This is a genomic window from Sphingobacteriaceae bacterium (assembly GCA_002319075.1).
Taxonomy (GTDB): domain Bacteria; phylum Bacteroidota; class Bacteroidia; order B-17B0; family Aurantibacillaceae; genus Aurantibacillus.
Genome location: NVQB01000001.1, coordinates 1,380,347 through 1,841,719 on the forward strand (window position 1 = coordinate 1,380,347; position 461,373 = coordinate 1,841,719).

The following is a 461,373-nucleotide window of genomic DNA, read 5'->3' on the forward strand; positions in this document are numbered from 1 at the left end:
ATTTTTACATCGCTTAAATCTTCATCAGGAGTTAAGTTTAAAACCAATGGACTAATTTTTGTGCGAAGAAAATGGTCCGGACAACTGGTTCCCAAAGGAGCTAATTTATCGAGATCATTTGAATTTGTAAATTCTAAAACACGCGCGTCGTCTGTAAAGTGACCGATCATGCGTGTATAGCTGGAGCAGAAACCACGAAGAACGGGCGCCAGTTCAGCTGCTTTTTGTTTACGCGCATCTTCAGGTAAGGACTGGATTTTTTGTCCGCCAAAAACCGGGCCTTTTTTACCGTAATTCTTTTCAAGGTATTCTGCACAAGCTTCAACCACTTCCAAAGTATTCATATAACTTTCGTAAGCTGTATCGCCCCATGTAAACAAACCATGAGAGCCTAACATGATGCCACGAATACCAGGATTTTCGTCAAGGCACGCCTTTAATTGCAAGCCTAAGTCGAAACCGGGCCGTTGCCATTCTACCCAGCCAATTGTTCCTTTGAATAATTCCTGAGTGATTTTTTTTCCGTCTTTCGCTGCTGCAATAGCAATAGCCGCATCCGGGTGTAAATGATCAATGTGTTTGAATGGTAAAAAACCATGCAAAGGAGTATCAATAGAAGGTGCTTTCGAAGCAAGATCGTAAATGCAGTGATTGAATAATTCAACCATTTCATCTTCCTGCTCAATTCCTTTGTAAACATTTTTAAGAGCTCTTAAACGCTCCACATAAAGCGCTGCAAGACCACTGCGCTTTAAAGTGCCAATGTCGCCACCAGAACCTTTAACCCACATAATCTCCGTTTCCTGTCCTGTTAAAGGATCTTTTGCATTCGCTTTGCAGGAAGTATTTCCCCCGCCGTAATTTGTTAAGCGCAAATCTGCACCTAATAGATTTGAACGGTAAATTAAAAGTCCTACCTCATCGCCGGCAAGTTTTGCTGCTTCGGCTTCGTTCCATAAATAACTTACGTGCTTGAATGTTTTGTTAGCTGTTGACATTATATTGTGATTTTAATTTTAATGATTGATTGAATTTCCATAGGCTACAACTACTACCGAAGTGATCAGCACCACTATTCCTGTAATAATTGTGTAACGTGTTTTAGTACTTACACCTTTCCATTCGTTTAGTACGATGCCCCAGGTATTAGCTATCAATATAATAAAGGTCATGTGCAGTATCCATGAGCTGGCGCCGTTTCCAAGTTTACTTTCCCCCATGCCATAAAAGAAAAATTGTAAAAACCAGGTTGTACCTGCTAATGCTGAGAAAATATAATTTTTTAAAAGTGGTGTTTGTTTATTTGTATAATCGCCTGCAGTTTTATTTTTCGCATTTAAAATCATACACCAGATAAAATTCGTTGTAAGCCCACCCCATAATAAAACCACGTAAATAACATTGTTTTGAAAAAGCGGATTCATGTTGGTAGTTGCGAGTGCCGTTTCAGCCATGGGTTGTCCAGCTTCGATACCAAAATTAAAACAAGCACTTAATGTTCCTGAAATAATGGCTACTGTAATCCCTTTTTTAACACTGAACTCAGCAACACTTTTTTTCTTGTCTTCCTCCGATAATTCCCTTTCTTTAAGTACGCCAGCTCTTCCACAGATATAAATGCCCGTAAGACATAATACAATTCCCAGCAAAACTACAAGTCCCCAGGATTGTGAACACATGTCGGTAAAAGATACCTTGCCCGCCTGCGGAACTAAATCATAATAAACAGAAGGAATAATTGCACCAAGTGCAGAGCAAAAGCCGAGAGTTATAGAATTGCCGAGCGACATCCCTAAATACCGCACGCCTAGTCCATAAGTCAATCCGCCAATGCCCCAAAGTAGACCAAAGAAAAAAGTCCACCCGGTTACTGCAAATGGTGTATTACGAATAATTTCAAAAAAACCCGGAACAGTTAACCATGCTGCCAGGGGTGGAACAATAAGCCATGAAAACAAACCGCCCACTATCCAATAACTTTCCCATGCCCAGCCTTTAACTTTTTTATAAGGAAGATAAAAACTTCCAGAAGCGCCCCCTCCAATCAAGTGAAAAATAATTCCGGCTAATACATTCATAGTTAGTGTTTGCAGTAAAAGTAAGTGCCTACTTTTAATTGACCGTCCTGCGCTGTTCTGTTTTAAAACTGCTACTCAAATCCTACAAAAAATATGTTAATGAACAGGGCTTAACACCTGGCAGTAGATTACCTTTACAACCTCTTTTTGCCAGTAATTTAGTTGACTAAAAATTTATGCAACGATTTTTACACGGCTTAAACAAGCATTAACTAACATCAAACGAAAAGTAAATTTCTAGTACTCAACCTGAAAAAATCATAACTGTTATAACACCATGGAATATAGACAACTTGGAGCTTCCGGACTCAGAATTCCGGTTTTAAGTTTTGGAACAGCAACCTTCGGTGGAAGCAACGAATTTTTTAAAGCATGGGGAAACACACAGGTAGACGAAGCCACCCGCATGGTGAATTTATGCCTGGATGCCGGCGTAAATTTGTTTGACACCGCAAATATTTATTCGCAGGGAACTGCTGAAGAAATTTTAGGAAAAGCCTTAAAAGGTCTTCGCGATAAAGTGCTTATTTCAACAAAGGCAACTTTCTCAATGGGAGAAGGAGCAAATAATTACGGATCTTCCCGCCTTCACTTAATTCAGCAATGTGAAGCCAGTTTAAAACGTTTGAATGTAGACCATATTGACATCTATCACATGCACGGTTTCGATGCTCTAACGCCTGTTGAAGAAACTCTGAAAACACTGGATACTTTAATTCAGAGTGGCAAAGTGCGTTACATTGCCTGTTCTAATTTTTCAGGGTGGCACTTAATGAAATCTCTTTCTGCTTCTGAAAAATTTGGCTGGTCGAAATACATTGCTCACCAGGCTTATTATTCCTTATTGAACCGCGAATTTGAATGGGAATTAATGCCGTTAGGAATTGATCAAAATATTGGCACGATCGTCTGGAGCCCCTTAGCTTCAGGGCGTTTGGGCGGAAAATTCAGAAGAGGACAACCTTTTCCAAAAGATAACCGCATGGCACAAGGCGGCGCGCATGGACCAGCCACTAACGAAGAGCGTCTCTATAAAATCATGGATGCTTTAGATGAAGTGGCGGCAGAAACAAATAAAAGTGTTTCGCAGGTTGCTTTGAATTGGCTATTACAACGTCCTACAATTGCAAACATTATTATTGGCGCAAGAAACGAAGAACAATTAAAACAAAATCTCGGCGCTATTGGTTGGAATCTAACAGTAGAACAAATTAAAAAATTAGATACCGCCAGTCAGCGCGACAAAATTTATCCATACTGGCACCAGGCACAGGATCAAAATTTAGTACCCGATCCAAAATTTTATTAATGCACGACTCGCAACACCCCGCTCCTCTTTCCTCAAACAAAGAAAAGAAAGTAATTTATTTCCCTGACCTTGCACACAAGCCTTCATTAAAAGCAACACGCTTAGGCTTGTGCTTATTTTTCTTTTCGTACGGCTTGTGCTTCGCCTCCTGGGCGAGCCGTATCCCTGATATTAAAAATTTGCTTCAGCTTAGCGACGGACAATTAGGTGCTATTCTTTTAATGTTGCCCGCCGGACAACTAATAGCCATGCCTTTTTCGGGCAGACTTGTGGCCCGGTTCGGAAGCAACAAAACGGTTGTTATCGGAATTATTCTTTATGCTTTAGCCTTGATAAACATCGGCCTGGTAACTTATCCCTGGCAATTATTTCTTTCCTTATTTGTATTTGGCATGTTTGGAAATATGGCCAACATCTCAGCAAATACCCAAGCCATTGGCGTGGAAAAAATGATCGGGAAACCCATTATGATTTCTTTTCATGGGCTCTGGAGTGTTGCAGGATTTACCGGAGCCATGATTGGTATTTTTATGATGACTCATAACGTCTCTCTTCTCGGTCATTTCTGCTCCGTAGCAGCATTAGTAATCTGCCTGGTTTTAATTGGCAAACCTTTTTTAGTGCGAGGAAGGTCAGAATTAAAGCAAAGCAAAAAATCTTTTTTCACAAAACCCGATCCTGAACTGATAAAATTAGGCACTATAGGTTTTTGCAGCATGGCCAGCGAAGGAGCAATGTTCGACTGGAGCGGCGTTTATTTCCAAAAAGTGGTAAGTGCTCCTCCAGGTCTGATAATATTGGGGTACGCGGCCTTTATGAGCACCATGGCAGGTGGAAGGTTCTTTGGAGACAGTTTGGTAAAAAAAATAGGTGCAAAAAATTTGTTACAGCTTAGTGGATTCTTTATCGCAGGCGGACTCATCATCTCCATCACTTTTCCAACATTACTTTTCGCAACATTAGGATTTTTGATTGTTGGTTTTGGCGTTTCTTCTGTAGTTCCAACCGTTTATAGCTCAGCCGGAAAAGCGCAAAACATTTCACCTAGTATGGCATTGGCTGCGGTTTCATCCATCAGCTTTTTAGGCTTTCTTTGCGGACCACCCTTGATTGGTTATGTCTCGCAACTATCCAACTTACGTTATTCTTTTGGCGTGATTGCCTTATTAGGATTTTGTACAACCCTTATGGTTGGGAGGGCAAAACTAATTAAGTAAAACTATTTTGCTATATAGCAGCAAAATGTATCTAATAAAAAAGAGAAGACATTTAAACGAGCTCCGCATGTGCTGCCTGCCTATCGCACAACCACATCCCAAACCTTCGTCAGTTTTGAGCTTCCGGCCTCTCCTTCCACCGAAAGAGTTACAATGTATTTATCTGGCTTTTTATAAGTATGCACTGGATGTTGTTCTGTAGAAGTTGTACCGTCGCCAAAATCCCATAACCACTTAGACACTTTACCTACAGATTCGTCGTGAAAAGCCACCTGTCTCAATTTCTCGTCTAGCAATATAAAACTCCACTTTGCATCAATCGCCTTCTGAAACTCCTTTTCAAGAGGCATGAGTTTAAACATCGGCAATTCAGAAGCATTGCCGTACATAGTATGTTTGCGTGATAAATTCCAAAATCCATCTTGTTTGGGATTTTTCGGATCGTCGTAATCAAGAATAGCCCAGCCTAAACCAATTAATTTATTTTCAGTTAAAACAGATTCCACAGCGCGATCAGGCGTATTGCCGGCGTAATCAAAAGGTGTGATCCAGAATTCTAAAATTAATTTTCCCGCTTCACCTGGTTTAAAACTATACTTGTAAGCCGCGTTTGCGTAAGGTAATTCCTTAATCCAATTCTGACTACCCCAGGCAAGCGTCCAATCCATTTCTGCGTTTGGCGTGTAGATATGATAGTTTTGCGCTTGAACGCCATGATATGAAAACCAGGCATCCATGGGATCGATTTTTTTATTCGGATGAAACCGGTCTATAAAAGGACCGCCCGATGCATCGCCATCCACAACTACTTCAAAAATATCGTGGTGAAGATCCTTTGAAGAAAAATCCCAATAGTTATCGGTGGCCTCGTATAAAAAATACAGACGATTCAACCCTTTTATCCATGCCACTTTCACGCTCACGTCAATTGTCTTTTTATTTATGCTGTCGTAATGTTTCGTATCATCAACCAGTTGATCGGTTTTAACGGCATAAGATTCAGGTACCAGCTTCCAGTCTGAAAGTTCACCATCTATGGAAGGAATTTTATTGGCAGGAAATTGAAAAACTTTGTACACAGTATCATTCTTGCCCTGTGCGCTTATGCATGTTGCCCAAAAGAGTATAAGCCCAGGTAGATATAGTTTTAAAAATTTCATTCTTATCGAAAAAACACAGCGTCAAAAATCTCAGGATGTGCCGACTGACTGTCAAACCCGATCAAATGAATATTCTTCACGTCGTTAGTTTCCAAGCCATACGAAAAATAGTCCGGAACATTTTTTCCCCACTTAGCACTGCAATTTTTTAAAGTTATTTCCTCTGCAAAACGGATACTGTAGGCTGGCGTGCTGTGCTGTTCAATACCCTCATAAACTTTTGTGGGACGATTGTCAAAAAGTCCACCTTTATACAACGTTGTTCTCGCAAAAGTAATGTGTACATTTTCAAAGAGAACATTCTTAATGACACTTTCTTTTGTTCCGCTGATCCTTGCGCTATTTTCAGCGTTACCGCTTACATTTTTAACGGTGATATCATGTATCATGCCTAATTTTGTTTCTGGCGTTCGCGGAATTGCAGTAAAAGAAATGGCTTCACCTCTGCCCCACCAGGGATCTGAATGGTATTTGGATTCGAAAGTAATATCTGAAAATACAATATGATGAACGTTGCCTGCGTCCCTCAGCTGAATAGTGATTCCGCGACAAGAGGCCAGTATCTTGATTCTTTCAAAAGTAACATTGTAAACGTCGGAAGTCGTCTCCGTCCCGATCTTAATTCCCGAATCCTGTGTTTTGATAATGCAATCGTGTACCCGGATATTTGCTGAAGGACCAAAATCCTCGTCTTGTTTAGTAGCTTTAATTACTATCCCATCGTCTCCACATTCAATGTTGCAATTTTTAATTTCTACATCTCTGCAATGATCCGGATCAATCCCATCGCAATTCGGAACATCCAGATGATTTTTTATTGTAATATGATCTATTAAAACCTTTTCGCAGCCAATCATATGTAAGCCCCACCGTGGCGCCTCTCCAAAACTAATATCTTTTATCAAAAGATTTTTGCAGGCAATGAGTTCAAACAAATTCGGGCGCCATTCTTTAGGAATCCACCACTCGTTTTCTTTCTCATAGTGATCCATGTATTTTAAATCCTGACCGTTGATGTAGCCCGTTCCCGAGATAGTCAGGTTGTCTGCATTTCTGGCTTTAATAGCAGCTTCACCAATATAATCCTTGTGTTCTGTGCTGATCAAAATCACAGAGCCCTCTTCCAGGTGAAAATCCATATTACTTTTCAGAATAATACTTCCTACCAGGAATTTATATCCACCAGGAACCACCACTTGTCCTTTTGCAGCGCTCGCCTTATCAATAGCTTGTTGAAACGCTTTGGTATCAAGTGTTGTTCCATCTCCCCTGGCTCCAAAGTTAAGAACATTAAATACTTTCGTTTTGGAGTTTGCCGGGCAAATATAAGATTGCAAACAAAAAGCCAATAAGAAAAAATAAAACCCGTTGCGAAAAATAAAATTCATAGTTAAAAAATAGTGGAGCTTAAAATACCAAATTCAAAAAAAGTAGCTGTCATGCTCTATACTGTTTATTAAACCACATATGTTATGGCATTTACATTCATACCCGCACCTACCGAAGCAAGTAAAATAACATCCCCTTTTTCCAATTCATGTTCCGGCTGTTTTCCTTTCAGCACAAGTTCCAGTAAAGTTGGAACAGTAGCTACAGAGCTATTTCCAAGCTTATGAATACTCATAGGCATAATGTCTTTTGGAACTTCTTTATTGTAAAGTTTATAAAATTCGCGAATAATTGCATCATCCATTTTTTCGTTTGCCTGGTGAATAAATACTTTTTTTAATTTGTCAATTCCCACTCCTGATTTATCCAAACACTTTTTCATAGCCAGGGGCACATTTGTTAAAGCAAATTCATAAATCTTCCTGCCTTCCATTTTAATATAACGGGTATTAGGCGCATGCTCTTTATTATAAGACGTATCGTAAAATAAATAATAAGCTTCCTTTTCTGCATAAGTTTGCGCAGCCGTACTCAAAATCCCCTTTAAATCCGGCTCATTTGTCCCTTCAATAATAGTAGCAGCTGCGCCATCTGCATAGATCATCGAATCACGATCGTGAGGATCTAAAACACGGGAAAGTGTCTCAGCTCCAATGACTAAAAATCGTTTTGATTCTCCTGATAAAATATACTGGCGCGCAATAATAACCCCTTGTACCCAACCCGGACAACCAAATAAAATGTCGAATGCAATACAATCCGGATTTTTAATTTTAAGATCGTGTTTAATGCGTGAAGCAATACTCGGCAAAATATCAGTCTGTACTTTTCCGTGTGGAATATTTCCGAAATTATGCGCGAGAATAATGCCATCAAGCGTTTCCGGATCAATGCCTGCATCTTCAATAGCACGCCGGGCTGCAATGCTTGCAATATCAGACATTAAAAGATCGTTCGACACATAACGACGTTCCTCAATTCCGGTAATCGCTTTAAATTTTCGAATGATGGTTTCTGCAGGCTGTGAAATCAGACTTCCATCTTCATTATAAAACACAGAATTCGCAAAACTTTCATTGGTTACAATGTTTTCAGGAATATAACTTCCTATGCCGGTGATGGAAATATTCATAGTTCGTATTTAAAATAATATGGTCCTAAAACTTTCTGCACTTTTTGACTCTATACTAAGTTAAAGGGAAATAAAGAATTCTCAGGTATACTTACGCAAACGTTTACGTAAACCTACACAAGCTTCGAACTTTCAGTATTTCTGATTACATTAGAAGTATAGAATCTTTACTTGATACTTATTACATGAAGCAACCAGAGCCCATTCAGGGATGCCTGCTCGCTTTAAAAGAAATTATTATGAGTCAGGATCACCAGATCACCCAGCAAAGAAAATTTCAGATTCCTTTTTTTTATCACGGCGATAAAAAGTTATGTTTTTTATGGGTCACCAAAAAGAAAATCATGATGGGTTTTATCGAAGACAAAACCATCCATCCAAAAAAAGACGGCTTAAAAAGAAAAGACAAAATGGAAACCCTGCTCCTCGATCCGGCTGCCGACATTCCACTTAAACTTATCGTCAGGGAACTTAAGAAAAAAATAAAACTTTATAATTCGCTCAAGCTGTCCTGACGAGTTTAAGGGTGGTCACCTTTTCTACCTCATAAATTTATCTGTTTTATCTGCTGGATCAGCGTCAGAAAAAGAGTGAAGAGTGCGGTATTGATCTGCGCAATCTGCGTCATCTGCGGCAAGTCTGTGGAATTCTACCCGCACTTCGACGACCCACAATCATTGCAAGTCAAACAACCTTCCTGGTAATGCAAATTCACCGAATTGCAATTAGAACATTTTTGTTGTTTAGAAACGGTGCCATCTGGTATATACCTCTTTAAAGCTCTGGCAACACCGTTCTTCCAGGTGTTGATATTTTCATCCAGTTGCAGACTTCCAATAAGTTCAACCACATTTTCAATGGGCATACCATGTCTTAATGTTCCTGAAATCAATTTTGCATAATTCCAGTACTCCGGATTAAATTTATGTGACAATCCTTCTACCGTAGTTTTGTAACCACGTTGATTCAAATATTGAAAATCATAACGTGATCTTCCGTCTGCCTCACGGTTCTTGATAATAACTCCTTCATTCACATTACGCGGCAATAAAATACCATCTTCGTCATCAGCATAACCCGTAAATATTTCGTAAGGTTTGTTGTCTATCAAACCGATAAAAGCAATCCACTTGCCTTTATTGTTTTGAAATCTTACCACGTCTGCCTTTAAAGCTGCAGGACGACTCACCGGAAATTGTGAAGTAACTTCAGTTTTTTCTTCTTTTTTGGGCTCGTCGTTGCTAATTAACACACCCGAACGTGAACCATCTCTGTATACGGTAACGCCTTTGCAACCGGCTCTCCAGGCTTCCAGATAACACTCACCCACTAGCTCTTCAGACACGTCATTGGGCATATTGATAGTAACGCTGATAGAATGATCAACCCATTTTTGAATTGCTCCCTGCATTTTTACCTTATTCAGGTAATTTACATCATTGGAAGTTGCTTTGTAATAAGGGGATTTTTTCACCAAAACATCCAGTTCTTCCTGCGAATAATTTTTTGAAATATCGTAACCGTTAACATCCATCCATTCTTTAAAGCGGTGATGAAAAACAACATACTCTTCCCACGAATCGCCAACTTCATCCACAAAATCGATGCGCACATTTTTATCGTTTGGATTTACTTTTCTTCTTCTTTTATAAACCGGTAAAAACACAGGTTCAATTCCCGAAGTTGTTTGTGACATTAAGCTTGTAGTTCCCGTTGGAGCAATCGTTAACAAAGCTATGTTCCTTCTGCCATGCTCCAGCATTTCATAATAAAGTTTTGAATCCGCTTCTTTTAAACGCAACATAAAAGGATTATTTTTTTCGCGCTCAGCATCAAAAATAGCGAAGGCTCCGCGCTCTTTAGCTGTGTTCACCGAAGCTCTGTAGGCTTCAAGGGCAACCGTTTTATGAATCTCCACAGAAAATTCAGTAGCTTCTTCTGTTCCGTATCGTAGGTTCAATGCTGCAAGCATATCTCCTTCTGCAGTAATGCCAATTCCTGTTCTTCTTCCTTCTTCTGCTTTGTGACGGATATTGATCCATAAATTTATTTCTGTTTGTTTGATCAATTCGTCTTCAGGATCTGATTTTATCTTTTCAAGAATAGCATCGATTTTTTCAAGTTCCAGGTCAATGATGTCATCCATAATCCGTTGAGAAAATGCAACATGTTTTTTAAAAAGCCCGAAATTAAATTTTGCATGCTTGGTAAAAGGTTCATCTACATAAGAAAACAAATTGATAGCCAGTAAACGACACGAGTCGTAGGGACACAAAGGGATCTCTCCACATGGATTTGTAGACACCGTTTTGTATCCAAGGTCTGCATAACAATCGGGCAAAGATTCATTGATAATGGTATCCCAAAATAAAATTCCCGGCTCTGCAGATTTCCATGCGTTGTGCACGATTTTTTTCCAGAGACTTTGAGCGTCAATTTCTTTTTTTACAAGAGGGTTTTTAGAATTTACCGGATACTGTTGCATGTACGCTGAATTGCTCTCAACTGCTTTCATAAACGCATCGTCTATGCGCACGGAAACATTTGCTCCGGTCACTTTTCCTTGTTCTAATTTCGCATTGATAAAATCTTCTGCATCGGGATGTTTAATAGCCACTGATAACATCAAAGCGCCACGACGTCCTTCCTGAGCCACTTCCCGCGTGGAATTGGAATAACGTTCCATAAAGGGAACAAGCCCCGTAGAAGTTAATGCAGAGTTTTTTACCGGAGAATATTTCGGACGGATATGCGTCAAGTCATGTCCTACGCCACCACGGCGTTTCATTAACTGCACCTGCTCCTGGTCTATTTTTAATATTCCACCGTAAGAATCTGAATCACCATCATTCCCAATTACAAAACAGTTGGATAAAGAAGCTATCTGGTAAGGATTGCCTATTCCCGTCATCGGACTTCCTTGTGGAATAATATATTTGAAGTTTCTGATTAGTTCAAATATTTCGTTCTCTTTTAAAGGATTTGGATAGTTATTTTCTATTCGAGCAATCTCACCCGCTATTCTTCGGTGCATATCATCCGGAGTTTTCTCATAAATGTTTCCATCCGAATCTTTCAGGGCGTATTTATTTACCCAAACCCTGGCAGCTAAATCGTCATTCTTAAAATATTTTAAAGCCGCTGAATAGGCTTCATCTTGTGTATAAATTGTCGGCATCGGGATGTCTTTTACAGAGTTCATAAGTACATTTTTTATTTTTTGAGAACCTCAAAAGTAATCAGTAATTAAAATCTTTCCAGATTTATTTTACATCAAATTTCAATAAAATAAGCTTATATGTTTATAAATCAACATGTTAATAATTTACAAACAGCCAAAAGTTTACAAACTATTAAAACAAATTTTTACTCGATACGTTTTCAATCCTATTTCTTTGTCCACTTTTTAAGTTTAAAGACCCTTTCTACTTTTTCATTTCTATACCTGTAACTACAGGACGGGTCTAAACTTAAATGCTCTTACATTCGGAATTACTCAACCAAAAATTACTCCGCATGAAAAGCAAATTCCGAACCGCATTGATTCTAAGCTTAATTTTTTCAGAATTTGTCGCTCAAACAAATTCAACATTCAAATTGTTTCCGCAAAACAAATCTCAAAATGTAAATCCTGATTGCCATTTGGTTTTGACTTTTCAAGAGGATGTACGCCTGGGAAAATCGGGAAAAATAAAAATTTATGATGCTTCTGATAATAAGCTTGTCGACAGTCTGGATGTGAGCATTCCTGCCGGACCAACGCTTAAAGACACAACAAGGGTACTATACTCACCAAAGCCATATGAGTATCTGAAAGGAAACTTCACAAATGCCAATACAAAACCCGGAACACCTTCAGGCCTGGCACTTCCCAATAGTGGCAACTATCAACTCACAATTATTGGCGGCTTCACAGATGCCTTTCATTTTCACCCTGTGATTATTCACAACCAGGTAGCCACAATTTATCCGCACAATAACCTGTTGCAATACAACAAAACCTATTATGTCACTATAGACCCAGAAGTCTTTGCTGTAAGGGATTTCAAAGGCATACAAAAATTTGCCTGGACCTTTTCCACTAAAAAAGAAGCTCCAAAAAAAGGACAAGCATACTTGGTGGTTAATACGAATGGAACAAATGATTTTAATACGGTACAAGGTGCCCTCGATTTTGTTCCTTATGGCGAACACAAAAATGTAACCATATTAATTAAAAACGGAACTTATGAAGAGTTGGTTTATGTTCGTAAAAAATCAAACATCACCCTCGTTGGTGAAGACCGCGAAAAAACAATAGTAACCTATACTAATTACGAAGCCTTTAATGCGCATCCTAAAAACCTTGCCACCAATGAACTTCCCGGCACTTTCCCATCACGCCGTGGGGCTTTTACGGTAGATAACTGTAATGACATTTCCGTAACAAATTTGAGTATTAAAAACCCCTCCGATCAGCAAGCCGAAGGGCTTTTAATTACGGGTGAAAGAAATATGCTCTACCATGTAAATATCCGTGGTGGTGGCGATGCCCTGCAAGTAAATGGATCAGCGTATTTTAAAGAATGTAAAATTGAAGGTGGTGGAGATATGATACTCGGTCGTGGCGCTGCATTTTTTGATCACTGCGAATTGTATTCCAAGTATACTTTTATGTGGATTCGCAATACAGCCGCTAATCACGGGAATGTTTTTGTGAATTGTACATTTAAAGGTATAGGCACCAAGCCCACCGATCTGGCCCGCGAACCAGACAACAAAGAAAAAACCTATCCTTACAGTGAAGCTGTTTTAATTAATTGTACACTCGAAAATATTATTCCTCAAGGTTGGGGACAAATAGATGGAGCCACAGAAAACATTCACTATTGGGAATGCAACAGTATTTCTCCCGACGGAAAACCTGTAGATATAAGTCAACGCCATCCTGTTTCACGACAATTAACGAAAGAAAAAGACGCTATAACTATTACAAATTACAGCACACCTTCTTATGTTTTAGGAGGCTGGGAGCCCGCAGTAGAGCGTTTGATCAAGCTGGGGAAATAGGATTGTCTTTTAAAAATCAATAGTAGCGATCTTTCCTTGCCGGGAGTCATAATCAAAAACTTTTTGCTCCGCAAAATTTGTTTTTTGTTTTTTCAAAAGCTTTCAAGCAAGTAAACTTTCAACATTTTCTGGATCTCATAAGAGATTGACTTCGTCGATCTCTTATGACCAAGAGTCATAATCAAAAACATTTTGCTCCGCAAAATTTGTTTTTTGTTTTTTCAAAAGCTTTCAAGCAAGTAAACTTTCAACAGTTTTTGGATCTCATAAGAGATTGACTTCGTCGATCTCTTATGACCAAGAGTCATAATCAAAAACATTTTGCTCCGCAAAATTTGTTTTTTGTTTTTTCAAAAGCTTTCTTAAAACAAAAAACCCTTCCGGCAGAGCCGGAAGGGTTTTTGATTTATCGTGGAGTCGGAGAGATTCGAACTCTCGTCCAAATAAGGAATAAATAAGCTTTCTACAATGTTTAGAGATAACTTGATTGTCGGCTGAAGGCAGGCGTTATATCAAACCAATCTTCAACTTAGTTGCTGATATTGTTTTATGTAGCAACATCCATAAAACAAACTACACATTTATGATGCTTTACCCGCAGCGCAGTGCAGTTAAGCTCCGCGGAAAGCAAAGGTCACTTAATTCTAAATTAAGCAGCCATAGCGTAAGAGTTATCTTCGCCAAATAAAAGTTTTGAAAGTTCAGTTTAAAGAGCTCGTCTTACAACGCTCTACATGCTTACTTATCTAATGCGCTCACTGTCAAAACCGGTCGACCCCATTTAAGTTCTCAAATTCAAAGTCGATATAAAATCTTCTTCTAATTCAAAACTTATCCTTAAAGAACTGAAGTAAAGATAGTAAAATCCGCTTGCAGATAAGAGCTTTTTATTTACATTTAACTAAATTTAATTTCCATGAAGACTTTATTTTCTCTTTTATTTATTAGCATTTTCAGCCTTTCACAGGCTCAAACCGTAAAATCAAAAAATTTAAAAATAAAATACACTCCGCCTGCTGGCTGGAATGCAGAAGAGTTTGGCGCGAAAGGCCCATGGGAAGAAGCTGGAAACGGCCTTTGCCATTGCTCTGGCGCACATTTCTCAAAATCTCATAAAGATGGAAAAATGCATGTAGTGATTTATCCAAGTATGCAAAGCGGCTTAGATTCTACCAAACGCGAAAATGTAGGTAACCTTCATTTTGAAGATGTAGTTAAATATGACAAAGTAAGAAACAATGATATTTCCTTCGAACGAAAAAAATCTAATTTTACGGACTTAAAAACCAAAGCAAAGTCTTTTGAAGTATATCGCTACTTCGCAAAAGTTGAAGATCACTTTTACATCATTTACGCCTGGCAGGAAAACATGCAAGTTCTTAATTCAACCAATGAAAAAGAGCTGTTTGCAATGGTGAATGCTATTGAAGCCAATTAAAAACCTTAACATCCAGCAGATGTTAAGACCAGAAATGTCACATCGAGCAGGGCAAAAGAGTTAAGACTCTTTTGAGCCGGCCCGTGTGTTAGCAATATCACATCCAGCATAGCCGAATGTCAGATCGAGCAGGATTAACATCCAGTGCATGTTAAGGCCAGCTTTTGCATAGTCGGGATGTCAGATCGAGCAGGGCAAAAGAGTTAAGACTCTTTTGAGCCGGCCCGTGTGTTAGCAATATCACATCCAGCATAGCCGAATGTCAGATCGAGCAGGATTAACATCCAGTGGATGTTAAGGCCAGCTTGTGCATAGTCGAGATGTCACATCGAGCAGGATTAACATCCAGTGGATGTTAAGGCCAGCTTGTGCATAGTCGAGATGTCAGATCGAGCGTAGTCGAGATCACTGTTTCTCCACCAAATACTTCCAATACCGCTTCGGAACATGTTTCAAATGCAGTTTGGTATTTTTTCGCACTGCAATATTTACACTCTTAAAATAATTACGCCAAAGGTCTTTATAATACTTTTCTTCCGGCTCAAAAACAAAATCGCTTGTTTCTTTTTTATCGTCGCTGAAGTCAATTAAAACCTCATTTATTTGCTCCGTTTCTTTATCGTAATGAATGCCATATTTTCTTTTGGTATCATAAATTATCCAGTCCTGCGCGGGATAGCGGCTTTTAAAATGCGGAACAATAATCGGGAGAACATTAAAATCGGGATCTACTGGCGAATAAAAAAAATCCGTTCCTATTAATTCAAATCTTACAAAGGCTTCAAACCTGTGCTTTTCTCTTCCCACTTTTCTTGCGATTTGTGTAATTAAAAGCACATACTCATTTCCAAAATTCGACTCTACATTTTCATTAGAACTAAAAATATATTTCACAAGCAGGTAGATTGAATTTTCTATTCCCTTTAATTCTGATAAAAACGCCCAATAAATCGCCGTTAAAGTTTTTTCAGAAACTTTTTCTTTTAATCCTTTCCATACCCGTTCCGCTTTTACTTCGTCCGTTACAACCTCCATAGTTTCAGAAAAAATTAAAGCGTCCGTCATTCCCGACCTAACTATATCAGGGTCTGAACTTTTGCGATCGTATATTTCGAAAATACACGTCAATAAACCGGCGAAGCTTCCGTCGTAAGAATACTGCGTCATTTAAAAAAGTGTCAATTGAGGTGAATAGGCCGATTTAAATTTACTCTGAGATGCAGTTAAAAGTTTATTCCGGATTTTATCCGCACTAATTTCTATCATGGAAAGATCTCTAAAACTACAGGTTATAAAATACCTTGCTTTGTTCATGGAAATTCCAATTTTCTGCAATTGCGACCAATCTAATTTTCCAAATCTGCGCGCAGCCACAATCTTGTTTGCAGATCCAACACCTATGCCAGGCACTCTTAAAATTTTAGCGTAGTCGGCCGTATTTATATCCAACGGAAATAAATGCATGTTGCGCAAAGCCCAGCTGAGTTTGGGATCAATAGCCACATCCAGAGAAGGATGTTTTTCATCCAGAATTTCATTAACAGAAAAACCGTAAAAACGCATCAACCAATCTGTCTGGTACAAGCGGTGCTCCCTTATTAAAGGCGGCGGGGTGCCAATACCCGGCATTACCTCATGCTCACGAATAGGAATATATCCTGAATAATAAACGCGTTTTAAATTATAACTTTTGTAAAGACTATTGGCCATATACATAATATCCTTATCTGTTTCGGGCGTGGCGCCGATTACCATCTGCGTACTTTGACCCGCTGGCATAAAAGAGGGTGTACTTTTAATATGTTTTTTCTCTTCTCTATAAACAACTAATGATTGGCTCAAATAAGACATCGGCTCCATCACATCTTTAAAATTCTTTTCCGGAGCTAATAATTTTAAAGAAGACTCTGTTGGCATTTCTATATTCACACTTAAACGGTCTGCATATAAGCCTGCCTCATTCATAAGCTCCTGGCTGGCTCCGGGAATTGTTTTTAAATGGATATAGCCATTAAACTTATGTTCTTGCCGTAATTTTTTTGCAATCGTAACAAGGCGCTCCATGGTAAAATCGGCATCTTTAAAAATTCCCGAACTTAAAAAAAGGCCTTCTATATAATTGCGTTTATAAAAATTCATGGTAAGATCCACTACTTCTTCAATCGTAAACGCGGCTCGCTTTACATCGTTACTTTTCCTGGAAACGCAATAAGCGCAATCAAAAATACAATAGTTAGTGAGTAAAATTTTAAGCAAAGAAACGCAACGGCCATCTTCGGTATAACTGTGACAGATGCCCATGCCCGTGGTATCGCCCAATCCTTTGTTTTCATTTTTTCTTTTACTCCCGCTAGAAGAACAGGATACGTCATACTTAGCAGCATCCGATAAAATGCTTAATTTTTCAAAAATGCGGGTCTCGGAAGTTTTTTGTGTTTTGTTATCCATGGTACAGTTCCTTATAAAGTTACTGCCAAACGAAAAGGAAGACTGCTATGATTTATAGTATTAGGATAAGTTTTTACCCTGAGAAACTTTACTACTGACTAAATCTCAAATTAAATTGCAGCCCTTCTCTGTTATGAAATGCATAATCTCCGTCGAGCTGCTCTACCAGAGACTTTATAAGATCCATCCCTAAAGAACCGACAGGCTTGTCTTTCTGGGTAAATCCAGGACCATTATCCCCTACTTCCAACAATATAGAATCACTTTCTTCTTTCAGCACTATCCTGATCTTTAATTTTCGCTCGGGAGTACGTCCGTGTTTAAAAGCATTGGTGATAAGTTCATTTACGATCAGACCACAAGGAATGGCTTGTGAGAGACTCATGGTCATAGAGGGGCTATACAAATCAAAATCAACAGCATTTACACCTCCGATAGAATTAATTAATTCGGGAACCAGATCGTGAAGATATTCGCTGAAATTTATATTGTCTACACTGTTTGTATTGTAAATTTTTGTGTGTACCAAAGCCATTGAAAATACTAAAGTCCTGCACTCTTCAAGAGCTTGCTTTGCCTCAGGAGACTCCGTAGAATCTTTCTTAAGGTTAAGTAAACTTGTTACAATGTTCAAATTATTTTTTACCCGGTGAAATAATTCTGCCAGCAAAATTTCCTTTTGATGAAGCGCTGTTTTTAAATCCTGTTCTTGTTTTATCGCTTGAGTAGAAAGGATAAACATAAAACCAATGGATACGGTAAAACTAAAAAAGACATTCACAAACTTTGAACTCTGCACAAGTTCCGCTGGCATTATAGGTTCATAAAATCCAATTTTATAACTAACAAGTAAAGAAATTATTGATAGAGCCAGCAAAAAAAGAAGAATAACAAGGTGCCGGTAAAGTTCTTTTCGCCCGGCCATTTGAATGATGAGCGTAATAAATGGAAAATAGTATAAGAAAGCAAAAGACTCTACACCCATTTTTAACGAAATAATATAGAATAAGCCTCCTCCTATAAGGGCAAAAAGATACAAAGCTGCAACGTAATTAACAATCCGGTTAAGAAGCATTACAAAGGGCGCTACAGCCAGAACGACAAGGCCTTCTGTGGTAGAGCCGTAATACCCCATGGATAAAAAAACAATAAGGGCTATGCCTACATTGCAAATGCCCAATAAAGAAGAGAGGTTTAGTTTTCTGGTGAGGCAGGCTTCCCAGGGCAAGTAATCTTTTTTTACTCCGGCATTTGCAATAGAATTGATTAACTCCCTAAAAGACATGTAGCAATAGTAAGGATTGTCGCTAAATAAAACAATAATTACTCCACGAATATATTTATTCCGCGTCCCTAATCAATTCCAGTGCCTTTTGAAGTTCCAGATCTTTTTTAGAGAGAATATCTTTTAAGGAGTAATTTATTTGGTAATCGGGTAAAATCCCGTGCCCGGTAATAACAGGACAAACATCGTGCACAATACGAAAGGCCGGAACACGCACCCTTATTTTTGTATTTGGCAATCTATAAAATGGCGTAATACCCGCATTACAACCTTCTATGGCCCCACCGGTTTCTTGTCCTATAAAAACGGCCCGGTTAAATGCCTTTAAATAGCCCGCAACAAGACATGACGCAGAAAAAGACCCACCATTAGTAAGGACAACTATTTTTTTAGCGTAGTGATTTTTTTTGTGCGGTTTTATTGTATAAATAAAATTGTCTGTGTCATGAACCGTTTTTTTCTCTCCAATAAGTTTGTAAGCGAAGCGGGTAAATTTGAAAGCAAAATTTCCACTTGTATATTTTCTGTAAGGATAGTTCTTAATTCCGGTCCGTAACGTTTGTGTACTCTTCTTATCCAACAAATAACTTAAAAGTCTGTAACTATTGGCCAGGCTTCCACCGCCATTATTTCTCAAATCAAGAATAAGATTTTCTGTTTTATTTTTCCGCAGCTTTCTAAAAATTCTCCTATATGCCCGAATATCGCCTCTGTGCGAAAATTTCTCAATTTTTAAGAGCATCGTTTTTTTTCCCTCTCCTAAATAGCGGTAATCGATTTTGGAATTCCTGTACCTGATTAAAAGACTATCTTCTTTTGGTCCGAGAGGTAATGGAGGAAAAGCTTTTGTTTTAAATGCAGCATATTTTGCTGTTTTTAAAATCTTATTCTCCTTGTATTCTACTTCAAAAGTATCGGGACGACCAAACAATCCAAGGTAATAACTATTAAATCCTAATTGAACAAAATAATCTTTTGCACTTCGATTAAAACCATCCGTACTTATAAACCGCTTTGAATAGCGAATCATAGAATCTACCGCGATACCATTTATTTTTGTAATCTCAGAACCTTTTTTTATTGTGCTATCTTGCTTTTTATTCAGATTTGCTATCATATAAGCTTTCTCTTCAACAGGCAGAAAAACATAAGGGGAATAATTGATTCTTTGTTTATTCATTTCTTTGTAAAAAGCTGTAGAATACAAAACCTCTGTATGACCGCAGTGCAGTTCATCTACAAGTAATTTTGTTTTTAAACGAAATTGTTTTTCAGTCAAACTATCTGTGAATGAAGCAACATAAGCTTCAAATAGTTCTTCGTAGTAAGCTCTGGGTTTGTAAACACCAATTGCCGGATGCATACTTAACAAAACATTCGTAAGCAGGGTAGCGTCCTCTTTTAATTGCAGTGGCGAATACTTTTTAATTTGAAGCGACTCTTTTTTTTGCGAATAACCATTAGTCCCTGCTCCGAAAACAAGCAAAATAACGGCTAAAAAAGGCTTCAAAAATGGCATAAATGTTATCTTTGTAAAAATACAACATTCGCATGGAAAAATTCAAAATAGGAGTGCTGCGTGAAGAAAAAAGTCCGCCAGATAAGCGTGTTCCTCTAACGCCTTTAATTTGTTCTGACCTTATGCGCCAATACCCTAACGTAGAAATTGTTGTGCAACCGAGCAAAATAAGATGTTATAGCGACGATGAGTACACCTCTTTTGGTGTAACGCTCCAGGAAGATTTAAACGACTGCGATATTTTAATGGGCGTGAAAGAGGTTCCCGCAGAAAAATTAATCGCGGGTAAAAAATATTTTTTCTTTTCGCATACTATAAAAAAACAGCCGCATAACAAGAAGTTGATCAAAGCACTGATTGAGAAAAAAATCCAGATGATCGATTACGAGACCTTGACAGATAAAAACAATAACAGGATCATAGGTTTTGGCCGTTATGCCGGAATTGTGGGTGCCTATAACGGTATTCTTGGTTACGGATTAAAGTACGATCTTTTCAGGTTGAAGCCTGCGAATCAATGTCGCGACAAGGCTGAAATGGAAGAAGAATTAAAACGCGCAAAACTTCCAAACATTAAAATTGCCTTAACAGGCGGTGGACGTGTTGCCAATGGCGCGATTGAAACATTGAGTGCTCTTAAAATCAGGAAAGTTACGCCAGAAGAATTTATGATGGCTTCGTTCAGAGAACCTGTTTATTGTCAGATGAACCCCCGTGATTATGTAGAAAGGCCTAATGATCACAATTTTGATCTCAACGACTTTTTCGCGCATCCTGAACATTTTGTTTCCAAGTTTCCACCTTTTACAAAAGTAACAGACCTTTACATCTCCACTCACTATTGGGATCCACGTGCTCCTAAAATGTTTGAAAAGAAAGACATGAAAGCTTCAGATTTCAGAATGTCTGTAATAGCCGACGTGACTTGCGACATAGACGGTTCTGTTCCTACAACTATTCGCGCCAGTTCTATTGCCCAGCCTTTTTACGGATACAATATTAAAACAGAGAAAGAAGATTTGCCTTTTAATAAAGACACCATTTGTATTATGGCAGTAGATAATCTTCCCTGCGAACTTCCGCGTAACGCCAGCGACGATTTCGGAAAAGACCTTTCAGAACGTGTTCTTCCCTTTATTTTCGGCGAAGACAAAGATAAAGTCATCAAGCGTGCAAGCATTTGCAAAGACGGGAAGTTGACTCTTAATTACGAGTACTTAAGTGATTATGCTTATAGTTAGAAGTCAATAGGTGAAAGTTTAAGGTCAACGGCTTACTGGCTTAAAAATACAATCAGCAGCATCCACTTTGTAACGCATCTCGGCATAAAGATCAGCGAAATTCATATTTGCCAAAGGCAAATAAATCTGCGTCAGTAAATAAAACCTTGCTCTTCTGCAAATAGATCAGCAAAATTCATATCGCCAAAGGCGAATCCTTCACATAAATTTTTTCTTAAAAAAAATCAGTGTCATGCGTGCAATCTGTGGCCAGGCTAGGTACGATAGAGCCGCAGCACATCTCCCATAATCCTATCAATCTTCTTAACCGGAATATCCTTTGTCGCATCCACCAGTAAAATCTTCATCCTCGCCCTTTTCTCCTGCAGTAAGTCCGGATGATTTATTTTCGCTCCCTCCACAATACCAATATAAGGCTGCAAATATTTTTTGTGGACCCACAAATAACAAAACATCTTTCCCTTATAGCAGTAAAACGGCATCCCATACTTCCAGGCTTCCGTTATATTTTTATCCTGCTTTAAAATATACTCGCGCAGAAATAGCAGACAACCTTTCACAGGTTCTTCTTTTGTAAGAAAATAATTATCGAGAGCATTAAGCATGTTTTAAGGTAAGAAAAAAACTATACGCTCTTAACATCCCGGCCTGAAACTCTTCTAATTTTTTGCGTCTCTCTTATAAACTTTGTATTTTTCCTTTTAAATTCAAAACTATGCATGCAGGAAGAAGATTTACTTTTACGGAGGTGATCATTTGGACAAGACGAGACACTTATAATTTTATTATTGTTTCATTGATACCTACTTCACTTTATTATTTCTTTAATATAAAATGGCTGGTTATTCCCTGGGTTGCAATAGCTTTGGTAGGAACTGCCGCCGCCTTTGTGGTTGGATTTAAGAACACACAAACATATAATCGTCTTTGGGAAGCAAGACAAATCTGGGGAAGCATTGTTAACTCCAGCAGGGCATGGAGCATTCTTGCAAAAGACACCGTAAAAACGGACAAAGCAGAGATACAAATACTTATATACCGTCATCTGGCCTGGCTCACCGCTTTGCGTTTTCAGATGCGTGAACCACGTGCATGGGAAAATATGACCTTGGCGAGCAATTTAGAATATGCGCATTTTTATAAAGTTCCTGAAAAAGAACAAAATCTCGAAGAAGAGCTAAAAAAATTTCTTTCTGAGGAAGAACTGATTTATATCCTTGGCAAAAAAAACAAAGCCACGCAAATTATCGCACTGCAATCTTCCCACCTGCGTCGTTTAAAAGAAGCAAACAAAATTTCTGAACTTGATTTTGTTGAATTGGAACAGATTCTGGTAGCGCTCTATGATCACCAGGGAAAATCAGAACGCATTAAAAATTTTCCTTATCCGAGACAATTCGCTACAATAAATCAAATGTTTATCCGCTTGTTTGAGTTTATGCTTCCCTTTGGTATTTTGCAGGAATTTGGAAAGCTCACGGATGAACTCGGGCAATGGTTTATCTGGGTAACTGTTCCCTGCTCTGTTATTGTTGGCTGGGTGTTTTACATTATGGAACGCATAGGTGAGTCAACCGAAAACCCTTTTGAAGGTGGAGCTAACGACGTTCCAATCACCAACATCAGTCGCAATATTGAAATTGATCTTCGTGATATGCTGGATGAAAAAGACCTGCCAGCTCCAACTACTCCGGTTAATAATATATTGATGTAAAGCCTCTGCGAGTACTTGATATACTCGAGTACTTATTCCCCCGTCAGATTATAGATCTTTTGAATGTCTTTTAAAATCTTTTCAAAATCCAGTTTCAGATCAATGATCTTACCCGTGTGGATATCGAACACCCAACCATGCACTTCGGGATATTTATTTTTTAAATAGCCTTGTTGCACACTCGCCAGTTTGATAACATTCACACATTGCTCCTGAACGTTAAGCTCTACCAATCGGTTGTATCTTGCTGTTTCATCTTTTATAGCATCCAATTCATTCATATGCAAGCGATAAACGTCGCGTATGTTTCTCAACCAGGGATTGAGTATCCCCATGTCTTTTGGCTGCATGGCGGCTTTTACACCTCCGCAATTATAGTGACCGCAAACTATAATGTGCTTTACACCTAAATAGCGAACCCCGTAATTTATTACGGACATTACATTTAAATCTATTGCATTAACCAGGTTAGCAACATTACGATGTACGAATACATCACCAGGCTCAGCGCCCATCATATCTTCGGCGGTGACACGACTGTCGCTGCATCCAATATATAAATATTCCGGATGTTGGTCCTTGGAAAGTTTCTCAAAAAAAGAAGCGTCCGTTTCTTTTTTCTTTTCTAACCACTTCAGGTTGTTGTCAAATACTTCTTTGTACGATGGCATAGTTTATGGTTTTAAATGAGTTTTAATTTTTTGCTGCTTTTACAATGTCTTTAACTTCCAGAATTGATTTTTCATAACCCTTAAGCGCCACATGAATCATGGCAAGTCCCAACTCTTTTAAGGTAGATGCAGTGGACGGAAAAAGCGTGCGTAATACCGGATACAACCAGGAAAAATATTTATACATTTTTAAAGTATTCTTTAAACCTTTTGTCGGTAGCATAAATCCAGGGCGAAATAAATAAACTGCTTTGAAAGGCAGCTTTGATAAATCATTCTCGGTTTTACCTTTTACCCGCGCCCACATGCTATTTCCTTTTTCTGTGCTGTCTGTTCCTGCGCCTGAAACATAAGTAAAAACAAGATCCTTGTTTTGCTTTGAAATAATGCCGGCAGCATGCAGCGTCAGGGTATACGTCATTTTGGTATATCCTTCTTCTTTCATACCAACAGAAGACACTCCTAAACAAAAAAAGCAGGCGTTGTAGCCACTTAGTTTTTCTTGAATAGGAACGAGGTTAAAAAAATCCTCGTGAACAATCTCCTTTACTTTAGGATGTTTATATCCCGAAGGCTTTCTGGTCAGTATCAAAATCTCTTCCACATCCGGGTTAAGCACACACTCGTGCAATACTCCTTCGCCAACCATACCTGTAACTCCGGTTACAATTACTTTTAATGTCATTATCCTTCAAAATTATGTTTGATATGATTACCATCGCAATACGGCTTATTCTCTGATTTGCCGCAACGACAAAGCGCTGTCACATTATTTCTTTGTGCTTCATTCCCTTTTGAATCTTTTACAAGAACATTTCCGTAAACCAATAAGGGTCCGTTTAGCACCGCTTCAATTTTTATTTCCGTTACTACTTCATCCTTTTTCTCTTCAACCTCATTATAAAAATAACTTAGCGCACCACTCGGACATTTTTTCACCTGAGCAACTATCTTTTCCGACGAAGCTCCATTAGGGTTAATCCATGGCTTTATCCTTGGATTAAAAACATCGGGTAATCCAGCTTCACCTTTCCAACACAGTGTAGAATGAATACATGCTGAAGGTTTCCATACTATTGTTACTTCTCCGTTCGAATATTTTTTGATGATTTCTTTCTCCACCTGAATAAATTATTTTAGTTTTTCAAGGAGTTCATTTGTAAGATCATCCGAATAAACACCGTAACCGTTCACCAACAAGCCTTTTATCTTGTGGTCATGAGAAGAAATAGCGTATAACACAGATTGATCTGATGGATCTTCATTTACATCAAAACGGAAAGATTTATCAATTTCAAACTCCTTTGCCGAATATTTATGTATTCCCTTACTGCAAATAATGCCATTTTTCTGCAGGTTAAAATCAACCGTATAGCCTTGTTCCTTTAGTGCAGTTATCGCTTTACTAAGTGTATCGTAATTTTCCATAGTTAGAATCAGAATTTAATTTTATTGGCACGAATAAAAGTAGTAATAAACAGGAAGATTTAAAACCACAAATTGGTGCATAAAAAAAGGCCTCGTAAGAGACCTTTTTTTTAAATGTATAACATATTAATGCGATCCACCATCTTCTTCTCCTTCTTCCAAAGGAACCGTTTGAGGAACGAAATCTTTTTCTTTTCCTGGTTTGCTGTAGTCATAAGCCCAACGGTGAACTACAGGTAATTCGTTAGGCCAGTTACCGTGAATGTTTGCCATAGGAGTAGTCCACTCTAAAGAGTTAGCATTCCAAGGATTTTGCGGTGCTTTCTCACCACGGAAAATACTATAGAAAAAATTGAATAAGAAAATACCTTGTCCAAGTGCACCAATGATAGCGCAAATAGTAACGATCTCATTAATGTCAACTAAATTGTCAAACATCGGAAAGTTACTGTTTGTATAATAACGACGCGGAACACCTGCTAAGCCTAAGAAGTGCATCGGGAAGAAAACACCATAAGCCATAGTGATAGTGATCCAGAAGTGAGCATAACCCAGTTTCTTGTTCATCATGCGTAAGAACATTTTCGGGAACCAGTGATAAACACCTGCAAACATCCCGAAGATGGCGCTTAATCCCATTACAATGTGGAAGTGAGCTACCACAAAATAAGTATCATGTACGTTAATATCTAATGTTGAGTCAGCTAAGATAATACCTGTTACACCACCAGTAATGAAAGAAGAAACCAACCCAATAGCGAACAACATCGCCGGGGTGAATTGGATATTTCCTTTCCACATAGTTGTTATGTAATTAAAGGCCTTAACAGCTGAAGGAATAGCAATTAATAATGTAGTAAATACGAATACAGAACCTAAGAATGGGTTCATACCAGTCATAAACATATGGTGACCCCATACGATAAACGATAAGAAACCGATCGCTAAAATAGACCCGATCATTGCACGGTAACCGAAAATAGGCTTACGTGAACTTGTAGCAATAACTTCAGAAGCAATACCTAAAGCAGGTAATAATACGATATATACCTCCGGGTGACCTAAGAACCAGAATAAGTGTTCAAATAAGATAGGGCTTCCACCTACATTATCCAAAGGGCGACCACCAATGTAGATATCAGACAGGTAAAACGAAGTGTTAAAACTTCTGTCGAAAATCAACAATAATGCACAAGATAATAATACCGGGAAAGAAAGTACCCCTAAGATAGCCGTGATAAAGAAAGCCCAGATAGATAAAGGCAATCTTGTCATTTTCATCCCTTTTGTTCTCAAGTTGATAATGGTGATAATGTAATTTAAACTTCCTAATAACGATGATACAATGAAAATCGCCATTGAAATTAACCACATAGTCATCCCTAATTTAGAACCTGGAATCGCTTCAGGTAATGCCGATAACGGAGGATAAATTGTCCACCCAGCTGAAGCAGGACCGTCATCAATAAAACAAGAAGATAACATAATAGCACTGGATACAAAAAAGAACCAGTATGACAACATGTTTAAGAATCCTGAAGCCATATCACGCGCACCGATTTGCAGTGGAATTAAGAGGTTACTGAACGTACCGCTTAATCCTCCTGTTAATACGAAGAACACCATGATAGTACCGTGTATTGTAACAAGAGCCAGGTACATGTTTGGATCTAAAATTCCGTCTTTACCCCATTTGTCGCCAAGAATAGCGTTGATGAAAGCAAATTTTTCTCCCGGCCATGCTAATTGCAAGCGGAAAATAATAGACATCGTCATAGCCACAACTGCCATGATTATCGCCGTAATTAAAAACTGACGCGAAATCATTTTGTGGTCCATACTGAAAATGTATTTACTCACAAAAGTCTCATGATGATCATCATGGTCGTGCACGTGATCATGGTGAACTAAATGTTCGTTCTCTAATCCTGTATTTATCGGGGTAGCCGCCATCTTGTAATTTATTTAGAAATTTTTAAAATTAGTTTTTTTCCGCAACTGCTTTTTCAGCTTTTTTAAATGTGCCTTGTTTTGCAATCCATGCTTTATAATCTTCCTCTGTATCTACAACAATTTGCATTTGCATGTTGAAGTGAGATACGCCACAAATTTTATTACACAATAAAAGGTAATCAAAATCAATCGCTTCTTTATTTTCTAAAGCACGCGCCTTATTAATACCGGCCATCATCATTATGGTGTAAGGATCTTTACGCATCTCTGCAGTAGTTTTAGTTGGCTTAAACTTAAAATACGTCATCATACCTGGCACACAGTTCATTTGTGCGCGGAAGTGAGGCATATAAGCACTGTGAATAACATCGCGACTTCTCATCACAAATTCTATCTCACGTCCTACAGGAATATGAAATTCGTTTTTCACTAATTTATCATCAAACCCTGCAACATCCGCAGTATCCATACCAACAGAGTTACTTCCTGTTATTTGTCTGTAGTCTGTTTCTCCCAGCTTTCCATCTGCACCTGCATAACGCGCAGTCCAGTCAAATTGTTTAGCATAAAGCTCAATAGTTACTCTGTTAGGATCTTGCGCCTCATCCATAATTTCATTCCAGTATTTTAAACCAAAAATAATAATGAAGGTTAAAGCTACCGCAGGTACCACTGTCCAAAGCATTTCCAGTTTGTTATTATGAGGATAATAAACAGCTTTTGCTTTTGAGTTACCACGGTATTTGTATGCGAACCAGAATAAAACAAAATTGGTAATTAAAAACACAACCGTGATTAACCACATATTTGCGTCCCAAAGCGTATCAATCAATGCACCATGTTCAGAAGCCGCAGGCGGCAATGAACGGTCGATCCAGCGGTTAACCTGCCAGAAGAAAAATAAGAAAAATAATACCATGAACGTCAACATGGCTTTTCCCATCATGTTGTTATCGGTGTCGGTAATTTGCCACTCTTTTGTTTTCTTTAAACCACGACTTAACTCAATAATCCTTAATAATTGGTGTCCCGCAATTATTAATAACACTATGGCTAACAGAACTAATAAACTCATCTCTTTATTTATTTAAAATTTTTAATTTCTTACTTGATTAAACTTAGATCGAATGGTGTAAACTTTCCTGAATGAACGGGTGATTTTTCACGCGTAATGGTGCTTTTGCCAGGGCATTTAATACAACATAAATAAATAAACCTAAAAAGAAAAAGAAGTTACCGAATTCCATCCAGCTTAAGCCTGTCCAGTGGTGACCAACTGTTCCCGGCATTACAATCATGATCACATCCAAATAGTGACCGATGAAAATAATAGTTCCCACAAACATTAAGAAAAAGAAATTACGTTTTGAATCGCGACTCATTAACATCACCATTGGAAGAGCAAAGTTGATAAAGAATACAGTCCACATTAAGGCTTTGTAATTTTCCCAACGTGACTGGAAATAAATAACCTCTTCAGGAATATCAGCATACCATATTAACATGAATTGAGAGAAGTAAAGGTATGTCCATAAGAAAGAGATAGCGAACATCCATTTACCCATATCATGAATAGTACTTTCAGTAACAAATTCCATGTAACCTTCTTTTTTTAACCAGATAACAAGAATTGTTATAGCTGTTAAGGCGCTGATCCACATTCCGGCAAAAATATACCAGCCAAATAAAGTGGAGAACCAGTGTGTATCGATGCTCATTACCCAATCCCATGCAGATGTAGAAGAAGTAACAGCGAACAATACCATAAACCAGGCACCGATTTTAATATTTTTCCAGTGGTAACTGTTATTAATATCTACGTCCAATTTATCAGCTTCAATAGAGTTGCTGCGTAATTTAAAAGTAAACCATAACCATCCAATCATATAAAGAATTGTTCTTACCCACCAGAATACGCCAAAGTAACCCAATTTACCGGCAATAATCGCATCGTAATTTTCAGAATTCGGATCACCAATTCCAGGAGCCATCCAATGATAAATATGGTGAACATGAAATTGACCTAATAAAAATAACAACATCATAAAAGATAAGCCCCATGGTAAATACATGGTTACTGCTTCTATCACACGTTTAATCGTAGTAGACCAACCTGCTTCAGCGGCATATTGCAATCCTAAAAAGAAAGCAGCAGCTAAAGACAATGCCATAAAGAAAAAAGCTCCGGCAAATACGTTACTCCATGCACGAGTATTATGATATTCAGGATCTCCATCTACATGATCGGTTAAGAACATAGCAATAATAGATATTAAACCCACGATCATAAGCCCAAAAGAAAACATTCTGGCTTTTGACGGAACTGTAAAATTTAATTTTTCGGTATTCATATGTTAGTCTCTTAAATCTTTTTAATATTAGTGGTTTACGGCAGCTGAAGGTGTAACTGCAGCAACTGTTTTTGTGCTATCACTCACTGCGTTTTCTTTTGGTCCTTGTAATTTTTGTACAAAATAAACCAGTTTCCAACGCTCTTCCTGGGTTAACTGACTTGCGTGAGAACCCATTGTTCCTTTACCATAAGTAAGGGTGTGAAATATTTTACCTTCCGGTAAATTCTTTAAAGTTCCATTATACGCAGGAGGAGGACCAGGTAATTTACCACCTACTTTTCCATCTCCTTGCCCGGTGGCACCATGGCAATGCACACAAAACTTACCATATAAAATCTCGCCGTCTTTTTCAAATTGCTCTCTGCCTGAAGCTGCCAGTGGATTATGAAGATTCATCCCCGCCTGCTCGTAACCTTCAGGAGTATTAGGATACGCGTAAGGAATAAACCCACGTGCAACACTTCCTATAACAGGTTTCATAGCATTATCAACAGTATCACCATCAACAGTGTGCGTCTGGTAGTATTCCAGTGACGGAGAACGGTACATGTCAGGCATAAATTCAACACCAGGACTATTCTCATCATGCTTTCCACACGATGTAAAACCAGCTAATACAAGGCTTGCCAGAGCAGCACTAAAAGCAAATTTTATGGTTCTATAATTTTTTTTCATTGTATAATACTAGTGTGTTTCTTCTAAAATGTATTTTGGTTCAACTACATAAGTGTTAATCAGATTAACCTCCTCAGCACCATTTTCTTTTAAAATCGTTTTTGCTTTTTCAGCCTGAACATCGTTTAGATCAAGCAACAACATAAACTTATCGTCAGTTGTGCGTGGATCTGGATTTTTAGGTCTTGCACCCGGAACCAACATACAACGCAATAAGTATGTTAATGCCATTCCGTGAGCTGCACAAAAAACCGTAGCTTCAAAAGTAATTGGAATAAAGGCAGGAATGTTGAAATAATAAGCCCAGTTTGGTTTACCACCAATATCATTTGGCCAGTCAGAGATCATCATGTACCACATCATTAAAGTAGCCAGACCAATTCCTGTAAGTCCATAGATAAAAGCGCAGATAGCCAAACGCGTACGCGGAACTCCAATTAGTGGATCTAAACCGTGAATCGGCATCGGGGTATATGCTTCTTTAACGCGGATTCCTGATGCTCTAAGCTTTTTACAAGCTTCCATCATTGGCACTTCATCGCCAAAAATTCCGTGAATGATATGTTTATTAGTTGCCATATTTTAAATATCTATTTCTTTTTATTAGTGATGACCTTGTACTTCAGCAGCAGCTTTTTTCTGAGCCTCGCCCGAAGCTTTTAAAATTGTTTTTAATTCAGCCTGAGCAATTACAGGGAAATAACGCGAGAACAATAAGAAGAAAGTTCCAAACATTCCAATTGTTCCAACAAAGATACCCACGTCAATAAATGATGGTGTGTAAGAACTCCATGTTGATGGTAAATAAGTACGGCATAATGTAGTAACGATAATTACAAAACGTTCGAACCACATACCAATATTAATCACGATCGAGATTACGAAAGTAAAAGTGATACTTGTGCGCCATTTTTTAACCCAGAATAATTGCGGTGAGAAAACGTTACAAATCATCATACACCAGTAACTCCAGGCCATTGGACCAGTTGCACGGTTTAAGAAAGCGTATTGTTCCCATTCAACACCCGAATACCAGGCAACAAATAACTCTGTTAAATAAGCCACACCTACAATAGAACCAGTAACAATGATTACAATGTTCATGTACTCAACGTGTTTAACTGTAAGGTAATGTTCTAATTTATAAATTTTACGAACTACCAACATTAAAGTTAATACCATCGCAAATCCTGAGAATACCGCACCAGCTACGAAGTAAGGAGGGAAGATAGTTGTATGCCAACCCGGAACTACCGAAGTAGCAAAGTCAAAAGATACAATAGAGTGAACCGAGAATACAAGTGGTGTAGATAAACCGGCAAGCACTAACGACACTTCTTCAAAACGACTCCAGTGACGTGCGCTGCCTCCCCATCCGAAAGACAGGAAACCGTAAAATTTCTTTTGCCAAGGTTTGATCACACGGTCACGGATCATTCCAAAATCAGGAATTAAACCAATGTACCAGAACACTATGGATACTGTTGCATACGTAGATACTGCGAACACGTCCCAAAGTAATGGCGAGTTAAAGTTTGGCCATAAAGAACCAAATTGATTCGGCAAAGGGAATAGCATATAATCTAACCATGGACGACCTGTGTGTAACAATACGAAAATTGCGGCACACAATACAGCGAAGATTGTCATCGCTTCAGCAGAACGGTTAATAGCCATACGCCATTTCTGACGGAACAATAATAATACAGCAGAGATTAAAGTACCTGCGTGACCAATACCGATCCACCAAACGAAGTTGGTAATATCCCAGGCCCAGTCAACGTTATTACTACTTCCCCATGATCCGATACCCGTTCCAATGGTATATGCCAAACAGCATATTCCCCATAAAAAACTAAGAGCGCAAAGGGTTATTAATGTGTACCAGCCTCTTGCTGCTTTACCCTCTATTGGCGCTATAATATCATCAGTAATCTGGCGATATGTTTTATTGCCGATTATTAACGGTGACCTAATTTCTGATTCTGCGTGCATACTATCTTATTAATTTTTTATTCTTAATTACTGAACTATGAATGTTTTCCTTCGTGAGCCTCTTCTTTTTTATCTCCGTGTTTTGCAACAACCGTGTCGTGAAAAATAATCTGCTCATCCTGATTTCTTACTTTCACTTTATAAGAAGTAGTTGGTTTAATCCCTACGTCTTCTAATAAGAAATAAGTTCTTTCATCATTTCTTTCTTTAGTTACTTGTGATTCTGTATCGTTTAAGTCACCGAAAATGATAGCCTCTGTAGAACAAGCCGATTGACAAGCTGTTTTAATCGCTCCATCTTTCACTGGCATACCCGCTTTTTTAGCTTCTAATTTACCAGCCTGTAATTTTTGCTGACACATAGAACATTTTTCCATTACCCCACGGCTACGAACAACAACATCAGGATTTAATACCATACGACCTAACTCTTGTTGAGCAGGATTAACGTCAGCAAATAAATCATTTCCATTGTAGTTGAACCAATTGAAGCGACGTACTTTGAATGGACAGTTGTTTGCACAGTAACGTGTACCGATACAACGGTTATAAGTCATCATGTTTAAACCTTCAGTACTGTGACTTGTAGCTAATACAGGACAAACAGTTTCGCAAGGTGCATGATTACAATGTTGACACATCATTGGCTGGAAAGTTACCTGCGGGTTAGCCGAAGGATTTTCCATATCGATATACATCTGTTTTGTTTCCAGTAAACCTTCCGCTTGTGCAGAATGTTTTGTAACATCAGAACTGTAGTAGCGATCGATACGTAACCAGTGCATTTCACGCACACGGCTAACTTCTAATTTACCTACAACTGCAACGTTGTTTTCAGAAGTACAAGCTACAACACAAGCTCCGCAACCAAAGCAAAGATTCATGTCAATGCTCATTCCCCACTTGTGACCCGGACGTGGATGTGCTGCCCAAAGATCTACCTCATTTACCTGTTTTTTACCACCTCCGTGAACGGCTATTTCTACAGCTGGATTCCAGTAATCTTTATCTTTTTCTTTAAACTCTTTTAATGAAACTTCACGTAACAAAAATTCCTCTCTGCCCATGATGGTATGCTGAATCTGAGTCGCAGCAAACATATGCTCTTCTCCAGTTTTCGCAACAGTAACGTTTGTTACAATTGGTTGAATTGTATCATTAATCATAGCCTGGAAAGGAAATGCATTCACCCCTACGCCATGCGCTACTCTTAAAGACTCAGCAGTTCTTCCGTAACCAACGGCAAGTCCGATAGTTCCAGGAGCCTGACCTGGTTGTGGATAAACCGGAACCTGAATTTTAATACCATTCACTGTTAAGTCAACAATACTTCCATCAATATCCTGACGTAACATTTCGTTGAGTTCCATCTTCTTAACGTCGATAGGACTCATGGTAATATAATTATCCCAGGTAACTTTAGAGATAGGATCAGGCAATTCCATTAACCATGGGTTATTAGAATAAAGACCATTACCTAGACCTACTTTTTCGTAAATAAATAATTCAAACTGTCCGCCACCTTTTACAGAGCCAGCCATTGAAGCCGCTTTGTTATAATCTGGTGTAGGAAGAGTTTCCGCAACAACCGGAGTGTTTTTAGAATCTTTAGTAGTTGGAGTACTTTCTACCGTTGCAAGTGTATCGCTCAAATTAAGAGCTGCAACCCCTGCCATTACCGGCTTACCAGTAGAATCTGTAGCCATTGGTGCTACTGGAGCATCTTTGTAAACAGAAACTTTTACTGCCCCATCATGCAAGGCATGAGCCCAGAATGTCGGGAAATCAGAATGTTTACCCTGGATAGGGAAAACACGATTGTTCCAGTAACCTTGTAAATAAGTTAAATAGTCTGTTTTAATACCTGACCATTTTAATAATGTATCCTGGAACTGACGAGTTCCTTCGTGACGCGGTTGAGCAAAGATAGGGTTGATAGTAGCTTGTTGAAGCGTGAACATACCAACTCTTGGATTTGCATCTCCCCAAGATTCTAAATAGTGATGATCAGGGCAAACGATAGTTGCTTTTGCAGCTGTTTCGTCCATTACCTGAGCGAATGAAATACGTGTAGGAACCTTTGTATAAGCTTCTGCAAATTTTAAAGAAGCAGGAGCTGTATAAACAGGATTACAGTTGTAGGTCATTAACACATTTACACGACCAGCAGCCATATCCGCTACTAATTCTGCAAATTCTTTATCATCGCTTTGTTTGAAGTTTAAGTGTTTCTCAACATCTACAGTTTTACCATAGTTATCAAGCATTTTATTGATTCCGTTGATTAAGGTTTGAACACCTTCATCATTAACACCTGAAACAACCAATGACTTCCCTTTATTGTCAACCAATTTAGCAGCTACTTTTTTAATGGCAGCTACAGCAGCAGGATTTTCAATTTTAGTATCGCCACCCACTTTTGAATTAGAAGTAGCAGCAGCAACCTCGTTAAATAAAGCAACCGTTACTTTTCCTAATTCACTTGGTTTAACCATGTAACGGTAATCAGCATTTGCACCGGTAAGAGACATATTACTTTCGAAGTGAAAGTGCTGACTCATTTCCGGATTTGCTTTTGAAACCTTACGTGTAGAAGCATGTTGTTTTGAAAATTCCTCGCCAGAAATCCAGTTACCTAAAAAGTCGCAGGCAATACCTACAACAATTTTTGCTTTGCTGAAATCGTAAGAAGAAACAACTGCTTTACCGAATGTATTTTTATTTGCTTTTGTTAAAGCATTGTAAGAGATAGCATCATAAGTAACAACCTTTGTATTTGGATGTTTTGCTGTGAATTCAGCAATAACAGCTTTTGTAGAAGGGCTGATAATAGTTGAAGTTAAAATGCGGATAGCACCACCGTTTAAAGCAGCAGCGGCTTTCTCGTCGGCTGTTTTCCAGGTCGATTCTACGTTACCAACATATGGCCCGCGTAAACGCGCTCCATCGTATAAACCTAAAACTGAAGCCTGAACACGGGCATTAGTTCCACTGTGTGTGATTCCGCCTAGATCATTCCCCTCAATTTTAATTGGACGGCCTTCGCGCGTCTTTACTAAGATAGAAGCATAATCATGTCCGTCGTAAAAAGTCGTTGCATAAAAGTTAGCAACCCCAGGAGTAACCTCCTCTGGTTTTACAACGTATGGAATAGAACGCATAACCGGAGTTTCGCAAGCCGCTAAAGCTACAGCAGCAGTGGAAAAACCCATTACTTTTAAGAAATCGCGGCGCGAAGTTCCGGAAGTTTCAGCATCGTTGCCAGCTAAGAACTCATCCATTGGAAGAGATTCGGCGAACTCATTTTTTTGCTGCGCTTGGAATTCAGGGCTATTATGTAACTCTGGTAATCCTTTCCAGTATTTTTTTGACATAGACATTACGTATATAATTCTTTAATGTTTCTTAATTTATTAATAGTGGCATTTTGCACACTCTAATCCACCGATCTTCTCAACCGTAAACTTCACATCGTACTGACCAGCATATTTTTCTTTTAATGCTGCGTGTAAACGATCGTAGTATGCGTTTCCTGCCATCTTCACTTCCGTTTTGCGGTGACACTCGATACACCATTTCATCGTTAAAGGCGATTTTTGCTCTGCAACTGTCATAGCTTTTACATCACCATGACAAGTGGCACACTCGATCTGACCTACTACTACGTGTTGAGAGTGGTTAAAATAAACGTGATCAGGAAGATTATGAACCTTAATCCATTTTAATGGATTTTGTTTGCTTTCATCATACATGGCTGTTTTTGGATTAAAACCTGCAGCTTCGTAGATTTTTGCAATCTCTTTCTCTCCATACTGAGGTCCTTTTTGAATTCCTTTATGGCAATTCATACAAATGTTTACCGAAGGAATTCCGGCGTGACGTGATTTCTCTACTGAAGAGTGGCAGTATTGACAAGCAATTTCATTGTCTGCTGCGTGCAATTTGTGAGAGAATTTAATTGGTTGCTCAGGCTTGTAGCCTTTTTGAGTTCTGTAATCGTAATAAACCCCAATGTTGAAACAAGCATCCCAGCAACCTTTCATTCCCACAAAAACTATGATGATTCCGATAACACCTACCAAACGGCGGTGACCACCCATCCAGTTTTTAACTTCTTGCCAGAAAGTAACGTCTGGATTTTCTTCTTTTCCTTCAGAACGGTTGGAAGTATTTTGTAAAGCTGTTCTAACACTGCGTAAGGCAACCAATAAGATAGCTAGAATAACAATAGAACCAAGAATTAAATAAAGGGGGTCAATTCCGCCTTTAGCTTCTGCAACAACACCACCAGCATCCACTACAGTGTTGCCATCCGGAGTAGTCGGCGCAGGAGGTGCTTTGATGAAAGCGATAACCGCGTCAACATCTTTGTCAGTTAAGGTCCCTTCAAAAACTGTCATCGCAGCTTTTCCGTTCTCATTGTAAATTTTGTTGGCGTAAGCGTCGCCAGATTTGATCATTTTTTCGCTGTTCAAGATCCATTTGTGCATCCAATCTCCTTTTGGAGCGCGGTCAAACACACCTTTTAAACCCGGACCAGTTAATTTTTGGTCGGTAAGTGCGTGACAAACAGCACAGTTTTGCTTGAAGATTTTTGCCCCATCCTGGGCCTGTACGTTCGAAGTGAAGATAAAAACCGTGAAAACAAGCGCTATCACTGCTTTTAATGGAATCCTAGACATTTGGTTTTTCATATAAAAATGAGAAAAATTTACTCCTGATTAGTGTTTTGCTTATGACAAATTAATGACACAAATTGAGCGCAAATTTAATAGAAGATTGAGACTTATTTAGCGAATTCGTTAAAAATTTTAACTAAAAGTATAATTTATAATGATTCTAAATAGTGTTTCAGGCAGCATAATTACAACAAAAACAAAAGCCGGAATTTTGTCCGGCTTTTAAATTCGTTTTTGAAAAAAATTCTGATAAATTATAGCGAATTTATTTGTTTTTTCCCTCCCAGGTAGAAGCTTGTTTACGTGAAAAACGTAATCCTAACATTAATTCATGTGTGCCCGAACTGTATTTACGAATTTTAGTAGTCGTGATATCATAAGAATAACCAATCATTAAATAATCTTTGTACATGTACCCAAGAAGCGCTGATATAGCATCTTTGTGGCGATATACCAGTCCTGCCCAAATTTCCTTTTTATAAATAACACGCGCTCCAATATCAAGTTTCGCAGGAGCGGGCTTTTCATACTTTACTAAAAAAGAAGGTTCTACCTGGAACTGTTCGTCAAGATCAATTTTATACGCTCCATTGATATTAAGCTGGCGCGCCAGTGTACTGTTTTTTGGTACACCTGTATAAAGACCAATTGGAGCCTGGTACATTTGAGGTAAACTCACTCCTAAATAGTATTTTTCTTTTTTGTAAAAATAAACACCTGCACCTAAATCTGGTACCGGAGCAGTTTTGTATGAAGTTAATAATTGCTGATCTCCTTCTTCTCTTAAGGTTACCTTGCTGCCATCAATACCCCATTGTTGTATACCCGCGTTTAAACCCATAGACAAGTGCATGTCGTTATTGAGTTTTAAATGGTAGGCATATGAGAAGGTAATTCCGGTACGGCGGGTAGGCCCAACAATGTCTGTATAAATATTCATACCAAGTCCCATATTTTTATCTCTTATGGGTCCCTGAAGGGTCAGCATATAAGTTCTTGGGGCATCGGTAATTCCTAACCATTGGTGACGGTTATTCGAACGTACCTCAGCGAAGTCGTCTCTCCCTGCAACAGCCGGATTGATGGCCATTTCGTTAAGCATGTATTGGGAGTATTGCGGCAACTGTTGCGCATTACCATACAAGCATGCAATTAAAAATATAAAGAGGTGTAACTTTTTCATTATCTGAAGATGGTCAATGGTCCTGTAATTGGTTTAGGATAACCAGGATGATTTAATTTAATAACGTAATAATAGGTTCCTACCGGCAGTTCAGCGCCCTTATATTTTCCATCAAACGGTGTGATGTATCCAGTTGATGAGAATACTGAGTCGCCCCAGCGATTAAAGATGTCTACAGTAGTGGCAGGAAACTGATCAATGTAATCGATAATCCAGGTATCGTTTTTACCATCGCCATTAGGAGTAAATCCACTTGTAATGTTTAACTCGGGATAGAGATTTACCTGCACCGTGTCGCTTGCCATACAACCATTACCATCTGTAACAGTTAGGGTGTAGGTAATTCCTATAGTGTTAGAAGCTACAGGATTACTTATAGTAGAATCATCGAGATATAAAGCAGGAGACCAGGTTAAGCTTACCGCGCTAAAGCTGGATGGACGCCCGCCAATAGTGACGGTCGAATATATTGGTATCATTTGATCTCTTCCTGCATCTACAGGAGGATTATCAAAAACACCCACCGACACCTGATCTTCACTATAACAGCTAGCCACGGCAGAGGTAGCTAACAGAACAAAATCATGACGTTCCTGCAGATTTTTCACCAGGTAAGTATCTCCTGTTCCAAGCACAAATGTTTTCTGTAAGTCTTCTGCAGCATACCAGCGATAAGACGTACTTCCGCCAGAACTTGTAGCTTGTAAAAGCACTGTTCCGGTTAAAGGACAGATGATTTTGTCTTCACCGGCATTGGAAGACACCGAAAGAGAAGGTACAATTTCCAGTACAGTACTTTTTGAACAACCCAAATTATCTAAAACATTTACAGAATATGAACCAGAGTATATATTGTTAATGTTCTGAGCAGCAGAGGTAAAGCTCGAAGGTCCGTTCCAAATAAAAGTATAGTTGGGTTGGCCGCCTCCCACTGTTAAAGTGATAGAACCATCTGCCACTGCACTGCACGATGAACTAAAAGTATTAGCAGTTAAAGATAATGCACTGGCACTTATAATAGTGTATGAAGGTGAAGCCACAGAACATCCTTTTGAATCAGTAACGGTTCCACTATAAACACCATCACAAAGTGATGTGATAGGATTTGCGTTGGCGTTTGCCAGGCTCCAGCTATAAGTATAAGGTGCAACTCCGCCATTAGGAATGAGGTTAACCGAACCATTACAATCTCCAAAACAAGTTGAATTGTGCAGATTAGGTATACCCAATTGTAAAAGCGGATTCTCTGTTACTGTAAAAGATTGAATCGTTTTACAACCACCGAAGTCCGTTACGGTAAGGGTAATAGGACCTTTACATAAATTGGTTACCACCGACGAAGTAGAAGCGTTACTCCATAAGAAAGTGATTGGGGTGTTGGTACCACTTGCACTGGTTGAAATTGATCCGGTACAAGCATTAAAACAATTAATATTTGATTGTGTAGCTTGTAAAACCGGTGCATTAGTATTACTTAAATTAATTGTATTTGATACCGAGCAGGCATTTGGCCCGCTTTCTGTTACAGTATAGGAATAAACCCCCGCATCGAGACCAGTAATAGATGTGCTTGACCCTGCAGGAGGATTCCAGACGATATTATAAGTAGGAGTTCCACCAGCAACCGTTATGCTGATAGAGCCATTAGGCTGAGCACAGAATGGAAGATAAACGAAGGGAGAAACCGTTAATGTAATTTGTGGATCAATAGTTACTGAGGCGATACGGATACAACTTTGTGCATCGGACATTTGCACATAATAAGTTCCAGGACACAAACCGGAGATCACAGAGTTTGTGCTTACAGGATTAATCCAGCTAAAGGAGATAGGAGCTGTTCCGCCGATAGGTGTTACGGTTGCAGCGCCGATGCAAGAACCTGAACATGGAATATTTTGCACGTTTGTAGTTTCGCCTGTAATGCCATTAGAGTTATTTACAATTACAGTATTTGTTTGAGAGCAGGATAAATTATCGGTTGCAGTAACCTGGTAAATTCCGGCACACACGTTAGTAATTATTGAACCTGTTGCCGAAGTAGACCAGTTATAGGTAAACGGACCGACTCCACCTGAAGCTGTAACCGAAGCCGTACCATTGCAAAGTCCGCAAGAAGGAGAGGTAATAGCCGCAGTGGAAATAATTTGAGCTCCTTGCGTAACTGACGCAGTAGCCACATTGCTACATCCATTATTATCTGTTATTATAGCGGTATAACTTCCGGCGGAAATATTTACAAGAGGATATCCAGTACTGCTATTATTCCAGCCAGCACTGTAAGGAGGCGTGCCACCGGTAATGGTAAGATCTATTTTTCCGGTACTGGCACCAAAACAAACTACATTCGTAACCGAGGGTGCAATTGTGAGACTGGATTGATCTGGCAAATTTAACCTGGTTGTATCGGTACAAACCCCATTATATTCAACAACAAAAGTATAATCCCCTGCACAAAGACCTGTAACGGCAGAGTTTGTAGACGAGGTTCCCATCCATGAATACACATATGGCGTAATACCTCCGGTTACGTCTACAGAGATACTACCATTACAAATACCAGGACATATAGGAAGACTTATGGAAGGCGTAGCGACAATTGGTGGAGGTTCAGAGATAACAGCAGTTGTAAAACCTATACATCCAGTTGCATCCGTTATCTGTGCAATGTAAGAGCCGGCACATAAATTGGTAAGCGCAACGTTTGCAGAACTTGGAGCGGTCCATGTGGCTGTATAAGGCCCTGTACCTCCAACAACATTACTAACATCTACCGAAGCGGCACCAGTGCACTGGGCGTTACAAGTAATACTGTTTGTAATTAACGGCATAGTGCTTGGCCCGTTTTGATTACTCAGCGCTACACCAAGTGTAGCCGTACAAGCATGCGAGTCGTTGACGGTTAGTGTATAGACCCCGGCAAATATACCGGTAAGAACCGAAGTAGTATTAGCTGATCCTGTCCATGAGTAGGTATAAGGAGTAAGCGTTCCGGGAGTTCCTCCTGACGCAATGGCTGTAACTGCACCATTAGACTGTGAGCAACTTGCCGGAGTAATAATTGTATTAACGGAGAAAGTTGGCGCATTGTTTAATGTAAAGCTCGTTGATGCCTGGCAACTATTCGCGTCTGAAATAAATAAAGAGTAGGTTCCCGCGCCCAAACCAGAAATTGTTTGGGTTGTTTTTGTTGGAGAACCTGTGGGTAGCCACGTGTAGGAAAGAGCACCAAAAGCGTTGGTTGCTATTGCAGATGCTGAACCATCAGTACTTGTATAACTAAGCGTTGAACAGAGTGGATTTGTAAAATTCACCGAAGCTATAAGCGCAGGTGGGTTTGTGAGTGTGGTTACTGCAGTTACTTCACACGAATTACCATCAATAGCCAGCAAAGTGTAAGTAGAACTAGGTGTAAATGTCGCACATAACCCAGTAGGATTTTGCCCGATACCTGACGGAGACCATGAATAAGTAACGCTGCCTTGTGCATTTGATATCACGGTCGTTATACTTCCGTCACAAGAGGCGTTACAAAGAGGATTTGAGGGGATTAAAGTTACACTAAGACTAAGAGGTGCACTAACTATAAACTGTTTTTCAGTAACACAACTGTTGGCATCTGAAACATAAGCAGTGTAGACTCCGGCACAAAGTGATCCCAAAGAAGACGTTGTAACTGAACTTGATGACCAACTATAGCTATAACCTGGCGTTCCGCCACTTGCGGTTTGCGTGGCAATGGCATTGCAAGAGTTAGAACAAGTTGCACTAAGAACATTAATACTACTTGTTATGGGCGTTGGCTGAGTCAGAGAAAAAGTCTTTGTGGCACTGCAGGTATTGGCATCCACAGCAGTAACCGTATAGATTATCGGAGTTGTTCCGGTAGTTGCACAGAGGTTAGAAATTACGGACGAAGATCCAGCAGCTGGTGCCCAGGAGTAGTTAATAAACCCTGCACCGCCGCTCGCGCTGGCGGTTATGGCTCCTGCGCAAACACTGTAACAGGTTAAATTTGTCGTAGTACCGGTTAAAACAATGGCCGCTGGTTGCGTTACTGTAAAAGTGAACGGGGTTGTACAAGTATGCGTATCGCTCAAATTCAGTGTATATACGCCAGCAGCAAGAGCTGTAACGGTAGCCGTATTTGAGCCAGTTAGACCAGGCGGCAGCCACGTGTATGAATATGCAGGAGTACCTCCACTTGGTGCAACGACAATTGATCCGGTTGGTGCATTAAAACAACTTAAATTAGTAACAGTTGCATTAGGAGCCAAAGGTAGCGGTTGATTAAGCATAACCGTTTGGGAATTAGTACATCCATTGTTGTCGGTGGCACTTATAATGTAGAGTTGGCCGGCAACGAGAGAAGTAGCTCTCGTAGTCGTTGTAGTGGTAGTTACATTTGTAACCGCTGGTGTCCATGCAAATACAAATGAAGTAGCCGAGACCCCTGAAGCGGTGGCAGAAATCACCCCTGTGGAATAACCGTAACAGGCTACAGAAGTGGTGGCAATTACGAAATTTGGAGCCGATGGTGGAACTAAACTGGTTACTGTGGAATTTACACAACCTGGACCATCCTTCACCTGGATAGAATAAGATCCTCCCGCCAGACCAGTAAATAAGCCGGTTGTATTGGCAGTTCCCGGAGGTGTAAGCGTATAGCCGTAAGGCCCCCCTTGTCCCGCTGAGGCGATAACAGTGAAGCTTCCATTTGCTCCAGTCGACGCACAAACAGTAGGATTACTCTTTGCCACTCCAATATTAATAATTGTTGGTTGTGTAACAGTCATCGTTTTACTCATGCTACAGCCATAAAAATCTCTTACAGTGAGGGTGTAAGGACCAGCAGCGAGGCCTGTGACGGAATTCGTAGAAGAATTAATTGAATTTGGACTCCATGTATAAGTGTAAGGTGGGTTGGGATTTGTACCTGGCGTACCGCCGGTAACAGTAGCAGTAATGGCAGCATTAGTAAATCCATAACAGGTTACCGAAAGAGAAGTTGGAGGAGGAATTGTTATTGTTACAAGGTTGGGCTGAGTTAAAACAACAGCAGCAGTATGAGAGCATGCAGGGGTAGATGTATCGGTTACCCTCACCGTGTAAGTGCCTGCAACCACCCCGGTAACAGAAGAGTTAGTTTGAGTAGGTGAAGTACTCCATGAATAAGTATAACTTCCAGATCCTCCTGAAGCAGAAACCGCTGCAGAACCGGTTGCTGCGCCATTACATAAAATACTTTGCCCGCTCGGTACAACGGTTACCGAAACTATCTGAGTCAAAGTAATTGTACGGACAACAAAACATCCCTTTGAATCGGTTACAGTGCCGGTATAAGTACCCGGACATAAACCTGAAAGCGTAGGCGTTGTTGGAAGCGGTCCGCCCAAGGAACTTGTCCAGCTGTAAGTGTATCCGGCCGTACCGAAAGAGGGTGTAAGTGTTGTGGAACCGCTACAAACAACACAACTTCCTGCGCCTGTAAGATTGGCAGCAAGAGCTGCAGGCGTAGCAATCGAAAAAGTTTTGGTATGCACGCAACTATTATTATCCGTAACCGTTGCTATATATGTTCCGGTTGGCTGTCCAACCAAAATACCTGTAGTATTACTAACAGTAGGTGCAGAATTAAAAGAGAAAGTAAAAGACCCGACCCCACCCCCAGCAATGACCGTTGCCGACCCTGTTGAAGCCCCAAAACAAGTTACCGGTGTTGTGGAAATAGTTGATGTGATGGGAGGAGGTGACGTTACACTCGCCACAACTGTTCTGGTGCAAAGATTGTTGTCAAGCACAGTTAGCGTATAAGACCCATTACATAATGCTGAGGCTGTTGCTGCTGTACTCACTACGACATTTAAAGAGTTGGTCCACGCGTAAGTGTAGGGACCTACTCCCCCGGATACAGTTGAACTAAGGGACCCATTACAAACTGAAAAACAAGTAATACTTGAAGAATTTACGGTTACACTCATTTGAGTGGGCTGCAATATAGTACCAATAGCCGACGCTGTACAACTGCGTGAATCCACCACATGAAAAGTGTAAGTTCCTGCACCCTGACCAGTTAACGGGTTGGCTGAATTGGTACCAGATAAGCTGGAAAAATAGGTTGTATACGGTCCTGTTCCCCCGTTGCCAGTATTTCCATTTAAGGCCCCGTTAGTTCCGGAAAAACAGCTTACTGATGTAGTTAAAACGCTTGGTTGCAGCAAAGCTGGTTGTGCAAGAGCTATAGAAATAGTTTGAGAACATAAAGAGTTATCTCTTATGATAAGAGAATAGTTAGCGGCACATAAATTATTATACGGAGGAGCATTCGTATTTGAGGTTACGCTGACTAGAGTGTATGAATATGGTGGTATACCACCTGAAGGCGTAGCTGTAATAACTCCGTTACAAGGAGCATTACCCACGTTACAAGTTAAACTTGTCGATACAACATTCGGCGTCACCCCGGCCGGTTCTTGAATAAGAACTGTCGTGGTTTTAACGCATGAAGCCGCATCTGAAACGGCAACTGTATAAAGTCCTTGAGCTAAACCATTAACTACTGAGCTGGTAGGCAGTGAGGGTGTCCAGACGTAAGAATAAGATGCACTATTTCCACCTGTTGCTGTAACTGTTGCCCCACCATTGTTTGCGCCAAAACAGGTAATGCTTCTGGAAATCGCGCTTACGCTAAATGTGGGCGGTTGTGTGATCGCAAAAGTAGCCGGTGTTGGTGAACAGGTATATCCATCGGTAATATAGGCAGTATAAGTACCCGCGCAAAGATTTGAAATTGAAGTAGCTGATCCCGTTGAAATTGTGTTTGAACTCGAAGGACCGACCCATACAATGTTGTAAGACCCTTGTCCCCCTTGCACTGTTAAAGAGGCTACGCCGGTGCATGAACCGCTGCAAACAACATTTGTTTTAGATGTTGTATAGGTTATAGGAGTAGACTCTGTGATAGTATAATTAGCTGTAAGTGAACAGGAGTTTTGGTCGGTTACGGTAACCGTAATCGGCCCATTGCTAAGTCCGGTTACTACAGAAGTGTTTCCAGCTGCTGGGTTCCAAACGTAAGTGTAAAGAGTAGTTCCTCCAGAAGCAAGGATAGACGCTATACCTGTTGATCCACCATTACAAAAAACATTTGTTTGGCTTGTAGTCGCAATAAGCGAACTAGGTTCTGTAATATTAGCACTAACAGTAATTGAACAACTCTTGGCATCCGTAATAGTAGCCGTAATAGGTCCGGGGCAAAGACTTCCTGAATTTACAGCTACACCAGAACTCGTTGTATTTATAAGACCATTGCTAAAAGAAACAGTGTAATTTGTATTGGCACCTTGACTAGGGGTTATTGCCAGTGTTCCATTGCACGCATTTTTACACAATACATTGGTTGCAACCGAGCTACTCAGTATCGCGGTAGGCGATGCGAATAAAGTACTATGCACAACCGCGCAAAGGTTATTATCCACAACTGTAATGGAAAGTATACCAGCGCATAAGTTTGTCATTGAAAGGCCACCTGAACTTGACGTTGTGTAAACACTTCCAGTTGGTGGACTTACGGTGAAATTATAAGGTGAACTGCCACCAACAAAAGCAAGGTTAACTGACCCAGTACAAGCACCATTACAGGCGATAGTTCTTGTTGAAAGAGTTACCGGAGTTATACTTGGTTTAATAACGGAAGCACTAATGTCGTCCAGATAAGCACCTGTTTGGTCCTGAACGATAATATTATATGCAGTAGTACAACTACAAACACTTGAGATTGTATAAGTGCCTGGGCTAACATTGGTGAGACTGCCAAGTGCCGAACAGGTCCCTGTGGAGGGAATATCAACGTTGTAAGCGGTTATAGTCTGAGGATAATACGGCGCAAAACATGAAAATGGTGGTAATGTAATTATGATGCTACCATCACAACCTGGCGAGCAACTTGGACGAACAACAGTGGGAGTAGTTAAACACAGAGCATTTGTTTGACTGCCACTATATTTTCCTGAAGATACAGAGATTGTGCTGTTAAGATCACTTGAGCTAATAGGTACTTTATTCAGATATGAATTTCCAACCTGCATGTTGGAGTTCTTACTGATGTCTAAAATTTTTGAAATTCTTAATATAGCCCTGTTGAAATTAAGGGCGCTACTATTTTGGATCGAAAGCTTTCCTGCCTGCAAAATAGAATTACGGAATTCTATACCTGCATTATTAATAGTGATTGTGTTTGACTCCTGTAATTTCAAGTTACCGATCATCCACTGCCCACCCGTAACATTGACATTATTGTTTAACCGAGCAGTACCCAAACTGATAACTCCTATGTTAGAACTATTTGTTCCTAAACCAGTGAACTCAAAAGTAACTGTTGAATTAAAGTTTTCAAAAAGGTTCACAAAACTTTTGGAAATTACAAGCTTTGCCTGCAAGCCAGTTTTTTTGAATGTAAGCGAATTTTCAGATTCTATAAAAATACTTTGAACAGAAAATGTAGAATTCACGTAAACTTCCGTAATTCCAATTCCAACTGAATTGTCAAAAACCAAATGACTCGTCGAATCCGGTAGTGTGCTAGAAGATGGCCCCCCCGAAGTTAAGCTCCAATGTGTAGGGTCATTAAAATTACCGCTTCCGCCAACCCAATAAAGAGTCTGTGCTCTTAGTGTGGTAAGAGCAAGGAAACTAAGTAATACTACAATAAAACGTCTGTTTTTTCTCAAGCGCATAAAAAATTAACCTCTTTAACGTAAATCAATGTTAAAAAGTTACTAAGATACGACAATTTAATTGGATATTTATAAGCTGTAAGGCTTCAGCCAGAAAATGGAACACCTAAATATTTAGATTTTCAAAGTTATGAACAAAAAAGAGTTAAATAGTTGGACTCAACTAAGTCAGGAAAAAAAATACGAAAATCCCTGGATTAGTTTGACTGAGCACCAGGTTTTAAATCCTTCCGGCAATCCTGGTATCTACGGGGTTGTGAGCTTCAAAAACCTGGCTATTGGAGTCTTAGCCCTTGACGATCAGCATAATACATGGTTAGTGGGACAGTGGCGCTATCCTCTGAAAGCTTATAGCTGGGAAATTCCTGAAGGTGGCGGTCCTCTGGGAATAGACCCTTTGGATTCTGCAAAACGGGAGTTGAAAGAGGAAACTGGCTTAATTGCGGCAAAATATACGGTTATTGGAAAAATTCACACCAGTAATTCAGTATGCGACGAATCGGGCATTCTCTATTTGGCTCAGGACTTAACTTTTTCGGAAGCTGAACCAGAAGAAAGCGAAGATTTACAAGTCAAAAAAATGCCTTTTTCAGAGGCTTATCAAATGGTAATGGATGGGAAGATCACAGATTCATTAAGTATGGTGGCTATTTTAAAAGTGAAAGTGTTAATGGATTCGGGTAAACTATGAACGTTGTTTAAAAAAATGGATTAAGTTTTAAATCACAAAATTCTATCTATGCAAATCCCTTAGATGGTTATTTTCTCAGCACTTCTACATAAATAATTATCTTTACGTTCTTCAATTAAAAAAATTTACGCCAAACAGAAACATGAAAGCACTTGTTCAGAATTTTACAAATCAATTAAAGGAAGCAAAAGCTATTGCAGAGAAGGCCGTTATTTCGGAAAGTAAGAATATCAAAAACATTGTAATTACAGGTCTTGGCGGTTCAGGAATTGGCGGAACAATTATTTCAGAACTTATCTCTGATTCTTGTACTGTTCCTGTTACTATTAATAAGGATTATTTTATTCCTGCATTTGTAAATGAGTCTACTTTGCTTATTGTATCAAGTTACTCTGGAAATACAGAAGAAACATTAAGTGCTTTGGAAATTGCTATTTCTAAAAAAGCGCAGATTGTTTGTGTTACAAGCGGTGGGAAAGTTTTAGAATTAGCAAAACAACACCAGTTTGATTTTATTGAAATTCCAGGCGGTATGCCTCCTCGTTCTTGCATAGGATTTGGTTTGGTAGAAATGATTAAAGTGTTGGTGGGTAAAGGTTTTGCAGACAAAAAATTATTTGCTGACCTTGATAAATCGATTGAATTATTGGATAAAGAAAACGAAGCGATAAAAGCAGAAGCTCAGAAAATCGCTGGAAGTCTTATAAATAAATTTCCGATTCTTTATTCTTTGGGAAGCTGCGAAGGAACGGTTGTTAGGTTCAGGCAACAAATAAACGAGAACAGTAAAATGCTTTGCTCGCACAATACTTTTCCAGAAATGAATCATAATGAGCTTGTTGGCTGGACGACTAAAAACGAAGATCTGGTTGTTATTACTTTTCATACTTCTTTTGATTACGCCCGCACAAAAAAACGCTACGAGGTTTGCAAGCCCATTTTTGAAAAATACTCCAGCGGTGTTATAGATATAACCGCAAAAGGCAGCAGTAAGCTTGAACAATTTTTTTACCTGATTAATATTGGCGACTGGATTAGCTGTTATGTTGCAGATCTTCGTGGGATTGATCCAGTGGAGGTGAATGTGATTGATAAGCTGAAAGCAGAACTTTCTAAGTTTTAAGGTAGCGCTTCACTAAAGTGAAGTACCGAAAAGTTTGACACCAATTTTACGAATTACACTAAAGGTTAAGAACAAGGATAATGCCTAATCAAAGGATTAGTGCCTGACTAAATTGAAAAAAGGGGTAAAACCAACTCCACGAATTACTGTATAACGCTGAGTGATTAATATATCTTCCTAGTAATGAATGAAGGTTTACTATACAAAGAACTATCCTACCAGATCGTAGGAATTTGCATGGAAGTTCATAGTATTTCAGGTAAGGGGCATAGCGAGAACTTTGGTGAAGATTCTTTGAAACACAAAAGAATTGTCTTGTGATAAATTATGTCTCGTCACTAACCACTTCATTACAATTAGTGTTATTAGTGAAATTTGTGTCTGTGTACCAAAAGTCTTGGATAATTATAACATTTGTATTTATATGGGGAAATCATATACTAAAGTCTTTCTTGTAATTTTGCATTGATAATGGAGTCGCAATTTCAAAATAAAACTATTTTATTTCAAGACCTTGGGGTAATGGACTATAAAGAATGCTGGGATTACCAGGAGTCTTTATTTAATGCTACCATTCAACAAAAAATCGCGAATCGTGATCTTCCGGAAGAGCAAAAAGTACAGACAAAAAATCATTTGTTATTTGTGGAGCATCCGCATGTTTACACGTTGGGAAAAAGTGGTGATGAAAAAAATCTTTTACTGAACGAGCAGGAACTCATAGATAAACACGCGAATTACTATAAAATAAATCGTGGTGGCGACATTACTTATCATGGTCCCGGTCAGCTTGTGGCCTACCCTATTTTGGATCTCGATAATTTTTTTACAGACATCCATAAATACTTACGTTTACTTGAAGAAACGATCATTCTTACTTTAAAAGAGTATGGCATTAAAAGTGGCAGAAGTGCAGGAGAAACAGGTGTTTGGCTGGATGCAGATGATAAAAGTAAAGCGCGTAAAATTTGTGCGTTCGGAGTGCGCTGCAGCCGCTGGGTTACTATGCATGGTTGGGGATTTAATGTAAACTCAGATATGAGTTATTTTAATAACATTATTGCCTGCGGCATTCAGGATAAAGCAGTGACTAGTCTAGATAAGGAACTTGGCAGACCAGTGGACATGGAAGAAATTAAAGAAAAATTAAAGCGACACTTCAGTATTCTTTTTGATGCTCAGCTCACAGCACCAGCCGGTGCATTGAAATAATTATCTTGAAATCACCAATTTTCTGACTGCTAGTGTGTGATTTGAATTTATACATTTCACAAAATAAATTCCAGCCTCCATGCCAGATATATCCAGGCTCGAAGCACCAGAAAGTTCACTTTCAAAAACGAGCTTTCCACCAACATCTAAAATTTGAAGCGAAATTTTCTCATTTAAAGTTTTATAGTTTACAATTAGTTCGTTAGTAGCTGGATTTGGGTAAATTGACAAAGCTTCATTATTTTTTATTTTTTCTAAGCTCGTCAAAGGCTGTTGTGAGATAAAAATCTTATTAGCGTTATCCACAAAATAGGAGCTGTAATTGTAAGTGTAAATAGCATTAATTGCCTGGGTTGTATTACTGGTTTCGTTGGTCCAGCTTGTTCCACCATTTGTTGTTTTTAGAAGTGTGCCATTTTCTCCACCTACAAAACCTGTTAATGCATTTGCAAACTGAATGCATCCGTAAGTTCCTGAGGGTACTGAAGTGATTGCGTTGAAGCTGGCACCATTGTCCGTACTTTTATAAATCTGCCCGTTTTTTTTGAGTACCAACAAATCGCCTGAGGCTGAGACCTGGAAATTCACAATAGCATTTACAGAATCTATTAATAAAGGTTGCCAGGTCATTCCGGAGTTCCTGATTTTAATAAACGTTGTTTTTGCGGTGTTTGAAGTAAATTTTGCAATTGTAAAACCTATGCTGTCATTTATAAAATGAAGCATTCCGTAAGTGGGGAAAAAACCGGATACAAATGAAGTGGTTGAAACTCCACCGACTTTATTATACCGGATAACCATAGCAGAAGTGGCCGATGCAACTGCATAAACATACGAAGGAGAAATGGCAGTAGCCATACCCGCAGGTATTACATTTTGCGCGAAGCCGCTTGTAGTTACAAATGCATCAGGTGAATATTGGAAATAGGTTCCCCCACCATAATACGAAAACCAGGCGTATTCGGTACCTGAAGTGGAAGTGGACATTGCCAAAGCGGACTCTTCTACCGAAGCCCCTCGTTGCACGGAATTGAGGTCATCAGTAGACATCATAAAATAACCATAGGGACCATTATGCACAGATCCGGAAGAGCAAAGCGACGTGTAAATAATTTTTCCATCTGCTAATGGGCGGATGTACCCTGGATTTGTTTGTTGACCTGTACATATAAAATTGCTCCCCGTGAATGCGCTTATTGGATTTGGAAGGGCCGTCCATTGAGCATTTAGGGGGCGACTTGCTGTGAAAATAACTAAAAGTGCAAGAACTGATTTTCTAAAATACTGTTTCATTGTGTTAGGTATTAAATGAAAGATTGAAAGATTTTATATTTAGACGGAAAACTATCGCTCGCCGTTGGGTTAAATCAAAATTAAACATTTTTTCTACCTGGTAACCAAAAGTTTAAAAGATTGAACATAATCTTGTGAGCTGATAATAATGGTATACAAACCATTTTCCAAAAACGAAATATCTATAAGCTCTTCATTAAAGCATTTCACAACCAACTTACCACTGAGATCTCTAAACTCAATTCTGAAATTTTGTCTCGACATATATTTAGTTTCAATATGTATAAGATTAGTAGCGGGATTAGGATATATACTAACTAATTTTTCCTCTTTCATTTCTTCCTGCAAAAATACGGGAGTTTGAGTTGTTGTATTGAGGCTTGCCATCTTCATACCATTTCCAAAACTTGTTACCCAAAGCTCATTAGCGTTATGTGGATTAAAAAATACGCGCTCGGGCTGCTGAAAAGGATAAGATTGCACCTGGGTAAATACTGGTGTTGTTGCATTAATGTTACTGGACATCCACAAGCCATTTGTTTCTGTAGTCATGTAGATCTGATTGGGATCGGTTGGATGAAAGGTGCAGGAAGTCACTCTGTCTATTGTTGATGCATTCGTAAGCTTTGTCCATGAAGTTCCACGGTTTGTAGTTTTGTACAGTCCCCCCAACCCATTTGGAGCGCCGCCCCAGCCGCTAAATACACCAACGTACCAGGTATTTTGATTTGCATCATTCGGATCTACAACAATATCTTTGGTCCAGTATTGCATGCCTGAATGTGAAACGTCGGCCCAGGTATTTAAAACAGGATCGTAAATAAAAACTCCTGAACTGGCCGTGAAGGCGGTACTTGTTCTTCTGCCAGAATAAGTGCAAACCATTTTTCCATCATTTAAAACCACTATAGTTGCAGGATGCTTTTCTGTGCGCGGAGGGGCAGGCAAAAGGGTCCAGCTCGACGTGGATAAATTCTGAAGATCGTTAGTCATGTAAATACCACCTACTCCACTGCCCCCTCCGTAATGAATAACACTGGCATAGGCGCGGTTTGGATTTGAAGGATCAAGGGCAATCCAAAAAACCGGATGATTAAACACTTTTAAATTTTGCCAACTTTGCCCGTTGTTTGATGAGTAGATCAGCTTTCCGTTGGCATCGTTCGCGTCCAGAATAATATCCTGCAAACGTGTACTTTGATACATATCGTGAATATTGGAAGTTGCGGCAAAAAGCGTTCCGTTAGCAGGATGTTGGGCTATGCGGTACATAGAATTGCCAGTATGCCCTGTATAGTTAAAAGACCAGGAAGCGCCACTGTTAACACTTCTCAATCCTCTGATATCCGAAAAACAAGCAAACATATCGGTTGCGCTTGTCCAATGAATTTGCCAGCAGGTTGTATTCTCAAGCCCACAAGTCTGATAAGAATTATTCTGAGGCGTGTTTGCTCCCGCAGGATGTTGATCTGAGGTGTTCACATAAGCTTGCTGCCATGAGGTGCCACCGCTCGTGCTTTTGTGTACAAATCCAAAATCTCCGAAAATTAATTTCTGTGCATTATTGGGGGCAACGGCTATTGAAAAAGGACATTCACCATAACCCCAGCCACGATCTCCACCCTGACCACTCCATCCGGTTACAACATTCTGGTTACCGTTAGAATTGAACACATGGATCCAGTTTGATCCGCCGTCTGTGGTTTTTATAATATCGGGAACCCCATTGGCATTGCTTCCGGCAAGGTACACAGTATCTATACAATTGGCAGCCATGCCAACAAACATTGGAAAATCAGTAGCTGTATTTATAGCAGTGGTTTTTGCGACCCAATTTCCAACACCATAATCCAGTGCATAAATTCCTTTTGCGAAACCATAATAATCCGATCCAACTAGTCCTGGATAAATATCATTTGGGAGCCCGGTAATGCAAAAGAACCTGGTGGTTGTTCCCACTTTGGCTCCCGCAAAAGACCAAATCGTTTCAGAGGAAGGAATACCGGGTGTTGTTGCAGTTGTCCAGTTTGTGCCGCCATTAGACGAAACCAATACACCATCATTTGTTCCGATATAAATATTAAGGCCATCAAAAAAAACACCGCCAACAGTGTTCCCTGCGGAGGTGGCTGCGGTATGAATACTGGTGAAGGTAGTGCCTCCATTTGAAGAAAAATATATTTCACCATAATAAGAAATTATTACCCGTGAAGGATTAGTGTAATCGACATCTATACTGAAAGTTTCTTCAGAATCATCGGGGTTACCCGAAAGTTTTGTCCAGGTGACGCCATTATCGGTGCTTTTCATGGGAAGAATCATATCCTTAGCGTAACTAATTGTATATAATAAACCCGATGTGGATGTGTAACACACTTTAGAATTATGTCCTCCAATGACCTGTTGAAAGTTAACCTGATCATAAGATGTGCCAAAGGTTGTGGTATGAAATAATTCACCCATATCGCAGGCTACGTAATATTCGTTATGATTTGCGGGATTAATAGAAAGGGCAAAAAGTGCACCACCGCCGCCAATGCCTTTAGAAACAAAATTTGCCGGTTGTGAAAAAAGTGTTTGACTTAGAAACAGAAGAAAAAAAATACTGCTATTTTTCATGATTCAGATTTTAGTTAAAACTAAAGTAAACTAAAAAATAAACCCTGCAAGCGGGATCTTACACTATTTCGCGCCAGGAACCTGAGAATGCAGTATAGCATGTTATAGTGACAGAGGGATATAGATGGGTTCGCGCAGAGACGCTATGAACGCAAAGGGTTTAGAAATAGAGCGTGGTAGATCTTAATGGTTCGCGCAAAGACGCTAGGAGCGCAAAGGACTTATCAATAGAGCGTAGTAGGGTTTTTAAGGGGTTCGTGCAAAGACGCTATGAACGTAAGGCTATGTTAAAACAACAGTACTGCAAAATAAAAGTTAGTATGGGCTTTGTTTACGAACCAACTTTCCAAATAATTTTGGAAATAAACGTTTTATATGCACCATTAGAATTTCCTTACCACCGATATAAATTTCTTCTTTATTAGCTTTAAGTCCGGCGATAATTTGTAGCGCGCACTCTTCAGGAGACAAAGCATCTTTGTGACTCGGATCCATTTCACTGTGTTTTTTTCCTGTAGCAGTAACCGCGTTGTGCGAGACATTTGTTTTTATTTTCCCAGGACAAACTATCAGAGTTTTGATATTATATTTTTCAGTTTCCAACCTCAGCGAATCAAAAAAACCGTGCAGGGCATGTTTTGCAGCACTGTAAGATGTTCTCAAAAAGAACCCGAATTTTCCGGCAATGCTACTTATAATAATAAATTGTCCGCTTTTTTGACGCTTCATGTAAGGCAAAACAGCTTTGGCAAGACTTACATAAGAGAAATAATTTACTTCCATTAACTGGCGATCGATTTCTATGGATGTTTCAATCGCTTCACCACGTTGACTGTAACCTCCGTTATTTACCAGGATATCAATTCTTCCAAATTTATTCATGATCTGTGCTGCAAGTCCTGTAGCATTTTTGGTATCACTTAAATCAAAAGGTAAAATCATGAGATCAAGCTCGGGCAATTTTGTTAAGGCGGCAACGCGTTTTAACTCATCTTCGCGTCTCGCAGAAAGAATTAACCTTGCTTCCAATCTCGCAAACTCCAGAGCAAGGGCTTCTCCTATGCCTGAAGAAGCGCCGGTAATCCAAATGACTTTATCTTTAAAAGGTTTCTCCATTTTTTTTCGACAACCCTGACAGAGTTATAATTTATTGTTTAACCCCATCAGGAATTGTAAGCAATTTAATAATTTCTTCGGGTTTAATTTTTGTAATGCAATCGCAGTCTTTTTTTTGCTGGCAATCAGGGCAATTTTCATCGGCCACTAAAACATTTGCTTTTTTGCCAAGAGGCATCCACCTTCCCGGGTGAATTGGACGTTTAGGCGAAAATAATCCCACGGCATTTTTATTAAGTGCGGCGGCAATGTGCAATGGTCCGGTACTTGCAGCTACTAGTCCATCTGCTTTATTAATAAAAGCAATAAACTGTTGTAACGCTAATTGACCTGTTATATCTGTTGCCTTATGATTTCCTTCTAAAAACTCTTTCATCAGTTCGCCGTCCTGTTTTGTTCCGCTGATAAAAACTTTAAATTTCTCAGGAGGAAGTAACTCAATTAGCTTTTTAAAATTATCAAGACCCCACTCTTTCGCACTTCCCTTAGATTTAGGATGAAGAATAAGATTAAATTTCGTTTTATCAATCAGAAGATCATATTTTTCTTCCAGCTTTGGAATCTTTGTAAATCCGTAATACTTCTGCACACCCTCTAATAAAACGTCAGAATTAATATTTAGAAAGCTTAAAAGTTTCAAATTAAGCTGTGCCTCATGCAGATCGGATTTTCTTCGAGAAAGTTTTACTAATTTATTGCAAGTAAGCCAATGATAAATACGGTTTGTGGTACCCACGCGTAGGGGAATTCTCGCAGCTTTCGCAAGTTCAGCAATTTTCTTTTTTGGAAAAACATGAAGAAAAATATCCGCTTGATACTTTTGAATAAACTTAATCTGTTCTTTTGGAGCAAGTTTTTCTATGTCATCATAATTTATAAACCCATCTACAAATTCACTCAACGCAACTATCTCTTTTGTATAAGTTCTGCCTAAAAAAAATACCGTACTTTGCGGATACTGCGCTTTAATGAGGCCTGCCATAGGCAGCGTCAACACCACATCACCAATACTGTCGGTACGACTCAGGATGATCTTAAAATTATTTTCGAAGGTTTTGATAAGTCAGTGTTCTGATTTTTTTATATTTTAAATAAGCTGCATAAGCAGAAATTTTCGAGATCTGATACCCTGCTTTTCCATCCAGGAAACCAAGATGTAGTAAATAATGGTCTACAAATTTTGCAATGGGATTAACAACTAATTTATAAAACGGAGCGCGTTTACCCCTCTCTACATAAGCTTTAGAGGCAATAGTCGTAAAGTACTCTACTTGTTTATAATGGTCTTCGGTAGAATAATAACTGTAGTGTAAAATATCTCCTTTTAAATGTCCGGTATTTTTATCCCCGGCAAATAACTCGTATTTGTCGTGAGGATTAATGCCCGTCCAGTGTCCTTTACGTCTGTCACACAACCTCAGCTTAGAATCCGGATACCATCCGCAGTGTTTTACCCAATGTCCACAATAATTCGTGAGACGATCAAGGTAATAGCCATCCTTTTCAAAATTCTCTTTTGTCTTTTTTATTGAAGCTTTTAAGGTTTCATCCAGAGCTTCATCGGCATCTAAAGATAAAATATGCGGGTTGGAAGCGTAAGTGATAGCCCGGTTTTTTTGTTGTATGTGTCCATCAAAAGCATGTTGAAAGAACTTTACTCCGTGCTTTTCGCAAATAGCCTGGGTTTTATCCTTACTAAAAGAATCGAGTACAACAATTTCGTCCGCCACTTCTTTTACAGAAAGCAGGCAGCGTTCGATGTTTTTCTCTTCGTTAAAGGTGATTATAACAACAGATAATTTTATCACGGCGTAAAAGTACCAAATTTTACAGAACTCTTTATATTTGCAGAGTGCAGGACTATTTAAAGAAACTATTTAAAGAGCATCTTATTTTATCGCTGGCTTTGATTGCCACAGCGGCAATTTATTCTAAGCTCCTGTTTTTTGGCCATATCAGTTGGGATGATCCTGAAATGGTTTTTAAAAACTCCGAGGTAAAATCATTTGATCTAAAAGGTTTTTTCACAAGTCATTATATTGGAAATTATATTCCGGTTACTATGTTAGTGCATGCACTTGGCTGGACATTCTTTGAAGGATCAGGAGGCGGTCATCATTTCCTGAATATTTTGTTTCATCTATTAAATGGCGTTTTGGTTTACCAGTTAAGCAAACGTCTCTTTCAAAATGAAACCATTTCAAATATAGCGGCGCTGATCTTTTTACTGCATCCCCTGCAGGTAGAATCTGTTGCCTGGATCAGTGAGCTAAAAAACGTACTCTCGTGTACCTTTTACCTCGCGGGACTTTTAAGCTACCTGAAGTTTACAGAAAGCGAAAATAAAAAGTATTATATTTTTTGTTTTTTATTTTTTGTCTTAGGATGTCTGAGCAAATCTTCTGTGGTAGTTTTACCATTAAGTTTAATTTGTTTGGATCTGATTCGGACCAAAAGTTTTTCTTTAAAATTTTTAGTCAATAAAATTCCGCTTCTTACTCTTTCGCTTATTTTTGGGATCATTAATATCAAGACACAAACGGCGGATCTATTTATCAATCATGCCCACGAATTTCCCTACTACCAGCGCTTTGGATTTGCCGGATTTGCACTCTTAAACTATCTCTTATTCTTTTTAGCTCCGGTAAATTTAAGTGTTATCTATCCTTACCCGGAAATAAAATCACAGGTTTTTGTTCTTGGATTTACACTACTAGCAGTAATTGCCGGGCTAGTCTTTATGTGGATTAGAAAAACCAATTATATTTTGACCGGCATTCTTTTATTCATTCTTGTAAATCTTGTACTTGTTCTGCAAATTCTGCCGTTCGGAGAAGTATTAAATGCTGACCGGTACATGTACGTTCCAATAATTGGATTTGCATGGCTTTTGGGAATTTTAGTCTCCCGTTTAAAAACGAAATCTTTTGTACTACCAATAGTTTTAATCGTGCTTTTTTCAGTACTCACATATGCAAGAACGGCCGTTTGGAAAAGTTCGATCGTTTTATTTGAAGACATTTTAAAAAAATACCCGGATCAGTTTATTGCTCTTAATAGTGCAGGAGTAGAAAGTATGTTTTTGAATGAAGACATAAAAGCGCTGGAGTATTTCAATAAGGCAACAAGTGTTGCTCCCCGTAATTATAAAGGCTTCTATAACCGTGGCCTGTTGCTTTTGAAGAATAATAAGCCAGAGCAGGCCATCAAAAGTTTTAATCAAACGCTCGATCTATATGAGTATACCAAAGCATATACCGGCAGAGCTGCGGCCTATTACATGCTTGGAGACATTCCAAAAGCCATGAATGACGCGAATCGCGCTCTCGAAAATGATAAAACGAATGCGAAGGCCCATTTTATTCTAGCCAATTGTTATAACGATATGAATCGTTTGGATGAAGCTATGCAGGAATACAATAAAGCTATAGCGCTTAATAAGGACGAAGCAGATTTTTATTTTAAACGGGCTATAACTTTTGGAAAAAAGCAGGATTTCAGTTCGTGTTTGAATGATCTCATAGTTTGTCTTGAATTAAATCCGAATTACTGGGAAGCCCATTATTGGAAGGGTGTAGCAAAAGTAAATTTGAAACAAAATCCTTGTGAAGATTTTAAAATCGCTGCACAACATAATTTTGAACCGGCTATAAACGCATACTCTAAATATTGCCAACACTAGTTTATTATGAAAGTTACACTTATTCAAACAGAGCTTACCTGGGAAAATCGCGAAAAAAATCTTGAGCATTTTGACGCGTTACTTTCATCCATTACTGAAAAAACCGATTTAATTGTTTTGCCTGAAATGTTTACCACTGGGTTTTCAATGCAGCCGCAGAAAGTTGCGGAAGCCTCGGATAGTGTAACTCTAGAATGGTTAAAGAAAAAGGCAAAAGCAACAAAGGCTGTAATTATTGGAAGCGTTGCTGTGCAAGAAAACGGAAATTATTACAACCGGCTGTTTTGGGTAGAACCTTCGGGAGAGGTAAAAACTTACGACAAACGTCATCTATTTCGCATGGCGAAAGAAGATGAACATTACACAGCAGGCAACAAAAAAATTACGGGCACATTTGAAGATTGGAAAATCCGTCCGCTTATATGTTACGACCTTCGTTTTCCGGTGTGGAGCAGAAACAGGTTTACAGTTGATAATAAGCAGGTAACAGGGGGCAGTTGGGACTATGATGTTTTAATTTACGTAGCAAATTGGCCAGAGGTTCGTAATCATCCCTGGAAACAACTCTTAATTGCCCGCGCTATAGAAAACCAGTGTTATGTTATTGGTGTAAATCGTATTGGAAAAGATGGTAACGATTTTTCACATTCTGGTGATAGCGTTGTTATTAATCCCCGCGGAGAAATTATCAGTAAAACAAAAGCGCATACAGAGAGCGTAGAAACCATTGAGCTGGATAAAAACTACCTGGAAGATTTTAGAAAAATTTTTCCTGTAGGATTAGACGCTGATGAGTTTGATCTAAATTAGATCCATACTTTTAACATTTTTATTTCCGACGCCAAATTCACTTTTTAATGGGTGAAACCGGGCTTCTATTGAGTAAACGGATTCATTCTCCGAACTTTGCCAATTAAATTATAATTTTTGATCTAAATCAGAAAATCCTCCCAACCCTTTTTCAAATCTCCTTGTATTTGTCATATGTAAAGGAGTAAGCCGAAAATCCTAAAAGAGTACGCAACAAATTAAACATTTACCCATGAAAAAATTTACTCAAAAACTATTTGCTACGTGTTTACTTCTGACTGCACTATTATCCGGTTTAAATACAAAAGCCCAAACGCCAAACATTCATGTAACTTTTCCCTATTGCTCTAACGGCTTAGGAATTACTGCATGGATTACCCCGGGAATGCCTGGCGCCACGAGTTATTCCTGGAACGTTATTGGAGTAACTTCTTCAACACAAACAACCGCTATGTGTCTGCCAACGCAAACTACTCTGTCTTCTGATAACGATAGTATCTTTTTAGACTTTCCTTGCCCGGGTATGGGCACTTTCACTATAGTTTGCGAAGGATACAATTCAAGTAATACCTTACTAGGTACGATAACCCAAACATTTGTTCCCACAACCCCTCCCGGCATAGGTATTAGCTCAAGTCCGAGTTATACGGCCGGCGTTTGTATGGGAGCTCCTGTAACAGTTACGGCATGGGGAGCTGTAAGTTACACATGGAGCAACGGATCTAATAATATTTCAACAACATATAATCCTTATCCTTCGGTAAGTTCCATTACAGTTGTTGGAACAACAAGTGCGGGATGCACCGCCCAAGCTGTGTATATGCAACCTACTTTTATATATCCTAATATTAATATATCTGGGCCCTCTAACGGAAATGTCTGCCAGGGATCAAGCACCACATTAACTGCGTCTGGTTTAAGTTCTTACAGCTGGACAGGTACTGGAGTAACGACCCCAACACTTAGCATTAATGTGACTGGTCTTTGTCAACAATACACCGTTACGGGAAATGATGTAAATGGTTGTGCAGGAACAATGACTGCACATATTTGCGTGGACACTACCTGCGCTTACGTTTGGCCTGGCGATGCAAACAGTGACGGCTTAGTAGACAATACCGATGCACTTGAAATTGGATTAGCTTATTTAGAAACAGGTCCTTCGAGAAGTCCGGGTGGAAATCTTTTTTCAAGTCAGTTTGCCACAGCATCGGGTTGGACGGGATTTGGAAGCACAGGTAAGCGTAAAGTACACGTGGATTGTAATGGTGATGGAACAATTGACATGGGGGATACAGTGGCTATATACAATAACTACTCTTTAACACATAGCTTTAAACCATCAGAATCATCTAATACACCCGACATATCTCTTCTTGTAAGCAGTGTACAGCAAGGAGGCTGGAACAAAGCAGACATTATACTTGGAAGCTCCAGTACTCCTATTAGTCAGCTTTACGGTTTAGCTTTCGACATTAATTTCGACAATACTTTAATTGAAACTAACTCAGCATACATCACTTATTCGTCCTCCTTTTTAAATGCCTCAACCACAAATGTGCAGTTCCGAAAAACAAATTTCACTAACGGTAAAGTATATGGCGCAAGTGTACGTACCAATGGAACGGAAGTAAATGGAAATGGTAAAATTGGAGAATTTTGGTTTAAGGTGAAAGACAATGTAGCGGGAACAGCTATCCATTTATCGACTTCTAATTCTCAAAAGATTGGAAAAAGCGGCGTTAAACTGCCCCTGGCCGGAGGATCAATTTCTCCAGTGATTGAAGCTAAAACAGTTGGATTAAATGAAATTAATTTATACAGTTCAGTTTCTTATTTCCCAAATCCTGCTTCTACTGAAGTAACATTAACAAGCGGAACTACTGTTGAAATAAGCTATGGAATCGTTGATATTCTTGGCAGAGAAGTTAAAAACGGAACTTTTAGTAACACTACAAAACTAGATGTTTCAACACTTCAAAACGGATCTTATCTTATTCGTCTTTCGGCCGGATCAGAAGTAACTTATAAAAAACTAGTAATAGACAAATAATTACTAAAGTATCCTCTTTATAAAAAAAGAAAGAGGATACTTTATTTTAAGGAAAACGTTCTTTTCTTATTTATAAATAATCTCATCTATAATTTTTTTACACTATATAATCAACTAAACACCCACCAAAAGTCCCAACCATGAAAAAAACAATCCTCCTATTCAGTTTACTGTGTTGCCTCTTAGGATTCAGCACTATGAACGCTCAGGCGCCTTCCATGGTGCTTTCACCGCAAAACCAATGCTTTAGTGCATCCGGTACAACCGCAACTGCTTATGTAGCTTCTGGCTTCCCCGGGGCAACATCCTTCAGCTGGGCAGCAATTTCTGATAGTTGTGTTGCAAGCATAACAAGCTATTCGAATGGAGGATTTGTAACTATTAATTATCCGTGTTGCGGCAATTATACAGTTCTTTGCGCTGGATTTAACGGTTCAGTAGGTATTGGCGTTATCACACAGACAGCATCCATTTCATGCAGTTCCGGTTCTTCCGTTTCGATAAGCGGGGCCAATTCAACATGTAATGGAACATCTGTTATATTAACAGGATCGGGTTCATCTAGTTATACCTGGATGCCGGGAGTTTCACACAGTACTTCCATAGCCGTCACTCCAACAGCTTCAAGCTGCTATACCCTTTACGGAACCACCTGCAGCGGAATTAGCTCCGCCGTAAAATGCGTCTCTGTGAACTTTTCGCCGATCTTTATATCTGGAAATCAAAGTATATGTGCAGGATATGGCGCGACTTTAAGTGCATTGGGAGCATCCAGTTATACCTGGTACACAAGCCAGGGAACATATACCGGAAGTACAATTGTTTTAACACCGTCAGTAACAAGTTGCTATAGCGTAATCGCGACTACCAGCGCGGGATGTACAGGCTATTCCGGAGGATGCATCACAGTTTCGTCAGGAAGTGCCAGTCCTTTAATAAGTGGTAATATGAATTTATGCCAGGGATCATCCACAGCGTTATATGCTTCGGGAGCAAGCAGCTACACATGGTTACCGGGAGGATCTAACTCTACTACACTTTCCGTTATATCTCCAAGCACAACAACTTGCTATACGCTCATCGGTGCAGGCTGCTCAGGGACTTCGTCAGCCGTAAGATGCGTAACGGTTAACCCAATTCCTGTTTTATCTGTATCTGGTAACACCTCTATTTGCGCAGGCAACGGCTCTACTTTAACGGCAGGTGGAGCCTCTACTTACACATGGTATACCTCACAAGGTACCTTTACAGGAAGTACTATTGTGTTAACTCCAACAGCAACAGCCTGCTATACCTTGGCAGGAAGATCATTGTCAGGATGTACAGGTTACTTAGCTGGCTGTATTAGCGTTTTTGCTCCAAATCCAATTACAATTAGTGGCACATCCGTTATTTGTCCGGGTGCTACGGCCTATCTTTACGCCTCCGGTTCAAGCAACTATACCTGGACACCAGGTGGAATCTCAGGAGACAGCATAGCAGTTACACCATCTGTTTCAACCTGCTATTATGCATTTGGCACCTCTACAACGGGCTGCGTAAGTTACGGGTACAAATGTGTAACCGTGCAAGCAGATTCCATTTCTATTTATGGATCGAGTGGCATTTGTTCGGGAAATAATTTAATATTGTATGCATCCGGTGGATCTAACTATACCTGGACTCCGGGAGGTTCCAATTCTTCATCTATTGTTGTAAGTCCTACCACCAGCGCTTGCTATACATTAACAGGATTAAGCTGCTCCGGACTTTCTTCAGCCGTAAAATGTGTTTCAGTTTCACCAGCACCCGTTATTTCGGTGAGTGGCGCTACAAGTATTTGTTCAGGATATGGGACTACCTTAACTGCAAGCGGCGCATCGTATTATACGTGGTACACTTCGCAAGGAACATACACTGGTTCAACCATTGTGTTAACCCCAACCGCAACTGCATGCTACAGTCTCGTAGGTTACAGTAGTTCATCATGTCCTGGTTACGCCGCAGGTTGTATCACTGTACAAAATTCAATAAATCTAACAGTTAGCGGTGACACTGCTTTGTGTAAGGGTATGACTACAACTTTAACGGCTGCAGGAGCAAACACTTACACCTGGTTCCCTTCAGGATATGTTGGAAGTAGTATTGTGGTTACACCTACAGCAACCACCTGCTTCACGCTTGTTGGATACAGCCCAAATTCCTGCGGATCAGTTATTTCAAAAGTTGTTTGTGTTACTGTTTCAGGCTCACCTGTGATTACTACCAGCAGTCCGGTTTTCTGCGCAGGACAATCAAACACCTTACATGCTTTTGGAGCAACGTCTTACACCTGGTACCCTTACAATGTAACAGGAGCAAATATAGTGATTACACCTAGCGTTGGAAGTTGTTATACGGTTGTTGGAACTAATTCCACCGGCTGCAACGGGTATGCTACAGGGTGCTATTCAGTGCTTCCTGCACCAACTGTGAGCGTGATCGGAAGTAATCTTATTTGTGCTGGCGCTCCTACAACGCTCACCGCTGTTGGCGCGCAAACTTATACCTGGTATCCTTCGAATACAAGCGGAGCCAGTATTGCTGTTAATCCTCTTACGCCGACTTGCTACACTGTTGTAGGCACAAACTATGGTTGTACAGGTTACGCTGTAAAGTGTTTATCAGTGCAAACAGGTCCAACATTAACAGTAATCGGAAACAATCAAATTTGCGCAGGCTCCACAACAACTTTGTCAGCAAGTGGGGCTTCCAGTTACACCTGGTTGCCAGGTAATTTAACCGGAGCTTCTATTGCAGTTTCTCCAAGTGTGAGCACATGCTACACGGTTGTGGGTACACACTCTGCCGGCTGTGTTGGACTGGGATATCACTGCGTAAGTTTAGCGCCGAATCCGAATATTGCTGTTTATTCAAGCAGTGTAGTTTGCGCCGGAAGTCAGTTACTACTGCATGCTTTTGGTGCTGCGACTTACACGTGGTTACCTTATAACATTTCTGACACTTCCATAGTAATTAGTCCAAGTGTAAGTAATTGTTATACAGTGTTAGGAACAAGTGCTGCGGGATGTACAGGCTCTGCAATAGGTTGTTTTTCTGTTATCCCCTCTTCTACACTCTTTGTTACAGGCCCTTCTTCCATCTGTGCAGGAGCTTCTCCTGTTTTAGCTTCAGGAGGAGCGGGCTCTTACACCTGGATGCCAGGTAACCTTACCGGATCTGCGGTTGTTGTGAGTCCTTCGGTTACTACCTGTTACACCGTAATTGGTTCTAACGCAAACGGCTGTAATGCTTCTGCCGTAAAATGTATCGCCGTGCAATCCGGAGCGCAACTCAATATCAGTGGAGCCAATTTAGTATGTAGCGGAACAAGTGCCAATCTACTTGCGTCGGGCGCCATCACTTACACATGGAGCAACGGTTCAAACTCTCCATTTATAACTGTTACACCAACAGCACCGGTGTGCTATACAGTAAGTGGTACAACATCAGGTGGATGTACTGGAACTGCCGTAAAATGCATCAGCGTACAGGCAACGCCATTTATCGCTATTAACGGGCCATCGCAGGTATGTTCTGGCACAAGTGCCATATTAACTGCATCGGGTGCCACCTCTTATGTATGGAGTAATGGAACAAACACCTATTCTACACTTATACTCCCTTATGTAACAACAGTTTATTCTGTGACAGGTAGCAATGGCGTGTGCTCTTCAACAAAAGCTTTCACGGTTGTGGCCAATCCAAGACCATCCATTAGCATCTTCAGAACCGATTCAGTGTTAACTAATGATTCTATTGTTTGCGCTGGAGATGCGGTTAATCTTTATGCAACTGGCGCAATAACTTACACATGGAGCACAGGAAATACACTTCCATACATCACTGTATATCCTACAGGTATTACTAACTACACTGTGAGCGGAACAAACACATACGGTTGCAGCAATAGTAACTTTATAACAGTGTATGCTATGGCCTGCACCGGACTCTCCAAAAATTCATCAAATCTTGAAATCGGAATGTATCCTAATCCTAGTTCAGGAAAACTTATCCTGCAAGGAAATGGCGTTAACACTGTAAACTACAAAGTAGTTGACATGCTTGGCAGGGAACTTTTAACTGGAGAATTTGTAGATACAAAAGATTTGAATTTGTCTGGTTTTGCAAATGGCACTTACGTAATTCGTTTTGAATCGGGCGCTGCAACTACTTATAAAAAATTAGTATTAGAAAATAAGTAGAGCCCGGCTCGCTTTCATCTCTATGATGAAAGATCTTAATCCCTTTCTCTCCCGGAACGTGTTTTCCGGGTAAAAGAGAAGGGGATTTTTGTTGGAAATAATCTCCTATTTTTGAGGCCCTATCCCAAACTTCAACCTTTATGAAAAAAAACCTACCTCTTCTTTTTTTGCATTTATTATTAGTCTGACTGGCAAGGCTCAGTGTCCAACGGTTAGCTGTCCTACAACGGCTACGATATCCTGTAACAGCCCTACGCTTGTTACTGCGATATCTAACTATTCGACAAATATTACTTCGCGATGGATTGGTCCTGCGGGAATACCAATAGCAAGTGCGGGAACTGCAACTTCTATTACAGATTTAAATCATCCCGGAACTTATACGATTGAGTTTAAGGACAATGTTAGCAATTGTATCACATCAGAAACTTTAAATGTTGTTATAACTTCTAGCCGTTAAAATTGATAAGGCTGGCGCAGGTACACCGCTGGCGGGTGGAAGCTCTGTTATTACGATATATACAACCGGGCTAGCGAATTATAACGCTTTTTCAAAAACAATTCATTTAAGTCCGAATCCTGCAACTAAAGAAGTAGATCTAAAAAGTTCAACATCTGGTCTTGTTAAATACAGGGTTCTCGATTTGTTGGGAAAAGAAATAATGAGTGGAGAATTTTATAGTTCAATTACTCTGAATACTTCTTCATTAAGCGCAGGCAGTTATATCGTTAGTCTTGAGGTGGGTGCTCAGTTCACCTACAAAAAATTAGTTTTAGAAAATAAATAATTCGTTCTTCTCTATCATCATTAAGAGGATAGAGCATTATCCCTTTCTCTCCAGGAACATGTTTTCGCGAGAGAAAGGGATTTTTCATTTGACTATTGAACCCAACCTTTTTGTTGTGACTTCCGTTACATATAAAAGGAGGATGCAGAAAATCCTGTAAAGAGTATGCACTTTTCAAAACCCAAAACCCATGAAACAAAACTACAAGGTTTTTGCCTGCGCATTGTCGCTATTATTAAGCTTTACGCTTTCTACAAAACTAAAATCACAATCCATTATTTACAGCGCTTCTCCATCTGCGTGCTTTAATGGTTCAAATCAATTAACGGCCACATGCACCGCCACGGCACTCGGTGCAGTCACGTATTCCTGGACTTATCTTATTCATGCCTGCGGATCTACTCCAAGCTTCACAACAAGCACTCCAAATGTAACTTTCAACGCGCCATGCGCTGGTACGTATTCCATGGAATGCACTTTGCTCAGCAGTTCAAATTCACCTTTAGCATTTGGCATGGGTATGACGCAGATTTATGGTATTCCTACCATCAGTGCGAGTGCCAGTCCTACTATCGGATGCGCGGGAGATTTTTTTACGCTTACTGCTACAAGTAATTCTATAGGCACATACGTATGGTCAAATGTTTCAACAGGTCCGGTCATCACGATGTCGACAAGTTCAAGTGTATGTTATTCGGTTGAAGTTAGCGCCGGAGCAAACTGTACAGCTTCTACAGCCGTTTGTGTAAGTATTTCACCTTCTCCAACAGTTACTATCAGCGGCCCCGACACTGTTTGCAAAGGTTCAAGCGCGACTTTAGTAGCACATGGAGCGGACACATATACGTGGAATACCAATTCAAACGCAGACTCTTTAATGATACTACCGTTATCAACGAATGCTTATTATTATATTTCTGCAACCGATGCGCTGACTGGTTGCCAGGGTGGAAATGGCCATTTTATTACAGTAGATACAACCTGCGCTATTGTATGGCCAGGCGATGCTAACCGCGACGGTGTTGTAAATACTTCTGATGTTTTAGAATTGGGGCTTGCAGCAAGCAGCACAGGGGCGGCGAGATCTGTTCCTGGTAATGCATGGAGTGCTTCCTATGCCGACGCCTGGTTGGGCAACGGTAGTACAGGCTGGAACAAAGCACATGCAGATTGCAATGGTGACGGCACAGTTAATGCATCCGATACAGTTGCTATTGCCACTAATTTTTTCCTTACACACGCCTTTAAACCTTCCGCTGAAACTGGTTCTCCTAATTCCGACATTACACTTGTATCTTCTAACAATGTAGCTTATAGAAATGCGTGGAATAAAGTAGATGTTATCCTGGGATCAAGTAGTTCTCAACTGGCGCAACTTTATGGTCTTTCTTTTGATGTAAATCTGGATGTCTCTTTATTGGAATCCAACTCTTATTATATTGTTTATACAAGCTCTATGTTAAATCTTAACAATCAAAATATAGAGTTCAGAAAATACGACTACCCTGTTGGAAACATCGCTGCGGCAAGTGTAAGAACAGATCATCTCAATGTAAGTGGCTACGGAAAAATTGCCGAAATATGGTTTAAAGTAAAATCAACCGCCACTGAAAATGATGCTCTCGCAATACAAATTTCCAATAGCAGAAAAATAAGTAAAGACGGTGTAAATACAATTCTTAGCTCGACTGGAACTTCACTGCAGGTTGACATAACTACCGGAATAAAAAACAATCAAATCTCCGGCCTTTCTTTTGGTGTATTTCCGAATCCGGCAAAAAATATAGTTAATGTTAACAGCGATATTTCAGAGCCTGTTGCGTACACTATCTCTGATTTATCAGGCAGAAAGATTGTATCAGGATCTTTTACAAAAACTACACAATTAAATATTTCAACTGTAGAAAGTGGTGCTTACCTTATTCGTTTTGATAACGGCACGGCATCCTGCTTCAAAAAATTGGTGATCGAAAAATAATTAACCTTACCTAAGAAAACCGATGATGCTCCCGGAAAAATTTTCCGGGAGTTTTTCTTTTTTGCTCTTCTAATTTGCGGAAACACTACTTATCATTCCTACATTTAACATTCCCCATTTAGCTACAATCTATAGCAATAACAACCAGTGATTACCGCTATCTTAGAGCTATGGAAAGGCATGTTATGCATATGGACCTGGACAGCTTTTTTGTCTCGGTAGAAAGAAAATTAAATCCTTCGTTAGTAGGAAAACCCGTATTGGTGGGCGGAAGCAGTGATCGAGGTGTTGTTGCGTCTTGTAGTTACGAAGCGCGGAGTTTTGGCGTTCACTCGGCTATGCCAATGCGTATGGCGCGTCAGTTATGTCCCGAAGCAATCATCGTGAAAGGTGACCACGATAAATACAGCGAGCTTTCTGACCAGGTAACAGAAATTATCAGTGAGAAAGTTCCCGTTTATGAAAAAGCTTCGATCGATGAATTTTACGTCGATATGACCGGCATGGATAAATTTTTCGGTTGTTATAAACTTGCTACAGAAATTCGTCAAACGATTATGAAGGAGACGGATCTGCCAATATCCTTTGCGCTTTCTTCAAATAAAACAGTTGCCAAGATCGGCACGGGACAAGTGAAACCAAACGGTCAGCACGAAATTCCATACGGAACTGAAAAAGAATATTTATCTCCTTTGTCAATTAAAAAAATACCCGGTGTAGGTGAAAAAACTTACCAGTTGCTGCGTGGCATGGGTGTAGAAAAAGTAAAAACCGTACAGGAAATGCCTGTACATGTTTTACAACAAGTTCTCGGTGAAGGAGGAACAACGCTTTGGAGAAAAGCGAATGGCATCGATAATTCCCCCGTTGAACAGTATAATGAACGCAAATCCATTTCAACAGAATGTACGTTTGAAAAAGACACAGTTGACGTAGATCATTTAAAACGCGTGTTGTTAAGCATGACGGAGAAATTATGTTATCAATTAAGAAGCGAAGAGAAACTGACAGGCTGTGTAACAGTGAAAATAAGGTATTCAGACTTCAATACTTATACGATGCAAATGCGCGTTCCTTACACAACCATGGACAATACGCTGATTCAAAAAGTAAAAGAGTTGTTTGATAAATTATTTCAAAAAAGAATGTTGATCCGTTTGATAGGAATTAAGTTCAGCCATTTGATACAGGGAACCTACCAGATAAATATGTTTGATGATACAGCGGAACATATTCAGCTATACGCAGCCATGGATAAGCTACGCAAGCGTTTCGGGGAAGACGCAGTGATGAGGGCGGCAGGCCTTGATCTGAATAAAAGAGAAACGAGTTTGTTTAATGGAATTAAAAAGCTGTCGTAATACTTCCACTACGCTCAGTGAAGCATCGGGTTCAACCAGGCTCAGCGTTACTAAGACTGGGTAATAAACTGATCAGGCTATGCTCCTCAACTCCCACACATATTACAGCTTCGGATACGGAACTCTTTCCATTAAAACGCTTCTAAGAGAAACCTGGAATAAGGGCTACAGTTCCTTTGTGTTGTCGGATATTAATAATACTTCGGCTATTCTTGAAACGCTTCGTCTTTGCGACGGCAAGCAGATGAAACCCATTCCCGGCATAGATTTCAGGAATGGTATAAAACCCTGTTATATCGGGATCTCAAAAAACAATGCAGGCTTCAGAGAACTCAATGAACACCTGAGTTATCATCTTCACAACAAAATAGAATTTAAAATTCGACCACAAAATAAAGAAGAATTAAAAAATACTTTTCTTGTTTATCCTTTATCTGCTTTTGACGGAAACGAATTAGAAGAAAACGAATTTATTGGAGTAACTCCCAAACAGCTCAGACTGCTTCCACTTTCAAAACACAAACATCTTACTTCTAAAATGGTGGTATTGCAGTCTTTTTCTTTTTTGGATGAAAATTATTTCGAAGCGCATCAGGTGTTACGGGCTATTGATCTCAATACATTATTCAGCAAGCTGCGTTCTGAAGATCAAGGTTCGCTAGAGGAAATTGCTCCCACGAAAGACGAACTCTATGAAAAATATGCTGACTATCCTGAAATAATAAAGAACACTGAATTTATTTTGGACTCCTGTTCCGTGAAATTTGAATTTGGAAAACTGACAAATAAAAATCCCAAATTTTATAAAGGCAGTCTGGAGGAAGATGTAAAATTACTTCGCGAAGAAGCCACAAAAGGGCTTGCTTATCGCTATAGCGAAGTGACACAGGAAGTCAAGGACCGTCTTGAAAAAGAACTTTCGATAATTACCTCAAAAGAATTTACTTCTTATTTTTTAATCAATTGGGATATTACGAGTTACGCCCGCTCCAGAGGCTTCTTTTATGTAGGACGTGGAAGCGGAGCAAACAGCATGGTTGCTTACCTTTTGCGCATCACAGACGTGGATCCAATCGATCTGGACTTATATTTTGAACGGTTCATAAATGAGAACAGAAGTAACGCTCCCGATTTTGATATTGATTTTTCGTGGACCGACCGCGAAGAAATGACCGATTATATTTTTAAACGTTTTGGTGAAAATAACAGAGTAGCGTTATTAGGCACCTACTCCACTTATCAGCACGATGCGGTAATTCGAGAGTTAGGAAAAGTTTATGGTTTGCCCCCCACTGAGATTGATCGCGTACAAAAAATTACGCAGCCTAAAGAAAGTGATGATTCGGTGACCAAACAAATTCTAAAACATGCTTCTTTTATTGCGGGATTTCCGAGTCACCTGAGCATTCATGCCAGTGGCATTATTATTTCTGAAGAACCAGTCACAACTTACACCGCCACAAACCTGCCTCCAAAAGGTTATCCAACCACGCAATTCAGCATGCTGGAAGCAGAAGATATCGGCTTGTTCAAATTTGATATCTTAAGCCAGCGCGGACTCGGAAAAATAAAAGATGCCGTTGAATTAATCAAACAAAATAAAAATATAGAAATTGATATTCACGACATTGTAAAATTTAAACACGATGAAGAAATAAAAAAACTGATGAGTATCGGCGCCTGCATTGGTTGCTTCTATGTAGAATCTCCTGCCATGCGTATGCTCCTCGCGAAATTACAGGCGGATGATTATTTAAGGTTGGTGGCGGCAAGTTCTATCATTCGTCCGGGTGTTTCTAAAAGCGGGATGATGAACGAATACATCGTTCGTTATAGGAAACAGGAAGTACGTGATAAAGCAAGAGCAGAACTTCCAGAACTTTACGACTTGCTGAAAGAAACATACGGCGTTATGGTTTACCAGGAAGACGTGATAAAGATCGCGCATATTTTTGCAGGTCTGTCTCTGGCGGATGCTGACTACTTGCGTCGCGGAATGAGCTGGAAATTCAAACAACGGAATGAATTTCACATGGTGAAGGAAAAGTTTTTTACTAACTGTATTGCAAAAGGTCATCCTCTAACTACTATAACAAACATTTGGAACCAAATTGAAAGTTTCGCGAATTTCGCTTTTTCAAAAGGCCATTCTGCAAGCTACGCCGTTGAAAGTTACCAGGCGCTTTTTTTAAAAGCATATCATCCTTTAGAATATATGGTTGCCACTTTAAACAATGGTGGCGGCTTCTACAGAACAGATCTTTATATTCACGAAGCGCGCATGCACGGCGCAGAGATTCTTCCGCCTTGCATTAACAAGAGCGATGTGAACTGTAATATCAATGGAAAAACTATTTTTCTCGGATTAGGAATGATCGCTTCCCTGGAAAAAGAAGTGATTCAGAATTTATTAAATGAACGTTTTGAAAATGGTCCTTACACCGATCTTTACAATTTCGTAAAACGTACCCAAATATCTATAGAACAATTGCGCATCTTGATTCGTGCCGGAGCTTTTAAATTTCTTCCAAAAAATAAAAAGGAATTGTTGTGGGAAGCGCACATGTTAATCAGTCCTATAAAACAAAAGCCTCAAGGCAAAGAGTTGTTTCACATCGAACCACAAAAATATGTTCTTCCCGCTCTTGAAAATACCTGGCAGGACGACGCTTATGATGAAATAGAACTATTTGGATTTTCATTGTGCTCACCATTTAAATTATTAAAAGAACCTGTCACAAACACTCTTGTGAGTAAGGATCTGAAATCCCGTCGCGGAGAAACGGTTGAAATCGTTGGTTATTTAGTGAATGTAAAAACTACCTGGACCCACACAAAAGAAAAAATGAATTTTGGAACTTTTCTCGATCTGGATGGACATTGGATCGACACGGTACACTTTCCTCCTTCCGCAAGGGCCTTCCCGTTTAGCGGTCCAGGCTGTTACAAACTCACAGGTAAAGTAGTGGAAGAATTTGATTTTATATACATTGATATTTCACATCAGCAACGTCTTGCTGTTAGTAATAGGGACGATGATTCGGGATTGCGCATTCTTCCGCCACGAGGCGAGCGTACGAGAGAATATCATCAAAGAAAATAGGGTCTCGACTACGCTCGACCTGACATCAGACTACGCTCGACCTGACATCCGACTACGCTTGACCTGACATTGCTAACACACAAGCCGGCTCAAAAGAGTCTTAACTCTTTTGCCCTGCTCGACCTGACATTGCTAACACACAAGCCGGCTCAAAAGAGTCTTAACTCTTTTGCCCTGCTCGACCTGACATTGCTAACACACAAGCCGGCTCGACCTGACATTTCTGGCGCGATCGCTGGCCTTAACATCCGCTGGATGTTAATCCTGCTCGACCTGGCATCGCTTGCACGATTGCTTTGCGGAGTCGAGAAGGTTCACAAAGCCCAGGCAGAAAGCCGTCAGGAAATTTTTCACGGAATTTGATTAGAACCCTTTTAACCCTTATCTTTATTGGCTTCTTATCATTATAGCAGTTTACAATTCCTATGGATTACAATTTTACAGAGATCGAAAAAAAATGGCAGAAATTCTGGGCCGATAACAAAACTTTTAAAGCAGAAGACACTTCGTCAAAACCAAAATATTATGTCCTGGATATGTTTCCTTATCCTTCCGGTGCAGGTCTGCATGTAGGACATCCACTAGGCTACATTGCTTCTGATATCATGGCACGTTACAAACGTCATAAACAATTCAATGTTTTGCACCCTATGGGTTACGATTCTTTTGGATTGCCCGCAGAGCAATACGCCATTCAAACAGGACAACATCCTAAAATTACGACTGAACAAAACATTGCCCGTTATCGCGAACAAATGGATAAGATCGGTTTCAGCTTCGATTGGGAACGCGAAGTAAGAACCTCTGATCCTGAATATTACAAATGGACACAATGGATCTTCATCCAGATTTTTAATAGCTGGTACAATAAAACTTCTGACAAAGCAGAAAACATTGAAACATTAATTTCCGAATTTGAAAAAAACGGAAATGCAAATATAAATGCGGCTTGCGATGAAGACACAAAGTCTTTCACTGCTGCAGAGTGGAAAGCATTTTCTGAAAAAGAAAAATCAGATGCCATAATGCACTACCGTCTTGCCTATCTTGGCGAGGCTTATGTGAACTGGTGTCCGGCCTTAGGAACCGTTTTAGCGAACGACGAAGTAAAAGATGGTGTGAGTGAACGTGGCGGACATCCTGTAGAAAGAAAATTAATGAAACAATGGAGCATGCGCATCACCGCCTATGCGCAGCGTTTGTTAGATGGTTTGGATGGCATCGATTGGCCGGAAAGTTTAAAAGAATCGCAACGGTATTGGCTGGGTCGTTCGGAAGGCACTTCTTTAAAATTTAAAATTCATAAATCTCCAAGCCATCCTGAAACTGGTTTGGGAGACATAGAAGTATTTACAACGCGTCCCGACACCATCTTCGGCGTGTCTTTTGTGACGCTTGCTCCTGAGCATGACTTAGTAAATAAACTGACCACTGCCGAACAACAAGCATTAGTGGAAGACTACGTTTATAAATCTAAAAACAGGAGTGAGCGTGAAAGACAAGCCGATGTTACAAAAGTAAGCGGGGTATTTACCGGCGCTTATGTGGAACATCCTTTCACCGGGAAATTAATTCCAATCTGGATCGGCGATTACGTTTTAGCAGGTTACGGAACCGGTGCTGTGATGGCTGTTCCAGGGCATGACTCGCGTGACTATGCTTTTGCAAAACATTTTGATTTGCCAATTCTGGAAGTTGTTGCAGGCGGCGATCTTTCGAAAGAATCTTACGATGCTAAAGAAGGAAAATTAATGAACTCTGATTTCTTAAATGGATTGGAAGTAAAAGAAGCTTTGAAAAAAGCGATCTCTGAAATTGAAAAGAAAAATTTAGGAAAAGGAAAAACGAATTTCCGTCTGCGTGACGCTGTATTTGGCCGTCAGCGCTATTGGGGCGAACCCATTCCTATTTATTACGTAAACGATATTCCGCATGCTCTTGATGAAAAAGAACTTCCTTTAATCTTACCTGAAGTAGACAAGTATTTACCTACCGAAGACGGTGAACCGCCATTGGCCCGCGCAGCTTCTTCGTGGAAAAAAGACGGAAAATACAATTACGAGGCTTCAACTATGCCAGGTTGGGCAGGAAGCTCGTGGTACTTTTTACGTTACATGGATCCTAAAAACAAAACGGGTTTTGCCGATAAAAAATTAATGGACTACTGGCAAAATGTAGATCTCTATATTGGAGGAAGCGAACACGCTACAGGCCATTTATTGTATGTACGTTTCTGGACTAAGTTCTTAAATGACATGGGACTGATCGGTGTGGATGAACCCGCTAAGAAGTTGATTAATCAAGGGATGATACAGGGTCGGAGTAATTTTGTTTATCGTATTAAAGGAGAAAACAAATATGTTTCCTATGGTTTAAAAAAAGAATATGAAACGACTCAGCTTCACGTTGACGTAAATATTGTTGTTAACGACGAGCTTAATATAGACGCGTTTAAGAATTTAAAAAATAATGCTTTTGACAATTCAGACAAAGCAGAGTTCATTCTAGAAAATGGAAAATATATCTGTGGAGTTGAAGTAGAAAAAATGTCTAAATCTAAATTCAATGTTGTTTCTCCAGATGATATTTGTCAAAATTTCGGTGCCGACACGCTCCGCCTCTACGAAATGTTCCTTGGTCCTTTAGAACAAAGTAAACCCTGGAATACTAATGGAATTACTGGTGTTGCGGGATTTTTGAAAAAGCTTTGGAGATTGTTTTACACCTCGACTACGCTCGGTGTGACAAACGATTCTATTAATATTTCGGATGCAGAGCCAACAAAAGCAGAATTAAAAACACTTCATAAAACCATTAAAAAAATTACGGAGGACATAGAACGTTTTTCTTTTAATACCTCAGTGAGTAATTTTATGATTTGCGTGAATGAGCTAGGCGAACAAAAATGCAATAAGCGGGCTATTTTAGAACCTTTATTGATTTGTTTATCTCCTTACGCTCCGCATATCACAGAAGAATTATGGGAACAATTAGGTCACAAAGAGAGTATTGCTTTTGCCCCATTTCCAGCATTTGATGAAGCCAATTTAGTAGAAGATAGTTTCACCTATCCGATTTCCTTTAATGGGAAAATGCGTTTCAATATCGAATTACCTGCAACACTTACCGTTCCTGAGATAGAGAAAGAAGTGATGAGTCACGAAGACGTTCAAAAATATTTAGAAGGCAAAACGCCTAAGAAGGTGATTATCGTTCCGAAGAAGATTGTGAACTTTGTGGTTTAATTCTCGACTATGCACGAATTGATAGTCGACTGCACTCGAAAAGAATTGATAGTCGACAAAGTTCGTATTGACAATAGACAAAGCTCCGCCTGAATTTCCGCTTTGTCATTCTGAGCAGGACTAACATCCGGTGGATGTTAGGGCCAGAAAGTGCGTAGTCGAGATTTGTCATTTCGAGCGTAGTCGAGAATTGTCATTTCGAGCAGGACTAACATCCGGTGGATGTTAGGGCCAGAAAGTGCGTAGTCGAGATTTGTCATTTCGAGCGTAGTCGAGAATTGTCATTTCGAGCAGGACTAACATCCGGTGGATGTTGGGGCCAGAAAGTGCGTAGTCGAGATTTGTCATTTCGAGCGTAGTCGAGAAGTGACGTAGAACCCCTTTCTTAATCTGGGTAGTCTCAAATTAACGCAAGACTTGCAAAATAAGACCGAACAGTCTATATTTGCCCTATGTTATCCAAAGCCGATAAAACCAAACTTTTTATTATTGAAAAGTCCGCACCCATCTTTAACACAAAAGGATATGCGGCAACTTCTATGTCCGATATCTTAGAAGTTACCGGTTTGGCAAAGGGCGGAATTTATGGCAATTTTAAAAACAAAGATGAAATTGCACTTGAAGCCTTTGATTATTCTTTTAATAAACTCAGAGAAGCGTTGCGTTTTAAAATCAAACAAGAAGAAACTTCCGCAGGCAAGCTTTATGCGATTCTTGATTTTTATCATAATTATTCCATTGACCCGCTCGTAGAAGGCGGATGTGTGTTAATGAATACGGCCATTGACAGCCATAATTCTATTCCCTTTTTAAAAGAAAGAGCAAAACAGGGGTTGAAGGAAATGCTTGCTTCCTTAAAACACATCATCGAAAAAGGCATAGAATACAAAGAATTCTCAAAAAAACTAAATCCCCAAAACGAAGCTGAATTGATCTTCGCTACCATAGAAGGTGGAATCATGATGAGTCAATTGAGTGACAATCACACGATTCTTAATAAACTTCTTGATAATTTAAAAGAACAGATAAAACACCGTTATTTAAAATAATTTTTTTTATCTGAAATAAGACCGAACGGTCTAATAATTAAAAACCATAAAATGAAAACTTTAGAAAAACATCCCGAAAGCGAAGCCAGGATAAGATTTCCCGACTGCGATCCTTTTAATCACCTCAATAATTCAAAATACATTGACTACATCATAAATGCACGTGAAGACCATTTATTGAATTATTACGATTTTGATCTTCATAAAATTGCCAGGGAAAGTGGTATCAGCTGGGTGGTAGCGCAAAACCAGATTGCTTATCTTTCTCCCGCTGTGCTCATGGAAACAGTAATTATTCAAACCCGACTCATCCATTTTGACGACAAATCTTTGCTCATGGAAGCCATTATGTGGGATAAATCAAAAACAAGGTTAAAGGCGGTTTTGTGGTCTAAATTCGCGCATTTTAATTTGAGAACTATGAGAAGTGAAATTCACTCTCCTGAGTTTACTGCTTTATTCGAAAGCCTTGTAAATCCGCTAAGTGAGAGTGTTTCGTTTGAGGAAAGAACCAGGATATTGCGCCAGGCCAGACATGCCTAGATATTTATTATCTTTAGCTTTTACAAAATAATTGTGTGAATAAGAAGAAATTTAAATTAAGCGCAAAGGTTAACATACCTTGTCACATTGAAATCAAGAATCCTGAAACAGAAACTCATGGCCTGCTTAGGCTAAGTAATGGTGACTTTTGCGATTTTCTTAATCTGACATTTACTGGTAATGGAACAGATAGAACTGAGAAAATTGAAGCCAAAACATTTCTTCAGATGGATTTGAAGCACCAAACTGGTATAAGTGTGAATGCGGAGTTTTTAGATGAGGCCGGTTTTGTAGAGGGCGAATTTTATACTGGCAGCTGGGAAGAAATTGTTCTAAGAGAAATAGAACTTTCTTTAACTGACGAACCCTTTTTCTACAGTTGTGACTCCGAAAGTTTAAAATTCAGCATTGGCGCCGCTGGCGAATCTCACTTACAAGTTGAAGCCCATGAAGATGATAAACTTTCCATTGTTTTCTCTGTTAAAAATTCAACTGATAAGATTCAAACAGTAACTCAAAGCTTTAGCAAATCTTCTGATGGTGGAGAGATGATAAAACGTCTGTACGGGAGATTGAGAAATTTAGCCAGGGATACTGATTTTATTGAACGGCAGACAAGAGATAAAAAACAACTCATTGAGCAATTTAATAAGACCATGTCTGAGAGCTTTCGCTTTTAGAAATGTTCCATCTATGCTTCTGTTATCGCAGAACCCAGGCAGTTTAATCCTGAGTTAGCATTTAAAGAGTAAATGGTTTCGCGTAAAATTATTCTTCTTCCTTCAGTGCGCCCCGAACAATCGCAACCTGTCCTGTATACTTTTTATTTTCCTTTTGATCGGTAGTAACAGTGATGCGCCAAACATAGGTTTCAGTTTTACAAGGCTTGCCCTGAAACGTACCATCCCAGCCCCGCTGAAAATCATTTGTTTCAAACACCACCTGACCCCAGCGGTTGTAAATTTCAAGTGTATACTTATAAACTCCCTGACCTTTCGGCATGAATACATCGTTAAGTCCATCGCCATTGGGCGTAAATGCATTCGGTACGTACATCTGAAACTCATCGTCCACCACTAAAACCTTAATCGCAGTATCAATACATCCCCATTTATTTGTAACAACTAAAACAATCGGGAACTGCCCCGCTGATTTGTATAAATAGCTTGCATTTCTTTCCCTCGTTATTGAAGTGTCGTTTTTTACCAAATACCATTCCCATGTTCCCAGTCCTTCTCCATAGGTAGTGTTATAAAATTGTACTTCTTCAAGTCCTGCAACCGGATTCTGAGGTTTAAAATCGAAGTTGGCCTCCGGTTTAGGATTGGCGGTAACCACAAGCGTTGTAGTATTTGCACAATTATTAGTATCACTATAATGTACGCTGGCTATATAAGATCCTGCTATGTCAAAACAATAATTGCGAGTTGTATCTCTCGAATTAATGGCGTCAACTCCAAATGTAACATTGGTATACTGATCTGTATTGTTTACTTTCTGCAAACTAAATTTCGTACAGAAAGGGGTGCATAAATTATTTCTACTACTTATTAAATTGCCTTGAGGCAGTGGATAAACCCGAACAAAAACAGTTGTAGTAGCAACACAATTGCTTTCACTTTTAACTGTAAGGGAATAAGTGCCCGTCATAAGAAAATTAGTGAGTGCAAGGCCTGTGTCTTTTGCGGAGGCTCGAAATTTCTCGGGACCTTCCCACAAATAACTTACACCACCAGACCCCTTCAATTGCAGCACAGAATTAAAGCAACCCTTTGGAATATTAGCTATAACCGGTACGGGCAGAGGATATGCAAAGCCTGAAAGGTTCATCAAGGCTGAACTTGAACAGGAATTTGTTCCGGTAGCTGTTACCGTATAAGTACCTGCGTTTAGAGAACTTACCTGCGGAAGGTAAACTGTTTGAAGGGTAGAAGAAAAATTTTGTGGTCCGCTCCAGTTATAATTGGAAGCTCCTGATGCAGAAAAAGTAACCGAAGAACCAATGCAGGTGGTAACATCACTAACACTTAAGATCGGCACTGCAAGCGTTGCAACAGATACATAGGCCGTAGCACTGCAGAAATTACCATCTGTGCCTGTCACCGTGTAATTACCGGCTGAACCAGGGACCGCCGGGTTAATCACGGGATTTTGGAAGTTACTGGAAAAGCTTGAAGGACCCGTCCAGCTGTAAGTTAAAGCAGATGCTGATATAGCAGAAAAATTAACTGGCGTATTTACGCAAACCGGGCCATTGCTACTTGCCGTTAAGGTGGGAAGTGCATAGGCACTTATTGATTTGTAAGTTTTTGCATAACACGAGCCTGAGTGTACCACAAGGGTATAGCTACCTCCTGCGGAAAATCCAGCGTTTACAAGAATCGGATTTTGTGCCGTGCTGTTGAAGCCATTTGGTCCAAACCAGCTATAGCTTGTCCCGCCACTTCCATTTAAAACAAGTGAAGACCCAACGCAAAATCCGGCAACAGATTGAATGACCGGAACAGGCGACGGAATTACTGAAGCACTAACGGTAGCCATATTGGTGCAACCGTGAACGCTGGTTAAAATCACACTGTAACTTCCTGTCATTGCCGGATTGGATGAAGGACGCGATGGACTTTGTAAAGTTGATGAAAACGCCGGTCCCGACCATAAATAAGATGCTCCTATCACAAAATTAGATGATAATTGCAGGTTAGCCCTTCACAAACAGTACTAGCCGATGCTGACAGTGATGGGGTTGGATTAATCGTGAGTAATTTATTTACCGAAGCTGTACAACTGTTTGCAGCAGTAACTTTTAAAATATAATTACCACTCTGCGATGGAAGAACATGGTAGAGAGAAACAGAACTTAGTGTAGAGGTAAATCCTGAAGGTCCGGTCCAGTTATAAAGAGAGTGTGTGTTGACTGGAGAAAATACCAGCGAATCATCCTGGCACACCGGCGAATTACTTGTAAAGCTAACCGTTGGAACAGGTTTTACAGTAACATCCCCAACCGCACTGGAGGTGCAACCTGCAGTGGCGCCAACAACAGTATACTGTGTAGTAGAAGGTGGACTTATCACTAATGGATTAGCCTGAGAACCAGTATTCCACGAATAAGTTGTAGCACCAGAAGCTAATAAAGTTCCATTAGCCAATGGACATATTTGTACACTCGTGACGTTGATAATTGGGTTAACAACAAACTTTCCACTGACAGTTTTGGTAGATATACAATTGTTTGCATCTGTACTTGTAACGGTATAAACGTAAATAGAGGGAGAACTTTCGGTAACTGTCTGTGTGGATGATGAAGAGCCACTGGTCCAGGTGTAAGTATAACCAGGCGTACCTCCACTATTTAAAGCAGTAAAGGTAATGCTTCCGCCTATACATACCGAAGAAGAACTCGCGGCAATATTTAAAGTAAAAGCGGCAGGTTGCGTGACAAGAAAAGTATTCGTCACACTGCAGTACGTAAGATTGTCAATCACATAGATAGTATTAACTCCTGCAGCAAGTGAAGTAGGGCCAGGTACCGTCACTGTGCCATTGGCATCCGTCCAAAAATAACTCTGACTGCCCGAGCCTCCTGAAAGAGCTATAGAAGCGGTACCTGTAGTTGCTCCATGACACAGCAGACTATTTGTTGCAGAAACCGTACCTGTTAATGGGATTAAAGGATTAAAGGTAGTAGTGGGAGCGAAAGTACAATTTGTGCCCGCATCAAAAACACTTACCGTATAAACACCCGGATAAAGATTTGAAGCCACCGATGCAATCTGTGATGTTGGGGTCCACGAAAAAGAAAAAGGTCCTGGTGTGCCGGAAGCAGTTACCGTGGCAGATCCAAGACTTCCACATGTAATGGTGGATGTATTAAATGATAATGTCGGAACAGGTTTAATGGTCACCGTTTGTGAAGCAGAGGCTGTGCAGCCAAGTACTGAAGTTCCAATTACGGTATACTCTGTAATTGTTGTTGGAGAGACTGTATAAGTGCTTCCGGTAAGAGCCCCCGGATACCATGTGTACGTATTTGCTCCAGTAACGCTAAGTGTTTCAGTAGCTCCAAAACAAATGGCTGTGCTGAGTGAACTAAGTGTAAAAGTGGAAATAAAATCAACGGATAGTGTAGTTGTGGCTGAGCAATTATTTGCATCGGTAACCGTAACTGTATAAATATATGTGCCACTCGAATTTTCATGTACAACGTTGGTAGCAGTGGCCGGGCCTCCTGTCCAGTTAAAAGTAAAAGTACCGGTACCACCCGTTGCACCCGCTATTAATGTAACACTTTGGCCCGGACAGGAAGTAGGAGAACCCGCACTAACGGTTACCACAATAACAGAAGGCACAGTAACTTGAGCGACTGCGTTAGCCGTACAAGAATTTAAGGAAGTTCCTACCACCGTATAATTTGTTGTTGTCGTTGGCGAGGCCGCTACGAGGGAGCCTGTTAAATTCCCGGGCTGCCAGGTGTATGTATCGGCTCCGTTGGCAGTGAATGACAAAGATGCTCCGTTACATAACGCGGGTGGCTTTAGCACAGAGATAGTTGGAGTGCTCGATACAAAGGCGGTGTAAATCGCCAGTTCTACACAACTATTTGTATTTTTTCCAGCCAATGTAAAAGTTGTAACTCCTATAGACGAAACCAACATCGTTGAAGTGGTAGATCCACCCGGCAACCATGTATAATTTGTAGCCCCAGTAGCCGTAAGTGTAGCAGAACCACCACTGCAAAGTACAGGCGGAGAAGAAGATATACTCACAGTCGGCTGAACCAGGGTGCTTACAGCGAGTGTGGAAGTATTCAAAGCTCCACAGGTACTTGAAGCCGCAACACTAATTGTACCTGCACTTCCGCCTGCATATACACTGATAGTATTTGTACTTGAGGTTCCGAACCACCCTCCAGGTAAACTCCAGGTATAACTGGCATTGGAAACAGGTGACACACTGTAAATATTAGTTGTGTAGGGACAGACCAAGGTGCTTCCCGCAACAGGCATCTGACAGGGAGTGATAGTATATAATTGCAAAACTTCCGCCTGAGATATAGCGCGATCGTACAGGTAAAAATCATCCAGTACTCCATTAAAATATCTCACTGCTGAAGTCGCGCCACGTCCTATAGTAATCGGATAAGTTGTACCAGTATTGATACTTGCATTAACACCCCCGACACTGCAGGAAATACCTGTTTGTAGCACCCCATCAATGTAAAAAGCAACATTGCTATAAGATGTACTTGCTGTGGCATTCATTACTGCGACTATATGATGCCAGGCACCGTTTTCAAGACAAACATTTCCGCGAATCAGAGCCTGATTGGACACATCAAGTCCAACCCCAGGTCCGCAATAATTCCAGACAATCTGATATGTATCTCCGGCACCCGTTGCAGTGCCGTAATCAAAAGCCACTACTGCATTGGTTGAACTGCCGGATATGGTGTTTGATGTTTTTGCCCAAAACGATAGCGACCTCGATAATGTACCGGTAGGCCCGGTGCTTAGCATCTGTATATAATCGGATGACCCATTAAAGTTATATGCCGCATTGGGAACTCCACATCTGTCGGGAACCAAAGAAGCGCCTGTAACGGTTCCATGATTCGCGCTGCCAGAAATATCGTTGGCGCTTCCGGAAAATGGCCATGCTCCAATAAGTCCATTGGTTGGAATTTGTGTGTAACCAAAGAAAGGGAGAAGAATGAGGGCAAGAAAAAGTAAACGGCTCATCTGGGTTTGTGTGTCAAGCAAAAATACAAAAAAAGACTGATTTTATCCTAATGAACATGCGCTGGAAAATATGTCGGGTGGAAATAAACGTTATAAATTTCTAATGAGCCTAAAGAAGTCTTGAAGCATCCCTAATCGTTCATATTTTCTCTGAAAAACTTATTCTTCAACCAAAGTTTTTCATCTATACTGATATAAAATCCATAAGAATATTCCAACTGATAATCGCGGAAATCATAATAAGGTTCAACACGTAAAGTCACATTAACTCCTCTGGCTAACGATACTTTTTTTGTGAAGCGTGCGATTAATAGTTCTCGTATCCTTTCTTTATAATACCAACTGTAAGCTACGGCTCTTGATTTGCTTGAATACAAATCGCCACCTAATTCATTTTCGTAAGCTTCACCATACCAATAAGAAAACTGTACATCTGTTTGATATGCCCCTTTAAATCCAATGTTTCCAAAGAAGCCGTCGCCCCAAGTATGCCTGCTAATTGATCCTGAATAATAATTATTTGACCGCAACACATAGCGTGCATCCACATAGAAATTCTTTATCCATTTGCTCTGTGTTCTTCTATTTAAAACAATTCCTGCCGCGTAATTAAAGTCTGTATGCGACCCTGATGCAATAGTATCGATCTGCCCCCCTTTATGAATAATAACAGCCTGGAAGGGAAGTCGAAAATCCCAGTTGCCTCGTGTAATCTTTACAATATTTGCATTCAGGCCAGACATGATTTTCTCCTGAGTTCCACTTCCCTTATAGGTCATGTTGAGCCAGTCAATCCACACATCAAAGTCAAAATGTTTTTTATTTAATGTAAACTGCGCTCCATTTTCAAGACGATTACTGAACACTCTTTCAAAATTATAAAGCGGCTCAATAAGTTGATGATTCAAACTTCCATCCAAATTACCGAAAACCATTTTAAAATCATTCTTATAATACCGCAGAGAAAATGTTGGAAGAACCTGGGTAAATTTATTATTTCCGAAATCCTTATTTAAAAAAACCCCGCCTTCAATACTTAAATTTTTTGTAATCTGGTAGCCGAGTTGTGGGTTGAATTGATACCCAAAAAGAGTAAAGCCATCAAACATCACGTTGGTGTATTCATTATTCTTTAAGAAACAAAGATTTTGAATCTTTACATAAAGTTGATTTTCATGACTGGTATCAATCTTTGAATTAAAAAACAAAGAAGAATTATCCAGCTGCGAGTACGCCGGAAATAAAAACAGAGCCAGGAAAAAACTAAGAACTAAACGTTTCACAATTAAATTATAATCTTATAAACTTAAGGATATTTCTTTGAATACGCTTAGTGGCAGCGATTTTTATAAATAAAAAAGGAAACCGTTTTGGTTTCCTTTTAATATTAATCTACATTATCATGTAGAAAAGAATTGTTTGGTCGGATCTCAATTTTTTTATCGTCCCCTTCACTTAAAGTGTAGCGTGAAACGCTTGACTCAGTACTCGGCGTTTTATTTTCGAGAACAATATTTTTACGTTCGAAAGCTGTTTGTTTTTCCAAAGCAGCAAGTCCCTCCGGACTTTTCATTTTCAAAGTAATGTCCTTCAGCTTACGAATACGTTCCTGCGCTAATTTTATTTGTTCCTCCCTGTTAGTACCTTCCAGATTTGCAGGTGAAATATCATGTTTTACTTCATTAAACGTAGGTTTAACCTCTTCGTCTTTGATGGTGTTAAAAGTAAATTCAACTATCGGAAGAGTCGTTTCGTTAGATTCAGTCACATTTGTTTCCTGCGAAGGAGTAGTAGTAGTGGCTGGCTTTATAGTGGCTGGTTGGTCTACCTGGTGCATCGGAGAAATAACAGCTTCCGGCTCCTTTTCTATTTTAGTAAAAACAAAAGGCTCGCTTTTTTGAATCTCATCAATGATGTTGGTTTGTTTAGGTTCCTGAACAGGAACTTCTTTCTCATCCAATTTCACAATTTTACGTTCTTTAAACGTAGGAGCTTCAAAGCCGCTGTTTTTTGATTTGAATCCAGTTGCGATGATAGTAACACTTACATTATCTCCTAAAGACGCATCGGTTCCGTAACCTGTAATTAACTCTGCAGTTCCGCCGGCCGCTTCCTGGATAAAATCGGTAATGTCACCAAATTCATCCATATCAATATCATCACTTCCGCTCATGATATTTAACAATACGTGACGGGCGCCGCTGATATCGTTATCATTTAATAAAGGAGAATTTAAAGCTTGCTCAACAGCTTTGATAGCGCGCTTTTCACCGCTTGCAACAGCAGAACCCATTATTGCAACTCCACTGTCCTTCATAACAGTTTTCACGTCATTAAAGTCAACGTTGATATGCATGTGAAGACTGATGATCTCTGCAATACTTTTTGCTGCGCCTGTCAATACATCATCTGCGTGCTCAAATGCTTCGCTCATTTTAAGGTTACCATAGATCTCGCGTAATTTATCGTTTCCGATAACCAATAAAGTATCTACGTACTTCTTCATTTCTTCCAGACCTGCTTCAGCCTGTGCGCGGCGTTTTTTACCTTCAAAGGTAAATGGAATCGTAATAATACCAACCGTTAGTATGCCCATTTCACGAGCTATACTGGCAATCACCGGCGCAGCGCCAGTTCCGGTACCACCACCCAAACCGGCAGTAATAAATACCATCTGCGTGTCGTCGTCGAGAAAACTTTTGATTTCGTCGATTGACTCTAAAGCCGCATCGCGACCTACATCTGGTATTGAACCTGCACCCAAACCTTTGGTAGATTTGATGCCTAATTGAATTTTATTTTTTACCGGACTTTTTTCCAAAGCCTGTTTATCCGTATTACAGATGATGAAATCCACACCTTTAATTCCTAAGCGAAACATGTGGTTAACGGCATTGCTCCCGCCGCCGCCTACACCAATCACCTTAATGATTGATTTTTCTTCCTGTGGTAATTCAAATTGCATCATGATCTTCGTATTAATTATTATTACTTATTTCGTGTTATTTATTTCGAGTTCTATATTCTTTATTCGGTTAATAGTGGAGTGTCCCGCTAGCTAACGGAAGCTCTGACTCACTATTCAATATCGTCGCTCATCCAGTCTTTTGTACGCTCTATCAGACTTGTAAAAAAGCTTCCAACTTTTTTTTGTGAATGGCCAACAACTTTTTTACTTTCCTTTTTCTTTTCCGTGGCATTTTCAACTTCCACTTCTACCTCCAGTTTCATAAGATTTACACCGCGTTTTGAATCGCGTTCGTATTTCTCAATTCCTTTCATCACCAAACCAACGCCTGTTGCATACAAAGGGTTTTTCATTTCGTCATCGTTGCCGGCAAGATGTTCATTCGGTGTTCCAATGCGGCAATCCATCCCTGTGGTTAACATCACCAGTTGGGGTAAATGTTTTAACATAGCGCCCCCACCTGTAACAACAATGCCTGCGGCAAGTTTACGCTCATATCCACTGCTTTTAATTTCAAACAAAACAAACTCCAGAATTTCTTCCATACGTGCCTGGATGATCTGCGCTAAAAATTTTACAGAAATTTCTTTATGCGGACGCCCACGTAAACCCGGAATAGAAATAATTTCATTTTCCTGGTTTTCCTGAGATAATGCTGATCCGAATTTTATTTTTAATTGTTCAGCTTGTGTTCTAATAATTCCACAACCTTCTTTAATATCATCCGTAATAATATTTCCACCAAAAGGAATTACTGCAGTATGACGAATAATGCCGTCGTAAAAAATAGCCACGTCTGTTGTTCCTCCACCTATATCCACCAAAACAACACCTGCCTCTTTTTCTTCATCGCTCAATACCGCATCTGCACTGGCCAATGGCTCAAGGTGCAAATCAACAGTTTGTAATCCTGCACGATCTACACATTTAAAAATATTTTTTACTGCGCTAACTTGTCCGGTGATAATGTGAAAATTACCTTCCAAACGTATGCCAGCATGACCGATGGGATTTTTAATTCCTGATTCACTGTCGATAATATACTCTTGTGGAATTACGTGAATAATTTCCTCACCCGGACTCATTACCAGGCGATGCATGTTATCAATAAGGTTATCAATATCTCTCTGATTAACCTCATCATCTAAACTCTGACGCGTGATCATACCACGGTGCTGCATACTTTTAATATGCTGACCTGCGATTCCCACAATCACTTCCCCAATATCTACGTTCGCTTTATCAGCAGCAATGGCTACTGCAGTTTTAATAGATGCTACCGTTTGTTCAATATTTACAACCACACCACGGTTAACCCCAAGGGATTCAGCTTTGCCAATACCAAGTATCTCCACCTTTCCAAACTCATTTCTGCGACCAACAATTGCAGCGATTTTTGTGGTTCCAAGATCTAGTCCAACAACCAGCTCAGAGGCGAGGTTCGGGTTTGGGGTCGTTTTCTTTTCCATATTATTATTTTTTGGTGCATACCACCAGGTTTTTATATTTTAAATTGATAGTAGAATATTTTGTCCAGCTATCTGATTTACTTAATCCTTCTGTATAAAACAGTTTCAGTTTATTAAATTTTTCAGCAATGTTGTTTGCATCGCCAAAAATAATTTTATGATTACCAATTGCAGGAAACAATTCCAATTCCTTTTCCCCATTCACGTATATCTGGTGAATGAGTTGAGTAAGAACAGAATCGGCGGTTATATAATTTGAAACGTCCAAAATATCGTCGAGCAAACTTACTTCCTTAAACAGTTTATTTTTTTTTATCTGATCCACCGAAAACTCGTAACGTCTTGCATAAGGCTCAATAATCTCGCCACTGGCAACAATTACACGGGCTGAATAATTCTGGTTTAATGGCATGAGCTTATTTTGCGAGTCGATATAATAACTTTCTCCGGTTTTATTTATAATGCGCAATACTGGAGTTCGTTGCAAAATTTCTACTTTTATTTCTCCATTCATATCGGCAGAAACTTCCGCATTTTCAATCGCCGGATGGGAATTCAAAGCTTTTTCCAAAGCAGGAATGTCGATATCCTCATACCTGCTGGAAAGCAAAGAATCATTTCGCTCTTTAAAAAAAGTCTTAACATCGTCTTCACTCAGAAAAAGATTTTCATCATTGTTTTGAATGTTGATGTTCAGGCTGCTTGCAATAATATTTCTCTCACTTTTAGAAATAAAGGCAAGAGAGCTTGTCAGACCTGCAATAGCAGTAATCCAAAGAACGGCAACAAAAACTTTTCTATAATTTATTTTTTTCAATTTACTTTTTCAATACTTCTTCAATCGGACCAATCAAGGAATCAATATCTCCCGCCCCCATCGTTACAATCACTTCCTTTTGATTTTTCGTTATCTCTTCCAGCACACCTGCTTTTGATAAGAGCTTTTTATTTTTTAGCTTCATCTTATCCAATAACCACTGTGAAGTAATTCCTTCAATGGGTTTTTCGCGGGCAGGATAAATCTCCAGTAAAATACACTCATCCAGCATGTCCAGACTCTCAGCAAAACCGTCTGCAAAATCCCTCGTCCGGCTAAACAAGTGTGGCTGAAAAATACCGGTCACTTTTTTCTCAGGATATAGTTTTTTTACCGATCCTATTGTAGCCTTTAATTCTTCAGGATGATGCGCATAATCGTCAATGTAAACTACATTTTCACTACGCACCCTATAATCGAAACGGCGTTTCACTCCACTAAAAGAACGTAGCCCCTCTTTTATAACATCGCCTTTTATTCCTAATTGCTGTGCAATGGCAACAGCAGCTATAGAATTCTCAACATTGTGCAAGCCCGGTAGCCCAAGCGTAACGTTGCTTATAGACTCTACCGGACTTTTTATGTCATAAAAAAACTGTGCATTCTCAATTCTTATTGATTGTGCACAATATTCGGTATCTAAATTTAGCGAGTAGATTATCCTTTTATCAGTGAGGGTCAAATCGTTATCAACATTTTTCTTAACAATTAAGATCCCATCCTTTTTCACTTGTTTTGAAAATAAAGTATAGCCTTCTCTTACATGATTTGCATCTCCGTAAATATCCAGGTGATCTGCATCTGCACTTGTAATTACAGCAATCTGGGGATGCAGGGTTAAAAATGAACGGTCGTACTCGTCTGCTTCTACAACGACATAAGCATTTTCATCATTTACATCACCAAGCAGCAAATTTGTATTATAGTTTTTTGAGATACCTCCCATAAAAGAAAAACAATTAATACCTGCTGTTTTTAAGAGATGCGTTACTAAAGTGGTGGTAGTTGTCTTTCCATGCGTTCCGGCAATAGCGATAGTTTTAAATTGTTTTGTAATCTCTCCAAGTACCTGTGATCTTTTTAAAATAGTAAAATTATTTTCTGAAAGATAGCGATATTCGGCATGCTCTTTTGGAACGGCCGGTGTGTAAACGATAAGAACATCGTCTTTCTTATACTTTGCGAGAAGTTCTTTTAGAGCGTCTACATTTTCGTTATAATGGCAAACTATCCCCTCCTCTTCTAAAAGTTTACAAAGCTCTGAAGCTGTTTTATCATATCCTGCGACGGCTTTTTTGTAATGATTAAAAAAACGCGCTAAGGCGCTCATACCAATGCCGCCGACCCCAAGAAAATAATAAAGTTTATAGTTCAGTATGTTCATGTTAATCTGTAGTCCGCTAATTTTAAAACCTCGTTTGCTATAACATTTGCCGAATCGTGGTAGGCCATTTTACTAATGTTGTTAGTTAAAGTCACTTGTTTTGTTTCATCGCCAATAAGGTTGATGGCAGCAGTTATCAACGTCTGGCGCGCTTCAGAATCTTTCACTAACACAGCCGCGTCTTTATTAACTAAAGCCATTGCATTCTTTGTTTGATGGTCTTCCGCCACATTTGGTGATGGCACCAAGATGCAGGGCATTCCAATGTTACAAAGTTCAGAAACAGAACTTGCTCCAGCCCTCGAAATAACTATATCCGCAGCAGCATAGGCAAGATCCATACGCGAAATAAAATCGAGCGCATATATGTGTTTATGATTAAATTTTTCTGTCTGAGTTTTTGCCGTCTCGTAATATCCTTTCCCGGTTTGCCAGATTAACTGGATAGTTTTCTCAGCAAGTCTTTCAAGGCCAGCACCCATAGATTCATTAATGGTTTTCGCTCCGAGACTTCCACCAATAACCAAAATTGTTTTTTTAGAAGGATCCAGTTTAAAGAATGAGATTGCCTCTTCTTTCTTTGTACGAACTTCTTTCAAATCCTGGCGAACGGGATTTCCCGTAAGAATAATTTTTTCTTTGGGAAAGAACTTTTCCATGCCTTCATAAGCCACACAAATCTTACTCGCTTTTTTTGAAAGTAATTTGTTGGTTATTCCCGCATAAGAATTTTGTTCTTGTAACAAAGCAGGAATTCCTTTGGAGGTTGCTGCTCTAAGGAGTGGACCACTGGCGTAACCACCCGTGCCTATTACAACATCCGGTTGAAAATCTTTAATAATCTTCCTGGTCTTGATTAAACTTTGAATAACTAAAAAGGGAAGTTTTAAATTAGATAAAGTTAGCTTACGTTGAAGCCCTGCAATCTTAACTCCAATTATAGTGTAGCCAGCATTCGGAACTTTTTCCATTTCCATTTTACCCAGGGCTCCCACAAATAAAATTTCTATATCAGGAACAAGTCGTTTCAACTCGTTCGCAATTGCCACTGCCGGAAAGATATGTCCACCTGTTCCACCGCCGCTTAATATAACTTTTAGTTTTTTCAAAATTTAAATAATGAACTCTTCAGTTTTGCAAGAGTGGTTAAAGACTATTATGCGGCTTCCAATTTTTCTTCACCTTTATCTTCGGATCCTCTGCTAACGCTAAGAATTATGCCCAGAGCGATCATGGTAAACCAGATAGACGTTCCACCCATACTTATTAAAGGCAAGGGTTGACCTGTAACCGGGAATAAATTTACTGCCACAGCCATATTTACTAAGGCTTGAAAAACAAGGCTAAAAGATAATCCTATAGCAACTAATCCTGCGAAGGGCTTATCATTGTCCCGCATAATCTTTATACCTCTATATAAGAGTATCATGTATAAAAACAATAAACCAAAACCAATAAATAAACCGTATTCTTCAATAATTATAGCATAAATAAAATCGGAAGATGCTTGTGGCAAAAATGCTCGTTGAGTGCTGTTTCCCGGCCCCTTACCAATAATGCCACCAGTTGCGATAGCAATTTTTGCTTGTTCACTTTGGTAGTTACTTTCTGTATCCCCCTTTGAGAAATTTTCTATCCGGGCTTTCCATGTCGTGGCACGTTTACTCGGAAATGTTTCTGGCGCAAACCAAATCCAAGCAAAAAATAAGCCTCCGGCTACAACACAAATCCCTATAATTTTTAGAATGATTCGAATATTTATTCCCCCAACAAACATCAACACCAGACAATTAGAAAACAATATTGCCGCTGTGGAAAAGTTTGCCGGCAAGATCAATACACACACAATTCCAATTGGCAAAAGCAAATGCCTTGCAACGGACTTGAAATCAACTAGTTCTTTTGCTTTTACAGTGAGAATTCTCGCTACATAAATCAACAGCATTAATTTAGCAACATCTGAAGATTGAAAAGTTAACCCAATACCCGGGATTGGAATCCATCTGGATGCCTCGCCCTCACTTACACCTCTCAATAAAGTATAGATTAATAGTGGAATAGAAAAAATAAAACCGATTTGCGCCACCTTGCTGAATACCGTATATTTTATTTTATGAAACACATAAGCAATACCAAACCCTAATGCAATTATGACAAAATGCTTCACCAAATAATATTCGGAATTCCCTTGTTTAAATTTATGGGCAAGGGTTACAACGGCGCTGTAAACTACCAAAATAGAAAGCAACGACAATATGAACATGATAGCCCATATGACCTTGTCTCCCTTTAAGTAGTTAAATAGCTTCATCGTTTTCAGTTTCGTTAATAAAATTAAAGCGCTCTTACTGCTCCTTTAAATTGCATACCTCTATCTTCGTAATTTTGAAACAAATCAAAACTAGCGCAGGCCGGAGATAATAAAACGACATCCCCTTTTTTACCAATTTTGTAGGAAGCCGCTACTGCATCAGCTGCATTATCAGTCTCTACAATAGTTTCGATAACTCCTTTAAAAGCATTAATAATTTTGCTATTGTCTTTTCCAAGACAAATAATTGCTTTTACACGAGCCTTTACAAGGTCCATCAATTCGTTGTAGTCATTGCCTTTATCCTGGCCACCGCAGATCCATACCACCGGCTTCTCCATACTTTCGAGAGCGTACCAGGTAGAGTTAACGTTAGTCGCTTTCGAATCATTAATAAATTCGATACCGTTTATAGAGGCAACAAATTCCAAACGGTGTTCGATATTTTGAAAATCCTGTAAACTTTCGCGGATAATTTCCTTGCGGACATCCACGATTCTGGCAGTCATTCCTGCTGCCATGCTGTTGTAAACGTTGTGTTTACCTTGCAATGCTAATTCTTCAATTGTCATAATTAAGGGGTTTTGGTTTGGTTTATAATTAAGGGTTATTTGGTTTGTGGTTAAAAAAGCGCCGTCACCATCAATTGGTTCTTTGATGCTGAAAGGCACTAGAGTTGCGTTTATCTTGTGTTCAGTGATGTAGTTGGTTATGACCGCATCATCGTGGTTATACACAAAATAATTTTGTTTGCTTTGGTTTTGTGTTATTCTGAATTTGGAGGCAACGTAATTTTCAAATTTGTATTCGTAACGGTCTAAATGATCTGGGGTAATATTTAAAAGAACAGCTATGTCTGCAGTAAAATCATACATGCCATCTAGCTGAAAGCTGCTTAATTCCAAAACATAGTAATCGAAATTTTCGCGTGCTACCTGCATGGCAAAACTCTTTCCCACATTGCCTCCCAGGCCAACATTGTATCCCGCTTTTTTTAATATGTGATAAGTCAACAGTGTTGTAGTTGTCTTGCCATTTGAACCCGTGATACAAATTTTTGTAGCATTGGTGTAGCGTCCCGCAAATTCGATTTCAGAAATTACCGGTATCGATTTTGCCTTCAGTTTTTGTACTATATCTACTTTGTCTGGAATACCCGGACTCTTAACCACCTCATGAGCGTTTAAGATCATTGCTTCGGTATGTATTCCTTCTTCAAACAAAATATTTTCTTCTACTAATTGTTTTTTATATTTCTCTTTTATCAATGATTTGTCACTCACAAAAACATCAAATCCTTTTTGTTTGGCCAGTATGGCTGTACCCACACCACTTTCGCCGCTACCCAGTATCACTAATCGCTTACTCACTATCTTAATTTCAGCGTAACGAAGGTTAATACAGCTAATGCAATTCCAACAATAAAAAACCGCATAACAATTTTTGACTCATGGAAACCAACCTTTTGATAGTGGTGATGAAGTGGAGCCATTTTAAATAACCTGTTGGCTTGTGCAAATTCTAAACCGCGTCTCTTTTTTTGATATTTAAAATAATAAACTTGTAAAATCACTGAAATGTTTTCAACCAGAAACACCCCACATAAAATCGGAATCAACAATTCTTTACGAATAGCGATGGCATAAACAGCTATAATTCCGCCAATGGCAAGACTTCCGGTATCTCCCATAAAAACCTGGGCTGGAAAAGAATTATACCAAAGAAAGCCAATGCACCCGCCAACAAAGGCCGCTATAAAAACCACCAACTCACCAGAGTTAGGGATATACATAATGTTTAAATAATCGGCGAAAACCGTATTACCTGAAACATATGCTAAAATTCCAAGAACAGTGCCAATGATAGCGCTTGTTCCCGCGGCGAGCCCGTCAATACCATCCGTAATATTCGCACCATTTGAAACTGCCGTCACAATAAGGATTACCATGGGGATAAAAATCAACCAGCCGTATTTTAAACAATCATCGCAGGCCCACGAAATAAACTTTCCATAATCCAGTTCATTGTTTTTTGAAAAAGGAATTGTTGTCTTAAGCGTTTTAATGGGAGCATCGGCGTATTTAGGTGTTCTAACACTTTTGTTAGGATCTGTGGAAATATTAAAAACATCTTTTGAAGTAGAAACAACTCTTTCTTTAACCACTACATCCGGATGAAAATAGAGCACGCAGCCAACAATCAAACCAATGCCAATCTGGCCAATAATTTTAAATTTTCCTTTTAATCCTTCTTTGTCTTTTTTAAATACTTTGATATAATCATCCAGAAAACCTATAGCTCCAAGCCAAACAGTTGTAATCAACATTAAAACAATGTACACGTTATGAATTTTCGCAAACAACAAGGTGGGAATGATAATCGCTGCAATAATTATTAAACCTCCCATTGTAGGGGTACCTTTTTTTTGTGTCTGACCTTCTAATCCCAATTCACGGATAGTTTCGCCGATTTGTTTACGGCGTATAAATTCTATAATGCGTTTACCAAACAACAAAGAAATTACCAGCGAAGTAATCAATGCCATGGCCGCACGAAACGAGATGTAATTAAACACACCGGCACCGGGAAAGTCTATGGTTCTGTCGAGGTAATTAAACAAATAATACAACATTATATGCCGAGGTTTTTAATGGTTTCTTTTAATATTTCTAAATCGTCAAAATCATATTTCACACCTTTGATCTCCTGGTACTTCTCGTGGCCTTTTCCAGCAATCAAAATGATATCTCCCTTTTTGCTAAACTGACAAGCTGTTCTAATTGCTTCCTTTCTATCTGTAATACGTAATGTTTTTTTTACGTCAACGGGATTGATCCCTTTTTGCATCTGATCTAGAATTTTTTCAGGATCTTCACTGCGCGGATTATCAGAGGTTAACACAACTTTATCACTGTACTCACATGCTATTGCAGCCATCACGGGACGCTTGGCGGAGTCTCTGTCGCCACCGCAACCCACCAGTGTTATAACGCTTTCATTTCCCGTACGAATATCTTTTATGGTTTCTAACACATTTTTTAAAGCATCCGGTGTATGAGCGTAATCTACAATCCCTATAATGCCGTTGGGAGATTTCACGTATTGAAAACGTCCTTCTACAGAATTCAGATTACTTAATGCGGTAAGAATATTGGTTTTGTCTTGTTTTAAAAGAATCGCTGTAGCATACACTGCCAGAACATTGTAAGCGTTAAATGTTCCGATCAGTTTTACCCAGATTTCCTGATTATCAATATTCAGGAACAAACCCGCAAGATGATTTTCAATAATTCTACATTTAAAATCGGCAACAGTTCTTAAAGCATAAGTATTTTTATTTGCTCTCGTATTCTGAAGCATGATCAGGCCATTTTTATCATCCCGATTTACAAGCGCGAAAGCCGAAGCAGGCAACATATCGAAAAATCCTTTTTTTGCCTTGATGTATTCGTCAAATGTTTTGTGATAATCTAAATGGTCATGTGTAATATTTGTAAATACTCCACCCGCAAAAACCAGTCCAGCAATACGATTCTGCACTACAGCATGAGAACTTACTTCGATAAACACAAACTCACAGCTCTGCTCTACCATGTTGCTTAAAAGTTCGTTCAGACTTAGTGCATCAGGTGTTGTATGCGTTGATGGAATTACTGTACTATTTATTTTATTTTGAACGGTAGAGAGTAATCCAACAGAATATCCTAAAGATCTGAATAAATTAAAAAGAAGTGTAGCGGTTGTTGTCTTACCGTTTGTACCCGTTACACCAACCAATTTTAATTTCTCTGATGGGTTATCATAATAATTACAGGCTATTATACCTAAAGAGTAAGTGGAGTCTGTAACTTTAATATAAGTAACACCGTCATTTTTTTCTTTAGGCATCACCTCACAAACAATACCAATGGCACCCGCTTCAATTGCTTTTTGTATAAACTGGTGGCCGTCCACAGCTGCTCCTCTCGAAGCTACGAAAAGACAACCCTTCTTTACTTTGCGGGAATCAGATACAACCGACGAAATAGCCATGTGCGTGGAGCCCAGGACTTCTTCAAGCCTGACTTTGTATAATATTTCGCTGAGTAATTTCATTCTTTTTGTTTTATCCTGATTATTCTCTTCTGTTAACCGAGTGTCAGTATTATCTTATTTCCCCTGCTAAATCTTTGTCCAGCTTCTACACTTTGTTTTTTAACGCTGCCAAAGCCCTGCAGACGCACATAAAAGCCATTGTTTTCTAAAAGAAATAAAGCGTCTTTCGCAGATAATCCAGAAAGGTTAGGCATAATTCCTTTTTTTAATTGTGACTCCAGGTTTATTTCTCCCAGAGCCAAGTGCGTTGAATCTGCTTTATTACGACGCACATATTTTTCAGAATCAGAATTTTTAATCGGAACATGCAGCGCTTGTGCCAGCTGCGTTAATTCATTCGACTTTGCTGTGATCGCATCTGGAGCTTTAGTAAGCAAAGTGTTATGATTATTTACCGGCTCAATACAATTTAAACTACTGGAATAAACTTTTTCAGCTATCTCTTTAAATACCGGACCAGCAACAGCAGCACCGTAGTAAACACCATTGCTTGGAGAATTAATAACAACGATACAAGTGTATAGTGGATTTTCCGCTGGAAAGTACCCTACGAACGAAGCCTGGTAGCTGCGCTCCCCCACTCTGCCATATGTTCCATTTATAGCAATTTGTGCCGTTCCGGTTTTACCACCAACTTTAAAAGCAGTAATATTTAAAGCTTTGCCTGAACCATTCGCTACTACACCTTCCAATAGTTTTTTAGCCTTGCGAATCGTTTCTTTTTTTACAAACTGTTCAATTAAGACTTCGGTCTCAAATTTTTTCACCACAATTCCATTGCGTCTGACTTCCTTTACAAAACGAGGCTTAACCATACGACCATCGTTTGCAACAGCGTTGTATAGCGTTAGAGTTTGCAAAGGGGTAATTAAACTCTCGTAACCATAACTTAGTTGCGGCAGTGTAACACCCGACCAATATTTTGTTTTGGTCTGCGGAATTCGCGGCACCCCTTCACCAGGAATGGACAATCCTAATTGCTTATTCAGGTGAAAAGAATTTAGTTTATCCGCAAACTTCTGTGGATTTTTTGAATAGTATTTAGTGATCAATTTAGAAACGCCAACGTTAGACGAAGTTTCAAAAACACGCTGCACAGTGAGGATGGGCGATTCCGGAGCATGTGAATCGCGAATTGTTTTATCATAAAAAGTGCATTCCCCGTTCCCAACATTTACAAGCTCATCTAAACTCACGCCATATTCATCAATAACTGCTAACAGCGAAGCAAGTTTAAATGTTGATCCCGGTTCTGTTGGATAACCGATCGCGTAATTAAAGCTTTCGTTATAATTCACAGAATCACCTTTACTCTTGGTAAGATTTGCGATAGCCTTGATCTCACCTGTCTTTACTTCCATCAAAATAGCGCAGCCGTGAGAGGCCTCATTCTTTTGAAGTGTTTTTAAAAGTGCATGCGTTGCAACGTCCTGTAGATTTATATCAATCGTTGTATAAAGATCGCTTCCGTCTTTTGGCTCTACCTCATTTTCATCGTTAATCGGTCTCCAAACATCACCGGCAATTTTCTGCATCAAACGTTTTCCACTAACGCCCATTAATACCGTATCAAAAGCACCTTCGAGTCCAACCGGTTTAACACCCGGACGCGACATACCAATAGTCCTTCCCGCCAACATTTGAAAGGGACGTTCTCTGCGGTTTGTCTGCAGTGTTACCAGCCCACCACGTTTTCCTTTTCTGAAAATCGGAAATTTCTTAAGGGTCTGCAGATCTTTATAAGAAACATTGCGTTTTAAAAGAACATAACGGGCTTTATCTCTGCGGGCTTTATTTAATATTTTTTTATACTCATTAGGACCCTTGTCATGAAACAAGCTGCTTAATAAAAAAGTGAGAGAGTCACGGTTATCCTTATAAAATTTCTCGGTAATAGACGGAGCGTTTATATCTACTGCAACTTCATAATATGGAAGAGATGTAGCCAGTAAAGCTCCATTGGCATCAAAAATATTTCCCCGCACAGCTTCCATATCCTCCACTTTTGTAGTGAAGGCTTCTGCTTTCGCACGCCACTCATCGCCCTCCATAAATTGTATCACGCAAATGCGATACAAAATACCAAGAGCAAATACACACATAAAAATATATGTGAGATAGGTGCGGGTTAAAATATCCTTTTTATTTTCCAAAATTTACTTTTACTGATGAAGGGAACTAAGTTCTGCTTCATTACCTTTATATAATTCAATGCTATCCACTTCTATTTTCACCGGTGGTACAACTGGCTCTTTTAATCCTAATGCTTCAGCCGATTTAGCTACCTCACTTTGTTTACTCGCAAACATGAGTTCACTTTTTGTAGAGATATATTCTGAGCGGTACTCTTTGATCTCTTTCGTTAATTTATTCTCAAGACGAATATTATCATCAGCGTAATAATTGTAACCGATGTAAATCAAGGCAACAAAACTTAGAAACAATATAAACGGGAGGTGTTTTAAACTAGACTCATTTGTAAGAAAAGATCCGCTGAATACAGAAGACAGACCTTTCGCCAGTACTCCTTTTTTTCTTGGTTTTTGAGGTTTCTGAGGCTTTACAACTTTCGACTCAATCTCTTCAGCCGTCAGTCTATCCTCTTCCTGTTCTGAAGCTTTAACTTTTGGTGTATCTCTGAATTTATTTGCCAACTTTTATTTCCGGTTACTTGTTTTTAGTTTCTTGTTGTTTAACCAGGTACAAGAAACCTGGAACTTTTAATTTTAAATTTTCTCCGCCACTCTCAACTTTGCACTTCTTGCTCTTGTATTAATTTTAATTTCTTCTTCACTCGGCAGAATAGGTTTTGAAGTGAGATTTTTAAATATTTTTTTACCAGTTCCGTAAATAATATCTTTCACTTCTACTCCTTCTACATTTCCTGCCTTTATAATATTTTTCACCATGCGATCTTCCAAACTATGGTAGGACAGCATTACCAGTCTTCCGCCACTCTCCAACAATTCAACACATTGTGTCAGACACTCTTTTAATGCCTCCATTTCCTGGTTCACTTCTATTCTTAAAGCCTGGAATACTTTTGCTAAATATTTATGTTCTTCGAACTTTGGTGTGCAGGATTTAATAACTTCTTTTAAATCGTTCGTCGTAGAAATTTCTTTTTCACTTCTCGCTGCCATTATTTCGCCAACCAATTTCGCTGCATTGTGAATTTCCGCGTACTCTTTGAACATTTTTATCAGTTCTTTGGAGCCATACTCATTGACAATTTTTTTTGCCGTCAAGTCATTCTGCTGATTCATCCGCATGTCCAATTCTGCATCGAAACGAATTGAGAAACCACGGGAAGCCTCATCAAACTGGTGAGATGAAACACCGAAATCACCTAAAATGCCATCCACTCTGGTAATTCCATTTAAACGCAAATAACTTTTAAGGTATCTGAAGTTTTGGGGGATCAATGTAAAGCGCGGATCTTTCAACGCATTTTTCTGCGCATCAGCATCCTGATCAAAAGAAAATAATTTCCCTTGCTCACCAAGATGTTTTAAGATGAGCGCTGAATGGCCGCCACCACCAAAAGTCAAATCCACATACACACCATTCGGTTGAATGTTAAGATTATCAATACAAGCTTGTAAAAGAACGGAAGTGTGATACGCAGGATTATTCATCATCCATATCGCTAAAGTTTACATTCCCTAAAACATCCTCTGCTAATTTTTCAATGTTGATATCCTGGTTAAGGAAATCTTCATATAATTTTTTATCCCAGATCTCAATCACATTGTTACTTCCTAAAACTTTGAGATCGGATTTTATATCGGCGTAATCGGTTAAAGATTTCGGCACTAACAAACGCCCCGAATTATCTGCTTCCACATTGGTTGCCCCACCCGTAAATTTTCTAACGAACACATCGTTCGCTTTTATCAAGCGGTTAAGCTTACTCAACTTTTTATTCAGTTTTTCCCATTCACTTAATGGGTATAAAACCAGGCACTTTTGATGAAGATTTCTGTTAATAACAAAGCCTTTTTCAAAGATCTCCTCCAGTTGTTTCCGTAGGTCTACAGGGAACATGAAGCGACCTTTTGCGTCGACTTTACAATCATATTCTCCAATTAAACCTGTCATGTATTGATTTATAAGCTTTTAGCAAAAATAAACATATTTTTACCACTTTTTACCACTTTAAGCCATTTTTTACCACTATGTTGAAAAAACCGGCCAAATGAACAATGTTCATAAAGTAGGGCACTTATGAAAAACCAATAAACAGGGCATGACAAAATGCCCGCCTGGATTGAGCGGAGACCGTTTTAACAGTACCGGGAAAATGGTTAAAATCGAAGTTTTGGGCTGACGTTATTAACAGCTGAATGAACAATTAAGAAAATTCCGGATAATTTGATGGATTTGTTAAAATAAGATCAATTCTGAGCTCATTTAGAGATAATAATGGCAAAAATGACCTCGTGAAGTGAAGGATAACTCTTTGAAAGTTTTTGCACAGAGGAGGCATTTAAAAAAATGCCTGAAGATCAGATAAATTCTTCTTTCTTAAAATAATCGATAATAGAATCGATGATCAATTTATTTTGCTGCTTTGCGTCCAGAAAAGGAAGGTTCTCTTTTAACTTCCAGTGCGGCCAACCGTCACCGTCATTTCCTTCAAATTCATAGAATCCATAAGGCTCCAGAAGCGTGCAGATAGCAACGTGCATGATTTCCAGCTTCTGATCTTTTTTATATTTTTGAAAGGGCTTACCGAGTTCCTGTAATCCTATTAAAAATAATATAGAATCGTAATCGACTTCACTATCGAAGCGCTCTTTTAATTTTTTTTGTAGTATCTCCCAGTCACTTGCCATTTTCAATTCGTCTATTTCTGCCACAGATAACGCTGATTCCACAGATATTTACTTAAAATCATTTATTAATTTGTCCTTATTCTACTTTAGCCCAATACAAATCTGCGCAATCCGCGTCATCTGTGGCTACTCTTCTTCTTCATCCGCTAAATCCTTCTTGGTTTCACGTGGCGGCCTGTTCTCATTAATTTGAAAATCTATAAATTCAAGAATATCTTCTTTACCTGATTTTTTCTCTGCAGAGCTAATAAAAGTATTGGGCATTTCTTCCCACTCTTTTAAAAGTTCTGTTTCAATGTTCTTTATATTTTTTGCTAATTCTGCTTTTGAATTTTTATCTGCTTTTGTATAGATAATCGAAAAAGGAATTTCCGTTTCGCCACACCAGGTCATAAATTCAAAATCAATTTTTTGTAAAGGCAAACGACTATCGATCAATACAAAAAGGCAAACCAGGGTCTCACGTTTTTTACAATAATCGTAAATGATAGTTTCAAACTTCGAACGGTTGTCCTTACTTGTTTTTGCAAAACCATATCCCGGTAAATCCACAAGATACCACGAATCATTAATGGTAAAGTGATTGATGAGCTGTGTTTTTCCGGGAGTTGCTGAAACCTTTGCTAATTGTTTATTGTTGCACAACATGTTAATCAGTGAAGACTTTCCAACGTTACTTCTTCCAATAAACGCGTATTCCTGCAGCGTAGGCTTCGGACATCCGAAAATACTTGAGGCACTTTGTTTGAATACTGCTTTCTTAATTTCCATTTAAACTTCTTAATCCTTTTTCAAGGAGGTATGAATTAAAATGTCTCTCTTTTTTACTATCGTACACATCTCTGATAGTCACTAATATCCCAGTTTCTTCCACTCCCCCAAACGTTGGATTGATAGCCGTTCCGAAGCTCTTCATAGTGGGGCTCAAATTCATGTAAGCATTTACTAAAGGCGGAATATTTTCACCGAGCTCATGCACATGTTTGTGAAGAATCGCATGTCCCTCTTTGTAGGGCTGTCCTTTCAGTAGCTCTACAAAAGCATCGGTATTTGTTTTCTTTTCAATAGAATGTATGGGCCAAACCAATCTGTCTTTATCCGGAAAATAATGCTGCATAAATGCAAGAATATAATCGCGGGCAGTAACATTAAAATCGGTGTACATGGTTACTTTACCATAAAAATGTTTTTGCGAAGGATTGTCTATAACCAAAGCTCCAAGCCCGTCCCAGAGATTATCTAAACTAAACAAACCTTTACGCCTGTTTTCACCAGGTTGATAAAGCGGTTGAATAAATGATCTTCCTAACTCAATGGTTTCATTCAGGTACTCTTTATAAAATTTCTCACTGAACTCAAAAAGTTCTGTCGTAGCGAGATTTACTTTGCCATTTACAAACTCCGCATCTTTACATAAAATAAATCTGTAGGCACCAACAAGTTCTTTGTCCTCAGGATTCCAAACAAGCAATTGCTGATAAGGATGAGAACTTGTATCGAACTCATCAATATCAATTTCTTTGCCGGTTCCTCCACCCGCGTGACGAAATGTTACTTCACGTAACCTTCCAATCTCCCGCATAACATTCGGCGCATTGTGCTGAGTGATAATATAAATTTCGTTGTTTCCATTATTGGCCTTTCGAACGTAACGCTCCCTGGTTAGTTCGTCTAACAAGGCTTCCTTGCTTACTGGGTCAATGATCTTTTGCATAACTTACTTTGTAAATATACAGAAAGTGTTTCTAAACCGCAATGAGAAAGAATGCTATTTTAGTGCCTGAATAGTTTCATAACTCATTAATTTCCCAGCATCTGTAATGTATACAGATATTTATAGTAAACATGCTAGCGATAAATTTATATCTTTAAACTTGTTAATTATAGATGACTTTCAGAGTTTCACTTAAAATAATTTTATCGTTTTTTTTCCTTTCCGGAACTAAGCCCTTTTATGCGCAGCAGCCTTACAAGTTCACTTTAACCACGAATAAAGAATTTTGTTTAAAAGGAAGTGCGGCGCTGGAAATTTCGGGTACAAACCCTGTTGATACAATCACCATAAAGTGGAGCGATGGCAGCAGAAACGTAAATCAAATTTATGAACTTGCCGGCGGAGACTATTCTGTATTTGTAAGGATAAAACATCACGATTCGCTAACGGTTATAAAAGATACTACTTTCTTTTTTTCTATCGATAAAGAAGTGTGTGCCGTTTCTATAGATAAATATTTTTCTCCCAACGATGATAACTACCATGATCTTATGGGAGTTTATAACGCGCAATACCACCCCAATTTTGAGTTGACTATTTTCAATAAATGGGGGCAACAAGTGCATACTCAAAAGAACAGTTATATACCCTGGGATGGAAAATGGAATGGCATTGCGCTTCCCGACGGAACGTATTTTTATGTTTTCTTTTATGATAGCTCCGACAAAACCAAATTAGTCAAAGGCGACGTCACCATCCTGCGTTAAAAAAAGTTTCAGGTCAACTTTAATAAGAGTTTTTATTTTTAATCACGCTTAATAGTATTTAAGTGTAGAATGCCAACGCGTTTGAAAACCACTAACCTTCTACTTTGCGACCGTTTGAAAATAAAATGCTACCACATTTCAGTGCGTTGTTTCAAAATGCATTGCTTATAAATAATTTTACATCAGAAACAAATTAAACACATTGGATGAATAAACATTGACTTAACCTTTTAAACCCCATAAACCATGAGTCACATGATCACCAATGAGCAAAAATTAAACGATATAATTTTTGCAGACCGTAACAAAGCATATGGAGCCTATGTTTTGCGCTCCGAGTACGGTTACACAGTTTTTAAATCGCTTTCCATGATGCTGATTGGCGTTGGCACCATCGCATCGGTAGCACTTTACATGAATCAAAAAAATCAACCCGAAGAAAATCTCGCTGGTCAAGTGTTTATTCCCGATTCAGTTTACGTTGTTCGTTTTACACAGGAAGAAAAGAAAATAGAAGAACAACGTGCCGAGAAATCAAAAGAGAAACCGGCAACAACTGAAAAAGCCGAAGAATCGAAAACGGAAAGAGCTGTTATTGTAGACTCAACACTTATAACTGTGCCAACAAGTACAAACACTTCAGCAACACTTGTAGCTTCCGTAACACTTGCTGGATCAGGAACAAGCTCAACAATAAGTACTGGAAGTATTGGCGGCGGGTTAGTGGGAAAGCCGGATACAGCTGTTGCACAGCCTTATACTGTGGACAGTGCACCTGAATTCGAAGGCGGATACTCGGCCTTAACACGCTTCGTTGCAAGAAACTTAAAATATCCTGAGCCCGCTTACGAATTGGGTGAAGAAGGAATTGTTTACGTAAAATTTGTAGTTGACGAGCGAGGAAAAGTAGGGCGATTAAGTTTACTAAACACCGCAGGTTACGGTATGGACGAGGAAGCTTTGAGAGTAATCGCTTTAATTCCAAATTTTAAATCACCTGCAAAAGTAAAAGGAGTTGCAGTAAAATCTTACTATCAGCTTCCAATAAGGTTTCGTTTCAAATAATAAAAATAACACCCAAACACAACATAAAAACGGCTATGAAGCAAATTCTTCATAGCCGTTTCCTTTTACCAATAAAATTAAACATCTAAATACCAAACGATTAGCTAAAATTTTATACCCAACAGTCTAATACATAACATTCTTATGTATCTTTGTCTTAGGTAACACTTATATAATCATGATCTATTCTTCCGAATTAATAAAAGGCACACTTAAAACAATCGTTTTAAAATTGCTTGCCGACAATAAAAAAATGTACGGCTATGAAATTACTCAAAGGGTAAAAGATCTGACCTTTGAAAAAATACAGATTACTGAAGGTGCTTTGTATCCAACACTCCACGCATTAGAGGCGGATGGACTTGTATCAACAGAATTGGAATACATCGGTAAACGCGTTCGTAAATATTACAGTTTGAGTGCTTCAGGAAAAACAAAAACTAAAGAAAAAGTCAGCGAGCTTGAAGACTTTATGAATACCATGAAATTTCTGCTGGATATAAAAACAGTATAAATGTTCCAGCTTACTGAAAAACATATTGACCATATTCTTAACGACATAAGTGCACGTGGCGTTGAGATGGAGAGCCTGCAGCAAAACCTGGTCGATCACGTATGTTGTATCATCGAGCAAAACCTCGAAGAAAACGGAGACTTCGAGAGCTTCTATCAAAAAACCATCAAAACATTTTATAAAGATGCTCTGTGGGAAATTGAAGAAGAAACTATCTCCTTATTAATCTTTAAAAATTATTACACTATGAAAAAAATAATGATTTGGAGCGGAGCTTTATCTGTTCTTACACTTGCAGTCGGAATCATCTTTAAATACATGTATTGGCCGGGAGCTACAATCTTAATTTGCTCAGGCATATTTTTAGGCAGCCTTCTGTTTCTTCCTCTACTGTTCACTTTAAAAGCAAAAGAAAAACAAAAAACCAAAGACAAGTTAATTATAGCCATCGGTGCACTGGGCATTATTCTTGTAAGCTTGTCCTTTTTATCTAAAGTCATGCATTGGCCGCATTCGATCGACATGATGTATCTTTCGGCAACTCTTATGTTACTCCTTTTTTTACCGCTCTATTTCTTTTCTGGTATAAGAAACCCTGAAACAAAACTAAACACCGTCACTACATCTTTTCTGGTAATTCTGGTTTACGGTATATTATTTATGATGGTAAGAACTCCCTACTCAGCAGTACATACCGACATGGTTGCGCACCAAGAACTCGGAATATGGCAAGAAATCATGCTTAATGAAATTCGTTTATCTGCTCAAAACAAAGATTCAATTACTCCAACTATAAAGGACCTTCATAAACGAATCGATAAAATCTGCGTTGAAAGTATGACCTATGTCTTTTGGCGGGAACCCGAAATCGATACCACAGCTAAAACACATGACAGAGAATTTGACAATTCTAAGCGACTGAGTACTGATCCTTTTGTATGGGATGATGCCATACAAACAAAGCTGGACTCCCTCGGTAATCTTGTTAAAAATTATAATCTGGAATTAGCGAAAATTGGTAGTCCTAAACTCAGTCGGATCAGAGTAACTGCTACGCTTCTTGATAAGACAATGCGGTCTAGCATAATTACGAAAGCTAATGTAAATGCTCAGTTACTTCAAATACGAATGTTTCTTCTGCAAAACACCCGAACCCTAATCGCTATGAAATAAAAAAATGCCGGGCGTTTTCCTCGTCCGGCATTTTTAAAAAGCATTAGATAGTTTATCCCAATAGTTCTTTCACAAGAGCTGAAACAATTTTGTTGTCAGCTTTTCCCGCAAAAGCTTTTGAGGCAGCTCCCATCACTTTTCCCATATCACCAGGTCCAGAAGCGCCTACAGAAGCAATTAATTTTACAAGCTCAGCTTTGATTTCAGCTTCTTCCATTTGTTTGGGTAAGTATTCTTCCATCACACGCGCCTGGAACATTTCCTCTTCTTCCAGATCAGGACGATTTTGAGTTTTATAAATATCTGCAGATTCTTTACGTTTTTTTACTTCTTTTTGAATTGCTTTAGTCGCTGACTCTTCCGTTAAACCTTCCGGAGAAGTTTTTAATAAAAGAACAACCGACTTAATGCCGCGTAAACTTTCAAGACGTTTTGAATCTTTTGCCAGCATAGCTGTTTTAATCTCTGCGTTTACTTTTTCTTCTATATTCATTTTGTTTGATTTTTAATGTATTGATTCTACAAAAATAAAAAAGCCACCCGTATTTGAGTGGCTTTTAAACAAATAATTTTTAGTGTTATTGGCTCACTGTAATTTTACCAGATTTAAGCGTTTTTCCCTCTTTGCTGCTGATACTGTATAAATACAAACCTTTGTTGAAAGAAGAAACATCCACTTTAGATTTTCCTTCATTTAAATTTTGTTTTTCTACCAGTTTACCGGTGATATCAAATACTGAAACAGTATTGGCATCAGGGTGATTTGTAGCAAAATTTACGAAAGTATTAGAAGGATTAGGAAAAGCGGAGAATTGAATGTTTACCCCTGTATTCTCATCCAACCCAACAGTTGTTGTACCTGTAGGAGGTGCCGTAAGATTTTTATTGCGTGCTACAACAGTTTGAGTAGTGGTATTACCAAGAACAGTTGCTGTAGCAGTCATAATTGTAAAAACCGGGGCTTTAACTCCAGCAGCAAACCACTCGTAGTTACGCTGGAAAACGGTTGCAGGAGCAAATTGCGTGGTGATATTTAAGGTTTGATTAGTTACTACACGAACAACATCTGTGTAAGTAATACCACCCGGTAAACTAATTGTACCAGATGCATCCACCATTGCTGAACTTGATCCTGCAAATGTTCCCGTTGTTGGAAATGGACTTGTAATAGATATCGAGCCTCCTGTAACAGATGTAGTTGTTGTATTAAGACTCATTGGATAAGAAGCGTAAATTGCCGGCGCCGTGTAGTTGATAGATCCTGCAATCGTTCCAACTGAGATATTTCCACCATAATACCCTAGAGAACTTGTAGCAGAAGCCAGGTATGATAAATCGTTTGCCGCAGAGGCCAGGTTAATATTTGCTTGTGGATAATTTGCATTAGAAGTGGTAGCAGCAGTGTAACTTCTTACAAGATTGCTGAAAGTTGTAATAGTTGCATAGTTCCAGCTCACATCGGCTCCTGAAGCTCCCGATGTTGTTGCTATTGAATCACAACGGTACATTTGATATGTTTCGCCATTAGCAGGCGCATGATTTGCCTGTGTAAGCTGTGCGTTCACAGCAACTACAGCGAAAAAAGAAAGAATAGTAAAGTAAATTTTTTTCATAGAAAAGTTATTAGGTTTATTCAAAAATATGAAAAAAACAGGCAACCCCAACAGCCACTCGTCGAAAAGCGGCAGTAAATAGATTATTTTAACAAAAGCGAACTGTCTCCATAACTCAAAAACCGGAAATTATGTTCTAATGCATAGTCGTAAACACGGCGCCAATCATCACCAACGATTGCACCAATAAGCAGTAGAAGCGTGCTTTGCGGCTGATGAAAATTTGTTATAATCCCTTTTATGATTTTTAGTTCGTATGGAGCTGCGATCAATATTTGCGTGTGACAAACGAGTTGCGTCAACTTATGCTTGTCCATCCACAAAAGCAGGGCTTCAAGACTCTCGCTAACACTTACCATTTGATCTTCGAGATCATAAACTTCCCACTGAGTAATTTCCAACTCGTGTAAACTTATATTTTTATTATGGAAAGCTTTTAAACCCATCCAATAAAGACTTTCGAGCGTTCTCGACGAAGTTGTACCTACAGCTATAATTTTTTTTTCGGGGCTGCTTTTTAATAATACCTCAATTGCGTCTCTCGATACATCTATCCATTCTGCATGCATATCATGCCCCTGCATGCTTGCCGATTTTACAGGCTTAAAAGTGCCTGCTCCTACATGTAGCGTAACGGATAAAGTTGGAATCGATTTTTCTTCCAGTGTCTGAAGTACTTCTGTTGTAAAGTGCAGTCCTGCGGTCGGCGCTGCTACCGAACCTTCCGTTTTAGCGTAAACAGTCTGGTACCGCTCCTGGTCGCTTACGGTGCTTTCTCTTTTTAAATAAGGAGGAATTGGCGTCTGTCCAAATAACTCAAGCACTTCTGAAAATTGAAGGTCCGATGGTTCCCACGAAAACTCTATGAGTACATTCAAGTCCTTACGCTCAATGAGATCGGCTTTTAGCGTAATAGCGTTTTTATGAAGAAACAAGCTTTCCTCTTTCCATTTTTTCAGATTTCCTACGAGACAATTCCATCTTATGGATTTTTGCGCAGACATGGCTACCGTTAGCTCTAATTCCTGATTATGAGGTTCAAGACAAAATATCTCTATGCCTTGTCCTTTTAAATTGACGAACTCAAGGCGGGCATTAATGACTTTGGTGGTATTAAAAACAAGAAGAGAGTTTTCAGGTAAAAACGAACCGATATTTTTGAAAACAGCTTCTTCAATTTTTTTATCCTTATAAACCAAGAGCTTTGATTCATCCCTCTTTTCAAGGGGATAGGCTGCTATTTTCTCTACAGGTAAATTGTAAGTGAAATCCTGAATGGAAATATCTTTAGGATGCGGCACGAAACTTATGCTATGTTCATTAATCTGAGAACCTTTTCAATATCTTCAGGAGTATCTACGCAATGACTGTCAAAAGCTGTCTCCGCACAGGTAATTTTATAACCATGTTCGAGCCACCTCAGCTGCTCCAGAGATTCTGCAATTTCCAGTGAAGATGGTTTTAAATTGGTTATTTTTTGAAGGATATCAACGCGGTAAGCATACATCCCAACGTGACGGTAATAGTCAAAATGCTTATGCCATTCTTTTTCGTCTTTATTTTTTATAGCCGGAATAACGTTCCTGCTAAAATAGAGTGCTTCTTTGTTTGTATTCAGAACAATCTTTACTTCTCCTTTGTCAAAAAGCACATCATGATCTGAACATTTGATCATTTGAGTAGCAATTTCTACACTTCCGGTACAGATCTCAGCTAGGGAGCTGATCTGGTCGGGATGAATAAAGGGTTCATCGCCCTGAATGTTTATGACATACTTAAAAAGTTTTCCGTGATTCTGGTAGGCTTCAAAACAACGGTCAGTGCCACTTGGATGGTCTGCACGGGTAATAACTACAGGAGCTCCGAAATTTTTTGCATGTAGCGCAATTCGCTCATCATCTGTGGCTATAATCACTTCATCCAGCAATTCAGATTTCATAGTTTGCTCATAAACCCTTTGAAGCATCGACTTGCCTTTAATGATGGCCAAAGGTTTGCCGGGAAAACGGGTAGAAGCGTAACGCGCGGGAATTATTCCTAAAATTGACATTGTAAAAAAAAATTAAATTCCCAATATTGGGGAAGAATGGACAAAAATAACTAAAAAGTATTATCTATTTTTATTGTTTTCAAAAGCTTGTGAAGTACACTATTTCTATATTCTCTCTGATTCTCGCCTCTTTTATACTTGCGTTTAAGAGTGCCAACGATATTAAGCCGGCAAGGATCCTACACCAGATGTACGACTCCATAAAAACCATTAAGACATTAAAGGAAAAAGTGAAAGCGATGGAACGCGTGGAATCTAAGTTTGTTACCGCGAGTTCTGAAATAAAGGTGCAGACGCACCCCCGAAAAGTTTATTTTAATAACAGGGATAAAAAAGTGGAGGTTTTGTTTGATGGCGAAATTTCCGCGCACAAAGCTTTGGTAAAAGTTCATACTTTTCCTTATCTCACTTTAACGCTGGATCCCAGTGGAAACATCATGCGTAAAAACCAACATTATTCTTTAAATGAATTAGGTTTCGAATTCATAGGAAAGTCTATAGCACTTACTATCAGTAAAGACAAAGAAGGTGGCCTGGCTAATTTTTCTTACCTCGGAAAAGTGATGAAAAACGGGTACAATTGTTATCTTTTAGAATATGAAAATAAAAATTATGCCTACACAAACTATACTGTTGGAGAAAAAGAAACCGCAAGCATCATCTCTTTAAAACTTTGCGTTAATGATTATTTATTGCGTTACAAAAATGATCTTTTAAACGACTTTGGTTTTCTAAAAAAAGGTACCGTCTTAAAAGTACCAACACTTTATTGCAAAAAAGCAATACTCTATATCGACGATAGACTAATGCTTCCTGTAGCTCTCAGTCTTTACGACGATATTGGCCTATTCGAAAACTACGAATACACCAACATCGAAATAAACAAAGGCTTTAAACCTGACGAATTTTCGAAAGACTTTAAAGATTACGGATTTTAGAGGCGGAGGATGTAAAAACAGAAAATGGCATTTGTAATTTTTCACTTACACAGCTGCATCTTCCTACCCTTTATATTTTTTTTAAAGTTCCTTCATCAAAACTTTGTAAAGTTCAATCATGCCCTCTACATCTTTTTTATGGACTTTTTCATCCGGGGTGTGAACGTTCTCTTCAGCTGCACCAATAAAGCACCAGTCCCAGGCATACTCCGCCATTTGTAATTCTTTGGCATCGCTGCCGCCACTGCCTTCGATTTCTAATTGATAGGCACAGTTATTTTCATCAGCAATTTTAATAATCCTATTTATAAAACTCCTTCTTGGAATTAAACTATCGCGCATGCTAATTACCGGTCCTTTTGCATAATGCACCCCATCTGAGATCCAGGAAATATCGGAAATCAATCCTTGGTCGATTTTATAATTTTCCTGCAGGTATTTTTGCAGATAAGACACACTTCCACCTCCATGCTCTTCCCAGCTGCTAAATACAATTGCACCATTCTTTAATGTTTCTGCAACTTTTAGTGCATTATACATGCCCAAATGATTATCCATATAACAACATTGCAAATACTCTTTATCTTCTCTCCAGTCTGGTTTAAATACAAGCTCCGTGCCTCTTTCAAAGTCACGCTTACCTTTGTATTCCAATCTTGAATGTCCTGCTTTTTTATCCTCCACAATGGCTAATTCCACTTCTTGCGTGCCCTGGCTGTCGGTGCCCACCAATTTAAAACCATTTTGTAACATGGGGCCTCCAATTTTTACCAGTTGTTTTCCATAACGCACGGTAAAGCCAATACTGTCCATGTGCGCAAAAATAGCGGTGCGTGGTTTTCCGAAAATTAAAATGATATTATCCTGGAACCCTTTTCCATGAATTATCTTTGGTTTGTGCTTCCAGTTTTTCCAATTCTCTTTAATATAGCGCATCAGAAAGTTTTTCATGCCTGCTTCGTTTCCGCTGGGGGCATGAACTTCAGACATTTCTTTCAATAAGCTGTACTCGTTTTTAATAGTTTCTTTTTTCATTACTATAAGATTTACTTAGTGATTAAAACTAAACAAGTTTTACAAACTCTAATTTAGTGGTATATAATTCCGTGAATTTACTTTCTAATTTTTCTGAATGCATTTTTTTTACCTGGAAAATGATGGTGTTTTTTTCATCGTAAGTTGTCGAACTCATTTTCGCATCGTACTCCTTCAAAAGGCGCATAACCGCACTTAGAGCATCAAATCCAAATTCTATTTTATACTCGAACAAAATAAATTGCTCTGTAACAGAAGCTAAAGCGAGTGCTTCTGAGGCGGCATTCTTGTATGCATTTATCAAACCACTGACTCCCAAAAGCGTGCCTCCAAAATAACGCACAACCACAATTAAAATATTCGTGAGGTCATGCGATTGAATTTGCGCCAATATAGGTTTGCCGGCACTGTTCGAAGGCTCTCCATCGTCATTACTTCTATACGCTGCTTTATCTGCTCCTAAGCGCCAGGCATAGCAATGATGATTTGCAGAAGGATGCTCTTTTCTTAATGTAGCAAGACAAGTTTTTATTTCCGGTTCGGTTTTTACCGGAAAGGCGAAAGCCAGGAACTTTGAGCCCCGCTCTTTGGTTATAGCTTCTACCGGAGCAACAATGGTAAAGTAGGAATCGGAAAAAAGCATTGTGAAATCTTATTTTACTTAAATTCGGTTTCAGGAGTTTAATTTGTAAATTTAAACCTAATTTATACAACAATAGAACCCAATTATGATAAAGCGTGTAGTGATCCTTCTTGTCTTCTTCTTTTTTCTCAGCCAGGAAAATCATGCCCAGTTTTTGTATTATAAAAGCCCTGATTCACAAACTGTCAGTCAGTTTAGAGATTCTGCCAACCGGGTAAATAATATTGATTCAAATAGCCTGTTAAGAAAACAATTCAATTACGTTTTAAAATTTTATCCCAAAATGCGTGTTAAAACTATCCAGGTGAAGTACACAAAATCGTCAACCATTGCTGTAACCAAGCCTAAATTCGGATCTATCTTTAAACTTCCTCATCAACGCAGCTACACTATTTATTTTAGCAAACAGACTAAAACCACTATGGATAGTGTTTTGCTGAACAATCTGAGCTTTAACGCGCAATTGGGTATGATTGCCAATCAGGTAAGCGTTATTGAGGATATGGCCACCGGTGGTTTTTTTAATTTTATTGGCTGGTATTTTAAACACCTTGGTCGTAAAGGAAAAAAAGAAATTCTCCAGGAAGCTGAACAGAAAACATTGGAAGTAGGACTGGGTTACCAGCTTCTAGCTTACAATAAAGAATGTGAAGAAAAGCTGCAGATCAGCAACTGGCAAAGTACAAAAGGCTACGGAAATTATTTTAAACATTATCGTAACATGGCGCTCAGACCTCAAAAGGTCAGTAATTTTATGACCGACCTTCCTGTATACGTGAGCAATAACTACAAATAGACTGAGGATTTAAGGGCCGCAGGACTGAAGGAATGCAGGACTGGAGGGATGCAAGACTTAAGGGATGCAAGACTGAAAAGACGCAAGACTGGAGGGATGCAGGACTTAAGGGACACACTATTAAGAGACTAAACATTAAAAAAAGGGACGAAATATATTTCGTCCCTTTTTTAATAATTGAAGCCGTCACTGTTCTTTAGTATCTTTTATCCACGCTCACTTGAATCTCTTCTGTCTTAATTGTCTAAAGTCCCTTCTGGCCTTGTTTTTCTGGCACTAGCGCAGGTATAACATTTCTCTGTATTTTGGAAGTGGCCAGGTAGCATCATCTACAATAAATTCCAATTTATCCACTTCGTAACGAATGGTTTCAAAATAAGGTTTTACTTTATCGCAATATGCATGCGCTTGTTTTTTTGCCGTATCTAAAGTATTGGCGCTTTTACGAGCTTCACGCATTGCTTCCGCAGCTTTAACGATAGTAGTAACACGTTGGCTGATTTCTTTAGCAATTTCTAATTGCGTATCAGCAGCAACTTTAAAATCTGCAGCGCTTAAAACATTTTTTAAACCGTTGATGTTATCCACCAAAACTTTTTGGTAGGTAATTGCAGCAGGTACAATTTGATTGTTTACCATATCAGCAATGATACGCGATTCGATCTGTATCTTCTTCGTGTAAGTCTCTAAATAAATTTCGTAACGCGATTCTTGTTCGCGGTGATTTAAAATTCCCAGATTTTCGAAAAGGTGCAATGTTTTTTTGCTGATAAAGGTTTCAAGTGCTCCCGGAGTTGTAGGAATATTAGACAAGCCGCGTTTTTTAGCTTCTGCTTTCCACTCATCGCCATAACCATTTCCTTCGAAACGAATTTTTTTAGATTCGATGATGTACCTTTTTAAAACCTGGAAGATAGCGTCATCTTTCTCCATTTTCTTATCCATCAGAGCATCTACATCCGTTTTGAAATCAATAAGTTGTTGAGCAACTATAGTATTCAGAACTGTCATAGGTCCCGCGCAATTCGCAGATGACCCTACAGCACGGAATTCAAATTTATTTCCTGTAAAAGCAAATGGAGAGGTTCTGTTACGGTCTGTGTTATCCAATAAAATATCAGGAATTTTACCAATGCTTAATTTAAGCGCCGTTTTTTCTTCCGGACTTAATTTTTTATCGCCAACACTTTTTTCAATTTCATCCAGTACCTTATTTAATTGTTCGCCTAAGAAAACACTCATAATAGCTGGAGGAGCTTCGTTAGCGCCCAAACGGTGATCATTATTTGCTGAAGCGATACAAGCACGCATTAAATCAGCATGTTCGTAAACTGCTTTTACAGTATTTATGAAGAAAGTAAGGAACTGTAAATTCGTTTTAGGAGTTTTACCCGGCGATAATAAATTTTTACCCGTATTTGTAGCAAGACTCCAGTTATTGTGTTTACCACTTCCGTTAACTCCGGCGTATGGTTTCTCGTGAAGCAATACACGGAAGTTGTGGCGGATTGCCACTTTTTCCATAACGTCCATTAATAATTGATTGTGATCCACTGCGATATTGATCTCTTCAAATACTGGAGCACACTCAAATTGAGCAGGTGCTACCTCGTTGTGACGGGTACGTACCGGAATTCCTAATAAATGAGATTCGTATTCAAAATCTTTCATGAAGGCCAAAACACGCTCAGGAATTGAACCCCAGTAATGATCTTCTAACTGTTGTCCCTTTGCCGAAGCATGTCCGAATAAAGTACGTCCTGTTTGTTGAAGATCGTAGCGGATATTATATAAAGCTGCGTCAATTAAAAAGTATTCTTGCTCCCAACCTAAGGTTCCGATAACCTTTGTGACGTTTTTATCAAAATACTGACAAACATCTGTAGCCGCTTTATCCAAAGCAGATAAAGACTTTAATAAAGGCGTTTTAAAATCTAAAGCCTCACCCGTGTAAGAAACGAAAATGGTCGGAATACATAAAGTGTTACCCCAGATAAACGCTGGAGATGTAGGATCCCATGCAGTGTAACCACGGGCTTCGAAAGTACTACGCACGCCACCATTCGGGAAAGAAGAGGCATCAGGCTCTTGTTGCACCAACTGCGATCCGCTAAAACGTTCTACCGCGCGACCACCGCCAATAGGTTCAAAAAAACCATCATGTTTCTCAGCAGTAGTTCCGGTTAACGGTTGAAACCAGTGCGTAAAGTGAGTTACACCTTTGCTTTGTGCCCAGGCTTTCATGCAGGCTGCCACCTGGTCCGCAATCTTACGGTCAAGTGTTACGCCTTTTTCCATAGCTTCCTGAACGCGGGTAAAGCCTTCTTCGCTTAAAAATTCACGCATGGCATCGATACCAAATACGTTTGCTCCAAAATACTGACTTACTTGTTTCTCAGGATAAGTAATGTCGGCAGGTTTGCGATTTACCACTTCCTGCATTGCTGAATTTCTTCTTGTACTCATTTTTTATAGGGGGTGTTTGGTGAAATAATCAATTATTCGGCAAAATTATGTCAAAAAAAGGGGGGGTGCAAGTGAAAAAAGTGATTTTATTTCAAAAAGAGGTAAATTTTTGAACCGTTTTTTAACAGGCGCTATTTTTCATAAAAAAACCCCTTGTCATTTCTGACAAGGGGTTTTAAAATTTGAAATTAGTATTAATGCATCACGATTTTTTTAGTGCTGCTTTCTTTATCTGTCACCACTCGAATAATTACAATTTGATTTTGCATATCTATATTGAGACGTGTATTCGTTCCTGTACCTTCAACGTTGATATCCTCCATTATTTTTTGACCGATTAAATTATAAGCTGAGATAGTAGCTTTTGTATTTTTTGAAAAAGCCGTTTTTACAAAAGCACCTTGCTGATCCTGGTTAATGAGGATAGAACCTGAATTGTATTCTTTAGGCATGCCTACAGTAAGACTCTCATCGCGGCAAAGCACTAAATCAAAACGCGGGGCCGAAGTTGTATCGCTGATAGTAAATACATAATCGCTTTGTTTTAAATCGTGGAAAGTATTTGTAAGATTATCTCTTAAACCTACACAGCCCGTATAATCTTTATAATCATGCGCATGAATTGTATAAGTACCACTTGTGCTTACACGAACCAAAAGCGGAATTGTTCTGTTTTCGAATAAGGATGGCACAGAGTGAATACTGTAATCATCTCCCATAGCGTCTTTACTGGAGATACTTGTGTACTTACTATATGCACCAGGATATCCTAAATAACCTGGAGACTTAAACATTTTGTGTGCATCCCATTTCTTGTCATAAAAAGCAGTGGCATCTTCGTGTATTCTAAAAGCGGTTTCATCATTATCCGTTAATCCACTAAGCTTTAGCTTAAATATCTGACCATAATTGGTTGGATTAGGTTTTACAATCGGATTTGTGGTGCTCACTTTGTCTGCTTCACTGAACATTAAAGGTCCAGTGGTAAAGCCTGCATTTTCAACATAGAAACCCTGTCCTCCGGTTATATTGTCATCTAAGCCCAAACCAACTCCACCGACGTAAGATAAATCACCACCCTCAGCACTATACGCATAGATGGCATCGTATACAAGAAATCCATCACCACCATTATTTGCAAGAACAGATGCCCATGAAACCGTTGAAGGATAAGGATTGGCAACCAAATTATAGAAAGGTGCGCTACCGCTATTAGTGATTGCAGGCGAACCAACAGAACCTTGCACAAGAACTCCTGTATTTACTAACTTAAGATCCGTTGTTGATGCAGAACCAGAGCCTACGTAAACCCAAAAGCCCTTACCTGGTGTTAAAATAGTAGTAGAATTGATATTTGCCATTAATGTATCATAGTCGCTATTAGGTTCATCCCATCCTTGTATAGATTTGAAGTCCCCAGCATCTGCCGGCTCGTAAATGCAACCGTAGCAAGTCATTGGAATGCCCGTTGGTCCACCTGCGCCGGCATCCCAGCTAGAGATAGGCTGACTTTGAACACCTCTAATACCAAGGTTAGCCCAATCTGTATTTGGACCCGGTAAAAAAGTTTCAACAATCACATTTCCGTTGACAGCTCCGCCTGCGCCTATTTGAGCAACACGGGCCGTTCCCGAAGCATCTGCCTGCAAGGTCAGGAAACCCGCTGAATTAAATGTTGCACCAGCCTCAACTGTTAACGCATCAATTAAACTTACAGCATTCGCCAGAGTTGCGCTGGAGCCATTCTTAACCGTGATGTTTTGTGGAGTAAAGGTTCCACTGATAGTGGAGCTACCGTTAAATCCAAGCACACTGCCTGCCGGAAAAGTTGCACTTGCACCACTTATTACATTAAAATCCTTATTAATTAAAACCTCAGCTAAAGGAAAGGTAACAGATGAACCCGCTTGTAAAGCCAGGTTATCAAAGGATGAAGCACCATTAATAGTCGCACCAGTTCCATACATATTTACGGTAGAGGTGCCGGGAACGAGAGTTCCGGTAATAAATGAATAATTTCCTCTCAAGTTAAGGCTTCCAGAAAGAGAGTAACTTCCAGTGGTATTCATTGTAACGTTCGCTAAATAAGCTGTTCCGGCACCACTAGTAGATGCAATAATATTTGCACCAGTTCCGTCAAAAATAAAGGTGCCAGTGTTAGAAGTGTTATTAGTAGTGTTGGAGGCATTTCCCAAACTTAGGGTATTTTTAATATGAGCGGTACCAACAAATACGTACTGCCTTGCTCCCGGGCTAACCATGGAGAATGTACCTACACTTAAATTAGAACCGAAATCTATAGTTATTGCGCTAGTTCCACCTCCGGAAGTAAAGTATAAATGATTTAAAATTAATCCGCCAGAAAATGTAAAGGAATTTCCGGCATTACTTGAAATTATTACTGTTCCGCTTGTCGCACTGAATAGACCTGAACCGCTGCTTGTAATTGAACCATTACCATTGTTAATAAATGTAGAATTTGAGCTCACAGCTAAAGTGCCGCCATTAACAGCTATACTTGTAGCTATATTATGAACTCCATTTCCCATGTTAAAGGTACCGGCATACCCTAGTTGCATTGTAATCATTCCCACATCTATTCCAACACCAGCGGGTATTATGCAATCAACTGTTACCAAAGCCGGAAAAACAAGATCATCGCCTGGACCTGGAATCCCACTTAAGCCTAAATTCCAATTTGCCGCTGTAGTGTAAGACGTGCTGCTTGCACCCGTCCAGGTAAAAGTTGCGGATCTTCCAACGAAACAACTTAAAATTAATCCTAAAATAAATATTTTTTTCATGTATGTAGTGTTCAAAATTGAGTGAAGTAAATGTAGTAAAATATTTTAAACCTGAATCATCTTTTTTGCGGTGAAACTTACATAGTACATGATTTTCAATTGCTTGAGTTGTTCCTCTTTCAATGAAAACAGCATGTCTTTCTGCGCCGATTTTTAACATTTGGCCGCAATGTCTTCCTTTTGTTTAGTCCTTTAACCATTTATATAATTCGAAACTAAAACTCTCATTTAAATTAATACTTTTGCGACTCATTTTCCCTTATATGAGATCGTTTTTACTTTGTTTCAGCCTGCTTTTTTCGTCCTTCAGCATTTTCTCCCAAACAACAGGTTCTGTTAAGGGCTTTGTTTATGATAAAGCAAATGGCGAGCCAGTTCCTTTCAGCAACGTGTTTTTCAGGGGAACAACCATAGGTGCCAATACAGATATCAATGGTTTCTTTAACATTAACCGCATTCCTCCCGGCGAATATACGTTGTTGGTAGTGAGCCTTGACTTTGATACGATCGCGGAAGTGGTTAACGTAAAGGCTGGCGAGATTATTAATAAAAAATTGTTTGTTATTAAAGGAGGGGTAAAATTGCAGGAGGTGGAGATTAATACCACTGCTTCAGAAAAAATTGAAAATACCTCGGTAGCGGTTCAGAAAATCGATCCTATTGTTATTAATAAGCTTCCCAGTGTTGGAGAACCGGACATTGCGCAGTATTTACAGGTGCTGCCAGGAGTTGTGTTTACGGGTGACCAGGGCGGACAACTCTATATACGCGGTGGTTTACCAGTACAAAATAAAGTTCTGCTCGACGGATTGATCGTGTACAATCCCTTCCACTCTATTGGTTTATTTTCTGTGTTCGACGCTGATATTATGAAAAACGCAGACGTTTACAGTGCGGGATTTGGGGCGGAGTATGGGGGAAGAACTTCCTCCATTATGGATATTACCACCCGTGATGGAAATAAAAAACGCGCCTCAGGAAAAATTTCAGCTTCTACTTTTGGCGCTAAAGCTATGATCGAAGGTCCTTTTAAAAAACTGAAGGAAAACGGAAACACCAGTGCTTCTTACATTTTATCTGCCAAACATTCTTATTTACCACAAACTTCTAAAACGCTCTACAGTTACGCCAATCCCAACGGTTTACCTTTTTATTATACGGATATATACGGCAAAGTATCCATCAATTCCACAGGTGGTAGCAAGGTAAGTGCTTTCGGTTTTAATTTCAAAGATAAAGTGACTTATGCGGACATAGCATCGTTCGACTGGCAGAACACCGGCGCAGGAATTAATTTTCTATTGGTGCCGCAATCGAGTAATTTATTGATTGAAGGTCTATTTGCATTTTCTAAATACCAGGTAAATTACACGAATCCCACTTTGGAAAGTGATTCTAAATCGAGCACTATTAGCGGCGTTAACACGGGTTTTAATTTTGTAAAATTTATTGGCAAGCAGGAACTTCGTTTTGGTTTTGAAGGGGTTATTACGAATACGCAATACAATGTTCTCAATCCTTATTATGCAAAGATTACCATGCTTCGGTCTACAACCGACATTGCAGGGTTCATAAAATACAAATACATCGACAGAAAAAAACGTTTTGTGTTTGAACCCAGTTTCCGTATGCAGTATTATGCAACATTAGGAATCGCTTCTCCAGAACCAAGAGGATCTCTGAAAGTAAACTTCACCAAAAAAATCCGTTTCAAGGCTGCAGGTGGTTTGTATAGTCAAACCCTTATTAGTGCGAACAGTGATAGAGATATCGTGAATTTGTTTTACGGCTTTATCAATGCTCCTGAGAGTCAGGATATTTCTCCGTCCTATCTTGATAAGGAGGGCAAAACACAAAGCGTAAATTCAGCTGTTCAAAAAGCAACACATGTGGTGGCTGGTTTTGAGTTTGATCTTTTCAAATACTTTGATCTGAATGTGGAAGTTTACCAGAAAAACTTTAACCAGGTTATTAATATAAACCGTGATAAAATTTTTGAAGATAATACCAGTAACGCGGCGCGTCCTGATGAATTAAAAAAGAATTTTGTTATTGAGCAAGGCCGTGCGCGTGGCTTTGACTTTACTTTAAAATACGACCGCAAACGTTTTTACTTCTGGGCTGTGTACTCTTTAACATTCAACGACAGATGGGTGGAAAGTAATGCTACATCCACTCCAACAGTACAAAACTATGCTCCAAATTTTGATCGTCGCCATAACGTTAACCTTGTAACCTCTTATAATTTTGGCAAGAAAAAACAGTGGGAACTTAATGGGCGTTGGAACTTCGGAACAGGCTTTCCGTTCACGCCTACACAAGGTTACATTAACCAGCTAAACCCTTCAGGAAACATTAACTATAATTTTAATACCGGTAATGGTAATCTGAATTACATTCCGGGAGAACTGAACAGTGCAAGGCTGCCAACGTATCACCGTTTTGACATAGGAGTGAAATATAAATACAAATGGACCGACAAAACTACACTGGAGGTGAGTTTTGGGGCCACCAATATTTATAACCGCGAAAACATATTTTATGTAGACCGCTTTACTTTTCAGCGCATAAATCAGTTGCCAATTATGCCAAATCTGAATCTTAGCCTGACATTTTAATACTTGCATTTCCTCTAAAAAAAGTTCCGCTTGCCGGAACTTTTTTGTTTTCGATCAATCTCTGTATTTGCATTTTGGTCCTTATTTAATTTGTAATTTAGACATTTATATACGCAGAACATGGCATTTAAAATATATACAAAAACAGGCGATAAAGGTCAGACGTCCTTAATTGGCGGGACGCGCCTGCCTAAACATCATATACGAATTGAAGCATACGGTACCGTAGATGAGCTCAATTCGCACATTGGATTACTGAGAGATGTTACGGACGATATTTCTACAAAAGAGCTTCTGACTCAGATACAAGACCGGCTCTTTACTATCGGTTCTCAACTTGCCGCAGATCCTCTGAAAAATAAAATGCAATTACCTATAGTACACGAAGAGGATATTGTTGCCCTTGAAAAAGCCATTGATGGCATAGACAAAGTAGTACCCGAAATGAAATCTTTTGTTTTACCGGGAGGACATATTTACGTTTCGTATTGTCATATAGCGCGTTGTGTGTGCCGTAGGGCAGAAAGAGCTGTTTTAAGACTAGCGGAAAACGAACAGGTAGACGAAATTCATGGCAAATACCTTAACCGCCTTTCTGACTATTTGTTTATGCTTTCGCGTTGGTATACACTGGAGTTAAAAGCGGAAGAGATTCCATGGAAGCCAAAACTGTAGTTTTACCTCCTTAGTATTAGAGACATGTTTTTAGGTTTTAAATAGCCAATTTTGAACAAAGCCTTCTAACATATTTTAGTTTTATTAATGCATAAAAGCCTGTATTTTTACCGCAAATACGGAATTTGTTATTTTCCCCCACTTAAAAAATTATGAATCAAGCATATATAATTAACGGACTCAGAACTGCTATTGGAAATTTTGGTGGTACCTTGGCAAGTGTTCGCGCAGACGACATGGCTGCGTTTGTATTAAAAGAACTGGCTAAAAAAAATCCTTCACTTGACCTTTCACAAATTGGCGATGTTGTAATGGGCTGCGCTAATCAGGCGGGAGAAGATAATCGCAATGTTGCGCGCATGGCCTTATTGCTTGCAGGGTATCCCATGTCGGTACCTGGTCAAACCGTTAACCGTTTATGCGCAAGTGGCTTAAGTGCCTCGATTGATGCTGCAAGAGCGATTCAGGTGGGCGACGAAGATATCATGGTAGCTTCGGGTGTTGAGAATATGACCCGCGGTCCACTCGTGATGAGCAAGGCTTCCAGCCCTTATGGACGCGACCAACAATTATACGACAGCAGTTTTGGATGGCGATTTATTAATCCCAAAATGAAGGAAATGTATGGGGTAGATGCTATGGGTGAAACTGCAGAAAATGTTGCAGAAAAATATTCCATCAACCGTGCAGACCAGGATCAATTTGCCTTTTGGAGTCAACAGAAAGCGGCAAAAGCGGTAGAAAATAAACGTTTTGAAAAAGAGATCGTGGGTCTTGAAATTCCTCAGAAAAAAGGGGATTCCATTCTTTTTGCCAAAGACGAATTTTCAAAACCAAAAACAAATCTTGAAAGTTTGGCTACCCTGAAACCTGCTTTTAAAAAAGACGGAACAGTCACTGCCGGAAATGCTGCCGGACTAAACGATGGCGCTGCGGCTCTATTATTAGCCAGCGAAGCCGGAATGAAAACTAATAATCTTAAACCACTTGCAAGAATTGTATCGAGTGCTGTAGTTGGAGTTGAGCCAAGAATTATGGGAATTGGCCCGGTAGAAGCCGCCAATAAAGCTTTGAAACGCGCTGGATTAACCTTCAAAGACATTGACCTTATAGAATTGAATGAAGCATTTGCAGCACAGAGTCTTGCCTGCGTGCGTGCCTGGAACCTTGCTGATAACGACGAGCGTATCAATATAAACGGGGGCGCAATAGCTTTAGGTCATCCTCTGGGAATGAGTGGCGCGCGTATCTTAAATTCTGCGGCTATTGATCTGCAACTTCACAACAAAAAATATGCACTTGTTACCATGTGTATTGGACTTGGCTTAGGCTACGCTGTTATTATTGAAAAGTGCTAATTAACAGGCAATAAATTTGCAATGAAAGAACTAAATTAAAATAGTATGGTACATAATCTCGCGCTTGAAAATTCTATTTTAAACCAGTTCATTACTGAGATCAGGGATATAGAAATCCAGAAAGACGCCATGCGTTTTCGAAGAAATCTGGAACGCCTGGGTGAAATTTTTGCTTATGAAATAAGCAAGACGCTCACATATCAGAAAGTACAAACTACAACGCCTTTAGGCATTGCAGATTCAAAAGTTTTAACCAGTCAACCTGTTATAGCAACTATTCTACGGGCCGGTTTGCCGCTTCACCAGGGACTTCTAAACTTTTTTGACATGGCGGCAAATGCTTTTATCGGAGCTTACCGCAGACACCATAAAAACAATACATTTGAAATTGCTTTAGAATATACAAGTTGTCCTGACATTAGCGACAAAACAGTTATACTCTGCGATCCCATGTTAGCTTCGGGATCTTCCATTATTTTGGCTTACAAGGCGCTTTTAACACGAGGTATTCCAAAGCACACCCATATTGTATGTGCGATTGCAAGCGCTGAAGGACTTGATTACATAAAAACACATATGCCGTCTCCAAATTATACGGTTTGGTGCGGCGCAATAGACCAGGAGCTCACAGCACAGGCTTACATTGTACCAGGACTGGGCGACGCAGGAGATCTTGCATTTGGAAACAAATTGTAACTATGTTAAAGAAAACAACACTGAATTTTAAAAGCGCGGGAGTTTTAAGCTCTTTGGTGCTCAACTATTTAAATAAAGAAGAAAAACTAAAACCGTTTTACGATTTTTTTCCAGACGAAAAAGGTTTTTCAGAATTATTAAAAAAACATCCCTACCAAAACTTTGACAGAAATCTTCTTTCTGAAATTCTCATAAAGCAAGCCGCTATTGTAGAAAATACTTCAGAAAGTTCTTCAGCCAATATTCTTAAACTAAAAGAAGCTACAACTTTTACCGTAACCACAGGCCATCAATTGTGTTTATTTACCGGGCCACTTTATTTTATTTACAAAATAATTTCTACGATCAATCTTGCTGAAAGTTTAAAGAAAAAATTCCCTGCTCATGACTTCGTTCCCGTTTATTGGATGGCTACTGAAGATCATGATTTTGAAGAGGTAAATAATTTTAGTTCACTGGGTAAAACAATTACCTGGAAAAGCGCACAGGGTGGCGCAGTGGGCAGTTTTAAAACGCAGGAATTAAAAAAATTACTTCCAGAGCTACAAGAACTTTTCGGAAGGTCACAAAATGCAACTTATCTCATTTCGCTTTTTGAGAATGCTTATTTAAAACACGAAAATCTTTCAGATGCAACACGCTTTCTGGTAAACGAACTTTTCGGAGAATATGGATTGGTGATACTTGATGGCGACGACAAACAATTCAAACAACAATTTAAAGAAGAGTTCAAAAAAGATATTTTTGAAAATTCACCCTTTGAATTAGTAAATGCTTCCATTAACGAGTTAGATAAACTTGGTTATTCTTCACAGGTTAATCCAAGAACCATTAACTGTTTTTATATAGAGGAGGGTCTGCGTGTGAGATTAGAAAAAACAGGAGATGTTTTTAACCTGGTAGGCACAAAAAGATCTTTCACAAAAGATGAACTTACCGAGATTATCGAGAAAACGCCAGAAAAGATCAGTCCGAACGTTGTACTAAGACCGCTTTACCAACAGGTTATTCTTCCTAATCTTGCCTATGTGGGAGGGCCTGGTGAACTGGCCTATTGGCTGGAATTTAAACGCTTGTTCGAGGCTTCCTCTGTTTTATTTCCCATTTTAATGCCACGTAACTTTATTAGTGTGGTTGACAAAGTCACAGAAAGCAAAATTGAAAAGCTTGACTTTGAAGTTGGTGATTTTTATAAGTCAGAACAAGATCTGATAAAAGAACTTCAAAGTAAAAAAGATTCTATTTTTGATTTATCATCTGAAACAAAAAGTCTTTCCGATTTTTATTCGAAAATTCTTGAAAGAGCCAGCGCTACCGATAAAACGCTTTCAGGCAGCGTATCCGCCGAATTACAAAGAGCTCTTAATGGCTTTGAACGCATTGTGGGAAAAACAAACCGCGCCATTCGCCGCAAATACGAAACAGAAATCAACCAATTGAGCGGAATCAAACAAAGACTGTTTCCGAAAAATGTGCCTCAAGAACGTTATGAGAACTTCTCTTCTTTTTATCTGAGTTATGGAAAAAATTTCATCGTTGAAATAAAAGAAAAGACAGATCCTTTCTTACTTGAACAGGCCATTTTTATCGAGGAGTAGTCAGCAGCTTTCCGTTTTTACTATTCCCTTACTTGTACTTTAATTTTGTACATTTAACTGAATATAAATTCCAGATGAAAAAGAAGATCCACAAAGCCACACCCTTAAAGCCAAAACATTTGAGTAGACTTATTTTGCTTTGTGCCTGCATTTTTTTCTCTTATTCATTGAGCGCCCAGCTGTCGTTAACACAGAGCTTTAATGAGCCGCAACCAGGCGATATAGAAACTACGTATCGCATGGATACTTCTGCCTATAGCGGCGGACTGCCGAATTCTATAAGTGGGAGTAATGTTGTATGGAATTTCACGAACCTAAAAGGCCTGCAACCTGCTTTTTCTTCAAACTATTTAAGCGCAGCAAGTGTTACTTCAGCTGCGAGTTATACGAATTGCAATCTTGTTCAGGAATCAAGTGGCGTTTACACTTACTTCAGGTCCGCTACTACACCCACAACACAAACCGAACTCATTGGAATTAACACTCCTTACTTTGCAGCAACTTTTACTAATACGGGAATCATAGCAAAGTATCCTTTAAATTTTGGATCTAATTCAACTGATAATATGTCGGGGGCTTTTACTTCTACTATTGCTGGCAATGGAAACTGCAGCGGTAATATTTCTACGACAGCCGACGGAACGGGAACACTTAATCTCCCTGGTAATTTAACCTTGACAAATGTTCTGCGGGTAAAGAGTGTGCAAACCATCACTTTGATCTCAAACTTTATTCCACTTGGCACGCTAAAACAAAGTGTTTATCACTATTACCATGGGTCGCAAAAATTCCCAGTGCTCAGTATCAGTTATGAGGCGGTAACCACTCTTATCTCCCCTACCCCAACTATCACCAGTTCTGTAATGGGAAGTACAAACTTTTTTGTGACCGGCATAAAAGAAACACTGCTCGAAAGTGACGCCATAAGATTATACCCTAATCCTGCGCAAACCAGTGTAACCATGCAGCAACGCGGTGACCTGAAACTAATAGGGTGCAAAATTTACAATCACTCTGGAGAGCTTGTGCTTACCAATACTTCAGATCAAACTATTTCACTAGCCGGTTTAGCTGCCGGACTTTACCATGCAGAAATTCACACGGATAAAGGTAGTGTACGAAAAAAAATCATTAAAGAATAGCTTTATTTACCTTAGCAAGAACCCGGAATCCAACAATTCCGGGTTTTTTATTTGGAAGAACAGGCTTATCTTTGCAGTCTAAATTAAATGCCGTGAAACATAAAAAATGGTTGTTGCTTGTAATTATCGCTTTCCCTTCGCTCTTCTGGCTTATTTTAGAAACCAGCACAATCAATTCGCGGCGTTTACCTATTTACGGTCCAAAAAAAGTAATTGCTGCGGGTGATACCAGTTTCTATAAAGTGAGTGACCGATTTTACACTCAAAAGTCTGATAGTAGTTCTGAATTAGTTTCCCAATCAATAGATACCAGTACAACGCCACTCTATGCTATCATGTTTATCAAAGATAAATACCGGGACGACGCCTATCGTTTAACCGGCTTGTGGGAATACCTGAATTATAAAAAACAAAAAGTAGAGCACATTCCCTTTGTTTTGGTTACTGAGCATGATGGTGTAAGTTCAAAGGCCAGTGCCGAACTTAAAAAATTGAGTTATCACGAGAACGTTCACTTTTACGTATGGAAAAAATCCGGTTTCGATAGCATAGTAAAATCCTACTTTGCTGAAAAACCCTACTACATTGATTACAGTTTTTTTATGCTAATCGATGGAAAAAGGCGTGTGCGAGGTTACTATGATGCACGCTATGTGTCTGAGATAAAGCGCTTAATTGATGAATATCAGCATTTACGTTTAAAAGAAGAAAAACAAAAATTAATTGAGACCAATGAGATTAAATCAAATTCCTAAAATCACCTTAACACTTTCCGTTTTACTGTTATTTAATTGCAAGCCCGAAGCTCCTAAATTTTTACTTCCCGTGTACGGCGAAAAAAAAGTCTCAATAGATGCGGGGAAAGACACCGTTTACCATACCATTGCCGATTTTAAATTCACCAACCAATATGGAGAGACTGTTTCAAAAGAAACGGTAAAAAATAAAATTTACGTTGCTAATTTTTTCTTTGCAACATGCAAAAGCATTTGCCCTGAAATGAGTACAAACTTGATTGATGTACAAAAAGCTTTCGTTAAAGATGATTCTGTCCTTATTTTGTCTCACTCGGTAAATCCTTTGCATGATACTGTTGAAGTTCTGATGAATTATGCAACAACTTATAGTGCGATAAAAAACAAATGGCACTTGCTCACGGGAGATAAAAAGGAAATTTACGCGCTCGCAAAAAATAGTTATATAGTAAACGCGTTTGAGGACGATGGCAGTCCGGAAGGTTTTCTGCACAGCGAATTATTTTTGCTTATTGATACAAAAGGCAGAATGCGCGGCATGTATGATGGAACAAACAAAGCTGAAGTGCAAAAGTTGATAGCCGATATTCACCTTCTTAAAAATGAAGGCTAATTTTAAAGTTCAAAAAAAATCCCCGCTAAAATTTAGCGGGGATTTTTTATACCAATCGAAAAATAACTTATTTAAACGAGCACTAAAATAAATGCTCAGTTTAAGCACGGTTTAGTTTTTATTCTGACCCTGACGTTTCGTGTTTTCTTTGTCTATTGCTTCAAGGGTCTTTAAGAAATCAACCACCTGATCGGCACCTAAGCGTTTTGCTTTAATTTTTTTGTCTTTATCAAGAATATAAATTACAGGTGTCGAATAAATATCGAAACGGTCTTTTAAATTGTTAATGTGCACCGGATCGTAAACATGTATAAAGTCATTTAGTTTCTTTTCAACTACAAATTTTTTCCAGCTATCGTAAAGTTCGTCTTTAGTTTGTACTGCAAAAACCTTAAAATCAACACTTCCTTTAATGGCTTTAAGATCTTCGTGAAGTTTAGGAACTTCGGTCTGGCAATGTCCACAATCAGCTGCCCAGAAAACCAAAATGGTGTATTTTGCGTTTACAGAATACAACGTTTTAAATAAGGGAGTAAGTTTGTCAATGTTTTTATAATAAAGATCCGTAATACTTTTACTTGTACTGGCTGTATCAAATCCCATTTTACGAACCGCTCTACCATCGGTTGTATCGATCATGTAAAGTTCGGCCACTTTCGCTTCTAATAGCAGATTACGCATAATATCTACCCGTTCTTTGATTTTTGTAACCGTTTCATCTGTATAAGCTATTTTTGCTTTACCACTTATGATGTATTTGTCAGCAACGTGAACAAAGACTTTATCAAAGCCCATTACTTTACTTTGCTCATATTTGTAGGCAAAATAACCAACCAGCAAATTATAAGTTAAACTGTTCTCTACACATTTCCCCAGCATCTTATCTATCTCCTGGATAATAGTATCCGGATGATTTAAAATTACACTTTCAAAGTATTTTTTAACTCTTACATCGAAGAAAGGTGTGTATAGAATTCTTTCGTCTTTAAAATCAACGCCGTCAAAATAATGTCCTTTGTACCAGTAGTATTGGTAAATACTATCAGGACGACCATTTTTTGCTTTAGGAATATCAGTAGGTTCCTTTTCAGTTTTTAAATTAAACACATCATAAACAAATGTCCCCTTTACTTTTTGCAAAAAATCAGCATCATACTTTTTCACTTCATCATTTAGCTGCTTGATTTTATCATTCATATATTTAGTACTGTCTTCTTTATTTTTCCCTTTGGTTTGATCGCGAAACTTTGTGAAATCGCCATTTTTAGAAGTAATGTACTTTGTATATGTAAAGAAAAGATCGTTGTCTTTACTACCGGTAACTTTCAGAGTTCCCACAACATCAGCCATATCCGTGGTAATAGTGAAGTTCTGGGTATCATTAATAAAAAAATCGAAATAAATAGATTTGCCTTCGCTTACAAGCGTATACATTCCTCTATCCAATTCTTTTTTACCTTTAAACTCTATAAAGCCATTTTTTATTTTTTTGCAGGTGTCGGCAATAAACCGTTGATCAAAACGGTATTTTACCAGGTAGACCATAGAGTCTTTACAACCCTTAAAATTTATTTTAATGTCGTAACCCTGCGATTTTGCGGTGAACGAGAAAACAGCTAAAGATGCCAGTAAGAGTATAAACTTTTTCATGTGTGATTTTTGGTGTTTTTTTTAGATGTATTTTTATTTTTTTAAGGTTTTTTTCCGGTTTCAGTGGATTGTTTTTCAAGGTTTTTAATCAGGTCTACAACATACTCAGATGCAATTTTTTTTGTGATGATCTTTTTATCTTTATCCAAAACATAAATCAAGGGTGTAGAATTTACATCAAACTTTTCCTTTACATTATTTAAATGAACGGGATCATAAACATTTATGAAATCAGAAATTTTATTCTCTACCAGGAACTTTTTCCATTGCGTGTATTGATCATCCTTAGTTTCAACAGCAAAAACCTTAACATCTACTTTACCCTTTAGTTGCTTCATGTTCTCGCTTAATTTAGGAATTTCCTTTTGACAATGTCCGCAATCTGCAGCCCAGAAAACCAGTATGGTATATTTGGCTTCCACATCGTGTAACCGCACAAACAAATTGCCAAGTTTTCTTTCATTTTTATAATAAAGATCTGTAATGCTTTTTACTGAATGCGCTGTATCAAAACCCATCTTTCGCACTATTGGCGCATTTATAGTATCAATCATGTAAAGATCCGGTACTTTTTTACCTTCTAATAAAGGATTCATGATCTTGGATCTTTCACTAAACAATTTGATGGTTTCTTCTCCCGGGTAAATCGTTTTTGCTTTCCCCGCAAGGATAAAGCTATCTACCATGTGCAAGAAGACTTTATCAAAACCTACTACTTTGCTCTGTTCATTTTTATAAGTAAAATAACCAAGCATCGCATTGTAACAGAGATTTCCCTGATCGCAACGTCCTAAAATTTTATCGATTTCCTGAATTAAAGTATCCGGGTGTTGAGCGATTACACTTTCAAAATATTTTTTAACGCGATCATCGAAAGAAGGTGTTCTGCAAATACGGTCATCCTTAAAATTCACTCCATCAAAAAAGTGACTTTTGTAATAATAATATTGATAAATGCTATCCGGACGGCCGTTAGAAGCTTTAGGCACATCGGTAGCCAGTTTCTCTGTTTTTAAATTCATAAAGTCATAAATGAAAGTGCCTTTTACTTTCTCCATGTATTCCTTATCGAATTTTTTTACATCTTCTTCCAGCTGTGTTATCTTGGCTTTCATAATCTTGATGCTATCTTCTTTACTTTTGCCGGCAGTAGTTAAACGCGTTTCGTCAAATTCTACATTCTTTTGACTTGTAAACTTCAAATAAGAAAATAGTTGTTCGTTCTCTTTGCTGTTTGGAGAACTAACAGTGGCGCCTATATTTTTCTCATCCAAATTGATGGTAAATTTCTGGCTCTCATTTACGAGAAACTCAAAGAAAAAAGCTTTGTCTTGATTTACAAAAATATAAACACCTTTGTCGAGCGCTGTTTTACCTTTAAATTCTACAACACCATTTTTTACTTTTTTACAAGTATCGGCAATGTAGGTTTGATCAAATACATATTTGGCCAAATAAGCCGTAGAATCCTTAAAATTCTTAATATTGATTTTAATGTCATAACCTCCCTGAGCCTTAGCTCCAAAGCAAACTGCTATAACTAAAATTATCAGACTTATTTTTCTCACGGTGTTTAAATTAGTTTGGTTTATTTTTTCTGCTGGCTTAAAGAATTTTTTTCAATACTTTCCAGTTTCTCTATAATTTCAACAACCTGGTCGCTGCCTAATTTTTTACCTTTTATTTTTTTGTCCTTGTCTAACAAATAAATTACCGGAGTTGCCGTTATATCGAACTGATCTTTTAAGTTGTTTAAATGAATAGGGTCGAAAACGTGAACAAAGTCCGTTAATTTTTTTTCAATTATAAATTTTTTCCAGGAATCAAAGAGCTCCTCTTTTGTTTGAACGGCATATACTTTTACGTCAGCAACACCTTTTAGTTTTTTAAGGTCTTCGTGAAGCTTCGGTATTTCAGTTGTGCAATGACCACAATCAGCTGCCCAAAAAACAAGAACCGTGTATTTTGCCTTAACATCATAGAGGGCTTTAAACATTGGCGTTAGCTGCGGAAGATTTTTATTGTATAAGTAGGTAACGCTTGCACTGCTATGTGCGGTGTCAAATCCCATTTTCAAAACCCTTTTACCATAAGTTGTATCAATCATAAAAAGATTTGAAACTTTTGCATCCGGCAGCAGGTTGGCAAGGATATCTACGCGCTCTTTAATTTTGGCAACCGTTTCATCTGAATAATACCCGTTCGTTTGTCCACTCACAATATATTTATTTGAAAGGTGTACAAATACCTTTTCGAAAGTATTGCTGTTACCAAACTGATCAAAACTCATCGATTTATCCTGCTCATATTTGAAAGTGAAATGCCCCACAAGCGTATTGAACATATCACTGCCAGGTGTGCACTGACTAAGAATTTTATCAAGCTCTTTAATAACGGAATCGGGATGCTGAACAACAAGTTGATCAAAATACTTTTTAATCCTGTCAGCAAAAAAAGGCGTCGATAAAATACGGTCATCCTTAAAGTTAACGCCTTCAAAGAAATGCGATTTGTAATAATAAAACTGGTAAATACTGTCGGGGCGACCATTCTTAGCAAGTGGAGCGTCTACCGGGTATTTTTCGGTTTTAAGATTCATCAGATCTGCAACAAAATTTCCTTTGTTCTTCATTTTGAAATCAACATCGTACTTCACCATTTCCTGGCTAAGAACATTTTGTTTATCACCTACTACTTTCGCACTGTCTTTTTTCCCTACCGATTGATTTTGCAACTGGATCAACTCACGATTTTTTCCAGTCATAAATTTTACATAAGTAAAAAACAGCTCGTTCTCTTTGTCGGTTAAACTTTTTAAGGTGCCGGAAACATCTGCGTGATCACCATTAATAGTAAATTTTTGATTGTTATCTACAATGAATTGAAAATAAAAAGAATTGCGTGCCTGGTTAGCTAAAAAATAAACTCCTTTTGGTAAATCAACCGCTCCCTTAAATTGTATTTTTCCGTCTTTTACTTTTTTACAACTATCAAGAATGGGCATCTGATCGAAAAAATAACGCGCAAGATAAACTGTGGTATCAGGACAGCCCTTTAAATTTATTTTAATATCGTAACCTTGAGCCTGACCTGAAAAAGAGCCTATAACGAGAGTACAAAAAAGTAATACTTTTTTCATGGTTTTGTGTGGGTTTTGTAATGAGTTACCAAAATTAATAATAGATTTATTCCAGCTTCAAATGTTGGACCAATTTTTCAATTTGCCCTGTATAAATTTTGTTAAAAACTTCTTCCAAACTGTCCTGCATACTGTCATACTGGACAAAATCAACAAAATAGGCATTTTTAAATTTAAGAATTTCTTTTCTTCTGGAGCTGTATTTTTCAGACTTTTTGAGCGGAAGTTTTTCAATACTGTCAACGATCTGCAGGATTGCCCTTAACTTTAAACTACTTTTAGAAGGTTGATCTCTTATTTGATCATAATAGTTTTTTAAGTACTCAATTCTTCGCAGCATGTAAGCATTGTAAACCTTGTTGTCTTCATAGTTCTGAAGGTAGTCATTTAAAGCAAGTGTATCTCGTTTTAAAAACCGAAGGGTAGCTTTGTGAGCAATGAAACTGGCGATGTTTTCGTTAAAGTCAACAGAATTTGGAGCGTAATAAGTCGCATGAAATAACTCATGAAATAATAAATTACATAAACTCCCCTTACTGCGTTTTAACATGCTGGTTAAAACCGGGTCCTTCAGCCATCCCAATGTGCTCCAGGCAGAAACACTTCTGAGATCCACATCGTATCCTAATGCAGCCATATGGTTGTAGGCGATTGTGGCGAGATTTTTTTTAAAAAAACCCTTATAACTTACTCGGCCAACCACTGGAAATTTCCACTCATAAGGTTTTAAAGCGTATGGCTCACATGCAGTAATCACCCACAATACAGGTTCGCCCCGTTGATCGTAAATGCTTGTAAAATTCTTAGTCGGTTTATATCCAAGGCTGTCAACAGAATAGTTTTTTACCTCTTCAATAAGGAGGAGATTATTTTTTTCTACTTCTGATAGTGTTGCTTCGCTTACAAACTTTTCAATAGGCTGAGTGTTCAGAATAAGACGAACTTGTCCACTAACCTGGTAAAAGAGGTAGACACTGGTTTTATAATTTAAGGCAGAAATCAGGAAAACAATAAACAGACACAGATTTGCAAAAAGCCTCAGCCATCTTAAACTACTAATCATTACGGGTTATTTGTATCTTTGTTCAGAAACCTGATTATAAAAATAGTGTTTAAAAAAATCATATTTTCTTTTTTGGCAATTATTGGTTCTTTTTGTTTTGCGCAAAAAAACGATTCTTCCTTTCATGTTTTTAAACAAGTTGAAAAAAATCTTCAAAGCCTTCAGAAAAAAACTTTTTTCAGCCGCATTGAGAAAGAACGCATTGAAGGCAATAAAGAGTTTATGCGGGAGTGGGAAAAAATTGTTGCGGATCCAAAAATTATGGACTATGCATTTGATAGTCTGCGTGAAGTTTCCATATTAATTCCAAAAGACAAAAAATTTAAACTTATAACCTGGAATCTTCCGCTGGAGAATGGCACCCACGCTTTCTTTGGATACCTTCTCGTTAACACAAGTAAAAAAGTTAAGACCGGATTTATGAAACATGAAGTTCAGTTTTCTTATGAATTCTTCCGGCTCATAGATCGTTCGGCTACCGTAAAAAATCCTGAAACTTATATAGGAACAACCGACAAATGGTTTGGCATGCTTTACACACAGCTTGTGCAGGGCAACGATTATTATACTTTGATTGGCTGGGATGGCAACGATAAGCTCACGCAAAGAAAATTTATTGATGTGCTCTATTTTCGTGGAGACGGCACTCCTGTGTTTGGAAAAGATGTTTTTAGGTTTCCGAAAAAAAATCCAAAACGTATTATGTTTGAATGGAGTCAGGAAGTAAGTATGAGTGTGAAGTACAATGAAAAAAGAGACATTATTTTATTCAGTCATCTTGTTCCCAAAGAAAGAGGCAGCGTACTGGAAGGACAATTTCAATACTACGGGCCGGACGCTCAATTTGATGCATTCGAGCGGCAAAAAGACAGATGGGTTCTTGTAGAGAATGTTGAGGCTAACAGTGCCATTGATCCTTTGAAGCCTTCTAAAAAACCTGATCCAAGAAAAAACAAAAAAAGAATGCCAGATTACAAGGCCAAATAAGTGTTATTGTCTAACACCTTCTTTCGCGTAAAACACCCGTAACTTTTTGAGAAGTAAAACGGCAACTACACAGCCAAAAGTATTGGCCACCATGTCTTTCCAATCTGCGCTGCGGTTACTAAACCAATAGGCCTGCATAAGTTCTAAGGAAGCTCCGTAACACACTGCAAGTAAAAAATAAAATATAAATGCATTCTTATTTCTGTTGTATTTTATCGCAAGGGTAAACATAAGCACTGTGAGCGCAAAAAACAGCGATGCGTGCACGAATTTATCAAAGCTCAAAATTTCTAACCAGTTAGCTGAAGGGATATATTGGCCAGGGGTTGCACATAAGACAAAAATAAACAGGGCCCACAAAATGGCCAGTACACCAGCGTTTCTAAAAGCAAATTTTTTCAGCGTCTGCATGAATTATGATTAATAAAAAACCCTTTTAAGAAATCTTAAAAGGGTTTTTTTAATTTTATAACTGGATTAAGCTCCGATTAATTTTTTGTAATCGTCAACACTTAATAGTTCATCCACCTCAGCAGGATTGGTAAGTTTAATTTTGATCATCCAGCCTTTTCCGTATGGGTCCTGGTTAACGCTTTCAGGCGCTGAATCAATATCTTTGTTCATTTCCAGAACTTCGCCACTTAAAGGCATAAAAAGGTCACTTACAGTTTTAACAGCTTCTACAGTTCCAAATACAGCTTCTTTATCTACTGTTTCACCAATTGTGTTTACATCTACATAAACGATATCACCTAATTCGCGTTGTGCAAAATCAGTAATTCCGATGGTAGCTTCGTTACCATTAATTTTTACCCACTCGTGGTCTTTTGTGTATTTAAGATCTGCTGGAAAATTCATATTTATTTTTTTTTGTGGTACAAATGTAATGGTTTGTTTTAAATTTTAAGACCTGTTAAGAAATTAATATTCGCACTACTGGAAGGTAATTCTTAAGCTGAAGCCTCCGTTTGTACTAGAAGTAGGAAAGGATGCCGAAGTTTGTGGTTTTGTGCGCACCCAATCGTAGAATAACCTTAGAGTTATGTTTTGAGTAAGTTGATAATCGGCCGACGAACGTAAAGTGATAATATTTGTTCCTCCTGTTGGCGTGCTTAAACCTGTCTCTATCTGGCGAATAACGGCAATGTTCTTACGGAAACTTAAGTCGAGTCGTAAATTTAAACTGCTCTCTAATACTTTACCCTGAATTTTCACAGCCTTGATTCTCAATTTCGGTATTTGATAAGAGCCGCCAATAATATATTCCTGCCCCTTGTTTTCAATGATTTGAAAAGCAGTCATGTTAAGCGTTGTGGATTTATCGCGACGCGTTTCGACATTTAATCCCCAGGTTGGCTTAGGAAATTTAAAATCAAACTTTAAAAGCGGCTCGTAGCGCTCTATCATGGTTACAGAACCAATAGTGTAGTATGGCACAAAGTTTGAATTAATACTTGTAGTACCGCTAGATTGGGCCACTGGCATACGACCCGACTGTTTTCCAAATTTCTCTTCGTAAAGAAGGTTATTGGTAAATCCGTTGATGTTATAGTTGCTTCTGTAAGCATGACGTACTGTAACGCTTGAGAAAATTTTCTTCACGGGCTTTAGTTTGCCAAGTCCATCCCATGTAATAGTCCAATTGGGCAATGGGGTGCTTGGAAAGATGTTCTTTGTGTTGTAATCTTTAATTTTATGACCTGTATAAGATTCGTAAAACGCGCCTAAGAGAACGTCCTGTTGGTTATCTGTATAACCATCGCGATAACTTTGGGTTATTACCTGCCCCTGATCGTTAATGGTTGTATAAGTTACGGCACCGGTTGAATTTTGTGCATTTTGCGAACCCAGTTGATCTGCCATATTTCTTCGGCTGTTTCTGAAATCTTCAAACAATTTCGAATCTACTAAACTGTTCCCATCCTTAAAGGAATTAAAAAAGGTAAGTGTTGAAATATTAAAATTCCCTGTTTCAGACGGACTTCCATTTAGATTATAATTCTTTATAAATCCTTCGGCGTTTGCTGTAGTATCGTATAAAATGTAAGCGGTTTTATTTTTAGTATAAGAATAACTTCCATTCAATTCTATTTTTAAACTACCGTGCGGCTCTACGTTGGCCTTATACGTATAGCTTCTTGAATAGGTCTCCGAATAAGGAGTGGTTGCCCCGCCCTGGTATTTGGTTAACCAGCCGTTGTCACGCGCCCTTTCACGAATATTTGCATCGTACATACCGGTTGTGAATGCAAAGCCTGGAGCCGCAGAATTTCCAAAATCCATTCCTCCGTATTGAGAGCTCGGTAGAAAGTTTGGTAAACCTTGTCCGCCTTGTATTTGTCCGGTAATAGAAATGCTTTTTAACATCATGACACCGCGGGCCAATAATTCGCCAATCGCTTTAAAGCTGGAATCCTTTGCCGACATTGGCTTCTCGGCGCTTCTGGCATCCTGCCCTTCTTTAGACGTTTTTAATTCAGGAGCGCCGCCTTTGCCACCTTTTATCTGAGTCTTTGTATTGCCACTACCAGGATTATTTACTTTTCTAAAATAAGGAATCTTATTATAGAGTTGAATCATGTTAAAGTTGCCTGTAAGATTATGAGTGCGGGTATTTTGAATGGTGTTCCCTACATCGTTCGCCGCAAATGGTCTACGAGTCCATGTATAAGTACCTCCATACCGGTAGCTTGTTTTTACAAAATCAAAAATTGGAATTTTATTAATCGGCACATCCACATTCAGATTCATCTGCTGCCTGTACACGGTGTTCTCTCCAAATCTACCCACAGAATCTCTGCCATCAGGTGTTTTAAGGCCATTGAAGAATGTTTTTTGAACTTTTTTCCGGTTAAAACCCTGGCCTTGTTCTTCCATTACACGGCCATCATTTGCGGCCTGGTAATCAAATTTCAATGATTTATTAAGAGGCCACACAAAGTTGTAGTTCCGCGTAATTGTAAAATTTTTATTTACTAACACAGGGTTATCAAAATCATTCGATCCTGCGTAAAAGCTGGTAATATCCCTGTTTTTAAGTTCTGTATACGTTCTGTTAACATCCATTGAAGTTCCAAAACTGCTTGGCACTAATTGCAGGTTGAAGTCTTTAATAAGTGTAAACCATTTGTTTTGAAAAAGCTTGACTTTGGTAAACGGCTTCAAGGTTAAGGGATTTCGGATGGAATAAGCATACTGAATATTACCGCGATCCTGCCGTAAATTATTAAACTCTACATTTATATTTCGTTTCCGGGTTTCGTTATACGCGTAGGTGACAGAAAAATTACTAATATCCCACAGCCTTGGTTTGGCCTTGGGACGCTTTAAACCGTCAATACGAACGTTGGTGAGGTTAAACCCCTTTCGTTGTGTGTAATCTACTATCTGATCTAAAACATCATCTTTTTTGGCCTGAGGCACTTCAGGATTATCTTTAAACGCATCTGTTCTTACATCCGGATCAAGTGGATTAAACAGTGGTGTAATCTTAGTAATGCCATAATTATAAAAAACAGGCAAAGTTACTTTCCATTTGTCGGGGAAGAATTTTCCAGCGTTAATGGAAGTACTTACGTCCCAGGATTTATTAGTTTCTTTACTACGGTCATTGATCTTACTTTCTACGCTGCCCCAGAAAGGTGTTTTATAGGTTCCCGCTAAATTTAACATCCCCAGATCAGCCAACTTGGCCTGCATTTGCCCTGTTGTTGCCCAGCCACCTTTGTTATTAAAATCCGTTAAACGTAACTCATTAATCCATACTTCCACACAATGCGCCAAACCATCACTGCTCTTCGGATTACGCACACCTGCCATAATACTTTTTACCGTTCCTAAATTCGGGTTACCCACAATGGTAATGGTATATCCGCCCATATCCTTTGAATAGGGCTCACTCAATTGATTAAGCTCACTGAAGTACCCGTACTTTTGATTCCGCTCATCTTTTACAAGACTGATCTGATCGAAATTAAAATTCACTTCATTTTCTTTTATCCACACCTGCGAGCGTGAATCAACGCTGTTTGGATCGTATATCCCTTTAGCGGTTAATTTTAGAGGTACTTCGTATTCGTAGAAGTTGTTGTTATAATCTGTTCCTACTCTGAAAAACAAATTCACATCCCCATCATTTAAGGGTTGATTATTTAGTCGCTCAGCATGTACGTTCATTTTTATATTCTGAAACATACGCGTGTCGAGATCGACGTTCTTAAATACAGCGCGGCTGTCTCCATCTTTTAGATCACAGGCACGAAGTGATAGTGACTGCTCGTTTAAAAGTACCAGGTTTGTAGTCTGAACATTCTGCTGTTGATCAATTTCCGGAGGCATTACATAATTCACCGGAACTTTCGTAGAGTTTTCCTGTAAGCTAACTGCCGACACGTCAAATACAGCTCCGTTATCATCGTGCGCAATATACTCACCCGGCTGTTTTAAGTCGTATTGGTAACGACGCCAATCGCTACGTACAAGTTCAAAGCGTGCCAAACGTAGTAAAACCGGCCGGTTAAAGCCTTTCATATAAACACGCATAAAACGAATGGAGTTAAATCCTTCGATGCCACCTACATTACTTTCAAACTGTGAAATCGGAATTTTAAACTGATACCATTTAACCGTTTTAGTTACTCCACTAAATTCTGCCGAACCTTCAAAGGCATCTACAATAAAATTTGTTCCAACGCGTGATGGACTCACAGCTGTAGGACTTATGCGCACATGGTACTGATAAAAATTTTCTACGGTGTTTAGAGTGTTATCTCTGTTTATATCTTCAATGTTTGGAACGTTCGTTGCTCCTGTTGGATAACCCTGGTTATTCAGAGCCTGGTATTGTGCTTCGGTTGGAGAGTTCCCTTCAGGATTGTTGTATCCCGAATAGCGTTTTATAGTGTTTGCCTGAACATCTCCCGCATCATAATCGTCACCACGGAAAAAATGATATCTGTCGGATGATGGATCAGAATTAAATGCAGCTTTGGCTGCATCAGTAAAACCACCGTTATTCATATCATCAATAGCTGATTTGAAGCGATCTCTTTCTTCTTCATCCGTTAAACCATCGTAGCCCACATCCTGGTCGGGTCTGTCGTTATTGTCCTGCGAGAAAGCGTTAATAACCGGGGCGAGCGTAGGAACATCGGCAAGAGGTGTTTCATTTACAGTAAGATTATTTGCAAAAGAAGACTGGCCTGGAAGTCCGTTCTCATAAGTCATTCCACCATCCTTAACAATGTCTTCTGAAATATTTCCAAGATTAATATAAAGATCTCCCTCCGGTAAATTATTTTTATCGAAGGCAGTATCAGTTGCTGCATCATAATCTTCATTAAAAGGATCCATCATCCAGAACTGGATATATTCTACGTTCGCTGCCTGAAAATCATTTGTTTCTAACCTGCGCATGATACCCCCCCAGCGGGTTTCAGGATTTTTCAAAGATCCGTTAGGATTGATCCCTTTTGAAGTTTGGGTTTGATTAACATCATAATTGTAAGGACCACGTTCTGAAGGAAAAAAGCCCAGATCAAGCAAAGGTAAAACAACCTGCTGACCGTTAGGAGGTGTTTTGCCCGGGAACAATTCTGTTTCAAAAACCTGGCGCCACATGTTATTTGAGAAGAGCTTTTTGCTTGCATAGTACCCTGGCGTGGTTCCACTTTGATCACGGGTAAACATCGCATCGATATTATACCAATTAAACCGCGCACGGTTTTTCCCGATATCTAAATTACCATCAATAAGCGAACTCTCAGGAAACAAGCCCGCGACCTTTGGAATACTTGCAAGGAACCAACTGCTAGCGCCTTTTACGTCGATAAGCGAAACGGATCCTTCAAAATCGTCGATGTAGGAATTTCCACCGTTTTTACGAATGGCTTTAGCGTTACCCGGAAAAAGTTTTGCAAACTCACCGCGCGTAGTAATGGTACTCATTTCTTTCGTACTGTAGAAAGGAAGCTTGTCGAGTAAACGCGTTAGAAAAGGAGCGTCTGTTTTATAATTAAAATCTACTCCGGCTGTGATATTACTTACCGGTTCATCACCAATAGTTACTTTTTGTGTTAAAGGTCTTTCTGTATATCTCAGGAAAGTTCCACCTAAGGTTAAGTTACGCCCGGCTTTGTAATCAAGACGCGTTCCCCATAAATTTTTCTGCTGAACCTGGAAAAGCGAGTTACTTTCAAGCGATACTTTAATAGTAGCTCCTGAATTTAAAATACCTTCATTGATAATTTTTACTCTTCCTAAAGTATAATCAATGGTATAATCTGTATTTTCTACCAGGGCAATACCGTTAGCCGTTACAACTACCGCACCTTGTGGAATATTTAAAGCGTTTAAAGCAATTTCAGATCCTGATGAAGAACGGTACGTTCCTTTGATCTTGTAACGGTTTTTATTTTGAATAAACGATGCCGCTGTTTTCGTTGAGTCGTAAAGCTCTGTAAAAATGTAATTATTGGCCCCTGGAAAATCTTCAGCAACAAATTTAATTTGGTCGCTACAAGTGGTTCCTGCAATATCCGAAGCGCTCGTTATCAAACTTCTTCCGAAAGGTTCTTCCGTAGGAAAATAAGCCCGGCCGTTGAGCTGTGAAATCGTATACCCTGTAATAAAATCATACACCCCATCAGATCCTCTGTCGCCATTTGTATTTAATTTATCGCACTGTAAAACGCGAATTAATTGTTTTCCGTTCACATCTCTGCCGTAAGGCAGGTAAGGCATGTCGACACCTGTTTCAATGTTATTGTAATAAACATCAAGTTTAAAATCCTGAGGGTTTAAATTATAAGCGCCCAATGCATAAACGTTTTTCATCATCAAACGCCACATTTTATGCTTCACGCTTACTGCATTTGTTTTTAATAATTTACATACAAGCAATTGCGTATTATCAGGAACCTGCTCGCTAAACTCACCCACCTGGTAGGTTTTGCCATTGTAGGTAAATTGATACGATACAGCGAGAGCCTGGTCGTTATTTAACTGTTGGTTAAGTGAAATGTAACCGGTACGTGTATTTACAAAAAACTCTGTAGAATTTAAACGTCTGGCATTTTGAATTTTCACGTAATCTCTACCTTCCGACATGTATCCGTTTCCTTCAATGTTTGCATTTGTAGCTACAACACTCGAAGATAAAACAGCTGCATCTGAAAAGTTACGGGTTGCTAATATACCGCCCGATCCTACAAGGTTATCATAAAGATTATTGATATAGTTGTTTGGAATAATGGTGTCGGCTGGGTTAGGATTTTGTATAGCATAGCTTACTGGTGAAATGTTATTTGTTAATTGTGGTTCAACGTTAGAGATAGCTTCTCCAAGGTCTTCAAAAGCCACCACGTTACGCGTTTGTTCTGCAGTTCCGGTGGTACCGAGTACATATACCTCAACTTTTGTAATAATAATGGGAGTATTAATTACAGGTAAAGTACACATCCATTTGTCATAATTCTTCCTGAAATAATGTCCTAAATAATAGTGTTTGTTTTGCTCGTAGTTATCTCCGGTAATGTTAAAGGTCTGCATTTGCGCACCGCCCTGCACCGTGATCTCCTGCTTTTTACCTTTTTGCTGAGAGAACACTGTAGTAGCGGTTAGCTTACCGAATTGCAAGGTGGTTTTAAATCCAAATAGAGTCTGGCTACCCGAAATTAAAGTGCTATTAAGCGGCAAGCTTACGTTACCTGCTTCAATCTTCTTAATGATCTCGTCCTCGTAACCTGTGTAATCTACTTTCACCTGGTTTTCCCAATCAAAAGAAGCTTCGGTGTTATAGTTGGTGGTGACTTTTAATTTGTCTCCAATCTTCCCAATAAGGTTTAACTGGATACGCATGTTAAAATCAAAATTGGTTACTTTTTGTTGTTTTTGTGGAATAGCCGGATTTAAATTTTTATTTCTGTTAAGTCCGAAAATTAACTCCGCAGTACCAGTTGGCTTTATGTCTACGGTATTTCCACCAAAAATCCTGTCGAATAATTCGCTGTTAACCTGTAATTTAGGTAAAATGCCTTTACGTGGCTGATCGTTGAGTTCATCAGCTGCCACGCGCGAACGCCAGTATTCACGCATTTGTTTTTTGTACATATATTCCTTGTATTCCTTAAGGTTCATATATGTCTCAGGCCGGTAATTTTGTTCTCCAACCTTTTGTTTTACAATGTAGTTTCCAGTCTTGGGGTCGTATTCTACCTCGGTTTTAATATTTTCCGGGTCTTCCAGATATAACTTTGATTTAGGATCCAGCATGGGCGGGTTCCCGTTATTATCTTTGAATTTAAATAACAAATCAGGCTCTTCTTCCTCCTCCACATCAGGAGAATCGGGAGGAAAAACATGTTTGTCAGGCATAAATGACAAGTCATCGGGTTGCGACAAATCTGTTTTGGTAACCATACCAAAGAGACAGGCCGTAGCGCTGGTTATCAATACAAAATTTATAAGTCCGTTGGCTCTCACTCTTTACTGGCTAAAAGTTCTTTAATGCTGCTTTAATTAGTAATTCCACATTTTCGGTACCAGTACCCTGCTGTTTTATAGCCTTTTCGATAGCTCTTTCCGCAGCAATTTTCGGGAAACCCAATGTAACCAAAGCCATTAACGCCTCATCCTTATTTTTATTGTACGAAGTTGCCAAAATCTGTGAAATTCCGCCTTCGTGTTTACCCATTTTTCCTTTTAGATCCACCACTATCCTTTGAGCTGTTTTATCGCCTATTCCTTTGATACTCTTTAGCAACGTGACATTGGCAGTATTTATTGCGCCGGCAATCTCTGTGGCGCTCATGCTCGATAACATTAACAAAGCACTTGAACCTCCCACCCCGCTTACCGAAATCAACTTTCTGAAAAGCTCGCGTTCTTCTTCTTCGGCAAAACCGTAATACCTGGGATTATCGTCGCGGATATAAACGCTTTCTATAAATAGCTGTGCCTCTGTTTGTTCGCCGATTTTTGAGTAGGTTTGAAGCGACACGTACAGACCATAGCCTACCCCGTTGGCTTCTATAACCATAAAAGCAGGATTTCGCGCAGCAACGTGACCTTTAACGTAATTGATGAGTGACATTCAGAGATTACTTTTTATTTTGAGCATCTACCACCGCAATGGTAATCATATTAACTATTTCGCGCACACTGCTACCCAATTGCAATACATGAACAGGTTTATTTAAACCCATGAGTACCGGGCCAATGGCTTCGGCTCCACCCAATTCCTGCATCAACTTGTAAGCAATATTGCCAGAAGCCAGGTTAGGGAAAATAAAAGTGTTTACGTCTTTATCGATAAGCGTACTGAAAGGAAATTGTTCTTTTAACAAGTTGTTATTGGTTGCGAAATTCGCTTGCAAGTCGCCATCTACGATCAATCCAGGGTAATTAGAATGTAAAATTTTAACGGCTTTAGCTACCTTATTGGGAACTTCTCCTTCAGCTGAGCCGAAATTTGTATAAGAGAGCATAGCCATACGCGGAACGATATTGTATTGTTTTACCGTATTAGCTGTTAAAACCGCAATATCCACCAGCTCTTCAGCTGTTGGATCAGCATTCATGGTAGTATCTGCAAAAAAGTACGGACCGCGTTTTGTTACCATAATGTAAAGTCCGGCAACTCTGCTAACACCTGGAAGCATGTTGATGATCTCCAAAGCTGGCCTGATCGGTTGACCGTATTTGCGGGTTAAACCGCTGATCATAGCATCCGCCATTCCGTTCTCCACCATCATGGCGCCGAAATAATTACGATCGCGCATTTGTTTTCGGGCGTCGTATTGTGTTAAACCACGACGTTGACGCTTTTGCCAGAGCATATCACCAAATTCATTTAACTTATCTTCCAGATCATGAACAGAGTCAATTAACTGCATTTCAGATAAATCAATAAAGTTCTCTTCTGCAAGTTTTTGAATTTTTGTTTTATCACCCAGTAAGATGGGCTTGGCAATACCTTCGTCGCGCACAACCTGTGCAGCTTTCAAGATTTTATAATTATCAGCTTCAGTAAATACAATGCGTTTAGGGTTGCTTTTGGCTTTATCAGCCAGGCTTCTCATTAACTTGTTATCTTTTCCTAAACGGTTTTCGAGTTCAGAACGGTAAGCGTCCCAATCTGTAATTTTTAATTTGGCTACACCACTATCAATCGCAGCCTTCGCCACAGCTGAAGATACTGCGCTAATCAGGCGGTTATCAATCGGTTTGGGAATAATATAATCAGATCCAAAGCTTAGGTTTTTAGAACCGTAAGCTAAGTTTACATAATCAGGAACAGGTTCTTTTGCCAAAGCAGCAATAGCTAATGTTGCCGCCAGTTTCATCTCTTCATTGATAGTAGTTGCGCGCACATCCATAGCTCCTCTGAAAATAAAAGGAAAACCTAAAACGTTATTTACCTGGTTGGGATTATCACTTCTGCCTGTGGCTACGATAATATCAGGACGTGCAGCTATAGCATCTTCATAAGATATTTCCGGCGTTGGATTAGCAAGGGCAAAAACAATGCAATTTGAATTCATACTTCGAACCATGTCCTGGTTCAGAATATTTCCTTTTGAAAGGCCTACAAAAACGTCGGCTCCTTTAATAGCCTCTGCTAAAGTATTTTTATCGGTTTTTTCGGCTGCAAAAAATGATTTGTACTGATCAAGGTCTGTGCGCCCCTTGTGAAGAACGCCTTTACTATCCAGCATTAAAATATTTTCCTTTTTAACGCCAACAGCAATGTAGAGCTTAGCACAGGAGTTGGCTGATGCGCCAGCTCCATTAATCACTACTTTTACCTGTGACATTTTTTTACCGGAGATCTCCACTGCGTTAAGCATTCCTGCTGCACTGATAATGGCCGTACCGTGCTGATCGTCGTGCATTAAAGGAATATCCAATATCTCCTTTAAACGGCGCTCAATTTCAAAACACTCCGGAGCCTTAATATCTTCGAGATTTATACCGCCAAAAGTGGGAGCAATATTTTTTACTGTGTTTACAAATTCGTCAATGTTTGTAGTATCAATTTCAATGTCAAAAACGTCTATGTCTGCAAAGATCTTAAATAACAATCCTTTTCCTTCCATCACGGGCTTTGAAGCCAAGGCGCCAATATTTCCAAGTCCTAACACCGCCGTTCCATTTGAAATAACCGCTACCAGGTTTCCCTTAGCGGTGTATTTGTAGGCATCTTCAGGATTTTTTTCAATTTCGAGGCAAGGTTCTGCCACTCCCGGAGAGTAAGCAAGAGTTAAGTCGCGCTGAGTGCTGTATGGTTTGGTTGGTATAACTTCAATTTTACCGGGACGTCCCTGTGAATGGTAATCTAACGCATCTTCTCTTCTAAATTTTGCCATATTTTTTTAAAACGGAAAACGAAGATAGTTAATTATTTAGAAGGAAAAAAGTGTTAAAATGTAAGAGTTTACCCTGTTTAAAACCTGCTATTTTTGGTTGAATTTACACGCAGATTTTTGCTTTGACGATAACTCGCTTTTTACAAAGAATTTTGGTCGCTTGTACTTTTCTGAAACTCCAGATAAAACACAGTTCCCAAATACTTTTCAGATGTAAAGGAAATACTTCCGCCAAAACCTTGCATGATATTTTTCACCATGGCAAGACCGAGCCCTGAACCTGTTGTTTTAGTCGTAAAATTTGGCGTAAAAATTTTAGTTTTCAGATCTTCGTCAATCCCACAACCGTTATCTCTTATGGCTACGATGACCGAAAACTCCTTTTCTTCTAGCGTAATTTCGATTTCCGGACTCTCCTGATCTTCTAAAGCCTGGATGGCATTTTTTAAAATGTTGTTGAAAACACGAAGTCCCTGGTCACGATCACCCATCACCCAAATCTCGGGCTGTACAACGCGATTTACAATGCTTACGCTTTTTCTGTTTTCAAAAATAAGTACCGAAGAGGTTAAGATTTCGGCCAGGTTAATAGGCTCAAGACGCGCTCCCGGGAGTTTTGCGAAGTTACTGAATTCATTGGCAATATTGGCAAGTGAATCTATCTGTTCTATGATTCCGATACTTGTTCTTTCAAATTTTTCCCTGAAATCATCGGGATTATTTTTCATCAAATGCTGAAGATACTGCAGGTTCAGCTTCATTGGGGTTAAAGGATTTTTAATCTCATGGGCTACTTGTTTAGCCATCTCACGCCAGGCACTTTCTCTTTCGCTCTGCGCCAGTAGATTGGCACTGTTCTCTAATTTTACAAGCATCTGATTGTACTCCGAAACCAGTTTCCCAATTTCATCGTTGCTTTGCCAGACAATTTTTTCGTTTTGTTTTCCCAGCGAAACATTACTTAATTGTTGTTTGATTAAGCGCAATGGCTGAGTGATAAAGCCGGATAAGATTAAACCAGCGAGAATACTGATCACGAATAAAATTACATACACATTTATGAGCGCACTGATAATTCCCGACAACTCATTTACAAGATCACTTTGCCTGGCGAAATAGGGAAGATTAATAAAGCCTATGAGCTGTTTTTTAGAGTCGAATAAAGGCGTGTAAAGCGACAGGTAGTTTAAAGCCCCGGCTTTATCCGTTACCGTTTCAGAGGAGGACTGATTGTCTTTTAACTTCCAAAATGCTTTAGGATTTACGAAAGATGCGGCAAGACCCATGTCATAGAGTTTAGATTCACTTGTATTAAACAACTCACCGTTTCTATAGAATAAACTGATGGGTGTATTAAACAAACGCGAGTATTCTTTTAATTTTAAATTAATGAGTTCTTTTTGTGAGGGATCGAAAACCTGTTCTGGTGTAAATTGGGCGGTAAGTTCATTGATAATAATTTGTGTTTTTTCTTCAAGTTGCTTTTTATTGTTTTTTTCAAACTGAGCGCTGACAAGCGTTCCCGAAGTAATGCCCACGGCCGACATGGCTAATAATAAGAGTACAACAATGATGGTTTGAATACGTCTTGTTAAAGTAGGACTACTAAAATGATTTGTAAATAAAGCAGAATAAACCAGGTACGAAAGGTAGGTCATCAAAGAAAAAAACAAGAGGAGGTAAGAATTGAACGTAAAAAAGTAATTCCATTTGCGCGCTTTCTGACTGATAATCACTTCCGTATTCTCATCAGGGTGATAATAATGATGAATAAATTCCTGTTCGGATCTTGCCAGCATTGAAGAATCTTGCAAAGAAAAAGGATAATTAAACTCGCCAAAGCGGCTTGTAACTTGTTCAGCACGATATACAGCGTGGCTGAAGCTTTTTAGTTTTTCTGGTTTTTGTTGCGACTGATCGAGCAGCAGGTCGGGGAAACTTCCGAGCTCTTCAAACTGTTTAGCCTCCATGACGATAAAAAGTTTCTTCTCTTTTAATTCTACTTTCCCCACATACTGAGCGTTTTTCCGGTGATTTTTCACAAAAAAAAGTTCTAGAGTAGCTGTTGAATCAGAATTTTCGCGAATAAGATCGTCAAAAAAACCTTCGTTCGTAAACCGGGGATCTTTCACATCGAATAAAGGTTTACAGTTTTTATCGAAGAGTGAAAACTGAACAGTATAGCGATCAAAATAACCGCTAAAATATTTTTGTTTGAGTAATAAGGAGACTTCCTTTTCTGAAGTCGGGATCTCATCCAAAAAATTTACCATGGTGTTCAAACCTTCGTCCCTGCCCATTTTTTCAGGAATGCCCGAGAATTCATTTTCAAGAATAGGATCTTGTTTTTCGCTGAGCTTAATTGCCAAAATACTAAGATCTTTTTCCTGATTTATAGTGATGTAGGTATTAAATAATTTAGAAGTCACCACCGACATCAACACAATTTGCAAGCCTAGCGCGAGGGCGATCTTAAAACCATAAATCCGCAACAAAACCAAAAGAAGCGAGGCATAAATCAGCAGCCAGTAATTTTCAAGAAAACCTTGCCTCTGTGTGTAAGCTTGCTGAATAGCACACAAACAAACATATAAAATAAAAAATTGAAAAGCGCCACGCCAGGTTTTGGTCGAAAAAAGAGAAAGGGATTTATTGATCAGGACAAAAAGGGCTAAGGCATAACTACTTAAGGCTCCCAAACCAATAAACACAGGAATTTTGATATTAAAGATGCTTAGAAAATCAAAACTCAGTGTAGAGTTATTAATAAGACTTATTGCCGTTTGATTAAACTGGTTAAAGACCACGAAAATTAAAACAAAAAGCAGAAAGGAAAAACTAAACCGGGCCGTGCGACTTTTAAATTGCGACGACTGAAAATGAAAAATAGCCGCTAAACACAGTAGTGTTAGAGCATTTATAAAAATATCTCCCAGATAGCCATTTACAAAAGATTCTGCGTTTCCAAAAATACGGAGATCATAGAGTTGAGTTCTGTAAAAAAAAGCCGGCCATTTTAGCCAAAGCATTAAAAAACGAACTAACAGAACTGCGGCACTGGAGGCTGCTAATGTAAAAAGAGAAGCCTTTGCAATCACATAAAGTAAAATGGCGATTAAAATAAAAACAAGGCCCAGAAAAAAAATTAATAAAGAAATTGTATCTGCGGTTTCAGAAAAGTAAACTTCGTCGTTCCCTTTTATGGAAAACAAATTTTGACCGCCAAGAGTAACTTTATTGGGCAACAAATTAGTAGTATCCATTTTAACATCTTCCGGAATGCCTGTCCAGCTTCGGAAACGGTTTTTGAGGTAATTATTTTGCAGTTCATAGGTTGGCTTTACCAGGCACAAAGCCAAAGCGGTTTTTTGACCTTCACTTCTTTTAAAGTAGAGGTAAAATCCATGTGGCATTTTTACCAATCCCTGCTCTTCGCTAAAAAACGACTTTTCTTTTTGGAGGGGAATCTGTGAATTATTCCAGAACTCTAAACTGTCTTTTTGCCAGAGATAAAGTCCTACCCTATCCTCTTCGTAATAGCGACCAAGCCCTTGCCAGTTTTTTGACAGATCGTCTTGCAAAAGCGCATTTAATCCCTCCTTACAAATAAGAGCTTTGGTTTGGACATTTTCTGAAGAAATTTGTGTTATTTTTTGGAAGGAAAGTGTTGAGCTCTGGTTGTAAAAAACAGCAGCCAAGATCAGAAAGATTCCACCAATTAATAAAATAAGACGGCCCGGGCTCTTTTTCATTTTACTCCTTGCAACTAGTAGTCAAAAAAATACTTGAAATTGACATGACATCAGCAAAATAAGGATAATTCTCATGAATCAGTAAAAAATATTTGGCAAGGATTATTAAAATGCTTTTATATTTGTAATTTACAGATATTTAATATTTTTTATGGCACAGGTAAATAAGACATCCTTAAAAGCACCAACTTTTGCACCACTAAGTCAAACCTTCAAGTATTTTTCTTTTCTAAATCAAAAGATTGCTATGATTCTTATTGGGATTGTAGGTTTTGTATTTTATATCACTTCTATTAATGGAGAATACGCGCTGGATGACGGGATTATTATTCACCAAAACGACCACGTAATTAAAGGGGTTCGTGGTATTAAGGATATTATGACGCGTGATGCTTATGAAAGTTTTTACCGTCGTATGTGCGCTACCGATCAATTAGCCGGGGGTCGTTACCGTCCGCTTTCTGTTGTAAGTTTTGCTCTTGAACAACAAGTTATTGGTAACTACCGTACTGGTTTATACATGAAGGTAGAAGATTCTAACCGGAATGGCATACTCGATAAGGACATGGTAAATTTTACATCACCTTGCGGAAGGCCTGAAACCAATTACGAATACAATGATTTTGTTGACCTTAACAATAACGGTGTTGTAGAAGGTAACGAATGTTATAACTGCTGGGATTTAAATAAAAACTTCAAAAACGAGTGGGACGAAGATCTTAACGTGGATGGAATTTTTAACGAGATCGACTGCCAGGTGTATGGCGCAAATGTGCGTCACTTCAACAACATCTGGACATTCGCTTTAGGTTGTATGCTTTTGTACCTGGTGTTTTCACGTTATTTTTTCCGCACCAACCAGGATCTTGCTTTTTTAGCTGCTTTACTTTTCACCATGCACCCAATTCACTCTGAAGCTATTGCCAATGTGAAAAGTCGTGATGAGATCTTCTCTTTGATCTTTCTCTCGCTCACGTTCTTCTACACGTTTAAGTACCTGGAGACGAAAAAGAACAAGGAACTTTTCTGGGCTTCCTTCATGTTTTTACTGGCGCTTTTATCAAAAGAATACGCCGTTACTTTACTCATTCTAATTCCTTTGGCCGTATACACGTTTACAGAAAATGATTTTGATGTAAAAACTTTCTTCGATACAAAAGAATTCAAACAAACTTTATATGTTGGTCTCGCCTTCGTTATCTGCGCGGGTATGATGCTTTACCTGAAACGTGATTTTGACATGCACGCAGCGCCAGGTGCCAAACCCATCCGCTCATTCTGGATATTCCCGTTTCTTTATGTTATTGTAGGGATCTATATTATGGGCTCTAACAAGAAAAATAATTTCCATAAACTATTAAGCTGGTTTTATTTTGTGATGTTGTTTTATTTAGCAATGCGTTTAGTTGCGGTGAAACTGAAACCAGGAGTTCCGGATACAGAAATTTTAAATAATCCATACTTATTGGCCAATGGTGAAGAACGTTTCGCCACCAAAGGGTTTGTACTTTTAAAATATTTATGGTTACAACTTTTCCCTGCAACTTTATCTTCTGATTATTCCTACAACACTATCGAGTACCGTCACTTTACAAGTTGGGATTTCCTTCTTTCTATTGTGATTCACGTTGGAATGGTTGTAGCGGCAGTGTACTATACTTTGAAAAAACACATCTTAGGTTTTGCGTTAATGACCTACATCATTTTTGCCTTAATGATCGGTAACGTGTTAATGGATATTGGTGCTACCATGGGTGAACGTTTGATCTTTCACTCTTCTATAGGATTCTGTATCGCAATAGCTTATTGGATCTTGTTAGGTTTAGATAAACTCTCTACGGTAACTATCAATGTAAGAAAAACAGCATTAGTGTCTCTTGTATTGGTTATTACTTTCTTGTTTGGTTGCAAAACATGGGAGCGTAACTGGGACTGGAAAAATGACGTTACTTTATTCTTGAAAGACGTAAAAACCATGCCTCACTCTGTACTTGTGCTTGGTAATGCAGGTGCACGTTGGGTTGATTTGGCTGACACGAAAGAGGTTACAGGAGTTCAGGTAGTTGGACAGGATTCTACCCGTTTTAACGACTACAACGGAACGCTTGTAATTACTGATGAAGAAGTAAAACAAGGTGGATATAAAAACAAACGCGAAGCAGCACTCTTCAAAGGAATTTCATTCCTGAAACATGCTACCGATTTACATCCACGTTATGTTAACGGGTATTTAAATTTAGGTCTTGCTTATTTCAAATTACGTAAAGATTTCGAAGCCCTTTATTACTGGAAAAACGCAGAACGTTTGTATCCAAACAATCCTTATTTAAGAAACTATTACCAGGTGTATTCAAACGATCTTAAGAATAGAGGCTCAATGGCTTTCAACCGCGGACGGATGGATTCTGCTGCCATTGCTTATAACCTATGGACTTTATTAAGTCCGGGCGACCAGGAAGCATGGTACAATTTAGGAGGTGCTTATTTTAATCAGGGGAAATATACCCTAGCTAAACGCAGCTGGGACAGAGCTCTGCAAATTAATCCAAACTATGCAGAAGTTAAGAAAGTATTGCCGATGATAACCCCTCAGATGTTGGGACAAGTACCGCAACCAACAGTACCACAAGGATCACAGCCGATTAAAAATAATTAAGCGTTCTGAAGTATAAAATTAAAAAAGCCATCTCCAGGGATGGCTTTTTTTTTGCACTTTCTCTACTACGCCCGAAATAGCAATTCGCCCGAGTTGACATTCTTTCTTTCTAAAAAATATTTTCATTTAGCAAATGGAGTTCAATCGCATTAGACTGTGAGTTCGTGCTCAGTAAGCAGTCTTTCTGAACGTATATCCGCAGTGAGTTACAGCCTATAAGGGATGTCATTTACAGCAGGATTAACCTCCAGTGGATGTAAAGGCCAGCAATCGCGAAAACAATGTCAGTTCGAGAAGGGCAAAAGAATTAAGACTCATTTGAGCCGGCTTGTATATTAGAGATGTCAGTCCGAGCAGGATCAAGATCCCGTGGATATTGAGGCCAGGTTGTGTAAGGCGAGAACAAAAGCAAAAAACCACCGACTAGCGGTGGTTTTTTTATAAAAATAGGAGAATAGAATTAAGCTGTAATTTTTTGTCCTTTAAGAACAGCAGCCATTGTTTTACCAATTTCTGCAGGACTTTCGCATACGTGGATACCACATTCGCGCATGATTTGCATTTTAGCCTGAGCAGTATCTTCATCGCCACCAACAATAGCACCTGCGTGACCCATTGTACGACCTTTTGGAGCGGTTTGACCAGCGATAAATCCAACAACCGGTTTTTTATTTCCGTTAGCTTTAATCCAACGCGCAGCTTCTGCTTCGTAGTTCCCGCCAATTTCACCAATCATAACGATGGCTTCTGTTTCAGGATCGTTCATTAATAATTCAACAGCATCTTTTGTTGGAGTTCCAATAATAGGATCTCCACCAATTCCGATGGCAGTAGTTACACCTAAACCAGCTTTTGCAATTTGATCAGCTGCTTCATAAGTTAAAGTTCCACTTTTAGAAACAATGCCGATTTTACCTTTTTTGAAAACGAAACCTGGCATGATACCAACTTTTGCTTCACCAGCAGTAATAACACCCGGACAGTTTGGTCCGATTAAACGGCAGGTTCTTCCTTTTAAATATTCCTTTACTGCGATCATGTCTTTTACAGGAATACCTTCTGTAATACACACGATAACTTTGATTCCCGCTTCAGCAGCTTCCATAATAGCATCGGCAGCAAATGCAGCCGGCACAAAAATGATAGAAACATCTGCACCTGCTTTTTGAACAGCTTCAGCAACCGTGTTAAATACAGGACGCTCTAAATGTGTAGTACCGCCTTTTCCAGGAGTTACACCACCCACTACGTTAGTTCCGTACTCAATCATTTGTGTTGCGTGAAATGTTCCTTCACCACCTGTAAAGCCTTGTACAATTACTTTAGAATCTTTATTTACTAATACTGACATAATCGAAAAATTTGTCCACGAATATAATGATTTTTAATTTGCCACACTTGAAAGTTAAGCACAAAATTCTCTCTAATCTTGAGCAAACGCCTTGTGATGCCGGCAAATTATTTTACTTTCGCCTTTTTATTATTTTGGAAGATTTTATTGAATTATATACGGATGGTGCGGCCAGCGGCAATCCTGGTCCGGGAGGGTTTGGACTCGTGTTAAAATACAAAAACCACCGTAAAGAATTATACGGAGGTTTTAAACGCACAACCAATAACCGCATGGAACTTCTCGCTGTAATTGTTGGCCTTGAAAGCGTTACCAATAATGGTTTAAAAGTAAGAGTCTATTCCGACAGTAAATACGTCGTAGATGCCATTAATCTCAAATGGATAGTAGGTTGGCGAAAAACTGGTTTTAAGAATAAAGCCAATGTTGATTTATGGCAACGTTTTTTACGGGTGTATGATCCTACGAAACACGCATTTTTTTGGGTAAAAGGTCATGCCAGTAATGTGGAGAATAATCGCTGTGATCAATTGGCTGTTTTTGCCTCCAAACTGCCCAACGTACCTGTTGACGAAGGCTATGAGGCGATAAAGAGGGGGTGATTTACCTTCTGTTATCCTGGTAAACTATTCCTTCGCGCCAGTATTCAACAGCAGTATACCAGTTCTCTTTATAAAATTGTGAGCGCTCCATAACAAAATCATTATCCGAAAAAGGATTTTCAGTCTTATTAAAAATAACCCTTAGTGTATTAGGGTTTGCTTCATTGCCATACACCCAAATTTCGTCTTTCACACTTTTGTAGACATTTGTAGGCGGGCCAAACACAATGTAAATCATTCCCCTGTCTGTCTTCCATCCTTGCGCGTAACTACTGTAGTTTTTATTAGCCTCTTTAACCCTTCCATAATAACGCTTCAGTAACTCGCGCGCCCTTTCGTTACTTCCGCCCAAAGACAACCAAAAATTATCAATGCAATTTTTTTTATCCGCAGCACCTTTACATTCATCAAATTCTTCTTTACTCATCAGGTAACGCGTACAATCAATCATTTCGTCACTTGTGCTTACACCGGGAAATGTTTTATCGTAGGTATACAAACTTATACCTATATAACTCTGAAGATCTGTTTTTATATGATAGAATCCGCGCGTTGGCATGGTAAGGCGAAACTGATTTATACTCAAATTCAATACAAACACACTGTCGGGTTTATATTTCAGTTCATCGGGTTTTTTTGTAGAAAAAGGAGGAAGAGCGGGACCAAACTCTTTAAAAAAACAATCTACTGTAACCTGTGAAATAGCCGGGTTAGCAAACTTTACAATAACTTCTTCTTCGGCAAAAAAATTATTTTTAAACGCTACGGTATCTCTAAGCGTTACGAGGAAATTTTGATCACTGAAAGAATTTTGTTTGTAGATATTGATGCCCTGAGAATATTTTGTTCTGCGATTTTTATCAAAAATTTCAATATCCAGGTAATAATTATTTCCCCTGTAAGCTTTTAATCTAAACTGTGAATAAAGAGATTTTATTTTCACAAACTCTTCGCCCGCTCTGTCGCTCAGCATATAACTTCCACTATCCAGAATTTTTCTGGAATTGCGATCGCTTAAAAGTTTGTAGGTAATACGTATTTCTGCATAAAACGCTTTAGTGGTATCCGGACGCTTATACAAGAGGTTTTCATTTTTTATCTGCAGGTAATTTGCAGTAACAGAGTCATTGATATGATAAGCTACCGCATTTACTTCCAATAAATCGCTATCTGGATTTACAAGACTTTTGGTAGGTTTGCTGGTATACTCCTTTTTCGACTGGCAGGCAGACAGAAGTACTGCCGTTAAAAAAAACAAAGTATGTCTGAACAAGTGCTTCAACAAATCAAATTTAACGAATAAAAACTATCTTTACTCTTCTCAAATTAAATTTTAATACAGGGGTAACACAGCGCTGCTGCTATCTCCATAAAAATAAAAGTTTACACCATGCAAAAAACCATTAGTTTTTTAAAAGCTATAAAATCAAATAATAACCGCGATTGGTTTGAAAAAAATAAAGACCGATATCTTGAAGCAAAAGCAGAACATGAAGTTTTGATTGAACAGATCATTAAAGGCATTGTGAAATTTGATAAAAAGATTTCTCCCGAGATGAAAGCTAAAGATTGCGTGTTTAGAATTTATAAGGATGTACGTTTTTCGAAAGACAAAACACCTTACAAAACAAATTTTGGCGCAAGCATGAATCCAGGAGGAAAAAAATCTTTGGAAGCAGGCTACTACCTGCATGTGGAGCCAGGAGCAAGCTTTTTAGCGGGCGGTGTTTATATGCCTGAACCAGAAATGCTAAATGCAATTCGCCAGGAAATAGATTACAATCCGGAACCGCTTTTTAAAATCCTCAAATCTGCTTCTTTTAAAAAATATTTTAAAGGCTTTGACGATGAAGGAAAATTAAAAACCGCGCCTAAAGGATTTGATAAAGATCATCCAAACCTGGAACTCCTTAAAAACAAACATTTTTTAGTGAGTTACCCTGTAAGTGATAAAGATCTTCAGTCTAATGAGTTTGAAAAACTTGTTGTTTCAGGTTTTAAGGCCATGCATCCTTTAATGGAGTATCTGCGCGAAGCCACTGCCTAAAAGGATAGCGGGGAAAAGCCCGATTTTTACTACGACTGAAAACAGAACTTTCTTTATTTTCGAAAGAAAAAATATACCGCGCCAAGTAAAAAGCCAAAACCAACAATGTGATTCCATTTTAATTCGTCGGTTTTAAAAAATACCAGCGTAAAAATTACAAAAACCGAAATCGAAATAACTTCCTGAATTAATTTCAATTGCCACATGTTAAATGGTCCGCCGTCTGTGGAACTACCTATTTTATTGGCGGGAACCATTAACGAATATTCAAACAAGGCAATTCCCCAACTAATAAGAATGGTAACTACCAGGCCCACATTTTTAAGCATGGGAAGATCTTTATACCGTAAATGCCCATACCAGGCAATGGTCATAAATGTATTGGAAGCCATTAATAATAAAATGGTTTGAAGTCCCCGTGAAATCATAAGCCTGTGTATTTTCTAAATAATTTAATGGCCAGTGCCAGCAAAACAATGCCAAAAACTTTTTTAATAATGGCAATCCCTCCCACTCCGAGCAATCTCTCAAGTAAATTTAAATAGCGTAAAACGAAATAAACAATTACCACATTTATAACGATTGCTATAATGATGGATAATAAATTATATTCTGCGCGAATGGATAATAAAGTTGTAAGGGTGCCTGTGCCTGCAATTAAGGGGAAAGCCAAGGGTACCACGGATGCCGTAGCGGGAACTTCGTCGCGGTAAATTTTAATTCCCAGGATCATTTCTAATGCAATAAAGAATAATACGAAAGAACCGGCAATTGCAAAATCGCCTTCTGTAATGCCAATAATTCCCAGTATGCTTTGTCCAACAAACAAAAACACAATCATAATTGCCAATGATACCCAGGAAGCCTTAAAAGCATTAATGCTTCCGGCGCTTTGTTTCAAATTAAGAATAACAGGAATAGACCCTACTACATCAATAACAGCAAAAAGCACTGTTGTGACCTTTAAAATTTCAACAACATCAAACACGAGACCCATGCAGCAAAGCTAATTATTAGAAATTATCTATCAAAGATTTAAGTTTTTTAAACCCCGTAATTAGAGGGGAATTCTTTATTTTTATGGAGTTATCTTTAATCCTATGGAGAAGAAATATAAGTTCAAAAGTCTTCAGACATTTTGTAACAACGAATGGATGGTAAACAATCAAAAACGCTATCGCAGCGTTTTCGACAAAGCGGAGATCGACTACATTCGTGTTGAACTTGCCATTTACAATAAGCTGTTTGACGAAGAAGACTGGAACACAAAAATAAATTTAAAATGTTCTGATCTTTCAGGTCAGCTAGAATATTGTAACCGTGAACTGGAGATCAGTATTAAAAAGGAAGAAAATATTTTTTATGTCCGCGACGGTTGGGGTGTAGAAACAAAAGGCACCTTCTGGAAAAAAGGAAGTTACAAATGGGAGGCATTCATCGACAGTATTTTAGTTGGCGAACGGATTTTCCATATCAATGAAGTTGCTCTTGTTACTACAAGTTCTAATCCCTACCTCGAAATTGAGCACATAAAACTTTTTAATAGCGACATTCATGGCTGGCAAGACAAAGACCGTAAATACCTAAAGAGCTTCGATAAAAAAACAACCAAGTATGTATGGGCGGAAATAAAATTTAAAAATCTCACAAGTCTGGATTACCATTACGAACTGTTTCTTAATTTTTACGACGATGCAGGACAATCAAAAGCCTCGCTCATACAGAATGGTTACATTGAACCTGGTAAAGAACAGCTCAGCTATATTTTTGAAAAAGCCTGGGGAAGCGACACGCCAGGCATCTGGACAGACGATCGTTATCTTTTAGAAATTGTTTTTAATGATGTTTTAATTGCAGCTGCGGCATTCAATTGCGGTGATTCAGAAGAGGAAGGCGACACGCCGATTCTAAAAACAATTGAGCAAACACTTGCGTCAGGTGCCTCTTTCAGCAGTCAGAATTCTAAGGCCGAAGACCCTGCTGGAACAAAAACACTGGAAGAATTATTAGCAGAACTCGATGCATTGATCGGATTGGAAAATGTAAAAAAATCTATCCGTGAGAATATTACTTATTTAAAGTTTACTAAACTCAGAAAAGAGAAAGGATTCTCTGACTCTGCAAAACTCTCCCTGCACAGCATCTTTACCGGGAATCCGGGCACTGGAAAAACAACAGTTGTAAAAATGCTCGGCAGAATTTATAATAAAATGGGCCTTTTAAGTAAAGGCCATGTAGTAGAAGTTGATCGTGCCGCACTTGTTGGTGAATACATTGGCCAAACCGCACCGAAAACAAAAAAAATAATTGAACAAGCGCGGGGCGGAATTCTTTTTATAGACGAAGCTTATTCTCTTGCTCGTTCAGATGATGATAGTAAAGATTTCGGAAAAGAAGTTATTGAAATTCTCCTGAAAGAAATGAGTGATGGTCCGGGTGACATTGCCATTATAGGTGCCGGATATCCTAAGCAAATAAAAAATTTCATAGATAGTAATCCTGGTTTAAAATCGCGCTTCACCGATTATTTTCATTTCGATGATTATTTACCGGAAGAACTTTTCCAGATTGCGCTTTATTCTGCATCGCAACGCGAAGTTAAATTTTCCCCCGAAGCTGAATTTTATTTGAAAGAACAATTAACGGAAGCCTATCGCAAACGCGACGATCATTTTGGCAATGCGCGATTTGTAAATGCAGTAGTAGATGAAGCGAAGCAGGACATGGGTTTACGTTTAATGAAATCTGCCAGCCTGGATGATCTTTCCAACGATGAACTTTCTACCATTTTAGTGGAAGACATGGAACAGGTTTTCCATACAGAACAAAAGAAAAAATTACAGCTCTCCATCAATGATAAACAATTAAACGAAGCACTTGCCGAATTGAATGAATTGGTAGGCATGGACAAAATCAAACAAGACGTTCACGAGCTCATTAAACTTATTCGTTTTTATAATGAAACCGGAAAAGACGTTGTGAATAAATTTTCGTTGCATTCGATCTTTACGGGAAATCCCGGCACGGGCAAAACAACGCTTGCCAGAATTATGGCCAAGATCTATAAGGCTTTAGGCATCCTCGAACGTGGTCACGTTGTAGAAGTAGACCGGGAAGGGCTTGTTGCAGGGTATGTAGGACAAACTGCCATTAAAACATCAGGAGTAATTGATGATGCCATGGGAGGTATTTTATTTATTGATGAAGCTTATGCTTTAGCCACAAAAAATTCATCCAATGATTTCGGACAGGAAGCCATCCAGGTTATTTTAAAACGCATGGAAGACCTTCGCGGAAAATTCGGAGTTATCGTGGCCGGCTATACAGACAACATGCACCTCTTTATCGAAAGTAACCCAGGATTTAAATCGCGTTTTGATAAAACATTTGTTTTCGAAGACTACACGGCTCCACAACTCTGGGACATTACACAAAACCTGTTGAAGAAGGAAGGTTTGACTGCAAGTGCCGATGCTGAAGCACATTTAAAAGGCTACCTTCTTGAATTGTATGAAACGCGTGATAAATTTTTCGGTAACGCACGAACAGCACGACAACTTGTAGGAGATGTTGTGATGAAGCAAAATTTACGCCTCGCTTCGATCCCAGCCGATGTGCGTAATAAAAATGATCTCTCATTGCTTGCTTTTGAAGATGTGAAACATTTGCACATCGGTACTCAAGGCAGCAGGCCTTCGTTGGGTTTTAAAATTTAAAAAAATGCGGCATGTAAAACCTCTTCTTCATCCCAAACATTACGCGCAACGCGTTTTCAAAAACGCCTTAGCCGGATTTATTATGCTTGCAATTTCGCTTGCTATCGGAATGATTGGTTACCATTATTATTTTGCATTAAACTGGGTAGATAGCCTGTATAACGCCAGCATGATCTTAACCGGCATGGGCCCTGTAGATAAAGCCATTAACGATGAGGGTAAGCTATTTGCCTCTTTTTACGCGATATACAGTGGTGTAACTTTTTTAACAAGCGTAGCAGTGATACTTGGTCCGGTTGTACATCGTTTTCTTCACAGGTTTAAAATTGAAGTAGAGGAATAATAAAATTGTAGTAAATTAGTATATGCTTATATCACTTAAAGTAAACGATAATAAGGCCAAATTATTTGTCGATTTTTTAAAGAATCCTGATTCTGTTAAGATAAATAGATCAGAAGTAGATGGCAGCCGCATTATAGGTCTTTTAAAAAAGCGTTTCACTAAATATGCGAAAAATCCTTCTGCTACGGTAATTGGCCCTTAAGCACTTGAAAAATTGAAAGTAGAATATGGACGTTGAAATTAACTTTCCTTTATCGGCGGAAAGACATCTGGAAAATACCATTGATTATTACCAACAAATAAATATCCCTTTAGCTCGCAGGTTCTACAAAGAATTTTATGGCTTGATTGCATTATTGAAATCAATCCTTCTTCCAAAAAATTCAATGAACTTAGAACTAGCAAACTAAACTTTTTATGCATCTAATTCATTACATACTCCTAAAAACTCAAACGTCGTTGTAATAAATGCTTTAGCATTTGTAAAGCAATCAAGAACCGACTACCCTAATTTAACCCAATAATAATATCCATTATGCCATCCGTTATCATACTCTGCGCTCACCGCCCGAAACGCTCTCCCAGCCAGCGATATCGCTTTGAACAATACTTAACTTTTTTAGAGCAACAGGGATTTTATTTTACCTTCTCTTATCTTTTAAACGAAGAGGATGACATCACTTTTTATTCGCAGGGGAATATTTTAGCCAAGGTTTTTATTTTACTGAAGTCGGTTCTTAGAAGAATAAAAGATGTTTTTCGTTTTAAAAACTACGATATTATTTTTATTCAACGCGAGACTTCTTTTTTCGGAACTGCTTACTTTGAAAAATGCGCGAGAAAATCGGGTGCGTACGTTATTTTTGATTTTGACGATAGCATCTGGCTGGCAGACACGAGTCCAGGAAATAAAAAATGGGAGTTTATCAAGAAACCCGAAAAATTTTTCGAGGCGATTTCCCGCGCCAATATAGTAATTGCCGGTAATGCTTACCTTGCCGATAAAGCAAAGGATGTAAACCTGCATACAGTTGTTATTCCCACAACTATCGATACAAATTTTCATATACCCAAGCCGGAATTAAGGAATAAAGAGGTTTTAACTATAGGTTGGAGCGGTAGCATTAGTACTATTAAACATTTCGAGACTTTGCTTCCGGTTTTGGTGAAGATAAAAGATCGCTATAAAGAAAAGGTAAAATTTAAAATTCTCGGAGATAAAACGTATTCAAATCCACTGTTAGAGATAGAAGCCTTGGGCTGGACAGAAAATACAGAAGTTGATATCATAAACTCTTTTGACATTGGCCTTATGCCTTTGCCAGACGATGAATGGGCTAAAGGCAAATGCGGACTCAAAGCCCTGTCGTATATGGCTTGTGAAGTCCCTTCGGTTTTAAGCCCTGTGGGTGTTAACACTACTATTATTCAGAATGGCGTGAACGGATTTCTTGCTACAAATGAACAGGAATGGTTTGATATTCTTTCACAACTGATCGAAAATAAAGAACTAAGAAGTACTATTGGCAAGGCCGGAAGGGAAACGGTACTTAAAAAGTATTCGGTGGATGCACAAAAATATAATTATCTCAGCATCTTTAAACATGCAAAACAGCGTTGATCATTATTTCAATTCTTTGGAAGAACCTTTTAGGAGTTGCCTACTTTACCTCAGGACCTTTCTTCTCGGATTTTCAGACGAGATAAGCGAAAAAAGATCAAACAATACGCCGTTCTATTATTACAGAAAGAAATCTATTGGCTTCATTTCTTATGATCCCAAAACGAAAGACATTTATTTCAGTTTTACCAATGGCCATAAAATTGAGCATCCTAAATTAGCTAGTGAAGGAAGAAGGAAGATGAAGATTTTTAAGGTGGATCCGGAAAAGGATGTTGACATCGACAATCTAAGAGAGATCTTAAATTCGGCCCTGGGCCTCAACTAACTTACCTTTTACATTGTGCAGTGTAACACATATTTACACCGACGCCGATGAGCTCTGTTAAGGAGTAAAGGCCAGGCGCATATTATACGGTATAGTGTAGAAAAGTGTGTGAGAAGTAGTCTACTTAACTGCCTTCAAACTCAAATCAAGTCCTTTAACATGATGCGTTAAAGCTCCGATAGAAATAAAGTCGACGCCGCATTTTGCGTAGGACTGAATGTTTTTTTCGGTGATGCCGCCGGACGACTCTACTTCGAATTTACCATTGACCAGTTTTACTGCAGCCAGGGTTTGTTGAGGCGTGTAGTTATCCAGCATGATGCGTTTGACACCGCCATGCTTCAAAACCTGCTTCACGTCTTCAAGACTGCGCGTTTCAACTTCTATATTTATTTTTTTCTTTTTAGACTTCAAATAAGAGTTAGCTGCATCAATTGCTTTGACTATTCCCCCTGCAAAATCAACGTGATTGTCTTTTATAAGAATCATGTCGTAAAGACCGTAACGGTGATTAGAACCTCCGCCAATAACGACCGCCCATTTTTCAAAAAAACGAAAACCTGGCGTGGTTTTGCGGGTATCAATTACTTTTGTTTTAGTTCCTTTACAAAGACTTTGCAGATAATTTGTTTTAGTTGCAATGCCACTCATACGCTGCATTACATTTAAGATAAGTCTTTCGGCGATCAGCATTTTCTGAGTGTTACCTTCCAGCGTTAGTACGATGTCACCTTTTTTAATTTTTGTACCATCTTTGATGAGAACTTTAACTTTGAAATTTTTATCTATTTCTTTCAGAATAAACTCCGCCGCTTTTACACCAGCGATAATGCCCTCTTCTTTTACAAGTAAACGCATCTTACCGCTATGGCCTTTAGGAATTATTGAAAGCGAGGTGTGATCACCGTCACCAACATCTTCTTTTAGAGCTTCTGAAATAAACTGTTTGAAATGGAAATCTTTCTGGTGAAGTTTAATGAAATCAGTCATTAGCGTTTTCGATTCGGAATTGAGAAATTAAATTCCGCCGGATAAGAATAGAAACACGGAATTTTTCATTAGCAGTCTCGAGTGTGCCGGTAATATACTGTTGGCTATTATTTACAGTGCTTGTATGAGATCCGGTAAAATTTTTTACAGGATGTTTTTCAAAAAAATATTTTAAGTTAGCTTCTGCCTGAGGTTTACTGAGAACATCTTCCTGATTGATAAGTTTGATAGAAACTTTTTCATCAAAATATTTAACAAGTTCCGCTGATTTGCCCAATCTTAACGCAGTAACAATTTCGTCGGTAATTTCTCCGCTGGAGAAAAACAGACTAAAAAACAAATAAGTTATGTGAATTAAAATCTTCATTTATTGATACAAATTTAATTAATTTTTGCAATTTTAGAACATGCGCATCACATTACTTCAAATTGACAAAACCCAGGACAGTTACCTCACAGAAGGCATTGAAATATACACCAAACGTCTGAAGAACTATACCGCCCTGGATATTATGACAATTAATGTGCCAAAAGCAGTGCGGCAGAGGACTTTCAACGAGCAGAAAACCGAAGAAGCAAAGTTAATTTTTAACCACGTGGCCACTGACGACTTTTTGGTTTTATTGGATGATAAGGGCAAGGAATACACTTCACCCGATTTTGCCAGGTTTATTGCGCAGAAACAGAACGCTTCTACAAAACGTTTGATTTTCCTTATTGGTGGTCCTTTTGGCTTTGACCAAAAAATTTATGACCGTGCAGATGGGAAAGTTTCCTTTTCGAAGATGACGTTTTCGCACCAGATGATAAGGTTGTTTTTTGTGGAGCAGCTTTACAGGGCGTATAGTATTTTGAAGGGGGAGAAGTATCATCATGAGTAGTTCTCGACTACGCTCGAACTGACATTCTATTCTTCTGGAACTGAGATTACTGACACACAAGCCGGCTCGAACTGACATTCTATTCTTCTGGAACTGATATTGCTAACACACAAGCTCGCTCAAAAGGGTCTTAGCTCTTTTACCTGCGCGAACTGACATTGTATTCTTCTCGAACTGATATTGCTAACACACAAGCTCGCTCAAAAGAGTCTTAGCTATTTTGCCCTTCTCGAACTGACATTGTATTCTTCTGGAACTGAGATTACTGACACACAAGCCGGCTCGAACTGACATTCTATTCTTCTGGAACTGATATTGCTAACCACACAAGCTCGCTCAAAAGGGTCTTAGCTCTTTTACCTGCTCGAACTGACATTGTATTCTTCTCGAACTGATATTGCTAACACACAAGCAGGCTCAAAAGAGTCTTAGCTATTTTGCCCTTCTCGAACTGACATTGTATTCTTCTCGAACTGATATTGCTAACACACAAGTCGGCTCAAAAAAATCTTAGCTCTTTTGCCCTTCTCGAACTGACATTGTATTCTTCTCGAACTGATATTGCTAACACACAAGCAGGCTCAAAAGAGTCTTAGCTCTTTTACCTGCTCGAACTGACGGAATTGCACTTAAAATGGGTTTGGCCAGGGATAGTGGTGCGAGACCTTAAACCACGAATTTCTTTTAGAAACTTATTTGGTCGATGTTTCAGCCACTATTACTTGGCTTGGTAGATTGTCAAAATGGTATTAGTGTTCATCCTTTCTTTTCTGCATCATATCACTTACATACTTTGTGAGATCGCGGGTAAAGCCATCCAGGGAACTAACGGCTTGCTTCATGAATCCAACTATTTTTTTAAGACCGCTTGTTGAAGAGCCGGCAGCTTCATCAAACAGGTTAGACAGACCCATAAGATGCGCTACAGGCTGTCGTACCTCGTGCGATATCATATACATCATCTTTTCTAATTCCAGAATATACTCTTTTTGGTCCGCTTCTATTTTAATGAGTTCATCGTTGGCCAGAATAAGTTCTTCAGCAAGTTTTTCCTTTTCAGAGTTTTTAATGACAAGTTCCTGATTTGCTGCAAACAATGCAGCCGACTTCTCTTTCTTTTCTTTGGTCCTGAAATTTATTTTTTTATGTGCCAGGCTCAGCTCAAGAATTCTTTGTTCTTTTTCTTTGTTATGAATTAAGTGCATTGCGGTTAATATCAATAAAAGAATAATTAGCGCTGTCATTAAAATAAACATGAGGATGTTGATATGATCAAGAGAGATGGCACTTTTCTCGTTTATCTGTTTTCGCTTCTTTAGTAGCACCCTTTCATATAATTGAACACTATGTATAAGTTTCTGAATCATATCACTGTTGTAATTGCCTGACGGAGTGCCCGCAAATAAAGCCGCCGTAGGTATACTTCCCTTTCGTCGTAACTCTATCATTTGCAGTGACGAGTGAAAATTCGCGTTAATATAAAACGTTAATGAATCTAAGAGGCTACGTTGAGGCTTACTATCAGCAGTTAAGCAGATCAACTCTACAAGCAAATCCTGGCACGCAAGCTTACCTTTTTGCATGGGCTTTAAATAACCGCTGTCAAGTGTAACAACGAAATTTTTAGCGGCGTTTTTCACTTCTTTGGCAAGGTCTGAAAGCTCCCCGCTGATCAAAATTATTTTTTCAGTATGCTCCACCCAGGCTTCAGCCACATTTTGTTTTTGATTGCGCTTATAAGCTGTATAACCTATAAGAGCGTTTCCAGAAAGGATTACAACACAAAGTAGGATGAGTTTCCGGCGTATGTCCATATTTATGCTTGTTACTTAGAGATAAAATTACTTTGCCCGGAATAAAAGAATTCGTGAATTGATATAGTTCACTGCTATAATCCAATCCATTCCCGGGTGTGATGAAGTGTGGTTCAATTTAAGCTTATTGTCTCACATAGTTAATAATTTCGCCAAGAGCACCCGAATGAGGTATGAAAGTCAAAATAAAGCCGACCAGAAAAAATTGATTTTAGCCGATGTGGCCAATTCTCAGCGAAAATGGACATTAACATAAAAAAACCGTGATCCATTGCAGCAGATCACGGTTTCGGGTACATGAAAAAACAGTCTTTATTTTTTGTTACCGAGTTTAATCGCTAAATCAAACCGGATTAATTTGTTTGGTTTTGTTGTTTTTTAACTTCTTCTTCGTTCTTCAACTCTTCCTTTTTCAAACGTTTTTCCTCCCGTTTAATTTTCTCGTCAGTTCTTTGTTGTTCTTTTTTAAGCTTTGCTTCTTCGCTTTTCCTTGTGTCGTCGTTTATTTCGACATTTTTTTCGGGAGTAGTTATTCTGATACCATTGTCGTCGATCTTAATGTGCGTTTCTTCTCCGTTTACTTCTATGCCATCATCGTCGATTACTACTTTGTCTTTTCTATGTCTTTCCTCATCATCCTCGTCTGCATCTGATTTATCAAGCCCTTCACAGTCGAGGCAGGTCAAACCTCTTTCTGTCATTTTCCAGCGACGCGAAATCATTTTTCCATCCCAGGTGTTACTTGTATTTCCAACATCATTCAAGAGATATTTTGTACTCTTATCAAAATAAATCACCTTACCTTTTGGCAGCTTAATTTTTATTTCGACTTCAGGAGCTCTAAATCTTGATCCTTCCATTACTGTAAAGATCTGATCAAAAGTTAAAGTATTTTTATCCTGGCTATAGGTATAGTCTATTCCCCTTGCATTTTCGTTAGCATCTTTCTTACTGCTGCCGCGGGCTACACGTGTTATGGTCATTTCAATACTATCTGAATTACCTTCTATCACATCCAGATCGGCATATCCAATAATACTCAGGTGTTTATCATTTTCACCAAAAAGATAGCCGCCGTTATTTTTACTTAAATCATTTTCTATGTCGTCATAATTTTCAAAGCCCAGGGATTTCAGATTTCCAGAGCCCTGATTCATTTTAATAATGAGCGTATCCCCCGTTCCATGCAGTACATAAGTTTCCTTTAAGTGAGAGCTTTCGTTAAATTGTTTTACGGTGTTAACAGCCACATAAAATCCGAGAATAATCCCCATGGTCCAAATGATTCCCAGTCCCAAATTCAACCAGCGATTGCTGTAACGAATTTTGAACAGAAGTTTCACGCCTGCGTAAACCAGCATGATTACTGGAATTCCGAACACAATTATAAACGCAATAACTCCTAATGCATAATCAGAAGACGATTCGAAAATAACTCTTCTCCAGTGTGTGAGATCGTCGTTAGAATCCATTACAGAAATCCCAAAAATACTTGTGGCCCAGGCAAAAAGTAATACCCCACCAATAAGTATAAAGAACACTCCGATCAAACGACCGATGATATTAAACACTGAATTTAGTACGTGAGCAGAACTGTTGCGGGCGTAGGTATAATTGTCGCGAACAACTCCTCGCATTTCATCGTACTGGCGTTTACCGTTTTTTGCAAAGCGATTTTTTACATCTTCTGCTTCTTCCTGAAACGATTTAAAAATGGTATTGATGTTGGCTGATTCGCCGCGCATAGCAAGACGGTCGGCCGTGGTTTTTGCCTCCGGAATCACAATCCACATAATGATGTAAACCCATAAACTTAATCCACCAAAAAATACAAGTAAGAACATGGCTAAACGCACCCACACAGTATCAATGTCAAAATAAGCAGCAAGACCGCTACATACGCCGCCAATGGCTTTCTCGTCAGGATTACGAAATAATCTGCGGCGAATTTTTTCCTGGCGGAATTCTGTTTGTTCTTCCTTTTGAGAGGACTCTTCTTTGGCAGGTTGTTCACCACCAAACTCCTCAGGTTTTCCCATTACGTTCATTACATGCTCTACATCGGCCATTAAAATAACCTGTTTTGAAACATTGATCTTTGCCTGTAATAGCTCTGCGATGCGGGCTTCAATATCACTCATGATCTCGTTACCACCATCGGTTTTACTAAAATACCCTTTAATGGTAGAAAGATATTTACTTAAGCTATCGTAGGCATCTTCTTCGATGTGAAAAATAATACCGCTTATATTTATTGTGACTGTTTTATTCATTGTACTGTTTTTTGAGGGTTATAACTTTTTACCAAGTTCAATTGTTTTATTAACGGCATCAACAAGTTCCTGCCATGAGAGCTGGAGTTCTTTTAAATACTGCTCACCTATTTCTGTAAGCTTGTAGTATTTCCGGGGCGGTCCACTTGTGCTCTCTTCCCAACGGTATCCAAGAAGTCCGGTGTTTTTTAATCGGGTAAGTAAAGGGTAAAGCGTTCCTTCAACAACTACCAACCTGGTATCTCTTAGCTTATCAATAATTTCTGTTGGATAAGCATCGCCTTGCGATAAGATAGAAAGTATGCAGAGTTCAAGAACACCTTTACGCATTTGAGCCTGGGCGCCTGCCCTGTCTATTGCTCCATCGTTTTTTGTGTTCTCAGTCATTGGTGTATTTCGTATTAAGTAGTGAGTAATAAGTAGTCGATAGTTTATAGTCTCAAGTCAACAGACTGTATGTGAATTTAAAGTGTTTTGAAGTTTAGCGTTACACTGTGTACAACGTTTTGTTTTACTTTAGGAAGTTGCAGATGCGAAAACTGTTTTTCAATCTCCTGTTTTAACCCTTTATCAGAAGTTTTTGCGAGTACAAAATTTATTTTTCCGGTAGAATCCGTCGTAAAAAGAACTTCCACTTTATTTGATTTCGCGGTTTTGTTTTCGTAGTGCGGCATTAAAATCTGGGGAAATTTAAAATAATCGCGGATCGTTTTTTCAGTTTCAGAAGTTACTACACTTGCCGAAGGAGTTGTATTTGCTACAGCTAGTAGAGTGGTAAAGATCAGGCCTGTAATTAAGATGATCTTGGTAAAAGTAATTTGAGTGTTCATTTTGTTTTAATTTTTGTCCCGATTTTTATTTAAAACAGGATGGGTTAATTTTAATTTTAGTTTAAATAGACATTTTCAGTACTTTTTTGCAATAGCTATTATGCGATACAAATATACAATATAAAAACAGTACTATGCAACGCATAGTACTAAATTATTTTTAAATATATTATAAGTAATTGATTATCAATAGTATTATTTTTTATCAGGTCCATTTAATTTAATATCTTTGTACGATAATTTTCAAAAAATGCACAGTTGGTCTGCGGATTTTGCCGCATTATTTTCATTAGAAGGGATTATTGGTTTAATAACCTTATCGATTTTAGAAATCATTCTTGGGATAGATAATATCATTTTTATCTCGATTGCTGTGAATAAATTACCAGCTGCACAACAAAAAAAAGCCCGTACGATCGGACTTTTACTAGCGTTATTGGTACGCTGCGTTTTACTTTGTTTTATTGGATGGATTGCCGGTTTAAAAGAAGCGCTTTTTCACATAGGCGCATATGGGGTTAGTGGGAAGAGTCTGATCTTAATAGGTGGCGGGGTATTTTTGCTTGTTAAGACCTGGGGAGAAATTATGGAAAAAATCAATACCGATGAGGATGAAGTTGATTTTACCACCAAGGGAAAAACAACTTTTAATTCCATCATCATGCAAATTGTGATCATCGACTTTGTTTTTAGTTTCGATAGCATCCTTGCTGCTGTTGGTGTGAGCGGTATTGTATTAATAATGATCGGAGCCGTTGTAGTGAGTATGATCTTAATGATTTTATTCAGTGGCGCTGTCTCAGCTTTCATCAATAAAAATCCGGGTATTAAAATGATCGCTTTGGTATTTTTGTTGGTAATAGGTGGAATTTTACTGGCAGAAGGACTTATAGACTGTTATAATTTCAGTCTTCCGGAACAGGATCACCTGGAGTTGAATAAAAACTATGCTTATATAGCTTTAGCTTTTGCCTTAATAATTGAGTTCTTCAATATGAAGGAAAGAAAAGTGAAAAGGAAAAAGGATCTGGAGTTGGAGGAATAGGCGTAAAAAAAATCGTCTCGAACAGATTACTCTATAAATTTTTTATACCACATCGCCAGATTGGAAACATTCCAGAGTTCATTGCTGTTACCAGGTGCTTTTAGCCTCTGAAGATATTCTGCAGAAAAGGTATTTGTGTTACGATTGAATGACTCGACAGCATCGATACAAGTGTTCTTAAAGTCTTTATTTGAGAACAATCTTTCTAAAGGCACAGAGAAACTATCCTTTTTTCTGTAAATAATTTCATCGGGTATAATACCTTCGTAGGCTTTCTTCAAAATATATTTGTCCTGGTTATTTTTGCTTTTGAGATGCGGTGGTATTCGCATGGCGTAATCAACAACATCAATGTCTAAAAAAGGATTTCTCCCTTCTACCGAAGCGGCCATTGTCATTCTGTCGAGCCTTGCCAGTAACATATCCGGAAGGCGATGATGGATATCGGCTGAAGTCATCCAATCATAACTTTCAGAATTACCTGATTTTTGAAAGGATCTAAATACTGATTCAATAGAATTAAAGGAATTATACTCCGCTATTCTTGCGAGAAAATCACGACTTAAGATTTGCTTTTTTTCATGTTCCGAACGTAACTCAGTTCCACTCCAGAATACAGGTTGATCACTCTTAATCTTTTGGTACCAGCTGTGATAATAAGGTCTTTTATTTTTAAGTCCGAAATTTCTATGAAAAAATTCTGCTACCCTTGCTAAGTGAGGCCGACCATTCATTACGCTTTGAAACTGTCGCGAAATGTTCCACAATTGATATCCGATAAAAAGTTCATCGCTTCCTTCACCTCCAAGTAATACTTTAACCCCTTGGGCGCGTGCAACTTTACTAACATAATAGATAGGGATATTAGCGGGGTCGCCGATTGGCTCATCCTGATAATAAACCATCTCTGGAAAAAAATCAATGAACTCTTTATCGCTTATTGCTAATTCATGATAATCAGCATTAAATTTAGTTGCCACCCTGCGTGCATATTCAAATTCGTTTTTATAAGCACCGCTGTTGTGAAATCCGACTGAAAAGGCTTTTACGGGTTTACTGGAATATTTACTTAAAGAGAAAAGATTAATACTGCTATCTAATCCCCCGCTTAAAAGCAGCCCTACTTCTACATCCGCCCTGAAACGCAGTTTTATAGAATTGTCCAGTTTTATTTTAAGAGTATCAATTATTTCCTCTTCACTCGATTCAAGAAATCCTTCTTTCCTGAAAGGACTCCAATACTGTTTAAGCTCGATCGCGTCTCCTGGAGTGAAATATAAATAATGCGCAGCAGGTAATTTTTTAATATCTGTAAAAACCGTATTAGGCGAGGGTACTGCGAGGTAAGTTAAATAATCATACAGAGCAATGGGATCAATTTCCCGTTTAATGTCTTTATTTACAAGCAGGGCTTTTAACTCACTTGCAAAATAAAATGTTTTATTACTCACTGTATAATACAAAGGTTTTTTACCAATCATATCCCGTGCAATAAATATTTTATTTAACCGGGTATCCCAAATACAGAACGACCACATGCCATTAAACTTATTTAGACACTCTACGCCCCAGTAATCAAATGCATTTAAAATTACTTCGGTATCCGAATGATCTGTTTTGAATTTGTAACCTGCTTTTTCAAGATCTGATCTCAAATCAAGATGATTGTAAATCTCGCCATTATAAACAATCCAATACCGTTCTGTTAACTCACTCATTGGCTGCGCCGCATTTAAATGAAGATCAACAATAGACAAACGTCTATGACCTAATGCAATTGATTGGGCGTGAGCTTTAGAGATTACAACGGCATCATTTCTGTCATTTTTAATTTTGTTTGCGAAATCGGCATTATTCGTAAATAAGAAACCTTCTCCGTCTGGTCCGCGATGTTTGACCTCATCCGTCATTGATAAAATCTGTTCCGGTTGAAGTGGTGAACCATTAAGACTTATTATTCCAGTTATTCCACACATAGTACATTCATAGTTTTTTTTATTGTGTTACTGGATAATTTTTTTTTCGTCCTTATCCAATGTGTCTTGATCTAATAATTTAGATTTTTTATCATAAAATTCATCTCTCGCAGCATGATAACCAATAAAATTATAATAGTAGAGTATTACAAAAAATGGAAATCCATTTAAAAAATAGTGGCCCTGCCTGAAAAGGTTGAGAAGAATCATAACCAAAATACCATTGCTCACAAGCCAGTGATAGGTCTCGTATTCGGGATCCCTTCTTACATAACATTTTATTACTATAATTAAAAAAAGTAGTACACCAAACAAACCCGTTTCAGACACTAACCTGAGAAACATGGAGTTTGCATCAGCGCCGTTTGAATTAAAACCAATTACTTTAAATGTTTTGGCCATTGAATATTTGTCAAATGCTACAGGATGAGAACCAATGCCTGTACCAAAAACAAAATTACTGCTGAAATTCTTTGTTGCTACAATGTAATTATTATACAAAATAAATGAAGAACCATGTGTTTTACCCAATTCAAATTTTTGGCCTGAGAAAAGTCCCACCAGACCATCAAGCCGCTCCCTAAAATCTTTAACATTATTATAGAGCACTGTAAATAAAATGATGCCGGCCGGTATTGCAATAACAATATACCTAATCAGGCCAAAATTAACAGCGAAAAGGAGAAGCGTAAGAAAAATTCCTGTTTGACCCAGTCCTGAAAAAGACAAAATATAAATACCAATAATGGCAACGCTTTGAAATCTTGTAATGCCATAAGTTTCTCTTCTAAAAAGATTATATAGAGAAACGAAAAATGCTGCTGACATAACGGAAGCCAAATGCGTGGGTTCGGCAAAAATTGAGTTTACCCGTAAACCAAAGATACCACCTGTTGCAATGCCCCACTTATTAAAAATAAAGCCAAATCGATAACCCCATTCAAAGCCAATTTGAAAACAAACAAATTGAAAAAAGCCTAAGAGTGCAGCGATATAGCAACCTGTTAAGTACCATTTAAAAAGCCTTTCAATATCGTAATCAAATTCGAGGATAACATAATAGTAGAAAAAGTAGGAGAGCGTAAGGCCCGTAAAAACTTTAAAGAATAAAGCTGTCGTATTATTTCCTAAAATAATATTTACAACACCAGTAACAAAGAGGGTAATAAATATGAAAAATAAATTCCTGTTGATACCGTATTTTCCTACGAAACCAGGAAGAAGAAAAATGTAGATAACATACCCAAAGTGAAACTCAAACGGATTTTTGAAAAATATGTATGAATTTATGAATATGGACAAATAAATAAATAGTACAATCCAGAAATTATATCGTTTCTCTTCTAAACTAGCCTCCGCAATTAATGAATCCAAAATGGTATTATTCTATTTATAATTATTTACGATTATTATTTTTGTGCAGATCTATTTTACAATGATATATTCGAAACCCACCGATTGCCTCAGGCATTCCACCTTATAATAAAGTTCTGCATTTGCTTTAGCCTGCTGTTTGCTTTGGCCTCTCCTGTAACGTAACGCCAGGTAAGCCAGCCTCGATTTGATTTTAAATATTCCCCGGATGAATGAGGCCCTTAATGGGCGCATAAATCCAAAACTGAGAGGATAGTATAAAACCTGCTTATGGTAATCAATTCCAAAACGTCGTCCCCCTCCTATTTTTGTAAGTTTTAAACCATTGTCTTTAGCAAAAAATTCGAGCGCTTTAAACGAAAGATGCGAATAGGATATTTCATGAAAACATTCCATAAAAGCAACGTAACCTATAAAGATACCCCCTTTTTTTAATACGCGAGCTACTTCCTTGAACGCCTTGCTTACGTCTGGAACATGTTCCAGTACGGCATTCATATAAACAATATCGAAACTTTCATCCTCAAAAGGCAAATTTTGCGCATCTCCTACCACAGTATGAGCGCCGCCCTCAAAAGGTTCCACACCCACCCATTCTCCTCCAGCGTCTTCCACTATCTTGCGGGTTTTACCATATCCGCATCCTACATCCACTACCTTTTTTCCTTTTGATAAAGCAGCAAAATTAAAGACTTCCGCATTAATAATAATCTCACAGTCGGGCGCAATATCTTTTAAGCCAAGTTTTCTTACACCGTCTGCATTGTTTTCTCTGGGTTGATTCATTCTATTTCGTTTTAGGGGAGATATATTGCATTAATTTATCATAAGCTTGTTCGTTTTTAGCTGACTCTTTTCGATAGTGTTCATAAGCTAACTTAAAAGCGGCTTCCTTTTTATATAAGCCTGGTTTTTGAAGTATAGGCCAATTTGCTGAATTTTCTCCTAACACGTAACCACAAGCATGCGTTTTCACAAAATCACTAAAGTCACCAAGGTTTTCCGAAATCAAAACATCCAGACCCGCGTAAAGATACTCCGCAAATTTGACAGGAGATGCCACTTTATTTGTATCTGACTGCTCCCGGACGAGTATTCCATAATCCCCACAATGAAGGTGCGGAAGAACATCCTTATGCTCTAGCCATTTTATGACAATTCTATCTTTATATTTATCCCTTAATCTGCAATTATCCTTATTTTCTTTTGAAAGAAATATGACTTTTATCCGTTTATCAGAATCTAAAAGAGGCGTTAATATTTTTTCGAGTAACTCAAATGATTGCCAGGGTGCCGTTGAACCGGAGTAGACAAGAACAAGGTCCGATTCGCTAAAGCCCAGCTTGGCTCGCAGCTCCTCATTCGCGTGATCCAGGCTAAAAGTTTTTTCTGAAAAATGTTTGGTGTCCAGTGTGCAGGGTATTACTACGTGGTTTTGTTCTGAATACCCATAATGCTGCCTCCAATATTTTACCAATTCTTCTGATACGGCTATTCTAAAGTCGCTGTGGGTAACAGCGAATCTCTCAAAATCTGCAACATTTTTCCGGAGATAATCAACCGGAAACACATCGTACTCTCCAATCTCTGCTGCCATAGCGCTCCTGCCATCCATTACTACCTTCGTAATTAATTTCCATTTTTTTACCCTTAGAGCCATTTTTGTGCAAAACACATTACGGCAGATCACAACCCTTTGCCCTGTGAACAAACATATAAAAAAAAGAAAAAGCGCAGTAAGTTCAAAATTTTGTAGCCCTGGAAAAGAAGGAAAGACAAGAGCATCCGGTGAAAGTGCCTTCAATCGTTTCCTTGCATCACTTCTCACTAGTTCTCTCACAGACAAGAATGCAACAATTCTTATGTTGGCTTTGTACCTTTTTTTCAGGTGGTCGCAAACATCAATAACCTGACTGGAATATATTCCGGGATGAAATTGATCTAATAAAGTAAGATACAGCATTTAGAGCAGTGTTGAAAGTATTTTCACGATCCGTTCGGTCGATTTGCCATCCCACAATTTCGGTACCTGTCCTTTTTTGTATGTTCCTTTTTCAATCTGCCCTACAACGTTCTGTATTTTTCCAAGATCGAATGGCAATAACACGTTGGTGCCTTCATGAATTGTAACAGGACGCTCTGTGTTGGGTCTAAGTGTTATGCATGGCTTAAGACGAAATGTGCTTTCCTCTTGAATTCCGCCGCTATCTGTAAGAATGAATTTACATTCCGCTATCAATTTCTGAAAAGCAAAATAATCGAGCGGTTCAGATACCTGTAACTTTTTTACTGCAACAAAACGGTCATACAGACCAAACCTTTTTAAATTATTAATAGTTCTGGGGTGAACAGGAAAAACAATATCATAGGTTTCTGACACCGATTCGATAAGCAGCAATAATTTTTCAAGCTCTTCTTTTACATCTACCGTTGCGGGCCGATGAATCGTCATTAACACGAATTGTTCTGATTGTAATTTAAGCTCAGTTAAAATACTTGAATTTTTTATTTTTTCTTCAAAGGCCACCATGGTATCAATCATGGTATTACCTACAAAAAACAGCTGGTTGTTATTTTTGCCTTCGCTTAGTAAATTGTCCCAGCCACTTTGCTCGGTAACAAAGAAAAAATCGGTGATCTCGTCGGTCAGCAACCTGTTTATTTCTTCAGGCATTGTGCGATCTTCACTTCTCAGGCCACTTTCAAGATGAGCAATTTTAATTCCCATTTTATTTGCTGTTAAAGCAGCAGCAAAAGTGGAGTTAACATCGCCCACTACTACCAGCAGGTCTGGACGATATTCATTTACAGTTTTTTCCAATCCTAACATTACTTCCGCCATCTGAGTATTAGCTGAGCTGCTTGAAATATTTAGAAAATAATCCGGCGTTAGCTCGAACTGTTCAAAAAACACATCTGCCATTTTTGTATCGTAGTGCTGTCCGGTGTGAACTATTTTTAAATCCAACCCAGGATAAGCAAGTGCACACCGTTTAAACTGAGTTACTTTTATAAAATTAGGACGCGTTCCAACGACGATAAGAATTTTTTTTTGCATACTGGTTTTTAAATTTTACGTGAAACTTCTTCCGCTCTTAAAATGTCTTCCACTGTCATAACTCCTCCGGGAATATTAATGGTTTCTTTAGCGAAGGTATCTGCAATAGGCTCACCTGCCACAAACATGTCAATCCACTTGTGATAATAAACAGGTACATCCGGTGATTTTTTTAAGGAGCTTATAAACTCTTTATCTTTAAAACCCATACGCTGCATAAATGCGAAGAGTGTCTGCACAGAATAATTATCAACGTCAGAACCGACCTGCGCTCTTGTAGGAGCAAAAAAATCATCTTCAAGTATCCCGTAAAACTTATTGTCTTTCACAAAATACTGATAGGTTTCTTCAGCGGCAATGCCAATTTTTTTATCCATACCCAGAAGGTAAATTAACTTTCTTAACGGACGTTTAAAAGCCTTAAGCAGGGGATTACTTCTTAAAGAATCTGTAGTTCGTTTTTTATCAGGACTCCATAAAACCAATGTGGCAGATAATGATTCAGGGTTGATCACCACGTGAGGTTCCCAGCTCCCCACGCGGGAAATACGTTCATCTTTCTGGTGAAACCTTTTTCTTATTCTGAGATTTACCTCCTTGGTATCAGGATTAACTTTGAGATCCTTTTCAAATAACATGCTCTCGTATCCTGAACCAAAGGCTGCGTATGACGTTAAGAGGTAATTATTGTGATGATGAATTGCCGATGCTGCTATTCCGGTTTGATAATTTTTCAAAGGCACAAACAAATGCACTTTAACGTAAAAATCATCATTCTCATACACATAGAAAAAAGGAATTTCGTACATACTCCATTTACGATTTAAAAAGCCCTTATCGCTAAGATTTTCTCTAAACACGGCTGCCCAGAATTTTTCATCTTTTCCCATCTCCAACAATATGGTCTCAGATTGTTTGTGAAACTCCAGCCGATCATTTACCTGATTGCTGAGCTCAATTATTTTTTTAACGTAAGAGTTAGATTTCATCGTAAATCTTTTTAGTGTTTTTTAAATTTCTTGAAAATCACGGTTTTACTAATTTTTCATCTATCAGAGCTTGTGTAAAAATTTTAGAACCCTGGGTACTTAAATGCGTCATATCTGACCAATAAACCACTGTATCCAGGAAAGAAAAGTTTTTAAGAGCGATCACACTTTCTTTTTTGCCTGGCGAGAAAAAACTCTCATCAAAATCTCTATTAATTTTTGCATCCGCAATCAAAGGCATATATAATTGACACACCGGTAAATTATTTTTTCTGCAAAGTGCCAGAGCACTTGCAACAAAAGTCTCCTGAGACCTGCAATTGTGCGTAAATTCAGAGTTCCACAAATAATACAATACCGCCCTTCTGTAACGAATTATTTTAAACCCTAAACCACTCCTGCCCAACTCGGAACGTTTTATAAATTTTGTCTGAGAAAGATTACAGGATTCAAAATACTCATCCGTTTTTTCTTTCCTGATTGCAGTATACTCCTGAGGTGTGAAATTTACCGGTTCGTAAACAACTCCATACTCCTTGTATTTTTTAGCGGCCATTTTATTACCCATTAGTTCCCAGCCCAGGTAATCAAGAATAAAATAAGGCCGTTTAATTAAAAATTGTATAAAATTAAAATTGATAGATTGGCCGCTCTTTAATAGTGAAACCGGATCATACAACAGAGGTGTCATTTTATGCAAGTCCTTATGACCATCTTTGAAGAGGTGAAGATAGATTTTTCCGGGTTTAAGTCCGATCACCCGTCTTAAGAAAAACAACGACACTTCGTTACCTGCGCCATTGATTCCGAAATTTACAGAAGGTATTCCATTTGAACTAAGGGTAGAATCACACAGGCCTGCCTGGGTTAAAGACGGCCCGAAAAAAATGGAGCTCCCCTTAATTTTTGAGGAATGGTTTTTTATAAGATCCAGATTCCAGGCAATCTTTTCGAATGAACTCGTAGCCGTTTTGTTGATCATGTAATCATCAGAAACTTTCACCATGTCCAGTAAAAATGTGATCAAAAGAAAAATTAAACCAAACACCAGAGTATTAACCAGAAATTTTTTCATTTACTAGAATCTGAAATAAATAAAATCCTGTTCCTTGCCTTCGAAACATAAAATCGAAAAAATTATTAAAATATAAATAGCCCATCTCAGCGTTTTTTTTGCAAACCAGCTTCCCTGTGGTTCTATTGGCAGAGCAAATTGCAAAGCGTGTTGTTTGTCGCGTTGCACCCATTCTATGCAAATCATTAAAAAAATAAATATAAGCAGAGCAACAGTATTTACTTTATCACTTAGTTGGGGCTGTGAAAAGAGAGAAGTTGAAAAAAGATCTTTAAAGTAATAAAAAGCATCGGTAATGGTATCTGATCTGAACAGGATAAAAGTGAACATCACCAGAGTAAATGTTTTCAGCATGTTCGAAAATTCTTTCCATGTAGGTAGCACCTGATCTTTCGCTATTTTTTTTCGCTTGTTGATGGTACCTTTTAATATGAGCGGAATAAAATAACAGCCTTGTAAAAATCCAAATAGTACAAATGTCCAGTTTGCACCATGCCATATTCCTATAAGTGTAAAATTAACAAGAATAGCCGCTATCAAACCTTTCTGATCATAATTTCTAAAAGCAATAGAGAGTGGCGTGAACACATACTCCGTTAACCAGCTGGTAAGAGAGATATGCCACTTACGCCAAAACTCGGCAATATTCTGGGCGAAAAAGGGATACTCGAAATTGCGTGTAATAGTAAAGCCTAATAGTTTTGCAATTCCGATAGCCGTATCTGAATAGCCAGAGAAATCGGCATAAATTTGCAGAGTGTAAAAAAAAGCTCCTATCAGCAGAGAACTTGCCGGCAAGGTATCATAGTTTTCAAAAACCGAATTTGTTATGGTGGCGCAATTGTCTGCAATAACAATCTTTTTAAACAAACCCCAGAGTATTTGCCTCATGCCGTCTGTTGCTAAATTATAATCAAATTGGCGTTTGTTGCTCAATTGAGGTACAAGCAAGGTTGCGCGATCGATTGGACCCGAAATAACGCTCGGAAAAAAAGACACATAATTAAAGAAGACGCACCAATTCCGGACAGGTTCCGTTTTACCTTTCTCCACATCAAGCAGATAACTTATGGTTCTAAAAGTATAGAAACTTATTCCCAAAGGCATTAAGAGATTCAATGTGTGAATGTTTGGCTCAACATTAAAATAATGAAGGAGGTTAACAAAAGAATCAATAAAAAAATTTAAATACTTAAAAATCAACAAACCACCGAGACCCTGCGCAAGGCCAATAAATACAAGGAGGTTACGTGTCTTTTGATTTTCCGATTTATGAATATAAATACCAAGTATATAATTAAGGAAAGAGCTAGCTATCAGGAGCATTAAAAAGCGCCAATCCCACCAGGCGTAGAAAAAATAGCTTCCAGCGAGCAGAAAAAGATTCTGAATTTTTAAAGAGCGTGCAAACGCAAGCCAATAAATGAAAAAAAACAGGGTGAAAAAGAGGAGGAAAGGAAGTGAGTTAAACAACATAGTTTTTATTTAAGAGTTGCGGCCGCATTAATTACCAGGTTAACTCCATTTAATTGAGTTCCGGCTGTGCTCAAAAAAAGAATAGTTTCCGCCACTTCAGCAGGATCCAGTAGTTTTTTCAAAGGATGACTCTCCGTCATTTGTTCAATAAGCCTTTCGTCTATGGCATTGGTAAAAGAGGTTAGCATAAAAGCGGGTGAAACAGAGTTGGATGTAATATTAAACCTCGCATTCTCAACAGCCCACACCTTGGTTAGCTCTTCGAGATAGGCCTTGTTGGCGACATAAACGGAACTTCCGATGGGAGGCGTATTAACCAGCGCAGATGTTAGCACCGTTATTATCTTACCCCCCTTCTTTTTGCGAAAAACAGTGAGAGCGGCCTGGGTTATCATAATGGTGGAGAGTACATTTATTTTAAACTCAGATAAAAAGTCGTTCGCATCCGTTTTATGAAAATAAGAATTGATAAATGAACCTGTGTAAGCATTGTTTATCAAAACATCGGGAGAAATCTCTTCTATTTTCGTACAAAGATTTTTTAGTTCTTCTTCGTTATTAAAATTGCAACGAACAGGATAGGTATTTTCAAACTCACTTTTTATTTTCTGCGCGTTATCACCGGAAGAATTATAGGTAAAGTAAACTTCGTTTGAAGAAACGCCGGCTAATTTTTTTGTGATTGCTTCTCCTAATCCGGAAGCTCCGCCAGTAATAAAAATTCTCATATAATCCCGATTTGTATTTTTCCTTTAGCTACCACTTTGGCTTCCTCGTTTTTAAAAGAAAACTTGAATTCCACGGCATTTACAGATTCAAAGACTTCGTTTACTTTTGCCTCAAAAGTTAATATGTTATTCATGTACACAGGATTTTTAAACTGGATGTCCTGCGAATGAATTATAACATTTTTGATGGGGAGACATTCTCCGATGAAATAAGATAAAAATCCGTTCAAAATATTCCCGTGCATTACCCTACTCATGAACCCTTTACTTGTAGCAAACGCCTGATCTGTATGTAAAGGATTTTTATCCTGAAAGGTCATTATGAAACGATCGTAAATTTCTTCACTTACAGTAAATGTGTTTTCGAAAAGCTCGTCCTTTCTGAAGTGCATACCTTATTTAGTTAAAATACAATCTATCATTTGTCCAACATTTTGCCAGCTTTGAATTTCTTTAGATGTAAACCGAATCTTAAAGAATTTTTCCACGGAAACTACTAGTTGAATATGGGTCAGAGAATCCCACCCTTCGACATCAGCCGCCGTGGTAGTTTCAGATAATTTTATGCTCTCATCATCCAGAACATCTATAAAAATTGCGTTTACGTTTTTTAAAATCTCTTGTCTTTCCATTGTTTTTAATTATTATGATATGTTTTTATATAAGTCGTTTTTCCCTGATGCGATTGCGTATCGAGAATCCAATGTTCGCCTGAAGCCGAGAAACCAAGATTCGCGTAATGATCCTTTACCATACCATTTTTTGCTGTTGGTAAATATTCTCCTTTAATAAATTTATAATTTTTCTCCTTAGCGAAATTTGAGATTGTATTTAACACAAAATTCTCCATGCCGCGTTTAAGAACCCTGCAACTCATAAACCAGGTATCTATAAACAAGGTTTCGGTATTTTCCTTTTTAAGAATAACCGCACAGATCATTCCATTGTCGCCAAATTTATCTTTGAGCGTGAAAGAGAAAGAAAAATAGTTTTCCGATGCCGCAACAGTTTCAATGTCGGCTTCGGTGTAACGAACGGTTCGCAAATTAAACTGGTTAGAACGCTGCGACAGTTGTGCTACACGGGGAGTGTTAAATTTCGTAAATGGCTCAACTACAGAAATCATTTCAAGATTTTTCAAAAAATCTTCTTCATTCGTAAAACTCTTTGAGAGTACAGCACGCTCAGCCTCTATCTTATAGAGTTTTGTTCTTTCAACATCTTCATTAGAAAAGGAAATTGTTTCGAATAAATTTAAAGTATACAGATATTCGAGGTAATCCGCAGGGTCTTCCGGTAGTTCTGGAACTGTAATTTCAGGAATGTTTTCTCGTACGATGTTTCTTTCAAAAGGATTATCATCCAGAAAAACCATCGAATCAAAACCTATGTTTAAAATACTTTGTATATGACGGATGTTATCCGCCTTGTTTTCCCAGTTAGCAACAAATACGGCAATATCATCCATCTTAATTACCATATCCGGATGTTTCTCAAATGGCTCACGCGCAATAGATTCAGTATTTTTACTACATACAGCAAGAATAATTCCCCTGTTTTTTAATTTTTTTATCCAACCCTGAAATTCGGTAAATGCTTTTCCAATACCCAAAGTACCGATCTGAATATTCTCCATTCCATCATCGCCTATAATTCCGCCCCACATTGTATTATCAAGATCGAGGATAAGGCATTTTTTTGTTTTACCGTGCATGGCTCCAACAAGATCCAGCGTTCTGGAAGCAACAAGCGGCAAAATATCCAAACTCAACACCATTTCGGTATTAATGTAAATGGAAGTCTGAAATACTGAAGGTTTACCCGATCCGTTTTGAATGGATGCAAGGTCGCAAATATAAAAGTTAGGATGCGATACAGCGTAGTTCATCAACTCATAATTTAATTTACGTAGTTGGAATAAAAAAGAAGATTCTATTTTGTTCGCATAGTTTCCAAAAACAGAATCATTTATTTCTGAATAATTATAATAGATAACTTTAGCGCCAAGGGTTGCGGACACTGTTGTATAAAGGCTATCAATAGTAGCTATACGTTCAGATGCCAGCAGAGAATGTTCAGACGGCGGCATCTTGTTATACTTACTTACGAGTTTATGACTCGATTGAAAAATGATTACGATCTCAGGTTTAAACTCATATAATTCTGATCCCTCGTCAAATACCTGACGCTCTATCTGATCAAAATCTGCCTCAAATAGATCGAGATTAAATCCATGATCGTAGGCTTCGCCTTTTAGGGCTTGTGTTAAGAATTGGGTAGCGGTGTCGCCTAGCAAAGCCACTTTAATTTTTTTTAAGGGAGAGAAATCTTTTTTGAGATTGTTTTTGAGTTTAAAAAAATCTTTCATTAGTTCTTTAATTATTTTTTAAAAGCGGAATTAACTTTTGTACGACTGCAGATAATGAATGCTGCGCTATAGAGTTAAAGCCACTTAATTCTGTTTTATGAAGCCTGTTATTATAAATGTCGGTCAGATCCTGTTTACTTTTAAGAACATATCCTAATTTTTCGTTCGCTATGCTGTTTGAAACAAACCCTTCGGGTCCAACATATAAATAAGGAACACGGTAAGGAAGAAATTCAAAAAATTTGGTTGTTTTAAAATCTTTATTGTGATCGGCCAAAAGTATCAATGAAAAATCATAATTGCTTATTACCTCAAAAATTTTATCGCCGATTGGATTTAAAAATCTCACGCTATTATTCAGGCCTTTATTCAGAAAAACTTTTGTAGTATGATTTGTGTAAAAGTCTATTTGCACTGCAACCTCCGGGTAATTTTTTTTTAAAACTAAAAGAGCATCCGCCAGAAGTTCCAGGTACCTGTCAGAATCGTTGTACAATGCCCCTGCATAAACAAGCTTTAACATTGCTGGATCTTTAGCCTGTGGTTTTGATAGAATAAAATCATCAGGATCAAAAAAATGAGGCAGAGCTTTAAATTGAACTGAGTTGCTTTTTCCCGTATGTGTTTCTTTAATTTGTTCTATCAAAAATTCATTTGGCGCAGTTATAACATCAGCATACTTAAAAACGAGGTCCTGTTTATTTTTTTCTTCCTGCAACCTTTTTTCAGACAGTTCCGCTATTCCATAGTTAACCGAATTTATCCAGGGATCACGGTAATCGGCAATTATACGAAGATCTGGAAATTCCTTTTTTAACAGAGCAGCATAATAGATAATATTAAACGGCGCTCCGGTTACAATAAGTTCGTCAATTTTATTTTTCTCAATAATAGACTTAGAAAGATGCAGAAATCGTTTCTGAATTCCGATTGCCTTATCATAAATGGTTCCCTTAAATCCGATGCTTAATGCCAGTTGAGCTATTTTAATTTTGATTTTTGAAAACAGGCTCGTGTAATCGTTTAACCATAGTTTTAACCAATAGGGCTTTAGTTCATAAAGTAAAATGTGTTCATTTTTTACATCCTTAAACCAGGGCGAAACATTATTGCCGCGAGGTATTTCAGCTTTTATGACATGTAAAAAATATCCATGTTGCTGCAGACCTTTCGCCAGTTTGGCCCAGCGCCTCCCTCCAATTCCGTCATTCGGCGGAAAATCCCAGCAAATCAGCAATATGTTTTTTTTCAAAATCAAAAGGCGTTTACCAGATCACTCACTGTATTTATCTGTTCGTTTGATAATTCAGGGAACATTGGAATAGAAAGTATTTTTTTTGTTTCCGCAAATGACACAGGAAAGTCTTCGGGCGTATACCCATATTTTTTATAAGCATCTACGAAGGGCAGGGCTACTGGATAGTGAACGGCGACTTCAACGTTATTTTTTTCCAACGAAGCTTTGAGTTCATCGCGCTTTTCAGTTCTAATAACAAAAAGATGATAAACGTGATAGGCATGCTTATTTTCAACCGGAAGTTGAATGGACTTGTTGTTTATTTTTTCCCTGTATGAGAGCGCATTCGCATTTCTCTGGCTGTTCCACTTATCAAGGTGTTTTAATTTTACAGAAAGTACAGCTGCGTGAAGACCGTCCATGCGTGAGTTTCTCCCTTCCATGACATGTGTGTGTTTTTTCAATTGGCCATGGTTACCAATCATTCTGCACTTCGATGCTATCTCTTCCGTGTCGGTAGTAATCGCTCCCGCATCTCCATAAGCACCGAGATTTTTCCCGGGATAAAAACTAAAGGAAGCTGCATGACCAAAAGTACCAGCAAGTTTGCCATTAAATTTCGCACCGTGAGATTGGGCACAATCTTCAATAACTATTAACTTATGTTTCGTAGCAATGTCCATAATACTTATCATATCTACAGCGTTGCCATACAAATGAACCGGCATAATTACTTTTGTGTTTTTTGTGATCTTTTCTTCTATCCTTAAAACATCGATCAGTAAAGTGTCAGGGTTAACATCCACAAAAACCGGTTTAGCGCCGATCCGTCCCACCGCTTCAGAGGTTGAAATCCAGGATAACGCAGGAATGATTACTTCATCACCAGCTCCCACACCAAAGGCTTCTAACAATATCTCTATCGAATCTGTGCCGTTTGCACAACTGATAGTGTGTTTAACTCCAAGGTATTTTGAAAACTCTTCTTCAAAAATTCTCACGTATTTATTTCCTGCCCCGCCTACAAAAGCGGTTTCTTTCATAACATTGCTCATAGCAGTGTCTATCTCTTCTTTAATTGTCTGGTACTGCGCCTGCAGATCTACAAATGGTATTTTCATTTTTCTATTTTAGTTTTTTTGCAGGATTTCCTACATAGGTACCTGGCTCTGTAATATTTTTTGTAACAACTGCACCTGCGCCAATCACTACCTGGTCGCAAATAGTTACCGGTAAAATGGTAGCATTGGATCCGATTGACACATGGTTGCCTATACTGGTGGATTTCCATAAAGCCTTATTTCCACGTGCGGGACCACCATTAGAAAATAAATCGTTAACAAACATAACCCCATGGCCAATAAAGCAATCGTTACCAACTGTTACCAGTTCGCAAATAAATGTATGTGATTGCACTTTACAGCGTTCTCCAATAAAAACGTCTTTCTGAATTTCAACAAAGGGGCCAATAAAAGTTTCATCCCCAATAGAACAACCATAAATATTTACGGGTTCAATGATTTTTACATTTTTACCGAAGTTGACATCCTTGATAGCTGATGCAAATAGTTTAGGAGAGGTGCTCATCTTAATTAAGTGAATTGTACATTTTTTCAATAGCATCCACGCAGCGCATGCCTTCAAAGCCTTCCACAGCGCTAACATCCACCGTGTTATTACGAAGTGTTTCGATAATTGTCTTTACAACCTTATCGTGATTTGAACTTGTTCCCTGGTATTTTCCGTATGCGTTGGGTTTGTCTGTAAATTCTATTCCTTCCTGCAGAGGGTATCCTCTTACATCCCAGAATTCAATTTTATTCAGGTACTGACCACCAATTTTGATGGTCCCAAATTCTCCCACAATGGTAATACTCCCTTCGTAATTTTTATTGTATACGCAGGTTGTCCAATTGATGCTACCCATAGCACCAGAAGAAAATTTCACAATTACATTTCCGGAATCTTCCGTCTCAATGTTGTGATTTTGCGTTTCCATAAAAGCTTTCACATCCACAACGTCGCCACACCACCAAACAAGTAAATCAATAAAATGACTAGCCTGCGTAAAAAGTGCGCCTCCTTCTTCCTTCTTTTTTCCCCTCCATGGCGACTCGTCGTAATAACCCTGATAGCGGTTCCACAGGATATCGCATTTTACCATAAAAATTTTCCCAAGCATGCCTTTATCTATGGCATCCTTAGCAAGTTTTACAGGAACATTATGACGATTTTGTTTTACCACCCAAAGTTTCATCTTGTTTTTTTCGGCAGCGGCATTCATGGCATTGCAATCTTTCATCGTTAATGCCATTGGTTTTTCAACCAATACATTAAATTTTTTATCTAATGCTTTGATAGTCATTTCTGCGTGGAGCGCGTGCGGAGTCACAACATTTACCACATCTGCCTTTATTTCTGAAAGCATTTTATCATACGAGGTGTAATAGGGAATATTCTGATACAAAGCCGCTTGCTCCTTGCATTTTTTTTCATCTATATCACAAATTGCTACGATCTCGGCTTCCGGCTCGGCATCCAGCACTGCAATGTGTCTTTTTCCTATACTGCCACAACCAACTATGGCGAATTTAATTTTGCTCATGGGATCTTTATATTATTTTTTCCAGGGTTTTAAAATTTTTAGAAATTTAAAGTAGTTGCTCCACATCTGTTTCTCGGTCTTAAATTCAAAATGGCTTCTTGGTTTTTCCTGCATAATTTTTTCAAATGCTTCCTCCGAAAGTCCGAGTTTTTTTAAAACATATTCTCTCTCTTTTAAAATTTCTTCGGGGTTATAGGGCGGCTTTTGCAATTCAAGCAGCGCTTGTTCTTTAGTAACCTGGCCCGAGCAGATGAGCGTGGCCAAATGCGCTCTACGTTTATCTATTTTAAATTTTTGTGGCAGAATGTATGTCTGATAAAATTTCGTAAAAATTGATTCGTGATGTTTACCGCCATAATTGCGCCATCCAACTTCTTTTGTAATAACCTCTACTGCCTGGTCTTTATTGTAATTCAGGTAATTTAATACCTGTATCGACTCAAGTTTCAAGAACCAATGGTAATAAAGTTTTTTCCAGAAAGTAACATGTGGAAACGTTTTAAGTGGTTTTCCGGAACCGTATTTACTGTAAATATCCACAATGTTTTTCCAGTCCATTTTATCAAAAGCCCATCCTTTGGGCATGATAGCTTCTGTGGCGAAATTAAACCCGTTAATGGTGTATTTAATTTTATACTTCTGGGCAATATTTAAAATTGTGGAATAAATAGCGTGGTCGGTGATGGCTTCTATATCCACCACTCCGGCCTTTAAATAGGCCAGTTGCAACTCTTTAAACTCTTCCCAATTAATAACATGTGTTTGCAATTCATATCCTAACCTATCGCAGAGGCTCTCAATGTTTTTAACGGCCAGTTCGCTGTTCCATCCATTGTCGAAGTGCACCATCAGCGGGCGCAAACCTTGCTGCTTTGTCCAGTAAGCAAGATACGAGCTATCCACCCCTCCACTAACCCCTAATATACAGTCATATGCTTTTCCTTTACCTGCTAGCTTAATTTCATTTACTTTGGTATCCAGCCATTTTTTCCGCTGCGCTGCGTCGCCAAGTTTGTTTACCGAACTATAATAATAGTTACAATAATTACAGATACCTTTTTCGTCGAGCGCAAACACATCTGAATCTTCGCTGGTTAATATACAATTGCTACACTTTAACATATGTTTATTTAATCGTATAAATTTTAATTTGATTTTGTTGCTTTAATGATATAAGCTGTATTTCCATTTTTCTGAATGTGTTTGTATTGTAGAAATCTATAATACAAAGTAAGCATACCCAGACCGGAAGACAGAAGATAAAGCTTTGAAGGCTTAAAGTATTCAACGGTAACTTCTGCCTCGTTAAACCAACCTTCTTCAGCAAGATGCAGATAGCCATTGTGTTTCATATTGACCTGCCCTTGTAGTGTCTTTTCCGAAATTTTGTAGTCAGAAGCCTGCTCAGGAACCTTGTAAATTTTAGTCCCTTGCTTTACTTTAATTTGGGGTAACTCTATAAAATTTTTCGTAAAAACTTTTTGATTATTATAAGTTGTTATCGCATCAACTTTAAACCCATGTTTTTCAAGGGCCTGGGTCATGTATTTCAGGTTATACATATAACGCATAGATCCAGCCTTCCCATTGACACGCTTTGGTTCCTTATTATCCACAAGAAAACCATCTGCAAGATAAAGGGTACCGGATGTTACCTTCGACAACTGATCAATGGCCAAATCAAGATCTTCAAGCCAAACAATAACATTATTAACTAAAACCACATCGAACTTCTGCTGCATCTTATCAAGCTGATAAATACCTTCTTTATGCAGCTCTACCTTTGAATGAAGATACTCTTTTAACAAACTCACTCCTTGAAGCGACCAGCCATTCTTCATTGTATCTATACCCTCTTTATAAAGGTCGGAAGCGACTATTTTTGAAGCTCCTCTTTTTTCTGCCTCAAAAGACAAAAGTCCATCATTTGCTCCCACATCGAGGAAAGATTTTCCGTTAAGATTTTTGGGTAACTGTAAAGAGTCCCAAAGTGTTGCATTTATAAAACCTGGCGTCCTTAGCCCATCACCGAGCTCAACAGATTGTCGCCAAAAAGGATACGCAAATATATTTTTTATTTTTTCATTCATCTCTTTTACTTGCTAATTGGTGCATAAGCACATTTAACTTCTCAAAATTAGTTTTCCTGTTAAAGTTTTCATCGCAAAATCTGTTCGCTCCCATTCTAAAATTATCAGAATTTTTCGCTGACTTCATAAATTCTTTTAATTGTTCAGCGACTTTAAACGCATCGAAATTCTTCGGGATGAGAATTCCTGTTTGATCATTTACAATCTCGCTGCAACCACCTACATCGGTTGCCATAACCGGAATACCAAAACCGATGCTTTCCATCATACTAACCGGAAGCCCTTCAGATTCACTAACACTTATGAAAAGATTAACAGAAGTGGTTTTATAAAATTCCAGCACATTTTTATTTGGTGTAAAACCCATTAGATCCACCTTAATATTTTTGTGATGTTGATTGAGATTTTCTATGTTTTTAAGAAATAGCTGACGCGTTGGATCACTCTCCACTTTTTCTCCGAAGTGCACCCAACGGACAGGGAAATCAATATATTTCAATATTTCCGGAATGAGATACACCCGCTTGATCACGTCCATAATAGAACAGGAAACCAGGGTAAAGTAATCTCCTGCTTCAAGTTTAGTAAGCGAATATCCTGCCACCCCTAGATAATTTACGCCAATTTTTTCCTGGTACTTTGAATATTTTTCTTTCAGGTAGGATGCTCCTTTTTTTGAAACAGAAAATACCCCGTCTGCATACTGCAACTGAAACCATCTGAATGGAATGCGCTGTGTAACCGGAATTCTATATTCATAGAGGTCTGTACCATGAATTCTGCTATAGAAGGAAGTAATTACTTTATTTCTTTTTAAAACCGCCAGGGCCGTTGCCCAGCCATTGAACCAAAATGTAAAAAAAACCTTTTCTGTAACAGATGATCGGATATCTGTATCTATTATTTCTGCTAAATAACTATTTCTCATAAACGAACTTACGGCCTGGGCCAAATATCGAGGCCTTATTATATAGTTCGGATATTTAATAAGCTCTACAACTGCAGTGTATAAAATGAGAGAAAAATATTTCTTTAGAATTTTTTTTGTGTTGTAAGCTTTAAAATCAACAAGTTTTATGCTGACATTTTCCGGAAAAACTTCTTTGTTTAGAGACTGAAAAGTGTAGACAGCCACACGATTATAAGTCGCAGCAAAACTTTGAATATCATTTAAGATAAAAGAAGTGTCGGTTGTATCCGTAAAAAAATAAATATCCTTAGAAATCTTTGTCATTCTATTCTTTTAATAAAATGTCAGCAATATTCTGAGAAGCATGAGCTCTGTTATTTACCAAAGGTTTCCACATTTCATCCATTAAAAATTCATCAAGATATTTTTCCAGTATCACGGGAGAATTTACATGAAAAACAGCTTTGTCATCTACAAAAGGAAGTCTTGATTTTTCGCTAAGCTCAAAATTAATAGATGGTATATTAAACCACGAAGCCTGAAAAGAGACCATCGAAGAAAAAGAAATGGCCACCGACGATTTTAAAAACAAATCAAATAAGCTTTTTTGCACCATTCTTTCCGTATAAGAAGGTACCGGAAGGATACGTTCATGCATAGCATCATTTCCCTCCGTTTCACTGGGATGTTTTCGCACTAGTACAACTACATCTTTATGCTTGTCGAGATAACTGCTCAGCATTTTCAAGACATCCTGCTTCTCAAGGGCGTAAATCCGCGAAGTTAATAAAGCTATCACTTTCTTATTTTTTATCTTCTCAAGAACAAGATCTAAGGTTCCCGAATACTGATGAAGTTCAGCACTGTCTTGTAAAACATGACCGGTAACCGGCAGCTGAACAGGACTTAATTCACAGTAAGACAGAAGCAGCTCTTGTGTATTTTGATCGGGCATAAACCAATAATCAAAATAGGAGTGCATGTTCTGAGGATCCTTTGCTTTTGTACCATTCATATAATTAAATGTCACACCTTTCATTTTAGAGGCAACCATACAAAGTACATTTCCTTCACCCTCATTTTCTCCCGCATTCAGAATCACTTTTTTAACCCCATTGCTGAATAAACGTTCGTATTCGTCAACATGATTACAAAGGGTGTTCATTAAATAAATCAGTGTATTTATAAAATCAGGATCTTCATTGTAGAAAAACAATTTTACTTTCTGAAAACCGGATAATTTGAACGGGTTTCGTTGCACAGCTTTTGTTGTAAAGTTAAGTCCAAAAGTTTCAAGCATTTGTTTATTTACAGCAGAGGTATCTTTATTATTAATAGATTGAAATGGAAGAACATTTTTAATTCCCAGCTTTTCAAATAAATTCCCATATACATCTACCATAAATGGATCATTTAAACGAAAGGCTATTTTTTTTTCAATCGCTGTTACTTGCTTTTCCGGTAGTATCTGATAGGAACTATGTTTATATAAAAAAATCTTCCGAATTAAGGCAAGACGCTTTTTTATTTCAGGTCTTTCATCGTAAAAAATGAATGACGGATTACCTTTAATCTTATTTGCTTCAAACAGTAAAGCATTTGTAAAAAGATAAGCCCAGAAAAGGTCTTTGTTCAGCGCTTTTTGCAGGTCGTATCCTTTATACATAAAAATTCCAGGAAAAGCCAAACTAAGCTTTTTTGTTTTTTCTGCAACGAGGTTGAAATTATACCAGTTGGCTTCGCTTGTATTTTCAAACGCATTTACCAATGTAAAATTGGATGCAAGGGTACTATAGTTAACAGATGCCTCTATTTTAGTAAAGATAATTTTCTCAATTCCGTCCTTTTGAAACTGGTTAATGTGGCGTGCTGAAATAGTATTTATTACTCCGACTTTCATTAGTTTACAGGCCCTAACTGAGTTAGTAAATAATTCGTGTAATATTTCGCGCCTGAAATATTCATATGATCCACTGAAGAGAAGTAAGTGTAGTCGTTCATATCATCAGGGGCAGGTATAAAATCAATGCCACTTTCTATCATCCTCTTTTTAAACAGACTATACTGCCTCTTATAATTTTCGCTCAAATAATCATCTAATTTAAACGTGGGCGTTTCCAGCACCTTAACTTCTGTGTTTTTTTTCTTGTATTTTTTTACGAGCTCAATAAAGTAATTTGCTTTTACCGCACTAAACTCTGCCATTTTAAACTTCTGATAACTATGGCTTTCTGCTGAAATAATGGAATCATTTACTATTTCGCTTGAAGATAAAAATCCTTTATATAAAATAGCATCTTCTTTTGCATTCTCAAAATCAACCTGCAATTGGTATTTATTATGAAACATACTTTTACCCGCTTTTTCGATGCTTTTCCGTAATAATGAAGTGTATACACCGAAATCTGAATATTTATAGGCAACAAATTCATTGCTTAATGGATTATTAAGGTACCGGTGAATTGGATATAATTGCCAGTTGTCAAAAATTTCGGAACAACTACCAGGATTAAGGTTAAGTACAATAATTTTAGGTTTCTCCTTGCAGCATGCCAGATAATCATCCAGCACAACTTCATAAAAATATGGTCCGGCAGTAGCAACTCCTAAAACAAAAGTTGCTTTAAAGACACTATCAAAAGCCGGGGTGTAAATTCCGTTGTAAAAATAAGAAGGTCCTACAAAAAGATAATCAAGAGCGTTTGTGCTGGCAGCAACTTTTACACGTGCTACACTACTATTAGCTACAGGAAGCAATCCATCATTCATTTCCAAAGCAAGTATCAGCAATGCTAAAGGAAAAACAAACAAGCTCAATTTTAAGAAAAATCGTTTCAAACTAAAACTCTAATCTATTTGATTTACTATTTGTTTAAGATACTTAAGCCTCATCTTATGATCTTGCAATGAAAACAGATCACTTCCACTTCCATGCACAAAAGCTTGTGTTTGCCTGAACAAACCAGGTTTGTAGTTAAGATCTAATTCACTATCCAACTGCATTTTTTCTACAAGTACACTGCCGCGTTTTTGAATATGCAATTCTTCGAGCGGTTTTAAAATGAGGCGGTGTTTGTTGGTGAGTAGTTCTACAAACCATCTGCCCGGAGCTTCCCAGTTAGAATGGTAAGTAAATAATGCGCCTTTCTTTGTGATGCCTGATCCTGCGAAAATGCTTACAGGATGCCAGCTTAAGCTTCCGGACGTGTAGGCCGATAATTTTTCAGGTTCTCCGCCCATAAAAAATGCCAGATCAACAACATGCGAAGAATTAGCAAGAAACCAGTTTTCTTTTATTCCAGGCTTTTTATCAATTTTTTCTATTACGTGCGACCACTCTGTAAATTCAAAATGAAATGAAGAAACACCCCCGTCTTCTTCTATAATTTTTCGAGCCTGTAAAACAGATTCGTAAAATCTCCTGTTATAAGCCACATAAATTTCAGCTTTCATCTCCAGTGCACTCAAAGAAAGTTTCTCAATTTCCTCAAAGTTCAATCCGGCTGGTTTTTCCACAAGAATTTTTTTTATCCCTGCCTTCAGCAAGGCTACTGTGGTGGCAAATAATTCTTCTAAACCCACAGCAACAATTGCTGATGAAAACCTTTTTAAATCATTGTGGAGCAGAAAATCAGAGAGACCTCCCTCAATAGCTTCTGAACCTGTAAGCTCCCTGAATTTTTCAACACCGCTTTTACTCCTCCCAACAACGGTTACCTCACACTTCAGTGCCTTAAGAACTTTGTGATAATCAACAGCCATCTGGCTTGCTCCTACAAGTAGTATGTTTAAGTTATCGGACATATGTTTACTTTTTCATTAGTCGTTTGGCTCATTCTTGCCAGGAAGAGATTGAGCATTTTTGTATGCAAGGTGGCCGATACGGCATAAGGCGTCAAGTCACAAGTGCCGCTTGCCCCCAAATCATTAACTACTATATCGCTTAATTTACTCTGAAATTTAATGGTAATTAGTTTCTCTTCCCATTTCCAGTTATTTTCGGCAGAACTTACTTGCAGTGTTGCTATGGCCCCTTCTTCTTTTATAATGATGCGGTGTGTTTTTGTTGTTAAAAACAAGGTTAAAGGTGAAGCTTCTGCATTGTAAGAGGTGCACCTGAAAGAACTTCCATCTTTTACAGAACCGGTTATTGAACCCGTAAACTCCACATAACCGCTTCTTTTGCTTTCGTGAATCTTTTCATCCAGATGAGAACCATCCAAAGTTATTTCAGCATCATTTATAAGGTACGAAAATATGTCCAACATGTGAACACCATTAGAACCAAGTCCCCACAGGTTGCCGGCAACCTCAAAACTCAGTGGTCCTTTTACGTAAGTCTTAACTACTTTATAAAGATCCCACATTCTTCGCGGACAATTTACAAAAGCTTTGGTTCCACTTTTAGCAAGCAACTGGTGTATCTCGTTATAGTCTTCTAATGCAGGAAATAAAAATTTTTCCAGCAAAAGATGCTTTACAAACTTAGTACTCAGTAAACTTTGAGTAATACTTTTTCTAACCATCGAACCTGTTGCTATAATCGCAAGTTCTATTTCAGAAGGCAAGGCTTCCATGTTGTTTAAATAAACAACTGAACTATCTTCAGGTTTTAATTCCTTGTACCTTTTACTCGCCGTTGCCAGGGATTCCGGCGTGGGATCAACGACAAAAATTTTATAGTTAGTTTCATCCAGTGAGGCCAGCGCCTGTAAATGCCTGCTGCCAATCTGCCCGGCGCCAATTACCGCAATATTAGTCATAGTTTATGTGCTTGTTTTGAGCCAGAAATTGTGCGTACAGCCAATCTGTTTCATTATCAATATCTATAGCGTATGTTTCTTCCATCACATACTTTTTAATGCTTTTTAATTCGTGTAAATTTCCATTCAGTAAGCTTTCGGTTCGGATGATATAAATGGAACCATTATACATATAGGTTTTAGGAACATCCTGACGCCTGGAAACATTCAGTGGCAATTCTTTTGACCTCTTTAAATTTCCATTCCCATCTTCTTCAAACAGCGAAAAATAAGGGTTTAATCCCGATTCACAAACCGATACCACCATATCCGGCTGTTCTCTCTCGTAAAGCGCTAAGGCCTCTTCAAGATGTCGGTATAGTCGGAATGGAGAAGTAGGTTGTAAATAAATTACTTTATTAAAATCGAGACCCTTTTCTTTAAAAAAACCTATCGCATGTTTTATAACATCATTGGCAGAAGCTGTATCCGATGCTAACTCTTGTGGTCTTTTAAATGAAACGGGAATGGATAGTTTCTCTGCCAGTTCTATCACCTTATCGTCATCCGTTGTTACACAAATATATTCAGCCTTTACAAAGTGAAGTGCATATTCAAGCGAATAACTAACCAGGGCCTTTCCATCTAGCAGTTTAGTATTTTTGCCAGGAAGGCCTTTAGAACCTGCCCTGGCTGGAATTACGAATAAACATTTATCAAGTTTCATCTTACAAAGAAATATGTTTTATGTCTTCCTGTGCCTTTAAAAAATCGTCGGGCTTACCAATATCAAGCCAATATCCCAGTAAGGGATAGGACACAACTTTATCAGAGCGTGTTAAGGCATTCTCCAGAAAATCCGTCGCATTGTGAAAGGTATCACCTGGAATGGTTTCAAGCAATTTACGTTTAATCAGATAAATACCTGCATTCGAATAATAAGTATAGGTGGGTTTTTCTTTTAATGTCTTCACAATGTTATCCCGTGTTTCAATCACTGCATAGGGAATAGTTACTTTATAAGGAATCGTAGCCACTGCTATATCAGCATCCTGTGAAATGAACTCTTTGTAGAAATCTGCGAAATCAATATTTGTCAGCAGATCTGAATTCATTACTAATATATTCTCATTGTCAAAATCCTGTATTTTTGAAACGGCGCCAATTGTTCCCATGGGCTTGTCTTCATCTATATATCTTACCTGGATATTTTTAGCGCTTCCGTCTTTAAAAAAATCTTTGATCATGTGACCGAGGTAATTTACCGAAATGTAAAAGTTACTTATACCATTGTATGCAAGCCTGTCAACATTGTGTTCAATAATTGGTTTTTTACCTATTACCAGCAAAGGTTTAGGAGTAGTATCGGTCATTGGCTTTAAACGTTCACCTCTGCCGCCTGCCATGATCACAACATCCAGGGGCAAAACATTTTTCATTACGGTAAGATCATACACTTTTAAAAGGCGTTTGTTCTCATCCAATAAGGGAATCGTTTTGATATTTAAAGCTCTGAATTCTTCAATTTTATCGTTGTAGTAAGTTCCTTTTGTGAGGTATCTAAACGATGTGCGCATCACAGAATTAACCTCATCTTTAAGCGTAATTCCATTCAATAAGCCGCGACGTATATCACCGTCTGTTAGGGCACCTATCACTTTTTGATCTTTGCTATCCACCACAAACAAGGTTGAACCTGCCGGAAAAAAATTAATCTTTTCCATAGCATCTTTTATAGAAGAATCGGGGCTGATTGTATTTTCAGCTAATTTATTCATGCTTGTTTAATTTTACGTAACAGGTTAATGATCCGGTCCGAAGTTTTACCATCACCATATATATTTATTTTTTTCGGAAGAGCGAGAGTGCTTACTTTGCGCATTGCCAGGTAAATTGCTTTTTCTTCCACGGGCACATCCATTACGTTAGAATTTCTCTCTCTCCCTCCCTGCCTGTTGCCAATGTTGATCACATGCTTCCTGAATGAAGCTGCTTCTACAATGCCACTGGAAGAATTTCCCATCACATACAAACAGGATTTTAATGCCGTGTAATAGCCTCTTGATCCTAATGATTCTACAAGATGAATGTGCTCATTCTTGTTCGAAGCCTCAATCAATTCTTTCCGGATAACATCACCCATGGTATCTGCATTAGGCATGGTGACAAGGACGTTCGAACGCGTTCCCGCAAGCACCTTACCAAGAGTTTGAGCGTAGATTTTGTTCTTTTTATAATCTACCGTTTCAGGATGAAAAGTAAATAAAATAAAAGGCTGACGAATATCAAACTTAAATTGCTTTTGAAATTCAACCGCAGAAAAAACTTCGGTGTTCTTAATGTTTTCAATGGCCAGCGAACCTGTATGCACCACATTTTTTTTATGGCCGAGGATCTGCTGAACTCGCTCTGCATTTTTTTTTGTATTCGTAAAATGGTAGGTCGCCATCAAAGTGAGCGCGTTCCTGTAATAATTATCAATGGCCCCGTTCGTTTCTTCTCCGCCGCTTAAATGCGCTACGGGAATATTAAATGGCACCGAAGCCGACACGGCCGCGTACATTTCATACCGGTCGCCCAAACATAAAATGAGATCGAAAGTATGCCTGGCCCAGAATTTCGAAAATTTTACATGTACTTCTCCAATGGTTTGTGCTATGTGTTGTGGCGAATCTCCTTCCAGCACCGTTTCTATTTTTTCAAAGACCTTGTAACCATCACGCTTGATAGCATCAATGGTGTAACCGTGTTTTCTGGAAAGGTGTGTACCAAAGGCAATGATGTTTAATTTCATGCCGGGCACTTTTTGTGCAGCATCTAGTAAAGGCCTGAAGAACCCAAAGTCTGCGCGCGAACTAGTTAAAAGTGCTATTTCCATTCAAGGTCTTTGAGACGCAATAAACTATCTTCTGTTAAGTCCTGCATTGCAACACAGCCGATAAGATCTTTAAACAACATGGGATTAATACCGTTGCCCGGCCGCTTCACACAAAGGTCCGTTTCAGTAAGGACTTGTCCCTTCTTTACGCTCCGGGCAAGATGAATACTTTTGCGTGCAATGTTGGTATTCTTTTTTTCAGACTCTGAAGGCAATTTTACTCCTGTACCTAAGGCCGCTTCAATATTGCGAATGGCTTTTACCATGTCTGTTAGCTCCTGTGGATCGAGGGATGCTTTATGATCCGGCCCTTCCATTGTTTTATCGAGGGTAAAGTGTTTTTCAATAACAGTAGCTCCCATGGCAACTGCAGCCACCGGCACCTCTATCCCTAAGGTGTGATCTGAATAACCAACAGTAACATCAAAAGCATTTTTGATAGTGATCATCGCTTTAAGATTTACATCTTTCATGGGCGTTGGATATTCTGTATTGCAGTGCAGCACGGTAATGTCTTCGCGTTTTGTTCCGGCCTCCGTCAATACCCCCAAAGCATTCTCAATATCACCGAGTGTTGACATGCCAGTAGAGAAAATAACTTTTTCTTTATAGGCACCAATCTTTTGCAGATAAGGCAGATTGGTAATTTCGCCCGACGGAATTTTCCATAAACCCATTTCAAGCGTTTTTAGAAAATCAACGCTCTCCATATCAAAGGGAGTTGACAGGAATAAAATGTTTTTGCTTTTACAATAAGCTTTCAGCTCAATAAAATCATCAAAGCTCAACTGCAATTTTTTTACCATCTCCAGCTGACTCTCCGAACTACCGGTGGTCTGCTTTTGATAGTCTGCTTTTTCAGCGTGTTTTGATATAACATTCTCAGCAATGAAAGTTTGAAATTTCACTGCGTCTACCTTCGCAATTACGGCAAAATCTACAAGTTGTTTTGCCAATTGCATGCTACCGTTATGATTAACGCCAGCTTCAGCAATTATGAATACACGGGAATTATTTTTCATCTAGTTTCCTTATTATTTTTGCCGGACTACCCGCTACCACGGTATAATCTGGTACATCTTTATTTACAAACGAATTCGCACCAACAACACTATTTTTTCCAACTGTAACTCCAGGTAAAATCACAGAATTAATCCCTATCCAGCAACCTTCTTTCAGGCGTGTAGTTGCCATAATATAACCCTGATCTTTAACCGGCATATGTATATTGTCGAACTTGTGCGTGCTGCTATAAATGGCAACATTCGGACCTAAAAGCACGTTGTCTTCAATATAGATCATAGACTCTTTATTTCCCGGATAACTCGAAAGAAGTGTGCCTCCGGGAATAATAACATTTTTACCTATTACCACATTGCGGGTTCCAATAATGGATGCAAAAGGTCTTATCTCGGAGTTCTCGCCAATCGTTCCTATTTTTCTCTTTTGAAACCAGATACGAAAAGGCTTAAAATATAAGAGCCAGTGTGTAAAATACATATCAGGACCAATTTTCGGATAGAGTAAAATAAATTTAAGATGCTTAAACATGTTTCGCTTTTTCGAGTAGTTGGTTCAGCTTTGTAGTATCCAGGATAAATTGGTGTTTATTCCCAGCAGGATTTAAAATCAATTTACTTTCAGAGCTGCCATACTCTGCAATAAGGCGTTTAGCAAGATCCACCAGGCTAATACATTCGTCGGCAACATTAAAGATCCCACTGGCTGAATTGCCGATAAAAAATTCTATATATTCCGAAAGTCTATCTACTTGCACAAGATTCAGTAGGCGCTCACCGTTACCAAATAGTGTGGCTGTATTTTTAGTCTTTATTTCTTCTATTAGCACCGGAATGATTCGGGAAGCATCCATGCCTTCTCCATAAATCATTGCTGTACGCAAATGGGTGAGATTCACAGTCCCCGATAAAAAATGCTCAAGAATTACCTCTGCATTGTATTTAGATAAACCATAGATAGCATCTGCATTTTTCGAAGGATCTGCAATGGCTTTTTCATCGTACCTGCCATCTGTATTTGAATACACCGATGAGCTTGACAAGTGAACGATTTTTTTTACTCCCGCTAATTTTGCCCCCAAAGCAATATTCTTAGCCATGGCAGCATTCTCATTTAGAACCGAAAGGTCGTTTACATTGTCCTTATTAGCCATGCGCGAAGCCAGGTGCACAACACATGAAATCTCTTTATGATTTTCGAAAAAGTCAAGGGTTTGTTTTTCATTCGTCAGATCAAGCGCTTGTATATTTCCAGGAAGCTCGGTTTTTTGTCTGGCTATACCAATAACACTGCGGCTTAATGATAAACGCTTATAAAGTGCTTTACCAACAAATCCATTCACACCTGTAATCAGTATACTCATTTATTTATTTTCTGGAATAAAAAATTCGTCGTAATACCTTACTACCGTTCCTTCTTTAAGGTCAAACTCCATCTCTTTATTAAAAAGTAAAAGGTTAATGATGTATTCAACTTCTTTAAAACCGAATAAAGAGCGGATGTAGGTAGTACCTGAATGACGGGCATTTATTTCAAAAATTTTCGGAACACCTTTTTCATCCAGGCGCAATTGAAAGTTGCAGGCACCAAAAGGTTTTAATTTTGTAGCTACTAATTCCAGGTACTCGCTTATAATGGAAGGAAAATCTTTTTTATAATAAGACAGGTAAGTGTTACCCGCTTTCAGATGGCGACGCAGCACGATAGATCTTTTTAATTCTCCGTTTAGAAAAATAACACCGCAGGTATATTCTGTTTCGTCGTTGCCAACTAATTCCTGGATAACAGGTTCTTTCGCCATAGCCAGAGCCTTCGGAAGCTCCTTCGGATCATTTACTTTACTTACCCCTACACTTCTGGCGCCTTTCCGGGGCTTTACAATAAGTGGGTAATTTAAAGAAGAAGGGTCCACCTCTTCCGGTAACCAGGATTGCGGATAGGCCAGATCATTCTGCTTAAGAAACTCATAGGTCAGATATTTATCATCTGCTATAGAAATTACATCTTCCGGACAAACCAAAACAATAGCGCCGGTACTTTCTTCAATCTGTGATTTGTATTTTGCAAAAAGTGGTAGTTCAAAATCGACACCTACAAACAAAAGCTTTACGTTATTGGCTTTAAGAGTATCAAGAATAACAGTAAGCCAAGCGGTATGACTCACAGTGGGATTTAAAATATCCGGTAGCAAAATATTTTTTGAGCACCAGAAAGACCCCACCGTATTTTCAAAGTAATCAAGACCAATAAAATTTATTTTATCATTTAATTCCGAACGCTGTACCGATTTTATTACAGCCTGTCCTATAAGACTTCCTGAACCTGTAACTGCAATATTTAGTTTATCTGCCATTAATTTCTTTTCGTTTTGACTGGATATAGCTTATGCATATCTCAGGATAATTTCTTTGACGCATTTCACTTAAAAGTTGGTCGGCGCTGAACTCTTTTGTTATCAAATCTATTTTACCAGATTCTGTATTCCAAACCACATAATTTAAAAGATCTGCATTCGTTCTGTTTTGCCCCACGCTACCGGCATTTACGAGCGTATATCCATTTATTTCTCTTAAGAACTGTTTATGCGAATGCCCTATAAAATAATTCTTATGTATCTCTATTTCTGTATCAGGAAAAACATAGGAGTTGTTTAAAGTATGTACACAATCAAAATTATGAAGCGTGAAGCTTTCTGCGTAAGCTGCAATCTGTGCCTTGCGTTCGAAGCCAGGATAACAAAAATTAAAAAACGATTTCGCCACTTCATTTGTTCCCGGATAGGTCCCGCTAAGGTAAGCTTCCTCATGATTACCTTTTAGTAACATTTTATTATCAAGACTTTCCAGCAGATCAACACACTCATTACTCCAGGGACCATAATTTACAACATCTCCTAAAGAAATCACGAGATCAACTTTCGGTTCTTGCTTTAACACAAATTCAAGTGCCGGTAAATTTCCATGAATATCACTGAGTACTAAAACCTGCATCTTATTTTCTTACACTGCTAGGAATATTTACAAGCCTGTCTTCAATGAATTGTGCGTTTTCAGATCCATGGTTAATACAGTGCTTGAACAGGGGTAAATTTGTCATCAATGTCCATACAGGTCGGGTCATTACACCGTTATCATTTGTGTAAGTTAAAAATTCGTCCCGTTCTTCTTTGTCCTTTAACAGCAGCGCATTTAGCCAATAATTCGAATAAGAATTTTCGGGTTCAGTAAAAAAAGTAGAGGACATAGTTTTAAATGCCTCCTTATATATAGCTGCTAACTCACGTTTATTAGTAACAAAATTATCAAGCTGCTCCATCTGTGCGCAAGCCAGGGCAGCATTCAGATTAGGCATCCTGTAATTGTAACCAATATTATCGTGTTTGAACTCCCAGCGATGCGGCACTTTAGATTGCGTGGTGAGATGTTTTGCCAGTTTTCCAAGAGACTCGTCATCAGTCACTATTACACCGCCACCACCACAGGTAATGGTTTTATTTCCGTTAAAACTGAAGGCTCCCAGAAGTCCTAAAGTTCCAGTGTGTTTTCCCTTGTATTTGCTTCCTATAGATTCCGCCGCGTCTTCAACAAGAGGAATAGAATAAGTGTTGCAAATTTCCATCAGCTCATCCAGCGCCACTGCATGTCCAAAAGTATGCATGGGAACACAAGCCGCCACGCGTTTACCACTGCGCTTATGAAAACAGCCCCCATTCTTTACTTCTGTTTCGTTCTGCAAAAAATCTTTTAAACTATCTGGCGATAATCCTAAAGTTGATTTGTCAATATCTACAAATACAGGCTCAGCGCCCAGGTAACTTATGGCGTTACAGGTAGCTATAAAAGAAAGAGGTTGTGTTATAACAAGTTCATCGCGTTTTACGCCTGCCAGTACGAGCGACATGTGCAGGGCTGCCGTTCCGTTTACAGCTGCAACAGCGTATTTAGCACCGGTGTACTCGCGGATCATCTCCTCAAATCTGTCCACGTATTTACCTACCGACGACACAAATGTTGAATCAATGGCGTCCGCTACATAAGCTTTATCATTCCCCCAAAATCTTGGTTCGTGCAAAGGAATAAAGTCCTGGCCGGGATAAAGCTCTTTAATTTTTTCTGTTATTTCTTTATACATTATAAATATCAGCTTTATAACGACTTAAATTTTCTGCTTGTTTAAACCAGGCAATGGTTTGGCTCAAGCCTTCGTCTAAAGACACCAGTTGTTTCCAATCGGTCAGCGCAAGAATTTTTTTATTATCTCCAAACAAACGCTCTACTTCACTTTTCTCAGGACGCAGGCGAACGTCGTCGCAAATTATTTTTGCTGCAGGATTTAGCTGGTTAATTAGTTTCTGCGCAAGGTCGCCAACCGTTATCTCCGAATTGGTGGCTATATTCACTTCTTCACCCAGAGTTTTTTCCGACTTTGCAATTTCTATAAATCCCCGCGCTGTGTCTTTCACAAACAAAAGATCACGGGTGGGATGAAGCGCGCCGAGTTTTATATCCGTAATACCACTTAATAACTGTGTTATAATAGTTGGAATTACCGCCCGGGCCGATTGCCGTGGTCCAAAAGTATTAAAAGGTCTTACAATGGTGACAGGTAAATTAAAGCTTCTGAAAAAAGAATCGGTTAAAAAATCAGCCCCTATTTTTGTCGCTGAATAAGGACTCTGCCCTTGTTTGGGATGTTTTTCATCTATGGGCACGTATAAGGCTGTGCCATACACTTCTGAAGTGGAAGTCACTAACACGCGTTCTATATTAAAATCCCTTGCTGCCTGCAAAATGTTTAAAGTGCCTTTAATATTTGTGTCCACATAACTGTCGGGCGAATGATAACTGTAAGGAATAGCTATCAGAGCAGCAAGATGAAAAACAACGTCTACTCCTTGCAAAGCCGTCCTCACTCCATTGGGATCACGAACATCGCCAGCAAAAATTTCTATACTTTTTAATTTTTCTTTTGGTAAAGTATCCAGCCAGCCCCAGGAATTAAAAGAGTTGTAATATACAAATGCCTTCACCGTGCAGCCTTCGTCTATCAAAGCTTCTACTAAGTGACTTCCAATAAAGCCATCTGCTCCTGTAACTAATACTTTTTTTGATTTTAAATTCATAAGTTTTATTCTATTTTTTATGAAGCGCAGCTGCTTTAAAATGCGCCGCAAATTGTCTTAAAAATACCGGAAATAATCTTGGTGCTTTCAAACCTGCACTTACAAAACTTCCAATCGCTGCAAAAGGACTTTCGTTTGTTTTATTTATAGCCATCAGGTAATAAGCATAATCGTCAGCGCTCTTCCAGTCACCTGCAGCTATAAAATCTGGTTTGCCTTGCTTACGGTTTCCGTAAAACTGTACAATCATTTCGTGTCCTACAAAAGCCTTCGGATTTCTATGCAGCGCCCCTACCGAGTTAGGATTTGCCCTGTAGTAATATAAAGCGTCCGGAATATTCGATACCTTAAAATGATCGAGTATCAAAGAAAACAAGTAAGTATCTTCAGAACCTATCCTGTCAAAATACTCATTGTAAATCCCCAATTTTTCTATAACCTGTTTCCGCAACATAAGGGCCGATCCTGTCATTACAATTTTATAGTGCAGAAAATCATTTCTTATCTGCTCGTCTTTTAAAGCATAGGTAGATTTAAAAAATTCTTTTCCATCAGCATCCACCTTCACGATGTTAGAACCTACACAAGCTACTTCTTTATTTTCATCCAGGAATTTTTTAAGCCTGGCAAGCCGCTCGCTATCTGCATAATCATCCGCGTCCTGGAAAGTGATGAGTTCGCCTTTGCAAACTTTAAAAAGTTTGTTAGAAGCTTTCAGGTAGCCCAGGTTTATTTCATTGTGGTAGGGTTTGATTCTTGGATCTGAAAATGTATCAATAATTTCCTTTGTCTTATCGGTAGAACAATCGTCGGCAACAAGCAACTCAAAGTTTTTATAGCTCTGATTAAGAATACTCTCAATGGCTTGCTTCACAAATTTTTCACAATTGTAAGCTGGCATTAGAATAGAAATAAGTATGTCTTCCATATTAGTTCTTTACTCTTGCTTTGAGCTGATATAAGCGAAGAAAAAAATAATTATAAAGTATGTGTGGATGAAAATAATAGGCCATCCTTTTTATTCCCGCAAAAGAAATTTTATTTCCTGGCGCTTTCTCTCCAATAACTTTTTTATAGATCTCCAGTTTTCGTTCTGTATCACTTAAAATCCATTGATTTGCTGCCTCGCCCATCTCCGCATATTTCTGAGGATTAGATCTGCAATCTACAAATGTTGCCGTAACTTCGTCTGCGTTTTTAGCGTCTACCATAGGATAAAGATCCAATCCCTTTGCTTTGTAAAACGCATCTCCTCTGTGATGGATCAATGGTTTTTTCATGGCCATAAATTCCATAATACTACTATAGCTGTACCATTCACGGTATCCAAGTTCTCCCACACACATATCGCTGAAATGAATGGCTACCATCAGGTCTTTCCGGTTCATTTTTTTAAACCACTTTACATTTTTTTCAATCCTGAGTTCTGAAATGAGCTGTTTCGATTTTTCCACGTCTCCGCCATATTCCATTAAAATCAGAAGCGAATCGTCTTCAAATGCAGAATTACTTTTTAAATAGTTCGCGAACCCATTTATCAGGTGATTATTGCCCTTGTCAATTTTAAATTCGCCCCGCATGCTCCAATCCTGCGAAATTTGCTGGAAGACAATAAACTTATACTTATTTCTGAGCTCAAGAAATTGTTCATAGTAAGACGAAGCGCGTGGATAGCTCGGTGTATACTGTTTGTAATATAAAAATGGCGGCGATGGAATGCGTCCTTTGTCGTTACCGCGAATCTGTGCAAAGGGTTTTTCATACACCTCATCACTCACGTCAAGACTAATCGTATGAGCATGTTTAATCCCCTTCTGTTGCGCCCGGCTAATAAGATTCGCGGGAATCTCCCAAAGCTGTGGTGGCTTGTTCCTGTAGCGAAAAAAAGGAAATTCATAAAGATCGCTGCCATGCGGAAAATAAAGATCGAGCTTCATGCCTGCTTTAAATAAGTGAGCAGGTGCTGTATCTGTGCCCATTAAATAATCGTATCCTGAAAATAAGTTTTTTATTTCGCGCACCGAAATATCTCTGAATGTGCTAAAATTCCAGCCTAGTTTTTTTATAGTGTATTTATCGGTGTTCTCAAAAGTATCTGCTTCCGGTAAAAAATGATCAAATTCTTCCAGTAGAAAAAAATGAACTTCATGGCCTTCGTCCAGCAGGTAGCGTCCTATCTGGAAGAGCATGTTATTCATATTTCCTATGCAGGCAATTTTCATAGTTTTACAAGTAACTGGGAGGTTCCTTCAAATCCATTGTTCATCAGAACATCTACTATGCTCAATCCTTTTACAAATTCTGATGTATTAAATTGTTTGTAAGAGGGCTGTGTAAAATTATTGTATATCACAGAAATCCCTTGTTCTGTGTAAAGCTCGTCTTTCTGGTATTCGCCCGCTCCCGCGCCACATAAATAGGCCGATGCGCTTCGTTTTTTTAAAAGATCTATAAGCAACTCGTTAGATGAAAACTGAGGGTCCATTTCCGAGCTGAAAAAAAGGGAAGTCTCAATCTTTAATTTTTCCATCACTTCTTTAATAAACCAACAGTTTTTTTGCGAGAGTTTATTTCCTTCCATCGCGAAATAAGTTTCGACTAAATAAAAAGTTTCTCTAAAAAAAGGTGCTTTTTTATAATTCTGCTCAACAGATTGTATAAATTTTTTAATTGCTTTTTCATCCATATTTATTTCCATAGTATTTATTGGAATAAATAATTCTTTTTCATCCTTTTTTAGCGAAACAGACATCCAGTGGTCTTTACCGCCAATAAGCATTTTAACGCGTCGGCACCAGAATTCGGGTGACTTTGGATTATTGGTCACATGATCAAGGATGATTAATTCATCAGCTTTATTTATCTTATTAAATAACCCGAGCCAGGGCATAAAATCGGGTTGGTGTATGGTAACTATTTTCGACACTATAGTTTATTAAGGTAAACCTGGTAGGTTTTCAGATCGGTTTCATTTAATGCTTTAGCATAAATGTGCATACTGTCCTGGCCATTTGTTTTAATGATCAGCTTGCGGTTCTGTGGTTCAATCAGCAAGGCGGCCTTAACCGCCTCTATTAGTTGATAAGAATAACCTTGTCCGCGAAAATCTTTATGGATTACGAATTCTTCCATCTCATAGCCAAATCCTAAATAACGGGGCATGTAAAATTTATTAAGTGATACAAACCCAATTCGTTCTCCCTCATTCTCATCATTGCAAAGCACCATAAACATGAAGAAATCACTTTGAAGAGACTCCCCGTAATACACTTTAAATTGTTCTTCCGAATACTGAACAGGGTGACGCAGTTCTTCCAGCGCGTTATAAATCCAACTGCAATCGTTTAGTTCTGCTTTACGCAAATGCATCGCTCATATTTTTAACAATTCTATTAATCTCTTCGTCTGACAGGTCTTCAAAAAAAGGGACACAAAAAGCACTCTTAATTAAAACATTCGCGTTCTTAAACTCTTTTTTAAACTCAGCCGGACAAACCCATTCATAAAACAAACTCAGGGAAATGTCATTTTTCTTAAATACCTCTAAAGCTTTCTCACGCGAGGATTCTTTTTTAAAAACAACCACGTAACGGTGCGGCAACTTACTGCGATCGTTTTCAAGAACTGTGACTTCAGTTTTACTTGTTAGCGAACTTGAATACTTATTTTTTACAGTTTGGAGTTTTTCAATTATACTCCCTGTTCTTTTTAAATTAGAAAGTAGTACCGCGGCATTCATGTTCAGCATTCTGAAATTGTACCGCTCATTTTCTTCAAAGTGTGTCTGGTCGTTATAATACACAAAAGACCTCGCTTTTTCTGCAAGTTCTTTACTCGAAGTAACAACAGCGCCTCCATCAATGCCATTTATCCCTTTGGTGGGGTAAAAAGATAAAACCTGTATATCGGCCTCCGACGAATAATTTAACGAAGAAAAAAAAGACTGGCAGGCGTCTTCGATCACAACCAGTCCCAATTCCTTTTTCAGATACCTTGTGTCTGAAATATTTCCAGCGTAGTTCGGAGAAATTATATATTTTATATGTTGTTCTTTTACTAAAGCACTTACATGTTCAAGGTCACAGTTGCCATCTTGTAAATTCACATCACAAAACACCGCCGTATTTCCGCTTGCCACAATGGCATTCCCAATAGCAAAACAAGTGCTTAAGCAAGGGGTAATAATTTTCTGTCCTTTAATACCAAGTGCTTTGATGGCGATAAACAGGGCAGAATACCCATTGGAACTGAGTACAACTTCTTTATTGTGAAACAATTTACGGAGTTCTTTTTCTGCCTCCGAAATATATTCGCCCACAGCCCAATGCCCTTTTTGCTGAACTGCGCTTATGGCCTCAAGTTCACCGGCATGGGCATGTAATCTGAAATAAGGAATCATTTATTTTTCGTTCTCGTAAAAATGATCGTCAAAATAAGTATCCGGATGTATCAGTACATGCAGAAGTGAATGCCCTTCTTTAGCATGCTCTGCAAAATTCCGGCGATCGTCCTGAACGAGTTTTCCTTTATTGTAACATTTCCAGCGGGTCCATTCACTATCACTTACATAAAAGGATTCCTGGAATAAATTGTATTCCGGCTGGTGATCATAGCCTTCGTATAACAAACCAAAATCAGAAGGTTTTTTATCTTTCCAGAAATCGAGATTGTTTAAACCCGTCATTCCGCCATGGCTGGCAACACCTTTTACTTCAATATTAAACATGCGGTTAATCACATCAATATCTCTGCGCAGACAATCAGCAGCGTCTTCATTCCAGATCACCGATTGATCTACAATTTCTGAATGATACCCTAATTCATGACCACTTTCGATCAGGTATTTTATAATTTTATAATTTTCAAAAGAAAAAGGGTTGTACTCAGGGGCATGAAGGCGAAGGAAAAAACTGGCTTTGATGTTTAACTTATTAAATATATCAATAAGTCTTTTCGTTTTTTTTACAGAAAGATCAATATCAACACGATTTACTAGTAATTTCCTACCATTAATATTATTTTTCAATTTAGTAAATTCCGCACAAGTAATTACATCGTAGCCACTTTCTAAAGCCTCTTGATAGTGCTGTTCAAGATTTTTATAAGTAAAAATAAAATTATTTTCCATTTTTATTTAGCAACTTTCTCTTCTTTCATTACGCAAAACTTGTCATAGAAACTTCTATTGACATATCCTTTTTTATAAAGAATAAAAAACAACCAACGTAGTCGTTCGAAAGTTTTTTTATACGTTGGATAATCGGTGTAATGTTTTTTAGGCATAGTCCAAATGTTTTGCCACTCAACTTCAGTAAAACCACAACGCGTCCTGATTTCATCCTCAATGCTTTTATCAACAGGCTTAGGGATAGCCAATTCCAAAATAGCATCTTCCTTCTTCTTTTGACCGGACCGCACGAGACCTGAGAACTCACACATTCTTAAATCAATGCCAAACTTTTTAGGCAGGAAATAATTATTAGCAAAATACGCGGTTCGGTTTTCCATATGATGCCCGCCATACCATTGCCATCCATATGTATCCGCCAGAAACTTTTTTGTAGCTTCTTTATTATATTCGAGATAGTATAAAGGACGAAATTTTTTTATTTTTTTTACAACCATCCAATAAATCCATTTATGCAAATACATTAGAGGAATCGTTTTAATTTTATATTTTTCTCCAAATTGCTTGTGAATGCTTTTTATATATTTGGCATCCATATAAACCCAACCCGGAGGCGTTATTCCCTCAGTTCTGAAAGAGTGTCCCTCCCATATATGTTGAACATTATACTTGGAGCAAGCGATATACAGCATCGCTGCAAAACCAAGATCAGTAGGTATGTCAATTTCAGGTACAGATGCCTTAAAAAAAGACTTCATTACCGCTTGATACTCTTTGTTGTCAACAACATGTGTATATAAGTCTATATCAAGTTTTGAAGTCATAACCTGAATATTCTCAACCGCTATTTTCGAATTGAATGTGTTGTCATAGTGTGCTGCCAATACTCTTAGACCATATACATTTTTGGCTAGGTGTAACATATAGGAAGAATCACAACCCCCGCTCATTCCAATTATTACGTCATACTTTTTTCCTTTACCGTCAATTTTCATTTGAGCAACATAGTCGTCAATGATTTTTTTTCCTTTAGAGTCGGTGGGATATTGAGCGTCCATCTCATCAAATTGCTTGCAATAATTGCACATCCCTTGCTCATCAAAAGTTATTTTTGGAATACTTGAATCATACAAGCAGCGTTTACATTTTACTATTGAAGTATTAGTCATTTATTTTTTGCTTGGTTAAATATTATCCTTGTCCGCCTTTATATAGCCGTTGCTCAGTAGGTAAATAAAATTCCTCTATAGAAGAGGGAACCCTTACATTATAACCTACCAAACGCTTAAGTTTTTCACTAAATTTTCCGATCATCTCAGAAGGCAGTGCTTTCACGATATCAATTTGCTGCTTAATGAAGGAACGAGTATAGACAATTGCTATGCCTCTTCTAGGATTAGTAGAAATATTAAATCCACCAGCATGCCATAGAGAAGAATCAAAAATCATTACTGTGCCAGCTTTACCGACTATTTGTTTACCATTTGAGAAAAACATTTCTTCTGAAGGCTGATCAGGCGAGTTATGGCTTCCTGGTAATATCCAAGTGCCTCCGGTTTCCTCTGTGAAATCGTCAACAAAATAAAGTAGTTGAATCGCAAGTTTGTATTCTGGAGAATGCCTTGGAGAATCCTTATGTATGTTGCCTACTACATTTTTCTTATTAGGCATTAATCTTACCGCACTATAATTATTAATTATGCAAGTATCTGATAAAATTAAATCTATAAATGCTTGTGCACTAGATTTCTCAATTAGTTCCTCAAACGCACTGTGTCGTCCTAATAGCAGTCTGGAAACGTCGGAAACGTTGGCATTACTTTTATACTTTCCTGAGTTCAAAGCTTTCTCGTCCTGATCAAATGAAAGGTCAATGGCCGATCTAAGTTCGGCCAATAATTTTGCATCAATAACATTCTCAATTAGAAAATATCCATTCACTTTCATACTATATAAAAACTTATCTTCTAAAGATTGTTCTTGTTTTGTTTTCTCTTGATAATTATCCATAATATTTTAGAGTTATTTTAACCATAAGTGAAAAGTTACTTCTTCATATACTGAAAAGAAAGAAGCCTTTGCGTGAAGCTTTGCAGAAATATGATTTTTTGTTGAATATCCAGAATCTATATATTCCCCCCCAAGGTTCTTAATAATTGCCAATGTGCCATTAAATAATTTCTCTCCCAGTCCAAGACCTCTGTACGAAGAATCTAACGCTAACAATCGTAATCTCCCGTATTTGAATCCAGTAAAATCTTCCAATTCCTCGTCCATTTTAAATACAAATAGACCTGCAACTTTTTGGTCGCTCTCAATAATAGCTATATGCTCTTTATTTCGGATTGTGGTTTCAATCCACTTTGGATACATGGCATCGATAACTTTTTTATCAAAGCGATCATCACAATAATAATGTCCTCTCTGGTATTGAAAGTTTTCAGCTATTCGTTTAATTTCATTGACATCATCCGGTTTCATCAACCTTACCTCCGAAACAAAATCTTTATCTTTTGTTGCACTTATAGGCCATATAACATTGTCATAATAGCGAAAACCTTTATCTTCCATACTATGAAGCGATGAAATATCATCTCCATTAACTCTCGAACTAACAAAAGTTACCCCTTCACCTTTTAAATAATTTAGAGCGTCTTTTATTATTGCACCCAACTTTACTGCTCCAGTAGTTTTTTCATTGGGATTGGTGAAAATTTGAAGATTTGCCATTTTAAATCCAAAATGTTCTTCGTCCCATTTTGATAATCTTACTCCTACAATATAGGGACCGGAAGCCGTAAATTCATAAAAAAAAGCCCAATCTCCTTGATTGGCGCTTATTAGTTTTTTTATGCGATGCAGAAAATATGAACTTGCAGAAAACCCTTCATTATATCTGTATTTTGAATACTGATCGTATTGAATAATATATAGATTTTCCGAAATACTTTTTATTAACTCCTCCTTTAAATTATTTAGGGCAGGTTCGTTTCTTTGTAAAAAAAAACCTGAAGAGGGATGTGAAATAAAATCGGCCTTTTCCATTAATTTATTTTAAGTTTTGTTTCATCCACTCGGCCGTTCTTAAAACACCTTCTTCAAGATCAACCTTTGCCTTAAAATCAAGAACTTCTTTGGTTTTTTCAACGCTTGGAATTCTGATAGCTATATCTGCAGATAGAGGGGCATCGTGAATAATTTTTGAATCAGATTTTAATACCCGGCAAACCAATTGCGCTAAACCTAAAATAGTAATTACAGCTCTGGCATTTCCAATATTGAAACTCTCGCCGATGGCTTTTGGATTTTCAACACAACGGATAAGACAATCAACAAAATCATCTACGAAACACCAGGCCCTGATTTGTGAACCATCTCCGTCGATGTGGATGTCTTCATTTTTTAGTGCCTTCTTAATGAAAATTTGTATCGCGCCTTCTCCTGTTTGTCCTGGGCCATATACGTTAAAAGGTCTTACAGTTACTACTGGCAATTTAAATTGTTTAAAATAAGCGTGGGCCAAATGCTCGCCAGCTAACTTGCTAACAGCATAAGTCCAGCGAGCTTCACCAGCGCTACCTGCGACAGTTGAGTCTGTTTCAGAAGATTTGAACGCCATAGAACCAAATACTTCGGAAGTAGAAAAATCAATGAAACGTTCTTTTATTCCATTTGCTTGTGCTGCTTCGAGCGCATTAGCTGTACCTATCATGTTTACCTGCATAGTACGCACAGGATTTTTGATAACCGTGTCGATGCCTGCAATACCAGCCGCATGAATCACAATGTCACTTCCTTTCATAGCTGCTGTTAAAGCCGCTGGATCCAAAACATCACCTTTCACAATTGAAAGATTTGGATGTTTGGAAACGTCACTGTTTGTCAAAGTATCTCGGTGAAAGTTATCATAAACGACAATCTTATTATCATTTATGTAATGCTTTATGAGTGTATTAGCTATAAAGCCTGCACCACCGGTAATAAAAATTGTTTTGTTTTTGATCATGATATTATATTATTTAAGGTTGTTGTTATATAGTTGATTTGTTCTTTTGTTACTAAATCATAGATAGGAAGTGCAAGGCCCTTCTGATAAGCTCTTAATGCGTTCGGAAACAGATTTTTACAATCTAAGTTATATTTATCCTTATAAACATTCATAAAAGGAATGCACTGTGCTCCATAATTTACGCCAATATTTTTGTCCTTTAACTTGTTGATTAAATCGTCGCGATCAATGGTTTCATCCACAACTACGTGAAAAGTTTGCCATGTATGCTTTGTATAATCAGGTATAAAAGGTAATGCTATTTTTTGTGACTTGATTTCGGAAAAATAGATATCTGCGAGTTCATTTTTATAGTCGATACTAGTTTGCAGGCGGTCCATCTGAGAATAAACAAGAGCAGCCTGAAAGTCAGTCATACGGTAATTAAAACCAAATTCAGAAAATTCCATTTTACCATCAATGATTTCTGTCCCGTGATTCCTAAGAATTTTTATTTTTTTATCAAGCTCTTCGTTACTTGTAATCAATACTCCACCTTCACCACTGCTAATTGCCTTACGAGGATGAAGTGAGAAAGAGCCAAATTCGCCAAAAGAACCAACGTGCTTGTTTTTATATAAAGCTCCTAAAGCACATGCAGCGTCTTCGATAACGTATAACTTGTGTTTCTTTGCAATGTTCATTACTGCATCCATATCACAAGCAAGGCCAAATTCGTGAACTGGCATAATTGCTTTTGTTCGGGAAGTTATCGCGTCTTCTATTTTTGTAGTGTCAATATTAAAAGTTTTTAAATCTATATCCACAAAAACTGGTTTTGCTCCCACCAGCTCAACTACATTGGCCGTTGCAACATAAGAAAAGGCAGGCACGATAACTTCATCCCCTTCCTTGATATCTAAACTTCTTAATGCAAGGTGAAGGGTTGCGGTACCATTACTAAGTGCGCTGGCATATTTCGTTCCGCTCAGTTTTATAAAACTTTTTTCAAGTTCAGCTGCATACTTTCCTTGTACTAGCATTCCGCTCCTTAGTACCTCAACAACAAGATCGATATCTTTTTCGATGATATTTGGTTTTGCTAAAGGAATAAAATTCATATTTATAGTTTTATTTTATTTTTTTTAAGTTCCATTTTGAATTAGCACGAACATACCCCAATTTGAAATCATAAACGTGTCCTTTCGAATCATCAGCTGGAATGCTTAGTACTTCTATCGGTAAACAATTCTCAACATATTCAAGCGTAAAGCCGTCTGCTCTATGTATACCAAAAGTCAAATAATAATTACCTGGCTGAAGGTCGTTTTGTAATTCTAGTGACAAAATACTGGTTCCTTCTTCCACTTTATGAAATTGATCATTATATTGATTCATAGAGTGAATAATCTCAATTCCATCAGCAGTAATAATCCTGCAATCTAAAAGCGCTTTATCTATGGTTTCTTTACATTCAATTTCCAGATTTACTTTTATGGACTCTTTAAAGAAAATACGATTACTTCCAGCTGCTTTATTATCTAAAATTACTTTTGAAAATTTTACTATGCCTGAACCTATAGTTCTGTACTCGGCTAAATTTATATCTGATGCTGAACTGTGACGCAAGCCTACCATATATTGCTGCACAGTATCCTGCATAGACCCCTGATATTGAATGGTGCCACGCTGCATTAAAATGCCTTTGGTACAAAGGGCTTTCATCGAGGCCATATTATGACTTACAAATAAAACCGTTCTCCCATGACCAGCCACATCTTTCATTTTACCTAAGCATTTTTCCTGGAACTCCTGATCACCCACCGCTAAAACCTCATCAATAACTAATATATCTGTCTCAAGATGAGCGGCAACAGCGAAAGCTAAACGTACATACATTCCACTACTGTAGCGCTTAACGGGGGTATTGATGTATTTTGACACTCCACTAAAATCGATTATCGCGTCAAGTTGTTGCTTTATTTCATGACGTTTCATGCCAAGAATTGCACCATTCAGGTAAATATTTTCTATACCAGTAAGATCTGGATGAAAACCAGTACCTACTTCTAACAACGAGGCAAGACGTCCCTTATATTTAAGAACGCCGGTGCTAGGTTCAGTCACTTTAGAAAGTATTTTTAACAGCGTAGATTTTCCAGCACCATTTTTTCCAATAATACCTAAAACTTCGCCCTTATTAACGGAGAAATTTATATCCTTAAGCGCCCAAACGTAATCCGATGCTGAACTTTCATTAGAGTCTCTCTTATTTTCGACGCCTAATTTTAAAGTTGGATCTTCTTTTCCCTTCATACGGGCAACGAGTCTTTTAACATCGTCACTTAATGTCCCCATGCCCACAACTCCCAGCTTGTAGAGCTTACTTATGTTATCCGCAATAATTACTTCGTTACTCATTTTAGTATCTATTAAACTGTATCCATAAATCTTTTTTCAACCTTATGGAATACTTTGATGCCAACAAAAAGACTTGCCAATACAAATAAGACATCATAACAAATTAATTTCCAGGAAAAAAAACTAGATGGAGCAAATCCTTTTTTTGCCAATTCTATCCAACCAGTAATTGGATTTAATTCTAACAAGAGGTAAAATTTACTATCGTGTGGAATTTGACTTAAGGGATATATTACCGGAGAAGCAAACATTAGAAGTTGCAATCCAAAAGAAACAAGCATTGTTAAATCCCTGTACTTCGTGGTTAAAGAAGAAATAATAAGACCAAACGATAAACCAAGAAGAGAGAGCATCAAAAAACAAGGTAAAAGAAAGAGCGCATTAATATTAATTAAACAAGGTATATCAAGGATAAAAATTCCATATAGATAAACAACAACAAACAAAAGACATTGAAACATCAATTTATAAGAGTTAGATATAATAACACTTACAGGAACTGTAAGTCTAGGAAAGTAAACCTTTCCAAAAACAGATGAGTTTGCGGTAAATGTTGAAGCTGTTTTATTAAAAGCATCCGAGAAAAATATCCATAGCGAATTCCCCAAAAGATAAAAACCAAACGAAGATAATCCAGCAGGAGTTTTTATTTGAGCAATTGATCCCAAAAAAACTAATACAAGTGAAGTAACAATAGGCTGTAAGATAAGCCACATAGGACCTAGAATGGTCTGCTGATAGGTTGCTTTAATGTCTCTTTTTACAAAAAGAATAATAAGATCTTTATAATCGTATAATTCTGAAAAGATTTTTTTCATCTTAACAGAACTGTTATTTTCCAGCGTATTCCAGCTTGCGTTACTTTCCATCATTAATTATCAATAATTACATCTTCCCTTTTCGGAAAATTAATCAGTACTCCCATTCCCTTTTTACTGTAAACAGCCATGCTTCCTATAGCAGCAGCATTGGCATTAGTAGTGTAAAGAACTTTTTTTAAATCTTCAAGACTTCCACACCCGCCACAAGCTATTACAGGCACCTCGACACTATTTAATAACTGTGAAGTTATTTCATTGTCATAACCTTCCCAAGTGCCGTCTCTGTCAACGCTATAAAGCATAAGCTCCCCTACGCCAACATCTTTGGCTAAGTAGCTAGCGTACTCTAATAATGTGAATTTAATTTTGTGCCCTATGTAGGAATAAGGCGCTTTTGGTCCAAAAACAGGCTTCTTGTAATCGATACATGCTACAACTGCTTGCGAACCATAATTATCTATCACTTTTTTAATTACCTGTAAATCTTCCTGCAACAACGAATTAACGACAACTTTCTCAACACCTATTTTATATAATCTTGCGAAATCTTCATACGTTTTTACACCTCCACCATAGGCAAAGGGCATAAAAGCTTCGCTTGCCATATCTGCTATTTTTTGAAAATCAGGTTTTCTTTTTTGCTTGCTTGCATTAATGTCAAGAACTATTAGTTCGTCAACTTCTTTATCGTTATAAATCTTGATTGCGTTAATGGGATCTCCAATATAAGAGGGGTTTTTAAATTTTACCGTCTTTACAAGTCCATTCCCATCGTAAAGTAAACAAGGTATAATTCTTTTTAGTGCCATTAGATTTTTGAAAAATTATCCAGAAGCTTCATTCCAAATTTCAAGCTTTTTTCAGGATGAAATTGAGCGCCGTAAATGTTATCCTTGTTCACCATGCAAGTAAAATCAACACCAAAATTACTTGTGGCAAGTGATTGAGATGTATCAAAGCACTTCACATGATAAGAATGTACAAAATAAAATCTGTTTCTGGAATCCATATCAATCAGTGGATTAGAACGATTTACAGTAATGTAGTTCCAACCCATGTGTGGAATTTTCAATTTTAATGAAGGATCCAGTTCAAATTTAATTGTTTCGGCATCTATCCAGCCTAATCCCTGTTTAACACCTTCTTCACTTCTTTTGGTAAGCATCTGCATGCCTAAACATATTCCTAGTACTGGTGTTTTTTCCGCTAATACTTTGCGGTTAAGAATCTCTATTAGTCCTGAATTTTCTAAATTTCCCATTCCCGCGTCAAATGAGCCTACACCGGGTAATAATAATTTTGTTGCTTGAGAAATTGTCTCTTTATCTCCCGAAATTTTAACGTCATTGACACCTATCTTTTTAAACATATTTAAGACAGATGCGAGATTTCCTATACCGTAATCAACTATAACAATCATTTTAAATGCTTAACAACAATTCCTTAGGCAATTTCACGCGAATGCATTGCCCTATACTTTCCAATAAAACTTCTATATGACGGTCTTCTTTATTTTCCACCACGTACCCTTCAATATTTTTTAATGCACCCGAAGTAATTTTCACCTTATCACCCTCCTTATAGCTTTTTGCAATAGCACTTGCTTCGAGCTGGTAACCCAAATCTACCAATTGCTTTAACCTGTCAATTTCGACTTCACGAATCCTTGCGATCTTCCCTTCACTTCGCACAAAATTTACTACTCCCCTGGTTTGCATTACTAAATCATTCTCGCCGGCCCCGATCTTTACAAAAACATACCCATTCATCAAAGGAAGTTCTACCATTTTTTTCCGGTCGCTCCATTGTTTCATCGTTTTAATAATAGGCACGTAGGCCTCAATACTTCTTGCCTGCAAAGTTTCTGCGATCTTCTTCTCAGCACGTGAGTTAACATATAGCGCGTGCCAAAACTTTTCCATTAACTTTAAAACTTATTAATTCTCCCGGTAACTATCAACTATTAACTTTCTCTCACAGCTTCGCCTCCTCAGTCCCATATACTAAGTGTGTGTTTTTATTTTCAGGCCCTTATATACTCAGTGGCTCTAAGTGTGCCAGGTGCCTTACCGGTTATTTACTCCAAATCAGCAAAGGATGCATGCCGGGCTCTTTTATTTTCCCCAATTCAAATTCAGTTGAACCATAATGCACATACCTTATTTTTTTATTGATCTTCTTCTCTGCTTTTTCAATCTGTTCGATCAGGAATGTTTTATTCAGGTTGTCGCCAACAAGCACAAGGTCAATAATTTCCGTGCTTTGCCCTTTTGACATTTTTCCTACCAGGTAAACCTTTTCAAGATCTCCAATGCGTTCTAATACATAATCCACTACATATTCCAGACCCGTCATTTTCATGATGATACGATTAATGTCAGGAAACAGCGGGTGTTTTGTATTTACAGAAAAGATTTTTTTATTGCCTTCGCTGTTAGAATCAAGAAAACCAGCTTTCTCAAATTTATTAAGCTCTAAACGAATGGCATTGGTCGACTCACCGAACTCTTCCTCAAGATTTCGTAGGTAAGCAGTATTTTTGCTGTTCAAAAAGAACTTAAGCAAAAGCTTGATCCGGGTTTTTGAGGATATGAGGGTTTCTATCATCTTTGAGTAATAAAAGTACTCAATTTATAGTAACAAATATCAGGAAATATTCGAAAATATACAAAAAATTGGGGTTTTTAAGGGCTATTTTTTGTATCCGTAGCCTTTACCATAGCCATAACCGTAGCCATAACCATAACTATAGCCATAGCCCTGGTAATAGTAACGTTTTCCTGGTCTTGCCACACCGTTCAGCAGGAGTAAAACATGCTTAAGTTTGTTGGCTTCTATTATGTCTTCAATAAAAGTGATCACCTTTTTACTGCTGGTGCGGGTGTTTAATACAAATATAGAGGCATCCACATTTTGAATCAGGAATACGGAATCTGACAGAAGACCAGCGGGTGGAGTATCAATAATAACGTAATCAAATTCAGCTTTAGCTCTGTCGATAATTTCCTTCATTTTTGCGGAAAGAACATACTCTGAAGGATTTGGAGGAATGGGTCCGGCAAAAATGCAGTAGAGATTCTGAATATGAGTTTCTGTGATTATCTCCTCAAAAGTATTATGACCATTGATGCAGGTGGTTATACCTTTGTCCTGTGCCGGCAAGCCAAAACGCTTGTAAATACGCGGCTTGTGGAGATCAAGCTCGATCAGTACAGTTCTTTTACCACTCTTTGCAAGAATAGCCCCAAGGTTAGTGCTGGTAAAGGTTTTACCTTCACCCGGCAGAAACGAAGTAACTAAATACGACTTAGCATCGTTGCCTATACTGGCATACTGTAAATTGGTTCTGAAATTTCTGAATGACTCTGAAATAAGCGAATTGGGACTCTGATCCACGATTACGCCTTCGCTATCTGCTTCCTTAACAAAGGGTAAAACTCCAATTAAAGGTAGTGTAGTGAGTTCTTTTAACTGTTCTACCGACTTAATTTTGGTATAAAACATAGCGCGAATAGCAATTATGATTATAGACAAAATGAGGCCAAAAGAAATAAACTGTTTTTGAATAGCTGCTTTATCGGGCGAATCAATACCCCCATATCGAGGAGATTCTACAATTTTTACATCCGGCACAATGCTGGCCTTTGCAATTTTGGTGCTGGCCTTTTTTTCCAGTAAAAAATTGTAAAGTTGTTCGCTAACATTGGTTTGGCGCTGAATATTCAAAATGTCGCGCTGTTTACCCGGAATAAGTTTGGCCTGGTTAATATAATCTACGATTTCGGTGTTAAGACTTTCAATCTGCTGATTGGTTGCTTTACGCTGATTATTGATATAAATTAATAAATCTTGTTTTGTTTTTTTTATGCTCGCTTTAAGATCAGCAATTATCGGGTTTGTTTCCTTAGCAATATTATAAACTCTGTTTAGTTCAATCTGTTTAGTATAGAGGTCATTTACCGCCTGAATCATAAAACCCCCTTTTTCACTGATAAAAACACTTGGAGGCAGGAATTGTGGGTCTTTATCTTCGATAATGTACTTTTCAAGATCACTTAAAGCGCTTACCTCTAGTTGCAATTTCGATTTCTGACCGTCGTAACTACTTATTTTACCTAAAAAATCATTTTGTTGCCAGTCAAGATTAATAATGGACTTTCTCTCTTTATAATCCTGCATAGTATCTTCTATGCTTTTTAAAGAAAAGGTAATTTCGTTTAGCTGTTTATCGATATAGGAAATAGTGCGCTCATTGAGATCGTATTTGGTTTTCAATTTGCTCTGCGAATACACGGCGTTCAACGTATCTAAAATCAGCACCGCTCTTTCGGGGATTACATCTTTAAGATCGACTTTTAAGATCTGTGTAAATTCAGGGTTTTGAACGGCAAGGTTGCCACGAATGTTGGAGATAAGAAAGTCCTTACTATGAATACTAAACTGGTATAAGATCTCTTTGAACGAGGCCCCGGTTTCTTTTGTAAAATTCTCAACTCTGCTTATCTTAATGGGTAAATCAATGTCAATCAGGTTTTCTCCAAAACGCCCTTTTTTCACCTGTTTTTCTCCGTTTTGTTGAAAGCTTATTTCGTAGCTATCAAAATCTATAATCCTGAAATCAAAAACTTGTTCGTAATAAGCAGGGTTAATAAAGTTTACAGAGATCCTGAAAGGCATGCCTGAGAACTGTTCTGTTGTTCTTACTTTACCAACAATAAAATAAGAAACCTGCAAATTATCGATAAGCTTGTCTACAACCTTACTGGCAAGATCATAAGATTGAATAATACGTGTTTCGTTAGAGTTATCTACGTAAGAGCTAAAGGAATAAAAACTTGCGTCGCTTAGTACGTTATTTTTATAATAAGCGTCGTCCGCCTGAAGTAAAAATTCGGTAGAAGCCTTGTAAACCGTCGTAAGCCGGTATACATAGAAAGTACCCATAGCATAAAACAAAGGAAGGATCAAAAGCAGGATCCACCAGTTAGATTTTATTATTCTCAGGATTAGATTTAAATCCCTTGCAGAAACTATGGCCTGTTTTTTATTGTTTACCGGGTTCGCCACTTATAATTTTAGTTAACAAATATAAAGTTTTAAAGCATAATGTTGCGTGATTTATTGTTTTTTTATATATTTATAGTCTATAATGAAAACCTTGAAATCTCTTTTTACTGTTATACTATTTTTTGGAGCACAGGCCTTATTTGCAGCTCCAGCGCCCCCTCCAAGTTCTTCAACTTCGGGTCCACTGTGCTGGCCGCCTCCTTGTGTACCTATTGACAACGGAATTATCTTCTTAATTGTTGCAGGCGTACTTTTTGGCGCTAAGAAATTCTACGATCTTCGTAAAAAAGAGGAAGTTATTTCTTAATTTCTTTGCTAAATGAAGGCTTTAATAAAGTCAAATGCCTTTGTAAGATTCATTGTCAGCGCTGGTTTCCTTTACTTTTTTCTGTATCTTATTTACCAGTTTATTGTTAAGCGCTATACGTTTTACGATCAAAAATTTATCGGACTTATTATAGAATCCGCAGATGTTGTACTACGTGTGTTGGGTTATAAAACCTTTAAAGTATTGCAGGATCACGATTTTCAGGTGATCGGTATTGATGGGTCAAGCGGTGTTTGGGTTGGTTCTAATTGCAACGCAATTACACTTTTTTCATTGTTTGCCGTTTTTATTATTGCTTATCCAGGCAACCAAAAAGACAAGGTGTGGTTTATTCCTGCTGGTATTATTGCCATTCATCTATTGAATATTTTACGTGTAGCTGCGTTGGCCATGATTGCAAATTCCTACCCGGCCTACCTTAACTTCAATCATACATATACGTTTACCTTCCTTATATACGCCTTTATCTTTTTTTTGTGGATGGTCTGGGTAAACCGCTTCTCTGTTAAAGCCAAAGCTTATGAAAAAAGCTAAGTGGTTTGTTTTATTTTTTGCCTTTTTTGCTCTTTTGGGATATTGCCGCGAGTTTTTTTTCGTGCACCTTAATATCCTGATGTTTGAGAAATATCATAACAGACCCTCTGCCGTTGCCCCCGCAGAAATAATGAATGTATTCAGAAACTATTCTTACGACACACTCTATTACTCCAAATATTTATATACGCTCATCTCAGTTGTGCTATTTTTTAGTGCCAACTATTTGGCGGTAAAACTACTTACGGATACACGCTTTCTGGCAAAGCTGGTTGTTTACACATATTTTGTAATTGTTGGTTTTGCGGCCTTATCCATGCTTTACGGCTATTTTATAAACGGTCGCCTGCAGGATGATGAATACACCTTGAGCCGCTGGCTGATGGGTATTGCGCAATCTCCAATTATTTGCTTAATTTTAGTCGCTTCAGAAAAACTGTATAATAAATCCCTTCAATCATGATAAAAAAAGATTCTACCATTTTTAAATTAATTAAAGAAGAGCAACACCGTCAAACGGAAGGCGTTGAATTAATTGCCTCTGAAAATTACGTGAGTAACCAGGTAATGCAGGCCATGGGCAGTGTATTAACGAACAAATATGCAGAGGGCTTGCCTTTTAAACGATATTACGGAGGGTGTGAAGTGGTTGACAAAATTGAGCAACTGGCTATTGACCGCGCGAAAGAATTATATGGTGCTGAATGGGTAAATGTGCAACCGCACTCAGGCGCACAGGCAAACGCTGCAGTGATGCTGGCATGCTTAAAACCAGGCGATACTATTTTGGGCCTGGATCTTTCTCATGGTGGACATTTAACCCATGGTTCTCCTGTAAATTTTTCAGGAAAGTTATACCGTCCGGTGTTTTATGGCGTAGAAAAAGAAACAGGTGTTATCAACTACGACACTTTAGAAGCTACAGCGAAAAAAGAGAAACCAAAAATGATCATCTGCGGAGCCAGCGCCTATTCACGCGACTGGGATTACATACGTCTTCGTAAAATTTCGGATGAAGTAGGTGCTCTATTAATGGCGGATATCGCGCATCCAAGCGGACTCATCGCCAAAGGCATTTTAAATGATCCTCTACCTCATTGCCATATTGTTACTACAACAACGCATAAAACTTTACGCGGACCCCGCGGTGGAATGATTATGATGGGTAAGGATTTTGAAAATACCATGGGTGAAAAAACACCTAAAGGAGAAATAAAAATGATGAGCGCTGTTTTAGACATGGCTGTTTTTCCAGGAACACAAGGTGGTCCATTAGAGCATGTGATTGCTGCAAAAGCCGTTGCTTATGGAGAAGCTTTAACTGACGACTATATGCACTATTGCATTCAGGTAATCAGAAATTCACAAGCTATGGCAAAAGGCTTTATGGATTTGGGTTATAATATTGTTTCTAAAGGAACAGATAACCACATGTTCTTAATTGATCTGCGCAATAAAAACTTAAATGGAAAAGAAGCGCTCGCAGCTTTAGAACAGGTAAATATTACGGTGAATAAAAACATGGTTCCTTTTGATGATAAATCTGCCTTTGTGACTTCTGGTATCCGTATTGGGTCGCCGGCTATTACAACGCGTGGTTTAAAAGAAAAAGAGTGTCTGAAAATAGTTGAGCACATTGATAATGTATTGAAGAATAAAGACAATCCAAAAGAGCTTGCTAAAGTAAAAAAGAAAGTAAATACGATGATGGAGAAATATCCGTTGTTTATGAATTCATAGATTTTACGATTGTAAAAACTGCGAAGCCACTGAGAAATTCTTAGTGGCTTTTTCATGAACAGGTTCTGGCAAAGAGCCCTTGGCAGGCTACAGATTTCGCATAAAGACGCAAAGCACGGTATAGGGTTTCGCTCCTTTCCGTCCTTGCGCGATAAATTACTTGTGCCTATTTTATCTAATGATGATTTTCTCTTCCACTAATTTTTTGGTAAAAATATCTGCGCCTTCTTTGCTCATGTGCGCCATGTCAGCCCAATAGCGGGCCGAATCTAAAAAATCAAAGTTTTTTAAGGTAATGATAGGGAAATATCCGCGCGGCACATAAAAAGTATCATCAAAATCTTTATTAATTTTTGCATCCGTCACCATGGGAAGATAGAGTCGCTTGGTTTCTAAATTATTCGCTTTACAAAACTCCAGGCAACTTAAAGCAAACCTTGATTGTGAGCCTGTATTAAAAATAAAATCCGAATTGTAGAAGCTGTAACGAACCCTTCGAACCAACGGAATTACACGAGTATAAAAATTACCCGAACCTTTTTCCGTTTCCTTTATAAAAGAGTTACGGTGAAGATTAAACGAATAGAAATAATCATCGCTTACTTCTTTTTTTATATCACTATACTTTTCCTTGGTAAAACCGCCATCCCTGCATACACTTCCATATTCAGGATAATATTGCCAATCTTTATCTGATTCTTCGTCTAGTTTCCATACAAGATAATCGGCCACAAAATAAATTCTTTTCAAAAGGAATCTGATAAAATAAATACTGAAGGATTGGCCTCTTTTAAGCAGTGACAATGGCGTATATAAAAGCGGAGTCATATCATGCAACGCGCCCTTATCAATTTTATAAAGGTGCAAATACACCTTGCCCGGCTTACAGGGAGCTATCCTCTCCAAAAAGAATCTCTCTATTTCATGACCCGTTCCATTAACTCCAAAATTAATTGCAGGAACTCCATTCGCTCTTAAAATAGAATCAGAAACGTCTGCTTGTATAAGCGACGATCCAAGAAAAACATCAGCCCCCTTAATTTTTTCCGGATACCTTTTTATTAAATTTAAATTCCACCCGATTTTTTCGTAAGAAGTATTTGAGGTTTTATAAATGATGTAGTCGTCTTCAATAACTACAGAGTCCAACAAAAAAGATATAAACAAAAAGCTTGCTAGAAACACTGTGCAGTTGAATAAAAAGCGTTTCATTAATAAAATATTTATTTCTTAGAATTAAACCGTTCTAAGATACAAGAAAAGAAATTACATGGTAAACCCTCTGCAATTTTTAATTAAATCTTTTCGACGAAGCTCAAAAACTAAAGCTCAAACTCTTTTTGAGCCAGTTGTTTTTCGGGAGTTCTGAGCTCAATGGTGTATTTACCCTTTGCCAGGCCTTTAATGGGGAGATCGAGTTTGTAAATTTGATTCGTAGAAACGTTTAGCCATTCGCTTTTAATTTCGCATACCGGCAAGCCTTTTTCATTTACAACCGAAAGAGTTGCATAATTCGCCAGATCATTTGAATAAACCAAATCACCTCGCAGGTTCAAGTTAACGATGCCTATTGCTCCATTGGAATAATTAATTTTTTTTGAAAGAATTCTGTACCAGGGTATGGGTTCGCCTTTAATCATCGCGACCTTTTGACGTAAACCATGCAAAAGTGAATCTTCAGGAGCGGTAATGGTTGCAGTAGGCCTCTTATCACTCAGAGACCAGACTGCCTCTTGCTCAGCATTTGCATCAAATTTACTCACATTTAAATAACGCGCCAAACTAACAAGATTGCTGTCGGCCAAAGTATTTACAGAAAATTTTGAGCCGGGAGACGGGGCGTGCTTTGATGCCTGGCAACAATAACCTTTCAAGTTGAAGCTCTTGCCCTCATTCATTTTTAACGCAACGCTCTCTTCTTTTACAAGCAGAATATCCTGCTGTTGATCGTCCAGCGAATTTAAACGTCTGCCGGCTTCTACGAGAATAATTAAAGAGTCTTTTGTAAGATTTTTTAAAACCATGTTAACGCAAAATCCCTGGTAGCCACCCAAACTGGCCACCTTAACAAAGACCAGCTTTTTATCCACTGCTTTTTGCAGGCTCATGCTAATATGAGCCGCCTGAAGCTGAGTGCTGACTAATAAACAGAGGATGATTTTTTTCAGTGCCATGATGTGTTCATTTCATAACTCTGGTAATTTGTTTTGGTTACAGGATATTTTGTAATTTGCCTTCAATACATTTGTAGAATGGTTAAAAAAGTAATCTTGCTTTTCCTTTTTCTTATCGCTGGTAAGGCTTTTTGTCAGAACCTCGATTTTAGAATTCTGAAAGCAATCAATAAAACAGATATGCCTAAATGGGATAAGGGCATGCGGGGTCTTTCGAATACCGTAAATCCCTTAATTCCTGTTACTGTTGTAGGCATTTTTGCCAACGGGTATTTTACAAAAGACAAGGTTATGATGCGCAATGGTGTTAAAAGCGCTATCACCATTGGATTTGCGGCCCTTGTTTCTTCCGGCCTAAAAATTTCAATTAACAGGCCCCGTCCTGATATAAAATATCCGGGAGAATTTGTTCAGAGAACTCATGCGGGACGCTATTCTTTTCCAAGTGGACATACAACTTCCGCTTTTGCGATGGCAACGTCGCTCACACTCAGCTATCAAAAATGGTATGTGGCTGTTCCTGCCTATTTGTATGCCGGAATGGTTGGCTATTCAAGGATGCGTTTGGGTGTGCACTTCCCAAGTGATGTGCTGGGAGGGATGGTTGTGGGCATTGGTTCGGGTTTGCTGGTATGGCAAGTAGACCGAATGCTAAATAAAAAATAAATCTACCTGTGAAATTTTTGAAGAACGTCCACCAAAGTATCAATTTCTTCTTTTGTATTAAACGCGTGAATTGAGAATCTTACACGCTCTCTGCCAGGTTTAACAACCGGACTTTTCATAATTCGTGCGTGAATTTTATTTTCTTTCAAAAGCTTATCAAGCCTGTCTACCGAATCGTTACTTCCCAGTTGTAAGGCATGTATAGCACTCTGACTTTTTACACAATTTTTAATAGCAGATGCCTTAGAATAAAAGTAGGCGATGTTACTTTGCAAAAGATCTTTCTGATTGGTTTCGATCAAGAGCTGGTAAGAATGTTTTATAGCTTCAATACTATAAGATGGCAGCGCTGTTGTGTAAATAAACGTCCTGGAAAAATTAATCAGATAATTCCTTAAAATTTCACTGCCCACAATTGCCGCACCATGGCAACCCATAGCTTTTCCGTAAGTGTAAATGCGGGCGAAAATTTTATTTTCTATAGAAAGTGCGTTGCAGAGACCCCTACCCTGCTTTCCAAATACGCCAATAGCATGAGCTTCATCTACAATTAAAAAAATATTTTTAAAGTCCTGGCAAATTTCCACTAACTCCAAAAGTGGTGCAGAGTCCCCTTCCATGGAATACACACTTTCAACAACTACATAAATATTTTCAAAGTTCTTCTGATGTCGCTGAATCAATTCTTCCAGTCCTTCCACATCATTATGCTTAAATTTATAATGCGTAGCGTGGCTTAGGCGAATACCGTCATATATAGAAGCATGCACAAATTCGTCGTATAAAATTAAATCTGTTTTTTGAGCAACACAAGAAAGTAAACCTACGTTTGCATCGTAGCCAGAATTAAAGATCAGCGCACTTTGTGCATGATGAAATAATGCAATTTGTTTTTCCGCTTCTTCTACTTGTTTACTATTTCCGCTAATCAACCGCGAACCTGTTGATCCGAAGTGCACTGGCTCATTGCTTTGCGAATCTTCGGTATTTAAGCTCTGTAATTTCTTATCCAGCCATCCCAATTTCGAAAACCCTAGGTAATCATTGCTGCAAAAATCAATCTCTGGAAAATTGAAACTTAATTTCCTGAGCAAACCGTTTTGTTCCCGTTCCGCAAGCGCTTTTAGCAAATAAGTAGGATGGTGGTATAACGACATAATTACAGGTTCAGAGTCTATCAAATATAAGTATTAGAAATGATTTTCGGAAGAGGATCATCCAATTCTTTGGATTGGCAAACCCTAAAACTTGTAAAAAAACCGAGTTTACTGAACAATACGTCCGTCACGCATGGTGAGAGTTCTGTCGGCCATGGCGGCAAGTTCAGCGTTGTGGGTTACTATAACAAAAGTTTGCTTAAAATTATCTCTGAGTTTAAAAAAGAGCCGATGCAGCTCTTCAGCATTTTTGCTGTCAAGATTCCCACTTGGTTCATCAGCAAAAATCACTTTGGGAGAATTTATAAGGGCTCTGGCTACAGCCACTCTCTGCTGCTCCCCTCCACTTAGTTCAGAAGGTTTGTGCTGTCTTCTCAGGCTAAGATTAAACATTTCCAAAAGTTCTTCGGCTTTCTTCTCGGTTTCTTTTTTATTCTTATTAGCTATCAATGCGGGAATGCAAATGTTTTCAAGGGCAGTAAATTCAGGGAGGAGTTGATGGAACTGGAAAACAAATCCAATATTCTGATTTCGAAAAGCCGCCAGTTTTTTATCGTTTAATTTAGAAACTTCTTCATTATTGATCATGACTGTGCCTGATGTTGGACGATCAAGAGTTCCTAAAATAGTTAGCAGTGTTGTTTTGCCCGCACCTGAGGAGCCGATGATGGACACTATTTCTCCCTCTTTGATTTCGAGGTCGACCCCCTTTAATATTTCGAGTTCATTAAATTTTTTATGAAGAGAGGTTCCAACGATCATAGCTGAGGCATAATGCGACTAAAGATAATAACTAAAAGCTTGCCGAAAAAACTTTAGAAAACTTAGCCCGACGCGTCGGGAAAACCTTGCAAAAGCTTGTTTACTATCTTTAAATTACTTTGCAAAGTTAACCAGCACCCGCAGGTAAAAAGACAATAATTGCTAATGAAAACAATGGCAGTATTTAATTATCGCAGTGCTTAAATAAATTGCTAATTTTGTTTTATTATGGCAAATATTGTCTACTTAGCTAAAAAATCAGTAGAGTTTGTTTCTTACAGACTCTGGAAAATACGTCTTAACAAGGTAGAAAAACGTCAGGGGCTTTTACTTCGACAACTGCGTGTTTTTTCTTTAGCCATTAAAGAATTCAGGGATGATAATTGCCTTGTAACTGCCACCGCACTTACCTTCTATACCTTATTTTCGATTGTACCCATTCTTGCTTTGGTGTTTGCCATTGCCAAGGGTTTTGGCTATGAGGCTAATATTCAAAAACTCCTATTAGGTAAGTTCCCACAATACGAGCAGGTTTTAAACGAAGCTTTTGGCTCAGCGTCTAAATTATTAGCCAGCACACAAGGAGGGATTATTGCCACCTTTGGGATTCTGTTATTATTGTGGAGTGTCATGCAGCTCCTTATAAACATTGAAAATAGCTTTAATACTATTTGGGAAATTAAGCGCGGAAGAACCTGGATAAGGAAAGTCACAGATTATTTAACGATCATGATGGTGGGCCCGTTAATGTTGATAGTTTCAGGAAGTTTGACCGTTGCTGTAGAAACCCGGGTTGGAAATCTTCATTTTTTAGGTTTTATCGGAACTTACCTTATCAAACTTTTGGCCTATGGTATAGTTGCAGGTGTTTTTACATTTTTATATGTGGCTATGCCTAATACAAAAGTTAAGGCCAGAGCTGCTTTTTCTGCAGCTATAGTAGCCACTATACTTTTTGAACTTTTAGGTTGGGGTTACATCCGTTTCCAGATCGGGGCCAATCGTTTAAATGCTATCTATGGGGGTTTTGCAGCCCTGCCTCTCTTTTTGATCTGGGTGCAATACAGCTGGTACATTGTTTTATTCGGAGCAGAACTCGCTTATGCGAATCAAAATGTAGATCATTACGAATTGAAAGAAGATATTCAGAATTTAAGTACACGTTACAAAAAAGTAATTTCCCTGATGATTGCCAATCTTGTTTCTAAAAGATTCTTCCATAAAGAATCTGCTTTAACAGCCGTAGAAATTTCAGAAAAACTTGATCTTCCCTCGCGCCTCACGCGTAACCTCCTAAATACTTTTGTAGAATCCGGAATATTCGTAGAAGTGGTGCGTGAAAAAGATAAGGAAATTGTTTATCAGCCGGGCGTAACAGAAAGCAAGTTTACAGTACGCTACTTTATTGATACTATAGAACGCCACGGCATTAACACACTTCCAATAAGTGATACCACCGAATCTATTCACATAAACAAATTAATGGAGGAGCTGGACAAGTCTATGGATACAGATCTGGGACACATGAATGTAAAAGACCTTGTGATCTAAATGAAAAAGCCTTTTCTACTACTTTTTTTCTCCCTTTTTTTATTACCGGCATTTTCGCAGCAGGATAGTTTGACGTTGGCGCAGGATAGTGTTGCAAAGGCAAAAGCAGCGCACAAGCAAACTTACTCTGGGCCCAGAAGAGCCAGTACACTAAGCGCTATTTTACCTGGACTCGGACAGGTTTACAATAAAAAATACTGGAAAGTTCCAATAATCTATGTCGGCCTTGGAGGTTTCGGATACATGTTTGTGACCAACAATAGAGAATACAACTATTACAGGCAAAATTTAAGAGCGGAAGCTGATCTCGATCCGCTTACTATTAATGAAACCCGCTATAACACCTCGCAACTGCAGGTTCAGAAAGTCACCTACAGAAAAAAACGAGACATTGCCATCCTGGGAATTGCTATACTTTACATCCTGAATATTGTAGATGCCAATGTGGATGCGCATCTAAAGACTTTCGACGTCAGTGACGATTTAAGTTTGCAGATTGACCCCTGGCCTTCGATCTACAAGAGTCCGACCGGATACAGAACAGGTGCCGGACTTTCTCTCACTTTAAAATTTAAATAATTATATGAACATTGCATTGATTGGTTACGGCAAAATGGGTAAAGAAATTGAAGCCATTGCCATAAAAAGAGGACACACTATTGTATTAAAAGTGGACAAAGATAATTCCGGTACAATTGGCAAAAACGATTTACAAAAAGCGGATGCGGCTATTGAATTTAGCACACCTCATACCGTTCTCCAAAATATAGAGAAGTGTTTCGACGCGGGAGTACCAGTTGTTGTTGGCACTACAGGTTGGTACGAAAATTTTGATGCCATTAAAAAAATGAGCTCTGAAAAAAACGGAAGTCTTTTTCACGCTACAAATTTTAGTCTGGGTGTGAATCTTTTTTTTAAAGTAAATACCTACTTGGCTGAGTTGATGAATAAATACACCGACTACGAAGTAAGTATGGAAGAGATTCACCACATTCATAAATTAGATAAACCCAGCGGAACGGCCATAACGTTAGCCAACCAGGTAATAGAGAAACTTGAGCGCAAAAATAAATGGAGTATTGACGAGAAAAACTCAAACACTTTATTTATAAAAGACATCCGTGAGGGAGAAGTACCGGGAACGCACATTATGAAATACCAATCAGACATTGATGATATTGAGATTATGCATAAAGCTCACAACCGTAAAGGGTTTGCCCTGGGCGCGGTGATAGCAGCAGAATTTCTGAAGGGTAAAAAGGGGATTTATACGATGAGCGATATCATATGATCTCGACTACGCTCGATCTGACATCAACTACGCTCGATCTGACATCGACTACGCTCGATCTGACATCAACTACGCTCGATCTGACAAGAACAATGTCAGTTCAAGCGCCGTCGAGAACAATGTCAGTTCGAGCGAAGTCGAGAACAATGTCAGTTCGAGCGAAGTCGAGAACAATGTCAGTTCAAGCGCAGTCAAGAACAATGTCAGTTCGAGCGAAGTCGAGAACAATGTCAGTTCAAGCGCAGTCGAGAACAATGTCAGTTCAAGCGCCGTCAAGAACAATGTCAGTTCGAGCGAAGTCGAGAACAATGTCAGTTCAAGCGAAGTCGAGAACAATGTCAGTTCAAGCGCCGTCGAGAACAATGTCAGTTCAAGCGCAGTCGAGAACAATGTCAGTTCGAGCGAAGTCGAGAACAATGTCAGTTCAAGCGCCGTCGAGAACAATGTCAGTTCGAGCGAAGTCGAGAACAATGTCAGTTCGAGCGTAGTCGAGAACAACCTATGGCCTATCACTGGATCCGCATATTCGAAAACCAAAAAGATTTTGAAAACTACATTCAACCTAACAACTTTGTTGTGTTTGAATTAAGGGGTGAAAAAATCTGTATCACCAGAACTGATAAAGGTTTTTTTGCCGTGCAGGAAAAATGCCCGCACAACGGCGCCAGCTTAAGTAAAGGCTTTTGCACAAAAGAAAATGAAATTGTTTGTCCGCTTCATCGCTACTCTTTCGATCTCAAAACAGGAAAGTCTACCTCCGGGGGAGGCTACGGGCTAAAGACCTATCCCATCGAACTAAAAAATGATGGGGTATATGTTGGCATACAAGCTAAATGGTGGGAGGCGTAAAACCCTTATTCGCTAGACTTCACTACTACTCTCCTTGAGCTACCCATCATAAGAAAATAAACTCCGTTTGGAATTTCTTTTGTATTGATTGTATTTTTTTGGGTTCTTGTTTTCAGAGAATAAATTTCAATACCAAGGCTATTTGTAATTCGTATTTCTTCCTCTTTCGTCAAGGGATTTTGAAAATCCACATGCAACGTGCCTGTGTTAGGATTAGGATACACGGCAACACTAGCATCAGAGTCGTTGATGCTTTTTATCCCGACAGTAGTAAGCGTTGTCGGTGGCACCGTTGTAGTATCAACAGGATTAGTGTTAGTATCTGGCAGAGTAACATGTTTCATTTTCAATACATTGATAGAATGCGGACTTAAATTTACTTTTAAAACATTTCCTGAAATACTTACACTACCAGTGGGATAAGTAATAACGGGGATTTTATCAGCCGGAGAACTTCCACTCAGACGTACATGTGATAAAGAAAAATTAGGTTGACTCAGAGCTGGAAAATTGTTGACAGTTACAGTTGCCGTTCGCGGTTGATTATCTTTATTAATAAGAAATATATTCAGACTATCTCCCGAACTATCTCTCACTGCAAAAGAATTCACATAGTTTCCATTCGTAGTTGAAACCATTTTTTCTAACATATTGTTACCCCACATAGAAAGAGCTTTGCCTGTAGCATTTAAACCTCCGTTCGCATCCACGGCGTCAAATACATCCTGAGGCGCAGTCACATTGTTTACCCAACGTGTATTCCACAAATAAGCATCCTCTACTCTGCTAATTTTCATTTGATCTCCGAACATTTGAAAATTTACAATGGCGTGTCCCAGGTCGTTATTCTGCGGCCAGGTATAAGCCCAATCAATAGCATTGTATTCTGTAACAATTATACGAATGTTTGTATTGCTTACCGAACTAAGAATAGAATTTATTTCTGACACCAGGTTAGGATTTCCCGTTCTGTATGTATCGTAACCGTTAGTCCAGTTATAAATGGGATAGTTACTTACAGCTATAGCATCTATGTAAGCTCCTGCAATACTTATCAGTGTATCAATCCAGGCACCTGACTTAGCATTGGCTACGACAGAAATTGTAGGATCTATTGCTTTCATGGCCTGAGAAAATTGTATCACATCGTGAGCATATTCTGATGCTGTGGAGGGAGCATCGTAGGCAGCTGAATTAAAACTTTCATTTCCTATAACCCAGTTTTTAATCTTATACGCATGCGTGATGTTGGCGTATTTAACCCATTCTGCTGCATTCGTAATTAAACTTGTGAGTGTTGGCGCTGCAGTGCAAAATGTATTGTACTGTGCATCGCCGGCAACCACTATCAAAGGCCTTGCGTGTGTATTTTGGCAAACAAGCATAAATTCATCGAAGTCCATAGTTGAACTCAAAGGCGTTAGATAGTTAGAAGAAAATGCAGGATCGTTATTTGGCCAGTTACAATTTCCCTGCGTAGCAAAATGTGGGTTTACACTCGTATAAGGCGGTACAGACCATAAATAATTATCCGCTTTCTCTCCTCCCGGAAATCTAAGACCTCCAACATTCATCTCTTTAAGTGACTGTTGCAGCGGAATAGCGGGATTCAGATGGGTATCATCGTCCATAAGATAATTGAGATTTATTCCGGCTGGATTGTGATCAAATGTTCTAATGACCGAACCAGCATTTACCTGGATTACCTGAGCACGAGACGCCGAACAAAAAAGGAAGGCCGCTAAAAATGAGAAAACCAGGTTTTTCATTTTATTAAGTTAAATAAAATTTATTTAAATCCTACCAAATCGGTTTTTGTAAAAACCCTCACTGGATACAACGCTGCGAAAAAACCGATAAACATAATGAGTCCTAAGATCCATACAAAATCTTTTAATTGTAATTCGATTGGATAGTATGGTACAATAAACTCACTTCCAAAAGTAACAAGATGAAACTTCATCTGAAGCACGCAAATTAAAAGTCCCAAAGCAAGTCCGATAAAAGCTCCTATGCCACTGATAAGAAAGGCTTCCCGCATAAAAATGCTGCGTATTAAACCTAAATCAGCTCCCATACTGTGTAACGTTCTTATGTCTTTTCGTTTTTCAATAATTAACATGGTAAGCGCACCAATAATATTAAAGGTGGCTATAACCAAAATAAACGCGAGAATAATAAACGTTGCCAGCTTTTCAGTTTCCAAAGCTTTAAAAAGCACATCGTTGAGCTGATACCTGTTTTTAACTACAAAATCTGGGCCTAGTTTTTTTTCTAATTGCTCCTTTACCTGATTAACACTCGATTGCTCACAGCTTAGTTCCAAAGCACTTACTTTATCAGGCAGATCAAATAAATCGCGGGCTGTTTTTAAACTCACAAAGGCATACTCATTATCGAGTTCATCATTCAAAGAAAAAACTCCTGATGGGATGCAATAAAGCTGATTTAAATTATCATCTGGAATCAAGCTGGTTTCTTTACCCTTTAAAGGACTGTAGAGCGTTAATTCATTTACAAAAACATGTAAATTAATATTGAGCTGTCTCGCAACACCACGGCCTAATAAAATAGTTTTTGAACCAGCATCGTTTAAACCATAATTCCCATCAATTACAGAATCAATCTTTGCAATCTTATTAAAATTACTATCTACTCCTTTAATGGTAACAAGAGCCTGCTTATCAATATTTTTAATAAGTATTTTATCGCTCAGACTTAATGAGATGAGCTTAACCCCTTCAATAGATTTTATTTCAGCTACTAATTTATCAGACGCTTCAAAATATTTTCCCTTAGCCGCAGTAATTCGAATATCTGGTTCAACAGTGTTGTAGAGATTTGCAACAACGCTGGTGAGTCCGTTCATAGCTGAAAGAATCACAATGAGGGCGCCTGTTGTTACGGCAATAGCTCCAATGCTAATCCAGCTAATTATATTAATGGCATTGTTTGATTTTTTAGAAACCAGGTAACGCTTAGCTATGTAAAAGGAAAAAGACATTATCGGAATGTAAAATGTAGGATATTAAATGTAAAATGTGCGTGCGAAACTGCCTGGAAGATTGATAATACCTTTCTACAAGTGCTTACATCTGCCATCTGACTTCCACAATTTACATCAATAACTATTTTTTAAGTAGTGCATCTATCTTCATCGCATAGTCAAGCGAATCGTCGATATAAAACATAAGTTCCGGAACAATTCTTAATTGTTTGGCCACTATAGTTCCTAATTGTTTGCGGATAACCTTAGCATTGGTTTCAATTAGTTTAAAGACAGTGTTCTTATCTTTATTAGCCATAATACTCACGTAAACTTTAGCAGAGCTTAAATCGGGACTTACGCGCACGGTAGTGACAGTTATAAAACCACCACCAAAAAGATTGCGTGATTCACTTCTGAAAATTTCAGCCAATTCCTTTGCCAATAATTTATTTACTTTTTGCTGTCTTAAGCTCTCCATACTGCAAAGGTAAGCATTTTAAAATAAATTAACTCATAAGAGTCTGCCCTCGTTAAGTTACTGTAACTGGTAATATTCGTATATTCACAGCCAAAATGATCAAACTATTCTCGGTTTTTAAATACATACAAGGGTATTGGAAATATGCTGGATGGAATATTGGGTTTAATGTTTTATTCTCTGTTTTTTCTGTATTTTCTATCACGCTAATCATTCCTTTTCTGGATCTTCTTTTTGAGAAAGACGCCTCAAAATACAATGAGTATGTAAGTAATTTTAGTGCGGGTACGCCCCAGCTGAGTATAGCGTATTTAAAAGGATGGTTCTACGCTACCATGTCTAACCTGATCGTGAAAGACGGACTTGAACCCGATCAACTCATTAAAGGAAAAATGGAAGCTTTGATTTTAATTTGCGTGTCAATTGTTATTCTTACTCTTTTAAAAAATGTTTGTCGTTACATGGCCATGTTTTACCTGGCTCCTATACGAAATGGCGTTGTAAGAGACCTACGCAACAAAATGTATAACAAAGCACTGGCTTTATCTCTTTCTTATTACAGCGACGAAAGGAAGGGAGACATTATGAGCAGGATGACAACCGACGTTATCGAAATAGAATGGAGCATTATGCAAACCCTTGAAATGGTTTTTCGCGAACCACTCATCATCATTATTTCTTTAGCCATGCTAATTGGTATTAGTCCTTATTTAACGCTTTACGTTTTTCTGTTGTTGCCTGTAGCCGGTATAATCATTGGTCTTGTAAACCGTTCCTTAAAAAGAAATTCTGCTCTTGGTAAAACCTTTTTAGGAAGTTTGTTTAACATGATGGAAGAAACTTTGGGAGGATTAAAAATCATTAAAGCTTTCACAGGCGAATCCTACCTGAAAAATAAATTCGAAAACATTAACCAGGAGTATTATAAATTACAGGTAAATGTTTACAGAAGAACAGATCTTGGATCACCCTTAAGTGAAACCATTGTCATTGCTATCTTAATGGTGATTTTATTCATAGGTGGCGGTATGGCGCTTTATAGCAAGGGCCTCACTTCTGCCGAATTTATTGGGTATTTCGCAGTTGCCTCGCAAATTTTAGCGCCGATCAAACAAATTACACAAGCTTATAATAACATCCAAAAAGGACTTGCATCAGAAGAGCGTATTGAGAAAATTTTACATGCGGAAGTCTCTATCAAAAATGCTCTCAATGCAAAAAGCATAAGTTCTTTCGATACTAAAATTGAATTTAAAGATGTTTCTTTCGCTTATATTAAAGGAGATGAAGGCTATATTTTAAAAAACATAAATCTTGGCATTGCAAAAGGTAAAACCATTGCATTGGTTGGGCAGAGCGGCAGTGGGAAAACTACCCTTGCCGACATGATTCCCCGCTTTTATGACACAGATCTTGGCGAGATTTTAATTGATGGAGTGCCAGTAAAACAAATCGACATTGACAGCCTTAGAAAACAAATAGGGATTGTGACGCAGGAAAGTATTTTATTTAACGATACCATTTTAAATAATATTGCTTTTGGCATTGATCATGCAGACGAAGCTGCAGTTATAGCAGCTGCCAAAATAGCTAACGCACATGATTTTATTTTACAACAGCCAAATGGGTATCAAACCAATGTAGGCGACAGAGGAGGCAAACTCAGTGGTGGACAAAGACAAAGATTAAGCATTGCCAGAGCGATACTTAAAAATCCACCCATACTTATTTTGGACGAGGCTACCTCAGCACTGGATACAGAAAGTGAAAGACTGGTTCAGGATGCTTTAAGCAATTTAATGAAAAACCGTACCAGCATAGTCATAGCGCACCGTTTATCAACGATTGCAAATGCGGATGAAATAATCGTGATGCACAAAGGAGAAATTATAGAGCGAGGAAATCACAGCACACTCATTGCGCTTAACGGTACCTACAAAAAACTTTGCGACATGCAGAGTTTCAAATAAAAACCACACAGGGCACTAAAGGCATTTAGAAAGCACTTAACTTTTCGGGTTGTCTGCCGTTCATTGTCTTTGTGAACCTCAGTCATCTTAGTGTCTTAGTGGCAAAAAGCCATTAACAGCCGGGTATCAATAACTCTTCCGGCATAAGTTTCGCATAGAAAATTATATCCAGTAACTTCAATGAATGAGCGGACAATTATTTATAGTTCCAACCCCTATTGGTAATCTTGAAGATATTACTTTAAGAGCCATTAATGTATTGAAGTCTGCAGACCTTATTTTAGCGGAAGACACACGAACCTCTTCTTTTTTACTGAAGCATTTGCAGATTGAAAAGCCGTTAAAATCTTATCACCAGCACAACGAACATAAAATCGTAGAAGAGTTAGTGTCTTCTTTAAATTCAGGAAAAAATATCGCCCTGATTTCTGACGCAGGTACTCCTGGAATTTCAGATCCGGGCTTCCTTTTAATTCGCGAAGCCATTGCTAACGGTGTTACCATTATTTCTTTACCAGGCGCCACCGCCTTTGTACCGGCACTTGTAAACAGCGGACTTCCCTGCAACGAGTTTAGTTTTTATGGTTTTCTTCCGCAAAAAAAAGGCAGACAAACACGTTTAAAATTACTGGCGTTGGAAGAAAAAACCTTTATCGTTTACGAATCTCCGTTTAGGCTTGTAAAACTATTGCAGGAATTTAAAGAGCATTTGGGTGCGCAAAGGAAAGCCTCTGTGAGCCGCGAACTCACTAAAATGTTTGAAGAAACAAAACGCGGAACAGTGGAAGAGTTAATTGCTTTTTATTCTGCTAAAACTGTAAAGGGTGAGATTGTAGTAGTTGTTCAGGGAAATAAAAACCTGGAAGAAAACGAAGAAAACGATGTCGAATAAATTCAGAGATATAGGGGCGCCACCGGGCACACTGGTTTACAATGGGAACGAAACAAGTGCCCAGGTTAAGATCACGCTTATTGAATACAATGAGTATGAATTTTTGGAGCGCGAATTTTACGATTTCCATGATTGTACAAAACATCTCAAGGATAATATGGTCAAATGGATAAACGTAGAAGGTGTGCACGATATACAACTTGTTGAGAAAATTGGTAAGCTTTATGATATCCATCCCCTTACTTTAGAAGACATAGTACATATTGACCAAAGACCCAAATTTGAAGATTACGAGCACTACGTGCTTGCCATCATGAAGATGATCTTTTACAACAAGGAAGAAGTTCATTCAGAACAGCTTTCTATGATCCTGGTAAAAAACACGGTTATTTCTTTCCAGGAACCGCAAGGCGGCGATGCTTTTGATATTATCCGCAATCGCCTGCGACAAGCCAAAGGTCGCGTAAGGAAGCACGGGGCGGATTATTTATTTTATGCATTAATGGATGCTGTTGTAGATTACTATTTTTTTACAATCGAAAAAATAGGCGATAAGGTTGCCAAGATTGAGGAAGAAATTATAACCGAACCGAGGCAGGAATCGTTAATAGAACTCTATAAATTAAAACGTGAAGTGATCTTCCTGCGCAAACAGGTGTGGCCCCTGCGCGACATGCTAAGCAACTTACTGCGTTCTGAATCTGATTTTATTAGTCCCAATACACAATTATTCTTCCGCGATTTACAGGATCATACCATGCGTATTATTGACACGGTAGAAAACTACAGAGACCTGTTAAGTGGTATCATGGATATTTACCTCAGCACAAATGCTAATAAAATGAACGAGGTCATGAAGGTTTTAACCATCATGTCCAGCATTTTTATTCCTGTAACTTTTATTGCGGGTGTGTACGGGATGAACTTTGAGAACATGCCCGAATTAAAATCTCCTTACGGTTACGCAGCTGTTTGGATACTCATGCTGAGCGTAATGGGTGGACTGGTAATTTATTTTAAAAAGAAAAAGTGGATGTAAAAATGGTTTCTGCTGTCCATGGTTATGGACATGGCAAAACTATTAACCGATTTCTACCGCGTCAGGATATTTCGCTTTCCAGTTTTTTAAACTTTCTTTTGTTCTAACAGTAATAACTGTACGAGCATCGATACGTAATTTTACAAGGTATGTGCTCCCTTTAATTTCTGATCTTTTTGCTATTGCTTTCATTATATAGTGCGTTTAATTTACTGACACAAATAAACCCATTTCAGCGGATTACTAACGTTAAAATACGCAAATTAACCGGATCCAAATGTGAAATAAATAAAAACGCCCCTTTTAAAAAGAGGCGTTTAACAGTGTTTTTTGACTAAAGTCTTATTATTTTACCTGATTTATAACTGCTGTGAAAGCTTCAGGATGATTCATCGCTAAATCAGCTAATACTTTACGATTTAATTTTAAACCTTGTTTGTTTAATTTTCCAATAAATTCTGAGTAACTCATGTCATGCTGACGAACAGCTGCATTGATACGTTGAATCCACAAACCACGCATAGTACGTTTTTTGTTTTTACGATCGCGGTATGCGTAAGTTAAACCTTTTTCAAGAGTATTTTTGGCTATTGTCCAAACATTTCCTCTTGCACCCCAATAACCTTTGGTTAAATTAAGGATTTTTTTTCTGCGAGCCCTGCTGGCTACGTGATTGACGCTTCTTGGCATTTCTTGTTTTTAATTGCTTTGAATTTTAGTGCTCATTTAAGAGGCTTTATACTAAGACTCTGGTTAAACATTTTGTTTAATAACCGATTAGATAATTTTAAAAGGAGTTTCGCTTAGATTCCTAACATGAATTTCACGTTCGGTGTATCTTGCTTGCTCACTAGCCCTGTCTTAGCTAAACCGCGTTTACGGTCTTTTTCTTTTTTAGTTAAGATGTGACGTTTGTAAGCATGCTTTCTTTTAATTTTACCTGTTCCAGTAAGCTGAAATCGCTTTTTAGCACTGGAATTAGTTTTCATTTTTGGCATGTCTTGCTATTTTTTAGGCGGCAAATATAGGGCTTTATTAGACTTATACAAAGGAAATTGTTGAAAATCTACCTAATGCATGTGCGAATTGCACTTTTTTTATCCCTTTAGTGGTTTTCTAAGGCTTTTACACGCATAAACACCCCTAAGGCACATCAATGCTCTTTGAACGTTAAACGGTAATGAAATCCTCCAGCGTCTGCTGAAAGTATCAGTTCTTTGCTTCTACAGCGTATTATTCTCCATGTAATTCCACCATCAACCGGATTAAAGACATTTTTTAATTTGACCCCGTTATTTAACTGAAGTGGAACGACTGTTTTTAAATTATAAGCCTGCAGGTATTCATCGTCAGATACCATCAACTCTGCTGCTCCAAGAGTTTTAAGCTGGTAGTAGTTGTCACGCTCGTATTTAAAGAACCGCAGGTAACTTTTTAATAGTTCTCTATCTCCGTTACCTGACACAAAGTCGGTGCTGTCTATGTTATTGACCTCGTATTTTTTGAGATCCATAAAACTCGATTTGCTCATCTCTGTATTAAGTAAAAGACGCGCGTTAATCCGCAGGCCTCCCTGGGGATACTTTCTACAACTGCTGACTAGAAAAATAAAAATAACACCGATCGCGATCCCTTTCATAAGAATAATTACCTAGTGTAAACTTCTTAGTTAATAGCTCTTGCTCCTTTGACAATAGTCAAAAAAACATACAAGACTATTTGAAAAGAAAAATTAAAACTGGTACTCGTTCAATTGTCGCCACAACATGTCTTTTAATTCGACTATGTTTTTTTGAGAGGCTGATGAGAAGAAAATGTAAGGCACTTTATTTTTGCCTTTTAAACGTTTGTCAAGATCTTTTTTCATTTCCGCTTCCAGCTCGTCATCAAGCATGTCGGCTTTGCTAATGCCAAGAATACGTTTTTTATCCAGCAATTCAGGATTAAACTGTTTTAATTCGTTGAGAAGAATTTTGTATTCGTCAACAATGTCTTTACTGTCGCAACTCACAAGAAATAACAAACTAGAGTTACGCTCGATATGCCTTAAAAAGCGCAGACCAATTCCTTTGCCTTCGTGAGCGCCCTCAATAATTCCAGGAATATCAGCCATCACAAAACTCTTGTAATCACGGTAACTTACAATTCCTAAATTGGGAACCAGTGTTGTAAATGGATAATTTGCAATCTCAGGTTTAGCAGCGCTTACAACTGATAATAATGTAGATTTTCCTGCATTTGGAAATCCAACTAAACCCACATCTGCCAATACTTTTAATTCAAGAATTTTCCATTCCGTCTTACCAGGTTCGCCGGGTTGGGCAAACTGCGGGCTTTGTAGCGTACTGTTTTTGAAATTAGCGTTTCCTAATCCTCCTCTGCCTCCATGCACCAGGATTATTTCCTGGCCGTCTTCCGTAATTTCACACACAAGCTCGCCGGTCTCTTCATCTCTTGCAACAGTTCCCAAAGGCACTTCTAAGATCTGATCTGCTCCTTGTTTCCCTGAGCTATTGCTGCTCGATCCGCCAGTACCAGGTTCAGCGATAATGTGTTTGCGGTATTTTAAATGGATCAGGGTCCATAATTGTTTGTTTCCTTTTAGAATGATGTGTCCTCCACGGCCACCATTACCACCATCAGGACCGCCAAAGGCAGTAAGCTTATCGCGGTGAAAATGAATAGAGCCTGCCCCTCCTTTACCGGTTCTGCAACAAATCTTTACGTAGTCAACAAAATTACTATTATCCATTTTTGGTTTTAAAAATAAAAAAGCCTGATTCTGCATTCTGCAAAATCAGGCCTCAAAGGTAATTATAATATTATTAGCGTTTTCCTATTTTTTGTAGCCAGGGTTATCTGGACTTTTTTGCCGTTTTCTTCACCGCTTTTTTTACCACTTTTTTGGCTGCTTTCTTCACAGTCTTTTTAACTGCTTTTTTTGGCGCGACCTTTTTTACCGCTTTTTTAACTAGCGTTTTTTTAACCACTTTTTTGGCCATCTTTTTAGGTGGAGATTTTTTTACGGCCTTTTTTGGCGCTAATTTCTTCACTCCTTTTTTTACGGCTTTTTTAGGAGAGACACGTATAGACTTTGTGACTGTTTTCTTAGCCGGAGTTTTTTTCACTGAGACGGCTTTGCTTTTTACCAGAGGTTTTTTGCTGGCAACGGCGGCCTGCTTACTGCTTGCGGCGGCCTGTCTGCTTGCCTTTGCACTTTGTTTCTTTTCTTCCTCTTCTTCTGCTTCAGCCCGTTTAATAGCGTCAATTTCCAAAAGTAATTCTGGAGCGATATCGTCTGCCAACTCAAAATCCTGTATGGTAAGATCCAGATGTTCTAAATCTGTTTCTAATGAAGTAAGATCCATTTCAGCATTTAAAAAAACAATACGGTCTACTAAAGATTTAAAAATTTCATCAATGGTTCCAATTCCACCTATCGAATGAAATTTACCTTGTTCGTTATAATAGTTTTTTAAAGGCAAAGTCTTGTTATTGTATTCCTGAATACGGCGACGAATAACGGTTTCATCACGATCATCAGCCCTGCCACTGTCTTTGCCGCGTAGCAACAAACGTTTGGTAAGCTCTTCATCATCAACTTCCAACGCAAGCATACCGCTGATACCTGTTCCTTTTTTCTGGAGCAAATCATCCAGGGCTACAGCTTGTGCCGCAGTTCTGGGAAAACCATCAAAAATAAATCCCTTTGCATGAGGGTTTTCGTCGAGTTTGGATTCTATCATACCTATTACGATATCATCGCCCACCAGTTCTCCTCTATCCATTATTTCCTTCGCCTTTTTACCAAGATTGGTACCACGCGCAATTTCTGAACGCAAAATATCTCCGGTGCTTAAATGCACCAGGCCATATTTACTGATCAGGTTTTCAGATTGTGTTCCCTTTCCTGCGCCAGGAGGGCCAAATAAAACAATGTTCAACATTTTTTCCATTTTATCTTAAGCTAATACGTGTATTTCTTTTAAATTTCTTCCTAAGCCATCGTAGTCTAAACCATAACCCACAACAAAATCGTTCGGAATTTGAAATCCTACATAGTCTAATATGTAGTGCTTTTTGTAAGCATCTGGTTTAAATAATATAGTGGCTACTTTAATTTGTTTAACGTTTTTAGTAGCTAAAAGTGTTATAAGTTTTTCAAGTGTAATACCACTGTCTACTATATCTTCTACGATAACTACCGTGCGTCCGCTAATATTTTCTGTTAACCCAATAAGTTCGGTAACGTTGCCACTACTCGACAAGCCGCTGTAGCTGGCCATTTTAATAAAAGATATCTCGCAAGGTATCGCTATTTCTTTTAGCAAATCTGACGCAAACATAAATGATCCGTTTAGCACCGCGAGAAAAACAGGAAATTCATCTTTTAAATCTTCATTGATAGCGCCTGCAACATTTTTCACCGCCTCTGCAATTTTTTGCTGAGTGATGTAAGGTTTAAATTGTTTATCCTTTAGTGTTATGAATTGACTCATAAAAAGCTTAGCGGCTAACAAATATAATGGTTTTATCTGCATTTAAACATGAGGAATGTTTTTTTGAAGATGAATGTTCTGATCAGGATTTTTTTCATCGAAATTTCGCAGCTTTATTTTCGAATTCTCTTTAGGTTTGGCGAGATTGTTATCTTTGCCCCGTGGCGCAAACAGGTAAAAATATAAATCAAGCAGCAGATCTGCTTTTGCAGGGAAAACTTGTGGCCATTCCAACGGAAACGGTTTACGGACTTGCTGCCAACGCTTTAAACGAGACTGCGGTGCTAGCTATTTTTGAGGCTAAACAAAGACCTTTTTTTGATCCTCTTATTATCCATGTGCATTCGGAGGAAGCCGCAAGAAAATATGCAGACTTTACCGATGACCGTTTAGTAAAACTTGCCAAAACTTTCTGGCCCGGCCCATTAACTTTGCTTCTTCCCAAAAAAGAAATTATTCCAGCTCTTGTTACCTCGGGGCTTGAGCAAGTTGCAGTTAGAGTTCCGAAGCATTCATTGACTTTAGCACTTCTTGAAAAACTAGATTTACCTCTTGCCGCCCCGAGCGCCAATCCATTCGGTTATGTGAGTCCCACCGAGCCTGCCCACGTGGAGAAACAGCTTGGGACTAAAATTAACTACATTCTTGATGGAGGACCGTCCACTGTGGGTCTGGAATCTACTATTATAGGCATTGAAGAAAATAAAGTATGTGTTTTTCGTTTGGGTGGATTAGCTATAGAGGATATTGAAAAGGTTGTTGGTAAAGTAGAATTACGCATCAATAATTCCAGCGATCCCAAAGCTCCGGGACAACTAAAAAATCATTATGCGCCAAAAAAACCTTTATTTATAGGCAATTCGGCTACCTTACTAAACGAACATGCTGGAAAAACGATTGCATGTATTTGTTTTGGAAAGCATCTCCAAACAGAGAACCGTGTTGAGATTTTTAATTTATCTCCCACAAAAGATCTGAATGAGGCGGCATTAAATCTGTTTAAATATTTGAGATTAAGTGATGAAAGTTCTGCAGAGATTGTTATCTGCGATTTACTTCCCGATGAGGGTTTGGGAAGAGCTATTAATGACAGGCTTCGCAGGGCAGCTACTAAGTAAGCACAAGTCTTATCGCTATTGGATTGAAAGGAAATAAGAAAGGCAAAAAAACAAGGGTTTATTCCAGGATCACCCTTTTCGAAATGCTGACCTCTTTATTTTTTAGCGTTAAAATATATAAACCTTTTTGAAATTCTGCGAGATCAATACTGTAATCCGTGGCAAAAATTTCTTCCTGAAAAATTCTTTTACCACTGATATCGCTGAGCGAAATAAAATAATTATCCTTTTTATCGAAAGTAAGATTTAATGTCTTAGAAACGGGATCTGGAAAACAAGTAAAGAAAATTTTATTTGTATTTTCTTTCATGGCCACTGGTGCGAGTCCTGTATACCATATCGGCGACGTCACAATCCAATTGCCATCTGTTTGCCTTAGTTCCGCGAAGTAGTAATATTCAATACCCGATTTCACGTTCATATCCGTAAAGGTCGTTGTATTATTTCCAATCGACATATGAGCTATGCTGGCCCAGAGTCCACCACTGTTTTTATATCCTTTCCAGATTTTAATAGTGTCTGCCTGTTCTCCGTCAGGATCATTATGAATAACATGAAAAGTGGGATAATTTGCCGAACTCACTATAGATCCCATAATAGTTCCATCCATATTAAAATCTATCCTGGCATTCGGATCATCGCTTCCATAAAAATTCATTTGCTTCATTGCTTTAAATAAATTCGCCTTTGTTAGTGAAGGTGCAAGAATAACAAGGCGTCCACCATTGCTCCGTCCAAAGTTGGTGTAATGATTATCATGATCGTAGCCAATTCCTAAATGATAGCCCAAAAACAAAAGTCTTTTATAATAGGCAAAATAATTCCCTGATGAATAATCCGTATAGTGGGTATTAGCGCTGTTCGCAACACCACTACGCAAGGGCATGCCTACTATGGCACTGTCGTATGCTGCGTTGTAGGGAGAATTCGATAAGGCTGTACCATAAGTTCCATCAGTTGTGTAATCATCAAAATCAGGATGTGCAAGATAACCAAAGGCATTCGAATGGTTCTTTATCTTCTTGAAAACGCCGTCATAATCTGTTTTGGCGTTAAACACATCATAGTTATTTCCGTTAACACCGGGCACGGTGGTTTCCCAACCCAGTAAATGATTAAAGCCATAAATAATGATGTGGCCGTTGTATTGCGACGACACACCATATTCCATACCGTACAAAGCTAAAAATGATCCGTCCTGGTTAGCAGCATTTGCCATGTTGAGACCGACCTGATAAAGGGGCTGCTTAAATCCCGGGTTATGGTTCGTTGAATAATGGTTATGTTCTGAGATGCCCAGGAAATCAAAATTATCTGTTAGTTTGGCGTAGGCATAACTCCCGTCAGGTCTGCCCACTCCTGAACTTACTGAATCTTTGTTGCCATCGCTGAAAGCCGTGTGAGCGTGAAGATTTCCAAAATAATAATTATATGTCTGAGCTCCTGCTGCTGCAGACAAAAAGAGAAAAATAAAAAAACACCTCATATTCTAAATTAATGAATACGGGTGTTTCTTAAAATAAATTGATCTAAAAGCCCGAAGGATTTTATTTTTTATAAATCAGTGCCACGGCATATGCATTCACCCCTTCGCCTCTACCCACGTAACCTAACTTTTCGTTTGTAGTAGCTTTTATCGAAACTTCATTTTCTGTAACCTCCAGAATTGGTGCTAAAACTTTTTGCATAGCTTTTATGTGAGGGTTTATTTTTGGATCCTCAAGACTTAGCGTAGCATCGATGTTTCCTATCCCATAGCCGTTTTCACGTAATAAAGCCACCACTTCTTTTAAAAGTAATTTGCTGTCGGCGCCCTTGTATTTTGGGTCTGTATTTGGAAAATGAAATCCTATATCGCGTAAGTTAGCTGCACCTAAAAGAGCATCACATATGGCGTGTAAAAGCACATCAGCGTCGCTATGTCCAACGCAACCTTTGTCAAATTCAAGCTTAACGCCACCTAGCCATAATTCTCTTCCCTCACCTAAAGGATGCACATCGTACCCAAATCCAATCCTGATATTTACACTCATCTTTTAACCCTCTATAGCTTTAACACCTGGTAAAGTTCCTTGCTCGATATATTCTAATAATGCTCCACCGCCTGTGCTCACATAACTTACTTTATCGGCAAGATTGTATTTATTTATTGCCGCAACACTGTCGCCACCGCCAATAAGCGTGTATGCTCCCGCTTTCGTAGCTTCTACAATATCAAAGGCTGCCTGTTTTGTGCCCGCTTCAAATTTGCTCATTTCAAAAACACCCATAGGACCGTTCCATAAAATGGTTTTAGAGTTTTTGATCACCTCGCCAAAATAGTGCATCGATTTTTTACCAATGTCCAGTCCCATCCATCCGTCAGGAATCTGGTCAATCTGAACTTCCTGAGTAGTGGCATCGTTAGAAAAGTTATCAGCAATAACTGCATCCACAGGAATGCAAAGGTTTACCCCTTTTACTTTTGCTGTAGCAATTAAATTTTTTGCTACTTCTAAACGATCGTCTTCGCAGAGTGACTTTCCAATCTTGCCACCAAGAGCTTTAATAAAGGTAAAAGCCATGCCGCCTCCAATAATAATGTTATCAGCCTTATCCATCAGCTGTTCAATGATCATAATCTTATCGCTCACCTTTGCACCACCTATAATCGCAGTAAAAGGTTTTTCCGTCTTATTTAAAACTTTGTCAATACTAGCCACTTCGTTAGCCATCACATAACCAAAACACTTTGAAGATGCATCAAAATAGTTAGCCATAACTGCTGTTGAAGCGTGAGCACGGTGCGCCGTTCCGAAAGCATCATTCACATACACGTTGCCATGTTGACTTAGTTTTTTCGCAAACATGGCGTCACCCTTTTCTTCTTCTTTGTAAAAACGCAAATTCTCCAACAATAAAACTTCACCCTTTTTTAATGCTTCCGATTGAAGCATAGAAGCATCGCTAATACAATCGTCAGCAAACTGCACAGGCACGCCTAAGTGTTTACTTACTTCGTTTACAATGTGCTTTAGTGAATATTTGTTTGTTGGCCCTTCTTTCGGTCGCCCCAAGTGGCTCATCAACACTATACTGCCACCGTCATTTAATATTTTTTTAAGCGTGGGAATAGCCGCACGTATCCGGGTGGCATCTGTTACTTCAAACGCATCGTTTAAAGGAACATTAAAATCAACGCGAATAACCGCACGTTTATTTGAGAAATCTAGGGAATCTACTGTTTTCATAGCCTGCAAAAATAACTAATTGCTTTTAAACAGAAAAATGACAAATTACAAAGGAACTGCAAAAACAAGCCCTCAACGCTGGCTCCCGAACTATATAAAAACTTATGTAGAACGGGATGTGCGTTTTATCAGGAATATTGAAAACATTTTTCTATTTCATAATATTCTAACAGACGCGGCCTCCCTTAAAAACCTCAAATGGTTTCAAAAAGTTCTTCGTTAGCAGGGTGGAGTACTTATAAACGCAAGCGACGAAAGCAAAAGTTTTGATAACGAAATAGAGCAAATAAGTTGGGAACAGGTAAGCGGCTTATAAAGCTTAAGCCAGTTTTTTTAAACTTAATTCAAATGCTTTAATAGTTTTATCGAGATCTTCATAGGTATGCGCACGGCTCACAAAACCAACCTCATAGCCACTTGGCCCAAGGTAGATACCGTTTTCAAGCAAAGCGTGGTAAAGCGTTTTAAAATAAGACATGCTGTTAGCATCAATGTCTTCAGCATTTACAATACTTTCTTTTTCTGTAAAGGCAATCCAGAAAATAGAACCAAGGCTAAATAATTTAAACAGTTTAAACGGATTTATTTTATTAATGCCGTTTATTAAGTACTGCGTTTTCTTTTCAAGATCTTCATAAAAATTCTCTTTCAAACATTCCGAAAGTTGAGCAATCCCAGCGCTCATCGCAACCGGGTTACCGCTTAACGTCCCTGCTTGATAAACAGGCCCTTCAGGCGATACGCAACTCATAATTTCTTTACTTGCCCCATAAGCGCCAACAGGAAATCCACCTCCAATTATCTTTCCATAAGTAACAATGTCCGGTTGAATATTGTACAATCCTGCGGCACCTGTAAAACTCATACGGAAACCACTGATAACCTCATCAAAAATTAAAAGAGTTTTAGTGGCAGAACAAATTTCACGCAAAAAAGTAAGAAACTCTTTTCCTTGCAAAAGCAAACCGTTATTCGCCGGTACAGGTTCAATGATAATACAGGCAATTTCATCTTTGTAATTTTTGAAAGCCTCCTGAACCGCTTCTTTATTATTTAGTGGTACCGTTATAGTTTCATTTACAAAGCTTTCAGGCACTCCTGCACTGCTTGAATTTCCAAAGGTAACGAGTCCGCTGCCGGCTTTTACCAGCAACGAATCTACGTGGCCGTGATAACAGCCTTCGAATTTTAAAATTTTATTGCGGTTTGTGAAGCCACGGGCTAAACGTATCGCGCTCATCACCGCTTCGGTGCCACTACTTACAAAACGTAGCTTCTGAATAAACTTATTATTAGAGAGGATCAGGTCTGCCAATTCATTTTCGAGTTGCGTGGGAGCTCCAAAAGAAGTGCCCTTGCGCATGGTTTTATCTACAGCGTTTAATACAGCATCTTCTGCATGTCCGAGAATAAGCGGACCCCAGCTACAGCAGTAATCGATATATTCATTCCCATCCGCATCCCAAATATGCGAACCTTTTCCACGTTCTATAAATAAAGGATTTCCACCTACGCTTCTGAACGCACGTACCGGAGAATTCACTCCACCCGGAAAATAATTTTTTGCCCTTTCGAAAAGTTCTGCCGATTTTTTAGTCTCCATAAATTTTGGCAAAATTATGGATTTATTATGGGTTTAAGATTTAGTTTAACCAAATACCTGAAAAAAGCTACCTCCTAAAAAGTGTTAACACTTATATCCCATTTTTTTTCCTATAATTGTGGCGCGATAATTGGTTAAAAGTTAAAGTAAATCGACATGAAAAAAATAATCCTAGCACTGATCACCTTCTCACTTTTCTCATTTATAACTTTAAATGGTGACGGTGATAAAATACCCGCAGCAACATTAAAAAAATTGGATGGAAGTAAAGTTAATTCTGCATCTTTCAGCAATAACGGGAAACCAATTATTATCAGTTTCTGGGCCACCTGGTGCAAACCCTGCAAAAAAGAACTGGATGCAATAGCTGAATCTTACCCTGAATGGGTGAAAGAAACAGGTGTAAAACTTATTGCTATAAGCATCGATGATTCAAGAAGTTCCGGTAAAGTAGTTACTGATGTTAAAACCAAAGGTTGGGAATATGAAATTTACATAGATGAAAACCAGGATTTTAAACGTGCCATGAATGTAAATAACGTGCCTCACACTTTTATAGTAGATGGTACTGGTAAAATTGTATGGAGTCACAATTCTTATGCGGATGGTGATGAAGACAAACTATATGAAAACATACAATCCCTTATAAAGGGTGAGAAGTTAAAACACTAATTTTCATTCGACTTACACATGAAGTTTTGCAAAACCTTGCGCAGATCAGCGGTTTATCTGCCTTTGCTTACTGTTACGTTTATTAAGGCTCAAAATTCCACAACCGATATGGGTTCCATTCATGGAAATTTTCAGATCGATGCACAATATTACCAAGCCGATTCTTTGATCGGAGCTCCAAAAGTTCCAGAGAAATTTCTTTCTAATGCCTTTGGGAACATCAATTACACGCGCGGTAATTTTTCTGCAGGAGTGCGTTATGAAGCTTACAACAACGTAAGGCAAGGATTTGACACACGTTATAAGGGACAAGGAATCACCAATAGATTCGCCCGCTACAGAACCGATTTACTCGATGTTACTGTAGGAAATATCTATGAGCAGTTTGGAAGTGGGTTAATGCTAAGGACTTATTACGAGCCGGGATTATTGTATGATAATTCTCTCGATGGTATCAGAGTTATTTCCTCTCCTGTAAAAGGTGTTACACTTAAAGGTTTAGTTGGTAAACAACGCTTCTTCTTTACTACTGGTCCGGGCATCGTACGCGGTGGAGATGCTGAAGTAAATGTGAATGAACTTTTTGATTCTGTTTTAGGAAAGAAAAAAACAAAAGTTATTCTTGGCGGAAGTTTCGTTAGTAAATATCAAACGGATATTGATCCGAATTTAAATTTGCCCGAAAACGTTGCTACCTATGGCGGACGCGTCAACATTATCAGAGAAGGGTTTAATTTTTCTACGGAATACGCCTATAAGATGAATGATCCTTCATTTGATAATCACTATTCTTATAAAAACGGTGAAGCGCTTTTTGCTTCTCTTTCCTACGCTACTAACGGACTTTCGTTTATGGTTCAAGGTAAGCGTGTAGACAATATGAGTTTCAGAAGTGACCGGGACGCTAGCCTTCAAAGTCTTTTGATCAATTATCTTCCCGCCACTACCAGACCTCACACTTACTCTATGCTTGCTTTAAATCCATACGCCACTCAGCTTAGAGGCGAAGTAGGTGGCATGGTAGAAGTGCAATATAAATTTAAAAAGAATACCGCTATTGGCGGAAAGTACGGAGCAGAAATAACGGTGAATTATTCGCAGGCCAATGGTCTTCGTCAGATTCCTGTAGGAGATTCAACTACAGCAATGACTTTTTATAAGACGAGTTACGGCGATATAGGCGATAATTACTACCATGATTTTAATATAGAGTTTAGTAAAAAATTCTCTAAAAAATGGAAGGGAACAGCTGTTTACTCCAATCAGTTTTACAACCGTAACATTGTGCAATTTGGAGCCGCCAATGAGGGTTACGAGAGTTTGAAGTCAGACATTGTGGTATTGGATCTTACTTACAAGTACAGACCTTCTTCATCTCTAAGACTAGAAGTACAAGGTCTATTCGCCAGAAATCAGAATATGATTACTAACTCTAATTTAGTAGGAAAGGGTAATTGGGGTACCATGCTGCTCGAGTGGTCGCCGAATGGCAACTGGTTTGTCGCTTTGTTTGATCAATATAATTATGGTAATCCTGATAAAGCTGCCCGCGTGCATTATTATTTAGGAACATTTGGCTATAATAAAGATGCACACCGTATTGCAGTTAGCTATGGTAAACAAAGCGCCGGGATCTTTTGTGTAGGAGGTGTATGTCGTGTGGTGCCTGCTTCCAATGGGCTTACGCTTTCAATTACCAGTAGTTTTTAGTATCTTAGTGTAAACATTAATGCTCTCTTCCATGAAAAAAATAATCATCTCATTCCTGTTTCTTTTCCTGATTACCGCCTGCGATAAAATTTCACACCCCGTTCAGGGTCCCCCAAAAATTTTTGATTGTATTGACCCGCTAAATCAGGTAATAAAGACAAATGCCAATAAAAATCCTGATCAGCGTAAGGTATTGTTGGAAGATTTCACCGGTCACTACTGTCCAAACTGCCCACGTGCGGCTAAAGTAGCTGAAACCCTTATGGAACAAAACCCCGGGAATGTTATTTTGTTAGCGCATCATGTTACCACTACTTACGCCAAAATTTCTACGGATACAACAAATAAATTCAAAGAAAACTTCATGAATGACGCTTCTAACGATTGGGATAGTCCTAAAACTGGCTTTGGCGTTTCTGGTGCGGGACTTCCTCAGGGAATGGTTAACAGGATAGGAAATCCTAATTTTGCGCAGGCCGACAGCAAATGGGCCTCTTTAGTCTCGACTGAGTTAAATAAACCATTGGTGGCGCGTCTTGATCTTGAAACTACTTATGACTTGGTATCACATTATTTAATTGCCAAAGTAAAAGCTACATTTAAACAAGCTGTAGCTCATAATGTAAATGTAGTTTTTGTATTATCTCAAGATAGTATTGTTGCCTGCCAGAAAGATAATAACCCGCTTAATGCGCCAAATGATCGCGATCCCGATGAACCTCAGACTCGTCTTAATTTTCATTTTAATCACATCACTATCAACGCAATGAATGGAGCGCAGGGAGAAGTATTAAAATCGGGTCCTATCGCGATAAATGATACGGCTTCTTTAACATCGAGTTGTTTTCTATTAAATAAGTGTTTTGGCGCCGATAACGCAACTACGTTTCCTCCCTATAAGGCCTTTTGTATTGACGACAGATACGTAAGTTTGGTCGCTTTTATTTATGATGCCGACACAAAAGAAGTGTTGCAGGCGGAGACCATGAGAATTCGTTAATTTCATAACAACTTAAAAAAAAAGCTGCCAGTTGGCAGCTTTTTTTTTATCTAATGTTTCTTAGTACTGTTCTTTATCACTCGGAAAGTCTTTGCTTTTTACATCGCCGATGTATTTTTTAAAAGCACCACTCATGCTCTCATATAGATTTAAATAACGTCTTAAAAACCTTGGACTAAACTCTGTATTCATGCCCAACATATCGTGTGTTACAAGTACCTGGCCGTCCGTGCCTCCGCCGGCGCCAATACCAATTACAGGAATAGAAATACTTTGTGAAACTTTTGTAGCAAGGGCTGCCGGAATTTTTTCGAGTACCAGTGCAAAACAACCATATTGTTCCAGTAATTTTGCATCTTCCATTAAACGCTCTGCCTCTTCTTCTTCTTTGGCTCTAACCGTGTAAGTGCCGAATTTATAAATACTCTGGGGTGTTAAACCAAGATGGCCCATTACCGGAATACCGGCTGTTAGAATGCGTTCTATGCTCTCTTTCACCTCTTTCCCTCCTTCCAGTTTCACACCATGTGCGCCACTTTCCTTCATTATTTTTATGGCAGATTTTAAAGCTTCTTTTGAATTAGCCTGGTAAGATCCAAAAGGAAGATCCACAATTACTAAAGATCTGCTTGTTGCACGTACTACACTACTCGCATGGTAGATCATTTGATCCAGCGTTATCGGCAGGGTTGTTTCGTGTCCTGCCATTACGTTACTGGCGCTATCTCCAACAAGTATCACATCTATACCTGCGCTATCAATAATTTTAGCCATTGTAAAATCGTAAGCTGTCAGCATGGCAATTTTTTCGCCGCGCTTTTTCATTTCAAGCAACGTATTGGTAGTTACTTTTTTTACTTCTTTGTGAACCGACATAGTAAAGGATCTTTAGAAAACAAAATTAAATAAAAAACCCAACCTGTGAGGGTTGGGTTATAAATGGGGTACAAAAGTACTAGAATCCTTGTTTGTCGGTGATCTTATGCTCGATCAACAAACCCACGCAAGCAGCATCAGCAGATTTATGCTTATCTTTTTCAGTAGCGCCTTGTGGCACCATAACTTCAATTACAAGTTGACGCGTACTTACACTTTGAAATTCAAAGATCTGAGTATCTTCATTTGCTTTGTTGTCGAATAATAATTCGTTGGTGCGGCCATCAAAAATCTTGTAGTTTACTTTTTCTCCAAGAATAGTTTCGCAGCATACAGAAATTCTGTAGTCCATCCCTTTGTAAATCACACAACGCAATTTGGAAACCATTCCCTGGTTAAACAAACCACTTTTGCTTTGTGCGTTGTATTGCCAGTTGCCACCTTTAGAGTCGTCAAAGACGCAGAATTTTCTGTGAAACTGTCCGCAAACAATCGTCTGAGAGAAAACAGTTGTACTTAAAGCGGCCGTTAAAATTAATGATAAGAAATATTTCATGGTCTTAAAATTATTTAGTTAAAGTGTATGAATTACGTACTGACTTAATTTTATCAGTAATAGTGATGTAAATCGCTTCTGTAATTACAAGTTGTTTACCACCTGTAAGAGTAGTTGCTTTTGGATCTTTTGCTTTTAAAGGCTTAGCTTCTTGTTCAGCTATTTTATTAAATTCAGCTAAAATACTTTCGAAATCTTGCTTCACTGCAGTTACATTTGGATCTGATTCGTGTTTCTTTAAGAACTCGATCAGATTTTCAAGCGTGTATTTTTGATCAGCAAGACGTTCTACTACAGGGCTGTCAGCTTTGTATTTTGCGAGGTTAATAGCTATATAGATACTTTCTAACCAACCACCTGCAACTACCAGGGCCAAAGTAGGACCTTGTTTGCTATCTTCTAAAGCTTCAAACGATGAAAAATAAACATCATCTGTAATAACCGCTAAAGAATCAGGAGAGCTGATATTGCTTTCTAAACGTTTTAAAACTTCAGGCTTAATGGCGGTAGATACACCGATTTGATCACCCATCATTTTAACGGTTTTAAAATATTTTAAAGATTCTGAACCAATCGAAAAAATACTGCAGTAACTTAAATCGCAGCTGTAAATACCGAAGTTTAAAGCTTTTGATTTTGCATCCGTATAATTTTTTTCGTTGGAAGGAGGATTCAAAAATGAAATATCCTTTGTTGTTCCACCTACCATTTTAATGAAGGTTAACATCTCTCCTGGTGAAGGAACCTGGAAAAAAGTCTCAGAAACAGGACCTTGTTTAGGCTCTTCTGTTTTAGTAGAATCTACTGAAGTCTCTGTGTCTTCAGATTTGTCTCCACCGCCGCAGCTGCTGAGTGAGAAGGCGGTAAAGGCGGACAGAACTAATAGGGTTGATTTATTCATTTTTTAAAGATATTAATTTTTAGTTTGCTTTTAACAATTTATTTACCAGGGAAGCAGCTTCATGAAATTCGATAGCTGAGTATACTTTTAAGCCTGATTCGTCAATTAATTTCTTAGCCAGTTCAGCGTTAGTACCTTGCAAACGTACAATTATAGGAACATTAATAGTGCCCATGTTATTGTATGCATCAACAATACCTTGCGCTACACGGTCGCAACGTACAATACCTCCAAAAATATTTACAAGAATAGCTTTTACATTTTTGTCTTTTAAAATAATGCGGAAAGCTTTTTCAACACGCTCTGCATTTGCTGTACCACCTACATCTAAGAAGTTAGCAGGCTCGCCACCACTTAATTTAATAATATCCATAGTAGCCATTGCGAGACCGGCACCATTAACCATACAGCCTACGTTTCCATCCAGCTTCACATAATTTAATTCTGCGTGTCTAGCTTCTACGTCTGTAGCATCTTCTTCGGTTTCGTCACGCATAGCCGAATAATCAGGATGACGGAAAAGTGCATTATCATCAAAAGATACTTTACTGTCTACCGCAATGATTTTGTCATCACTTGTTTTTAAAACAGGGTTAATTTCAAAAAGAGAAGCATCAATGCTTTCGTAAGCCTTATAAAGTGAGCTTACAAACTTCACCATTTCTTTGAATGCGTTTCCGCTTAACCCAAGATTAAAGGCAATCTTACGTGCCTGGAAGCCTTGTAATCCAACACGTGGATCAATTTCTTCCTTCCAGATTTTTTCAGGTGTGTGTTCAGCAACATGCTCAATGTCCATTCCACCTTCTGTACTATAGATAATTGTGTTACGCCCCTTTGCACGGTCAAGTAACACGCTCATGTAAAATTCTTTTGTAGGAGTAGCTCCTGGATAGTAAACATCCTGCGTAATCAACACTTTGCTTACTAATTTTCCGGTTGCACTTGTTTGAGGAGTAATTAAGTGCATTCCCAAAATATTGGTTGCCTTTTCTTTTACCTCATCAAGATTCTTTGCCAATTTAACTCCACCACCTTTACCGCGGCCGCCAGCGTGAATTTGTGCTTTTACAACCACCCAGTCACTGTTATATTTTATTTTTAATTCTTTCGCCGCTTCAACTGCTTGTTCAGGAGTTTCAGCTACAATGCCTTCCTGTATAGCAACTCCAAAACTTTTTAAGATGCTTTTCCCTTGGTATTCGTGAATGTTCATAGTAGATTAATAAGTGCTTCAAATGTAAGGTTTTATTTGTAATTGAAAAATGGCAAACAAAAAAACCCGGCAATTTATTACCGGGTTTCATCGAAATATAATCTCTAATTATCGAACAAGAGTTATGGTTCCTTTTTTATCGTAAGCAACTGCATCTTTACCTGATGATTTTACGGTGTAAAAGTAAACACCGGTTGCAGACTCTGAACCTTGCTGATTTTTACCATCCCATTCAACGTTACCTGTTCTGCTGATTAGATCGTAAACAACGTGTCCCCAACGATCAAAAATGGTCATATGGATCTCGCTAAGATTGGTTCCTTTAACAAAGAACAAATCGTTAACTCCATCACCGTTAGGACTGAAGATATTTGGAATAGTTAATTCTGAAGGGATATCTACTCTAATAACTTTAGAAGCAGTATCAAGACAAGCGCCTTTTGTAGAGTACATAGTTACCGTGTAAGTTCCGGGCTGTGTGTAAACAACAGAAGGAGAGATAGTAGATGAAATTGGGCCCGGTACAAAAGTTCCGTTTGCCGCAGTACTACCGCTGGTAGTAGCATTCCCGTAATTCCATGAACTTGTGATACTACTTGCTCCTGTACTAGACGTAGAATTATTTGTAAAATTAATTGTAAGTGGGGCGTAACCGGTTTGAACATCTGCACTGAAATCAGCCGTTAATGACCCATTTACGGCGGAAATAGTAGCCGTTTCTCTGCATCCATTAAGGGTATTAGTAACGGCTACAGTGTATATGCCCGGGAATCTAACCGGGAAACTTGCTACACTGTTACTGCCCACAATGGAAGTAGCAGTTGGGGCCGTCCATACATAACTAAACGAAGAACCATTGGTAACAGTAGGAGTTAAATTAATACTCTGTACACCACAATCTATTACGGTAGGTGAGTTAACTGCTATAATTGGAAAAGCCTTACCATCAAGAACTGTAAAAGTTCCCGTAGAAATACATCCATTATTTAAATCCCTACCAGTTAAAGTATAAACACCTACAGTTCCAGCCGTATATGTAGTGCTCAGCTGCAGTGGCTGCTGAGGTGATGGACCTCTCCATTCCTGGGCAGTTACAAAACTATTGGTTGGAAAACCGGTAGTTGCAGGAATGCTGGTTTTACTTTGATTGGTTAAGACAATAGTGGGAGTTAAGCAAGTGATCGAAACTGACGCTAATGCAGAAATTGATGTTGTTGGTGGGAAGAGATTCTGGTAAATAGGAACAACTGAACTTGATTTGCAAGTATTGTTATCGTTCGTTACTGTGAGCGTATACATGTTAGCAAGGGTAGCAGTAACTGGTAAAAGTGTTTGAGCTACTATCGAGTAACTGTTAACGTTGTTTGGTCCACCACCGTTTGGAATAAAACTCCAGTTATAGCTCACTCCTGTTGTATCACTAACACCCTCTAAGACTATACTAGGCGTATAACAACTTAAAATCTGAGTAGGAACAATGGCTGAATATTTTGGAACTGTTGTGTTTTGCAAAATAGAAATTTGCTGTCTCGTTTCACAATAGTTAGAATTATCTTTCACAATAACAGTCCATGTACCTGGCACATTCATAGAATAGGTGCTTATGGTACTTAAAGGCACTGTGCCAGTAGGAATAGTAGTAGATGTAGGAGGGCCAATTAATGTGTATGAAACAGAACCACCCGGGATAGGAGTTGTTTGTGCATTAATAATATTTATAGAGCCTGTGGCTTTTGCAAAACAGCCTAATGTAAAACTATTAGGGCTATTTACGTTAAATGTAGGGTAATTGTCATTACTGCTAACGGTAAAATTTTTTGTGGTAGTACAACCATTGGCATCATTTCTTAGAACATACGTGTAAGTTCCCGGAGCACCAGGAGTGTATATAGTGGTATAGGAAGTGGCTGAATAGGTAATGTTATTGGGAGCTGTAATAAGATGTGTAACGTTAACACTCGGACTACCCGTAACCGTTAGAGTCGGCGCTAAAGTTTGGGTACAGGTAATATTAAACAAAGATGCAGACATCATAGATGAAGGAACTGCAGTGTTTTGAACAATAGAGAACGTATACGTTTTAGTACAGCCAGAAACAGGATTTTGACCCAGAATAGTAAGTGTTCCGAGCATTGTATTATCTAAGTATATACTGTCGTTTTCAACAGGAGTAAAGGAAGAACCAGACCATGTGTAATTAAGCGCGGCATTCGTTCCGTACATTAAAAGAGTATTGGTTACACAGGTAATCGAATGTGTTGTACCGAAAGGGATAACAGAAAAAACTGCAGGAGCAGGTTGAGGAAGTATTGTAAAAGTTGCCATGGTTGTACATCCACCTGCCGCTAGCACAGCTACCGTTCCTGGGCCAGGAGTAAGGCCAGACACCGTTGTTTGTGTAGGAGAGAGTAAATTTGGTGGAATAGGCTGCCATGCAACAGTATAAGCTGGCGCGGGACTAGCTGGATTAAAACTCAGATTTATATTAATGGTATTAAGCGAATTTGTACAACTAGCCTGAGTAACGGTTGGAGCAACAATGGGTTGAGGGTTAACAGTTACCTGGATTACTACTGAATTAGTTACAACCGTAGTTCCTGTGCTGGTTCCTGAAGATACAAGAGTATAATTAGTTGTTACGTTCGGAGAGACCACAAAGTACTGAACATTTGTATTTGTATTCGTAATAGGGCTAAAGTTACCAGGATTTAGCGTAAAACTTGGACTTGATAAGGTGGATGTAGCCACGATTGTTGCCGAAGAACCCGCACAGATCATCTGAGCATTTGAATAAAAAGCCAAACAAACAAAAAGGAACGCAAATAGTTTTCTCATATTTTTATATTATATCAATTTGCAAATATACAAATACCTTGCTAGAATTTCCCAACAAATAAAAAATCCGGCCATTTTTGGCCGGATTTCAGGTAAATCTAAACATTTTAGCGGTAAATACTTAATGTTCCTTTGGTGTTAAATTCCTGTGTATCGGATCCAGAAGCTTTAATAATGTAAAAATAAGTTCCCTCTGCAACATCTTTTCCAGCTGCGTTTTTTCCGTCCCAACTAATGTTTCCTGTTTCACTTGTTAGTTCATAAACCGTTTTACCCCAACGGTCAATGATAACAGCGTGGATTTTAGTGAGGTTGGCTGACTTAAGGAAAAAGAAATCGTTTACACCGTCGTTGTTAGGAGTAAAAACGTTTGGAATCTCCATTTTGGAAGGTATTTCCACCGTAATAACTCTTTGCTTCGACTCAAGACATACACCTTTAGATGCATACAATGTAACAGTGTAAGTTCCAGCCTGGTTAAAGAGCGCTGATGTAACCTGATCAGTGGCAGCAGAATAACTAGCTGAAGAACCATTACCAAAATTCCAAACTGTTGCAATATTGGAGGTACCAGTTAAAGTATTAGAAGATGTCGAACTATTTGTGAAATTTACTGTTAAGGGTGCAAAACCCGTTATTTTGTCAGATTCGAAATCGGCAGTTAATTTTCCATTAATCAAAGTCATATTTCTTTTGGTTGAACAACCGTTTACTGAATTGGTAACTACAACGGCATACTCACCAGGTCTGTTTGTGGTTAACGTAGCAGCACTAACACTATTGATAGATGCAGTTGAGGGAGTAGTCCAGAGGTATATCAAATCCTTTTTATCAGCAACTTCAGGATCAAGAGTCATATTCTGAGAACCGCAATCTAACACTATAGAATCGGTGGAAGTTCCAAGAACAGGATAATTTTTATTATCTATGATCACAAGAGTAGCTGTCGATTGGCATCCATTATTCTGGTCGGTAATTGTAGCTGTATAAATTCCTACAGCGCTAGCAGTATAAGTTGTGCTGTTATTCAAAGGCTGCTGCGGACTCGGCCCTACCCATGATGCTGTTGCAGGTTTGTTGTTAAGAAATCCTGTTGCGGGCGGAATACTGGTCGTACTCTGATTTGTAAGCACTATGGTATTTGTTTTACAAGTAATAGAACTTGTTCCACCGCTTGAAATGCTAGCATTGGGCTTGAATAAATTTTGATAAATAGGTATTACCGAGGTGCTTCTACAAGTATTGTTATCTTCTGTAATTGCCAAGGTAAATGTATTTACCAGGGTTGTAGTAGGTGAAGAAGGTATGTTTACAACCTGTATGGTATCGCCTTGTTGCGAATTAGGAGTACCATTAAAACTCCAGAGATAAGATACGCTATTAGTCGTTGTTGTTTGTCCGAATAAAGTCACCTTCGGGTTGTTGCAATCAAGGATTGTTCTCTCAATTCTCGCACTGATATTAGGCGGTTGGGTATTTTGTAAAATAGATATTGGAATTCTTGTTTCACAAAAAGTTGCATTATCCTTTGTTACCACTGTGTATGTTCCTGGGGTACAAACTGTATACACACTCACTGTAGTTAATACACCAGAGGGAGTAGTAGAAGAGGTACTTGATGGTGGAATTAAAGTATAGGTAACTGGTCCTCCCGGAGGATCCGTATTTCCGTTTACAATATTTACTACCGCACAGCTTTTTGAACTGCAACCCAATGTAAAGTTTTGCGCGCTGCTTACATTAAAGGTTGGAAAACCCTGACTACATACCACACTAAATTCTTTAGTTGTAACGCAACCATTTACATCATTTACCAATACATGCGTATAAATACCGCAGGCTGGAGAGTACACCATGGTGTGTGACGTAGCGGTTGCTGTTCCGCCATAAGGGCTGGTAATTTTCATAGTAACATTTACACTCGGATTTGCTGTGGCCGAAACAGTTACTGCAGAAGTGTTACAGGTAATATTTTGAAAATTTGGTGAAATGGTACTAAGAGGGGCAATTGTATTTACCCCTATGCTTATCACACTATTATTTTTACAATTCGTGGCCGGATCAGTTATAAGAACTGAATAGTTTCCTGCGGTCGTCACAACTATTTCCTGAGTGGTATAGGTTTGGCTGTTATTTGCCCAGAAAAAATTCAGCGTGCCGTAACTGTAATTAGTTTGAACAGCGAGCGAAATTGTAGGCACCGCGCAGGTTATGCTTGGCGAACCAGTTGTATTTACAAGATTAAATGTTGGAACAGGTGCCGCTGACAGTATTCCCAGAGTCTGAGTAATAAGACATCCTAAAGGGTCGCTGGCTGTGACACTTACAACATTTGTAAAGTTGGATGCAGGTATGGTATAGGTACCTACTGTGGTGGCACTATTTAAAGATAGTGGATTTGGAGACCAGGTTATGGACGAGGGATTAGCAGCTGATCCGGAAGGTGTTAATGTAATAACAGCCGTTGAATCTCCACAACCAGCCTGCTTGACGGAAGCCAGTAAAAGAGGTGCCGGGGTAATGGTAGCTTGAACCACACGCCCTATCGGAGCGCAGGAACCTGGAGGATTCATATAAAGCGTGTAGGTGGCAGAAAGTGTAGCGGTAAAACAGGTGTTTGTAAGCGAGGGCACCGAGTAATTTGCAGGAACATTTGGTCCGGCCCATGAGTAGGGTCCGAGTCCGGGTGTGGCACAGATCGTAGCTCCCAAAGCACCGCAAGTTGGCACAGTTACGCTGGTTGTTCCTGCGGAAAAAGCCTGGCCGTTTCCGGTAACAACCATTGGAGAACATTTAGAATCGAAGTAAAAATAAGCTCCATGACCACCAGCATTACAATCCACTACGGTAATGTCAATTTGCACCATGCTATTAATATATTGGGTTAGATCGAGTGCAGAAGTTGTCCAATTTGAAAAACTCCACCCGGCAGCCTGATTACCAGTACATGCACTAAATGATGGGCCACCTGCCGGAATTGTAAAAGTACAACCCGCTCCCGGAACAGAGATAGAAATATTCGGACATGTGAGAAGGGTTGAGGTACCGGTTACGGTGTTCGTAATGGTTACTTTGATATTAAAGCCTGGCTGGTCGCAACATCCATGACCGCCATCTTCGATTACGGCAATGTAAGCATATTGAAATAACGCGCTTGAAGGAGTAGGAATAAATGATTTTGACATACGTACCGCTTTAGCTCCCGCTGCGCCATCATTTAAACGAATAAAAGAATTCCCGGCAGGGCTAGTATTTGATCCAGAACTGAAATAAGAGCTTACAGTCATTGGGATGCGTGTATCAGTGGTTGCGGCTGCAAAAACTGTATAAAGACCAGGTGTTGAAGTAAGCTGGGGAGGATTACAGCTATTACTGTTCGTACCAGCCTGAAGAGTCCATCCCTGCACAGCAGCTGGCGCCACGAGATTGGAAGTGACTAATTCAAAATCTTCATTATTACAAGCGCCGCCATTGGATGGCATAGGTCTGGCTGAAGGCGAATTTTGAAATAAAGTTTTAGGCGTAATAGACTGAATACCATATTTTTGGTTTACATAAGTTCTTTTTGCTCTATACATAAACACCTTGTACTCGTTTCCAAAGAAATTACCTGCTAATGCACCCGCTGAGGCGGCCTGTTCGTCAAAACCATTAACTGAATCTCGTGAAAAGATGTAGGTTGTCATACTCTCTACATAATTTGATTGGGCATGACTTTTTTGATAAAATGCTGAAAGAAGCACAAAGACAGCAATTGTTTTTTTGATAGTTGATTTCATTGATGGGGTAATTTTTAAAGTACGCACTAAACTACTTATTTTTTAATTCCTTAACAAATAGTGTGCCGAAAATAAAGTCTGTTAATTTTTTATTTTTTTAGCTAAAAATACAGGCATTAACAGTTAAGCTGTTTTTAATTAATTCTATACTTACGTGCGGGTAACTCCTATTTTATAAGCGCAAGAAAACATTCAACTGCCGCAGCCATAAACAATTTTGTGGCTGTAATTTAAGCTGCCTCAAAAAATTAAACTTATCTTTGAATCTTTACACATTTAACTATGCAATTATTAGAAAATAAAGTAGCCCTTATTACAGGCGCAACAAGAGGAATTGGGAAAGGCATCGCTTTAACCTTTGCAAAAAATGGAGCTAATGTAGCTTTTACCTATGTGAGTTCAGATGAAAAGGCCAAAGCGCTTGAAGCGGAATTGGAAGCTTTCGGCATAAAAGCTAAAGGATATAAAAGTGACGCGGGAAATTTTAAGGCCGCAGATGAACTTGTGACTACCGTTGTAAATGATTTTGGCACTATAGATGTTCTAGTAAATAACGCAGGTATTACCCGTGATGGACTTTTAATGAGAATGAGCGAACAACAATGGGATGAGGTAATGAACGCCAATCTTAAATCCGTTTTTAATCTTGTGAAGGCCGTGCAAAGACCAATGTTAAAGGCTAAGAAAGGCTCTATTATCAACATGAGCTCAGTAGTTGGGGTAAAAGGAAATGCAGGTCAAAGCAATTACGCAGCTTCAAAAGCAGGAATTATCGGTTTTACAAAATCGATCGCTCTTGAATTAGGTTCACGCAATATTCGCAGTAATGCCATAGCTCCGGGATTTATTGAAACTGAAATGACAGGCGCCCTTGACGAAAAAGTTGTTCAACAATGGCGTGATTCTATTCCTTTAAAGCGCGGTGGATCTGCCGAAGATGTTGCCAATCTAACTTTGTTTTTAGCGAGCGACATGAGTGCTTATATAACCGGCCAATGCATTAATGTTTGCGGCGGCATGTTAACTTAATCTTTCAGCAACCCCCGGTAATTCCTAAGATCTTGTTCTCTAAACTTATAATTAATAGTCCCTGGTATTTTTTTTTACTGAGCTTGGTTTTAAGCGCTGCGATTAGCCTTTTGCTCTATTATAAGAATAAAAAAAATTCCGAGGCTTCCACAACTGTTCTTAAAGGAATGGCCGCTTTAAGATTTTTAAGTTTCTTTTTTATTTTACTTTTCCTGCTGAACATTTTTTTTAAGCATCTGCAAAATGAGACTGAAAATCCGATTGTGCTTTTGGCCATAGATAATTCCAGTTCGATCAGGTCTTCAGCCGACAGCGCTTTTGTACAAGGAGATTTTTTGAATCAGCTCGAAAAAGTCAGATCAAAACTTGGAGAAAAACACACCCTTAAAACGGTTTTGTTCGGCAGTAAAGCCCAAACTTCTGATGAAAAGGCAACTTTTTCGGAAAAAGAAACAGATCTTGAAAACCTGGTGAATGAAGTTGAAAATAATTATTCCAATCAAAATATCGGGGCTTTAATTGTTGTTAGCGACGGCATTTACAACAAAGGCTCTAACCCGGTATATTCTGCCGAAAAATTAGGCTATCCTATTTACACAGTGGCCATGGGCGACACTAATGAAATAAAGGATGTTCTTATTCAAAAAGTAAACCATAATCAGGTGGCGTATGCAGGAAATAATTTTCCTGTGGAAGTGGTTGTGAATGCTAAGAAATTTGCGGGTAAGGAGGTAATAGTTAGTCTGCTGGAAGGTGGGACTGAAAAATCCAAACAAACTTTAAAGATCGCTTCTGATAATTTTTTAAGTACCTGCAATTTTACTCTGAGCGCTTCTAAAGTGGGAGTTGTGAGGTATACTGCGAAGGTTTCCATTCTGGATGGCGAAAAAAATACCGCTAACAATAGTCAGCCATTTGTAGTAGAAGTGATTGATAATAAGGAAAAAATTCTTTTGCTGGCGGTAATTCCTCATCCGGATGTAGCGGCTATTAAAGAAGCCATTAGTGACGGCACGAATTACGAAGTGGACTATGCTTTAACGCAGGATTTTACCAAACCTGTTAAGCCCTACAGTCTTGTTATTATACATGGTTACAGTGCTGCCCAGGCTCAGCTTATTGCAGACTGCAAAAATAACCTCGTGCCCTTTTGGATCATTAATCCGGCAGGACCAGAAAATCTTCCGGGGCTAAAAATCAGCGGTTCTTTAAACAGATACAATGATTCGGAACCTTACATTGAAAATTCGTTCGGTCTCTTTACAATTAGCGATGACTTAAAAAAATTCGCAAAAGATTTACCCGCTGTAAAAACTTTTTTTGGAAACTACAGCATAGGCAATGGTTCGAATAATTTGATCAATCAGCGTATTGGCCAGATAGAAACGGAGAATCCTATTTTATTTTTTACAGAATCAAGTGGATTAAAAAGTGCCGTTTTTTTAGGAGATGGATTATGGAAATGGAAATTTCGTGATTTTGCCGAACATAAAAATTTCAATTTATTTACCGAATTAATCAGTAAATCGGTTCAATATCTTTCTGTTAAAAGCGATAAAAGTTTTTTCAGGGTAAGCGCTCCAAAAATTATAAATGAAAATACAGAAATAGAGCTAGGTGCTGAGGTGTATAATAAAAGTTATGAATCTGTTACAGATCCTGATGTTACGCTGGTGCTGACAAATTCAGAAGATAAAAAATTCAATTATACGTTTAGTAAAACAACTTCCGCTTATAAATTAAATATTGGTGTTCTTCCCCCGGGCGAATACCGTTATGAAGCCTCTGTAAAAAACAACAAGGAACTTTTTGTCAAGCAAGGAGTATTTGCTGTAAAAGAGGTTATTTCGGAAAAAATAAATACGGTAGCAAATCATCAATTACTTTACCAGCTGGCAAACCGCAGCAACGGCAAATTATTTTATCCAAATGAACTTCAAAAACTGGAAGATGACTTATTAAAAAGCGACAAAATCAAAGCCATTACCTACTCGCAAATTTCCACTTCTTCTTTGATCGACTTAAAATGGTTGTTCTGGCTAATACTTGGACTTCTTTCTGCAGAATGGTTTTTTAGAAAACGCTTTTTATCTATCTAAGCAATGAAACTCAGTTTTTATTTTTCAGTGGTAGTTTCAGTGAGCCTTTTCCTTGGCAGCTGCAGCTTGCCTAAAATAGAAAAAGAAGCTCCCGAAATAAACGTAATTGCACCAAATTCCGAATTCTGTATTATTTTACCTGAGAATCATACAACGGGGTATTTATGGCAATTAAGTCCGACTTTCGACGAGGGAGTTGTTACCCATATCAACGATGTTTGGCATGGAAATGAAAAAGGAATTTACCTGAATTTCAGCAGCCTTTCTGCAGGACAAACCACTCTTAGTTTTGTATCCCGTAAATACCAGGATACGGCTGAAATAAAGCACTTTATTGTTAAAATCGAAAGGGATTAAATGCTCATGTCCCCGCTTTTACTATCTTTACCTTCGGCTAAAAAGCTCCGACAGCTATCGGCATAAAAACTATCACCAACTACACAAATGAGTAATCAGACACAAAAAATTTTAAGATTTAACAACTCTAACCGACAGTTTTACACAGAATTAAAAAAGAGGGTTGACGCGTATTTCAAAGAAAATCAAGTAAGTAAAAATGGAAATATAAACATGTACCTTAAAACGGTATTTATGTTTGCTGCCTATTTTGTACCCTATTTTTTAATTCTTTTTAATGTTTTCGAAAGTAAATTTGTTTGGTTTCTGCTAACCGTTTTAATGGGGTTTGCGATGGCGGGTATTGGCTTATGCGTTATGCACGATGCCAATCATGGCAGCTACAGTAAAAATACAAAGTTCAATAAAATTCTAGGGTATATTTCTATCAGCCTTTTAGGTGGTTTTTCGTTAAACTGGAGAATACAGCACAATGTTATTCATCACACTTATACAAATGTTCACGAGCACGACGAAGACATCGCTCCTCCGGGATTTATGCGTTTTGAGCCGCATTCCGACAAAAAGTGGATTCATAAATTGCAGTTTTTATATGCCTGGTTCTTTTATGGTATGATGACTTTGATGTGGAGTACTACGAAAGACTTTAAACAACTTGCTCGTTACAATCAGAAAGGCCTTTTAAAAGGAGCCAACACTACTTACGGTGTAGAACTTGCCTTGCTTATTACCTGTAAACTAGTTTATTACGCTTACATGCTTTTACCTTATTTTCTTATTAAGGAACTCAGTTTTTTACAGTGGCTTTTAGGATTTGTAATTTTGCATTATGTTGCGGGCATGATACTCGCTATGATTTTTCAGCCTGCACACGTGGTGTCGGAGACTGAATTTCCTCTACCAAATGATGAAGGTAGTTTTGAAAATCACTGGGCTGAGCATCAAATGAGAACTACAATGAATTTTGCTACCGGAGATCCACTATTTTCCTGGTTAGTTGGTGGTTTAAATTACCAGGTGGAACACCATTTATTTCCGACCATTTCGCACGTTCACTATCCAAAAATTTCTAAGATAGTAGAGGAGACGGCTAAAGAATTTAATGTTCCTTATCTATCACGAAAAACTTTTGTGGGAGCTTTGTGGTCGCACGAAGTAATGCTTTGGAAATTAGGCCGGGTATAACCAAAAATCGCTTTATATTAAGAACGCCCCGTAATCCGGGGCTTTTTTAATTACTGGCATTGCCGATGCAATTTATTTTTTCAAGTTCTTCCAAAGATTTGGAATAGCCCAGGTCTTTGGCCATGTTTAAGTCGCCGCAGGCCCCCGCAATATCTGCTTTATGCTTCTTTGCCAAACCCCGGTAAAAAAAGGCTTTACCTTGCAGAGGTTTTAATTCAAGTGACTTATTTAAATCTTTAATGGCCGCTGCATCTTCGCCTTCGGCAATTTTACACATGCCACTTAATAAATAAGCACTCCAAAAGTCAGCATTCATTTGTATTGCCTGCCCTGCATCTTTAATAGAACCTTTATAATCCTGCAGATCGTAACGTACCAAAGCGCGCTGATAATAATAATCTGCAGTTTCTTTCAAAGTAATAGCGCTTGTTAAATCGGCAATGGCGCCCCAGTATTCTTTTGTTTTAGCGCGTGCTACCCCTCTATAATAATAGGCGAATGTATTTTGTGGATCGTAAAAAAGCGCCATAGTTTCATCATTCACACATTCTTGTTCTTTACCCATAGCGTGAAAAACCGCACCGCGAAAGCTGTACGTGTTAGCGTGATCATTTTTTAAACTAATAGATTTATTAAAATCTTCCAGGGCTGTAGTGTAATTTCTCAGATAATAGTTTGCCAAACCTCTGCGGTAATATATTTCATAGTTCCCAGAAGCAAGTTGAAGCGATCTATCGTAATCGTATAAAGCTTCCCGGTCTTTTTTTAAATAGAAGTGTGTAAGTCCACGTTTAAAATAGGTGGTAGCATCGCTACTATCGCTACTCAAGGCTTTTGAATAATTTTTTAACGCATCTGCATACTTTTTCTGCGCGGCGTTTTCATCAGCAAGCTTAATAAAATCGGAAACACTTGACTGCCCTTTACCTGTGATGAACAGGAAAAACAGGAGGAGCGTACTGAGTGCAGATTTCATATGTTTAAATTACTGTTATTGATCCCGATAGCTATCGGAAGTGATATGGCATAACCAGTTCAGTGTTTTGTTTTGTATTTCAACAAACATGACTATTTCATCCTATTAAAATAGCAGAAATGCAGTCCCTGAAAATTTAATAAAAAAGGAGTTATTAAATAGTGAACGTGAACAAAGTCAACAAAAAAATCTGCCGTTATTTCATCAACTTTTGTTTCACATCACTAAAACCTGGAAAGTTATGGTAATGCCAGTTGGCGATAACTACTCCGTCTTTAACAAGCATCAAACCCGGATTACTGCGGATCATTGTTTTTAACACGGTATTATCAACTGTTACAAAGTCATAAAGTGCGTTGTGTTTATGCTTAAACTCATCAATTTCTTTATTACCGCTTGCCGTCATAGCTATAAACTTATATTTTTCGCCCGAGGCTAACTTATAAAAATCGTTGATCTGCGCCATTAAAGTCTCATTGTCTTCGGTTAAAGCAAGTTCATGCACTATGAGCCAGAAACTGTAATTTTTATCATTTAAAAGTGAATCGGTAATATTAACACCATCGATGCTGTTTACCAGGAAGTCTGTAATTTTAGGGGCATCTACAGCATCTTTTACAGTGATATTATCTGTGGCAAACCATTTCCAGTTTAAAGTATCGGCCCAAGGATAATTTTTTAAATCAAAATGCTCCTTTTTTCCTGTTTTTGTATTCTCGTAAATAAATCCGGTTTCAATTACCGCCGGCGAATAGGTTGGCGGGAATTTCATGTTTTCCTTAATACTCATACCCGGGGCATAAGCTCTGAAATCTAAAGGTGGTAAATTCCTGTAAGCGTAAATTGGAAACGCAATAGAGAAAACGAGTCCTAGTGCAAAAATTGCAGCCACTAACATCGGCGCGCCAATAGGGTTAATATTTTCTCTCCCGGCAAATAGAAGTGTAATTAAAATCATAAGTGCGATATCTTTCCAGAAACTCTCCCATGGTTTTAACGGAAGGAAATCGCCGAAGCAACCGCAGTGCGTAACTTTATTGTAACAGGCCGAATAAAAAGTAAGGAAAGTAAAAAAGGTAATCTGCGCAAATAATAACCAAAGAGTCAAATTACGTTTATATCCAATCAGCAACATAACGCCTAAAACTATTTCACTGGCGCAAATTAAAATGGCAAGCGGTAATGCAATGTGTGCAAACGATTCAAAAATAGACATGCCCGTGTCGCCCTGGAAAACTTCGAAATATTCTTTCAATTTATAGCTGAATCCAAGAGGGTCGTTTGCTTTGATAAAACCAGAAAAAATAAATAATCCTCCTACAAGCACCCTCGGAATATGGGCCAAAATTGGGGCCTTAGCAATAAAGTCGGAAGCGTTAACCAGCAAAAATAAAATGGCTAAAACAACCACTAAAGTCGTTTTGCTAAAACATGGCGGACAAATGAAATAGATTAATGCCGCTAACCCAGCTGACCAGATAAAACGAAATACTTTTGAAGAGAGAAATTTTTTCATGTGAGATGTCTTGTTAATTTTCTAAATATACCGAGAGTTTAAGCTTCTAAAGGTGGCTTAAATACTTTTAACCTTTGTCTGCTAGCCTGATCATGGCGAAAACCGCGTAGTTAATCATGTCCATGTAATTCGCGTCAACACCTTCGCTGATAATTGTTTTTCCCTTGTTATCTTCGATTTGTTTTACCCGGAAAATTTTCATGAGGATAAGATCAGTTAACGAGCTGATACGCATATCGCGCCAAGCCTCGCCGTAATCGTGGTTTTTATCTTCCATCAATTTTTTTGTCTGCGCCAGATACTTCAGGTACAGATTCTTTACTTCCTCATAAGGGAGATCAATTCGTGTGTCGCCTGCGAGTTCCAGCTGTATCAGAGCGATAGCACAATAATTAATAATACCAATGTATTCGCCACTAATAGCATCTTCAATTTTTTGAGTGCCTTTTTCTTCAATGCTTTTAATGCGCTGTGCTTTTATAAAAATCTGATCGGTAAGGGAAGTTGGCCTCAGGTTTCTCCACGCTGTTCCATAGTCTTTCATTTTCTTTAAAAAGATATCTTTGCAGAGCGTAATGGCGGCGTCGTATTGTTGCGATGTGTTTTGCATAAAGTATGAGCACTAAAATTAACGAAATAAAATCAATTGAATATTCCTGTAATGGGAAAATAATAACATTTCATAAGCCTTTGATTATGGCCATTGTTAATATAACTCCTGACAGTTTTTACGATGGCGGAAAGTATGATTCGGTGAGGGACATATTACATGACGTAGAAGAAAAAATAAAGTTAGGCGCGGACATTATTGATCTTGGCGCAGCTTCGTCGCGACCCAACGCGAAGGAAATCAGTGAAACAGAAGAATGGGAGCGTTTAAAAGGTGTACTAACAGTTATTAGAGAAAAGTTTCCTGAAATTTTAATTAGTATAGATACGTATAGAGCTTCAATAGCTGAGCAAAGTGCGCATCTGGGGGCAGACATTATCAACGATATTGGCGGTGGAACACTTGATGATAAAATGTTTGCAACCGTTGCCCGACTAAACCTTCCGTATATTCTCATGCATATACAAGGTACACCGCAAACCATGCAACAAAATCCGCATTACGAAAACAGTGTTTCAGACATTCGGGAAATTTTTGAATCCAAAATTAATTCTCTTAAAAATTTAAATTTTTCTAAAATTATTATCGATCCAGGTTTTGGCTTTGGAAAAAGTCTTGAAAACAATTACGAGCTTTTAAAGGGAATGTCCTCTTTTTTAAATCTCCATTTCCCAATATTAGCGGGCGTTTCGAGAAAAGGTATGATTAATAAGGTTATTGGCACCAACCCGGTTACCGCTCTAAACGGCACAACCGTTCTAAATACAATTGCGCTACTAAACGGAGCCTCGATTTTAAGAGTACACGACGTAACCGAAGCTAAACAAGCTATCGAATTAACAGAGTTTTACAAGAGCGTTTAATCTTATTCTTCTTTTTTATTTAACTTCATCACATGCAAAATCCATCGATAAGATCACTTAAAAAAATTCACCTTTTGTGGGTTGCCGTTTTATTTGGCTTACTGAGTTTCTCTTTTATCCGTCCACCCTACTCCTACCAGATTGCGCTTTTAAAATATAATGGTGGCGGAGATTGGTACGCCAACCTTGAAACTTCGTTGCCAAATCTTATTAAATATTGCAACGCGCAAATTAAAACGAGCATTAATCCTGAGCAAGCTATTGTGGACGCGGGAAGTATAGAACTCTTTAATTACCCTTTGATTCACATGACTGGCCATGGAAATGTTATTTTTTCTAACCAGGAAGCCGAAAATTTAAGGAATTATATGATCGCGGGCGGCTTTTTGCACGTAAGCGATAATTACGGAATGGATAAGTTCATCCGCCCACAATTAAAAAGAATTTTTCCGGAACTGGACCTTGTTGAATTACCTTTTGATCATCCTATCTATCATCAGCGCTTTGACTTTAATTCAGGGCTACCTAAAATTCATGAACATGATAATGGCTCTCCAAAAGGGTACGGTTTAATTTACAAAGGTCGCCTGGTGTGTTTTTACGATTATGAATGCGATTTGGGAGATGGCTGGGAAAGTCAGGAAATTCACAACGACAGCGAAGAAGCGAGAACAAAAGCCCTTAAAATGGGAGCAAACATAGTTTCTTTTGCTTTTATGGGTTTTGATAAAAAATAATATGATTTTGTAACTTTATTTATGCCTCCTCGTCATACAGATTAAGTTTGCATTATGAATAGAAATTTAGCAGTTCTGTTTTTCATACTTTTACACGGACTGGTAATTTCTCAAACCTTTATTTTATCGGGAACGGTGAGCGACAAAAACGAAGCGCTACCTTTTGCTACAATTCTCGTTAAAGGCGCTTCATACAACACTATAAGCAACGTTAACGGACAATACACTTTAAAACTTCCGGCTGGAAACTACGAGATTATCTATCAATATATAGGCTACGGTAAAAAATCGGAGAAGATAAACCTGATTGCTAATAAAGTGCTGGATGTTGTGCTTGCCTCAGATGGCATATCACTCAAAGAAGTGGAGATAAAAGCCGGTGAAGATCCTGCCTACCCTATTATACGCAAAGCTATAAAAAAGAGAAAATATTATTTAAATCAATTAGATGCTTATACGTGTAAGGCGTATATCAAAGGGCTTCAGAAAATAAATTCCATTCCTAAAAACATAAAAGGTCTAATTAAGCTCGCTGGTGGTGATCTTTCTGATACGGCTGAGTTTAAAGGCGTCATCTACCTTTCAGAAAGTGTAAGTAAATACCATTTCGAAAAACCAGAGAATGTAAAAGAAATCATGTACAGCAGTAAAGTCAGTGGAGATAATAAATCTTTCAGCTTTAATAAACTCAGTGACATGAAAATCAATTTCTACAACAATCTTATAAGTTTGGGAAACCTTAGCGATAGGCCTTTTTTATCGCCTCTTCATGATAATGCGTTTTTGTTTTACCGTTACTATTTATTAGGAAGTGTAAGTGGCGAGGGCAAAGTTATTTATAAAATAAAAGTAGTACCTAAACAAAAGTCTGATCCTTGCTTTTCAGGAATCATTTATATACAAGATAGTACATGGCGTATAACAAGTATAGATTTAATGCTGACCAAAGAATCAAAAATCAATTTTATTGATACGCTTACTATTAAACAATTGCATGCTTCTATTGTGGAAGATAGCGTTTGGATGCCTTTAAGTCTTAATCTTGCTTTTGATTTGCAGGCTTTCGGATTTAAAGGAAATGGCTACTTCAATGCGAATATCAGCGAATACGATCTTAACCCTATTTATTCGAAAAATTTCTTTAAGAATGAAGTTTTAAAGGTAGAAGACGACGCCAATAAAAAAGATTCTGCTTACTGGGAAAATGTACGAACTACACCTTTGACGCAGGAAGAGATTAACGATTACAGAGAAAAGGACAGTATTTCAAAAATACGAAGTACCGACCGTTATATGGATTCGGTAGATCATCATAGAAATAAACTGAAGATCGACGATTTGTTTTTTGGATACAATTATGACAATACCAAGAAAAAATTTAGTGCCTCTCTTCCAGGACTTATTACAAACGGCGTGCAATATAACACCATTGAAGGACTAAATCTGAGTTATAAATTCAGCATCACCAAATCTTATGATAACAACCGCAATTATAGCATCACCGGGAGATCTCGTTACGGGTTCGCCAATAAACTTTGGGGGGGTGAAGTCGGCTATAATTACCTTTACAATCCTAAAAAGTTTTCCAGTTTCGGGTTTAAAGTAAAATCTATTGCTGAACAATATAACCAGCTAGATCCTATTTCTCCGCTTATCAATTCTCTCTACTCTTTATTTCTGAATGAGAATTTCATGAAAGTATTTAAAGAGACGGGCATCGAAGGTCACTATCATACCGAAATCAGTAACGGCGTTTTCTTTTCTGGTATCGTCAGATATATGCAACGTGATCCACTAAAAAACACCAGCGATATTCTTTTTATAGATGACAGATCCAAGTTATTTACAAGTAACGATCCACGTAACGCTTTTACGCACGACTCTATGTTCTCGAGTAACAGAGCTTTTACAACGGAATTTACTTTTACATTCCGGTTCAAACAACGTTACTATTCTCTTCCTGACCAGAAAATAATGGCAGGAAGTAAGTATCCCAGGCTAAGTGTTACTTATAAACGGGCATTTCCAATATTATATACCAGCGCCGACTATGATTTGTTAAGCGCTTCAGTATCCGATCAGATAAGACTTGGTTTATTAGGTCGCTTCGCCTACCGCGTTAGAGGAGGCGGATTTCTGGATACGAAGAAATTATATTTTATGGACTTTAAATATTTTCTTGGCAATCAAACGATCTTTAATACAAATGACTATCTCAGTAGCTTCAGGCTTTTACCTTATTATACCTTTAGCGCCGACCGATGGTTTGCCGAAGCACACGGTGAACATCATTTCCAGGGCTTTATTTTTAGCCGTATTCCACTTATTAAAAAACTCCCGATCCAGGAAGTTATTGGTGCACATTTTTTAAGTAGTAATAAATTAAAATACTATTACGAAGTAAACTTTGGAATTGAAAAAATATTCAGGGTCATTCGAGTAGATTATGTTTTAGGCTATGCACCGAATTCTAAACTCAAACAAGGATTTACGGTTGGATTAAATATGGCTTTTTGATCACCAGCTGCTTTTGCGCCATAATTACCAGTACTAATGGGAATTATTTTAAGAAATAATTTCTTTTGTTATCTTTAATCTATGCTTAAAAATTTATTACTGACTTTTTGTTTTTTCCTGGCGTACAATTTTTCCGCTCAGATTTCTTCCGAACAAATACAGGCCCAGGCCATTGGCGGAAAAGAGCAGATTGATGACATTTTTGAAACACAATTCACTTTGCCAAAAGCTCTTCTTACCTCTAATTTTGATGTACAGGTTACCGCAACTTTTGATCTTGATTCAGCAGGCAATGCTATTAATGTGGCATACAAAAGCGGAATTAATAATGCTTTAAGAAATGAAACAACCCGCATTTTGAAATTTTTAAAATTTAAGAGGACGCAAAATGAGGAATATGCAAGTTATCCCTATTCGTTTTCATATCATATGTCAACCGACCGTTACAATAAATTCGTAAAACAAAGATCGCGTCTTAATTTAAAAAAGGGAACACTCGCCGACAGTAGCTACGTTATTTTTACAAAAGCGGATAAGTCTCCTGAATACTATAAAAACGGCGATGAAGGACTCGGCGAATTTGTTCTTTCTGAATTGGAGTATCCCAAACTAGCTATCGAAAAATCTGTGGAAGGCACTGTAATTGTAGAATTTGTAGTCGAAACAAACGGCTATGTAACCGGTGTAAATCTTAAGAAAGGACTTGGAGCAGGTTGTGGTGAAGAAGCATTGCGTATTATCAAATCAACAAAATGGCAACCCGCGATTTTAAATAATAGACTTGTACGCTACAAAACTACCTACCCAATAACTTTCAGTCTCAGAAATGTAACCAGGGACGCTTCTTCTACGATTGGCCAATAACCATTAAAATTTCTTTATCGCCCAATTTTCTTTAGAGCGCATTAATTCGGCGTCTTTACTGCTTTTATCTTTGTACCCACAAAGGTGAAGAACACCATGAATGATCACCCGCTTTAATTCCGTTTCAAACAGGACATCAAATTTTTCAGCATTTTCCAGAACCCTTTCTATGCTAATAATAATATCTCCGTGAATAGTAGGGCCTTCGCAGGAATCAAATGTAATAATGTCGGTATACGTATTATGATTTAAAAACTGAATATTTGCTTTTAAAACTTCTTCGTCTGAAGTAAATACAAAATTTATATTGCCGGTTTTTTTCTTTTCGAGTTCAATTATTTTTTTTATCCATGTTTTAATTCTTGTGGATTCTTTTAATTTAAAAGAAATCTCCTGGCTTTGAAAAGTGATCATTAGAATGAAATTGTATCTTTAATAATGGTAGGCAATTCTCCTTTGTTTCTGCTCCTTATAAGCACTTCGATTCCCTTTAAAGAATTCCGGAACTCTTCCAATTGGATATGGAATTTTTTTTGCTGCTGATAGCCTGTCGCGATTAATTTTGCCGCTTCATCTGTCTCATGGAGCGAAAAACGAACAAGCTGATCTGTTGTCAAGGCTTTATTTTTAATATCATGTGCCAACTTTTCTAATTGTTGGTTGACGAGTAATGCACGCGTTAGAAGTATCTTCCTGTTTATTGAAAAATCTTCCAGATTTTTTCCACTGCCATAGAACTGCTGAAGATTATCTGCTTCGTCTTTACTTACAGTATCACTAATATTTTGCTGAATAAACTGTTTGTACCAGGTATAACGCGAAATAGATTTTTGCAAAGTAATTGTATCAACGCTCTGTAACTCTTTAGCTATGGAACTTACAGCACCGCTCAGGCTATCCAGCGATTTTGCTTTTTGCTCATACAAGTCTGTCTTATTACATGATCCAAAAAAGATGGACATCAAAAACAGACTTGTATAACAAAGTATGCGCATTAATTTATGGTTTCAAAACCGGTATAAGGAACAAGTACTTTTGGAATAGTGATGCCATTTTCAGTTTGATTGTTTTCCAACAAAGCTGCAACAATTCTTGGCAAAGCCAAGGCACTTCCATTTAAACTATGTGCTAATTGCGTTTTACCTTTATCGTCTTTGTAACGGCATTTTAAACGGTTTGTCTGGAATGTTTCGAAATTACTAACGCTGCTTACTTCCAACCAACGTTGCTGTGCAGCACTCCAAACTTCAAGATCGTAAGTTAATGCACTACCAAAACTCATATCGCCCCCGCATAATTTTAAAACACGGAATGGCAATCCCAGTTCTTTCAAGAGGCTTGCAACATAGTCTTTCATGTCCTCAAGAATTTTATAACTTTCTGTAGGATGCACTATTTGAACAATTTCAACCTTATCGAATTGATGTAAACGGTTTAAGCCGCGAACATCTTTTCCATAGCTTCCGGCTTCGCGTCTGAAGCAAGGCGTATAACCGCAATTTTTAATTGGAAAATCACTTTCCTTTAAGATAACATCCCTATAGATATTCGTGATAGGAACCTCAGCAGTAGGAATCAAATATAAATTATCTTCTGTAGCGTGATACATCTGACCTTCTTTGTCGGGCAATTGTCCGGTACCATAACCACTATCCGCATTCACTAAAATTGGCGGTTGAACTTCGTTGTATCCTTTTGAGGTGGCTCTGTCTAAAAAGAAATTGATTAATGCTCTTTGTAAACGTGCTCCTTTTCCCTTGTACACGGGAAATCCAGCACCCGTTAACTTTACACCTAATTCAAAATCAATAATATCATACTGAGTTGTTAATTCCCAATGGGGTTTAGCTCCAGCGTATAGCGTAGGCTTTGTGCCATCTTCAGACACTACTTCATTGTCTTCGGGAGTTTTTCCAGCAGGAACGGTTAAACTCGGCAAGTTGGGAACCGTTACTAATAATTTATGAACTTCAGACTCAATACTTTTTTGTTTTTCATCGAGCTCTTTTTCTGAATTTTTCAACTCGGCAGTTTTAGCTTTTAAAACTTCTGCCTCTTCCTTTTTACCCGACTTCATTAAATCACCAATTTGTCTCGCCAGGGCATTTGCTTCGGCTTTGGTGTCGTCTGCTTGTTTTTGTGCAGCTTTTCTATTATTATCTAATTCGATAACTGTATTGATAATTGTTTCGGCATCTTTAAAATTTTTGATGGCCAAACGTTTTAAAACATCTTCTTTGTTTTCGCGAATGTAATTTAACTGGAGCATAAAATTATTTTACTATTATAAATTTGTTATTGATTGCCTGGTTATTAACTCTAAGTACCAGTACATAATTTCCTTCTTTAAACTGGCTTATATTCAAAGACCGCTTGTATTCCCCGGCAGATAAGCCTTCTGGTTTTTCACTGTAAACCAGTTTACCCTGCATATCTATAATGGAAATTCCTATTTGAGCGTCGCTTAATAAAGTATAATTCAAATTAATAAGATCGGACGCAGGATTCGGAAACATAGAAAATTCCATTTGCGATTTTATTTCTTTAATACCCACTGTTGAATGATATTCTACATTCCACAATACAGAATAAGTATGAAGATTTTCATGGTCTTCGTCCCTGGATAAAACAGTTGTATCCACAGCAGTAAACAAAACGGCGTTGTCTCCTTCCGCAAACCAATTATCGGCAACCAAGGCAGAGTCTTTATTATAAGCTACTACGTCTGTATTCAAAGTCCACACCCTTTTTAAAGTATTTGGATTAGGTTTTATCATTTTTGTTTTGAACCATTGCGACGAAGCTGTATAAGTTATGGAAGCCGAGTTGTCAGGACTGTAGCCATCTATTGGATTTGTAAGCGAGTGAATCTTTTCGATGATTGTTTGCTTGCAGACTGCACAAAATTGTTTATTCAGATATTGCATTTTACAATTTTGATGCGGACGGTACCAGTTTAAGCCCGGTGCAATAGTGTCGAAAGGATAGATTCCTATGCCTGTTGTTCCTAACCACTGTGCCCATTTAATGGTAGCAGAGCTGGAAGTTGCTGTCATATTAGCTCTTTCATTCATTGCACCGCTCCAATACTCATCTGCCAATCCAGCAAACGAATGTCCCATTTCGTGAGCCACAATTTCTGGTGAAGAAGAATGTAAAGAAGATACTGCATAGGCTCCGCCAGCACCACCATATTCGGTTGAATTACCTAATATAATTACCTGGTCGTAAGCCGGAAACCCGGAAGCCAATACGGAATAAACTGCTGTAGGATTCATCGCATAAATTAAACGATGCGTGTTATAATTATCAAAACGCGTATTAAAATTGTTGGTGATTGCTAAAGTAGGTGAAGCCGGTTCCGTAACATCTGTAGCTGTTCCTGGATGACTAACACCGCTTTGCTGCGACGGACATTTTATAGCAAATACATTAAAATATTTTTTATAATTATTAAAAGGCGAGGTATTTAAAAGGTAGGTAGATAATGTAGTAGCATTAGTAATAAATTGAGTCATCTCGCTTGTAGTGTATCCATCGCCCATTATCACAAGATTAATGCGTTTACTTATGGGTCCGTTTTTAACTAAAGTATCAACACCCAATATAGTTTGTCCAAAAAACTGGCTGCATACGACGCATAGCACTATTAAAATTCGGTTTTTCATTTTTTTAAAATTATAGGTGCTGACTCTTTAAAATTTATTGTTTCAAGAATGGTGATTTTTTTAAACTGATCAAAATACGGAGCCCTAAAAATAAGCAGGTCCTGCGATAAAGATATTAATTTTGATTCTATTTTACCGGATTCAGAATATAAATCGAAGTGTTTATACAAAGGATGTTCGGTTACAAGATTAACCACTTTATTATTTTTGTACAGAATCTGGATCTTCAAATAATTAGGTCCTTTTGTTTTTGTCTCGTCTATAGTGTGTCTTACTTTTGAATCGACCACGTTTATATTTTTCACAACCGCGCTGGTTTTATTTGCGATGGTATCGCGGGTAAGTTCAATGGTGTAAAAAGCAGTTTTTTCCGGAATTTCGGCAAGCTCCTTTGGTTTGGTTGACTTACAGGCAAACAGCGCAAGCACAAAGCAAAGCAGAGCAATATAAGTATTTTTATTTTCCTTCAATTTTATAAATGCTTTAAAACGGAAAAAGCCCTGCCGTTTTCACGGAGGGCTTTAAAGTCCATAGAAAACGAGATTATCCCTCTACAGGAACAACCGATACATACGAACGATCGTCTCTTTTCTTTTTGAATACTACTTTTCCATCTATTAAAGCGTAAAGTGTATGGTCTTTTCCCATACCAACACCCACTGATGGATTGTGTTTTGTGCCACGTTGACGAACGATGATGTTACCGGCAATTACCGCTTGACCACCGAAAATTTTAACGCCTAAACGTTTACTATGCGAATCACGACCGTTATCCGATGAACCCGCGCCTTTCTTATGTGCCATTTTTTTATAATTTAGAATGTGAATTGAAAACTTTCATCTTCAATCTTCTATTCGGTTATTAATCTTCTTTTTTCTTAGTTGTTGTTTTTTTAGCTGCTGCTTTTTTTGGAGCCGCTGCTTTTTTTGGAGCTGCTGCTTTTTTTGGAGCTGCTGCTTTTTTTGCTGGTTTTGCTTCAGTAACTGTTGTTTCAGTTTCTGCTGCTACCGCTACAGGTTTGTTTCTTGAGCCCTGAACACGAACAACGCGCTCTGCTTTTAATTCTTCCTGTAATTTGTCGCCTTTAGCTAACACACCCTGAATAAGGATTTGTGTAAAGCTTTGACGGTGATTATTCCATTTTTGATAGCCTTTACGACGTTTCTTTTTGAAAATGATCACTTTGTCACCTTTAACGTGACTGATTACTGTGGCTGCTACAACAGCGCCATCTACCGTAGGGTTTCCAACTGAAATTTTTCCGCCGTTATCCAAAAGGAGAACTTTGTCAAATTCAATTTTAGCGCCCTCGTTAGCCTCTAGGCGGTGAACGTATACTTTGTTTCCACGTTCCACTTTAAATTGTTGCCCGGCTATTTCTACAATTGCGTACATTTAATTTGGTTTTTGATTGTTAATAAATTCCCTAAAAAGGGACGCAAATATACTCAATTCTTATTTATGAGCAAATTTTTGGCCGCGATTAATCAAATAAACGCTTAAAATTATGGCCACAATGCTTAAAATCTGAATAAAATTAACAGTTTCCCCATCAAACAGCCCCCAGAAAATGGCAAAAACGGGTATAAGATAAGTGCAACTGCTGGCAAAGAGTACCCCCGACAACTTAATAAGTACGTTATATAAGATAACAGAAAGTGCCGTACCCACAATGGCGAGAATCGAAATATATCCCAGCGAAGTCCACGCTTCATTATTAGTTGAGAGATGAAGGGTAAAATCGCTAAAGCCGAACAAATAAATCAGGGCAACAGGACCTGTAATGGTAAAAGCCCAAAGCGTTGCTTTAACAGAATTAAGATCGCTGAGATATTTTTTAATTCCATTTACACTAATGGCATAACAAAAAGTGGCGGCAAAAATCAGAAGACTATAAATTACGTTCCTAAACATATCTTCTGTTTTATCAAATAACATCAGACAGCTAGCCGCGACAAAGCCAACTATAATTCCAGAGATTTTTACCCCATCGGGCTTTACTTTTAACCATACTGATGCAACAATGATGGTGAATATGGGTGTAAGTGCATTCAGCATGCCAGCAAGACTGCTACTGACCTGGGTTTCGGCTTTAGTAAATAAAAAAGCCGGAATTAAATTCCCAAAAACTCCCATAATAAAGAGTCCTTTAAAATATTTTTTAAGATCGATCTTGTAATGTTTAATATAAAGAGGAGTAAGAAATAAAAACGCTATGGAAATCCGGAGAGCGGCCACCTCATCACTACTGAAGGAATCCAGCCCTCGTTTCATTAAAATAAAGGAACTTCCCCAAACGAGGGCAAGAACAACGAGAATGATCCAGGAGAGGGTTTTGGAAGTCATATGCGGCTGCAAATATAGACAAAACAATGTGGGGATGTTTTTGACCTTTATCAAAAACGCATTCTGCAATTAAGCGGCTAGAGAAAGGTTCACTCGTCAAGCTGCCCCATTAAGCCTGCGGCCTGATGTTTTATCCTGGCCGAAAAAGGCGAAGAAATACCTTACCTTTGCAAAACTAAAATTGAAGCATGATTGAAATTGGAAAAATAAACGGGCTCACCGTTGTAAGAGATACCGAAGTTGGATTGTTTTTAGGAGACAATGAAGGAAATGAAGTTTTATTACCCAACTCACATATACAGTCACGTCCTAAAGTAAAAGAAAAACTCGATGTTTTTGTTTACAGCGATTCTGAAAGTCGCCTCATTGCTACAACCCGTAAGCCCATTGCACAGTTAAACAGCTTTGTATGTTTGCGAGTAAATGCTGCCACAGAACAAGGCGCCTTTATGGAATGGGGATTAGAAAAAGACCTTTTTGTACCCGGAAGCGAACAAAAGTTCTTAATGGAAGAAGGCCAGTATTATGTTGTGCGCGTTTATCTTGATGATGTAAGCAAGCGTATTGTTGGTTCCAGTAAGCTCGATAAATTTGTTTCGAACGAAGAAATGCTATTAGAAAAGGGCCAGGAAGTTGAAGTAATGATTACTGAAGAATCGCCCTTAGGTTACAGTTGTATAATAAATGATCTTTATAAAGGTTTAATTTACCATAGCGATGTTTATCAAACGCTCTTTGTGGGAGAAGAATTAATCGCTTATGTGCAACACATACGTGAAGACAAGCTTGTGGACATTAGTCTGCAGAAAGTTGGCTTTCAAAAAGTATTGTCGGCCACAGAAATAATTCTGGAGTATCTGCGCGATAACGAAGGATTTCTTGCCCTGCATGATAAAAGTAGTCCCGAAGAAATTGCAGAAAAATTCAGCATGAGTAAAGCTACTTTCAAAAAGTCTATTGGCGTTTTATACCGGCACAGAAAAGTTGTTATCAAACCAGATGGAGTTTATCTGGTAACGGAAGAAGATTCGGCAGCTTCTGATAACTTAGCCACACCAAGCCCTAACAACGCACAGTCGGGCGGGGATGCAGCTGATTCTACAGATCACCAAGATTAAATCATGTTGTATCATTAAATAAAAATTTAAAACGTTTGCGCTAAAATAACCAGAGAAATAGGTGTAAACTATTAATTTTGCAGTCAAATCTTAAAACCAAATAATGAAAATTGCAGTTGTTGGTGCAACCGGGTTGGTGGGCACAAAAATGTTGGAAGTTTTAACGGAAAGAAACTTCCCTGTTACCGAACTTATACCTGTTGCTTCAGAGCGCTCGGTAGGAAAACAACTGGAATTTAAGGGTAAGAAGTACACCGTTCATTCAATGGAGCAGGCTATTGCTGCAAAACCAGAGATAGCTTTATTTTCAGCAGGTGGTGATACTTCAAAAGAATGGGCGCCGAAATTCGCTGAGGCAGGAATTACAGTAATAGATAATTCATCTGCGTGGCGTATGGACGCGACAAAAAAACTAGTAGTGCCGGAAGTAAACGCCTACGTGCTTACAAAAACAGATAAAATTATTGCGAATCCAAACTGCTCTACTATTCAAATGGTAGTTGTATTAAATCCGCTTCACAAAAAATACAAAATCAAACGCGTGGTTGTTTCCACTTACCAAAGTGTTACGGGCACAGGAGTTAAAGCTGTTAATCAACTGATGAACGAACGCAAAGACGGGCTAAGTGAAGAGATGGCTTACAAATACAAAATCGATTTAAACGTTATTCCTCAAATAGATGTTTTTTTAGACAACGGTTACACCAAAGAAGAAATGAAAATGGTGAACGAAACTAAAAAAATCATGGGTGATGATTCTATCCGCCTTACAGCAACAACTGTGCGTATACCTGTAATGGGCGGACACAGCGAAAGTTTAAACATAGAATTTGAAAATGACTTTGATCTGAAAGAAGTTTTTGAACTTGTTAAAACTACTGAAGGAGTAATTTTAGAAGACGATATTAAAAATCAGATCTATCCTATGCCAATGAATGCGCACAATAGAGACGAAGTTTTTGTAGGAAGAATTCGCAGAGATGAGTCGCAGGCAAATACTTTAAATTTATGGGTGGTTGCTGATAACCTTCGTAAAGGTGCAGCAACCAATGCAGTGCAAATTGCAGAATATCTGTTGAAAAAAAATCTTGTTTAATACTTAACTCAGACTTACAGAGAAGTTAATTAGGCGTTTCGATTTTCTTTCTGTGGGTCTGGGATCCCCACCAGATCTTTGTTAAAATTTGATTTCAATAATTTAAATACTTTAACTGTATTTTAATTGTTTTCGTGCCTTGGTAAAATTGGGAATTTTTAAAAAGTTGTGAAGATCTAATTCTTTTTCATACTTTTAATTTAATTGGTTAGTTAGTTTAATCCTTTAGATATCCCTAGCATGAAAATTTTTACAAAAAAAATCAGCGGCCTTTTTTTCCTGGCAATCCTATTTTCTTTAACAAGTTTCCTGAGTGCGCAAAATGAAGGTAAAAAATGGTACTTCGGGCAAAACGCCGGATTGGATTTCACAACCGTACCCCCAACTATACTTACGAACGGACAGTTAACAACTTTTGAGGGATGTTCAAGTATTGCTGATTTTGCAGGTAATCTGCTGTTTTATACCGATGGGATTACTGTTTGGGATGCCAGCCACGCCGTGATGGCCAATGGTACCGGGCTATTTGGAGATGGCTCTTCCACACAGGCAGGTGTTATCGTTAAAAAACCAGGAAGCACAACATTGTACTATATTTTTACCGTGGATGATTTCGCCGGTCCTAATGGTTTATGTTATTCTATTGTGGATATGAGTCTTGCCGCCGGTATGGGTTCAGTAACCACAAAAAACGTATTAATGCAAACCCCCAGTACAGAAAAAATTACGGGCGTAAAACACTGTAACGGTCATGATATCTGGATTGTTTCTCATGATTATAACTCCACAAATTTCCGTACTTTCTTACTAACTTCTGCCGGTCTTAATGCCACACCGGTTATTTCGGCAGTAGGGAGCAATCATAACGGAGGTACAGGGGTAGTAGTAGGCGCATTAAAAACATCTCCAAACGGAAAAAAAGTTGGCCTTTGTATTTCTAATAACTTAAATACCATAGAGGTTTATGATTTTGATAATTCTACAGGTTCAGTTTCTAATCCTATAATTCTTGGTACTATTTCTGGAATTTACGGTTGTGAATTTTCACCAGACGGAACCAAGTTTTATGGAGCGGCTTGGTACGGTTCTGCTATTTATCAATGGGATTTATGTGCAGGTTCTTCCACCGCTATTATTGCTTCTCAGTATACAGCATCAGCCTCTGAAGGAGGACAATTGCAGCTGGCGCCCGATGGAAAGATTTATATGGCCCGTACTGGTCAATCTGATCTTGGTGTAATTAATAATCCAAATGCTTCCGGCTCTGGCTGTAACTATGTAAATAGCGGTCAGTCTATTGCACCAAAAACAAACGGCTACGGATTGCCGAATTTTATAACCAGTTTTCTCAGCACACCTTTTACCTATACAATGGCATGTGGTAATGCCTCCTTCACCGCTCCGCCAAGTCTCCCTGCAACAACCGGTGGAGCTTGTTCGGCATCGAATAATACCTATTCAGCTGTAAGTTGGAATTTTGGTGATCCTTCAACGGCAAGTTCTAACACCTCAACAGCCTTGAGTCCCGCACATCAATTTTCAGCACCCGGCACTTATACTGTTTTACTCGTTCGTACAAGCGTTTGCGGCAATGATACAATAGCCTTGCCTATTATTGTTCCTCCTTCGGCTGTGTCCTTAAATGCGGCTCCAACAGTTACCCAGGCAAATTGTACGAGTACAACTAATGCCTTTAACCTTGGACTTACCTTTTCACCTTCTACTCCAGCGCCGAGTTATACAATTACATGGAGCAGCATTCCAAATGGCGTTACCAATAACACAATGACAAGTGCTTCCGGATCCATCGCTGCCGGTATATATACAGCCGTTATTTCTACTGGAGGCGGTTGTTTCAGCAGCGCCACTTTTACGATCAACCCTCCTATTCAAACGCTTAACTTCTCAGTTACTCCAGCGAGTTTATTAACTTGTAATCAGCCAAGTGTCACTCTGAATGTTGATCCGATAAATACTTATACCTGGGTAAGTCTCTCTTCTGGTCCTTTTACCGGAGCCAGTCAAAGTTTTGACTTTAATCAAACGGGTAACTGGACTATTACCGCTATGAATGCTGCGGGCTGTGTAGGTACAAAAACGTTTGCAATTAGTTTAAATACAATTACGCCGACTTCCATTATTACTCCTGTTTTTCAAAATATCACCTGTACCCTATCATCTATACAAACCATTACTGCGACAGCAAATCCTAGTATCAATGTACTTCAGGAAATAACTTCGCCGCAAAACGTTGTGTTTTCTTCACCGTCTTATACAACCGTTTATGTTCCCGGTGGTACGGGTACATTTACGCACTGCGCTATTAACCAGATAAACGGTTGTAAGTCCTGCAAAAACTTTACTGTAGCTTCTAACCAGGGTTTCCCGAACTTTAATGTAATTAGTCCGCAGAATTTTACGCTCGGCTGCAATAGCACCAGTTTCGCCATTGTGAATATTGTAAATGGCAATACAACACCACCCGGTGGAGCGGTATCTTATACGATTTTACCTCCCGGGGCCTCTTCAGCAACCCCTTCAGGAACTCTTAGTAGCGCAGCCACTTACACGGTGAACGCACCTGGCACTTACACCGTTATTACAAAAGACAATACAAGTTATTGTGAGACGAGAACGCCTATGTCTATTCTCGCAAATACAGTGGCTCCCACTTTAACAGCAACCGCTTCGCAGGCATTGAGCTGTAATACGCCAAGTATAGTTTTGGAGGGTTTCAGCGAAACTCCTAACGTTAATTACGGATGGAGCTTCCCTCCGGTGGGCGGCTCACCAGGAAATGTTCAGGGATATTCCCTGACGGTAAACATAAATTCTGTTGCGCCTACAACAACCCTCGTAGCCAATTATACTTTGACGATTACCGACAACAGCAGCAGCTGCAAGAGCACTTCTGTAGTTCCTATCCTACAGAATATTTTTCCGCCGAAACCACTTATTACAAACGGTGGCACCAGTTCTATTACCTGCAATACATCAACAATTGTATTAACCAACCAAAGTTCAACTGGCATTCCACCTAACTCTTTCCCTACTAATTCTATTGTTGTAGCATATATTTGGGACGGGCCAAGTCCGCAACAACCGGGACAATTTACTACTACTTATCTGGCCGCTACAGTAGGTGTTTACACGCTCACAGTTAAAGATTATAACAATGGCTGTACTTCTTCTACAACAATACCTATTTACGATAACAGGTTATATCCTACAATTGACCCTCCGTTAAATAAATTTTATCTCGACTGCGGGGCTACTGTTACCAGTGTTACTTTAGATCTGGGCAATCCGCCCTCCAAACCCTATGCTTATTTATGGACAAGTCCGCCAACGGCTAGTATTACGCAACCTAATAGCGCAACCCTAACTACTAAGAATATTGGCGACTACTCTGTATTGGTTACTAACACCGTTAATGGCTGTGCGACCAAAGCCTATTATATCGTTTATTCTGGAAGTTTAACTGCTTCATTTACTGCAAACGACACCACAGGCTATGCGCCACTATCAGTGACTTTCGAGAATACGTCACAATCGGTTCTCGGTAATGCAGGAATGACATCGGCCTGGAATTTCGGAAACTCTACAGGCACTTTAACAACAGCCTATAATGCAAGTGCAACTTATAACCAGCCCGGAACTTATACGGTTACATTATTTAGTACAAAAGGAATTTGTATTGACACTGCGTATAAAGTAATTCACGTGGAAATTCCTTCTAGTCTAGAAATTCCGAATGTTTTTACACCTAATGGAGATAATGCTAACGATCTGTTCTTTGTAAAAGGATCAAATCTTACAGAAATAGATATCACTATTGTGGACCGCTGGGGACAACAAGTGTACCAGTTAAAAAGCAAGACAGGTAATATTGCCTGGGATGGTAAAACGCCAAAAGGAAAAGACGCTGCTGAAGGAGTTTATATGTATGTTCTAAGAGCCAAAGGCAGTGATGGACAAAACTATAAAAAAGAAGGAACTATAAGTTTATTTCGCTAGCTAAAAGCGTTAGAAAATAAACTTTACACGCAAAATTTCTATATTTGAAAGATGGTAACACGCCCTTTTAATTTCAAAAAATGGATTGATGAGAATCGCCATTTACTTAAGCCTCCTGTAAATAATAAAGTTGTTTATAAGGACCAGGATTTTATCATCATGGTTGTGGGTGGACCAAATTCCCGCAAAGACTATCATTACAATGAGGGAGAAGAATTTTTCTATCAGCTTGAAGGGAACATTACCGTTTCTATTCAGGAAGATGGAAAAGCAGTAGATGTGGAAATTAAGGAAGGCGATATTTTTCTGTTACCTGCCAAAATACCTCACAATCCTAAGCGCACTGCCAATTCTATCGGGTTGGTTGTGGAACATAAAAAAAAGAACGGCGAAAAAGACGGCCTCATGTGGTTTTGCGAAAAATGCAATACCAAACTTCATGAGGCTTATTTTACACTTACTGATATTACCACGCAATTTCAGGGTGAATTCAAGCGCTTTTATGAAAGTAAAGAACTGAGAACATGTAAAAATTGCGGTACCGTAATGGAGCCGCCCCCGGTTATTTCTTAAGCTTTTTTTTAAGATATTAACGTTTACCGCTGATTCCTTTGAGTGGAAACCCCTTTTGAATGATTTAACAGTTTTAGCCCATTGGTATTTTGTTATATCTTTGTTTACATGACATTTGCCAAAATAAAGATGGACTTAAAACCTGTTTTGATCGTAATCTTCACGATTCTTTCTACCTATTTTTATTCTCAAAATTCAACGCTGAATCCGGAAACATTCAAACCCGATGCAGAGAAAGAAAAAGCATTCTTTCCTTATCTTGCTGTAAGACATGGAGGAGCCGAGGCCACTCAAAACTGGAAAAAAAGCAATACCCTCCAATATTACAAAGAACTCTGGTACTATTGTGAATCCTTTTCTGTTAAAACAGATCACCTTAGTACGGGTGAGGTTTTAAACCCCGCAATAATAGATATTAGCCGCTTTGAAACTTCACGAAAACAAAGCGAAGACGCTATAGTTATTCTACCAGGTTTTAAAGATGCGCTCATCCTAAAACCCATCAATCAGTTAATGTACCAGCCAGACTACGTAAAATGAAAAAACACATACATATAATTGTTTCTTTTATTGTATTTTTTGTTGTGCACACAACGCTAGATGCTCAGTCGTCGAGTAGTTCGGCACCTTATTGTAATGGAAATTATACATCGGGACAATGCAATCAAACAGGGCCATCTAATAGTCCATCTAATTCCGTAAACGATTTTATAGATAATTTTAGTACAACGGGTGGAAACACCAACATTACGAATAATGGCTCAGGGTGCAATGGTAACGCTGATAACTATATTAATTACTGCAGCAATTATCTGTCCGTTACACCGGGGCAAACAATTGTTGCCACCATGCAGTCGGGTATAACTTTTGCGCAGGGTTTTGCTATTTGGGTAGATTGGGACCAGGATAATACTTTTAATACAAGCACTGAATATATGGGAGGAACAACCGGAGTTCCAACGGCAGCTACACCCACAACAATTACTTTTGTAATTCCTGCAACTCAGCCCAACGGTGTTTACCGTATGCGCGTTCGATGCGCATTTGCAACCACTGGCCCAAACATTACACCTTGCGGCACTTTTGGTTTTGGCGAAACGGAAGACTACACTATCTATGTAGGACCAATACCTGCTAGTGCAGGCATTCCCAGTGGCACTGCTACAGTTAACGGACCTATTTGTGTTGGTCAGGCGCTTAATTTTTCTGTTGCAACAACTTACACTGCGCCTTTAAGCTATGTTTGGTCTGGTCCGAATAGTTATAGTAGTACGGCACAGAATCCGTCTTTACTTAATGCAGCCGCAGTTGCCAGTGGCATCTATACTGTGCTGATCACAAATAGCATTTGTCCTGTCACAACAACTGTTCAGGCAGTGGTTGTTTCGTTCCCGGCATTTACAGCTACTACAAACGTTCCGTCAATTTGCCAGGGCGGTATTTTTACTGCCAGTGCTTCACTCACCAACAATCCAGGTCTGTGCAACTTTTCGTGGACAAGTAATGCTACTTATGCTGGCCTTATGTCAACGCCTAATCAAAATACAACTGTTATTATTCCTTCTCTTCTTCCAGCAAATGTTTACCAGGCTGCGATCGTCTATAGTATTACAATTTCACCTACCGTTCATCCCGTATGTTCGGTCACAAAAACAGTTAGTATCCTTGTAAGCAATCCGCCAACGCCTACGTTAAATTCGCCCTCATCGATATGCAATACTATACAACCCGTTCAATTAACTGCACTGCCAAGTGGCGGAACATGGGGCGGTAATGTTGCTGTGTCTGCTGGCGGAGTTTTCACGCCAACTGCGGCAGCTCAGGGAACAATTAACATAGTTAACTATTCTGTCACTATCGGTAATTGTATGGTGAGTAACAAGGATACGATATTAGTTTCAAGGTTTATCTCCCCGGCTTTGTCTTCCACTGTTTCAACGCGCTGTGAACAGGATGCTCCTTTCAATCTGATGACAATTGTGCAAAATACTTTAAATGGAAGATGGGGAGGAAGTTACGTTATAAATAATCATTTTATTCCTACCGGGCTGCTATCAGGCACATACTCTATGGTGTACAACACAAAATCATATCCTGATACTACCGTTTGCCCGGGTCTTACAACCATGGTGATACAAGTGTTTAATCCGGTAACTCCTATAATTGCGCCTATTTTACCTTTATGTGACAATGCTTCAACCGTTATATTGACAGCTAGTCCGCAAGGTGGCATATGGTCAGGTAATTCAGGAGTTTCCTCTACTGGTATCAGAACCCCTTCCCTCAATAGTATGGGAACCAACACTGTAATTTATACGGCAGGACAGGGCACCTGTGTTGCTTCCTCATCGGCTACCTTCCATACCTCACATTATAATACGGCAGGTCAGAGCGGCGTTGTGCCATCCCTTTGTGTTTCAAGCAGTCCTTTTAACTTGATGAGTATTGTCTTTAATTCTTCAGGTTCCTGGAGTGGGCCAAACGTTTCTAACGGATACTTCAATCCTTCAGGTTTGCCCACGAATACTTACCTGGCAACTTACAATACACAGTCGTCACCAGATCCTTTTTTATGCCCCGATGTTAGTATAACAACCATCTCGGTATTAAATCCTGCAACACCAGTAATAACGCAGGTAGCGCCACTTTGTTCTACGGCAGGATCTGTTCAGCTCAGTGTGTCGCCCCCTACCGGATATTGGGTAAGTACAAGCTATCTAAGTCCAGGCGGCGTATTTACACCTTCTTTAGGTTCTATCGGAAACAATAACGTGCAGTATGTTATTGGTACAAATACCTGTAACGCTCAGCAAACCTCTACCATTAAAGTTGAGGCATTTGTATCTGCAGCACTTCTTTCTAAAATTGACGATCAATGTAATACAAATCCTCCTGTTCCCCTTGCACCAATTGTTGTAAATGGCGGTGGCTATTGGAGCGGACCGGCACTTACAGGCAGCAGTTTTAATCCTGGTATTTCAGGAGCTGGAACTTTTACTATCAGTTATAACACAGCTTCATACCCCAGCGGACTTTGTCCTGATCATTCTGTTCTTTCTATAAATGTTTTTTCATTAGCCGCCCCACTTATTACACCGGTTGGTCCATTTTGTAATTCGAGTCTTCCTGTTCAGCTGGAAGTAAGCCCTCTTGGTGGTATTTTTGGAGGTGGTTTGCCTGGCGCTGTAAGTACTTCCGGTGTATTTAATCCGGCTTTTGGAATGATAGGAGAAAACATTTTAAATTATACGATTGCCGTTGGACCTTGCCGTGCCGATGCCCAGATAAAAATTTCGGTTGAAGCATTTGTATCTGCTGATTTGGCTAAGCCCATCGGGCCGATTATTTGCATAAATGAAGAACCTTTCAATTTAAACAGCTTCGTACAAAACCCCGGTGGAACCTGGGGAGGTGATGGTGTTGTGGGTAGTATGTTTTATCCCAAACTTGCAAATCCGGGAGATAATAATTTAATTACCTATGAAACCCATTCCACCCTCAACGCATCCCTATGTCGCGACACCAGCATGGCCCGCATACAGGTAAAAAATATTCCAACTGTAAAAGCAATTAGCAGTCGCTATGACGGATGCGCGCCATTAAACATTGAACTCAATAACCAAGGAACTAATAAGGGCATAGGCAAATGGAACATTACGGATGGCTCCAGTTATGAAGGGTTAACGGCAATTCACACCTTTACGGCGCCAGGTAATTATACTGTTGTTTTCACCTACACAGACGATGAAGTTGCGGGCTGTAGTGCGCAGTTTGTATTTCCAACACCCATACTGGTTTACGAAACACCGAAAGCAGATTTTTCGTATTCGCCAAATGAAATTACAATTGCCGATCCACAGGTACAGTTAACTAATCAAAGCGCCGTATTTGCGAGTAACAAATACGTTTGGACTGTGCAAGGTGAAAAAAATGAACGCACAGAAATTCATCCTACTGTAAAATTTAACGCTCCTGGCAATTATAAGGTGACTTTAATGGCTACTTCTGTTGCAGGATGCACAAATCAAATCAGTAAGGTTATAGAAGTGAAGAATGATTTTAACGTGCATATACCAAATTCATTTACGCCAAACTTTGATGGAAAAAACGATGTATTCATTCCGGTATTTACACCATACGGGCTGGATGCAAAGAGCTTTGAACTGGAAATCTTTGATCGTTGGGGACATCAGGTTTTTCATAGTATTGATGTTACCAAAGGCTGGGATGGCATGATACAGGGCGTTACTGCGAAAGAAGGAACTTATGTGTACCGCATCCGTTTCAGGGATCTTGAAGGAAGAGCCTACTCACGTAACGGTTACGTTACATTGTTATTAAACTAGCTCTGAATCCATTAACTATAAAAGCTTTGCTCCGGCAAAGCTTTTTTTATTCAACCAGGCCAAATAAACAGTTCTGACCCAAGATCAAAGGCTTTCTTAACAAATTCTCAAAAAAACAAATAGATTATTATTAATTGAATTAATATTTTTGCAGTCTTAATTGATCTAAGTATTCACTAGAAAAAATAAAACATGAAATTTGGTGTTGTTGTATTTCCCGGTTCAAATTGCGATGAAGACATGGTATATGTGTTGCAAACGATTATGAAACAGGAAACAGTTAAACTTTGGCATAAAAACACAGATCTTGAAGGTTGTACGCATATTGTGCTTCCGGGGGGTTTCTCTTATGGAGATTACCTGAGAAGTGGTGCGATTGCTAAGTTTTCTCCGATTATGCAAAGCGTTATAGAACATGCTAATAAAGGAGGTTTTGTTTTTGGTGTTTGTAATGGATTCCAGATTCTTTGCGAAGCCGGATTGCTTCCCGGGGCGCTGTTGCACAACGATAGCCGTAAATTTATCTGTAAAAACGTTTATATTAAATCTGAGAACTCTCAGTCTAAAATAACTTCTAAAGTACCTGCTAACAAAGCACTTAAAATTCCTATCGCTCATGGTGAAGGAAAATATTTCGCTGATGCAGAAACTTTAAAAAAATTAAACGCTAACGGTCAGATCTTGTTCAGATATTGTGATGAGTCCGGGGCATTGTCTGAATCCGCAAATCCCAATGGCGCTACTGAGCACATTGCCGGCGTTTGTAATGAAGGAAAAAATGTTTTCGGTATGATGCCGCATCCTGAAAGAGCTTCTGATAAAGAGCTTGCTAACATTGATGGGGCTTTCTTATTTGAAAGCATCATCGCCAACTAGTTTCCTGAAATTTTATTTTATTTATCGAAGAGCGCTACTTATTGTCGCGCTCTTTTCCTTTAATTGTTTTTTCGTAGTCCTGAATTTTTACATTTCCCCAATAGTCTTCGGGAAAATGGTCATTGAATTGATATTGTCTGAACACCTTCCAATATAACTTTTCTGTCATACCCATGGGATGTATTTGCTGGTGGTTGTATTGATAAGTTTGTCCGATATTTAAAAACACACAGGAGAAAATAAATGCCACGCTAAGCAAGCTTAACAAGCCTTTTACTGCAGGGTGTTTCGGAGAATAAAAAACAAAATCCACAAAATACGCAATGGGTATAGCCAGAAAGGCTATCTGCTGACAAAACTCTCTTGCACCAAAACAACCGCCAAAGGCCCAATCCCACCAGCAACTCAACACATAGATCATTAAACAGGTAATAAAAATAAAAGCCCACTTGGATACCGGGAATTCCTTTTTAACGAAGAAAAATCCGATAAAGGCCATCACGATCATGGGCGTGTACGTAATCCAGCCTTTACGGTAACTAAAAAGAATATTAAGAATCTGTGGATCTTTCCAGAAAAAGCCCTCTTCAAAATAGGGATAATAAACATACATACCGGTTACGTCTTTCCAGAAAAGAAACTGGGGAATCCACATCAGTACTCCGATTGCTAAAATCAAAAGAATGTGCTTGTAATTTCTCAGGAAAAAACTGACCTTGATTTTAAAATCCTCCGGCTTCCTGATATTCCATAAAATGAAAAAAAGACAAACGAAAATTTCGGTTGGGCGAATAAGGCTGATCATTGTAAAGACAATGCCTATAAACACGGTGTAGAGGTAGCGCTGCTCAAGATGCCACTTATGTGTGAGATATAGAAAGATAGAAAAAAGACAAAAGAGATAGCCGTGAGTCATTTCACTCTGACTAAACGTGTAATTAAACAACAGGGTTCCGAACAACACAGCAAAGAGGGTTATTGCTGTTACTAATTCATTGAACCAAACCAGTAAGAGTTGACGAAGAAAAAATAATCCCAGCAAAACATAAAAAATAGAACCCCAACGGACACAGGTTGCAAAAGGCTCGGAAAACCCGGTAAGTGGACTATTTTGATTCACAGCTACCTTGTAACCCAGCGCGAAAAAAGGCGAATACATGGCAGACATACCATAAGTTGCTTTAGGGACAAAATACCCTAGTGGCCCCACGGGCAGGTACAGCGAATCGGCACCCATGTGAAAATCGAAGGAATTATTATTACAGAATTTAGCAGGTAAATAACTGTAGTAATTCATAATGTCCCAGTTAAAATTATTATGATTCTTCGCTGTATTGTATGGCTTCCAAAAATCGATAAACCAAAATGAAAAACACAAAGAAAAAATAAAAAAAATTACCGTTGGCTTTTTTAAGTTTTCCTGGTTAATAGAAGAGAAAAGTTTATCGAACTTCATTAGTAATTAAAATAGGTTTTTACAAAGAATATAAATATAAATATTAAATTTAGAATCGTGAAAACGCTTATTGCAGTGCGCTTTCAACATTTGTGCAAACAGGCGCTTAACAAGAGAAATGGAAAAAATAAAAGAATTCTTTGAGAAAAGCACCAGGATTAATCTCCTCCTGTTTTTGTGCAGTTTCTTAATCTACTTTCTTTACTTTCATTCTATCTTTTTTAATATCAATTCCACGCTTTCAAGTATTACATCCGACTCACTGAAGAATTACTATACTTATGTCTATCATGTAAAAAATGACCCTGATCTGCTTCATTTCACAGGCATGAATTATCCTTATGGAGAACATGTTATATACACAGATTGCCAACCAATTCTCACATTCATTTTGCGTGCTTTGCCTTTCACGCACGACTATCTGATTGGCATTATGCACAGCCTTCTCTTTTTTTCCTTTATTATATCCCCCCTTATTCTAAATAAACTCTTCAGGTTGTTAGATGTGGGCAAAGGAGTGTCTTTTTTTTGTTCACTTGCCATTGCACTCCTGGCGCCGCAGTTCCTGAAAATAAACGCGGGACACTTTGCTTTAGCCTACGGTTGCCTGATCCCACTCTCCCTGCTTTTCACACTTCAACTTCTGAAAGAGAAAAGCACTAAGCATTATTTGTTGCTCTTCGTATTTAATAGTTTACTCTTTCTTTTACATCCTTACCTTGGATTCTGCCTCTCACTGTTCTCGCTTATTTCACTTTTCTCGTTTGAGTTACTCCATTTCAAAAAACAACTCTTCTTCTTAAGAACTCTTAAAATATTTTGTGCTGGCTTTTTGCCGCTTCTTTTATTTAAACTTTTCATGACACTTACTGATCAGCATGCGAACAGGACCAATGAGCCCTACGGTGCCGAAGTTATGGTTGAAAACCCCGATTCCATTCTCTCTCCCGAGTTTGGTCCCTTTCAGAAACTCATGGAACTTTTCCTGTCCAACCGACCAGGACATTTCGAAGGGCACACTTATCTAGGCTTCTTTACTTTGCTATTGCTACTATGCCTAATTTTAATCTTACCTTTTCACTTCCGGAAAATTCAAATAAAAAAAGAAACGGTAGTCTTGCTTTTTGCGGGATTTGTTTTTCTGCTTATTTCCTTTGGTGTCCATTTAAAAATTTTAAATCAGCTACACCTTCAAAGTTCGGCGATGAATCAATTTAGGGCTGTTTGCCGGTTTGCATGGATCTTTTACTATGTTTTGCCTATTTTTTTGATCTCGACTTTCTACTCCACTTTTAAAACACTTTTATCTGAAATGACTTTCAACAAGCTCACATTCAGAATCTCACTTTTGTTTTTTTGTTTCAATTTACTGGAAGCTAATTCTTTTTTTACCCACAATGAATCGGTGTACTGGAAATACAGGAATTTTTTTCGTGAGTCGCAATTAAATCCCGAAGAAATAAAAATTCTTTCAGACATTAGAAGTAAAGGCCCGCAAGCCATTATGCCTCTGCCACTATTTCATGGCGGGAGCGAAATGTATGAACGCCTTGGATCTAACAATTCCATGCTTCCCTCGATGATTTATTCTTACCATGCTAACACTCCAATAATAAGTGGCTTGATGTCGCGTACTTCAGTTACGGAAACAGAGAATATAATTGGCATTCTAAATTCTTATAAAAAAGACAAAGCCATCGACAAATTACTAAACGACAAAGATTTTTTTATCATCAAAACAAAAGACGCTTTGCTGCCGGACGAAAAACGTTTAGCTAAGTATTTTCGCCCCTTTGCCGGAAATGATTCTTTAAGCCTTGGATATGTTTCTAAGAAGATTTTACTTACAAAAAAGTTCAGTCCTCCCTTATTCCTTTTAAAGAATAGTTCCTCCGTAACAAACGATAGCAGTAGTTGCATTTACATAAGTTCTGAAAACAGAAAACCTTTTCAAAATGCGAATATGATGGATTACGAAAAGATTTATGATCTTCACCCGAATCGACTTCCACCTGGCAACTACCTGGTGAGTTTTCATTTTTATTATCTGCCTGATAACTACCGATCGCTTTCTGTTAATCTTATCATTGAGCAAAAAAAAGGAAAGAATTCGGAATGGACTTACAATGTTCCGGTAAGAGTGTTAAGTGGATTCTACCAAGGGTTTGGAGTGTTTGAATATGAAATTGTTGTTGAAAAAGAAAGCTCGTACACGTTTATGCTTAAGGGTCTTGACGATCGCACTTACAGGATTTCGGATTTTTTGCTACATCCTGAAGAAACCGATGTTAAGTTTGAGGAGAAGCGATTTGGAACCAGTTACAACAATTTTCCAGAGTGATTCAACCTTAACTAATTTTACTTCACGTTAAACTGTCGAAACACTTTTTAGATATGTCAGAAAAAAATAGCCCCTTGTTACCTTTTCTTGATAAAGCGTGGAGATTAGACCTGCTTCTTTTCATCTGTAGTTTTTCAATTTACCTCGTTTATTTTTCTCATGTATTCTCCCATATTAATTCTATTATGGCCGGAATTACAGGCGACGCACTCAAAAACTATTTTACTTTCGCTTATCATATAAAGAACGATCCGGGACTTCTACACTTTTCGGGAATGAACTTCCCTTTTGGCGAACATGTTGTTTTCACAGACTGTCAACCTTTACTAACATTCATCCTTAAAGCTTTGCCTTTTACACATGATTATCTTATTGGAATTTTACACAGCTTGCTTTTCTTGTCCTATATCATTACACCACTTATACTGAACCGCATTTTTTTACGTCTTGGACTCGACAAACTCTCTTCCTTTTTTATCTCACTGGCTATTACCCTGCTATCTCCGCAGTTTGCCAAGATAGCCGGGGGACATCACGCCCTGGCATACGGATGCGTAATTCCTTTTGCTATTCTTTTACTTCTAAAGTATACAGAACATTCGAGTACTAAAAATCTGTTGAAATTGTTTTTTTATAACAGCTTACTATTTCTGCTTCATCCTTACATGGGCTTCAGCACTTCCATCTTTACGTTTTTTGCTCTGTTCAGCTACTCCTTAATTAAATTCGAAAAGAAATCTTTTTTAAAAAATATGTTTAAATCGGGAGTAGCTGGAGTTTTACCTCTTTTGTTTTTCAAACTGTTTATGAAGTTAAGCGACCAGCACCCGAACAGAACGGTTGAACCACACGGAAATAAAACTCTGATAGAAAATACCGATAGTCTGCTGGCTCCCGATTTTGGGCCCTTCAGAAGTATTCTCGAAAGCATTTTCAGTCATAAAACAAATCATCTTGAAGGGCATTCTTATATCGGCGCCTTTATGATAGTACTTACTTTAGTTTTTATTCTGGTACTTCCTTTTTATAAAAGACTTTATTTCAAAAAAGAAATTGTGGCCATTACGGTCTCTGCTTGCGCTTTATTGTTTATTTCTTTTGGACTGCATCTTAGCTTACTCGAATTTTTTCACGTAAACAGTCCTTCTCTCAATCAATTCAGGGCAACCTGCAGATTCGCATGGTTTTTTTATTACACTTTTCCGATTTTTATAATTCCCTCACTCTATCACCTCTTCAAAACATTCTCCTTTACTGCGAACAAAAAAACTATTTTTCAGATACTGGCATTCTTGTTCTTTTGTTCGAACTTGTGGGAAGCAAATTCTTATTTTAAAAAAGACGACGCTAATTTTTGGAAGTTCCGGAATCTTCTGAGCGAAAAGTTTCTTAATGCAGAAGAGAAAAAAATCATAAAGCATTTGCATGATTCGCAGACGCAGGCTATTCTACCGCTACCCATGTTTGCACTTGGAAGTGAGATGTACGATCGCATTGGAGCTGATCTCTCGATGATTCCTTCTATGCTGTATTCATATCACACCGGAATTCCTATAATTGGAGGGGCAATGTCGCGAACCTCTATTTCAGAAACCGAGGAATATATTGAATTGCTTAATTCTTATAAAAAGAAAAATGTTGGCATTGAACGTTTAAACTCTAATCCCATTTTAGTTATAAAAACAAAAGATCCATTATTATGTGACGAGGACCGACTTCTGACTTCAGTGAACATGTTTTACAAGAATGATTCGCTTGAATTCGGCGAAACTACGCAAAGTCAGCTCGCCCATAGAAAACTGGATTCCAGGCGGGTTTTTGTAAATAAGAAAATAGAGGCAGACTCAACGGGGATTGTTTTTATACCCTACGACCACCGAAAACCTTTTGTAACATCCAGAATGCAGGACTATGAAAACATTTATACGTTAGACTCGAATAAATTTAAAACTGGAAATTACATTTTGAGTTTTCATTACCATTATACAGAGAAGATTTACACGTCGATGGATCTTACGCTTATTGTTACTCAAACGAATCACAAAGAGTCGGCCTGGAAGTATTTTCAAAGGATCAGCATTCTGAGTGGTTTTTATAATGGCTTTGCTGTTATGGAATACAAAATACAACTGGAAAAAGGCAGTCGCTACGAATTTCTCCTCAAAGGCCTTAGTGATAAGGAATATAAAATCTCGCATTTTATGATTCGGCCGGAGTTTACAAGCGTTATAAGCACGCAGAAGAATGATTCACTCTTTAATAATTTTCCTGATTAGAGTTTTCGGAAAAGTAAGACTGAAAGTAAATTGAAAGATTCCTGGATCAATATTTTAAGTTTCATCTTACTAAAAATGACATTGTCTTTTAGCTGAACCGGAACAGCTTCTATTTGTATGGCTGTATCTTTTCCGGAAAGAAAAATAAATTCGAAATCAAATAAATACCGGTTGATTTTTGTCTCAAGAAATTTTTTCTTACCACTTTTATTGAATCCTTTCAAGCCGCACTGGGTATCGCTTACTTTCATTTTGAGAACAGCGCGCATAAAAAAACGAAATGCCTTAGATAATATTTTCCGGAAACCAGACATTTTTTTCTGGTAGTAAAGTTGATCGCGGTAACCAGCCACTACATCGGCACTACTTTTAACCAATACTTCAATTACTGCGGCCGTACTGTTATTTGTAAATGGAAAATCAATATCGGTATAAACAATGTAATCGGCTTCAGATACTTTAACCCCCTCTCTAAGCGCATAGCCCTTACCCTTATTTTTTGCATAAGAAATATAACTTACTGACACAGTATTATTTTTCAGTATAGTTATCTGATCCTGAACTGTTGGGTTCGAAGAACCATCATTTACCACAATGTAGTGAATTTTGTAACGGTCTTGAATGAACTCTTTAAAGTCAAGAAGCTCCTGGTACCAGGTAGCGTTTGGATTGTAACAGGGTAAAACAATATCAACCGTAACGGGCATTTAACAGGCTTAAGAAAAAATAAAAAATTAAAGAACCATCTCTTTAATGTCACCTTCGATTATAAGTTTGCCTGCAGTAGCATTTTTGATTTGTTCAACGCTAATGCCCGGCGCACGCTCAAGAAGTTTGAAACCACCCTGAGGAACTATTTCGTAAACACCTAATTCGGTAACAACTCTTTTTACGCAAGCCACACCTGTTAAAGGAAGGTCACATTTTGCCAATAATTTCGATTGACCTGCTTTATTAACCTGTTGCATAGCAACGATAATATTTTTTGCGCTCGCAACAAGATCCATTGCCCCGCCCATACCTTTCACCATTTTACCCGGAATCTTCCAATTGGCTATATCTCCGGTCTCACTTACTTCCATGGCTCCTAAAATAGTTAAATCTACTTTCTGAGCTCTGATCATTCCAAAACTCATAGCGCTATCGAAAATGCTCGAACCTTTAAGTAAGGTAATAGTTTGTTTTCCCGCATTGATAAGATCAGCATCTTCTTCGCCTTCGAAAGGAAAAGGACCCATTCCCAGAATTCCGTTTTCTGATTGCAATACCACGTTAAATCCCTCCGGAATAAAGTTGGCAACCAAAGTCGGAATGCCAATTCCAAGATTTACAAATGTTCCATCTTTTACTTCCTGTGCTATACGTTTTGCAATTCCGTTTTTATCTAACATATTAATAAGCTAATTTATATTCGTTTTTATATTGGTTCTTTAAACTTTCAGCAAGATTTTTTGCGATTCGCATTCTTCCTTTATAGTCGTAATGCTCTGTCGTCCAGTTTTGATCTATAAATTCTTTGCCATTCACTAACTCAAGATTGTCAACCACCTTACAATTTTGTTTGTTGTAACGTTTCATCAAAAAATCTCTGTTTTGCCTCATTAAAAATACTAATTCCTTTCCAACAAGACTATCTGCATACTGAGTATTTTCTGCCATTAAATTCAAATACAGACTTACTTTGTGAGTGGCGCACCAGCTGGCAATTTCATCAAAATCTTTAATCCGGGGGTTTCGGTCATCCAGGTTAAAAGCATAACCTTTTATGTAATGACAAGCAAGTGCAATTTTATCAGTATCCCACGATCCATCCGGTTTTAAATATCCTCCCTGGGCCATACCATTGTCCCATTCAGCAACGGTTTTATATTTAAAAGGCTCAGGGAAAACCAGGGTCTGAGTTTTCCAGTCATTCAACATATCCTGTTCACGCTGTTGTTCGGTTTTATTATCAAAAGCCTGAAGGGAAAGCAAAAACCGGTTCACAAGATTTGGATATGGTCTTGTTAGTACAACCGATTCCTGTAATTGCGTTTCTAGCTTAGAATGAATCCACGCTGCGTCGAACGACCGTAAATTAAGAGTAATGATGAGCGCGGAGGGATGTTTCTTTTTGAGATCTATCTCTTTCATCCAGTATTTATAAATTCCTCCATGGGTGGCATATTTCGTGATGGCCGTAATTTTTATCTTAGGAAAAAACAAATTTGTGATTTCTGAAATACTGGTTTGTATGGAATCGCCTGGTTTGTAGGTTACATTAGAAGATTCCCCGAAATAATAAATGTCCGAATCCTCTTGTAGCTCCCTTATTTGCAGCATTTCTTTTGACTTTTCTTCCAGATCCTTTTTGTAAAAAAACTCAGTATAGATAACATTCAATCCTGTAAGAATTAACAGCATGAAAATTAGCTTTATAAAAATTTTCTTAATCATCAAAATTGGAAATAGATAAACGCGAATTTCTGAGTTCCCGCTAAGGCAAATAAACAAAATACCAAAACCGCGTATACGGCCCACCTGTATGGCGTATGAAAACTATTCAATTTCCTGTCAAATCGCGAATTGTAGATAAAAATATCTGTAAGCACTAATAAAATCGCGAAACATGCGGGAAGTATTAGCGGAAGATCTGAAAAAGCGACCGCGTTATTTTTTATAACAGCTTTGATAATGTCTTTTGCCTTAGCAAAATTTTCCGCCCTGAAAAATATCCAGATAAAAGACGTTACCAAAAATGTTTTTACTGTTAGAAAAAAATTCAAAATACTCCACTCCTCCTTAATTTTAAATTTAAAAATCGTAGAGAAATAACGTTCTAACAAAAGCATTACTCCATGTAGAGCGCCCCAAACTACAAAGGTCCAACTGGCACCATGCCAAAGCCCGCTCACCATAAATACTACCAAAATATTAAAAGTCCAGCGAGGTAAAGCCACTCTATTACCACCTAAAGGGATGTAGAGATAATCTCTGAACCAGGTACTTAAAGAAATGTGCCAGCGTGACCAAAACTCTGAAACACTTTTGGAAAGGTAAGGTGTTTTAAAATTGTCCATAATAGAGATGCCCAGAAGCCTGGCGCAACCAACGGCGATTGTAGAGTAACCATAAAAATCGGCATATATCTGGAAGGAAAACAAAAAGATAGCGGCAAGAACTTCTAAAGAATTGTAACGGAGAGGATCCTGATAAACCTGATTAACCACCGGAGCAATATTATCCGCTATTGCCATTTTTACAAAGAGACCGAAAAGGATCAATTTAAATCCGTCAGAAAAATTTTGGTACAGTGGTTTATGTTCGGCGCGCAATTCATTACCAAGTGTCTCGTAGCGTTCGATGGGACCGGCAACCATTTGAGGAAAAAATAAGACGTAATTTGCAAAATAGCCAATATGTCTTTCCGCTTTTTGCCTGCCCTTATACACTTCAATAGTGTAGCTCATGGACTGAAAAGTGTGAAACGAAAGTCCGATTGGCAAAATAATATTCAGATTTATGGGATGAAACTCTTTTCCAAACAAAGAAAAAACAGAAACAAGATTTTCATTCAAAAAACCAAAATATTTGAAAAAGCAAAGGAGCACAATGTTTGAAAGAAGGCTTGCTACGAGCCAATACCGGCGACTCTTGCCTTCTGAACGTTCGATTTTGAGAGCTGAAAAATAATCGATAATAATAACTAAAAAAAGAATTAAAATATATTTTGGTATAAATGCCATGTAAAAATAACAACTGGCAAAAAAGATAAGAATCCAACGGAAACGAGGCGCAAGTAAATAATAGAGCAGAACAACTACAGGTAAGAAAAAAAGAAAATGGAGCGAATTAAACAGCATATCATTCCTACGGTTTTATCTTGAATACTTCCACGCCATTTTCGGTAAAAAGGGATTCAAAGTGGCCGGCAATTCGTTTAAACGCAATTTGTCGCTTTAATGTTGTGTCACTTATTACCAAATATTTGATATTTTTTTTAAGGAAACGATCTGCTACTGTAGAATCATTCATCAAATGATCCCGCGAAATCGTAAATCCTTTCTGATCCATAAAATAAAGAGAAATATCAAAACTCTGATCAGGAATACTAAGCACAAAATCTTCTCGTTTTATTCCATGAGATCGGAGAGCCGGGGTTAATTCTTCCAATTTTTTAATGTCATTTCCATAAATCCAGAATAAATATTTCGCGAGTTTTCCTTCATCTTCCGAAATAAATGGAAACCAATAGGTAAGCTTATCGTCCTCTACAGTGCGCATTCTGTAAATTGCTGCAGCATGCAGTGAATTAAAAGCTAAAACCGAAATAACAAAAAGGCGTATAAAAGCCTTATTAATTTCTAAAAATTCTGTCTGAGAAACAATGTCCGCGAAACATAAAAAGGTTATTACCGGAAAAATCATCAGATTATTGAGATAATAGTCGTGCACACTAAACACCTGGAAGAAGAAAAGAAGATAGAATATAAAAAAGAGACCTGAAAAAATAAAGGAGGCTTTTAGTAAACTGTTTAACCTTTTAAACTTTGCGATAACATAAATAACAAGCGTCATAAATAAAAAGAACATGGGCTTGTTGAGAAAGATGGGGAATAAATTATTGAAAAGAATTTTGAGGTTGTATATCAACTGATCCTCTTCCATTTCCCAGAAAGGCAAAACGGTGAGTAAAAAAATATTGTTGCTATTGTTGTCGTTGTAAGCCAAAGCAAATCTGTACCACGCGAAAACGCTTGTAACGGCGAGAATTATACTGATAAGCGGGACAGTCCGCTTTTCAAACAGCCGTTCTGACCCGAAAATTTTATTAAGCCGAAAAATATCTATCAGTGAAAAAAACAAGAGAACAGAAATACCAATAAGCGCACTGGCTTTCATAAGCACTGCAAGCGTTCCGAATATCAGGGCAAGGTAAAAAAACTTTAACTCTTTGGTAGTGTAAAAGCGAAAGAACAAACAATAACAAATTATCCCTATCGACAAAGCGGGAACATCCGCAATAAAATTCAAACTATAATACGTAAGCAACGGCGAGGTAAGGAAGAAGCCTGCTGTGAAAAAAGCCAGCAGTTCAGACCTGTAGAACCTTAACATGGTATTAAAAAGTAAAAATATTGCCGCAAGAAAAATAAAATATTCCAGTAAGCGATAAATGAATTCGTGCTCACCGAAAATTTTCCAGAGTCCAGCAGCAGTATAGTTTAAAATAGGAAATTCGCTTACGGCCTTTCCGTCAACCGGACCCTGATAATGGATTTTGGGAGAGAAAAAATGCATGCCTTCCTCGTAATAATTTTTCGCTATTGAGAGGCAATCCGTCTGACGCCATTGGTGAATGGAACCCGGACGGTAAAATAAAGTCTTACTGTAAAAATTCAGAAAGAAAAGACAAACTACAAAAAGCAGAAGTACAATGTTCTTTTTAAAAACCTGGTTAAAGCCTTGCACTATTTTTGTCATTAATAAAAGGTGAATTACGAATTAACTTATTACGCACTGATTAGGCTCTCTTTTTAACGGTTCTTTGCTCAATACGCTTCTCATACTTCTCTCCTTTAAAAATACGGTGCACATAAATTCCCGGAGTATGAATATGATCCGGATCCAGTTCACCTGCAGGAACTAGCTCCTCCACTTCAGCAATGGTTATTTTCCCAGCCATTGCCATCATGGGATTAAAATTACGGGCTGTGCTTCTGAAAATAAGATTACCGGCCGTATCACCTTTCCAGGCTTTCACCAATGCGAAATCCGATTCAAAAGCCTTTTCCATCAAATATTCTTTTTCCTCCCCATTGTAAGTAAATCTTCTTGTTTCCTTACCAATGGCTACCTCTGTTCCTACCCCAGCAGGAGTGTAAATCACAGGCATTCCATATCCTGCAGCCATGCAACGCGTTGCAAGGGTACCTTGTGGCACAAGCTCTACTTCCAGCTCACCGCTTAACATCTGGCGCTCAAACTCATCATTTTCTCCCACATAACTGGAGATCATTTTTTTGATTTGTTTGGTCTGTAATAATAACCCTAATCCAAAATCATCTACACCGGCATTGTTACTAATGCAGGTTAGGTTTTTTGTACCCATTTTCACCAATTGCGCAATACAGTTTTCAGGAATGCCACATAAGCCGAAGCCCCCTACTAACAAAGTCATTCCGTCTTTAATGTCTTTTAATGCTTCTTCCGCATTTTTTACTACTCTGTTTATCATATCTGATTTAATCTTTAATTATTTCAAATTTTCCCCCACTCTTTTTGTTATAAGTGAAGGTTGTTTGTGTCCTGACTAATTTTAATTCTTTTGTGTAACTCAAATAGTCAAGCCCTTATATTTTGTCCTTAAATATAGTGGTATCACCCATTCTATTTAAAACTATAAAATTAAACTTATTATTGTAAAACCAATTGGCATTTGCAACATGTGGATATAAATTAAGATCATCAAATACCGCATGGACCCGCACGCCAGTTCTTGAAAAAAGCGTAACCTTTTTTGAAACCCAATAATCAGCCATGCAATTCCACGATTTATCTTTTTTAGAATCTGACGTCATTTCCCTACTCATTTACATTCACAACCTCACCACCTTTAAATTTTAAGTAGGTAAAATCATTTGTTTTCACAACTTTAAAATTGGGTTGGTCTATAACCATTTGAACATCCCTTACTTGACTCCTGTATTGACTTGTGTCGTTAAAACCGCTTATCACTACAAAATTAAATCTGTTTTCAAAATACCAGTTTTCATTGGCAACATGCTTATGAACGGAAATATTGTCAAATACCGCCCGAACAATAACACCTTTTTTTGAAAACATGGTCATTACTTTCGCGTCCCAATAGTTGGCTACACCTTGATGCAAATGCTCTTTCTCAGCCAGAGCATCCATTTGTTGAGCCTTTTTAGGATAATAATTAAAAAATTCGTTGATGCCTTTTGGACTAATTTGAGTCAGTGCCAGCATAAAAAAAATAAGATTTAAACCAACCAATGAGAAGGACAAAACTTTATTAGCTTGTTTGCCGCGACTCAAAAACATGATAAAGACAGCTAAATTTAAAATGCCAAGATAAAACGGATAAACATTATAGCGCAAACAATCTCCACCCGTGTACCTGCCAGAAACCAAGGGGGTTAATATGACACAGACGCTAAATATCAGGCTAAACAGGCTATAGAAAGAAATAAGTTTATCATTTTCATGCCGTATAGATTTTAAAAAAACGTAAGCCATTAAAAAAAGAGAAACTATAAACAAATACATGGTTAAGGCCATAAAACCGAAGCGTAACAGGTAAGTAGAGATTTGATCAAAATAGATCTCTGCCTGCATGCTAATGATACTAAAATCAGCCGGCTTCGTTTCATCTAACATGGGGTAAGGAAAAGAATCGATTTGTTTAAAGACTTTTAATCCGAGCCACGAAAAAGTTATTATAGCTACTGTGAGCAAAGTTGTCGGTTTCCAATTAAGTCGCTTAATAAGCAACAAACAGGAAGCAATCATCGGCGCCGAAAAAAACACCAGGAATAAGCGGTCTGAGATAACGGATAAAAATCCGGTAACTAATAGTAACAGCAACCATAAACCATTTTTTCCATTTATATATTTGAAAGTAAAAAAAGCACAAAGCAATGTCATTAGAAAGGCGCCGGTATGATAAGCGTTTACCAGTAGAAAAAACACATTGATAAAATTTTTGCTGAAGAAAAAGAATTCCAGCAAAAAAAGACAAAGGAATGTGTAGATAAATAGCGTATAAAACGGCGAAGCTAATGGAAAAATAAGTCTGAAAAGTTTAACAAGTATAAAACTCAAAAACAAACATTGTGCAAAGGAGAATAGAAACGAGGCGATGATAAAATTCTGTGAAATAAAATTCAGCAAGAAATAAACGCCCATGTCTGGAAAATAATTGGGAGCTGGATTAAAGTGCCAGTCAGAAATATCAGAGTGGTCTATAAAAAGATCTCTGTAAATAGAAGGTAAATAAAGTGTATCCGAACAAAAATACATGATCAATTTTAAAGGATCCTCAGGAAGCTTCGAGAAAATTGCGAATACAAGGGTTACCAGGGTTAGAATAGAAAGTCCATTCAAAAATAAACGCAAATATTTTTTATCTGTGTAGAGCTTCACCTGATTTATTCTTTGACCTCTTTAATTAGCACTTTTATTTCGTCTTTTTTATATGGGAAATACCTTTGAAATTCATATGTTTTGTAAACTTTAAAACCAGGTTGCTCACGGTATTGAATAAGGTAGTCGAAATTTTCGAGAGTAATAAAGTCTGCCCACCAGTTATACTCGCCTTCATTCCAACAATTCACTTCAAAGCCACCATTAATTTTTGTATGCTCAACTTTTTCTTCTTTAACCAGTGTATTATAAGCTTGCCATCTTAAAGCGTTAATCTGCAAATAATCTTTTGTTCCAAAAACAGAAACGTAAACAAATAACATCAAAGGCAGCAGTATCAAACGATAATTTCCTTCAAAACGTTTGGAGATAAAACTGAATAGGATTATTGCAAGGCTAATCAGGGGAATATGATAGCGGTCAAAATAACTTTCGGTAATGAGTATTAAAAATGCATAGGCAAAAAATAAGCTAAAGAAGAAGAAAAAAACAGGTTCTCTTTTCAGAGGGTTTCTGGTCTCGGAAATAAGTCTTATTACCAAAGCAATTAATACAAAAAGACTCAGCGTACCGAAGAGATATTTCACAAATACAAGGGCACCTTCAAAAGAAATAGTGAAAGTATGTTGTGGATAATCCTTTACTGCCGGCGTTAGAGTTTCGTAAAAGGTCTCAGCTCCGAGTGAAGTATTCGTAAAAACATTTCCAATCATAAAATTCTCATTCCTGAAGCCATAGTGCACTAATAAAATACTTGCAACAGCTATAACGACAACCAACAATGGTTTTAGCGATTTTAAAATATCATTCAGAAAAAAAAGTGTGAATGGGAAGGTATAAATTAAAACATGAAGAGCTATTTTTTTATACCGTAACTCCCAGTTATAAAAAAAGATATCCCAGAATTTACTGCTGGTTATGCTTACATTCCCCGAAAATTTATAGGCTGCGCCGGGAGAAAGAACGCCTTGCAAATAACTTTCGTAATATTTAAAGAGGCCATACACAACTCCTGTACAAAGAATGGCCATTCCCACATTTAGCCACCTCTTATCTTTAATGATAAAACAAGTTAACGTGAAACACATGGGCACAATAATTCCGAATTGGCGAATTAACACAAGCAGAGCAGACATTATAAAAACGAGTACGAAGGAAATTTTGTTTCTTGTTTTGAAATAATCGTACCCAAAATAGCAGCTTACGACCAGCAAGGTGTTGAAGTTCACATCCGTCATAAAGGTGTTGCCCAGGTTAAAATACAAAGGATTAAACAGAAGAACCAGGCAGGCAACAAAACCTGTAATTCTGTTTCCGCTGATGGATACGATTAATTTGTTTAAAGTAAACACACCAATCAACGAAGAGAGAAGCGTAGAGATTCTAAGAATTGTAAAAGAAAATCCAAATACTTTAGTGAACAAACCGCCCCACAAAATATGTGTGAGCAGGCTCATAGCAGCAAACTCTCCGGTGGTAAGTGTCCCTTCTTTATCAAAAATCAAAACAGATTTACCGTAGGTCCAGTCGTCGTTTAGAGGAAAATTGCCTATTGGATTGACAATAAACTCCGCAAGCAGAAGGGTAAACGCTAAGAGCAGGTAATATTTATATGTGCTCGCGAAAGACCTCATCTATTACCGGAATAACATAGTCAGATTAAAGATTATCAAACGGATTGTCGCTTCCAGGATCATCCTGCATGTCGTTATCGTATTTGCTACAATCCATCTCCAGATTCGGATCAAGATTTTTTGGTCGGGGAAAATCTCCCTTACTGACGTTTAATTTCTTATCGTTATATACTTTATTGAAAAACTTACCCCATATTGGCAAGGCCATACTTGCTCCCTGTCCTTCTGCCATAGAATTAAAATGTATGCTCCTGTCTTCACCACCAACCCACACACCTGCAACAAGCTCGGGAGTAAGACCCATAAACCATCCATCCGCATTTCTTTGAGTAGTGCCGGTTTTACCTGCAATTTGATTATAAAGTTTATGTTTGAACCTGAGTCTTGAGCCTGTTCCTCCATCCACCACTCCACGCATTAACTGAATAACAGCATAAGCTTTTTCTTCACTAAACACCTCATCGCTATTCGGAATAAATTCCTCCAGAACTTTCCCGTTTTTATCTTCGATACGCGTTACAAAAGTAGGCTGAATATAAGTTCCCTTATTCACAAAAGCTGAATTTGCAGCAACCATTTCGAAAACACTAATGTCAGCCGTACCTAAACAAATAGAAGGAACTTCCGGAATATCAGCCGTGATCCCTAAGCGTTTAACAAGGGTTACTACTGCGTGTGGGCCGTATTTTTTCATTACTGCAGCAGTCACATAATTCATAGATTGAGCCAAAGCCTTCTTCAAGGTTACCATCGTTCCTACATATTTCCCGTGCGGACCATCTGCGTCGTTAGGACACCAGTCTACTCCCGTTTCGGTAGTAATACAAGTCTTTACGTTTGGATACCGTGTGCATGGCGACTCACCGTTTCCAATAGCAAGAGCATACACAAAAGGTTTAAAAGTTGAACCCACCTGGCGTTTACTCACTTTAACGTGATCGTATTGAAAATGTTTATGATTAATACCACCCACCCAGGCCTTTACATAACCCGTCTGAGGCTCCATAACAGTAAAGCCCGTTTGTAAAAAACTCTTATAATACCGGATACTATCGTAGGGTGTTAAAACAGTATCAATGTCTCCCCTAAGACTGTATACACGCATTGGAACCTTTTTGTAGAAAGTTTTAACTATTTCATTATGCGATAATCCATCTTCTTTTGACTTACGGTAACGATCGCTACGTTTGATAGAAGCATCCATGATGTCGTCAATCTCCTGTTTGGAAACATTCCAGGCAAAGGGCGCATTTTTTTTATTAAGACATTCTTTACTAAAAAGTTTTTGCAGATCTGCCATATGTTCATTCACCGATTCTTCAGCATATTGTTGCATACGTGAATCTATCGTTGTATAAATTTTTAAACCATCCTTGTATATGTTGTAAGGTTTATTCGTTTCAGGATTGATATGCTTTTTGCACCAATTCTCTAAAAAATTATCGCGGAGATATTCTCTGAAATAAGTAGCCAATCCATCGTTGTGATTTTCCGGACGAAAAGCTAATCCTAAAGGTAAAACTTTAAGGCTGTCGTATTTTTGTTGCGAAAGGTAGCCATACTTTACCATTTGATTCATTACAACATTTCTTCTTAAAAGAGTTCTGTCGTTGAATCTCACCGGATTGTAATAGGCGGGGTTTTTCGCCATTCCCACAAGCATAGCAGCTTGCTCTATCTTTAAACTATCCTGTGCACGGTTAAAATATATTTGCGCGGCAGATTTAATTCCCACTGCAAGATTTAAGAAATCAAATTTATTCAGGTAAAGCGATAAAATTTCCTCTTTCGTATACAGTTTTTCTAAACGCGTAGCGATGATCCATTCTTTAAACTTGCGTATAACCAACTCCGGCTTACTTAATTTTTCACGCGGAAACATCATTTTTGCAAGTTGCTGAGAAAGCGTACTCGCTCCACCTTTTCCTCCACCCGAAAACACTGACCTGGCCAGAGCTTTTGCATCTACGCCACTGTGATCGTAGAAACGCGCGTCCTCTGTAGCCACCAGGGCATTTACAATGTCTTTATCTAACTGCTGAAAATTAACATTAACACGGTTTTCCAAATAATACTTTCCGATTATTTTCATGTCGCCACTGTAAACAACAGTAGCTAAACTGTTTTTAGGATTTAAGAGTTCATCCACTTTTGGCAATGATCCAAAAACACCCAGACCAACAAGCGTTATTAACAGAAAAATAAAAACGAAAGGACCCATTAAGAAGATCCAAAGCCACTTGCTATACTTTTTATTAGATTTTTGCACGAAAAGAATTAAAAGGTAAAAATAACAAAAAGACCCAATCTGAAGCCTCAATTATCTAAAATTTACCAGTATTATTGGGATATTAAAAATCATTAACAATTAGATGAAAACTATACTCTTGCTTCATGGCGCACTAGGTTCTTCAGAAGATCTGCGAAGTCTTGCTATCACTTTAGAAAAAGAAGGATTAAAGGTCTTGATCTTTAACTTTTCAGGACACGGAAAAAGTGACTTTAGAGAGGTCTTTAGCATTCCTCAATTTGCAAAAGAAGTAGAGTCATTTATTTCGGAAAAAGAGCTTAAAAATATAAGTGTATTTGGCTACAGTATGGGTGGATTTGTTGCGCTCTATCTCGCTTCAAAACACCCAAATCTCTTTGAAAAGATAATAACCCTTGGAACAAAATTCGATTGGAGCCAGGCTTCTGTAGATAAAGAAACAAAAATGCTGGATCCAAAAGTAATAGCCGAAAAAGTGCCCGCCTTTGCAAAATCTTTAGATGCAAAGCATGGAGAAGCCTGGACCACCCTCCTTCCAAAAACAGCTGCATTAATGCGTGAAATAAACGAGAAAGACTTCTTGAGTCATGAAGTTATTAAGAGTGTGAGTGTACCCACATTATTAGGTTTGGGAGACCGGGACCAGATGGTTTCTCTGGAGGAAACACTTAAGGTTTACAAAACGCTTCCAAATGCGCAGATGTACATGCTTCCTAAAACCAAACACCAGCTGGAATCTGCGAACCTGAAGCTGCTTACTAACACAATTCTTGAATTTGTAACATACGATTAGCAAAATTTTGGCGTTGTAAATGCATCATGCGCTTTATAGTAGTAGTTCTTTTTCTAATTCTAAGTTTTAATTTAAAAGCTCAGCTGAGTTCGGGCTTAAACCTGGTTGTGGGTGCCGGGGTTTCCTATTTTTTTAACGATCCATCTTTAAACAGGCGCGTCGACAATACAAGGTTCGCCGGCGTTAATTATGTCTTCCTAAATAAAAATCAACACCTGGCTTTTAATCCAGGCTTTAACTTGCAGACCAATCAGTATAGCAGTAAAATAAAAGAGGATTTTTTGACACAAATAAATCAGCACGTTCTGAGTTTAACCCTTGACATGCTTTTAAAAATCAATAAACGTGCTTATTTACGAGCCGGACTTTTCTTTAACCAACTTGCGTCTTCAGATATAAGCGTTGTAAATACCTATAACAGAAGTTCCGCTTTTTATTATGGAAGCTCCGAATTGGAAAAAGACTATCATTCCACCAACCTTCAGGCTGGCGTCACGCTGGGAGTATCCTTCCCGTTCAAAGTCTTTCAACGCTTTCACAAATTCAATATTAAAATCGCAGAGTTTGCTTCTCCGCTTGTAAAACAAAATTATATTTTAAGCAAAGCCATGATTGGAAACGAAACAAAAGTTCTCTCCCTAAAAGCGAGACCAACCATGCTCAGTATCGGTTTTGATTTTAATTTCAATCGCATTAAAAAGAAAAAAGAAGCAGAAGATTGAGCGTGTTTCAGCCACACAGATCACAGATTCTGCAGAAGATGGTTTAAGTTGGCCGCAAATGAATTTGATCTGTGGGAATTTGAAAAAGAGATCTGCCCAATCAGCGTTAATCTCACTATCTAAGAATTAGCAACCTGTTCGCGTCGAGCTTAATAAATATAAAAAGCAGGATGGTGAATGACCACAAAGAAGAACCTCCATAGCTAAAAAATGGCAAGGGAATTCCGATCACCGGCATCAAGCCAATAGTCATTCCAATATTAACCGCTAAGTGAAAAAACAGAATCGCGGAAACACCATAACCGTATATCCGGCTGAAGTCGGACCGTTGCCTTTCCGCTAAAAAGATCACACGTAAAATGAGAAAGAGTTCTAAAAAAATAACCACCGTACTTCCTACGAAGCCCCACTCCTCTCCAACAGTGCAAAAAATAAAGTCTGTATCCTGCTCCGGCACAAAATCATATTTCGTCTGAGTACCCTGTAAATAGCCTTTTCCAAGAAAACCTCCACTACCGATGGCAATTTTAGCCTGGTTTACATTGTAACCTTCTTTCTTGAGATCCACTGTTCCGCGTCCTAATAGAACATCTATACGTACTTTTTGATGTGGCTCGAGGTGATTGTACACATAATTCGTGGTCAACACCACCCCTGCTGCCAGCAAGTACACCAGCGAAACAAAAATGAAATTCTTTCTTGTTCTGCGAATAAATAAAAATGCAGAATAGGTAATAACTGCCAGCGTAATAAGGAGGCCAGTGATCTGAGTTACTACTAAAGCTACCACAAACAAAATCGTTGCAAGCAATCCGAAAATCAAAAATCCCACACTCAATCCTTCCCTGTATAATACAATGATGAATGCTACAAATACTATAGCCAGACCCGTTTCATCCTGAAGCTTTTTTATGATAATGAGAGGCGCAATAATAAAAAGTAAAGCAATGATAGTATTCTTGTAGTTTTTAAAAAGATCTCGCAGTCTCAATCTGAATTGCTGACTTACCACAATATTCTGATTACTTAAAAACTTCGCCAAAGCAAGATTTGCCGCGAACTTCATAAACTCCGCGGGCTGTATCCCAAAGCCTCCCACGCCAAACCACGATTTACTTCCCTTGATCTCTCGCCCGAAAAAAACCACCAGAATATTGGCAGCAATTAAAAAACCATAAAAGATATAGGCGAAGGCGGTATAAAAATTCGCATCAATCAATAAAATACTAAAAGCAATAACTGTTGCTCCGGCAATCCAGATCAGCTGCTTGCCATATTTTTGAGTAGTGTCGAAAATATTTTGATGCTCTTCGTTAAAAACGGCAGCATAAATGTTTAACCAGCCCATAATTACCAATAACACATAGGTGAGAACCGTTAGTCGATCTACGCCATAGAATATGTCATTTTCATTCCTTGCCATTTGTTAATGCTTTTTCTCTGCTAGCAAATTGTTTGCGTCAATCAGATTTGTCTCCATCATCTTTTTTTCCATTTCAGGACGATCTGTTTTTCCTTTCAGATATTTTTCAATCATCAATGTTACGATTGGAGCGCTCCATACACCACCAAAACCGGCGTTTTCAACGATACAGGCAATAGCTATCTTGGGATTTTCACGCGGCGCAAAAGCTAAAAATACTGCATGATCTTTTCCATGTGGATTTTGCGCAGTTCCTGTTTTACCACAAATCACAATATCTTTCACACGCGAATGATAGCCTGTTCCTCCGTCGAGACACATTTGCATACCATCAATGACATTTAAATACGCTTCAGGATTTTGAACTCCTACCAGATGTTTCTGACGGAAACGTACGTCAATTTGTTTTTCGGTACCGATACCTTTAACACAGTGTGGTGTATAATAGAAGCCCCGATTAGCAATGGTAGCAACGACATTTGCCATTTGCAGCGGAACTAACGTAAGTTCTGCCTGGCCGATACCGAGAGATACAATCGTATTGCTTCTCCACCCGTTTTTGCCAAACACCTTATTATAATAATCTACCGAAGGTACATTCCCGGGTTTATCAAACGGAAGATCGGTTCCAAGGCGCGTACCAGGACCAAAAGTAACCACCATGTCGCGCCAGTGATTATAGCCATCAATAAAATGCGGATAAGCTTTTTGATCAACGATTTCCCTGAAAACGTAACTGTAATAGGAATTACACGATTGCGCTACAGATCCCACCAAATCTACACCCCCGTGAGGGTGGCATTTTGGTTTATTACCCATAGGAGGATAACCCTGGTGGCAGGGAAAACTAGTAGAGCGTTTGATCAATCCATCGTTTTGCGCAATCAAAGCATCAATCAACTTGAAAATAGAACCCGGTGGGTACATCGCTGTGAGCGCCCGATTAAAAAGAGGACGATTTAAACTATCATAATAAAGTTTGGTAAAATTCTTAGAACGCTCTTTTCCACCCACTAATAGATTTGGATCGTAAGCTGGGCCAGAGACAAGGCATAAAATCTCTCCGGTAGAAGGCTCTATGGCAACGATCGCACCTTTTTTACCCCGCATAAGTTTCTCACCGTATTCCTGCAAATCCATATCAATACTACAATAGAGCGGCTTTCCGGAAATTGCTGCCGTATCGTACTTTCCTTCCATATAAGCTCCAACGGTTTTATTGTGAACATCCGTTACAACGCGCTGCACTCCCTTTCTGCCACGTAAAGCCTCCTCATAACTCTTTTCAATACCAGTAATGCCAATGTAATCTCCTTCACGGTAATATGAATTTTTTTCCGCTCCTTCCTTGCTAATCTCTCCTACATAACCCAGAAGATGCGCTGCAATTGGCCGTGGATACTTTCTAACGGTTCGCTTTTGCACGAAAAACCCCTTGAAACGGTACAACTTCTCCTGTAAGGCCGCATAAGTCTGTGGCGACATTTGTTTTTCAAAAATGCTTTGTTTACGCGGAGAATTGGGCGCCTGAGAGGCTTTTTTCATCCGCTTCAAATATTCTTTTTTAGTGATCTGCAACACTTCACAAACCGACATGGTATCGCATCCTTTAGTCTCCCTCGGAATTACCATTAAATCATAAGATGGTGAATTGTAAACCAGTAATTTTCCGTTCCTGTCAAAAATGTAACCGCGCACCGGGTACTCCGTCATGTTACGCAGCGCGTTATTTTCAGCCGCAAATTTATACTGATCATCCACTAATTGAATGTAGAATAACCGGCAAATGTAAATGACAACGATAAGGACGAAAAACCCTCCGATAATTAGTTTTCTATCTCCTAATTGAACTGCAGTAGAACTCATGTGCGCCGCTTGTTAGTGAAAAATAAAAACTGGATCAGATAAATAAGTCCTAAAGTTCCCACACTACTTAAAACAACTCTTAAAAGCGTTGAGAAGAATTCTGAGAAGCGAAAAATCTCCAGGTAAAAAAGTACAAAGTGATGAATAAAAACCAGGGTTCCTGCGTAACGTAAAAACCACTCCAGGCCCATATCTTCAACCGTTGGTTTTACGCCAATATCATATCCATCGCGCGGAGAAATGTATTTTAAAACATAATATCTTGAAAACCCCATCACTGTGCAAGCTGTGGCATGTAAACCAGAAGAATCATAAAAATAGTCAATACAAACTCCCAGTAAAAATGCTAAAAAAAGAACAAGTAATTTATTGGTTTCAAAGGGAAGAATGATCACTACCATAATGTATGGCAACAGAATGACATACCCCGTGAGGTTTATGTTTTGAATTATTAGTACCTGCAGGATTACAAGTAAAATAAACCGCAGAATGTTTTTTATTAGTTCAGTCGTCAACTTGTTTTTGTGTAGTTAGTTCTAAAGAATCGCGTTCGTTTTTAAATTTATTTTTAATCACGTAAACATGATTTACTTTTTTAAGATCTGCGCTGAGTTTAACTTTCGCCGTGTAATAAGATTCATTTTTCCGGCGTTCAAAACTTTCGATTGTTCCCACCATTATACCTTCCGGAAAAATTCCCGATAATTCACTGGTAATTACGGTGTCGCCCTTTACGATCTTTGCGTGAGTTGGAATATCTGTGAGCAGGCAATACCTGTAATCACCGCCGTCCCAAACCAGTGGCCCATAACTTCCGTCTTTTTTAAGCTGGCAGTTCACGCGAACATCTTTATGCAAAAGACTCATGGCACTCGAAAAATTACGCGATACGTTAGTCACAATTCCTACAATACCATCGCCGGCCATAACAGCCATATCCTGTGTAATACCTTGTTCCGATCCAATATTCAGTGTTAAGAAATTCCGGCGTTTATTTACCGAAGAGTTCACCACTTTTGCGTTGATGTACGAGTACTGTTGTTTATAAAGCGTATCGTTTTTAGTAAACTCTTTTAAGGGAAGAACCGCGTAATTGGCTTTTAGGAAATTGCGAAGAATAGAATTTTCCCTGACAATTTTCTCATTTTCCTGTTTTAGCGAAAAATACTCTCTGGTATTTGCGGCAGTCTCGTAAACGTTAGCAACTGCCCTGTTAGATGAATTTAAAACATGTGAACCCTGGTAACCGCTGCTCTGAACCATTAACCAAATACAGATAACCTGGAGTAGCAGAAAAACGAAAATAAAATTGTGCTTTATAACAAAGGCAAATAAGTTTCTCATGCGTGTTTGTTCTGTTTATCTGGCTCGACGCATGCCTGCCGGGTTAAGAGCAAAGCTGTGCTTCTTTAAATCTACATTCTAAAGAACCGGTTTACTTGATCAGGAAAGGGAATTTATGAACATTTTTTAGTGCAATTCCGGTACCACGGGCAACCGCGCGAAGTGGATCCTCACAAACATGCACCGGAAGTTTAGTTTTTAGAGAAATACGTTTATCTAATCCTCTCAATAATGAACCACCGCCAGCCATGAAAATTCCTTTTCTGTAAATATCGGCTGCAAGTTCCGGAGGTGTCATTTCAAGAGCGTTTAAGATCGCTTCCTCAATTTTAGAAATAGATTTATCCAAACAATGCGCAATCTCTACATAACTGATATAAACTTCTTTTGGAATACCACTCATTAAGTCACGTCCCTGTACCGCATAATCTGCAGGTGGATTTTCAATTTCAGTCATTGCCGCGCCAACTTCAATTTTCACACGCTCCGCACTACGCTCACCAATTAAAATGTTGTGTTGACGACGCATGTATTCTTCAATATTAGCATTGAAATCATCACCGGCAATACGTGTAGACTTATCACAAACAATACCACCCAAAGCGATTACGGCAATCTCGGAAGTACCACCACCAATATCGATGATCATATTTCCCATAGGCTCTTCTACGTCAATTCCCATCCCAATAGCAGCAGCCATAGGTTCGTGAATCATATAAACTTCTTTCGCTCCGGCATGCTCGGCACTGTCACGTACCGCACGTTTCTCTACCTCCGTAATACCGCTGGGAATACAAATTACCATTCTTAAGGAAGGTTTAAAAAAACGATTTCCGGGATTAATCATTTTGATCATTCCTTTAATCATTTCTTCAGCAGCCTGGAAATCCGCAATTACTCCGTCTTTCAGGGGACGAATAGTTTTAATATTCTCATGCGTTTTACCATGCATCATCTGCGCCTGGCGTCCCACAGCTATTATTCGGCCGTTTGTTCGATCCATAGCAACTATACTTGGTTCATCCACAACTACTTTATCGTTATTAATGATAATCGTGTTCGCGGTTCCTAAGTCAATTGCAATGTCTTGCGTTAAAAAGTCGAATAATGCCATAAAAGTGAAGTGGTATAAGGATGTAAAGTTAAAAAAAATGCAATCTAAACGTAAACGTTTATGAGTTATTGGCTGAAAGATTTTAAGAAATAGTTAACAACAAAATTTCGCAGACACGAGGGTATTAAACCAAGAGCCAAGATTCAAGACTTCACTCTTCTATCTTGGCTCTTGTATCTTGCTTCTTGTATCTTAAATCTTGTATCTTAAATCTTGGTTCTTGCCTCTTAAGTCTTGGTTCTTGCATCTTGGCTCTTGCGTCTTAAATCTTGGTTCTTGCATCTTAGCTCTTGCGTCTTAATTCTTGATTCTTGCATCTTGGCTCTTGCGTCTTAATTCTTGATTCTTGCGTCTTGGTTCTTGCCTCTTAAGTCTTGGTTCTTGCATCTTGCATCTTGCGTCTTGCATCTTGCCTTTAGTAGCCAAGTATTTTCAACATGCTCTTGTAGCTTTGTTCTTTTGCAAAGAGACGCGTTGTATATTCCCCGTCTTCATCTCTGTCAATCAAAACATGTTTTGGAGCCGGAATCAAACAGTGCTGAGTTCCTCCATAACCGCTCAAAGCTTCCTGGTATGCGCCTGTGTGAAAGAATCCGATATATTGTGGCTGCTTCTGATTCTTGTCTATGTTAGGTAAAAACACCTGGTTGGTGTGAGCTTCAGTATTATAGTAATCCATACTGTCACAAGTCATACCTCCTAAGTTTACCGGACCATAGGGCTTGTCCCAGTTATTGATCGCCAGTAAAATAAAACGTTGGTTGATCCCCCAGGTATCAGGAAGTGTAGTAATGAAACTGCTGTCAATGAAATACCAGGTTTCACGATCGTTTTGTTGTTTTTGATCTACAATGGAATAAAGGGTTGCGCCACTTTCTCCAACAGTATAAGATCCAAATTCAGTAAAAATATTTGGCTCCGGAATTTCATTGGCATCACAAAACGTTTTGATCTGCTCCACAATTTCCTCAATCATGTATTCGTAATCGTACTCAAAACCTAAAGAGGTACGAATAGGCATGCCTCCGCCAATATTGAGTGAATCAAGGCCCGGACAAACCGCTTTTAACTCCTTATAAATATTCATACACTTATTTAATTCTGTCCAGTAATAAATAGTGTCTTTTATACCTGTATTGATGAAGAAATGCAGAAGTTTTAAATCGAATTTTGGATTCGGTTTAATTTTTTCATTGTAAAGATTCATGATCTCGCTGTTGCGAATTCCCAAACGGGAAGTGTAAAAAGTAAAGGAAGGTTCTTCTTCTGTACTGATACGGATCCCAAAATTTACCTTTTCGGCTTTTGCATGCTTTTTATAATAATCAATCTCGTCAAGGTGGTCAAGCACAGGTATCACATTGAATCCGTCATTTATAAGCTCACAGATATTCTGCTTGTACTGCGTGCGTTTATACCCGTTACAAATAATATATGTATCTTTGCTAAGTGCCTTTTTTTGAAATTGTTCTTTGATTATTTCGAGGTCAAAAGCAGATGAAGTTTCAATATGGACGTCATTTTTTAAGACTTCATCCAGTACAAAACTAAAGTGAGAGCTTTTTGTACAATAACAATAAACATATTTGGCTTTATAATCCACTTTTGCCATGGCTACGTTAAATAAACGTTTGGCTTTTTGAATTTGTGAGCTTATTTTTGGAAGGTAACTAATACGCAACGGGGTGCCATACTGTTTAATAACATCCATTAAAGGAATGTCGTTAAAATGGAGTTCTTCGTCCTTTACCGCAAAGCCTTCTTGCGGAAAATTAAAGGTTTGGTTAATGAGGGTGGAATATAAATTGTCCATCTTTTAGATCTAAGTTGTTTGGTTTAGCTTATTTGAATCAAAGTAACTCATTTAGATTAAACAAAAGTAAGTGTAAAAATTAAGAAATTGTAAAATAATGCCCTAAAAAGCGAACGAAATGCTTGTAGAACAGTACTCCCTAACGAACTGAAATAAAGAAGTATATGATAAAACCAATAAAAATTGTTGAAGTAAAGAGTGAAATAGGCGCCGGGACCCGTGGCGCAAGTATGGGCGTAGATGCCATTAAAATTGCAGCCCTCGATTTTGGAAGTCCGTTTTTTAAACGTTTTAAATCCGTAGAGATTCAGAGTGAAAATAACCTTCTTTTAGAGCCAGTAGTACACGATTACGCTAAAAGAATTAAAGGTATTTACACTTTAAATGAACGCATTGCCAAAGAAATACAAAAGACATTAAAGGCGGATGAAGTTCCAATCGTGTTAGCCGGCGATCATAGTTCGGCATTAGGAACCATAAGTGGGATTCGCATGGCCTACCCGGATAAGAAGCTTGGTGTGATTTGGATTGATGCCCACGCCGATCTTCATAGTCCTTACACTACCCCAAGTGGTAACATGCATGGAATGCCTTTGTGCTGCGTTTTGGGAGAAGATAACAAAGACCGTCAGCAAAACCGACCAGATGACGAGACAGTTGAATACTGGGAAAAACTCAAAAATCTGGGGGGTATAATGCCAAAAATCACTTACAATGACTTGGTATTTATAGCACTTAGAGACTTTGAAGCTCCGGAAGATTACCTGATCAAGAAGAATAAAGTACGGGTTTTTAACCTTCAGGAAATACGTAAAAAGGCTGTAGAACGCGTTGCCATTGATTCTTTAAACTACCTCGACCATTGCGATATCATTTATGTAAGCTTTGATGTAGACAGTATGGATTCGCGTATTTCCAGCGGCACAGGAACCCCGGTTCCAAACGGAATTACAGAGAAAGAAGCGGGAAATCTCATTTATTACATCATGCGTAGTAAAAAGATTGTCTGTTTTGAAATGGTGGAGATCAATCCAACCCTTGATAAAGAGAATTTAATGGCCGAAAATGCGTTTGAAATTTTGCAAAAAGCGACCAATCAGTTAAGTAACGATTTCTAAGTTTAGGGGAATATAATAGGGTATTACTTCTTTTTTTACCTTTTTGTGGTGCCATATTTCGCTTTCGAAATATGCTATGTGCTACTTTATGAATCTATAAAAACTTCTATCCTGCCGATAACAATCGGCACTATGTTTCTATGTGTTTTAAAATATGCAGAAACTTTTTTGCAGTTTTTTTAGTCAACAAGAATCTTTTTTACAAGACTTGTATTTTCAAACGACGTAAACGTCACAAAGTACAAGCCTTTTTTATATCCGGAAATATCAATAACTCCGTCGTTGACCGTAACTTGTATTTTTTCTCCAAGAAGATTTGTTAATGTGATGTTCTTAAGCTTAAGATCTGTTTTGATAAACAAAGATCCTTTAGCTGGATTTGGGTAAACAAGAATCTTCTCAGCACTAAGACTGTTTTTTTGAATGGACGTGGTGACACAATTCAACTTATTGATATAATCCCAAAGTTTGTTGTCAAAATTAGAAAGTGCGAAGGTCACTCCTTCTGCAGAATTCCCTTGTCTTATAACCACCATTTTGGTACTGGGAACAATATAAATTTTCTGATCATTTTTTCCTAAAGCGGCATACATGTCTGAAGGAGCGTTTGGAACCAGCGGGCCATTTAACACTAGCTGCAAACCAGGATTCATAAAGGTTGATTTTCCATTCAACCACCATAAATACCCATAGGATAAATTAAAACTTTGTGAAGTGTTTGTCATTGCTTTAAAATAAAGAGAATCTTTCATCAAAGTGTCTCCTGCCCATATTCCCTTATTTAAATTGAGTAATCCAAAGCGAGCCATACTGCGGGCATTACTGTAATATACTTGTTGAAACCAGCTGCCTGTCATGCCGGTTTTTTGTTTGATCCAATTTGTTGTAATGGCATTGTAAGTTTGTCCAATGCTTGCACTCACCACATCGTGTGATTTTTTATAAGCTCCTGTATGATAGGCCCAGCGGGTGCCGGCATCGGCTTTGTAGATCAGACAACTTTTAGCAGTATCTTCATTATCGCAGGGCGAAGGTGGACCATCATCCAAACCACTTGTCATTTCAATCAAATGTTTTACGGTTATTAAGTCTTCTTTAGCTTGCGGAGCGCTGGTCCATCCGTTGCCAATATAATTAGAGACTTTAGAGTTAATGTTTATGTACCCCTTTTGTTGCGCCAGGCCGGTGATAAAAGAAGAAAGACTTTTACTTGCCGAAGCCCAATAAAAAGCAGAATCAGAGGTATAAGTTCCAAAATACTTCTCCAGGACTATTTTCCCATCTTTTACAATAATAAAGGACCTGGTGTTTTTTGCCTGCAGATAATTATAAAGTGAATCGATGCGCGGCTGACACCAGCCTATGCTTTGAGGATCGATTGAATCCCACATAGTACCAGTGAGTGGCGGGAAGTAGAGGGATTGAGCGTTTAAGAAATTTGCACTTAAGAAAACAACAATTAGAAATACAGTAAAATTTTTCATCGGATGGAGATTAGCGATTTCTAAAATTAAGAAATAAACTCTTAGAAGTCGCTAATCAATTCTAACGTGCCACTACAACCTTGTGTTTGATAAGCTGGTTCCCTTGTTGTCCAATTACAAAATAAATTCCATTTTCAAGACCTTTTAAGTTAATAGTTTCTGCGGAGCCGGTCATTTGAATACTTCGAACAATTTGTCCAAGTTCATTTATAATTGACAGATTCATTGCAAAATCTCCGGAAATATAAAACTCGCCATTATTAGGATTCGGGAAAATGTTTAATTCAGAATTTTTTGTCTGGTGGGAAAGACCAACGCAATCAGCGACATCCAATACAACAGAGAATTGTCCGGAACAGCCATTAGCATCCACTCCCACAACATTAAAAGTTGAATTTGTAACCGGCATAACCACAATAGTAGAGCTTGTTTCATTTGTATTCCAGCTGTATGTTGCCGCGCCGGCAACCGTTAAGGAAAGTGATTCTCCCGAACAGATTGCGCTTTGCGAGGCCACCACATTAAGAGTTGGAAGCGCATTAACAGTAATAGTTTGAACAGCTAAATTTGTACTGGTACAGCCAGTAAGTGAATTGGTTCCAGTGATGGAATAATTTAGTGTGCTTTGAGGCGTAAACGGAACACCATTCGTTATGCCATTGCTGAAGGTATACGTATCTGCTCCCTGGGCAAAAACAGTAACTGTATTTCCTTTACAAATGGCAAGATCGCTTACACTGCTTGTTACAACCGGCAAAGGATCTACAATGATTATCTGCGCAGCCATAAGGAAGCAACCAGTTAAAGAATTTGTAGCCATAACGACGTAGCCATTGCTTACCGTAGGTGTAAATGGAACTCCATTTACAACAGTTGGTGTCCAGCTGTAACTATCTGCTCCACTGGCAGTAAGGACAACGGTAGAACCACTGCACACCGTAGCATTGCTAACAGATACACTCAGCGACGGAAGAGGATGTACAGTGATCTGCTGTGATACGGAATTTGCGCATCCCGTAAGTGTATTAGTGCCTTGAACGCTATACGTGGCTGTAGTTGTAGGCGAAAAAGGAATTCCATTCATAACTCCGTTCGTCCACGTGTAAGTGTTAGCTCCTTGCGCAGTTAATACCACAGATTGATTCATGCAAACAGCGTTACTACTTGCTGAGACCGATAACACGGGTAAAGTATTCACAGTAACGCTTTGTACAGCATTGTTTGTACTGGAACAACCTGTTAATGTGTTTGAACCAACCAAACTATAAAGGGTATTAGAATTCGGATAAAGTGGCGTAGAAAGCGTCCCTGGAGTGAGCGTATAGGTGTCCGCACCGCTTGCATTTAAACTAATACTTGCACCGGCACAAATAGCAAGACTTGTAGCCGACAATGAAACAACAGGCAAGGGATTTACAGTAATCACTTTATTTGCGGTATTCTGGCATCCGTTAGCATCCGTTCCAGTCACAGTATAAGTTGCCGTGTTGCTTGCTGCGAAGGGTAGGTTATTGCTAACAGCATTACTCCAGGTATAGCTAAGTGCTCCTGAACCAGACAAATTTAAAGTAGCTCCCTGGCACACTAGCGTACCACTTGCATTTGCTGCTACAACAGGCAAAGCATTAACGGTAACTGTAATTACATTGCTCGCAGTGAAACAGGCATTAGAACCAAACACGGTGTAGGTTGAAGTTACTGTCGGAGTAAAAGCTACGTTATTGGAAACCGTTCCTGTCCAGGTGTAAGTTAAAGCGCCGCTGCCATTTAGAGATACAGTATTTCCAAAACATACAGATGTACTTGTAGAGTTAGCGCTCACAAGCGGTGCGTTTATAATACTAACAGTCACACTTGCGGAATTTTGACAACCGTTAACGTCCGTTCCGGTCACGGTATAAGATCCTGTGGCTGCCGGAGCAAAAGGTGTATTGTTACTAACTCCACTGGTCCAGGTATAGGAATTTGCACCACCTCCATTTAAAGTAACGGAAGAACCTGCACATACAGTCGCTGCAGAAACAAAGGCACTAACTACCGGTAATGGATTGGTAGAAATTGTTTTTACAGCTATATTCTGACAACCGTTAGCGTCTGTTCCGGTTCCGGTGTAAGAACTTGTTGCATTTATTGGAAACGCCGTATTATTTGAGATTCCACCAGACCATGAATACGTTGACGCTCCAACACCGCTTAGGGCAACAGTTGAACCGGTACAAACCAATGTATTTGTTGCGTTCGCCGTTACCGAAGGCAAGGGATTAACCGTGACAGTAATTACTGCTGAAGCCGTTCCGCAGGCCCCTGTGCCCGTCACTGAATAGACAGACGTCGCTGTAGGACTAAAAGCGACGTTATTAATAACGCCGTTGCTCCAGGTATAGGTAGATGCTCCGCTACCTGTAAGGGTTACAGATTTACCTTCACATATGGTCATGCTGCTTGTATTTGCAGTGACAGTTGTATTATTTAACAGGGTTATGGTTTTAGTAGCAACATCTGTACACCCGTTAGTTGCGGTTCCTGTTACACTATACACAGAAGTCAAAGTTGGTGATACAGTAATATTATTGCTTGTGGATAAAGTACTCCATGCATAAGTGCTGGCTCCGTTGGCATTTAGATCTACCGAATTACCGGGACACGCTGTATTTGTTGAAATAATAGTTACAGTTGGCCCCGGGTTTACTGTTATGTCTATCCATGAAACATCGCTACACCCTGCCGCATCTTCGCCAATCACTAAATAGGTTTCCGTTACAGAAGGTGTAAAGGGCACTCCATTAGCAGAGGGACCGGATGTCCACGTATAATTTTGAACACCGGTAGCAGTCAGTGTAAGGCTCTCACCTGAACACAGCACGGAGTTGCTAGCTACTATGCTCAAACTTATTGGTGCGGGCTGGGTAATAACAAATGTGCCGCTTGCTGCGCAATTATGGAAATCTTTTACATCACAGGTATATGATCCGGGAGCAAGTCCGCCCACAAGTGGTGCAGAAGACAAAACGGTTGATGGCGACCAGGTAAAAGAATAAGGCCCCGTGCCCCCGGATATGTGAAGCCAGGCTAGTCCGTTCCAATACCCATAACAGCTTACGTTTGTTTGGGTTGTGGTAGCAGTAAATAAAGGTGGGTCCGTAACGGTAAAAGTATTTATGTAAGTGATAGAAGCAGCATCAGTAGCCCGGCATGTATAAGTTCCCGGACCCAGTCCTGTTATGGTGACGCTGGAACTTCCTCCAGGTGACCAGGAATAGGTATAAGGACCGGTTGTTCCAAAAACTGATGCTGTAAGTGCAGCATTGGATTGCCCATTACAGGAAATAGGAGTACTTAAAATAATATTTACCCCCGAAAGTTTTGTGATTGTTACATAGCCGTTACCGCTGTTCACGGCAGAAGTATTTACCTGGTTAGTGCCGGTATTATAGGAGCCGCCGCCGCCGCCAAGACCGAAATAGGTGCCGCCACCACCTCCGGAATAGCCCCCGCCACCTCCAGAGCCGGTGATACTTGTCCAGTCCCCGCCGCCGCCGCCTCCAAAGCCACCATCACCACCAATGTTTACGCTTGTACTCGCGCCAGCTCCTCCTGCTCCGCCATTGGTGAAAGAGATCCCTGCCGTCGCAGGATTTCCATCAACTCCATCTCCGTAAAAACCACCACCGCCAGAACCCTGAGTTGCCGTATAATTTGTAGAAACAGATCCGCCCAACCCTAAACTTCCTCCTGCACTAGCCGTAACACCTGTATTTCCGTTTGACCCCGGCATTCCTGAGGTCCCCGCACTCCCACCATTATTCGCAACGCCAAAACTATAAGTTGGACCGGATTCAGAACCTCCACCCCCTCCTGCGATAATTAAAGGAGAGTTATTCGCGTCCACTACAAAACTTCCACCACCACCACCAGGACTCCTTCCATTAGAACCTACTTGTCCTACCAATATTTTTATCACCTGACCTGCTGTTAAGGCAAAATCACCCTGCATACTCGCTCCATAAACATATACAGAACTAAAAAACTCACCTCCCTTGGCTCCATTGACCTTTATCCTATAATTACCATTAGATGGAACTGTCCAGCTTTGAATGCCATTGCTCACTGTTACGGCGCTATTTAAATTGGTGTTGCTATACGAATTTGTGACTTGGGTTTGCGAGGGGCCATATCGGCCGCTAGCTCCTGCGGGCGTGAAGGTGTAGGTTTGGGAGGACAACAATCCCGAAATAGAGAAAAATATACCGATTAAAATTAACTTAAAATTCATGGTTTCAAATTCGGTCTATATAAATATTAACAATAATTTGTCCTTTAGCTTTTCAAGATAGAAAGTTAATATTTCATTTATTTAGATAATGTTGTTATTACTTCTTTATCTCTGCCTAAGAAATTAATTATACCTAAACTTGTTTCGTTAAATGCTAATTTATTTTCATAAATTTTTAGATATGCAGCACAAACATAATATTTTTCACTTTTAGTTTCAATTTCAAATAGGTAGTTTTCTTCTTTATTTAAAAACGAATTCACCGATTTATACTCAATTGGCATTTTATCCTTCTCTACAACACTAATTGAAACAATCCATAACGATGTAAAAAGTTGAATATAACTTGTACCAAAGAAAATAACATCTATATTTTCTTTATAATCGTTATCCTTACTTGATCGCAACAATAATTGACCATGACTGATCATAAAGTCAAAAGCAGTAAAATATCTGGTTGATTTAAAAATTTCTTTTTTCATATTATTAGTTTTTAAAATGGGCCTGGAATTACGCTTCCTTGATAATAGAAAGTAGTTCTCCCATATGCTCCAGGATTAGAATAAAGTTGGTATAACTCCCAACTTGTCGCCCTACTGTATTTAAGACCCATCGCTCCTTCTGTTACTGCTTGCCAAGCATTTATCATACCCCCGCTTGGGCCTGTCATGTTAAAGTGGATCAAATTCTCACTTTGATTAATCGTCTGCATAAATTGCGATTCAAAATCCTGAGCACCCCAGGTTTTCCATGTAGTTCCATTAACACTACTTGCAAAATCGTCTAGATGTTCTGACACCCCTAAAGCAATGTTTTTGTCAACTTGTTGGTAGGCCATTGCAGTTGCTCGATACGGAGCTACCATTCCTAGAGTGAAGGCATCAAAAAGTCCATAGCCAAAATACGCAGCTGCTCCAATATAATCGCCTTGATCTAACAATGCTCCCGATTGTAGTGCCGGTCCCAGAACTGGAAGTGGAGAGCTGTAATATCCCCCATAGTCGAGACTAGTTGGCAGAGGAGCTGCTGAATATACCCTTTGATATTCCTGATTAGCCGACCCATAATTATAGTTGATATTGTAAGAATTGCCTCCGATATCCATAGAACTATAATTTGAAAAACCCGCTGGAGCAGGATCATACCTGCTATAGCCATAGTACGCCATCTCCCCTTGATATTGATTGGTAGCGTATACCGCAGTACCAACATTACTATACCAGGTATCAAGAGCATCTGCTGTTCCCGGCACTTCCTCGTAGTGTCCGGTAGGATCGCTGTATTTTAAAGGATTATTCTGGCAATATGCATAGATATTGAAAGTTTGGATGTTACTTTCATCTGTCACAATATTGTCTGCTTGTAAAAATCTTCCTAAAACAGGATCATAGATCCTTGCGTTCATATTGATCATAGAGAAATCCTCCAAGTGCTCATGAAGTGTAAATCCACGAATCATCTTTGTTGCAGCAGGAACATTCGTATAACTCCAATCAGATGGATTACGTCTGCGTCCCCAGGCATCGAAGGCGTATTCTTCTACAAGTGTTGGGCTACTCGTACTATTACTCATAAGAAGAACCGGGCTTCCCAGGTGATCGCTTACAACATAGTTTAATTGTGTGGTTCCATTGTTATTGAAGTACACGGCACATAAACCTGTGGGAGCCTGAATGTAGGTCCATTCTTTATATGTATTCGTAGTTTCCTCTCTGTCATAGCCTTCACTGTAGTACCTCGTGTATTGATTAGTACCTCCAAGAGCGTATTGCATTTTAATACGATTGTCACTATTTCCGTAAGTAAAATCCATTTGCTTATTGGTACTCATTTCACTGAGTTGGCTAACTTTTTCAAGATCGTTGTAAAGCATATTCAATGTATTAACGCTGATGTTACTGCTTGCGTTAGTTATTTGAGTAAGCGTAAATGGTTTTGAAGGATTGCTATAAGCATAAGTTCCTGCGTCAGATTTCTGCGTGATATTTCCAAGAATATCTATAGACACAGCCTGACCATTGTAAACTCCATTAGTTACTACATCTTCTTGCTGCCAGGACGACAACCTATTCATTATGTCGTAATTAAAAACATCCTTTAAAGTAACATTCGTAAGGTAATTATCAAACCTTCTTGAAAGAAGATTTCCTTTGATCAAATCATAGTCATAAGTTTGCTTATGTTTACTTCCATTCCCATGATTTATTTCTACAAGATAATTTAGATCATTATAAATATTTTTCGTCGAAATATTATTTCCATAAGTATATTCCTTAATCCTCCCCAAAGCATCTTTAGTCGTTAGTTGCCAAAGAGTTTGATTGTTAACATCAGTTATGGTAGTCAGATGTCCTAAAGAATTATATACATTTTTTGTAACTAATGAATTAGGATAAGTATGCTGAACCTCGCGACCATAAGAATCGTATGCATAATTGCTTTTCAAAATTTTATTTCCACTAGTTATCGTTTCTTTTGTTTCGGTGATTTGATTATAATTATCGTACAAATACTCAGTAGTACTTACAGGACCAGTTATCTTCTTTAGCTGTTCCATACCGTTCCCACTGGTAAAATACTCATACGTGCTGGTTCCACTTCCACTTCCTGTTCTTGTATCCACCCTCCCGAGAACATCGTAGATATAAGTAAATGTACCGGCTTGTTCATTGCTCTGCAATAGTTCTCCTAATGTACTATACTGATAAGTACTCGTTCCACGACTTGGATCTGTTACCTGAATTTTTTGGCCAAGGTCATTGTAAGTATTTGTATAAACAATATTCTGCGAAGGATTAGAGGGCGTGGTTAAAGTAGTGTTTTTTATTTGCCCATTACTAAAATAAGAATAGGTAGCTTTTTGTATCCGGCCGGGATAAGTATTTGTAACCAGTGTTAATTGTCCCGCTGAATTAAGAGAGTTGCGTGTTATAAGACCTGTTGATGAAGTCTTCTCGACAAAACAGCTATTGTAGGTGCTATTACTTGGTGTATTATAATTAGTTTGCGTAAAAATACCTGTATTTGTAGAGGCTGATCCGTTTACAGAATATGTGGTATTTCCGGTAGGACGATAATAAACATACTCATAATCGTAAACAGTTTTGAGATATTTGGTTTGCGAGGGATAATGAACTTCCGTCGTTTCAAGAAGAGTGCCCACAGGAAAGGTAGTTGTCATATCGTAGCCATTATCACTAACTACAATGCTACCAGCATAGTCTTGTGATTCACTTCGTAATTTTAAATTATTCCCTGTATAATATTCTTTTACATAAGGTTGCTGATCTGTCTCTGTTTTCAAAGAGTAAGCACCAATGATTTGTGAGTCGTAAGGATAGTTTGTAGGGCTTTCCCACGCATAAGTGATTTTACTTTGAGTGTTATTCGCAAAAAGAGTTTTTATCAGGCTTCCATAACCATTGTATTGATAATTAGTAATAAGGCCGGTTATATCTTTACTTTGAATCATTTTCCCAAAGAGTGGTTCGTAAGTGGATTCACTAAAATCTCCTAGAGCATTAATGTTTTTAATAACAAATCTTCCTGTTGCATCGTAAAGCGTTTCCGAAATCCTGCTAGTAATATCGGGAGCCGAGATAGTCACTTTAGTTGCTTGCCCAAAATTGTTAAAATTGGTGTAGGCAGTTGTGAGAATGTGACTACTTAAAGTTGAAATATTCTGATCATTTATAGTTGAAGTAAGCCGTCCTTGTGTATCATAAGTAAAAACTACTTCTCTTTCATAATTGGATTCTCCCGCTTGATTATTGATATTATATTGTCGAACCGGTTTATAAACTCCATTGTAAATTGCATAGGTAAAATTTTTTGTGCTAGTTAAGATTGGTGAATTTAAATTCCAACCTGCTTTTGAAGTTTGAACCTGTATATTTCCATGTGATAACATATCATACGTATACTCTTCGGATTTGCGTGTCGAGCCTAAAAAGTCTGTTGATTCTGTTTTTAAAAGTTGTGAAAAATAACCTGAAGTGTTTCTGGGCACGTAATTTACTTCACTTTGAGAAGAGGACATTATTTTTGTAGCATCTGGAAAATATGTATTTGAATTACTTAATCCGCTTACCACAGCATTGGTAAACTTTGACGTTTGCATTTTATATCCTGTCAGTAAAAAATAGGAAGGATCGACAGATGCGGTATTTACAGAACCTATCATTGTGGTAAGATCAATAGAACTTACTTCTCCAAAGCCCAAAAATCCACGACCAAATTGATGATAAGTAGGATCCTTATAAAGATAACGAATATTACTTTGAAATTGTCCTGAATAGCCGGAGTTCTTAAAAACATAACTTACGCAATACATATTCGGAAGAAGGATTCCAATTCCTCCAGAATAGCCCACACTAGTTAAAGGCCTTAGTATTTCATCTTTTATACCATTAGAAACACTAAAACGACTTGCAAGGTTCGCATACCTTATCTTAATGTTATTCCTAAAAGGGGTGTATATATTGGTTACGGAAAGCCGAGGTTCTCCATTAACTGTATTAGTTACCATAAAATTTGAGTTACTATCAAAATTTACATAATCGTAAATTCCATCTCCATTAAAATCGGCACTATGTATTTCAGTACCCATTAGAACTGAACCTTTGCCGAATCGCAGATGTATACGTTGGTCATCTGAAACGTCACGCGAAAACTGAAAGTGTGAAACACGATTTGCTTCTCCAATTTTCCAATTTCCTATATAACTTCCGCCTTTAATTATTAAGTCTCCGTAAGACAAATAAGAATAATATATTGTTGTATTGTTTACAGCATCTCTTTCATTAATAACAATATCTTGTTTACCGTCCGAATTTACATCTACGCAAGATATGTCAAAAAGATTGCTTCCGCCTAATGGTGTAAAGACTTGGACTAGTTCCGGTAACGAAAAATTATTTCCAGTATTTTTCATCATATACATACTTGAGTTATATTCATCTATGTAAACCAAGTCGTCAAGGCCATCGCCATTAAGATCACCAAAAGCAATATGATTACATAGATACTTATTGAAATTTGCATTATCAGTAAATGCTATTGTATTGTGTCCGGTTATGCTGGTGTAAAATGAAGTGCCTGTAAATTTATGTACATTAATATCTAAGTAAGTATTGTTGTCCACAACATCAATGTAGTCTGTAGCTAAATCCCCATCAAAATTAAATGGACGCATAAATGAGTAATGCGCCGCATTAAATGACTTTGTATAAGTATTACCACCAGTGGTTATAGAAATCCTTTCATTATCTATTATAACGTTGTCTGTAAGTCCATCACCTGTATAATCCCCAGCACTGAAATATAATTGTGGCGGCGAATTGTCTATATCAAAAGCTGTACTGGCTTCAGTAGTGGTTCCCAAATTAACTACCTGAATGTTGTTGTTTACATCCAAATATGTTTTCCAGAGAGTGTAATTATCAGACCAGTTAAAGCCTCCCGATGTTGTGGTAAGATCGGCCGTAATTGTGAATAACTCCTGTTTCCCATCTCTATTTTCGTCGCTTACGCTAGAAAAAATAACCGATTCGGTGTTCGAAATTTGATTTGCGTTGTCATAAATATTAGCAAAATTAATGGTTGTATTATTGCTGCCATAATTACTCAAAAATGTATTTTGATAAACGCGGTGTCGCCCAACCCCCGTTGATTCAGTATTCCAACATGCAAAATCCGAAAAACCATCACCATTAAAATCCACTGCGATTGTTCTCAAATTAACGTAGTCGCTTGCCGAAAAGTTTGCATCGACATTTTGCTGAGCTGTTTTTGTACCATCAAAATCATTCGGATTATTCCAACAAAATTTTGTGGGATTGAGTTCATTTCCGTTTGCATCAAGTTCTTTTACCGTCGAAAGGTAAGTACTACCATTCCACTCATAATCCAGAATATATTTCTTAAACATCGTGGTCCCAGCCCAGCAACAAATTTCCTTCATGAGTTGCGTCTGGTTAAATTCTTTGCCCAGAATGTAAGTCTTATTGTGTTCTGCCAAAGGAATGTACATAAAAGTAATCTTATTGTATGGGCTCAATGCTGCAGCTACATTTCCCGTATATTCAATTTTATCGATAACTACCTCTCCACTTAGCACTTTATAAGAGTAAGTCATATAGTTCCCAAACTCATCTTTAAATTCATTCAGATACCAAGTCAAAGTAGTGTTATCACCCACTCCTTTTAAACTTGAATTATTAGCATTTCCGTATTTTAAAATATTTCCATTTTTATCTTGTACTTCAAATCTTTCCGGTCCATTACCAGAAGTTCCAAAAGATGTAATGGTTGCGAAGTTCTCGGATTCAGTGTAGTAAGTTGTATTCGCCTGGCCATAAGAACCACTTAAAGCAAAAAGTCTGTTTCCATCTAAAGCATATACGTCGCTGGTAGCTAATTGTGGACTGCTAAAGTTACCATCATGCATAGGAATTTTACCCGTTCGACTGATAGCCGACAAACCCGTAAAGCTCCATCCCACACCTAACAAACCTAAGCCACCTTGACTATTGTAGCTGAGACCTAACCTTGGCTCTACTCCTCTGGTGCCGGGTGATACAGTTATGCTGATATTATACGATGCTGCTCCATTCTGCGTTACTTGAAAACCTCCAGCTGTTTCCCCAACAGGTTTGCTTAAATCAACTGAGGGAACACTTCCACAATCAATTAGGGTAGGATTCGATCCTGATCCTAGATAACCAGAACTAACAAATTGAGGGTTATTTCCAAGGCTAAGATTGAGTAGATTTGTTGCAGATGGCATTCCTGTAACGTATCCGTATTTAAATCCATCTTGCAGTTTTATACTTGTGACTGCTCTTGTGTATGTGTTGGTGGAAATGTAGGGAGGATTTGGTGTTGGGTTTGGAATTACAATAGTATTTGGAGGTGTTTGAGAGTAAATCCAAAAGCTAGAGAACAAAAACAATTTGAGTAAAATATTTCTTTTCATAATCTATGCAACTTATTTAGCAACAATAATTTTATAGCTTTTTCTTTCCTTATCTGAAAACTTAATCTCCATTATATAAATGCCATTAGCGAGATCACCTACACTTATATTTTTAGATTGACCTTCGTAATTGTCAGATTTGATAAATTGACCTGTAGCATTTATCAATTTTATTTCGCCGCTTTTCGAATTGGCCGGTATGGGCCCTTCAATAGTAACATGCGTACTTGCGGGATTCGGAAAAACTTTAATTTCATCTAAGAAGGTCGTGTCGGCTGTCTGTCCACTATAATTAAATTTCGCTCCTTGCCCGGGTACTACTAATAGCTTTCGCTCCGATAGGCCACCTCCAGCATTGTAAGAAAAGGATATTGTATTTTGCGAATGCAAGTTATCCAACGCTAAGAGATATATTGTAAATAAAAAGGCAAGTTTTAGTTTCATTTTAAGAAGATTAAGTAATTGGTATATCTATTTTTTAACTTCTAATGATTGGAGTCTTTTTTCCAAATCAATTATGTATAATGTTAGTTCTTCTATTTTCTCTTGTTGTTTTAAAAGCATTGTATTTACATTAATGCCCTTCTCTTCATAGGTACTAGCTTTCTCAAAGCCCGGCAGGTGTTTATTTTCGTGAATATATCTTTCTACTTCACCAATAGATTTTAAATCGTAATTTTTGTCGAATACATAATCCGGGAAGTTATTTACAGTTGTGATTTCTATTTCTCTTGCATAAGCAACACCATTTGTATTTACAACAAATATATCTTTTCCGAGTCCACTGTTTGCTGACATATCACGTATAGTAAACGCTCTATTCGCACTGCTGTAAGAATTAGGCATAGCCAATGGTGAGTAAACTTTAATTTCAGTGTATCCGGTATTATTTATGAAGAATGTTTCATTGTTTGAATTACTAGCATTAAAAATTGAAAACGCCTTTGTATTTGTTGTTTTTAATGAAGTGTATCCATTCGCTGCGATGTTGAAAGTTTGAGGCGTGCCGGTTGTTGCTGAGTTAAAAATCGTAATAGCATCAGTGTTTGTCGTTTTTAATGAAGTGTAGCCATTCGCAGCAACGTTAAATGTTTGTGGAGTTCCTGTCGTTGCCGCGTTAAAAACAGTAATTGCGTCAGCGTTATTTGTGCTGATTGTTGTTTTACCATCACCTCTAACACAAAATCTTTCTGGTCCATCTACTGTATTAGACGTTCCATTATGCACAACAAAAGCTTTGCTTGAACCCACTTGTTCAACAACCTTAATTCCAGCTTCAGAGCCTGCATGAAAAATCCTGAGTCCTGCATTAGCAGTAGCTGCTGGAGCATTGATAAATAAAGCAGCAAAACCCTGTTGAAAACTTGTAAGCGCTGTCCCTCCTCCTATTTGCACGTTTTGTGTCACATTTAAGCGTCCCGCTATAGACATAACTTTGTCAGTTCCAACAGCAAATGAAGCACCGTTGCCAAAAGCATAAATGTTCCTACCGCATTCTTTGTTAATATAAAGATCACCTTGTGCAGGGGTCAGAGAATTAGTGCCTTGGGTTTCGATAAAAGCGTTGTTTCCGTTGTGCCCAATGTTTATGTTTCCGAGCAGGGTGGTAGTATTATTTGCCGTATTTTCTTTTTTAACACTAATCATGTCACTAAAGAGATTTATGGTTGTTGGATTATACTGAGCTGGATTTCCATCTGCGCAATGGTCTACAATAGGCGGATTGTCTGTCGGGTGTTCATTACCGTTGCCAAAAGGATTATACACTGAACCTGGATTGGGGTTCTTCGGATGCGCGGTACCACCACCACCAAATGAAAATACTGCAGGTTGCCCAGCTGTACCGGGAGTATATAAGATAATTCCGTAATTAGTAGTTGGCCCAACATAGAAAGCACCACCAACCCGCATTGCATTCGCAACCTGTGCTCCTCCGTTTACATCAAGCTCTGTAGCCGGAGTAGATATGCCAACTCCAAATTTCGACCCCGTATTTAGGTAAGTAGTAGTGCCATCTGACGAAAAAGGATACACTCCTTCATATGCTTTTAATTGTCCACTTGCATCTACCTGTAAAAATCTATCGGCGGATCCTGCAAGATCGTTAAACTGAATCTTACCCGTAGTACTGATAGTCATACGCATGGTATTACTAGTGAAAAAATTTATAGGTTTTGCATTTGTAGTCCCGAAGTAAGGATTGCCAGCAATGTTGTTCAAACCGATGTTCCAGGTTTGCGAATTGGAGATTTGCGCCATAACAAGGCAGCCGAAAACAATAAGAATTTTCTTCATTTTTATAATTTTTTCAAAGTTTGTTCCGGGGAGTAGTGTGTGAGATCCGGACTAGGCTTTGGGTATAGTGAGCGCAAAAATAATATTTTAAAAATATTCTCAGGTTAAAAAATAGTTGAGATTTTTTATCACTGACTTAACTTCAAACTAAAAAAATTGGTCGTAGCCTTTATTCCTGTAGAGAAGATGCGGAATGTCTTAAAATAAAACAAGTTTTCATACAAATCATAAATTCGACGAATATTCAGTTTGTTTAGACAAATAATTAATTTTAATCGGCAGAAAAGTTTTCAAAAAAATTTTTATAGTCTACGAATTTTTACAATTTTCTTATTCGTCGAAAAACCTTGTATTTCAACAGATTGTTATTTACTTTAGAATAAAGGAGGTAAAAATGGAAAGCATATTTCACAGAGAAACCGTTCAAAAGTATATCGATCGTATTCATTCGCTGACTCCACAAACACAAGCGCAGTGGGGTAAAATGAATGTGGCGCAAATGCTGTCGCACTGCCAGGCGCCTATTAAAATTGCGTCGGGAGAACTCGTTCCTAAAATACATCCTGTGATCAAATTTCTTTTTGCTAAAAATGCAAAGAAACAATTGTTGAACGATCCTGAATTCAAAAGAAACCTTCCCACATTTCGTGAAGCAAAAGTGGTAGACCAGCGTGTGTTTGAAGTGGAAAGAACCCGGCTCGTAAATATGATCACAGAGTTTCAGCAAAAAGGTCCGGCAGGACTAACTAAAGCTCCGCATCCTTTTTTTGGCGAGTTGCAGGTAAGCGATTGGGATTTCATGCAGGTAAAACACCTCGATCATCATTTGCGACAATTTGGAGTTTAGCGTCCATTCAACCTCCATATTTATTTGCCTAAAGCTGATTTAACTTAGACCTTTAGTTTGTAAATTAGCAGGCTAAAGAATTAAAAAAACCAAGTACTTTGTCACATCGGGCCTAGTCGAATGTCACATTGAGCACGGCAAAAGAGTTACGACTCTTTTGAGCCAGCTTTGTGTTGCGTCGACTGTCACATCGAGCAGGGCAAAAGAGTTACGACTCTTTTGAGCCAGCTTTGTTGCGTCGACTGTCACATCCGGCACGGCAAAAGAGTTACGACTCTTTTGAGCCAGTTTTGTTGCGTCGACTGTCACATCGAGCGTAGTCGAGATGAGGCATCACCCCTAAAGTCGTTCTCGACTACGCTCGAACTGACAGGCTTAGCTTAAAATAACAAAAAAATATAAATTCAATACTATGTCGTTTATTCTCTCCGAAACAAAAACCAACGTTTTAATTCTCAAATTAAACCGCCCTGATAAATTCAACAGCTTTAACCGCGAAATGGCTCTGCAATTAATTTCCGAATTAGATAAAGCGGAAAAAGATAAAAACATCCGCGCCATAGTTATAACCGGAGAAGGAAAAGCATTTTGTGCCGGACAAGATCTTGTAGAGGCTATGGATCCTAACGGTCCCGGCATTGAAAGAATTGTGGAGGAGCATTATAATCCAATCGTTCTCAAAATTAGAAACATGGAAAAACCCATTATCGCCGCTGTAAACGGCGTAGCAGCTGGAGCAGGTGCAAACATCGCTTTAGCTTGTGATATTGTTTTCGCTGGAAAGTCTGCCAGTTTTATCCAGGCTTTTAGCAAGATCGGTTTGATTCCGGATAGCGGCGGAACATGGACACTTCCAAGACTTGTAGGCTTTAACATGGCAAGCGCTTTAATGATTACAGGCGACAAAGTAACCGCTGCAGAAGCAATGCAGTACGGAATGATTTACAAGATTTTTGACGACACTGATCTTATGGCACAAGCTATTATAAATGCGCAACATGTTGCAGCAATGCCAACAAAAGCCATTGGATATACTAAACGTCTTTTGAATCAAAGTTATAGTAATACACTTCAACAACAACTGGATCTCGAAAAACACATGCAGGTGCAAGCGGCAGATACACGCGATCACAAAGAAGGATTAAGTGCTTTTTTAGAAAAAAGAAAACCGGAGTTTAATGGCGAGTAACCACTAAGGCACGCAGAACACAAGGTGATGGGAGTTACAGGCCTTCATGCAAGAATTAAAAAAATAGCAAGATAAATCTTTACTTAATCTTTGTGTTTCTCAGTGGCCTTAGTGCCTTAGTGGTAAATTATTTAAACCAGCTGCTATACATCAAATAATTTTCAGCAATGCGGTTTATTTCGCCATGGATTAATTCCTGCGAAATGTCTTTTATCTTTTTTGCAGGCACGCCCGCAAATATGCAACCACTTGGAACTTTTGTGCCTTCCGTAACAACTGCACCCGCAGCAATAATGGTATTACTTCCAATCTCGCAGTTATCCATTACTATGGCTCCCATGCCAATCAAAACATTATCCTCTACTTTGCAACCGTGAACAATCGCATTATGTCCAACCGAGACATTATTACCTAAACTTACCGTTGTTTTTTTATAGGTACAATGAATCACCGCGCCGTCCTGTATATTTACTTTATTGCCCATGCGAATGCTGTTTACATCACCGCGCACTACGGCATTAAACCAGATGCTGCAATCATCTCCGGTTACAACATCACCCACGATGGTAGCGTTAGGTGCTACAAAACAATTCTCTCCCAACTTTGGAGAAATGCCATTTACTGGTAATATTACTGCCATATCTATAATCCTGGAATTAGCCCTGAAGCCGCGTCTTTCATGGCCGTCTCATTTACTTTATCTGCTTCACGAACCGCTCTGTTAAGTGCAATCAAAAGTTGCTCTTCCAACTCTTGTTTATCGCCATGTTGTAAAGCCCCGGAGATCGTTATATTTTTAAATTCTCGGTTGCCGGTAATTTCAATCTTGATGTCACCGCCTGCTCCTTCTGCCTTGATGATCGTGTCATCAAGTTTTAATTTAATTTCTTCTGAGCGCTGCTTCATTTCCTGAAGCTTGCCCATCATATCGCCCATTTTTCCAAACATCTTTTTTTATTTAAAATTAATATTTAAAACACCTTCTGTAAATTTATAAAACACACCATTATTTGTGTTTGTATCGGTGACACAATTAAAAGTTCCTATAAACTTTTTCAATGCACCATTGCTGGATGTATCTGTTTCAGTTATGGTAAGAGAACCTCGCCCTCTGAAATAGCGGCCATCTTTTTCATAAGTAAAAGATGGGTTTCCGAATGGTACCATGTTATAGGTTCCTGGCTTTAAAAAGCCGGTGATACTAAAAAGAAATCGATTACTACCCCCTTCACTAAAATTTACACCGCTCATCCCACCACTGGCATAAGTGTTTCCACAACTGGCACAACTAAAGTCGGTACCGTTTATTTTTACGCTAACTTGTTTACTTATCGCCCCTGCTGAAGGTTCTGGCTCTGGATCATTTTTCTTCTTGTCTTTACAAGAGATCAGGAAGAAAACAAAACTAAAAAGCAAAATCAATTGTTTCATTTTAAAAGTAGTTTAGGGATTTGACACACAGGAATAGGATCCATTTTATGTTTATTGGCTTTATTACGCGTCATATAAATTTCCATGACGTGTTTTTGTCTTTGGTCTAAATTATAAGTTTCTTTATTCTCCAGGTAGTCCATAGCCCACTCCAATTCTGGATAGGTAGCTCCTATCTGATCTTCATCTGTTCTACCATCCGCAAATAATCCGTCTGTTGGGCGAGCTGTTTGAATGGTTGTTACAACTCCTAATTCTTTTGCCAGCTCATAAACCTGACTTTTATTAAGATCAGCAATCGGACTTAAGTCCACACCACCATCTCCGTACTTGGTAAAAAAACCAACTCCAAAATCTTCAATCTTATTTCCTGTTCCTGCCACCAGTAATTTGTAGCGGGTTGCAAAAGCATACAAGGTGGTCATGCGGATGCGCGCTCTGGTATTGGCCATAGTTAGAAAATCCTGAATGTCTGGATTTAAAGCCTTCTCAAAACTTTCTAAAATGGGTGTTAAATCCACTTTCTCAGATTCAACATTTTCAAATTTTTGAGTCAGCCATTCAATATGTTCGTTACTTCTATCGAATTCTGTTTTAAATTGCCTTATGGGCATATTCACTGCAATAACCCTTTTGCCAGTCATAGCACAGAGTGTGGACGTAACTGCGCTATCAATACCACCTGAAATGCCTATTACAAAACCTTCTGTTCTTGAATTTTCTGAATAATTCTTCAACCAGCTTACGATGTGTTCTATTATTTTCTTTGATTCCATTAACTAAATAATGTTGGTAAAGTTAGTGTTTTGGGGTACCCAATTTATGCCAAAGATAATTAAATTTGACTGTGGATCTAAGGTCAGTTCAGTATCAGAAAAACTCGGAAATATTAAAAAAATATTTGCCGGAGCAAAGCGTAGAGAAGATTGCCGAATGGATTATTAAGTACGACTTTAAACTCAAAATAAAAAAAGAACGCAGTACGCGCCTCGGAGACTACACCGCTCCGCATGCTGGACTAAATCACACCATCACCATCAATCACAACTTAAACAAGTATGCGTTTTTAATTACGCTTGTTCATGAAGTGGCTCATCTCGTAACCTATAACCAATTTAAAAATTCAGTAAATCCTCATGGACGAGAGTGGAAACAGAATTTCCAGATCCTGATCCAACCCTTTTTGAATACAGATATTTTTCCGCTGGAAGTTTTTGCCGCTTTAAGAAGGTACATGGCTAACCCAGCTGCATCAAGCTGTTCAGACCTTAATTTGTTAAGAACATTAAAATTGCACGATGAACAATCGGACACGGTTTTTTTAGAATACCTTCCTACAAATGCAGTCTTTCTCTACAATGGATCACGTGTTTTTCAAAAATTAGAGAAAATAAGAAAGCGTTTTAAATGCCGTGAAATCAGTACGGGTGCCATCTACCTGTTTAACCCTCTTGCCGAAGTAGAATTATTTGACCCTGTTAGTTCTAACGCACGATCAGCTGGGTAGGCAATACCAGGTTGGATTTCGATAGTTGTTTTCCCGAAATAATATCTAATAACAAAGCGGAAGAACTCCTTCCAATTTCTTCTATCGGTTGTGAAACAGACATTACTTTTTTATCTGCAATATTAAAAAGTTCGATATCATCAAAACATGCGATTTCCAGGTTAGAAAATTTTTCGAATTCTTTTTTCCGAAGTGCTTTTAATAAAGAAACAGCAATGTGATTATTTAAAGCAAAAATGGCGTCAACGTCTGCATCGCTTTCTAATAGCTCTCTCAGACTTCTTTCAACATCTTCATTAATGTGATCGAATGTTATGGCCTTAATTAAATTTTCATCTTGTTTTAGTCCATGTTTTGTAACCGCGGTTTTATAACCATTAACCCTGTCCTCAATCGTACTGAGGTACAACGGCGTTACGGCAAAACAGGCAATCTTTTTACATCCTTTTTCTACAAGGTGATTTATTATATCAGAAGAACCCCCGTAGTTATCAATTACAACATAGTTGGCATTGAACAAAGGCACAATTCTGTCAATAAAAACAATGGGCGTTTTAGAAAAACGGGCCTGCTCATAAAACGCTGAATTTTTAAACGTCGATGCTACAATCAGGCCGTCTACCCCTTGTTGATTTACCATCATCTCTACCAGGAGTTTTTCCCGTTCTTCGTTTTCCTCAGTGCTACAAACCATCAGATTGTATTCGCTTTCAAAAAGAACATTTTCAATACTCTTTGCAATGGTTGAATAAAATGGATTGGCAATGTCGGTTACAATTAATCCCACAAAATAACTCTTACCTGTACGCAGCGATTTGGCAAATTTATTAGGCGTGTAATTCAGCTTTGCTATGGCATCCAAAACAGTTGCCTGCGTTTTTTTACTGATGCCATATTGATTCCCTTTTCCATTCAAAACCATGGATATCAGGGTTTTTGAATAACCAAGCTTCTTCGATAAATCCTCTAACTGAAGTCTTCTCATACGATAATTAACGCTTTAAATTGCTTTGAAAAGGAGGCGGTAGTGTTTAAATTTCAGCTAATATATTGATTTCTTTAATTTATTAAAAGGATTTAGATTTTTGAACCCCCATTCTACTCTTTGTCAAAAAAACGCTGAAAACAAGCGCCGGTATCGTTGTCGTAATTTGTGATTTAAAATTTACCTTAAAAAGCGCAATAAATTATACCTTGCGGAAAATTTTTATGATGAAGGTCTCTAAAATAGCCGAAAATATTATTGGCTCAGAAATTATTAAGCTTGCAGCTGAAGTAAATGAAAAAATTAAAAACGGAGAAAAAATTTACAATCTTACCATTGGTGATTTTAACCCGAAAGAGTTTCCCATTCCTGCAAAGCTAAAGCAGCTTATCATTGACGAGTATACAAACGATCAAACGAATTATCCCGCTGCCGACGGAATGCTGGAACTGCGTCAGGCAGTAAGCGGACTCTTAAAAGAAAGAGCTTCCCTTGATTACAAAGCAGACGAAATTTTAATTGCAGGTGGTGCCAGACCCATCATTTACAGTATTTTCAGAGCATTAGTAGATGCTGAAGATTCTGTATTGTTTGCCACACCTTCGTGGAACAACAATCATTACACCTATCTGAATGGCGCAAAACCAATAATGATAGAGGTTTCGCCTGAACAGAATTTTATGCCGACTGCGGCCGATATTAAACCGCACATTGGCGAAGTAACTTTTATCGCCTTGTGTTCGCCACAAAATCCAACAGGCACAGTTTTTACAAAAGAAGGTCTTGAAGAAATCTGTGATCTTATTCTTGCGGAAAATAAAAAAAGAGGTCCTGATAAAAAACCAGTTTACCTTATGTACGACCAGATCTACTGGGCGCTTACAAATACAGGCATTAAACATTACGACCCGGTAACACTTCGTCCGGAAATGAAAAATTACACTTTGTTTGTGGATGGGATTTCTAAATCTCTGGCAGCTACCGGCGTGCGCGTTGGATGGAGCATGGGTCCGAAATTTATTATCGATAAAATGAAATCCATTTTAACGCACGTGGGCGCATGGGCGCCAAAAGCAGAACAATTGGCTACAGCAAAATATTTATCAGATTTAAAAGAATACGATGCCTTTCTTGTTGAACAAAAACATAAGATCAATGCCCGCCTCGATGGCTTTTACAAAGGTTTGATGGAATTAAAAGCAGAAGGTTATCACGTTAACGCCATTAGTCCGCAAGCTGCAATCTACCTAACAGTCCAATTTGCTTTGCATGGTCAGACTACTTCCGAAGGAAAAGTTTTAGAAACAACAAAAGATGTTACAAAATATTTATTGGATGAAGCGAAATTAGCAATCGTTCCTTTCTATGCTTTTGGATCTTCCGAAAAATCAAACTGGTACAGGCTCTCAGTAGGTACCTGCAAACTGGAAGATGTTCCTGCAATCATTTCAAACTTAAGATTAGCGCTTGGAAAATTATCCGGAGTAGCTGAACTGTCTAAATAAAAAAACATTTAAAGCAAAACCCCGCTCCCTACTCAGGGGCGGGGTTTTTTATTATTGAAAAAGGACTTATTCAATAATAAGTTTCTTAGTAGTGCTTGCATTATTTATAGTCACATTCACCAGGTAGATGCCGCTGGCAAGTCCGTCTAATTCAAAGTTAATAGCATTAGACCCAATAGAACCCTCAACTGTTTTTGATTTCACCTGCTGACCCATTAAATTCATAACGCTGATTTTTATTTTAGAATTATCTTTAAGATCAATAGCTAAGGTCGCATTGCTTTTAGTTGGATTTGGATAAATGAAACTTTCTTTCACACTGTTAAGCGTGTTTTCCGCTAAACCAACACCATCGTAAAGAAATTCCAGAGAAGCGCATGCATACCAATGGGTGTTTGGTCCAAGTTGCGAATACGGATCACTGTTTGATACCGTTATCGGAAGCATTAGCACGTCGCCAAAGTCAGTAGAACTAACCAGTTTACATTTCGGCGAAACAAAGTGACAGGACGCGTGCCCCAGAACTTCTGAAGCTTCTCCCGTGAGATCCAATTCAATAGGATTTATTTTTCCTGTTTGAACATTGAGCAGCCTTGCTTTAATATTTGGAAGAATGTTCCAGCTTGTTTGGGCATCGGTAAAAGAAGTGTCCGACTCGCTCCACGTATAAACAATGCGTTTGCCATCCGCAGTTCTGCTCATTTGCAAACGGGCATCCTGGCGAAATTTAGCATTTGCTTTCTGACCATCTTTATCCCATGGGTTAAAATCATACCCGGGCGATCCTTCAGTTGCGCTTGGGGCCTCACTTGACATGGAATCTACTAAAATATGCGACCAGCTGGGTGACGAAGTATTTGCTCCATCATAAATAAAATCGTAGAGGTAAGGATGGAATAATCTTTCGTGTGCCCATAAATACTCTTGTGATTTAAACTGAACAATAAAATCAAGGGAATCTTTATGATCGCTTGGATGTGAAATTATTGTACTGAAAATATGCAGTTTGTTTCCAGCATCAACGGTGCAATCCATGCCTTCTCCCCAAAAAAAGTTAGGAACTTTTAAAGTGCTGTCATTTGTTACACCTACCAGCGGACGCTTTACATCATTAAATGCATTCGAATTAAAGTCAATACCATTTTCCAAAATCCACGTTAATCCAGCATCCAGTGTTTTATAAACTATAGGTTGAAATCCAACATTAGAACCGCTTGCACCTATTCTAGCTCCCATTACAACAATGTAACCTACTGTACCTTGCTCATTCCACGCCATCATAGGCCGTGAAGAAAAATTAGCAGTATTGTTCCTAGCATTAATAGTAACAGGTACCGGAAAGTGGCGTCCGGACCAATTAAAAACCCCATTATTAAAAACTCCGGTAACAAGCATCAGCGCCGTATCTGAAGAAGGTGTTGTACTATAATTGGTTATACCTGCCAACACCCGCATTTTTCCGTCATCTGTTGCAGAAAAACCGAAGGCTGCAAAATCATGTCTGCCAAGGGTAGCACTGTAGGGCCCTGCCGTTGGCATATATTGTACTGCATTAGATAGTGTAGAAGGCGCGTTGTTGTAAGTACCTGCCCCTAGCTTTTTACTTGCGTACCAATTACCAGTCCAATCGGTTGCGCCCAGTTGCGTGGTTGCTCCGCTACCCACCATATAAGCACTATCTATGTTCGTATTTCCTGGAGGATTGTAAATTGCACCGCCTGGATATCTTGCCCATTCTGTTGCGTTCACCCACATGCAGGTGCTGTCCCAGTTTTCACCACAATCTTTTGAGATCATTGTAACTATGGTTCCATTCTCTGCATTTACCGGAACTGTTGGAGACGAAACATACGTGCGCGATTTACGATGAATAAACGTAACAGCATTTAGTTCGTCATTCCATTGCAGCGGCTTTACATAACTGTTGCTCGATCCATAAATATTCATAGAAGATGTAAAACTGTTCCAGACAATTGCGGAAGAATTTTTCTTTGAGCCTCTTGTCAGATTAGCATGAGAAGCGCCGTTTGAGTTAATAGGAATTGCACTTTCACTCGCTCCATATTTGTAGTTCATGATTGTACTAACATCTACCAGATGCCTGGCAGGTCTTGTTTTCTTGGGTGTTTGCGAAAAAGCACTGAAGGTTATCAGTAAGGCTGATGCAAGAAGTAACTGTTTTTTCATATCGGGTAAATTTTATATAATAATATAACCGAAAACCTCTTTTACCTAGTTGTATTATACATCGAGTATACTTACTGATACAAGTGGTGACAAAAAACAAAATAATGGTAACTGCATTTTAATGTTTTAAATAAAAAAAGCCGTCCTCAACAATGTTGTGGACGGCTTTTTTAAAGAAGAAAAATTGTATTACTCGATAATTAGTTTTTTAGTACTTGATGCGTTATCTACTTTAATGTTTACAAAATAAACACCACTTGATAATCCGCTTAGCTCTGCACTAACAACATTAACACCTGTTTGACCTTGTGATTGCACAGCTTTTACCACTTGTCCAATAGTATTTAAAATCTCAACCTGAACTTTTGAAGAGTTCACAAGATTTAATTTTACACTCACACTATTTTTCGCAGGATTAGGGAAGATAGAACTGTTCGCAGCAATAGTATTCTTATTTTCTTTAATTCCGTCGATAATGCCGATTGGCTTTTCAAATTCCAGAGGAGAACAAGAATAATAGTGTTGATTCGTTGTAGTTTGCGCATACGGCGAACTATTTGAAACAGTCATAGGAAGATTTACTGTAAATTTATCGACTGTCTGCGCTAGTTTAAATTTCGGTGAAACAAAATCATACATGGCGTGACTTGCTACTTCGGCTCCGCCGTCGAGCGTTGCATCAATTTCTGTTGGACTTAATGACCCGGTTACTACATCAAATAAACGCGCTTTAATATTTGGAAGTACGTTCCATTTTTTTTGTGCATCGGTAAATGCTGTATCAGACTCAGCCCAGGTGTATATTAATTGTTTTCCATCAGGAGTACGGCTCATTTGTAAACGCGCATCGATTCTAACCTTTTGGTTCGTTTGTAATGGATCCATATCCCATGGATTATCAAGATATCCTTTTCCAGTCGAAACTCCCGCAGGACCTTCAGAAGACATAGAGTCAATTAACATATGAGACCATGAGGGTGTGGCATTATCTCCATCGTAAGTAAAATCCCAAAGGTATGGTCTGAAACCTGCTGTGTGTGGCCATCTATAACCTTCCGCTCCAAAAACTGTAGTATAACCAATAGAATCCGGATCGTTACTGTATTGTCCGATAACAGTAGAGAAAATGTGTAATTTATTATTAGCGTCTACTGCACAATCAATACTTTCAATCCAGTTGAAGAAAGGCACTTCAAGCGTGCTATCTGTTTGTACAGTTGATAAAGAACGTTTCACATCTTTATAAGCCACATTATTAAAGTCAATGCCGTTTTCTAAAGTCCATGTAACTCCAAAATCGGTTGTTTTATAAACGATGGGTTGGTAACCTACGTTAGAACCTGTAGCTCCTAATCTTGAACCAAGAATTAAAACATAACCTACTTTTCCCGATTCATTCCATGCCATCATTGGTCGTGAAACAAAGTTCTCGCTGTTATCAGTAGGAGCAACAGTTACAGGAGGATCAAAAACATGCCCTGTCCAATTAAATACACCATTATTATAAGTTCCTGTAACAAGCATTATAGCTGTATCCACATCTGTTACATGATTAGTAATACCAGCCAATGATCTCATTTTTCCATCATCGGTTGCACTAAAGCCATAGGCAGAAAAATCATGCATACCAAGATTTGAATAGGTGTTTGTAGAAACGTAATATTGAACTGCACCTGGTACCGCACTAATTGTTGAATTATAATTAGCGGTTCCCAAAGGTTTGCTGGCGTAAAAATTTCCAACAAATCCCGAACCAAGAGTAACAGGACCTGTAGTTACAATGTGCGCATTATTAATATTTGTATTCCCTTGTGGATTATAAATTGCACCTTGAGGATAACGACCACGATTGACCGCGTCTGCATAAACAAGTGTGCTATCCCATGTTGTACCGCAATCAAGAGAAATCATAGTAACGATCGAACCTGATTGGGTATCAGTAGTAGTTCCGTTGTTTGAGTAAGTAGGGCTCTTTCTGTGAACAAAAGTAACTGCGTTTAATTCATCATTCCATTGTAAAGGCTTACAGTAAGGAATTACAACGCCATAAATGTTCATTGAGGCGGTGAAGTTTTGCCAGGTGGTAGGAGAACTAGGTTTCGCTGCCGAAGCGTGAGGCTTTACCTCATTTGTAACAGCCGTAGGAAAGGCTTCATCTCCGAATTTATTTTGGGCAATAATCTTTGAATTTACCAATCCCGATGGTCGCGGCTTTTGCACGTTTTGTGAGAAGGCGCTCATTGCTGCAAATAAGACCGATCCGAGAAGTAAGTGTTTTTTCATGGTGTTAGTTTTTCTTTTAAATTATCAATTCTCTAAGGTACAAAATCCCTACCCATACAAGTCTTCACGAACGACCACTTATAAAAAAAGCCGCCCCACTTATGGGGCGGCTTCTTATATTAAAACGATAAGCTTATTCTATCACCAATTTCTTAGTGCTGCTAGCAGTGTTAACTTTTACATTAACAAAATAAATACCGCTGGATAAACCATTCAAGTCAACGTTGAATGAATTTGTTCCTGTTTGTCCTTCAGAACTAATAGTTTTAACAACTTGTCCTACTGCATTCATAACCTGAATGTTTACTTTAGAATTTGATGCAAGATCCATTCTTAAAGTTGCATTGTTTTTAGCAGGATTAGGGTAAATAGAACTGTTATTAGCGCTGTTAGCACTGTTTTCAGCAATGCCTACCGGATTTGTAACAGTGCCTGTAGTTGCAGGACGTTCGAAATCCATTTGTGCACATGCATACCAGTGTTGATTAGTAGTTAATTGTGCATAAGGAGAGCTATTTGAAACAGTTGTAGGAAGATCAACCGTAATTTGATTAGCTGTTCTTGATACCAATTTAAATTTTGGAGAAATGAAGTGGTACATAGCGTGACTGGCAACTGCAGCAGCTCCATCAATAGTTAAATCGATTTCAGTTGGACTTAAAGTATCATCGTCTACATCAAATAAACGTCCTTTGATGTTAGGTAATACATTCCATTTTTTCTGAGCATCTGTAAATAATGTATCCGATTCAGCCCATGTATACAATAATTGTTTTCCATTAGGCGTGCGGCTCATTTGTAAACGTGCATCAATTCTTACTTTAGCATTCGAATTTGTAGCATCTGCATCCCAAGGATTATCACTATAACCTGCACTACCAGAAGTTCCTGAAGGACCTTCAGTAGACATAGAGTCAATTAAAATATGTGACCATTTTGGCGTAGCATTGTCACCATCATAAACGAAATCGTATAAGAATGGATGAGCTGTTGCTTCGTGTGGCCAAAGGTATAATTCTGTACCCCATTGATTAATGAAATTTAAAGAATCTGGATCGCCACTTGCATGCCCTAAAACAGAAGTGAAAATGTGTAATTTATTATTTGCATCAACAGCGCAATCAATTCCTTCACCCCAATAGAAATTAGGAATAGTATCTCCACCAACAGAAGTTGGCCAGATGCGCATTTTTACATCATTAAAAGCTCCAGAATCAAAATTGATACCGTTCTCTAATGTCCATGTAACACCGAAGTCAGTAGTTTTATAAACGATTGGTTGGTTACCTACGTTAGATTTGGTTGCACCTAATCTAGAACCCATAATAACTACATAACCAACTTTCCCTGTTTCGTTCCATGCCATGATTGGACGTGAAACCCAGTTTTCTGTATTGTCAGAAGGAGATACTGTTGTTGGCGGATCAAAAACTTTTCCAGCCCAGTCAAAAGTACTTGTACTAGTGTTAAAAGTACCTGTCATTAACATAACAGCAGTATCTGAGGTAGAAATATCATCTGTAATTCCAGCTAACACTCTTACTTTTCCATCATCTGTGGCGTTAAACCCGTAAGCAGCGAAATCATGTCTCGAAGGAATGTTTGCGCTCGCACCAGTAGAAGTAGTGAATACTTGCTGCGCACCAGGTGCAACAGGAGGAATATTATCATAAGTTCCTAATTTTTTACTTGCATAAAAGTTACCAATCCATGTTGTTGTATTAGCACCGGTTGTTGGACCAGCAGCCACTACATAAGCATTATTGATATTAGTATTTCCTGCAGGATTATAAATAGCACCACCTGGGTAACGGCCCCAATGTGAGTTATTTTGGAATACTGCTGTACTATCCCAGGTAGTTCCGCAATCTAAAGAAATCATCGCGTTAATTGCACCCGTTGCTGCAGTAGATCCTGGAGGAGGTGAAGTTACATAAGTTGGAGATTTTCTGTGAATAAACGAAACTGCGTTTAATTCATCATTCCATTGTAAAGGTTTACAATAGCTGATAATTACACCATAAATATTCATAGAGGACGTAAAGTTTTGCCATGTAATCGAAGTGTTTTTCGATCCGCTTGCTACTGCTGGTGCAGAAGGGTTAACCGGATTAACATTCGCTACAGGAGCCATACTCTCTTTGCCGAATTTTTGTTGAGAAATGATCTTGGTATTAATCAAGCCCGTAGGCTTTTGCTTAATACCACTTTGTGAAAAGGAACTTATTGCTGCTAATAAGACCGATCCGATTAGTACTTGTTTTTTCATTATTGTTTGTTTTAAAGTAGTTTGTTAGTGAACTATATTCTACCAAATTTATGTTATTTTTCTTTAACTCACAAACCCACATTCATTAAAATCATATAAAATCTGTTATAAAATGGCGAAGCTGAGAAAAGTCAAACAAAAAAGGCCGCCCTTTGCAGGGCGGCCTTCTCAACTCAAAAGAGCGTAAATTATTTTGATTTGTTTACAGTTCCTGCTAAATCAGAACCTGCTTTAAATTTTACTACTTTTTTAGCAGCAATTTTAATTTCTTTTCCTGTTTGTGGGTTACGGCCTGTTCTTGCAGCGCGTTTAGCAACTGAGAAAGAACCAAAACCTACTAAACCGATACGATCGCCTTTTTTTAAAGCTTTGTGAATCGCTTCGATTGTAGAATCTAAAGCACGACCAGCGTCAGCTTTTGTTAACTTTGAACTAGATGCGATTGCATCAATTAATTCTGCTTTGTTCATTTTTTAATTTTTTAGGGTTAAACAATTAATATTATGAACACAAACATAATAGCTTAAACCGCGTTTGTCAAGTCCTGCGCTCCAAAAAGCGGCGTTTTTGTTGATAAATTGGCATTTTGTTGATAAGTACGGGCTGTATCTAGCTTCTAACAAGGGTTCAGCCCACTAAATGCAATACAGAGGCTTATTAGTAAGGCCTGAAGCCCCTGATTACTGCGTAGCCCTTGCAAATTAACTTACATCAGCTCAGCCTTGTGCCCGAAATTACTTTAAATCCTCTAAGAAAATCAGCCACCATCATTCTCTTTTTCCCTTGTAACTGAAGCTCAGTAATATCGAGATAACCCTCGCCTGCGAAAACTCTTAAAAAGGTTTTGTTATCGGTAAGCAGAGAACCGTTAGTATTCTCGTGAGAAATAACTGTGTACTTACTGCTAAATAGTTTTAACGACAATGGAGCCTGGCCCTCAGCGTGTATCTCCGTGTAAGCAGTTGGGTGCGGACTTAAGCCTCTGATAAGATTATAAATTTCAATCACTGGTTTCTCCCAGTCTATCCTGCAAGATTCTTTAAATAACTTTGGAGCGTGACACGTTTCTTTATCGTTCTGTTCGAGGAAAGTTAGTGCTATTTTAGCATTCGTACTTTCTTCAATGGCTCTTACCGTTTTTACAATTAACTCAGAGCCTGTTTTCATTAATACATCGTGAAGTTCACCGGCATTCATTGTTTCGGTTACCGGTACTTTTTCTTTGAATAAAATATTGCCTGTATCAATTTCATGCTTAAGTTTAAATGTGGTTACCCCAGTTTCTGTTTCGCCATTTATGATGGCCCAGTTAATAGGCGCTGCACCGCGATATTTGGGCAACAGTGAAGCGTGAAGGTTATAAGTGCCTTGTGTAGGCATGTTCCAAACTACTTCGGGCAACATTCTGAATGCTACAACAATCTGCAAATCTGCGTTCAAATTTTTCAGTTCATTTATAAAATCCGGATCTTTTAATTTCTCAGGCTGGAGAACTTTTAGATTATTTTCTAAAGCAAATTTTTTAACTGCCGACTGGTGTAGCTGTTGCCCCCTACCGGCAGGTTTATCTGGCGCAGTAACAACACCAACAATATTAAAATTATTTTTCAGAAGACTCTCGAGGCTGGCTACCGCAAATTCGGGAGTGCCCATAAAAACTATACGCATATTTATAATACTAAAAAAGCCGCTCCAGTTGTGAAGCGGCTTTAATTAAATTTTTGAAAATTATTCTATAACGATTTTTTTAGTAGCTTTTTCGTTATTCGTTTCAACCGTTAGGAAATAAACACCTTTAGGTTTATTTGATAAATTAATAACGTTTTCTTTTGTGTTTTTTACAGCTTTGTCTTCGTAAACAACAGCACCAAGAATGTTAGTTAATTTTACTTTGTACGTATCTACAGAAGCAGGAAGAGAAACCGAAATTTGATCGTGTGCTGGATTAGGGTAGATAGACAGTACATTTGAAAGGCTAGTGTTTTCAGCAAGACCTACATAATTACAAGTATACATTTCTTGAGTGATTACCTGTGTAATGGTAGCAGTTCCTGAAGCATTTCTTACTTTCACTGTAATAGTATAGTCACCTGTAGCCGCAGCGCCTAAACCAACTCTTACGTTAGAAGAAGATACACCACCTGTGTAAGTAACGTTTGCAGAAGGTGCAACACTCCAGGTGTAAGTCATACTTCCACCTACCGGGTTAGCAAAACTTGCATTTGTAGTAAATGTGCGGTTCGCATTACAGTTAAAGTTAAATCCAATTGAGCCAGTTGCAACACATGGTGCAGCACTTACAGTTTGTGTAGTTGAAGTAGAACCAGTAGCGTTAGTTGTTACAAGAGTAATTGAATAAGTTCCTGTAGTACTAAAAAGAAATGCTGGATTAGCTGCAACCGGTGACGGAGTAATGGTAACGTTTGAAGGCGATACCGACCAAAAATAACTTGGTGAAGGAGAACCAGTACTTGAGTTGTTAGTTACAACAGAAACGTTGTTACAAGCATTTGCAACTGAGAAACTAGAAACAGGAGCTGAACAAGCAATAACGTTAATTACGAAAGAACTTGTGTTAGCTCCAATAGTGTTAGTTGCAGTTAAAACTACCGTGTAAACATTTGCAGAAGGGAAAGTAATCGTTGGAGCCGAAGCTGTGTTACTTGATAAAGTTGCACCAGAACCAACTACAGACCAGCTATAGCTTAAAGAAGGCGAACCCAAAGAAGTATTTACAGGAACAACAGTTGAAGCCGAACTTCCGATACAAATTGTTGGAGGTAAAGAGAAAGCTGCTGAAGGAGATACTGTTCCGCTGATAGCGGTACCAGTGTATTTCCAAACATTTGTAAAATTGTTAGAGTTAGCGTCTGTAAAATCAATTCCGCCTGCCCATCCAGTGGTACCATCAACGAAATCGCCAGTTACATAAGGTATACCTGTGCTACCCCAGTCAGTCCAGGTTACTCCATTATCTGATGAATAAGAAATTTTTGAATTTGTACCAGCGTCATAAGAAACGAGGTATCCTGTTCCCGGTATCGGAGTGATATCCCAGGTACCCATATTTGTTGGAACCGGAGAAATTTGTGACCATGTAGCCCCACCATCAGATGTATGCCATAATTCCTGAACAGAACTAGCGTTAACTTCGATACAAACCCCGTTTAAAGGACTTGAAAAAGCAATTTCAGTAATCGTGTTAGTTGCTATTCCACTTACTGGAGAAGCACTATAAGTAATCCCTGCATCCGTAGTGCGGAACATTCTGTCTCCATTAGTTCCAAACCATAAGTTAGATGTTCCTACTTTTGCGTAAAGATTTACAATGGCAAATTCACCAGAAGTTGGATTAGGAATGTTTGCTCCTGGAGTTAAAGACCAGGTAAGACCTGCATCTGTACTTCTCCATAATTCAAACTCACCATTAATCGGGTCACCATTAGCTATAGCTACTGAAGGAGTTAAGAATGTTATAAAATTTGCAAATGAAGTGGTATTTGTAAACATACCTGAAGCAGTCATGTTAGACCAGGTTGCTCCACCGTTAGTAGTTCTGTGAATTGCTCCACCACCTTGACCAGAGCCCGGACCAACTTTTTTAAAGGCACAAACCCATGCAGTGTTTGCATCGATACCTTCCATGTTACCAATTACATAAGTATTTGTATCACTGTAAATAGTTCCACCGCTAAAGGTAACACCCGCGTTAATACTACGTGAATACCAGTTATAATTACGACTTGGAGCGTTCAGATCCCAACCTGTAACCCAAACAACATTCGCATCAACAGCATCCATAATTTTTACAGATGGAAGCAGTGCAGTAGTAGGGTTAGGGAATATGGCGTGTTGATTGGTCGCCCATGATGGAGAAGCAACCTGCGCGAACACAGTGCTTACAGCAACAGAGGCAATAATTGATAGTAGTTGTTTTTTCATTTGTCCTTAATTTATTTTAATTGGCTAAAAATAATGAATTTTATTCAGACGACTGTAAAAAATGGGCATTTAACACTATTTTATCTTACAAGTGGTCACATATTTTGATTTTATGGCAGGCACAAAAATTGCATATCCAAGCCTCTATTTTTGCCGCCGATTTAAGTGATACGTCGTCGGTTTTTAAATTTTTTTGGATTAAGGCTATTCAAAAATAAGCTACCTTTGCCAAAATTTTCTAAATGATTCACACAGATTTAGTTATTGTTGGGGCAGGACCAGTGGGTTTATTCGCAATTTTTGAAGCAGGTCTGCTCAAAATGCGCTGTCATCTTATCGATTATCTTCCGCAAATTGGCGGTCAGCTTTCTGAAATTTATCCTAAAAAACCTATATACGATATCCCGGGCTATCCATCCGTTTTAGCACAGGAATTAATCGACAATTTGTTGAAACAAGCAGAACCTTTCAAGCCTGGTTTTACACTTGGCGAAAGAATTGAGTCAGTTAAAAAAAGAGGTGAACGTGATTTTCTGGTAACAACCAATATGGGTACACAGGTAGAAGCAAAAGCCGTAGTTATAGCTGGCGGCCTGGGTTGTTTCGAACCTCGTAAACCTGAAATTGCAGGGCTCGAAAATTTTGAAAATGGCAAAGGAGTTAACTACATGATTCTTGATCCTGAAAAATACCGCGATCAAAAAATGGTAATCGCAGGTGGCGGGGATAGCGCATTAGACTGGACTATTTTTCTGAGTGATGTTTGCAGCGAACTTACACTGATCCATAGAAGTGAGAGTTTTCGTGGAGCTCCAGATAGCGTTAATAAGGTTATGGACCTGGCTGCTAAGGGTAAAATTAAATTACTTCTTAATTCTACCATTGGTTCTGTAAGCGGCAACGGAACATTGGAAAGTATCGAAACCCTAAACATTAAAACGCAGGAAAAAAACAGTATTGCTACACAACATTTAATTCCATTGTTTGGTCTAAGTCCCAAACTTGGTCCGATTGAAGCCTGGGGACTTAATCTTGATAAAAATGCTATTGAAGTAAATGTTGATGACTACAGCACTAACATCGAAGGCATTTATGCTATTGGCGATATAAATACTTATAAAAATAAATTAAAATTAATTCTTTGTGGTTTCCACGAAGCTGCATTAATGAGCCACAGTGCTTATAAATACATTAATCCGGGAGTTAAGTATACCATGAAGTATACAACCGTTCAGGGGGTTAATGAGTTTTAATTTTCAAATTGATTTAAAAGAAAGCGTTCTGAATGAGAACGCTTTTTTTATGCCCGAATCTTTCACCATTTAAATTCTAAATGGTCTATGCTCCTGATTGTTTTTTGCCCTCATTAGAATTTCAGACTTCTTAGTTTTTCCTGTGCGCATTTTCTGGCTCCAAATGTCTTCTCCCAGTAGTCGGCAAGATATTCCTGTTCAGTTTGACCAGGTGTAGGAATCAGTATTAATTTTTTTTTGTCCAGTAGATGAAGATCCATTAATGTGCTATAACCACTTCTGCAAATCACAGTAGCGCTCTCATTAATTAAATCTGAAAGGATGTTTTTTTCCTTTGAAAAAAACACCTGTATATGACTGGGAATATTCTGCCCTGCTGCAAGCTCCACAGGCATTGCGAAAGCGAAAAGTAATTCAGGCTGTTGCTCTGCCTTTTGCAACAGTAAATTTTTCAAAATTGAATACTGAGGTTCCGGACCGGAAAGTAAAATCAGGTAATCGTATTTTATTTTCGCCGGATTTTTTTTTTGAAGACGTGATTGCGGTTCTATATATTTTATAGTCGCATGAAAATGTTTTCCATGTGAAAGTTCTCCGCCAAGACTTTGCGCTTCTCTTTCGTAATCTGGGATCCAGACTTCATTAAAATTGAGGATGTATTTTTTATTTATGCTTTGCGCTATACTATTTGCAAAAGGAGTTTTTAAAAAAACCTGATGTGTTATGAAGATACTGTGTGTGGTTTTTGAAAATAATCCAAAGCGATTATCACTTATAACTACATCAATCTTGTGCTCCAAAATAAGTCGTTGTATAAGCTCATTCTCTTTTTTTATTACTCTAAAAATACGCGGACCAGAAACTAATAATTTCAACCAAACCGGAAGTACGGAAGAATACCGGACATTGTACGCTGGCATTGCTATTCTTTGCAAATGCGGAAACTCCAGTTGAAAAATTTTTTCGGTCAGAGCTGTTGTACCGATAATAACCTTGTTGTTCTTGATCAATTTACGGATGATTGGAACACAGCGTGTAGCGTGGCCCAAACCCCAATCGAGTGCACAAATAAATATTGTTTTACCGGAAATCAAACTACTTTATCTCTTTGATATGATTTTAGAGCTAAAATGCACTAATTTAAATTTAAGCCGAAAACCAGGCCAATCCAGGGTTTACGCTCATAGATCCAGTATTTGCTATTTTTATCTAATAAATTATCCCATGCGATTGACACACCTGAAGTGTATTTTCCAACAGCCATAATAAGTGCAGCACCTTTTAACCACACTACACCTTCGTATTCAGAATTGATATTATAATCGGTTACCCAGGGATTCATTGCCGTAGATCCAAAGCCCGTAAAGCCTCCGAGCGAGATGGCATAATGGTGGGATTCGCGCTCGTAATAATTAAAAAAATGTTTGCTATACTTTATCCTGTAAAAATCTTTTCTGATTCCAAGATACGCTGCACCATTTAAACTTGTTGTAAATTGTTGTGGAAGGCTTTTTGTTTCAGGGCGGTATTTAAAAGGAATAGTAAGAGCGTCCAAATCAAAACTTAGTGAATGATAATACTGTGTGTTTACTTTTTCATTTGTTTTGCAAACGAAAATTTTTACAAAGGGTTTAATAGTATCTGCTACAAAATCACCGTTCACTTTACTTAATTTGTGAACTACAATAGAGTCGCCTCTATTCTCAACATAGACTTTTGCTTTTGCGAAAACTTTTGACCGGTATTCGCCATCCGGCAGATCATGTACGCTGGAATCTTCTTTAAAAACGCCACAACTAGCACATGCCAGGATAAGAAAAAGCAGGATAAGCTTACTAATCGCTGGCATGGGAAGAGGGTTTAAAGGTTAAGCGTCAATTTTTGCGTACTTGGCATTTTTTTCGATGAATTCACGACGTGGTGGAACCTCATCTCCCATTAACATACTGAATACACGGTCTGCTTCAGCAGCACTGTCAATAGAAACCTGGCGTAAAGTACGCGTTGATGGATCTAAAGTAGTTTCCCACAATTGTATGGCGTTCATTTCACCAAGACCTTTATATCGTTGTACGTGCACACTGTCTGTTTTCTCACCACCAAATTCTTTGATCTTTATATCACGCTCTGTTTCATTCCAGCAATACGATTGCTCTTTTCCTTTTTTTACCAAATACAATGGAGGGGAAGCAATATAAACATGCCCTTTTTCCACAAGCTCTTTCATGTGACGGAAAAAGAATGTCAAAATTAAAGTTGTAATGTGAGAACCATCGACATCGGCATCACACATGATAACGATTTTATGGTAACGTAATTTATCAAGATTCAATGCACGCTCATCTTCTTTTGTCCCGCGAAAAACTCCCAGCGCAGTGAAGATATTTTTTATCTCCTCATTCTCGTAAATTTTATACTCTAATGCTTTCTCTACATTTAAAATTTTACCACGCAAAGGCAAGATTGCCTGGAACTCCCGGTTACGGCCTTGTTTAGCTGTTCCACCTGCCGAATCACCCTCAACTAAAAACAATTCGCAGGCGAAAGGATCACCACTTGCACAATCTGCCAACTTACCCGGTAAGCCAGAACCATTCATAACGCTTTTACGCTGCACCATCTCGCGGGCCTTGCGGGCAGCATGACGGGCCGTTGCAGCTAAAATAACTTTATCTACAATCGTACGCGCTTGTTTTGGATGTTCTTCTAAATAATTTGAAAGCGCTTCACTGATAGCCTGATCCACTGCTCCGATAGCTTCGTTATTTCCGAGTTTACCTTTGGTCTGACCTTCAAATTGAGGCTCCTGAACTTTAACGGAGATTACCGCAGTTAAGCCTTCACGAAAATCATCCCCACTAATTTCAAATTTTACTTTTTGAAGAAGACCGTTTTTCTCAGCATAAGATTTTAAAGTACGTGTTAAACCTCTTCTGAAACCTGCTAAGTGCGTTCCTCCTTCGTGTGTATTAATATTATTTACATAACTCTGAATGTTTTCACTGTAAGAGTTGTTATACATCATGGCAACTTCAACAGGAATAACACCTTTGTCGTTCTCCATGTAAATTGGCTCTTCAATAATTTTTTCTTTTGCATCATCTAAATACAATACAAATTCGCGCAAGCCTCCCTGACTATAAAACACTTCAGATAAAAACGCGCCGTTTTCATCCTTTGTACGTTCATCCGTTAAAGTAATCGAGATTCCTTTATTTAAAAAAGATAACTCACGCATACGGTTAGCAAGCGTTGTATAATTGTACTCGTGAACAGTGAAAATACTTGTATCAGGTGTAAAGGTTACAATGGTTCCGCGATCTGTTGTTTCACCAACTTCTTTTGCTGGATACATTGGTTTACCTATGTTAAATTCCTGTACCGTTATTTTTCCATCACGGTGAACTTCCGCTTTTAATAAAGTAGATAAGGCATTTACACAACTAACACCTACTCCGTGCAATCCACCAGAAACTTTATAAGTGTCTTTATCAAATTTTCCACCCGCGTGCAACACAGTCATTACAACCTCTAAAGCACTTACGCCTAACTTAGGATGAATGGAAGTAGGAATACCACGTCCGTCATCTTTTACGCGAACTGAATTTCCTTCAAGAATAGAAACTGAAATATTTTTACAATGGCCTGCTAAAGCCTCATCAATTGAATTATCTACAACTTCATAAACAAGATGATGCAAGCCTTTAAAACCTGTATCACCGATGTACATAGATGGACGTTTTCTAACCGCTTCTAACCCTTCTAAAACCTGAATATTATCGGCTCCGTAATTCTCTTTTGCTGCTGTAACTTCTGACATAAATTGCTCTATCTGTATATTTTATATTATCCTTTAAATATACTGAAAAATTGCGGATTCCGGGGTGTAAAATGCTGCAAATGTTACTAACAAAATGTTAAAAGTTGTGTTAGAAAAATTAGCTTATTTTTGACCTCAAATTAAAAAATGATCTGGCATACACTCCGCTATTTAATAACCTTTCTTTTACCTGTTTTTTATAAAAGAACACAGATAAAAAATCTGGATGCAATTACTGTAAAAGGACCAGTAATTATCGCTATGAATCATCCTAATGCATTTACCGATCCAATTTATATAGCTTACCTCTCCTATCCGCAACGCGTATTTTATATGGCACGTGGAGACGCTTTTAAACCGGGATTAATAGCCTATATCCTTGAAAAGATTGGCATCGTACCCATTTTCAGAATTCAGGATGGGGGTAAAGAGGGTTTAAAGAAAAATGACGAAGCCTACCGCCGCGTAAATCATCTTTTGAGCAAAAACGGCAAGGTGATAGTTTTTGCTGAGGGATTATGCATTCAGGAAAGAAGGTTGCGCCCTGTTAAAAAAGGTGTCGCCAGGATGGTTTTTGGGGCTTATGAGGCCTTAAAAACCGAAAACCTGGTTGTTGTACCCATTGGAGTAAATTACACCAAGCCTGACAAATTCAGAAGTGATATTTTTTATAACATTGGAGAGCCCATAGTAGTAAAAGACTTTATGGCCGATTATGAGGAGAATCCCGCACGTACTTACAACAAGTTTCTTCAGGTGCTGGAGCCAAAAATGAAAGAGCTTATTACGCATATCAACGATAAGCAAAATGACGAGTTCGTGTTGCAGGTGGAACTACTTTACAAAAAAGATCTGCTGCGTGAACAAGGTCTGGATTTTAGAAATCTGGATCATGATTTTCAGGTTTTAAAACAACTCACTGAAAAAGTAAACCTGGCAAATGAAGCAAATCCCGAACTTGTTACCGAAGCAAGGGTTCTATCCAAACACTATTTTAAGGTTTTAGAACAAAATAAATTAAAAGACTGGCTCATCAATCCTAAACAAAACCAGCAGGTAAATAGTCTGTTTCTTGTTTTAAGGATCCTGGCCTTATTACTTACTTTGCCGCTATACATTGCGGGATTGCTGGGCAACTACCTTCCCCTGATCTCCACCCACCTCCTTGCTAAAAAGGTCATTAAATTCAAAGAGTTTTACTCGTCTATCGCCATTGGATCGAGCATGTTTATCTTTTGGATCAATTACGTACTTTGGTTTATGCTTATTTACTGGCTCTCACCAAATGTACTTTGGCCTTTTGGAATGTGTTTTGTTATGATCATGTGTGGCTATTTCAGTCTTTACTATCATCCCTTCTTAAAGAAAACCCTGGGTATAAAGCGAATATTAAGCAATAAATCTTTGTACAGCTCGTTAACCGAAGAAAGGAAAAAACTCCTATCTTTAATTAACAAATTTTAATCTGCCGGCACTCAACAACGGCACAGCGTTTGCGTATAAAGGGTATGAAAATAGACAGAGGTATAGTTCTTCTTTGCAGCGTGGTTGCTGTGGTGATTTTATCGTCCGCTAAGTTCTCTAAGCCGCATACTCAAAAATTGACGGAATTGTCGCAAACTGTTCCGCCGGATTTTCTTCCCGCTAAAAAAAATATAGCTTTTAAAGAAGGTGAAATTTTAACCTACCGCATGCACTACGGCCTTTTAAATGCCGGTGGCGCCGTTTTAGAAGTTAAACCTGATATTATGAATATCAGTGGTCGCCAGGTTTACCATATTGTGGGAACTGGTTTTACAACAGGTTCTGCCGACTGGTTTTTTAAAGTGCGCGACCGTTATGAAACTTATATGGATAAAGACGCTCTTTTACCCTGGATGTTTGTACGCCGGGTGGATGAAGATGGTTTTAAATTCAGTCAGGATTATATGTTTAACCACTATACTAAAAAGGTAGATGTAGGTAACAATCAAAAATTCGATATTCCAAGTGGCATCCAGGATATGGTGAGCGCATTTTATTATGCCCGCAACCTTGATCTGAGTAATGCTAAACCGGGCGACACTTATACTTTAAATTGTTTCTTAGACAAAGAAATCTGGCCATTAAAAATCAAATTTATTGAGAAAGAAGTGATCTCAACCGATATTGGAAAATTTCGTTGTCTAAAATTTCGTCCCATCGTTCAACAAGGACGTATTTTTAAAAAAGAGGAAGACCTCAACGTTTGGATAAGCGACGACAATAACCACATCGTAATGCGGGCCAAAGCAGATATCATTATTGGTAGCGTAAAGATGGATATTACGAGCGCTAAGAATCTGGCGAATGCTATGAGTAAAGTCAATTGATGCAACACCTCAGGGTGCAAGAGTCAGGACGCAAGATTAAATTGTCTTACTTCCTGACTCTTTTTTTTATAGTAACTCTTTCAAAATCTCACCAAATCTATACATGTCCTCAAAAGAATTGTAAAGTGGAATTGCGGCACAACGAATGACGTTAGGTTCTCTCCAATCGGGAATAACACCCTTTTCAATTAAAGAAGTATAAAGTTTTTTACCGTAACCATTTGCTACTATTGAAAGCTGACAGCCCCTGTTTTCGTTAGGAGTAATGATTTCCAGGCAATTGTTTTTTTGTTTGTTGATGTCGTTTACAATAAACTCCAGGTAAGCCACAAGGTCTTTACTTTTCGCTATCAAAGCATCCATTCCTACTTCATCAAAAATATCCAGGCTCGCTCTGCAGGCAGCCATGCTGAAAATGGGAGCATTACTTAATTGCCAGCGTTCAGCAGTTTCCATTGGCACAAATGTATTGTCCATAAGAAAACGTGTTTTTTTATCATGTCCCCACCAGCCAGCAAACAATGGTAACTCCGTATTTTTTAAATGCTTTTCATGAACAAATGCTCCAGCTACACTACCCGGCCCGCTGTTTAAATATTTGTAACTGCACCAGGCTGCGAAGTCTACATTCCAATCGTGTAAGTGCAATTTGATATTCCCCGCACCATGTGCCAGGTCAAATCCAACGATAGCTCCAGCTTTGTGACCCACTTCGGCAATTGCTTTCATATCGAAAACCTGCCCGGTAAAATAATTTACTCCGCCAATCATTACCAGAGCCAGAGACTCTTTATTTTTTTCAATCGCAGCAAAAATATCTTCTTCCCGAATGTGGTACTCGCCTTCTCTTGGCGCTACTTCTACAATAGCATCTTCGATAGTGTACCCGTGAAATTTCACCTGCGATTGTAAGGCATACTGATCGCTTGGAAAAGCTTTTGCCTCACATAAAATTTTATAGCGTGACTTTGTTGGCTTGTAAAATGAAACCATCAACAAATGCAAATTCACAGTCAGTTGATTCATCATCACAGTTTCCTGAGGCAATGCCCCTACAATTTTCGCCATTTTATCCGTCAGCAATTCATGATAGGATAGCCAGGGGTTCTTAGCAAGGAAATGCCCCTCTACACCAAATTTCGCCCAATCATTTAACTCTTGTTGCAAATAGCTTTGAGTTGTTTTAGGTTGGAGCCCTAATGAATTTCCTGTAAAATAAACAACGTCTTTCCCTTCATGTTGGGGCATTAAAAAACGTTCGCGAAACCCTTTCAGTTTATCGTTTTGATCAGCTTGTTTTGCGAATTCTAAAGTATTTTGAAAGCTTGTGCTTGTAGTTGTTGCCTGTGACATATGTAAATTTTAGGAGGCATAAAAATAAGGATAAGGGACGAATTGCGCTAATTTGGCCGCTCGTATTCCGAGACTAATTGCACGACTTTCACACATGCAGCATTGCCAATGGCACACCCTTTTTGTATACATTGATTAGTATACTCTATCCAACGCGGGCAAAGTTCCTAGTGCATCTTTTCCCACTTACTTTTAAAAGTAAATGCTAAAACGGTTGCGCGTTGTTTTGCAAGATCAGCTCTTTCCCCATTAAATAGACTGTCTACAGCTCTAATCCAAACCTCCAGCCATTTATCAAACATGTAAGTTTTAATAGGCAAATTAATATGTTTATCGAAAACATTGGCTTTATAGCCTTCCTCGTCTAATAAAATCAGGGCCCAAAAAGAAACTATGTGGGGAACGTGTTTCGGAAAATCGATGCCATCAAAAACAGGTTTTATGTCTTCAAGTTTTAAAAGATTAGCGTAGAAAGTAGTAATGAGGAGTTCTATGTCGCTTCTTGATTGGATGTCGTTCATGCGACAAAATTACAAGTTCTTACTTCGGGTCTAAGGAAATATTCTCTCAGACGGACGCTTATCTCATATATTTCGCTGAAAAAGTGTAAAAAGATGTGATTTCGCCGGCGACGATTATTTACCAAAGGCAAATAGTTCTAGGTGAATTTTTTATTTAAGCTTCAGCAATTCTGCGAAATCTTTGGCAAACAGGGCTCGAATTAATCAGGACGCACCTCAGAATCACCCTCTTCAGAAATTGGAGTTGGGCTGATCTCTTTTAATTTTTGTCTTTCTGCTGCTCTTGCAGCGCGACGTTCTGCTTTTAAGCGGGCTTTTTCTTCGTCCGAAACAACATCGGTAGTTGTTTCAACTTTTGTAGGGGCAACTATAGTTTGTTCTGTTTTTACCTCTGGCGTGGCTGCTACTTTTTCTTCCACTTTGGTTTCAATTACCGGCGCAGGCTCTGCTTTTACTTCTGCCACGGGCACTGGTCCCAGTGTTTCAACTTTTGATGTAACTACAGGTTCGGGCGTGGAGGCTACAACAGGTTTTATTTCAACCTTTTGTTCATTTACCCGGGAAGGATTTTTGATACTTACGAAATTCACTAGAAGAAAAGAGAAAAGAATAATAATAACTCCGAAAACAGAAGGTAAAACGACGCTACGGTTCAGGCTGAAATTAAAATTCTTTAAGCGGTTCTCGCGGTTCTGATTCCCAGTGGCTTCCGAGAAACTCTCAAATTTCTGCCAGGCTTCTTCCTTAACCGGTACCGTGAACTCTTTCATTTTAAGACGAAGATTTCTCTCGTCTATTTCGTAAGTAAAATTGCTCATGCCTTTATCTGTTTTAAATTTTTCTCAATATTTTTCTGAAAATTAAATCTTGCTTTTTCGAGATTGCTTTTAGCTGTAGCTTCGCTGGACTCTAATAAGGCTGCCGCATCAAGCAGGCTATATCCATCAATTACATGCAGGTTAAAAACCAAACGCTGCGAAGGAACCATTTGTTGAAGACTCTTAACCAAAACATCAGTATCGAGGTGGTTAAAATCAATCAGCTCATTATTTTCAAAAAGATTGTAGTTTTTAGAAGTGGTGGCATCAGTGGCATGAACCGTGCTCGAAACGTAGTATTCTGAGCGCACATTCTTTACAAACTCAATACAGGCTTGAATAAATTCTTTCTCAAAAAAAGCATCCAGGTCGGCAACTTGTGAAGTTCGCAAATTCTGTAACTTTTGAAGACAAGTCGCAAATCCGCTGTTGGTCATTTCTTCAGCCTGATCTGCATTTTTAGAATAGCGGTTGGCTATTGCGGCTAATTGACCATAATACGTATCAAACGCCGTTCTTTTAGCGGCTTTGTCGTTCTTTTGGATCGCAATGATCAGTTCTGGAGAAGACATGGACTTAAATTTGGTGTGAGTACTTGAACGAAAATAATTCATAAAAGTTTCATTGTCAAGGGGAAATGTTCATTTTGTTAAAGTTGGATTGTTAAAATCGACGCTTCCTCTTTTTTAGGCGGCGAACACCCAAATTTTCATGTTCTAAACTGCGCTTGCACCGACTAGTCCGGGCTACAATCGTCCCCCGAAAGGGTGAATTATAACTGTCCAATCCGCGCTAACATTGTATAAATTCTATTAAGCTCACTCACTACCAGAGTTAGACTTTGAAATTTTTGTAATCACTTATTCCCATTTTCTCTCTTCCCTGCAAAAACAAAACTATACTTCGTCGAAAAAACAGCGCGAAGAAATTTTTAGTCACACTTGCTGAAAACAGGCGCTATTTTCGGCTTCTATAGCTGATCTCCCGTTTGTAGTTTAATGTTCTTAAAAATACTTTTCATACTTCCTATACCTATTTTTGGTTTTTTTTCTACTTTTTATTAGTTGGCTGTAAATCAGTCGAATTGCGGGTTATCACATGTTTTGCACAATGAACCAATGTTTACAACTTCGGCAAGCTGTTAATTTAATTCTCTATCTATCGGGACAGATTTTCTATTTATTTGTAACAGAGATTAAGGAATAAATAATAACCCGATTTAATTAAGAATTTAACTATGACTGAACCAATACTCGTCGAAAACAAAGACAGATTTGTACTTTTCCCTATAAAATATAAAGACATCTGGGAATTCTATAAAAAAGCTGAAGCTAGTTTTTGGACGGCAGAAGAAATTGATCTTGCTTCTGACATTTCTGATTGGAACAACAAGTTAAACGACAACGAACGTCACTTTATTAAACACGTATTGGCATTTTTTGCCGCCAGTGATGGGATTGTTAATGAAAACCTCGCAATTAACTTCCTTAATGAAGTTCAGTACCCTGAAGCCCGTTGTTTTTATGGTTTCCAGATCATGATGGAGAATATCCACTCTGAAACTTACTCTCTGTTAATAGATACTTATATTAAAGATCCGGTTGAAAAAGACCATTTATTGCATGCTGTTGACACTGTACCTTGTGTAGGTGAAAAAGCAGACTGGGCATTACGCTGGATCAATAATGGCTCTTTTGCCGAAAGGCTTATTGCTTTTGCAGCAGTAGAAGGAATTTTCTTCTCCGGATCCTTCTGCTCTATCTTCTGGCTGAAAAAACGTGGTTTAATGCCAGGTTTAACATTCAGTAATGAATTAATCAGCCGCGACGAAGGTCTGCATTGTGATTTCGCATGTTTATTATATGCATCGCATGTAAAAAACCAATTGCCAAAAGAACAAGTAACTCAGATTATTATTGACGCTGTTTCTATCGAGAAGAAATTCGTGGTAGACGCTATTCCTGTTAAATTAATAGGAATGAACTCTGACCTTATGTGTCAGTATATTGAGTTCTGTGCCGACAGGCTTTTACAGTCTCTTGGCTGCAATAAACACTACAATGCAGTGAATCCATTTGATTTTATGGAAATGATCTCATTGCAGGGTAAAACCAATTTCTTTGAAAAACGCGTAGCGGAGTATCAAAAGGCTGGTGTAATGAATAATAACTCAGAAAACAACGTTTTTAATCTGGACGAAGACTTCTAGATTTTTAACGTCTGTCGGTAAGATAGCCCCCTCTTATTTTTGTAACTTTATGTAGGCATGACGCGGTCTTGCCAGGGAATTTTAGCCCCTAAAACGTAGGAAACAAGAGAGGTAATTAACCGGCAAAAGTTGAGACTAATGAACTTTTGAAAGTTAGAAACATTAAAAAACTTAAAACAAGAACAGGTATTATTGAAAGTACCTTGTAGTAACGAATTAGATTAAAAAAACCTCAAAAACTAAAAAACCAAAGGCGTATGTTTGTAGCAAAAAGAGATGGCACCAGGGAGTCGGTAAAATTCGATAAAATTACCGCTCGTATTCAAAAACTCAGTTATGGCCTAGAGCCATCACACGTAGATCCAATATTAGTTGCCAAAAAGGTAATTGATGGTGTTTACGATGGTGTAACAACCAGTGAGCTGGATAACCTAGCAGCAGAAACTGCAGCAGGCTTAACGTCCCGCCACCCCGATTATGCTCAATTAGCATCACGTATTGCAGTTAGTAATTTACATAAGAACACGATCAAGTCTTTCTCCAAGACTATCGAAGCCTTATATCATTATATAGATCCGAAGAATGGATTAAACGCCTCGCTTATTGCGGACGACGTTTATAAAATAGTAATGGACAATGCTCATACGCTTGACTCGTCTATTATTTACGACAGAGACTTTGGTTACGATTATTTTGGTTTTAAAACATTAGAACGTTCTTATTTGCTTAAGATGAACAACCGTGTTGCTGAACGCCCACAACACATGATCATGCGCGTAGCCGTAGGAATTCATAAAAACGACATTGAGGCAGCATTAAGAACTTATACCTTAATGAGCGAGCGCTGGTTTACGCACGCAACTCCAACTTTATTTAACGCTGGTACTCCTAAGCCGCAAATGAGCTCGTGCTTCCTGCTACAAATGAAGGACGATAGCATTGATGGTATTTACGATACATTAAAACAATGTGCTAAGATCTCTCAAAGCGCAGGTGGTATCGGTATCAACATTCACAATGTACGTGCTACAGGCTCTTACATTAAAGGAACTAACGGTACCAGCAACGGTATTATCCCGATGTTGAAAGTGTACAACGAAACTGCACGTTACGTTGATCAAGGTGGCGGAAAACGCAAAGGTTCTATCGCAGTGTATCTTGAGCCTTGGCATGCTGATATCTATGAATTTTTAGATATCCGTAAAAACCATGGTAAAGAAGAAATGCGCGCGCGTGATTTATTTACTGCGCTTTGGATTCCTGATTTGTTTATGAAACGTGTGGAAGCTGAAGGCATCTGGAGCTTGATGTGTCCGAACGAATGTCCGGGTTTAAGCGACTGTCACAGTGCTGAATTCGAAGCTTTGTATGAAAGATACGAATCAGAAGGAAAATTCCGTAAACAAATTAATGCCCGCGAATTATGGGCGGCGATTATCGAAGCGCAAATTGAAACCGGAAATCCTTACATGTTGTTTAAAGATGCTGCTAACAGCAAATCCAACCAACAAAATTTAGGAACTATTAAGTCTTCTAACTTATGTACTGAAATTATCGAGTACACAAGTGCTGACGAGGTAGCTGTTTGTAATTTAGCTTCTTTGGCTTTACCACGTTTTGTGGATGAGAAAGCGGGAACTTTTGATCACGATAAATTATTCGAGATCACGTACCAAGCTACTTTAAACTTAAATAAAATCATTGACCGTAACTACTACCCCATTCCGGAAGCACGTAATTCAAACATGCGTCACCGTCCGATTGGTTTAGGTGTTCAAGGGTTAGCGGATGCTTTCATTTTGATGCGTTTTCCTTTTGAAAGTGAAGAAGCTAAAAAATTAAACTCTGAAATTTTTGAAACGATTTATTTTGCTGCGTTAACAGCAAGTAAAGACTTAGCAAAAGTAGAAGGTGCTTACGAATCGTATCCTGGTTCTCCTGCTTCTAAAGGCATTTTCCAACACGATATGTGGAATGTTACTCCAAGTCCACGTTGGGAATGGGATATTTTACGTGAAGAAGTAATGAAATACGGTATCCGTAACAGCTTATTGTTAGCGCCAATGCCAACAGCAAGTACTTCTCAGATTTTAGGTAACAACGAATGTTTCGAACCTTACACGTCTAACATTTACACACGTCGTGTGTTAAGTGGTGAGTTTGTGGTAGTAAACAAACATTTATTACGTGACTTAGTGAAACTTGGAATCTGGAACGAGAATTTGAAAAACAAAATCGTTGCAGCAAATGGATCTGTACAAGGTATTCCTGAAATTCCAGCTAACATTAAAGAACTATACAAAACGGTTTGGGAAATTAAACAACGTACGATTATTGATATGGCCGCTGACCGTGGTGCATTCATTGATCAGTCTCAATCGTTGAATTTATTTATCCAGGATGCTAACTTCGCGAAAATGAGTTCTGCTCACTTCTACAGCTGGAAAAAAGGATTAAAAACAGGTATGTATTACTTACGTACAAAAGCTGCTGCTGATGCAATTAAATTTACAGTTGATCAGGATGCTTTACAACAACCGGCATTTGTTTTAGGAAACGAAGATCAGTTGTTAGTAGATCGCGGACAAGCACACATCTTAACCTTTGACGAACAACAGGCACAGTTAAGCTGCTCTTTGGATAATCCAGAGGATTGTGAGGCTTGTGGAAGCTAGTTAAGCATTTCTCGACTACGCTCGAAATGACACTCGACTACGCTCGAAAGGACACTCGACTACGCTCGAAATGACACTCGACTACGCTCAGCCTGATTAGTACATAATAAAAATAATTAAGAGCCCCTCAGTTTTCGGATTGAGGGGCTTTTTAGTAAAAGAGTATTTTTTTCACACTTATCAAAAAAATATGTTAAAATAAAGGATAATAATCGATCGTATGTATATATTTACGTGAAATTTTCACATTATGCTACTTCGATTCTCACTTTTTAATATGTTTTCTTTCGGTGAAACGAAAGAAATTAATATGCTCTCAAATAATAGAATTAAAAGATTAGAGCATCATAAATACAAGTTGGACGATCTTAACATCGTCAAGATGGCTTCTATCTATGGCGCAAACGGTTCTGGTAAATCTAATCTTATTAAAGCTCTTTCGTTATTAAAAAAAATTGTCATTTCCGATGAATTGCCTTTTCGTTTTACGGAAAATTCTATTTACAAATTTAATAATAAAGGAGATAAGAGTAATCAGATTTTAGCGATTGAATTTATCCAAGACAATGTGCCTTATTATTACGCAATAGATGTACTAAGAAATATTATACAAACCGAAGAATTATACAGATCTGGACTGGGGAAAAACAAGGATCAACTTATTTTTGAACGGACCACCGATAGCGAAGGCAAAACAAAGTTAAAACTGTCAGAAGACTTTGAAAGCGACAAAGAGAATCTTGTTCTTAAGAGCGTAATCGAAAAGAATTTGGCCAAAAATAATTCCTCGGTTTTTAAGCTCTTAAGTTCGTTTGATAGTCTAAGTGAAATTAAAGCTCCCTTTAATTGGTTCAAAGAAACCTTGCAAATTCTTACACCTAAATCTAAACCACTCGGTCTCGTAAATAGAATTGATAAAGATTCAGAGTTTCATAAATATGCCGAAGATATAATGTGTTCTTTTCATATTGGTATAAATAGTTTAAAGTCCGATAAGAAAAACGCTAAGGATTTTTTTGGAGAAGATAATGAAAGCGATCTGGAGGATTTAATAAAAAGGCTTGAGATTTCACCTAGCAAAATGCTCCTTAATAAAAAAAGTAATGGTGATGAATTTTTATTGGTAAAAGAAGATGATGAATTTTTTGTAAAACAACTCAAATTAGAGCATGTAGGTCGAGCTGGTACTAAAGCGGAATTTCATATAGGGGAAGAGTCAGATGGCACAATTAGAATATTAGATTTTGTTCCATTATTTAAAGATGCGATTTCAAAACAAAAAGTATTCATTATTGATGAAATTGAAAGAAGCATCCATCCTTTATTAATTAAAGAACTCGTAAAAAAATTCTCAGACGATGAACATACGACTGGGCAAATTATTTTTACCACTCACGAATCAAATTTACTGGATCAAGATATATTCAGACAAGACGAAATATGGTTTACTGAAAAAGATAAAAACGGATGCACGGATTTATACTCCCTAAGTGATTTTAAAGAACATAACACGATTGATATTCGCAAGGGATACTTAAATGGGAGATATGGTTCTATACCTTTTTTAGGTAATTTAAAAGATTTAAACTGGCATAATCATGATTCTAAAGAATAGATCCTTTGAAAGAGTTCCAGCGAACAGGGATGCCAAAGTCTTTTATATATTTTGTGAAGGAAAACGTACAGAGCCAAAATATTTTAAATACTTCGAAGAAATTGATTCGCGAATCAAATTTGAAATTATTCGGGCAGAGCAGCATGAAAATAATTCTCCAACTGGACTTTATGATAAAGCTTGCCTATTTATAATCAAATCACAAGCAAACCCAAATCCTAAATATGAAATATCAAATATTGACGAGGTATGGTTTGTAATTGACACTGATGAATGGAAAGATAAAATTGAAACTTTAAGGGGGAAATGTTCCTCCCACGAAAATTGGTTCATTGCTCAAAGTAACCCTTGCTTTGAAGTATGGCTATATTATCACTTAAAGAGTCATGCGCCAAAATTTGAAGGAATAGAAATTTCCAGTAAATGGAAAGGTTTTGTGAATGAGCAAATTCCTGGTGGTTTTAATCCTTTAAAACACCCTATCTTAATTAAAGATGCAATAGATAACTCAAAAGCTAATTATATCGAAGTAGAGGGGAGAATTTATATTGGTAGCACGGAGATTTTCAAACTCGCTGAAAAATTCTATAGTCTAATTGAGCGTAAAATGGGATCGTAAAATTATATATCTGTATTTGAGACCCTATTATTATGAAAAAATCTAATATTCAAACTTCATTTGCTTAATCCAAATCTATTCCTACCTTTAAAATATCAAAACATATTTTCATGGCAGCAATTACCCAAAAAATTCAAAGCCGCATCTCAGAAGGCTTAAAACGTTTCCAACCTATTGTAGAGTCGGCTAAGATCAGAGATGTAAGCGAATCTGACACTGTTGTAATGTTGACGGGAATCCTTTCAGAAATTTTAGGATATGATAAATATCTTGATATTACAACCGAGTTAGCCATTAGAGGAACTTACTGCGATCTGGCACTAAAGATTGATGGAAAGCTCTCTTTATTGATTGAAGCCAAAGCAATAGGCATTGAATTAAAAGAGCCCCATGTTAAACAGGTTGTTGATTATGCAGCGAACAAAGGAATCGAATGGGTTATCCTGACTAATTCTGTGACATGGCGCATTTATAAAGTTGTGTTTTCAAAACCCATACAAAATATTCTTGTTTGTGAAATTGACTTTCTAAAATTAAGACCAAAAGCAAATCAGGATATCGAGCAACTATTTTTATTAAGTAAAGAGGCCGTTTCCAAATCTTCCCTAGAGGATTACTTTACACAAAAACAAGCTACCAATCGTTTTATGATCGGTAACCTCTTGTGCGAGGAATCCATTTTAAACACCTTAAAGAAAGAGTTAAAACAAATCTATCCAGATATCAAGGTTACAAATGACGAAATAAAAACTGTTTTAACTACCGATGTTATTAAGCGAGAAATTTTAACTGGTGAAGAATCCGAAGAAGCAAAAAAGAAAATCTCTAAAGTAAATAAGAAGAAAGAAAAGCTAAAGACTGAGAAAAAAATTGTAAATATTACAATGGATGCTATAAAAGATGCAGTTACTAATGAAGAGAATTCTGAAGTAACAACTGAAAACTAATTCTTAGTCGAAACTAACAACTCCCTCACATCTACCTTCAAAACTTCTGCAATCTTAACTAATGTTTCCAAAGAAGGCTGCATTTCATTTGTACACCAGCGTGAAACCGTTGCAGCATTCTTGTTCATTTTTTCAGAAAGCCATTTACTGGTTCTTCCTTGTTCTACAAGAACAATCTTAATTCTATTTATAACATTCTTAGCCATTTTGATTGCGATTTACATCATTGAATTATCAATTCACATCAAAAATATGATTTGATTTTCAATTAGTTAAACATCGTAATACGCAATATACATTGCAAATTACATAAATATACTTGCTTAATAAGTACATAGAACATATTTTTACATCATAAATAATTGATGTAAAACGCAAATATATAACTATGCCAACCAAGCCCACCAAAGGAAAACGCCAGTTAAAGATCGCGGAGAAATATTTCCCACGCACCCTTAATCAATATAAGATCTTTCCCAAAATTAACCTGGCGGGCAAATGGCTGCAGGAAATTGGTTTTGAGTGTGGCAAAACAGTAACGGTAAAGTACGGGAAAGGAAAGATCGTAATAGAGTGCCGTGAGTAGATAGTGTATGGATAGTGTATGGATAGTGTATGGATGGTGTATGGATAGTGTATGGATGGTGTATGGATAGTGTATGAGGAGTGTATGATTACACTGGAATTATTATCTTGTAAATTAAATGCAAAAAGCCCATACCTGTAAAAACTGCGGAAAAGAACATGCTGACTGGCCTGCCCTAACTTATGATTCACCAACGGCTTATAATGTGCTACCTCAAAACGTGAAAGAGAGAATTGGCGATTTAGAAAGCGATTTTTGTGTGGTGAGTCACGAAGAACAAACAGATCGTTTTATTCGCGTGGTTCTGCTTCAAAAAGTAATCGATCATTGTGAAGACCTGCACTATGGTTTATGGGTTTCGCTCAGCGAAAAAAGCTTTTCAGATTATTCTGACAATTTTCATAACGAAGATCATGAGACAGAATATTTCGGTTGGCTTAGCAATGATTTACCGGATTACGATTTTGAAAAGAGTATTCCAACTACTGTTTACACAAAAAAAGGAAACCAAAGACCAGAAATTATTCCGCACAAAGATTTTGACCATCCTTTTGTACACGATTATTACGACGGTATTACAAAGAAGGAAGCGGAAAAACGTATTAACGATATGCTAAACCTCAAGGCAAGTCGTGAAGAAACATCAAGTACTAAACCTTGGTGGAAGTTTTGGTAGGTATTTTCAAAATGCTACAATCTGTGGCAATACACTTTCCAATTTTGACCTACTTTTATTCCGGCAATCGCTTTACCGGTTTATACCACACTCAACATTTCATCAATCCTCCCAGGGTTGCGCCGCATAATAATCCTAAAATAAATTATGGAAACAAAGAACCTTCTCGACTCTCCCGAAACACGTTCAGGACAGGCTGCTCTAAGTGACAATTTGCCTGATGAAACGGTGATGAATAAAATTTATTACATAAGGAGTCAAAAAGTTATGTTGGATAAAGACCTTGCTAATCTCTATGAAGTCTCAACCGGTCGGTTAAATGAACAGGTAAAACGTAATATTAAACGTTTTCCCTCTGATTTTATGTTCCAACTTACTGAGAATGAGTTTGGAAGTTTGATATCGCAAATTGCGATATCAAAAAGAGGGGGAACACGAAAATTACCCCTTGCATTCACAGAACAAGGCATTGCCATGGCTTTCTGGTCTACTTAATAGTGAGAGAGCTATCGCGGTAAACATATCAATAATGCGGGCCTTCATTAAAATGCGCCAAGCGCTTTTAGATAACACAGAATTGAGGTTGGCCCACGACCAAATCCGTCAGAAAACAGATAATAATAATACTAAGAATATTGAATTAGTGTTTCAGTATTTGGATGAATTACTCGATAAAAAAGAGAATCCATGAGCAAGAGAACAGATCGGCTATCCAAAGCCTGATAAAAAAAGCGTTGAATGAAATAAATTTGACTCTTGATAATCCAACCAGGAATATGAAGTTGTTTAAGAAACCATTTTGGCACCTCCAACTATACCGATAAATTCGCTTAAGTAGGATATCCGAAACGTGAAAGATTTATTTATTTCCCGTGCCTGGAGTGCTTATCGCTCTTGCCGTAAGTTTTTCTTGTATCGACAATTTTTCCAGTTTCCAGGTCTAAGTAGATGCAGCCGAATACAGGATCGTTGAACACACCCGGAAAATCACTGTTTTCACTAAGAAGAATAGAATTGTCGATAAGCTCGCGGATTTTGTATTTTTCATCCAGCGTAAATGTTTGTTTAATGAGTTTATCATTCTCTACTGAAAATTTCAAAATAAATCCGCGTCGATCGTCATCCGCGCTATTGGTTGTCGAAACAATCCATATTACACCGTCATCTAAAACTCTTAGTTGAGGAGTGTCTTGAATTTTTGAAACAGGTGAACTGAAATCTATTTTATGCAATGATTTATTTGAAATGCTATCGTAGACTTCCAAAAAATATCCGAAATGTGTTTTACCGTTACCGGCATTCTGATCGTGAACCGACTTGTCACGATTACCTTTAGAACCCGTCTTTTCACTTAAAATAATACATCTCTTTTGACCATTCAAATCAACATGCATGTAATCTATAACCGATTCAGTCGCGAAAAAATTCATGAGCAACCAAACGGCAGGAATCATTAAAATAAAAACAGATACCGCGATGATTGTACTTTTTCTACTTTTCTTTTTTTCTTCCGCTGACATGATCTAACGTTTTAATTTTTTATTTGCATTCTGATCAAATGTAATAAATTCAACTTATTTTGGGGGTTAACAGTATAAACTTTCACATCAGAATTCGTCATAAACATGCATTTATTCAGAACCCGACTGTTTACGTGATCGAAACAGAACTCGTATAAATGAAATCACTCCCACTACAAAACAAAACAAAGGACCAATAAACTCGATTTCCAAACCCCAACGGGCTATCATATCAAGGCAAGGGTATCCAACCAACAGACATACTATAGCCGTTGCTATGCGCAGCTCTTTTCGTTTAGGATCCATGATTAAGACTGCTGATCCGAAAACTCCTGCCAGCACACCAGCCATTGCATAAAGATTGTAAATTAGGGCAAGACCATCTAACGCGTCGGCTGATGCACAAAAAGGAACAAGAATGATTGTAAGAATGAGAATAATTCTTTTGATCATAAACTGCTTCTCAATTTAAAAAATTTACTTTCCTAAAACTTCTTTTCGAAAATGTGTCCCCCAGGTTAATACCTCATCTAACATCTTTTTCATAGAGCGTCCAAGTGGTGTAAGAGAATATTCTACGGTTACAGGCATACTGTCGTAAAGCGTTCGCGTAATAATTTTATTTTCTTCTAAGGCTTTCAGTTCTTGTGAGAGCATCTTGGGCGAAATATCAACGATATCCCTCTGAAGTTCCCCAAAACGTTTATTACCGAAAGTAAGCGCCAGAACAATTGGCAGTCGCCATTTACCTTGTATTACTTCTAATGCATCTCTCGAAATCATTAATTTCTGCTGACACATAGTTTCTTTCTGATTCATTAGTGGAAGGTTTTTAAACTTACCCCGAGGTAACTACTTACCAATAGGTAACTACTATACTTTAGGTAGTAAAGTTAAGTAATTTTGTTCCATAAATAAATTAAAAATATCATGGCAACTAAAACAACCTGGGTTATTGACCCAACACATTCTGAAGTCTTTTTTAAGATCAAACACCTTGTTATATCTACCGTAACCGGCGCGTTCAAAAAATTTGATGGTAAGGCTGTTACGCAAGAAGATGGATTTAACAACGCTAAAGTGTATTTTACAATGGACGTTAAAAGCATAGATACCAATCAGGCTCAACGTGATGCTCATCTGCAGGACGGCGACTTTTTTATGGCCGATCAGTATCCGCAAATCATTTTTGAGTCGACATCCTTTTCAAAACTAAGCGGCAGCGATTATAAAATGGTTGGAAACTTAACCTTGAGAGGAGTTACCAGATCTGTTGAATTACATGTAGAATATGGAGGCTCTGAAAAAGACGGCCAGGGCAATTTAAAACATGGCTTTGAAGTTACCGGTACTATTAACCGAAAAGAATTTGGTATGACCTGGAATAAAATCACCGACACTGGTGGACTCGGCTTAGGTGAGGATATAAAACTTAGTGCAAATATTCAGGTTGGAAAATTAGTGGAAGAGTCAGCAGAACTAAAAGCTTAATGCCCGGTTAAAACTTTAGAGATCATTCTCTAAACACATGTGTTTAATCTATCACAAAGTAGATCCTAAAAATGAGGGGCCAAATGGCTCCTCTATTTTATTCTGCTATCCCGTTAGCTCTTTCAGGTCAGATAACAAAAAAGATGGTGTCTAAACTGCACCTTTAAATTGTCTGATTTGCCCATCTTAAAACTTGATTTACCAGTGTAAATTCGTTTATCAATTGGATCTGATCTATGAAACGAGAAAATTATACTTACAGTTTTGAAACTTCTAAAACTGCACACGAAGTATACGAATTGCTGCTTGACATTAAAAAATGGTGGTCGGGATTATACGAGGAGATTATTGCTGGAAAAAGTAAAAAACCCGGAGATGAATTTAATTTCAAAGCTGGGGGTGGCATGCACGATACAACTCAAAAACTTGTTGAATTAATTCCCGATAAAAAAATTGTATGGCTGGTTACAAAAAGTCAGCTCAGTTTTTTAAGTGATCCTTCAGAATGGACAAATACAAAACTCTGTTTTGATATTGAACCGAAAGGAAATAAAACAAGAGTAACATTCACTCACGAAGGTTTAACCCCGCAAATTGAATGTTACACTAATTGTTCAACCGCCTGGACAGGATACCTCGATAATCTTAACAAAGCGTTAAAATAATATTCCAAAAGACTGGCGAAAGTAAAACTTAAGCGACTTTCTTTCTGCTCACAAAAAAGGCACCCACTCCTGCAACCAGAAGTACAACACCAATAATTGGCGACCAGCTTACTGGGTGATTTTCTGTTTTATTGATTTCTAATTTTCCAAGGTCAACCACTTTTTCTTTGGTTGCAAAATTTACCCCTGTAATGATCATCATAATTGCGCCTGCAACGATGAGAACAACTGCTAATGCTTTCATAATATAGTTTTAGCGGTATGCTTCAAAACCGATGCCAGCGAGGTGTAATTGTAGATTATTAATCCGCATTTACAGATTTGTGTCGCCCCAATCCTTTCCAGTAATCTCCGTCACGTCTTTCACCAGATTTAAATATTTTTCTGGGGCAGAAGTGCAATCTCCCATAGTAACTATAAGCAGATCAAATTCTGGAACCAGGATGAGATGATTATTATTAAACCCACAAGCATTAAAAAACTTTATTTTTTTGCCTGAATTCAGTTTATAGCAATCATTTATCCACCACATATAACCATAGCCATTTATATCGAGGTAATCATTTATCCGACTATAATTTTTGAAAGACATATTAATCCAATTACTCTGCAAAATTTGTTGCCCTTTCCATACTCCGTTTTGCAGATAAAGCATTCCTAATTTCGCAAGATCGTCAAGACAAAGGTAAAGTCCACCTGATGTATTTGTCCTCCCATTTTTGTAATTACTCCATTTATAATTTGTTATTTCCAAAGGTTTGAATAAAACGTCATCAGCATAGTGCGCAAAAGATTTGCCGGTTGCTCTAAAAATAATTTCCGACAGCAAAGCTGCATTCGCGCTCGCATAGTTAAACTGCTTCTTGTCACTTATTTTCCTTGAAAAAATATAGTCATACAAATTTTCAGCGGCGTACATCTGATAAGTTGGGTTCAAAAATTCAGGGTGTTTATCCTCCGCCCATTCGATCCCCGAACTCATTGTTAAAAGGTCTTCCAAGGTGAGGCATTGCCACCCCTTTCTCAGTTTATTTTTATATTCCGGAAAAAAATCGAGAATCTTCTGGTTTACATCTTTCAGATCTTTGCGGCTAATTGCTATCCCAATAACCAATGCTGAAATGCTTTTTGTAATAGATTCTACAGATTGTGGGGAAGAGGATATAGAAGCCATTCTATACAGGACTCGTCCTTTTTTTTGAATGCTGCAAGCCTTCATAGAGCCATAATGACCCGACTTAAAGCGGGCAATTATATAGTTTGAAAATTTCTCTTTAGTTACAGACTCCAAATCTTTACCTGGTTTAGAAATCAGAAAGCCATTTGAAAAACAGAAGATAAAAGCTACACTAAAAAATAGAATTACTTTCATGGGTGTTGGGATTTTTATCTAAGATTGTGTCTTAAATAAAAAAAAGGCCCATGGACTTTTTATCTGGCTTAAGTTTTTAGATAATCGGTCTTCTTAAAATTTAACCCAGTCTCTTCTCGTAGCAATAAAAACGTAGATTAGGACGATAACTCAAGTCGATTTCCCCTGCAAACGTATATCCCATTTTGGGAAACAGTTTTTGAGTGGCGGTATTCATGCTATTCGTATCCACTCTTAAAGTTTTAATGTTTCTGCGGATCGCTTCGTCTTCTGCTTTTTGTAAAAGCGCTTCGGCAATTCCTTTTCCACGATGATGTATACTCACAGCTAAACGATGCGTTACTATTGCTACTTCAGAGAGGTCCCAACCTACTTGTGCATACTCGGGATCCTGGTCTGTAGTAATGGCTGAGACACCAACAATTTTTTCATGCATAACAGCAACCCAAAGTTTATCATGTACTACATCGTCCGAGAATTTTTCCGGATTAGGATAATGATCGTCCCACTGAAAATTTCCAGAAGCATTCATGAGCGGAACGAGTTCTCTTACCATTACCATAATCTCGGGAATATCGCTGAGTGTAGCGAGACGTATAAGCATAACAAAATATTTAAAAGCAAATTTATAAATAAGTACGACTGCAAAAAAGAGCCCTGCACCAAATAAAAAATTTGTCGTTGATTTCTCCAATCTTCTCTTTGTTTGATACAATCTTCGCATCTTTAAATAATCTAGCTTTGTTATACATATAACCCCAGGCAATAATGAAATCTATACTCCATTCCTTTCCACTCCTAGCCACTTTATTTTTGTGGTGTAGTACGTGTCATAGTCAGTTTTTAAGTGAGAATTTTAATACCGGTATTCCTGCAAGCTGGACACAAAGTGCCACGGCCACCTGGAGTCTCAGCAATCTGGGCACCTCTGGTAGCGGTTGCATTGTTACCGAAGAAAACACTACCAATACCGTTATCGTTTCAATTTTTACACCAAGCATGGATCTAAGCGCTGTTACAAATCTTACTATTTCGTTTCAAGGGGCGGTTGTGAAAAACAATTTTGTCTGTCCCAATATAGTACTGTATTCTGAAACCGGTAGTGGACGGCAATTTTTATCTCGCTGGGGAAGTGGGTTTACCAGCAATACCACGCATACCATAAGTGAAGGTTTTGATTCGCAACCTCCCCTCGAATCATCGGCAATTTTTTGGGAAACGTGCACGCACACGCTCTCCGCTATCAACGGAAATGTGGTACGTTTTATCTTAGAGGCAGAGTTTGTAAATGGAGGGTATGTATTGCTTGACGACATTACAGTTAATGGCGTTGCCGCTACAACAACCTCATTATTTTCAGCTGCCCCACACATCCACGTTAATCTGTTTCCAAATCCCACCGCTACGAAAAAAATAACGCTTGACGGAACCGATTATACAGCCATCTATGTTTTTGACAATGCCGGAAAAATAGTATCCCCTGAGTATCATAAAAGAGAAACTTCTACAGATGTGATGCTAACAGATTTCCCGGCTGGCACGTATTATTTGAAAGCTGTTACCACAAAAAAAACCAGCATCACTAAAAAGCTTGTGGTAGAATAAAAAACTCTTCAGGTAATCATCGTACTGCTATTTTAAGAATAAATACCATTCGAAAAATCCCGGTATAGCCCTCGATTTTAGGTGCTTCTGCAGTCGCCCTACCCTCAGAACTCTTATGGTACAAAATTTGAATAGTTAATCATAACTAGTACATTTAGAGTTATGAAAAGAGTATTTGCCATTATTATAGGAGTTGCAGCGGGTTTTGCCATCGTCTTTATTGGCGATTCTACCACTCATGCGTTAAGTCCTTTACCCCAGGGAATAGACTATACAAACAGGGATGAAATGCGCGCATACATTGGCGGCATTCCCTTATATGTTCTTGTAATTATGGTGATCTTTTGGCTGGCTTCTGCTTTTTTAGGAGCAATGCTGGCTTCCCGCCTCCATCGGATTGAATGGAAACGCACCTCTTTGATTACGGGAGGGATTTTAATGGCAGCTGCTATTTTAAACCTTGCTATGCTCCCGCATCCTGCCTGGATGTGGATTTGCGCACTTGCAGGCTATATTCCTGCCGCTTTACTGGGTGGCTGGTTAGTTCGACCTAAAACAGTTAAACTACCCTGGTAGAATCGACCATAAAAATTAATTTGCTTACCTTTCGCCTTCATGAAAACTTACAAAAATCTTTCTGGTAATTCAGGAGTAGTGGCTTACGAAATAGGCAGAACTTTTATTAAAATAAAATTCGAGGGCGAAACCGGCATCTATACTTACGATTACAAGCGTCCTGGCAAATACGATGTAGAAATCATGAAAACTCTGGCGCAAAAGGGAGAAGGTTTAAGCACATACATCAGTGAGGAAGTCCGGACCAATTTTTCGTCCAAAAAATAATCACTAATATTTTACAACAATAAATCCAGTAAGTATTTTACTACGTCTTTCCGAAAATTCGAAAATGTAGTAATAAGTTGAAGGTGGTAATTTATCATGTCCCCAGGCATTTACATTTGCTTTTCCATCCCAGATTAATTCACTTCCCTCTTTGGTAAAGACTTTCGTTCCCCAGCGGTTGAAAATAGTGAGTTTAGCTGTTCGTCCGTTGAGGCCTTTTATTACAAACAAATCATTTCTTCCATCATCATCCGGAGAAAAACCTTCCGGAATAAAAAACTCAATGGGTTCTAATTCTATAGGTGTGGGCATGTTATTGTTGGTAGGATCGCCATCGTTATCAGGATCCCATGCAAAACCGTTGTTAGAACTGTCTCTGGTAATTAAATTAATTTTATCAGTAGCGAAACCAAGAACTGAACTCCTTAATATCCCTGAAAAGCCATTCGGGCGGACTAAAACTGTAAAACCAATTGTATCTCTTTTGTTTGCTGAAAGCGTGCTTGCAGAAGGAGAAACTAAATTCGTTTCTGAACTTCCATTAAATAAAGAATTAACCGTTAATAAAGAGTTTTTTGAGAGGAGTGTGGGGGCATCGATAACTGTATAGGACACGGGTGAATTAAATGTTGCAGTAAGATCATTAGTTAAGTTAACATTAATAAGATCTGAAGAAGAACTATTCCCTGCAGTTACAATAAAGCGAATACGGTAAAACTCTCCGGAAAATTGTTCTGGTGTTTCTGCTGCATTGGTTATACCTAAAGAAAGATTCACGCAAAGATTCACAATAACATTTACACTGGCATTGCTGCAGGCGGGATTATCACTCACAACAGTATAAGTTACAGAACTTGTAGGACTTACCACTATGCTGGGCGCAAACTCATTTCCAGGCGTCCAGGTATAATTGGAAGAACCTGAAGCTGTAAGCGTAATTGATTCTCCCGCACAAATTTCAGAACTCGAACTCGTGGCGGTAAGTACAGGGCTCTGTATAACGTTTACCTGAACCGTTGCAATGGAAGAACAACCAAAAGAATTTGTTCCGATAGCAGAATAAGTAACACTCGTTAATGGGGATACATTAATGGTGTTTGAAGGAGCTGGATTGTTAAGTGTAAGCCATGTGAGAACCGGAGCACCAACAACTGCAAGTGTAGAGCTAAACCCTAAGCAAATGGTGGCGGGTGAAGCTGTAGTGAGCAATTGCGGGGATGGAAAAACAGTTACAGGAACTGTAAAAGAAGAGGTGCAGTTTCCATTCGCTCCTGTTACTGTATAAGCTGTAGTTGCAAACGGGCTAACGGTAAGCGAAGGGCCGCTTAAATCTCCTGGAAGCCAAAAGTACTCTGTAGCACCATTCGCAGTTAGAGTCAGGCTTTTTCCGGCACAAAGTGTTGCACTAGAACTTACTGCAGTGACGGTAGGTGTGATATTCACAGAAATTGTTACCGCCGCTGTTCCAGTGCAGGCTCCAAGTTGTGCAACCGCAATGTAGGTCGTTGTGATACTTGGGCTAACAGAAACTAAGGGTCCCGAATTTGGCGATACTTCAGCTGCAGGCAACCAGTTATAATTTGCAGATGAACTGACAAGTAAAGTAACAGGCGGCCCCGGAAAGCAAGTTAGTGTTGAAGAAGGGGTGATGCTGAAGTCCAGGGGACTTAATACGCTTGTTATAGCTATACTCGCTGTTGCCGTGCAACCCGTATTTGTATTGGTAACAACAACAGAATAAATTCCGGGAAGCGTGACATTTTGAATGGGAGAATTTGAACTGCCGGAAATTCCCGGGCCAGTCCAGCTGACTGTATTGGCGGGCGACGCAGGCGAATAAGTAAGATCTACGCTGGTATTGTTACAAAGATTTCCTGAAGCACTTAAAGTAATATCAAATCCAACTTTTACAGCTACGGTAGCGCTTGAAAGACAGGATCCGCTCTCTCCCAGTACAGTATATGTCGTGGATGCAGCAGGGTTATCAGTAACACTTGCACCGGTACTATTAAGCGGCAACCAGGTATAGGTATTAGCACCCGAAGCGCTAAGAGTGCAGGTGGTACCAGGACATAAAATAGTTGGCGTAACGGACGCAAGTAGAGGTTGTGTTGTACCCAAAAAAATGGTCCACGTTTCTGAAGAAGTACATCCAGATGAATTACTTCCGGTAACCGTATAGATTGTTGTTACAACCGGGCTCACTGTAATGTTGGGCCCCTGGGTGCCTCCGGGGAGCCATGTATAGCTATTTGCACCATTGGCGCTTATAGTTACCGTACTTCCACCACAGATAGTTGTATCGGAGCTTGAAATGAATAAAGTTGGCGTGGGTAAAACATTTTGCACCCTTATTAAAGTTGAACTACATGCGCCATTAGAACCGTATACCGTATAAGTTGTTTGAGCTGTTGGGCTAATAACTACAGATGCCGTAGAACCGAAGCCAACCCAGGTATATGTAATGGCGCCTGTTGCAGTCAATGTAGCTTGACTACCTGCACAAATACTTGGCGGATTAATGCTTGCACCCATAGTAGGGGTTGGACTTACTATGAGGGCAACAGTTGCCTGAGAAGCGCAGGGAGAACTTACAGTATATATTGTAGTACTTGAAGGGTTAACTACAACAGAAGCCGTTGTTGCTCCGCCAGGATTCCAGGTATAGGGCCCAATACCATTAGCAGTAAGCGTTGCCGAACTTCCCGAGCAAATTGTACTCATGGAGGAAATAGCCGACAAAGTTCCTGAACTGTTACCGCTGGAAGTATACAATTGCTGAATCTCACAAGGTGTAAGCGTTCTGTCCCAAATACCAATATCATCCAGTCCGCCGTGAAAAAAACTCGGTGCGGGTGTATAGACAATCTTCCCGAAATGCACATTAAAGTTATTGACCGTGCTTAATACAGTTGCAGGCATAAAGGAATGCAACACAGTGGTAAGCAAAACACCATCCTGATATATTTCCACCGAACTTAAAGTTGTGGTGTTACATTGAAAAATGTAATGATGCCATACATCGTCAAATTCGTAATTATGTCCTTCATAGGTCATTGCACAATCTGCACCACCAATCGTTACCCCAGCTACCTGGTAGTTAAAACCGCAGTCGAAACGTTTACCCGCATTTGGATTGAATTGATTGTCGCCCCAGGCGACTGCTGTCATACCCGCAATAGAATCGGTGGTTCGTGCCCAAAATGATACTGCGCGTGCGTTTGTGCCCAGAATACCCGCATAATTTGTAGAAATATAATCCGATGACCCGTTAAAATTATAGGCTGTATTAGCACTTGAAAACCGATCACTTGTCTGCGAAGCTCCATTTACCGTTCCATGGTTTCCATTGCCACTAACATCATTCGCATTGCCGTTAAATACCCAAAAACCGGTCAAACCAACGGTTGGTACATATGCAGGAAGCTGCGCATTCATTTTAAAAATGCACAGCCAAAGAAGAAGGGCACTTATTTTTTTCATGCCAAAGATTTAATATTCATACCAAAAATGAGATTATTTAAAGATAAGAAATAATCACTCACCTCGTTCACGAAAATTGTTGCTTATCTTGGGGCATGAAAAAGTTAACCGGATTTTTATTAATTGCTGCAGGAAGTATTCTTATCATTTTCTCTATCCTGATTCTTATAAGAGCCTTTGACACTTATACCAGCATGGGATCAAGCACTGAGAGTATGGGCTATACAATTGGCAGCGTTATTTTTCCGTTATTACTTACTGTTATCGGAAGATGGATCTATCGAAAAGGCCGCGGATTTTTGAAAAACAACCCGGTTAAAAATTAACTTATTCTTTACGAAGCCATTTCAGCATAGGCTTTTCAAAAATGCTATTGATAAGTTTGGCTACACAGAGAAGTACAAAAAAATAAATCAGGAAAAACCAATTTGATTTTACAAAAGGCTCTCCTGCTATCCTAGCACTGACAACCCACACAGGGTATTGAAAAATAAATAATCCGTAACTCAGATTTCCAAAATTACTCACGTGCTTGTAGGAAAGTATTTTATGAACGACTGATTTATCGTAATAAAGTGCAACTATCAAAAGCATAAATACCGGACAAAGCAACCCGTTATGCACATACTTTAAAAAAGGATTCGGAATAAAAATAATGTACGCCATGATCAATATGCCCAGTAACAGCATAAGCAGAGTGTACTTACTTATAAACCTTTCATATTTATTAATTGCGACAAATCTCGCTGCCGTCATTCCGAAAAAGAAAGTTGACAAATGCCACAGGGGAAAACTGCTTATAAACTCCTCCGAAATTTTTGTTGCATTATAGACATATTTTACAAAAAGAAAATGTTGAAGAGATTGCAAGAACCAGGTAATCAGGGTAACGATCATTAGCTTTTCTAATTTCACAGACATCATCCATTTTAAAAGAAATGGAAATACGAGATAAAAAATAAGTTCTACCGAAATAGACCAGGTGGGATAATTTAAATCTAATACATGACCAGGATTCAGGCTCTGCAGACCAAAAGCATGAAGGAGTATATTCAATCCTTTTGGAGAGGCATCTTTAATAAAAATCACTACCAGAAGCGTCCACACAAATGCCAACCAGTATAAAGGAAAAATTCGGGTGAGGCGGCGTCTGTAAAAAAACTTTGCCGTTAAACCTGCAACCTGCCTGGCATAAACCATGCACATTACAAAACCTGAAATAAAGAAAAAGAAGGAAACACGAAAACTGCTGTTTACTATAAGTGTTTTTAAAACAGGAAGATTAAATGGATAATAAGCCACGCCGTAGTGGAAGAGAATTACACTTACGGCCAGTACAAATCTTATAAAATTTAGGGGATAAAAATACACAGATCTAAAAGTTAAGTGTCAAATCTACTTAAATTTTACTAAGAGACGTTATCCGGTTCCTTTAAAAAAGACCATGACTTTGGCGTAGAAACACCGAACAAAAGCGTATCTTTGCCGGCCATGCGCGTACTACTTACCACACTAAATGCCAAATACATTCACACGAATTTAGCTATTCGTTTATTGTATGAATTAAACCAGAACAAGGAAGGACTGGAGTGGAAAGAATTTACCATCAAAGAACCTAAAGAGGAAGTAGCAGAATGGTGCAGCAAGTTTGATGTAGTTGCATTCAGTTGTTACATATGGAACATCACGCAAACACTTGAAGTAGCGCAAAAAATAAAACTGCTGAACCCGGAAACAAAAATTTTATTGGGCGGACCTGAAGTAAGTTATGAATACGATGCGGTTATAGCACTAGATCATGTTGACTTTATAATTGCTGGCGAAGGCGAAACTGCTTTTGCTTCATTTTTAGAATCTTACCCAAATATTTCGCAGGTTCCTAACCTGATTTATAAAGCTGAAGACAAAGTACTTGCAAATCCAAGCGCTCCCATGTTTGATCTGAAGAATTTTGCAGAAAGCATGCCTTACCGCTTTGATAACCCTGAAGAGCTTGCAAATAAAGTTCTTTACATAGAAACCTCCCGCGGCTGTCCTTACAAATGTGAATTTTGTTTAGCGAGTCTCGACAACAAAGTACGTTATTTGCCCGATGCCAGTATAAAAGCTACACTTTTGCACATGATGCAAAATGGTAAAGTCATAAAGTTTCTAGATCGCACTTTTAATATTAAACGGGATTTTACCATTGATATCTTCAAATTTATTCTGGAACATTACCGTCATGAAAATGTTTTTCAGTTTGAAATAACCGCTGATATTCTTCATCCAGATATCATCAAATTTATTCATGAAAATGTTCCGAAAGATCTTTTTCGTTTTGAGATCGGCATACAAACCGTAAATCAAAAAGCCAATCTCGAGGTGAGTCGCAAACAAAGTTTTGAAAAAACAAAAAGTATTATCAAGCAGTTAGACTATAAGGTTGAAATGCATCTTGACCTGATTGTTGGCCTGCCTCTGGATTATTGGGAAGATATTAAATACAGTATTGAAGAAACTTTTAAACTCTTTGCGCCTGAAATGCAGTTGGGATTTCTGAAATTTTTAAAAGGCACAACAATGCGTAACAAAGAACAGCATCAGTTTGTCTACGATCCTCTGCCACCTTATCAAATTATTGAAAGCAAATACTTATCCAAAGAACAATTAGCCGATATTGTAAAACTCGAAAACGCACTCGAAATTTACTGGAATAGCAAAAAGGCTGTTAATACTTTAAAATATGTCTCAGCACATTATAGCATTTTTGATTTTCTGCTGGGTTTAGGAAAATATTTTGGCACACTTCGCGAATACCACAAGTATTCGATGAATGATGTTTTTGAAATAGCTACTGCGTTTGTAGAAAAAGAATATCCAAATGATATTGTTTTAAAACAATTACTCGCAATTGACTATTACCTTCATTTTAAAGTAAAACCACAGATTCTGTTTTTGGAAGAAATTTCTAAATCAGAAAAAAACAGAGTTATTGAAAAATTAGCTCTGAACCATCATAAGTTCAGGTACGCTATCATTGAAATTAGTTTTGATTTTAGATTTTTCCTGGAAACAAACACCATTCAAAAAACTCCTTACCATTTTATTGCCCAATACGACGGCATTAAAAAAGCAACCCTGATTGATCCAGTTTCCCTTGCGTACGCGGTTTAAAAGAAAATTAAATTTATGTTTTCTGTTTTTACCTTGTTTTTCATTTATTCACCTCCAGCTGCTCGTGAAAATACTCTTAAGTGCAACCTCAAAGTTTATCAATACGTTAAAATAGTCATATTTTAGCGTTGTGAAATTTTTACGTTTTCTATACTTCAGTAGCAGTCTGATTTTATTTTTTCCTGTTAAATCTCAAATTGTAAGTCAATTCAATTGGAATTCTAACCCGGTCTTAATGTCAGTCGTTGGGCCTACCGCTACTTCTGCCGGAAGTAGCGCCACTTCAAGTACAGGCGGAGTTGGAGCCACAAATGGTTTAAATCCAGGCTCACCCAACACCGATATAAATCTCACCGTTCCCAACACCGGAAATGTTTTTGACATACCAAGTCTTGATGTGAGCATTGATTACAGAAGAAATGAATCTGTGGCCACGATGTTTAAAAGGACCACTTTTTCTTCCAACAATGGCGCTGCTAACTTTAGAATGACCTACAGAGTAGTAACAGGAACCGTTGTAACAACAGTTACTTCAAGTAATGTCGCTATACCGCAGGATAACACTTTTCGCAATTACCGTTTCACTTACGACAATTGTTCAGGAACAGGACAAATGTATGTGGATAATGTTAGCGTATGGACGAGTCCAACACTTACTCCTAATCAAAATCTTTATTGGTCAGGTGATGGAAGTATGGTTATTGGTCAGGATATGGATGGCGCCGGTAATAACGTTCCGAACCTTGATAATTTCATTTATCAAAACCTTACCTGCGCCGCAGTGCTTCCTGTTGAACTTTTGTCTTTTAGCGGTTATTCGAATGGCCAAAAAAACATTCTAAAGTGGGCTACAGCCACAGAGAGCAATAACAATTATTTTACTATTGAACACAGCAGCGACGGAGAGAATTGGACCGAAGTAAAAAAAGTTTATGGCGCCGGTACTACAAGTTCACGCAGAGACTATTCAACTTTTATAAATGAGCCCGAAAAAATAGTGAACTATTATCGACTAAAGCAAACTGATTTTGATGGACAAAATAAAAAGTTTAAATCTATTTTTGTCGACAATTCTGCTTCCGGCGAGGCTAAAGTGTTAAAGACACTGGATTTGCTTGGCAGAGAAGTAAATGATACTTACACAGGTGTAAAGCTTATTTATTTTTCGGATGGAAGCGTTGTAAAAACAATTGCTGAATAATACTATGTCCAAAATACCTCAACCACAAGAACTTTTTAAGAACATTGATTTTTCCACTGAACATAGTTTTCGCAAAGAGTTTGAATATTGTGAATTCATTTCCTGTATTTTTCCTGATCTCTCAAACTTAATTTTTAGAGACTGCATTTTCAGAAATTGCAATTTTAGTAATTTAAAAACACACCAGAGTATCTTACAAAATTGCCTGTATAAAGACTGCAAACTTCTTGGGGTTAATTTCTCTGGCGCTAAGGATTTTGCATTTGAAATTCATTTTGACAATTGCAATTTAGATTACAGTTCTTTTGATAAAAAGAAACTCAATAAAAGCAGTTTTAAAAATTCTAAAATTCATGGCGCTAATTTCACACAGGCCGATCTTTCGAAATGTACTGTTTCCAATTGCGATTTTTACGAGGCCCTTTTTTCAGGAACAAATCTTTCCGGATTAGATCTTAGCACCTCAGTCAACTTTACTATTGATCCGGAATTGAATAAAATTAAGAAAGCGAAATTCGCTCTGCGCAGTTTACCCGGTCTGTTGCAACGTTACGAAATACAGGTTGAAAATTGATCTTTTAGTTACCTAACATTTATTTAAAATTCATACATTTAAATATCTTTTCAGGTAGCACTTATGATGAAGCATCCCATTTTTAAATACGCGAGCATTGTTATTTTATTTCTCATTCCGATAGCCATCACTTTTTCAGGATGTGCAAAAGATCCGGATGAGCCGGCCGACGAAACACCCGATACACCAGCAGCAACCACTCCAAAATTTACCTGGACGCTTAGCGGTAGTACTTTAGTTACAGCTGATGACTCTTATTTTGTTTCTCAGTTCAGTAATATCTATGCTTCTAAAACAAACGGCATGAGTGTAGACATTAATCTTTCAGATCTGAATACTGGAAATCACACAATTGCACCTTCCAACGGTGTAACTTTAGAATACACAAGCACTACCACCACCTTGAACGCAACTTCAGGATCAGTTGTTATCTCAGAAAATACAGGCACAAGCGTTTCCGGCAGTTTTACCTGCAACCTCAGTGGCGGCGGCAGTACAAGCACCATTATAGGTGACTTCATCCATCTGCCCAAAAAATGAGATTCTAATTTGTTTTAATTAACATTAGTTTCCTCCATTTTTACTGAACTTTATAACTCCAAAATTGTTTTATAACCGTGTCAGGATTCAGATTTAAAAATTTTCTTGCAGATCCCAAATCAAAGTTCGATGAGCTTTTTAAGATCTTCAAACAACTTATAACACACACCAGTGGTGACGTGGAAGAGGCGCTCGACTGGTTTAAAGAACTCGATAAAGAATATGAACTCACAAACCCCGAGTATACTCTTGAAGACTTTGTAAACGACCTTAAAAAAAGAGGTTATCTCAAAGAAAAAAAAGATGGAACAGGTGGTTTATCCATCACTCCAAAAACTGAACAAGCCATCCGCAACAATGCACTCGAACATATCTTCGGAAAATTAAAAAAGGGCGCGTCGGGAAATCACAAAACAAAGTTTACCGGAAAAAACGGCGAAGAGACCAGTATGGATCTTAGAGCGTACGAGTTTGGAGATTCACCTCAAAGCATCGCTATGATTGAATCGCTTAAGCAAGCACAGATCAATCACGGATTGGATGATTTTCGCCTGACAGAAAACGACCTTCTTGTTGGCGAACAGGAATTTAAAACTCAAACTGCTACTGTGCTTATGATCGACATCAGTCACAGTATGATTCTTTATGGTGAAGACCGCATTACACCAGCAAAAATGGTTGCAATGGCTATGGCTGAAATGGTAAAAAGAAACTATCCCAAAGATAGTCTTGATATTATTGTGTTTGGTGATGATGCCTGGCCAATACAATTAAAGGACTTACCTTATTTACAAGTAGGCCCTTATCATACCAATACCGTTGCTGGACTAGAGCTTGCCATGTCTATTCTCCGCAAGAAAAAAGCCACCAACAAACATATTTTTATGATCACTGATGGTAAACCATCCTGCATAAAAGAAAATGGACAGTATTATAAAAACAGTAACGGACTCGATCGACGCATTGTAAATAAATGCCTGACGTTAGCGGCGGCCTGCAAAAGGAGTAAAATTGAGATAACAACTTTTATGGTGGCGCGCGATAATTACCTGAAAAGCTTTATCGATGAATTTACAGAAGCAAATCAGGGAAAGGCCTATTTTACAGGTCTTAAAGGCTTGGGCGAAATGATCTTCAGAGATTACACGAATAAAAAGAGTAAAAAAATATAATTAATTGAGCTGTAATAAGAGATACTACTCTTAGCAACACGAAATATAAAACGCGAAATAAACCATGAGTCAACCTTCCATAAAAACATTAGGAGAATTAAAAAAATCGGGATATAAATTTTTAAGCATTAAAGACGAATTGCGCGAAAACCTGATTAAAAGATTAAAAAATAAGGAAGAAATTTTTGAAGGCATTTTCGGTTATGAAGAAACCGTTATACCCGAATTGCAAAGAGCAATTTTAAGTCGCCACAACATATTATTTCTTGGATTAAGAGGTCAGGCTAAAACGAAAATGGCCCGGCAGCTGGTAAATTTGCTTGATGAGTATATTCCTGTAATAGCCGGGAGTCCTTTAAACGACGATCCTATGCAGCCTATCTCGAATTTTGCCAGAAATTTAATTGCTGAGAAAAAAGACGCAACGCCCATAAACTGGATTCACAGAAGTGATCGTTTTGCTGAAAAATTAGCGACTCCGGATGTGAGTGTTGCCGATTTGATTGGAGACCTTGACCCTATTAAAGCGGCTAATTTAAAATTATCTTTCTCTGATGAGAATGTTATTCATTATGGTTTAATTCCAAGAAGTAACCGTTTTATTTTTGTTATTAATGAATTGCCCGATCTACAAGCGCGTCTGCAAGTGGCACTATTCAACATATTGCAGGAAGGTGATGTTCAGATTCGTGGATTTAATTTAAGAATTCCATTAGACCTTCAATTTGTTTTTACCGCAAATCCAGAAGATTATACAAATCGTGGCAGTATTGTTACGCCTTTAAAAGACAGAATTGGTTCCCAAATTTTGACACACTATCCTAAATCGATCGAGCACTCTAAACAAATCACACAAGATCAGGCAAAATTAAATTCAGACCAGAAAAAAATTGAGATCCCCGAAATTCTGAAAAATCTTGTTGAACAAATTGCGATAGAAGCAAGAACAAGTGAATTTGTAGATTCAAAAAGTGGTGTGAGTGCTCGTTTAACAATCAGCGCTTACGAAAGTATGATCAGCGCTGCTGAATTACGCTTCTTAACCAACAATCAGCCTTATAGCTTTGCAAGGATCAGCGATCTTTATGGTGCTATTCCGGCTATTAACGGTAAAATTGAATTGGTTTATGAAGGAGAGCAGGAAGGGCCTGCCGTGATAGCGCAGAATCTTATCAGTCTGGCCATTCGTAATTTATTTGTGCAGTTGTTCCCAGATCCTGCAAAATTAAAACGCAAAAAAGAAAGTTCTGAATATTCAGAAATCGTGGGCTGGTTTGCTCAAAATAATATTCTTGACTTGTTAGATAAAGAAACCGACAAGGTATATAACGCTGCGTTAACTATGATTGATGGTCTTGATGAATTGGTAACTAAACATTATCCAAAATTAAAAGGCCCAGAAAAAACCACTCTTATGGAATTTGCTTTACACGGATTAGCTGAGCATTCTCTCTTAAGCAAAAATAAATTAGTGGATGGCACCAGCTTTAAAGATTATTTTGGTTCGCTGATGAACCAGGGTTATAACTTTGATAAGGGAGAAAATTAAAATACTCTTGTTACAAAAAAGAAAACCCCTTCTCCATTGAAAAGGGGTTTTCTTTTTATAAAATTACCTCATCAAGAATAAACATCCAGTGGATGCCAGAGCCAGCTGATAATAGTTCGAAAGACTACTATCTCGAAAACCCAACCGAAGTACCAGACCTGAAACTCTTCTTTAGCCCGAGCATTTTAATAGCTGTTACCGCTGCTTCATCGCCTTTGTTACCATGCTTCCCACCCGCTCTATCTAATGCCTGTTGTTGATTATCTGGAGTTAAGACGCCAAAAATAAATGGCATATTGTATTTAATATTCAAATCCGTTATTCCTTTTGCAACAGCGTCACAAATAAAATCAAAATGACGCGTTTCGCCTTGTATGACACAACCTAAACAAATCACTGCGTCTACATTTGCAAACTCCGCCATGTATTGCGCTCCAAGTGTTAATTCAAAACTCCCGGGCACTTCTTTAACCAAAATATTTTCTTCCAGCGCTCCGTTTTCGAGAAGGGTTTTTAAAGCTCCTTCTTTTAAAGCGTTTGTAATTTCATAATTCCACTCCGAATACACAATTGCGAATTTAAAGGGACTTGCATCAGGAATTTTGCTGCCTTCTACTGACGATAAATTTTTATTTACACTGCTCATTTTATTTTAAACTAAAAAAGCTCCGTTAAACGGAGCTTTCATTAAATTATATTTTAATTTATTTACCGTCTTTTGCTTTAGCTCTGGTAATAAACTTTTCGATATCCTGACCTTCAGTAGATCTTGGAAATTCTTTTTGAATACGTTCGTAAATTTTAGTTGCTTCAGAAAAATTTCCTTTTTGCTCATTTGCAAAAGCAGCTTTTTTCAAAAAGTAAGGTCTTGTAAAAATGTTTTCACTTTTATCAGCCGCTTTCGAATAATATTTAATAGCGTCATCTACATTATTCATTTCCATGTAAGCATCGCCCATAGCGCCAATTGCAATCGGAGCAATAGTTTCATCGTTTCCGCTGTATTTTCCTAAAGACTCAACGGCTTCTGCAAATTTTCCTGTGCGTAAGTAACAAATACCCGCGTAGTAGTTTGCAAGACTTCCTGTTTTTGTAATGCTATATTCATCAGCGATTTGTAAAAAACCTTTCATTGGTTTTTGCCCGTCAGCAGACATAACCTGAGGTCCACCTTTAAGCGCTACATTAAAACTATCTTTTGCAAAAAGGCTCTCAGCCCAGAAGATTTCATTAACCGCTTCTTTTTCCTGTTCAGGGATATAGTATAATTTAAAAAAGCAAATTACGCCTATTACCAATAAAAGGCCGCCACCCACATAGGTAACCATCTTTTTATTCTTCTCATAAAACAATTGAATCCCTTGTAAATTCGGGTCAATTGGTCTTTTAGTTTCAACAGTTTCTTCTACCGGATTAGTTTCGTTATTGTCTACCGTAGTTTCTTCTTTTAAATCAGCCATTTGTACTTAAAAATTAGTCTGCGAAGATAGCACTTTTTCTGTTAAAACAGAATTTAGCTCCCCCCGGGCGATAAAAATAAGCGTATTTTTGTACAAAATCATGTTTTTAAAGCAATTATCCCTTATAAATTTCAAAAATTACTCTGAATTTGAGGCTAAATTTTCTGAAAAGATAAATTGTTTTGTGGGGAATAATGGCATGGGAAAGACCAATCTTTTAGACGCCATCTACTACCTTTCTTTCTGCAAAAGTTTTTTCAACACCATAGATAGTCAAAACATAAAACACGCCGAAGGTTTTTTTGTGATTCAGGGGCAGTTTAACAAAACAGGTGAAGAAAGTGAAGTGTATTGCGGTATAAAAAGGAATCAAAAAAAGATCTTTAAAAAAAACAAAAAAGAATACGATCGTCTAAGTGAACACATTGGCCAGTTTCCTCTGGTAATGATCTCTCCCGGTGATGCCGATCTGATTAACGGAAGTAGTGAAGCGCGTCGTAAATTTTTAGATGGTATTATTTCACAGTATGATAAAGTCTACCTCGACAAACTTATTTCTTACAACCAGGTTTTAAAACAAAGAAATGCCTTGCTAAAACATTTTGCAGAAAGCAGGAGTTTTGACTCGGAAACCCTTGAAATATGGGATGAACAGCTTATTATCTATGGCAAAGGCATCCTTGAAATTCGCGAAGAATTTTTAAAACAGTTTATTCCACTTTTTAATACATACTATAAGTTTATAAGCGAAAGTAAAGAAGAAGTTGCGCTGCATTATGAAAACAGCCTTGGAGAAAAGGACTTTAAAACCGGCCTTCTTACTTCCTTAGGCAGAGACAGAGCTGTGCACTACACCACTGTGGGTCCGCACAAAGACGATCTCGAATTTAAGCTGGATACTTTTAGCTTAAAAAAATACGCTTCGCAGGGACAGCAAAAATCTTTTTTATTAGCCTTAAAACTGGCGCAGTTTGAATTTATAAAAGACCAAAAAAACACCAAGCCCTTGTTGTTGCTTGACGACGTTTATGATAAATTAGATGAGGCGCGCTTTACTAAATTACTCGAACTCGTAAGTAGCGATAAATTCGGACAAGTTTTTATTACAGATACACATGCCGACCGCATGAATGTGTTGCTCAATCAAAAACAAATTGATCACCGGATTTTTCTGGTAGAGAATAGTTTGGTGAAGGAGTTTTAGCAAAAAGTTTAGACTTTCAGCTCATTCTTGCCAGTTACCGAAAAAACCGACCACTTATATACTTTTTTTCTCCATCCCGAAAATCTCTCCGGTTCTAAACAAGCTAAGTCTTACTTTTACAGAGTCTTAGATACTAACCTATTTCAAGATAACATCTTTCAGGTGTTTTGTGTGTGTTATAACTGAAAAAAGCTGGTTTTAGTAGGGCCAGCTTTTTTCCGTTTATATATGTTCTGTTATTGATTATACCATCTGGCTATATCGATCACCAAACCTAAAGAAGAGAAATTATTGGTATGACGAATTTGATTTGCCGTCATATTAATAGTTAGTCCATATTGAAACTGAAGCTTAATAAATTTGTAACCACCTCTAACTGTTAATGCCGGTTCAGCGAACATGAAAAGTGGGCCCGTTAAATTGTTGTTATCAAGATAGTCTTCTGCCAGTTGTTGCTGCGTATAATTGTTTTGCGAGAAATTATTGTATTTCACAAAAGAAAATCTTGAGCTGGCTACCAAGTCAAAGAAGCGCGACTTGTAGCCAATGTCGGGCTGAACAAAAACCTTAGCCGCACGCGCATTAAAACTCGCCATGTAGTTATTATCGTTTTGATCGGTAAACTGTTCTTTTTTGTGAACACGTCCGGCGCCTGCACCAACAAAGGTTTCGAATACAAAATGGTTATCCAGCAAAGGAGTAAAATATCCAACAGCAGCTTCTCCTAAAACACCATCGTGTTGATAATTATTACTTGCCTTATAGTTTTGATAATACCCGTTGACCATAATTCCGACATTTTTAGCAACCGCCACAGCCGCCTGCAAATCATTACCGGTTGCGGATAATTGAATTTCGCCGCGTTCTTTAAGCAAGGGCGCATTAACTGTATTAGACACATACATTTGAGTAGTGCAGGAATTGATAAACAGGATTCCAACAAGACCCGACGTTAGTAAAACTAGTTTTTTCATGGAGCGGTGTTTAGAACAAGTCCCTTAATATTGTGCCAGAGCAGAAACTGAGGAAACGTATCTGCCGTTAACTATCCTAAAACGACTTGAGGAAATAATTGCCCTAAGTAAGAACAAGGATTATAATTATAGCCACCAGGATGGCAAGAATAATGGCAAATAAAACTATTTTAAAGAGTGTGTCAAATAATCCCGCCGCCTTTTGGAGTTTGTGCTTAGAGGTTTTTTGCTGATCTATGCTTACAGAATTAGTAGTTTTGTAATCTGACTGAATCGCAGTAAGAGCTTTATTTCCAGAGTTTATCAGGGGCTTAATTAACCGTTTGGGAAGAAATACAGGCTTTGCCTGAGCTGGCGACTTTACACTTTGTGAGTAGGCTGAAGCCTGAATAAGAAGCTGTTCTGATTTTTCCGATTTAACTCCCAGAGCCTCCTCATTTTTTGCATCATCCACGGTACGGTTGTTTTTTGAAGCGCGCAATTCATTTTTCGGAGAACTGTGTTTGTGTCCCAACTTAGTGTATCGCTGAGTTGTAAAAGAACTGCTTTTACAGCTACACAAAAAAATAAAGGCTATGAGGGGAAGAAGTAGTAGTTTTTTCATTTCGTTTTTTTTGAAATGAAAATCTCAAATCCTATGCCATCCAACATTTACCACAGGCACACTGAGGTCACTTAGAAACACTCATATTTTTTTTAAATACTTAAGTCTGAACCTGTAAGGTGGACTTCGTGCACCTTAGAGGTTTAGTGTTTGAACTAAAGATTTAAAACTCACAGTTTTTTGGCGTTCTTGGAAATGGAATAACATCGCGGATATTGGTCATGCCGCTTACGAAAAGTACCAGACGTTCGAAACCAAGACCGAAACCAGCGTGCTCGCAGGAACCAAATCTTCTTGTATCTAAATACCAGGATAATTCTTCCGCTGGAATTCCAATTTCGCTCATTCTGGTTTCCAATTTCTCCAGACGTTCTTCACGTTGACTTCCGCCAACTATTTCCCCGATACCCGGAAATAGAATATCCATCGCCGCAACCGTTTTTCCATCGTCGTTTTGACGCATGTAGAAGGATTTTATTTCTTTCGGATAATCAATTAATATCACTGGCTTTTTGAAATGCTTCTCTACCAAATAACGCTCGTGTTCGCTTTGAAGATCAACTCCCCACTTATCTACCAAATATTGAAATTTCTTTTTCTTATTGTGATTGCTTTCACGAAGAATTTCAATGGCTTGAGTATAGGTAACCCGCTCAAATTTATTATCAAGACAAAACTGCAGCTTGTTTAATAGAGTCAGCTCGCTTCTTTCATTCTGAGGTTTTTGTTTTTCCTCTTCCTCCAAACGTTGACTTAAAAACTGAATATCCTCCAGATTATTATCCAGAGCATATTTAATAACGTACTGCAACATTTCTTCAGCAAGATTCATGTTGTCGTTCAAATCACAGAAAGCCATTTCGGGCTCTATCATCCAGAACTCTGCCAAGTGACGCGCTGTATTACTGTTTTCGGCTCTGAAAGTGGGACCGAAAGTGTAAATATCGCTAAAAGCCATTGCTGCCAACTCTCCTTCTAATTGTCCAGATACGGTAAGGTTTGTTGCTTTACCGAAAAAATCCTGTTTAAAATCCACATTACCATTTTCGTCTTTCGGAGGATTTGCAATATCAAAATTAGTTACGCGAAACATCTCTCCCGCCCCTTCAGCATCACTTGAAGTAATGATAGGAGTATGCATATAGAGAAATCCTTTTTCGTTAAAAAATTTATGCACTGCGAATGCTAAAGTGTTTCTTACACGAAATACTGCTCCAAAAGTATTGGTACGAAAACGTAGATGTGCAATCTCGCGCAGGAATTCGAGGCTATGTTTTTTAGGTTGAAGCGGATATTTTTCAGCATCACTATCTCCAAGGATCTCAACGGAGCTGGCTTTCAATTCAACAGTTTGGCCTTTGCCCTGAGAGGCTATCAATGCACCGGTTGCGCTAACTGCAGCACCAGTAGTAATACGTTTTAAGATTTCTTCAGGAGTATTGATGAAATCAACTACTATTTGTAAATTATTATTGGTAGAACCATCGTTCAACGCTATGAATGAGTTGTTGCGAAATGTGCGTACCCAGCCTTTAACTGTAATCGTTTGCTCTGTGGGTGTGGTTTGTAGAATGTCTTTAATGCGTAAACGTGCCATAATAATTTAATAAGCATCAAATTTAATAAGATTTTAGCGAAATTAAGGGCTTTAAGAAATAACTGGTATTTAAATTGCGGGAATTATAATTCACAATTAAAACAAAAAACATGAAATGGTTCGGTGGACGTGAAAGCGGAAATGTGGAAGACCGTCGCGGAATGTCGACGGGAGGCTTTATAGCAGGTGGGGGTATTGGTGCTACACTCCTTTATCTGTTATTCAACTTTATTTTCGGAAACGATGCCGGAGAGTTGGTACGGCAAGTTCAAACCAATGCTCCTCAAACAAGCGAACAGGGTGTCACTTCCACTAATAATGCAGAAGAAGACCAAATGGCAACGTTCTCTTCTGTTGTTCTGGGATATACTGAAGATGTATGGAACAAAATTTTTTCAGAAAATGGCAGAACTTACCAGGAACCTAAATTGGTGCTTTTCAGTAATTCTACGGAGTCTGCCTGCGGCTCAGCCAACTCTGCAACAGGACCATTTTATTGTCCGGGTGATCAAAAAGTGTACATCGATCTGGCTTTTTTTAACGAACTGAAAGAACGTTTTGGTGCGGCGGGTGATTTTGCAAACGCCTACGTGATTGCCCATGAGGTGGGACATCACATACAGTATTTAATGGGAACCAGTGAAAAAATTCATGAAGCGCAACAAACCGCTTCGAAAAAACAGGCGAATAAATTATCGGTTGCTTTAGAATTACAGGCGGATTTTTATGCGGGTGTTTGGGCACATTATAATCAGGAAATGAAAAATGTAATGGAGCCTGGAGATCTTGAAGAAGCTCTGAATGCAGCCACTGCTATTGGCGACGACCGTTTACAAAAAATGAGTTCGGGCCGTGTTGTTCCCGATGCTTTCACACATGGCACTTCCGCTCAAAGGGCCTATTGGTTTAAAAAAGGATTTGAAACCGGCGATCTTTCGCAGGGAAATACTTTTAAGGACATTCAAAACTAGTTTCTGACTTTCAGATATTCTTCCTCATTAATTTCATCAGCCATGTCTGAATAGCGGAGCAGCATATCCTGGATAAAAAGTACTTCCGGAAACAGTTTTGCTTCTGTTTGTTTGATTATTTTTTTGCTTCCTATAATCTGAATCTCTTCAAACAAACGGGAGTGTATAATTTTAAAATAACTCTTATTGTTTTTATACTTCCTGTAAACAGGAAAGTGCATATCTTCAAGGTTCATGGCAAAAGAGTTTCTAAAATTAGTCTCCGAGTATATTCACGAAAGGTACAAAGATAATGTAGAAAAACTCTGCATTGTTTTGCCTAATAAACGGGGGGCCCTTTTCCTGAAAAATCATTTAGCACAGACTTTCGGAAAAACCATCTGGCTGCCAACCATTATAAGTGCTGAAGAATTGATTACCGAACTCAGCGGCCTCAGAACGCTCGAAGAAATTGATCTGGTTTGTCATCTCTACGAAAGTTATAAAGTGTGTTATGGCACCAACGCCGAAACCTTTGACAGCTTTGCAAAATGGGGACAATTAATTCTACAGGATTTTAATGAAATAGATCGTTACCTGGCCGACTCGGAACAACTTTACGAAAATTTAAAAGATATAAAAGTAATCGAGAACTGGAGCCTGGGCGAAGAAACTCTCAGTGAGTACCAAACTAACTATTTACAATTTATGAATAGTCTGGGTGCCATCTATAAACATTTTTCCGCTTATTTATTAAGTAATAACTGGGCCTACCAGGGACTTGCCTACAAACAATCTGTTCTCAACCAGGATAAAAATACATTCGTAAATCAATTTGATAAACTGTTATTCTGCGGATTTAATGCTCTTAATGCTGCTGAATTAAAAATTTTTTATAAACTTTTTGAGCAAAAAAAAGCGGATCTGATCTGGGATGCAGACATTTATTATTTAAACAATCGCAACCAGGAAGCTGGATTATTTTTAAGAAATAATTTTAACTTGTTTAAAGAACGAGAACCTTTTTTTATACAGGATAATTTTAAAGAAAAAAAAGATATTAAAATTATTTCTGTACCAAAACAAATCGGACAAGCGCAGGTTGTAAAGCAAACCATTCAACGATTTATTGATCAACAAATTCCGTTAGATAAAGTGGCCGTGGTATTAGCCAATGAAAAATTGCTTTGGCCCGTCTTACAGCAGCTGCCCGAAGCTGTAGAGCATGTGAATATAACCATGGAGTATCCGCTAAGATACACTTCGACTTATAGTTTTATTGAACTGATGATTCAAATTCAGATCAACTTTGAAAAACAAAAGAAAGTTTACAAAACTATATATCATAGCGATCTTATTGGCCTTTTGCGACAACCACTTTTTTCCTATTACATAAAAGCAAAAAAAATAAATATTAATGTTCCTTCGCTTACTAATGAAGTGGTGGCAAGAAATCTTTCTTTTATTTCTCAAAAAAATCTACAGCAACTATTAGGAGAAAACTATTCCAACCTCCAGGCTTTATTGCAACCGGTACCTACTATCACAGAACTTTGTGCTTTAATCCAGGAAATTCTTAAAACAAGCATTGCTTACTTTTCAGAACAACAAAGAAATAATCAGAACAATTTAGAGCTTGAATATTTACAGATCATTCTAAAAAACTTTAACCGCCTCAACGATATTCTCGCGCGTTATCCGCATTTTCATGATATCCACTCCTTTAAACAATTGTACACGCAGGTTGTTGGGAATTCTACAGCGCCCTTTATCGGTGAGCCATTACGTGGTTTACAGATAATGGGGGTTTTGGAAACACGGACCCTTGATTTTGATCACATCATTTTAGTGAATGTGAACGAAGGCGTTCTGCCCTCGGGAAAGACAATTAATTCTTTTATTCCGAATGATCTGAAACGTGCTTTTGGATTGCCTTTATATCTGGAAAAAGATGCGATCTACGCCTACCACTTTTACCGTATCCTTCAAAAAGCAAAAGACGTTACCATTACCTATGATAGTGAAACCGATACTTTTGGAAAAGGCGAAAAAAGTCGTTTTGTAACGCAGCTGCAATTGGAAATGAAACATTACAATCCGGAAATTTCTATGACGGAAGAAGTGGCCTCTTATAAGGACTTTCCTGAAGAACTTCCCAATATAATTACCATTCAAAAAAACGAAGAGGTTCTTCGATCCATTCTTAATAAAGCCAGCAACAACGAGCTTTTTGGAGGACTTTCTCCCTCTGGATTAATATCCTATAAAGAATGTTCTTTGAAATTCTACTACCGTTATGGCGCACATTTAAAAGAAACAAAAGAAGTGGAAGAAAGCGCCGAAGCAAACACCTTTGGCTCTATTCTGCATTTAAGTCTCGAAAAACTCTACACAGAATTTACCGGGCAGATTATCAAAGCCAGTAATCTGGCTGAAAAATTAAAAATCGCCGATGAAGCCGTCAACGAAAGTTTTATTTCTTTTTTTGATAACAATGAACCTGTGGGAAAAAGCATTCTGCAGCAGGAGGTAATTAAAGTCTATGTAAAAAAACTGATCAACAACGACATTAAATTTATTAATTCGCTCACCAGTCAAAATCATTTTCTCAGTCTTCATAGTCTTGAAAAAGAATTTTCAGCTGAGCTGGAAGTCCCGGTAAATGAAAACCTTACAAAACTTTACATTAAAGGAAAAATAGATCGCGTGGACAGTTTTAAGGGACAGGTAAGAATTATCGATTACAAAAGCTCTGTAAAGGACACAGATAAATTTATGTTTGATGGTTTTGAAAAATTATTCCAGGATAAAAATTACAACAAACAATTTCAACTTTTTATCTACGCCTGGCTACTTTATAAAAACCATGCAGCAGCTCCAGAAAAATTGATGCCCTGCATAGTTCCTTTCAAAGTATTTTTAGAAGAACCAAAATACATTCTCGGCACCGATAAAAAACCTTTTGTTTTCACTTTACAGTTTTTTACAGACTTTGAGAATGAACTTAAAAATTTCATCGCATCCATTTTTAACCGTGAGATTCCTTTTTTTCAGACTTACGACGAGAAGGCTCATGAATATTGCCCTTACAACACCATTTGCAATTTAAAAAAATAGTTATTGTATTTTTGATAGTTTGACTGCGTAGTAGAGACAAGGAGAAATTAGTAGTCCGAAAAAGACTAAAAAGAGCAAAGGCTGTTCATCAATCCATTTACCCCTAGCAGACTGTAACATAAAAATTGTCATCACAATGAAAGCCAGAAGAGTAAAGGGCTTGATGTTTCTGGCCATTTTTGAAGTAAGCCTGTATTGCTCTTTTACATTATTTTTAGTCATGCGCGATTTATATAATCCCGGGGTAAAGGAAACCACAGTCATCAAAATATAAAAAAGCAAAGCTATTGCAAAGGCGCCCCAAAATCCATTTTTAGTATGAAAACCGTTTACAGTAGATAATTCATTAAAGTGACCATTGGTATCAGGCAAAGTGGGGAGAATTAAAATTAGCAGTAAAGCATTAACGAAAAGCAAAAGAGCAGAGATTACTTCAGAAATTTTATCGCTTCGGTCAAGTTCTATTTTCATTTTTGGGATTTAAGAATGACTTTTTAATATTACTCAAAGATACTGCTTCAACTTTAATTTGTTAAGCCTTTTTTGAAAATGCTACAAAACGTTTTTATTCTGCCCAACCTTTTTCGAAAAACCGTTGTAAAGGCTAATTATGAATAGACCTCCTTTTCTTGTTTTAATTTTTTTTTTATTGTGCAATTTCGCCTTCGCACAATCTAAAAACAACTTTAGCAATACAAAAGATATTTTCGGTACCCGTGTTTTCATAGAAAATAAGGGCCAGTTTGATTCAAAAGTGAGTAACGGCAAAAAAGTACTGTTCGCTTACGAAAACGGCCCGGAATTTATTTACTTCACCGCAGAAGGACCAATTTATAAATTCATTAAAAGCTATCCGCTCACTGAAGAGCAGCGTGAAGAAATGGAAAAAGGCAAAAAAGTGAACAGAAAAGCGGATAAAAATTTTTTTGTCTACGTTAACTGGGTGAATGCGAATAAAAATCTCCAGGTTATTGAAAGTGATAAACAGTCGTGGTATTTCAGTTACGGTCTTTCAGCATTAAACTCATACGGGTATAAAAAAATAACCTATAAAAATGTTTATGACCATATCGACATTGAATACCTTATTCCTGAAAACAAAACCCACGGCATTAAATATAATGTGATATTACACCCTTATGCTGACCCTGATCAGATAAAGCTACTTTATTCAGGCCATGTAAAAAGAATTACTAAGAAAGGAAAAGATGTTGTTGTAAAGACTCCACTGGGCAATATTGTCGAGCACGAACCTGAAACCATAGATCAAGAAAACAAGCCCGTTGCTTCAGAATTTTCGCTAAAGGGTGACACGCTTCAGTTTAAAATAACCGCAGCTTATAACAGGAATGAAACTCTGATCATTGATCCGTGGGTAACCACCATTTCCAACCTTGCAAATACAAACGATGGATATGATGTAAACTATGACAACGCCGGTAATCTCTACGTATATGGCGGCGGGTCGCCAACAACAGCAGTTCCGTGCAAGATTTCAAAATACTCGTCTACCGGTACCTTGCTTTGGACCTTTCCGTGCATTCTCACTTCCCAAAATTGGAATACCGCGGGACTCGCCGGAATTCCTGGAAATTTTACCGTTAATAAAATCACTCAAAAATGTTACACGGGAGAAACTTTCGGATCGAAGATAATACGTCTTGACGTTAATGGAAATTACGACAATTTTATAACCGCGGCCTCAAATTTTTGGGATGAACTCTGGGAATTTGATTTTGATCCATGCACTCAAAGCGTTTATGCTTTTGGCGGAGGAACAAGTTTTAATCGCCACGCGGCCATAGTCGATGAAGTGAATTCTACTTCTATTCCGGTAAACCTTTCTGGCTTTACACAAACTAACCAGGATGTTGTTTGTAGCACGATAGATGACAACGGCGATATCTTTCTTGTATATGTAGTTCCAGCGCCAAATTTTTTAACCACACCAAATTACATCTTAAAAGTAAATCCGGCATTTAACGGGAATAGTTGGTCGCAACTGACTACCTACGCTACCTTGCTTGAATACAGCAATAAGACGTATTTTTCAAATCTCCCCCAGAGCATTACTAATCCATCTTCTAACGGATTCAATTGCATTGCTGTAAATGCCAATCATTTGTATTATTACGACGGATTTAATGTAGCCGTATTTGACAAACTAACCGGCGTTAAAACCGCTTCTACCAATATACCCGGCTATTCTCCCCTACTTAGAGGAGGGATTGCTGTAGACGATTGCGACAATGTTTATCTTGGAGGTGATAGTTGTATTAAAGTACTACATTATAATGGGACTACCTTTAATGTTCTGCCTAATATTCCTTTAACAACAAGCGGACCACAACAACGCGTATACGATCTAAAACTTGATCGCACTACAAATATTCTATACGCGAGTGGACGCAAATTTGTAGGCACTTATAACGCCACACAAATTTGCAATACTGTTACGCAGATTGGCGTAACTGTTAATTGTGGCGTAAACAATGATGCAATGGCCATAGCTTCCATGACTCCCTCTATTCCTGGATCTACCCTATCGTACACATTGTTTGGAGCCTCCGGTACTATTTCGCAGGGTTTAAGTTCACCACAGACAACTTATACGCTTACAAATCTTCCGAATGGAAGTTATACGCTTTCTGTTCAAACAAACGCTCCTTGCGGGGCGATTAATTCTCAAACGTTTTCTATTGATTGTCCACTTTGTTCCATTAGTGTTAGCGGATCGTCCCACTGTATTCCTTCGGGTATTAGTTGTACTTTAACAGCATTCAACCCGGTAAACTTCTCTTCTGCGCTAACGTATGCGTGGAGCGGCCCTGGCGGATACTCATCGAGCCTTTCACAACCTACTTTCACAAACGGAACTTTTGGAAATTATACCCTAACAGTAACAGACGGATCTTGCACAGCCCATGCATTGGCAACGCTTGCGCCCCCTCCTTTACCAACCCTCTCAGCTATTGCAAATCCAAGTTCGGGTTGTGTAGGGCAATCCGTTATATTAACGGCCATTTCAGCAGGCGGCACCGCGCCCTACACCTACAATTGGAACGGAGGCTCATCAAATTCATTACTCCTTGTTACACCAAATACAGCAGGAAGCTATTCTTACACGGTGTCGGTTACAGACGGGGTTAAGTGCAAAGCTTCTACAACTATAACTCTATCGGTTAACGACATCCCCACTGTCTCTGCACATAATTCAACAGTATGCGAAGGTGCCACCATAAGGTTGGAGGCTAGCGGAGCAGAAAGCTACCTTTGGTATCCAGGGCCACATGCCGGCAATCCCTATGTAACTTCAATTAAATACACTAGCACATTTACAGTTATAGGAAGCGTAAAAGGGTGCACTAATTCCACTACAGCAAATGTTTCAATGATCGCTGCTCCTCTGGTAACATTAACGGCGCTTCCCCAGAGTGGCTGCGAGCCTATGTGTATAAACCTGTCGGCCGCCAGCGCGGGCCCACTCTTATCATACAACTGGCTAATTAATAATGAATCGATTGGCACAGCAAGTGCGATAAAAAATTATTGTTTTAAAGGGCCCGGAACTTACCTTATTAATTTTGTGGGGACTAGTTTCAGTGGATGCACTAACTTGTCAGCCCCAAGCAGGATTGACGTGTACAGAAAACCAATTGCGAACTTTACATATAATGGCGAACTTAAATTACCCGAAGCCGAGGTTATCTATCATGATGCCAGCACGTCGAATGTTGTAAACTGGTACTGGTACTTCGGTGACGGCGACTCTGCAACCGTTAAAGACCCTATCCATGTGTTTCCTGATGCAAAGATTTATCCTACTTTTCTCATTGCAAAAACCAGAGAAGGTTGTGCCGATACAATCGGAATTCCTGTAAAGATTGATGAGCTTCCACTGTTATTTCTTCCAAATAGTTTTACACCTAACGGCGATGGAAAAAACGATACATTTTTCGCCAAAGGCGCGGGCGTTAAAGATTTTAAAATGTCTATTTATGATCGCTGGGGAGAGAAAATTTTTGAAACAAATGACATAACAAAATCCTGGGACGGCACCTATAAAAGCAAGCCTGTTCAGGAAGACAGTTACACATGGTTAATAATTTATACTTTAGAAAACCATCGCACAGAAACTATCGCAGGACATGTTACTATTTTAAGATAAAAAGTACTTCGTAAAATTACACGCTATTAAAATAAGATAAGCCCCTTCTATTTTTGCCTGAAACTTTCAGACAGGGTTTTATTAAATTGTTCTGTAAGTTTAGCTTTCTGACCTTCTTGTCTTTCATCAAACCCTACTCCTTTAGAACGCCCTTTCAGTCTTCCATACAAACGTTTGATAATTTGGGCGCCATCTGACGTATCCGAAAAGGTTCTTTGCACTGTGACAATTTTTTTAGTATGGTCGATGATTGTTGAAGTAACAGAAAATCCGTCTTCCAAAGCTTCTGCGCGCATTTGCGACTGATCTTCAGCACCAACAGTAAAGTCAATCTTTTCAAGATCGCATTTGTAATAAAACGGCGCATCCGAAAAAGAAAGTTCAATTTCATTTAGTACGATTTCTTCCCAATTACCAATATAAACATCCCCTTCTACAAAACCCTTAGCTTCAGCAAAATTTCCGCTTAGCGAAAAGTTTATATAATTCTGCAAATCGAATTGGCGAAACGTTGTGGCTTCGATAACTTCTTCTTTAGTTTCACTTTCACTCAGCAAAGAAATATTTAACGTATCGCAAAAAGCGCCGTCGGACAACCTTATGAGGACATGTTTTTCGTTTTCTGTATTTTTTAATTCTACTTCGAAAGGTCTTTTATCCTTCGGACCTAATTTGAATCTGTGTTTTTCCATCACTATTTTCTTTCAGCTTATTTAATTTCTCAAAGCTACCTTTTTTCGGTCATCAATTTGCGTCAGCCGATGTCAGCTCGAGGGTAGTAGCGAACTAGTCGTCAGCAAGTACGAGGTTTTGCATACCAACCGTCATTTTCATCAGACCGAATTTTATGAAAACCTTTTCATCTTTGATCTCTTCTATTACTCCTACTTCATTGCCATTAAGAACCTTCACTTTACTTCCCACTTTTAAAACCGGTTTTAAACGCGCTATTTTTTTCTCCGCGAAATTACTCAGTTTATTCTGTTTACGAAGTTCTTCCTGTTTTTTTGTTTCTGCTGTAATACCGTCAATAAATCGCTTAATGATTATTTTTTTATCCTGCTTTTTATTCCAATCATCCATTAAACGCAGGTATTTTTGCCCGTAATCTGCAAGACGCGCCAGTTCAATCTTACGTTCTCTTTCTTTGTTGATCTTTTCTTCCCAGTTACTAAAAAGCGTATGGTATTTTTCTTTTGCAATTTTTTTCAGAAATTCTTCATGCTCTAATCTTTGGAGTTGCTCAGCCATTTTTGTTTTTTGATCCTGAACATCTGCTAATAAACGGTTGAGCTTTAATTTCTCCTTGTCAACTTTTTCTTTGGCGCGTTCAATTAAATGTTTTGGGAATCCAATACGCTCTGCTACTTCAAACGTGTAGCTGCTTCCGGGCTCTCCCACACTTAAAATATATTTCGGCTCCAGCGTTTCAATGTCAAAAAGCATACTTGCATTTATAGCGCCTTCAAGTTTGTCAGCTAATAATTTCACATCACCAAAATGTGAAGTGATAATTCCTTTCGTTTTGGACGTTACCAAACTTTCCAGCACAGCCTCCGCTATAGCACTACCCAGCTCAGGATCGGTGCCGCTTCCAAATTCATCCATTAAAACCAAAGTGCCTTCGTTAATCTCATTGAGAATGGAGGTCATAGATTTTAATTTGGCACTGTAAGTACTCAGTTCATTCTCTATACTTTGAGTGTCGCCTATATCAATCAGAATTTTTTCAAAAAAACAGTAAACACTTGTTTCCTTAACCGGAATCAACAATCCGCTTTGTAACATCAGTTGTAAAAGTCCGATGGTTTTCAGCGAAATCGTTTTCCCACCGGCATTTGGTCCGCTGATAACCATAATGCGTTTGCTGTTGTTTAATTCCACAGTTAAAGGAATGGTTGCTTTTCCAAGACGTTTATTTTGAAGATAAAGTAAGGGATGATAAGCTTCCACGGCATTTAACGAAAAACCCTCTTTAATTTCGGGAAGTGTTGCTTTTAAATCTACGGCGAGTTCGGCTTTGGCTTTGACAAAATCAACATAAATCAAAAATTTAAAAGCCTCTTTTAAAGATTGGGAAAAAGGGCGGATCTGCGAACACAATTCACGAAGAATCCGGTTGACTTCTCTGTGCTCGTCTATTTCTAACTCCGCAATATCATTGTTCATGCCAATAGTGACACCCGGTTCTATAAAAATAGTTTTCCCACTTTCACTTTTACTGTGAACAAATCCCGGAATTTCAGACTTATGCTCCACCATTACGGCAAGGGTGCGGCGTCCGTTAAAAAAACTTTCCTCGTTTTCCCTTAAAAAACCATGTTTTCGCAACTCATTAATGTAATTGTAGAAACGTTTATCGCTTTCCCGTCTTTTTTCGCCAATCTGTTTCCGTATGCGACTGAGTTCGGGTGACGCGCTATTTTTAACTTGTGCTTCTGAATCAATAATTTTATTTATTTCATCCACTACAAAATCAAACACATCCAAATCCTTCGCCAGATCAAACAAAAAAGGCATAGTGGTTTTTTTGCCCTTCAGGTAACGAATTAAAGTATTTGAAACCTCCACGGTTTTTAAAACACTAAGCAACTGTGTCTCCACTAACAGTGAGCCTTCCAGAGAAAGATAGTTTAGTTCACTTGCAATATCATCGTGCTCTGCAGAAGGGAAATAACCTTGTCCGCCTATAATTAATTTAAGCTCGTTCGTTTGATTTAATTCTGTCAGAATGTCTTTTGATTCACTTTTCGGGAAGATTTCTTCGCAAAGCAGTTTTGCTTGTTTGCTGTGACATCTTTGTTGTACTAAGTTCCTTATTTTATCAAACTGAAGAAGCTCCAGATGTTTCTTCTCAACCATTACACTTTATCAAATTACAATTTACAAAAATCTTTATAAAAAAACAATAAAGTTAAGCATTTGCGGAATGTTTGAATTAGATTATTTTTGAGATTATTAATTCAAGAACTAAACAATGAAAACCGATCTGATTACCAAAATGGAAGAACTGTTGTCGAAAGACGCAGGTGAAGTTGCTGCTGATGTGCGCGCTCTGCAAAAAGAGTACCAAAAGCTTTGGACTTCTGAATTTGAAACCGCCAAACAAACTTTCGTTGACGAAGGTGGCAAAACCAAAGAATTTGAGCACCCCAAACAAGCAGAAGACCTGAGGTTTGAAGAGTTGGTTGAAAAGTTCAATAAACTAAAAAAAGAAGCAGACACTAAAATTGCTGCTGAACAATCAAAGAATTTACTCATTCGCCAGGAAATTATCGCCAAGATAAAAGATCTGAGTCATGTGAGCGAAAATGTGGGTTCTGCGGTGAGAAAACTGCAGGAGCTGCAAACACAATGGAAAGAAACCGGTCAGGTCTCGTCTCATAAGTACAAAGAGGTGCAGGCCGATTATAGTCGCGCCGTAGAAGACATCTATTACAACATCAAGATTTTCCGCGATTTACAAGAGCATGATCTTAAAAAGAATCTTGAACACAAAACAGAACTCATTGAAAAATTGAAAGGGATTCAGTCTCTTGAAAATATTAAAGAAGCAGAACGCCTGATTAAAATCTACAGAAATGAGTGGGATGAAATTGGTCCGGTACCAAATGGCAGATGGGAAGCTCTGAAAAATGATTACAAAGCGGTTTTAGACGAAACTTACAAAAAAATAAAAGGCCATTACAATTCCCTGGAAGAACAAAAAGAAGGGAATTTAAAATCCAAATTAGAAATTATTGAAAAAGTAAAAGAACTGATCAATTCTGTTTCTGAAGCAAAAGCCACTCGCTGGAATGAAGCTACAGACAAGATCATCACTTTACAAAGCGACTGGAAATCTGTTGGTCGTACTACAGAAAAAGACAACGAAAAAATCTGGGCAGAATTCAGAACACTTTGTGATAGTTTCTTCGAGAAGAAAAAAGCTTTCTTTGCCGGACTGAATGAAAAGTTTTCTGCTAACAGAAAAATAAAATCAGAACTCATTGCAAAAGCCGAAGCGCTGCAAAGCAGTACCGACTGGCAAAAAACAGGACTTGACTTAATTAAATTACAAGACACCTGGAAAAAATACCCTAGTAATGGCGACAAAGAAGAGCCGAAATTATTTGCGCGGTTCAGAAAAGCCTGCAATACGTTTTTTGATGCTAAAAAAGCTCACTACGAAAACGTAGACGCTTCTTTTGAGCAAAATCTAGTGAAGAAAGAAGAAATTCTTACCCGCTTAAATGAGCTTAAGTTGACTGATGACAATGCCGGTAACCGCGAGCTTTTAAAAACGATTTCTGCAGAATGGAACGAAGCTGGCCTGGTGCCAATGAAGGATAAAAAACGTGTAAACGATGCCTTCTACAACAGGTTGGATGAATTGTATGAGCAAATGCACATCGATAAAAACGAAAAAGCAGCTATCCAGTTTAAAACGAAACTAGACCGTTTATCTTCTTCAGAAAACGGCTTTGATTTATTATTGAAAGAATCGGATCATTTGAAAAAACTAGCCGATGAGATCAACGGACGCGTTCGCACTTATGATAATAATTTAGGCTTCTTCAAAAGCTCTAAAGGCGGTAACAACAGTTTTATGAAAGAAATTGAAGAAAAGATCGCGGTTGAAAAATCGAAGATCGCCGAGTTAACAGCTAAACGTAAATTGATTACCGAAGAATTAAATAAGATTCGTGCGGCGGCTGAAAAGCCAAAAGCAGAAGCTTAATACAAGGATATAATTTAACCACAGATTTCGCAGATCACACAGATTTATTTCTGAAATCTACGGAGTTTGTGGTTTTTTATTGGATTAAATCCGATTAACAGGATCTGCAAAATCAGTTAAAAATTCTGACATTTTTCCCGTTGTGAAATCTGAGCAATCTGTGGCGAGTCTTTCGGACTATATCCCCAAAAACTCCCTCACTAAATCCTCCGCTTTTGTGCAGGCTTCTGACAAAATCTCATTTAATATAAAAACGTCAAATAACTCTGCTGTTTTTAATTCTTTTTCGGCTTTGGCAATACGGCGCGCTATGCTTTCTTTATTATCAGTACTTCGGGAATGCAAACGTTCTTCCAAAATTTTTATGCTGGGAGGCATCACAAAAACACCAAGCGCATTTTGTTTAAATTGATTTTTCAGGTTCAGTCCACCTTCCACATCTATATCGAAAATCACTGCTTTACCTGTAGACCATATTTCCTGCACAGCAGATCTTAAGGTTCCATAGTGCGTTCCCGCATAAACCTCTTCCCACTCGAGAAACTCATTATTGGCCACCTTTTGTTTGAATTCCTCTACACTCAAGTAATGGTAATCTTTTCCATTCTCTTCTACACCACGTTTTGGACGGCTTGTAGCGGAAATAGAAAACGCTATATGTTCAGGAAAGGTTTTAAGAATATGGCGAACAAGAGTTGTTTTGCCTGAGCCGGACGGTGCCGAAAATATGATCATTTTGCCACTATGCATGCGCAAATATAAGAAACTGTTTAATTATGAGCTTCCAAAAACCTATGAATGAGAAAAGATCCATCCTGCTTTCAGTCCCCTTTCCCTATCATCACCGGGATTTACCACTGATAAAAAAACTCCTAAATTCTATTTCTTTGCCGTAATTTTGTACCCGCAATAAATTGCCGTTTTATTTATCAGACTTCTGGTAAAAGGCCGGCGGCTCTGCGTTAATAAATACAAGCAATACCATGAAAAAACCCCTGCTACTTTTACTTTTATTATTTACTTTTTTATCGCATGCCCAAATGCCAGGAGGCGCAAATCCAAAAGACATGGCAAAGGCAATGAAAGATATAAAAGGCAGGGTTTATGGAAAAATCATTGATGCTAATACAAAAAAACCTGTAGAATATACCTCTGTGGTGGTGCTTTGGTTTAATAAAGACAGTATCCTCGGCGGAGGCTTAACGGCCGAAAATGGAGAGTTTAATATTGAAGGTCTCCCTGCTATGGGAGGTTTTCGTTTAAGAGCTACGCAAATAGGGTATAAAACTTATGAGACAAAATTTTACATCCAGATACCAAACAAACTCGAACAGGATTTGGGTGACATTAAATTTGAAGTAGACCAGAAACTACTAAATGAAGTAGAAGTTACAGCTGAGAAAAACACTGTGGTAATGTCAATAGATAAAAGAACCTACAACGTGGATAAAGATCTTTCCGTAAAAGGCGGAACGGGCGCTGATGTCATGAAAAACGTTCCAGGTGTTACGGTAGATGCCGATGGCAATGCCCAACTAAGAAATCAGGCGCCCACTATTTATGTAGACGGCAGACCGACCAATTTAACTTTGCAACAAATTCCAGCTGATCAAATTGATCGCGTGGAAATTATTACCAACCCTTCCGTAAAATATGAAGCCAGCGCCACGGGTGGAATTTTAAATATTATTTTAAAAAAGAATTTGAAACCTGGTTATAATGGAATGGCTATGGCTTATATAGGCACGGGTGACCGTTACGGCGGAATGGTTAACTTAAATGTGAAGGAAGGGAAATGGAATTTTACAGCTATGTATTCTTACAACCAGGCCATCAATAATACAAAAGGATATACACGCAGAACACAATTAGACAGCATTCAAAATCCATCTGGTTATTTTAACCAGGATAATAAAACGCGCCAGATGAATGTTTTTAATTTCGGAAAATTAGGTGTCGATTACAGTTTGAACAATAGGAACACACTCTCTTTAAACGGTACCATAGTTGGTGGACAATTTAACACAAACGACAGACAAACTTACAGCATACTTGACGCAACAAAAACCGAGCGTTTATATGGCGATCGGTTAAACAAACAAAATGCTGCCTTCCAAAATTATAACGGACAGATTCTTTACAAAAAAACATATCCAAAAGTTGGAAAAGAACTAAGTGCCGATGCAAATATTAATCACACCAATTCCAATAACAGTTACTTATTTGAGACCAGTACTTTGGTAAACCCCGATACCCTTACCATTCCGAACACTTATCAAAAAAATAACGGGAAGAGCTCTTCCGATCAGTTTATTTTTCAGTTGGATTATACAAATCCTTTAAGTGAAACAAAAAAACTGGAAATGGGTGTAAGATCTTTCTACAAAAAATCACTTAACGAAAACAATACGGCGAACGCAACAGCCTCGCAGGATTTATATACACGTGATAGTATTATGAGTAATCGTTATTTGATTGACGATATGGTAAACGCCGCTTACATCAACTATAGTTCTAAAACTCTCTGGGATATCTCATTTCAAGGAGGTTTGCGTTTTGAACAATCCTATTATAAAGGAACTATCACTGATAAAGACTTATCTTTTTCTTACAATTATCCTTCATCAGGCAGTGATCTTATGAAGTCGCTGTTTCCCGGAGTTTATTTCTCAAAGAAAATTAAAAACAATCAGGAATGGCAATTAAATTTTAGCAGAAAAATTCAGCGCCCGAATTTTTTCCAGTTGATGCCTTTTGTGATGTTTGCTGACAGGCAGAATTACAGGATAGGAAATCCACAATTAAAACCCGAATTCAGAAACATAGCAGAAGCAAACTATAACAAAACATTTACCAAAGGGAGTTACTTAGGTTCCGGATATTTCCGTTACGAAGAGCAGCCAATCACCGATGTTGCCTATCCTTCAGTGGAAGATCCGACAGTTTTGGTAAATACCACCATCAACGGAAAAAACAGCATTCGTTACGGTATGGAGCATACTTTTAAATACACGATTTTAAAAAACCTGGATGCCACACTTAATTTCAATGCGTTTTATATTTATATTAAAGGTTTGGTTGTTGCCACAGAGCCTGAAGTAAAAGCAGAGGGATTTGCCTATAATGCCAAAGCAACATTGGCCTACAAATTCCCTAAAGCGTGGACACTCCAGGTAAATGGTAATTATGAGTCACCAAGAATTTTATTACTTGGCGCAACAATTCCAGTATACTCAATGGACCTTTCTTTAAACAAAATGTTTGGAACAAAATGGATTCTGAATGCTACACTGAGTGACGTTTTTAATACGCGTCGTATGGGTGCGCACTATGAAACACCATATTATATACAAGATCTTTCCCGAAGAAGGGAGAGCCGTTATTTTCGTTTATCTGTAACCTATTTATTCGGAAAAATGGATGCCTCGATCTTTAAACGTGCAAAACAGTTGCGTGGAAACGACAGCCAGCAAGGCAACCAGGATGGTCTCGATTTTGGCAAGTAATTTGATTCCAAAAAAACATAATCCTTCCATTACAAAAAATGGATGGCCCGTTTTTTGCGGCAAATAATTGTAACTTTGAATTTTACCTTATGACTCACGCAATAAATTTAGAAGGAATTAAATTATACGGATTTCACGGATGTCTTGAAGAGGAGGCTAAAATTGGTGGAAATTACATTGTAGATGTTTACATGACCACCGATTTTTCACATGCTGCTAAAACAGATGATCTTAACGAAACCATAGACTATTGCACCGTTTACGAAATTTGCAAAGCCGAAATGGCAATAAGAAGCAAATTAATTGAACAGGTTTGCGAACGCATCTATAAAAAAATAAGCTCCACTTTTCCTCCGCTTCAAACTCTGCACGTGCGGGTTACAAAGCTCGTTCCCCCTATGAATGGGGATGTTGAAAAAGTTAGCGTAGAAATTAAAGATTAACTTCATTAGATCTGTTTAGTTCATGAACTTTATGCGCCATTTAAAGTTCTGACATGTTGTTTGGAGCAGCAGTCATATACGGTGGATGTTAGACCCAGTGAGTGCGCCGTTAATAAATTATCTTAACTTTACATCATGAGACCAAGCTTATATAGTGCTTCCGAAATACAAGACAATTTTCACTGGCTAAAAAACTGGGAATTAGCAGGCAATTCACTTTACAAAGAATTTAAATTCAAGGATTTTATTTCTGCTTTTGGATTTATGAGTCAGGTGGCTTTATACGCCGAAAAACTGAATCACCACCCCGACTGGAAAAACGTTTACAATACAGTGTCCATCACCTTAAGCACACATGATGCCGGTGGCCTTACTAAACTTGATTTTGAACTGGCAAAACTTATAGATAAAATTTCATAACATGGATTTTGATAATACAGAACGCACCGAACTTTCAGAACTTGGAGAATTCGGTTTAATAAAACATTTAACACAATACATCGAATTAAACCAAAGCTCTACCATTAAAGGGGTTGGTGACGATGCCGCCATAATTGATAATACAGATCTGCAAACCGTTATTACAACCGACATGCTTGTAGAAGGTGTGCACTTTGATTTAACCTATGTGCCTTTAAAACATCTGGGTTACAAAAGTGTAGTGGTAAATCTCAGCGATATTTACGCTATGAACGCAGAGCCACGACAGCTTGTGGTATCTATAGCTCTGTCTAGTCGTTTTAGTCTGGAAGCCATTGAAGAACTTTATGCAGGCATGTTAATGGCCTGTAAAAAATACGGTGTGGATTTGGTTGGTGGCGATACCACTTCGAGTTTAAGCGGCCTTGTTATTAATATCACTGCAATTGGTGCGGCTAAAAAAGAAGATATCGTTTACAGGGATGGTGCTAAGGAAAGCAATCTTTTGTGTGTGAGTGGTGATTTGGGCGGAGCTTACATGGGACTTCAGATCTTGGAAAGAGAAAAAGCGGTTTACAAAGAAAATCCAAAATTACAACCTGATCTCGAAGGCAAGGATTATATTTTAGAGCGACAGTTAAAACCTGAAGCAAGAAAAGATATTATTGAATTATTGAAAAGTCTCAATATAAAACCAACTTCGATGATTGACATCAGTGATGGCTTATCTTCAGAGATTCTTCATCTTTGCTCTCAGTCAAAAGTTGGCGTGGAGTTATACGAAGAAAAAATTCCTATTGATCCATTAACCTTTGATACAGCCCGCGAATTTAATTTAGATCCAACCGTGTGTGTATTAAGTGGCGGTGAAGATTACGAATTACTTTTCACAGTAGATATCGCAGACTACGACAAAATAAAAAACTCGATGGACATAACCATTATTGGACATATGACTAGCGAAGCGAAAGGTTTGTTAATGGTTGCAAAAGCAGGAACTGTGCATGAGTTAAAGGCTCAGGGCTGGAATCCTTTATTGAAATAGGATCTCGACTACGCTCGATCTGACATTTTCGACTACGCTCGATCTGACATTTTCGACTACGCTCGATCTGACATACAGTAGATCAGTGTAACCTATGCAATCTGTGGCAGAAAACTACTTACTCTTTTCAATCTCAAACCCGAAATCCATAATCATCGGCAGTGGATCAACACGCATAGCTTGTTCAAAGCTAAACTGGTATTTTCCTGCTAAAGGAAAACGTACATTCTTTTTCACAGGAACTTTAAAATCGTAAATATCTCCGGCACCACTTCCAAGCCATTCACCTTTTTGATTTGATAAAATAACGTTCATGGTATCCGTTAGTACTTTTCCATCAGGATATTTAGTGGTAACGAAAACAATCACGTTGCTGTATTGGTAAACGTCGGTATGACGCACCATCAGGTAAATATTATTCAATGTTTGCGTATCCTTAATTTCAAAGTCAAACACGGCCTTATCTTTTGCCGCCCACTCAGAGTCTTTAAAGTTTTTGTACTCACTATAAACCACATTGCTGTTGCAGGAAGAAACGATCAACCCAACGACAGTGATCAACACAAAAAATCTACTTCGGATTATTAGGTCTTTTATCATTTCTCGGAGGATTTGGTTTTCTGTTTGGATTTGGATTCGGATTAGGATTTTGGTTTTGCGGACGCGGTTTATCTCCCGGTTTTGGAGCATTATTTGGTTTGCCTTGAGGTCTTGCGTTGGGCTTAGCCTGTTGCTTATTCTGCGCCTGTTTCGGTTTTTGATTGGGGTTTGGAGTGGCGCCTGCTTCTGCTTTAGGATTATTTGCAGCGTTTTTATTTCTGTTGGGCTTAAAATTAGGCTTTTGTTTGCCACCTTTTCTATCAAACCGCGTTAGACTATCCTGCCCTACAACATTCTCAAAATGAGGTTCAACAACTACTATTTTTTCAGTGACTTTAAATGTCGGTGTTAATGCTTCCGGAAATTCTCCTTTAGCATTCGCTTCTAAAATAGCATGCACCGCTTTTACATCCATAGGAATAAAAACACCTGGTTCACTGCGGTAACTAAACCACATCATGCGCTTAAAAATATCTGTCTTCTGTAAGAACGCATCTCCCTTTTTAGTCAGCAATTTTTTGCCATCCATATCCGGAAATTCTTTCAGAGCATCTACATAGCTATCTAATTCGTAATTCAGACAGCATTTTAATTTACCGCATTGACCCGCTAACTTTAATGGATTTAAAGATAATTGCTGGTAGCGTGCAGCACTTGTGTTTACAGTTCTGAAATCCGTTAACCAGGTACTGCAGCATAATTCTCTTCCGCAAGAACCAATTCCACCCAAACGCGAAGCTTCCTGTCTGGCACCAATCTGGCGCATTTCAATTCTTACTTTAAATTCATCTGCTAATACTTTTATCAGTTCTCTGAAATCCACACGTGCATCTGCGGTGTAGTAAAATATAGCTTTTGATTTATCGCCCTGGAATTCAACATCACTTAGTTTCATTTCTAATCCAAGCTTTAAGGCAATCGTACGCGCGCGGTACATGGTATTGGTTTCAAGAGCCTGGGCTTCTCTCCACTTATCAATATCTCCTTGTTTGGCTTTACGATAAACCTTTTTTATTTCTTCGCTGTCAAAACTGACATTACGCTTCTTTAATTGCAGTCTTACAAGTTCACCCGTTAAGGAAACCGTTCCCATATCGTGACCTGAAGAGGCTTCTACAGCAATTGCATCACCTACACTTAAGGTTAGATTATTTGTATTCCTGAAGAATTCCTTGCGTGAGTTTTTAAAACGCACCTCAACTATATCAAAGGGCTTTTGTCCTTCAGGCAAATTCATATTTCCCAACCAGTCAAAAACCGTCAATTTATTACATCCGTCTGATGTGCCACAAGAGCCATTATTATTGCATCCTGCTGGTACTCCGTTTGTTGTGGTTCCACATCCTCCGCTACTACATCCCATACTTTATTTTTTTTCAAAGTTAAAGATAAGAAAATTGACGACTTTTTACAAAAGCATTTAACTATCTTTGAAGGGTTGAAAAGATGGTTATTTTATAGCTTAATGGTCTGCACAATCCTTTTAAGGGGGCAGGACAAACTCTATCTGTTGGATGGCAGCATGCGTCTTGTAAAAGTGCTACAAATTGCTCCCGACTATATAACTATTGTTCCCCTAAGCGAATCGGGAGCGCCTTTTAGAGATGCAAACGAAGTGATTGCAAAAACAGACGTGCTTTTTATTGAATACAAGGGCGGGTTAATTGAAGTTTACACTTCTCCACAGAAGTCTTTTATTTATAACCCTAATGGCACTGTGCGAAAAGACATCACAAAAGACGAACAGGAATTTTCTTTTAATTTCGCATCTCTAAATACACTCGCGCTTTGCAACGCAGACCTTGCAGGATTTTTCGAACACCTTGTACCTTCAAAAATAATTGGTGTAGGCGGTATGGCAGCTTATAATTTCAACCGGAACGTTATTCTGCCAAACAACTACATGAATCTACTAAACAATGCCAAAAAAAATTACGACGCCGGACTTTTTCTGAATTTTTATCCCGGTCATTTTAAAAGAAAAGTTACTTTTTATTTTGGCGCGATGCTCAAGTATACTTCTTTTTCTTTTAGTAAAGTTGTTTCTACAAACACAGGTCAAAGCACCATATTGACCTACGAACCTGCAAAAGGAAGCCAGCTGGCAACGCTTGTTGATGTGGGCTTTCATGCCCGACTGGGAAAAAACATGTTTCTTAAAACAATTGCAGGGCTAGGTGCTTTTAGATTGAAAGGCGATTATAAACAGCAGGTAAATTATTACTACAATAGTAATAACACGCAGGGAGATCCCGTAATAAATTACAGTATACTCCCAAAAATTTATCTCGGACTTAACTTTGGTTTTAGTTTTTAATGCGCAAATTCCTGATAATATTTATTTTTTTTAGCACCGTTATTTCTGCGCAGGACAAACTCGTTTTTAGAAATGGGACCTCACGTAAAGGAATTATTTCAACGGTAACGAAAGAATATGTTTTTTTTAAAACAAATGACACTTCCGCTGTTGAAAAAATCAGAAAAAGCAAACTTATCTTTATGGAAGATTACCGGGGTACGCGTTATGTCTTCTCTGAAAATGATACAGCTTCATCTACCCCGATTAAGAAAAATGCAAAAGAAGCTTCCGCATTTAGAAATAGTATAAGCATTCAACCTTTAGCGCTTCTGTTCGGACGTTTAAATTTATCTTACGAGCATTTGTCTAAGGATGGGAAATTGGGCATTGTTATTCCTTTGATTCTTACCTATGATCCGGCTTTTGGAAATATTTATACTGCAGATTCTACATTTAAGTCTGTTCACATTAAAGGTGTAAGTTATATAACCGGACTAGATCTGAATTATTATTTAGGAAAATCCGACGGGTTTAAATTATTTGTTGGCCCACGCATACGTTACGGTACCGATATGGCATTTTTCAATACAGAAGCTTACTCTATTCAAACACAAATTGGCATGAGGGTGGGAAGATCCGCTTCAAGGGTTGTGCAACATTTATCAGTGGGTTACGGCTTTGTGAGAATTTTGTCTTCCAATTCTCTAAAAACAGATCCTAAACAGTCGCACATGTGGTTTAGTTTGAATTATAGGCTGGGTATTAAATGGTAACGTTCTTCAAAACCTTTGTTGCCTTGTAGTCCACCGCTATGAATAAGTAATACTTTAGAGTTTTGTCTTAGTTTTTCTTTCGCCAGGAGATCAAAAACTGCGAAAAATAATTTGGTAGTGTAAACGTGGTCGAGCTTAAAGTTATTTACCGACTCAAACATAGTTTTAAAGTCAGCCAAATGCTGCTCGTACTTTGCATAACCTTTAAACGCATAGGTATTTAAAATACAATCTTCATCAAGAATATTTTTTTCCAATATCTCGTTGCCCCTGATTCGTTTATTACTCAAGACTTCGGATGACCGCAAGAGTCTTTCCACATCCTTTGTCATTTTATTTTCGCCTTTTAAAACGCTTATGCCCACTACCACCTGACCGGGTTTTTTTGAACTTAGTATTCCGGCGAAAGTAGTTCCCGTTCCACAGGCACAAAAAATGTAATCGTAATGCCATTCTGCTTTTAGAATTTCCTTACACCCCAGTAAACCTTGCACATTATTACCACCTTCGGGAATAATGTGGCAATCTCCAAAATTATCTTCTACGTATTTTTGAAAAAATAATTCTTCCTTTTGGGCATACAACTCGCGACTTACAAAATGAAGCTGCATACCGTTTTCCCGGGCTTGCTTTAAAGTCGGATTACAAATGTCTTTTTCTTCCCCCCTGATTATACCAATACTTTTAAATTTAAGTTCTTTACAGGCAGCCGCAGTAGCAGCTATATGATTTGAAAAGGCACCTCCAAAAGTTAGAATTGTTTCAAGTTTTTTTACCCTGGCTTCATCCAGGTTGCGCTTCAGTTTAAACCATTTGTTGCCACTGATATGTTCGTGCAAAACGTCTAACCGCAGTACATCCAGGTGCAATGTACTATCAACTGTAAGTGTTTGAATTATCGGATTATAAGAGATCAATTATTGAGATTGTCGCCCCTAATTTCTCTAAATCTTCTACGGGCTTCTACGGTGAATATACTTCCAGGATATTTAGTAAGAACATCTTCGTAAGCTGTTTTTGCTTTTTCCTTATCCTTCAGGCTTTTTTCATATAGCTCGGCCAATTTGAACTGCGCATCATCACCATATAAATCTGTAGGATAATACTCAACTATGTTTTTATACATGGCTTCAGCATCCAGAAATTTGCCTAAAGTAAAATAAATCTGTGCTTTTTTGTAATAAATATCATCGCCTAAAGTATTTGTACTGAATAACAAATTAATGCTGTCCATACGCGCGATCGCCTCTGTATAGCGATGTTGGAGAACCATGAGTTCAGCACTTGCAAAAAGTTTTAGAGGAAGGTCATTGGTGTCTACACCAATAGCATCCGTTATTATCAGACTCAGATCCAATGCATCATTCGCTATTAACTTTGTTGTGGCTCCTTTCAGAACATCGGCCTGTGTTTTAGCCCAGGTAAAATCTCCTGCATAAAAACTCAACTTAGCATTTCTGAATTTTGCTTCCTGTCCGATAGCTTCGTATTTAAAAGTTTTTTCGACCTGTGAATATAATAATGAGGCTTCCCAGATCTCTCCTTTAATTAAGTATATATCCGCAAGCATAATTTTGTATTCTGCTTTGCTGTTTGCCTCAAGCCCTGAAAGATTTACAAAGTTGTTGAGCAGCTCAATGGCTTCATCGCTTTTATTGAGATAATAGGCTTTAAGATGGGCGAGATTTTTTAAAATAACAGGATTTAAAAAATTGTCTTTGTATTTGTCGTTTGCCTTGGTAAGCTTTTGTTCGAGCGCGAGCAATTCTTCTTTAGATGGTTGCGCTTTTTGAGTCAGTGCAAGATATTCCACGTTTAATCCATCAATAATTGATGAATCGTAAAATACATTTTCCGGTCCTCTTTCAATTAAATAATCGTAACAACGCTTTGCCACGTCCCATTGCTGATTGCTGACGCAGATTTTTGCAAGTTCGTAAATGCGTTGCCCGTCTTCCTTTAAACGTTTATCAAGCGCGCGTGACTGAACAAAAGCACCATCAAAATCTTTTTGTTGTTTTTGGATGAAAATTAAGAATTCGCTTAAAATTATTTTATCAGGATGTTTCTGAATACGTTTTTGCAATTCCTGTTTTAATAAAGGATTTTTTATTCCGCCTTGTTCATCATCATAGCCAAGCGAATTTTGAAGATTAGTTTGAACTGCTTGTATTTCTGAGTCCCGAAATTCAAGGGCATCGAGGTACTCATTAATCATGGCCGAAAGATCGTTCTTAGCTTTATATACCTCTGCCCGCTCGTAAAAGTAAGGATAATCAGGGGAAGCCTTTCTGCCTTTGTTGTACACGTCTATAGCATATTCGTATAACTTATCTTCTTTAAAAGCGGAAGCTAAATTTTCTATATTCGGTTGTACAGGCTCAAGTTCTTTAATAGCTTTTTCGTAAGCTTCTTTCTCTTTTTTTTCATCGCCTTCTAACTTATAAACACGTCCAAGAAAAACATAAAGAAAAACGTTTTGTTTATTTTGTTTTAATTGTCGCTTCGTAATTTTTTCTGCCTTTGAATACTCCTTAGCACCTAATAAACTTTTAAAATAAAATGCATACCAGGCTGTTGGATTTTTATCGAAAAGATCTTCAAAATAAGCATTTGCTTTTTCATACTCCTTCTGCTCATAATACTGCATGGCCAATTTATCAGGACCATTTTGTTTTGGTTGCGACATGCCTACCTGCACTTGTGCGAAAAATGAACTTTTCACAAAAAACACAAGCATTAAAAAGAAAACTATTTTAGCTGAGGGTCGCATCATGATTGAAGTATAAATATACTGCCAAAGATGTTCTTAGAGAAATGATAAAGGGCTTTTTCGTCTTTTTTCACACTTACATCCAAAACAAAACCCTCTTTTTTGAAGAGGGTCTTTTTAAATAAATTCATTTGTTACATTAAGCATTAAAGCCCAGCAAAACTCTTTTTCCGTTTTGTTCAAAAGCAATAGAATCGGAAAGATTTTGCATTAAAAAAACCCCTCTTCCACTTATTTTATCAATATTAGCAGGATCTGTAGGATCAGGTAAATTCGTATAATCGAAACCTGGACCTTCATCTGTTATTGAAAAAGTTAATTTCGCATTGTCAGATTCAAAACCTATGCGTACAACTTTATCCGGATCATCCTGGTTGCCATGATGAATCGCATTATTTACGGCTTCTGTAACAGCTATAAGCATATTACCATAACAATCTTCATTTACACCATATACCTGGCAAACATCTTCAATCAAACGCTCAACCAACCTCAGGCTCTGGGTATTTGAGTTTATTTTTAAAGTTTGGTATTTAGTTGGTATCATTTACTTAAACTGTTAAAATAATTATTTACTTTTTCCTTGTAGTACGGCGTAAGACTAGGCGGCACAGTATTTAACAATTCCATTTCCTTTTCTTTCAATCTTTTATACTCCAAAAACTGACCAGGGTTGCTTAAATTTTCATTTTTCGCCTCATTACTTTTTCTTTGTTCGTCCTGCTCCCGCTCCCGTTCAGCTTTCTCACTTTCCAGCAGCCGACTCAAGATCTCTTGCTGACGTTGCATGGTTTGATTAGTAAGCTGTTTATTAACCAGTTCCCGCTCTGTTTCCTCCATCATGTTGGCCAAATCTCCACCTGGATTTTTGCCCTTATTTTTTAATTTGTCCATCATAGACTGCATCTGTCTGCGCAAAGCTTCCTGTTGAGCAGCCATTTTAGCAAATTGTTCACTGTTGCCAGGCATCATCGAGCCCGACTGGCCATTTGGCATACCTTGTCCAGGTTTCTGCCCTTTTTTATCGCCGGGTTTTTCTCCGCCAGGTTTTTGTCCTTTTTCCATGGCCTCCTTCATATCCTTCAACTGCTGGTTCAGTTGCTCCTGCAATTTACGCATACTGGAAGCCGGCTGTCCACCCGATGATGGATTTTTTCCTGAACCAGAACCCGGTTTTTTGCATTTGCCTGGCTGTTTGGCCTGATTTTCCTTTTGAGCTTGTTTCATTTGCTGCTGCATTTGCTCAAGGGCCTCATTTAAAAGCAGGGCAAGATTATTTACAGAAGTCATGGTAGTTTGCATACGCATGGTGCTTTCGCCTGTATTACGTTCAGCCAATGCTTTAACCGTCTTATCCATATTCAGATTGATAGCATTAATCTCTCTGTTCACAATAGCGCTTATTTGAGGTGCTCTTTTACTAAGAGCCAGCAAACTATCTTCTACAAGTTTACTATCGTCTTTTAATTTATTTTGTTGCTTTGGAATAGCAACGTATTGAGGATTGTCTATTCTCGTATTAGGTAATTGTTTTATCAATTCTTCCTGTCCGAAAGAAAGGTTTACAAGGTTTTCTAAAATCTGACGAAGAGCTTGCGCATTTTCTTCCTGTTGCTGTTGCTCCTGGTCCTCCATCGCTTGCTCCATCTGGTCTTTCATCTCCTGCATTTTCTGACTCGCGCTTTTCTGAGATTTAGAGGCTTCTTTTTTATTGTTTTTACTTAACGACTGAGAACTATTCTGCATTTCTTTACTGATCTCCTCTTGCTTATCTCCCGTTTTAGGCATTTCATTGGGTTCTTCCAACTCTTTATTTTTTTGCTCCAATTCTTGCAGCTCTTTTTTAAGGTCTTCGAATTCCTTCTTAATATCTTCTTGTTTTTTCTCTAAGTCCTTTTGATCGGATTTTTTTTCATCTGAATTTTTAGAATCTTTGTTGTCAGAGTTTTTATCGTCCTTTTTATCCGGGGCCGAATCTTCTTTTTTATCTCCGTCTTTGCTTTTATTTTCCGAATCTTTATTCGCTTTATCGTCTTTCTTATCTGCTTTGTCCTCCGGTTTTTTTCCTTCCGTCTCTTTATTTAATGCGTCCTCTTTTTGTTTCAAAGCATCCAGTTTATCGATGGCATTCTGCATCTTCTGCTGCACTTCAAGCTGCTTAAAAGCTTCGAGATTTCTGTCCAGTTCCTTTTCAATATCTTCATTAGTAAGTTTTAATTGCTCTAACTTTTCCTGAACCTGGTTTTTATCCATTTTTTCAAGCATCTTGTTGAGCTCGTCAAATAGTTTTTTCATTTCCGGAGTCATAACGTTTTCAAACAACTGTTCTAATTGTTTTTGTTTTTCCATAATGGACTCGTCTGTCTGACTAAACTCGCTTTGCTGCTTATTATTTTGCTCGTTTTCCTTTTTTACTTCGTCTACTTTATTCTGAAGTTCCTGTTGTTTTTTCAAAAGGTCTTCTAATTTCTTTTTCTCTTCGTATCCTAATTGTTTTTTGTCGTTTATTTTTTTCGCAAGATCATTTACATCTTTCTGGAGTTGTTTTGCTTTTTTGATACTTTCTTCCAGGTCTTTTTTAATTTCTGTATTATTTTTTTGCGTAGATTCGTTTATTTCATCGCGCGTTGGAGCCTTAAATACCATTAGCTGCGTTTTGGAAGCTTTCGGACCATTTACGCCGTCATTGTCAAAGACTTCGAAAAAGTACTCGATCTTATCGCCGGCCTGCAGATCGTATTGTTCCGCGTCCAGAAAATAAAAATAAGGTTGATTCACCTGTCCTTTCTGAACTGCAATAGGAAAGCTTCCGCTTGTTTCAACAGCTTTTCCATTTGAATCATTACTGAACTTTTTGAAATGAAAAGTAAGACGGCTAAATCCATAATCGTCTTTTATCTGCCCACTGAAATAAACATTTTTTGAATTTAATGAATCTACTTTTTCACTCACATCAATGTTTGGAAACTGATCTGCAATAACGTTGATAGAATAGTTTACAGAATCGGCGGCGTTTGCAACAAACTGATTTAATGCTTTGATGGTGTAATTATTATTCTGAAAAAAACGACGCGAAAAACTAAACTGGTCTTCGCTGCTGCGTGCAGGAGACGCAAGACTATCACTGAACCTGAGGCTTAATTTGTCTGTATTTTTTGTATTAAAAAGCCAGTTTATTTTTGTGCCTTGTGGAACTTGCAGATCGCCCGTGTTCGCGAGATTTTCGTTCGGCTTGTTAAGATACGCCGGGTATACCAATTGCAAATTAAACTGCAGTAAAGAAGGTTTTGGTAAAACTTCTAATTCATATTCTTTAGACAAAAATCCGGCAGCACTTAATTGAAATTCTGTGGAATTCTGAATATTAGAAAAAGTATAGTGAAAGGAAATATTATCATCCTTCTCTAACTTGTATTCAATTCCTTTTACTTCAATATAGACTTCGTTCGGAATCTGATCGCCTGTCATTTTCACCTCAAGTTTATAATCCTGAGTTTGTAAAGCCTGAAGGTTTTTATTCTGAATGTTAAAATGAAAAGGCATTTCCTTTTCGTAATAGGTTTGGTAATTAACCAAACGGGTAGTACTTTTTGAAATGATTTGTGGCCATATAATCGCAATACCTGTAGTTACGAAGAGAAGTGGTAAAAGGTATTTTAAATATTTTCTATTTTCATTTAAATCAACCGCAGTAGTGAACGGAACTGGCTTTAATTCGTTTATTTTTTGATTGATACCTGCAAGTAACAATTCATCCGAGCCATTTAAAAGTTTATTGTTTTGAAGTTGCAATACGTTTAATAATTTATCCTGAACGTTAGAAAAGTGATTTCCGATAATTGCGGCCGCCTGATCGTACGAAATAACATTGCCAATCTTGTTTAATTTAAGAAGTGGTACAGCAACATAATTTATCAGAACAGCAAGAGTAGCCGTGAGGAAACTAAAAAACAAAATTCCTCTCACCAAAGTATTAAATTCACCAAAGTACTCAAGAAAAATAACCGATAAAAAAGCAACAAGTAAAATTCCACTCGCGTATAGGGAACCTTTAATTAATTGGTTTTTATAATACCGACGAATAAATTCGTCAAGTTTTTGAAGAAGAATATTGTTCTGAGAGTCCAAAGTAATTAGATATATACAAATTTAAGATTCCGCGTATCTATTACTATTGGAAAATTGTTAAATAGTGGTAAGGTTAATCCTTTACGATCTTCCTTGTCACAGTCCCTGACTCAGTTTTAACACTTACAGAATAAATACCGCGAACTAGCGCATTCAGAGAATGTTCCGATTTCCCGGTAACGTTATTCGCATTATTTTTAAATACAAGTCTGCCATCCACACTGTAAATCATAGTTTCTACATTTTTATACAGTTTTGTTCCAAAATCGAATTGAAGAGTTTCACTCACGGGATTAGGATACATAGAAATTGACTGCGACAAATCGTTTTCGTTAATTCCCACAACACCAAATTTTACGATAATCTGCATATCGCGAAGAACGTATCCATTTAGTTGGTAGGTTCCGAAAGTATTTTTACGCCACTCTTTCACAACAAATGCTACATTATATTCGGCTAGATATTGTGGTGTGCACCAGGACAAAAGCCCAGTTGTAGGGTTTATTGTAAATCCGTTCCAGCTAGACTCCGGATCAAAATACCCTGGAACAGTTTGACCGTTCTGTTCTCGGGGTGTGGAAATTTCATAAGAAAGGCTGTCCCCATCTGCATCAACGGCACCAGGATTATGCGTAAAACAAATAGAAAGTGAGGCCTGGTCAACGGGCGGATTTGTAAGCACAGGGGAAGAATTCACTCCCGTTGAAGCGTTTATTACCAACATAGATTCAATATAAAAAGGGATGTTAATTGAATTTGGAACATTACGAACTCCGCCGTTCCTATTAGGATCAAAAGTTCTGATCAAATAACTTCCCGCACCAGGATAGGTGTGAATAATTGTGTATTCATTGTACTTCACTTTATAAGAAGGCATATTTACAATCAGCGATCCGCATCCTATCGCTGATCCATTTACAGATCCACAACCACACGTAGTTGCACCGTTAACCCGAGGAGCGACACCCTTCGTATTATCTCCAAAATACACAGTATCTACACATCTATCAGCTATACCTTGTCCATCATCCGTGTATTTAATAACGGTAATAGAGTAGGTGTATACATTTACTGTAACGCCACTTTTAACTTGTGTAAAAGGTGCTATACGTTTGTAAAGAATTTCACCCGCACGGTTGTGGGTTGCTTTTGAAATGATTGCCAATAAACAAAACGAAAATAAAAGGATAGATTTTTTACTCGTGTTTTTAATAGTGCTGATGGGTTTGTGAAGCTTTGATTTCATAGTTGGGATTTTAATTTAAATCTACAAAAAGAAATTATCTTTCACAAGAGCCAAAGGCAAATACGGCAGCTTTTTCTTTATAAATGGTTCGGAAAAAACCGTCTTAAAATTCCTGCACCAACAAAGAATCTTTAAATGCCGAATACAATTTTTTATTGCTGTATTTTACACTTCTGGCTTTGCCCAGATTTGGTAGGGTTTTGCAAGCCTCTTCAAAAAGGGTGTAGTTATAACTGCAAAAACTACTATCTCTCTGAAAATAAATAATATCCTCACTCACCTGAAATTGCGGTAAATTTTTAATGGAAATAATTTTACTAAAAGCTCCGAAAATATCAAAGACATAAACGCCGGTTCCTGGCGAATTCAAATATAAGTAGCCATTGTGCTCCATCATGTAATTTGGATTGAGATCGGTTTGTAAAACCTGCTTCAAGTTTCCAGTAGAAGTTATACGTTTTGAATTTTCATCAAAACGATGGAGTTCATTGTTTTGTTTGTTATAGATCCAGAAACTATTGTTATTGCTGGCACAAACAAGATCCGTTTGCTCGTAACCAAGCTTTTCCAAAGAAACAATTTCGCTGTTAACTGAAAGCTGATTGTCTAGGAAGATCATTTGCTGGAAATCGCGGTAGTACAAAATAATTTTTAAAGGATTGGTGGCATCTACAGAAGTAATACTTCCCAGTTTGAGGTTACTGTAGCGGGCAAAAAATTTTCCGCTAGGCAAATATTTTATAAGTTCATCTTCCTTAACCGTATAAATATTCCCAATATTATCGGTTGTAAAAAAATCGAATTTGGTTATAATGACAAGGGGTTTTGTTTCCTCCTTTTGCAAAAAAGAAAGAAAGATAAAAGATAAAACTACCAGCAGGATTACTTTGTTTAAGCTGTTCATTTATGAATTTAGTTTCAAAATCTCTTCCAGAATTTTCCTGTCGTTACTCAATCTTGGTACTTTGTATTGTCCTCCAAGTTTGTCATTTGCCTTAAGCCAATTGTAAAAACTATGTTGCGGCATTTTTTTTACGTGAGGGAAATGCAGAACGAAATTATTGTAACGTTTAGCTTCATAATCGCTATTCTGTTTTTTTAAATTTTCATCCAGCACGGCAGCGAAGAATTCAAAATTATTTGGCTCCTTTTCAAATTCGATCAACCATTCATGTGCTCCTGAATTATTTTCCATAAACACAGGCGCAACCGTATAATCTTTTACCATAGCGTGTGTTTTTTCGCAGGCGGCAGCAATAGCAGCGTCGGTGTTATGAACCATCAACTCTTCGCCAAATACATTTATATGTTGTTTTGTTCTTCCCGAAATTACAAAGCGATAAGGATTCGTGCTTGTAAACCTTATCACGTCGCCTAACTGGTAACGCCACAAGCCGGCATTTGTTGTGATGATCATGGAATAATCCACGCCTGTTTTCACATCCTCTAAATGAATTACTTTTTTATGAGAATCGTTTGAAGATAAATCTTTAATATCGATAAATTCATAAAAGATGCCGTAATCAAGCATCAACAGCATTTCATCACTTTTTAACTGATCCTGTATACCAAAAAAACCTTCTGATGCATTATAAAGCTGCAGAAAATTTACTTTATTGGTCCCGAATAATTTGGTGAATTGTTCTTTGTAGGGCTTAAAGCTCACGCCACCGTGAAAATAAACTTCCAAATTGGGCCATACTTCGTCTATGGTTTTTGCGTTTTTTTTCTCCAGGATCCTTTTCAAGAGCACCAGCATCCAACTCGGAACACCCGCCAGGCTGGTCACATTTTCATCCATCATGCTCAGGGCAATTTTCTCAAGCTTGCTTTCCCACTCATCCATTAAGGCAATGTTAACGTCGGGAGCTCTGAAAAAATCGGCCCACATGGGAAGATTCTGAATAATGATAGCACTCACATCACCATGAAAAGAATTGTAATCTCCAAAATGATCTTCTTTAAAACTTCCACCCAACGCGAGGTTTTTCCCAGTAAACAATTGCGTATCGGGATTATTGTTGCATTGAAGCGTGATCATATCGCGCCCGGCATTGTAGTGGCAGCCATCCAGGCTTTCCTGGCTTACCGGTAAAAATTTACTTTTATCGGTAGTGCCACTGCTTTTTGCAAACCATTTAATTTCTGAATGCCACAGTAAATTTTGTTCTCCTCTTCTAGTTCTTTCTATTAAAGGCTTTAAAGATTCATAATCGTTAAGCGGAATGTTTTTTTTAAACTGCTCGTAATTTTTTATCTCAGAAAAATTATGTCCAAGCCCAAATTCAGTATTAGCTGCATCTTTCACCAAACTGTACATCCATTCGGTCTGCACATCAACAGGATACTTCATAAAAAGTTCTATCTGGTGCATGCGTTTTTTCATCAGCCAGCTAGCTATGGAATTAAGGATCGGCATTATTTTTTAAATTTTAGTACAAGTTCTTCCAAAGATAAGGCGTTTAAACAATTTTCTTTGTCCAGCATACCCTTACGCGCTACGCAAACGCCATAGTACATATCGTGAAAACCTTCCTTGTGATGTGCATCAGGATTTATAGAGATCATCACGCCTTTTTCAAGACAATAGGGAATCCAGCGCCAGTCGATATCCAAACGGTAGGGATGCGCATTGAGTTCTATTGAAACTTTATTAGCAGCACAAGCATCAATTACTTTTTTATGATCGATGGGATACCCATTTCTGGCAAGTAACAATCTTCCTGTTGGATGTCCTAGTATGGAAGTATAAGGATTTTCTACGGCCTTTATTAAACGTTCTGTAGCTTTTTCCAGGGTCATTTTTAAATTGGAGTGTATCGAGGCTACTATAAAGTCGAAGCTCTTTAGTACTTCTTCAGGGTAATCGAGAGAACCATCGTTTAAAATATCACTCTCTATGCCTTTTAAGATTTTGAAATTAGTGTAACCCTCATTTAATTTGTCGATCTCGTACTGTTGATCCATCACTCTGTCAATAGGCAAACCATTCGCGTAAACAGCCGTTTTAGAGTGATCGCAAATGCCGAAATAAGAATATCCCAAATCACGACAATAATCTGCCATTTCTTTAAGCGTATGCACGCCATCGCTGTAAGTAGAGTGATTATGTAAAATTCCTTTCAGATCGCTTAATTCAATTAATTGAGGGATAGCTTCTTTTTCAGCAAGCGCCACTTCGCCCAGTCCTTCCCTGAGTTCTGGTTCTATGTATTGCAAGTTTAATGCCTGATAAATCTCCGAATCATCTGAGAATTCTTTAGTATCCAGACTTGTAAAATTTATCTTGTCTAAATGCTCAGGGGTGGAAGTCAATTCTACATACTTATAAAAAAACTCTCCCGGTTCGCACTGAACGAACTTTATTTTTAAGGGAATAGACTTTTGCACTTCTGTAATATCAAACGACAATTCTCCGTCTATTAAAACCTCAATCCTGTCAATGATCTCTGACTTCCTTGCTAATTGTCCCACCACAGCAATCTGTAATTCACTCTGATGTTCCTGGATAAGTTCAACCAGGCTGGCAATGGGTTTTTCGAGAGAAGCATAATGAAATTTATTTGCGTTCGAAAGTTTGAATTCAATATTTTGTTTTACAGCGGCCTGTGTTTTTTCACCAAAACCTTTTAAAGTAATTAAGCGGTTTTCATTACAGGCATATAACAACTCTCCAACACTTTCCACCTGGAGATCGATCCAAAGCTGCCGCACTTTTTTAGGCCCCAGGCCTTTAATGCCAAGAATATCGATGACCCCCTGCGGTGTGCTGTCTTCAAGCTTTTTTAGTTCAGCAATGGTGCCAGTGCTTATTAATTCGAAAATCTTTGCGGAAATTCCTTTTCCTATTCCTTCAATGGCTTCAATATCTGCTTGTGATTTTCCTTCAAAGTCGTAACGCAGTTTTGATAATCTAAACGCAGCGTTGGTATAGGCTTTCGACTTGAAAGGGTTTTCGTTATGCAGATCCATTAATTTTGCGGTAAGCTCCAGAGCATCCGTTATATCATCGTTGGTCATTTATTGAGTAAAGCGTTTGCGATTATTAAATCATGAGGTGAAGTAATTTTAATATTTTCTTCGTTACCTTCTACTAAATTTATTGTTTCTCCGGTGGATTCTAAAACGGTAGCGTCGTCTGTAAATGAAGGACTATACTCCTGTTTAAAGGCAGTCTGAATTTTTGAGTTTAAAAAACATTGCGGTGTTTGAATAATTTTGTAGTCGTTCCTGTTTACAAAGTTATTTTGAGTACCACTCAGCTTTCTCATGCTTTCGTTTACAGAAACGCAGGGAATTGCATTTCCTTTCAGAGCGGCTATCTGGTAACACTTTGTTATTGTCTGCACTGAAACTAACGGGCGCGCCGCATCATGAATTCCGACAATCACCTGAGGATCTTCGATTAAATCTAATCCATTTTTTACAGATTCAAAACGTGTGTTGCCTCCCAATGTTATTTGAATATCGGCTTTGCTTAAACCTGATTTTTCAATCAGCTCTTTTAAATAGGTTTTAAAATCGTGGTGAACTGAAATAACGACTCGCATCGCGGAATTATATTCTAAAAAACGTTCGATAGTTTTTATAATAATTGCTTTACCACCAATCTCCAAAAACTGCTTGGGAAGATCGCTCTTCATACGACTTCCTACTCCTCCTGCTACTATGATTACGTATTGTTTCTGCACAAAATTCAAATTTCTAAATTAATAAAAAATCCCGATCAAAGTCTGACCGGGATTTAACAGCAATTGATAAGATTGCTACTTTTTTTTGGGAATGAGATAAGTGTATGACATATCCATATAATTCATTGGGTTTTCAGGCAGATTTCTGACATTTTTTTGCTCGAGCCTGAAATTTTCATCGTAAAAAAGTGGCATGCAGGGCGCCTCGTCCAGAACAATCTGCTCTGCTTTTGAAAACAATTTATACCGCTTTGCCTTATCACCTTCTGAGCGGGCCATCACAAATAAAGAATCGAAAAGTTTATTTTTAAACCGGCTAAAATTGATGTAAGACTTCTCCTGGTAATTTTGCGGAACGTGTTTTCCATAAAATAAAGTTAGGAACGATTCAGGATCAGGATAATCGGAAATCCATGCATAACGAAAGAAATCACTTTTACCGCTTTGAATATTTTCGATATGTTCGGGCCATGTTACCACATTCATATTTACGTTTACTCCCAGGTTTTCTTTCAGCATTTTCTGAACTACCAGCGCAACAAGAATATTTCTATCGCCCCCCCCACTGTTTAGTTCCAGATTAAACTCCGGCAAACCTTTGCCCTCAGGATATCCCGACAATTCCATAAGCTTTCTTGCAGAATCGGGATCATATTTATAGCCCTTTAAAGATTTGTAATCATAACCTTGTTTCTCAAACAGCTCGGTGTGCGGCACCATGCCGTAGTCTGCAGCGCGTCCTTCGCCTTTAATGGTATAATCTGCAATTTTTTGTCGATCGATAGCAAGATTAAATGCAAGGCGAATTTCTTTTATCGAAAAGAAAGGATTTGTCTGGAGATTAAATCCGTAATAGTGTGTGCTTAATGCAGGTGAAGAATAAATATCAAAATCAATGGTTTTTTTTCCACTTTCCATTTCGCCAAAAATATCGTGAAACATTTCCACAGGGATGCGGTAGATCATATCGAAATTACCCCGTCTGAATTCCATTACCTCCGTTTTTTTATCTGGAACAAAGCTCCATTTAATTCCATCGAGGTAAGGAAGCCTGATGCCATTTTTATCTACCGCCCAGTAATCCGGATTTTTTTTCATGATCACAGCTTCTCCCTCTTTAAAAGTTTCTATGTAAAATGGTCCGGTACCCACGCATTTAGTGCGCATGTCATTTCCATATTTCGATACGGCTTCTTTTGGATAGATATAACATCCTGGCATTGCTAGAATATTCAGAAAATTAGCATCGCCGTGAACTAAACGGATTTTAATAGTGGAGTCGTCTAACACGGTTATTCCACTAAATGTTCTGACTTTACCAGATTGTGATTCTGCAAAAAAGTCATTCGCTCCCTCCACCCTATCTTTAAAGGTTACATCATACTCGCTGTTATTTACATTGCGCGAACACAAATTTTCAAAGCAATACTTTACATCACTGGCAACTACCAATCTTCCTAAGCCATCCTTAAAGCAGGGATCTTTGTGAAACTTAACGTCGCTACGCAAATGAAAAGTATATTCCTTTAAATCCGGACTAATATCCCACGAGCGGGCAATAGCTGGAACTATATTAAGATCTGACTGATTATATTTCACAAGTCCTTCATAAACCTGCGAAGCGATATGGTAGCTTGAAATTTCGTTTATAGCTATGGGCATCAGGCTTTTTATTGCGTTTACCTCGTTTACCTTTAAAACGCCGCCTAAAAAAACGCCACCTTGTGCTCCTGAAGAAGATTTTGAACCTCCGTTTTTATCCCCGCCACATGAACATAAAACCAGGGTGATAATAATGATGCAGCTTGCTATACTATTTTTCATGTGAATTTCGCTTAGTTAACACTCTAACAAATATGGTGCAACAAAGCGTTAAAACCTAGATAAAATAAACAATTTAGATGAAGCCCTAAAAACTATAGACTACTTATTGTATTTCGAGGAGTACCGGACAATGATCGCTGTGCATAGCATCTGGTAAAATCACAGAGCGGGACAATCTTTCTTTCATACTTTCCGTACTCAGATTATAATCGATCCGCCAACCCAGATTCTTTCCCCGGGCACCTGCGCGATAACTCCACCAACTGTAGTGATGCGGATCCTGGTTAAAATGTCTGAAAGTATCTATGAAGCCCGAATTGATAAATTGCTCCATCCAATCGCGTTCTTCCGGCAAAAACCCGCTGGTGTTTGCATTCGACTTTGGATTATGAATATCTATAGCTTTATGACAAATATTAAAATCGCCACAAAGAATTAAATTTGGAATTTTAGTTTTTAAGTCTGCAATATAGCTGTTAAAATCAGAGAGCCATTTCATTTTAAAAGCCTGACGAATGTCGCCACTACTGCCGCTTGGATGATAGACACTCATAACAGAAAAGTCTTCGAAATCTACTCGCAAAATACGACCTTCATCATCATATTCTTTAATGCCGCAGCCATAAACCACATTTACCGGTTGTCTTTTTGTAAAAATAGCGACGCCACTATATCCCTTTTTTTGAGCTGGATACCAATAATGGTTGTAACCAAGCTCTTCAAATTCGAAAACGCCCACTTGTTCAGGATTCGCCTTAATTTCCTGAAGGCATAAAATATCCGGATCGGTAGCACGCATCCAGTCAATAAGGCCTTTGCTCATAGCAGCTCTTATGCCATTAACGTTATAAGTAATAATTCTCATAGGTAATTTAAGGCACGAATTTACACCTTATTTTTTGCTGCGTTTTTTAGTGGGAACTTTTTTCTTCTTTGTTTCCACCAAAGCTATTATTTTCTTGAGATAGGCGATTTCAGTTTTTAAGGCCTGGTTTTGTTGAGCGAGGCTTTCGTGCTTTTTGCCATATTCGGCTTCCGGTTCACGTACATGAAAGCTTTTTACTCCTTCATAAGCGTATTCTTTTTGTGCGGAATAAAGCGAGAAAAAATCGCAATTTAAAACTTTGCCAATTTTATGAAGTAGGTCGGTATCTACGCTCTCCCTTTCAAAAATATCGTAAACCACGTTTCTGCTCCTGCTAATTTTTTTAGCAAACACCGTAATTGCAAAATTCTGCCTATAAACCTCTTCTTTTATTTTTTTTCCAATGTGAATTCGCATCCTCAAAGTTACGGCCAGTCGAAAAAAAGCGGTTATAAACTATGTATTAAATTATAGTGCATATTGTATCTTTTTATAGTACATTTGATCAACACCAGTATTTCTGGAAATAAAACTTTAGTCCCAAACTATGCCTTATATTTTGACAGAAGCACCACTTATAGCATGCGAAGACAAGGGTGTATACAGATCTTCAACCACCATCTCATTAAAAAAAGAAATTTCTTCCCTGGCAGGAACCTTGTGCAAGTTTATTGTGCGGGCAAGAGATTGGAAAACAATTTCTGACACCGAACGTTATGTAGAAGTGGCTGTCGATGAAATTTCCGGCAGTGTAGTTCAGCACGGTTTGGTAATTGCCTATTTTTTTGAATCAGAAAGAACCGTTTCTCTTCCATTTACTTTTTACCAGTCCAAACGCGCACTATCTTTCCAACCTTCTTATGAAGCTGGCCGTGTTTTTATAACTATCCTTGGAAATTTTATTTTAAATCCGCAAATCGAGTATACATTCAGAATACTTGTAGTGAATAGTAGGGCCCTAAAACAACGAAAAAAAACGAATTGGTGTAATTTTGAACAGGCTATTAAAGTGCTGAATCTAATAAAGCAATAAATATTAATCTTTAATAAGCTTTACGGTTTCTGCATGGCCTGCATTTTTAATTTTAATGTAATATATTCCGGCAGAATAACCACTTATGTCTATTGAAGAAAAGCTTTGCTGGATTTTTTGAGACTGTAAAAGCTGACCAACAGCATTATAAACTTCTATAGTAAAGTTATTGCCTGAGCTTAGAGAAATTTGAACCACTCCATGTGTAGGATTGGGATAAATTTTTGCTAAGGCCATTTCCTTGCCCTGTTCATTAAGACCTGTGCACGCACTAACAAGAACAGAAACCACCTCTGAATTTTGACAACCAAACGCGTTCGTTCCGGTTACTGTGTAAGTAACATTAACCATTGGATTTATAGAAATGCTATTGCTTGTTGAACCATTCGACCACAAATAAGCAGATGCTCCACCTGCTGTAAAAATAACCGATTCATTTTTACAAATCGCGCTGCGTGAAGCAAGTGCAGTAACTTCCGGCAATGCGTTAACCGTTAAAGAACTGACCACAGGTTCAGAAATACATCCGTTGCCGCCGTTACCAATTACTGTATAAGAATATTCTCCAGTTAATGTGGGTGTGACTGATAGAAAATTCCCATTTACACCTATTACAGTGTAGCTGGTGGCAGTACTCTGGGCATTAATATTAAAGAAATCTCCGAGGCAGATAGCTCCATTATTCACGATAACTGTAGGTGTTGGTTTAACCTGAACGGCAACCGTTCCGTTTTTATATGACTGACAGCCAAACGAGTTTGTTCCGCTAACCGAATAAATTGTTGAGACTATGGGAGCATCTGTAAAAGTTGGCAAGCCAGTAAGATTTGCAGGTTGTATGGTATAAGACAAAGCTCCGGATGTATTTAGAGTGACTGTTTTGCCGGAACATATGATAGCGGGAGTTACACTAATATTTACCGTTGGAGAAGGATTTACATAAATATTAAGCGTTGAAGGAGCGGAAGTACCACAGGTATAGGTAGCGGTTAAAGAAAGGGCGCCGGTGCTACCCGCAAAAGCAGCGAAGGTACTCGACGAACTTGCACCGGCCCAGCCGGAAGGAAAAGACCAGTTATACGAAGTTATTGATGGGTTAAATGCTGCCTGGTAAAAATCGCTCGCACCCTGGCAGATGAGTGTACTCCCAGCAATAATAGAAGGCGGAGCCGGAGTAAAAGGAGAAAATTGATACGCGCTGTTAGTTCCGGACCAGGCAGCGAAATTACGACCTGGTGGCGTCGCACTTAAAGTACCTGTGGTATTTTCGATGCCCTGCGTACCATAGTAAGGACTTATTGGAATGTTTGCCGTGTGTATTTCGATGATGTTGGTTGTTTCATTTAAAACTATCTGTCCACTATTATAGAGGGGTAAAGGTGGAACATTGTTTATGGCATCGTACCAAATGGGAACATTGGTGTAGGTGAGAATAAATTGTCTGTTAGGGTAGCTACCAACCGTTGTGTATGAAATTGAACCTCCTGCCGAGACATCGAAATCATTCATCTGCAAAGCTACCAATCCATTTGGAGTTGCAGCAGTAGGAAAACTCTGCGGTGGATGCGAATACGCGGGGCTTCCAAACCCGAGTGGCACACCATAATCAAATTGCAAAAATCCATTGGTACAAACAATCACATCTGCGTAAGTACCACAGTAAAAGTCAAAATTAAACCCTATCGGAACTGACACGGTGCCGTCATCTGCAGTGGGTGCAAAAAAAGAATTCAGGGTGTAGCCATCATTAGCAAAAAGTGAATAACTGATAGGCGAAACATTGTAGGCTGAACAAGTAGCAACACATTGCGAACGACCCAAACCTATAAGAAAAAACTGTAAGAATACTGCTAGAAGAATTTTTTTCATTACCGAACACTCATCTGTTACAGATAAATTTACTAAAAAAACAACCTCTGTTTACATTTAAGGAAGCGCGGGGCAAAAAAAATCCCCGACCAGGGCCGGGGATTTAACATTTTAAGTAGTTGTTTTTATTATTGAGCTTGTGCAGCTTCCAATGTTACTTCGATTTTTACATTTTCAGAAGCTCCACCACCACTAATACCAAAATCGTTGCGATTGATGGTTGTTTCGCCATTAAAACCAATTACATTCGCTTTAACCTCTTCACCTTTGGCATTCCAGGTACTACCCGGAGTTGATCCTACATAATTAAATTTAAGATCCACATCTTTGGTAACACCTTTTAAAGTTAATTTTCCATGTGCTGTGTAAGCAAATTCGCCACCTTCATTTTTCACGATATCATTTGCTTCAAAAACAGCTTTTGGATTTTTTGCAACATCAAAATAATCGGCTTTATCTTTTAAGTGTCCATCACGCATAGTATTTTGAGTAGTTAAAGAAGCCATGTCCATGCGGATATAAATCTTAGCGCCTTGCGGGGCGTCAAAATGAACACTACCGCTGTCTACGCTAATAGTTCCGCGTGTATCACTAATAACGTGTTTTACACTGAACGCAACTGAAGAGTGAGCTCCATCAACACCATAAACACCTTTTAAATCAGCAATATCAGCATTCGCTGCAGCAGCAGCTGTACTATCCGTTGCAACTACAACGTTTTGCGTGTCGCTACCTACTTTGTTATCAGTACCAGTCATAGCAATGTAAGGCGCGATAACTAAAGAAACGATACTCATTAATTTGATCAGGATATTCATAGATGGTCCGGAAGTATCTTTGAAAGGATCACCCACAGTATCACCTGTTACAGAAGCTTTGTGCGGCTCCGATTTTTTGTAGAACATTTCTCCATTAATAAGAACGCCTTTTTCAAAAGATTTTTTTGCATTGTCCCATGCACCACCGGCGTTACTTTGAAAGATTCCCATTAACACACCCGACACGGTAACACCTGCTAACAAGCCACCTAAAACTTCTGGTCCGAATACAAAACCAACGAGAACCGGTGTAATTAAAGCAATTGCACCTGGCATCATCATTTCGCGGATAGAAGCTTTTGTAGAAATAGCAACACATTTTTCGTATTCTGGTTTTGCTTTGTACTCCATAATTCCCGGAATTTCACGGAATTGACGACGTACCTCCTGAACCATGTCCATAGCCGCTTTACCAACCGCCTGAATACACAATGCTGAGAAAATAAAAGGAATCATTCCTCCCACAAATAAGCCTGCCAATACAGGAGCTTTGTAAATATCGATAGCATCAATACCTGCAATACCAACAAAGGCTGCGAATAAAGCCAACGAGGTTAAGGCTGCAGAAGCAATCGCAAATCCTTTTCCTGTAGCCGCCGTAGTATTTCCTACCGCATCTAAATTATCGGTACGTTCACGCACTTCAGGAGGTAGTTGGCTCATTTCTGCAATACCACCGGCGTTGTCAGCGATAGGACCGAATGCGTCAATAGCTAATTGCATTGCTGTTGTAGCCATCATACCAGCCGCCGCGATAGCCACACCATATAAGCCAGCGCAGTAGTATGAACCCATAATACCCGCAGCTAAAGTTAAGATCGGAATAACTGTAGACTTCATACCTACTGATAAACCACCGATAATGTTAGTAGCGTGACCTGTAGAAGATTGTTGAATAATAGACATTACCGGAGGTTTTCCCATTGCAGTGTAATATTCCGTAACAATACTCATTATAGCACCAACAACCGTTCCTACCACAATTGCTCCAAAAACGTTGATACTTGAAAATTCATACCCACGCAACATTAGTTTTTCAGGTAACATCCACATCACAATAAAATAAGAAGCTACAACTGTTAGAAGCATAGAAGCCCAGTTACCCATGTTTAAAGCGTTCTGAACATTTGATTTTTCATCTTTAATAGTAACGAACCAGGTTCCAACGATAGAGAAAAGAATTCCTAAACCGCAAATAACCATTGGTAACAAGATTGGTGACATACCACCAAAATTATCTTTCACAATAATCTCTTGTCCTAATACCATAGTAGCAAGAATTGTAGCCACATAAGAACCAAATAAGTCGGCTCCCATTCCTGCAACGTCACCCACGTTGTCACCTACGTTATCGGCAATAGTAGCAGGATTACGAACGTCATCCTCAGGAATTCCTGCCTCAACCTTACCTACTAAATCCGCTCCAACGTCAGCAGCTTTAGTATAAATACCGCCACCAACACGGGCAAATAACGCGATAGATTCAGCTCCTAAAGAAAAACCAGTTAACACTTCAATAGCTGTCTTCATGTGAAGCACATCTACTACACCGTCGCCGCCAATAACATTAAATGCTTTTAAGAAAACTATAAATAAACCTCCAAGACCTAAAACTGCTAAACCTGCAACACCGAGACCCATAACAGTTCCACCAGTGAAGGAAACTTTTAAAGCTTGTTTTAAGCTTGTACGAGCTGCCTGTGTGGTACGAACATTAGCTTTAGTAGCCACTTTCATACCAATGTATCCTGCAGTGGCAGAAAACACGGCGCCAATAATAAAAGAAATTGATATGATCCAGCTGGAGTGGATGGCTATGCCATTCACCTCATGTACTGTTCCTGAATAGGCTAATAACGCCGCTGCAAATACAACGAAAATGCTTAATACTTTCCATTCTGCTTTTAAGAAGGCCATTGCTCCATCGGCAATATAACCGGCAAGCTCCTGCATGTTCTTATCACCTGCATCTTGTTTACTTACCCAGGCAGATTTAATTGCCATCACTATTAATCCAACAATCCCCAGAAGCGGGACTAAATAAATAACATTATTCATAATTTTTGTTTATAAGGGCGCAAAAATAGGGAATTTGTTGGAAATAAAAAATTATATAAAAGCTTGATAATCAGTTTATCATAAAAAAATCAGCGAATTTATGCCCTGAATTTGGCGAGGCTATTTTACTCCCAATTTTTAAATACGGAAAAAACTCACCGCCATTTGACAGAAAATATTTATCACCTTTTTTGCTATCTTTAATTCAGGTCAATTATGAAACGAATCATTTTCGCCTTCTGTTGTTTTTTATTCTCCGGCTATTTTTATTGCCAGGATACAAGAATAAGTTGGGGACCTGATCTTTTTAAACCGAGAAAATCAGACATAATCCAAATTATAGGTTCGGATCAGAATTCTTTTTATTGCCTGCGTAGTTTGAAATTATTTTTTGGTACCGGTACTTCGCTCGAAAAATATTCCATTTCTAAACTGAAGCTTGAGTACATTAAAGAGTTTAAACTTCCCAATATAAATAACAGTGAACTTAATTTCGAAAAGATTTTTTTTATGAAGGGGGTTTTGCTGGTATTTGCATCGGCTTATGACAAAGCGAGGGATCAAAAAGTTCTTTACCTTGAAAAAATCGATGCTGCAAGTGGCACTGTTTCGACTCCTTTTGAAGAAGTTGACGCGATTAAAGCAGCTAAACATCGCAATGAAAGTTCCTTTAACTTCACGCCTTCATGCGACAGCAGCAAAATTCTTATAAGCTATACAGAGTTCGTCGAAAAAGCTGTCAATCCTAAGCTTCACTTTAAACTCTTAACTGGTCAGGGAATGGTGCTCTGGTCGTCGGAGGTCGAATTTCAAAACAAAGAAAAATTCTATTCAGTTTTAAACTGCCAGCTCGATGAAGATGGCAAAGTCTTTTTACTAGCAAGTACAGTAACGCGACCATCGCAGCCCGATAAGGAAAAACCTGAAAATGCCCACTCCCTTTTGATTTATAACTATCCGGAAAAAAGATTCAAAGAACTCGATATTTCTCTTAATGATCAATTTATAAGCGCCATAGATCTTTTAGTAGTTGCCAAAAAAACGCTGGTTGTTGCAGGGCTTTATGCGAATAAAAATCAGTATAAACATGCTGGTACATTCTTTATGAGCATTGACAGAAGAAGCGGACAAATTATTACGCGGGGACAAGACAATTTTCCCAAAGAATTTTTAATGGGATTTACATTTGATAATGATCCCGAAAAAGAAAACGAATTGTACAACTACAGGATCACTGGCATGATTTCAAAAAACGATGGCGGCATTTATCTTTTAGCAGAACAGTATTACGTACAAACCGAAACTACCTATCATTCGAGGATGGCGGTGAGTAGTTTAAATCATTATTATTTTAACGATATCGTGGTAGTTAATATAAGTCCTAATTCTTCTATCCGTTGGGCAAAAAAGATCCGCAAACTACAGCATACCATAAACGAGGAGGTCAACTATTCTTCCTATTCTTATTTTGGTTCCGAAGAAAAACTGCATTTTATGTATAATGATCATCCTAAAAACATTTCGTCAAAAACAAAAAGACTCAGAGATGGCATCGGAAAAAATATGACGACCGTTATTACCTCTGTAGATGCGAATGGTAATTCTGAAAGCTATTCTATTTTCAAACCCACAGAGTTAAAAATGCACGTAAGACCTAAAACGACCATAACTTTGGCCTCAAACCAATTTCTATTTTATTCCTTTAGAAAAAAAGAATCCAAATTTGGCATCATTCATTATTAAATCGAGAAAATTTTATCGTACTCACAGACACTTATCGTGTAATTAAAAATAGTACCTTCAACCTGAATTATGGAGCATTACGATCTAATAGTTATTGGCGGGGGCCCCAGTGGTTATGCAGGAGCCATGCGCGCAATCGATTTTGGGAAAAGAGTTTTACTCATCGAAAAAAGAAGAATTGGCGGCGCAGGCGTTTACGACGGTGTACTCACTTCTAAAACCTTATGGGAACAAGCATTAAAAACAGCGTCTATCCGCGAAATGATTCCTGATTATGAAGTTAATTTTGATAGCATAAAAGAAATTGTAAATGCTGCGGTTTATGAACGCAAAACCCAAATGACACTTCATTTACAGCTACTTCATACCCTTCCCAAACAACTTTTTACTTATGAAAAAGGCTTCGCTTATCTGCTTGACAAAAACACGGTAAGAATAACCAAAGAGGATGGTAAAACAAAAGAAGTAAGCGCAGATAATATTTTAATTGCAACAGGAAGCCGCCCCCGTATACCGGCCAACATTGAAGTGGACGAACAAACTATTGTTACTTCAGATGGTATAAAAAACTTTCCTTCCTTTCCAGACAGCATGGTAGTTTTGGGAGCTGGTGTTATTGGTTGTGAATTCGCTACTATTTTTTCGGCTTTTGGAAAGACGAAAGTTTTTTTGATTGATAAGGCAGACCGCATTTTACCTTTTGAAGACGAAGATGTAGCTGACGTGGTAAAAAACAATCTTCAGCTCCAGGGCGCAGAAGTTCACCATGGCGCATCTTTAAAACGGATGGAAATTAAAGACGGTAAAGTTGAATACGAACTCGAATATAAAAACGGAAGTACTGAAATCTTAACAGTTGATAAAGCCTTGATCTCTGTGGGACGTGTGCCCAATGTAGAGAATCTTGGGCTTGAAAATGCAGGAGTTAAATTAAACGATCGCGGCAGTATCTGGGATGATGACACACAAACCAATATCAGCAATATTTATGTGGCTGGAGACGTAACAACTGAAGTGGCTCTTGTTAACGTGGGTGAAAGAGAAGCTCGTCATGCTGTAGTCAGAATGTTTGGCCCCACAGTTAAACCACTTTCGTATAAAAACATAAGCACTATTATGTTTCTCAATCCTGAAGTTGCCTCTGTGGGAATGAGCGAGCAAGAATGCGTTTCAAAAAACATTCCTCATAAAGTAGTGAAACTGGATTATACTATAAATGCCCGCGCCATTGCTATGCGCAAGACAACCGGTTTTTTTAAAATTATTGTGACTAACGACAACGGCATGCGCATACTTGGCATGCGTGTTGTGGGTGAACACGCCAGTAGCGCTATTCAGGCGGTTGCTTACTTAATTTACACTAACCAGGGCATTCGCGATCTGGCCGATATGATGCATCCTCACCCGAGTATTACCGAGGGTGTGCAGGAATGTTTACGTATGCTCCTGAACAAATCAATTTATAAACCCTATGTGTTTAAAGACCGCTTAAAATGTTTTGTATGCGAGAATGGAGTCTGCACGCCTATTGAAAGCCTTGTGTAATTTTAAACTTTTTTAATTCAAACTCCACTTTTTAAAAACTAACTTTGCTCGCATGAACAAAAGGCTTTTTACTTTTATCTCCATTGCTTTCTCACTTGCTTTGCTGGTGCTTATTTGTTTTCAGGTATACTGGATCAGAAAAGATTATCTCGTGCGCGAAGAATTATTCAAAAGCAAAGTAGACGATGCTTTAAACAGTACCAATATTAAATTAGAAAAATTAGATCCGCGTTCGAGCTATACAAAAATCACAGAGCGCATACAGGGTATTAACCGTCCAGATTTTAAAGGAAGTAAAAAACTAGGATTTAGTGTAAAGTCTGAATTCAGCATCGACACTAATGGCCACCAGGTTAGTGTGTTCAGCCAGAACGATCTGGCCAGCGACTCCTCCATTAAATTTGATGCCTCGTCGGCCAGTTTTTTAAATTATATTCGCAAACAACAATCACAACTTCAGTCTTCTCCAAATGACCTTTCTTTTCAGAATTCCGGCAACAGCGTGTTTGAACTCACCAATACCAAAACTTATTACCCTAACCGGAGACAAAAAATAGACACACTGCTTTTAGATTCTATTTTAAAAACAGAATTAAAAAGAAGAAAAATTCTTACAAAATTCAATTACTACCTTACTTCACTTTACCCCGGAAGTCCTCACCACAGCGACCTTAAGCAGGCCGAGAATATGTCGGATTCTTTAGGTGTAGAGCATTACATTATTAACCTTGCTCCAAATAATACATTTATAAATCCTGAATACCTCATCGTCTATTTTCCTACACAAAACCGCGATGTATTTAAGCAAATGTGGCCTTTTTTAATTACTTCCATTGTAGTGATTCTTATTCTTACCGTTTCATTTTATTATATTATGGCCAGCAATTTAAAACAGAAAAAATTGTCGGTGATCGTAAATGACTTTATCAGTAACATGACCCATGAGTTTAAGACGCCAATTAGTACTATTTCGTTAGCTAGTGAAATGCTGGGGGATGAAAGCATAGCTCAAACTCCGGAAAAGAAATTCCGGTATATTAAAATGATCCGCGATGAAAATAAACGTTTGAGTGTTTTAGTAGAAAGTATTTTACAAACTTCTATTCTTGATAAAGGAGAGTTTAAATTAAAACCAAGTGAGGTTGACGTGCATGAAATTATTAATACTGCATTAAATAATACACATCTTTTAATCAACCAGAGAAAAGGAACTGTACATACTTTTTTAAAGGCGCAGAAATTTAAACTTCAGGCAGATAGAGTGCATTTGACAAATATTATTTTTAACCTTATTGATAATGCGATAAAATATTCCCTGGATGTTCCTGAAATTACCGTTTCTACTTATAATACCGCCGAAGGCATTATGATTCAGGTAAAGGATAACGGCATGGGCATCTCCAAAGAAAATCAAAGAAAAATCTTCGACAAATTTTACCGCGTTCCTACAGGCAATGTGCACAATGTAAAGGGCTTCGGCCTTGGCCTATCATACGTTTTGGCAGTGGTAGTAAAACATGGCGGCACTATTTCAGTGAATAGTGAAGTGGGTAAGGGCAGCACTTTTAATGTTCATTTGCCAATCTCATAACAAATGTTAAAATTGTTAAAATGGCACGTTAAGTGTTTATCTTTAATTAATAATTTAACATTTAGAACGAATGGAAACTGTTAAAACAAAAATCTTATTGGTAGAAGACGATCCAAGTCTTGGGCCTCTTTTACAAGAATATTTAGATGCGAAGGGTTTTGAAACAAAACTAGCTGATGATGGAAAAAAAGGTGGCGATTTGTTTTTTAAAGGATCTTTCGACCTTCTTTTGTTAGACGTTATGATGCCCGTTAAAGACGGATTAACTTTAGCGAAGGAAATACGCGTTGTAGATAAAAACGTTCCTATTATATTTCTCACTGCCAAAAGCATGAAAGAAGATACAATTGAAGGTTTTAATGCCGGGGCGGACGATTATATCACCAAACCTTTCAGTATGGAAGAGTTAATGGCGCGTGTAACAGCTGTGTTAAGACGTACAAATAAAGTACGTTCTTCAGAAGGAGAAGACATTGACTTTAAGGTTGGTAAATACCAATTCAATTCTGAAAAACAAATTCTTCAACATAATGGAGTAGAACAAAAGTTGACTACAAAAGAAAGTCAATTGTTGCGCCTTTTATGTATTCATAAAAATGATGTACTTGATCGTACCTTTGCTTTAAAATCGATCTGGCACGACGATAACTATTTTAATGGTCGTAGCATGGACGTATATATTGCGAAATTGCGTAAATACCTGAAAGACGATCCTAAAGTTGAGATCATCAATATTCATGGAAAAGGGTTTAAATTATTAGTGAATCAATAATTTTTAAAAGTTTCTTAATAAAAAAACCGTCCTAATAATTATCAGGACGGTTTTTTTATATCACCACTTTTTATTTCAGGAGCGTTACTTCGCCAATTTTATTATAAACCTGCCCGTTCAAATCCTTATAGTTCAATCTAAAAATATACGTGTCATTTTTTAAAGGATCATCGCCCTTATTGTTCAGTGTGCCATCCCACCCAATAAGGTAGTCGCCAGTTGTAAATATTTGTTTCCCCCAGCGATCGAAGATTTGGAGACTGTAATTTTTTGCATCCAAACCATAAGGTGAGAACACAGGTTTAAAAAAATCATTTAGCCCATCATAATTAGGAGTAAAAGAATTAGGAATATACACCTCAAAAATATTCTTCACATCAACAATTTTACTGATTTCAGATTTACAATCGTAGATGTTAGTCGCGTTTAACGTTACCTTATATTTTCCTGCCTGCGGAAAATAAACGAGGGGATTAACGTCATACGACTGATTTAGCCCTTCAATAGTCCATTTATAGCGGTTACTATAAAGATTTGTACTGGTATTATTAAACAAAACATCAGGGTTTGCAATCGTAATCTCTTCAGGAGAAATAATAAAATCCGCTATCGGACTTTCCAGAACTTTAATTTCATTTAAAACTACCTGCGTGGAACACCCTAAAGCATCTCTATCTGAATAATTAAAAACAACCGTGTAGGTGCCGGGAGTTTCAAAAAGATGATCGGGTTCAAATTTCTCTGTGCCCGTGCCATCGCCAAAGTTCCACGAATAAATTCCCGCCTCTTTAGCTGTTGAATTAAATGTTACAGAAAATGGCGCGCAACCTTTATATAAACTCCCCGATGCTTTAATTACCGGGACATTTTTTACAAGAATGTTTAGGGTTTTAGTATCCGGGCACAAAAAATAACTTGGGTTAGAATGTGTTTGATAAGTTACTGTATTAATTCCCTCATAAGCCTTCGCAGGATTAAACATTGTGCCTTCTACAGGCGCATCTCCAAGCCACGAACCACCTGGATTTTGAACAAGTCCGTTTAAATTAAAAGGAAAACTAGTTGAACAATAACTTGTTTCACCACGATTTAAAAAATCTGCCGAAATAAATTCCTCTACTGAGATATGGAGTTGCGCGTCGGCAATACAAGGCCCAGAAGCTATACTGTAGCTTACTATATTATCTCCGATTTTAGCAAAGGCAGGATTAAATACTCCGCTTAAAGAAACAATATTAGAAATTGCTGCTGAAAATATGCCACCTACAGGACTTACCTCCAATTGTGAAGGCTGCGACTTATTACAAAATGGTCCGGCACTAGCAATTTTCGGAGTAGCCAAAGAAAATACATTTACACTTAAGGTTGAGTGATCAGGACATAAACCACTTGGATAAGAGGAAGTATTATAGGATATAATAAAATTCCCGGCCCCGCTTAAGGCCGGATCAAAAGCTCCGCCAACGATTCCCGCACCGCTCCAGCTTCCAAGGTTGTTTTGGGTTATTGGAGATAAAATCATTTGGGGTGTGGTTGTGCAAAGATCAGGTACTGAGGCAATGATCTTAGAACTAACAAAAGGCTCGGTACTTATAAGTAATGTCTGCTGAGCATAACATGTATTTGTTCCAATCACATACTGCGCCGCATTCAGTCCGGCCGAACTGGCGGTAGGAGAAAAGACACCACCAGGTGAAAGAAATATCGTAGGAACCCATTGCCCGGTTGCCGGCGTAACACTTAACTGAACAGGAGCATCTACCGAACAAAAAGGTCCCACCTGGCTTATAACAGGCGTTGGTGGGTTTAGTACAGAAATTGTCATACTACGGCTATCCGGACATAATGTTGGATTAGGAGACGATGCATTGTCGTAAGTGACGGTATAAATATCCGTAGAAAGATTGGCAGGAGAAAATAAACTGCTTGTAATAACACCCAGGCCGCTCCAGATGCCTGTGGTGCTCGTTGCATAACCCATTAAATTAACCGGATTATTACTGACGCACAAGGGTGGAACGCCTCCGTTAAAAGATGCGGTATTAAACCTGGAAACATGAAATGTGCTGGAAGAACTGGCCATGCAAGTGCCTATACCCGCCGCATAGGAAACCGTGTTGGTTCCCGGAACATTCAAGGAAGGCGTTTGAAGTCCGGAAGGTGAAACTCCCGTAGCGCCAGACCAAACACCACCAGCCGGATTCGCAGTTAGCATAACGGTTTGCGCATTGGTGCACGTAGGTTGAATAACAGATATGGTTGGACTTGGTGGATTAAATAAAGGCACGGCGAGCACAGTAAAATCGGGACAAACGGATGGATTCGGCGATGAGGTGGTGCTGTATGTGAGATAATAGGTACCGGTAGCAAGCGATAATGGATTAAAATAATTTGTATCCACTTGTGTTCCAGACCATGTTCCTGTTAAGGTATTTTGCACAATGTTCATCAACTTTATTAATGGATCCTGCACGCAAACCAAATTGAGCGTGGAACTTAAAGCTGCTGAATAAAATTTTGAAACCGGCACCACAATGCTATTAGTAACAATACAGTTAGCCACGTTAACCTTGTATACAACAGTGCTTCCGGGGATAGCCGATAAAGATGGCGTGAAGTATCCGGTTAGGCTAACAGCGGGAACCCCTGTCCATGTTCCTCCTCCGGGCGTGGCTGAAAGTTGAAAGGCACTGAAGATGTCGCAGACAGGATTGGGCTGCACAATAAAAGGCTTTTGAGGATTATTTAGTGTAACCGTCATCACTTTAGTAACGGGGCATGTGGCCATGGTACTAATAGGTGTTGCAGTGACACTGTAAACTAAAGTAGATAAACTTACACTGGCCGGTGCCAAAGGGGGCGTAAGCGTAATAGCATTGGCTGTAGCATTTGACACACCCCCGCTTATACTATTCCAGGCATAATAATTTGAAGATGCAGCAGAAGATGGTGTAAAAGAAAGTGCTACACTAAAACTTGTGCCCTGGCACACAGAAGTTGCGGTAGGACTAATACTAAAATTGGGGAGAGGCACCACACTCGCCAAAACAACAGCCTGGCATGTTTGAGTATATGGACTTCCATTAACTACTGCGCTGCTTGTAGCGGAAACCGTGAACATGGTGCTAACCGTTAAGTTTGAAACACTATTGTTAGCAGACGTAGAACTAAAACTCGGTCCTGACCAGGTATAAGAATTTACCGCAGTACTTGTACCGGGTCCTATTCCAAGCGTTACGCTCTGGCCCGCGCAAATGGGTGCCGACACAGTTGGAGAAACAACACATACGAATCCGCAATTAGTACTGGCGGCACCACTTCCAGAATTACTCTGGTTAAACGTTATTGTTTGATTTGTATTTGAAAAATTGGTAATGAGCATAATGTAAAACTCTCCGGGAAGTGCATTTGAAATGGTACAGGTTTCGGTATTCGATCCCGAATAGCTGCACGATTGAATGTTACCCGAAGTCAGGCTTCCGCAGGCACCTGCAAGAGTAGGAAAAGGGCCCCAGCATATAAAATCAATGTCGTTGGCAGCCGACATATTTATAGACATAGATCCGGCGCTTGCCATTTGCATAAAAAACCAGGCTGGATTTGGTTCTGATCCGAGACAACCATAATCTGGACCTGATTGAGCTGAACCTGTATTTACTCCCGCAGGATAGCTCATGGTTTGCCCTGTACAAAAGGGCGCCGCATTTGAGCATGTGCTATTTTGAGAAAACAGCACCTGAACTTTCAAGCACATTAAAACCAGTATGGTTACCTTAATGAGTTTCATGAGTGCGTGTGATTTGTCTATTGGATCTTTGGGTAGTATAAATTTAGTAAAAATCCAATAAACCACTAGCCAAATCTAATTGAAATAGGCGAATTGACGATTTTATTCGCTCATTGAAAGGCGAGGCCTGCTAAATAGTTAAATAACGGAATGGCGGTAATAAAAAAACCGCCTCATTAGAGGCGGTTTAAATAAAAGTCTTATTTCTATTAATCCTTTCTTCCGCCGAATAAACGTAATAAGAATAAAAATAAATTGATGAAATCGAGGTATAAAGTCAAAGCTCCAACTATACCGAGTTTATTTGATGTAGCCTGATCGTATGACGCGTTCTCTCCAAGATTTTTAATCTTTTGTACATCGTAAGCTGTAAGACCAGTAAAGATAATTACTCCAAGTATACTGATAATATAATCCAGTTGAGCGCTCCCCATAAACATGTTTATCAAAGAAGCTATAACAATTCCTATTACTCCGATCATGAGAATACTTCCCATTTTAGTAAGGTCCGTCTTCGTTGCGTAACCAGCAATAGCCATTACTGCAAACAAAGCTGTTGTGCTTAAGAAAACAGTCGTAATTGAACCGATACTATAAACGAAGAAAATAAAACTAAAACTGATTCCATTTATAATTGAATAGGCTACAAACAAGCCAATCAGCGCCGGAAAAGAAAGCCTATTTAAACCAAAATTAATTCCTAAAACAAAAAGCAATGGGGCAAACATTACAACGTATGCGAAGATGGTTGGTTTAAACCCAAATTCAGTTTGTTGAAGCAGCATGCTTTTTAATTCCGGCATGTTAGCAAACGCCAATGCCGAAACTGCCGTTAATAACATGGCGAGTGCCATCCATGAAAAAGAATTGCGAAGCAATTTATTTTCGGTTGCAATGCTTGTGTACTCTAATTTTTTAAGATCTGTACTTCTGAAATTTTCGTCCATAAAAGTGTGAATTTTTAACTGTAAATATACACAATTTAGGAGGCGGTAAAGGTTAAGAATTCAAAAAGCGATTTAGAAGTAGAGATCGCTGGTTTTGAGATGCAGGTATCTTAAAACAGCAAGGAAGGCGCTGAATGCAGAGATGATTACACCTACCAGAATAATTCCAGTAAAAAGAATTACAAGCACGTTTTCATCTTGTAGTTCAAGCAGATCAGGGATAAAACGGGTGCTTAAAACTAAAAATCCAGCCAACATAATTCCTGCGATAATTCCTGCAATTACCCCTTGTCTGAAGCCTCTGAATATAAAGGGCTTACTTATAAACGAGCGGGTTGCACCTACAAGATACATTGTTCTGATTAAAAATCTCTGCGAATAAATTGAAAGGCGAATAGTGTTATTGATCAAAGCTATTGCCACTATAAGAAGTGCGCTGCTAAAAATAAGGATGAAAAAAGCCACTGCCTTTGTGTTTTTATTCAACTTGTTTATCATTTCTTTTTGATAAACGACTTCTTTAATAAAAGGTTTCTGCAAAAGAGTTTTTTCAATCACCATCAAAGTATCGGTGTTGGCATAGTTTGCGTTCAGCTTCACGTCCAGAGAATTTAATAAGGGATTACTTCCTAAAAAAGCTACAAAATCTTCCCCCAAATCAGCTTTTAATTTTTCGGCGGCTTGTTCTTTATTTATAAGGTTAACCGTTTTAGTAAAGTCTGAATTGTTTAACTCCTGCACCAGAACATCGATTTGAGTTGCGGTGGCGGTATCTTTCAAATAGATCTGAAATCCCACATTCTCTTTAAAGTGGGTGGAAAGTTTGTTTGCGTTTATGATGAGCAGACCTAAAGCGCCAAGCATAAATAAAACCAGGGAAAGGCTGATAATAACCGTTACACCAGAAGTACGAAGTCTTTTTTTTGTTAATCTGTCGCTCACAATCTAATTTATTAAGCGAAGGTATTTTTTTCTAACCTGAATAAGTTGCACTACCAAAAGATTAATTAACAGGGCGGTGTTAGACTATGGCGATTTCGATGCCCATCAGGAAGAGAATGATCAGAACGCCGCCAACAATTATGCGGTATACACCAAACCACTTAAAGCCGTATTTGTTGAGAATTCCGATAAAGCTTTTAATAGCAAGCATAGCCACTACAAACGCGATAACATTTCCGAATACCAGTAATTTAACTTCTTCAGAAGTTACTACCAGCCCGTCTTTATAAAAATCAAGCAATTTTTTTGCAGTTGCCGCAAACATGGTGGGCACAGCCAGGAAAAAAGAAAATTCGGCGGCCGCCTGACGGGTAAGCTTTTGGCTAAGGCCCCCGATTATAGTGGATGCACTCCGACTCACTCCCGGAAACAAGGCAAGGCATTGAAATGCCCCAATCTTGAAGGCATCTGCATAAGTTATTTCTTCATCATTTGATTTTACCGGATTTTTAAACCATTTATCTACAAACAACAATATAATTCCACCTACAAATAAGGCTACTGCAACTCCAAAAACATTCTCTAATTGCTCATCTATCCAGTCGCCAAGTAAAATGCCTGCAATAGCGCAGGGAATAAAGGCAACCAGTAATTTGAAATAAAAATTTACAGATTTAAAAAATCTTTTAAAATAAAGTACAACCACACTTAAAATGGCTCCAAACTGAATAGCTACCGTAAATAACTTTACAAAAGGTGTAGCTTCCATGCCTAAAACAGCTGTGGTAATCATCATGTGGCCGGTAGATGAAATGGGAAGATACTCAGTCAATCCTTCTACGATTGCAATGATGAGCGCCTGTAAATACGTCATAAACTAGTGATAATTATGCGAAAAGATCCCGCTTATTTGGTTACTTCTACTTCGTTAACTTTTGGACGCCACATAATAGCAACGATAATAGTTATGAAGCCTACCAGGCAAACCATTGGTGCAAGAGTGATACGCTGAAAACTAAAAACCTCTTCGTTAAAAACATTCGGATCTTCACTTTTTCCACCAATCATTAAAAGATAACCAAGAACAATAAGAGCAATTCCAGCTATCAGAACATAATAATTTTTTTTCGTGAAGGTAGTTTTCATATATCTATTTTATTATTTTTTAATTGTCATACGGTATAGCCTCCCGATAACTATCGGGATTATCATCCGCGTTTGTATTTTAGCATCCCGATAACTATAGGAAGGCTATTTCATAATTATAATTTGTGTTTTAAGTCTTTTTTTACTTATAGCCGTAAGGTAAAATAAAGTTCAAATATAACTAAAAATCATTTTATCAATTCCTTTTTAGGGCGCGCTTGTGCATTAATTTTTCGTAATATTGTTAATTGAAATTATTATGGGAAAAGTAGCACTTATAACAGGAGTAACGGGACAGGACGGCGCTTATCTTTCGGAATTACTACTGAGTAAAGGATATGAAGTTCACGGAGTAAAAAGAAGGAGCTCTTTATTTAATACCGACAGGATTGATCACCTTTACCAGGATCAGCATGAAAAAAATGTAAATTTTAAATTGCACTACGGTGATTTAACCGATAGCACTAACCTTATCCGTATCGTGCAGGAAGTTAAACCGGATGAGATTTACAATCTCGCGGCTATGTCGCATGTAAAAGTAAGTTTTGATACTCCGGAATATACCGCAAATGCTGATGGCATTGGAACTCTTCGTATTTTAGAAGCTATCCGTATTTTAGGTCTTGAAAAAAAGACGCGTTTTTACCAGGCATCTACGAGTGAACTCTATGGTTTGGTTCAGGAAATTCCCCAAAGAGAAACAACTCCTTTTTATCCCCGCAGCCCTTATGGCGTTGCAAAACTTTACGCTTTCTGGATCACCAAAAATTACCGGGAAAGTTATGGCATGTTTGCATGTAACGGCATTTTATTTAATCACGAAAGTCCGTTAAGAGGTGAAACATTTGTAACCCGTAAAATCACGCGTGCCGCAGCAAAAATCAGTCTAGGTATGCAGGATAAACTATTTATGGGAAATATTGATTCTGAAAGAGACTGGGGTCATGCGAAAGACTACGTAGAAGGCATGTGGCGCATGTTGCAACAAGATGAGCCGGAAGATTTTGTACTGGCTACCGGAATTAAAATCACGGTAAGAGAATTTATCAATATGGCTTTTGCTGAAGTAGGCATTTCTTTGAAGTGGGAAGGAAAAGCGGAGAATGAAAAAGGAATTGACGAAACTACGGGCAAAGTAATCGTAGAAATTGATCCTAAATATTACCGTCCCGCCGAAGTAGAATTACTAGTGGGTGATGCCACAAAGGCCAAAACTAAAATGGGTTGGACACCAACTTATACCGTAGCTGAACTTTGCAAAGAAATGGTGCAATCAGATGTTGAATTGTTTAAGCGCGACAAATATCTTATTGAAGGCGGTCACAAAGTTCTAAATTACAAAGAGTAATACACCAGGTTTTTCAGAAATAAATTTTCTTCTCAAAAAAAATGGAATTAAACTCTAAAATATATATCGCGGGTCATCGCGGAATGGTAGGTTCGGCAATTTTAAGAAATTTAAAGGCGAAAGGATTTTCAAATTTTATTCTCAGAACATCGGCAGAACTAGATCTTCGTAATCAACAGGCTGTTGCTGATTTTTTTCTAAAAGAAAAGCCAGAATATGTTTTTTTGGCCGCCGCGAAAGTTGGAGGTATTCAGGCTAATAATATTTACCGTGCTGATTTTCTTTATGAAAACCTGATGATCCAAAACAATGTTATTCATTCTGCTTTTGAAAATAAAGCCGAAAAACTCATGTTCCTTGGATCTTCCTGCATCTACCCTAAGCTTGCGCCTCAACCTTTAAAAGAAGATTACCTACTAAGCGGTTTTCTGGAAGATACCAACGAACCTTACGCAATTGCTAAAATTGCCGGCATAAAACTTTGCGAAAGTTACAGAAGACAACATAATTCGAATTTTATTTCCGTGATGCCAACAAATCTTTACGGACCAAATGATAATTATAACCTCAACAATTCACATGTGCTTCCGGCATTGATCCGCAAGTTTCATGAAGCCAAAGAAGCTAATTTTCCTTCTGTCGAAATGTGGGGAACGGGTTCGCCTTTACGCGAATTTTTGCATGCTGATGATATGGCAGACGCCTGCGTTTTCCTGATGCAAAATTATAACGGTCAGCAGCATCTTAACATTGGAACGGGAGTTGATCTTTCAATTAAGGACCTGGCATTGATGATTCAAAAAATAGTTGGTTTCAAAGGGGAGATAAAACATGACCTTAGTAAACCAGATGGAACGCCCCGCAAATTAATGGATGTGAGCTTTCTTCATAGTCTTGGCTGGAAACATAAAATCGCCCTGGAAGAAGGAATACATGCCGTTTACGAAGATTTTAAGAAAAAGGAGAACGTAAAAGTCCTGTAATAAAACCACATTATTTTACAAAAATACAGGATGACACCGCTTTTAAATTGCTTATATAAACGTGTTCTCTTCGCTGTCTTTATAGTTCTGTTCGGTAACGGTATTTATTTAAAAGCTCAGTTTTATAACTTGCCTAACGACTATTCCTTTTCTCTTCTCACAGAAAGAGGTCTTGCGGCAAAAGATTCGTCTATCCACACAGGTGTGAAACCTTACATACATTTCTTCTCGAATAAATACATCCATGTGGCAGATAGTCATCGGGTATTTAAATACATAAACGACGATCCGGCCATCGACCTAGTTTTCTACAAACATTTTTTCAGGGTAGAGCCTAAAAAAGAAAAATTCAAATTGCGGCTTGATCCGCTTTTAAATTTAGAATACGGAGAAGATCCTTCTGATAAAAAACTAAGAAGAGCTTTTGTGAATACCCGCGGGGTAATTGCCAGTGGATATGTGGGTGACAAAGTTTATTTTGAAAGTTTGTTTGCCGAAAGTCAATCGGTATTTCCCAGGTATATGGCCAATGTGGCCAATGCAACGTCTGTTGTTCCCGGCCAGGGGCGCTGGAAACAATTTAAATCACAGGGTTATGACTACGCATTCTCTTCAGGCTTTGTTTCTGTTCAGGCTTTAAAAAATCTGAATATACAGGTAGGGCATGGCAAACACAAGATCGGAAACGGTTACCGCTCTCTTCTATTAAGCGACAATGCTTTTAATTATCCGTATGCAAAAATAACGCAACAGTGGTTTAAAGGGCGGGTTCAATACAGTAATATCTATTCAGTATTTATGAACCTTGTTTCTGCCTCAAAAGTGATTAATCCAAATACCGAGCGTTTATTTCAGAAGAAGGCCGGTTCTTTCCAGTATTTAAGCCTAAATGTTAATAAGAGTTTTAACCTTGGCTTTTTCCAGGGAATGATCTGGCAGTCGGGAGATGAGCGCAACAAGCAGCATTTGAAGTGGCAGTATTTTAACCCTCTAATTTATACGAACCTCTTAAGTTATGGTTTGGATAACAGAAATAACATTGTTACTGGCTTAGATGCGAAATACAAACTCAGTAATAAAATAGCCATTTATGGCCAGCTGATGTTGGATAAAACTAAGACAGATTCATCTGCCAGCCGTTGGGGTTGGCAAGGCGGCATCAACTACTTTGATGCTCTTGGAGTTAAAAACCTTTTCCTGCAGGTAGAGTATAATTATGTAAAAAAAGACAGTTATTTAAATGCAAATACCATCAACAGTGATCAATCTTATTCACACTACAATCAAAATTTAGCCTACACACCGGGTAGCGGCAACGAACTTGTTTTTCTTGCTGATTACAAAATAAAACGTTTCTTTTTCAACTTTAAATACAACTATCAGCAGGTTCCTCAGAATTCTTCTGTATCTGAGAGCTTTAGTTACATCAACATCGTAAACGCAAAAGTGGGATATCTTATAAACCCGGCGTATAATTTAAACATCTCCTTCGGAATGCTCCATAGAACTCAAAATTTTTCTATCTTTAACACTTTGAATAACGAAACAAATTATCTCTACGTGGCCATAAGGACAAGTCTTTATAATTTGTATTACGACTTTTAAATGGCTGCATTAATACTTGTTTTTCTAACTTCTTTTATCGTAGTCCTCTACTCTACTCCTGCTTTAATTAAAGTGGCGGTATTAAAACGACTCATTGATACACCCAGCGAGGAACGTAAAATACATAAGCGTTCTGTGCCAACCATTGGTGGAATTATTATTTATGCAGGAACTTTGTTTGCCTACGCGCTTTGGTACAATGTTCCTGAAGGAGCGTATTACGATACCATTTTTAAATCCATTAATGAATTTAAACTGATCATTGCTACAAGCCTGATTCTATTTTTTGTTGGCGTAAAAGATGACATTATAGGCACAGCCCCGGTTAAAAAGCTATTTGCTCACATTGTTGTAGCGCTTATTCTTGTTTTAATGGGAGATATACGTATTACGGGGCTGCACGGGATTTTCGGTGTATCAGGAATTCCTTACTGGGGAAGTGTTTTTATTTCCATTTTTACTTATGTAGTAGTTGTAAATGCATTTAATCTTATTGATGGTGTAGATGGCCTCGCAGCGGGGGTAGGATTTCTGAGTTCTTGCGCATTTGGCATCTGGTTTATTTTTGCAAATGAATTTGCTTATGCGGCTTTATGTTTTGCCCTTGCCGGCGCTTTAACCGGATTCTTAATTTTTAATTTCTCTCCGGCGAAGATTTTTATGGGCGATTCAGGCTCTCTCGTAATAGGGATGTTTATTTGTGTACTGGCAATTAAAATGATAGAGTATCCTATTGATCAGATAGATG

375 protein-coding genes, 1 other RNA gene and 3 pseudogenes (2 of these 379 only partly in view) are annotated in these 461,373 nt (G+C 38.3%); 135 read left to right on the forward strand and 244 right to left on the reverse strand.

Going from position 1 to position 461,373, the window contains the following annotated elements; all coding sequences use genetic code 11:
• Window positions 1-998: the 5' portion of a bifunctional rhamnulose-1-phosphate aldolase/short-chain dehydrogenase gene (locus CNR22_06230; GenBank protein ID PBQ31376.1), read on the reverse strand. The gene continues 1,123 nt to the left of window position 1, outside the view; only the first 998 of its 2,121 coding nucleotides appear in the window; it begins with the start codon at window positions 996-998; the stop codon falls past the left edge of the window.
• Window positions 999-1,016: 18 nt separating this feature from the next.
• Window positions 1,017-2,078, reverse strand: a complete 1,062-nt coding sequence (locus tag CNR22_06235; GenBank protein ID PBQ31377.1) for an L-rhamnose/proton symporter RhaT — start codon at window positions 2,076-2,078, stop codon at window positions 1,017-1,019.
• A 277-nt stretch (window positions 2,079-2,355) separates the two neighbouring features.
• Between CNR22_06235 and CNR22_06240 the strand changes: the two genes are divergently transcribed.
• Together CNR22_06240 and CNR22_06245 are read left to right on the forward strand one after the other, a co-directional pair.
• Window positions 2,356-3,387, forward strand: coding sequence for an aldo/keto reductase (locus CNR22_06240; protein ID PBQ31378.1), 1,032 nt, complete (start codon window positions 2,356-2,358; stop codon window positions 3,385-3,387).
• Window positions 3,387-4,604 carry an MFS transporter gene (locus CNR22_06245; protein PBQ31379.1) on the forward strand — a complete coding sequence of 406 codons (1,218 nt, stop codon included), beginning with the start codon at window positions 3,387-3,389 and terminating at the stop codon, window positions 4,602-4,604. The genes CNR22_06240 and CNR22_06245 overlap by 1 nt, the downstream gene beginning before the upstream one ends.
• An 80-nt stretch (window positions 4,605-4,684) precedes the next feature.
• Here the strand turns inward: CNR22_06245 and CNR22_06250 are convergent, their stop codons facing one another.
• The 3 genes from CNR22_06250 to CNR22_06260 all read right to left on the reverse strand — a co-directional run bounded on the left by CNR22_06250 (window position 4,685) and on the right by CNR22_06260 (window position 8,285).
• Window positions 4,685-5,764, reverse strand: a complete 1,080-nt coding sequence (locus CNR22_06250) for a PKD domain containing protein (GenBank protein ID PBQ31380.1) — start codon at window positions 5,762-5,764, stop codon at window positions 4,685-4,687.
• Window positions 5,765-5,766: 2 nt separating this feature from the next.
• Complete coding sequence (locus CNR22_06255; GenBank protein PBQ31381.1) at window positions 5,767-7,152, reverse strand: glycoside hydrolase; 1,386 nt, start codon at window positions 7,150-7,152, stop codon at window positions 5,767-5,769.
• 68 nt (window positions 7,153-7,220) lie between these two features.
• Window positions 7,221-8,285 (reverse strand): 3-oxoacyl-ACP synthase, encoded by a 1,065-nt coding sequence (locus tag CNR22_06260; protein PBQ31382.1) that lies wholly within the window; start codon window positions 8,283-8,285, stop codon window positions 7,221-7,223.
• A 185-nt stretch (window positions 8,286-8,470) separates the two neighbouring features.
• Between CNR22_06260 and CNR22_06265 the strand changes: the two genes are divergently transcribed.
• Window positions 8,471-8,800 carry a hypothetical protein gene (locus CNR22_06265; protein PBQ31383.1) on the forward strand — a complete coding sequence of 110 codons (330 nt, stop codon included), beginning with the start codon at window positions 8,471-8,473 and terminating at the stop codon, window positions 8,798-8,800.
• Between the two features lie 134 nt (window positions 8,801-8,934).
• Here CNR22_06265 and CNR22_06270 read toward each other — a convergent pair whose 3' ends face one another.
• Complete coding sequence (locus CNR22_06270) at window positions 8,935-11,487, reverse strand: ribonucleoside-diphosphate reductase, adenosylcobalamin-dependent (GenBank protein ID PBQ31384.1); 2,553 nt, start codon at window positions 11,485-11,487, stop codon at window positions 8,935-8,937.
• A 314-nt stretch (window positions 11,488-11,801) separates the two neighbouring features.
• Here CNR22_06270 and CNR22_06275 point away from each other — a divergent pair, with 314 nt between their 5' ends.
• A complete protein-coding gene (locus CNR22_06275; GenBank protein PBQ34840.1) occupies window positions 11,802-13,334 on the forward strand; it encodes a carbohydrate esterase in 1,533 nt (510 codons plus the stop codon).
• Window positions 13,335-13,743: 409 nt separating this feature from the next.
• Here CNR22_06275 and ssrA read toward each other — a convergent pair.
• Window positions 13,744-14,113, reverse strand: a transfer-messenger RNA (tmRNA) gene (gene ssrA / locus CNR22_06280).
• A gap of 137 nt (window positions 14,114-14,250) precedes the next feature.
• On the opposite strand from ssrA, the gene CNR22_06285 reads away from it, so the two are divergent.
• On the forward strand, window positions 14,251-14,772 hold the full coding sequence (locus tag CNR22_06285) for a hypothetical protein (protein PBQ31385.1): 522 nt from the start codon (window positions 14,251-14,253) through the stop codon (window positions 14,770-14,772).
• Window positions 14,773-15,177: 405 nt separating this feature from the next.
• On the opposite strand, the gene CNR22_06290 is transcribed toward CNR22_06285, so the two are convergent.
• The 4 genes from CNR22_06290 to CNR22_06305 form a co-directional block, all read right to left on the reverse strand.
• On the reverse strand, window positions 15,178-15,939 hold the full coding sequence (locus CNR22_06290) for a DNA metabolism protein (protein PBQ31386.1): 762 nt from the start codon (window positions 15,937-15,939) through the stop codon (window positions 15,178-15,180).
• Window positions 15,940-17,220 (reverse strand): putative DNA modification/repair radical SAM protein, encoded by a 1,281-nt coding sequence (locus CNR22_06295; protein ID PBQ31387.1) that lies wholly within the window; start codon window positions 17,218-17,220, stop codon window positions 15,940-15,942.
• Window positions 17,221-17,311: 91 nt separating this feature from the next.
• On the reverse strand, window positions 17,312-18,505 hold the full coding sequence (locus CNR22_06300) for a hypothetical protein (GenBank protein ID PBQ31388.1): 1,194 nt from the start codon (window positions 18,503-18,505) through the stop codon (window positions 17,312-17,314).
• A 55-nt stretch (window positions 18,506-18,560) separates the two neighbouring features.
• Window positions 18,561-20,024, reverse strand: coding sequence for a hypothetical protein (locus CNR22_06305; GenBank protein PBQ31389.1), 1,464 nt, complete (start codon window positions 20,022-20,024; stop codon window positions 18,561-18,563).
• Window positions 20,025-20,056: 32 nt separating this feature from the next.
• Here CNR22_06305 and CNR22_06310 point away from each other — a divergent pair, with 32 nt between their 5' ends.
• Complete coding sequence (locus tag CNR22_06310; GenBank protein PBQ31390.1) at window positions 20,057-21,265, forward strand: alanine dehydrogenase; 1,209 nt, start codon at window positions 20,057-20,059, stop codon at window positions 21,263-21,265.
• 254 nt (window positions 21,266-21,519) lie between these two features.
• Here CNR22_06310 and CNR22_06315 read toward each other — a convergent pair whose 3' ends face one another.
• Entirely contained in the window at window positions 21,520-21,870 is a 351-nt protein-coding gene (locus CNR22_06315; GenBank protein PBQ31391.1) for a hypothetical protein, read from the reverse strand.
• 110 nt (window positions 21,871-21,980) lie between these two features.
• Between CNR22_06315 and CNR22_06320 the strand changes: the two genes are divergently transcribed.
• Window positions 21,981-22,979: a multidrug transporter gene (locus tag CNR22_06320; protein ID PBQ31392.1), complete on the forward strand. Its 999-nt coding sequence runs from the start codon at window positions 21,981-21,983 to the stop codon at window positions 22,977-22,979.
• Between the two features lie 32 nt (window positions 22,980-23,011).
• Here the strand turns inward: CNR22_06320 and CNR22_06325 are convergent, their stop codons facing one another.
• The 14 genes from CNR22_06325 to CNR22_06390 form a co-directional block, all read right to left on the reverse strand.
• Entirely contained in the window at window positions 23,012-23,650 is a 639-nt protein-coding gene (locus tag CNR22_06325; GenBank protein PBQ31393.1) for a carbonic anhydrase, read from the reverse strand.
• Window positions 23,651-23,672: 22 nt separating this feature from the next.
• Window positions 23,673-24,335: an epimerase gene (locus CNR22_06330; protein ID PBQ31394.1), complete on the reverse strand. Its 663-nt coding sequence runs from the start codon at window positions 24,333-24,335 to the stop codon at window positions 23,673-23,675.
• Window positions 24,335-24,778, reverse strand: coding sequence for a hypothetical protein (locus CNR22_06335; protein PBQ31395.1), 444 nt, complete (start codon window positions 24,776-24,778; stop codon window positions 24,335-24,337). The genes CNR22_06330 and CNR22_06335 overlap by 1 nt, the downstream gene beginning before the upstream one ends.
• Window positions 24,779-24,781: 3 nt before the next feature.
• Window positions 24,782-25,078: a phosphoribosylpyrophosphate synthetase gene (locus CNR22_06340; protein ID PBQ31396.1), complete on the reverse strand. Its 297-nt coding sequence runs from the start codon at window positions 25,076-25,078 to the stop codon at window positions 24,782-24,784.
• A gap of 126 nt (window positions 25,079-25,204) precedes the next feature.
• The gene (locus CNR22_06345; protein ID PBQ31397.1) at window positions 25,205-27,031 is read right to left on the reverse strand and encodes a cytochrome c oxidase subunit I; all 1,827 of its coding nucleotides are present in this window, start codon (window positions 27,029-27,031) and stop codon (window positions 25,205-25,207) included.
• 28 nt (window positions 27,032-27,059) lie between these two features.
• Window positions 27,060-28,106: a cytochrome C oxidase subunit II gene (locus CNR22_06350; GenBank protein PBQ31398.1), complete on the reverse strand. Its 1,047-nt coding sequence runs from the start codon at window positions 28,104-28,106 to the stop codon at window positions 27,060-27,062.
• 43 nt (window positions 28,107-28,149) lie between these two features.
• Window positions 28,150-29,319 (reverse strand): quinol:cytochrome C oxidoreductase, encoded by a 1,170-nt coding sequence (locus CNR22_06355; protein ID PBQ34841.1) that lies wholly within the window; start codon window positions 29,317-29,319, stop codon window positions 28,150-28,152.
• Between the two features lie 90 nt (window positions 29,320-29,409).
• Window positions 29,410-30,060: a cytochrome C gene (locus CNR22_06360; GenBank protein PBQ31399.1), complete on the reverse strand. Its 651-nt coding sequence runs from the start codon at window positions 30,058-30,060 to the stop codon at window positions 29,410-29,412.
• A 9-nt stretch (window positions 30,061-30,069) separates the two neighbouring features.
• The gene (locus tag CNR22_06365; GenBank protein PBQ31400.1) at window positions 30,070-30,639 is read right to left on the reverse strand and encodes a hypothetical protein; all 570 of its coding nucleotides are present in this window, start codon (window positions 30,637-30,639) and stop codon (window positions 30,070-30,072) included.
• A gap of 24 nt (window positions 30,640-30,663) precedes the next feature.
• Window positions 30,664-32,055 (reverse strand): hydrogenase, encoded by a 1,392-nt coding sequence (locus tag CNR22_06370; GenBank protein PBQ31401.1) that lies wholly within the window; start codon window positions 32,053-32,055, stop codon window positions 30,664-30,666.
• Between the two features lie 35 nt (window positions 32,056-32,090).
• Window positions 32,091-35,435 carry a molybdopterin oxidoreductase gene (locus tag CNR22_06375; protein ID PBQ31402.1) on the reverse strand — a complete coding sequence of 1,115 codons (3,345 nt, stop codon included), beginning with the start codon at window positions 35,433-35,435 and terminating at the stop codon, window positions 32,091-32,093.
• A 33-nt stretch (window positions 35,436-35,468) separates the two neighbouring features.
• Complete coding sequence (locus CNR22_06380; protein ID PBQ31403.1) at window positions 35,469-36,749, reverse strand: cytochrome C; 1,281 nt, start codon at window positions 36,747-36,749, stop codon at window positions 35,469-35,471.
• Window positions 36,750-36,999: 250 nt separating this feature from the next.
• Window positions 37,000-37,917 carry a hypothetical protein gene (locus CNR22_06385; GenBank protein PBQ31404.1) on the reverse strand — a complete coding sequence of 306 codons (918 nt, stop codon included), beginning with the start codon at window positions 37,915-37,917 and terminating at the stop codon, window positions 37,000-37,002.
• Complete coding sequence (locus CNR22_06390; GenBank protein PBQ31405.1) at window positions 37,917-46,649, reverse strand: hypothetical protein; 8,733 nt, start codon at window positions 46,647-46,649, stop codon at window positions 37,917-37,919. The genes CNR22_06385 and CNR22_06390 overlap by 1 nt, the downstream gene beginning before the upstream one ends.
• 130 nt (window positions 46,650-46,779) lie before the next feature.
• Here CNR22_06390 and CNR22_06395 point away from each other — a divergent pair, with 130 nt between their 5' ends.
• The 3 genes from CNR22_06395 to CNR22_06405 all read left to right on the forward strand — a co-directional run bounded on the left by CNR22_06395 (window position 46,780) and on the right by CNR22_06405 (window position 49,675).
• Complete coding sequence (locus tag CNR22_06395) at window positions 46,780-47,340, forward strand: DNA mismatch repair protein MutT (GenBank protein PBQ31406.1); 561 nt, start codon at window positions 46,780-46,782, stop codon at window positions 47,338-47,340.
• 142 nt (window positions 47,341-47,482) lie between these two features.
• Complete coding sequence (locus CNR22_06400; GenBank protein PBQ31407.1) at window positions 47,483-48,463, forward strand: bifunctional phosphoglucose/phosphomannose isomerase; 981 nt, start codon at window positions 47,483-47,485, stop codon at window positions 48,461-48,463.
• 471 nt (window positions 48,464-48,934) lie between these two features.
• Complete coding sequence (locus tag CNR22_06405) at window positions 48,935-49,675, forward strand: lipoyl(octanoyl) transferase (protein PBQ31408.1); 741 nt, start codon at window positions 48,935-48,937, stop codon at window positions 49,673-49,675.
• Here the strand turns inward: CNR22_06405 and CNR22_06410 are convergent, their stop codons facing one another.
• The 5 genes from CNR22_06410 to CNR22_06430 all read right to left on the reverse strand — a co-directional run bounded on the left by CNR22_06410 (window position 49,676) and on the right by CNR22_06430 (window position 56,511).
• The gene (locus CNR22_06410; GenBank protein ID PBQ31409.1) at window positions 49,676-50,968 is read right to left on the reverse strand and encodes a hypothetical protein; all 1,293 of its coding nucleotides are present in this window, start codon (window positions 50,966-50,968) and stop codon (window positions 49,676-49,678) included.
• 93 nt (window positions 50,969-51,061) lie between these two features.
• On the reverse strand, window positions 51,062-53,587 hold the full coding sequence (locus CNR22_06415; GenBank protein PBQ31410.1) for a hypothetical protein: 2,526 nt from the start codon (window positions 53,585-53,587) through the stop codon (window positions 51,062-51,064).
• Window positions 53,588-53,902: 315 nt separating this feature from the next.
• Entirely contained in the window at window positions 53,903-54,703 is an 801-nt protein-coding gene (locus CNR22_06420) for a short chain dehydrogenase (protein PBQ31411.1), read from the reverse strand.
• A gap of 31 nt (window positions 54,704-54,734) precedes the next feature.
• Window positions 54,735-55,703, reverse strand: a complete 969-nt coding sequence (locus CNR22_06425) for a glycosyl transferase family 9 (GenBank protein PBQ31412.1) — start codon at window positions 55,701-55,703, stop codon at window positions 54,735-54,737.
• A 40-nt stretch (window positions 55,704-55,743) separates the two neighbouring features.
• Window positions 55,744-56,511, reverse strand: coding sequence for a glycosyl transferase (locus CNR22_06430; GenBank protein PBQ31413.1), 768 nt, complete (start codon window positions 56,509-56,511; stop codon window positions 55,744-55,746).
• 44 nt (window positions 56,512-56,555) lie between these two features.
• Here CNR22_06430 and CNR22_06435 point away from each other — a divergent pair, with 44 nt between their 5' ends.
• From CNR22_06435 to CNR22_06495, 13 genes are all read left to right on the forward strand, one after another.
• On the forward strand, window positions 56,556-58,385 hold the full coding sequence (locus CNR22_06435; GenBank protein ID PBQ31414.1) for a hypothetical protein: 1,830 nt from the start codon (window positions 56,556-56,558) through the stop codon (window positions 58,383-58,385).
• Window positions 58,386-58,391: 6 nt separating this feature from the next.
• Window positions 58,392-59,195 (forward strand): amidohydrolase, encoded by an 804-nt coding sequence (locus tag CNR22_06440; protein PBQ31415.1) that lies wholly within the window; start codon window positions 58,392-58,394, stop codon window positions 59,193-59,195.
• A 232-nt stretch (window positions 59,196-59,427) separates the two neighbouring features.
• On the forward strand, window positions 59,428-61,248 hold the full coding sequence (locus CNR22_06445) for a hypothetical protein (GenBank protein PBQ31416.1): 1,821 nt from the start codon (window positions 59,428-59,430) through the stop codon (window positions 61,246-61,248).
• Between the two features lie 140 nt (window positions 61,249-61,388).
• On the forward strand, window positions 61,389-65,471 hold the full coding sequence (locus CNR22_06450; GenBank protein ID PBQ31417.1) for a hypothetical protein: 4,083 nt from the start codon (window positions 61,389-61,391) through the stop codon (window positions 65,469-65,471).
• Window positions 65,472-65,932: 461 nt separating this feature from the next.
• Window positions 65,933-66,259 carry a hypothetical protein gene (locus CNR22_06455; protein ID PBQ31418.1) on the forward strand — a complete coding sequence of 109 codons (327 nt, stop codon included), beginning with the start codon at window positions 65,933-65,935 and terminating at the stop codon, window positions 66,257-66,259.
• 190 nt (window positions 66,260-66,449) lie between these two features.
• Window positions 66,450-68,237, forward strand: coding sequence for a hypothetical protein (locus CNR22_06460; GenBank protein ID PBQ31419.1), 1,788 nt, complete (start codon window positions 66,450-66,452; stop codon window positions 68,235-68,237).
• Between the two features lie 170 nt (window positions 68,238-68,407).
• Window positions 68,408-69,598: a DNA polymerase IV gene (locus CNR22_06465; GenBank protein PBQ31420.1), complete on the forward strand. Its 1,191-nt coding sequence runs from the start codon at window positions 68,408-68,410 to the stop codon at window positions 69,596-69,598.
• 79 nt (window positions 69,599-69,677) lie between these two features.
• Window positions 69,678-72,701: a DNA polymerase III subunit alpha gene (locus CNR22_06470; protein ID PBQ31421.1), complete on the forward strand. Its 3,024-nt coding sequence runs from the start codon at window positions 69,678-69,680 to the stop codon at window positions 72,699-72,701.
• A gap of 129 nt (window positions 72,702-72,830) precedes the next feature.
• A complete protein-coding gene (locus CNR22_06475) occupies window positions 72,831-73,064 on the forward strand; it encodes a hypothetical protein (protein ID PBQ31422.1) in 234 nt (77 codons plus the stop codon).
• A gap of 62 nt (window positions 73,065-73,126) precedes the next feature.
• Complete coding sequence (locus CNR22_06480) at window positions 73,127-75,946, forward strand: leucine--tRNA ligase (protein ID PBQ31423.1); 2,820 nt, start codon at window positions 73,127-73,129, stop codon at window positions 75,944-75,946.
• Window positions 75,947-76,398: 452 nt separating this feature from the next.
• Window positions 76,399-76,995 (forward strand): TetR family transcriptional regulator, encoded by a 597-nt coding sequence (locus CNR22_06485; GenBank protein PBQ31424.1) that lies wholly within the window; start codon window positions 76,399-76,401, stop codon window positions 76,993-76,995.
• 51 nt (window positions 76,996-77,046) lie between these two features.
• Window positions 77,047-77,538 (forward strand): thioesterase, encoded by a 492-nt coding sequence (locus tag CNR22_06490; GenBank protein PBQ31425.1) that lies wholly within the window; start codon window positions 77,047-77,049, stop codon window positions 77,536-77,538.
• 35 nt (window positions 77,539-77,573) lie between these two features.
• Window positions 77,574-78,218, forward strand: coding sequence for a hypothetical protein (locus CNR22_06495; GenBank protein ID PBQ31426.1), 645 nt, complete (start codon window positions 77,574-77,576; stop codon window positions 78,216-78,218).
• 88 nt (window positions 78,219-78,306) lie between these two features.
• On the opposite strand, the gene CNR22_06500 is transcribed toward CNR22_06495, so the two are convergent.
• The 19 genes from CNR22_06500 to CNR22_06590 all read right to left on the reverse strand — a co-directional run bounded on the left by CNR22_06500 (window position 78,307) and on the right by CNR22_06590 (window position 102,872).
• On the reverse strand, window positions 78,307-80,130 hold the full coding sequence (locus tag CNR22_06500; protein ID PBQ31427.1) for a hypothetical protein: 1,824 nt from the start codon (window positions 80,128-80,130) through the stop codon (window positions 78,307-78,309).
• Window positions 80,131-80,210: 80 nt separating this feature from the next.
• A complete protein-coding gene (locus CNR22_06505; GenBank protein ID PBQ31428.1) occupies window positions 80,211-83,276 on the reverse strand; it encodes a hypothetical protein in 3,066 nt (1,021 codons plus the stop codon).
• A 131-nt stretch (window positions 83,277-83,407) separates the two neighbouring features.
• On the reverse strand, window positions 83,408-84,559 hold the full coding sequence (locus tag CNR22_06510) for a hypothetical protein (GenBank protein PBQ31429.1): 1,152 nt from the start codon (window positions 84,557-84,559) through the stop codon (window positions 83,408-83,410).
• A gap of 104 nt (window positions 84,560-84,663) precedes the next feature.
• Entirely contained in the window at window positions 84,664-86,241 is a 1,578-nt protein-coding gene (locus CNR22_06515) for a cell division protein FtsZ (protein ID PBQ34842.1), read from the reverse strand.
• 113 nt (window positions 86,242-86,354) lie between these two features.
• Entirely contained in the window at window positions 86,355-87,713 is a 1,359-nt protein-coding gene (gene ftsA / locus CNR22_06520) for a cell division protein FtsA (protein ID PBQ31430.1), read from the reverse strand.
• A gap of 4 nt (window positions 87,714-87,717) precedes the next feature.
• Window positions 87,718-88,530 carry a hypothetical protein gene (locus tag CNR22_06525; GenBank protein PBQ31431.1) on the reverse strand — a complete coding sequence of 271 codons (813 nt, stop codon included), beginning with the start codon at window positions 88,528-88,530 and terminating at the stop codon, window positions 87,718-87,720.
• Window position 88,531: 1 nt separating this feature from the next.
• The gene (locus CNR22_06530) at window positions 88,532-89,914 is read right to left on the reverse strand and encodes a UDP-N-acetylmuramate--L-alanine ligase (protein PBQ31432.1); all 1,383 of its coding nucleotides are present in this window, start codon (window positions 89,912-89,914) and stop codon (window positions 88,532-88,534) included.
• Window positions 89,911-91,023: an undecaprenyldiphospho-muramoylpentapeptide beta-N-acetylglucosaminyltransferase gene (gene murG / locus CNR22_06535; GenBank protein PBQ31433.1), complete on the reverse strand. Its 1,113-nt coding sequence runs from the start codon at window positions 91,021-91,023 to the stop codon at window positions 89,911-89,913. The genes CNR22_06530 and murG overlap by 4 nt, the downstream gene beginning before the upstream one ends.
• A 47-nt stretch (window positions 91,024-91,070) precedes the next feature.
• Complete coding sequence (locus tag CNR22_06540) at window positions 91,071-92,225, reverse strand: cell division protein FtsW (protein ID PBQ31434.1); 1,155 nt, start codon at window positions 92,223-92,225, stop codon at window positions 91,071-91,073.
• 23 nt (window positions 92,226-92,248) lie between these two features.
• On the reverse strand, window positions 92,249-93,598 hold the full coding sequence (gene murD, locus CNR22_06545) for a UDP-N-acetylmuramoyl-L-alanine--D-glutamate ligase (protein PBQ31435.1): 1,350 nt from the start codon (window positions 93,596-93,598) through the stop codon (window positions 92,249-92,251).
• Window positions 93,595-94,857, reverse strand: coding sequence for a phospho-N-acetylmuramoyl-pentapeptide-transferase (locus CNR22_06550; GenBank protein ID PBQ31436.1), 1,263 nt, complete (start codon window positions 94,855-94,857; stop codon window positions 93,595-93,597). The genes murD and CNR22_06550 overlap by 4 nt, the downstream gene beginning before the upstream one ends.
• Window positions 94,857-96,320, reverse strand: coding sequence for a UDP-N-acetylmuramoyl-L-alanyl-D-glutamate--2,6-diaminopimelate ligase (locus tag CNR22_06555; GenBank protein ID PBQ31437.1), 1,464 nt, complete (start codon window positions 96,318-96,320; stop codon window positions 94,857-94,859). The genes CNR22_06550 and CNR22_06555 overlap by 1 nt, the downstream gene beginning before the upstream one ends.
• Before the next feature lie 32 nt (window positions 96,321-96,352).
• Complete coding sequence (locus tag CNR22_06560) at window positions 96,353-98,473, reverse strand: cell division protein (GenBank protein ID PBQ31438.1); 2,121 nt, start codon at window positions 98,471-98,473, stop codon at window positions 96,353-96,355.
• Window positions 98,474-98,482: 9 nt separating this feature from the next.
• Entirely contained in the window at window positions 98,483-98,974 is a 492-nt protein-coding gene (locus CNR22_06565) for a hypothetical protein (GenBank protein ID PBQ31439.1), read from the reverse strand.
• 72 nt (window positions 98,975-99,046) lie between these two features.
• On the reverse strand, window positions 99,047-99,958 hold the full coding sequence (locus tag CNR22_06570; protein ID PBQ31440.1) for a 16S rRNA (cytosine(1402)-N(4))-methyltransferase: 912 nt from the start codon (window positions 99,956-99,958) through the stop codon (window positions 99,047-99,049).
• Window positions 99,951-100,421, reverse strand: coding sequence for a division/cell wall cluster transcriptional repressor MraZ (gene mraZ / locus CNR22_06575; GenBank protein ID PBQ31441.1), 471 nt, complete (start codon window positions 100,419-100,421; stop codon window positions 99,951-99,953). The genes CNR22_06570 and mraZ overlap by 8 nt, the downstream gene beginning before the upstream one ends.
• Before the next feature lie 407 nt (window positions 100,422-100,828).
• The gene (locus CNR22_06580) at window positions 100,829-101,182 is read right to left on the reverse strand and encodes a hypothetical protein (GenBank protein PBQ34843.1); all 354 of its coding nucleotides are present in this window, start codon (window positions 101,180-101,182) and stop codon (window positions 100,829-100,831) included.
• 102 nt (window positions 101,183-101,284) lie between these two features.
• The gene (locus CNR22_06585) at window positions 101,285-101,929 is read right to left on the reverse strand and encodes a YihA family ribosome biogenesis GTP-binding protein (protein PBQ31442.1); all 645 of its coding nucleotides are present in this window, start codon (window positions 101,927-101,929) and stop codon (window positions 101,285-101,287) included.
• Complete coding sequence (locus CNR22_06590; GenBank protein ID PBQ31443.1) at window positions 101,919-102,872, reverse strand: hemolysin; 954 nt, start codon at window positions 102,870-102,872, stop codon at window positions 101,919-101,921. Before CNR22_06590 ends, CNR22_06585 begins: the two co-directional genes overlap by 11 nt.
• A 173-nt stretch (window positions 102,873-103,045) precedes the next feature.
• On the opposite strand from CNR22_06590, the gene CNR22_06595 reads away from it, so the two are divergent.
• From CNR22_06595 to CNR22_06610, 4 genes are all read left to right on the forward strand, one after another.
• On the forward strand, window positions 103,046-103,639 hold the full coding sequence (locus tag CNR22_06595) for a hypothetical protein (protein ID PBQ31444.1): 594 nt from the start codon (window positions 103,046-103,048) through the stop codon (window positions 103,637-103,639).
• 246 nt (window positions 103,640-103,885) lie between these two features.
• Window positions 103,886-104,704: a hypothetical protein gene (locus CNR22_06600; protein PBQ31445.1), complete on the forward strand. Its 819-nt coding sequence runs from the start codon at window positions 103,886-103,888 to the stop codon at window positions 104,702-104,704.
• A 181-nt stretch (window positions 104,705-104,885) separates the two neighbouring features.
• Window positions 104,886-105,218, forward strand: a complete 333-nt coding sequence (locus tag CNR22_06605; protein ID PBQ34844.1) for a PadR family transcriptional regulator — start codon at window positions 104,886-104,888, stop codon at window positions 105,216-105,218.
• Complete coding sequence (locus CNR22_06610) at window positions 105,219-106,391, forward strand: hypothetical protein (GenBank protein PBQ31446.1); 1,173 nt, start codon at window positions 105,219-105,221, stop codon at window positions 106,389-106,391.
• Window positions 106,392-106,443: 52 nt separating this feature from the next.
• On the opposite strand, the gene CNR22_06615 is transcribed toward CNR22_06610, so the two are convergent.
• The 4 genes from CNR22_06615 to kdsB all read right to left on the reverse strand — a co-directional run bounded on the left by CNR22_06615 (window position 106,444) and on the right by kdsB (window position 110,054).
• Complete coding sequence (locus tag CNR22_06615; GenBank protein ID PBQ31447.1) at window positions 106,444-106,884, reverse strand: glutamyl-tRNA amidotransferase; 441 nt, start codon at window positions 106,882-106,884, stop codon at window positions 106,444-106,446.
• Window positions 106,885-106,969: 85 nt separating this feature from the next.
• Entirely contained in the window at window positions 106,970-108,004 is a 1,035-nt protein-coding gene (locus tag CNR22_06620) for a hypothetical protein (protein PBQ31448.1), read from the reverse strand.
• A gap of 83 nt (window positions 108,005-108,087) precedes the next feature.
• Window positions 108,088-109,305 carry an S-adenosylmethionine tRNA ribosyltransferase gene (locus tag CNR22_06625; protein PBQ31449.1) on the reverse strand — a complete coding sequence of 406 codons (1,218 nt, stop codon included), beginning with the start codon at window positions 109,303-109,305 and terminating at the stop codon, window positions 108,088-108,090.
• Window positions 109,306-109,310: 5 nt separating this feature from the next.
• A complete protein-coding gene (gene kdsB / locus CNR22_06630; protein ID PBQ31450.1) occupies window positions 109,311-110,054 on the reverse strand; it encodes a 3-deoxy-manno-octulosonate cytidylyltransferase in 744 nt (247 codons plus the stop codon).
• A gap of 89 nt (window positions 110,055-110,143) precedes the next feature.
• On the opposite strand from kdsB, the gene CNR22_06635 reads away from it, so the two are divergent.
• Window positions 110,144-110,992 carry a hypothetical protein gene (locus tag CNR22_06635; protein ID PBQ31451.1) on the forward strand — a complete coding sequence of 283 codons (849 nt, stop codon included), beginning with the start codon at window positions 110,144-110,146 and terminating at the stop codon, window positions 110,990-110,992.
• An 81-nt stretch (window positions 110,993-111,073) separates the two neighbouring features.
• On the opposite strand, the gene CNR22_06640 is transcribed toward CNR22_06635, so the two are convergent.
• Together CNR22_06640 and CNR22_06645 are read right to left on the reverse strand one after the other, a co-directional pair.
• On the reverse strand, window positions 111,074-112,027 hold the full coding sequence (locus CNR22_06640; protein ID PBQ31452.1) for an aminopeptidase: 954 nt from the start codon (window positions 112,025-112,027) through the stop codon (window positions 111,074-111,076).
• 28 nt (window positions 112,028-112,055) lie between these two features.
• Entirely contained in the window at window positions 112,056-112,670 is a 615-nt protein-coding gene (locus CNR22_06645) for a YigZ family protein (protein ID PBQ31453.1), read from the reverse strand.
• Window positions 112,671-112,755: 85 nt separating this feature from the next.
• Between CNR22_06645 and CNR22_06650 the strand changes: the two genes are divergently transcribed.
• Window positions 112,756-113,466 carry a hypothetical protein gene (locus CNR22_06650; GenBank protein ID PBQ31454.1) on the forward strand — a complete coding sequence of 237 codons (711 nt, stop codon included), beginning with the start codon at window positions 112,756-112,758 and terminating at the stop codon, window positions 113,464-113,466.
• A gap of 276 nt (window positions 113,467-113,742) precedes the next feature.
• On the opposite strand, the gene CNR22_06655 is transcribed toward CNR22_06650, so the two are convergent.
• Both CNR22_06655 and CNR22_06660 read right to left on the reverse strand, forming a co-directional pair.
• Window positions 113,743-115,932, reverse strand: a complete 2,190-nt coding sequence (locus CNR22_06655) for a glutamine synthetase type III (protein ID PBQ31455.1) — start codon at window positions 115,930-115,932, stop codon at window positions 113,743-113,745.
• 194 nt (window positions 115,933-116,126) lie between these two features.
• A complete protein-coding gene (locus CNR22_06660; protein PBQ31456.1) occupies window positions 116,127-118,736 on the reverse strand; it encodes a hypothetical protein in 2,610 nt (869 codons plus the stop codon).
• 263 nt (window positions 118,737-118,999) lie between these two features.
• On the opposite strand from CNR22_06660, the gene CNR22_06665 reads away from it, so the two are divergent.
• The 8 genes from CNR22_06665 (at window position 119,000) to CNR22_06700 (ending at window position 128,191) form a co-directional block, all read left to right on the forward strand.
• Window positions 119,000-121,354: a TonB-dependent receptor gene (locus tag CNR22_06665; protein PBQ31457.1), complete on the forward strand. Its 2,355-nt coding sequence runs from the start codon at window positions 119,000-119,002 to the stop codon at window positions 121,352-121,354.
• Window positions 121,355-121,474: 120 nt separating this feature from the next.
• Complete coding sequence (locus CNR22_06670) at window positions 121,475-122,029, forward strand: ATP:cob(I)alamin adenosyltransferase (GenBank protein PBQ31458.1); 555 nt, start codon at window positions 121,475-121,477, stop codon at window positions 122,027-122,029.
• Window positions 122,030-122,181: 152 nt separating this feature from the next.
• Window positions 122,182-123,387, forward strand: a complete 1,206-nt coding sequence (locus CNR22_06675) for an acetyl-CoA C-acyltransferase (protein PBQ31459.1) — start codon at window positions 122,182-122,184, stop codon at window positions 123,385-123,387.
• Window positions 123,388-123,432: 45 nt separating this feature from the next.
• A complete protein-coding gene (locus tag CNR22_06680) occupies window positions 123,433-124,083 on the forward strand; it encodes a uracil phosphoribosyltransferase (protein ID PBQ31460.1) in 651 nt (216 codons plus the stop codon).
• 2 nt (window positions 124,084-124,085) lie between these two features.
• Window positions 124,086-125,681, forward strand: coding sequence for a bacillithiol biosynthesis cysteine-adding enzyme BshC (gene bshC, locus CNR22_06685; GenBank protein ID PBQ31461.1), 1,596 nt, complete (start codon window positions 124,086-124,088; stop codon window positions 125,679-125,681).
• A 74-nt stretch (window positions 125,682-125,755) separates the two neighbouring features.
• Entirely contained in the window at window positions 125,756-126,823 is a 1,068-nt protein-coding gene (locus tag CNR22_06690) for a hypothetical protein (GenBank protein PBQ31462.1), read from the forward strand.
• Between the two features lie 71 nt (window positions 126,824-126,894).
• Complete coding sequence (locus CNR22_06695; protein ID PBQ31463.1) at window positions 126,895-127,578, forward strand: hypothetical protein; 684 nt, start codon at window positions 126,895-126,897, stop codon at window positions 127,576-127,578.
• Window positions 127,556-128,191 (forward strand): SCO family protein, encoded by a 636-nt coding sequence (locus CNR22_06700; GenBank protein ID PBQ31464.1) that lies wholly within the window; start codon window positions 127,556-127,558, stop codon window positions 128,189-128,191. Before CNR22_06695 ends, CNR22_06700 begins: the two co-directional genes overlap by 23 nt.
• Before the next feature lie 111 nt (window positions 128,192-128,302).
• Here the strand turns inward: CNR22_06700 and CNR22_06705 are convergent, their stop codons facing one another.
• From CNR22_06705 to CNR22_06720, 4 genes are read right to left on the reverse strand one after another with little or no spacing between them, the layout of a single operon-like run.
• Window positions 128,303-129,841 (reverse strand): hypothetical protein, encoded by a 1,539-nt coding sequence (locus CNR22_06705; protein PBQ31465.1) that lies wholly within the window; start codon window positions 129,839-129,841, stop codon window positions 128,303-128,305.
• 41 nt (window positions 129,842-129,882) lie between these two features.
• A complete protein-coding gene (locus tag CNR22_06710; GenBank protein PBQ31466.1) occupies window positions 129,883-131,409 on the reverse strand; it encodes a hypothetical protein in 1,527 nt (508 codons plus the stop codon).
• Window positions 131,410-131,429: 20 nt separating this feature from the next.
• Window positions 131,430-132,980 (reverse strand): hypothetical protein, encoded by a 1,551-nt coding sequence (locus tag CNR22_06715; protein ID PBQ31467.1) that lies wholly within the window; start codon window positions 132,978-132,980, stop codon window positions 131,430-131,432.
• Between the two features lie 46 nt (window positions 132,981-133,026).
• Window positions 133,027-134,043: a hypothetical protein gene (locus CNR22_06720; protein ID PBQ31468.1), complete on the reverse strand. Its 1,017-nt coding sequence runs from the start codon at window positions 134,041-134,043 to the stop codon at window positions 133,027-133,029.
• Window positions 134,044-134,088: 45 nt separating this feature from the next.
• Here CNR22_06720 and CNR22_06725 point away from each other — a divergent pair, with 45 nt between their 5' ends.
• A complete protein-coding gene (locus CNR22_06725; protein PBQ31469.1) occupies window positions 134,089-135,030 on the forward strand; it encodes a hypothetical protein in 942 nt (313 codons plus the stop codon).
• A 3-nt stretch (window positions 135,031-135,033) separates the two neighbouring features.
• On the opposite strand, the gene CNR22_06730 is transcribed toward CNR22_06725, so the two are convergent.
• From CNR22_06730 to CNR22_06755, 6 genes are all read right to left on the reverse strand, one after another.
• A complete protein-coding gene (locus tag CNR22_06730) occupies window positions 135,034-135,441 on the reverse strand; it encodes a hypothetical protein (GenBank protein ID PBQ31470.1) in 408 nt (135 codons plus the stop codon).
• Window positions 135,442-135,507: 66 nt separating this feature from the next.
• A complete protein-coding gene (gcvH, locus tag CNR22_06735) occupies window positions 135,508-135,888 on the reverse strand; it encodes a glycine cleavage system protein H (GenBank protein ID PBQ31471.1) in 381 nt (126 codons plus the stop codon).
• A gap of 75 nt (window positions 135,889-135,963) precedes the next feature.
• Window positions 135,964-143,511 (reverse strand): cell surface protein SprA, encoded by a 7,548-nt coding sequence (gene sprA / locus CNR22_06740; GenBank protein PBQ31472.1) that lies wholly within the window; start codon window positions 143,509-143,511, stop codon window positions 135,964-135,966.
• Between the two features lie 10 nt (window positions 143,512-143,521).
• Entirely contained in the window at window positions 143,522-144,121 is a 600-nt protein-coding gene (locus CNR22_06745) for a Holliday junction branch migration protein RuvA (GenBank protein ID PBQ31473.1), read from the reverse strand.
• A 7-nt stretch (window positions 144,122-144,128) separates the two neighbouring features.
• The gene (locus tag CNR22_06750) at window positions 144,129-146,396 is read right to left on the reverse strand and encodes an NADP-dependent malic enzyme (GenBank protein PBQ31474.1); all 2,268 of its coding nucleotides are present in this window, start codon (window positions 146,394-146,396) and stop codon (window positions 144,129-144,131) included.
• A 140-nt stretch (window positions 146,397-146,536) separates the two neighbouring features.
• A complete protein-coding gene (locus CNR22_06755; protein PBQ31475.1) occupies window positions 146,537-150,148 on the reverse strand; it encodes a hypothetical protein in 3,612 nt (1,203 codons plus the stop codon).
• A gap of 151 nt (window positions 150,149-150,299) precedes the next feature.
• On the opposite strand from CNR22_06755, the gene CNR22_06760 reads away from it, so the two are divergent.
• Complete coding sequence (locus CNR22_06760) at window positions 150,300-152,804, forward strand: hypothetical protein (GenBank protein ID PBQ31476.1); 2,505 nt, start codon at window positions 150,300-150,302, stop codon at window positions 152,802-152,804.
• Between the two features lie 460 nt (window positions 152,805-153,264).
• Here CNR22_06760 and CNR22_06765 read toward each other — a convergent pair whose 3' ends face one another.
• Window positions 153,265-154,155 carry a succinate--CoA ligase subunit alpha gene (locus tag CNR22_06765; protein PBQ31477.1) on the reverse strand — a complete coding sequence of 297 codons (891 nt, stop codon included), beginning with the start codon at window positions 154,153-154,155 and terminating at the stop codon, window positions 153,265-153,267.
• 26 nt (window positions 154,156-154,181) lie between these two features.
• On the opposite strand from CNR22_06765, the gene CNR22_06770 reads away from it, so the two are divergent.
• A complete protein-coding gene (locus CNR22_06770; protein PBQ31478.1) occupies window positions 154,182-154,757 on the forward strand; it encodes a ribonuclease HI in 576 nt (191 codons plus the stop codon).
• Between the two features lies 1 nt (window position 154,758).
• Here the strand turns inward: CNR22_06770 and CNR22_06775 are convergent, their stop codons facing one another.
• Complete coding sequence (locus CNR22_06775; GenBank protein PBQ31479.1) at window positions 154,759-156,015, reverse strand: hypothetical protein; 1,257 nt, start codon at window positions 156,013-156,015, stop codon at window positions 154,759-154,761.
• A 132-nt stretch (window positions 156,016-156,147) separates the two neighbouring features.
• Between CNR22_06775 and CNR22_06780 the strand changes: the two genes are divergently transcribed.
• Window positions 156,148-156,804: a hypothetical protein gene (locus CNR22_06780; protein PBQ31480.1), complete on the forward strand. Its 657-nt coding sequence runs from the start codon at window positions 156,148-156,150 to the stop codon at window positions 156,802-156,804.
• Between the two features lie 53 nt (window positions 156,805-156,857).
• On the opposite strand, the gene CNR22_06785 is transcribed toward CNR22_06780, so the two are convergent.
• Window positions 156,858-157,229, reverse strand: coding sequence for a hypothetical protein (locus tag CNR22_06785; protein PBQ34845.1), 372 nt, complete (start codon window positions 157,227-157,229; stop codon window positions 156,858-156,860).
• Complete coding sequence (locus CNR22_06790) at window positions 157,229-157,801, reverse strand: hypothetical protein (protein ID PBQ31481.1); 573 nt, start codon at window positions 157,799-157,801, stop codon at window positions 157,229-157,231. Before CNR22_06790 ends, CNR22_06785 begins: the two co-directional genes overlap by 1 nt.
• A 103-nt stretch (window positions 157,802-157,904) precedes the next feature.
• Here CNR22_06790 and CNR22_06795 point away from each other — a divergent pair, with 103 nt between their 5' ends.
• From CNR22_06795 to CNR22_06820, 6 genes are all read left to right on the forward strand, one after another.
• Window positions 157,905-160,520 carry a hypothetical protein gene (locus CNR22_06795; GenBank protein PBQ31482.1) on the forward strand — a complete coding sequence of 872 codons (2,616 nt, stop codon included), beginning with the start codon at window positions 157,905-157,907 and terminating at the stop codon, window positions 160,518-160,520.
• 4 nt (window positions 160,521-160,524) lie between these two features.
• Window positions 160,525-160,863 (forward strand): hypothetical protein, encoded by a 339-nt coding sequence (locus CNR22_06800; GenBank protein ID PBQ31483.1) that lies wholly within the window; start codon window positions 160,525-160,527, stop codon window positions 160,861-160,863.
• Between the two features lie 22 nt (window positions 160,864-160,885).
• Window positions 160,886-161,065, forward strand: coding sequence for a hypothetical protein (locus CNR22_06805; GenBank protein ID PBQ31484.1), 180 nt, complete (start codon window positions 160,886-160,888; stop codon window positions 161,063-161,065).
• 25 nt (window positions 161,066-161,090) lie between these two features.
• Window positions 161,091-161,273, forward strand: a complete 183-nt coding sequence (locus tag CNR22_06810; GenBank protein PBQ31485.1) for a hypothetical protein — start codon at window positions 161,091-161,093, stop codon at window positions 161,271-161,273.
• 125 nt (window positions 161,274-161,398) lie between these two features.
• Window positions 161,399-162,484 carry a glycosyl transferase family 1 gene (locus tag CNR22_06815; GenBank protein PBQ31486.1) on the forward strand — a complete coding sequence of 362 codons (1,086 nt, stop codon included), beginning with the start codon at window positions 161,399-161,401 and terminating at the stop codon, window positions 162,482-162,484.
• On the forward strand, window positions 162,468-162,812 hold the full coding sequence (locus CNR22_06820; protein PBQ31487.1) for a hypothetical protein: 345 nt from the start codon (window positions 162,468-162,470) through the stop codon (window positions 162,810-162,812). Before CNR22_06815 ends, CNR22_06820 begins: the two co-directional genes overlap by 17 nt.
• A 120-nt stretch (window positions 162,813-162,932) precedes the next feature.
• On the opposite strand, the gene nadC is transcribed toward CNR22_06820, so the two are convergent.
• Together nadC and CNR22_06830 are read right to left on the reverse strand one after the other, a co-directional pair.
• Window positions 162,933-163,802 carry a nicotinate-nucleotide diphosphorylase (carboxylating) gene (nadC, locus tag CNR22_06825; GenBank protein PBQ31488.1) on the reverse strand — a complete coding sequence of 290 codons (870 nt, stop codon included), beginning with the start codon at window positions 163,800-163,802 and terminating at the stop codon, window positions 162,933-162,935.
• Window positions 163,795-164,169, reverse strand: a complete 375-nt coding sequence (locus CNR22_06830; protein ID PBQ31489.1) for a hypothetical protein — start codon at window positions 164,167-164,169, stop codon at window positions 163,795-163,797. The genes nadC and CNR22_06830 overlap by 8 nt, the downstream gene beginning before the upstream one ends.
• A 40-nt stretch (window positions 164,170-164,209) precedes the next feature.
• Here CNR22_06830 and CNR22_06835 point away from each other — a divergent pair, with 40 nt between their 5' ends.
• The gene (locus CNR22_06835; GenBank protein ID PBQ31490.1) at window positions 164,210-164,683 is read left to right on the forward strand and encodes a 23S rRNA (pseudouridine(1915)-N(3))-methyltransferase RlmH; all 474 of its coding nucleotides are present in this window, start codon (window positions 164,210-164,212) and stop codon (window positions 164,681-164,683) included.
• A gap of 749 nt (window positions 164,684-165,432) precedes the next feature.
• Here the strand turns inward: CNR22_06835 and CNR22_06840 are convergent.
• From CNR22_06840 to CNR22_06855, 4 genes are all read right to left on the reverse strand, one after another.
• Complete coding sequence (locus CNR22_06840) at window positions 165,433-166,497, reverse strand: hypothetical protein (protein ID PBQ31491.1); 1,065 nt, start codon at window positions 166,495-166,497, stop codon at window positions 165,433-165,435.
• A 353-nt stretch (window positions 166,498-166,850) separates the two neighbouring features.
• Window positions 166,851-168,770, reverse strand: coding sequence for a hypothetical protein (locus tag CNR22_06845; GenBank protein ID PBQ31492.1), 1,920 nt, complete (start codon window positions 168,768-168,770; stop codon window positions 166,851-166,853).
• 18 nt (window positions 168,771-168,788) lie between these two features.
• Window positions 168,789-169,157 carry a PadR family transcriptional regulator gene (locus CNR22_06850; GenBank protein PBQ31493.1) on the reverse strand — a complete coding sequence of 123 codons (369 nt, stop codon included), beginning with the start codon at window positions 169,155-169,157 and terminating at the stop codon, window positions 168,789-168,791.
• 77 nt (window positions 169,158-169,234) lie between these two features.
• On the reverse strand, window positions 169,235-169,600 hold the full coding sequence (locus CNR22_06855; GenBank protein PBQ31494.1) for a hypothetical protein: 366 nt from the start codon (window positions 169,598-169,600) through the stop codon (window positions 169,235-169,237).
• 250 nt (window positions 169,601-169,850) lie between these two features.
• On the opposite strand from CNR22_06855, the gene CNR22_06860 reads away from it, so the two are divergent.
• Window positions 169,851-170,645, forward strand: a complete 795-nt coding sequence (locus CNR22_06860; protein PBQ31495.1) for a hypothetical protein — start codon at window positions 169,851-169,853, stop codon at window positions 170,643-170,645.
• Window positions 170,646-170,671: 26 nt separating this feature from the next.
• Here CNR22_06860 and asnB read toward each other — a convergent pair whose 3' ends face one another.
• The 51 genes from asnB to CNR22_07115 form a co-directional block, all read right to left on the reverse strand.
• The gene (asnB, locus tag CNR22_06865; GenBank protein ID PBQ31496.1) at window positions 170,672-172,621 is read right to left on the reverse strand and encodes an asparagine synthase (glutamine-hydrolyzing); all 1,950 of its coding nucleotides are present in this window, start codon (window positions 172,619-172,621) and stop codon (window positions 170,672-170,674) included.
• A 27-nt stretch (window positions 172,622-172,648) separates the two neighbouring features.
• On the reverse strand, window positions 172,649-173,923 hold the full coding sequence (locus CNR22_06870; GenBank protein PBQ31497.1) for a hypothetical protein: 1,275 nt from the start codon (window positions 173,921-173,923) through the stop codon (window positions 172,649-172,651).
• Window positions 173,924-174,046: 123 nt separating this feature from the next.
• Complete coding sequence (locus CNR22_06875; GenBank protein PBQ31498.1) at window positions 174,047-174,781, reverse strand: hypothetical protein; 735 nt, start codon at window positions 174,779-174,781, stop codon at window positions 174,047-174,049.
• A 1-nt stretch (window position 174,782) separates the two neighbouring features.
• The gene (locus tag CNR22_06880; GenBank protein PBQ31499.1) at window positions 174,783-175,958 is read right to left on the reverse strand and encodes a hypothetical protein; all 1,176 of its coding nucleotides are present in this window, start codon (window positions 175,956-175,958) and stop codon (window positions 174,783-174,785) included.
• Window positions 175,959-177,053: a UDP-N-acetylglucosamine 2-epimerase (non-hydrolyzing) gene (locus CNR22_06885; protein ID PBQ31500.1), complete on the reverse strand. Its 1,095-nt coding sequence runs from the start codon at window positions 177,051-177,053 to the stop codon at window positions 175,959-175,961.
• An 8-nt stretch (window positions 177,054-177,061) separates the two neighbouring features.
• On the reverse strand, window positions 177,062-178,042 hold the full coding sequence (locus tag CNR22_06890; GenBank protein ID PBQ31501.1) for a hypothetical protein: 981 nt from the start codon (window positions 178,040-178,042) through the stop codon (window positions 177,062-177,064).
• 37 nt (window positions 178,043-178,079) lie between these two features.
• The gene (locus tag CNR22_06895) at window positions 178,080-179,117 is read right to left on the reverse strand and encodes a hypothetical protein (GenBank protein ID PBQ31502.1); all 1,038 of its coding nucleotides are present in this window, start codon (window positions 179,115-179,117) and stop codon (window positions 178,080-178,082) included.
• A gap of 3 nt (window positions 179,118-179,120) precedes the next feature.
• Window positions 179,121-180,593 (reverse strand): membrane-bound O-acyltransferase family protein, encoded by a 1,473-nt coding sequence (locus CNR22_06900; protein PBQ31503.1) that lies wholly within the window; start codon window positions 180,591-180,593, stop codon window positions 179,121-179,123.
• Between the two features lie 5 nt (window positions 180,594-180,598).
• Window positions 180,599-181,321: an SDR family oxidoreductase gene (locus CNR22_06905; GenBank protein PBQ31504.1), complete on the reverse strand. Its 723-nt coding sequence runs from the start codon at window positions 181,319-181,321 to the stop codon at window positions 180,599-180,601.
• Window positions 181,318-181,713 (reverse strand): hypothetical protein, encoded by a 396-nt coding sequence (locus CNR22_06910; GenBank protein ID PBQ31505.1) that lies wholly within the window; start codon window positions 181,711-181,713, stop codon window positions 181,318-181,320. The genes CNR22_06905 and CNR22_06910 overlap by 4 nt, the downstream gene beginning before the upstream one ends.
• Window positions 181,714-181,716: 3 nt before the next feature.
• A complete protein-coding gene (locus CNR22_06915) occupies window positions 181,717-181,953 on the reverse strand; it encodes an acyl carrier protein (protein ID PBQ31506.1) in 237 nt (78 codons plus the stop codon).
• Window positions 181,954-181,958: 5 nt separating this feature from the next.
• Window positions 181,959-183,689, reverse strand: coding sequence for a hypothetical protein (locus CNR22_06920; protein ID PBQ31507.1), 1,731 nt, complete (start codon window positions 183,687-183,689; stop codon window positions 181,959-181,961).
• Between the two features lie 7 nt (window positions 183,690-183,696).
• Entirely contained in the window at window positions 183,697-184,941 is a 1,245-nt protein-coding gene (locus tag CNR22_06925; protein PBQ31508.1) for a hypothetical protein, read from the reverse strand.
• A 2-nt stretch (window positions 184,942-184,943) separates the two neighbouring features.
• Window positions 184,944-186,047, reverse strand: a complete 1,104-nt coding sequence (locus tag CNR22_06930; GenBank protein ID PBQ31509.1) for an erythromycin biosynthesis sensory transduction protein eryC1 — start codon at window positions 186,045-186,047, stop codon at window positions 184,944-184,946.
• 4 nt (window positions 186,048-186,051) lie between these two features.
• A complete protein-coding gene (locus CNR22_06935; GenBank protein ID PBQ34846.1) occupies window positions 186,052-186,513 on the reverse strand; it encodes a UDP-3-O-(3-hydroxymyristoyl)glucosamine N-acyltransferase in 462 nt (153 codons plus the stop codon).
• 1 nt (window position 186,514) lies between these two features.
• Window positions 186,515-187,531 (reverse strand): oxidoreductase, encoded by a 1,017-nt coding sequence (locus tag CNR22_06940; protein ID PBQ31510.1) that lies wholly within the window; start codon window positions 187,529-187,531, stop codon window positions 186,515-186,517.
• Window positions 187,532-187,543: 12 nt separating this feature from the next.
• Window positions 187,544-188,653 (reverse strand): ExsB family protein, encoded by a 1,110-nt coding sequence (locus tag CNR22_06945; GenBank protein ID PBQ31511.1) that lies wholly within the window; start codon window positions 188,651-188,653, stop codon window positions 187,544-187,546.
• 23 nt (window positions 188,654-188,676) lie between these two features.
• On the reverse strand, window positions 188,677-189,621 hold the full coding sequence (locus CNR22_06950) for a hypothetical protein (protein PBQ31512.1): 945 nt from the start codon (window positions 189,619-189,621) through the stop codon (window positions 188,677-188,679).
• Window positions 189,614-190,855, reverse strand: a complete 1,242-nt coding sequence (locus CNR22_06955) for a hypothetical protein (protein PBQ31513.1) — start codon at window positions 190,853-190,855, stop codon at window positions 189,614-189,616. Before CNR22_06955 ends, CNR22_06950 begins: the two co-directional genes overlap by 8 nt.
• 1 nt (window position 190,856) lies before the next feature.
• Entirely contained in the window at window positions 190,857-192,431 is a 1,575-nt protein-coding gene (locus CNR22_06960) for a hypothetical protein (protein PBQ31514.1), read from the reverse strand.
• A complete protein-coding gene (locus tag CNR22_06965; protein PBQ31515.1) occupies window positions 192,431-193,342 on the reverse strand; it encodes a hypothetical protein in 912 nt (303 codons plus the stop codon). Before CNR22_06965 ends, CNR22_06960 begins: the two co-directional genes overlap by 1 nt.
• Before the next feature lie 36 nt (window positions 193,343-193,378).
• Window positions 193,379-194,335, reverse strand: coding sequence for a myo-inositol 2-dehydrogenase (locus CNR22_06970; protein ID PBQ31516.1), 957 nt, complete (start codon window positions 194,333-194,335; stop codon window positions 193,379-193,381).
• A complete protein-coding gene (locus CNR22_06975; GenBank protein ID PBQ31517.1) occupies window positions 194,320-195,294 on the reverse strand; it encodes a hypothetical protein in 975 nt (324 codons plus the stop codon). The genes CNR22_06970 and CNR22_06975 overlap by 16 nt, the downstream gene beginning before the upstream one ends.
• Complete coding sequence (locus tag CNR22_06980; GenBank protein ID PBQ31518.1) at window positions 195,287-196,000, reverse strand: CMP-N-acetylneuraminic acid synthetase; 714 nt, start codon at window positions 195,998-196,000, stop codon at window positions 195,287-195,289. The genes CNR22_06975 and CNR22_06980 overlap by 8 nt, the downstream gene beginning before the upstream one ends.
• Before the next feature lies 1 nt (window position 196,001).
• Window positions 196,002-197,051, reverse strand: a complete 1,050-nt coding sequence (locus CNR22_06985; protein ID PBQ31519.1) for a nucleotidyltransferase — start codon at window positions 197,049-197,051, stop codon at window positions 196,002-196,004.
• Window positions 197,048-198,151 carry a UDP-N-acetylglucosamine 2-epimerase (hydrolyzing) gene (neuC, locus tag CNR22_06990; GenBank protein ID PBQ31520.1) on the reverse strand — a complete coding sequence of 368 codons (1,104 nt, stop codon included), beginning with the start codon at window positions 198,149-198,151 and terminating at the stop codon, window positions 197,048-197,050. The genes CNR22_06985 and neuC overlap by 4 nt, the downstream gene beginning before the upstream one ends.
• On the reverse strand, window positions 198,142-199,173 hold the full coding sequence (gene neuB, locus CNR22_06995; GenBank protein ID PBQ31521.1) for an N-acetylneuraminate synthase: 1,032 nt from the start codon (window positions 199,171-199,173) through the stop codon (window positions 198,142-198,144). The genes neuC and neuB overlap by 10 nt, the downstream gene beginning before the upstream one ends.
• Window positions 199,163-199,702 (reverse strand): acetyltransferase, encoded by a 540-nt coding sequence (locus CNR22_07000; protein PBQ31522.1) that lies wholly within the window; start codon window positions 199,700-199,702, stop codon window positions 199,163-199,165. Before CNR22_07000 ends, neuB begins: the two co-directional genes overlap by 11 nt.
• Entirely contained in the window at window positions 199,695-200,534 is an 840-nt protein-coding gene (locus tag CNR22_07005; GenBank protein PBQ31523.1) for an NADH(P)-binding protein, read from the reverse strand. The genes CNR22_07000 and CNR22_07005 overlap by 8 nt, the downstream gene beginning before the upstream one ends.
• Window positions 200,535-201,524, reverse strand: coding sequence for an ATP-dependent carboxylate-amine ligase (locus CNR22_07010; protein ID PBQ31524.1), 990 nt, complete (start codon window positions 201,522-201,524; stop codon window positions 200,535-200,537).
• On the reverse strand, window positions 201,514-202,161 hold the full coding sequence (locus CNR22_07015; GenBank protein ID PBQ31525.1) for a metallophosphoesterase: 648 nt from the start codon (window positions 202,159-202,161) through the stop codon (window positions 201,514-201,516). Before CNR22_07015 ends, CNR22_07010 begins: the two co-directional genes overlap by 11 nt.
• A 1-nt stretch (window position 202,162) precedes the next feature.
• Window positions 202,163-203,302: an aminotransferase DegT gene (locus CNR22_07020; protein ID PBQ31526.1), complete on the reverse strand. Its 1,140-nt coding sequence runs from the start codon at window positions 203,300-203,302 to the stop codon at window positions 202,163-202,165.
• Window positions 203,295-204,293: an NAD-dependent dehydratase gene (locus tag CNR22_07025; protein ID PBQ31527.1), complete on the reverse strand. Its 999-nt coding sequence runs from the start codon at window positions 204,291-204,293 to the stop codon at window positions 203,295-203,297. The genes CNR22_07020 and CNR22_07025 overlap by 8 nt, the downstream gene beginning before the upstream one ends.
• 10 nt (window positions 204,294-204,303) lie before the next feature.
• On the reverse strand, window positions 204,304-205,221 hold the full coding sequence (locus tag CNR22_07030) for a hypothetical protein (GenBank protein PBQ31528.1): 918 nt from the start codon (window positions 205,219-205,221) through the stop codon (window positions 204,304-204,306).
• A 1-nt stretch (window position 205,222) separates the two neighbouring features.
• Window positions 205,223-206,515 carry a hypothetical protein gene (locus tag CNR22_07035; GenBank protein PBQ31529.1) on the reverse strand — a complete coding sequence of 431 codons (1,293 nt, stop codon included), beginning with the start codon at window positions 206,513-206,515 and terminating at the stop codon, window positions 205,223-205,225.
• Window positions 206,512-207,219: a hypothetical protein gene (locus CNR22_07040; GenBank protein ID PBQ31530.1), complete on the reverse strand. Its 708-nt coding sequence runs from the start codon at window positions 207,217-207,219 to the stop codon at window positions 206,512-206,514. Before CNR22_07040 ends, CNR22_07035 begins: the two co-directional genes overlap by 4 nt.
• Complete coding sequence (locus CNR22_07045) at window positions 207,219-207,662, reverse strand: hypothetical protein (protein ID PBQ31531.1); 444 nt, start codon at window positions 207,660-207,662, stop codon at window positions 207,219-207,221. The genes CNR22_07040 and CNR22_07045 overlap by 1 nt, the downstream gene beginning before the upstream one ends.
• On the reverse strand, window positions 207,649-208,692 hold the full coding sequence (locus tag CNR22_07050) for a hypothetical protein (protein PBQ31532.1): 1,044 nt from the start codon (window positions 208,690-208,692) through the stop codon (window positions 207,649-207,651). The genes CNR22_07045 and CNR22_07050 overlap by 14 nt, the downstream gene beginning before the upstream one ends.
• On the reverse strand, window positions 208,693-209,421 hold the full coding sequence (locus tag CNR22_07055; protein ID PBQ31533.1) for a hypothetical protein: 729 nt from the start codon (window positions 209,419-209,421) through the stop codon (window positions 208,693-208,695).
• 2 nt (window positions 209,422-209,423) lie between these two features.
• Window positions 209,424-210,590, reverse strand: coding sequence for an LPS biosynthesis protein (locus CNR22_07060; GenBank protein ID PBQ31534.1), 1,167 nt, complete (start codon window positions 210,588-210,590; stop codon window positions 209,424-209,426).
• A gap of 22 nt (window positions 210,591-210,612) precedes the next feature.
• Window positions 210,613-211,431 (reverse strand): hypothetical protein, encoded by an 819-nt coding sequence (locus CNR22_07065; protein ID PBQ31535.1) that lies wholly within the window; start codon window positions 211,429-211,431, stop codon window positions 210,613-210,615.
• Window positions 211,432-211,443: 12 nt separating this feature from the next.
• Window positions 211,444-212,466 (reverse strand): hypothetical protein, encoded by a 1,023-nt coding sequence (locus CNR22_07070; protein PBQ31536.1) that lies wholly within the window; start codon window positions 212,464-212,466, stop codon window positions 211,444-211,446.
• Between the two features lie 4 nt (window positions 212,467-212,470).
• Entirely contained in the window at window positions 212,471-213,427 is a 957-nt protein-coding gene (locus CNR22_07075; protein ID PBQ31537.1) for an epimerase, read from the reverse strand.
• Entirely contained in the window at window positions 213,424-214,530 is a 1,107-nt protein-coding gene (locus CNR22_07080; protein ID PBQ31538.1) for a glutamine--scyllo-inositol aminotransferase, read from the reverse strand. The genes CNR22_07075 and CNR22_07080 overlap by 4 nt, the downstream gene beginning before the upstream one ends.
• Window positions 214,531-214,540: 10 nt before the next feature.
• Window positions 214,541-215,830: an ABC transporter ATP-binding protein gene (locus CNR22_07085; protein ID PBQ31539.1), complete on the reverse strand. Its 1,290-nt coding sequence runs from the start codon at window positions 215,828-215,830 to the stop codon at window positions 214,541-214,543.
• An 11-nt stretch (window positions 215,831-215,841) separates the two neighbouring features.
• Window positions 215,842-216,702 (reverse strand): ABC transporter permease, encoded by an 861-nt coding sequence (locus tag CNR22_07090; GenBank protein ID PBQ31540.1) that lies wholly within the window; start codon window positions 216,700-216,702, stop codon window positions 215,842-215,844.
• On the reverse strand, window positions 216,702-217,460 hold the full coding sequence (locus tag CNR22_07095; protein ID PBQ31541.1) for an imidazole glycerol phosphate synthase subunit HisF: 759 nt from the start codon (window positions 217,458-217,460) through the stop codon (window positions 216,702-216,704). The genes CNR22_07090 and CNR22_07095 overlap by 1 nt, the downstream gene beginning before the upstream one ends.
• A complete protein-coding gene (hisH, locus tag CNR22_07100; GenBank protein ID PBQ31542.1) occupies window positions 217,460-218,071 on the reverse strand; it encodes an imidazole glycerol phosphate synthase subunit HisH in 612 nt (203 codons plus the stop codon). Before hisH ends, CNR22_07095 begins: the two co-directional genes overlap by 1 nt.
• Before the next feature lies 1 nt (window position 218,072).
• Entirely contained in the window at window positions 218,073-218,573 is a 501-nt protein-coding gene (locus CNR22_07105) for an antitermination protein NusG (protein PBQ31543.1), read from the reverse strand.
• A 151-nt stretch (window positions 218,574-218,724) separates the two neighbouring features.
• Window positions 218,725-219,258, reverse strand: coding sequence for a transcriptional regulator (locus CNR22_07110; protein ID PBQ31544.1), 534 nt, complete (start codon window positions 219,256-219,258; stop codon window positions 218,725-218,727).
• A gap of 84 nt (window positions 219,259-219,342) precedes the next feature.
• A complete protein-coding gene (locus CNR22_07115; GenBank protein ID PBQ31545.1) occupies window positions 219,343-221,718 on the reverse strand; it encodes a hypothetical protein in 2,376 nt (791 codons plus the stop codon).
• Window positions 221,719-221,800: 82 nt separating this feature from the next.
• Between CNR22_07115 and CNR22_07120 the strand changes: the two genes are divergently transcribed.
• The 4 genes from CNR22_07120 to glyA are packed head-to-tail and all read left to right on the forward strand — an operon-like array spanning window position 221,801 to window position 224,320.
• Window positions 221,801-222,025: a hypothetical protein gene (locus CNR22_07120; protein PBQ31546.1), complete on the forward strand. Its 225-nt coding sequence runs from the start codon at window positions 221,801-221,803 to the stop codon at window positions 222,023-222,025.
• 12 nt (window positions 222,026-222,037) lie between these two features.
• Window positions 222,038-222,580, forward strand: coding sequence for a hypothetical protein (locus tag CNR22_07125; protein PBQ31547.1), 543 nt, complete (start codon window positions 222,038-222,040; stop codon window positions 222,578-222,580).
• Complete coding sequence (locus CNR22_07130; GenBank protein ID PBQ31548.1) at window positions 222,567-223,043, forward strand: hypothetical protein; 477 nt, start codon at window positions 222,567-222,569, stop codon at window positions 223,041-223,043. Before CNR22_07125 ends, CNR22_07130 begins: the two co-directional genes overlap by 14 nt.
• Entirely contained in the window at window positions 223,043-224,320 is a 1,278-nt protein-coding gene (gene glyA, locus CNR22_07135) for a serine hydroxymethyltransferase (GenBank protein PBQ34847.1), read from the forward strand. Before CNR22_07130 ends, glyA begins: the two co-directional genes overlap by 1 nt.
• Window positions 224,321-224,491: 171 nt before the next feature.
• On the opposite strand, the gene CNR22_07140 is transcribed toward glyA, so the two are convergent.
• Together CNR22_07140 and CNR22_07145 are read right to left on the reverse strand one after the other, a co-directional pair.
• Complete coding sequence (locus CNR22_07140) at window positions 224,492-225,532, reverse strand: hypothetical protein (protein ID PBQ31549.1); 1,041 nt, start codon at window positions 225,530-225,532, stop codon at window positions 224,492-224,494.
• A gap of 110 nt (window positions 225,533-225,642) precedes the next feature.
• A complete protein-coding gene (locus CNR22_07145) occupies window positions 225,643-226,494 on the reverse strand; it encodes a hypothetical protein (protein PBQ31550.1) in 852 nt (283 codons plus the stop codon).
• A gap of 78 nt (window positions 226,495-226,572) precedes the next feature.
• Here CNR22_07145 and CNR22_07150 point away from each other — a divergent pair, with 78 nt between their 5' ends.
• Complete coding sequence (locus CNR22_07150) at window positions 226,573-227,160, forward strand: phosphoesterase PA-phosphatase (GenBank protein PBQ31551.1); 588 nt, start codon at window positions 226,573-226,575, stop codon at window positions 227,158-227,160.
• Between the two features lie 2 nt (window positions 227,161-227,162).
• On the opposite strand, the gene CNR22_07155 is transcribed toward CNR22_07150, so the two are convergent.
• Together CNR22_07155 and CNR22_07160 are read right to left on the reverse strand one after the other, a co-directional pair.
• Window positions 227,163-228,317: an 8-amino-7-oxononanoate synthase gene (locus CNR22_07155; protein ID PBQ31552.1), complete on the reverse strand. Its 1,155-nt coding sequence runs from the start codon at window positions 228,315-228,317 to the stop codon at window positions 227,163-227,165.
• A 108-nt stretch (window positions 228,318-228,425) separates the two neighbouring features.
• Window positions 228,426-229,079, reverse strand: a complete 654-nt coding sequence (locus tag CNR22_07160; GenBank protein PBQ31553.1) for a lipoprotein-releasing system ATP-binding protein LolD — start codon at window positions 229,077-229,079, stop codon at window positions 228,426-228,428.
• 228 nt (window positions 229,080-229,307) lie between these two features.
• Between CNR22_07160 and CNR22_07165 the strand changes: the two genes are divergently transcribed.
• The 4 genes from CNR22_07165 to CNR22_07180 all read left to right on the forward strand — a co-directional run bounded on the left by CNR22_07165 (window position 229,308) and on the right by CNR22_07180 (window position 232,770).
• Window positions 229,308-230,630: a hypothetical protein gene (locus CNR22_07165; GenBank protein PBQ31554.1), complete on the forward strand. Its 1,323-nt coding sequence runs from the start codon at window positions 229,308-229,310 to the stop codon at window positions 230,628-230,630.
• Window positions 230,631-231,209 (forward strand): hypothetical protein, encoded by a 579-nt coding sequence (locus CNR22_07170; GenBank protein ID PBQ31555.1) that lies wholly within the window; start codon window positions 230,631-230,633, stop codon window positions 231,207-231,209.
• A gap of 4 nt (window positions 231,210-231,213) precedes the next feature.
• Window positions 231,214-231,921: a 4-hydroxy-tetrahydrodipicolinate reductase gene (gene dapB, locus CNR22_07175; GenBank protein ID PBQ31556.1), complete on the forward strand. Its 708-nt coding sequence runs from the start codon at window positions 231,214-231,216 to the stop codon at window positions 231,919-231,921.
• 501 nt (window positions 231,922-232,422) lie between these two features.
• Window positions 232,423-232,770 carry a (2Fe-2S)-binding protein gene (locus tag CNR22_07180; protein ID PBQ31557.1) on the forward strand — a complete coding sequence of 116 codons (348 nt, stop codon included), beginning with the start codon at window positions 232,423-232,425 and terminating at the stop codon, window positions 232,768-232,770.
• Between the two features lie 5 nt (window positions 232,771-232,775).
• On the opposite strand, the gene CNR22_07185 is transcribed toward CNR22_07180, so the two are convergent.
• The 3 genes from CNR22_07185 to rbfA all read right to left on the reverse strand — a co-directional run bounded on the left by CNR22_07185 (window position 232,776) and on the right by rbfA (window position 236,237).
• Window positions 232,776-234,539 carry a hypothetical protein gene (locus CNR22_07185; GenBank protein ID PBQ31558.1) on the reverse strand — a complete coding sequence of 588 codons (1,764 nt, stop codon included), beginning with the start codon at window positions 234,537-234,539 and terminating at the stop codon, window positions 232,776-232,778.
• A gap of 20 nt (window positions 234,540-234,559) precedes the next feature.
• Window positions 234,560-235,774: a hypothetical protein gene (locus CNR22_07190; GenBank protein PBQ31559.1), complete on the reverse strand. Its 1,215-nt coding sequence runs from the start codon at window positions 235,772-235,774 to the stop codon at window positions 234,560-234,562.
• 124 nt (window positions 235,775-235,898) lie between these two features.
• The gene (gene rbfA, locus CNR22_07195) at window positions 235,899-236,237 is read right to left on the reverse strand and encodes a ribosome-binding factor A (GenBank protein ID PBQ31560.1); all 339 of its coding nucleotides are present in this window, start codon (window positions 236,235-236,237) and stop codon (window positions 235,899-235,901) included.
• A gap of 95 nt (window positions 236,238-236,332) precedes the next feature.
• Here rbfA and CNR22_07200 point away from each other — a divergent pair, with 95 nt between their 5' ends.
• From CNR22_07200 to corA, 3 genes are all read left to right on the forward strand, one after another.
• The gene (locus CNR22_07200; protein ID PBQ31561.1) at window positions 236,333-238,207 is read left to right on the forward strand and encodes an antibiotic ABC transporter ATP-binding protein; all 1,875 of its coding nucleotides are present in this window, start codon (window positions 236,333-236,335) and stop codon (window positions 238,205-238,207) included.
• A 184-nt stretch (window positions 238,208-238,391) separates the two neighbouring features.
• Complete coding sequence (gene rsmI / locus CNR22_07205; GenBank protein ID PBQ31562.1) at window positions 238,392-239,099, forward strand: 16S rRNA (cytidine(1402)-2'-O)-methyltransferase; 708 nt, start codon at window positions 238,392-238,394, stop codon at window positions 239,097-239,099.
• Complete coding sequence (corA, locus tag CNR22_07210; protein PBQ31563.1) at window positions 239,089-240,138, forward strand: magnesium and cobalt transport protein CorA; 1,050 nt, start codon at window positions 239,089-239,091, stop codon at window positions 240,136-240,138. The genes rsmI and corA overlap by 11 nt, the downstream gene beginning before the upstream one ends.
• 345 nt (window positions 240,139-240,483) lie before the next feature.
• Here the strand turns inward: corA and CNR22_07215 are convergent, their stop codons facing one another.
• The 6 genes and pseudogenes from CNR22_07215 to hpt all read right to left on the reverse strand — a co-directional run bounded on the left by CNR22_07215 (window position 240,484) and on the right by hpt (window position 244,637).
• Window positions 240,484-240,828, reverse strand: coding sequence for a 50S ribosomal protein L20 (locus CNR22_07215; GenBank protein PBQ31564.1), 345 nt, complete (start codon window positions 240,826-240,828; stop codon window positions 240,484-240,486).
• A gap of 113 nt (window positions 240,829-240,941) precedes the next feature.
• Window positions 240,942-241,136, reverse strand: a complete 195-nt coding sequence (locus CNR22_07220) for a 50S ribosomal protein L35 (GenBank protein PBQ31565.1) — start codon at window positions 241,134-241,136, stop codon at window positions 240,942-240,944.
• Between the two features lie 155 nt (window positions 241,137-241,291).
• Window positions 241,292-241,777, reverse strand: a complete 486-nt coding sequence (locus CNR22_07225; protein ID PBQ31566.1) for a hypothetical protein — start codon at window positions 241,775-241,777, stop codon at window positions 241,292-241,294.
• 93 nt (window positions 241,778-241,870) lie between these two features.
• Window positions 241,871-242,890, reverse strand: a complete 1,020-nt coding sequence (locus tag CNR22_07230; protein PBQ34848.1) for a GTPase ObgE — start codon at window positions 242,888-242,890, stop codon at window positions 241,871-241,873.
• Window positions 242,891-243,527: 637 nt separating this feature from the next.
• Window positions 243,528-244,085 (reverse strand): annotated as a pseudogene (locus tag CNR22_07235) (adenylate kinase).
• A 15-nt stretch (window positions 244,086-244,100) separates the two neighbouring features.
• Window positions 244,101-244,637 (reverse strand): hypoxanthine phosphoribosyltransferase, encoded by a 537-nt coding sequence (gene hpt, locus CNR22_07240; GenBank protein ID PBQ31567.1) that lies wholly within the window; start codon window positions 244,635-244,637, stop codon window positions 244,101-244,103.
• A 161-nt stretch (window positions 244,638-244,798) separates the two neighbouring features.
• Between hpt and CNR22_07245 the strand changes: the two genes are divergently transcribed.
• A complete protein-coding gene (locus CNR22_07245) occupies window positions 244,799-245,755 on the forward strand; it encodes a threonylcarbamoyl-AMP synthase (protein PBQ31568.1) in 957 nt (318 codons plus the stop codon).
• 58 nt (window positions 245,756-245,813) lie between these two features.
• On the opposite strand, the gene CNR22_07250 is transcribed toward CNR22_07245, so the two are convergent.
• From CNR22_07250 to pgk, 3 genes are all read right to left on the reverse strand, one after another.
• Window positions 245,814-247,241 carry a hypothetical protein gene (locus tag CNR22_07250; GenBank protein PBQ31569.1) on the reverse strand — a complete coding sequence of 476 codons (1,428 nt, stop codon included), beginning with the start codon at window positions 247,239-247,241 and terminating at the stop codon, window positions 245,814-245,816.
• Between the two features lie 61 nt (window positions 247,242-247,302).
• Window positions 247,303-247,788, reverse strand: coding sequence for a 2-C-methyl-D-erythritol 2,4-cyclodiphosphate synthase (locus CNR22_07255; protein ID PBQ31570.1), 486 nt, complete (start codon window positions 247,786-247,788; stop codon window positions 247,303-247,305).
• A 3-nt stretch (window positions 247,789-247,791) separates the two neighbouring features.
• Complete coding sequence (pgk, locus tag CNR22_07260) at window positions 247,792-248,985, reverse strand: phosphoglycerate kinase (protein PBQ31571.1); 1,194 nt, start codon at window positions 248,983-248,985, stop codon at window positions 247,792-247,794.
• Between the two features lie 37 nt (window positions 248,986-249,022).
• Between pgk and CNR22_07265 the strand changes: the two genes are divergently transcribed.
• A complete protein-coding gene (locus CNR22_07265; GenBank protein ID PBQ31572.1) occupies window positions 249,023-249,208 on the forward strand; it encodes a hypothetical protein in 186 nt (61 codons plus the stop codon).
• Window positions 249,209-249,304: 96 nt separating this feature from the next.
• On the opposite strand, the gene hemL is transcribed toward CNR22_07265, so the two are convergent.
• Window positions 249,305-250,588 carry a glutamate-1-semialdehyde-2,1-aminomutase gene (hemL, locus tag CNR22_07270; protein ID PBQ31573.1) on the reverse strand — a complete coding sequence of 428 codons (1,284 nt, stop codon included), beginning with the start codon at window positions 250,586-250,588 and terminating at the stop codon, window positions 249,305-249,307.
• A 156-nt stretch (window positions 250,589-250,744) separates the two neighbouring features.
• Here hemL and CNR22_07275 point away from each other — a divergent pair, with 156 nt between their 5' ends.
• The 3 genes from CNR22_07275 to CNR22_07285 are packed head-to-tail and all read left to right on the forward strand — an operon-like array spanning window position 250,745 to window position 253,970.
• The gene (locus CNR22_07275; GenBank protein ID PBQ31574.1) at window positions 250,745-251,260 is read left to right on the forward strand and encodes an alkyl hydroperoxide reductase; all 516 of its coding nucleotides are present in this window, start codon (window positions 250,745-250,747) and stop codon (window positions 251,258-251,260) included.
• 18 nt (window positions 251,261-251,278) lie between these two features.
• Window positions 251,279-252,970, forward strand: a complete 1,692-nt coding sequence (locus CNR22_07280) for a hypothetical protein (GenBank protein ID PBQ31575.1) — start codon at window positions 251,279-251,281, stop codon at window positions 252,968-252,970.
• Window positions 252,971-252,989: 19 nt separating this feature from the next.
• Window positions 252,990-253,970, forward strand: a complete 981-nt coding sequence (locus tag CNR22_07285; GenBank protein PBQ31576.1) for a hypothetical protein — start codon at window positions 252,990-252,992, stop codon at window positions 253,968-253,970.
• Window positions 253,971-254,030: 60 nt separating this feature from the next.
• Here the strand turns inward: CNR22_07285 and panB are convergent, their stop codons facing one another.
• The 6 genes from panB to CNR22_07315 form a co-directional block, all read right to left on the reverse strand.
• Complete coding sequence (gene panB / locus CNR22_07290; GenBank protein PBQ31577.1) at window positions 254,031-254,846, reverse strand: 3-methyl-2-oxobutanoate hydroxymethyltransferase; 816 nt, start codon at window positions 254,844-254,846, stop codon at window positions 254,031-254,033.
• Between the two features lie 79 nt (window positions 254,847-254,925).
• On the reverse strand, window positions 254,926-255,402 hold the full coding sequence (locus CNR22_07295; GenBank protein PBQ31578.1) for a hypothetical protein: 477 nt from the start codon (window positions 255,400-255,402) through the stop codon (window positions 254,926-254,928).
• Window positions 255,403-255,412: 10 nt separating this feature from the next.
• On the reverse strand, window positions 255,413-256,303 hold the full coding sequence (locus tag CNR22_07300; GenBank protein PBQ31579.1) for a hypothetical protein: 891 nt from the start codon (window positions 256,301-256,303) through the stop codon (window positions 255,413-255,415).
• Between the two features lie 19 nt (window positions 256,304-256,322).
• On the reverse strand, window positions 256,323-257,519 hold the full coding sequence (locus tag CNR22_07305; protein ID PBQ31580.1) for an ADP-forming succinate--CoA ligase subunit beta: 1,197 nt from the start codon (window positions 257,517-257,519) through the stop codon (window positions 256,323-256,325).
• Between the two features lie 108 nt (window positions 257,520-257,627).
• The gene (locus CNR22_07310; protein ID PBQ31581.1) at window positions 257,628-260,354 is read right to left on the reverse strand and encodes a hypothetical protein; all 2,727 of its coding nucleotides are present in this window, start codon (window positions 260,352-260,354) and stop codon (window positions 257,628-257,630) included.
• A 107-nt stretch (window positions 260,355-260,461) separates the two neighbouring features.
• Complete coding sequence (locus CNR22_07315; GenBank protein ID PBQ31582.1) at window positions 260,462-264,133, reverse strand: hypothetical protein; 3,672 nt, start codon at window positions 264,131-264,133, stop codon at window positions 260,462-260,464.
• Window positions 264,134-264,415: 282 nt separating this feature from the next.
• Here CNR22_07315 and fabG point away from each other — a divergent pair, with 282 nt between their 5' ends.
• From fabG to CNR22_07335, 4 genes are all read left to right on the forward strand, one after another.
• On the forward strand, window positions 264,416-265,162 hold the full coding sequence (fabG, locus tag CNR22_07320) for a 3-oxoacyl-[acyl-carrier-protein] reductase (protein PBQ31583.1): 747 nt from the start codon (window positions 264,416-264,418) through the stop codon (window positions 265,160-265,162).
• Between the two features lie 83 nt (window positions 265,163-265,245).
• The gene (locus CNR22_07325; GenBank protein ID PBQ31584.1) at window positions 265,246-267,261 is read left to right on the forward strand and encodes a hypothetical protein; all 2,016 of its coding nucleotides are present in this window, start codon (window positions 265,246-265,248) and stop codon (window positions 267,259-267,261) included.
• Between the two features lie 3 nt (window positions 267,262-267,264).
• Window positions 267,265-267,618 carry a hypothetical protein gene (locus CNR22_07330; protein PBQ31585.1) on the forward strand — a complete coding sequence of 118 codons (354 nt, stop codon included), beginning with the start codon at window positions 267,265-267,267 and terminating at the stop codon, window positions 267,616-267,618.
• Between the two features lie 87 nt (window positions 267,619-267,705).
• Entirely contained in the window at window positions 267,706-268,803 is a 1,098-nt protein-coding gene (locus CNR22_07335; GenBank protein ID PBQ31586.1) for an acyl-CoA desaturase, read from the forward strand.
• A 46-nt stretch (window positions 268,804-268,849) separates the two neighbouring features.
• On the opposite strand, the gene CNR22_07340 is transcribed toward CNR22_07335, so the two are convergent.
• From CNR22_07340 to CNR22_07350, 3 genes are all read right to left on the reverse strand, one after another.
• Window positions 268,850-269,779: a hypothetical protein gene (locus tag CNR22_07340; protein ID PBQ31587.1), complete on the reverse strand. Its 930-nt coding sequence runs from the start codon at window positions 269,777-269,779 to the stop codon at window positions 268,850-268,852.
• A 196-nt stretch (window positions 269,780-269,975) separates the two neighbouring features.
• The gene (locus tag CNR22_07345; protein ID PBQ31588.1) at window positions 269,976-271,295 is read right to left on the reverse strand and encodes a DoxX family protein; all 1,320 of its coding nucleotides are present in this window, start codon (window positions 271,293-271,295) and stop codon (window positions 269,976-269,978) included.
• Between the two features lie 67 nt (window positions 271,296-271,362).
• The gene (locus tag CNR22_07350; protein PBQ31589.1) at window positions 271,363-271,905 is read right to left on the reverse strand and encodes a hypothetical protein; all 543 of its coding nucleotides are present in this window, start codon (window positions 271,903-271,905) and stop codon (window positions 271,363-271,365) included.
• An 86-nt stretch (window positions 271,906-271,991) separates the two neighbouring features.
• Between CNR22_07350 and folP the strand changes: the two genes are divergently transcribed.
• The 4 genes from folP (at window position 271,992) to CNR22_07370 (ending at window position 276,886) form a co-directional block, all read left to right on the forward strand.
• Entirely contained in the window at window positions 271,992-272,768 is a 777-nt protein-coding gene (gene folP / locus CNR22_07355; protein PBQ34849.1) for a dihydropteroate synthase, read from the forward strand.
• Window positions 272,769-272,800: 32 nt separating this feature from the next.
• Window positions 272,801-273,505, forward strand: coding sequence for a hypothetical protein (locus CNR22_07360; protein ID PBQ31590.1), 705 nt, complete (start codon window positions 272,801-272,803; stop codon window positions 273,503-273,505).
• Between the two features lie 54 nt (window positions 273,506-273,559).
• Window positions 273,560-276,022 (forward strand): hypothetical protein, encoded by a 2,463-nt coding sequence (locus CNR22_07365; GenBank protein ID PBQ31591.1) that lies wholly within the window; start codon window positions 273,560-273,562, stop codon window positions 276,020-276,022.
• An 81-nt stretch (window positions 276,023-276,103) separates the two neighbouring features.
• On the forward strand, window positions 276,104-276,886 hold the full coding sequence (locus tag CNR22_07370) for a hypothetical protein (GenBank protein ID PBQ31592.1): 783 nt from the start codon (window positions 276,104-276,106) through the stop codon (window positions 276,884-276,886).
• A 3-nt stretch (window positions 276,887-276,889) separates the two neighbouring features.
• Here the strand turns inward: CNR22_07370 and ybeY are convergent, their stop codons facing one another.
• From ybeY to CNR22_07410, 8 genes are all read right to left on the reverse strand, one after another.
• Complete coding sequence (gene ybeY / locus CNR22_07375) at window positions 276,890-277,300, reverse strand: rRNA maturation RNase YbeY (protein ID PBQ31593.1); 411 nt, start codon at window positions 277,298-277,300, stop codon at window positions 276,890-276,892.
• Entirely contained in the window at window positions 277,300-277,848 is a 549-nt protein-coding gene (locus tag CNR22_07380) for a hypothetical protein (protein PBQ31594.1), read from the reverse strand. The genes ybeY and CNR22_07380 overlap by 1 nt, the downstream gene beginning before the upstream one ends.
• Before the next feature lie 32 nt (window positions 277,849-277,880).
• Entirely contained in the window at window positions 277,881-279,155 is a 1,275-nt protein-coding gene (locus tag CNR22_07385) for a serine--tRNA ligase (GenBank protein PBQ31595.1), read from the reverse strand.
• Window positions 279,156-279,159: 4 nt separating this feature from the next.
• The gene (locus tag CNR22_07390; GenBank protein PBQ31596.1) at window positions 279,160-280,554 is read right to left on the reverse strand and encodes a peptidase M64; all 1,395 of its coding nucleotides are present in this window, start codon (window positions 280,552-280,554) and stop codon (window positions 279,160-279,162) included.
• Window positions 280,551-281,024 (reverse strand): hypothetical protein, encoded by a 474-nt coding sequence (locus CNR22_07395; protein ID PBQ31597.1) that lies wholly within the window; start codon window positions 281,022-281,024, stop codon window positions 280,551-280,553. The genes CNR22_07390 and CNR22_07395 overlap by 4 nt, the downstream gene beginning before the upstream one ends.
• A gap of 73 nt (window positions 281,025-281,097) precedes the next feature.
• Window positions 281,098-281,358 (reverse strand): 50S ribosomal protein L27, encoded by a 261-nt coding sequence (locus CNR22_07400; protein ID PBQ31598.1) that lies wholly within the window; start codon window positions 281,356-281,358, stop codon window positions 281,098-281,100.
• Between the two features lie 58 nt (window positions 281,359-281,416).
• Window positions 281,417-281,950, reverse strand: coding sequence for a 50S ribosomal protein L21 (rplU, locus tag CNR22_07405; GenBank protein PBQ31599.1), 534 nt, complete (start codon window positions 281,948-281,950; stop codon window positions 281,417-281,419).
• Between the two features lie 60 nt (window positions 281,951-282,010).
• The gene (locus CNR22_07410) at window positions 282,011-282,901 is read right to left on the reverse strand and encodes an EamA family transporter (protein PBQ31600.1); all 891 of its coding nucleotides are present in this window, start codon (window positions 282,899-282,901) and stop codon (window positions 282,011-282,013) included.
• Between the two features lie 188 nt (window positions 282,902-283,089).
• Between CNR22_07410 and CNR22_07415 the strand changes: the two genes are divergently transcribed.
• The 7 genes from CNR22_07415 to CNR22_07445 all read left to right on the forward strand — a co-directional run bounded on the left by CNR22_07415 (window position 283,090) and on the right by CNR22_07445 (window position 294,927).
• Window positions 283,090-284,019, forward strand: a complete 930-nt coding sequence (locus CNR22_07415; protein ID PBQ31601.1) for a GntR family transcriptional regulator — start codon at window positions 283,090-283,092, stop codon at window positions 284,017-284,019.
• Window positions 284,020-284,122: 103 nt separating this feature from the next.
• Window positions 284,123-285,115: an aspartate-semialdehyde dehydrogenase gene (locus CNR22_07420; protein ID PBQ31602.1), complete on the forward strand. Its 993-nt coding sequence runs from the start codon at window positions 284,123-284,125 to the stop codon at window positions 285,113-285,115.
• 240 nt (window positions 285,116-285,355) lie between these two features.
• On the forward strand, window positions 285,356-289,132 hold the full coding sequence (locus CNR22_07425) for a hypothetical protein (protein ID PBQ31603.1): 3,777 nt from the start codon (window positions 285,356-285,358) through the stop codon (window positions 289,130-289,132).
• A gap of 51 nt (window positions 289,133-289,183) precedes the next feature.
• Window positions 289,184-289,705 carry a 3-hydroxyanthranilate 3,4-dioxygenase gene (locus CNR22_07430; protein ID PBQ31604.1) on the forward strand — a complete coding sequence of 174 codons (522 nt, stop codon included), beginning with the start codon at window positions 289,184-289,186 and terminating at the stop codon, window positions 289,703-289,705.
• 108 nt (window positions 289,706-289,813) lie between these two features.
• Window positions 289,814-290,245, forward strand: a complete 432-nt coding sequence (locus tag CNR22_07435; GenBank protein PBQ31605.1) for a hypothetical protein — start codon at window positions 289,814-289,816, stop codon at window positions 290,243-290,245.
• Complete coding sequence (locus CNR22_07440) at window positions 290,242-294,051, forward strand: hypothetical protein (GenBank protein PBQ31606.1); 3,810 nt, start codon at window positions 290,242-290,244, stop codon at window positions 294,049-294,051. The genes CNR22_07435 and CNR22_07440 overlap by 4 nt, the downstream gene beginning before the upstream one ends.
• 192 nt (window positions 294,052-294,243) lie before the next feature.
• Window positions 294,244-294,927, forward strand: a complete 684-nt coding sequence (locus tag CNR22_07445; GenBank protein PBQ31607.1) for a phosphoribosylformylglycinamidine synthase I — start codon at window positions 294,244-294,246, stop codon at window positions 294,925-294,927.
• Window positions 294,928-294,961: 34 nt separating this feature from the next.
• Here CNR22_07445 and CNR22_07450 read toward each other — a convergent pair whose 3' ends face one another.
• Window positions 294,962-296,383 (reverse strand): hypothetical protein, encoded by a 1,422-nt coding sequence (locus CNR22_07450; GenBank protein ID PBQ31608.1) that lies wholly within the window; start codon window positions 296,381-296,383, stop codon window positions 294,962-294,964.
• A 118-nt stretch (window positions 296,384-296,501) separates the two neighbouring features.
• On the opposite strand from CNR22_07450, the gene CNR22_07455 reads away from it, so the two are divergent.
• Window positions 296,502-298,724 (forward strand): hypothetical protein, encoded by a 2,223-nt coding sequence (locus tag CNR22_07455; GenBank protein PBQ31609.1) that lies wholly within the window; start codon window positions 296,502-296,504, stop codon window positions 298,722-298,724.
• A 53-nt stretch (window positions 298,725-298,777) separates the two neighbouring features.
• Window positions 298,778-301,000: a hypothetical protein gene (locus CNR22_07460; GenBank protein PBQ31610.1), complete on the forward strand. Its 2,223-nt coding sequence runs from the start codon at window positions 298,778-298,780 to the stop codon at window positions 300,998-301,000.
• Here CNR22_07460 and CNR22_07465 read toward each other — a convergent pair.
• From CNR22_07465 to CNR22_07510, 10 genes are all read right to left on the reverse strand, one after another.
• A complete protein-coding gene (locus tag CNR22_07465) occupies window positions 300,997-301,707 on the reverse strand; it encodes a glycosyl transferase (protein PBQ31611.1) in 711 nt (236 codons plus the stop codon). The two genes, CNR22_07460 and CNR22_07465, sit on opposite strands and share 4 nt — an antisense overlap.
• A gap of 27 nt (window positions 301,708-301,734) precedes the next feature.
• Window positions 301,735-302,391, reverse strand: coding sequence for a succinyl-CoA--3-ketoacid-CoA transferase (locus tag CNR22_07470; protein PBQ31612.1), 657 nt, complete (start codon window positions 302,389-302,391; stop codon window positions 301,735-301,737).
• 1 nt (window position 302,392) lies between these two features.
• Complete coding sequence (locus CNR22_07475; protein PBQ31613.1) at window positions 302,393-303,436, reverse strand: hypothetical protein; 1,044 nt, start codon at window positions 303,434-303,436, stop codon at window positions 302,393-302,395.
• Window positions 303,436-304,842, reverse strand: a complete 1,407-nt coding sequence (locus tag CNR22_07480; protein PBQ31614.1) for a membrane-bound O-acyltransferase family protein — start codon at window positions 304,840-304,842, stop codon at window positions 303,436-303,438. Before CNR22_07480 ends, CNR22_07475 begins: the two co-directional genes overlap by 1 nt.
• 7 nt (window positions 304,843-304,849) lie before the next feature.
• Window positions 304,850-306,463 carry a hypothetical protein gene (locus CNR22_07485; GenBank protein PBQ31615.1) on the reverse strand — a complete coding sequence of 538 codons (1,614 nt, stop codon included), beginning with the start codon at window positions 306,461-306,463 and terminating at the stop codon, window positions 304,850-304,852.
• 40 nt (window positions 306,464-306,503) lie between these two features.
• Window positions 306,504-307,217, reverse strand: coding sequence for a succinyl-CoA--3-ketoacid-CoA transferase (locus CNR22_07490; GenBank protein PBQ31616.1), 714 nt, complete (start codon window positions 307,215-307,217; stop codon window positions 306,504-306,506).
• Window positions 307,218-307,332: 115 nt separating this feature from the next.
• Window positions 307,333-307,572, reverse strand: a complete 240-nt coding sequence (locus tag CNR22_07495; GenBank protein PBQ31617.1) for a hypothetical protein — start codon at window positions 307,570-307,572, stop codon at window positions 307,333-307,335.
• Window positions 307,565-309,148, reverse strand: coding sequence for a hypothetical protein (locus CNR22_07500; protein PBQ31618.1), 1,584 nt, complete (start codon window positions 309,146-309,148; stop codon window positions 307,565-307,567). Before CNR22_07500 ends, CNR22_07495 begins: the two co-directional genes overlap by 8 nt.
• Window positions 309,149-309,153: 5 nt before the next feature.
• Window positions 309,154-310,782: a hypothetical protein gene (locus CNR22_07505; protein PBQ31619.1), complete on the reverse strand. Its 1,629-nt coding sequence runs from the start codon at window positions 310,780-310,782 to the stop codon at window positions 309,154-309,156.
• Window positions 310,783-310,807: 25 nt separating this feature from the next.
• Entirely contained in the window at window positions 310,808-313,003 is a 2,196-nt protein-coding gene (locus CNR22_07510; GenBank protein ID PBQ31620.1) for a penicillin-binding protein, read from the reverse strand.
• Between the two features lie 151 nt (window positions 313,004-313,154).
• Between CNR22_07510 and CNR22_07515 the strand changes: the two genes are divergently transcribed.
• Both CNR22_07515 and CNR22_07520 read left to right on the forward strand, forming a co-directional pair.
• On the forward strand, window positions 313,155-313,844 hold the full coding sequence (locus CNR22_07515; GenBank protein ID PBQ31621.1) for an alpha/beta hydrolase: 690 nt from the start codon (window positions 313,155-313,157) through the stop codon (window positions 313,842-313,844).
• 26 nt (window positions 313,845-313,870) lie between these two features.
• Complete coding sequence (locus tag CNR22_07520) at window positions 313,871-314,566, forward strand: hypothetical protein (GenBank protein PBQ31622.1); 696 nt, start codon at window positions 313,871-313,873, stop codon at window positions 314,564-314,566.
• A gap of 115 nt (window positions 314,567-314,681) precedes the next feature.
• On the opposite strand, the gene CNR22_07525 is transcribed toward CNR22_07520, so the two are convergent.
• From CNR22_07525 to CNR22_07550, 6 genes are all read right to left on the reverse strand, one after another.
• Complete coding sequence (locus CNR22_07525; protein ID PBQ31623.1) at window positions 314,682-315,989, reverse strand: rod shape-determining protein RodA; 1,308 nt, start codon at window positions 315,987-315,989, stop codon at window positions 314,682-314,684.
• A gap of 3 nt (window positions 315,990-315,992) precedes the next feature.
• The gene (locus CNR22_07530) at window positions 315,993-317,855 is read right to left on the reverse strand and encodes a penicillin-binding protein 2 (protein PBQ31624.1); all 1,863 of its coding nucleotides are present in this window, start codon (window positions 317,853-317,855) and stop codon (window positions 315,993-315,995) included.
• A complete protein-coding gene (locus CNR22_07535; GenBank protein ID PBQ31625.1) occupies window positions 317,852-318,256 on the reverse strand; it encodes a rod shape-determining protein MreD in 405 nt (134 codons plus the stop codon). Before CNR22_07535 ends, CNR22_07530 begins: the two co-directional genes overlap by 4 nt.
• 103 nt (window positions 318,257-318,359) lie before the next feature.
• Window positions 318,360-319,199: a rod shape-determining protein MreC gene (locus tag CNR22_07540; protein PBQ31626.1), complete on the reverse strand. Its 840-nt coding sequence runs from the start codon at window positions 319,197-319,199 to the stop codon at window positions 318,360-318,362.
• A gap of 91 nt (window positions 319,200-319,290) precedes the next feature.
• Window positions 319,291-320,313, reverse strand: coding sequence for a rod shape-determining protein (locus tag CNR22_07545; GenBank protein PBQ31627.1), 1,023 nt, complete (start codon window positions 320,311-320,313; stop codon window positions 319,291-319,293).
• Between the two features lie 415 nt (window positions 320,314-320,728).
• On the reverse strand, window positions 320,729-322,126 hold the full coding sequence (locus CNR22_07550; protein ID PBQ31628.1) for an arginine decarboxylase: 1,398 nt from the start codon (window positions 322,124-322,126) through the stop codon (window positions 320,729-320,731).
• Between the two features lie 164 nt (window positions 322,127-322,290).
• Here CNR22_07550 and rocF point away from each other — a divergent pair, with 164 nt between their 5' ends.
• Window positions 322,291-323,244 (forward strand): arginase, encoded by a 954-nt coding sequence (gene rocF / locus CNR22_07555; protein PBQ31629.1) that lies wholly within the window; start codon window positions 322,291-322,293, stop codon window positions 323,242-323,244.
• A gap of 179 nt (window positions 323,245-323,423) precedes the next feature.
• Here rocF and CNR22_07560 read toward each other — a convergent pair whose 3' ends face one another.
• Together CNR22_07560 and CNR22_07565 are read right to left on the reverse strand one after the other, a co-directional pair.
• Entirely contained in the window at window positions 323,424-324,728 is a 1,305-nt protein-coding gene (locus CNR22_07560) for a serine hydrolase (protein ID PBQ31630.1), read from the reverse strand.
• 61 nt (window positions 324,729-324,789) lie between these two features.
• Window positions 324,790-328,125, reverse strand: coding sequence for a hypothetical protein (locus CNR22_07565; protein PBQ31631.1), 3,336 nt, complete (start codon window positions 328,123-328,125; stop codon window positions 324,790-324,792).
• Window positions 328,126-328,165: 40 nt separating this feature from the next.
• Between CNR22_07565 and CNR22_07570 the strand changes: the two are divergent.
• Window positions 328,166-328,387 (forward strand): annotated as a pseudogene (locus CNR22_07570) (isocitrate dehydrogenase (NADP(+))).
• 691 nt (window positions 328,388-329,078) lie between these two features.
• On the opposite strand, the gene CNR22_07575 reads toward CNR22_07570, so the two are convergent.
• The 4 genes from CNR22_07575 to CNR22_07590 are packed head-to-tail and all read right to left on the reverse strand — an operon-like array spanning window position 329,079 to window position 338,272.
• Window positions 329,079-329,483: a hypothetical protein gene (locus CNR22_07575; protein ID PBQ31632.1), complete on the reverse strand. Its 405-nt coding sequence runs from the start codon at window positions 329,481-329,483 to the stop codon at window positions 329,079-329,081.
• Between the two features lie 11 nt (window positions 329,484-329,494).
• Window positions 329,495-335,977 carry a hypothetical protein gene (locus tag CNR22_07580; protein PBQ31633.1) on the reverse strand — a complete coding sequence of 2,161 codons (6,483 nt, stop codon included), beginning with the start codon at window positions 335,975-335,977 and terminating at the stop codon, window positions 329,495-329,497.
• Window positions 335,978-335,989: 12 nt separating this feature from the next.
• Complete coding sequence (locus CNR22_07585; protein ID PBQ31634.1) at window positions 335,990-336,421, reverse strand: hypothetical protein; 432 nt, start codon at window positions 336,419-336,421, stop codon at window positions 335,990-335,992.
• Between the two features lie 27 nt (window positions 336,422-336,448).
• On the reverse strand, window positions 336,449-338,272 hold the full coding sequence (locus CNR22_07590) for a hypothetical protein (protein ID PBQ31635.1): 1,824 nt from the start codon (window positions 338,270-338,272) through the stop codon (window positions 336,449-336,451).
• 394 nt (window positions 338,273-338,666) lie between these two features.
• Between CNR22_07590 and CNR22_07595 the strand changes: the two genes are divergently transcribed.
• On the forward strand, window positions 338,667-339,119 hold the full coding sequence (locus CNR22_07595; GenBank protein PBQ31636.1) for a hypothetical protein: 453 nt from the start codon (window positions 338,667-338,669) through the stop codon (window positions 339,117-339,119).
• Window positions 339,120-339,531: 412 nt separating this feature from the next.
• Entirely contained in the window at window positions 339,532-340,308 is a 777-nt protein-coding gene (locus tag CNR22_07600) for a 2-(1,2-epoxy-1,2-dihydrophenyl)acetyl-CoA isomerase (GenBank protein PBQ31637.1), read from the forward strand.
• A 127-nt stretch (window positions 340,309-340,435) separates the two neighbouring features.
• Here the strand turns inward: CNR22_07600 and CNR22_07605 are convergent, their stop codons facing one another.
• Genes CNR22_07605 through nadE form a run of 4 tightly spaced genes read right to left on the reverse strand, consistent with a single transcriptional unit; the run spans window position 340,436 to window position 342,515 of the window.
• Entirely contained in the window at window positions 340,436-340,948 is a 513-nt protein-coding gene (locus tag CNR22_07605; GenBank protein PBQ31638.1) for a gamma carbonic anhydrase family protein, read from the reverse strand.
• Between the two features lie 2 nt (window positions 340,949-340,950).
• The gene (locus CNR22_07610) at window positions 340,951-341,256 is read right to left on the reverse strand and encodes a nucleoid-associated protein, YbaB/EbfC family (protein PBQ31639.1); all 306 of its coding nucleotides are present in this window, start codon (window positions 341,254-341,256) and stop codon (window positions 340,951-340,953) included.
• A gap of 6 nt (window positions 341,257-341,262) precedes the next feature.
• A complete protein-coding gene (locus CNR22_07615; protein ID PBQ31640.1) occupies window positions 341,263-341,739 on the reverse strand; it encodes a hypothetical protein in 477 nt (158 codons plus the stop codon).
• Entirely contained in the window at window positions 341,736-342,515 is a 780-nt protein-coding gene (gene nadE / locus CNR22_07620; protein PBQ31641.1) for an NAD(+) synthase, read from the reverse strand. The genes CNR22_07615 and nadE overlap by 4 nt, the downstream gene beginning before the upstream one ends.
• Window positions 342,516-342,625: 110 nt before the next feature.
• Between nadE and CNR22_07625 the strand changes: the two genes are divergently transcribed.
• Window positions 342,626-343,246 (forward strand): sprT domain-containing protein, encoded by a 621-nt coding sequence (locus CNR22_07625; GenBank protein PBQ34850.1) that lies wholly within the window; start codon window positions 342,626-342,628, stop codon window positions 343,244-343,246.
• On the opposite strand, the gene CNR22_07630 is transcribed toward CNR22_07625, so the two are convergent.
• Window positions 343,224-344,231, reverse strand: a complete 1,008-nt coding sequence (locus CNR22_07630) for a hypothetical protein (protein ID PBQ31642.1) — start codon at window positions 344,229-344,231, stop codon at window positions 343,224-343,226. The genes CNR22_07625 and CNR22_07630 overlap by 23 nt on opposite strands.
• Before the next feature lie 227 nt (window positions 344,232-344,458).
• Here CNR22_07630 and CNR22_07635 point away from each other — a divergent pair, with 227 nt between their 5' ends.
• Window positions 344,459-345,736, forward strand: coding sequence for an aminotransferase (locus CNR22_07635; protein PBQ31643.1), 1,278 nt, complete (start codon window positions 344,459-344,461; stop codon window positions 345,734-345,736).
• Between the two features lie 66 nt (window positions 345,737-345,802).
• Here CNR22_07635 and CNR22_07640 read toward each other — a convergent pair whose 3' ends face one another.
• From CNR22_07640 to CNR22_07665, 6 genes are all read right to left on the reverse strand, one after another.
• Window positions 345,803-347,923, reverse strand: coding sequence for a hypothetical protein (locus tag CNR22_07640; GenBank protein PBQ31644.1), 2,121 nt, complete (start codon window positions 347,921-347,923; stop codon window positions 345,803-345,805).
• A 189-nt stretch (window positions 347,924-348,112) separates the two neighbouring features.
• A complete protein-coding gene (locus CNR22_07645) occupies window positions 348,113-350,206 on the reverse strand; it encodes a hypothetical protein (GenBank protein ID PBQ31645.1) in 2,094 nt (697 codons plus the stop codon).
• Window positions 350,207-350,339: 133 nt separating this feature from the next.
• Window positions 350,340-352,475, reverse strand: a complete 2,136-nt coding sequence (locus CNR22_07650) for a hypothetical protein (protein ID PBQ31646.1) — start codon at window positions 352,473-352,475, stop codon at window positions 350,340-350,342.
• A 188-nt stretch (window positions 352,476-352,663) separates the two neighbouring features.
• On the reverse strand, window positions 352,664-352,945 hold the full coding sequence (locus tag CNR22_07655) for a DNA-binding protein (protein PBQ31647.1): 282 nt from the start codon (window positions 352,943-352,945) through the stop codon (window positions 352,664-352,666).
• 241 nt (window positions 352,946-353,186) lie between these two features.
• Entirely contained in the window at window positions 353,187-354,143 is a 957-nt protein-coding gene (locus CNR22_07660) for a methionyl-tRNA formyltransferase (protein PBQ31648.1), read from the reverse strand.
• A gap of 60 nt (window positions 354,144-354,203) precedes the next feature.
• Window positions 354,204-356,417 (reverse strand): hypothetical protein, encoded by a 2,214-nt coding sequence (locus tag CNR22_07665; protein ID PBQ31649.1) that lies wholly within the window; start codon window positions 356,415-356,417, stop codon window positions 354,204-354,206.
• Window positions 356,418-356,437: 20 nt separating this feature from the next.
• Between CNR22_07665 and CNR22_07670 the strand changes: the two genes are divergently transcribed.
• Entirely contained in the window at window positions 356,438-356,635 is a 198-nt protein-coding gene (locus CNR22_07670) for a hypothetical protein (protein PBQ31650.1), read from the forward strand.
• Between the two features lie 24 nt (window positions 356,636-356,659).
• Window positions 356,660-357,670 carry a ferredoxin--NADP(+) reductase gene (locus CNR22_07675; GenBank protein PBQ31651.1) on the forward strand — a complete coding sequence of 337 codons (1,011 nt, stop codon included), beginning with the start codon at window positions 356,660-356,662 and terminating at the stop codon, window positions 357,668-357,670.
• A gap of 113 nt (window positions 357,671-357,783) precedes the next feature.
• On the opposite strand, the gene CNR22_07680 is transcribed toward CNR22_07675, so the two are convergent.
• From CNR22_07680 to gyrB, 3 genes are read right to left on the reverse strand one after another with little or no spacing between them, the layout of a single operon-like run.
• The gene (locus CNR22_07680; protein ID PBQ31652.1) at window positions 357,784-358,764 is read right to left on the reverse strand and encodes a glycosyltransferase; all 981 of its coding nucleotides are present in this window, start codon (window positions 358,762-358,764) and stop codon (window positions 357,784-357,786) included.
• Between the two features lie 41 nt (window positions 358,765-358,805).
• Window positions 358,806-359,519, reverse strand: coding sequence for a hypothetical protein (locus tag CNR22_07685; protein PBQ31653.1), 714 nt, complete (start codon window positions 359,517-359,519; stop codon window positions 358,806-358,808).
• Window positions 359,520-359,537: 18 nt separating this feature from the next.
• Complete coding sequence (gene gyrB, locus CNR22_07690) at window positions 359,538-361,490, reverse strand: DNA topoisomerase (ATP-hydrolyzing) subunit B (GenBank protein PBQ31654.1); 1,953 nt, start codon at window positions 361,488-361,490, stop codon at window positions 359,538-359,540.
• Between the two features lie 147 nt (window positions 361,491-361,637).
• On the opposite strand from gyrB, the gene CNR22_07695 reads away from it, so the two are divergent.
• Together CNR22_07695 and CNR22_07700 are read left to right on the forward strand one after the other, a co-directional pair.
• Window positions 361,638-362,954 (forward strand): hypothetical protein, encoded by a 1,317-nt coding sequence (locus tag CNR22_07695; protein ID PBQ31655.1) that lies wholly within the window; start codon window positions 361,638-361,640, stop codon window positions 362,952-362,954.
• Window positions 362,955-362,998: 44 nt separating this feature from the next.
• Entirely contained in the window at window positions 362,999-363,841 is an 843-nt protein-coding gene (locus CNR22_07700) for an ATP-dependent exonuclease (protein ID PBQ31656.1), read from the forward strand.
• Window positions 363,842-363,907: 66 nt separating this feature from the next.
• Here CNR22_07700 and kynU read toward each other — a convergent pair whose 3' ends face one another.
• The 4 genes from kynU to CNR22_07720 all read right to left on the reverse strand — a co-directional run bounded on the left by kynU (window position 363,908) and on the right by CNR22_07720 (window position 367,147).
• Entirely contained in the window at window positions 363,908-365,194 is a 1,287-nt protein-coding gene (gene kynU, locus CNR22_07705; protein ID PBQ31657.1) for a kynureninase, read from the reverse strand.
• A 167-nt stretch (window positions 365,195-365,361) separates the two neighbouring features.
• On the reverse strand, window positions 365,362-365,715 hold the full coding sequence (locus CNR22_07710; protein PBQ31658.1) for a sec-independent protein translocase TatC: 354 nt from the start codon (window positions 365,713-365,715) through the stop codon (window positions 365,362-365,364).
• 200 nt (window positions 365,716-365,915) lie between these two features.
• Entirely contained in the window at window positions 365,916-366,533 is a 618-nt protein-coding gene (locus CNR22_07715; GenBank protein PBQ31659.1) for a hypothetical protein, read from the reverse strand.
• Window positions 366,530-367,147 carry a hypothetical protein gene (locus tag CNR22_07720; protein ID PBQ31660.1) on the reverse strand — a complete coding sequence of 206 codons (618 nt, stop codon included), beginning with the start codon at window positions 367,145-367,147 and terminating at the stop codon, window positions 366,530-366,532. Before CNR22_07720 ends, CNR22_07715 begins: the two co-directional genes overlap by 4 nt.
• Window positions 367,148-367,770: 623 nt before the next feature.
• Between CNR22_07720 and CNR22_07725 the strand changes: the two genes are divergently transcribed.
• The 5 genes from CNR22_07725 to CNR22_07745 all read left to right on the forward strand — a co-directional run bounded on the left by CNR22_07725 (window position 367,771) and on the right by CNR22_07745 (window position 374,598).
• Window positions 367,771-368,742: a ribonucleoside-diphosphate reductase gene (locus CNR22_07725; GenBank protein PBQ31661.1), complete on the forward strand. Its 972-nt coding sequence runs from the start codon at window positions 367,771-367,773 to the stop codon at window positions 368,740-368,742.
• Window positions 368,743-368,999: 257 nt separating this feature from the next.
• The gene (locus CNR22_07730) at window positions 369,000-371,417 is read left to right on the forward strand and encodes a ribonucleoside-diphosphate reductase subunit alpha (protein PBQ31662.1); all 2,418 of its coding nucleotides are present in this window, start codon (window positions 369,000-369,002) and stop codon (window positions 371,415-371,417) included.
• 250 nt (window positions 371,418-371,667) lie between these two features.
• On the forward strand, window positions 371,668-373,032 hold the full coding sequence (locus CNR22_07735; GenBank protein ID PBQ31663.1) for a hypothetical protein: 1,365 nt from the start codon (window positions 371,668-371,670) through the stop codon (window positions 373,030-373,032).
• Window positions 373,016-373,651 (forward strand): hypothetical protein, encoded by a 636-nt coding sequence (locus CNR22_07740; GenBank protein ID PBQ31664.1) that lies wholly within the window; start codon window positions 373,016-373,018, stop codon window positions 373,649-373,651. Before CNR22_07735 ends, CNR22_07740 begins: the two co-directional genes overlap by 17 nt.
• Before the next feature lie 110 nt (window positions 373,652-373,761).
• Complete coding sequence (locus CNR22_07745) at window positions 373,762-374,598, forward strand: restriction endonuclease subunit R (GenBank protein ID PBQ31665.1); 837 nt, start codon at window positions 373,762-373,764, stop codon at window positions 374,596-374,598.
• Here CNR22_07745 and CNR22_07750 read toward each other — a convergent pair.
• Window positions 374,595-374,804 carry a transcriptional regulator gene (locus tag CNR22_07750; protein PBQ31666.1) on the reverse strand — a complete coding sequence of 70 codons (210 nt, stop codon included), beginning with the start codon at window positions 374,802-374,804 and terminating at the stop codon, window positions 374,595-374,597. The two genes, CNR22_07745 and CNR22_07750, sit on opposite strands and share 4 nt — an antisense overlap.
• A 182-nt stretch (window positions 374,805-374,986) precedes the next feature.
• Here CNR22_07750 and CNR22_07755 point away from each other — a divergent pair, with 182 nt between their 5' ends.
• The 3 genes and pseudogenes from CNR22_07755 (at window position 374,987) to CNR22_07765 (ending at window position 376,551) form a co-directional block, all read left to right on the forward strand.
• Window positions 374,987-375,184 (forward strand): hypothetical protein, encoded by a 198-nt coding sequence (locus CNR22_07755; protein ID PBQ31667.1) that lies wholly within the window; start codon window positions 374,987-374,989, stop codon window positions 375,182-375,184.
• 118 nt (window positions 375,185-375,302) lie between these two features.
• Entirely contained in the window at window positions 375,303-375,860 is a 558-nt protein-coding gene (locus CNR22_07760; GenBank protein PBQ31668.1) for a hypothetical protein, read from the forward strand.
• A gap of 147 nt (window positions 375,861-376,007) precedes the next feature.
• Window positions 376,008-376,551 (forward strand): annotated as a pseudogene (locus tag CNR22_07765) (DNA-binding protein).
• A gap of 172 nt (window positions 376,552-376,723) precedes the next feature.
• Here the strand turns inward: CNR22_07765 and CNR22_07770 are convergent.
• The 3 genes from CNR22_07770 to CNR22_07780 form a co-directional block, all read right to left on the reverse strand.
• The gene (locus CNR22_07770) at window positions 376,724-377,380 is read right to left on the reverse strand and encodes a hypothetical protein (protein ID PBQ31669.1); all 657 of its coding nucleotides are present in this window, start codon (window positions 377,378-377,380) and stop codon (window positions 376,724-376,726) included.
• A gap of 111 nt (window positions 377,381-377,491) precedes the next feature.
• The gene (locus tag CNR22_07775) at window positions 377,492-377,833 is read right to left on the reverse strand and encodes a hypothetical protein (GenBank protein ID PBQ31670.1); all 342 of its coding nucleotides are present in this window, start codon (window positions 377,831-377,833) and stop codon (window positions 377,492-377,494) included.
• Between the two features lie 24 nt (window positions 377,834-377,857).
• Window positions 377,858-378,199, reverse strand: coding sequence for a transcriptional regulator (locus CNR22_07780; protein ID PBQ31671.1), 342 nt, complete (start codon window positions 378,197-378,199; stop codon window positions 377,858-377,860).
• A gap of 111 nt (window positions 378,200-378,310) precedes the next feature.
• On the opposite strand from CNR22_07780, the gene CNR22_07785 reads away from it, so the two are divergent.
• Both CNR22_07785 and CNR22_07790 read left to right on the forward strand, forming a co-directional pair.
• Complete coding sequence (locus CNR22_07785; protein PBQ31672.1) at window positions 378,311-378,871, forward strand: hypothetical protein; 561 nt, start codon at window positions 378,311-378,313, stop codon at window positions 378,869-378,871.
• Window positions 378,872-379,107: 236 nt separating this feature from the next.
• On the forward strand, window positions 379,108-379,536 hold the full coding sequence (locus CNR22_07790; protein PBQ31673.1) for an ATPase: 429 nt from the start codon (window positions 379,108-379,110) through the stop codon (window positions 379,534-379,536).
• A gap of 28 nt (window positions 379,537-379,564) precedes the next feature.
• Here CNR22_07790 and CNR22_07795 read toward each other — a convergent pair whose 3' ends face one another.
• The 3 genes from CNR22_07795 to CNR22_07805 all read right to left on the reverse strand — a co-directional run bounded on the left by CNR22_07795 (window position 379,565) and on the right by CNR22_07805 (window position 381,512).
• Window positions 379,565-379,780, reverse strand: coding sequence for a hypothetical protein (locus CNR22_07795; protein ID PBQ31674.1), 216 nt, complete (start codon window positions 379,778-379,780; stop codon window positions 379,565-379,567).
• 69 nt (window positions 379,781-379,849) lie between these two features.
• Complete coding sequence (locus CNR22_07800) at window positions 379,850-380,908, reverse strand: hypothetical protein (protein ID PBQ31675.1); 1,059 nt, start codon at window positions 380,906-380,908, stop codon at window positions 379,850-379,852.
• A gap of 100 nt (window positions 380,909-381,008) precedes the next feature.
• Window positions 381,009-381,512 carry a GNAT family N-acetyltransferase gene (locus CNR22_07805; protein ID PBQ34851.1) on the reverse strand — a complete coding sequence of 168 codons (504 nt, stop codon included), beginning with the start codon at window positions 381,510-381,512 and terminating at the stop codon, window positions 381,009-381,011.
• Between the two features lie 164 nt (window positions 381,513-381,676).
• Between CNR22_07805 and CNR22_07810 the strand changes: the two genes are divergently transcribed.
• The 3 genes from CNR22_07810 (at window position 381,677) to CNR22_07820 (ending at window position 383,356) form a co-directional block, all read left to right on the forward strand.
• Entirely contained in the window at window positions 381,677-382,513 is an 837-nt protein-coding gene (locus CNR22_07810) for a hypothetical protein (protein ID PBQ31676.1), read from the forward strand.
• A gap of 162 nt (window positions 382,514-382,675) precedes the next feature.
• Entirely contained in the window at window positions 382,676-383,089 is a 414-nt protein-coding gene (locus CNR22_07815) for a hypothetical protein (protein PBQ31677.1), read from the forward strand.
• 39 nt (window positions 383,090-383,128) lie between these two features.
• Entirely contained in the window at window positions 383,129-383,356 is a 228-nt protein-coding gene (locus tag CNR22_07820; protein PBQ31678.1) for a hypothetical protein, read from the forward strand.
• Between the two features lie 3 nt (window positions 383,357-383,359).
• On the opposite strand, the gene CNR22_07825 is transcribed toward CNR22_07820, so the two are convergent.
• Entirely contained in the window at window positions 383,360-386,839 is a 3,480-nt protein-coding gene (locus CNR22_07825; protein PBQ31679.1) for a hypothetical protein, read from the reverse strand.
• A gap of 95 nt (window positions 386,840-386,934) precedes the next feature.
• Between CNR22_07825 and CNR22_07830 the strand changes: the two genes are divergently transcribed.
• Window positions 386,935-387,165, forward strand: a complete 231-nt coding sequence (locus tag CNR22_07830) for a hypothetical protein (protein PBQ31680.1) — start codon at window positions 386,935-386,937, stop codon at window positions 387,163-387,165.
• 1 nt (window position 387,166) lies between these two features.
• On the opposite strand, the gene CNR22_07835 is transcribed toward CNR22_07830, so the two are convergent.
• Complete coding sequence (locus tag CNR22_07835) at window positions 387,167-388,210, reverse strand: hypothetical protein (protein ID PBQ31681.1); 1,044 nt, start codon at window positions 388,208-388,210, stop codon at window positions 387,167-387,169.
• Window positions 388,211-388,330: 120 nt separating this feature from the next.
• Between CNR22_07835 and CNR22_07840 the strand changes: the two genes are divergently transcribed.
• The 6 genes from CNR22_07840 to CNR22_07865 all read left to right on the forward strand — a co-directional run bounded on the left by CNR22_07840 (window position 388,331) and on the right by CNR22_07865 (window position 395,031).
• A complete protein-coding gene (locus CNR22_07840) occupies window positions 388,331-389,995 on the forward strand; it encodes a B12-binding domain-containing radical SAM protein (protein ID PBQ31682.1) in 1,665 nt (554 codons plus the stop codon).
• A gap of 235 nt (window positions 389,996-390,230) precedes the next feature.
• Window positions 390,231-391,196 carry a hypothetical protein gene (locus tag CNR22_07845; protein PBQ31683.1) on the forward strand — a complete coding sequence of 322 codons (966 nt, stop codon included), beginning with the start codon at window positions 390,231-390,233 and terminating at the stop codon, window positions 391,194-391,196.
• Window positions 391,186-391,770 carry a hypothetical protein gene (locus CNR22_07850; GenBank protein ID PBQ31684.1) on the forward strand — a complete coding sequence of 195 codons (585 nt, stop codon included), beginning with the start codon at window positions 391,186-391,188 and terminating at the stop codon, window positions 391,768-391,770. Before CNR22_07845 ends, CNR22_07850 begins: the two co-directional genes overlap by 11 nt.
• Window positions 391,771-391,836: 66 nt before the next feature.
• Entirely contained in the window at window positions 391,837-392,310 is a 474-nt protein-coding gene (locus CNR22_07855; GenBank protein ID PBQ31685.1) for a hypothetical protein, read from the forward strand.
• Window positions 392,311-392,381: 71 nt separating this feature from the next.
• Entirely contained in the window at window positions 392,382-393,482 is a 1,101-nt protein-coding gene (locus CNR22_07860; protein PBQ31686.1) for a hypothetical protein, read from the forward strand.
• Between the two features lie 64 nt (window positions 393,483-393,546).
• Window positions 393,547-395,031 carry a magnesium chelatase gene (locus CNR22_07865; GenBank protein PBQ31687.1) on the forward strand — a complete coding sequence of 495 codons (1,485 nt, stop codon included), beginning with the start codon at window positions 393,547-393,549 and terminating at the stop codon, window positions 395,029-395,031.
• Between the two features lie 127 nt (window positions 395,032-395,158).
• Here CNR22_07865 and CNR22_07870 read toward each other — a convergent pair whose 3' ends face one another.
• Together CNR22_07870 and CNR22_07875 are read right to left on the reverse strand one after the other, a co-directional pair.
• Window positions 395,159-395,677: a 6,7-dimethyl-8-ribityllumazine synthase gene (locus CNR22_07870; GenBank protein ID PBQ31688.1), complete on the reverse strand. Its 519-nt coding sequence runs from the start codon at window positions 395,675-395,677 to the stop codon at window positions 395,159-395,161.
• Between the two features lie 58 nt (window positions 395,678-395,735).
• Complete coding sequence (locus CNR22_07875; GenBank protein PBQ31689.1) at window positions 395,736-396,491, reverse strand: tetratricopeptide repeat protein; 756 nt, start codon at window positions 396,489-396,491, stop codon at window positions 395,736-395,738.
• Window positions 396,492-396,591: 100 nt separating this feature from the next.
• On the opposite strand from CNR22_07875, the gene CNR22_07880 reads away from it, so the two are divergent.
• Window positions 396,592-397,695, forward strand: a complete 1,104-nt coding sequence (locus tag CNR22_07880; protein ID PBQ31690.1) for a DNA replication/repair protein RecF — start codon at window positions 396,592-396,594, stop codon at window positions 397,693-397,695.
• Between the two features lie 236 nt (window positions 397,696-397,931).
• Here the strand turns inward: CNR22_07880 and CNR22_07885 are convergent, their stop codons facing one another.
• From CNR22_07885 to CNR22_07895, 3 genes are all read right to left on the reverse strand, one after another.
• A complete protein-coding gene (locus CNR22_07885) occupies window positions 397,932-398,600 on the reverse strand; it encodes a hypothetical protein (protein PBQ31691.1) in 669 nt (222 codons plus the stop codon).
• A 172-nt stretch (window positions 398,601-398,772) separates the two neighbouring features.
• Entirely contained in the window at window positions 398,773-399,273 is a 501-nt protein-coding gene (locus tag CNR22_07890; GenBank protein ID PBQ31692.1) for a hypothetical protein, read from the reverse strand.
• Between the two features lie 163 nt (window positions 399,274-399,436).
• Window positions 399,437-400,873, reverse strand: a complete 1,437-nt coding sequence (locus CNR22_07895; protein PBQ31693.1) for an asparagine--tRNA ligase — start codon at window positions 400,871-400,873, stop codon at window positions 399,437-399,439.
• Between the two features lie 107 nt (window positions 400,874-400,980).
• Between CNR22_07895 and CNR22_07900 the strand changes: the two genes are divergently transcribed.
• Entirely contained in the window at window positions 400,981-401,841 is an 861-nt protein-coding gene (locus tag CNR22_07900) for a metalloprotease (protein ID PBQ31694.1), read from the forward strand.
• Here CNR22_07900 and CNR22_07905 read toward each other — a convergent pair.
• The gene (locus CNR22_07905) at window positions 401,838-402,077 is read right to left on the reverse strand and encodes a hypothetical protein (protein PBQ31695.1); all 240 of its coding nucleotides are present in this window, start codon (window positions 402,075-402,077) and stop codon (window positions 401,838-401,840) included. The two genes, CNR22_07900 and CNR22_07905, sit on opposite strands and share 4 nt — an antisense overlap.
• Here CNR22_07905 and CNR22_07910 point away from each other — a divergent pair.
• On the forward strand, window positions 402,076-404,937 hold the full coding sequence (locus CNR22_07910) for a hypothetical protein (protein PBQ31696.1): 2,862 nt from the start codon (window positions 402,076-402,078) through the stop codon (window positions 404,935-404,937). The two genes, CNR22_07905 and CNR22_07910, sit on opposite strands and share 2 nt — an antisense overlap.
• Here CNR22_07910 and CNR22_07915 read toward each other — a convergent pair whose 3' ends face one another.
• Entirely contained in the window at window positions 404,938-405,408 is a 471-nt protein-coding gene (locus CNR22_07915; protein ID PBQ31697.1) for a hypothetical protein, read from the reverse strand.
• Between the two features lie 139 nt (window positions 405,409-405,547).
• Between CNR22_07915 and CNR22_07920 the strand changes: the two genes are divergently transcribed.
• Window positions 405,548-409,105 carry a hypothetical protein gene (locus CNR22_07920; protein ID PBQ31698.1) on the forward strand — a complete coding sequence of 1,186 codons (3,558 nt, stop codon included), beginning with the start codon at window positions 405,548-405,550 and terminating at the stop codon, window positions 409,103-409,105.
• A gap of 47 nt (window positions 409,106-409,152) precedes the next feature.
• Here CNR22_07920 and CNR22_07925 read toward each other — a convergent pair whose 3' ends face one another.
• Together CNR22_07925 and CNR22_07930 are read right to left on the reverse strand one after the other, a co-directional pair.
• Window positions 409,153-409,797, reverse strand: a complete 645-nt coding sequence (locus CNR22_07925) for a hypothetical protein (protein ID PBQ31699.1) — start codon at window positions 409,795-409,797, stop codon at window positions 409,153-409,155.
• Window positions 409,798-409,891: 94 nt separating this feature from the next.
• A complete protein-coding gene (locus CNR22_07930; protein ID PBQ31700.1) occupies window positions 409,892-411,967 on the reverse strand; it encodes a hypothetical protein in 2,076 nt (691 codons plus the stop codon).
• 115 nt (window positions 411,968-412,082) lie between these two features.
• Between CNR22_07930 and CNR22_07935 the strand changes: the two genes are divergently transcribed.
• Window positions 412,083-413,825 carry a hypothetical protein gene (locus CNR22_07935; protein PBQ31701.1) on the forward strand — a complete coding sequence of 581 codons (1,743 nt, stop codon included), beginning with the start codon at window positions 412,083-412,085 and terminating at the stop codon, window positions 413,823-413,825.
• A gap of 177 nt (window positions 413,826-414,002) precedes the next feature.
• Here CNR22_07935 and CNR22_07940 read toward each other — a convergent pair whose 3' ends face one another.
• Entirely contained in the window at window positions 414,003-414,575 is a 573-nt protein-coding gene (locus tag CNR22_07940) for a guanylate kinase (protein ID PBQ31702.1), read from the reverse strand.
• Between the two features lie 233 nt (window positions 414,576-414,808).
• Between CNR22_07940 and CNR22_07945 the strand changes: the two genes are divergently transcribed.
• The 4 genes from CNR22_07945 (at window position 414,809) to thiL (ending at window position 419,239) form a co-directional block, all read left to right on the forward strand.
• Complete coding sequence (locus tag CNR22_07945) at window positions 414,809-417,331, forward strand: hypothetical protein (protein ID PBQ31703.1); 2,523 nt, start codon at window positions 414,809-414,811, stop codon at window positions 417,329-417,331.
• A gap of 89 nt (window positions 417,332-417,420) precedes the next feature.
• Window positions 417,421-417,774, forward strand: a complete 354-nt coding sequence (gene folB, locus CNR22_07950; protein PBQ34852.1) for a dihydroneopterin aldolase — start codon at window positions 417,421-417,423, stop codon at window positions 417,772-417,774.
• A gap of 135 nt (window positions 417,775-417,909) precedes the next feature.
• Entirely contained in the window at window positions 417,910-418,194 is a 285-nt protein-coding gene (locus CNR22_07955; GenBank protein PBQ31704.1) for a 4a-hydroxytetrahydrobiopterin dehydratase, read from the forward strand.
• Window position 418,195: 1 nt separating this feature from the next.
• Entirely contained in the window at window positions 418,196-419,239 is a 1,044-nt protein-coding gene (thiL, locus tag CNR22_07960; protein ID PBQ31705.1) for a thiamine-phosphate kinase, read from the forward strand.
• 114 nt (window positions 419,240-419,353) lie between these two features.
• Here thiL and CNR22_07965 read toward each other — a convergent pair whose 3' ends face one another.
• Together CNR22_07965 and CNR22_07970 are read right to left on the reverse strand one after the other, a co-directional pair.
• Complete coding sequence (locus CNR22_07965; protein ID PBQ31706.1) at window positions 419,354-419,929, reverse strand: hypothetical protein; 576 nt, start codon at window positions 419,927-419,929, stop codon at window positions 419,354-419,356.
• Window positions 419,811-421,202, reverse strand: a complete 1,392-nt coding sequence (locus CNR22_07970; protein PBQ31707.1) for a hypothetical protein — start codon at window positions 421,200-421,202, stop codon at window positions 419,811-419,813. The genes CNR22_07965 and CNR22_07970 overlap by 119 nt, the downstream gene beginning before the upstream one ends.
• A 102-nt stretch (window positions 421,203-421,304) precedes the next feature.
• On the opposite strand from CNR22_07970, the gene CNR22_07975 reads away from it, so the two are divergent.
• Both CNR22_07975 and CNR22_07980 read left to right on the forward strand, forming a co-directional pair.
• On the forward strand, window positions 421,305-422,156 hold the full coding sequence (locus tag CNR22_07975; GenBank protein ID PBQ31708.1) for a hypothetical protein: 852 nt from the start codon (window positions 421,305-421,307) through the stop codon (window positions 422,154-422,156).
• Window positions 422,156-422,911 (forward strand): hypothetical protein, encoded by a 756-nt coding sequence (locus CNR22_07980; protein ID PBQ31709.1) that lies wholly within the window; start codon window positions 422,156-422,158, stop codon window positions 422,909-422,911. The genes CNR22_07975 and CNR22_07980 overlap by 1 nt, the downstream gene beginning before the upstream one ends.
• Here CNR22_07980 and CNR22_07985 read toward each other — a convergent pair.
• From CNR22_07985 to CNR22_08040, 12 genes are all read right to left on the reverse strand, one after another.
• Window positions 422,887-423,828, reverse strand: coding sequence for a 1-aminocyclopropane-1-carboxylate deaminase (locus CNR22_07985; protein PBQ31710.1), 942 nt, complete (start codon window positions 423,826-423,828; stop codon window positions 422,887-422,889). The genes CNR22_07980 and CNR22_07985 overlap by 25 nt on opposite strands.
• Complete coding sequence (locus CNR22_07990) at window positions 423,825-425,687, reverse strand: hypothetical protein (protein ID PBQ31711.1); 1,863 nt, start codon at window positions 425,685-425,687, stop codon at window positions 423,825-423,827. Before CNR22_07990 ends, CNR22_07985 begins: the two co-directional genes overlap by 4 nt.
• 136 nt (window positions 425,688-425,823) lie before the next feature.
• Entirely contained in the window at window positions 425,824-426,231 is a 408-nt protein-coding gene (locus CNR22_07995) for an ATP-binding protein (GenBank protein ID PBQ31712.1), read from the reverse strand.
• Window positions 426,228-429,812, reverse strand: coding sequence for a hypothetical protein (locus CNR22_08000; protein ID PBQ31713.1), 3,585 nt, complete (start codon window positions 429,810-429,812; stop codon window positions 426,228-426,230). The genes CNR22_07995 and CNR22_08000 overlap by 4 nt, the downstream gene beginning before the upstream one ends.
• 73 nt (window positions 429,813-429,885) lie before the next feature.
• Window positions 429,886-431,058, reverse strand: coding sequence for a hypothetical protein (locus CNR22_08005; GenBank protein ID PBQ31714.1), 1,173 nt, complete (start codon window positions 431,056-431,058; stop codon window positions 429,886-429,888).
• Window positions 431,059-431,161: 103 nt separating this feature from the next.
• Window positions 431,162-431,962 (reverse strand): hypothetical protein, encoded by an 801-nt coding sequence (locus tag CNR22_08010; protein PBQ31715.1) that lies wholly within the window; start codon window positions 431,960-431,962, stop codon window positions 431,162-431,164.
• The gene (locus CNR22_08015) at window positions 431,963-433,477 is read right to left on the reverse strand and encodes a hypothetical protein (protein ID PBQ31716.1); all 1,515 of its coding nucleotides are present in this window, start codon (window positions 433,475-433,477) and stop codon (window positions 431,963-431,965) included. It lies immediately after the preceding gene.
• Entirely contained in the window at window positions 433,477-435,078 is a 1,602-nt protein-coding gene (locus tag CNR22_08020; protein PBQ31717.1) for a DNA polymerase/3'-5' exonuclease PolX, read from the reverse strand. The genes CNR22_08015 and CNR22_08020 overlap by 1 nt, the downstream gene beginning before the upstream one ends.
• The gene (locus CNR22_08025; protein PBQ31718.1) at window positions 435,075-435,758 is read right to left on the reverse strand and encodes a 2-C-methyl-D-erythritol 4-phosphate cytidylyltransferase; all 684 of its coding nucleotides are present in this window, start codon (window positions 435,756-435,758) and stop codon (window positions 435,075-435,077) included. Before CNR22_08025 ends, CNR22_08020 begins: the two co-directional genes overlap by 4 nt.
• Before the next feature lie 66 nt (window positions 435,759-435,824).
• A complete protein-coding gene (locus CNR22_08030; GenBank protein PBQ31719.1) occupies window positions 435,825-437,573 on the reverse strand; it encodes a peptide ABC transporter substrate-binding protein in 1,749 nt (582 codons plus the stop codon).
• 103 nt (window positions 437,574-437,676) lie between these two features.
• Window positions 437,677-438,438, reverse strand: a complete 762-nt coding sequence (gene xth / locus CNR22_08035) for an exodeoxyribonuclease III (protein PBQ31720.1) — start codon at window positions 438,436-438,438, stop codon at window positions 437,677-437,679.
• Window positions 438,439-438,465: 27 nt separating this feature from the next.
• Window positions 438,466-438,855: a hypothetical protein gene (locus tag CNR22_08040; protein PBQ31721.1), complete on the reverse strand. Its 390-nt coding sequence runs from the start codon at window positions 438,853-438,855 to the stop codon at window positions 438,466-438,468.
• Window positions 438,856-438,985: 130 nt separating this feature from the next.
• Between CNR22_08040 and CNR22_08045 the strand changes: the two genes are divergently transcribed.
• Window positions 438,986-439,471, forward strand: coding sequence for a hypothetical protein (locus CNR22_08045; protein PBQ31722.1), 486 nt, complete (start codon window positions 438,986-438,988; stop codon window positions 439,469-439,471).
• A 3-nt stretch (window positions 439,472-439,474) separates the two neighbouring features.
• On the opposite strand, the gene CNR22_08050 is transcribed toward CNR22_08045, so the two are convergent.
• Both CNR22_08050 and CNR22_08055 read right to left on the reverse strand, forming a co-directional pair.
• Window positions 439,475-441,340 (reverse strand): hypothetical protein, encoded by a 1,866-nt coding sequence (locus CNR22_08050; protein ID PBQ31723.1) that lies wholly within the window; start codon window positions 441,338-441,340, stop codon window positions 439,475-439,477.
• 128 nt (window positions 441,341-441,468) lie between these two features.
• Window positions 441,469-444,216: a sodium-translocating pyrophosphatase gene (locus tag CNR22_08055; protein ID PBQ31724.1), complete on the reverse strand. Its 2,748-nt coding sequence runs from the start codon at window positions 444,214-444,216 to the stop codon at window positions 441,469-441,471.
• Between the two features lie 216 nt (window positions 444,217-444,432).
• On the opposite strand from CNR22_08055, the gene CNR22_08060 reads away from it, so the two are divergent.
• From CNR22_08060 to CNR22_08075, 4 genes are all read left to right on the forward strand, one after another.
• A complete protein-coding gene (locus tag CNR22_08060; protein PBQ31725.1) occupies window positions 444,433-445,959 on the forward strand; it encodes a hypothetical protein in 1,527 nt (508 codons plus the stop codon).
• 69 nt (window positions 445,960-446,028) lie between these two features.
• Window positions 446,029-447,504 carry a pyridine nucleotide-disulfide oxidoreductase gene (locus tag CNR22_08065; protein PBQ31726.1) on the forward strand — a complete coding sequence of 492 codons (1,476 nt, stop codon included), beginning with the start codon at window positions 446,029-446,031 and terminating at the stop codon, window positions 447,502-447,504.
• A 52-nt stretch (window positions 447,505-447,556) separates the two neighbouring features.
• Window positions 447,557-449,095 carry a hypothetical protein gene (locus CNR22_08070; protein PBQ31727.1) on the forward strand — a complete coding sequence of 513 codons (1,539 nt, stop codon included), beginning with the start codon at window positions 447,557-447,559 and terminating at the stop codon, window positions 449,093-449,095.
• 70 nt (window positions 449,096-449,165) lie between these two features.
• Window positions 449,166-449,867, forward strand: a complete 702-nt coding sequence (locus CNR22_08075; protein PBQ31728.1) for a DNA-binding response regulator — start codon at window positions 449,166-449,168, stop codon at window positions 449,865-449,867.
• A 70-nt stretch (window positions 449,868-449,937) separates the two neighbouring features.
• On the opposite strand, the gene CNR22_08080 is transcribed toward CNR22_08075, so the two are convergent.
• From CNR22_08080 to CNR22_08100, 5 genes are all read right to left on the reverse strand, one after another.
• A complete protein-coding gene (locus tag CNR22_08080; protein PBQ31729.1) occupies window positions 449,938-453,720 on the reverse strand; it encodes a hypothetical protein in 3,783 nt (1,260 codons plus the stop codon).
• A 143-nt stretch (window positions 453,721-453,863) separates the two neighbouring features.
• Window positions 453,864-454,601, reverse strand: coding sequence for a hypothetical protein (locus CNR22_08085; GenBank protein ID PBQ31730.1), 738 nt, complete (start codon window positions 454,599-454,601; stop codon window positions 453,864-453,866).
• A 72-nt stretch (window positions 454,602-454,673) separates the two neighbouring features.
• Window positions 454,674-455,543 carry a cell division protein FtsX gene (locus CNR22_08090; GenBank protein ID PBQ31731.1) on the reverse strand — a complete coding sequence of 290 codons (870 nt, stop codon included), beginning with the start codon at window positions 455,541-455,543 and terminating at the stop codon, window positions 454,674-454,676.
• 79 nt (window positions 455,544-455,622) lie between these two features.
• Window positions 455,623-456,417: an undecaprenyl-diphosphate phosphatase gene (locus CNR22_08095; protein PBQ31732.1), complete on the reverse strand. Its 795-nt coding sequence runs from the start codon at window positions 456,415-456,417 to the stop codon at window positions 455,623-455,625.
• A gap of 32 nt (window positions 456,418-456,449) precedes the next feature.
• Window positions 456,450-456,689: a hypothetical protein gene (locus CNR22_08100; protein ID PBQ31733.1), complete on the reverse strand. Its 240-nt coding sequence runs from the start codon at window positions 456,687-456,689 to the stop codon at window positions 456,450-456,452.
• Between the two features lie 259 nt (window positions 456,690-456,948).
• Between CNR22_08100 and gmd the strand changes: the two genes are divergently transcribed.
• The 4 genes in view from gmd to CNR22_08120 are tightly spaced (at most 41 nt apart) and all read left to right on the forward strand, a layout consistent with a single transcriptional unit that may run on beyond the window.
• Entirely contained in the window at window positions 456,949-458,037 is a 1,089-nt protein-coding gene (gene gmd / locus CNR22_08105) for a GDP-mannose 4,6-dehydratase (protein ID PBQ31734.1), read from the forward strand.
• Window positions 458,038-458,078: 41 nt separating this feature from the next.
• Window positions 458,079-459,020, forward strand: coding sequence for a GDP-fucose synthetase (locus CNR22_08110; protein PBQ31735.1), 942 nt, complete (start codon window positions 458,079-458,081; stop codon window positions 459,018-459,020).
• A 30-nt stretch (window positions 459,021-459,050) separates the two neighbouring features.
• Entirely contained in the window at window positions 459,051-460,625 is a 1,575-nt protein-coding gene (locus CNR22_08115; GenBank protein ID PBQ31736.1) for a hypothetical protein, read from the forward strand.
• Window positions 460,626-461,373 carry the 5' portion of an undecaprenyl-phosphate alpha-N-acetylglucosaminyl 1-phosphate transferase gene (locus CNR22_08120; protein ID PBQ31737.1) on the forward strand. The gene runs 359 nt beyond the window's last position, so 748 of the gene's 1,107 nt are visible here — the first part of the coding sequence; its start codon is at window positions 460,626-460,628; the stop codon falls past the right edge of the window. It abuts the gene before it with no gap.

Coding starts and splice junctions, on each gene's coding strand:
- CNR22_06235 (PBQ31377.1), bottom strand. CDS start 2,078: ATGAATGTATTAGCCGGAATTATTTTTCACTTGATTGGAGGGGGCGCT.
- CNR22_06240 (PBQ31378.1), top strand. CDS start 2,356: ATGGAATATAGACAACTTGGAGCTTCCGGACTCAGAATTCCGGTTTTA.
- CNR22_06245 (PBQ31379.1), top strand. CDS start 3,387: ATGCACGACTCGCAACACCCCGCTCCTCTTTCCTCAAACAAAGAAAAG.
- CNR22_06250 (PBQ31380.1), bottom strand. CDS start 5,764: ATGAAATTTTTAAAACTATATCTACCTGGGCTTATACTCTTTTGGGCA.
- CNR22_06255 (PBQ31381.1), bottom strand. CDS start 7,152: ATGAATTTTATTTTTCGCAACGGGTTTTATTTTTTCTTATTGGCTTTT.
- CNR22_06260 (PBQ31382.1), bottom strand. CDS start 8,285: ATGAATATTTCCATCACCGGCATAGGAAGTTATATTCCTGAAAACATT.
- CNR22_06265 (PBQ31383.1), top strand. CDS start 8,471: ATGAAGCAACCAGAGCCCATTCAGGGATGCCTGCTCGCTTTAAAAGAA.
- CNR22_06270 (PBQ31384.1), bottom strand. CDS start 11,487: ATGAACTCTGTAAAAGACATCCCGATGCCGACAATTTATACACAAGAT.
- CNR22_06275 (PBQ34840.1), top strand. CDS start 11,802: ATGAAAAGCAAATTCCGAACCGCATTGATTCTAAGCTTAATTTTTTCA.
- CNR22_06285 (PBQ31385.1), top strand. CDS start 14,251: ATGAAGACTTTATTTTCTCTTTTATTTATTAGCATTTTCAGCCTTTCA.
- CNR22_06290 (PBQ31386.1), bottom strand. CDS start 15,939: ATGACGCAGTATTCTTACGACGGAAGCTTCGCCGGTTTATTGACGTGT.
- CNR22_06295 (PBQ31387.1), bottom strand. CDS start 17,220: ATGGATAACAAAACACAAAAAACTTCCGAGACCCGCATTTTTGAAAAA.
- CNR22_06300 (PBQ31388.1), bottom strand. CDS start 18,505: ATGTCTTTTAGGGAGTTAATCAATTCTATTGCAAATGCCGGAGTAAAA.
- CNR22_06305 (PBQ31389.1), bottom strand. CDS start 20,024: ATGCCATTTTTGAAGCCTTTTTTAGCCGTTATTTTGCTTGTTTTCGGA.
- CNR22_06310 (PBQ31390.1), top strand. CDS start 20,057: ATGGAAAAATTCAAAATAGGAGTGCTGCGTGAAGAAAAAAGTCCGCCA.
- CNR22_06315 (PBQ31391.1), bottom strand. CDS start 21,870: ATGCTTAATGCTCTCGATAATTATTTTCTTACAAAAGAAGAACCTGTG.
- CNR22_06320 (PBQ31392.1), top strand. CDS start 21,981: ATGCATGCAGGAAGAAGATTTACTTTTACGGAGGTGATCATTTGGACA.
- CNR22_06325 (PBQ31393.1), bottom strand. CDS start 23,650: ATGCCATCGTACAAAGAAGTATTTGACAACAACCTGAAGTGGTTAGAA.
- CNR22_06330 (PBQ31394.1), bottom strand. CDS start 24,335: ATGACATTAAAAGTAATTGTAACCGGAGTTACAGGTATGGTTGGCGAA.
- CNR22_06340 (PBQ31396.1), bottom strand. CDS start 25,078: ATGGAAAATTACGATACACTTAGTAAAGCGATAACTGCACTAAAGGAA.
- CNR22_06345 (PBQ31397.1), bottom strand. CDS start 27,031: ATGGCGGCTACCCCGATAAATACAGGATTAGAGAACGAACATTTAGTT.
- CNR22_06350 (PBQ31398.1), bottom strand. CDS start 28,106: ATGAGTTTATTAGTTCTGTTAGCCATAGTGTTATTAATAATTGCGGGA.
- CNR22_06355 (PBQ34841.1), bottom strand. CDS start 29,319: ATGATCGTGGGTTTAATATCTATTATTGCTATGTTCTTAACCGATCAT.
- CNR22_06360 (PBQ31399.1), bottom strand. CDS start 30,060: ATGAAAAAAAATTATAGAACCATAAAATTTGCTTTTAGTGCTGCTCTG.
- CNR22_06365 (PBQ31400.1), bottom strand. CDS start 30,639: ATGGCAACTAATAAACATATCATTCACGGAATTTTTGGCGATGAAGTG.
- CNR22_06370 (PBQ31401.1), bottom strand. CDS start 32,055: ATGCACGCAGAATCAGAAATTAGGTCACCGTTAATAATCGGCAATAAA.
- CNR22_06375 (PBQ31402.1), bottom strand. CDS start 35,435: ATGTCTATGTCAAAAAAATACTGGAAAGGATTACCAGAGTTACATAAT.
- CNR22_06380 (PBQ31403.1), bottom strand. CDS start 36,749: ATGAAAAACCAAATGTCTAGGATTCCATTAAAAGCAGTGATAGCGCTT.
- CNR22_06385 (PBQ31404.1), bottom strand. CDS start 37,917: ATGAAAAAGTTACACCTCTTTATATTTTTAATTGCATGCTTGTATGGT.
- CNR22_06390 (PBQ31405.1), bottom strand. CDS start 46,649: ATGCGCTTGAGAAAAAACAGACGTTTTATTGTAGTATTACTTAGTTTC.
- CNR22_06395 (PBQ31406.1), top strand. CDS start 46,780: ATGAACAAAAAAGAGTTAAATAGTTGGACTCAACTAAGTCAGGAAAAA.
- CNR22_06400 (PBQ31407.1), top strand. CDS start 47,483: ATGAAAGCACTTGTTCAGAATTTTACAAATCAATTAAAGGAAGCAAAA.
- CNR22_06405 (PBQ31408.1), top strand. CDS start 48,935: ATGGAGTCGCAATTTCAAAATAAAACTATTTTATTTCAAGACCTTGGG.
- CNR22_06410 (PBQ31409.1), bottom strand. CDS start 50,968: ATGAAACAGTATTTTAGAAAATCAGTTCTTGCACTTTTAGTTATTTTC.
- CNR22_06415 (PBQ31410.1), bottom strand. CDS start 53,587: ATGAAAAATAGCAGTATTTTTTTTCTTCTGTTTCTAAGTCAAACACTT.
- CNR22_06420 (PBQ31411.1), bottom strand. CDS start 54,703: ATGGAGAAACCTTTTAAAGATAAAGTCATTTGGATTACCGGCGCTTCT.
- CNR22_06440 (PBQ31415.1), top strand. CDS start 58,392: ATGAAAGTTACACTTATTCAAACAGAGCTTACCTGGGAAAATCGCGAA.
- CNR22_06445 (PBQ31416.1), top strand. CDS start 59,428: ATGAAAAAATTTACTCAAAAACTATTTGCTACGTGTTTACTTCTGACT.
- CNR22_06450 (PBQ31417.1), top strand. CDS start 61,389: ATGAAAAAAACAATCCTCCTATTCAGTTTACTGTGTTGCCTCTTAGGA.
- CNR22_06460 (PBQ31419.1), top strand. CDS start 66,450: ATGAAACAAAACTACAAGGTTTTTGCCTGCGCATTGTCGCTATTATTA.
- CNR22_06465 (PBQ31420.1), top strand. CDS start 68,408: ATGGAAAGGCATGTTATGCATATGGACCTGGACAGCTTTTTTGTCTCG.
- CNR22_06470 (PBQ31421.1), top strand. CDS start 69,678: ATGCTCCTCAACTCCCACACATATTACAGCTTCGGATACGGAACTCTT.
- CNR22_06480 (PBQ31423.1), top strand. CDS start 73,127: ATGGATTACAATTTTACAGAGATCGAAAAAAAATGGCAGAAATTCTGG.
- CNR22_06485 (PBQ31424.1), top strand. CDS start 76,399: ATGTTATCCAAAGCCGATAAAACCAAACTTTTTATTATTGAAAAGTCC.
- CNR22_06490 (PBQ31425.1), top strand. CDS start 77,047: ATGAAAACTTTAGAAAAACATCCCGAAAGCGAAGCCAGGATAAGATTT.
- CNR22_06500 (PBQ31427.1), bottom strand. CDS start 80,130: ATGACAGGAAGTTACAGTGTGATTTTAACCAGCGTTCACGGTTGCACC.
- CNR22_06505 (PBQ31428.1), bottom strand. CDS start 83,276: ATGAGCCGTTTACTTTTTCTTGCCCTCATTCTTCTCCCTTTCTTTGGT.
- CNR22_06515 (PBQ34842.1), bottom strand. CDS start 86,241: ATGCAATTTGAATTACCACAGGAAGAAAAATCAATCATTAAGGTGATT.
- ftsA (PBQ31430.1), bottom strand. CDS start 87,713: ATGGAAAAGAAAACGACCCCAAACCCGAACCTCGCCTCTGAGCTGGTT.
- CNR22_06530 (PBQ31432.1), bottom strand. CDS start 89,914: ATGAACATACTGAACTATAAACTTTATTATTTTCTTGGGGTCGGCGGC.
- CNR22_06540 (PBQ31434.1), bottom strand. CDS start 92,225: ATGAAGCTATTTAACTACTTAAAGGGAGACAAGGTCATATGGGCTATC.
- CNR22_06550 (PBQ31436.1), bottom strand. CDS start 94,857: ATGTTGTATTATTTGTTTAATTACCTCGACAGAACCATAGACTTTCCC.
- CNR22_06555 (PBQ31437.1), bottom strand. CDS start 96,320: ATGAAATTACTCAGCGAAATATTATACAAAGTCAGGCTTGAAGAAGTC.
- CNR22_06570 (PBQ31440.1), bottom strand. CDS start 99,958: ATGAATAATCCTGCGTATCACACTTCCGTTCTTTTACAAGCTTGTATT.
- mraZ (PBQ31441.1), bottom strand. CDS start 100,421: ATGACAGGTTTAATTGGAGAATATGATTGTAAAGTCGACGCAAAAGGT.
- CNR22_06585 (PBQ31442.1), bottom strand. CDS start 101,929: ATGGAAATTAAGAAAGCAGTATTCAAACAAAGTGCCTCAAGTATTTTC.
- CNR22_06590 (PBQ31443.1), bottom strand. CDS start 102,872: ATGCAAAAGATCATTGACCCAGTAAGCAAGGAAGCCTTGTTAGACGAA.
- CNR22_06595 (PBQ31444.1), top strand. CDS start 103,046: ATGACTTTCAGAGTTTCACTTAAAATAATTTTATCGTTTTTTTTCCTT.
- CNR22_06600 (PBQ31445.1), top strand. CDS start 103,886: ATGAGTCACATGATCACCAATGAGCAAAAATTAAACGATATAATTTTT.
- CNR22_06610 (PBQ31446.1), top strand. CDS start 105,219: ATGTTCCAGCTTACTGAAAAACATATTGACCATATTCTTAACGACATA.
- CNR22_06615 (PBQ31447.1), bottom strand. CDS start 106,884: ATGAATATAGAAGAAAAAGTAAACGCAGAGATTAAAACAGCTATGCTG.
- CNR22_06620 (PBQ31448.1), bottom strand. CDS start 108,004: ATGAAAAAAATTTACTTTACTATTCTTTCTTTTTTCGCTGTAGTTGCT.
- kdsB (PBQ31450.1), bottom strand. CDS start 110,054: ATGTCAATTTTAGGAATAATTCCCGCGCGTTACGCTTCTACCCGTTTT.
- CNR22_06640 (PBQ31452.1), bottom strand. CDS start 112,027: ATGAAAAAAGAAACTATTAAAAACGAGTACAGCTTATTGAAAGAAATG.
- CNR22_06645 (PBQ31453.1), bottom strand. CDS start 112,670: ATGCTTTTTTCCGATTCCTACTTTACCATTGTTGCTCCGGTAGAAGCT.
- CNR22_06650 (PBQ31454.1), top strand. CDS start 112,756: ATGATAAAGCGTGTAGTGATCCTTCTTGTCTTCTTCTTTTTTCTCAGC.
- CNR22_06655 (PBQ31455.1), bottom strand. CDS start 115,932: ATGAGTACAAGAAGAAATTCAGCAATGCAGGAAGTGGTAAATCGCAAA.
- CNR22_06660 (PBQ31456.1), bottom strand. CDS start 118,736: ATGAAAAAAATATTTATTTTAGGATTAATTTTAAGTTGTTTCGTTGGA.
- CNR22_06665 (PBQ31457.1), top strand. CDS start 119,000: ATGAGATCGTTTTTACTTTGTTTCAGCCTGCTTTTTTCGTCCTTCAGC.
- CNR22_06670 (PBQ31458.1), top strand. CDS start 121,475: ATGGCATTTAAAATATATACAAAAACAGGCGATAAAGGTCAGACGTCC.
- CNR22_06675 (PBQ31459.1), top strand. CDS start 122,182: ATGAATCAAGCATATATAATTAACGGACTCAGAACTGCTATTGGAAAT.
- CNR22_06680 (PBQ31460.1), top strand. CDS start 123,433: ATGGTACATAATCTCGCGCTTGAAAATTCTATTTTAAACCAGTTCATT.
- bshC (PBQ31461.1), top strand. CDS start 124,086: ATGTTAAAGAAAACAACACTGAATTTTAAAAGCGCGGGAGTTTTAAGC.
- CNR22_06690 (PBQ31462.1), top strand. CDS start 125,756: ATGAAAAAGAAGATCCACAAAGCCACACCCTTAAAGCCAAAACATTTG.
- CNR22_06700 (PBQ31464.1), top strand. CDS start 127,556: ATGAGATTAAATCAAATTCCTAAAATCACCTTAACACTTTCCGTTTTA.
- CNR22_06705 (PBQ31465.1), bottom strand. CDS start 129,841: ATGAAAAAGTTTATACTCTTACTGGCATCTTTAGCTGTTTTCTCGTTC.
- CNR22_06715 (PBQ31467.1), bottom strand. CDS start 132,980: ATGAAAAAAGTATTACTTTTTTGTACTCTCGTTATAGGCTCTTTTTCA.
- CNR22_06720 (PBQ31468.1), bottom strand. CDS start 134,043: ATGATTAGTAGTTTAAGATGGCTGAGGCTTTTTGCAAATCTGTGTCTG.
- CNR22_06730 (PBQ31470.1), bottom strand. CDS start 135,441: ATGCAGACGCTGAAAAAATTTGCTTTTAGAAACGCTGGTGTACTGGCC.
- gcvH (PBQ31471.1), bottom strand. CDS start 135,888: ATGAATTTTCCAGCAGATCTTAAATACACAAAAGACCACGAGTGGGTA.
- CNR22_06745 (PBQ31473.1), bottom strand. CDS start 144,121: ATGTCACTCATCAATTACGTTAAAGGTCACGTTGCTGCGCGAAATCCT.
- CNR22_06750 (PBQ31474.1), bottom strand. CDS start 146,396: ATGGCAAAATTTAGAAGAGAAGATGCGTTAGATTACCATTCACAGGGA.
- CNR22_06755 (PBQ31475.1), bottom strand. CDS start 150,148: ATGAAAAAGAGCCCGGGCCGTCTTATTTTATTAATTGGTGGAATCTTT.
- CNR22_06760 (PBQ31476.1), top strand. CDS start 150,300: ATGGCACAGGTAAATAAGACATCCTTAAAAGCACCAACTTTTGCACCA.
- CNR22_06765 (PBQ31477.1), bottom strand. CDS start 154,155: ATGTCAGTATTAGTAAATAAAGATTCTAAAGTAATTGTACAAGGCTTT.
- CNR22_06770 (PBQ31478.1), top strand. CDS start 154,182: ATGATTTTTAATTTGCCACACTTGAAAGTTAAGCACAAAATTCTCTCT.
- CNR22_06780 (PBQ31480.1), top strand. CDS start 156,148: ATGCAAAAAACCATTAGTTTTTTAAAAGCTATAAAATCAAATAATAAC.
- CNR22_06790 (PBQ31481.1), bottom strand. CDS start 157,801: ATGGGTCTCGTGTTTGATGTTGTTGAAATTTTAAAGGTCACAACAGTG.
- CNR22_06795 (PBQ31482.1), top strand. CDS start 157,905: ATGGAGAAGAAATATAAGTTCAAAAGTCTTCAGACATTTTGTAACAAC.
- CNR22_06800 (PBQ31483.1), top strand. CDS start 160,525: ATGCGGCATGTAAAACCTCTTCTTCATCCCAAACATTACGCGCAACGC.
- CNR22_06805 (PBQ31484.1), top strand. CDS start 160,886: ATGCTTATATCACTTAAAGTAAACGATAATAAGGCCAAATTATTTGTC.
- CNR22_06810 (PBQ31485.1), top strand. CDS start 161,091: ATGGACGTTGAAATTAACTTTCCTTTATCGGCGGAAAGACATCTGGAA.
- CNR22_06815 (PBQ31486.1), top strand. CDS start 161,399: ATGCCATCCGTTATCATACTCTGCGCTCACCGCCCGAAACGCTCTCCC.
- CNR22_06820 (PBQ31487.1), top strand. CDS start 162,468: ATGCAAAACAGCGTTGATCATTATTTCAATTCTTTGGAAGAACCTTTT.
- nadC (PBQ31488.1), bottom strand. CDS start 163,802: ATGACTGATTTCATTAAACTTCACCAGAAAGATTTCCATTTCAAACAG.
- CNR22_06830 (PBQ31489.1), bottom strand. CDS start 164,169: ATGAAGATTTTAATTCACATAACTTATTTGTTTTTTAGTCTGTTTTTC.
- CNR22_06835 (PBQ31490.1), top strand. CDS start 164,210: ATGCGCATCACATTACTTCAAATTGACAAAACCCAGGACAGTTACCTC.
- CNR22_06840 (PBQ31491.1), bottom strand. CDS start 166,497: ATGGACATACGCCGGAAACTCATCCTACTTTGTGTTGTAATCCTTTCT.
- CNR22_06845 (PBQ31492.1), bottom strand. CDS start 168,770: ATGAATAAAACAGTCACAATAAATATAAGCGGTATTATTTTTCACATC.
- CNR22_06850 (PBQ31493.1), bottom strand. CDS start 169,157: ATGACTGAGAACACAAAAAACGATGGAGCAATAGACAGGGCAGGCGCC.
- CNR22_06855 (PBQ31494.1), bottom strand. CDS start 169,600: ATGAACACTCAAATTACTTTTACCAAGATCATCTTAATTACAGGCCTG.
- CNR22_06860 (PBQ31495.1), top strand. CDS start 169,851: ATGCACAGTTGGTCTGCGGATTTTGCCGCATTATTTTCATTAGAAGGG.
- asnB (PBQ31496.1), bottom strand. CDS start 172,621: ATGTGTGGAATAACTGGAATAATAAGTCTTAATGGTTCACCACTTCAA.
- CNR22_06875 (PBQ31498.1), bottom strand. CDS start 174,781: ATGAATCAACCCAGAGAAAACAATGCAGACGGTGTAAGAAAACTTGGC.
- CNR22_06880 (PBQ31499.1), bottom strand. CDS start 175,958: ATGCTGTATCTTACTTTATTAGATCAATTTCATCCCGGAATATATTCC.
- CNR22_06885 (PBQ31500.1), bottom strand. CDS start 177,053: ATGCAAAAAAAAATTCTTATCGTCGTTGGAACGCGTCCTAATTTTATA.
- CNR22_06890 (PBQ31501.1), bottom strand. CDS start 178,042: ATGAAATCTAACTCTTACGTTAAAAAAATAATTGAGCTCAGCAATCAG.
- CNR22_06895 (PBQ31502.1), bottom strand. CDS start 179,117: ATGAAAAAATTTCTGGTTAATACTCTGGTGTTTGGTTTAATTTTTCTT.
- CNR22_06900 (PBQ31503.1), bottom strand. CDS start 180,593: ATGTTGTTTAACTCACTTCCTTTCCTCCTCTTTTTCACCCTGTTTTTT.
- CNR22_06905 (PBQ31504.1), bottom strand. CDS start 181,321: ATGAGAATTTTTATTACTGGCGGAGCTTCCGGATTAGGAGAAGCAATC.
- CNR22_06910 (PBQ31505.1), bottom strand. CDS start 181,713: ATGCACTTCAGAAAGGACGAGCTTTTCGAAAACACATTTACTGTAAGT.
- CNR22_06915 (PBQ31506.1), bottom strand. CDS start 181,953: ATGGAAAGACAAGAGATTTTAAAAAACGTAAACGCAATTTTTATAGAT.
- CNR22_06920 (PBQ31507.1), bottom strand. CDS start 183,689: ATGAAAGATTTTTTTAAACTCAAAAACAATCTCAAAAAAGATTTCTCT.
- CNR22_06930 (PBQ31509.1), bottom strand. CDS start 186,047: ATGAAAATACCATTTGTAGATCTGCAGGCGCAGTACCAGACAATTAAA.
- CNR22_06935 (PBQ34846.1), bottom strand. CDS start 186,513: ATGAGCACCTCTCCTAAACTATTTGCATCAGCTATCAAGGATGTCAAC.
- CNR22_06940 (PBQ31510.1), bottom strand. CDS start 187,531: ATGAGCAAAATTAAATTCGCCATAGTTGGTTGTGGCAGTATAGGAAAA.
- CNR22_06945 (PBQ31511.1), bottom strand. CDS start 188,653: ATGTTAAAGTGTAGCAATTGTATATTAACCAGCGAAGATTCAGATGTG.
- CNR22_06950 (PBQ31512.1), bottom strand. CDS start 189,621: ATGAATGAAAAAATAAAAAATATATTTGCGTATCCTTTTTGGCGACAA.
- CNR22_06955 (PBQ31513.1), bottom strand. CDS start 190,855: ATGACAAAGATTTCTAAGGATATTTATTTTTTTACGGATACAACCGAC.
- CNR22_06960 (PBQ31514.1), bottom strand. CDS start 192,431: ATGAAAGTCGGAGTAATAAATACTATTTCAGCACGCCACATTAACCAG.
- CNR22_06970 (PBQ31516.1), bottom strand. CDS start 194,335: ATGTCCGATAACTTAAACATACTACTTGTAGGAGCAAGCCAGATGGCT.
- CNR22_06975 (PBQ31517.1), bottom strand. CDS start 195,294: ATGACTAATATTGCGGTAATTGGCGCCGGGCAGATTGGCAGCAGGCAT.
- CNR22_06980 (PBQ31518.1), bottom strand. CDS start 196,000: ATGAAACTTGATAAATGTTTATTCGTAATTCCAGCCAGGGCAGGTTCT.
- CNR22_06985 (PBQ31519.1), bottom strand. CDS start 197,051: ATGAATAAATTAGCTGAAAATACAATCAGCCCCGATTCTTCTATAAAA.
- neuC (PBQ31520.1), bottom strand. CDS start 198,151: ATGGAAATAGCACTTTTAACTAGTTCGCGCGCAGACTTTGGGTTCTTC.
- neuB (PBQ31521.1), bottom strand. CDS start 199,173: ATGAAAAATAATTCCCGTGTATTCATAATTGCTGAAGCTGGCGTTAAT.
- CNR22_07000 (PBQ31522.1), bottom strand. CDS start 199,702: ATGTTTAAGCATCTTAAATTTATTTTACTCTATCCGAAAATTGGTCCT.
- CNR22_07005 (PBQ31523.1), bottom strand. CDS start 200,534: ATGAGTATACTGATTACAGGTGTGAATGGATTTGTTGGTAAAGCACTT.
- CNR22_07010 (PBQ31524.1), bottom strand. CDS start 201,524: ATGGCAGATAAACTAAATATTGCAGTTACAGGTTCAGGAAGTCTTATA.
- CNR22_07015 (PBQ31525.1), bottom strand. CDS start 202,161: ATGCAGGTTTTAGTACTCAGTGATATTCATGGAAATTTACCGGCACTT.
- CNR22_07020 (PBQ31526.1), bottom strand. CDS start 203,302: ATGTATAAAGAAATAACAGAAAAAATTAAAGAGCTTTATCCCGGCCAG.
- CNR22_07025 (PBQ31527.1), bottom strand. CDS start 204,293: ATGAATTTAAAATCAAAAAAAGTATTAGTTACAGGAGCAGATGGCTTT.
- CNR22_07030 (PBQ31528.1), bottom strand. CDS start 205,221: ATGGAAGACATACTTATTTCTATTCTAATGCCAGCTTACAATTGTGAA.
- CNR22_07035 (PBQ31529.1), bottom strand. CDS start 206,515: ATGAAAATTGCCTGCATAGGAAATATGAATAACATGCTCTTCCAGATA.
- CNR22_07045 (PBQ31531.1), bottom strand. CDS start 207,662: ATGCATTTGCGTAAAGCAGAACTAAACGATTGCAGTTGGATTTATAAC.
- CNR22_07050 (PBQ31532.1), bottom strand. CDS start 208,692: ATGATTCCTTATTTCAGATTACATGCCCATGCCGGTGAACTTGAGGCC.
- CNR22_07055 (PBQ31533.1), bottom strand. CDS start 209,421: ATGGAAAATAATTTTATTTTTACTTATAAAAATCTTGAACAGCACTAT.
- CNR22_07060 (PBQ31534.1), bottom strand. CDS start 210,590: ATGACTAATACTTCAATAGTAAAATGTAAACGCTGCTTGTATGATTCA.
- CNR22_07065 (PBQ31535.1), bottom strand. CDS start 211,431: ATGGATAATTATCAAGAGAAAACAAAACAAGAACAATCTTTAGAAGAT.
- CNR22_07070 (PBQ31536.1), bottom strand. CDS start 212,466: ATGGAAAAGGCCGATTTTATTTCACATCCCTCTTCAGGTTTTTTTTTA.
- CNR22_07075 (PBQ31537.1), bottom strand. CDS start 213,427: ATGATCAAAAACAAAACAATTTTTATTACCGGTGGTGCAGGCTTTATA.
- CNR22_07080 (PBQ31538.1), bottom strand. CDS start 214,530: ATGAATTTTATTCCTTTAGCAAAACCAAATATCATCGAAAAAGATATC.
- CNR22_07085 (PBQ31539.1), bottom strand. CDS start 215,830: ATGAGTAACGAAGTAATTATTGCGGATAACATAAGTAAGCTCTACAAG.
- CNR22_07090 (PBQ31540.1), bottom strand. CDS start 216,702: ATGATGGAAAGTAACGCAAGCTGGAATACGCTGGAAAATAACAGTTCT.
- CNR22_07095 (PBQ31541.1), bottom strand. CDS start 217,460: ATGGCACTAAAAAGAATTATACCTTGTTTACTTTACGATGGGAATGGA.
- hisH (PBQ31542.1), bottom strand. CDS start 218,071: ATGATTGTTATAGTTGATTACGGTATAGGAAATCTCGCATCTGTCTTA.
- CNR22_07105 (PBQ31543.1), bottom strand. CDS start 218,573: ATGGAAAAGTTTTGGCACGCGCTATATGTTAACTCACGTGCTGAGAAG.
- CNR22_07110 (PBQ31544.1), bottom strand. CDS start 219,258: ATGATAGAAACCCTCATATCCTCAAAAACCCGGATCAAGCTTTTGCTT.
- CNR22_07120 (PBQ31546.1), top strand. CDS start 221,801: ATGAAAACCTTGAAATCTCTTTTTACTGTTATACTATTTTTTGGAGCA.
- CNR22_07125 (PBQ31547.1), top strand. CDS start 222,038: ATGAAGGCTTTAATAAAGTCAAATGCCTTTGTAAGATTCATTGTCAGC.
- CNR22_07130 (PBQ31548.1), top strand. CDS start 222,567: ATGAAAAAAGCTAAGTGGTTTGTTTTATTTTTTGCCTTTTTTGCTCTT.
- CNR22_07140 (PBQ31549.1), bottom strand. CDS start 225,532: ATGAAACGCTTTTTATTCAACTGCACAGTGTTTCTAGCAAGCTTTTTG.
- CNR22_07145 (PBQ31550.1), bottom strand. CDS start 226,494: ATGGCACTGAAAAAAATCATCCTCTGTTTATTAGTCAGCACTCAGCTT.
- CNR22_07150 (PBQ31551.1), top strand. CDS start 226,573: ATGGTTAAAAAAGTAATCTTGCTTTTCCTTTTTCTTATCGCTGGTAAG.
- CNR22_07155 (PBQ31552.1), bottom strand. CDS start 228,317: ATGTCGTTATACCACCATCCTACTTATTTGCTAAAAGCGCTTGCGGAA.
- CNR22_07160 (PBQ31553.1), bottom strand. CDS start 229,079: ATGATCGTTGGAACCTCTCTTCATAAAAAATTTAATGAACTCGAAATA.
- CNR22_07165 (PBQ31554.1), top strand. CDS start 229,308: ATGGCAAATATTGTCTACTTAGCTAAAAAATCAGTAGAGTTTGTTTCT.
- CNR22_07170 (PBQ31555.1), top strand. CDS start 230,631: ATGAAAAAGCCTTTTCTACTACTTTTTTTCTCCCTTTTTTTATTACCG.
- dapB (PBQ31556.1), top strand. CDS start 231,214: ATGAACATTGCATTGATTGGTTACGGCAAAATGGGTAAAGAAATTGAA.
- CNR22_07180 (PBQ31557.1), top strand. CDS start 232,423: ATGGCCTATCACTGGATCCGCATATTCGAAAACCAAAAAGATTTTGAA.
- CNR22_07185 (PBQ31558.1), bottom strand. CDS start 234,539: ATGAAAAACCTGGTTTTCTCATTTTTAGCGGCCTTCCTTTTTTGTTCG.
- CNR22_07190 (PBQ31559.1), bottom strand. CDS start 235,774: ATGTCTTTTTCCTTTTACATAGCTAAGCGTTACCTGGTTTCTAAAAAA.
- rbfA (PBQ31560.1), bottom strand. CDS start 236,237: ATGGAGAGCTTAAGACAGCAAAAAGTAAATAAATTATTGGCAAAGGAA.
- CNR22_07200 (PBQ31561.1), top strand. CDS start 236,333: ATGATCAAACTATTCTCGGTTTTTAAATACATACAAGGGTATTGGAAA.
- rsmI (PBQ31562.1), top strand. CDS start 238,392: ATGAGCGGACAATTATTTATAGTTCCAACCCCTATTGGTAATCTTGAA.
- corA (PBQ31563.1), top strand. CDS start 239,089: ATGTCGAATAAATTCAGAGATATAGGGGCGCCACCGGGCACACTGGTT.
- CNR22_07215 (PBQ31564.1), bottom strand. CDS start 240,828: ATGCCAAGAAGCGTCAATCACGTAGCCAGCAGGGCTCGCAGAAAAAAA.
- CNR22_07220 (PBQ31565.1), bottom strand. CDS start 241,136: ATGCCAAAAATGAAAACTAATTCCAGTGCTAAAAAGCGATTTCAGCTT.
- CNR22_07225 (PBQ31566.1), bottom strand. CDS start 241,777: ATGAAAGGGATCGCGATCGGTGTTATTTTTATTTTTCTAGTCAGCAGT.
- CNR22_07230 (PBQ34848.1), bottom strand. CDS start 242,890: ATGGATAATAGTAATTTTGTTGACTACGTAAAGATTTGTTGCAGAACC.
- hpt (PBQ31567.1), bottom strand. CDS start 244,637: ATGAGTCAATTCATAACACTAAAGGATAAACAATTTAAACCTTACATC.
- CNR22_07250 (PBQ31569.1), bottom strand. CDS start 247,241: ATGAGGTGTTTTTTTATTTTTCTCTTTTTGTCTGCAGCAGCAGGAGCT.
- CNR22_07255 (PBQ31570.1), bottom strand. CDS start 247,788: ATGAGTGTAAATATCAGGATTGGATTTGGGTACGATGTGCATCCTTTA.
- pgk (PBQ31571.1), bottom strand. CDS start 248,985: ATGAAAACAGTAGATTCCCTAGATTTCTCAAATAAACGTGCGGTTATT.
- CNR22_07265 (PBQ31572.1), top strand. CDS start 249,023: ATGACAAATTACAAAGGAACTGCAAAAACAAGCCCTCAACGCTGGCTC.
- hemL (PBQ31573.1), bottom strand. CDS start 250,588: ATGGAGACTAAAAAATCGGCAGAACTTTTCGAAAGGGCAAAAAATTAT.
- CNR22_07275 (PBQ31574.1), top strand. CDS start 250,745: ATGAAAAAAATAATCCTAGCACTGATCACCTTCTCACTTTTCTCATTT.
- CNR22_07280 (PBQ31575.1), top strand. CDS start 251,279: ATGAAGTTTTGCAAAACCTTGCGCAGATCAGCGGTTTATCTGCCTTTG.
- CNR22_07285 (PBQ31576.1), top strand. CDS start 252,990: ATGCTCTCTTCCATGAAAAAAATAATCATCTCATTCCTGTTTCTTTTC.
- panB (PBQ31577.1), bottom strand. CDS start 254,846: ATGTCGGTTCACAAAGAAGTAAAAAAAGTAACTACCAATACGTTGCTT.
- CNR22_07295 (PBQ31578.1), bottom strand. CDS start 255,402: ATGAAATATTTCTTATCATTAATTTTAACGGCCGCTTTAAGTACAACT.
- CNR22_07300 (PBQ31579.1), bottom strand. CDS start 256,303: ATGAATAAATCAACCCTATTAGTTCTGTCCGCCTTTACCGCCTTCTCA.
- CNR22_07305 (PBQ31580.1), bottom strand. CDS start 257,519: ATGAACATTCACGAATACCAAGGGAAAAGCATCTTAAAAAGTTTTGGA.
- CNR22_07310 (PBQ31581.1), bottom strand. CDS start 260,354: ATGAGAAAACTATTTGCGTTCCTTTTTGTTTGTTTGGCTTTTTATTCA.
- CNR22_07315 (PBQ31582.1), bottom strand. CDS start 264,133: ATGAAATCAACTATCAAAAAAACAATTGCTGTCTTTGTGCTTCTTTCA.
- fabG (PBQ31583.1), top strand. CDS start 264,416: ATGCAATTATTAGAAAATAAAGTAGCCCTTATTACAGGCGCAACAAGA.
- CNR22_07330 (PBQ31585.1), top strand. CDS start 267,265: ATGAAACTCAGTTTTTATTTTTCAGTGGTAGTTTCAGTGAGCCTTTTC.
- CNR22_07335 (PBQ31586.1), top strand. CDS start 267,706: ATGAGTAATCAGACACAAAAAATTTTAAGATTTAACAACTCTAACCGA.
- CNR22_07340 (PBQ31587.1), bottom strand. CDS start 269,779: ATGAAATCTGCACTCAGTACGCTCCTCCTGTTTTTCCTGTTCATCACA.
- CNR22_07345 (PBQ31588.1), bottom strand. CDS start 271,295: ATGAAAAAATTTCTCTCTTCAAAAGTATTTCGTTTTATCTGGTCAGCT.
- CNR22_07350 (PBQ31589.1), bottom strand. CDS start 271,905: ATGCAAAACACATCGCAACAATACGACGCCGCCATTACGCTCTGCAAA.
- folP (PBQ34849.1), top strand. CDS start 271,992: ATGGCCATTGTTAATATAACTCCTGACAGTTTTTACGATGGCGGAAAG.
- CNR22_07360 (PBQ31590.1), top strand. CDS start 272,801: ATGCAAAATCCATCGATAAGATCACTTAAAAAAATTCACCTTTTGTGG.
- CNR22_07365 (PBQ31591.1), top strand. CDS start 273,560: ATGAATAGAAATTTAGCAGTTCTGTTTTTCATACTTTTACACGGACTG.
- CNR22_07370 (PBQ31592.1), top strand. CDS start 276,104: ATGCTTAAAAATTTATTACTGACTTTTTGTTTTTTCCTGGCGTACAAT.
- ybeY (PBQ31593.1), bottom strand. CDS start 277,300: ATGATCACTTTTCAAAGCCAGGAGATTTCTTTTAAATTAAAAGAATCC.
- CNR22_07380 (PBQ31594.1), bottom strand. CDS start 277,848: ATGTCCATCTTTTTTGGATCATGTAATAAGACAGACTTGTATGAGCAA.
- CNR22_07385 (PBQ31595.1), bottom strand. CDS start 279,155: ATGCTCCAGTTAAATTACATTCGCGAAAACAAAGAAGATGTTTTAAAA.
- CNR22_07390 (PBQ31596.1), bottom strand. CDS start 280,554: ATGAAAAACCGAATTTTAATAGTGCTATGCGTCGTATGCAGCCAGTTT.
- CNR22_07400 (PBQ31598.1), bottom strand. CDS start 281,358: ATGGCACATAAGAAAGGCGCGGGTTCATCGGATAACGGTCGTGATTCG.
- rplU (PBQ31599.1), bottom strand. CDS start 281,950: ATGTACGCAATTGTAGAAATAGCCGGGCAACAATTTAAAGTGGAACGT.
- CNR22_07410 (PBQ31600.1), bottom strand. CDS start 282,901: ATGACTTCCAAAACCCTCTCCTGGATCATTCTCGTTGTTCTTGCCCTC.
- CNR22_07415 (PBQ31601.1), top strand. CDS start 283,090: ATGATTGAAATTGGAAAAATAAACGGGCTCACCGTTGTAAGAGATACC.
- CNR22_07420 (PBQ31602.1), top strand. CDS start 284,123: ATGAAAATTGCAGTTGTTGGTGCAACCGGGTTGGTGGGCACAAAAATG.
- CNR22_07425 (PBQ31603.1), top strand. CDS start 285,356: ATGAAAATTTTTACAAAAAAAATCAGCGGCCTTTTTTTCCTGGCAATC.
- CNR22_07430 (PBQ31604.1), top strand. CDS start 289,184: ATGGTAACACGCCCTTTTAATTTCAAAAAATGGATTGATGAGAATCGC.
- CNR22_07435 (PBQ31605.1), top strand. CDS start 289,814: ATGACATTTGCCAAAATAAAGATGGACTTAAAACCTGTTTTGATCGTA.
- CNR22_07440 (PBQ31606.1), top strand. CDS start 290,242: ATGAAAAAACACATACATATAATTGTTTCTTTTATTGTATTTTTTGTT.
- CNR22_07445 (PBQ31607.1), top strand. CDS start 294,244: ATGAAATTTGGTGTTGTTGTATTTCCCGGTTCAAATTGCGATGAAGAC.
- CNR22_07450 (PBQ31608.1), bottom strand. CDS start 296,383: ATGAAGTTCGATAAACTTTTCTCTTCTATTAACCAGGAAAACTTAAAA.
- CNR22_07455 (PBQ31609.1), top strand. CDS start 296,502: ATGGAAAAAATAAAAGAATTCTTTGAGAAAAGCACCAGGATTAATCTC.
- CNR22_07460 (PBQ31610.1), top strand. CDS start 298,778: ATGTCAGAAAAAAATAGCCCCTTGTTACCTTTTCTTGATAAAGCGTGG.
- CNR22_07465 (PBQ31611.1), bottom strand. CDS start 301,707: ATGCCCGTTACGGTTGATATTGTTTTACCCTGTTACAATCCAAACGCT.
- CNR22_07470 (PBQ31612.1), bottom strand. CDS start 302,391: ATGTTAGATAAAAACGGAATTGCAAAACGTATAGCACAGGAAGTAAAA.
- CNR22_07475 (PBQ31613.1), bottom strand. CDS start 303,436: ATGATTAAGAAAATTTTTATAAAGCTAATTTTCATGCTGTTAATTCTT.
- CNR22_07480 (PBQ31614.1), bottom strand. CDS start 304,842: ATGCTGTTTAATTCGCTCCATTTTCTTTTTTTCTTACCTGTAGTTGTT.
- CNR22_07485 (PBQ31615.1), bottom strand. CDS start 306,463: ATGACAAAAATAGTGCAAGGCTTTAACCAGGTTTTTAAAAAGAACATT.
- CNR22_07490 (PBQ31616.1), bottom strand. CDS start 307,217: ATGATAAACAGAGTAGTAAAAAATGCGGAAGAAGCATTAAAAGACATT.
- CNR22_07495 (PBQ31617.1), bottom strand. CDS start 307,572: ATGAGTAGGGAAATGACGTCAGATTCTAAAAAAGATAAATCGTGGAAT.
- CNR22_07505 (PBQ31619.1), bottom strand. CDS start 310,782: ATGAGGTCTTTCGCGAGCACATATAAATATTACCTGCTCTTAGCGTTT.
- CNR22_07510 (PBQ31620.1), bottom strand. CDS start 313,003: ATGGGTCCTTTCGTTTTTATTTTTCTGTTAATAACGCTTGTTGGTCTG.
- CNR22_07515 (PBQ31621.1), top strand. CDS start 313,155: ATGAAAACTATACTCTTGCTTCATGGCGCACTAGGTTCTTCAGAAGAT.
- CNR22_07520 (PBQ31622.1), top strand. CDS start 313,871: ATGCGCTTTATAGTAGTAGTTCTTTTTCTAATTCTAAGTTTTAATTTA.
- CNR22_07525 (PBQ31623.1), bottom strand. CDS start 315,989: ATGGCAAGGAATGAAAATGACATATTCTATGGCGTAGATCGACTAACG.
- CNR22_07530 (PBQ31624.1), bottom strand. CDS start 317,855: ATGAGTTCTACTGCAGTTCAATTAGGAGATAGAAAACTAATTATCGGA.
- CNR22_07535 (PBQ31625.1), bottom strand. CDS start 318,256: ATGGTAGTGATCATTCTTCCCTTTGAAACCAATAAATTACTTGTTCTT.
- CNR22_07540 (PBQ31626.1), bottom strand. CDS start 319,199: ATGAGAAACTTATTTGCCTTTGTTATAAAGCACAATTTTATTTTCGTT.
- CNR22_07545 (PBQ31627.1), bottom strand. CDS start 320,313: ATGGCATTATTCGACTTTTTAACGCAAGACATTGCAATTGACTTAGGA.
- CNR22_07550 (PBQ31628.1), bottom strand. CDS start 322,126: ATGGACAATTTATATTCCACCCTCATTAACCAAACCTTTAATTTTCCG.
- rocF (PBQ31629.1), top strand. CDS start 322,291: ATGATAAAACCAATAAAAATTGTTGAAGTAAAGAGTGAAATAGGCGCC.
- CNR22_07560 (PBQ31630.1), bottom strand. CDS start 324,728: ATGAAAAATTTTACTGTATTTCTAATTGTTGTTTTCTTAAGTGCAAAT.
- CNR22_07575 (PBQ31632.1), bottom strand. CDS start 329,483: ATGAAAAAAGAAATTTTTAAATCAACCAGATATTTTACTGCTTTTGAC.
- CNR22_07580 (PBQ31633.1), bottom strand. CDS start 335,977: ATGAAAAGAAATATTTTACTCAAATTGTTTTTGTTCTCTAGCTTTTGG.
- CNR22_07585 (PBQ31634.1), bottom strand. CDS start 336,421: ATGAAACTAAAACTTGCCTTTTTATTTACAATATATCTCTTAGCGTTG.
- CNR22_07590 (PBQ31635.1), bottom strand. CDS start 338,272: ATGAAGAAAATTCTTATTGTTTTCGGCTGCCTTGTTATGGCGCAAATC.
- CNR22_07595 (PBQ31636.1), top strand. CDS start 338,667: ATGGAAAGCATATTTCACAGAGAAACCGTTCAAAAGTATATCGATCGT.
- CNR22_07600 (PBQ31637.1), top strand. CDS start 339,532: ATGTCGTTTATTCTCTCCGAAACAAAAACCAACGTTTTAATTCTCAAA.
- CNR22_07605 (PBQ31638.1), bottom strand. CDS start 340,948: ATGGCAGTAATATTACCAGTAAATGGCATTTCTCCAAAGTTGGGAGAG.
- CNR22_07610 (PBQ31639.1), bottom strand. CDS start 341,256: ATGTTTGGAAAAATGGGCGATATGATGGGCAAGCTTCAGGAAATGAAG.
- CNR22_07615 (PBQ31640.1), bottom strand. CDS start 341,739: ATGAAACAATTGATTTTGCTTTTTAGTTTTGTTTTCTTCCTGATCTCT.
- nadE (PBQ31641.1), bottom strand. CDS start 342,515: ATGGAATCAAAGAAAATAATAGAACACATCGTAAGCTGGTTGAAGAAT.
- CNR22_07630 (PBQ31642.1), bottom strand. CDS start 344,231: ATGAGAAGACTTCAGTTAGAGGATTTATCGAAGAAGCTTGGTTATTCA.
- CNR22_07635 (PBQ31643.1), top strand. CDS start 344,459: ATGAAGGTCTCTAAAATAGCCGAAAATATTATTGGCTCAGAAATTATT.
- CNR22_07640 (PBQ31644.1), bottom strand. CDS start 347,923: ATGAAAAAACAGTTACTTCTTGCATCAGCCTTACTGATAACCTTCAGT.
- CNR22_07645 (PBQ31645.1), bottom strand. CDS start 350,206: ATGAAAAAACACTTACTTCTCGGATCGGTCTTATTTGCAGCAATGAGC.
- CNR22_07650 (PBQ31646.1), bottom strand. CDS start 352,475: ATGAAAAAACAAGTACTAATCGGATCGGTCTTATTAGCAGCAATAAGT.
- CNR22_07655 (PBQ31647.1), bottom strand. CDS start 352,945: ATGAACAAAGCAGAATTAATTGATGCAATCGCATCTAGTTCAAAGTTA.
- CNR22_07660 (PBQ31648.1), bottom strand. CDS start 354,143: ATGCGTATAGTTTTTATGGGCACTCCCGAATTTGCGGTAGCCAGCCTC.
- CNR22_07665 (PBQ31649.1), bottom strand. CDS start 356,417: ATGAAAAAACAACTACTATCAATTATTGCCTCTGTTGCTGTAAGCACT.
- CNR22_07675 (PBQ31651.1), top strand. CDS start 356,660: ATGATTCACACAGATTTAGTTATTGTTGGGGCAGGACCAGTGGGTTTA.
- CNR22_07685 (PBQ31653.1), bottom strand. CDS start 359,519: ATGCCAGCGATTAGTAAGCTTATCCTGCTTTTTCTTATCCTGGCATGT.
- gyrB (PBQ31654.1), bottom strand. CDS start 361,490: ATGTCAGAAGTTACAGCAGCAAAAGAGAATTACGGAGCCGATAATATT.
- CNR22_07695 (PBQ31655.1), top strand. CDS start 361,638: ATGATCTGGCATACACTCCGCTATTTAATAACCTTTCTTTTACCTGTT.
- CNR22_07700 (PBQ31656.1), top strand. CDS start 362,999: ATGAAAATAGACAGAGGTATAGTTCTTCTTTGCAGCGTGGTTGCTGTG.
- kynU (PBQ31657.1), bottom strand. CDS start 365,194: ATGTCACAGGCAACAACTACAAGCACAAGCTTTCAAAATACTTTAGAA.
- CNR22_07710 (PBQ31658.1), bottom strand. CDS start 365,715: ATGAACGACATCCAATCAAGAAGCGACATAGAACTCCTCATTACTACT.
- CNR22_07715 (PBQ31659.1), bottom strand. CDS start 366,533: ATGAGCAATTTTACTTACGAAATAGACGAGAGAAATCTTCGTCTTAAA.
- CNR22_07720 (PBQ31660.1), bottom strand. CDS start 367,147: ATGAATTATTTTCGTTCAAGTACTCACACCAAATTTAAGTCCATGTCT.
- CNR22_07725 (PBQ31661.1), top strand. CDS start 367,771: ATGACTGAACCAATACTCGTCGAAAACAAAGACAGATTTGTACTTTTC.
- CNR22_07730 (PBQ31662.1), top strand. CDS start 369,000: ATGTTTGTAGCAAAAAGAGATGGCACCAGGGAGTCGGTAAAATTCGAT.
- CNR22_07735 (PBQ31663.1), top strand. CDS start 371,668: ATGCTACTTCGATTCTCACTTTTTAATATGTTTTCTTTCGGTGAAACG.
- CNR22_07740 (PBQ31664.1), top strand. CDS start 373,016: ATGATTCTAAAGAATAGATCCTTTGAAAGAGTTCCAGCGAACAGGGAT.
- CNR22_07745 (PBQ31665.1), top strand. CDS start 373,762: ATGGCAGCAATTACCCAAAAAATTCAAAGCCGCATCTCAGAAGGCTTA.
- CNR22_07750 (PBQ31666.1), bottom strand. CDS start 374,804: ATGGCTAAGAATGTTATAAATAGAATTAAGATTGTTCTTGTAGAACAA.
- CNR22_07755 (PBQ31667.1), top strand. CDS start 374,987: ATGCCAACCAAGCCCACCAAAGGAAAACGCCAGTTAAAGATCGCGGAG.
- CNR22_07760 (PBQ31668.1), top strand. CDS start 375,303: ATGCAAAAAGCCCATACCTGTAAAAACTGCGGAAAAGAACATGCTGAC.
- CNR22_07770 (PBQ31669.1), bottom strand. CDS start 377,380: ATGTCAGCGGAAGAAAAAAAGAAAAGTAGAAAAAGTACAATCATCGCG.
- CNR22_07775 (PBQ31670.1), bottom strand. CDS start 377,833: ATGATCAAAAGAATTATTCTCATTCTTACAATCATTCTTGTTCCTTTT.
- CNR22_07780 (PBQ31671.1), bottom strand. CDS start 378,199: ATGAATCAGAAAGAAACTATGTGTCAGCAGAAATTAATGATTTCGAGA.
- CNR22_07785 (PBQ31672.1), top strand. CDS start 378,311: ATGGCAACTAAAACAACCTGGGTTATTGACCCAACACATTCTGAAGTC.
- CNR22_07790 (PBQ31673.1), top strand. CDS start 379,108: ATGAAACGAGAAAATTATACTTACAGTTTTGAAACTTCTAAAACTGCA.
- CNR22_07795 (PBQ31674.1), bottom strand. CDS start 379,780: ATGAAAGCATTAGCAGTTGTTCTCATCGTTGCAGGCGCAATTATGATG.
- CNR22_07800 (PBQ31675.1), bottom strand. CDS start 380,908: ATGAAAGTAATTCTATTTTTTAGTGTAGCTTTTATCTTCTGTTTTTCA.
- CNR22_07805 (PBQ34851.1), bottom strand. CDS start 381,512: ATGCTTATACGTCTCGCTACACTCAGCGATATTCCCGAGATTATGGTA.
- CNR22_07810 (PBQ31676.1), top strand. CDS start 381,677: ATGAAATCTATACTCCATTCCTTTCCACTCCTAGCCACTTTATTTTTG.
- CNR22_07815 (PBQ31677.1), top strand. CDS start 382,676: ATGAAAAGAGTATTTGCCATTATTATAGGAGTTGCAGCGGGTTTTGCC.
- CNR22_07820 (PBQ31678.1), top strand. CDS start 383,129: ATGAAAACTTACAAAAATCTTTCTGGTAATTCAGGAGTAGTGGCTTAC.
- CNR22_07825 (PBQ31679.1), bottom strand. CDS start 386,839: ATGAAAAAAATAAGTGCCCTTCTTCTTTGGCTGTGCATTTTTAAAATG.
- CNR22_07830 (PBQ31680.1), top strand. CDS start 386,935: ATGAAAAAGTTAACCGGATTTTTATTAATTGCTGCAGGAAGTATTCTT.
- CNR22_07840 (PBQ31682.1), top strand. CDS start 388,331: ATGCGCGTACTACTTACCACACTAAATGCCAAATACATTCACACGAAT.
- CNR22_07845 (PBQ31683.1), top strand. CDS start 390,231: ATGTCAGTCGTTGGGCCTACCGCTACTTCTGCCGGAAGTAGCGCCACT.
- CNR22_07855 (PBQ31685.1), top strand. CDS start 391,837: ATGAAGCATCCCATTTTTAAATACGCGAGCATTGTTATTTTATTTCTC.
- CNR22_07865 (PBQ31687.1), top strand. CDS start 393,547: ATGAGTCAACCTTCCATAAAAACATTAGGAGAATTAAAAAAATCGGGA.
- CNR22_07870 (PBQ31688.1), bottom strand. CDS start 395,677: ATGAGCAGTGTAAATAAAAATTTATCGTCAGTAGAAGGCAGCAAAATT.
- CNR22_07875 (PBQ31689.1), bottom strand. CDS start 396,491: ATGGCTGATTTAAAAGAAGAAACTACGGTAGACAATAACGAAACTAAT.
- CNR22_07880 (PBQ31690.1), top strand. CDS start 396,592: ATGTTTTTAAAGCAATTATCCCTTATAAATTTCAAAAATTACTCTGAA.
- CNR22_07885 (PBQ31691.1), bottom strand. CDS start 398,600: ATGTATGTGTCTAATACAGTTAATGCGCCCTTGCTTAAAGAACGCGGC.
- CNR22_07890 (PBQ31692.1), bottom strand. CDS start 399,273: ATGAAAAAACTACTACTTCTTCCCCTCATAGCCTTTATTTTTTTGTGT.
- CNR22_07900 (PBQ31694.1), top strand. CDS start 400,981: ATGAAATGGTTCGGTGGACGTGAAAGCGGAAATGTGGAAGACCGTCGC.
- CNR22_07910 (PBQ31696.1), top strand. CDS start 402,076: ATGGCAAAAGAGTTTCTAAAATTAGTCTCCGAGTATATTCACGAAAGG.
- CNR22_07905 (PBQ31695.1), bottom strand. CDS start 402,077: ATGAACCTTGAAGATATGCACTTTCCTGTTTACAGGAAGTATAAAAAC.
- CNR22_07915 (PBQ31697.1), bottom strand. CDS start 405,408: ATGAAAATAGAACTTGACCGAAGCGATAAAATTTCTGAAGTAATCTCT.
- CNR22_07920 (PBQ31698.1), top strand. CDS start 405,548: ATGAATAGACCTCCTTTTCTTGTTTTAATTTTTTTTTTATTGTGCAAT.
- CNR22_07925 (PBQ31699.1), bottom strand. CDS start 409,797: ATGGAAAAACACAGATTCAAATTAGGTCCGAAGGATAAAAGACCTTTC.
- CNR22_07930 (PBQ31700.1), bottom strand. CDS start 411,967: ATGGTTGAGAAGAAACATCTGGAGCTTCTTCAGTTTGATAAAATAAGG.
- CNR22_07935 (PBQ31701.1), top strand. CDS start 412,083: ATGAAAACCGATCTGATTACCAAAATGGAAGAACTGTTGTCGAAAGAC.
- CNR22_07940 (PBQ31702.1), bottom strand. CDS start 414,575: ATGCATAGTGGCAAAATGATCATATTTTCGGCACCGTCCGGCTCAGGC.
- CNR22_07945 (PBQ31703.1), top strand. CDS start 414,809: ATGAAAAAACCCCTGCTACTTTTACTTTTATTATTTACTTTTTTATCG.
- folB (PBQ34852.1), top strand. CDS start 417,421: ATGACTCACGCAATAAATTTAGAAGGAATTAAATTATACGGATTTCAC.
- CNR22_07955 (PBQ31704.1), top strand. CDS start 417,910: ATGAGACCAAGCTTATATAGTGCTTCCGAAATACAAGACAATTTTCAC.
- thiL (PBQ31705.1), top strand. CDS start 418,196: ATGGATTTTGATAATACAGAACGCACCGAACTTTCAGAACTTGGAGAA.
- CNR22_07965 (PBQ31706.1), bottom strand. CDS start 419,929: ATGCTCCAAAACCGGGAGATAAACCGCGTCCGCAAAACCAAAATCCTA.
- CNR22_07970 (PBQ31707.1), bottom strand. CDS start 421,202: ATGGGATGTAGTAGCGGAGGATGTGGAACCACAACAAACGGAGTACCA.
- CNR22_07975 (PBQ31708.1), top strand. CDS start 421,305: ATGGTCTGCACAATCCTTTTAAGGGGGCAGGACAAACTCTATCTGTTG.
- CNR22_07980 (PBQ31709.1), top strand. CDS start 422,156: ATGCGCAAATTCCTGATAATATTTATTTTTTTTAGCACCGTTATTTCT.
- CNR22_07990 (PBQ31711.1), bottom strand. CDS start 425,687: ATGATGCGACCCTCAGCTAAAATAGTTTTCTTTTTAATGCTTGTGTTT.
- CNR22_07995 (PBQ31712.1), bottom strand. CDS start 426,231: ATGATACCAACTAAATACCAAACTTTAAAAATAAACTCAAATACCCAG.
- CNR22_08005 (PBQ31714.1), bottom strand. CDS start 431,058: ATGAAATCAAAGCTTCACAAACCCATCAGCACTATTAAAAACACGAGT.
- CNR22_08010 (PBQ31715.1), bottom strand. CDS start 431,962: ATGAACAGCTTAAACAAAGTAATCCTGCTGGTAGTTTTATCTTTTATC.
- CNR22_08015 (PBQ31716.1), bottom strand. CDS start 433,477: ATGCCGATCCTTAATTCCATAGCTAGCTGGCTGATGAAAAAACGCATG.
- CNR22_08020 (PBQ31717.1), bottom strand. CDS start 435,078: ATGACCAACGATGATATAACGGATGCTCTGGAGCTTACCGCAAAATTA.
- CNR22_08030 (PBQ31719.1), bottom strand. CDS start 437,573: ATGAAAAATAGTATAGCAAGCTGCATCATTATTATCACCCTGGTTTTA.
- xth (PBQ31720.1), bottom strand. CDS start 438,438: ATGAGAATTATTACTTATAACGTTAATGGCATAAGAGCTGCTATGAGC.
- CNR22_08040 (PBQ31721.1), bottom strand. CDS start 438,855: ATGCGAATTCACATTGGAAAAAAAATAAAAGAAGAGGTTTATAGGCAG.
- CNR22_08045 (PBQ31722.1), top strand. CDS start 438,986: ATGCCTTATATTTTGACAGAAGCACCACTTATAGCATGCGAAGACAAG.
- CNR22_08050 (PBQ31723.1), bottom strand. CDS start 441,340: ATGAAAAAAATTCTTCTAGCAGTATTCTTACAGTTTTTTCTTATAGGT.
- CNR22_08055 (PBQ31724.1), bottom strand. CDS start 444,216: ATGAATAATGTTATTTATTTAGTCCCGCTTCTGGGGATTGTTGGATTA.
- CNR22_08060 (PBQ31725.1), top strand. CDS start 444,433: ATGAAACGAATCATTTTCGCCTTCTGTTGTTTTTTATTCTCCGGCTAT.
- CNR22_08065 (PBQ31726.1), top strand. CDS start 446,029: ATGGAGCATTACGATCTAATAGTTATTGGCGGGGGCCCCAGTGGTTAT.
- CNR22_08070 (PBQ31727.1), top strand. CDS start 447,557: ATGAACAAAAGGCTTTTTACTTTTATCTCCATTGCTTTCTCACTTGCT.
- CNR22_08075 (PBQ31728.1), top strand. CDS start 449,166: ATGGAAACTGTTAAAACAAAAATCTTATTGGTAGAAGACGATCCAAGT.
- CNR22_08085 (PBQ31730.1), bottom strand. CDS start 454,601: ATGGACGAAAATTTCAGAAGTACAGATCTTAAAAAATTAGAGTACACA.
- CNR22_08095 (PBQ31732.1), bottom strand. CDS start 456,417: ATGACGTATTTACAGGCGCTCATCATTGCAATCGTAGAAGGATTGACT.
- CNR22_08100 (PBQ31733.1), bottom strand. CDS start 456,689: ATGAAAACTACCTTCACGAAAAAAAATTATTATGTTCTGATAGCTGGA.
- gmd (PBQ31734.1), top strand. CDS start 456,949: ATGGGAAAAGTAGCACTTATAACAGGAGTAACGGGACAGGACGGCGCT.
- CNR22_08110 (PBQ31735.1), top strand. CDS start 458,079: ATGGAATTAAACTCTAAAATATATATCGCGGGTCATCGCGGAATGGTA.
- CNR22_08115 (PBQ31736.1), top strand. CDS start 459,051: ATGACACCGCTTTTAAATTGCTTATATAAACGTGTTCTCTTCGCTGTC.